Origin of the sequence: Paenibacillus oralis (genome assembly GCF_003863965.1) — a bacterium.
GTDB classification, from domain to species: domain Bacteria; phylum Bacillota; class Bacilli; order Paenibacillales; family Paenibacillaceae; genus Fontibacillus; species Fontibacillus oralis.
This window is the reverse complement of sequence record NZ_RRCN01000001.1, coordinates 2,996,304-3,457,676: the sequence shown is the minus strand read 5'-3', so window position 1 is coordinate 3,457,676 and position 461,373 is coordinate 2,996,304. Positions and strand designations below refer to the sequence as shown.

General features: G+C 52.2%; 372 protein-coding genes, 1 tRNA gene, 1 rRNA gene, 9 pseudogenes and 3 riboswitches (1 of these 386 cut by a window edge). Of the genes and pseudogenes, 97 read left to right on the top strand and 286 right to left on the bottom strand.

The genetic code is table 11. From position 1 onward, the window contains the following. The 5 genes from EHV15_RS15480 to EHV15_RS15460 form a co-directional block, all read right to left on the bottom strand. A protein-coding gene (locus tag EHV15_RS15480) for a MetQ/NlpA family ABC transporter substrate-binding protein (protein ID WP_425464435.1) crosses the window boundary here: on the bottom strand, window positions 1–443 show its 5' portion. The gene continues 433 nt to the left of window position 1, outside the view; only the first 443 of its 876 coding nucleotides appear in the window; it begins with the start codon at window positions 441–443; the stop codon falls past the left edge of the window. Window positions 444–548: 105 nt separating this feature from the next. Then, the gene (locus EHV15_RS15475; protein ID WP_246061601.1) at window positions 549–1,229 is read right to left on the bottom strand and encodes a methionine ABC transporter permease; all 681 of its coding nucleotides are present in this window, start codon (window positions 1,227–1,229) and stop codon (window positions 549–551) included. Further along, window positions 1,222–1,986 (bottom strand): methionine ABC transporter ATP-binding protein, encoded by a 765-nt coding sequence (locus tag EHV15_RS15470; RefSeq protein ID WP_128635366.1) that lies wholly within the window; start codon window positions 1,984–1,986, stop codon window positions 1,222–1,224. The genes EHV15_RS15475 and EHV15_RS15470 overlap by 8 nt, the downstream gene beginning before the upstream one ends. A 398-nt stretch (window positions 1,987–2,384) precedes the next feature. Next, window positions 2,385–2,507, bottom strand: a complete 123-nt coding sequence (locus EHV15_RS15465) for an SDR family oxidoreductase (RefSeq protein WP_425464434.1) — start codon at window positions 2,505–2,507, stop codon at window positions 2,385–2,387. Window positions 2,508–2,517: 10 nt separating this feature from the next. Then, a complete protein-coding gene (locus tag EHV15_RS15460) occupies window positions 2,518–2,865 on the bottom strand; it encodes an ArsR/SmtB family transcription factor (protein ID WP_128631989.1) in 348 nt (115 codons plus the stop codon). Window positions 2,866–3,034: 169 nt separating this feature from the next. Here EHV15_RS15460 and EHV15_RS15455 point away from each other — a divergent pair, with 169 nt between their 5' ends. Further along, window positions 3,035–4,432, top strand: a complete 1,398-nt coding sequence (locus EHV15_RS15455; protein ID WP_128631988.1) for an MFS transporter — start codon at window positions 3,035–3,037, stop codon at window positions 4,430–4,432. 138 nt (window positions 4,433–4,570) lie between these two features. Here the strand turns inward: EHV15_RS15455 and EHV15_RS15450 are convergent, their stop codons facing one another. The 10 genes from EHV15_RS15450 to sdaAB form a co-directional block, all read right to left on the bottom strand. Then, on the bottom strand, window positions 4,571–7,093 hold the full coding sequence (locus EHV15_RS15450) for an ABC transporter permease (RefSeq protein WP_128631987.1): 2,523 nt from the start codon (window positions 7,091–7,093) through the stop codon (window positions 4,571–4,573). Next, window positions 7,090–7,794, bottom strand: coding sequence for an ABC transporter ATP-binding protein (locus EHV15_RS15445; RefSeq protein ID WP_128631986.1), 705 nt, complete (start codon window positions 7,792–7,794; stop codon window positions 7,090–7,092). Before EHV15_RS15445 ends, EHV15_RS15450 begins: the two co-directional genes overlap by 4 nt. A 109-nt stretch (window positions 7,795–7,903) precedes the next feature. Beyond that, on the bottom strand, window positions 7,904–9,016 hold the full coding sequence (locus tag EHV15_RS15440) for a sensor histidine kinase (protein WP_128631985.1): 1,113 nt from the start codon (window positions 9,014–9,016) through the stop codon (window positions 7,904–7,906). Then, a complete protein-coding gene (locus tag EHV15_RS15435; protein ID WP_128631984.1) occupies window positions 9,013–9,702 on the bottom strand; it encodes a response regulator transcription factor in 690 nt (229 codons plus the stop codon). Before EHV15_RS15435 ends, EHV15_RS15440 begins: the two co-directional genes overlap by 4 nt. 340 nt (window positions 9,703–10,042) lie before the next feature. Then, complete coding sequence (locus EHV15_RS15430) at window positions 10,043–11,329, bottom strand: TolC family protein (RefSeq protein ID WP_128631983.1); 1,287 nt, start codon at window positions 11,327–11,329, stop codon at window positions 10,043–10,045. Between the two features lie 48 nt (window positions 11,330–11,377). Continuing rightward, window positions 11,378–12,643, bottom strand: coding sequence for an ABC transporter permease (locus tag EHV15_RS15425; RefSeq protein WP_128631982.1), 1,266 nt, complete (start codon window positions 12,641–12,643; stop codon window positions 11,378–11,380). Beyond that, window positions 12,640–14,013: an HlyD family secretion protein gene (locus EHV15_RS15420; protein ID WP_178075867.1), complete on the bottom strand. Its 1,374-nt coding sequence runs from the start codon at window positions 14,011–14,013 to the stop codon at window positions 12,640–12,642. The genes EHV15_RS15425 and EHV15_RS15420 overlap by 4 nt, the downstream gene beginning before the upstream one ends. A 49-nt stretch (window positions 14,014–14,062) precedes the next feature. Next, window positions 14,063–14,653, bottom strand: coding sequence for a TetR/AcrR family transcriptional regulator (locus tag EHV15_RS15415; RefSeq protein ID WP_128631981.1), 591 nt, complete (start codon window positions 14,651–14,653; stop codon window positions 14,063–14,065). A 520-nt stretch (window positions 14,654–15,173) separates the two neighbouring features. After that, window positions 15,174–16,055: an L-serine ammonia-lyase, iron-sulfur-dependent, subunit alpha gene (gene sdaAA, locus EHV15_RS15410; protein WP_128631980.1), complete on the bottom strand. Its 882-nt coding sequence runs from the start codon at window positions 16,053–16,055 to the stop codon at window positions 15,174–15,176. 19 nt (window positions 16,056–16,074) lie between these two features. After that, the gene (sdaAB, locus tag EHV15_RS15405) at window positions 16,075–16,740 is read right to left on the bottom strand and encodes an L-serine ammonia-lyase, iron-sulfur-dependent subunit beta (RefSeq protein WP_128635364.1); all 666 of its coding nucleotides are present in this window, start codon (window positions 16,738–16,740) and stop codon (window positions 16,075–16,077) included. Window positions 16,741–16,963: 223 nt separating this feature from the next. After that, window positions 16,964–17,071, bottom strand: a riboswitch (glycine riboswitch). Between the two features lie 564 nt (window positions 17,072–17,635). Here sdaAB and EHV15_RS15400 point away from each other — a divergent pair. Continuing rightward, complete coding sequence (locus EHV15_RS15400; RefSeq protein WP_128631979.1) at window positions 17,636–23,101, top strand: S8 family serine peptidase; 5,466 nt, start codon at window positions 17,636–17,638, stop codon at window positions 23,099–23,101. A gap of 59 nt (window positions 23,102–23,160) precedes the next feature. Here EHV15_RS15400 and EHV15_RS15395 read toward each other — a convergent pair whose 3' ends face one another. The 6 genes from EHV15_RS15395 to EHV15_RS15370 all read right to left on the bottom strand — a co-directional run bounded on the left by EHV15_RS15395 (window position 23,161) and on the right by EHV15_RS15370 (window position 30,717). Further along, window positions 23,161–23,553 carry a VOC family protein gene (locus EHV15_RS15395; RefSeq protein WP_128631978.1) on the bottom strand — a complete coding sequence of 131 codons (393 nt, stop codon included), beginning with the start codon at window positions 23,551–23,553 and terminating at the stop codon, window positions 23,161–23,163. A gap of 915 nt (window positions 23,554–24,468) precedes the next feature. Then, window positions 24,469–25,467 (bottom strand): ABC transporter ATP-binding protein, encoded by a 999-nt coding sequence (locus EHV15_RS15390; protein WP_128631977.1) that lies wholly within the window; start codon window positions 25,465–25,467, stop codon window positions 24,469–24,471. 275 nt (window positions 25,468–25,742) lie between these two features. Further along, entirely contained in the window at window positions 25,743–26,480 is a 738-nt protein-coding gene (locus tag EHV15_RS15385) for an ABC transporter permease (RefSeq protein ID WP_246061938.1), read from the bottom strand. 203 nt (window positions 26,481–26,683) lie between these two features. Continuing rightward, window positions 26,684–27,460 (bottom strand): ABC transporter permease, encoded by a 777-nt coding sequence (locus EHV15_RS15380; protein WP_128631976.1) that lies wholly within the window; start codon window positions 27,458–27,460, stop codon window positions 26,684–26,686. A gap of 215 nt (window positions 27,461–27,675) precedes the next feature. Next, window positions 27,676–27,756: riboswitch (cyclic di-GMP riboswitch) on the top strand. 471 nt (window positions 27,757–28,227) lie between these two features. Then, on the bottom strand, window positions 28,228–29,295 hold the full coding sequence (locus EHV15_RS15375; RefSeq protein WP_178075866.1) for a sensor histidine kinase: 1,068 nt from the start codon (window positions 29,293–29,295) through the stop codon (window positions 28,228–28,230). A gap of 33 nt (window positions 29,296–29,328) precedes the next feature. Continuing rightward, complete coding sequence (locus EHV15_RS15370) at window positions 29,329–30,717, bottom strand: sugar phosphate nucleotidyltransferase (RefSeq protein WP_128631974.1); 1,389 nt, start codon at window positions 30,715–30,717, stop codon at window positions 29,329–29,331. A 126-nt stretch (window positions 30,718–30,843) separates the two neighbouring features. On the opposite strand from EHV15_RS15370, the gene EHV15_RS15365 reads away from it, so the two are divergent. Further along, complete coding sequence (locus EHV15_RS15365; protein ID WP_128631973.1) at window positions 30,844–31,536, top strand: response regulator transcription factor; 693 nt, start codon at window positions 30,844–30,846, stop codon at window positions 31,534–31,536. On the opposite strand, the gene EHV15_RS15360 is transcribed toward EHV15_RS15365, so the two are convergent. The 26 genes from EHV15_RS15360 to EHV15_RS15235 form a co-directional block, all read right to left on the bottom strand. Continuing rightward, window positions 31,531–35,982: a hypothetical protein gene (locus tag EHV15_RS15360; protein WP_246061600.1), complete on the bottom strand. Its 4,452-nt coding sequence runs from the start codon at window positions 35,980–35,982 to the stop codon at window positions 31,531–31,533. The two genes, EHV15_RS15365 and EHV15_RS15360, sit on opposite strands and share 6 nt — an antisense overlap. 25 nt (window positions 35,983–36,007) lie before the next feature. Next, window positions 36,008–36,895 (bottom strand): glycosyltransferase family A protein, encoded by an 888-nt coding sequence (locus tag EHV15_RS15355; RefSeq protein ID WP_128631972.1) that lies wholly within the window; start codon window positions 36,893–36,895, stop codon window positions 36,008–36,010. Then, entirely contained in the window at window positions 36,861–38,087 is a 1,227-nt protein-coding gene (locus EHV15_RS15350) for a glycosyltransferase family 4 protein (protein WP_128631971.1), read from the bottom strand. The genes EHV15_RS15355 and EHV15_RS15350 overlap by 35 nt, the downstream gene beginning before the upstream one ends. Continuing rightward, window positions 38,068–39,312, bottom strand: a complete 1,245-nt coding sequence (locus EHV15_RS15345; protein WP_128631970.1) for an MATE family efflux transporter — start codon at window positions 39,310–39,312, stop codon at window positions 38,068–38,070. Before EHV15_RS15345 ends, EHV15_RS15350 begins: the two co-directional genes overlap by 20 nt. A gap of 4 nt (window positions 39,313–39,316) precedes the next feature. Next, complete coding sequence (locus EHV15_RS15340; protein WP_246061599.1) at window positions 39,317–40,435, bottom strand: glycosyltransferase family 2 protein; 1,119 nt, start codon at window positions 40,433–40,435, stop codon at window positions 39,317–39,319. A 700-nt stretch (window positions 40,436–41,135) separates the two neighbouring features. Continuing rightward, a complete protein-coding gene (locus tag EHV15_RS15335; RefSeq protein ID WP_128631968.1) occupies window positions 41,136–41,420 on the bottom strand; it encodes a hypothetical protein in 285 nt (94 codons plus the stop codon). A gap of 31 nt (window positions 41,421–41,451) precedes the next feature. After that, window positions 41,452–42,015 carry a 6-phospho-3-hexuloisomerase gene (hxlB, locus tag EHV15_RS15330; RefSeq protein WP_128631967.1) on the bottom strand — a complete coding sequence of 188 codons (564 nt, stop codon included), beginning with the start codon at window positions 42,013–42,015 and terminating at the stop codon, window positions 41,452–41,454. 94 nt (window positions 42,016–42,109) lie between these two features. Further along, a complete protein-coding gene (gene hxlA / locus EHV15_RS15325) occupies window positions 42,110–42,745 on the bottom strand; it encodes a 3-hexulose-6-phosphate synthase (protein ID WP_128631966.1) in 636 nt (211 codons plus the stop codon). 219 nt (window positions 42,746–42,964) lie between these two features. Continuing rightward, entirely contained in the window at window positions 42,965–43,963 is a 999-nt protein-coding gene (locus EHV15_RS15320) for a dihydroxyacetone kinase subunit DhaK (protein WP_128631965.1), read from the bottom strand. A gap of 13 nt (window positions 43,964–43,976) precedes the next feature. Continuing rightward, window positions 43,977–44,624, bottom strand: a complete 648-nt coding sequence (gene dhaL / locus EHV15_RS15315) for a dihydroxyacetone kinase subunit DhaL (protein WP_128631964.1) — start codon at window positions 44,622–44,624, stop codon at window positions 43,977–43,979. A gap of 6 nt (window positions 44,625–44,630) precedes the next feature. Then, on the bottom strand, window positions 44,631–45,821 hold the full coding sequence (locus EHV15_RS15310; protein ID WP_246061592.1) for a mannitol dehydrogenase family protein: 1,191 nt from the start codon (window positions 45,819–45,821) through the stop codon (window positions 44,631–44,633). 30 nt (window positions 45,822–45,851) lie between these two features. Next, on the bottom strand, window positions 45,852–46,703 hold the full coding sequence (locus EHV15_RS15305; RefSeq protein ID WP_128631962.1) for a PTS system mannose/fructose/sorbose family transporter subunit IID: 852 nt from the start codon (window positions 46,701–46,703) through the stop codon (window positions 45,852–45,854). Between the two features lie 5 nt (window positions 46,704–46,708). Further along, window positions 46,709–47,458: a PTS mannose/fructose/sorbose/N-acetylgalactosamine transporter subunit IIC gene (locus tag EHV15_RS15300; RefSeq protein ID WP_218571232.1), complete on the bottom strand. Its 750-nt coding sequence runs from the start codon at window positions 47,456–47,458 to the stop codon at window positions 46,709–46,711. Window positions 47,459–47,461: 3 nt separating this feature from the next. Beyond that, complete coding sequence (locus EHV15_RS15295; RefSeq protein ID WP_128631961.1) at window positions 47,462–47,956, bottom strand: PTS sugar transporter subunit IIB; 495 nt, start codon at window positions 47,954–47,956, stop codon at window positions 47,462–47,464. Then, window positions 47,953–48,369, bottom strand: a complete 417-nt coding sequence (locus EHV15_RS15290) for a PTS sugar transporter subunit IIA (RefSeq protein ID WP_128631960.1) — start codon at window positions 48,367–48,369, stop codon at window positions 47,953–47,955. The genes EHV15_RS15295 and EHV15_RS15290 overlap by 4 nt, the downstream gene beginning before the upstream one ends. Before the next feature lie 32 nt (window positions 48,370–48,401). Beyond that, window positions 48,402–49,193 carry an SDR family oxidoreductase gene (locus tag EHV15_RS15285; protein ID WP_128631959.1) on the bottom strand — a complete coding sequence of 264 codons (792 nt, stop codon included), beginning with the start codon at window positions 49,191–49,193 and terminating at the stop codon, window positions 48,402–48,404. A gap of 227 nt (window positions 49,194–49,420) precedes the next feature. Continuing rightward, window positions 49,421–50,173, bottom strand: coding sequence for a GntR family transcriptional regulator (locus tag EHV15_RS15280; RefSeq protein ID WP_128631958.1), 753 nt, complete (start codon window positions 50,171–50,173; stop codon window positions 49,421–49,423). Between the two features lie 222 nt (window positions 50,174–50,395). Next, a complete protein-coding gene (locus EHV15_RS15275) occupies window positions 50,396–50,854 on the bottom strand; it encodes a hypothetical protein (protein ID WP_128631957.1) in 459 nt (152 codons plus the stop codon). A 16-nt stretch (window positions 50,855–50,870) separates the two neighbouring features. After that, complete coding sequence (locus EHV15_RS15270; protein WP_246061590.1) at window positions 50,871–53,096, bottom strand: S9 family peptidase; 2,226 nt, start codon at window positions 53,094–53,096, stop codon at window positions 50,871–50,873. A 445-nt stretch (window positions 53,097–53,541) separates the two neighbouring features. Beyond that, window positions 53,542–54,696 (bottom strand): ABC transporter ATP-binding protein, encoded by a 1,155-nt coding sequence (locus EHV15_RS15265; protein ID WP_246061588.1) that lies wholly within the window; start codon window positions 54,694–54,696, stop codon window positions 53,542–53,544. Further along, window positions 54,693–55,670 (bottom strand): ABC transporter ATP-binding protein, encoded by a 978-nt coding sequence (locus tag EHV15_RS15260; protein ID WP_128631956.1) that lies wholly within the window; start codon window positions 55,668–55,670, stop codon window positions 54,693–54,695. The genes EHV15_RS15265 and EHV15_RS15260 overlap by 4 nt, the downstream gene beginning before the upstream one ends. A gap of 46 nt (window positions 55,671–55,716) precedes the next feature. Further along, a complete protein-coding gene (locus EHV15_RS15255) occupies window positions 55,717–56,640 on the bottom strand; it encodes an ABC transporter permease (protein ID WP_128635359.1) in 924 nt (307 codons plus the stop codon). An 81-nt stretch (window positions 56,641–56,721) separates the two neighbouring features. Beyond that, window positions 56,722–57,639: an ABC transporter permease gene (locus tag EHV15_RS15250; RefSeq protein ID WP_128631955.1), complete on the bottom strand. Its 918-nt coding sequence runs from the start codon at window positions 57,637–57,639 to the stop codon at window positions 56,722–56,724. 69 nt (window positions 57,640–57,708) lie between these two features. After that, on the bottom strand, window positions 57,709–59,286 hold the full coding sequence (locus EHV15_RS15245; protein ID WP_128631954.1) for an ABC transporter substrate-binding protein: 1,578 nt from the start codon (window positions 59,284–59,286) through the stop codon (window positions 57,709–57,711). 235 nt (window positions 59,287–59,521) lie between these two features. Next, on the bottom strand, window positions 59,522–60,709 hold the full coding sequence (locus EHV15_RS15240) for a M20 metallopeptidase family protein (RefSeq protein WP_128631953.1): 1,188 nt from the start codon (window positions 60,707–60,709) through the stop codon (window positions 59,522–59,524). A gap of 19 nt (window positions 60,710–60,728) precedes the next feature. Beyond that, the gene (locus EHV15_RS15235; protein WP_128631952.1) at window positions 60,729–61,454 is read right to left on the bottom strand and encodes a FadR/GntR family transcriptional regulator; all 726 of its coding nucleotides are present in this window, start codon (window positions 61,452–61,454) and stop codon (window positions 60,729–60,731) included. A 294-nt stretch (window positions 61,455–61,748) separates the two neighbouring features. On the opposite strand from EHV15_RS15235, the gene EHV15_RS15230 reads away from it, so the two are divergent. Continuing rightward, complete coding sequence (locus EHV15_RS15230; RefSeq protein ID WP_128631951.1) at window positions 61,749–62,522, top strand: Cof-type HAD-IIB family hydrolase; 774 nt, start codon at window positions 61,749–61,751, stop codon at window positions 62,520–62,522. Window positions 62,523–62,901: 379 nt separating this feature from the next. On the opposite strand, the gene EHV15_RS15225 is transcribed toward EHV15_RS15230, so the two are convergent. The 8 genes from EHV15_RS15225 to EHV15_RS15190 all read right to left on the bottom strand — a co-directional run bounded on the left by EHV15_RS15225 (window position 62,902) and on the right by EHV15_RS15190 (window position 76,538). After that, window positions 62,902–64,599, bottom strand: coding sequence for a hypothetical protein (locus tag EHV15_RS15225; protein ID WP_128631950.1), 1,698 nt, complete (start codon window positions 64,597–64,599; stop codon window positions 62,902–62,904). Beyond that, window positions 64,596–65,669 carry a glycoside hydrolase family 88/105 protein gene (locus EHV15_RS15220; RefSeq protein WP_246061585.1) on the bottom strand — a complete coding sequence of 358 codons (1,074 nt, stop codon included), beginning with the start codon at window positions 65,667–65,669 and terminating at the stop codon, window positions 64,596–64,598. Before EHV15_RS15220 ends, EHV15_RS15225 begins: the two co-directional genes overlap by 4 nt. 45 nt (window positions 65,670–65,714) lie before the next feature. Then, window positions 65,715–67,397, bottom strand: a complete 1,683-nt coding sequence (locus tag EHV15_RS15215) for a glycoside hydrolase family 3 protein (RefSeq protein WP_128631949.1) — start codon at window positions 67,395–67,397, stop codon at window positions 65,715–65,717. A 184-nt stretch (window positions 67,398–67,581) separates the two neighbouring features. Further along, window positions 67,582–71,052, bottom strand: coding sequence for a CBM35 domain-containing protein (locus EHV15_RS15210; RefSeq protein WP_128631948.1), 3,471 nt, complete (start codon window positions 71,050–71,052; stop codon window positions 67,582–67,584). Window positions 71,053–71,128: 76 nt separating this feature from the next. Next, window positions 71,129–72,646: an ABC transporter substrate-binding protein gene (locus EHV15_RS15205; protein ID WP_128631947.1), complete on the bottom strand. Its 1,518-nt coding sequence runs from the start codon at window positions 72,644–72,646 to the stop codon at window positions 71,129–71,131. A 61-nt stretch (window positions 72,647–72,707) separates the two neighbouring features. After that, a complete protein-coding gene (locus EHV15_RS15200) occupies window positions 72,708–73,598 on the bottom strand; it encodes a carbohydrate ABC transporter permease (RefSeq protein ID WP_128631946.1) in 891 nt (296 codons plus the stop codon). 12 nt (window positions 73,599–73,610) lie between these two features. Beyond that, entirely contained in the window at window positions 73,611–74,480 is an 870-nt protein-coding gene (locus tag EHV15_RS15195; RefSeq protein ID WP_128635357.1) for an ABC transporter permease, read from the bottom strand. Between the two features lie 612 nt (window positions 74,481–75,092). Then, a complete protein-coding gene (locus EHV15_RS15190; protein ID WP_128631945.1) occupies window positions 75,093–76,538 on the bottom strand; it encodes an ABC transporter substrate-binding protein in 1,446 nt (481 codons plus the stop codon). A 325-nt stretch (window positions 76,539–76,863) separates the two neighbouring features. On the opposite strand from EHV15_RS15190, the gene EHV15_RS15185 reads away from it, so the two are divergent. Then, complete coding sequence (locus EHV15_RS15185) at window positions 76,864–78,720, top strand: sensor histidine kinase (protein WP_128631944.1); 1,857 nt, start codon at window positions 76,864–76,866, stop codon at window positions 78,718–78,720. Then, window positions 78,695–80,323: a response regulator gene (locus EHV15_RS15180; RefSeq protein WP_128631943.1), complete on the top strand. Its 1,629-nt coding sequence runs from the start codon at window positions 78,695–78,697 to the stop codon at window positions 80,321–80,323. Before EHV15_RS15185 ends, EHV15_RS15180 begins: the two co-directional genes overlap by 26 nt. A gap of 101 nt (window positions 80,324–80,424) precedes the next feature. Here the strand turns inward: EHV15_RS15180 and EHV15_RS15175 are convergent, their stop codons facing one another. From EHV15_RS15175 to EHV15_RS15165, 3 genes are all read right to left on the bottom strand, one after another. Continuing rightward, a complete protein-coding gene (locus EHV15_RS15175; RefSeq protein WP_128631942.1) occupies window positions 80,425–80,910 on the bottom strand; it encodes a low molecular weight protein-tyrosine-phosphatase in 486 nt (161 codons plus the stop codon). Between the two features lie 194 nt (window positions 80,911–81,104). Next, window positions 81,105–81,980: an AraC family transcriptional regulator gene (locus tag EHV15_RS15170; protein WP_128631941.1), complete on the bottom strand. Its 876-nt coding sequence runs from the start codon at window positions 81,978–81,980 to the stop codon at window positions 81,105–81,107. A 121-nt stretch (window positions 81,981–82,101) separates the two neighbouring features. Beyond that, on the bottom strand, window positions 82,102–83,088 hold the full coding sequence (locus EHV15_RS15165) for a helix-turn-helix domain-containing protein (protein WP_425464433.1): 987 nt from the start codon (window positions 83,086–83,088) through the stop codon (window positions 82,102–82,104). 151 nt (window positions 83,089–83,239) lie between these two features. Here EHV15_RS15165 and EHV15_RS15160 point away from each other — a divergent pair, with 151 nt between their 5' ends. From EHV15_RS15160 to EHV15_RS15145, 4 genes are all read left to right on the top strand, one after another. Next, on the top strand, window positions 83,240–84,412 hold the full coding sequence (locus EHV15_RS15160; protein WP_128631940.1) for a Gfo/Idh/MocA family protein: 1,173 nt from the start codon (window positions 83,240–83,242) through the stop codon (window positions 84,410–84,412). 465 nt (window positions 84,413–84,877) lie between these two features. Next, entirely contained in the window at window positions 84,878–85,726 is an 849-nt protein-coding gene (locus EHV15_RS15155) for a sugar phosphate isomerase/epimerase family protein (protein ID WP_128631939.1), read from the top strand. A 125-nt stretch (window positions 85,727–85,851) separates the two neighbouring features. Then, a complete protein-coding gene (locus EHV15_RS15150; protein ID WP_246061937.1) occupies window positions 85,852–86,907 on the top strand; it encodes a Gfo/Idh/MocA family protein in 1,056 nt (351 codons plus the stop codon). A gap of 19 nt (window positions 86,908–86,926) precedes the next feature. Beyond that, a complete protein-coding gene (locus tag EHV15_RS15145) occupies window positions 86,927–87,949 on the top strand; it encodes a Gfo/Idh/MocA family protein (RefSeq protein WP_128631938.1) in 1,023 nt (340 codons plus the stop codon). 209 nt (window positions 87,950–88,158) lie between these two features. Here EHV15_RS15145 and EHV15_RS15140 read toward each other — a convergent pair whose 3' ends face one another. Then, a complete protein-coding gene (locus tag EHV15_RS15140; RefSeq protein ID WP_178075865.1) occupies window positions 88,159–93,042 on the bottom strand; it encodes an Ig-like domain-containing protein in 4,884 nt (1,627 codons plus the stop codon). Between the two features lie 11 nt (window positions 93,043–93,053). Continuing rightward, window positions 93,054–94,874 (bottom strand): motility associated factor glycosyltransferase family protein, encoded by a 1,821-nt coding sequence (locus EHV15_RS15135; protein ID WP_128631936.1) that lies wholly within the window; start codon window positions 94,872–94,874, stop codon window positions 93,054–93,056. Window positions 94,875–95,053: 179 nt separating this feature from the next. Between EHV15_RS15135 and EHV15_RS15130 the strand changes: the two genes are divergently transcribed. Then, window positions 95,054–95,239: a hypothetical protein gene (locus tag EHV15_RS15130; protein ID WP_128631935.1), complete on the top strand. Its 186-nt coding sequence runs from the start codon at window positions 95,054–95,056 to the stop codon at window positions 95,237–95,239. Window positions 95,240–95,289: 50 nt separating this feature from the next. Here the strand turns inward: EHV15_RS15130 and EHV15_RS15125 are convergent, their stop codons facing one another. The 4 genes from EHV15_RS15125 to EHV15_RS15110 form a co-directional block, all read right to left on the bottom strand. Next, window positions 95,290–95,487, bottom strand: coding sequence for a hypothetical protein (locus EHV15_RS15125; protein ID WP_128631934.1), 198 nt, complete (start codon window positions 95,485–95,487; stop codon window positions 95,290–95,292). Between the two features lie 213 nt (window positions 95,488–95,700). Then, window positions 95,701–96,564, bottom strand: a complete 864-nt coding sequence (locus tag EHV15_RS15120; protein ID WP_128631933.1) for an SDR family oxidoreductase — start codon at window positions 96,562–96,564, stop codon at window positions 95,701–95,703. Window positions 96,565–96,656: 92 nt separating this feature from the next. Then, complete coding sequence (locus EHV15_RS15115; protein WP_128631932.1) at window positions 96,657–97,070, bottom strand: Rrf2 family transcriptional regulator; 414 nt, start codon at window positions 97,068–97,070, stop codon at window positions 96,657–96,659. Between the two features lie 237 nt (window positions 97,071–97,307). Continuing rightward, window positions 97,308–97,652, bottom strand: a complete 345-nt coding sequence (locus EHV15_RS15110) for a sigma-70 family RNA polymerase sigma factor (protein ID WP_128631931.1) — start codon at window positions 97,650–97,652, stop codon at window positions 97,308–97,310. Window positions 97,653–97,868: 216 nt separating this feature from the next. Between EHV15_RS15110 and EHV15_RS15105 the strand changes: the two genes are divergently transcribed. Together EHV15_RS15105 and EHV15_RS15100 are read left to right on the top strand one after the other, a co-directional pair. Next, on the top strand, window positions 97,869–98,171 hold the full coding sequence (locus EHV15_RS15105) for an AbrB/MazE/SpoVT family DNA-binding domain-containing protein (protein WP_128631930.1): 303 nt from the start codon (window positions 97,869–97,871) through the stop codon (window positions 98,169–98,171). Beyond that, window positions 98,171–98,506 carry a type II toxin-antitoxin system PemK/MazF family toxin gene (locus tag EHV15_RS15100; RefSeq protein WP_128635354.1) on the top strand — a complete coding sequence of 112 codons (336 nt, stop codon included), beginning with the start codon at window positions 98,171–98,173 and terminating at the stop codon, window positions 98,504–98,506. The genes EHV15_RS15105 and EHV15_RS15100 overlap by 1 nt, the downstream gene beginning before the upstream one ends. 3 nt (window positions 98,507–98,509) lie before the next feature. On the opposite strand, the gene EHV15_RS15095 is transcribed toward EHV15_RS15100, so the two are convergent. The 3 genes from EHV15_RS15095 to EHV15_RS15085 form a co-directional block, all read right to left on the bottom strand. Next, complete coding sequence (locus EHV15_RS15095) at window positions 98,510–99,259, bottom strand: SDR family oxidoreductase (RefSeq protein ID WP_128631929.1); 750 nt, start codon at window positions 99,257–99,259, stop codon at window positions 98,510–98,512. 59 nt (window positions 99,260–99,318) lie between these two features. Then, window positions 99,319–100,293, bottom strand: a complete 975-nt coding sequence (locus EHV15_RS15090; protein WP_246061582.1) for a helix-turn-helix transcriptional regulator — start codon at window positions 100,291–100,293, stop codon at window positions 99,319–99,321. Between the two features lie 68 nt (window positions 100,294–100,361). Continuing rightward, window positions 100,362–101,918 carry an MDR family MFS transporter gene (locus EHV15_RS15085; RefSeq protein ID WP_281281637.1) on the bottom strand — a complete coding sequence of 519 codons (1,557 nt, stop codon included), beginning with the start codon at window positions 101,916–101,918 and terminating at the stop codon, window positions 100,362–100,364. A 208-nt stretch (window positions 101,919–102,126) separates the two neighbouring features. Here EHV15_RS15085 and EHV15_RS15080 point away from each other — a divergent pair, with 208 nt between their 5' ends. Beyond that, the gene (locus EHV15_RS15080; protein WP_128631928.1) at window positions 102,127–102,651 is read left to right on the top strand and encodes a DinB family protein; all 525 of its coding nucleotides are present in this window, start codon (window positions 102,127–102,129) and stop codon (window positions 102,649–102,651) included. Window positions 102,652–103,005: 354 nt separating this feature from the next. Further along, window positions 103,006–103,251 (top strand): helix-turn-helix domain-containing protein, encoded by a 246-nt coding sequence (locus EHV15_RS15075; protein WP_128631927.1) that lies wholly within the window; start codon window positions 103,006–103,008, stop codon window positions 103,249–103,251. Between the two features lie 502 nt (window positions 103,252–103,753). Here the strand turns inward: EHV15_RS15075 and EHV15_RS15070 are convergent. The 7 genes from EHV15_RS15070 to atoD all read right to left on the bottom strand — a co-directional run bounded on the left by EHV15_RS15070 (window position 103,754) and on the right by atoD (window position 110,910). Then, window positions 103,754–105,169 carry a sigma-54 interaction domain-containing protein gene (locus EHV15_RS15070; protein WP_128631926.1) on the bottom strand — a complete coding sequence of 472 codons (1,416 nt, stop codon included), beginning with the start codon at window positions 105,167–105,169 and terminating at the stop codon, window positions 103,754–103,756. 131 nt (window positions 105,170–105,300) lie between these two features. Next, the gene (locus tag EHV15_RS15065; RefSeq protein WP_128631925.1) at window positions 105,301–105,609 is read right to left on the bottom strand and encodes an AtuA-related protein; all 309 of its coding nucleotides are present in this window, start codon (window positions 105,607–105,609) and stop codon (window positions 105,301–105,303) included. Window positions 105,610–105,612: 3 nt separating this feature from the next. Further along, window positions 105,613–106,968, bottom strand: coding sequence for an acyclic terpene utilization AtuA family protein (locus EHV15_RS15060; protein WP_128631924.1), 1,356 nt, complete (start codon window positions 106,966–106,968; stop codon window positions 105,613–105,615). A 29-nt stretch (window positions 106,969–106,997) separates the two neighbouring features. After that, window positions 106,998–108,290, bottom strand: coding sequence for a CitMHS family transporter (locus EHV15_RS15055; RefSeq protein WP_128631923.1), 1,293 nt, complete (start codon window positions 108,288–108,290; stop codon window positions 106,998–107,000). Between the two features lie 46 nt (window positions 108,291–108,336). Further along, window positions 108,337–109,518 (bottom strand): acetyl-CoA C-acetyltransferase, encoded by a 1,182-nt coding sequence (locus tag EHV15_RS15050; RefSeq protein ID WP_128631922.1) that lies wholly within the window; start codon window positions 109,516–109,518, stop codon window positions 108,337–108,339. A gap of 70 nt (window positions 109,519–109,588) precedes the next feature. Continuing rightward, entirely contained in the window at window positions 109,589–110,248 is a 660-nt protein-coding gene (locus EHV15_RS15045; RefSeq protein WP_281281636.1) for a 3-oxoacid CoA-transferase subunit B, read from the bottom strand. After that, a complete protein-coding gene (gene atoD / locus EHV15_RS15040) occupies window positions 110,245–110,910 on the bottom strand; it encodes an acetate CoA-transferase subunit alpha (protein ID WP_128631921.1) in 666 nt (221 codons plus the stop codon). Before atoD ends, EHV15_RS15045 begins: the two co-directional genes overlap by 4 nt. Window positions 110,911–111,347: 437 nt before the next feature. On the opposite strand from atoD, the gene rpoN reads away from it, so the two are divergent. Further along, window positions 111,348–112,667, top strand: a complete 1,320-nt coding sequence (gene rpoN / locus EHV15_RS15035; RefSeq protein WP_128631920.1) for an RNA polymerase factor sigma-54 — start codon at window positions 111,348–111,350, stop codon at window positions 112,665–112,667. A gap of 61 nt (window positions 112,668–112,728) precedes the next feature. On the opposite strand, the gene EHV15_RS36535 is transcribed toward rpoN, so the two are convergent. The 8 genes from EHV15_RS36535 to EHV15_RS15010 all read right to left on the bottom strand — a co-directional run bounded on the left by EHV15_RS36535 (window position 112,729) and on the right by EHV15_RS15010 (window position 119,849). Continuing rightward, a complete protein-coding gene (locus EHV15_RS36535; protein WP_178075864.1) occupies window positions 112,729–112,887 on the bottom strand; it encodes a hypothetical protein in 159 nt (52 codons plus the stop codon). 159 nt (window positions 112,888–113,046) lie between these two features. After that, complete coding sequence (locus EHV15_RS36530) at window positions 113,047–113,220, bottom strand: hypothetical protein (RefSeq protein WP_178075863.1); 174 nt, start codon at window positions 113,218–113,220, stop codon at window positions 113,047–113,049. Window positions 113,221–113,263: 43 nt separating this feature from the next. Further along, window positions 113,264–113,437: a hypothetical protein gene (locus EHV15_RS36525; protein WP_178075863.1), complete on the bottom strand. Its 174-nt coding sequence runs from the start codon at window positions 113,435–113,437 to the stop codon at window positions 113,264–113,266. A gap of 48 nt (window positions 113,438–113,485) precedes the next feature. Next, on the bottom strand, window positions 113,486–114,190 hold the full coding sequence (locus EHV15_RS15030; protein ID WP_128631919.1) for a hypothetical protein: 705 nt from the start codon (window positions 114,188–114,190) through the stop codon (window positions 113,486–113,488). 16 nt (window positions 114,191–114,206) lie between these two features. Next, window positions 114,207–115,133, bottom strand: a complete 927-nt coding sequence (locus EHV15_RS15025; protein ID WP_128631918.1) for an ABC transporter ATP-binding protein — start codon at window positions 115,131–115,133, stop codon at window positions 114,207–114,209. Window positions 115,134–115,174: 41 nt separating this feature from the next. Next, window positions 115,175–116,503, bottom strand: a complete 1,329-nt coding sequence (locus EHV15_RS15020) for a radical SAM/SPASM domain-containing protein (protein WP_128631917.1) — start codon at window positions 116,501–116,503, stop codon at window positions 115,175–115,177. A gap of 16 nt (window positions 116,504–116,519) precedes the next feature. Next, on the bottom strand, window positions 116,520–118,034 hold the full coding sequence (locus EHV15_RS15015; protein ID WP_128631916.1) for a radical SAM protein: 1,515 nt from the start codon (window positions 118,032–118,034) through the stop codon (window positions 116,520–116,522). Between the two features lie 21 nt (window positions 118,035–118,055). Next, window positions 118,056–119,849: an ABC transporter ATP-binding protein gene (locus tag EHV15_RS15010; RefSeq protein ID WP_128631915.1), complete on the bottom strand. Its 1,794-nt coding sequence runs from the start codon at window positions 119,847–119,849 to the stop codon at window positions 118,056–118,058. 74 nt (window positions 119,850–119,923) lie between these two features. Here EHV15_RS15010 and EHV15_RS15005 point away from each other — a divergent pair, with 74 nt between their 5' ends. Continuing rightward, a complete protein-coding gene (locus EHV15_RS15005; RefSeq protein ID WP_128631914.1) occupies window positions 119,924–120,661 on the top strand; it encodes a LytR/AlgR family response regulator transcription factor in 738 nt (245 codons plus the stop codon). Between the two features lie 62 nt (window positions 120,662–120,723). On the opposite strand, the gene EHV15_RS15000 is transcribed toward EHV15_RS15005, so the two are convergent. After that, the gene (locus EHV15_RS15000; protein WP_128631913.1) at window positions 120,724–120,945 is read right to left on the bottom strand and encodes a hypothetical protein; all 222 of its coding nucleotides are present in this window, start codon (window positions 120,943–120,945) and stop codon (window positions 120,724–120,726) included. Further along, window positions 120,894–121,238 (bottom strand): sigma-70 family RNA polymerase sigma factor, encoded by a 345-nt coding sequence (locus tag EHV15_RS14995; protein WP_128631912.1) that lies wholly within the window; start codon window positions 121,236–121,238, stop codon window positions 120,894–120,896. Before EHV15_RS14995 ends, EHV15_RS15000 begins: the two co-directional genes overlap by 52 nt. Before the next feature lie 179 nt (window positions 121,239–121,417). Here EHV15_RS14995 and EHV15_RS14990 point away from each other — a divergent pair, with 179 nt between their 5' ends. Continuing rightward, window positions 121,418–121,633, top strand: coding sequence for a hypothetical protein (locus EHV15_RS14990; RefSeq protein WP_036625559.1), 216 nt, complete (start codon window positions 121,418–121,420; stop codon window positions 121,631–121,633). Window positions 121,634–121,795: 162 nt separating this feature from the next. Here the strand turns inward: EHV15_RS14990 and EHV15_RS14985 are convergent, their stop codons facing one another. Continuing rightward, complete coding sequence (locus tag EHV15_RS14985) at window positions 121,796–122,794, bottom strand: Gfo/Idh/MocA family protein (RefSeq protein ID WP_281281635.1); 999 nt, start codon at window positions 122,792–122,794, stop codon at window positions 121,796–121,798. 294 nt (window positions 122,795–123,088) lie between these two features. Here EHV15_RS14985 and EHV15_RS14980 point away from each other — a divergent pair, with 294 nt between their 5' ends. Then, window positions 123,089–123,739 (top strand): pectate lyase, encoded by a 651-nt coding sequence (locus EHV15_RS14980; RefSeq protein WP_425464473.1) that lies wholly within the window; start codon window positions 123,089–123,091, stop codon window positions 123,737–123,739. 188 nt (window positions 123,740–123,927) lie between these two features. Here the strand turns inward: EHV15_RS14980 and EHV15_RS14975 are convergent, their stop codons facing one another. From EHV15_RS14975 to EHV15_RS14945, 7 genes are all read right to left on the bottom strand, one after another. Beyond that, window positions 123,928–124,551 (bottom strand): SGNH/GDSL hydrolase family protein, encoded by a 624-nt coding sequence (locus EHV15_RS14975; RefSeq protein WP_128631911.1) that lies wholly within the window; start codon window positions 124,549–124,551, stop codon window positions 123,928–123,930. Window positions 124,552–124,747: 196 nt separating this feature from the next. Beyond that, window positions 124,748–126,187, bottom strand: coding sequence for a sensor histidine kinase (locus tag EHV15_RS14970; protein ID WP_128631910.1), 1,440 nt, complete (start codon window positions 126,185–126,187; stop codon window positions 124,748–124,750). A gap of 4 nt (window positions 126,188–126,191) precedes the next feature. Next, the gene (locus EHV15_RS14965) at window positions 126,192–126,926 is read right to left on the bottom strand and encodes a response regulator transcription factor (protein ID WP_128631909.1); all 735 of its coding nucleotides are present in this window, start codon (window positions 126,924–126,926) and stop codon (window positions 126,192–126,194) included. A 16-nt stretch (window positions 126,927–126,942) separates the two neighbouring features. Further along, on the bottom strand, window positions 126,943–127,734 hold the full coding sequence (locus tag EHV15_RS14960) for a lantibiotic immunity ABC transporter MutG family permease subunit (protein ID WP_128631908.1): 792 nt from the start codon (window positions 127,732–127,734) through the stop codon (window positions 126,943–126,945). A 2-nt stretch (window positions 127,735–127,736) separates the two neighbouring features. Then, window positions 127,737–128,495, bottom strand: coding sequence for a lantibiotic immunity ABC transporter MutE/EpiE family permease subunit (locus tag EHV15_RS14955; protein ID WP_128631907.1), 759 nt, complete (start codon window positions 128,493–128,495; stop codon window positions 127,737–127,739). Continuing rightward, window positions 128,488–129,204 (bottom strand): lantibiotic protection ABC transporter ATP-binding protein, encoded by a 717-nt coding sequence (locus EHV15_RS14950; protein ID WP_128631906.1) that lies wholly within the window; start codon window positions 129,202–129,204, stop codon window positions 128,488–128,490. Before EHV15_RS14950 ends, EHV15_RS14955 begins: the two co-directional genes overlap by 8 nt. Window positions 129,205–129,841: 637 nt before the next feature. After that, window positions 129,842–130,711: a DUF6612 family protein gene (locus EHV15_RS14945; RefSeq protein WP_128631905.1), complete on the bottom strand. Its 870-nt coding sequence runs from the start codon at window positions 130,709–130,711 to the stop codon at window positions 129,842–129,844. A 203-nt stretch (window positions 130,712–130,914) separates the two neighbouring features. On the opposite strand from EHV15_RS14945, the gene EHV15_RS14940 reads away from it, so the two are divergent. Further along, on the top strand, window positions 130,915–131,574 hold the full coding sequence (locus tag EHV15_RS14940; protein WP_128631904.1) for an SLOG family protein: 660 nt from the start codon (window positions 130,915–130,917) through the stop codon (window positions 131,572–131,574). Between the two features lie 485 nt (window positions 131,575–132,059). Here the strand turns inward: EHV15_RS14940 and EHV15_RS14935 are convergent, their stop codons facing one another. The 5 genes from EHV15_RS14935 to EHV15_RS14915 all read right to left on the bottom strand — a co-directional run bounded on the left by EHV15_RS14935 (window position 132,060) and on the right by EHV15_RS14915 (window position 137,944). After that, complete coding sequence (locus EHV15_RS14935; RefSeq protein WP_128631903.1) at window positions 132,060–133,490, bottom strand: YfcC family protein; 1,431 nt, start codon at window positions 133,488–133,490, stop codon at window positions 132,060–132,062. A 77-nt stretch (window positions 133,491–133,567) separates the two neighbouring features. Then, window positions 133,568–135,163, bottom strand: a complete 1,596-nt coding sequence (locus EHV15_RS14930; RefSeq protein ID WP_128631902.1) for an amidohydrolase — start codon at window positions 135,161–135,163, stop codon at window positions 133,568–133,570. A gap of 158 nt (window positions 135,164–135,321) precedes the next feature. Next, window positions 135,322–136,035, bottom strand: coding sequence for a GntR family transcriptional regulator (locus EHV15_RS14925; protein WP_128631901.1), 714 nt, complete (start codon window positions 136,033–136,035; stop codon window positions 135,322–135,324). Window positions 136,036–136,133: 98 nt separating this feature from the next. Then, on the bottom strand, window positions 136,134–136,949 hold the full coding sequence (locus EHV15_RS14920) for a fructoselysine 6-kinase (protein ID WP_128631900.1): 816 nt from the start codon (window positions 136,947–136,949) through the stop codon (window positions 136,134–136,136). Between the two features lie 26 nt (window positions 136,950–136,975). Further along, the gene (locus EHV15_RS14915; RefSeq protein ID WP_128631899.1) at window positions 136,976–137,944 is read right to left on the bottom strand and encodes an SIS domain-containing protein; all 969 of its coding nucleotides are present in this window, start codon (window positions 137,942–137,944) and stop codon (window positions 136,976–136,978) included. A 183-nt stretch (window positions 137,945–138,127) separates the two neighbouring features. Between EHV15_RS14915 and glgP the strand changes: the two genes are divergently transcribed. After that, on the top strand, window positions 138,128–139,747 hold the full coding sequence (gene glgP, locus EHV15_RS14910; RefSeq protein ID WP_128631898.1) for an alpha-glucan family phosphorylase: 1,620 nt from the start codon (window positions 138,128–138,130) through the stop codon (window positions 139,745–139,747). Window positions 139,748–139,983: 236 nt separating this feature from the next. After that, window positions 139,984–141,129 (top strand): phosphodiester glycosidase family protein, encoded by a 1,146-nt coding sequence (locus tag EHV15_RS14905; protein WP_128631897.1) that lies wholly within the window; start codon window positions 139,984–139,986, stop codon window positions 141,127–141,129. A gap of 392 nt (window positions 141,130–141,521) precedes the next feature. On the opposite strand, the gene EHV15_RS14900 is transcribed toward EHV15_RS14905, so the two are convergent. From EHV15_RS14900 to EHV15_RS14870, 7 genes are all read right to left on the bottom strand, one after another. Continuing rightward, complete coding sequence (locus EHV15_RS14900; RefSeq protein ID WP_128631896.1) at window positions 141,522–142,715, bottom strand: sugar ABC transporter permease; 1,194 nt, start codon at window positions 142,713–142,715, stop codon at window positions 141,522–141,524. Between the two features lies 1 nt (window position 142,716). Next, the gene (locus EHV15_RS14895; RefSeq protein WP_128631895.1) at window positions 142,717–144,228 is read right to left on the bottom strand and encodes a xylose ABC transporter ATP-binding protein; all 1,512 of its coding nucleotides are present in this window, start codon (window positions 144,226–144,228) and stop codon (window positions 142,717–142,719) included. 41 nt (window positions 144,229–144,269) lie between these two features. Then, the gene (gene xylF, locus EHV15_RS14890; RefSeq protein ID WP_128631894.1) at window positions 144,270–145,394 is read right to left on the bottom strand and encodes a D-xylose ABC transporter substrate-binding protein; all 1,125 of its coding nucleotides are present in this window, start codon (window positions 145,392–145,394) and stop codon (window positions 144,270–144,272) included. A 594-nt stretch (window positions 145,395–145,988) separates the two neighbouring features. Then, window positions 145,989–147,560 carry a helix-turn-helix domain-containing protein gene (locus EHV15_RS14885; RefSeq protein ID WP_128631893.1) on the bottom strand — a complete coding sequence of 524 codons (1,572 nt, stop codon included), beginning with the start codon at window positions 147,558–147,560 and terminating at the stop codon, window positions 145,989–145,991. A gap of 43 nt (window positions 147,561–147,603) precedes the next feature. Further along, window positions 147,604–149,049, bottom strand: a complete 1,446-nt coding sequence (locus tag EHV15_RS14880; protein ID WP_128631892.1) for a sensor histidine kinase — start codon at window positions 149,047–149,049, stop codon at window positions 147,604–147,606. Continuing rightward, entirely contained in the window at window positions 149,046–150,035 is a 990-nt protein-coding gene (locus EHV15_RS14875) for a sugar-binding protein (RefSeq protein WP_128631891.1), read from the bottom strand. Before EHV15_RS14875 ends, EHV15_RS14880 begins: the two co-directional genes overlap by 4 nt. Before the next feature lie 498 nt (window positions 150,036–150,533). Next, the gene (locus EHV15_RS14870; RefSeq protein ID WP_128635348.1) at window positions 150,534–151,517 is read right to left on the bottom strand and encodes a Gfo/Idh/MocA family protein; all 984 of its coding nucleotides are present in this window, start codon (window positions 151,515–151,517) and stop codon (window positions 150,534–150,536) included. Window positions 151,518–151,767: 250 nt separating this feature from the next. Here EHV15_RS14870 and EHV15_RS14865 point away from each other — a divergent pair, with 250 nt between their 5' ends. Next, the gene (locus tag EHV15_RS14865) at window positions 151,768–152,523 is read left to right on the top strand and encodes an SGNH/GDSL hydrolase family protein (protein WP_246061580.1); all 756 of its coding nucleotides are present in this window, start codon (window positions 151,768–151,770) and stop codon (window positions 152,521–152,523) included. 407 nt (window positions 152,524–152,930) lie between these two features. Here the strand turns inward: EHV15_RS14865 and EHV15_RS14860 are convergent, their stop codons facing one another. After that, the gene (locus tag EHV15_RS14860; RefSeq protein ID WP_128631890.1) at window positions 152,931–153,437 is read right to left on the bottom strand and encodes a CYTH domain-containing protein; all 507 of its coding nucleotides are present in this window, start codon (window positions 153,435–153,437) and stop codon (window positions 152,931–152,933) included. Window positions 153,438–153,633: 196 nt separating this feature from the next. Between EHV15_RS14860 and EHV15_RS14855 the strand changes: the two genes are divergently transcribed. Then, window positions 153,634–154,566: an aldo/keto reductase gene (locus EHV15_RS14855; protein ID WP_128631889.1), complete on the top strand. Its 933-nt coding sequence runs from the start codon at window positions 153,634–153,636 to the stop codon at window positions 154,564–154,566. Window positions 154,567–154,628: 62 nt separating this feature from the next. On the opposite strand, the gene EHV15_RS14850 is transcribed toward EHV15_RS14855, so the two are convergent. From EHV15_RS14850 to EHV15_RS14840, 3 genes are all read right to left on the bottom strand, one after another. After that, the gene (locus tag EHV15_RS14850; RefSeq protein ID WP_178075860.1) at window positions 154,629–156,290 is read right to left on the bottom strand and encodes a DUF4153 domain-containing protein; all 1,662 of its coding nucleotides are present in this window, start codon (window positions 156,288–156,290) and stop codon (window positions 154,629–154,631) included. Window positions 156,291–156,431: 141 nt separating this feature from the next. Beyond that, window positions 156,432–157,946, bottom strand: coding sequence for a PH domain-containing protein (locus EHV15_RS14845; protein WP_128631887.1), 1,515 nt, complete (start codon window positions 157,944–157,946; stop codon window positions 156,432–156,434). Continuing rightward, window positions 157,943–158,440: a PH domain-containing protein gene (locus tag EHV15_RS14840; protein ID WP_246061578.1), complete on the bottom strand. Its 498-nt coding sequence runs from the start codon at window positions 158,438–158,440 to the stop codon at window positions 157,943–157,945. Before EHV15_RS14840 ends, EHV15_RS14845 begins: the two co-directional genes overlap by 4 nt. Before the next feature lie 163 nt (window positions 158,441–158,603). Here EHV15_RS14840 and EHV15_RS14835 point away from each other — a divergent pair, with 163 nt between their 5' ends. The 3 genes from EHV15_RS14835 to EHV15_RS14825 are packed head-to-tail and all read left to right on the top strand — an operon-like array spanning window position 158,604 to window position 161,285. Next, on the top strand, window positions 158,604–159,176 hold the full coding sequence (locus EHV15_RS14835) for a DUF2975 domain-containing protein (RefSeq protein WP_128631886.1): 573 nt from the start codon (window positions 158,604–158,606) through the stop codon (window positions 159,174–159,176). 21 nt (window positions 159,177–159,197) lie between these two features. Beyond that, the gene (locus tag EHV15_RS14830; protein WP_128631885.1) at window positions 159,198–159,449 is read left to right on the top strand and encodes a helix-turn-helix domain-containing protein; all 252 of its coding nucleotides are present in this window, start codon (window positions 159,198–159,200) and stop codon (window positions 159,447–159,449) included. A 60-nt stretch (window positions 159,450–159,509) separates the two neighbouring features. Beyond that, window positions 159,510–161,285 carry an ABC transporter substrate-binding protein gene (locus tag EHV15_RS14825; RefSeq protein ID WP_128631884.1) on the top strand — a complete coding sequence of 592 codons (1,776 nt, stop codon included), beginning with the start codon at window positions 159,510–159,512 and terminating at the stop codon, window positions 161,283–161,285. A 449-nt stretch (window positions 161,286–161,734) separates the two neighbouring features. Here EHV15_RS14825 and EHV15_RS14820 read toward each other — a convergent pair whose 3' ends face one another. Next, window positions 161,735–162,637, bottom strand: coding sequence for a transposase (locus EHV15_RS14820; protein ID WP_128631883.1), 903 nt, complete (start codon window positions 162,635–162,637; stop codon window positions 161,735–161,737). 393 nt (window positions 162,638–163,030) lie between these two features. Here EHV15_RS14820 and EHV15_RS14815 point away from each other — a divergent pair, with 393 nt between their 5' ends. From EHV15_RS14815 to EHV15_RS14800, 4 genes are all read left to right on the top strand, one after another. After that, window positions 163,031–163,624 (top strand): hypothetical protein, encoded by a 594-nt coding sequence (locus EHV15_RS14815; RefSeq protein ID WP_128631882.1) that lies wholly within the window; start codon window positions 163,031–163,033, stop codon window positions 163,622–163,624. Window positions 163,625–164,009: 385 nt separating this feature from the next. Further along, the gene (locus EHV15_RS14810; protein ID WP_128629969.1) at window positions 164,010–164,336 is read left to right on the top strand and encodes a transposase; all 327 of its coding nucleotides are present in this window, start codon (window positions 164,010–164,012) and stop codon (window positions 164,334–164,336) included. 38 nt (window positions 164,337–164,374) lie between these two features. After that, entirely contained in the window at window positions 164,375–165,271 is an 897-nt protein-coding gene (locus EHV15_RS14805; RefSeq protein WP_246061576.1) for an IS3 family transposase, read from the top strand. A gap of 198 nt (window positions 165,272–165,469) precedes the next feature. After that, window positions 165,470–166,393 carry an S-layer homology domain-containing protein gene (locus EHV15_RS14800; protein ID WP_128631880.1) on the top strand — a complete coding sequence of 308 codons (924 nt, stop codon included), beginning with the start codon at window positions 165,470–165,472 and terminating at the stop codon, window positions 166,391–166,393. Between the two features lie 127 nt (window positions 166,394–166,520). On the opposite strand, the gene EHV15_RS14795 is transcribed toward EHV15_RS14800, so the two are convergent. The 3 genes from EHV15_RS14795 to EHV15_RS14785 all read right to left on the bottom strand — a co-directional run bounded on the left by EHV15_RS14795 (window position 166,521) and on the right by EHV15_RS14785 (window position 173,788). After that, window positions 166,521–168,401, bottom strand: coding sequence for a cellulase family glycosylhydrolase (locus tag EHV15_RS14795; RefSeq protein WP_128631879.1), 1,881 nt, complete (start codon window positions 168,399–168,401; stop codon window positions 166,521–166,523). 51 nt (window positions 168,402–168,452) lie between these two features. After that, window positions 168,453–171,362, bottom strand: a complete 2,910-nt coding sequence (locus EHV15_RS14790; protein WP_246061573.1) for a glycoside hydrolase family 9 protein — start codon at window positions 171,360–171,362, stop codon at window positions 168,453–168,455. 275 nt (window positions 171,363–171,637) lie between these two features. Further along, complete coding sequence (locus EHV15_RS14785; RefSeq protein ID WP_128631878.1) at window positions 171,638–173,788, bottom strand: glycoside hydrolase family 6 protein; 2,151 nt, start codon at window positions 173,786–173,788, stop codon at window positions 171,638–171,640. A gap of 643 nt (window positions 173,789–174,431) precedes the next feature. Here EHV15_RS14785 and EHV15_RS14780 point away from each other — a divergent pair. After that, window positions 174,432–174,995 carry a TetR-like C-terminal domain-containing protein gene (locus EHV15_RS14780; RefSeq protein ID WP_128631877.1) on the top strand — a complete coding sequence of 188 codons (564 nt, stop codon included), beginning with the start codon at window positions 174,432–174,434 and terminating at the stop codon, window positions 174,993–174,995. Window positions 174,996–175,156: 161 nt separating this feature from the next. Continuing rightward, complete coding sequence (locus EHV15_RS14775; RefSeq protein WP_128631876.1) at window positions 175,157–176,857, top strand: oleate hydratase; 1,701 nt, start codon at window positions 175,157–175,159, stop codon at window positions 176,855–176,857. 224 nt (window positions 176,858–177,081) lie between these two features. Here EHV15_RS14775 and EHV15_RS14770 read toward each other — a convergent pair whose 3' ends face one another. The 5 genes from EHV15_RS14770 to EHV15_RS14755 form a co-directional block, all read right to left on the bottom strand. Then, entirely contained in the window at window positions 177,082–178,146 is a 1,065-nt protein-coding gene (locus EHV15_RS14770) for a tetratricopeptide repeat protein (protein WP_246061572.1), read from the bottom strand. Between the two features lie 35 nt (window positions 178,147–178,181). Continuing rightward, complete coding sequence (locus tag EHV15_RS37345; RefSeq protein WP_342774086.1) at window positions 178,182–178,466, bottom strand: helix-turn-helix domain-containing protein; 285 nt, start codon at window positions 178,464–178,466, stop codon at window positions 178,182–178,184. 704 nt (window positions 178,467–179,170) lie between these two features. Further along, window positions 179,171–181,585 (bottom strand): M56 family metallopeptidase, encoded by a 2,415-nt coding sequence (locus EHV15_RS14765; protein ID WP_128631875.1) that lies wholly within the window; start codon window positions 181,583–181,585, stop codon window positions 179,171–179,173. Next, on the bottom strand, window positions 181,582–181,965 hold the full coding sequence (locus EHV15_RS14760; RefSeq protein WP_425464472.1) for a BlaI/MecI/CopY family transcriptional regulator: 384 nt from the start codon (window positions 181,963–181,965) through the stop codon (window positions 181,582–181,584). The genes EHV15_RS14765 and EHV15_RS14760 overlap by 4 nt, the downstream gene beginning before the upstream one ends. 492 nt (window positions 181,966–182,457) lie before the next feature. Then, complete coding sequence (locus EHV15_RS14755) at window positions 182,458–185,217, bottom strand: glycoside hydrolase family 2 protein (RefSeq protein ID WP_246061570.1); 2,760 nt, start codon at window positions 185,215–185,217, stop codon at window positions 182,458–182,460. Between the two features lie 176 nt (window positions 185,218–185,393). Between EHV15_RS14755 and EHV15_RS14750 the strand changes: the two genes are divergently transcribed. Beyond that, on the top strand, window positions 185,394–186,326 hold the full coding sequence (locus EHV15_RS14750; protein WP_128631873.1) for an ArsR/SmtB family transcription factor: 933 nt from the start codon (window positions 185,394–185,396) through the stop codon (window positions 186,324–186,326). A gap of 245 nt (window positions 186,327–186,571) precedes the next feature. Here the strand turns inward: EHV15_RS14750 and alr are convergent, their stop codons facing one another. Then, the gene (gene alr, locus EHV15_RS14745; protein WP_342774085.1) at window positions 186,572–187,513 is read right to left on the bottom strand and encodes an alanine racemase; all 942 of its coding nucleotides are present in this window, start codon (window positions 187,511–187,513) and stop codon (window positions 186,572–186,574) included. After that, window positions 187,483–187,725 carry an alanine racemase gene (locus EHV15_RS38050; RefSeq protein ID WP_342773997.1) on the bottom strand — a complete coding sequence of 81 codons (243 nt, stop codon included), beginning with the start codon at window positions 187,723–187,725 and terminating at the stop codon, window positions 187,483–187,485. The genes alr and EHV15_RS38050 overlap by 31 nt, the downstream gene beginning before the upstream one ends. A 114-nt stretch (window positions 187,726–187,839) precedes the next feature. Between EHV15_RS38050 and EHV15_RS14740 the strand changes: the two genes are divergently transcribed. Both EHV15_RS14740 and ald read left to right on the top strand, forming a co-directional pair. Beyond that, window positions 187,840–189,084, top strand: a complete 1,245-nt coding sequence (locus EHV15_RS14740) for a PucR family transcriptional regulator (RefSeq protein WP_246061569.1) — start codon at window positions 187,840–187,842, stop codon at window positions 189,082–189,084. A gap of 172 nt (window positions 189,085–189,256) precedes the next feature. Further along, a complete protein-coding gene (ald, locus tag EHV15_RS14735; RefSeq protein ID WP_128631871.1) occupies window positions 189,257–190,390 on the top strand; it encodes an alanine dehydrogenase in 1,134 nt (377 codons plus the stop codon). A gap of 1,211 nt (window positions 190,391–191,601) precedes the next feature. Here the strand turns inward: ald and EHV15_RS14730 are convergent. The 6 genes and pseudogenes from EHV15_RS14730 to EHV15_RS14705 all read right to left on the bottom strand — a co-directional run bounded on the left by EHV15_RS14730 (window position 191,602) and on the right by EHV15_RS14705 (window position 200,177). Then, the gene (locus EHV15_RS14730) at window positions 191,602–192,789 is read right to left on the bottom strand and encodes a pyridoxal phosphate-dependent aminotransferase (protein ID WP_128631870.1); all 1,188 of its coding nucleotides are present in this window, start codon (window positions 192,787–192,789) and stop codon (window positions 191,602–191,604) included. Window positions 192,790–192,971: 182 nt separating this feature from the next. Continuing rightward, window positions 192,972–193,904: pseudogene (locus EHV15_RS14725) on the bottom strand (D-alanine--D-alanine ligase); the annotation flags it as partial. A gap of 210 nt (window positions 193,905–194,114) precedes the next feature. Continuing rightward, the gene (gene pdxR / locus EHV15_RS14720; protein ID WP_128631868.1) at window positions 194,115–195,587 is read right to left on the bottom strand and encodes a MocR-like pyridoxine biosynthesis transcription factor PdxR; all 1,473 of its coding nucleotides are present in this window, start codon (window positions 195,585–195,587) and stop codon (window positions 194,115–194,117) included. 118 nt (window positions 195,588–195,705) lie between these two features. Further along, on the bottom strand, window positions 195,706–197,586 hold the full coding sequence (htpG, locus tag EHV15_RS14715; protein ID WP_128631867.1) for a molecular chaperone HtpG: 1,881 nt from the start codon (window positions 197,584–197,586) through the stop codon (window positions 195,706–195,708). An 85-nt stretch (window positions 197,587–197,671) separates the two neighbouring features. After that, window positions 197,672–198,877 (bottom strand): PstS family phosphate ABC transporter substrate-binding protein, encoded by a 1,206-nt coding sequence (locus EHV15_RS14710; RefSeq protein WP_128631866.1) that lies wholly within the window; start codon window positions 198,875–198,877, stop codon window positions 197,672–197,674. A 13-nt stretch (window positions 198,878–198,890) separates the two neighbouring features. After that, the gene (locus EHV15_RS14705) at window positions 198,891–200,177 is read right to left on the bottom strand and encodes a sensor histidine kinase (protein WP_128635343.1); all 1,287 of its coding nucleotides are present in this window, start codon (window positions 200,175–200,177) and stop codon (window positions 198,891–198,893) included. 209 nt (window positions 200,178–200,386) lie between these two features. Here EHV15_RS14705 and EHV15_RS14700 point away from each other — a divergent pair, with 209 nt between their 5' ends. Continuing rightward, window positions 200,387–201,040 carry a YitT family protein gene (locus EHV15_RS14700; protein WP_128631865.1) on the top strand — a complete coding sequence of 218 codons (654 nt, stop codon included), beginning with the start codon at window positions 200,387–200,389 and terminating at the stop codon, window positions 201,038–201,040. A 167-nt stretch (window positions 201,041–201,207) separates the two neighbouring features. Continuing rightward, entirely contained in the window at window positions 201,208–202,935 is a 1,728-nt protein-coding gene (locus EHV15_RS14695) for a cellulase family glycosylhydrolase (protein ID WP_128631864.1), read from the top strand. A 305-nt stretch (window positions 202,936–203,240) separates the two neighbouring features. Here EHV15_RS14695 and EHV15_RS14690 read toward each other — a convergent pair whose 3' ends face one another. The 4 genes from EHV15_RS14690 to EHV15_RS37905 all read right to left on the bottom strand — a co-directional run bounded on the left by EHV15_RS14690 (window position 203,241) and on the right by EHV15_RS37905 (window position 210,946). After that, window positions 203,241–204,176, bottom strand: coding sequence for a bifunctional helix-turn-helix transcriptional regulator/GNAT family N-acetyltransferase (locus tag EHV15_RS14690; RefSeq protein ID WP_128631863.1), 936 nt, complete (start codon window positions 204,174–204,176; stop codon window positions 203,241–203,243). A gap of 91 nt (window positions 204,177–204,267) precedes the next feature. Further along, window positions 204,268–205,116, bottom strand: a complete 849-nt coding sequence (locus EHV15_RS14685) for a GNAT family N-acetyltransferase (RefSeq protein ID WP_178075859.1) — start codon at window positions 205,114–205,116, stop codon at window positions 204,268–204,270. A gap of 503 nt (window positions 205,117–205,619) precedes the next feature. Then, complete coding sequence (locus EHV15_RS14680; protein ID WP_246061568.1) at window positions 205,620–205,967, bottom strand: hypothetical protein; 348 nt, start codon at window positions 205,965–205,967, stop codon at window positions 205,620–205,622. Window positions 205,968–206,113: 146 nt separating this feature from the next. Continuing rightward, complete coding sequence (locus EHV15_RS37905) at window positions 206,114–210,946, bottom strand: S8 family serine peptidase (protein ID WP_178075858.1); 4,833 nt, start codon at window positions 210,944–210,946, stop codon at window positions 206,114–206,116. Between the two features lie 584 nt (window positions 210,947–211,530). Between EHV15_RS37905 and EHV15_RS14670 the strand changes: the two genes are divergently transcribed. Next, window positions 211,531–212,352 (top strand): methyl-accepting chemotaxis protein, encoded by an 822-nt coding sequence (locus tag EHV15_RS14670; protein WP_128631859.1) that lies wholly within the window; start codon window positions 211,531–211,533, stop codon window positions 212,350–212,352. A 161-nt stretch (window positions 212,353–212,513) separates the two neighbouring features. Further along, the gene (locus EHV15_RS14665) at window positions 212,514–212,711 is read left to right on the top strand and encodes a hypothetical protein (protein ID WP_128631858.1); all 198 of its coding nucleotides are present in this window, start codon (window positions 212,514–212,516) and stop codon (window positions 212,709–212,711) included. A gap of 126 nt (window positions 212,712–212,837) precedes the next feature. On the opposite strand, the gene EHV15_RS14660 is transcribed toward EHV15_RS14665, so the two are convergent. Together EHV15_RS14660 and EHV15_RS14655 are read right to left on the bottom strand one after the other, a co-directional pair. Then, on the bottom strand, window positions 212,838–213,587 hold the full coding sequence (locus tag EHV15_RS14660) for a PIG-L family deacetylase (protein WP_128631857.1): 750 nt from the start codon (window positions 213,585–213,587) through the stop codon (window positions 212,838–212,840). Beyond that, entirely contained in the window at window positions 213,584–213,898 is a 315-nt protein-coding gene (locus tag EHV15_RS14655; RefSeq protein ID WP_246061567.1) for a DUF1806 family protein, read from the bottom strand. Before EHV15_RS14655 ends, EHV15_RS14660 begins: the two co-directional genes overlap by 4 nt. A 248-nt stretch (window positions 213,899–214,146) precedes the next feature. Between EHV15_RS14655 and EHV15_RS14650 the strand changes: the two genes are divergently transcribed. After that, window positions 214,147–215,064, top strand: a complete 918-nt coding sequence (locus tag EHV15_RS14650; RefSeq protein WP_128631856.1) for an aldo/keto reductase — start codon at window positions 214,147–214,149, stop codon at window positions 215,062–215,064. 114 nt (window positions 215,065–215,178) lie between these two features. Here EHV15_RS14650 and EHV15_RS14645 read toward each other — a convergent pair. Together EHV15_RS14645 and EHV15_RS14640 are read right to left on the bottom strand one after the other, a co-directional pair. Beyond that, window positions 215,179–215,608, bottom strand: a pseudogene (locus EHV15_RS14645) (NUDIX domain-containing protein). 67 nt (window positions 215,609–215,675) lie between these two features. Further along, window positions 215,676–217,217, bottom strand: coding sequence for a methyl-accepting chemotaxis protein (locus tag EHV15_RS14640; protein WP_246061566.1), 1,542 nt, complete (start codon window positions 217,215–217,217; stop codon window positions 215,676–215,678). Between EHV15_RS14640 and EHV15_RS37325 the strand changes: the two genes are divergently transcribed. The 4 genes from EHV15_RS37325 to EHV15_RS14625 all read left to right on the top strand — a co-directional run bounded on the left by EHV15_RS37325 (window position 217,207) and on the right by EHV15_RS14625 (window position 219,414). Continuing rightward, window positions 217,207–217,389 (top strand): hypothetical protein, encoded by a 183-nt coding sequence (locus EHV15_RS37325; protein ID WP_246061565.1) that lies wholly within the window; start codon window positions 217,207–217,209, stop codon window positions 217,387–217,389. The two genes, EHV15_RS14640 and EHV15_RS37325, sit on opposite strands and share 11 nt — an antisense overlap. A gap of 723 nt (window positions 217,390–218,112) precedes the next feature. Next, window positions 218,113–218,298, top strand: coding sequence for a hypothetical protein (locus EHV15_RS14635; RefSeq protein WP_128631855.1), 186 nt, complete (start codon window positions 218,113–218,115; stop codon window positions 218,296–218,298). Window positions 218,299–218,315: 17 nt separating this feature from the next. After that, window positions 218,316–218,564 (top strand): spore coat protein, encoded by a 249-nt coding sequence (locus EHV15_RS14630; protein ID WP_128631854.1) that lies wholly within the window; start codon window positions 218,316–218,318, stop codon window positions 218,562–218,564. 175 nt (window positions 218,565–218,739) lie between these two features. Further along, window positions 218,740–219,414, top strand: coding sequence for a stalk domain-containing protein (locus tag EHV15_RS14625; RefSeq protein ID WP_128631853.1), 675 nt, complete (start codon window positions 218,740–218,742; stop codon window positions 219,412–219,414). A 74-nt stretch (window positions 219,415–219,488) separates the two neighbouring features. On the opposite strand, the gene EHV15_RS14620 is transcribed toward EHV15_RS14625, so the two are convergent. The 4 genes from EHV15_RS14620 to EHV15_RS38340 all read right to left on the bottom strand — a co-directional run bounded on the left by EHV15_RS14620 (window position 219,489) and on the right by EHV15_RS38340 (window position 225,335). Next, window positions 219,489–222,581: an AAA family ATPase gene (locus EHV15_RS14620; RefSeq protein ID WP_128631852.1), complete on the bottom strand. Its 3,093-nt coding sequence runs from the start codon at window positions 222,579–222,581 to the stop codon at window positions 219,489–219,491. Beyond that, on the bottom strand, window positions 222,538–223,734 hold the full coding sequence (locus EHV15_RS14615; protein ID WP_128631851.1) for an exonuclease SbcCD subunit D: 1,197 nt from the start codon (window positions 223,732–223,734) through the stop codon (window positions 222,538–222,540). The genes EHV15_RS14620 and EHV15_RS14615 overlap by 44 nt, the downstream gene beginning before the upstream one ends. Before the next feature lie 540 nt (window positions 223,735–224,274). Then, entirely contained in the window at window positions 224,275–224,559 is a 285-nt protein-coding gene (locus EHV15_RS14610; protein WP_128631850.1) for a DUF6809 family protein, read from the bottom strand. A 569-nt stretch (window positions 224,560–225,128) separates the two neighbouring features. Next, window positions 225,129–225,335, bottom strand: coding sequence for a zinc ribbon domain-containing protein (locus EHV15_RS38340; protein WP_425464471.1), 207 nt, complete (start codon window positions 225,333–225,335; stop codon window positions 225,129–225,131). Window positions 225,336–226,130: 795 nt separating this feature from the next. On the opposite strand from EHV15_RS38340, the gene EHV15_RS14595 reads away from it, so the two are divergent. Then, window positions 226,131–226,346, top strand: a complete 216-nt coding sequence (locus tag EHV15_RS14595) for a helix-turn-helix domain-containing protein (RefSeq protein WP_128631848.1) — start codon at window positions 226,131–226,133, stop codon at window positions 226,344–226,346. Window positions 226,347–226,854: 508 nt separating this feature from the next. Here the strand turns inward: EHV15_RS14595 and EHV15_RS14590 are convergent. The 3 genes and pseudogenes from EHV15_RS14590 to EHV15_RS14585 form a co-directional block, all read right to left on the bottom strand. Next, on the bottom strand, window positions 226,855–227,958 hold the full coding sequence (locus EHV15_RS14590) for a glycerol dehydrogenase (RefSeq protein ID WP_128631847.1): 1,104 nt from the start codon (window positions 227,956–227,958) through the stop codon (window positions 226,855–226,857). A gap of 402 nt (window positions 227,959–228,360) precedes the next feature. Beyond that, window positions 228,361–228,504 carry a hypothetical protein gene (locus EHV15_RS36520; protein ID WP_178075856.1) on the bottom strand — a complete coding sequence of 48 codons (144 nt, stop codon included), beginning with the start codon at window positions 228,502–228,504 and terminating at the stop codon, window positions 228,361–228,363. A 143-nt stretch (window positions 228,505–228,647) separates the two neighbouring features. Continuing rightward, window positions 228,648–228,977 (bottom strand): annotated as a pseudogene (locus tag EHV15_RS14585) (Fic family protein); the annotation flags it as partial. A gap of 124 nt (window positions 228,978–229,101) precedes the next feature. Between EHV15_RS14585 and EHV15_RS14580 the strand changes: the two are divergent. After that, entirely contained in the window at window positions 229,102–229,848 is a 747-nt protein-coding gene (locus EHV15_RS14580) for a GTP pyrophosphokinase (RefSeq protein ID WP_128631846.1), read from the top strand. Between the two features lie 27 nt (window positions 229,849–229,875). Here the strand turns inward: EHV15_RS14580 and EHV15_RS14575 are convergent. The 6 genes and pseudogenes from EHV15_RS14575 to EHV15_RS14550 all read right to left on the bottom strand — a co-directional run. Continuing rightward, window positions 229,876–230,031 (bottom strand): annotated as a pseudogene (locus EHV15_RS14575) (NAD-binding protein); the annotation flags it as partial. 9 nt (window positions 230,032–230,040) lie between these two features. Further along, complete coding sequence (locus tag EHV15_RS38335) at window positions 230,041–231,204, bottom strand: glycosyltransferase (protein ID WP_128631844.1); 1,164 nt, start codon at window positions 231,202–231,204, stop codon at window positions 230,041–230,043. A 17-nt stretch (window positions 231,205–231,221) separates the two neighbouring features. After that, window positions 231,222–232,007 (bottom strand): TetR/AcrR family transcriptional regulator, encoded by a 786-nt coding sequence (locus EHV15_RS14565; protein ID WP_128631843.1) that lies wholly within the window; start codon window positions 232,005–232,007, stop codon window positions 231,222–231,224. 208 nt (window positions 232,008–232,215) lie between these two features. Beyond that, window positions 232,216–237,588 (bottom strand): glycoside hydrolase domain-containing protein, encoded by a 5,373-nt coding sequence (locus EHV15_RS14560; RefSeq protein ID WP_128631842.1) that lies wholly within the window; start codon window positions 237,586–237,588, stop codon window positions 232,216–232,218. A gap of 291 nt (window positions 237,589–237,879) precedes the next feature. Next, entirely contained in the window at window positions 237,880–239,535 is a 1,656-nt protein-coding gene (locus tag EHV15_RS14555; protein WP_128631841.1) for an S-layer homology domain-containing protein, read from the bottom strand. A 24-nt stretch (window positions 239,536–239,559) separates the two neighbouring features. Further along, window positions 239,560–243,837 carry a PA14 domain-containing protein gene (locus tag EHV15_RS14550; RefSeq protein ID WP_246061563.1) on the bottom strand — a complete coding sequence of 1,426 codons (4,278 nt, stop codon included), beginning with the start codon at window positions 243,835–243,837 and terminating at the stop codon, window positions 239,560–239,562. Window positions 243,838–244,785: 948 nt separating this feature from the next. Here EHV15_RS14550 and EHV15_RS14545 point away from each other — a divergent pair. From EHV15_RS14545 to EHV15_RS14525, 5 genes are all read left to right on the top strand, one after another. After that, the gene (locus EHV15_RS14545; RefSeq protein ID WP_128631840.1) at window positions 244,786–246,561 is read left to right on the top strand and encodes an ABC transporter ATP-binding protein; all 1,776 of its coding nucleotides are present in this window, start codon (window positions 244,786–244,788) and stop codon (window positions 246,559–246,561) included. After that, window positions 246,548–248,326 (top strand): ABC transporter ATP-binding protein, encoded by a 1,779-nt coding sequence (locus tag EHV15_RS14540; RefSeq protein WP_128631839.1) that lies wholly within the window; start codon window positions 246,548–246,550, stop codon window positions 248,324–248,326. Before EHV15_RS14545 ends, EHV15_RS14540 begins: the two co-directional genes overlap by 14 nt. A 208-nt stretch (window positions 248,327–248,534) precedes the next feature. Then, window positions 248,535–248,738: a helix-turn-helix transcriptional regulator gene (locus EHV15_RS14535; protein WP_036625661.1), complete on the top strand. Its 204-nt coding sequence runs from the start codon at window positions 248,535–248,537 to the stop codon at window positions 248,736–248,738. After that, the gene (locus EHV15_RS14530; RefSeq protein WP_128631838.1) at window positions 248,735–249,151 is read left to right on the top strand and encodes a DUF2178 domain-containing protein; all 417 of its coding nucleotides are present in this window, start codon (window positions 248,735–248,737) and stop codon (window positions 249,149–249,151) included. Before EHV15_RS14535 ends, EHV15_RS14530 begins: the two co-directional genes overlap by 4 nt. A gap of 159 nt (window positions 249,152–249,310) precedes the next feature. Continuing rightward, on the top strand, window positions 249,311–250,696 hold the full coding sequence (locus tag EHV15_RS14525; RefSeq protein WP_178075855.1) for a diguanylate cyclase: 1,386 nt from the start codon (window positions 249,311–249,313) through the stop codon (window positions 250,694–250,696). Window positions 250,697–250,819: 123 nt separating this feature from the next. Here EHV15_RS14525 and EHV15_RS36515 read toward each other — a convergent pair whose 3' ends face one another. Continuing rightward, window positions 250,820–250,981, bottom strand: a complete 162-nt coding sequence (locus EHV15_RS36515) for a hypothetical protein (protein WP_178075854.1) — start codon at window positions 250,979–250,981, stop codon at window positions 250,820–250,822. 416 nt (window positions 250,982–251,397) lie between these two features. On the opposite strand from EHV15_RS36515, the gene EHV15_RS14515 reads away from it, so the two are divergent. Further along, a complete protein-coding gene (locus EHV15_RS14515; RefSeq protein ID WP_128631835.1) occupies window positions 251,398–252,951 on the top strand; it encodes a flavocytochrome c in 1,554 nt (517 codons plus the stop codon). A gap of 85 nt (window positions 252,952–253,036) precedes the next feature. On the opposite strand, the gene EHV15_RS14510 is transcribed toward EHV15_RS14515, so the two are convergent. From EHV15_RS14510 to EHV15_RS14440, 15 genes are all read right to left on the bottom strand, one after another. Next, a complete protein-coding gene (locus tag EHV15_RS14510; RefSeq protein WP_128631834.1) occupies window positions 253,037–254,014 on the bottom strand; it encodes an aldo/keto reductase in 978 nt (325 codons plus the stop codon). Between the two features lie 17 nt (window positions 254,015–254,031). Then, window positions 254,032–255,501, bottom strand: a complete 1,470-nt coding sequence (gene gtfA / locus EHV15_RS14505; protein ID WP_128631833.1) for a sucrose phosphorylase — start codon at window positions 255,499–255,501, stop codon at window positions 254,032–254,034. Window positions 255,502–255,504: 3 nt separating this feature from the next. Continuing rightward, on the bottom strand, window positions 255,505–256,473 hold the full coding sequence (locus EHV15_RS14500) for a carbohydrate kinase family protein (RefSeq protein ID WP_128631832.1): 969 nt from the start codon (window positions 256,471–256,473) through the stop codon (window positions 255,505–255,507). 20 nt (window positions 256,474–256,493) lie between these two features. After that, window positions 256,494–257,573 carry a Gfo/Idh/MocA family protein gene (locus EHV15_RS14495; protein ID WP_218571231.1) on the bottom strand — a complete coding sequence of 360 codons (1,080 nt, stop codon included), beginning with the start codon at window positions 257,571–257,573 and terminating at the stop codon, window positions 256,494–256,496. Window positions 257,574–257,595: 22 nt separating this feature from the next. After that, window positions 257,596–258,435 carry a carbohydrate ABC transporter permease gene (locus EHV15_RS14490; RefSeq protein ID WP_128631830.1) on the bottom strand — a complete coding sequence of 280 codons (840 nt, stop codon included), beginning with the start codon at window positions 258,433–258,435 and terminating at the stop codon, window positions 257,596–257,598. 27 nt (window positions 258,436–258,462) lie between these two features. Further along, on the bottom strand, window positions 258,463–259,347 hold the full coding sequence (locus EHV15_RS14485; RefSeq protein WP_128631829.1) for a carbohydrate ABC transporter permease: 885 nt from the start codon (window positions 259,345–259,347) through the stop codon (window positions 258,463–258,465). 125 nt (window positions 259,348–259,472) lie between these two features. After that, the gene (locus EHV15_RS14480) at window positions 259,473–260,771 is read right to left on the bottom strand and encodes an ABC transporter substrate-binding protein (protein ID WP_128631828.1); all 1,299 of its coding nucleotides are present in this window, start codon (window positions 260,769–260,771) and stop codon (window positions 259,473–259,475) included. Between the two features lie 279 nt (window positions 260,772–261,050). Beyond that, window positions 261,051–262,073: a LacI family DNA-binding transcriptional regulator gene (locus EHV15_RS14475; RefSeq protein ID WP_128631827.1), complete on the bottom strand. Its 1,023-nt coding sequence runs from the start codon at window positions 262,071–262,073 to the stop codon at window positions 261,051–261,053. 78 nt (window positions 262,074–262,151) lie between these two features. Then, window positions 262,152–262,715: a delta-aminolevulinic acid dehydratase gene (locus tag EHV15_RS14470; protein ID WP_128631826.1), complete on the bottom strand. Its 564-nt coding sequence runs from the start codon at window positions 262,713–262,715 to the stop codon at window positions 262,152–262,154. A gap of 31 nt (window positions 262,716–262,746) precedes the next feature. Further along, window positions 262,747–265,164, bottom strand: a complete 2,418-nt coding sequence (locus EHV15_RS14465) for a beta-glucosidase family protein (protein ID WP_128631825.1) — start codon at window positions 265,162–265,164, stop codon at window positions 262,747–262,749. Between the two features lie 117 nt (window positions 265,165–265,281). Then, the gene (locus EHV15_RS14460; protein ID WP_128631824.1) at window positions 265,282–266,298 is read right to left on the bottom strand and encodes a glycosyltransferase family 2 protein; all 1,017 of its coding nucleotides are present in this window, start codon (window positions 266,296–266,298) and stop codon (window positions 265,282–265,284) included. A gap of 67 nt (window positions 266,299–266,365) precedes the next feature. Then, window positions 266,366–266,977, bottom strand: a complete 612-nt coding sequence (locus tag EHV15_RS14455) for a hypothetical protein (protein WP_128631823.1) — start codon at window positions 266,975–266,977, stop codon at window positions 266,366–266,368. Next, window positions 266,974–269,436, bottom strand: coding sequence for a glycoside hydrolase family 3 C-terminal domain-containing protein (locus EHV15_RS14450; RefSeq protein ID WP_128631822.1), 2,463 nt, complete (start codon window positions 269,434–269,436; stop codon window positions 266,974–266,976). The genes EHV15_RS14455 and EHV15_RS14450 overlap by 4 nt, the downstream gene beginning before the upstream one ends. Before the next feature lie 70 nt (window positions 269,437–269,506). Further along, entirely contained in the window at window positions 269,507–272,434 is a 2,928-nt protein-coding gene (locus EHV15_RS14445; protein ID WP_246061562.1) for a glycoside hydrolase family 3 C-terminal domain-containing protein, read from the bottom strand. Between the two features lie 195 nt (window positions 272,435–272,629). Then, the gene (locus tag EHV15_RS14440; RefSeq protein WP_128631821.1) at window positions 272,630–273,511 is read right to left on the bottom strand and encodes a LysR family transcriptional regulator; all 882 of its coding nucleotides are present in this window, start codon (window positions 273,509–273,511) and stop codon (window positions 272,630–272,632) included. A gap of 139 nt (window positions 273,512–273,650) precedes the next feature. Here EHV15_RS14440 and glf point away from each other — a divergent pair, with 139 nt between their 5' ends. Then, the gene (gene glf, locus EHV15_RS14435; protein WP_128631820.1) at window positions 273,651–274,760 is read left to right on the top strand and encodes a UDP-galactopyranose mutase; all 1,110 of its coding nucleotides are present in this window, start codon (window positions 273,651–273,653) and stop codon (window positions 274,758–274,760) included. A 523-nt stretch (window positions 274,761–275,283) separates the two neighbouring features. On the opposite strand, the gene EHV15_RS14430 is transcribed toward glf, so the two are convergent. The 5 genes from EHV15_RS14430 to EHV15_RS14410 all read right to left on the bottom strand — a co-directional run bounded on the left by EHV15_RS14430 (window position 275,284) and on the right by EHV15_RS14410 (window position 281,010). Continuing rightward, window positions 275,284–275,760 (bottom strand): DUF5680 domain-containing protein, encoded by a 477-nt coding sequence (locus tag EHV15_RS14430; protein WP_128631819.1) that lies wholly within the window; start codon window positions 275,758–275,760, stop codon window positions 275,284–275,286. A gap of 121 nt (window positions 275,761–275,881) precedes the next feature. Next, on the bottom strand, window positions 275,882–276,325 hold the full coding sequence (locus EHV15_RS14425; protein WP_128631818.1) for a thiol-disulfide oxidoreductase DCC family protein: 444 nt from the start codon (window positions 276,323–276,325) through the stop codon (window positions 275,882–275,884). 181 nt (window positions 276,326–276,506) lie between these two features. Then, window positions 276,507–278,978 carry a glycosyl hydrolase gene (locus EHV15_RS14420; RefSeq protein ID WP_128631817.1) on the bottom strand — a complete coding sequence of 824 codons (2,472 nt, stop codon included), beginning with the start codon at window positions 278,976–278,978 and terminating at the stop codon, window positions 276,507–276,509. Between the two features lie 287 nt (window positions 278,979–279,265). Further along, the gene (locus EHV15_RS14415) at window positions 279,266–280,342 is read right to left on the bottom strand and encodes a HAMP domain-containing sensor histidine kinase (protein WP_128631816.1); all 1,077 of its coding nucleotides are present in this window, start codon (window positions 280,340–280,342) and stop codon (window positions 279,266–279,268) included. Beyond that, the gene (locus EHV15_RS14410) at window positions 280,339–281,010 is read right to left on the bottom strand and encodes a response regulator transcription factor (protein ID WP_128631815.1); all 672 of its coding nucleotides are present in this window, start codon (window positions 281,008–281,010) and stop codon (window positions 280,339–280,341) included. The genes EHV15_RS14415 and EHV15_RS14410 overlap by 4 nt, the downstream gene beginning before the upstream one ends. Before the next feature lie 251 nt (window positions 281,011–281,261). Between EHV15_RS14410 and EHV15_RS14405 the strand changes: the two genes are divergently transcribed. Both EHV15_RS14405 and EHV15_RS14400 read left to right on the top strand, forming a co-directional pair. Continuing rightward, window positions 281,262–282,122 carry a helix-turn-helix transcriptional regulator gene (locus EHV15_RS14405; protein WP_342773993.1) on the top strand — a complete coding sequence of 287 codons (861 nt, stop codon included), beginning with the start codon at window positions 281,262–281,264 and terminating at the stop codon, window positions 282,120–282,122. Next, a complete protein-coding gene (locus EHV15_RS14400; RefSeq protein WP_128631814.1) occupies window positions 282,119–282,946 on the top strand; it encodes an NAD(P)H-binding protein in 828 nt (275 codons plus the stop codon). The genes EHV15_RS14405 and EHV15_RS14400 overlap by 4 nt, the downstream gene beginning before the upstream one ends. Window positions 282,947–283,438: 492 nt before the next feature. On the opposite strand, the gene EHV15_RS14395 is transcribed toward EHV15_RS14400, so the two are convergent. The 4 genes from EHV15_RS14395 to EHV15_RS14380 all read right to left on the bottom strand — a co-directional run bounded on the left by EHV15_RS14395 (window position 283,439) and on the right by EHV15_RS14380 (window position 288,722). Then, on the bottom strand, window positions 283,439–284,761 hold the full coding sequence (locus tag EHV15_RS14395) for a hypothetical protein (protein ID WP_128631813.1): 1,323 nt from the start codon (window positions 284,759–284,761) through the stop codon (window positions 283,439–283,441). Window positions 284,762–285,014: 253 nt separating this feature from the next. Next, on the bottom strand, window positions 285,015–286,361 hold the full coding sequence (locus EHV15_RS14390; RefSeq protein WP_128631812.1) for a glycoside-pentoside-hexuronide (GPH):cation symporter: 1,347 nt from the start codon (window positions 286,359–286,361) through the stop codon (window positions 285,015–285,017). Window positions 286,362–286,407: 46 nt separating this feature from the next. Beyond that, window positions 286,408–287,931, bottom strand: coding sequence for an FGGY-family carbohydrate kinase (locus EHV15_RS14385; RefSeq protein ID WP_128631811.1), 1,524 nt, complete (start codon window positions 287,929–287,931; stop codon window positions 286,408–286,410). Window positions 287,932–287,945: 14 nt separating this feature from the next. Beyond that, entirely contained in the window at window positions 287,946–288,722 is a 777-nt protein-coding gene (locus tag EHV15_RS14380) for an SDR family oxidoreductase (protein WP_128631810.1), read from the bottom strand. A 255-nt stretch (window positions 288,723–288,977) separates the two neighbouring features. On the opposite strand from EHV15_RS14380, the gene EHV15_RS14375 reads away from it, so the two are divergent. Both EHV15_RS14375 and EHV15_RS14370 read left to right on the top strand, forming a co-directional pair. Beyond that, window positions 288,978–290,102 carry an ROK family transcriptional regulator gene (locus EHV15_RS14375; protein WP_128631809.1) on the top strand — a complete coding sequence of 375 codons (1,125 nt, stop codon included), beginning with the start codon at window positions 288,978–288,980 and terminating at the stop codon, window positions 290,100–290,102. 465 nt (window positions 290,103–290,567) lie between these two features. Continuing rightward, window positions 290,568–290,762: a hypothetical protein gene (locus EHV15_RS14370; protein ID WP_128631808.1), complete on the top strand. Its 195-nt coding sequence runs from the start codon at window positions 290,568–290,570 to the stop codon at window positions 290,760–290,762. A 134-nt stretch (window positions 290,763–290,896) separates the two neighbouring features. Here EHV15_RS14370 and EHV15_RS14365 read toward each other — a convergent pair whose 3' ends face one another. Further along, on the bottom strand, window positions 290,897–291,562 hold the full coding sequence (locus tag EHV15_RS14365) for a GntR family transcriptional regulator (RefSeq protein ID WP_128631807.1): 666 nt from the start codon (window positions 291,560–291,562) through the stop codon (window positions 290,897–290,899). A gap of 174 nt (window positions 291,563–291,736) precedes the next feature. Here EHV15_RS14365 and EHV15_RS14360 point away from each other — a divergent pair, with 174 nt between their 5' ends. Together EHV15_RS14360 and EHV15_RS36510 are read left to right on the top strand one after the other, a co-directional pair. Continuing rightward, window positions 291,737–292,270, top strand: a complete 534-nt coding sequence (locus EHV15_RS14360; RefSeq protein WP_128631806.1) for a YbhB/YbcL family Raf kinase inhibitor-like protein — start codon at window positions 291,737–291,739, stop codon at window positions 292,268–292,270. Between the two features lie 29 nt (window positions 292,271–292,299). Further along, window positions 292,300–292,476, top strand: a complete 177-nt coding sequence (locus tag EHV15_RS36510) for a hypothetical protein (RefSeq protein ID WP_178075853.1) — start codon at window positions 292,300–292,302, stop codon at window positions 292,474–292,476. A gap of 171 nt (window positions 292,477–292,647) precedes the next feature. Here the strand turns inward: EHV15_RS36510 and EHV15_RS14355 are convergent, their stop codons facing one another. Further along, complete coding sequence (locus tag EHV15_RS14355) at window positions 292,648–292,980, bottom strand: hypothetical protein (protein WP_128631805.1); 333 nt, start codon at window positions 292,978–292,980, stop codon at window positions 292,648–292,650. Window positions 292,981–293,005: 25 nt separating this feature from the next. Continuing rightward, window positions 293,006–293,212 carry an aspartyl-phosphate phosphatase Spo0E family protein gene (locus EHV15_RS14350; RefSeq protein ID WP_246061560.1) on the bottom strand — a complete coding sequence of 69 codons (207 nt, stop codon included), beginning with the start codon at window positions 293,210–293,212 and terminating at the stop codon, window positions 293,006–293,008. 113 nt (window positions 293,213–293,325) lie between these two features. On the opposite strand from EHV15_RS14350, the gene EHV15_RS14345 reads away from it, so the two are divergent. Beyond that, a complete protein-coding gene (locus tag EHV15_RS14345) occupies window positions 293,326–293,592 on the top strand; it encodes a helix-turn-helix domain-containing protein (protein ID WP_246061558.1) in 267 nt (88 codons plus the stop codon). Window positions 293,593–293,722: 130 nt separating this feature from the next. Here EHV15_RS14345 and EHV15_RS36505 read toward each other — a convergent pair whose 3' ends face one another. From EHV15_RS36505 to EHV15_RS14320, 6 genes are all read right to left on the bottom strand, one after another. After that, the gene (locus tag EHV15_RS36505) at window positions 293,723–293,881 is read right to left on the bottom strand and encodes a hypothetical protein (RefSeq protein ID WP_178075852.1); all 159 of its coding nucleotides are present in this window, start codon (window positions 293,879–293,881) and stop codon (window positions 293,723–293,725) included. Window positions 293,882–293,926: 45 nt separating this feature from the next. Beyond that, a complete protein-coding gene (locus tag EHV15_RS14340) occupies window positions 293,927–295,375 on the bottom strand; it encodes an SEFIR domain-containing protein (protein ID WP_128631804.1) in 1,449 nt (482 codons plus the stop codon). A 537-nt stretch (window positions 295,376–295,912) separates the two neighbouring features. Continuing rightward, window positions 295,913–296,230, bottom strand: coding sequence for a hypothetical protein (locus EHV15_RS14335; RefSeq protein WP_128631803.1), 318 nt, complete (start codon window positions 296,228–296,230; stop codon window positions 295,913–295,915). Beyond that, window positions 296,214–298,106 carry a DEAD/DEAH box helicase gene (locus EHV15_RS14330; RefSeq protein WP_128631802.1) on the bottom strand — a complete coding sequence of 631 codons (1,893 nt, stop codon included), beginning with the start codon at window positions 298,104–298,106 and terminating at the stop codon, window positions 296,214–296,216. The genes EHV15_RS14335 and EHV15_RS14330 overlap by 17 nt, the downstream gene beginning before the upstream one ends. A 400-nt stretch (window positions 298,107–298,506) precedes the next feature. Beyond that, window positions 298,507–298,890, bottom strand: coding sequence for a DoxX family protein (locus EHV15_RS14325; protein WP_036625715.1), 384 nt, complete (start codon window positions 298,888–298,890; stop codon window positions 298,507–298,509). 110 nt (window positions 298,891–299,000) lie between these two features. Further along, entirely contained in the window at window positions 299,001–299,276 is a 276-nt protein-coding gene (locus tag EHV15_RS14320; RefSeq protein ID WP_246061552.1) for a MerR family transcriptional regulator, read from the bottom strand. Between the two features lie 216 nt (window positions 299,277–299,492). Between EHV15_RS14320 and EHV15_RS14315 the strand changes: the two genes are divergently transcribed. Genes EHV15_RS14315 through EHV15_RS14305 form a run of 3 tightly spaced genes read left to right on the top strand, consistent with a single transcriptional unit; the run spans window position 299,493 to window position 301,621 of the window. Continuing rightward, window positions 299,493–299,729: a tautomerase family protein gene (locus tag EHV15_RS14315; protein ID WP_178075851.1), complete on the top strand. Its 237-nt coding sequence runs from the start codon at window positions 299,493–299,495 to the stop codon at window positions 299,727–299,729. A 52-nt stretch (window positions 299,730–299,781) separates the two neighbouring features. Beyond that, entirely contained in the window at window positions 299,782–300,987 is a 1,206-nt protein-coding gene (locus EHV15_RS14310) for an MFS transporter (protein WP_246061551.1), read from the top strand. A gap of 55 nt (window positions 300,988–301,042) precedes the next feature. Then, window positions 301,043–301,621, top strand: coding sequence for a YcdB/YcdC domain-containing protein (locus EHV15_RS14305; protein WP_128631800.1), 579 nt, complete (start codon window positions 301,043–301,045; stop codon window positions 301,619–301,621). Between the two features lie 144 nt (window positions 301,622–301,765). Here the strand turns inward: EHV15_RS14305 and EHV15_RS36500 are convergent. Then, window positions 301,766–301,834 (bottom strand) — tRNA-Glu (locus tag EHV15_RS36500). 54 nt (window positions 301,835–301,888) lie between these two features. Here EHV15_RS36500 and EHV15_RS14300 point away from each other — a divergent pair. Then, window positions 301,889–303,004: an SDR family NAD(P)-dependent oxidoreductase gene (locus EHV15_RS14300; RefSeq protein ID WP_128631799.1), complete on the top strand. Its 1,116-nt coding sequence runs from the start codon at window positions 301,889–301,891 to the stop codon at window positions 303,002–303,004. Between the two features lie 100 nt (window positions 303,005–303,104). Here EHV15_RS14300 and EHV15_RS14295 read toward each other — a convergent pair whose 3' ends face one another. The 10 genes and pseudogenes from EHV15_RS14295 to EHV15_RS14250 all read right to left on the bottom strand — a co-directional run bounded on the left by EHV15_RS14295 (window position 303,105) and on the right by EHV15_RS14250 (window position 320,296). Further along, entirely contained in the window at window positions 303,105–304,688 is a 1,584-nt protein-coding gene (locus EHV15_RS14295) for a DUF2357 domain-containing protein (protein WP_128631798.1), read from the bottom strand. Window positions 304,689–305,292: 604 nt separating this feature from the next. Further along, window positions 305,293–307,159 (bottom strand): annotated as a pseudogene (locus tag EHV15_RS14290) (EVE domain-containing protein); the annotation flags it as partial. 141 nt (window positions 307,160–307,300) lie between these two features. Next, window positions 307,301–308,260: a phospholipase D-like domain-containing protein gene (locus EHV15_RS14285; RefSeq protein WP_128631796.1), complete on the bottom strand. Its 960-nt coding sequence runs from the start codon at window positions 308,258–308,260 to the stop codon at window positions 307,301–307,303. 946 nt (window positions 308,261–309,206) lie between these two features. Further along, complete coding sequence (locus EHV15_RS14280) at window positions 309,207–313,766, bottom strand: HEAT repeat domain-containing protein (protein ID WP_128631795.1); 4,560 nt, start codon at window positions 313,764–313,766, stop codon at window positions 309,207–309,209. A gap of 687 nt (window positions 313,767–314,453) precedes the next feature. Then, window positions 314,454–315,160: pseudogene (locus tag EHV15_RS14275) on the bottom strand (DNA alkylation repair protein). Window positions 315,161–315,294: 134 nt separating this feature from the next. Beyond that, a complete protein-coding gene (locus tag EHV15_RS14270; RefSeq protein WP_128631794.1) occupies window positions 315,295–316,140 on the bottom strand; it encodes a formylglycine-generating enzyme family protein in 846 nt (281 codons plus the stop codon). 124 nt (window positions 316,141–316,264) lie between these two features. Next, window positions 316,265–316,900, bottom strand: a complete 636-nt coding sequence (locus EHV15_RS14265; RefSeq protein WP_036625726.1) for a glycoside hydrolase family 11 protein — start codon at window positions 316,898–316,900, stop codon at window positions 316,265–316,267. 306 nt (window positions 316,901–317,206) lie between these two features. Further along, entirely contained in the window at window positions 317,207–318,106 is a 900-nt protein-coding gene (locus tag EHV15_RS14260; RefSeq protein WP_051985685.1) for an SDR family oxidoreductase, read from the bottom strand. Between the two features lie 387 nt (window positions 318,107–318,493). Continuing rightward, window positions 318,494–319,444 carry an alpha/beta hydrolase gene (locus tag EHV15_RS14255; RefSeq protein ID WP_178075850.1) on the bottom strand — a complete coding sequence of 317 codons (951 nt, stop codon included), beginning with the start codon at window positions 319,442–319,444 and terminating at the stop codon, window positions 318,494–318,496. Between the two features lie 6 nt (window positions 319,445–319,450). Then, complete coding sequence (locus EHV15_RS14250) at window positions 319,451–320,296, bottom strand: SDR family oxidoreductase (RefSeq protein ID WP_036625729.1); 846 nt, start codon at window positions 320,294–320,296, stop codon at window positions 319,451–319,453. Between the two features lie 179 nt (window positions 320,297–320,475). Here EHV15_RS14250 and EHV15_RS14245 point away from each other — a divergent pair, with 179 nt between their 5' ends. Continuing rightward, a complete protein-coding gene (locus tag EHV15_RS14245) occupies window positions 320,476–320,853 on the top strand; it encodes a MerR family transcriptional regulator (protein ID WP_036625730.1) in 378 nt (125 codons plus the stop codon). A gap of 157 nt (window positions 320,854–321,010) precedes the next feature. Here the strand turns inward: EHV15_RS14245 and EHV15_RS14240 are convergent, their stop codons facing one another. The 6 genes from EHV15_RS14240 to EHV15_RS14220 form a co-directional block, all read right to left on the bottom strand. Continuing rightward, on the bottom strand, window positions 321,011–321,751 hold the full coding sequence (locus tag EHV15_RS14240) for a carbohydrate-binding protein (protein WP_128631793.1): 741 nt from the start codon (window positions 321,749–321,751) through the stop codon (window positions 321,011–321,013). Window positions 321,752–322,311: 560 nt separating this feature from the next. After that, window positions 322,312–323,475 carry a DUF4317 domain-containing protein gene (locus EHV15_RS14235; protein ID WP_128631792.1) on the bottom strand — a complete coding sequence of 388 codons (1,164 nt, stop codon included), beginning with the start codon at window positions 323,473–323,475 and terminating at the stop codon, window positions 322,312–322,314. Between the two features lie 118 nt (window positions 323,476–323,593). Beyond that, window positions 323,594–324,172, bottom strand: a complete 579-nt coding sequence (locus EHV15_RS14230; protein ID WP_128631791.1) for a DUF4256 domain-containing protein — start codon at window positions 324,170–324,172, stop codon at window positions 323,594–323,596. A gap of 85 nt (window positions 324,173–324,257) precedes the next feature. After that, complete coding sequence (locus EHV15_RS36495) at window positions 324,258–324,410, bottom strand: hypothetical protein (protein WP_178075849.1); 153 nt, start codon at window positions 324,408–324,410, stop codon at window positions 324,258–324,260. A 33-nt stretch (window positions 324,411–324,443) separates the two neighbouring features. Then, window positions 324,444–325,013 carry an SF0329 family protein gene (locus EHV15_RS14225; protein ID WP_128631790.1) on the bottom strand — a complete coding sequence of 190 codons (570 nt, stop codon included), beginning with the start codon at window positions 325,011–325,013 and terminating at the stop codon, window positions 324,444–324,446. A gap of 129 nt (window positions 325,014–325,142) precedes the next feature. Beyond that, window positions 325,143–326,135, bottom strand: a complete 993-nt coding sequence (locus tag EHV15_RS14220) for a tRNA dihydrouridine synthase (protein ID WP_128631789.1) — start codon at window positions 326,133–326,135, stop codon at window positions 325,143–325,145. 235 nt (window positions 326,136–326,370) lie between these two features. On the opposite strand from EHV15_RS14220, the pseudogene EHV15_RS38045 reads away from it, so the two are divergent. Further along, window positions 326,371–326,787, top strand: a pseudogene (locus EHV15_RS38045) (hypothetical protein); the annotation flags it as partial. Between the two features lie 86 nt (window positions 326,788–326,873). Here EHV15_RS38045 and EHV15_RS14205 read toward each other — a convergent pair. Then, window positions 326,874–327,914, bottom strand: a complete 1,041-nt coding sequence (locus EHV15_RS14205; protein WP_246061934.1) for a HAMP domain-containing sensor histidine kinase — start codon at window positions 327,912–327,914, stop codon at window positions 326,874–326,876. Continuing rightward, window positions 327,914–328,588: a response regulator transcription factor gene (locus EHV15_RS14200; protein ID WP_128631788.1), complete on the bottom strand. Its 675-nt coding sequence runs from the start codon at window positions 328,586–328,588 to the stop codon at window positions 327,914–327,916. The genes EHV15_RS14205 and EHV15_RS14200 overlap by 1 nt, the downstream gene beginning before the upstream one ends. A 167-nt stretch (window positions 328,589–328,755) precedes the next feature. On the opposite strand from EHV15_RS14200, the gene EHV15_RS14195 reads away from it, so the two are divergent. Continuing rightward, window positions 328,756–330,069 (top strand): alpha/beta fold hydrolase, encoded by a 1,314-nt coding sequence (locus tag EHV15_RS14195; protein WP_128631787.1) that lies wholly within the window; start codon window positions 328,756–328,758, stop codon window positions 330,067–330,069. Window positions 330,070–330,802: 733 nt separating this feature from the next. Here EHV15_RS14195 and EHV15_RS14190 read toward each other — a convergent pair. The 6 genes from EHV15_RS14190 to EHV15_RS14165 form a co-directional block, all read right to left on the bottom strand. Then, on the bottom strand, window positions 330,803–333,043 hold the full coding sequence (locus EHV15_RS14190) for a right-handed parallel beta-helix repeat-containing protein (protein WP_128631786.1): 2,241 nt from the start codon (window positions 333,041–333,043) through the stop codon (window positions 330,803–330,805). Between the two features lie 887 nt (window positions 333,044–333,930). Next, window positions 333,931–334,635, bottom strand: a complete 705-nt coding sequence (locus tag EHV15_RS14185; RefSeq protein WP_128631785.1) for an alpha/beta hydrolase — start codon at window positions 334,633–334,635, stop codon at window positions 333,931–333,933. Between the two features lie 256 nt (window positions 334,636–334,891). Next, the gene (gene rlmD / locus EHV15_RS14180) at window positions 334,892–336,667 is read right to left on the bottom strand and encodes a 23S rRNA (uracil(1939)-C(5))-methyltransferase RlmD (RefSeq protein ID WP_128631784.1); all 1,776 of its coding nucleotides are present in this window, start codon (window positions 336,665–336,667) and stop codon (window positions 334,892–334,894) included. Window positions 336,668–337,377: 710 nt separating this feature from the next. Next, window positions 337,378–338,259: a diacylglycerol kinase gene (locus tag EHV15_RS14175; protein ID WP_128631783.1), complete on the bottom strand. Its 882-nt coding sequence runs from the start codon at window positions 338,257–338,259 to the stop codon at window positions 337,378–337,380. Window positions 338,260–338,278: 19 nt separating this feature from the next. After that, window positions 338,279–339,139 (bottom strand): sirohydrochlorin chelatase, encoded by an 861-nt coding sequence (locus EHV15_RS14170; RefSeq protein ID WP_128631782.1) that lies wholly within the window; start codon window positions 339,137–339,139, stop codon window positions 338,279–338,281. Window positions 339,140–339,143: 4 nt separating this feature from the next. Beyond that, window positions 339,144–339,434 (bottom strand): YerC/YecD family TrpR-related protein, encoded by a 291-nt coding sequence (locus EHV15_RS14165; protein ID WP_128631781.1) that lies wholly within the window; start codon window positions 339,432–339,434, stop codon window positions 339,144–339,146. Window positions 339,435–339,678: 244 nt separating this feature from the next. Between EHV15_RS14165 and EHV15_RS14160 the strand changes: the two genes are divergently transcribed. Beyond that, window positions 339,679–340,176: a hypothetical protein gene (locus EHV15_RS14160; RefSeq protein ID WP_128631780.1), complete on the top strand. Its 498-nt coding sequence runs from the start codon at window positions 339,679–339,681 to the stop codon at window positions 340,174–340,176. 34 nt (window positions 340,177–340,210) lie between these two features. Here the strand turns inward: EHV15_RS14160 and corA are convergent, their stop codons facing one another. From corA to EHV15_RS14120, 8 genes are all read right to left on the bottom strand, one after another. Next, complete coding sequence (gene corA, locus EHV15_RS14155; protein WP_128631779.1) at window positions 340,211–341,170, bottom strand: magnesium/cobalt transporter CorA; 960 nt, start codon at window positions 341,168–341,170, stop codon at window positions 340,211–340,213. A 76-nt stretch (window positions 341,171–341,246) separates the two neighbouring features. Continuing rightward, complete coding sequence (locus EHV15_RS14150; protein WP_128631778.1) at window positions 341,247–342,356, bottom strand: GerAB/ArcD/ProY family transporter; 1,110 nt, start codon at window positions 342,354–342,356, stop codon at window positions 341,247–341,249. 10 nt (window positions 342,357–342,366) lie between these two features. Further along, window positions 342,367–342,594, bottom strand: coding sequence for a hypothetical protein (locus EHV15_RS14145; protein ID WP_128631777.1), 228 nt, complete (start codon window positions 342,592–342,594; stop codon window positions 342,367–342,369). After that, entirely contained in the window at window positions 342,591–343,805 is a 1,215-nt protein-coding gene (locus EHV15_RS14140) for a Ger(x)C family spore germination protein (protein ID WP_128631776.1), read from the bottom strand. Before EHV15_RS14140 ends, EHV15_RS14145 begins: the two co-directional genes overlap by 4 nt. Window positions 343,806–343,811: 6 nt before the next feature. Further along, window positions 343,812–345,359 carry a spore germination protein gene (locus EHV15_RS14135; protein WP_128631775.1) on the bottom strand — a complete coding sequence of 516 codons (1,548 nt, stop codon included), beginning with the start codon at window positions 345,357–345,359 and terminating at the stop codon, window positions 343,812–343,814. 558 nt (window positions 345,360–345,917) lie between these two features. After that, complete coding sequence (locus EHV15_RS14130) at window positions 345,918–346,907, bottom strand: inorganic phosphate transporter (RefSeq protein ID WP_036625809.1); 990 nt, start codon at window positions 346,905–346,907, stop codon at window positions 345,918–345,920. 86 nt (window positions 346,908–346,993) lie between these two features. After that, window positions 346,994–347,608: a DUF47 domain-containing protein gene (locus EHV15_RS14125; RefSeq protein WP_036625812.1), complete on the bottom strand. Its 615-nt coding sequence runs from the start codon at window positions 347,606–347,608 to the stop codon at window positions 346,994–346,996. 210 nt (window positions 347,609–347,818) lie between these two features. Then, the gene (locus tag EHV15_RS14120; RefSeq protein WP_128631774.1) at window positions 347,819–348,886 is read right to left on the bottom strand and encodes a DUF3048 domain-containing protein; all 1,068 of its coding nucleotides are present in this window, start codon (window positions 348,884–348,886) and stop codon (window positions 347,819–347,821) included. A gap of 155 nt (window positions 348,887–349,041) precedes the next feature. On the opposite strand from EHV15_RS14120, the gene EHV15_RS14115 reads away from it, so the two are divergent. Beyond that, the gene (locus tag EHV15_RS14115) at window positions 349,042–349,521 is read left to right on the top strand and encodes a DoxX family protein (protein WP_128631773.1); all 480 of its coding nucleotides are present in this window, start codon (window positions 349,042–349,044) and stop codon (window positions 349,519–349,521) included. Between the two features lie 59 nt (window positions 349,522–349,580). Here EHV15_RS14115 and EHV15_RS14110 read toward each other — a convergent pair whose 3' ends face one another. The 3 genes from EHV15_RS14110 to EHV15_RS14100 form a co-directional block, all read right to left on the bottom strand. Beyond that, the gene (locus EHV15_RS14110) at window positions 349,581–350,381 is read right to left on the bottom strand and encodes a DODA-type extradiol aromatic ring-opening family dioxygenase (RefSeq protein WP_128631772.1); all 801 of its coding nucleotides are present in this window, start codon (window positions 350,379–350,381) and stop codon (window positions 349,581–349,583) included. A gap of 130 nt (window positions 350,382–350,511) precedes the next feature. Then, window positions 350,512–351,330, bottom strand: a complete 819-nt coding sequence (locus tag EHV15_RS14105; protein ID WP_128631771.1) for an alpha/beta hydrolase family protein — start codon at window positions 351,328–351,330, stop codon at window positions 350,512–350,514. A 122-nt stretch (window positions 351,331–351,452) separates the two neighbouring features. Beyond that, the gene (locus EHV15_RS14100) at window positions 351,453–351,677 is read right to left on the bottom strand and encodes a hypothetical protein (protein WP_128631770.1); all 225 of its coding nucleotides are present in this window, start codon (window positions 351,675–351,677) and stop codon (window positions 351,453–351,455) included. Window positions 351,678–351,927: 250 nt separating this feature from the next. Between EHV15_RS14100 and EHV15_RS14095 the strand changes: the two genes are divergently transcribed. Then, window positions 351,928–352,644 (top strand): DUF1129 family protein, encoded by a 717-nt coding sequence (locus tag EHV15_RS14095; RefSeq protein WP_128631769.1) that lies wholly within the window; start codon window positions 351,928–351,930, stop codon window positions 352,642–352,644. A gap of 51 nt (window positions 352,645–352,695) precedes the next feature. Here EHV15_RS14095 and EHV15_RS14090 read toward each other — a convergent pair whose 3' ends face one another. The 28 genes from EHV15_RS14090 to EHV15_RS13960 form a co-directional block, all read right to left on the bottom strand. Then, a complete protein-coding gene (locus EHV15_RS14090) occupies window positions 352,696–354,108 on the bottom strand; it encodes an erythromycin esterase family protein (protein ID WP_246061550.1) in 1,413 nt (470 codons plus the stop codon). A 25-nt stretch (window positions 354,109–354,133) separates the two neighbouring features. Then, window positions 354,134–354,886: a hypothetical protein gene (locus EHV15_RS14085; RefSeq protein ID WP_128631768.1), complete on the bottom strand. Its 753-nt coding sequence runs from the start codon at window positions 354,884–354,886 to the stop codon at window positions 354,134–354,136. Then, window positions 354,883–355,581: an ABC transporter ATP-binding protein gene (locus EHV15_RS14080; protein WP_128635332.1), complete on the bottom strand. Its 699-nt coding sequence runs from the start codon at window positions 355,579–355,581 to the stop codon at window positions 354,883–354,885. The genes EHV15_RS14085 and EHV15_RS14080 overlap by 4 nt, the downstream gene beginning before the upstream one ends. A gap of 56 nt (window positions 355,582–355,637) precedes the next feature. Continuing rightward, a complete protein-coding gene (locus EHV15_RS14075) occupies window positions 355,638–356,012 on the bottom strand; it encodes a GntR family transcriptional regulator (RefSeq protein ID WP_128631767.1) in 375 nt (124 codons plus the stop codon). Window positions 356,013–356,882: 870 nt separating this feature from the next. Beyond that, window positions 356,883–358,145 (bottom strand): threonine ammonia-lyase IlvA, encoded by a 1,263-nt coding sequence (gene ilvA / locus EHV15_RS14070; RefSeq protein WP_128631766.1) that lies wholly within the window; start codon window positions 358,143–358,145, stop codon window positions 356,883–356,885. A gap of 184 nt (window positions 358,146–358,329) precedes the next feature. After that, window positions 358,330–358,551 carry a hypothetical protein gene (locus EHV15_RS14065; protein WP_128631765.1) on the bottom strand — a complete coding sequence of 74 codons (222 nt, stop codon included), beginning with the start codon at window positions 358,549–358,551 and terminating at the stop codon, window positions 358,330–358,332. A 120-nt stretch (window positions 358,552–358,671) separates the two neighbouring features. Beyond that, window positions 358,672–359,937 (bottom strand): phosphoribosylamine--glycine ligase, encoded by a 1,266-nt coding sequence (gene purD / locus EHV15_RS14060; protein WP_128631764.1) that lies wholly within the window; start codon window positions 359,935–359,937, stop codon window positions 358,672–358,674. A 126-nt stretch (window positions 359,938–360,063) separates the two neighbouring features. After that, window positions 360,064–361,611 carry a bifunctional phosphoribosylaminoimidazolecarboxamide formyltransferase/IMP cyclohydrolase gene (purH, locus tag EHV15_RS14055; protein ID WP_128631763.1) on the bottom strand — a complete coding sequence of 516 codons (1,548 nt, stop codon included), beginning with the start codon at window positions 361,609–361,611 and terminating at the stop codon, window positions 360,064–360,066. Window positions 361,612–361,704: 93 nt separating this feature from the next. Further along, on the bottom strand, window positions 361,705–362,331 hold the full coding sequence (gene purN, locus EHV15_RS14050; protein ID WP_128631762.1) for a phosphoribosylglycinamide formyltransferase: 627 nt from the start codon (window positions 362,329–362,331) through the stop codon (window positions 361,705–361,707). Next, a complete protein-coding gene (gene purM, locus EHV15_RS14045; protein WP_128631761.1) occupies window positions 362,331–363,374 on the bottom strand; it encodes a phosphoribosylformylglycinamidine cyclo-ligase in 1,044 nt (347 codons plus the stop codon). The genes purN and purM overlap by 1 nt, the downstream gene beginning before the upstream one ends. Before the next feature lie 804 nt (window positions 363,375–364,178). Continuing rightward, window positions 364,179–365,657 (bottom strand): amidophosphoribosyltransferase, encoded by a 1,479-nt coding sequence (purF, locus tag EHV15_RS14040; protein ID WP_128631760.1) that lies wholly within the window; start codon window positions 365,655–365,657, stop codon window positions 364,179–364,181. Next, window positions 365,642–367,903 (bottom strand): phosphoribosylformylglycinamidine synthase subunit PurL, encoded by a 2,262-nt coding sequence (gene purL, locus EHV15_RS14035; RefSeq protein ID WP_128631759.1) that lies wholly within the window; start codon window positions 367,901–367,903, stop codon window positions 365,642–365,644. The genes purF and purL overlap by 16 nt, the downstream gene beginning before the upstream one ends. Then, entirely contained in the window at window positions 367,881–368,570 is a 690-nt protein-coding gene (gene purQ, locus EHV15_RS14030; RefSeq protein ID WP_128631758.1) for a phosphoribosylformylglycinamidine synthase subunit PurQ, read from the bottom strand. Before purQ ends, purL begins: the two co-directional genes overlap by 23 nt. Before the next feature lie 4 nt (window positions 368,571–368,574). After that, complete coding sequence (gene purS, locus EHV15_RS14025; RefSeq protein WP_128631757.1) at window positions 368,575–368,820, bottom strand: phosphoribosylformylglycinamidine synthase subunit PurS; 246 nt, start codon at window positions 368,818–368,820, stop codon at window positions 368,575–368,577. 108 nt (window positions 368,821–368,928) lie between these two features. Next, window positions 368,929–369,828: a phosphoribosylaminoimidazolesuccinocarboxamide synthase gene (locus EHV15_RS14020; RefSeq protein WP_128631756.1), complete on the bottom strand. Its 900-nt coding sequence runs from the start codon at window positions 369,826–369,828 to the stop codon at window positions 368,929–368,931. 257 nt (window positions 369,829–370,085) lie between these two features. Continuing rightward, window positions 370,086–371,384: an adenylosuccinate lyase gene (gene purB, locus EHV15_RS14015; RefSeq protein WP_128631755.1), complete on the bottom strand. Its 1,299-nt coding sequence runs from the start codon at window positions 371,382–371,384 to the stop codon at window positions 370,086–370,088. After that, window positions 371,381–372,793, bottom strand: a complete 1,413-nt coding sequence (gene purK / locus EHV15_RS14010) for a 5-(carboxyamino)imidazole ribonucleotide synthase (RefSeq protein ID WP_246061549.1) — start codon at window positions 372,791–372,793, stop codon at window positions 371,381–371,383. The genes purB and purK overlap by 4 nt, the downstream gene beginning before the upstream one ends. Next, window positions 372,790–373,287, bottom strand: a complete 498-nt coding sequence (purE, locus tag EHV15_RS14005; RefSeq protein WP_128631754.1) for a 5-(carboxyamino)imidazole ribonucleotide mutase — start codon at window positions 373,285–373,287, stop codon at window positions 372,790–372,792. The genes purK and purE overlap by 4 nt, the downstream gene beginning before the upstream one ends. A gap of 479 nt (window positions 373,288–373,766) precedes the next feature. Further along, window positions 373,767–373,868, bottom strand: a riboswitch (purine riboswitch). Window positions 373,869–374,324: 456 nt separating this feature from the next. Then, complete coding sequence (locus EHV15_RS14000; RefSeq protein WP_128631753.1) at window positions 374,325–375,233, bottom strand: response regulator; 909 nt, start codon at window positions 375,231–375,233, stop codon at window positions 374,325–374,327. Window positions 375,234–375,317: 84 nt separating this feature from the next. After that, window positions 375,318–376,613 carry a sensor histidine kinase gene (locus EHV15_RS13995; RefSeq protein ID WP_128631752.1) on the bottom strand — a complete coding sequence of 432 codons (1,296 nt, stop codon included), beginning with the start codon at window positions 376,611–376,613 and terminating at the stop codon, window positions 375,318–375,320. Between the two features lie 102 nt (window positions 376,614–376,715). Next, on the bottom strand, window positions 376,716–377,366 hold the full coding sequence (locus EHV15_RS13990; protein WP_128631751.1) for an amino acid ABC transporter permease: 651 nt from the start codon (window positions 377,364–377,366) through the stop codon (window positions 376,716–376,718). Between the two features lie 32 nt (window positions 377,367–377,398). Further along, entirely contained in the window at window positions 377,399–378,049 is a 651-nt protein-coding gene (locus tag EHV15_RS13985) for an amino acid ABC transporter permease (RefSeq protein ID WP_128631750.1), read from the bottom strand. 93 nt (window positions 378,050–378,142) lie between these two features. Continuing rightward, window positions 378,143–379,015, bottom strand: coding sequence for a glutamate ABC transporter substrate-binding protein (locus EHV15_RS13980; protein ID WP_128631749.1), 873 nt, complete (start codon window positions 379,013–379,015; stop codon window positions 378,143–378,145). A gap of 19 nt (window positions 379,016–379,034) precedes the next feature. Beyond that, window positions 379,035–379,763, bottom strand: coding sequence for an amino acid ABC transporter ATP-binding protein (locus tag EHV15_RS13975; protein ID WP_128631748.1), 729 nt, complete (start codon window positions 379,761–379,763; stop codon window positions 379,035–379,037). A gap of 321 nt (window positions 379,764–380,084) precedes the next feature. Next, a complete protein-coding gene (locus EHV15_RS13970; RefSeq protein ID WP_128631747.1) occupies window positions 380,085–380,519 on the bottom strand; it encodes a universal stress protein in 435 nt (144 codons plus the stop codon). 19 nt (window positions 380,520–380,538) lie between these two features. Continuing rightward, window positions 380,539–380,844: a DUF1294 domain-containing protein gene (locus EHV15_RS13965; protein WP_128635330.1), complete on the bottom strand. Its 306-nt coding sequence runs from the start codon at window positions 380,842–380,844 to the stop codon at window positions 380,539–380,541. Between the two features lie 1,020 nt (window positions 380,845–381,864). Continuing rightward, a complete protein-coding gene (locus EHV15_RS36490) occupies window positions 381,865–382,002 on the bottom strand; it encodes a hypothetical protein (protein ID WP_178075848.1) in 138 nt (45 codons plus the stop codon). A 127-nt stretch (window positions 382,003–382,129) separates the two neighbouring features. After that, on the bottom strand, window positions 382,130–384,259 hold the full coding sequence (locus EHV15_RS13960; RefSeq protein ID WP_128631746.1) for a DNA topoisomerase III: 2,130 nt from the start codon (window positions 384,257–384,259) through the stop codon (window positions 382,130–382,132). Between the two features lie 318 nt (window positions 384,260–384,577). Between EHV15_RS13960 and EHV15_RS13955 the strand changes: the two genes are divergently transcribed. Next, window positions 384,578–386,560, top strand: coding sequence for a J domain-containing protein (locus EHV15_RS13955; protein ID WP_128631745.1), 1,983 nt, complete (start codon window positions 384,578–384,580; stop codon window positions 386,558–386,560). Next, window positions 386,550–387,197: a DUF1266 domain-containing protein gene (locus EHV15_RS13950; RefSeq protein ID WP_128631744.1), complete on the top strand. Its 648-nt coding sequence runs from the start codon at window positions 386,550–386,552 to the stop codon at window positions 387,195–387,197. The genes EHV15_RS13955 and EHV15_RS13950 overlap by 11 nt, the downstream gene beginning before the upstream one ends. A gap of 52 nt (window positions 387,198–387,249) precedes the next feature. Here the strand turns inward: EHV15_RS13950 and EHV15_RS13945 are convergent, their stop codons facing one another. The 5 genes from EHV15_RS13945 to EHV15_RS13925 form a co-directional block, all read right to left on the bottom strand. Then, window positions 387,250–387,933: a hypothetical protein gene (locus EHV15_RS13945; protein WP_128631743.1), complete on the bottom strand. Its 684-nt coding sequence runs from the start codon at window positions 387,931–387,933 to the stop codon at window positions 387,250–387,252. Between the two features lie 444 nt (window positions 387,934–388,377). Further along, window positions 388,378–389,202, bottom strand: coding sequence for an AraC family transcriptional regulator (locus tag EHV15_RS13940; protein WP_128631742.1), 825 nt, complete (start codon window positions 389,200–389,202; stop codon window positions 388,378–388,380). Window positions 389,203–389,363: 161 nt separating this feature from the next. Beyond that, entirely contained in the window at window positions 389,364–389,702 is a 339-nt protein-coding gene (locus EHV15_RS13935; protein ID WP_178075847.1) for a GH32 C-terminal domain-containing protein, read from the bottom strand. Beyond that, the gene (bglX, locus tag EHV15_RS13930) at window positions 389,695–391,953 is read right to left on the bottom strand and encodes a beta-glucosidase BglX (protein WP_128631741.1); all 2,259 of its coding nucleotides are present in this window, start codon (window positions 391,951–391,953) and stop codon (window positions 389,695–389,697) included. Before bglX ends, EHV15_RS13935 begins: the two co-directional genes overlap by 8 nt. A gap of 19 nt (window positions 391,954–391,972) precedes the next feature. Next, window positions 391,973–393,379, bottom strand: coding sequence for a sucrose-specific PTS transporter subunit IIBC (locus EHV15_RS13925; RefSeq protein WP_128631740.1), 1,407 nt, complete (start codon window positions 393,377–393,379; stop codon window positions 391,973–391,975). 277 nt (window positions 393,380–393,656) lie between these two features. Between EHV15_RS13925 and EHV15_RS13920 the strand changes: the two genes are divergently transcribed. Then, complete coding sequence (locus tag EHV15_RS13920; protein WP_128631739.1) at window positions 393,657–394,658, top strand: ketoacyl-ACP synthase III; 1,002 nt, start codon at window positions 393,657–393,659, stop codon at window positions 394,656–394,658. Between the two features lie 329 nt (window positions 394,659–394,987). Here EHV15_RS13920 and EHV15_RS13915 read toward each other — a convergent pair whose 3' ends face one another. The 3 genes from EHV15_RS13915 to EHV15_RS13905 all read right to left on the bottom strand — a co-directional run bounded on the left by EHV15_RS13915 (window position 394,988) and on the right by EHV15_RS13905 (window position 398,778). Then, entirely contained in the window at window positions 394,988–395,581 is a 594-nt protein-coding gene (locus EHV15_RS13915; protein ID WP_128631738.1) for a DUF1266 domain-containing protein, read from the bottom strand. 51 nt (window positions 395,582–395,632) lie between these two features. Further along, window positions 395,633–396,629 (bottom strand): IS630 family transposase gene (locus EHV15_RS13910; RefSeq protein WP_218571273.1). Its coding sequence is split into 2 segments (ribosomal slippage): window positions 395,633–396,188 and window positions 396,187–396,629, totalling 999 coding nucleotides; the frame shifts between segments, so codons are not numbered across the junction. A 208-nt stretch (window positions 396,630–396,837) separates the two neighbouring features. After that, window positions 396,838–398,778, bottom strand: a complete 1,941-nt coding sequence (locus EHV15_RS13905; protein ID WP_128631737.1) for a J domain-containing protein — start codon at window positions 398,776–398,778, stop codon at window positions 396,838–396,840. A 333-nt stretch (window positions 398,779–399,111) separates the two neighbouring features. Between EHV15_RS13905 and EHV15_RS13900 the strand changes: the two genes are divergently transcribed. Continuing rightward, window positions 399,112–400,812: a molecular chaperone HscC gene (locus EHV15_RS13900; RefSeq protein WP_128631736.1), complete on the top strand. Its 1,701-nt coding sequence runs from the start codon at window positions 399,112–399,114 to the stop codon at window positions 400,810–400,812. 161 nt (window positions 400,813–400,973) lie between these two features. Beyond that, window positions 400,974–401,984, top strand: coding sequence for an iron-hydroxamate ABC transporter substrate-binding protein (locus EHV15_RS13895; protein ID WP_128631735.1), 1,011 nt, complete (start codon window positions 400,974–400,976; stop codon window positions 401,982–401,984). Window positions 401,985–402,193: 209 nt separating this feature from the next. Here the strand turns inward: EHV15_RS13895 and EHV15_RS13890 are convergent, their stop codons facing one another. Further along, window positions 402,194–403,138, bottom strand: a complete 945-nt coding sequence (locus tag EHV15_RS13890; RefSeq protein ID WP_128631734.1) for a DMT family transporter — start codon at window positions 403,136–403,138, stop codon at window positions 402,194–402,196. A 203-nt stretch (window positions 403,139–403,341) separates the two neighbouring features. Here EHV15_RS13890 and EHV15_RS13885 point away from each other — a divergent pair, with 203 nt between their 5' ends. Further along, complete coding sequence (locus EHV15_RS13885) at window positions 403,342–403,554, top strand: hypothetical protein (RefSeq protein ID WP_128631733.1); 213 nt, start codon at window positions 403,342–403,344, stop codon at window positions 403,552–403,554. A 15-nt stretch (window positions 403,555–403,569) separates the two neighbouring features. Continuing rightward, a complete protein-coding gene (locus EHV15_RS13880) occupies window positions 403,570–404,436 on the top strand; it encodes a sulfurtransferase (RefSeq protein WP_246061548.1) in 867 nt (288 codons plus the stop codon). 300 nt (window positions 404,437–404,736) lie between these two features. Here EHV15_RS13880 and EHV15_RS37310 read toward each other — a convergent pair whose 3' ends face one another. Continuing rightward, the gene (locus tag EHV15_RS37310; protein WP_311284003.1) at window positions 404,737–404,832 is read right to left on the bottom strand and encodes a putative holin-like toxin; all 96 of its coding nucleotides are present in this window, start codon (window positions 404,830–404,832) and stop codon (window positions 404,737–404,739) included. Window positions 404,833–405,557: 725 nt separating this feature from the next. Here EHV15_RS37310 and EHV15_RS13875 point away from each other — a divergent pair. Further along, on the top strand, window positions 405,558–406,112 hold the full coding sequence (locus EHV15_RS13875; protein WP_128631732.1) for a GNAT family N-acetyltransferase: 555 nt from the start codon (window positions 405,558–405,560) through the stop codon (window positions 406,110–406,112). Window positions 406,113–406,290: 178 nt separating this feature from the next. Here EHV15_RS13875 and EHV15_RS13870 read toward each other — a convergent pair whose 3' ends face one another. Further along, window positions 406,291–406,878, bottom strand: coding sequence for a hypothetical protein (locus EHV15_RS13870; protein ID WP_128631731.1), 588 nt, complete (start codon window positions 406,876–406,878; stop codon window positions 406,291–406,293). Window positions 406,879–406,948: 70 nt separating this feature from the next. On the opposite strand from EHV15_RS13870, the gene EHV15_RS13865 reads away from it, so the two are divergent. After that, on the top strand, window positions 406,949–407,134 hold the full coding sequence (locus EHV15_RS13865) for a hypothetical protein (protein WP_128631730.1): 186 nt from the start codon (window positions 406,949–406,951) through the stop codon (window positions 407,132–407,134). On the opposite strand, the gene EHV15_RS13860 is transcribed toward EHV15_RS13865, so the two are convergent. Together EHV15_RS13860 and EHV15_RS13855 are read right to left on the bottom strand one after the other, a co-directional pair. After that, window positions 407,110–408,789, bottom strand: coding sequence for a DUF6138 family protein (locus EHV15_RS13860; protein WP_128631729.1), 1,680 nt, complete (start codon window positions 408,787–408,789; stop codon window positions 407,110–407,112). The two genes, EHV15_RS13865 and EHV15_RS13860, sit on opposite strands and share 25 nt — an antisense overlap. A 255-nt stretch (window positions 408,790–409,044) precedes the next feature. Further along, on the bottom strand, window positions 409,045–410,478 hold the full coding sequence (locus tag EHV15_RS13855; protein WP_128631728.1) for a serine hydrolase domain-containing protein: 1,434 nt from the start codon (window positions 410,476–410,478) through the stop codon (window positions 409,045–409,047). Window positions 410,479–410,604: 126 nt separating this feature from the next. Between EHV15_RS13855 and EHV15_RS13850 the strand changes: the two are divergent. From EHV15_RS13850 to EHV15_RS13830, 5 genes and pseudogenes are all read left to right on the top strand, one after another. Then, window positions 410,605–410,847 (top strand): annotated as a pseudogene (locus EHV15_RS13850) (hypothetical protein); the annotation flags it as partial. A 23-nt stretch (window positions 410,848–410,870) separates the two neighbouring features. After that, window positions 410,871–411,428 carry a 5' nucleotidase, NT5C type gene (locus EHV15_RS13845; RefSeq protein ID WP_128631727.1) on the top strand — a complete coding sequence of 186 codons (558 nt, stop codon included), beginning with the start codon at window positions 410,871–410,873 and terminating at the stop codon, window positions 411,426–411,428. Between the two features lie 163 nt (window positions 411,429–411,591). Further along, window positions 411,592–412,140, top strand: a complete 549-nt coding sequence (locus EHV15_RS13840) for a glutathione peroxidase (RefSeq protein WP_128631726.1) — start codon at window positions 411,592–411,594, stop codon at window positions 412,138–412,140. Between the two features lie 108 nt (window positions 412,141–412,248). Next, the gene (locus EHV15_RS13835; protein WP_128631725.1) at window positions 412,249–412,713 is read left to right on the top strand and encodes a MarR family winged helix-turn-helix transcriptional regulator; all 465 of its coding nucleotides are present in this window, start codon (window positions 412,249–412,251) and stop codon (window positions 412,711–412,713) included. A gap of 179 nt (window positions 412,714–412,892) precedes the next feature. Beyond that, window positions 412,893–414,185: an MFS transporter gene (locus tag EHV15_RS13830; RefSeq protein ID WP_128631724.1), complete on the top strand. Its 1,293-nt coding sequence runs from the start codon at window positions 412,893–412,895 to the stop codon at window positions 414,183–414,185. A gap of 360 nt (window positions 414,186–414,545) precedes the next feature. On the opposite strand, the gene EHV15_RS13825 is transcribed toward EHV15_RS13830, so the two are convergent. Then, window positions 414,546–415,634: a DUF3626 domain-containing protein gene (locus EHV15_RS13825; protein ID WP_128631723.1), complete on the bottom strand. Its 1,089-nt coding sequence runs from the start codon at window positions 415,632–415,634 to the stop codon at window positions 414,546–414,548. Window positions 415,635–415,841: 207 nt separating this feature from the next. On the opposite strand from EHV15_RS13825, the gene EHV15_RS13820 reads away from it, so the two are divergent. Then, window positions 415,842–416,411, top strand: coding sequence for a thymidine kinase (locus tag EHV15_RS13820; RefSeq protein WP_128631722.1), 570 nt, complete (start codon window positions 415,842–415,844; stop codon window positions 416,409–416,411). Window positions 416,412–416,745: 334 nt separating this feature from the next. Here EHV15_RS13820 and EHV15_RS38330 read toward each other — a convergent pair. The 5 genes and pseudogenes from EHV15_RS38330 to EHV15_RS13800 all read right to left on the bottom strand — a co-directional run. Next, window positions 416,746–416,928, bottom strand: a pseudogene (locus EHV15_RS38330) (hypothetical protein); the annotation flags it as partial. 490 nt (window positions 416,929–417,418) lie between these two features. Next, a complete protein-coding gene (locus EHV15_RS13815) occupies window positions 417,419–418,117 on the bottom strand; it encodes a class I SAM-dependent methyltransferase (protein ID WP_178075846.1) in 699 nt (232 codons plus the stop codon). A 14-nt stretch (window positions 418,118–418,131) separates the two neighbouring features. Beyond that, a complete protein-coding gene (locus tag EHV15_RS13810) occupies window positions 418,132–418,890 on the bottom strand; it encodes a DUF364 domain-containing protein (protein ID WP_128631720.1) in 759 nt (252 codons plus the stop codon). Between the two features lie 27 nt (window positions 418,891–418,917). Next, on the bottom strand, window positions 418,918–419,925 hold the full coding sequence (locus EHV15_RS13805) for an ATP-binding cassette domain-containing protein (RefSeq protein ID WP_128631719.1): 1,008 nt from the start codon (window positions 419,923–419,925) through the stop codon (window positions 418,918–418,920). Window positions 419,926–419,937: 12 nt separating this feature from the next. Beyond that, window positions 419,938–420,621, bottom strand: a complete 684-nt coding sequence (locus EHV15_RS13800; protein ID WP_128631718.1) for a GTP-binding protein — start codon at window positions 420,619–420,621, stop codon at window positions 419,938–419,940. A gap of 191 nt (window positions 420,622–420,812) precedes the next feature. Between EHV15_RS13800 and EHV15_RS13795 the strand changes: the two genes are divergently transcribed. The 3 genes from EHV15_RS13795 to EHV15_RS13785 all read left to right on the top strand — a co-directional run bounded on the left by EHV15_RS13795 (window position 420,813) and on the right by EHV15_RS13785 (window position 423,837). Next, on the top strand, window positions 420,813–421,823 hold the full coding sequence (locus EHV15_RS13795) for a FecCD family ABC transporter permease (RefSeq protein WP_218571230.1): 1,011 nt from the start codon (window positions 420,813–420,815) through the stop codon (window positions 421,821–421,823). Further along, on the top strand, window positions 421,820–422,605 hold the full coding sequence (locus EHV15_RS13790) for an ABC transporter ATP-binding protein (RefSeq protein WP_128631717.1): 786 nt from the start codon (window positions 421,820–421,822) through the stop codon (window positions 422,603–422,605). Before EHV15_RS13795 ends, EHV15_RS13790 begins: the two co-directional genes overlap by 4 nt. 71 nt (window positions 422,606–422,676) lie before the next feature. Next, a complete protein-coding gene (locus EHV15_RS13785) occupies window positions 422,677–423,837 on the top strand; it encodes an ABC transporter substrate-binding protein (RefSeq protein WP_128631716.1) in 1,161 nt (386 codons plus the stop codon). 129 nt (window positions 423,838–423,966) lie between these two features. On the opposite strand, the gene EHV15_RS13780 is transcribed toward EHV15_RS13785, so the two are convergent. From EHV15_RS13780 to EHV15_RS13755, 6 genes are all read right to left on the bottom strand, one after another. Continuing rightward, on the bottom strand, window positions 423,967–425,376 hold the full coding sequence (locus EHV15_RS13780) for a glycoside hydrolase family 1 protein (protein WP_128631715.1): 1,410 nt from the start codon (window positions 425,374–425,376) through the stop codon (window positions 423,967–423,969). A 13-nt stretch (window positions 425,377–425,389) separates the two neighbouring features. After that, window positions 425,390–427,240: a beta-glucoside-specific PTS transporter subunit IIABC gene (locus EHV15_RS13775; protein ID WP_178075845.1), complete on the bottom strand. Its 1,851-nt coding sequence runs from the start codon at window positions 427,238–427,240 to the stop codon at window positions 425,390–425,392. A gap of 93 nt (window positions 427,241–427,333) precedes the next feature. Beyond that, entirely contained in the window at window positions 427,334–428,188 is an 855-nt protein-coding gene (locus EHV15_RS13770; RefSeq protein ID WP_128631713.1) for a PRD domain-containing protein, read from the bottom strand. 211 nt (window positions 428,189–428,399) lie between these two features. Continuing rightward, window positions 428,400–429,809: a deoxyguanosinetriphosphate triphosphohydrolase family protein gene (locus EHV15_RS13765; protein ID WP_128631712.1), complete on the bottom strand. Its 1,410-nt coding sequence runs from the start codon at window positions 429,807–429,809 to the stop codon at window positions 428,400–428,402. Window positions 429,810–429,899: 90 nt separating this feature from the next. Beyond that, a complete protein-coding gene (locus tag EHV15_RS13760) occupies window positions 429,900–430,538 on the bottom strand; it encodes a hypothetical protein (RefSeq protein ID WP_128631711.1) in 639 nt (212 codons plus the stop codon). Window positions 430,539–430,553: 15 nt separating this feature from the next. Then, the gene (locus EHV15_RS13755; RefSeq protein WP_128631710.1) at window positions 430,554–431,006 is read right to left on the bottom strand and encodes a flavodoxin; all 453 of its coding nucleotides are present in this window, start codon (window positions 431,004–431,006) and stop codon (window positions 430,554–430,556) included. A gap of 184 nt (window positions 431,007–431,190) precedes the next feature. Between EHV15_RS13755 and EHV15_RS13750 the strand changes: the two genes are divergently transcribed. Both EHV15_RS13750 and EHV15_RS13745 read left to right on the top strand, forming a co-directional pair. Then, a complete protein-coding gene (locus EHV15_RS13750; RefSeq protein WP_128631709.1) occupies window positions 431,191–432,063 on the top strand; it encodes a PhzF family phenazine biosynthesis protein in 873 nt (290 codons plus the stop codon). 233 nt (window positions 432,064–432,296) lie between these two features. Beyond that, window positions 432,297–433,826, top strand: coding sequence for an MFS transporter (locus EHV15_RS13745; protein ID WP_128631708.1), 1,530 nt, complete (start codon window positions 432,297–432,299; stop codon window positions 433,824–433,826). A gap of 992 nt (window positions 433,827–434,818) precedes the next feature. Here the strand turns inward: EHV15_RS13745 and EHV15_RS13740 are convergent. From EHV15_RS13740 to EHV15_RS13720, 5 genes are all read right to left on the bottom strand, one after another. After that, on the bottom strand, window positions 434,819–435,493 hold the full coding sequence (locus EHV15_RS13740) for a TetR/AcrR family transcriptional regulator (protein ID WP_128631707.1): 675 nt from the start codon (window positions 435,491–435,493) through the stop codon (window positions 434,819–434,821). A gap of 52 nt (window positions 435,494–435,545) precedes the next feature. After that, window positions 435,546–436,676 carry an ABC transporter permease gene (locus EHV15_RS13735; RefSeq protein ID WP_128631706.1) on the bottom strand — a complete coding sequence of 377 codons (1,131 nt, stop codon included), beginning with the start codon at window positions 436,674–436,676 and terminating at the stop codon, window positions 435,546–435,548. Then, window positions 436,673–437,410, bottom strand: a complete 738-nt coding sequence (locus tag EHV15_RS13730; protein ID WP_128631705.1) for an ABC transporter ATP-binding protein — start codon at window positions 437,408–437,410, stop codon at window positions 436,673–436,675. Before EHV15_RS13730 ends, EHV15_RS13735 begins: the two co-directional genes overlap by 4 nt. Before the next feature lie 204 nt (window positions 437,411–437,614). Further along, on the bottom strand, window positions 437,615–438,379 hold the full coding sequence (locus EHV15_RS13725) for an exodeoxyribonuclease III (RefSeq protein ID WP_128631704.1): 765 nt from the start codon (window positions 438,377–438,379) through the stop codon (window positions 437,615–437,617). Window positions 438,380–438,441: 62 nt separating this feature from the next. After that, window positions 438,442–438,777: an antibiotic biosynthesis monooxygenase gene (locus EHV15_RS13720; RefSeq protein WP_128631703.1), complete on the bottom strand. Its 336-nt coding sequence runs from the start codon at window positions 438,775–438,777 to the stop codon at window positions 438,442–438,444. Window positions 438,778–438,978: 201 nt separating this feature from the next. Here EHV15_RS13720 and EHV15_RS13715 point away from each other — a divergent pair, with 201 nt between their 5' ends. Then, window positions 438,979–439,305 (top strand): ArsR/SmtB family transcription factor, encoded by a 327-nt coding sequence (locus EHV15_RS13715; RefSeq protein WP_036625940.1) that lies wholly within the window; start codon window positions 438,979–438,981, stop codon window positions 439,303–439,305. A gap of 109 nt (window positions 439,306–439,414) precedes the next feature. Next, the gene (locus tag EHV15_RS13710; protein ID WP_128631702.1) at window positions 439,415–441,223 is read left to right on the top strand and encodes a SulP family inorganic anion transporter; all 1,809 of its coding nucleotides are present in this window, start codon (window positions 439,415–439,417) and stop codon (window positions 441,221–441,223) included. A gap of 31 nt (window positions 441,224–441,254) precedes the next feature. Here EHV15_RS13710 and EHV15_RS13705 read toward each other — a convergent pair whose 3' ends face one another. Beyond that, a complete protein-coding gene (locus EHV15_RS13705) occupies window positions 441,255–442,475 on the bottom strand; it encodes a purple acid phosphatase family protein (RefSeq protein WP_128631701.1) in 1,221 nt (406 codons plus the stop codon). A 197-nt stretch (window positions 442,476–442,672) separates the two neighbouring features. On the opposite strand from EHV15_RS13705, the gene EHV15_RS13700 reads away from it, so the two are divergent. Genes EHV15_RS13700 through EHV15_RS13690 form a run of 3 tightly spaced genes read left to right on the top strand, consistent with a single transcriptional unit; the run spans window position 442,673 to window position 446,399 of the window. Further along, window positions 442,673–443,386, top strand: a complete 714-nt coding sequence (locus tag EHV15_RS13700; protein WP_128631700.1) for a polyphosphate polymerase domain-containing protein — start codon at window positions 442,673–442,675, stop codon at window positions 443,384–443,386. Window positions 443,387–443,389: 3 nt separating this feature from the next. Further along, entirely contained in the window at window positions 443,390–444,091 is a 702-nt protein-coding gene (locus EHV15_RS13695) for a DUF4956 domain-containing protein (protein WP_128631699.1), read from the top strand. A gap of 22 nt (window positions 444,092–444,113) precedes the next feature. Then, window positions 444,114–446,399 (top strand): CotH kinase family protein, encoded by a 2,286-nt coding sequence (locus EHV15_RS13690; RefSeq protein ID WP_128631698.1) that lies wholly within the window; start codon window positions 444,114–444,116, stop codon window positions 446,397–446,399. Between the two features lie 422 nt (window positions 446,400–446,821). Here the strand turns inward: EHV15_RS13690 and EHV15_RS13685 are convergent, their stop codons facing one another. The 7 genes from EHV15_RS13685 to EHV15_RS13655 form a co-directional block, all read right to left on the bottom strand. Next, the gene (locus EHV15_RS13685) at window positions 446,822–448,426 is read right to left on the bottom strand and encodes a response regulator (protein WP_128631697.1); all 1,605 of its coding nucleotides are present in this window, start codon (window positions 448,424–448,426) and stop codon (window positions 446,822–446,824) included. Between the two features lie 5 nt (window positions 448,427–448,431). Next, on the bottom strand, window positions 448,432–449,796 hold the full coding sequence (locus tag EHV15_RS13680; RefSeq protein ID WP_246061547.1) for an ABC transporter substrate-binding protein: 1,365 nt from the start codon (window positions 449,794–449,796) through the stop codon (window positions 448,432–448,434). 38 nt (window positions 449,797–449,834) lie between these two features. Continuing rightward, the gene (locus tag EHV15_RS13675) at window positions 449,835–451,556 is read right to left on the bottom strand and encodes a cache domain-containing sensor histidine kinase (RefSeq protein WP_128631695.1); all 1,722 of its coding nucleotides are present in this window, start codon (window positions 451,554–451,556) and stop codon (window positions 449,835–449,837) included. A gap of 86 nt (window positions 451,557–451,642) precedes the next feature. Beyond that, the gene (locus tag EHV15_RS13670) at window positions 451,643–452,506 is read right to left on the bottom strand and encodes a carbohydrate ABC transporter permease (protein ID WP_128631694.1); all 864 of its coding nucleotides are present in this window, start codon (window positions 452,504–452,506) and stop codon (window positions 451,643–451,645) included. Next, complete coding sequence (locus EHV15_RS13665; protein ID WP_128631693.1) at window positions 452,503–453,465, bottom strand: carbohydrate ABC transporter permease; 963 nt, start codon at window positions 453,463–453,465, stop codon at window positions 452,503–452,505. The genes EHV15_RS13670 and EHV15_RS13665 overlap by 4 nt, the downstream gene beginning before the upstream one ends. Before the next feature lie 112 nt (window positions 453,466–453,577). Beyond that, entirely contained in the window at window positions 453,578–454,930 is a 1,353-nt protein-coding gene (locus EHV15_RS13660; RefSeq protein WP_128631692.1) for an ABC transporter substrate-binding protein, read from the bottom strand. A 183-nt stretch (window positions 454,931–455,113) separates the two neighbouring features. Then, window positions 455,114–456,295 carry a GNAT family N-acetyltransferase gene (locus EHV15_RS13655; protein WP_128631691.1) on the bottom strand — a complete coding sequence of 394 codons (1,182 nt, stop codon included), beginning with the start codon at window positions 456,293–456,295 and terminating at the stop codon, window positions 455,114–455,116. Window positions 456,296–456,522: 227 nt separating this feature from the next. On the opposite strand from EHV15_RS13655, the gene EHV15_RS13650 reads away from it, so the two are divergent. After that, window positions 456,523–457,095: a hypothetical protein gene (locus EHV15_RS13650; protein WP_218571229.1), complete on the top strand. Its 573-nt coding sequence runs from the start codon at window positions 456,523–456,525 to the stop codon at window positions 457,093–457,095. A gap of 102 nt (window positions 457,096–457,197) precedes the next feature. Here EHV15_RS13650 and EHV15_RS13645 read toward each other — a convergent pair whose 3' ends face one another. The 4 genes from EHV15_RS13645 to rrf all read right to left on the bottom strand — a co-directional run bounded on the left by EHV15_RS13645 (window position 457,198) and on the right by rrf (window position 461,283). After that, complete coding sequence (locus EHV15_RS13645) at window positions 457,198–457,671, bottom strand: DinB family protein (protein WP_128631690.1); 474 nt, start codon at window positions 457,669–457,671, stop codon at window positions 457,198–457,200. A gap of 58 nt (window positions 457,672–457,729) precedes the next feature. After that, complete coding sequence (locus EHV15_RS13640) at window positions 457,730–459,361, bottom strand: formate--tetrahydrofolate ligase (protein WP_128631689.1); 1,632 nt, start codon at window positions 459,359–459,361, stop codon at window positions 457,730–457,732. Between the two features lie 116 nt (window positions 459,362–459,477). Next, window positions 459,478–460,611 carry a PdaC/SigV domain-containing protein gene (locus EHV15_RS13635; protein ID WP_128631688.1) on the bottom strand — a complete coding sequence of 378 codons (1,134 nt, stop codon included), beginning with the start codon at window positions 460,609–460,611 and terminating at the stop codon, window positions 459,478–459,480. Window positions 460,612–461,166: 555 nt separating this feature from the next. Continuing rightward, window positions 461,167–461,283 (bottom strand): 5S ribosomal RNA (gene rrf, locus EHV15_RS13630). Window positions 461,284–461,373: the final 90 nt, after the last annotated feature.

The following is a 461,373-nucleotide window of genomic DNA, read 5'->3' as shown; positions in this document are numbered from 1 at the left end:
TCCTCCATCGATTTATACTTTTTGGAATATGCGCCGTACACCGCGTGATATACCGGCTGAACCGCTGCGAGATGGGCGTTTTTGCTTTCATTGTACTGTTCCATATAAGGAACGTGCTGGAAAAAATTCGCATCGACTTCCTTGTTGGCCAAAGCATCGTTCGGCTGCACATTGTCGGACAATACGACCAGCTCCAGGTCGATGCCCTCCTCCTTAAGCTGCGGCTTGATCAGTTCAAGAATTTCCGTCATCGGCGGAATCAAGGTGGCCACCTTCAAAGTCGTCGTTGTTGTTTCCGCGGACGCTGCCGCCGGAGACGCCCCGTTCGTACCCGCTTCATTTCCGGCGCCTTTCGCCGCTCCGTTTTGTCCGCTGCCACTCCCGCACGCGGTTAGCACAAGCGCCAGCAGCACCAGGCTCATCATCCATTTCATCGTTTTCATGAAAAAAATCCCCCTTCAACCCTCATGCTATTTGTCTTCATTGCTCTTTTGGGACCCGTTAGTGTTTAACACTACAAGTAAATCCAGGCTTCCCCGCGAAAAAACTTAGCGCTTGTCCAAACGCCGGGAAATCGCATTTCCCGCAAACTGAATGCCCTGCACCAAAATAATCATCAGCACGATGACGGCAACCATCAGCTCCGTTTCGAAGCGCTGGTAGCCGTAGCGGATGGCAAAATCGCCGACCCCGCCGCCGCCGACTACCCCCATGACCGTCGAGTAAGAAATAAAGCTGATCGTCGAGGAGGTCAGTCCAAGCACCAGACCGGAACGGGCTTCCACCAGTAAAAATTTAAAAATGATAGCCAGCTTTGAGGCCCCCATCGCCCGCGCCGCCTCCATCACGCCACGCGGCACCTCCAGCAGCGACTGCTCCACGAACCGCGAATAAATCGCAACCGCCACGATCGCGAGCGGAACGGAGGCGGCCAGCGTGCCGATCGCGGTGCCCACGATCAGGCGGGTGAGCGGAATCATAAACACGACCAGCAGCAAAAACGGAAAAGAGCGGATAATGTTCACGGCACTGTTCAGGACGGCCGACCAGCCGCGATGTTCATACAGCTGCCCTTTGCCGGTCAGGTACATCAGCGTGCCAAGCGGAAATCCGAGCAGAATGGCCGCGGCCAGCGAGATGCCGACCATCATAAAAGTCTCGCCGATCGCTTCCCCGATCTGGGCGCGGTATTGCAGCACATCGTGCCACATCGCGGTAAAATCAATCATGGCGACCCTCCGTTTCCCCGAGCAGTTGCTCCCGGTAGGACATCGTAAACGCAGACATGTCCGCCGCGCCCCGGCGCTGCTGCATACGAAACGTATCCGAAAGCTTTCCGTTCTCCATCACGGACACGGTGTCGCAGATGCTTTTGACGACCTCCATCTCATGGGTCACGATCACGATCGTTACGCCAAGGGTGTCACGGATGTGCATAAGCACCTCCAGAATTTCCGCTGTCGTCCGCGGATCAAGCGCAGAGGTTGGTTCATCGCAGAGCAGCACGTCCGGCCGGTTCGCCAGCGCCCGGGCGATCGCCACCCGCTGTTTTTGGCCGCCGCTTAAGGCCGATGGGTACTGCTTCGCCTTGTCCGGCAGGCCGACGAACCGCAGGCATTCCCTCACTCGCTCGGCGCGCTCGCGTCTTGCCGCCCCCGCCAATTCGAGCGGCACCGATACGTTGCCGCTGACCGTCCGGTTGTTCAGCAGATGAAACTGCTGAAAAATCATCCCGATCGATTGGCGCAGCTTTCGCAATTCCGCTTCCGGGAGGGTCGTCAGTTCCCGCCCAATGACGGTAATTTTCCCATGATCGGGCAGCTCCAAAGCGTTCATCATCCGCAGCAGCGTCGATTTACCGGCCCCGCTCGCCCCGATGATGCCATGCACCGTCCCCTTCTCGACGTGAAGAGACACGTCCTTCACCGCTTCCAGCTGACCGTCCGGTAACCGGTATGTTTTGCTCACATGCTCCAGGGTGATGATAGGCCCCTCCCCCTTTCTTTGGGCCAAGCTTTCTGTACTAGTTATTTAAAATAGCTGTTATACATGTTTTTCACCTTCTGATTATAGACTACGTTTTTATCTGTGTCACCACTTTATATTATCTATTACAAGAAAGGCTTTCCGAGCTATTGGAGGGTATGAGGGGAAACACACGGCCTGCGTTTTTGTGGAGTTCATAGAAATAGCGGTAAAAAAAGGCCTTATGTTCGCCAAAAAAGGGCGTGGAGCGAAAATAAGAGAATTTTTTACCGCTATTTTAAAATATAGGATTTATTTTGCGTAGAAAGGGGAGAACTCATAAAATAACGGCATAAAATACCTCTATTTCCCGGCAGGCGGAGGTTTGGCGTGAAAATGGAGTGGGGACGAACAGCCGATTAAATCGCCGGCATCACATTGCCGCCGCTGACCGGTATGTACGCGCCCGTAATAAAGCCGGCCAAATCGGAAGCGAGGAAGGCCACGGCGTTGGCGATATCCTGGTCCTCTCCCCTTGCCATTTCAGCTAATTTAGCGGTCCGCTTCGGACAGCTTTATTCCAATTCCACCATTTGAGCTTTCGTAAGCCTTCAGTATCGAATCAAGCAGTCCGGGAAAACGGTACTCCAGGTCCTCCTCACGCAGCGACAGAATGCGCTGCGTCCCCTGAACGCGCGTAAATACAACCCCCGCCTCGCGCAGCGTCCGGGCATGGTGGGACAACGTCGATTTGGCCACCGGCACGTCAAAGCAGTTGCACGGCCGTTCGCCCTTTTTGCGGATTTCGGCAACGACGCTTAACCGGACGGGATCGCTAAGGGCATACAGTACGGAAGACAACTGAATCTCTTCCCGGGCCGGATGATACAGCACCTTCATCGAAAAAACCCCTTTGTGCATAATATTTATCTGTCATCAATTAAAAATCACATAAAAAAAATTTTATTCATTCAGCGGTTCCCTAATTGCATTTTAAACGATGGCATGCTATATTTCAAACGTTCGATTACAATCGAACAATAAAACAAATAAAGAGTGGGTGAAATGCATGAATGCTGTACCAACCGAAATTCCCGCGGTCCCTTCCTCCGAAACCTCTTTAAAGAAAGAAGGGCTGCTGACGCTTTTGCTCGGACTCGCCGTCGTGCTGGTCATTATGAACACGGCCATGTTTAACCTGGCGCTGCCCGGCGTAACCGAAACGTTTGGCCTCTCGGCTTCCGTTTCCTCCTTGATTGTAACCGGCTATTCTATAATGTTTGCCATTTCATCCATTACGTTTAGCCGGCTTGCGGATTTTCTGCCCATCCGGAGGCTGCTTGCGATCGGGCTGCTGACGCTGGGGCTTGCCGCCATAGCCGGACTGTTCAGCACCAGTTTCTGGTTTCTGCTCGCCGTGCGCGTCATCCAGGCTTCCGGCGCCGGGGCGATCGTCTCGCTGTCGCTGGTGCTGCTCACCCGGTACGTGCCGATTCAGCGCCGCGGCAAGGCGATGGCATTGATTATGTCGGCCGTTTCGCTAGGCCTGGGGCTTGGTCCCGTCGCCGGCGGCACGATCGTGGAATACTGGGGCTGGAGATACCTGTTTGTCGTGACCGCGCTGACCTTGCTGTTGGTGCCGTTTTTTCTCCTCTACATACCGAAGGAGAAACCGGTGCGCGGCACCTTCGATACCCCCGGCGCCGTACTTATCGCCATCGGTACGACCGGACTGCTGCTGTTTTTGACCCAACACGCCTGGGTCGCTCTGGTCTTCGGCGTACTTGCGCTCGCCTTGTTCGTCTGGCGCGTCCGCAGCGCGCGGGAGCCGTTCGTATCCCCCGCCTTGTTTGGCAACGGCGCTTATCTGACTTTGTCGCTCGTGGGAATCGCCTCGTATTTGTGCAGCTTCGCCACACTGTTTCTGCTGCCGCAAATCCTGGTGCACCGTTTTCATCTCAGCGCCAGCCATGCCGGTCTCATCATTTTTCCCGGCTCGATGCTGGCCATGGTGGCCTCGCGCAAGGTCGGCTCCATCATCGACCGGCACGGCAACGGCGCGATTTTGCGGTTTGTGCCGCTGCTGATGTTAAGCGCCATGATCCTGTTCGCGCTGTTCAGCGGGCAATCCTGGCTCGCCATCCTGTTCATTTATTTGCTTACTAGCCTGGGATTTACGATTATTTCCAGCAGCGTGTCCAACGAGATCTCCCGCATCCTGCCCGCGTCCCAAATCGGTTCGGGCATGGGGCTGTTCCAACTGCTGCAGTTTTTCAGCGGCGCCTTCAGCATCGCCTTGGCGTCCAGCGCCTTGGAGTGGCAGCACGGCCTGCCGCAAGCCGCCGCCTATGCCAACATTTTTTGGGGTTTGATGGTCATGGCGCTGCTAGCCCTCGGCTCATCGTTTGTTTATCTCCGCAGCGCTTCCGCGCCGGGGGCAAGAAAACGCGAGTCCCTTGAAGCTTGATCTTTCTCTTGGGCTATGAATAAGGAGCCGACTTACGGCATCCCTTCCCAAATAAATGCACCCCATAGAGCAAACATCGGAAAAACGCCCGTCCCGTTTATCCGATGAACTCGTAGGGGTGCATTTTATTGTACGATTTTACTCCGCTTCCCGCAGCCTTTCCACGATCGTCGCCCTGGACATCCGGCGGTAGGCGGCCAGCGTAACGATCAAAGCGATCGCGACGAGCAGCGGCACCGCGGCGGCCATCGGCAGCGGGCTCAACCGAAATTCCGCAAACGCGATATTATCTGCAACTCCCTTGGCTACCGCATACGTCAATCCCATCCCCGCCGTGCCCACGATCAGGCTCGTCAATAATACACTGTAGAGCCCTTCAAACAAAAGCATTTTCTTCAGTTGTTTTCGGGTCATGCCGACACTCTCCAAAATGGCGAATTCATTGCGGCGGGAAATCATGCCGGTGATCACCGTATTGATGTAGTTCAAAATCCCGATCAGGGCGATCACAAAGCTCAGGCTGTAGCCGATCGTTTGGAAGATGCGGATAAAGCCTTGCATCTCCTGTTTGTACTCCTCCCGGGATTTCACGATCAGGCTTGGACCGGACGCCGCGATGGATTTTACCGCCGCCTCCACTTCACCGAGCTTGGCCGGATCTGCGTGCAGGGTCGCTGATAAAATGATCGGATTTTTCACGGACTTCACGAGTTCGTCCGCCGGCCAGAACGCATTAAAGCCGCCCGTCATATAAAACTGCGTTCCCGCCGCATACAGCGCGCCCGATTTCAGCACCGCCATAACCTCATAGCTTTTCTTCATGCCGTCCGGCTTAATCCGGTCTCCCGGCCGATAATAGCTCGCATATTGATCCGGACCCAGCACCGCTTCCGTAACGAGAACATAATTCCCGGAATCGAACTTGACGGGGTCAAACGCACCGGAGGCGATCTCGCGTTTGTCGAGCACATCGTACCATCCTTGGCCTATGCCATGGAACTGCAGCGGGACAGCTCCGTTTTTCAGAAGCGTAGTGAACACGGGCTGCCCGGGGTCTTCCCCCTTCGCCAGCGGTTCCAAGGTCCGCCGGATCGACTCGCTCATTTTAAGCCTGTCAGCGCTATAGTACACTTTATCCAAGCCGGTGACGCCATCGATTTGACTTAACTTCCGGCAAACCTCTTCCGTAAGCGCGGCGGTATCCGGCTCAGGCACGCCGCCCCGGCCTCCGGCATCATCTTTGACGACAAAGTCTCCCGAAATATAAGTGGTCAAGTACTTGTTAACGCTAAACGAAGAGATGACCGTATAAATCGCGCTGAACAAAATAATGCTTAACGACAATGAAGCCAGCATAAGCAACAGCTTCTTTTTGTGCCGGAACAGATTCGCAAACGACATCCTGGACAGCTTGGCTCCATGCAGCGAGCGTTTGATTTTTCGGCCAGCGCCCCCGCCGACGATTCCGGAAAATTTCACGGCCTCGACCGGCGAAATCCGCGCCGCGGTCCGCCCCGGTTTGCTGGCGGCGATCCGTACCGTCAAATAAGCGAAAATAGCGGCCCCGAGGAAAATCAGCGGGTTGGCCGAATTAACGGTCTCCGTCCCATCGGACAAACGCAGCAGCAGCGGCATCAGCCATACGCCGGCTCCGTAGCCCAAAGCCAGCCCGACCGGAAGACCCGCCAAATAAAGCCGGTTCGCCTGGATGGAAATAACCCTTCCGATCTGCCGCGGGGTGGTCCCGATCGTTTTCAGGAGCCCGTAAAATTTAATGTCCCGCACGACGGAAATATGAAAAATATTGTAGATCAGCAGATATCCGCTGAACATAATAATCAAGATCAGGATGACGAACGGAACCACATTCATCGGGTCCTCATTCATAGCTACACTGGTGTAGGCCCAGTTGACTCCGTAAGGGACATCCAGCCCGGTGTCGGACAGCACCTGTTGCACCTTCTTCTCGATGTCCCAGGAATTGCCGAACATGACGTCCAGCCGGATCGTATTGACATAACTGCCGCTTAGCCGCGACCGCTCGGGGTCGATCTGTGCAATATTCCGCTGGACAAACGCCTCCGATACGAACGCCAACCCCGACATCGACAAGTTGCGGTCCGCCGGAAAATACCCCGACAACACGAACTCCTTGGAAACAGCCTTGCCGTCGATATCCAAATTGAGCCGGACCTTGGCGCCCAATTCGCGGGGCACGCCCAGCAAATCGAGCACCCAGGTGCTCATGGCGATCCCGTTCTCTTCCTTTGGCAAGCCGCCCTGCGTAAATCGGATGAAGCTGTGCTTGGCCTCATTTTCGTCGATATGGTTAATTTCCAGCTCGGTGCCGCGAAACACATCGCTCGTTGCCCATCCGACCACCACGGATTTGCCGTACTCCTTGATGGACGGGTGCTTCAGGAGCCGGTCCGCCTCCTCGGGCTTCAAATATTTGAAGCTGCCGTGAAAATCGCCGCCGGACGTTTTCATTTTCGTCAACTGCATCGATTCATTAAGGCTGAAGGCCATCGTAAACACGGAGGTGAGCAGCAGCGTCGTTAGCACGATGGCGCTGATAATGATCAGATTGCGCGGCCGATTGGCCTTCAGGCTTCGCCTTGCGATGCGGGCGACCGCTTTACGGTTGTTCGCCGCCATCATCTCGAACCCTCCTCCTGCCCTTCGGCGCGGCCGGAACGGCCGACGATACGGCCATCTTCGATCCGCACGATCCTGTCGGCGGTGAGCGCGATCTCTTCATTATGGGTAATCATCACGATCGTCTGATTGAACCGCTCGCTCATCTGCTTCAACAGGATCATCACTTCCTGGCTTGTTTTGCTGTCCAGATTTCCGGTCGGCTCGTCCGCGAGTATGATCGCAGGCTTAGTCGCCAGCGCTCTGGCAATCGCCACCCGCTGCTGCTGCCCGCCGGACAGATTCGCCGGCAGATTGTTCACCTTATCGCCAAGGCCAAGCGCGCCGATGACCTGATCCACATACTCCTTGTCTACACGGGCTCCGTCCAGTTCGATCGGCAGCACGATATTTTCGTAAGAATTCAGGATCGGGATCAGATTGTAGCTCTGAAACACAAAGCCGACCGAGCGGCGCCGAAAGATCGTCAGTTTCTCGTCATTCATCGCAAAAATATCGTTTCCGTCGACGTACGCCTTGCCTTCGGATGCGCGGTCCAACCCTCCCAACATATGGAGCAGGGTGCTTTTTCCGCTGCCGCTCGTGCCGACGATTGCGACAAATTCGCCTTTTTCGACGCTTAGATCGATTCCGTCCAGCGCCTTCACGACGTTGTTCCCTTGACCGTAATATTTTTTGAGCTGCTCGATTTGCAGAATCGGCATGTCCTTTTACTACCTCCCGTTAAAAAATCCTGTACGCTCGTACAGGACTAAATGTAGCAGATCAATCTGACTCCCGGGTGTCCGAAAAATAACATGTTCGACAGATTCCTTAAATCACGGGCAAAAAAACGGAGAACACCGCTCCTTCTCCCAGCTTGGACGACACCTTGATGTACCCGCCCTGAGCGGTAACGATCTCCCTGGCCAGATACAGGCCGATCCCGACGCCTTCATGCCCCGCCGCTTGCTTGCTGCGGTAAAAGCGTTTAAAAATATCGTTCCATTCGCTCTCCGCGATGCCGATGCCCCGGTCGGCGACATCGATGCGGGCGAACATTTCGCCCGCCTGAACCGAAATATGCACGCCGCTGCCGGGCTCGCTGTATTTGACCGCATTCTCCAGCAAGTTGAAAAGCGCCTCCGCGGTCCATTTCGGATCGTGCTTCGCCGCGGCACCCGGATCGCAGTCAATCGCGATCTCGACGCCTTTGCGCTCCGCCGCCGCATAAACATGCGATACGGATTGCGTAATCGTGGGGATCACCGGGGACACAGCGGTTTGCAGCGAGATCATGCCCGCCTCCAGCCGGGACATTTTGACCAGCGAGCCGATCAGCCAGTCCAGCTTCACGGATTGGAGCTTGATCTGAGCCGCGTACTGACGGGCATCCTCGTGCAAATCCGGGACTTCTTCCAGCAGTTCGCTGTACAGTCTGATGCTTGAAAGCGGCGTTTTCGTCTGGTGCGAAATGTCGGAGATCAGCGTTTTAATCTTGCTCCGTTCCGTTTCGATTTGCCGTTCGCGCGCCCGGGTCAGCTCGACATAGCGGAACACTTTGTTTTCCAGCGCGGAAAGATTTGTTTCCTCGTAGCCGGTGAGCCGCTGCCGGCCGCCGATCGCCGCGTCCACAATGTCGAAGGCCGCTTGGATCGCGGCCGCTGCTCTGGCTCTCAGGACCAGGGCGAAGGAGACGGCCGCCATGAGCATCGCGGCGGCAAAGGACACGGGCAGCCAGAGGGGCGGGCCGAACACCTCCCCGGCCAAATACCGGGCCGCAACCGGGTAGCCCAGCACCAGCAGGCCGAACAGCGCCCCGTACGCCGCATAGACCGGGGTAAAGGCAAGGGCGGGCCGGCCGGCGGTTCCAGCTTGCGCGCCGGATCGGCCTTGTCCGGCTTGGCCGCCTTGGCCGGTTTCTCCGCCAAATCCGCCGCCGGTCATCGCCGTCCCCCCGCGTCGGCCCATACGTATCCGAGGCCGTATACGGTTTTGATGTACTTCGGCGCGGACGGGTCGTCTTCGATTTTGGCGCGCAATCTTTTGATCGTCACCGTCAGCGCGTTCTCATCCACAAATTCGGCCTCCCGCAGCCACACGGCGTCCATCAGCTGCTCCCGCGTCAAAATTTGCCCCCGGTTGGCCACCAGCGTTTTCAGCAGTTTCTGCTCCGTGATGCTGAGGCTGATGCTGCGCCCCTGCTTGCGGTAATCCATTCTCCCGAAGTCGAACAGAAACGGCGGAATTGCCGCCTTGTCCTCCTGTCTCGAATCGCAGCGGCGCAGCACCGCCATCACCCGGGAGCGCAGCACCATCAGGCTGAACGGCTTGGTGATGTAATCGTCTCCGCCGAGTTCAAAGCCCATGACGATATCCGACTCCATATCATTGGCGGTCAAAAAAATAATCGGCACGCGCGACCCCGCCCTTACTTTTTCGCAAAAATCAAGCCCGCTCCCATCCGGCAAATTCACGTCGAGCACGATCAAATCGACGCCCCCGGCGGCAAGCCGCCGCTCCGCGCCGGCCAAATCATAGGCCTGTTCGATCGAAATCCCGTCCTGGGCCAGCGTTAACGCAATCCCCTTGTTCAAGCTGATATCGTCTTCCACGATCAGAATGGTCGTCATGGTATGTATGTTCCCTTCCTTCCGCCGTCATGCTTAGACTGGAATCATTATACACAATGGTACAAGTACAAAGGTGATAGATTGGTTACAGAAAGCAAAACGCAGCGGTCGCGGCGCTATCGGCGGCAGGGGAAAATAACGGCATAAATTTCCTCTATTTCTCTCAAATGAACGGATAACGCCGGAATAACGACATTTTTTACCCTTATTTTTGGCTCAACTCCCAAACCGCCTCTCCCCGTAAATAGATACAAAAAGTTCCGCTGACTTGGCGTTACAAGCTCAAACGCGCAAAATAGCGGAACTTTTTTATATGTTATGTTAGCACGCAAGGTCCTACTTAAAGAATCAGTCCGTTTTCCATCGAATCGACTTTTTGCATCAAAGCAAAATACTGGAGTCTCATCAATTTGGCCTTCGCCCCAGCCTGGGTCAGCGTAAACTGCAGCTTGTTCATGTCAAACTTGGAGACAAAACCCTTCTCATACCGCAGAAAATTGTTGTTGTAGTCGGTTTCGGCGTTTTTATTGTCCCGATCGGCCGCCAGCAGCTGGCGGTAAGCCTCCTCGGCGTCGCTGTAGGTCTGGTCGATCTTTTTCGCCTGTTCGACGAGCAGCTGCTCGCCCTGCATTTCGGTGATTCGCGTGCTGATGTCGAGAAAATCCTTGCCATCGTCACTGGCCGTATCCGTATGGATTTCTTCCCAGCGCGACTGCTCCATATCATGGTATTTGCTTTGGATGTCATAGGATTTCGCCAGGATCTGATTGGTGTCTTTCCGCAAGACCGGCAGCGGTTCCGCCATGGCGATGTCTTCCAAAACCAAATTCGGATTGTATTCGATGCCGAGGTCAAAGCACAGCTGTACCAAACCGGTCCGGTATTTGCCGCGCAGCGTTTCCAATTGGTCCCGCTGGGTTTCCACAGCCCGCTGCGCTTTATCCACGTTTTCCGCAATGCCGCTGCCGTATTTCACCGCGGATTCCGCCCGCTTCACATCGTTTTCCAGCACGCCGATATATGCCTCGGACAGCTTGATCTGCTCAAGCTGCGACAACAGGGTGACATATTGCGAAGTCATTTGCAGTTTGGCGCCTTCCTTGGCTTTTTTCTCATCCAGCAGCGTTTTCTGCTGCTGCGTTTCCATCTGCTCGATGGCGACTTCCAATTGATTGCGCTGCGAGCGGATCAGCTTGTTCATCCCGGCCACGATATCGCTCATCCCGTCCAGCACCGCATTTACGGCCGTATTCGTTTGAATAGTCGGGCCAAGCCATACCAGTTGATCGGGAGTCACCTCCTCCGGAATGCCCAATCTGGGATCGGTTAAAATCTGCGCCGCATCCGTCGGCAGCCGGTCAGAGGGGACGGACCCGGTTTGCAGCCCCTCCTTCTGCGCCTTGAGTTCATCCTTTTTGTTATCCAGCGCGTTCATCTTCAGTTGCAGCAGCGCCACGTTAAAGGAATTTTCCGTCGCCAGGTCGATGGCAGACTGCAAAGTCAACCGGTCCACCCGCTGCAGATTCTGCAGCGGGCTGACATCCACCGGCGCACTATCCGCCGACGCGAGAGAGGTTCCGCCGAACAACAACATTACGGCCAACGGGCCGGCAATCCATTTTTTCATCACTGTCGCGTTCTCCTTTTCCTTGTAAAAATTAGGGCATCGTCCATCCTACATCGGGGTTGTCGTCGTTTGGGCCGCCATGACCGGCGGCTGCTGCGAAGATTCCGTGAACACCGGAGCCGGCAGCGCCAACTCCTGGTCCGCATCGTGATCCGCAGTATGTCTAAACGATATGAAGCGAGAATAAAGCAGCGATGCCAGCAAAGTGATCAAGCCGATCAAGCCGGTTGCGATACAATCCTTCATAATCTGGGCAGTCGTTAGCCCCTTCAGCATCACCGCGCGCACCGCCTCAAGAAAATAAGTCAGCGGCAAGCCGTGGGCGATCACCTGCAGAAATTGGGGCATCCCCTCCAGCGGCCAAGAATGTCCCGACAGCGAAAAAGAAGGCAGCGCGACCAGCATGGAAATTTGCAGCGCCGTGATTTTGTTCGGGGCAATCAGGCTGAGCAAATAACCGATGGACGCCACGGTAAAAGAAAAGATCGCGGCGATCAGCAAAATCGACCACGCCGACCCGCGGAACGACAACTGATACACGGAAGTGAGGATCGCCATGACGACAAACACGTTCAAAATGCCGATAAGCCAATAGGGAAACATTTTGACGAACATGATTTTCCACGGACTTCTCTTCCAGACGGCAAAGCGGCTCCAGGTCCGCTCTTCCTTTTCCCGGGCAACGGACATCCCGACGGCCATAAACATGACCTGTTGCAGCGTCGTTCCGGCCATCCCGGTGACGAGGAAATCCACGTAATCATAGGTCGGGTTATACAACGTGCGCGAGGTGAACGGGATGATCGATAACGTCGCGCTGATCTGCTCATCCTGCATCCCTTGCTGCTGCAGCCTTTTCGTTGTTGTCCCGTAGCTGTACGTCGTGACCACTTCGTTGGCGCCTTTGATGACAGCGTTCGTGATCATCAGGTTGGTGCCGTCCACCGCGGTGACTATCGGCGTCGGCGTGCCCCGCTTCAGCTTCGCTTCCAGATCGGCCGGGATGATCACCCCGGCTCTGGCTTTGCCGTTATCGATCGCTTCCCGCAGTTCCTGGCTCGAATGGACTTCCCCGACGATTTTGATCGACTGATGAGCATCCAGCGCCTGGATGATTTGCTGGCTTAATTGACTCTGATCCTCATCGTAAATGAGCGTCGGCACATCCGTAAGCGCCCGGTGACTGTAAAGGGAAGCGAAAAAAAACGTATAAAAAATCGGCCCGAGCAGCAGGATGACGAAAATCACCCGGTCTTTGAAAATATTTCTCCATTCTTCCGCCAGCATGGAGCCTACCGTAAGCCTTTCGTTCACTGGGCTTCACCCGCTTTGTCCGGTTGTTCCGCATTTTTCGCTTTATCCGACGGTTTCGCAGTTCCTGCCTGCCCCGCGGAGGTTCCGCCGTCCTTGCCGTACCATTCCACGGTCATCCCGGTCGCGGCGGTGTCCGGCAAATCGATGAATTGAACTTTAATGCCGAAGGAGCGGATGTCCAGATCCCCGGTATTTTGCGTCGCTTTTTGCGAAGCGAACGTCGCCGCCTGCGCTATCGTAACGACCTTAGCCTGGTGCATGCTGCCGCCGGCAACGAGCTTCACGTTAACGATATCGCCTTTTTTCAGGCCGGCCATCTCGGTTTCGGGCAAATAAAATTTCGCCGTCTTGACCGAATCGGTCTGCTGAACCGTAAAGACGGGGAACCCGGAACCTACAATTTCGCCGAGCTCCGCCGACTGGGACACGATAACTCCGTCTACGGGTGCGATCAGCTTCGTGTAGCCCAAATAAGTTTGGGCTTCCTTCAGCGCCGCGGATGCTTGCTTCTTGCCGGATTCGGCCGTCCGCTGGGCCGCTTCGGCCTGCTCGATCATCGCCGCGGCCGCGTCCACATCCTGCCGCTTGATATTAACTTGCGCCTTGTTGGCTTCGGCCAGCGCCAAAGCCGCTTGCGCCTGCTCAAGCTGGGCTTCGGCGGCGTCAATCTCTTCCTGGCGGGCGCCTTCCTTCGCCATGTTGTATTGTTCAACCGCAGCGTTGTAAGACGCTTCCGCCTGCGTGTAGGACAGGTTCACTTTGTCCAGATCGGACTGGCTGACCATCCCTTCCGCAAACAAGCCAGAGGTCCGCAGCAAATTGTCCTTGGCGATGTCGTAAGCTTTATTCGCCGCTTCCATTTGGATTTCCGCCTGCTTCAGCTCCTGCGGGCGCGCTCCCGCTTTCAGCCCGTCAACCTTGGCTTGGGCTTGCTGGACCACCGCCTTCGCCTGGGCGATCTGTTTGTCGATCGTCTCCGCCGTCAGGGAAACGGCGCTTTCGCCCTGTGATTTTTTCGTTTTCGCCGCGTCCACGGAAGCCGCCGCCTGCCCGATCTGGCCTTCGGTCACGGCCACCGCCGCCTGCGCCTGGGCCACCTTGGCTTTGACCTCATCGCTTTCGATTCGGGCCAGGACGTCCCCTTTCTTGACCTCATCGCCTTCCTCCACCAGCAGCTCAACGATTCGTCCGCCGACTTTAAAGCTGGCGCTCGATTGATCGGCCTCGATAAACGCTGTCGGGCGATTTGCTTTTTCGCTGCCGGAAGTGATCTGGTTCGAGTTCAGAATCCAAATCCCCCCCGCAATAAGCAAGGCGATCGCAACATAAATTAACACTCTGGGTTTTAACAGCGCTTTAAGCTTCTCCATCTTCTCTACTCCCCCAAATCTCATATCTCTTAAGTTGAACCGCTAATGGTTAGTGTACCGGCCGATCGGCCGACAGGCCGCCCGCCAGGAAAGTCCGCATGGACTCCTTGATTTGCTCCTTGTCCAGGGGCTCGTGGTTTTTGTTCCAATCCAACGTTAACGCTATGTAAAGCTTCAGCATGACGAAAGAGATCACCTGTGGATCAAAAGCATGAATTTCACCGCGCTGTCCAGCCAGCGTGATTTGCCGCTCCAGATAATCCAGAATGGCGTTTTCGATTTTTTCCAAGCCTTCCCGCGCCTGCTGGGTGCCGAAATTGCGCACCTCCTGAAACAGTTTGGCTAGCAGCTCATGCTCGCGTCTGAACTCCAGCAAGGCATCCATACTTTGATAGAGGTTCTCGAAAAACGGCTTGTTTTTATCCACCTTTTGCGCCGTGAGCCGTTTCATATCCGCAATGATGGAAAGAAGTATTTCATCGAACAGCTCTTCCTTGTTGGTGAAAAAAGTATAAATGGTCCCCTTGGCTACATTGGCGATTTTAGCCACTTGCTCCATCGTCGTCGCCTTATAGCCAAACAGCGAAAAACATTTCACGGCGGCTTCAATCACCAATTCCCGCCGGTTGATTTGAGCCAATCCCCATCGCGCCTCCTTCCAAGAAAATGACCAATTGACCGAAATATAAATATAGTCAATTGGTCGTTTTTTACTTTACTCCTTCCCAAGGCGGCTGGCAAGACATTTTTTGCAAAAAAATTTTTGAAAATTTCTCGACCTGAGATGAAGTGCCTCAACGACAGCTCCCGTAACGGACAGGAGAGACGTTATTCGCTTATTTCCCCGGTATTTCCCGCTCTAACGGACACAGATGACGTTATTAGGCTCAAAAAGACATGTTTTACGCTGATTTCGGGGAAATAACGTCTTCTCGGTCCGTTAGAATTTTTTCGCTTTCATTCTGGGCGGTTTAAGGTCGCTGGAGTCCGTTAGGAACGTGGACACATCGGGGTATGGCCACATCGCAGACACATCGCAGCCCAATCGCAGACACATGGGCTAAATCGCGATACGGTATCGACTCGGTTACATATTGTGTAGGCACCTCAACACAAAAAAGTCCCGGCCCTATTGTTACAAGGACCAGGACTCTACCTGCTTATTTTCTTCGGTTCCGCAGCTCTTTCATAATTTTGCGGCCGGTTGGCGTTTGGGCTAGGCCGCCCTGGGCCGTTTCCCGATGCCGGCTGGGCATCGCGGTGCCGACCTCCAGCATGACGTCGATGACCTCGTCGGACGGAATTGCGCTGCGGACGCCGGCAAGCGCCATATCGGCGGCCGCGAGCGCATTTACCGCCCCGAAGCCGTTGCGGACGATGCAGGGGATTTCCACCAGGCCGCCGACCGGATCGCAGATCAGGCCCAGCGTATTTTTCAGCGCCAGGCCGACGGCGTGGACCGCCTGCTCCGGCGTTCCCCCGCGCAGCTCGACCATCGCGCCCGCCGCCATGCCGATCGCGGAGCCGATTTCCGCCTGACATCCGCCTTCCGCACCGGAGATAAACGAATTATTGGCGATCACGTACCCGATCGCCCCAGCGCAGAACAAACCGCGCACGAGATGCTCATCCTCCCAGCCGAAGCGTTCCTGGGCGCTGACGAACACCCCCGGAATGATGCCGCAGGAACCGGCCGTCGGGGTGGCCACGATCCGCCCCATCGAGGCGTTAACCTCCGAAACCGCCAAAGCGTAAGCCATCGCCTGACAGGCGATGTCCCCCACGGCGGGCTGTCCGTCGCCGCGGTATTCGTTTACTCTTTTGGCATCGCCGCCCGTCAGCCCGCTCGTTGAGGTGATTTGCTCCGTCAAACCTTTGCGCACGGCCTCTTTCATAATTTGATAATACTCGGCCATCGCCGCCATGATTTCCGCTTCGCTCTGGCCGCTTTCCGCCGCCTGATCCTGCAGCATGACTTGCGAAATCGTCAGGGACTCCTTGCCGCACAAAGCGACGAGCTCCCGCAAATTCCGAAAACGCATGTTTACCTACTCCTTCGCTTTATGTTAAATCGATGTAAGCCACCCGGCTCACATGCGGAAGCTTTTCGACCGCATCGATGAGCGCGCCCGGAATCGCGCCATCCGCCTCGACGACGGTCAGGGCTTCTTCGGTCCTTCCTTTCCGGTCGGTAATGATATAGCCGATGTTCACGTCCTCCCGGCTGAACAGCGCAGTGATGCCGGCCAACATGCCTTGACGGTCGGCATGCTCGATCACGAGCGTCGGCAGTTCGCCCGAGCACTTCACCTCAAACCCGTTGATGCCCTGAATCGCAATGTTCCCGCCGCCGATCGACGCGCCCGTCACCTCGACCTTGCCGTTTCCGGCGGTGAGCGCGATTTTTACCGTATTGGGATGGGCCCCCGGCTGAACACCGGTCGTAAAATCAAGCTTCAGACCCGCTTCTTCGGCGTTTTGCAGCGAGTTCCGGATGCGCTCGTCATCCGTGCGGTAATCCAAAATCCCGCCGACGGTAGCCAGGTCCGTGCCGTGCCCCTGGTACGTTTCCGCAAACGATCCGTAGAAACAAATCCGCGCTTCGAAAGGCGCCTCTCCCAACAGCTGCCGCGCAAAACGCCCGATCCGCACCGCCCCCGCGGTATGGGAGCTGGACGGCCCGATCATCGCCGGACCAATAATCGAAAATACATTTTTAAACCGCATGGTCATCTTCCCCGTTCCCCAAATCTTTGTTTTCACCATTTTGCAAAAATCTTACTTTCAGCTTTCCCTAATCATGACAGGAAATTATCGAATGTCCGAAAGCGTCAAAAAGGACAGAAAAAAGGCCTGCTGCCTTCTCTCTGTCCCCGTTACCTGAGAGTTTAATGCTTCCGTGCGCCGGAAACACGTACCCCTTGGGTGGCTTTCGCTCTCTCCAGAGTCGCGTCAGGCCATGGTCCTTGTACCTGAGAGATTCAAAGCCGCCCCGCATGGCCGGCTATTTGCTCCTTCGGTGCCGCCTATCCCAGGCGGACTCTCCCATGACCCTCATTCGCGCACTATCGATTTTTGTAATTAATGTAAAACGAAAAACATCATATGTCAATATATCTAACATACAAATTCAATTAAAAGTCAAATAATATAGTAAAATATTCCTATTTTTCTATGAATATATGTATATTTTCGTAAAATTCTACTTGTGTATTTTCATTTTCATAGATATACTATTTTCAAAACAAGCCATTATTTACCTATTTTTATTTTTTATTGAAAATAACCTACTTTTCCTATCGATTTTATAATTCGACCAACCTCAACATCATCGGCAGTTCAACGAAAGCCTGAATTTATCGCCGATACCTCACCATTTTCCGCTTCACGTTTTGGTTATGTCCTATTCGCCTTGTGTTATAAACCGGGCCCAAACGCCAAATTTCTACTACCTACCGCCCGAAGCGATTCTCTTTCCGACTCAGAAGTTATTCATGTTAATTTTTCTCCCATGAAAGGAGGTGATGCTTGGAATTACGTTTAACTGACAGCCGGTAATTCTCCGGGCTGCCACAAGAGGATTTTTCGAAAGACCATTAACCTAGTAAAGGGAGTGAAGAAGTTGGTCCGATTCAAAAGATTCCGTAAAAATTTCTCACTCGGTATGTCGATCCTCCTTGTGCTTACTTTTGTTCCTGCGACCTATGCCGAAAACAACGGCGCGGCGGCCAAAACCAGTTTAAAATCCAACTCGCCGCACATCGCCGAAGCCAAGATCGATGCCAAACTGACGACGCAGTTCAAGCAGGACGATTACGTGACTTATCTCGTCAAATTAAAAGAACAGACCGATACGGCCTCCGTTTCCAAGCTGGCCCTGCACAAAGCCGCAATCGAAAAAGCGACGCCTTCGGCCGCCAAAATGTCGGCCCGGACTTCCGTCATCAGCGCGCTGCGCGAAACGGCTTCACGCACCCAGTTCAGCCTGGATAACTATTTGAGGCAGGAGCAAAAGTCCGGAGAAGTTAAGGATTATAAAAGCTACTTTATCGTAAACGCCATGGCGGTGACAAGCACAAAAGAGGTGCTTGATCAAATCGCCCTGTTTCCGGAAGTAGAAAAGATTCTCCCCAACGAAGAACGGTTTCTGGATAAGGTGGAAATCGACAAGCAGGAGGCGGCGGCCGGTCAAGGGACATCCGTCAAGGATGCCGCGGCCGATAATGCCGGAGGGGCGGCCGTCAAGCCGAGCAGCGTCGAATGGAACATCGCCCAGGTCAACGCCCCTGAGGTTTGGGCCCAAGGCATTGACGGATCGGGAATCGTCGTCGCCAATCTCGACACCGGCGTGGAATACACCCATCCGGCTTTGCGCGCTAAATGGCGCGGGTTCGACGCGTCCGGAAACATCGTCGATCCCGAGCTGAACTGGTACGATCCGCACAGCCACGCCTCGCTGCCGGCGGATACCAACGGGCACGGCACCCACACGATGGGCACGATGGTCGGATCGGAGCCGGACGGCTCGAACCAGATCGGCGTAGCGCCCGGGGCAAAATGGATCGCGGTGCGCATTTTTAACCCGTCGACCACCGACGCCATCATCCTGGACGGCGGGCAATGGCTGCTCGCTCCGGTGGACGCGGAAGGAAACCTCCATCCCGAGCTCGCTCCCGACGTTGTCAACAACTCGTGGGGCGGCGGCCCGGGACTGGACGAATGGTACCGTCCAGTCGTACAAGCCTGGCGGGACGCGCAGATTTTCCCTGAATTTTCAGCCGGGAATACGACCTTAACCAATCCGGGTGGGCCCGGCTCCGTCGCCAATCCGGCTAATTATCCGGAGTCGTTCGCTACAGGGGCGACAGACATCAACCGCAACCTGGCCGCTTTCTCCCTGCTAGGTCCTTCTCCTTACGGCGAGATCAAGCCGGAGGTTTCCGCGCCGGGCGTCAACATCCGCTCCTCCGTACCCGGCGGCGATTATGAAGGCGGCTGGAACGGCACGTCGATGGCCGGCCCGCATACGACCGCGATCGCCGCGCTGCTGCTGCAGGCCAACCATTCGCTGACGGTGGACGATCTCGAACAAATCCTGACCGACACGGCGGCGCCGCGCACGGACAGCCGGTTCCCGAGCACGCCGAACAACGGGTACGGCCATGGCATCGTCAACGCGCTGGACGCCGTCGGTTCCGTGCTCGAAGGGGTCGGAACGGTGTCCGGCCGGGTCGCAACCGCCGGCGACGATTTCGAAGAGCCGGTGCTGGAGCATACTCCGCCTTCCTTAATATATGAAGGTTTCGACCTAACGTTAACCGCCCATGTGACCGACAATATCGCCGTGACTTCGGTTGAATTTTACGCCCGGGAGGCGGGAACCAGCCATTATTTATACCTGCCGGCGACGCGCGTGTCGGGCACGAGCCAGGACGGCGTCTATGAAGCCACCGTCCCGTCCTTTCTGGTCGGAACCGCTGGGCTCGAATATTACATTAGGGTCAGCGATTACGGGGGCAACGGCTTTGACAGCGACCCGTATTCCGTAACCGTGTCGGCCGGAATTCAGCCTGGATACGAGCAGGATTTCGAGACCGATGTGATCGGGTACTTGACCGGCGGAACCGGAAACACGTGGGCCTGGGGAACGCCGGTTAGCGGCCCGGGCAGCGCCCATTCCGGGGAAAAAGTGTACGCGACGAACCTGACCGGCACTTACGCCGCCAACGCCAACTCCTACCTGCTGGCGCCTCCGATCGATCTAACCGGAAGCCCGGAAGGGGCGCTGCTTTCTTTTAAACATTGGTACGATCTTGAAAATAACCGGGATTTCGGCACGGTGTATATCGCCTCCGAAGACAGCGATTACGCTTTCGCGCCGGTGGCCGAATTTACGGGAACGAGCGGCGGCTGGAAAACGCAATATATCGACCTTCGCCCTTATGCCGGCCAGCAAGTTTATCTGCAATTCAATTTAACGACCGACGGTTCGGTGCAAAAAGCCGGCTGGTACCTTGACGACCTGTCGCTGCAAGCTCCGGACAACGTCGCTCCGGCGGCTCCCGTCGGGCTCAGCGGTTCCGTCAATTTCGTCGGCAGCGCGGAGCTTTCCTGGTCCGCCTCGGCCGATGAGGATGTGAAGGAATACACCGTATACCGCTCCGTAACTTCGGGAACGGGATACGAAGCGATCACCACGACGGCGGAAACAGCTTATACGGACGCGTCCACCGTGACCGGCGCCACGTATTACTACGCCGTCACCGCGATCGATTACAGCGGCAACGAAAGCGAAAAATCGAACGAAGTCGCGTTGACGATCGAACGTCCGGTCAGCCTGTTCAGCGACGATTTTGACGGCGGCGACGACGGCGGCTGGACTCATAGCGGCACGCAGGACGAATGGGAACGCGGCAGACCGTCCGCCCCCGGCCCGAGCAGCGCCGTATCTCCCCCGAACGTCTGGGGCACGGATCTCGACGATACGTACGCGAATGGAGCGGATTACTCGCTCGTGTCTCCCGCCATCGATCTGAGCGGAGTGGACAACGCCACACTGGCCTTCGACCACTGGTTTGAAATCGAAGGGGGCTATGACTTCGGATACGTGGAAGCCAGCTCCGACGGCGGCGCGACCTGGGCCCAGTTGGGCAGATATTCGCACAGCACGAACGGCAAACAGTGGAGCCCGGTGTACTACAGCCTGGACGAATATGCCGGCGGAGCGGCGAAAATCCGTTTCCGGCTGAAGACGGATAACAGCGTCACGAAAGCGGGCTGGTATATCGACAACGTTCAGGTGCTCAGCGTGAATACGCCGGAAACGAAGGCTGCCCAAGACGTGGTTGACGAGATCGCCCCGCAAAAATCCAAGGCGGACAAACCCGGTCCCGCCTACAAGCTGATCCGCACCACCAAAAGCGAATATAACGAAGCGGCCGGCAAAGCGCAGGGCAGCGGCGAAGCCGGCGTCAGCAGCCTGCCGGCCAGCGCGACCGTGACGGTGGTGGAAACGGGACGTTCCGTAAAAACGGACCCCGCGTCCGGAAAATACAGCCTGACCCATGTGGCCGGCGATTATACGCTGAAAGCGGAGGCCTACGGCTATTCCCCGCAAACGTTGCCGGTCAAGATTGAAGATCAGAAGAGCGCGAAAGCCAACTTCAATTTGCAGGCGATCCCGAAAGGGCAAATTACCGGCACGATTACCGACGAACGCAGCGGCGAGCCGATCGTAGACGCTGCCGTAACCGTGCTTGAGGACGCGACGATCGCCCCGCAACGTACTGGAGAGGACGGCGGCTTCTCGCTGGAGGTGCTGGAAGGAACGTACACGCTGTCGGTGACGGCGAGCGACTATTACAGCGGCACGATCGCCGTGACCGTGCCGCCGGACGGCAGCGCCGACGGATCGCTCGCGCTGAAGCCGTTTATCGGCCTGCCGGGTGAAATCGGCTACGACGACGGCACGGCGGAAAACGCCTGGTCGTTTAACGCGGCAGGCAACGCCTGGGCGGTGCGGATGACGCCGGAATCCGGCGCGGCGCAAGTGACTGGAGCCTCCATCCGGTTCTGGAACGAGGAATTTCCCGTACCGGGCGGAACGGCGTTCCAGTATGCCGTATTCGACGCCTCCGGACCTGACGGCTCGCCGGGCCGCCAGCTTGCGGGACCGTTTGACGGCACGGCGCTGCGCAACGACCAGTGGACGACGCTTGCGCTGCCGGAGCCGGTGACGGTCGAAGGCGATTTCTACATCGTGTATATCCAAACGTTGGCGGGCACCAGCGCGCCGGGGTTGGCGGCCGATGAAAACGGTCCGAACGCCAGCCGCAGCTGGCAGCGGGTCAGCGGCGTCTGGAGCCAGACGGACGAGGAAGACGGCAACATCATGATCCGCGCCATCGTGCGCTACCCGGTGAACGCGCCGGTCATTACCTCGCCGACAGCCGGCTCCTTTACGAATCAGCCGACGATTGCCGTAACGGGAACGTCACCGGCGAATGAAGCGACGGTTCAGCTGTACAACGGCACGGAACCAGCCGGTACGGCGGCCGTGAAAAACGGGCAGTTCAGTTTGAATATCGAACTGCATTCCGGCGTGAACGAGCTGAGCGCGGAGGTCGTCGTCAACGGCAAAACGACCGACCGTTCGCTCCCGTTGACGGTGACGCTCGACAACGCCGCACCGCAGCTCGACGTCATTTCGCCGCAGGACGGATTCCGCACCAATTCGGAAGTGCTGAATGTGGCCGGAGCTGCGCTGGACGAATATCTGAGCAAGCTAACCGTTAACGGGGCAGAGGTTACCGCCGGAGACGCGGGTTCCTTCGCCCACCGTTTGCTGATTAATGCCGGCGAAAATCTCGTTACGGTCACGGCCACCGACCTGGCCGGCAACGAAACGACGGTCACCCGGGCCGTCTATGTCGATCTCGAGCTGCCCGAAATCACGGGCCTTTCCCCGGCCGAAGACGTGCATTTGACGGCCGGCAAGGCGCTCGCTGTATCTTTTGACAGCGTTCCGGGGCTGGAAGCCTCATTCCGCGTCGAACTGCCGGTTTCGCTGGCGAGCAGCGGCGGCAGCGGAATCGCGCTGGACGAAACCGCGCCGGGGCATTATGAAGGCGTTTATGTCACGCCGGCATCGCTTGTGCTTGACGGCGGGGTGATCGTCGTCAGCGTGCGAGATAAAGCCGGGAACGAAGGCGACTTCCAGGCCCCGGGCCGATTGTTCGTCGCCGCGCCGGGCGGCAACCCGCCGGGTGAAGATCCGGGCGAAGACCCCGGGGAGAACCCGGATGACCCCGGGCAAAATCCGCCGGACGATAATCTGGCGCCCAAAGCCGTGATCAAGGCCGCTAATAGCGCGCAGAAAAGAAAGCAGGTTGAATTCGACGGCAGACGTTCCTCGGACGAGGACGGCAGCATCGTCAGCTACAGCTGGCAGTTCAGCGATGGCGGCAGCGCGTCCGGCGCGAAAGTGAAGCACCGCTTTGACCGCGCCGGAACCTATACCGTCACGCTGACGGTCACCGATGATGACGGCGCCACCGGCTCCGCCGTTCACACGATCAAAATCAAGTAAGCAAAAACGCAAGCGGCCATGGTTCGAGGGATTCGAACCATGGCCGTCTTGTGTTTTTTTCACATTCCGTTATGTTGGACCAGGTCCAGACGATTTCCGTAAAGATCCTCGAATACGACCTCGATCCCCCACGGCACTTCCTTTGGCTCACCGAAAAAATTGACCCCGTTTGCCTTCATGTGCTTGTAATCGCGGTAGCAATCCTCGGTCTGAACGGCCAGGAAAACGTGGCCTGCCGCTTGGCTGCCGACTTTGGCCGCTTTGTCCGCCGTGTCGGCCTCGACGAAAACGATCGCCGTTCCGGCGTCCTGAGACGGAGCGGCGGTCACCCAACGCATCCCGCCTCCGAACGCGTTGTCCGTCAGCAGGACGAAGCCTGCCTTCTTCGTGTAGAACTCAATCGCTTCAGCGTAATTTTTCACCAGCAACGTAACATGCCCTATCTTCTTCACTTTTTCACTCCTATCACTTTGTAACTATCGCTTCGTAACTCATAGCCGGCTTCCTTTCGGTAATTTTCCTTCGCTCGGACATAGTTTATGGGAGATTGGCTATATCTATCCGAGACTGGGCTTCACCTATCCCAAACGTCGGCCGTCTGCCGATTCTAACGGACTACAGCGCCGCTATTTCGGCAAAATCAGCAGTTTGGAGAATTTAACGGACACCACAGACCTTATTTGGCATTTCAGCGCTCATTTTCAGCCTTTTTTGAGTGAATAAGTGCACCTCTGTCCGTTAGAAATTAAAACTCCGTATTTTGGGACAAATAACGTCGCTCAGGTCCGTTTGCCGCTTGTGGTTGGCCCGCCGCCGAGCACTAGTCAATACTAAGGCAATCGTCGTTACATGAGTTGTCGTTACACAAGCACTCCCCGTACTAGCTGTCACTGCAAGAGTGTTCACAGCTCCTAACGCCTTTGTTGCCGCTGCCCTTCGCTGGCCCGCTGCACTAGTAGAATGATCCGGAAATAATATGGCTTATCCGCGGACGGGGGCCATGGATCACTTTGTTTTATATTAGTCTTGTGCTCAGAATCGTCCCATAAAATAGCGGAACTTTAGGGTCTTATTTTCCGAATTTGAGCCTATTCATCACCATAGGGGAACTTTTGGGTCTTATTTTTCGATGAACAGGTCGAAAGGCTGCCTTTCGCCACTAAATCGTGAAAATAACGCCATAAAATTCCTCTATTCTACGCAACATAGGGGATATCACTGAAATAGCGCCCTTTTTTTCCTTTATGTTGTCACCCGAGATCTTCAATAGACTAATTTTGCCGTTTTCTCAAGTCTTCACTTGCCATCATGCTAACGTTATTTCCAGAATCGTCTACTAGTCACCACTGCCAGCAGCCGCCCGCAACCTACGACGCCGAAAAACTGCGGATGACCTCCTCGAAATCGGGCTCCTCCATGTCGACATCGTCGATTTCTCCCCAATTGCCAAGCTCCCGGATGATCTCCATGGTGCCGATCTCGCGCCGATCCGCTTCGATGACGACCGTGTTCTCCTCTATGCTGGTTACGCGAAACGGCAGGCCGGATGGGTCGGTCGCCTCTTCTCTCCATTCCTCCGGCACCCGAAACCCGCCCCGGAACTTTACGCGGATGACCGTCGGCAAGCCGATCATGTCCCGCAGCGAGCGGATCGTCCCGTCATAGGCGAGCTGCCCGTGATTGATGACCATCACGCGGCTGCACAGCTGCTCAATATCGTCCATGTCGTGCGTGGTGAGCAGAATCGTTTTCCCGAAGTCCTTGTTTAAGGTTTGCAAAAACTGCCGGATGTTGCGTTTGGCGTGCACATCAAGGCCGATCGTCGGCTCATCAAGGAACAGCAGATCCGGATCGTGCAGCATGGCGGCCGAAATGTCGGCCCGCATCCGCTGGCCCAGCGACAGCTTGCGCACCGGCGTCATCCAAAATTCGCGCAGATCCAGCAGCTCGGCAAACCGGTCCAGACGCTCCCGTTTTTCCGCCGGGCTTACGCCGTACATTTCTGCCAGGATGTCGTACGAATCCTTTACGGGCAAATCCCACCACAGCTGGCTGCGCTGCCCGAACACGACGCCCAACCTGCGGACGGCCCGCCGCCGGTCGCGGTGGGGGTTCAGGCCGCCGACCGTAACCGTGCCTGAGGTCGGGTGCAGAATGCCGGTGAGCATTTTGATCGTCGTCGACTTGCCCGCGCCGTTGGGCCCGATGTAACCGACGAACTCCCCGCGCTCGATGTTAAAGCTGATGCCCCGAACCGCCTCTTTCAACCGGTATTCCCGCGAAAACAGCGTGCGCAGTCCGGACAGCTTTCCCTCGCGTACGACAGGCGTTTTGAACTCCTTATATAAATGGCTGGCTTCGATCATGATCCGCGCCTCCTAAAAGTTTTGTGAGCATCGCTTCGTCAGCATAGACTTCGTACAAAACTTGCATCGTAAGCATAAGCTTAGTTTTGTGAGCATCGCTTCGTCAGCATAGACTTCGTACAAAACTTGCATCGTAAGCATAAGCTTAGTTTTGTGAGCATCACTTCGTCAGCATAGACTTCATACAAAACTTGCATCGTAAGCATAAACTTAGTTTTGTGAGCATCACTTCGTCAGCATAGGCTTCGTACAAAACTTGTATCGTAAGCATAAGCTTAGCTCCCCGTGCTCTGATACTTGGTGATGCCAAACTGCCAGAACCTTAAGCTGGCGGCCAGACAAACCGCCGCTGCCCCCGCCGTCGCCGCAAGGATCCACAGCCCCCATTCGCCCCGCAAAATATAGAGCGAAGGTACATAATTCACAAAGCCGACCGGGATCACGAACAAAAATAGCGAAGACATCCACTTCGGATACAAGGTGAGCGGGTAGCGCGCCGCCGTGTGGGCTGCATCCTCGGTGAAATTTTGCAGTTCGCTGATGCGAGTCGTCCAGAAACCGAGCGTAGCCGTGGCGAGTCCGATAGAAAACAAAATGACCGCGCCGGTAACGATAATGAACAGCGTAAACGGCACCGCGGTCCAGCCGACTTGTCCGCTATGCATCATTGCGCCGAGCGACCAGCACAGGATAAAACCACCCTGCAGCAGTTCGCCGGGCATCAGCCGGAAGTTCTGCGGCATTAAAGCGAGCAGCACCGGCATCGGCCGCGTCAATAGCTGGTCGAGCTCTCCGCCGACCAGGTATTTTTCCAGATGGTGCACCTCCTCGGCAAACGTGCGGTACAGCGTTTTGGACAACGTCATCACCGCAAACAGATACCCGATCTCGTAAACCGACCAGCCCTGTATTGCGCCGAACTTGTCCAGAACGATCGCGATCATCAGAAACTCGGAAATCTGGATCAACGCGGCCAGCACCGTACCCAGCAAAAAATTGAATTTGTACTGCATCCGGCTTTTTATGCTCGTGCGGATCAGCAGCCGGTACAAGTTCAGCCATGACGCCGGCTTCGCGCCGATGAACCGGTTCGGACCGGTAGTGACGCTCGCACTGCGGTCGCCGCCGCTGCTAATGTTACCATCGATTTCGCGTGTGCCGCCCATCCTGCTCTTAGGCTTCTTCCCGTTCTCAGCGCCAGGCCCCTTCCTCTCGTTCATCCGCCCTGCACCTCCACTTTCCGCCGCAGCAGCCGGGTCGCCAGCAGACAGCAAACGGTCATCAGGACGCACCAAAGCAGCGTTCCCCATAAGGCGGAGCCGCTTCCGGTTCCGAGATAAATCGTTGTGGGAACGTACAGCAGGTAGGGATAAGGCGACATCCAGGCGAGGTTTTCCAGCGGCCCGGGCAGCCATTCCAGCGGAATAAAAAATCCGGCAAGCAAATTAATAAGCGCGCTGTTGGCCCAATACAACCAGGACGATTCCGTCGTCCACAAGGCGCTTACGCCGATCAAATAGTTTATGCAAATCGACAGATAGGAGGCTCCGAGCAGCCCTAACACAGTGTACAGCATGGCGGTCCATTGATTTGGAACTTGCAGTGAAAAAACGAAGAAATACAGGAGATAAATCGGGATGGATTTGTAAACGAACTGGTAGGCGATTTGCCCCCATTCCCTGGCCATCGCATGGCTGAACAGATGAACGGGACGCATCAGGTCAAGCGCGATTTGCCCGGTCCTGACGGATTGGGGGATGCCGAGCCCGCCCGTGATGAAACTGGTGATCCAGAGACACGCCTGGGTGAAAGTGATGTAATTCACCATCCCCTGCGTACCGTATTCTCCCAGCGAGTGGTCCTTTCCCAGCCCGATCCAGATGCACGCGTACATAAATCCGAACATCGCGCTCGCGAGGTTGTGCACCATATGGGCTCCGCGGTACTGCAAATTGCGGGCATAGGCTTTGGAAGCCAGCGTGAAATAAAGCATGCGATTAAACACCTCCGATAAGCACATTTAAAGGGAGTTTTATCCCCTCATAGACGGCGGACCCGTCCACTTCAGACAAGGCGATTTTGCAAGAAGGATACTATCATACCTTAATATTCCAAGGGTGGCAAGAGAAATCTTGCGCACCCGGCTTACCAGGAAATGGATTGCATGTTTCAGGGAATCGTGATACGATATTTTTTGTGAAAAAGCGGCTACGATAACGGCAAACCTGTCGAAAGGCAGCGACGCAAAGCTAAAGGGCCTTCCCGCAAGGATGGCAGCCAGCTACCGAACAGAGGGCTTTTTTTGTTTTTTTAGATCTCAGAAAGTATAAACTTCGTAGGGTCCAGGTCTACTTCCTGTTATCGCAAGAAAAACTGCTTCTTAACGCGGTTTGTCTTCTTTGGATGTACTTCGATAGAAGTTTTTCTTATGTATAAAATGGGCTTAAGCTGTTGGAGCGAACTAAGTGTCGGTCTACAAAATAGCGGAAATTTATGTGCTTATTATCCGGAGCCAGGCCTGTTCATCCCCATTAGCGGCATTTTATGTACTTATTTTCCTGTGAAGGGTCCAGAACGCAGGCTTTTCCTTGTGATTCGAGAAAATAGCGACATAAATTCCCCCTATTTCCCTCAAATGGACGGATATCGCCGGAATAAAGACATTTTTTGTCCTTATATTTCTCGCATTTTCGCAGGAGTTTTCTCATGATTGTTTGGTCAAGCGCCGTTTCGGGTTTTGCGTTTTAAATTGGGTAAGACTTAATCCAAATGATCGGGTTTTGGCATACGCAAGCGGAATGTGCTTCCTCGCCCTACTTCCGAGGTTAAGGTAATCGTCCCTCCATGGTCCGTTACAATTTTCTTGACGATATAAAGCCCCAGACCGCTGCCCTTAATTTGGCGGGAGCCCGAATGGCTGACTCGATAAAATTTATCGAACAGCCGCGCATGCATCTCCGCGGGAATTCCTATCCCGTAATCCGTCACCTCGATGACATAACAGCCTGCTTCTTCCGCGATTCGGATACGTATAACTTCTTTGCCGGGAGAATATTTAAGCGCATTGTTGATTAAGTTGTCAAAGACTTGGGTGATTCTGATCCGGTCCGCGTAGATAAATGCGTCTTCAACCTCGGAGTCCACGTGAATGAGCTGCGAAGATTTCAAATTCCATCGTTCGGCTGCTTCGTGAATGAGTTCCACCAGCGGTACATAAGTTTTGTGATAGTTAAACACTCCCGATTCCAGCCGCTCACTGTCCACAACATCCTCAAGCAGATTGGACAACCGGTTCCCTTCCGCAAAAATGATTTCCATGTAGCGCCGCCTGTTCTGCTCAGTAATATCGTACTGCATCAACATTTCCACATAGCCCAGCAGCGTCGTCAGAGGTGTCCTTAATTCATGGGAGACCACGCTGATCATTTCGTGCCTCTGCTTATCGCCCGCCACCTCTTCGCCGCATTCCCGAAATACCAATAAATACCCGTAGCATGCCGTTTGCGCGGCATCGAATACCGGGTTCACATAAAACGAGAAAAAACGCCTAGGCCCTTGGGTATATAGAAACTTCCCCTGATTCCCGTTCACCTCGCCTCTTCGAAACGCTTGTATTGTCTTGGTAAGCTTATGCTCCTCCTGCTGAATGTTCGCATCCATCGCTTTTGTAAAAGCCGTAATGTCATGCCCGGTCATCTCATCCAAGCCGAACAGGTCTTTGAGCCTGCGGTTCATAAACACGATCATACCCCTAGTATCGCATTTAAGGATACCTTCCTGAAATGATTCCAAGTAGTACGTATCAATGTCGTGTTGTTCCTCAGCCATTTTTTCTCTCATTTGCCAACCGCTTGTCCGGTTTTACCGCCTGGCCGGCACTTCATGGTTTTGCTCTTCCCCCTTTCCCTCCTTCGCCATCCAAGGAGCGGCATAACGGATAATGTCGCTGTCTTCGATTTTTAGACCGATTTGCAATTCGATCAATTCCAGATCGCTGTACGCCAACAATGCATGTTTCATGCCCGGCTCAACGACAACAACGCTTCCCGCTTCTACGGGAAACGTTTGCCCGTCAATACACGCTTCGCCCGCGCCGGCAATCACGATCCAGATTTCTTTGCGCCGCCCATGTTCATGATAGCCGATAAAACGGCCTGCGGAAATAACGGCCCGGTTGGTCACCGATTCCGTTTCGCCCGCGTGTCTTGCGGTCAACACCGTCTTCCGGCCCCACCCGGTTTCTTTAAAACGGGGGGTGATTTCGACTTGATCCACCATATCTTTAATGCCGGTCGACGCTTCCCGGTCGGTGACCAGAATACCGTCGGGTCCCGCGGCCACGACGATGTTGGGCACTCTCCATACGCCTACGGGGATATCCAGCTCATTGACAATACGGGAGCCGGATGAATCCGGACAGACATAACCGCTCCCGCTGACCTGCTGCTCCATTTCTTCCGAGAGCGAATTCCATGTGCCGATATCTTTCCAGCGGCCTTGATAAGGAACGGCTACAATGCGCTTCGTTCGTTCCACCACCTCGATGTCGAAGCTTTGGCGCGGAAGCAGCTTATACATGCCGAGCAGTTCATCGTAATCTGCCGGAAGGCCTCTTTGCTTAAGCCCGCCAAGCAAAAATCCAAGCCGAAACACGAACACGCCGCAGTTCCATAAGGCGCCCTCGTCAATCAACGTTTGAGCCCTAGCCGCGGAAGGCTTCTCCACAAACGCTCGAACCCGCAAGCTTCCATCAGCTCCGGCCGGTTGCTGCGTCACAATATAGCCGAATTTATCCGCAGGCGAGTCGGGAGCCACGCCCAAAAGCGCCAGATCGGCGCCAGTGTCCGCCAACACGCCGGGTAGTTTGCCCAAGGCTTGAAAAAAGGAATCCTCCGCATAACCGTCGACCGGCATCACCCCCACGATTTCGTCAGGACCACAGCCTTCCTTGCTGTGCAAGTAGGCGGAGGCCAAACTGATGGCCGGAAAGGTGTCCCTCCGCTCCGGTTCCTCCAGAATCGGCGCCAGATCGCCAACCTGCCCTTGAATCAGCTCCCTCTGTCCAAGGCTGGCCGAGAACAACAACGCTTCCGCCAACCCCGCGTCGGAAAGCTGGCGGCAAACCCGCTGCAACATGCTTTCCGCCTTCCCCTCATGCCGCAACACGGGCAAAAACTGCTTCGGACGGTTCGTGTTCGACAAAGGCCACAGTCGTTTCCCCGCACCGCCTGACAATAAAATTAGACGCATTTTTTCTCCCACCTTTTAATTGATGATTGTCACATTATTTCAAATATTAATCATTTTTGTTATTTTGTATATTGCAAATATTAATTTTTCCTTTATTATTTCATAGAATAGGAGGGTGACTTATGGATGAATACTAAAGTACTACTTGTTGATGATGAGAAAAATCTAACCGACATGATCGCTCTCTTTCTTGAAGAGAACGGGTACCAGGTGAATAGCTTCTATCATTCCCAGGAAGCGATGCAAATGCTGAAGCTGGATGAGCCCGACGTGATCATCATCGACCTGATGCTGCCGGAGATGGACGGCAACGAGTTGGTCCGGGCGATTCACGCGCATACTTCCGCACCGGTTCTGATGATTTCGGCCAACACCCTGCTCGATGAACGGATTCGCGCGCTCGAAAACGGGGCGGACGATTTTCTGTGCAAGCCGTTCAGCCTGAAGGAGCTGGACGCCAGAATCAAAGCGCTGCTTAGAAGATCGCAGGCCGCCCGGGAATCGCCGGGCGCTTCGCCCATTCCGGCCAAAAAAGGCGAAATCGCCGTAAACGAGTATAGACGCAGCTTATTTGTAAACGGCGAAGAGATCGAAGTGACGAATATTGAGTTTGAAATCATGAAGCAGTTGGCCAATTCTCCCGGCAAGGTGTTCACCCGCAACGAACTGCTCGACCGGATTAAGGGCAGCGATCGCGCCTACCTGGACCGCACCATCGATGTGCATATTTCCAGCTTGCGCAAAAAAATCGAACCCGACCCGAAAAATCCACGTCACATTCTGACCGTATGGGGGGCCGGGTACAAATACGCTTTATAAGGTTTTACGAAAAAACCGCCTTTGGCCTTGTTTATAGCCTTTATGGAAGAACAACTGGTCCAGCGCAAAAATACATACCGCACCAATCGACAAACTTAACACTAGCAAGACGATTCCAACCTGATAGAAGCGGCGGAGAATCACGGCGATCTTGCCGCTTCCGCTCCCGCTCGTGATGAACCCGGTCGTGACCCCGTTCACGGCGATGCGGGCCCGTTGCTTCTCTCCGTTCAGTTCAAGCTCCCACAGCGGATGGGGTGATTCACTCTCATTGATCAGCACCTGCTCATGCTGCGGATTGCGGAGCGTGAACTTGCGGCTCATCGCATCTACGCGCTGAACCGTCACCTCGGGCGGATGCGGCGGAGAGGTGAAAAAGGTTTCGCTGCCGTCCCCTTCAAAAAGGATGAATTGATCGAGCAGAATCATGTCCTTATACGGAATGACCGAATAATTTTTCATCCGGAAAAACCCTTTTTCCCGGCGATCCCCCTTCGCCAGCACTTGAATCCGCATCCCCGCCGCCCCTTCGGGTGCGGTAAAGATCTGCTCGTAATGGTTCCACTTGTTTTTGTAGCTCTCTTCGACTTCATCAACATAGGAAGTGGCAATCACTTCATCTTGACCGTTAAAAAACACCACTTTCAAATGCCGGTCGGGAGCATTCTCCGATACAGCGTCAAAGCTTACCAAGTACTCTCCGTTCGCTTCCGCGGGCATCAAGCCGGATTCATAGGTGTACCAGGCGCAGGAATCGGTGGGAGAATAGCGGATTTCCAGCTGCTCCTCCGCTGTTTTCAGCTTCGAGCGGCCCAGCGGGAGACGGACGCACGCCTCTTCCGCATTCGCCGGCGCATCCGACGGCGCATCCGCCGCAGCGGCCGCCGCTTGGCCGGATGCAGGCTCCGGCGGTTGAAAATCCGCCAGCGAGCTCTGCGACGGAACCGAACTGTCGAAAACGATCGACAGTGTATAGGTTCCTTTAGCCAAGGGCAAATCCCGGATTTCATGGCGCCCGTAATCCGTCAGGACCGAGGGCAAGCGAAGCAGCCTTTTGGTGAAGGTCTCCCGCAAAGGATCGGTTTCGATCACCGTATCCTCTGCCCGAAGTATACTTGGCCTTTCCGCTTGTACGGTGCGTTTAATCACTTTTCCGGTCGCCTGATTGATCAAGGTTACAGTCAACTTGCCGCGGTGACCGGACGGCAAATTGGCCAGCAGCGCCGCCGAATAATCGCCGTCCCGCAAAATTTCCACAGTTCTGCGCAGCTCCCCGTCCTGGTAGCTGACCCCGCGGCCCATGCTCAATTTCGGGTAAGCACGATCGCTTTGCACGTTCCCCAATCCCATAAAATCGTGCTCAGCCTCCAGCACCAAAAACAGCTTGGCCCGCTCAATCGCCCGCTCCACGGGAAGCGCCAGTTCCTCCCGCTTCTCGTCAGGAACGATCGCCAGCGCATTGACGGCATTAAATCCCTGAACATTGGTTACCGCAACATTCACCTCCCCTTGCGGCAACAGATGCTGTCCCAAGTCCACCCATTGAAACTGATTGATGCTGTCGTCTTTGGTCGGCACATCGACCGTCCCGTCCGGCAATGTAACACGGATGCTCCCCCCCGCTTTGTTGACCAACACCCGCGCGTAGATCCGCGCTAGTTGCTGCTTGTCCATCGTTTTATGCATGACAAAAGTGTTCGGTTTCTTATACGCTCCGAGATCGGCCAGATCAATCGCATGAATCCGCCAATAGGTATTTTGCTCCGGCCGCTGCCGGGTCAGCAGATCGATCCGCATTCGCGCGGTACCGGGCGGCGTGATAAACTCCCCGTAAAAGCGGGCCCCGTCAAAGTCGCTTTCCGTCGTGGGAGCGACGACATAATGGATGCCGAGCTCATTTTTATTTTCGTCGTAAAAACGGACCTTGAAATGCAATTGGTTTGTCCCCTTGCCTGAAGCCGTAATGGAAAATTGATAAGGGTTGTTTTCCTTCGCCTCCACCAAACCCGATTTGGCCACCTGCCAGATGTTCTTCGGTTCTCCCTTCATAATCTCTCCGTACAGTTTGGGCAACCGCTCAGTACTTGAGGGAGCCGCCTGAATCTTGAACAGGTCCGGGTTATCGGCGGTAAAAAATTGGTTCCCGCTGAGCATGCCGTTAAGATCAAGCACCGTCTTCCCTTTGATCCGGTTCATCATATAAGGTGCGACATCCAGCTTGCTGGTGGCAAAGGTTACGGCGGTACCGGCGTTCAGGTCCATATCAAAGGGATAATTGCCGATATTTTGCGAGGCCAAATACCACAGCCAATCATTGTTGGAAACCAGCGTTTTCGACCATTTCAGATAAGCGTTACCGTCCTCGATGGCATCGAACGGGCGCAGGTAATACTCAGCGGGAAGCTGGGACAACATCAGATCATCAAAAGAAGCGGCCTCCAGATAATCCCCTTGGTTCACGGCCGGCAAAATCGGCAGCGAGGGGTCTAAGCCGGTGAACAGCACCGCGAAATTGGAGAAGTCGAAACCGGGTTGATGGCTGTAGCTTTCCATGCGGCTGAAGCCGTAAGGCGTTACCACTTTGCGCGGGACGACATACATGTAGGGCAGCGAATTTTCCAGCCGATACAAAGAGAAGTACCGGTTATTGTACGTATTATCCAACCCCTCCTGCATTTTCAGCAGCTCTTGGTTAAACGCCTGCCGTTCTTCCTGTCCGGCGTATTCCTGATGATAAACAAGCTGGTCGATGCCGAAAGGCGCAAACAGCTTGCCCAGCTTGCTGCTAAGCCCGTTATCCAGCAAATACTGGAGAAAATTAAGATAATACGTAATGCTCGGCGCGTTCCCCTCATGGTGAAACAAGGTATTCTTGGGCGAAGAATAGACCTGAAAGTCGCCGGTCGCTTTATCCATGAACGTATTTCCCTGATTCCACACCGGTGTAGCCACACCGTTATAGCTCTGAATCATATTGTCGGCGATGGGGAAATAAAGCGCCTTGCTCCCGAGCTGCTTGGGATCGGTCAGCTTGGCGGCCAGTTCGCCATACTCCGCGGGAATTTGCACCGGCTTGTAGTAGCCTTTAATGAACTCTTCGCGCAGCGGATTGACATAAATCCATAAACAGCCCAGCACAATGAGCGCCCCCGCCGCTTTCACAACACGGGAGCCGGCCGGGAGCTTCAGCCACTCCAACACCCGGATGACGCCAAAGGACAAAAGCACGCTGAAATTGACGGCAAGAAGTCCGACGATTTTGTTCGGGTCGCGGAACATCGTGCCGATGATCGGCGTCTTGGTCACCAGCAGGACAAACGCCTTGGCCAACAGCGGGATTTTAACCCCTGTCGCTACGAGCGCAAACACCATCGTCAGCAGTGTAAACATCAAAATGATGGAAAACCGGCGTGACGCCGTCAGCATGCTTAGTGCGATCAGCGCCAGCAGCACGCCGCCGCCAACGTAGAAGGAGAGCGGCAAGCGCTCCAGCGGAAACATCGGCCACCAGTAGCTGATGAAGTACAGCACATTGACCAGGCTGCTGTTCCTGCTGAAAAGGGACAGGGTGTCGACCACATTGATGTTGTTCTGGGACACCTGGGCATCCATCAAGATGCTGCCGAAATACAGGGACAGCCAATAGAAGCTGAGCAGCCCGAATAAGAGGCCGAAGATCACTCCTTTGAGCAGAAAGTTCCGGTACAGCGCCTTAAGCATGGACCAGCCGCCGCTGCGGTAAACCCAGCCCAGCTTGATCGCCAGTAACACCGCAAACATCCCCAAATAGATCAGGCCGTAAAAAAAGTAGTGGATCGCCGCCGCGCTGACGGTAAAAACGATGGCAAGCAGAAACAAGTCAACCACGTTGCGGCGGTACAGCCTGCGAACATCGTAATTTTCGATCCGCTGGCGCTGAAATTTCGGATCAAACGCGCTGAAGAACAGCATCAACACAAGCGGGAACAAGCTGTACCCGCACAATAAATAAATGTGCTGAATACGAAACACAACCCAAGGGTTGAGCGCGTAAAACAGCGCCCCCGGAAGCAAGGCCATCATGCGCGTGAGCGTAAAATCGACGGAATAGTACACCCCAACCAGCCGTTTCGTAAACAGGTACATCGACAGCGCCGACACCAGCAGCAGACAGGTGACAAATGACTTGAGCAGGACGGCGCCGCTTCCTCCAAAGACAAGAGACAACCCATAAAAGGGTAAAATATACAGCAGTCTCGGTGCGTTGAGCAGAGTCGACGTAGACCAGCGCTCATTCCAAACGCCGACAATTTCCTCCATGTAACGGTCCGAACGGCTGCCAAAAGCCAAATCGCTGAACACGATTTGCCCCCGGCCGTAAATGGGCGCCAGAAACAATAAAACAATCAATAGAATCGCTCCGGCGGCGATCAAATCGTAGCGATATATGTAAATCCACCGCTTCACTGGTGTCCTCCTCTATCCGCGGCGGCTATTTGCCCCCCAACAACCGTGATTTCAACAAAGCTGCAATTCCAATAAAACTTAGGCATACATACATATACAACATGGCGGCGGTCAATACCGGATGCTTGGCATATTTCCGCAGGTTGGCCGGGCGGTACAGCACCGGACGGAAGAAATACCAGCGTTCCAGCGCTTTGCGGAAGCCTCCCGGCTCGGAAGTTAACGTACGGTCCATCACCGAAAAATAGTAGGCTTTTTTTCTGAGCAATTCGCGCAGAAGCACTTTTTTCTCATCGTGATAGAGTTTGCCGAACGTCGCGCGCCGTACAATCCCGCCCTGCTCAAGATAGCGGAGAGTAGGCTGAATCTCTTCAAACGAAATCTGCTCCGCCTTAAATCCCCCGGTACAGACATAAGCCTCCATTCTCCAGAAACGCGCCGCCTCGATCGACCTTTTTCCCAGCTCTTCCCCGGCGTTGTTGACGACATTCCGTTCAAATACTTTGACTTTGGAAAAAAAATTGCCGGCATGCGTAAACGCCTGTTCAGGCACCACAAGCGCGCCTACTTCCGGATGAGCAGCGAAGTAATCGATCCCGCCCCGCAGCAAATGATCGTCCAAAATCATGTCGGAATCGATCACGAGCAAATAATGGGCGCCCGCCTGGCGTGCCGCTTCCACTGCCTTGACCCGGGCCACGCCGCGTTCGCCGTGCGGCAGTTCCAGCAGCGTAACGGGATAGGGAGCGGCGGACGCCTTGCTGCGGATGGCCGCGGCCGTATCGTCCGTGGAGCCGTCATCCGCGATGAAGATTTCCAGGCCGGGGTAATTTTGCCGCATACAGCTGTCCAGACAGGCCTCCACACTGGAGGCGTTATTATACGTCGTAAACACGATCCCCGCTTTCTCCATAATGCTGTTCTCCTTTCGTCAAGCTGTCCATCCAGCGGCCGAACACGGCTCCGGTATTGTCGAAATGAAATTGGCGCGAAAATTGATGCGCCCGCCGGCGGATCGCTTCATATTCATCGGGGTTTTCGACGACCCTTTGCATTTGCGCCGCTAATCCGTGCACGTCTCCATGGATCGTCAAATAGCCGCATTTGCCGAAATCGGTCGCGTCAACCAGCCCCGCCGTGTTGCTGACGATGCTTGGCGTACCGACCGCCGCGGCCTCCGTCACGGTCAGCCCCCAGCCCTCCCGCTGCGAAGGAAAAACAAGCGCATGGCAGCGGCTCATCAGCTCCAGCTTCTTCTCCTGCGAAACAAAGCCGTGAAAGAAAACGTCCGCCTCCCGCGCGGTTTCCTTACGGTCTTCCGGCTCCGCGCTCCGCAAGCCGTACTGTTCCATCAGCGGCCTCAGCTGCTTTTGTACATACGCCTTGTCGGTTTTTCCGGCGATCCACAGCACCGCGTAGGGGTATTTTTGCTTGAACTGCCCGAAAGCCTGAATCGCCAGATCGATGCCTTTATATTGGACGAACCGCCCCACATACAGAAACGTAGGCCGCCGCTGCTTGGGCAAAAAGCGCTGCTCGGGCCAATGCTCGAATTCAATCCCCTCGGGAATAATCTGGATCCGGCCGGGCTGAAAGCCCAGCTTCACCAAATCGTTGCGGGTCGAGGGGGAAACCGTCAGCGCCCGGTCCTTCCTGGCCAAGCGGAGCAGCAGCGGCTCCAGGACATAACCGACGGCGCCCAGCAGCGGCCCCAGGTTTTGCAGCCAGATTTCTCTCGTCAACTGGTGGATGAAAAAGATGCGCTTGGCCCCCGGCACCCACAACCGGGTGAAAAACTGGTGGGTATTGCATTGATTGACGACAAAATCGATGGTTTTGCGGTGACGCCAGTAGTACAGCATCGCATGCACGATCACGCTAAACGTATTGCCGGCTCTCAGGTAAGTTACACCGTCCGCCTCCTCGTGCGTTTTGGCGCCGGAGAATCGCGGCGAAAAATGAATAAAACGCAAGCGCGGATTCGCCGAGCGCTTTAGCATTTCATGCGTGAATATCTCCGCCCCGCCGCTTTTGGGAGCGAAGACATCCCGCCACGACAGCAGTAAAATGACCGTTTCCCCAGAGTTACTGCGGATATTTCTCATACATAGCCCTCCCTTTTATCCGTCTAAAGCCCCGCGCGGCATCGGCGGCAAAACCGGCCGCACCCCCCCCGTATACGGCAAGCTGCGCCAGCTGCAAATCTTCCGGTGTGCGGTGCCGGAGGCCGAAGCTTAGCAGCAGCACCGCCGCCCCGGCCGCAAGCCACAGCATAAAACGTCTGCGCCCGGTCAGCACATGCAGATGCGCGAAAAACAACACAGCCGAAAGCAGCCAGTATACCACGCCTCCGAGCGGAAGATACCGCTCCGCCGCCTGATATTCGGAACCAAACAATAGCGGGATGGACTGCGGAAACAACCAGGCAGAGCCGGCATAAACAAACCCCGCGCAGCCCAGCATAAATCCCCCGAACAGTAAAATCAGTTTCCTCAGGGCGGCCTTGTCTCCCGCCTTAGCGCCAAGTTTGGGCACAAATGCCGTGATCACGCTGAACGCCACAAAATAAACAAGCTGGCTGTACTTGAGCGCAATCGCATAAACGCCGGCATCGGCCGGCAAATAACGCTGCACGGCGAGCATATCAATCGACGTGAAAAACAATATGAACAGATTCATGAGCAGCGTGTCCATCCATTCCCGGCCCAGGCTCTTCAGCGGTTTGCCGCGAAGCGAACTGTCCGCGGCGGATGCGGGTCCGACGCTTTTCCGTTCCGTAAGCCAACCGTGCACGAGCGCTAAAATCATGCCCGCGGCCAGCGCCAGCATCAAGCTCCAGACTTCCAGCCCCAACGGGACGCAAACGAAGATGACGGCAAGCTTGCCGCCAACCTCGAGGTAAAAATTGACGTTCAGCGCCAGCATCCGCTCGCGCCCTTGCATGCTTCCTCTGAACAGGCTAACCAGAATATGCATGGACACCACCGCGTACAACAGGATCAGCGCTCCGCCGTCCACGTTAAGCAGGTGAACGAGCAGCGGATGGACGCCGCTCAGCGCCGCAAAAACAGCGGCAGCGGTCAGCGCCGGAACAAGCGCTCCCCCCGGAAACCCGCCGCCGGCTTTGTTTTGCGAAACCAGCTTGGCCGCTAGCAGCTGGACGGATAAGCCGAGTACGGACAGCAGCGCGAACAAAGCCAGCAGCGCGTTGGCCTGCCCGTACTGATCCTGGGTCAAATACCAGCTTGCGGCCATATGGAAGAAGAAATTGAACGCATTCAGCAGCACATTAAACAACGGAAAAACGAGCGTACGCCATCTCCGCAGCATAGGGCTACCTAATCCGCCGATCAAGGCGCCAAATATCCACCAGCGAGCGCATAAACCGCACGGAATCCCGCCACACCTCGATGTGCGAGCCGTCGCGGTCAATACACTCGACGGGCAGCTGCAGCACCCGAAGTTTGAGCTTCTTGGCGATGAACATCATTTCCAAATCAACGGCCAAACCCAGCTCTTCTTTTAAATGGGGGAATATCCGCCGCACGGCGACGGCGCTCATCACTTTCAGACCGGTCTGCGAGTCGATGACTCCCGCGGGCAAAAAGGGCTTGGACACAATCTGTTTGCACTTGCTGATCCAAAACCTCAACCACGGCCGGTTCTCCGCGGAGTTGTCTTTTGTGCCGATGATGATGTCATAGTAGCCCATTTTGACAATATTGATCATCCGGGCAATGTCCTCGATAAAAAAGGAATCGTCGGCGTCCACAAACACAAAATAATCGGCTTCGATGGTGCGCATTCCTTCAAGATAAGTGCCCGCCTTGCGGGTATTTCTCCCCAGTTTTCTGGCGTTCACCAGCGGAATGACATTTTCGTTGATCCGGCCTGCCGCCAGGTTCGTCTCCCGCTCGATCCCTTCAAGCAGTTCCAGCGTCCGGTCCTCGCTGCCGTCGTCGATCAAATAAATGGAGCCCTCGATAAGATGGGCCTGAATATAGGCCTGCAGGCGTTCGCAAAAGCGGCGCACATGCCTGAAGCGCTGTTCTTCATTGTAAACGGAGAGGATAAAAGCGGTATGCGGGCCTTCCGAGAGAAACTCCGGATGGAAGTGTTTCTGAATTTCCAGCAGCAGTTTGCTCCGGTAATTCTCTTTCCAGTGGATCAGACTGATTCTTCCCACCCCGCGAATACGGATGAGATCATTATCGCTTAACGCCGCTCCCATTTCTGTGATGAGAAGCAAAGCAACCTCCGGCAACGAAGCGCGGATGGTGTTGGAGGCGGCAATAACCCGCTCGGGGTCCGCATAATCGACAATGCAGCAAAGCACGGGCTGAAGCAGAATGTCCGCGCGCGGTTCCGCGAAATATTTAACCGCATAGAAACGGTTAATTTCCGTATAAGAAATGTTTCTCTCGTGGTCCGTGAAAATTACGATATCTCTCACAATGAAAACCTCCATTACCTTTCCTTTCCATTGTGCGAAATGAATTTTAAATAGATTTGTGTCAAAATATAAAGGAACTATGAAGTTTATTTGCGCTTTTTTAACAATTTATGAGCTTATTTGATAAGATAACTTGAATGCCTTGGCGGAAAATTGTTGAACTATCGGCGCCGTAAACGAGGACTGCCCCATCCTGGAGCCACCAGGCCGATGTTCGTATCATGCGGTGAAGAGTCATGGGGGCGATTTGGGGCAAAAACCCCGCTTTTTTAAAGGATGAAATAAATCGGTCGTAAACCTTGGGAGAATTACTTGACGCGCCGCGAGGCATCCACGAGCTGGAGCGTATCACTTAACGCAGCCCGGAGCGGTAATCAAGAAAGATTACTTGAGTTTAGGAGGGGAACAGGTAGATTGATTGGAAAAAATCCAATAGATTGACGGAAATCATACTCCTTTTTGAACTCTCATTGGAAAAATTCCAATAGATTACGCCCAAATCTCCCGTTTTCCGCCCTGCCGAGCCTCATCTATTGGAAATATCCAATCAAACGGCTGTATTTTCCATTCAATTTCCAATTCTATTGGATATATCCAATGGCAATGTCATCTGTAAGAAGGACCGCTGGAACGAATTCCTCCGGCGGTCCCTTTGATGGGCAAAACAAATCTCTACTGGAAATAGAGACAATTTGTGTACTTATTTTGAGATTCCCCCCTCCTGGGGTAAAATAGCGGAAATTTTCGTCGTTATTTGGGGATTAAGCTGGGAAAAAGCGTCTGTTTGACGCCATCTATCTAAAATAGCGATCAAAAGTTCCTTTATTTCTGCTGTATACCCTTTTTGGGAGGAAATAGGTCCATTTTTCACCTTTATTTCCAGGAACTTTGCAAAAACGCTGGCCGTGGGTTCCCCTCCGCACCCACAAAATGCCCTTAAATCTCCCCGAGGGTGATTTAAGGGCTTTTGTTGCGCAATATTCAACTATCCGAGAACCCGCCGACTGGGTTCTGCTTTACTCCAGATTGGCGTGGCGGGCGAACATGTCTTCATCGGTTTGTCCGGTCTCCCGCTTTAAATCGATGATAATGCCATCATAGATCAACCAGCTTAACTGTTCGAAAGAGGAGCCTTTGGTTTGGATCGACGCCGCTTTGCCCGCTTCCTGATCCACCTTGGAGGTGACGCCGGGAATTTTGATGCAGGCCGAGGCCAGGGAACCGATGGTGTTCGCCGGAAAAATCGTCAGGGTGGCCAGCGTTGCCCCCTGATCAAGCGCCTTTTGCGCCATCGCCTTCAGACTGGCCGTCTCGCCGGAACCGGAGCCGATGATCAGCAGATCGCCCGGCTGAATTGACGGCGTCGTCGGTTCCCCGACAAAATACGCGCTAAACCCCAAATGCATCAGCCGGTTGGCGAATCCCCTGGCGGCGAACCCGGAACGGCCGGCCCCCGCCACGAACACGCGCTTGGCCTTGACGATCAGGTCCTTAACCGCGTCAACCTCCCCGCCATCAACCTGCTTCGCGTCCTCCGCAAGCTCTTCCAATATCGCCAGCAAATTGCCGCATGGTTTCATTGCCGCATCTCTCCTTACGTTTTCACTGTATTCTCCATCTTCATCAAACTTACAATTCAACTCACTTTCCTCACACTCACACTCACAATGATCTTCACGCTCTTCGTCCCATCGCTTCTTTAATCAGCCGCGCTTCCTTGACCGGGTCCGCCGCATAGGTGATCCCCGTCCCCACGATGATGATGTCGGGTTCGAGCGCGACGTATTTGTCGATTGTGCTGCTGTTGATGCCGCCGGCGACGGCGATTTTGGCCGATTTGACATGGGCCTTCATCACCTTCAGATCATCGATCGGCCGTCTGCCGGCCGCCTGTTGATCGGCGCCCGTATGGACGGCCAGCACGTGAACCCCAAGCCCTTCGAGCTCGCGGATTTTGTCCGGCAAATTGTCCACGCAGATCATGTCGACCACCAATTGCTTGCCGAACTCATCCGCCGCCTTCAGGCAGGCTTTGATCGTCAACGCGTCGGTAACCCCAAGCGCCGTTACATATTCGGCTCCGGCATCAAAGGCTAACTTCGATTCAAAGAAACCGCCGTCCATAATTTTTTCGTCAGATAAAATCTCCTTGTCCGGAAAACGCTCCTTAAACGTTCTGACCGCGTTCATGCCTTCGGCAATGACAAACGGGGTGCCGATTTCGATAATATCGACGTAGTCCTTCACCCTTTCGGCAAACTCCAGCGCTTCCTCCAGTTTCAATTCATCCAATGCCAGCTGCAGTTTCATCTTCCTGTCTCCTCTCCAATTTTTAGAGATTGTTCAAAAAGTCATCTTTCCATGACGAAGCAGCTCATGAAGTGGATCGGGCGTCGAATCTTGAATTCAGCCGGGCCTTCCGTTGCTCACGTAGGCTCACCTACGCTCCGCTACTCAGTCCCTAGCTTCATCCAACCTTCTCGGTCCTGAAAACCTGACTTTTTGAACTACACTATTTGAATTACACTATTAGTATTTGACGGCAGGGCATTGCCCCGGATAATCCAGGAGCTCCTTCAATTCCTCGTCCAGGCGCACGATCGTGAGCGACGCGCCGTTCATATCCAGGGACGTGACGTAGTTGCCGATAAACGTGCGCTCGATCCGGTGCCCTTCTCCCGTTAGGATCTCTGCCACTTTGTCGTAAAGCACATACAACTCCATCAGCGGGGTCGCGCCCAAACCGGACATCATGACGGCCAGGTTCTGCGGCCTGTCGAAAGCAAAATCCCGCAGGATGGCGCCGGTCATTTCCGCGGCGATTTCATCCGCCGTCCCCAGCGGCTGCACCCGGATTCCCGGCTCGCCGTGATGGCCGATCCCGAACTCCATTTTGCCTTCCTCAATGGTGAAATTGGGAGAGCCGGCCGCCGGAATCGTGCAGGAGCCCAGCCCGACGCAGATGCTGCGGGTGTTGTCGACGGCTTTTTGCGCAGCGGCTACAACTTCATCCAGCGAGCCGCCCATCGCCGCCCGCGCGCCCCCGGCCTTCCACATGAACAGGCCGCCGGCGATGCCGTGCCGCTTCTCCCGGGTTTCCGGCGGAGATGAAGCGATATCGTCCGTGGCGGTCACATACTTCACGGTAATCCCTTCGTCTTCCGCAAGCTGCACCGCCATTTTGACGTTCATGTTGTCGCCCGCGTAATTGCCGAACAGGCAGGCCACCCCTTTGCCAGAATCGGCTTCGACGATGGCGTCAAAGAACGATTGGGCCGGCGGTGAAGCGAAGACCTCGCCAATCGCGGCCGCATCGGCCAGCCCTTCGCCGACATAACCGAGAAAGGCCGGCTCATGGCCGCTGCCGCCGCCGGTGACAATGCCCACCTTGCCCTCCACCGGGGCTTGAATCCTCTTCACCACACGGTCATTGCGGTCCGAAAGTTTGACCGTATCTCCATGGGCTTTGACATATCCTTTCAGCATATCGTCCACGATCAGATCGGGATTGTTTACAAAACGCTGCATTCTTACGCCCTCCTTAACCGGTTTTGGCCAGCCGGAGAGAAGCTTCGGCCAAGGCCTCCAGAATGATATAGCAGGAAGTTGCGCCCGCGTCCTGATGCCCGATCGCGCGGTCTCCCAGGCGGCTGCCGCGGCCGAGTTTGGCCGCCATCTCCTTCGTCGCTTCGAGCCCGTTCCGGGCGGCTTCCAGCATCCGGCCCAGGCAGGCCTCCAGATCGCCGCCGCCGGCCGCGGCTTCCTCATAAGCCTGCACCGCCGGGTCCAGCACATCGATCAGCGTTTTGTCCCCGACCGCGGCGTCCGTTAACACGGCGATCCGGTCGTAAGCTTTCCGCAGCATATTCCCCATGACCGCCGCACCGATGACCGGCTCGTTTTTGGACGCCATGGCCAGGCCGCGGAAGAAGCTGCCGTACAAAGGGCCCATCGAGCCGCCGATTTTGCCTACCAACACGGTGCTGATCGCAAGGAAACCCGCGCTCATATCGGCGTCAGGCTGCTTGCTAAGCTCCTCGCCGGCGATGGTAAAGCCCTTGCTCATGTTGATGCCGTGGTCGCCGTCTCCCACCGCGGCATCGACCCGGCTCAAATAATCCCGGTTGGCGCAGACCGCCTCAATGACCGCGGATACAACAGCGAAACCCGCCCGGTTCGTAAATTCCATACTCGATCATCCCTTCTCTTCCCAGCGCTGCCGCTTGATCCGGGACAGCTCTTCGTAATGGTGCAAAATGGCCTGATGCAACCGGGTCGTCTCCGCAATTCCGGTATAGCGCGTAATCGCCGCGCCGATGCCGTGCTTCTCGATAAACAGCCGCAATTCCTCGCTTTGGGCGTCCTCCGGGTTCCTGAACAGAAAAGCGGCGGCGATGCCCTGCAGCAGCCGGTCGTTCTTCAGCCCGTAAGCCTCGCAGCCGAGGCAGGGCCCGACCAGCCGGTCATCCGGCTGCAGCTTGCGGATCGGCGAGCGGCAAACCCGGCTGATCGTATCGACGATGCCCGGCGTCCGGAAACGCGCGACGGCAAAATCGACATATTCGGCGAGCTCCCGGATCGGGAACCCGTATTTACGCTCCAGCAGCCTCGCCGACTCCATCATCGCCTCCATGATCTCCCGCAACAGTTCGTCATGCCGGAACACGTCCTGAATGATTTCGTAGCCGTAAATATGGCCGATGTAGCCGGCCCAGGCATGGCCGCAATTGATAATGTACAGTTTCCGCTCCAGATATTTCTGCAGATTGTCCGTATACACGGCATTTTGGATCGGGATGCTGCCGGGTTCGGCCAGCTTGTTTTGTTCAACGGCCAATTCGAAGTCTTGGCCGATGTTAATGACCTTCCTGCCTTCCCGCTCATCCTCAAGCACCAGCCGGTCAACGGCCGTATTCGGAAAGGCGGCGGTTTCCGCCAATTCTTCCGCCGACAACCCGCCATTAATGGCCAACAGGCTGCTGCGCAAAATATCGGAGTTGAACATAGCATTTTCACAGGCGAGTATATTCACCTTGCTTTTGCCGGCCTCCCGCCTGGCCCGCAGTCCCTTCAACAAAATGGGAGCAATGCGCGGCAGGTTGTCGGCCCACACCGAAGTCGTAATGATATCCGCATCCACCAGCGCCGCCACGGCCTCTTGCTCCTGGGTGACCGAAGAAACGGCGCGCACGCTGTCAATCGTCTTCCTGGCATAGTTCTGTTCAATCACATACAAATCGTAAGCTTTGTCCCGGTTGATCTGCGCGATGATCGCGGGATCGACATCAACAAACGTGATTTCGTATCCCGACGCATGCAGCAAATCGCCGATAAAACCTCTGCCAATGCTCCCGGCTCCAAAGTGTACCGCTTTCAAAACAAGCACCTCTTTTGTTTGGCCATGAATTTTATAATCTTAAAAAATACCCGTGATGGCGCCGATGACACTAATTGCAATAATGACAAGCATGATGACCGTAAAATTTTGATTTTTCTTGTTCAACCACCAGTACAACCCCAGCACGGCCAAAAGCGGCAGCAGGCCGGGTACGATCCCATCGAGAATCTTCTGCAGCACGAACGGCTCGTTGCCGCTGCCGAAATTGAACTGCAGCGGGGTGCTGAGCTTAACGTAGGTGGACGAGAGCGCCCCCATCATGAACAGCCCAAGCGTGCTCGCGCCCGCGATCAGCTCCTTGATCCGTCCGGAGTGCAGCAGTTCCCGAATCGACGCCTTGCCGGCCCGGTATCCGTACACGGACAATCTCAGCCCGACCAGGATCTGAATCAGCGGCAGCAGCAGCAGGACGAACGGGCCGATGATGCTCCCGGTCGCGGACAGCGTCGCCGCGAGCGCGAAAATAATCGGCTTCAGCGTGGCCCAGTCGATGGAGTCGCCGATCCCCGCAAGCGGTCCCATCAGCCCCGTCTTCATACCGGTGATCGATTTGTCGGTGATCGGTTCCCCTTTGGCTTTCTGCTCTTCCATCGCGATCACGATCCCGTTGACCGGCGAGCCGAACACCGCTTCCGTATTATAGAAGACAAGATGCCGCTTCAACGCTTCCTTCAGATCCTCAGGATCCGGGTACAACTTCTTTAGAATCGGGATCATGGCTGTTGTAAATCCCAGCGCCTGCAACCGTTCGTAAGAAATGCCCATCTCCGCCACCATGTAATAGGTCAGCCAGTTTCGGCGCACATCTTTTTCGGTGATCAATCTGCCGGATTCCTGGCCGGTTTCCGCTACATTTTGCGTTTCCGTCATTTTCCTCACGCCTCCATGTTCTTCTTATTGTTGTAATAAGTGATCAAGAGCACCGCGCACAGACCGAAGATCGCCGCCCCGATAATCGGGATCCCGCTGAACTGAACCAGGAAATAACCGATGATGAACCAGGGAAACAGCTCTTTTTTACCGATCACGAACATTGTTAAAGCGAATCCGAGAGCGGGCAGCAGACCTCCGGCCACGCTAAAGCCGTGAACCAGCCACTGCGGAACGCTGTTCATGAAGGAATTTACGGCATCGGCGCCGTACAAAATCGCGAAAAACGGAATCGGAAAACGGAAGAAAAAGCTTAGAGCGGTAGGATAAACAACGGAAGCCAGCACGATTTTTCGGGTGTTGCCTTCTTCGGCATAGCGGTCGGCCATATGGACGAACATGACATTGATCGTTTTGCGCAGCTGATCGACGAACACGCCCATGACGCCGACCGGAACGGCAATGGCAATCGCCAGCGCCGGGGTAAGATGCGACTGAATCGCGATCGGTATGGCAATGAGTCCTGCCAGGCAATCGTCGGCCGGAAGATTGGAACCCGCCGCCACCAGACCGATATACAAAATTTGCACAGCCGCTCCGATAATCATCGCTTGCTGCACATCGCCCATCATCAGACCGATGGGAAGCGCGGCGAACAGAGGCTGGCGAATCGCGTGGGTGATCGCGTAACCGACATCGGTTTTACAGATCCAGTACCATATTCCCGCAAAAATACTTACTGCCAACATTGCCATCGTCTATACCCCCAATTTTTTCAGCGCTTTAACCAGCGGAAGTTTGGTTTCCTCCGGGGTGACTTGGAATGAGACCTCCGCGCCCCGGTCCTTCAAATAAAGCAGATTGTCCGCGTCTTCCCGGTCGATGGAAATGCCTTTAACCACGGAGGTTCTGTTGCCGGCCGCGCCGAGCCCTCCAATCTGCACTTCTTTAAAAGAGATCCCCAGCTCCGCCGTCCGGCGCACATCTTCGATATTTTTGAACAACACGAGAATGCTGCCTTTATCATATTGGCCGGTCTTCGCCTGCTCTACGAAAGCGGGGATGGAAAGCACTTCCACCTTGATGCCGGGCGGAGCCGCCATGACATAGATGTCCGCCATAAATTCGTCTTCGGACAGCTCGTCGTTGACGACGATGATCGTTTTGGCCGTAATGGTGTTGCTCCATTTGGTCACGACCTGGCCATGAATCAGTCTGAAATCGACGCGCACCAGTTTGATTCCGTTTATCATGCTGGTCCATTCCTTTCTTTAATGATTTTGGTGATATTGCGGATGCCCTCGGCCCCAAACGCGATAATCTTGTCCTCGACTCCTTCCCATTCCCCCAGGGACCTGCGCGTTTCCGCCTCGATCAGCATCGGCAGATTGACTCCGCAGATTACGGAATAGCCATCTTTTTTGGCAAAATAAGCACCGATATTCGACGGAGTTCCCCCGTACAGGTCGGTTAGAAAAATGGAATTCGGCGGCGCCTCGGCCAGCGCGGTCCGGATCGTTTCAATCAGCGTTTTGGATTCCATGCCTTCCATTAAGGAGTAGCAGTACACATCCTCCATTTTTCCGATGATCATTTCCGCGCTTCGTTTCAGTTCTTCGCCAAAGGTCCCATGGGTGATGATGATAATCCACGGCTTGGTGTTCACGGTTAGCCTCCTTAAAGCTTCCTTGATGTTTATTAACCCCGGGATTTACCGCCGGTAATATTCACAGTAGTGCCCGAAATATAGGAGGAGCGGTCGGACAACAGATACGTTACCAGATCGGCGATTTCCTCCAGCCTTCCCTGCCTGCTGAGCGGGATGATTTTCATATAATCGGTGGATACGCTGCCGGCTTCCATTCCCCGGGTGTAGGCCAGCGCTTTGACATGTTCGGGGTTGCCCATCGGCGTAGGTTCGTTGATCCCGGGAGCGACGCCGACCACCCGGATGTTGAAGCGGCCGAGCTCCTTCGCCCACGATAAGGTAAAGGAATTCAGGGCGCCTTTGGTGGCGGAATAGATGCTTTGCCCTGTCGAACCTTCCATGCCGGCTTCGGAGCTGATGTTAAGCACAATGCCGTAATTTTGCCTGATCATCACTCTTGCGGCCGCCTGGGTGCAAAAGAACGCCCCTTTCACGTTGACGTTAAACATAAACTCAAAATCTTGCTCGTTGAACTCATGATTCTCGTCACCGTGATAATAATCCACCAGCAATTTGGGCCGATTGACCCCGGCGTTGTTAACCAGGCCGTCAAGCCGGGAGTATTTGGCCACAACGTTGCCGATCATCTCTTCCACCTGGTGCTTGTCGGTGATGTCGCACTGCATAAAATCCACGTTTCCGCGAGCGCTCCCAGAAACATCGGCAATGATAACCTGCGCACCATGTTCATCAAGGCTTTGCACGATTTTTGCGCCGATGCCCGAACTTCCCCCCGTGACCACAATGACCTTTCCCTTCAGCATCAACCAATCGTCCTTCATAGCTGCTCCCGCCTTTCTTATTCTGCTCCTTTTCAAGACATCATGACGTCGTTACGTCTTATCGTTATAATGACACTATCTCTTCTTTTTGTCAAGCGCTTTCATTGGAAAAACGGCAGAAAAAAAATAAACCGGCCGCATCCATTCATTCCCGCGGTTGGCGGAAATATTCAAAGCGGCAGGTTTATCCTGTCCATCAAAATTATTGGATATGTGTGGGAAAATGTCTAATCCTTGTATCTTAGCAGCACCCGGAACCGGTTGAGATCGCCTCTGTCCCTGGACACGGAATATTCGAACGGTTTGTCCTTGTCATCATAAGTGACCGTCTCCACCAACTGGATGGCAAAGTTCGGCTCCACCTTCAAAATCGCGGCGTCCTCGGGGCTGGCGTTGATCGCACGGAACGTCTTGTTCGCGTAATTGATTTTGAGATCGTAATGTTCTCTTAACGTGGCAAACAAAGAAACCTCCGAGAAATTAAACCGTTCCAAATCGGGCGCCGTATCAACCGGCACATACGTCGTTACCAGCACGGAAGGCTCATTTTCAATAAACCGGAGCCTTTCCAGCTTATAGTACGAGCTATGCCCCTCGCCGAAAACGCCCTTTATCGCCTCGTTGGCTTTGACCCGCTGCATGCTTAGCAGTTCCGTTCTAGCCGCCAAACCTTGCAGGCCGGCGATTTCGTTAAAGCTTCGCAATTCCGCCAGATCCCATTGATTCAGGTTCGGTTTGGCCACAAAAGTGCCCACTCCCCTCCGCTTCTCCAGGTAACCTTCGTTGACGAGCAGATCGATCGCCTGGCGTACCGTCGTTCTGCTGACGCCGTACATCGTCATCAACTGGGTTTCGGAAGGCAAACTTTCGTTCACTTTGTATTCCTCATTGTTGATTTTTTTAATCATGTCCTCTTTGAGTTGAAAATATAAAGGAATTGGACTGTTTTTTTCCAGTTCAAAAGACGCTGAATTACCCATTTTTTCCTCCTAATTGATTAATGATGTCACGTTGTCCGTACCTCTATTATACAGCAGCTGTGATTTGATGTACAAACAGTTTGTTTCCGATGATTTCCAAAGCTTACTGGGGAATAGCCCAGCCGCCGCAGCGCTGAAACATCAAGCCCCCGGCCGGTATTGAACCCCGGTCGGGGGCTTGAGCATGAAATGTTTTTTGCAGCACACGATGCCGCTTTTGGTTTACTTGTACTTTAACTCGATGCCGACGGCAACCCGTGGTTCGGTTCCGTTCCCTTCGCTTGCTTCTTCCGCAAACACCCGCCACTGCCGGCCGACCAGCGTACGGAGGATTTCAATTTCCTCCGGTGTCAGGCGAAGGCGCCGCAGCGACAAATTTTCCTGCGCGTAGTCGCGGTCCGCCTCCTTGCCGAAACGGAAAGCCAGCAGTCTTTTCAGCCCGTTAATGTGCAAAAACTTGAATTCATAACCGCCGCGGAGCGCCTTTTCCCAATCGTCGCCGATCTCCTCCGCCGTCCGCAGCCTTTCCGCGAAATCCATCTCCGGTTCCTTAACCTTCTCCTGCAAAGGGGAAAAATCCCCGCTCCGCAAACACGCGATAATCGCTTCGTTTGGCTCGCCGCTGGTCAACACGTTTTCCACCAGCAGCGCCACCGGAATGGATAGCTGCACATGGCTCATGTCAGAGCACTTCCTTTCACAAATATTGCCCGAACCACGCGTTCACCTGTTCGAAGCTGTCGACACGCAGCGATGGCTTGCCGCTTTTCAGCAGAGTATGGTTGGAGCCGGGATAACGGATAAGTTTCGTCGTTTTTCCATACCGCTTCAATGCGGTGTACAACTCCTCGGCTTGCGAGATCGGCGTCCGGTAATCATTTTCGCCGTGCAAAATCAGCAGCGGCGTTTCGATCCGGTGCGCATGGGCCAGCGGCGATTTGGACCAAAGCAGCTCCGCGTGCTCCTGCGAATTGCCGCCGATCACGCCTTCGACATACGAGATGCCGATGTCGCTTGTCCCGTACATAGACAGCCAATTGGAAATGCTGCGATGTGTCACGGCGGCCCGGAAGCGGTTCGTGTGGGCGACGATCCAATTGGTCATAACGCCGCCGTAACTGCCACCGCCAATCCCCAGCCGCGTCTCGTCGATGAAGTCAAATGCGGCCAGCGCGTAATCGACGGCCTCGAGCAAATCCCGGCAGTCTCCTCCGCCGAAATCGCCGCGGCACGCCTTGGCAAAGTCCTGCCCGTAGCCCATGCTTCCGCGCGGGTTCACCCACAACACGGCATACCCTAGCGCGGCCAGGGTCTGCATTTCATGGCTGAACACGCCGGTGTACATCGCGTGCGGTCCTCCGTGAATCTGCAAAATCAGCGGAATCTTCGCGCCTTGGGGCAGTCCGGCGGGCTTCAGCAGCCAGCCGTGAATGCCGGGTCCGTCCGAAGCTTTGAAGGCGATCCGCTCTGGGGTGCGGACGTCAAGCTCGGCCAGAAACGCGTCATTGTGCCGCGTGAGCCGCAGCTCTTCTCCGGTCCGGACATCAACCCGGTACAGTTCGCCCGGCCGCTCGGCCGTCAAAGCGGCAGTCACCACATAACGGCCGTCCGGGGACAACGTATATTGGTAGACATCAATTTCGCCGCCGCCTGTGACTGGCTCGCAAGCACCCGTTTCGCCGATCCGGTACACGTTGACATTCCCATGATCGGTGCCGAGCACATACACGCCGAGCTGCGGATGGTGCGGATCATATAACGGGGATTGGCTGGCCCCCGCCGATTTCATATCGCCGAGCGCGGCGTTGCCGAGCTGCATGTCCAGCCCCGGAGCGAACGGCTCCGGCGTGCCTCCCGCGGCAGGCACCGTATACAGCCGGTTATGGCTGCCGCTGCCGTACTTGCGGTCGCTGGCGATTAGCGTCAGCCGCTGGCCGTCCGGCGTATAGGCAAACTGGCTGATGAGCAGATTCGATGCCGTGATTTTTACCGGTTCGCCTATCGGTTCGCCGCCGCCGAGCTTCACGGTGTACACATCGGCAAAATGCAGCAAATCCGCGTCCAGCCGCTCATCCGTAACGCGCTTCGAGACGAACGACAAAGCTTCGCCGTCCGGGGACCAGAGCGGAGCGGAAACATCCCAGGGACCGGAGGTCACCTGCATGATCCGGCCGGTTTCCAGCTCCAGCACAAACAACTGGCTGTACAATCCGTCCCACCAGCCGGAGCCTTCCGCCTTGGGAGTGGTGCGGTCAAAGATCCGGCCCCGCAAGGTGGCTGGGTCCGGGTGTGCAGACTGTGCCTGGTGTTGCGCCTGATGCTGTGCCTGATGCTGCGCCTGATGTTGCGGCTGTACCTGTGGATTCTCCTGTAACTGTGGCCCCTCCTGTATCTGTGGCTTCTCCTGTAACTGCCGTTCCCCCTGCGCCTGATGCTCCCGCTGTTCACCGTCCCCCGACTGCTCACTTCCGGTGCCGGCCGGCGCTGGTTGCCGCTCCACATCCGCGCCGGCCCGGCTCGTAAAAGCAATATACCGCCCGTCCGGCGACCAGACGAAGGCGTTTACGCCCCGCGTTAGCGCCGTGTGCTTCACGGCCGGGTGCGATGATGGATCCAGGTCCGACTCCGCCGCCTCTCCCTCCACCGGGACGGTATACAGCTGTTTACCGCCTTCGGCCGCGCGCAGAAAAGCGAGCCTCGATCCGTCCGGCGACCACGACGGTGCGGAGTCCTTGTCTCCCCCAGTTAAACGCCGGTCGCCGCTCCCGTCCAAAGCGACGGCGCGGATATGCGTCGCGTAATCGTTTTTTTCCCGGTCTACCGTCTGGTTCACGTAAGCCACTAAGCCGTACGGGCTGACTGAAGGCTGGCTGACCCACTGATATCCATACAAATCGTCCGGCATAATCGGCCGTTTGTTCATTTCAACCGCTCCCTTACTTTAGGCGTGGGAAGGGGAAGGGGAAGGGGAAGGGAGATTGCCTATTACCTCAATTGCCGGAAATAACGGTAATTTATGTCGCTATTTTGTGATTTACCCTCTCCTGCGCAAAATAGCGATACTTTTAGGCTCTATTTGGAGAACAGGCTGGGAAAAAGCAGCTTTTCACCCTCGTTTTTCCGAAATAGCGGTAAAAAATTCCTCTATTTCAGCCAACCTCCCTTTTTTGCCGATAATAAGAACCTTTTTTACCGCTATTTCCTCCGCAGTCTCCACCCGTCTCCACAAATACGTATCCGCATACCTTCTCCCTACCCCAAAATTTTATAATTATCGCAAGAAAAACTACCGTCGGCTTCCTTAAAATATACGTCGTTGCACATCGGAAGCATTCGCTTCCGCGCTGAAAATCCGGCTTTTTGAACGCTCAGTTCAAGCCGGATAACGGAAAATGGCAGGCCGCAAAATGCCCAGTGTCATGCTCCGCCAGCGGCGGCGCCTGTGTCCGGCATAGATCCTGCGCATAAGGGCAGCGCGGATGGAAAACGCAGCCCGCAGGCGGGTTCGCCGGACCCGGGATCTCCCCGGTGAGCAAAATCCGCTCCCGGCGCAGCGTCGGATCGGGCACGGGCACCGCCTCCAGCAACGCTTCCGTATAAGGATGCCGCGGCTGGGCGAACAATTCGTCGCGCCCGGCCAGCTCAACGATTTTGCCCAGGTACATGACCGCGATCCGGTCGCTGATATGCTTGACCGTCGGCAGACCATGGGCGATGAAAATATAAGTCAATTGAAACTGCCGCTGCAGATCTTTCAGCAGATTGAGAATCTGGGCCTGGATCGACACGTCCAGCGCCGATACCGGCTCATCGCAGACGATCAGCTTCGGCTTCATCGCCAAGGCGCGGGCGATCCCGATCCGCTGGCGTTGTCCGCCGCTGAATTCATGCGGGTGGCGGTCGGCCAGATGCGGTCCCAGGCCAACGGTCTCCAGCAGCCTGTAAACCTCATCCTTCAGCGCCTGACCTCTGGCCAAAGCATGGACCTGAAGCGGTTCGGCGACGATATCGAACACCTTCATGCGCGGGTTCAGCGACGAAAACGGATCCTGGAACACAAACTGCAAATCCCTCCGCACTTTGCGGATTTCTTCCTCCGACAGCTCATCGAGATCCCGACCCTGGAAGACGACCCGGCCTGCCGTCGGCGTCTGCAGCCGGGTAATCAGCTGTCCGGTCGTCGATTTGCCGCAGCCCGACTCCCCAACGATCCCCAGCGTTTCTCCCGGCATTACCTGAAAGCTCACGCCGTCGACGGCTTTGACGGCACCGTTTTTTCTGGAGAACCAGCCTTTGTTCTGGGGGTAATACTTCTTCAGTCCGCTCACTTCAAGGAGCGGCTGTTCGTTCGCCGTGGACCGGCGCTCCGCTCCCACCAGCGAATTTACGGCCGTTGCGTTCGCCGCCCCGGACACTCCCGGCGCCGTTTCCACTCCGGGTTCAACCGCGGCCTGCCGGCTTTCCATCCCGGACGCGCCCAACGCCGTTTCCGCCGGCGTCCCGCCAGCATCGGTCATCTTCATGGCGACACCTCCTCCATCCGCAGGCATCTGACTTTGTGGCCCGCTTCTTTGACGCGCAGCTCAGGATATTCCTTCGCGCATGCTTCCTGCGCGTACGGGCAGCGCGGCCGAAACGGGCAGCCGCCCGGCATATGAAGCATATCCGGCACGGTGCCCGGAATCGAATCCAGTTTGTCCTTTTGCTCATCCAACCGGGGGAGCGAGCCCAGCAGGCCGATCGTATACGGATGCCCCGGCTTGGCAAACAGGTCGAACACGTCCGCTTCTTCGACGATTTCACCGGCGTACATCACGGCGACCCGGTCGGCCATTTCCGCTACCACGCCCAAATCATGCGTAATCAGGATGACGCCGGTGTTCTCCTCCCGGCTCAGTTCGGCGATCAGCCGCAAAATTTGCGCCTGAATCGTCACGTCCAGCGCGGTTGTCGGTTCGTCCGCGATCAGCAGCTTCGGCCGGCAGGCGAGCGCCATGGCGATCATCACCCGCTGCCTCATGCCTCCCGACAGCTGGTGCGGGAAGCTCCGCGCCGCTTTGGCCGCATCGGGAATGCCCACCCGCTCCAGCAGCTCGATGCTTAAACGCGCCGCCTCCGCCTTGCTCACCCTCAGATGTTGAAGGATCGCCTCGCGAACCTGATTGCCGACCGTAAATACGGGATTAAGCGAACTCATCGGCTCCTGGTAAATCATCGAAATTTCATTGCCGCGAATGCTGCGCAGCTCCTTTTTGGACAATTCCAGCAGATTCCGGCCCTCGAAGCGGATTTCGCCGTCCGTCACTTTGCCAGGCGCACCGATCAGCCCCATGATCGACAGGGAGGTGACGCTTTTGCCCGAGCCGGATTCCCCAACAACCGCCAAAGTCTCGCCCCGTCTCACGGTGAAGCTGACGCCGCGCACGGAAGGAACCGTCCCCGCCTCCGTCTTGAAAGAAGTTTTCAGATTGCGAACCTCAAGCAATTCCGCAGTCATAGGCTTTCGCGCCCCCTTTCCTTTCAGTATGTGATGAACTACCTCTTTAGGCTTTGGTTTTCATGCGGGGGTCCAGCACATCGCGCAGCCAGTCTCCGAGAAAAATAACGCCCAGCACGGTCACCGTAATCGCCAGTCCCGGGAATGTCGCCACCCACCAGCTTGTCGCCACATATTGTCTGCCGTCGCTGAGCATTCCGCCCCAGGATACGTCCGGAGGTTTGATGCCAAGCCCCAAAAAGCTGAGCGAAGCTTCCATAATAATCGTCGTCGCCACATTCATGCCGGAGATCACGATAAATGAAGACAGGATATTCGGCAAAATATGCTTCAGGATAATCCGCCCGTTTTTCGCCCCGACCGCTTTGGCCGCTTTGACGAAATCGCGCTCCTTGATGCTCAGAACCTCTCCGCGCACCACCCTGGTATAGGACACCCAATTCGTCACGCCGATCACAAAAATGAGCGTCGTCAGGCCCGGCCCGACCACCGCCATCACGACCAGCATAAACAAAATCGTCGGAATTGCCATAAACCCGTCGGCCACGCGCATAATGACGGCGTCGATCCACTTGCCGTAAAAGCCCGAGACGAGGCCAAGCAGCGCGCCGATGGCCCCTGAGACCAGTACCGCGCCGATCCCGACGATCAGCGAAACCCGCGAACCGTAAACGATCCGGCTCCACATGTCCCGGCCCAGATTGTCGGTGCCGAGCCAATGTTCTTTCGTTCCGCCTTTCAGCCACATCGGGGGCTTCAGCCGGTTCAGCGGATCGACCGCGGCCGGATCATGGCCGGCCAGAAGGGGCGCGAACAGCGCCGTCAGGCACACGATCAGCACCAGTACCGCGCCGACCGTGCCGGTCTTGCTTCTCAGCAGCCGCTTCAGCATAACCCGGAAACCGGCCCGTTTGCGCTCCGGCTCCGGCCCCGCAACCCCCGGGCCTTCCGGCGCAGGGCCTTGCCGCATCGAACCGACCTGAACCGGCCCTTCCGCCACCGCTGCCGGCAAAGAACTTTCATTTATCGCTGCCACAGCTCCTCGCCCCCTCTAGTTGTATTTGATTCGCGGATCAAGCAGCCGGTACGCCACATCCGTCAAAATGTTGGTGACCACCACGATACAAGCGATCACAAAAACAGAAGCTTGCACGATCGCCATATCATGCGTGTTGACGGCCACGACCAGCAGTTGGCCCAGGCCCGGCCACGCAAACACGGTCTCGGTGATCAGCGTTCCGCCGATCAGGCTCGTAAATTGCAGGCCCATAATGGTAACCACCGGGATCAGCCCGTTGCGAAAGGCGTGTTTGCCGATCACGAGCATCTCCACGATCCCCTTGCCCCTGGCGGTGCGGATGTAATCCTGGTTCAGGATATCCAGCATGCTGGAGCGGATCAGCCGGGTCATTTGCGCCGCCAGTCCCACGCCAAGCGTAAACGCCGGCAGCACCAGATGAGCGAATCCGCCCCGGCCGGACACCGGCAGCACGCCCAACATGACGGAAAACAGCAAAATCAGCATAATGCCCATCCAAAAGTTCGGCATCGCCTTCCCGATAACGGACAGGCCCGAAATCACCAGGTCCAGAAATGTATTGCGTTTGATGGCCGAAGCCACGCCCAGCGGCACGGCCATCAGCACTGCGAACAGCATGGCCGCGGCCGCCAGCTCAAAGCTGGCCGGCAGCCGTTCCAGCACAAGCGGCAGCGCCGGCTCGCCATAGCGGAACGAGCTGCCGAAATCCCCCTTGAGCGCGCTCCCCAGAAATTTCACGTATTGCGTATATAAAGGCTGGTCCAGCCCCAACGCCTGCGCCAGTACCGCGCGGTCCTCCGCGGTAGCCGTCTCCGGCAGCATAAGTGCGACAGGGTCGCCGGTCACCCTGACCAGAATAAAAACGATCAGGGAGACGATCAGCAGAACGGGAATCACCTGCACCAGCGATTTGACGATATATTTTCCCAAGCGGTATTCACCTCCATCACCATCGCGGGCAAGCCAGGCAGGTTACCCGCAGACTTTCTGCAGGCGAAGTTATTCGGCCGCCGGCGCGATTTCCTCGGCATAAAACAATTCGTCGCTGCGCGGCTGGAAGTTCACGCGGGCATCCGTACCGTAAACCCCTTCCATTTGATACAAATACACCGCCGGACGTTCTTCCGCAAAAATTTGCTGCACCTGCTGGTACTCTTTTTCCCGGGCCGCCGGATCCATGTTGACCAGCGCCGATTGCAGCAGCTTCTCCACCTCCGGATTGTTGTAATCCGTCTCGCCTTTCGCTTCCTCAAGCAGGTAGCGGTTGTAGTTGTTGGAGGCGTCGAACAGCGAGTTGCCGATCCCGATCATAAAAATTTCCTTAAACGATTTGGAGCTGTAACGCTCGCTGAACGCGCTGGGTTCCAGCACATCCAGGTTGATTTTGAAACCGGTCTGATCCAGCATGGCGGCCACCACTTCGGCCTGTTCCTTATATTGCGACGACACGGAAAGCGTCAGCTCCGGACCGCCGTCCGAGTAGCCGGCTTCTTTCAACAGCTGCTTAGCTTTCTCCTGATCGTACAAGGTCTGTTTGTACAGCGACGGATCGGCGCCGAAGTTGCCCGGCGTTACCGAGGTCCGGGTCACGATGCCCGCGCCCCCGGCGATGCTGTCCACGATACCCTGCTTGTCGATCGCCAGCTCGATCGCTTCTCTCACCTTCGGATCGGCGGTCGCGGTGCCTTCGGTATGGCGTAAAATCAATTGCAGCACGCGCTGGGTCGGCGTTTTGACGATTTTTTTGCCGTCCGCGCTCTCAATCCGCTCGATATCCGTGGCCGGAACGCCCGAAATGATATCCACACCTCCGGCGAGCAGCTCGGATACGCGGGTCGAGGCTTCCGGAATGACGCGGAACACGACGGTATCCCATTTCGGCTGTCCGCCAAAGTAGCTGTCGTTCTTGACCAGTTCCACCCGGTCATCCTTCAGCCATTTGCTGAACTTGTAAGGACCCGTGCCCACCGGCTGCTTCAGGAAAGCCTCTATGCCGTTCTCCTGAATATACTTGGCCGGCAAAATTCCCGCGCCCATCTTCGACAGCCGGTTCAGCAGCAGCGGGTCCGGTCCGTCCGTCACGATATCCGCCGTATGCTCATCTACAACCTTCACTTCCACGATATTTTTAAAATAGGAGTGTTGTTTCAAGGTGCTATCCTTGGCTACCCGTTCGATCGTAAATTTCACGTCTTCGGCGGTGAACGGATCGCCGTTATGGAACGTCACGCCTTCGCGCAGCTTGAACCGCCAGGTCGTGTCGTCCACCTGCTCCCACGAGGTGGCGAGCCCGGGAACTTTGTCCGCTCCGCCGTCATTTTTCAGCAGGTAGTCAAAGACGTTGACCAGCACCGCTTCACTGGACGTATTGTTGTTGTTGTGCGGATCGAAGCTTTCAATGTCGGTGGCGTTCGCGATCGTCAGCGTTTTGCCGCCGTTCTCCGCCGCAGCGCCGCCATCCTTCGCCGCATCGGGCGCCGCCGCGCTCCCGCCGCCATTGCCTCCGCCGCAAGCCGTCAGCACCACCATCGCGATCAGCAGCGTTAACAAGGCGCTAGTCCATTTATGTTTTCTCATTTGTTTCACTCCTTTTAGAAGTTGTTCAAAAAGTCATCTTTTGATCACGAAGCAGATCATGAAGTAGACTCGACATCGAATCTTGAATTCAGCCGGGCCTTCCGTTGCTCACGTACCCAAAACGTACGCTCCGCTACTCAGTCCCTAGCTTCATCCAACCTAAAGCGTTTTGAAAAAACGCACATCGTAAGCATAAGCTTCGGTCCTAAAAACCTGACTTTTTGAACTCACATTTTTACAATTCTCTATTCAAAAAATTCAGCGCAATCGCCAACAGCATGCTTACTCCGTAAGGCAAAGCCGTTTCGTCCAGGTCGAACATCGGATGGTGCAGCGGGTACCTTGTCCGCTCCTCTCCGTTGCCCGACCCCAGCCGGAAAAACACCCCCGGGACATGCTCGCAATAAAAAGCGAAATCCTCCCCGCCCGTGGACGGTTTAATGTAGTTCCACACCTTGGAGCCGTAAACTTGCTCGCTGGTCGCGGTCATCAGATCGACCATGTCCGGATCGTTGATGACAAGCGGATAGCCCGGGCCAAACTTCAGTTCATATCCGGCGCCAAACGAAGCGCACACGCCGCCAACCACCTGCTCGACCAGCCCCGGCATCCGTTCCCGCAGCTCCCGGGACAACGTGCGGATCGTGCCCGTCATCTCCACCTCGGGCGCGATGGCCGTCCCCATGTAACCTCCGGAAATTTTACCGATGGTTACGACAACCGGTTCCAAGGGATCGACCATGCGGCTGGAGATGTTTTGCAGCGCGCTGATCACTTGGGCGGACACCGCGATGGCGTCGATCCCTTCATGCGGCCGGGCGGCATGGCCGCCTTTACCCAGCACCTTAACGGTAAAAGCATCGGCCGAAGCAAAAGCGACCCCTTTGCTTACGCCAAGCGTTCCCGTCTCCAAGTCGGGGAACATATGCAGCCCCGCGATGGCATCCACCTTGGGATTTTGCAGCACGCCGTCCTTGATCATCGCCCGCGCGCCCGCCAAACCTTCCTCCGCCGGCTGGAAAATGAATTTGATGTTCCCCGCTTTCGGCTTCCCAAGCCCTGTCAGGAGCTGAGCCGTTCCCATCAAAATCGCCGTATGTGCGTCATGACCGCACAAATGCGCTTTTCCCGTCACCTGCGAGCTGTAATCCGCCGTCTTCTGATCCTGGATCGGGAGCGCGTCCATGTCCGCTCTCAGGCCGATCGTCGGCCCCGGGTTTTCGCCCCGCAGCAGCCCTACAACGCCGGTCCCGCCCACGTTCCGGGTCACTTCCAGCCCCAGCTTCTCCAGGTGTTCGGCAACGATCGCCGACGTGCGGAACTCCTCATACCCCGTTTCCGGGTGGCGATGAAAATCCCTGCGCCAGGCGGTCAACTGCTCCTGAAGCGGTTTTGCCCGTTGCAAAAGCTCTTTGATTTCCATAAACTCCACGTTCTCCTTCCTAGTCCCCGGCCACCACGCGGGCGTAAATAGCCTCTGCGGCAAAGCTGATATGTCGTTCCATCACGGCGCGCGATTGATATTTGTCACGGGCTTTGAGCGCTTCGAGAATCTCCTGGTGTTCCCCGCAGTTTGCCGAACGCACATTTTCGTCATAAGGCATCAGATCAAGCGCCGGATTAATCTTGGTCCGAATCTTTCGGACCGCCGCCTCGCAGTAAGGGTTGCCCGAAGCCTTGGCGATGGTCAGATGGAATTTGACGTCCAGCGCCCGGAACCATTCACGCGTGCAGTCCGGCTCCAGGCTCTGTTCCAGATAGCTTTGAAGGAGCTGCAGATCGCCTGCGGTGATCCGCTCAGCGGCGAGAAAAGCGCTCTCCGGCTCCACAATCGACCGGTATTCGAACACCTTTTGCATCTGATCCCAGTCCCGTTTGATCTCCTCCCGGGTTCGCTTGTGGGCATGGGCCGTCACCGGCAGGATGAACGTTCCGCCCTTGGCTCCGACCCGCTTCTCGATGAGGCCCTTGGCCTCCAGCGCGGCAAGCGCCTCGCGCACCGTAATGCGGCTGGCATTAAAAATCTCCGCAAGCTCCCGTTCGGACGGAAGCTGATCCTCGCTCATAAATTCCTTCAGGATGATCGCTTCCTCCAACTGCTCCTTGATGAATTCACTGACCTTTTTGGTCGATACCTTCTCAAAGGGCAGGGGAAATTGAATCGACATATTTAACACTCCGATCTATTAATGGTCTAGATCTTATACCATTACTATAATACCAAGTAAACTGATATGCAATCTATTTTTTTCTGCAACATTTTGGATGAAATAGATTCGAATCCCTTATTTTATGATTTCTACGCTGTCTTCAAAATTCCTTGATATCAGGGAGAATGTGAGGGGATGGCCGTTTTCCAGCGAATTTAGCTTGACCTGAAATGCTTTTCATACTTTATAGTAGAGGTAACAGTTAGATGTACGTTGTTAAGGTTGTTAAAAGATTTTTAAAGAGGAGGCAACATGAACTACAAAATCGTATTTTTTGACATTGACGGAACATTGGTAAACGAGCAGAAAGAAATTCCGGAATCCGCCCGGCAGGCTGTGCTTGAGCTAAAAGACAAGGGGATTGAAACGGTCATCGCCACGGGAAGAGCGCCTTATTTCATTTCGAACATTGCCGGACAGCTTGGCATTGATTCATTCGTCTGCCTGAACGGCGCCTACGTCGTATATAAAGGGCAACCGGTCGTAGAGTACACGATTCCCAAAGAGCACCTTGAACCGCTGGTCGAGCGGGCGGGAAAACATGATCACTACCTGGTTTATCAGGGAAAAGAAGCTTACTTCTCCAATGCCAAACAGCATCCTGCCCTGCTGCAATCGGTCTCTTCCTTAAAAGTAGAGCTCCCGGGCTACGATCCGGACTTCTGGCGGCATTCCAACGTATACCAAGCCTTTTTGCATTGTACGGCAGAGGAGGAGCATCTATACACGGGCGATATCTCTCATCTGCGGTTTGTCCGCTGGCATAAGCACGCCATGGACGTTATGCCTGTGGGGGGCTCCAAAGCGCGAGGCATCCAGGACTTGCTCCGCCACTTAAACGTAAGCCCCGAAGAAGTCGTAGCCTTTGGCGATGGGCTCAATGACAGGGAAATGCTGACCCTCGCCGGACTGGGCATAGCCATGGGGAACGGTCACGAGCAGCTCAAAGCCTGCGCAGATCACATCACCACCGACGTGGACAATGACGGGATCGTCAACGGCTTAAAATATGCAGGGTTGCTGTAGATTTATGTGCTGAACGCGGTCTTTTCAGGAAAAAATGACTGGGTGATCGTTTTGATTGGAAAAAATCCAACAGATGCACAGACATCGAACGCCATTTTGAACCCTCATTGGAAAATATCCAATAGATTTCGCTCAAATCGCCCGTTGTGCCTCTGCCGTGCCAAATCTATTGGAAAAAATCCAATCGTGCTGCTGTATTTACCACTAGATTTCCAATTCTATTGGATATATCCAATCACAATGTCATAATCTCAAAAAAAAACGCCCCGGTGCGCCTGAGCTTTTCACAGGCACGCCGTCGGGCGCTTTTTCCTGTCTGCCGCCTGCAACCGCCGAGTTCCAAGCTGCGTATAGCGGCAGAACATCTGATATTTCCCAGTTAGATTCTCCGGGGCTGCAAATGGAGGTAAAGCGGCGGTCCGTCGGCAAAATCGCGATGAGTCACCTTGACAAGCCCTCCCTCCTGCTCAATGAGCGGAGCCATCTCGCTGCCGCTTGGCGCCTCGCTCCCAGCCGCTAATGACATAACCAGCGCCGCCTGCTTCATCCCGTCCAGAGCGATCGTTTTGCGGGGCCCCGAATACAAGACGAGATCGAGGGTCATCGTTCCGTTCGCACCCGCACCTTTCAACTCCCAGGCAAGTGTCTGCCGCGGATCGGGATCTTCGGCGAACAGCGTCAGCCAGGATTTGAAGCTGAACTGCAGCCCGCCGATTTGAATGACAGCGCCGTCCTTCATTTGGCGAATATCCACCTCGCCGAGTCGGCCGCCCAGCTCCAGGCGCAGCCGCAGATCCTCAGCTTGCACGGAGCCGTCGATTTTATCAAGATTGATATGCGTATCGCCCCCATTGCTGGCAAAATCAACGCCAAACCATACGCGCTCCCGCCGCTGGCGGCTATGGAACAGCGCGGAACAGAAATCGTAACCGTCATGCAGGAAACGCAGTCTTAAGTAGGCGGGGGAACCCCCGTTATCGACATAAGCCAGCAGTACGCTTCTTTGGTTCCAGAAGTCGCTCTCATCGAAGGTTCCCAGGCTGTACTGCGGTGTAATATAGGTGGTAGCCCATCTTTCGGTGGTTTCTCCCTGATCCCCCCGGTACCACCGGGCGATCAGCCGCGTGTCCGGCAGCGTAAAATCGTCAAGATATTCGGGCGGGCAGGTCATTCCGCTGCCAAACCATTCTTCCTCATAAGGAAGCTGTTCCCAGGAAAAAAACATGACCCGGCCCTGCGTAGATAGCTGCAAAAACGCCTTGCTCCGCTCGTCAAGCAGCGTTTCGTAACGGCGGGCGTGCGGGCCCGACCATTGCTTGGTAGCGACATGGTAATGCTCGGCTACGGTTTTCCAGGTCATCTGGAGCAGCCTGTCGCACAATTCCCTGGCTCTCCCGTTCAGAGTCAACCCGCGCAGCTTCGACAGCTCGAGAATAGCGATATACGTATAAACCGGGCTGTTGTATTCCTCAAACACCTCGCGTGTCCGGGTATACTCATAAAGCCGCGTCAACCGGTCCAAGCCATAAGCCGCAAACGCCGAATCACCGTACTGTTCGCCGCAAATCAAAGTCACAAAGGCGCCGAGGATGGCGATATTGGTATAATCGGGACCTACGTTTCGCTTGCGGATCGCCTCGGAGGCATAACATACCGAGCGGATCACGGCTGCGCGCAGCTCCTCCGGAAAGCGATGGCCGTGACGGCAAAGGGCGGTAATCAGCCTGCTGCCGCAGAAATCCGCCCAGTTCCAGTCCGGCGGAGCCATCCGCGCAAGCGGCTCTTCGTAAAACCACGGCCAAATGCCAAACGTGTTACGGCCTGGATCCGTGTCCTGCAGCGAGATGACCCGGGCGATCACCTGCAGTGCCCGCGTTTCGTATTCGGCAAGCTCCGTATCGAGCAGGCCAAGCGCGTAGTTGAGCGAATCCCGAGTGGCGTGAACCCACTCTACCCCGGTCAGCGTCGTATGATACCCCGGGCTGCTAAACGGAGACTGCAGAAGCTGAAGCTCCGGGTTGTAGCGGGAGTCCATCTCTTTCATTTTGCGGATTAACATTTTGCGTTCATCGATCATTCTTCGTCCGCCCCCTTGCGTGCCTCAATCTCCAGCAAACTAACCTCGGTCAGCAGTTGCAGCGCCAGCCCTTGTCCATACAAGGTCGGATAGAGGGGCACTTCATTATAAGCGGCGATCGACGCCAGCACCGGCGTACCGCCGGAGACGCCGCAAACCTCGCCTTCGGCCGTGATCAGCGGCAGTATCCCCTCCACGGTCAACCTTGCGCTATCGATGTACGTCTCATCCAATAGCCCCGACTTAACCGCCTTGATGAACCCGCAGGCGATCCCCGCACTGGCCGAGCTTTCCTTATAAAAATCGCTTTGGTCCAGCACCGTATGCCATAGTCCGTCTTCTGCCTGGACCACGCGCAGCCCTTCCGCCAAAGCCCGGTAGCGGCGGGGCAACTCCTCCGGAATCTCGGCAAGGCCGCGGACGGCCGCTACGATTTCTGGGACCGCTAATGTCAGCCAGGCGTTGGCGCGCGCCCATTTGGCGCCGGACAGATGATTTTGCCTGGCGCAATCCCAGCCGTGAAACATCAAGCCGGAATCGGCATCCTGCAGCAGGCGCAGATGGAGCAGCGTCTGCCGCAGCGCCTCTTCCGCCAGTCTGCGATCGGCCGCAACCTGAGCCAGCCGGGCCAGGAACAGCACCGCCATATACACCGTATCGGCCCAGACCTGTTCGGGAAAATCGGCGTCTTCGGTCACGGTATGCTCGAAGGCCCCTTCCCGGGTGCGGGGCGCCTCCTCAATCATCCAGCGGGCGATTTCCTGCGCTTCGGCGAGGTATTCCTTCCGCCCGCTCAAGCGGTACAGTAAGGGAAATACGGCGTACGGCGCCATCGAATTAATCACCTTCGCCTGGCCGGCCTGGCTGTGATTCCGTTCCACCCACTGTACGACATAATCGACAGTGCACCTCTCTCCGGCGTGGATTCCATAATCCAGCAAAGAGATCAGACCGACGCCGGGCACCCAGTCCCAATGTTCGGCATCCATCCCCCAGTGGTCCCGCTGGCCGGCTGTCATATAAGCAAACAAACTTTGACTGGTTTCCGGCAATTTCGCTTTCGCCATCATTTTTCCGCTCCCTCCCACAGCCCCTCTTATAGAGTGAACTCGTACTTAAATAGTCAGTTCCACCGGAGACTTTCCCTCAAACGGGATTTCTCCGAAAATCGCCTTGATCGTGTACTCGATCGTCTCTTCATGTAAGGAATAGGCGTTAACGAGCGTATCGAGAAAAGGGATATCCTTGAGCAAATAAGGGGTGGAAAACGAGATGCCGATCGGGCGGATCGTTTCGGCATGCTGCATCGCCCATATGGCCTTCGCGGCGTCGCCAACCGGCCGGGCCGTATTCATCATGCCGTGCAGCGGCATAAAATACGGCATAAATGCCGCGTCCCAGCTTTTCCCTGCTTCCTCCCAGGTGCGGAGCGTACTCAGCGGCTCAAATTGGTCCAAAACATCAACCTCCAGCCCCCGGGCACGCAGCAGTTCTACGAATCGTCCCATTTTTTCGAATTGCCGCCCTTCGGTCACCTTGTTCAGCATAATCACCAGCACTTTGGAGACGGAAGCAGCTTCAAGCGGCAGTATCCCCGCCCGGTTTCGAACCAGCGTAACGGAGCGCCGGGCGATTTCCGCCCCAACCCTCAGCGCTTCTGCCGTCCGCTCCGGCGCAAGCCGGTCGTCAAAGAGCTCCAAGGCCTGGTTATCCCGGCCCCGTTCGTCCAGATGTTGTACGCCGAGCCGAGCCTTCATTTCGAGAATCCGGCGTACGCTTTGGTCCAACCGTTCCATCGTGATGGCGCCGTCGCCGATGGCTTGCTCCATCACCTCGAAATAGCGGGTGTCCGGCCAGAGCAGGACGTCCGTTCCGGCGGCAAAGCAATCGATGATCCGTCGCTTGTAATCCCCCCAGGACAAAAAGCCGCCCATATCCAGCGCATCGGAGATAACAACCCCGTCAAAGCCGAGCCGCTCCCGCAGCAGCCCATTCGTAATGGCGGACGAGACGGTCGCCGGGACTGGCGCTTCGGTTCGGTCGGCGCTTTCGGCCCAGGGCAAAGCGATATGCCCCGTCATGACGGACAACACCCCGGCTTTGATCACTCGGCTCGTCACTTCACCATAGGTCGTAAGCCATTCCGCTTCGGATAAATCATTCACCGTCGTGATGATATGCTGGTCCCTGAAGTCCACTCCATCACCCGGAAAATGCTTGGCGCAAGCGGCCAGCCCGTGATCCTGCATCCCGCGGATGATCGCCGAAGCCAGTCTGGCCGTCCGCTCGGGATTGTCTCCCAGGCAGCGGGTCGTAATCACCGGATTCAGCCAATTCAGCAGCAGGTCCATGCCCGGGGCCAGCGCCCAGGTGAAGCCGGCGGCGCGCCCCTCCAGCGCCGTGTATTTGCCGTACTCGTAGGCCAGCGCCCCATCATCCGCCGCGGCCAGCGCCAGCAGTGGCGGAAAGGCCGTCAGGCTGCGTACGGCGGAGCCGGCGCCGAATTCCAGATCGCCGGAAAATAGCAGCGGATAGCGGCTAAGCTTCTGATATGTTTCGATCCACCTGCGGTAATCCCCCGCTTTTCCCGCCGCCTTGAGAATGATTTCGCCGCCGATAAAAAAGCTGCCCACCGGATAGCGCTCCAAATAAGCTGTGATCTTGTCTTCATCCGCCTCTTTGAACGGCAGCCGGCCGGCATGGTCCTGCATCGTTTGCCCGATCTTTTCCCGGAGCGTCATGCTGTTCATGGTACGCTCCACCCAGCGCTGTTCCTCTTCGCTCAAACCCTTCAACATCGCCTTAGTCCCCTCCGTGTCGTTGGTAATCTCAAAGTCAGACCCCTGATTCCGCAAGCCTTTGCGGCTTAGCGGATCAAGGGCCTCGTTAAGCCGGTAAACGGCGGCTTTGTTGTTGCCTTTGTTGTTGCCTTTGTTGTTGCCTTCGTTATCACCGGCCTCGCTCCCGCCGGACTCCGGCGATCTAGGAGCCGATAAGCAGTGTAGCCGTTCCGGTATTGTTATCCCGGTTCATTTCCGGGTAACGCTTGATATCGTTGACCAGAAAGCTGAGCTGATACTCTCCGGCGGCCGGCACGATCCATTGCGGTGTTCCTTGCGCGCTGCCGCCCGCCGTTAACAGCACCTCTTCCCCGGGTGCGATCACGTTTGCGTACGTGTCCGACCAGGATACGGTGCCGCCGTTGACCGAGAAGGCCCCGCCCGTAATCGTTCCCGCGCCGGTGGTGGCGTTCAGCGGCGTCGGCCGTGCGCCGACATTTTTGACCTTGGCCCAGAAGATCAGGGCATCCCCGACCTGCGGCGTCTCGTGATCGGCAGGCTCACCGCCGTCCGTCACGATATTCCAGCCCACTTCCGTGACGATCATATCCGCCTGCGGTACAGGTAAAGAGGCTTCCGCGCCCTCATACTCGAAGCCGTGCACCATCACCTTGCCTTCCTTAACGACAATGTCGATCCGGTGCAGACCGTTCTCCAGCCCGTCAAGCCGGAACACCTCCTTGTCTTCGCCCTCCAATCCGGCTTCGGCAATGTTCACGGTGCCCCTCAATTCACCGTCCACATATACTTCCGCACTGCCCATATCGGCGCGGATATCCGATCTCCAGCGGATGCCCGTTCCATTGAAATACAAGGAGGCGGTGGAACCGGGCGTGCCGGAAACATGGGACACCCCGTTGTCGGCCGTCGCAAACCCGGAGTACAAAATCGCCTCATCGTCATGCTCCACCGGATGCCACCGGGCCTCTCCCTCATAAGGCCCTTCCTCCAGACGGAAATAATCGATATTGCTGCCCCCGCCCGCGTTGGCGATTTCAATATTGTTGTATCCGGCCTGAAGGCGAATCGTAAACTTTTTCTCCGCGTAAGTTCCCATCCAGCCGCCTGTAGCCGGCAGCGTGATCGTTGCCGCTTTGGTCCCGTTGACGAGCACATTCTTTTTCGCTTCCTCCTGCGAAGCATACGCGACGGTTAACGTGTAATCGCCGCCGCTTGCGGACGAATACCCGAGGATCGTCAAGCTGCCGCGGTGGGTTTGCTCCACCGCCTTCCCGCCCGAGGCTCCGGCCCGGTTCACCGCCACAAGCGGAGCGGCAAATTGCGTGGCTTCAGCCTCGAATTTCGTCGGATCTCCTTCGGCAGGCGGGGTTACCGGAAGTACAGGCGTCACGGCGCTCACCGGAGCGGTCAGCGGGGATGTTTCCCCGAATTCATTAACCGCCTCCAGCCGGTAGCTGTATTCGGTATTTGGCGTGACCGCCCGGTCATGAAAAAAGTTCAGCATGCCGGGAACCGTCATGACCGGCTCGGATTGCCCGTTCCGGTATATGCGCACCTCGGTAGCATTCGTTACCCCGGCGGGCATATCCCAGGTCAGGGCAATCTCGTTGTAGCCCACCGCGTTTGCCGCTGCGTTCTCTGGTGCCTTGGGCGGTGCGCCTTCATATTTGTCCAAAATATACTGCACGGTTTCCCCCGCTCCGAGCGTGACCTCCAGCTCCAGCGCCGGACCTGTGGACAGGTTCACCCAGGAGTGCGCTTCGTCATAAGTTTCCCCCGGCCCAAAGCGCTCCCCGGCGTATTGCCCCTGCTCCGGCATCGTGACCGAAACCCGCATCGTCACCGGCGTTTGCTCGAAATTGACGAAACTCAGCAGCAGCTTATCCGCGTTCGCCCCCACCGTAGAGGTTCCCAGCGCCGAGGTGTCCACCCCGCGAAAATAAGCCTTTTTCCCTGTAAGCTCAACTTTGTTAAGAATTTCATAGGTTAACGGACTTCCGTGCGTCGCATAAGCTGCGGCCAGTCGGCGGAAGGTTTTGAGCCGGGTCTCCCCCGGTTCGTTGGCGTTGGCGGAAACGGCCTGCGTGTCCTCATACCTGTGCGTACTCCAGTCCACTTGACTGTCAAACAGTCCGAAATCGACGTTATCGTAAAAAAAGGCGGCATGCTGCATAATGTGATCCGCATATCCGATATCGCCGCGCAATTCCCGGTCAAACGCCGCAGCGAAACGGTAAGCATAGGTCCCGTATTTCGTGTTGTCTGCATGGTTGTCGTTGGCTCCGGCTTCGCTCATCGCCATTTCTTTGCCGAAGCCTTCATTCGCATCCGGATAGACGCGCAAGTTTTCATACAGGGCTCCGCCCGGTACAGGCTGAACCCCGGTTCCTCCGTAGCTGTGCCCGTTCGTGATATCCGCGATTTCCTCAATCGGCCGACGCTGTTCGGCGTCTCTTTCCCAGCCGTCGGGAATCCCTTTATACGGCCAATATGCCCAGCCCGGCGCCACAATCTTCAAATAGGGCTGATCGTTCGTCCGTCGTTCCTCATCCAGCAGCCGGGCGGTAGCCAATATCGTTTGCTGCGGCCAGTCGAACACCCCGGGTTCGTTGTTCACTTCCATATATTCGTAAAGATCCCCGTATTCGGCGACAAAGTTTCGATAATAGTCCCGCAGTTCGGCAGGGATCACGCCTTGGGCCAGACTGGGGTTGGTTCGCCAATTCCCGCCCAGAAAACCCAGCATCGGCTGCAGATTCAGCTCGCGAAGCGCCAGCAAATAGTTGCGTCCCTGCGGCTTCCATTCGGATACGGTGTCGGACCAGTAGGCCACCCGCATCCAGTTGCCGCTATAAGCCACGCCCATCCACTTCGTCAGCGGAGCCAAATGGCGGAGGGAATTTTCATCATATTTGAAGCTTCGGTTCATGAGCGTTGTGCCAAGGTGCACGTATCTGCCGTGAACCGGCTCGGCGGCGGGAGCCGTAAGCGCATCCAGCTTGAAATAATCCCATACGAACCATAAATATTTGTCCCCGTCGTAGCCGGGCGCCGCCACGTCGGCGTACAGTCCGCGATCCAGCTTCAACTGAAGTTCGTTTTCGCCCGGCCGCAGTTGCTCCTTGGGAATGTACAGCTTATAGGTCTGCTTCCAGGTGTTTTCCAGGGTAACTTGACCGTTATTCAAGCCCGTAATCTGAATCAGCCCGCTCATCATGCCGTTCGTAAATACGGCAAGCTGGGGGATCGCATTACTTGCGTCCAGTACTTTAAAGCTGAACTGTACGCCGTATTCAGGAATCTCCGGGAGATTGAAGGAGATATCCAGCGTTCCGTTGGCATCGCCTTTCAATCCTTTGGATATGCTGCTCCATGTGCCGGAATCCGCCGGAATGGAAACGCTATCAATTCCGTTTGCGTATTCCGCGGCAAACTCGGCGCTGCTGTTATCCTGGTTTCCGACCTGCCAGAGCGGGGTGAGCGGCGTTTCGCCATTGGACAATAGGACGGCGGTTGTTCCGGAAGCTCCATCCCCGCCGGCAAGGCCGCTTTCGGTCTCCGCTGCCCGCACATTAGGACTGACGGGAAGGAGCATACTCACTGCGAGCATCAAAATTACTGCAAAACGGATACATGACAAAATTTTTCGCATCTGTCCGGTTCACTCCTTTATAGAGGTAGCTAAAGCCTACTTTTTGAACACTACTTAAAATAGGTCGCAATCTTGGTTATTCCCGAAAAGCGTCCAACTGGAACTGCAACTCCTTGATCACTTCGTCGATCCCCGCCGCTTTCAGCTTTTGGTTCATTTCCCCCAGCACCGGTTCGGGATCTTTTTGGCCGGTAAACAGCGTATTTTTATATTGCTTGACGATATTCGTCAAGGCGCCGATTTGCGATTGTACCTTAGAAGAGTCGAAGACAAAGCCAAGCACCGGCGAAATGGTTGAATTTTCGTTCCACGTTTTGTACAACTCCACCCGGGCCGGGTCTTCGTTTTTGTTAATGTAGCTAAGCAGCACATTGCCGATCATCCATTGGGAGACGGAATTGTAACCGCTGTCGGGAATCAGTTCGACGGTCCCGTCGCTCAGCTTGTTATAGTGCTTTCCTTCAAGCCCAAACGTCAGCATATTATAGAGTACGGGGTCGGTATGGATCAGATTGATGAACATCATCGACCGCTCCGGATTTTTGGAGGTTCGCGAAATCGCCAGCATGGAGCCTTGGAGGCTTTTTGTGCCCACCTTGACAGGCAGCAGCGTCTTGATCTGCATCGGTCTGCCGGTCAGATTGGTCCAATCGTTGGCCGAGGTCGGGTTCATATTGCCATAGGTGAACCAGGCTTTCCCGTTTTTCACCGCGTCCTTCAGCTCCGTTTTGTCCGTTGCCCCGTTTTTGTTGATATACCCGGATTCGTACCATTTGCGGATCAATTTCAGGCGCTCCAGCATCTCCGGCGTGTCGTATTCGTTAAAAACCTTCATCGTGCCGTAATCCAGCATCGTCGGGATGTCATTACTGCCGTCAATATCCTCCGCGTTTGGATAAACCGGGAACCAGAACATCGTGTCCGTATGGTTCATGAACAGCGGTGTAATAGCCGGCTCTTTTTTTTTGATCGTTTGCAGCATCGGCTCGATATCCTCCAGCTTTTGCAGGTTTTCGATATCGAAGTTGTATTTGTCGACGATCGCCTTGTCAAAAGCGAACCCGACCGATTGCCCCAATTCTTTTTCTGTCGGGATCGCGTACAAATGCCCGTTTACGGTCGCCGCCTGTAAATAGGCCGGATTAATTTGCTCTTTCGTCTCCTTGGCGTACTTGTCAAGCAGATCCTCAAGCGGATAATACGCCCCTTTGGAAGCATTGGTCAAAAAATCCCAGGTAAACGTCATGTCGAACACTTCGCCCGATTGAATCATCAGATTCACTTTATCCGCCGGCTTATCCCAGCTTAACTGATTGATTTTTAGCGTGGCGTTGATCTTATCTTTTAAATAGGCGTTGATTTCTTGTTCCACGGCCGCTACGTCCTTATCCGGCCCTCCCGGCAAATAGAGCGACAGCTCTACGGGCGCAAGCCCGTTCGGGGCGGTCTCTTGCCGTGCTCCCGCATTTCCGCCGGCATTTCCAGACGTGGTGCCCGGACTGCCGCTGCTGCCACCGCCGCCGCATCCGCTTAACGCCATTCCGGCAAGCAGCGTCAACGCCAGCAGCAGGCCCATCCATTTGAAGCTTTTCATGCTTGTTCTCCTCCCTTTTGGTCAATAGAGCGTGTATGATATGCTAACCGGATAACCGGGATTAGCCTTTGATGGAGCCGATGGTTAAGCCTTTGATGAAGTAGCGCTGGAAAAACGGATAAGCGAGCACGATCGGACCGATCCCGATCAGCGCCATCGCCATCCGGATCGTTTCCCCCGGCAGTTTGGCCAGCTCGGTGGCCGACCCTTGAATCAGCGCGCTATTCCTGCTTAAATAATCGGCTTGCGAAATCATTTTGTACATCAGATATTGCAGGGAATACAGCTTGGTGTCGGTAATAAAGATCATGCTGTTGAACCAGTCGTTCCAGTAGTGAAGCGTATTGAACAAACCGATCGTAGCGAAAACCGGCAGAGACAGCGGAAACACGATTTTGAAAAAGGTCCGCAGTTCCCCGGCTCCGTCTATTTTGGCGGCTTCGATCAGCGCGGGCGGCACGGTCATCTGAAAATAGGTTTTCATAATGAGCACGTTAAAGGGCGAGAGCAGCATCGGAAAAATCAGCGCCCAGATCGAGTTTTTTAAATCCAGCACCTGCGTGTACATGATATACCACGGCACCAATCCGCCGCTGAACAGCATCGTGAAAAACACGAGGAAAGCAAAGCCGCTTCTGTATTTGAAATCGCCCCGGGAGAGCGGATACGCGTACAGCGACGTGAGCAGCACACTCAGCAAAGTCCCGACAATGGTGACAAAGAAAGAAATCCCGTAGGCGCTTACTACCGTGCCGTAATCTTTAAAAATATACCGGTACGCCTCCAGGCTCAGTTTGTCCGGGATAAATTGATAACCGTTCAGCACGATCGAGTCATAGTCGGTAATCGAGATCATAAAGACGAGGACGATCGGCAGCACGCAAAGCACGGTAATGACGATAAAAATCAAATGGAGAATCAGATTGGTCGTTTTTGAGATTTCGTTGTTCATATGAGGCTCCTCCTAGAAAACCGCCTGGTCTTTGTCGATTTTGCGCACCACCCAATTGGAGAGGAGCACGAGGAAAAATCCGACGACGGCCTGGTACAACCCCGCTGCCGAAGACATCCCCAGGTTCCCCATATTGATCAGGGCATTGTAGACATAAGTATCAATGACCAGCGTGGTCGGGTACAGCGCTCCCGAATTCAGGGTCGTTTGATAGAACAAACCAAAATCCGAGCGGAAAATATTGCCGATAGCCAAAATCGTGGTGATAATCATCACCGGGCGGATCAGCGGAATCGTAATGTGGATGATCTGTTTCCACTTGCTGGCGCCGTCGATCAGCGCGGCCTCGTAGTATTCGTTATCCAGGCCGATAATCGCGGAGAGATAGATGACACAGCCGTATCCCACGCTTTTCCAGATATTGATGAGCGGCAAAATAAACGGCCAGTACTTCGGCTCGGAATACCAGTTCATCTCGTCCACGCCAAACAGGGCAAGCACCCCTTTGTTAATGAAACCGTATTCGACGTTGAGGAAGGCGAACACGAGATAACTGACGACAACCATGGACAAGAAATAGGGGAAAAACATCACGCTTTGATAGAACTTAGCCGCCAGCTTGTTCTTCAATTCGTTTAACGCGACGGCGACAGCCACGGCGATGACGAGATTAAGGATGATAAACGCAAAATTGTACAACACCGTGTTGCGCGTAATAATCCAGGCATCCGTAGTGGCAAACAGAAATTTGAAGTTGTCGAAGCCAACCCAGGGGCTCCCCAGGATACCGTCGATATAGTTGATATTTTTGAACCCGATGATAGTGCCGAACATCGGCAAGTAATTGTTGACGAGGAGAAACAGCACTCCCGGCAGCAGCATGAGCAGCAGCACTTTATTTTTCCTTAACTCTTTGAACCTTGCGGGCAACCGTGTTTTTGGGTTCACGGGCTCCACCTCCTCAAAGTTTTGTGAGCATTTGCTTCCTCAATACCTCTTCGTACAAAACTGCTTCGGAAGCGTTACTTGACTTTCGATGGGTTATCTCACATCCAAGTTTACCGGCGGACGCCGCAAAGCAAAATAAACGCAGCTATAATAAAAGTTCAAAATTCTATAGTTTTGGGGATGCCGAACAAAAAAACCTCGCCGCTGGCGAGGTCCTTTGCCCGAACCCCATACGATAAGCGTATGGGGAGGGATGGGTATGGGGTTTCACCCGCTGTTAGAGTCAGGTTCTTTTGGAACTTAATTGGGGGTTAAAACCTGACTCTAAAGCGCAAAAAAATCTAACGGTTGTGGGCGGCGCTATTTGGGCAAAAACGAGGGGTTACAAAATGTAACGGTTGCCAGCGAGCCTATTTCCACTTTTTCGGCGGTAATGAGGCGGTTTCGCCTAAATAAGCGCGATGGCAACCGTTAAAAAAGAAATCACCGCTTTTTCGCTCGAATAAGCACGATGACAACCGTTAGCGCAGCAAAAAACTGACCTAATCAATGGCCTCCCGCAAAAGGATGCAGAGGATCAAAGTCGGGATAGACATAATCTTCGGGGTTAAAAAAGCGCCCTGTCGCCGCGATCTCCAGCATCTGGTTCAAGCGCTCGGTTTCCCGCCGCAGCGCTTCTTCCATCGGCAGCGGCTCCTGGTCCGCGATAAGCTGCAAATAAAGCTCCATTCGCGGACGGTCCCCGGAATTGCGCGGGCCCGGAGCGACGGTATTGGGGTCGTATTGATCCATAATTTGCGGCCACAGCGGATAAAACGCCTCCTGAGCGGTAGGATAAAAATCTTTAAATTGTGCGTATTGCGGCTGCTGATTTGTCCGATTCACAATATCGTCAACGAGCGGGATGGCCAGCGCCTGCTGAAACAAAACAGTCTGAAAGTCGGCCGATTGCAGGTAGCTCCATACTTTCACGGCCTCTTCCTTCGCATTCGCTCCGGAGTTGACAACCAGGGGAGACTGCGGCTGCATCATTAATGCGCCGGCTCCGCTCAGTTCTTCGCTAATAGCCGGCGGCATCGCGATTCCCCAATCCCCCCGCGGCGCATATTCGCGGAGTTTCACGTAATCCTGGCTGGTGGCGTACATCATCCCGATATTTCCCTCGGCAAACTGCTTCAAAGCGTTTTCATGTTTCAGCAGGGACTCGCCCGGATACAGGCTTCCCGCCCGTTTAATCTCTCTCATCGCTTTAAGCCAAGGCAAATACACGCTTAGATCGTATCTGCCTGTCCGATAATCGTAATAAAATACGCCGCTATACGTGTTTGACATTTCCAAATCGAGCTGGAAGCTGTGCTGAAGATCTCCGGCAGGTAAAGCAAAACCGTACTTCCGTACTCCGCCCCCGGTAGCGGTGATTTGCTCCGCGGCTGTCTTCAGCTCGGGCAGCGTGGCCGGCGGCCGATCGGGATCAAGTCCTGCGTTCTTGAACAAATCTTTTCTGTAGATCAGCCTGAGCGTCTCTACACTGGAAGGAAGAAAATAAATTCCTCCCTTGAACATGGAGCTTTGCGCATAGTCCAGACTCCACAGCGGGTAACGCCAATATTCGCTTTGGCTGAGATACGGCTTTAAATTTTCCAAATAATTTTTATTCACGTAAGAAGCAAGCCAGATGCGGTCGGCGACAAACACATCCGGACCTTTACCCGAGGTCAAAAGCATGTTCAGCGTATCGTTGTACGCCTCTGTCGGTATATCCATGATGACGATTTCCGTCCCATGCGGATTGGTCTCGTTATACCGCCTGATCGCGTTCCGGACTTCAAGATTGTCCGCCCAATCGTTCAGAGCGATTTTCACCTGGATCTTCGCCGGTGCCTTTTCCCCCTCTTCTCCCCGCTCGATCAACGACGAACGGTCCAAAACAAAAAATCCAAACAGCGCCACGCCGACAAACAGACCTATGGCCAAACTCCATCCCCGTTTCATAGCTATCCCCTCACGTTGACATATCCGAACCGATGCTTTTACAATAAAGCCGTTCCGATCTGCCTACATATTCCGACAATCGGCCGCATTTGGCAAGAGTCAATATAATTTAAATATGTGTTCAAAAAGTCAGCTTTTCAGCACCGAGAAGGTTGGATGAAGCTAGGGACTGAGTAGCGGAGCGTACGTTTTGGGTACGTGAGCAACGGAAGGCCCGGCTGAATTCAAGATTCGATGTCGAGTCCACTTCGTGTTCTGCTTCGTGATCAAAAGATGACTTTTTGAACTACCTTTTCAAATCGATCCTCAAGAGGGGAAATCTGCGATGAAACAGTGGTTCGATACGCTGTCCAAATTTTTGTTCCTGTACAATTTCAGCATCCGCAGCAGACTGATCCTTTACTTTCTGTTCCTTGTCCTGCTGCCCACCACGATCATCTCCATCACGATTTACAACAAGTCCACCGAGATCATTGCCCGGAATGCGAATACGTCGATACAAAACAATCTGAACCTGGTTGAGGATCATCTTATGCAAAAATTTAATAATGCCGATGATGCGATGATCTCCCTCTACCTCAATTCGGAATTCGCCGATTTGATCTCTTCCGACCGGGCAACGGACGGCACCGGAATCATTAATGAGCTGAATGAATTGAACAAAATTTTGGAGAATTTTCCGAGCAGCGGGGCTACCGGCGTCCGGTTCGTCCCGATGCTCTACATGGTGAACCGGCCCGAATATACGCAATATAACTTTTCGCGCCGGGTATTCAACATCGATCTGATTTCCCTGAAACCGTGGTATCTGAACATTCCGGCCAAATCGGATATGAGCGTGATCGGCTTAAGTTCACTGGATTCCCAGTACACGCTGAAATTTGCCAAGCGCTTGTTCGGTATCCGCCATATTCAGCTTCCTTATGTGGGCATATTGACGCTCGACATCCCGCTCAGCGATTTCAGCTCCACCGTCGAAAATTACAAACCTACCCCTGGCAGCAACATCTATGTTGTCGATCAAAACGACCGGATTGTGCTCAGCCCCGACCCGGAACTGATCGGGAAAAGCCTGAGCACTCTGGAGTATTCGCGGAACATGTCCACTTCCGAAACGGACGATCCATTCCGTTCATTTCAATACAAGCAGGACGGCGAGAACATGCTCATTACCTACAAAGACATCACGCCCTATGGATGGAAGGTGATTGCGTTGTCCCCGATCTCTGAGCTGAGCGGCGATCTGTTTTCTTTTCGGCGGGTCATGTATTTGGTCATCACCGTTTGCATGCTGTTATCGCTGATGATGGCTTTACTGCTATCGGAAAATATCTCGGCCCCGATCCGCAAGTTCGTGCATTCGATGTCCCATGCCGAGACCGGGAATTTCAACATCAAAATCGTTTACAAACGCAAGGATGAATTTGCCTACCTGTTCCAGCGCTATAACGCGATGATGCAGCAGATCAAAGCCCTGATCGATAAATTATACGTGACCGAGCTGCGCAAAAAAGAAGCCGAACTGAAATCGCTGCAGGCTCAGATCAACCCCCATTTTCTTTATAACACGCTGGATTCGATGAACTGGCTGGCAATCCGGCATAATGTTCCCGAGCTCAGCAGCATGGTGACTTCTCTGGCCGATTTTTTCAGGTACAGCCTCAGTAAAGGCAACAACGTCATTCCGCTGCGGGACGAACTGCGGCAGGTGGAAAGCTACCTGGAAATTCAACGCTTCCGCTTTCAGGATAAGCTGGAATACCAGTTGGAGGCCGCAGATGAAGAACTGCTCAATAGCTGCCTGATCGTCAAGCTGACGCTGCAGCCGCTGGTGGAAAACGCGATCGTCCACGGCGTTCAGAAAAAACAGGGGCCGGGTATGATCCGGATCAGGGTGCGGCAGGAATCGGCCAACCTGGTGACCATTTCCGTCTTCGACAACGGCGCCGGCGCCGATCCCCGGCAGTTGAACGATCTGCTGAACGCCAGACAGCCAAGCGGCGACTCGTATGGAATCCGCAACGTCCATGCGAGAATTAAGCAATTTTTCGGTGAGGCCTACGGGATCAAGTATTACCGCAATGATGAGGACGAGCAGGGATTGCTGGTGGTTGTAAGCTGTCCTGTGGTGACAACATGGAACGAGGTGAACGAAGATGATCACGATGATCATCGCGGATGACGAGCCGTTTATCCGGGACAGCCTGAAAGCGGCCATCCGCTGGGAAGAGGAGTTCGGCATTCAGATCATTGGCGAGGCGAAGGACGGACAGGAGGCCTACGAGCTCTGCCTAAAGCTCAAGCCTGACATATTGTTTATTGACATTATGATGCCGTTTTGGGACGGACTGCAGGTGGCCGCGAAGCTGAAGGAGGCGGAATGCCCGGCTAAAATCATCATTATCAGCGGCGTGCAGGATTTCTCTTATGCGCAAAACGCATTAAAGATCAATGCGGAAGGCTACATTTTAAAGCCTGTGAAATTGCCCGAGCTGAAGGAAATTTTCCGCAAGACGGTGGATGGTATCCATAATGACCGGAACGTGCAGTTCAATCTGGATCATCTCAAAAAACAACTGCAGGAGAATACGCCTTTGATCCGGGATAAATTTTTGCAAAATTTGCTAGCCGGCCTGTATCCCGAAGCGGAGGAAATTTGGGAGAAGATCGCTTTTTTCGGGATGCCATTATCCCCGGACCAGCAATTTACGGTGGGCGTCCTGCAGCTCGACGACTACAAAAAAGCGCTGGAGAAGTATTCCGAGGAATACAAGCAGCTGCTTTATTTTTCCATGCAAAATATTATCAACGAGATCTTGGCGGAGCAAAGGGCCGGCCTCAGCTTCGTCGCCCGGGAAAATGAATTCATTCTGCTGTTTTGCAGCAGCGGCGGAGTGGAAGTCCAGGAGATCACGCGGCTGTGCGAGGTTTGCACCCTTAATATCGGCCGGTATTTGCAGCTTTCCGTGTCGATTGGCATCGGGAATACCTGTATGCAAATCCAAAGGGTGGAGGAATCCTACAAAGAAGCGTTAACCGCTCTTATTTATAAGTTTTATACCGGTCAGCGTTCCATCATTCATATCCGGGACATTCGGCCCGATAACGAAACGCTGCAAAGCTCTTATTTGTACAAGTTACATACCGACCTGATGAACGCGTTAAAGGTGGGCAATACGAGCAAAACGGCCGCCCTGCTGGAGGACCTGTTCCGGCATCTCGGCGAACCGAAGCCGCAATTGGATTATGTGCAAAGCTTGTGTGCGGAAATGATCTTCACTTCCGCGCGCACGCTGTATGAGCTGGATGGCGGAGGCGAGCACGTTCTTAGCGATCGGATGACGATCATTAAGGAAATTTACGGCAAAACCGAAATCGGACAGCTTAAGGACTATATGCTGCAGCTTTTCACCGATCTGACCCGTTATCTGGAAAATAAAAACACGACGAAAAACAGCAAAACGATCAACAAAATCAAGGAGATTATTCACGAGGGTTACGCCCGGGAACTGTCCGTCGCAAAAATCGCCGAGCAGGTGTATCTGACTCCCAATTACATCAGCCTGATTTTCAAGCAGGGCACAAATGAGACGATCAGCGATTACATCACCAAGGTACGGATCGAGCAGGCCAAAAAGCTGCTTCACAATTCCGACCTGAGGGTCATGGAAATCGCCGAGCTTGTCGGCTACGAGAATCCGCATTATTTCAGCACGGTTTTCAAAAAGAATGTCGGCTGCCACCCGCTGAAATACCGCGAGGATATCGGGAAAGGCCAGATATAGCGCCGCTGTTGTCCTCGGTATATCTTGAACGGTTCGTGCGGCATTTAACAAGCAAAGAAAAATGCCGCATATTTTAACATGCGGCACTTTGCCGGTTCAGCCTACGCCAAGGCCTCCCGCCGGATCCGTTCCAGCAAAGCCCGGCAGCCCTGCTGCACCATCTCGTAAACCTCTTCGAAGTTGCCCGTATAATACGGATCGGGCACTTCCTTGACCGTAGACTCCGGAACGAGGTCGAGCAGCTTCAATATTTGGGCGTCCGCTTGCCGTGCCAGCGACTTCAAATCCCGCTCGTTTTGGTTGTCCATGGCGATGATATAGTCGAAATCCGAAAAATCGGCAGGCGCGACCTGCCTGGCCCGAAGCCCTTCGTACGATATGCCGTATTGATCCAAAATGCGGCGCGTGCCATGATGCGGCGGATTGCCGGTATGCCAGCTGCCCGTTCCCGCCGAATCGATGCGGAACCGGCCGCTTAATTCCGCTTCGGCCACCAGATGCCGGAACACGGCTTCGGCCATCGGCGAACGGCAGATGTTTCCGAGGCATACAAACAAAACGCAGACCGGTTGTTGCTTGTCCTTCATTACGCTTTCCCCCCTGGTCAGATATTACTATAGGATTTCCGTCAGAACAACCTGCTGCGGTGGTTTTTCGGTTGGGAGTCCTTCCTAAGAGGCAGCAAAAGGCCCCCGCCCGGGAGTATCCCTGAGCAGGGCCTTTGTGAAGGCGGCGACGGGCCGCCCCGGGTTGGGCGAATCCGCCGTCCCTGGGACAAACGTTACTCTTTCCGCACGACCGGAATCCAGATTTCGCTTTTGTACGTCGGCGAGGTGACGTCAGGGCTTTCGTTCCAGAGGATTTCCGGCCCTTCGGCCAGCTCGTAATTTGCGGACGGAAACCATTCGGCGTAAATCCGTCCCCAAACGTTTTGCAGCGTCTCGGGAAACGGCCCGACCGCCGTGAACACCGCCCACGTCGAAGCGGCAACTTCAAGCGATGCCAGATGAGCGGGACACTCCCGCGAAGTGGCGACACCGATATAATGATCGAGTTCCCCTTGCTCCTTCATCCGTCCCTCCGAAAAATTCGCTGACGCGCTGATCATGCCGGCCGGTTCCACATTGGACAGCCCTTTCAGGAGCCGAATGGTCTCCTCGTTCAAGCTCTGCCACATTTCCGCGATCTGCGGATTGACACCGTGAAATTGGATCGGCACTCGTTTGGATAACCCGACGATCCGAAAAGCCTCTTTTTCCACAATACGATAGTTCATTTCGCTTCCCCCTTGAATGGTAAGTTGGAAGGTCATACGCGGATAAGCTTTTAACGGTTGGCCCGGATTTCTCGCTTCGGACGGCGTGATGCCGTGCATGGCCTGAAACGCCCGGGTAAAAGCGTCCGCCGAACCGTATCCGTACTTCACCGCCACATCGATAATCCGGATATCTTGATGCTGCAGCTCGAACGCGGCCAGCGTCAGCCGTCTGCGGCGAATATACTCGGACAACGTCACGCCGGCCAAAAAAGAAAACATCCGCTTGAAGTGATATTCCGAACAAACGGCGAGCCTGGCCGCATCCTTATAATCGATTTCATCCGCCAGATGCTGCTCGATATAGTTTAATGCGGCGTTTAAGTTTTTAAGCGAATCCATCGTCTGCACCTCCTTCACACTCACAGGATAACAGGATCAAACGCGCCCGATCCGACTTTTCGTGCCCGAAAATGACGGGGCGTTCACCTCGGGCATCAGCCTTTGGGAGCAGAAGCGGGTTTTACCGGGTGCAGGCCCGGTAAGCGGTTGGGGAAATCCCCGTATGCCCCTTAAATTGACGGGAGAAATGGGCCAGCTGCATGCCTAGCCGTTCGGCGATTTCGGCGATGCTTTCGTCAGTATATGTCAACAGCCGCTTGGCTTCTTCCATTCGCTTGCGCTGCACGTAATGCATCGGCGTGATGCCCATGATTTTTTTAAAATAAGGGATAAAATAATTCGGATGCAGGTGGACGATATCGGCCAAAGTTTCGATCTCTATCGGCTCGTGCAAATGCTCCTGAATATACTTCAGCACGCCCGCCAGCTTCTCCCGCTCCGTAAACTGCATATAATCCTTCAAAAAATCCCGGTATCCCCCTTCTTCCAGACAGCACGCCAGCAAATTGAGCAGACCGGCCTGCAGCCTGAGACCCGCAAACGGCCCGCCCGCCTGGAACAGATCGATCATCGACTCGAACGTCGTGCGGACATACTCCGGGTCCTGAACATCGCTGATAAACAACTTGCTCCCCGCGTGAAAAAGCGGCCATTCCCCGACCTGCGCGTCGAAATGGCAAAAATACCGGGTATACGGATTGTCCGGCGCGGTAAAGGTCGTTTGGCTCGATCCCGCCGGCATGATCATCAGTTGGTTCTGCTGCGGGTAGTACGTTTCTCCATTAATGATGACCGAACCTTCGCCTTGAGATATAAAATACAGCCGGTTGAAGCTGGGGGCTAGTTCCGTCCGGTTCCACCCGGGGAACCCGCTTTTAAGCTGGACATGCGTTACCGTTACGGTCAGGCTTTCGGGCAGCCGCCCGGCCAGAAGCTCGGTTTCATTCATAGGAACTGTCGTCTCCTTCGTTTCCTCGGCTTCGTTGGTTCGGCTCTTACTGGTCGATTTTGCAAGCACTTTCATCAGTTGTTCGATAATCTTATTGTAGCATCGCGATTTTACCAAACACACCTTAATTTTGTGCAAAATCCCCTTAATCTTTGCCATTCTCATCCTTCGGAATTCAAGTTAAGCTAAGGGGGCATGGGGTACATACACGGGTAGTTTAAAAACTGTAGCGGAAAAAGGGGCTTAAGGAGATTCACCGTTACCGAACGGAACATCCTTCCACCCAAAATTGAGAAAGGCAGGGAGCATCATGGACAAAGTACGGTTTGGCATCATCGGCATCGGAAATATGGGAACCTCGCACGCGCTGTCTCTGATTGGCGACATTAAGGGCGCGGAGCTGGCGGCCGTATGCGACTCGAACCCGGAAAGGCTGAAATGGGCAAAAGAACGTCTGCCGAGTGCGGTGCGCACCTTTGATGAGGCGGATGCTTTTTTCGCTTCGCGGGCTATGGACGCCGTGTTGATCGCAACGCCGCATTACGATCATCCGACACTGGCGGTGCAGGCTTTTGAGAGCGGTTACCATGTGCTCGTGGAAAAGCCGGCCGGCGTGTTCACCAAAGCGGTCCGCGAAATGAATGAAGCTGCCGCGAAATCCGGCAAGCGGTTCGGCATTATGTACAATCAGCGGACGAATCCGCTGTATGCCAAGCTGCGCGACCTCGTGCTGTCCGGAGAACTGGGGGCGATCCGCAGGACAAACTGGATCATCACGAACTGGTACCGGTCGCAAAGCTACTACGATTCCGGCGGCTGGCGGGCAACCTGGGCCGGGGAAGGCGGCGGCGTGCTGCTCAATCAGGACCCGCATCAGCTTGACCTATGGCAATGGACGACCGGCATGATGCCGAAGCGGGTGCGCGCTTTTTGCCATTTTGGGAAGCACCGCAACATCGAGGTCGAGGATGACGTCACCGCCTATGTGGAATACGAAAACGGCGCAACCGGCCTGTTCGTCACGACCACCGGCGAAACGCCAGGGACGAACCGGTTTGAGCTGGCCGGGGAGGGCGGCAAAATCGTCGTGGAGGACGGCAAACTGACGTTTTGGCGCCTGCGCGTGCCCGAACCGAAATTCAACGCCGAATATACCGGGGGATTCGGGCAGCCGGAATGCTGGAAATGCGAAATTCCGGTCGATGGCGGCGAAGGCCCGCAGCACAAAGGCATCCTGCAAAATTTTACGAACGCGGTGCTGGACGGGGATGCGCTGCTGGCGCCGGGAGAAGAAGGCATCCTCGGCCTGACGATTTCCAACGCCATGCACCTGTCCGCCTGGACGGAGGATTGGGTGGATCTCCCGCTCGATGAAGATTTATTCCACGAAAAGCTGCAGGAGAAAATCAAAACGTCGGTGTTCCGCAAAGACAGCGGGGGCGCAGGCGGCGGCAGAGTGCTGGACGTGTCGGGAACGCATTGATGGGGGACTGACTGAAGCTGGACAGGGCTGGACGGAGGCTGATGGAGTTAGTGGAGGTTGGCAGAGATTAGTGGAGGTTAGCACAGGTTAATGGGTGCTGGTGAGTTGGGCGGCTAATCGGTTGGACGTAAAAATAGCGGTAAAAAATGTCGTTATTCATTTAATTTACTACCGATTAAGAGAAATAAGGGAAAATTATGTCGCTATTTAAGGGACAGCGTGGAAAAATGCCAGTTCAGCCAGGGTTGCTCTAAAAATAGAGACAAAATTTTCCGCTATTTGCTTTCAAAGCCCTCTGGTAAAAAAATAACGCCATAAAATTCCGCTATTTTCCCCCTGCTACTGTAAAAGCACCCCTTTTTATTTCCGCCCCTCTGCAATAACGCCGCCGGGCTGGTCCAACCGACTTGTTTTATGCCGACAAGCTTATACCTAAGGATTATACCAAAGGAGGAGCGATGTAAGATGAAATTGTCCGTGTTTACGGTGGCTACACCGGATTTGACGCCGGAGGAGTTGATTCTTGCGGCGCGGGAAGCCGGGCTGGATGGCGTCGAGTGGCGCTTCAAGGGAGTACCCGCCGAAGCCAAGGGCGAAGCGCCGTCGTTTTGGCGCAACAACCTGTGCTCAATCGACCCGGGGCTTTCGGACACAGAAATGCTGCGGTTCAAGGAGATCACGGAGGCGCAGGGCCTGGAAGTGGTTAGCGTGACGCCGTACTTAAATTCCTTGAACCTGGAAGAGACGGATCGAGCCTTCCGCGCCGCCCGCCTGCTTGGAGCGAAGATGATCCGCGTTGGGGCGGCCGGATACGACGGGTCGACTCCCTATCCCGAACTGTATGAAGCCACCGTCCGCTATTTGAAGGAAGCCGAGCGGATGGCGAAGCAGTACGGAATCAAAGGCGTCGTTGAAACGCACCACAATACGATCGCGCCCAGCGCCGGGCTAACCCATCGGCTGGTCAGCCACTGCGATCCGGAATATATCGGCGTGTTGTTCGATCCCGGCAACATGGTGCATGAAGGGTATGAACGATTCAAAATAGGGCTGGAGCTGCTTGGTCCGTATTTAGCGCATGTGCACGTGAAAAACGCCCTTTGGGTGCAGGACGGCACACGCGCAGACGGGACAGCCGCCTGGCGTTCCGAATGGGCCCCGCTGGCGGGCGGGATCGTCGATTTCCGCATGCTGCTGGATGACCTGAGATCCGTAGGTTATGACGGCTACCTCGGCATCGAGGATTTTAGCGGCCAGTACGATTCCAAGACGCTGCTCAAAGCGTTTACCGAATTTATGCGTGAAAGGATGTAAAGCCGATGAGTGGACCATTCGAAAAGAAACCGACGAGTCCAATGAAGGAGCATGTCCCAGACCAGCAAAATGGCGGCGGCTCCTCGCCCTCGCTTCAGCCTGAGTCTTTTCAGACGAGCGACGGCATGAACTACGCGCCGAAAGGACGGCCGAACCCCGTCGTGGGGCCGGGCGAGTTCGCGTTCGCGGCCGTCGCCCTAGACCATGGCCACATTTACGGCATGTCCGGCGGGCTGGTCGAAGCCGGGGCCACCCTGAAATGGGTCTATGATCCCGACCCTGCCAAGGTGAAGGCGTTTACTGCGCAGTTTCCCCAGGCTGCTGCGGCCAACAGCCTCGAGCAGGTGCTCGCCGATCCCGAGGTCAAGCTGGTCGCGGCCGCGGCCGTCCCGTCGGAACGCGGTCCGCTCGGTCTGCGGGTGATGGATGCGGGGAAAGATTATTTTACCGACAAAACGCCGTTTACGAGCCTGGACCAACTGGAAGCCGCCAGACAAAAGGTGCGCGAGACGGGCAAAAAATACGCCGTCTATTACAGCGAGCGCCTTCACGTCGAATCCGCCGTGTACGCCGGCCAATTGGTGCAGAATGGAGCGATCGGCCGGGTGATTCAGGTTACGGGCTTCGGTCCCCATCGCCTGAACGCCGCCTCGCGTCCGGAGTGGTTTTTCCGGAAAGAAAAATACGGCGGTATTCTCTGCGACATCGGCAGCCATCAAATCGAGCAGTTCCTGTACTACACCGGTTGCAAGGATGCGCAGGTGCTCCACAGCAAAGTCGCCAATTACCATCACCCGGAATATCCCGAGCTGGAGGATTACGGGGACGCCACCCTGGTCGGGGATAACGGGGCCACGCAATATTTTCGTGTCGACTGGTTTACGCCGGACGGGCTTGGCACTTGGGGCGACGGCCGGACGTTTATTTTGGGCACCGAAGGATACATTGAGCTGCGAAAATACACCGATATCGCGCGGGACGCCGGCGGCGATCACGTTTATCTCGTCAACCGGAGCGGGGAGCATTATTTTAACGTTCGCGGGCAGGTTGGCTATCCGTATTTCGGGGAGCTGATCCTCGACTGCATCCACCGGACGGAAAATGCCATGACCCAGGTGCACGCCTTTAAAGCTGCGGAATTGTGCCTGAAAGCGCAGCAGCAAGCGGCGCGAATTTGCTAAGGAACGGAAGGGATTAGCAATGCGGGAACAAACAGGGGCGGCCATCGTCGGCTGCGGAACGATTTTCCCGGTGCATGCCGGTGCCGTCAGCCGGATGGAAGCCGCCGGCTTGAAGCTCGTCGTCGACACCGACGGGCGCAAAGCGGAGCAAGCCGCGGCCGAATACGGCTGCGAGGCGGCAACGGATTACCGCGCCATTTTGGAACGTGAGGATATTCAGGTCGTTCACTTATGTACGCCCCACCATCTGCACGCGGAAATGGCGGTAGCTTTGCTTCAAGCCGGCAAACATGTGCTGTGCGAAAAGCCGATGGCCCATAACTTGCAGGCGGCGGAGCGGCTGCTCAAGACTGCGCAGGACACGCCGGCCCAACTCGGTATCGTGTTTCAAAACCGTTATAACGCGATATCGCAAAAAATCCGGGAGGTGATCGATTCCGGCGCTTTGGGCAAGCTGCTCGGTATGAAGGGAATCGTCACCTGGCACCGGGGCCGCGATTATTATGCCGGCAGCCCGTGGCGGGGACGCTGGGAGACCGAAGGCGGCGGCGTGCTGATCAATCAGGCCATCCACACGCTCGATTTACTGCAATGGTTCGGTGGCGAAATCACCTCCGTGCAGGGAAACGTCACGACAGGCATCCTCGCTGACACGATCGAAGTGGAAGACACCGCGCATGCCGGCATCGCCTTTAAAGACGGGGCTTGGGCTATTTTTTACGCTACCAATGCTTACGTTACCAATTCCCCCGTCGAGCTCGAACTCGTCTTTGAAGCGGGAACGCTCTACCAGCGGGATGACCACCTTTATTTAAAGCAAAACGGCGCGGAAACCCGACTGGATGAGCCTGCTTCAAGCTATAACGCCAATACTGTGCCGGGAAAAGCATATTGGGGCGGCAGCCATGAGCTGCTTATTTCCGATTTTTACGATCATGTCCGGGAAGGACGCAAGTTCTGGATTGATGAGGCGGAAGGGATCAAATCGCTGCGGATCATCTCGGAGTTGTACCGTTTGTCGAAGACGCAGGAGCTGCGATAAACAAAACGGACAGAGAGGCAAAACCTAACAAACAAAGTGACAAAAAGAGAGCTTAGACCGGTTCCTTCCGGGAACGGTCTGTTCTTTTTTTGAGCCGGATGCCTTAATATTATGCAGTAAAACGATATGCCGACTTCTTAAAAAAGCTTCCCTAAGCCATATAACGACTTTCGGGAAGCTTCTACTTCTAGACTTCTCTAGCAATTTACCTAATCGATAAATTTCAAATATTTCAGCAGCCTTTTAACAAATGAAGCGGCCTCTGCCCGAGAGGATTTTTGCTTTGGAGCGATCGTATCTTGGTTTATCCCATGGATCAGCCCTTGATTCAAGGCTTGCTTCATAGCGTTTTTCGCCCATGGCGATACCGTTTCTTCATCCTTGAAAACTGGTGTCCGGGCTTCCGGGTCCGTCTTTATCTCGCTTCCTTCGACATACTCAATCGCTTTTTGCGCTATAACAGCCATTTCTTCCCGGGTTATTGGGGTGTTAGGATTGAAATTATTTCCATCCCCTTGCACCAATCCTGCTATTAGTGCCGCTCCGATGCTTCCCGTAAACCAATCATTGGCGGACACGTCCAAAAATAGGTCTGACTTCGGTTCTTCTTTCAACCCCAACCCACGGACTACCAAAACGACAAATTCGGCTCGGGTTATCGCACGGTTCGGTTCGAATTTATTAGGAGCTGCTCCATGCAAAAGTAATTTATTCGCCATTAATTCCACATCATTACGAGCCCAGTGGCTATTCATATCAGCAAAGCTCTTATCGTTTGACAATACGGTATATATGCTGTTATGGTCGGTTTTTATCGAAACCTCCGTAGCCCCATTCTTATCTTGAAACAATGACGGAACAAAGGATACCCGGTTTGTTTCGGGATTCATCCAGACCGCCGTTGAACGGTCTGCGGGAACCGGTTGATTCAAAAGGATTTTTCGTTCTACGTATTCCTTTGAGAAATCCGATACCTCCACATCTCCAATCCGAATCGAAAAGTCGATAGGGCCGGGTTCCGCTTGAACAGCCCCCTCATCCAGCACTATACCTTGAATCAATGAACCCGTCTTTTCGTCCAATTTCATGATTTGAACGGACAACGAATCTTCGTCATATGTGTTAGACCATTGCTGGATCAGATCTGCAGGCAACAAGTATTGGGCATTTGAAGATCCGAATCCAATGCGCAGGTTTTCCAATGGGCCCGCATTGCGAAAAGCCTCCAAAGGCAGATTGAAGATAATATTCGATCCGTATCCGGCAGCATCTATCATCAACACTTGCGGTCCATCATGGACAGCTCCATTTTTTTGCAGTTCACTGGATAAGGTTTCAGCATAAATATTAATCGTTGTCTGTTCGCCGGCCTCGGTTGCTCCGTCCATGATTTGGGCGTAAGCCATTATTCCGTCTTGTGGTGAAACCGGGGAAACCGAATCCCGGGTAGTCAGGCTGGTGACGGCTGATTTTCTGGACTTTTGTGGAGTAACGTTTGGCGTGCTCGATATCGTTTTAAATACCCATTTGCTCGAGCCAAGGACTCCCGTAAATGGGTTCCCACTACGGTCCACCAGCGTCCCTGGCGTAACTTCTACGTAGTATGAAGTCCCGCTTTCCAATCTTTGTTGAAGATTCAATTGGACCGTGCTCTCGTTCAAATAGCCATAGCCATCCGTAACCATACCGCCCGACACGCGGGCTTGTCCCGCTACACTGCCGTCCGCTGTCTCATGAATGATTACATCGCCGGTTCCCCACTTCACCGGTTCGCTAAACGTCATGTTCAGCCACGGGCTTAAGCTCGCTCCGCTGCCTTCTGGACTTTTGTCCACCAGTTGCGGCGCGGTTTGGTCCATCGTCCGGAAGCTCCACATCCAGGGACCGCGAATGCCGCCAAACCCTTGGCCTGCTCCATCCAGGAACATTCCGGAGGTAACTTCCACGTAATACGACGTGTCGTCTACCAGCGGAGAGTTCAGGCTAATAATCGCCATATTCCCGCTCAGACGTACGTTCCCTCCGCTCAGCCGGTCTACCATCTGGTTGTCCGACTGCCGGTACACCGCGATTTCTCCGGTTCCGAGATGAATCGCTTCACTGAAACGAATCGTGAGCTGCGGCTGTAATTCCGAGCCACCGCTTTGCGGCCACAAGTCCGTATAGTACGGCGCCTCATCCCGCGTCGTAAACGTCCACTCGCTCGAACCAAGGACTCCCGCAAATGGGTTCCCGCTACGGTCCACCAGCGTCCCTGACGTGACTTCCACGTAATACGATGTCCCGCTTTCCAAACCCCAGTTGTACAGGTATAACTCTGCTTCATTTCCGTTCAAATAGCCATATCCGCCATCGGTCACCATGCCGCCCGACACGCGGGCTTGTCCCGCTACACTGCCGTCCGCCGCTTCATGGATGATTACATCCCCAGTACCCCACTTCACCGGTTCGCTAAACGTCATGTTCAGCCACGGACTTAGGCTTGCTCCGCTGCCTTCTGGACTTTTGTCCACCAGCTGCGGCGCGGTTTGGTCCATCGTCCGGAAGCTCCACATCCAGGGACCGCGAATGCCGCCAAACCCTTGGCCTGCTCCATCCAGGAACATTCCGGAGGTAACTTCCACGTAATACGACGTGTCGTCTACCAGCGGAGAGTTCAGGCTAATAATCGCCATATTCCCGCTCAGACGTACGTTCCCTCCGCTCAGCCGGTCTACCATCTGGTTGTCCAACTGCCGGTACACCGCGATTTCTCCGGTTCCTAGATGAATCGCTTCGCTGAAACGAATCGTAAGCTGTGGCTGTAATTCCGAGCCACCGCTTTGCGGCCACAAATCCGTATAATACGGCGCCTCGTCTCGCGTCGTGAACGTCCACTCGCTCGAACCAAGGACTCCCGCAAACGGATTTCCGCTCCGGTCCACCAGCGTCCCTGGCGTGACTTCTACGTAATATGATGTCCCGCTTTCCAAACCCCAGTTGTATAGGTACAACTCGGCTTCATTTCCGTTCAAATTCCCATAGCCATTGGTCACCATGCCGCCCGATACATGGGCTTGTCCCGCTACACTGCCGTCCGCCGCTTCATGAATGATTACATCCCCAGTACCCCACTTCACCGGCTCGCTAAACGTCATGTTCAGCCACGGGCTTAAGCTCGCTCCGCTGCCTTGCGGACTCTTGTCCACCAGCTGCGGCGCCGTTTGGTCCATCGTCCGGAAATTCCATGCCCATGGACCGCGAATGCCGCCAAACCCTTGGCCTGCTCCATCCAGGAACATCCCGGAGGTGACTTCCACGTAATACGACGTGTCGTCTACCAGCGGAGAGTTCAGGCTAATAATCGCCATATTCCCGCTCAGACGTACGTTCCCTCCGCTCAGCCGGTCTACCATCTGGTTGTCCAACTGCCGGTACACCGCGATTTCTCCGGTTCCTAGATGAATCGCTTCGCTGAAACGAATCGTAAGCTGTGGCTGTAATTCCGAGCCACCGCTTTGCGGCCACAAATCCGTATAATACGGCGCCTCGTCTCGCGTCGTGAACGTCCACTCGCTCGAACCAAGGACTCCCGCAAACGGATTTCCGCTACGGTCCACCAGCGTCCCTGGCGTGACTTCCACGTAGTATGAAGTCCCGCTTTCCAATCTTTGTTGAAGATTCAATTGGGCCGTGCTCTCGTTCAAATAGCCATAGCCATCCGTAACCATACCGCCCGACACGCGGGCTTGTCCCGCTACACTGCCGTCCGCTGTCTCATGAATGATTACATCGCCGGTTCCCCACTTCACCGGTTCGCTAAACGTCATGTTCAGCCACGGGCTTAAGCTCGCTCCGCTGCCTTCTGGACTTTTGTCCACCAGCTGCGGCGCCGTTTGGTCCATCGTCCGGAAGCTCCACGTCCACGGACCGCGAATGCCGCCAAACCCTTGGCCTGCTCCATCCAGGAACATTCCGGAGGTAACTTCCACGTAATACGACGTGTCGTCTACCAGCGGAGAGTTCAGGCTAATGATTGCCATATTCCCGCTCAGACGTACGTTCCCTCCGCTCAGCCGGTCTACCATCTGGTTGTCCAACTGCCGGTACACCGCGATTTCTCCGGTTCCTAGATGAATCGCTTCGCTGAAACGAATCGTAAGCTGTGGCTGTAATTCTGCGCCGCCGCTTTGCGGCCACAAGTCCGTATAATACGGCGCCTCATCCCGCGTCGTAAACGTCCACTCGCTCGAACCAAGGACTCCCGAAAACGGATTTCCGCTCCGGTCCACCAGCGTTCCCGGCGTGACCTCCACGTAGTATGACGTCCCGCTTTCCAGGCCCCAGTTGTACAGGTACAACTCGGCTTCATTTCCGTTCAAATTCCCATAGCTATCGGTCACCATACCGCCAGACACGCGGGCTTGTCCCGCTACACTGCCGTCCGCCGCTTCATGAATGATTACATCCCCGGTTCCCCACTTCACCGGCTCGCTAAACGTCATGTTCAGCCACGGGCTTAGGCTTGCTCCGCTGCCTTCTGGACTTTTGTCCACCAGCTGCGGCGCCGTTTGGTCCATCGTCCGGAAGCTCCACGTCCAGGGACCACGAATGCCGCCAAACCCTTGGCCTGCTCCATCCAGGAACATTCCGGAGGTAACTTCCACGTAATACGACGTGTCGTCTACCAGCGGAGAGTTCAGGCTAATAATCGCCATATTCCCGCTCAGACGTACGTTCCCTCCGCTCAGCCGGTCTACCATCCGGTTGTCCGACTCCCGGTACACCGCGATCTCTCCGGTTCCAAGACTTGGTTCCTGATCAAATAGCAAACTAAGCAAGGGAGTCAACGAAACTCCACTGCCATAGGGAAGCATCTGCAATAATTCCAACGGATCATCGGCCATAATATAATAGGTTTGCGGGCCAACGTCATACGTGGAATCCGTAACGGTTACGGCATTGTCCGGGTCGGCGTAATGAATTTGGTCTTGTTCTGTCAACCCGTTTGCATTAGCATAAAAAGGATTCGTCAGGTTTATGACTTGTGAGGTTAACAAAGTAACTTTTAATATATGATCAACTTTTTCCAGTTTTCTTTTTTTTCTGGCCATTGTCATGCCTCCTAACCCATGTTAGTAATATGAAAGCGATCTATGATATCTTTGGACTTTACATAATCCTGCTGGCAGCTCCACACAAAATCTCCGAAGTGCAAAACAACCTTATGGGCTTTGCTTAATGTTTGGCGGTCATTTTTAATAGAGTCCATTTTGCTGTATAAAAACTCGTACCCCATCCGGTTTCTGGGTAATATGTATAATTTGAAATACGGATTGCTGATCATATCGGCAAATAAATTGTCAAAATGGGCTAAAGCTGTACCTGCCTTCTCTTCTGAACCGGATTTGACCAAATAGGCCAGCTCCATCAGCTTTTGCTGCAGTTGCTCAAAAATCCTCCGGAACAGCTCCCCATCCTGCTGTAATTTATGTATGTTCCTCCTAAGAAAGGAGATATCGTAACCGGAATAGTCTTTGTCAAACATCCATCCTGTGTCGACATTTTTTTCTTGAAGCCTCAGCCTGATCACTTCGTCCAGAAACGCGAAATTCGTCCCTTCAATCCGTGCGCCCTCCCGGGTCGTGTTGATAAACTCAACCCCCGAACTTGAACGGATGTAGAACTCCATCTCCTTTTTCATTTTGATAAAAGAAGGGTTGCTTACCACCTTCTCCCCATTTACACCTTCAATCTGGACCATCCCTTCCCCATAGGGAATTCCCGTTGAATTCGTTACCCCGGAAGCATAGTATTTCTGGCTGCGGTAAGCCAGATTTTGTCCTACCAGGATAATCGTACTTGCTCTCATCCGAACCATACATTGCAAGGCAATCACTGCAACAGATGGAGCATCATTGATAATTGAAGGCGCTTCGCCCGATACGCTGCGAAGTAATCGGGCCGATACCTCATCTTGGGATATAATGACGTGCATTCGAGGGCCTGGATAAGAGTCCAGGGTATTTCTGCCAACTGTGCTTCCAAAAATAAGCGGAATCGTACCGATCTGTTCATCAATTATTTTTCTGATAACGTTCACGTTATAGGGATTCGGATCGTAGCTAAAAGTGCCGTGTGGGTATACTCCGTATTCTATTAAGGCATTGATTGCCGATCCTACTGAAAAAATATAGGCAAGCCCCTTCTCTTTTATCGTCCGCAGATGCTCTATTTCATCATTAAGCGAAGGTCCGGCCGACACAATAACAACAGGTTTGCCTTCAATGTATGGTTCTCCTTTTTGCAGAAAATTAGGAGTATTTAATACAAACGGTAAGTTATGTATGCTATTTAATGCCCACTCTTTTTCATAGATTTGATTCACTTTCATTCTCTGTTGCTTATAGTTCACTAATTGGCGGAGGGTGTCGTTAAATTGCTTGAGCTCATCCGGGAATATCCTCGCATAACCAGGCCAAATTGCTACCATGATTCTGGAGACCCGGTCGATAAGTTCTGCTAGCATAGGCACCGTTTTTGCTAAAGGATCTCCTAACATAATTTGATCGGCAGAAGACAAAATCTCACACTCATTGGAAGAACCTTGCTCTAAGAACACCGACAGAATTCCCGTGTTAGGCTCGAATATGGAAAAAGGGATCTCGGGATGTATGCGTTGAAAAGCCTTAATATGATATCCAAGGCCGATGCCGAAAAAAATGACATGCGATTCCTTCATCACATGTTCAAACTGGGCAACCCAAGCCGCAATTTGAGCTTCAGGATCAGCTTGTTCATAAATAAATTTTTCGGCACCATTTTGAACTACCATTAGATTATTGCCCCCGCTTTCAGCAGGAACAAGCTTAATATCATCCCTGGATGTTAATTGCGCCAAGTGCGGAAAACGCTGTTGGATAATGAAATCGCACCGACTTTGCATCGATTGTCATTCCCCTTTGGTTTTATGTTTTTGATTCAATTCTCCCCATGAAATTAATACCATTCTGGTAAATTCGACCTACTTCAAAAAAATCCCTTCTTTTTCGACATTGCCTTTGAGCGACAACGGACTAGGGGCAGGTGTCCTCGCTGATGCGATTGAGGTCGAAGACACCGCGCATGACAGCATCGCTTTTAAAACGGGCTAATTTTCACACTACTAATGCCTATGAGCTGCTCATTGCCGATTTCTACGATCATATCCGGGATGGACGCAAGTTTTGGATTGATGAGGCGGAAGGGATCAAATCGCTGCGGATCATTTCGGAGTTGTACCGTTTGTCGCGAGCACTTGGAACAAAGTAAAAAAACGCCGTCCTTGAATGAGGGTGAGAAGCCCGCGCGTGACCTTTCGGTTACAGCAGTCTTCTCATCTTCATTAGGATCGGCGTGAGCAAGGACCCGCGTTTCTTTTCGCGCGAAGCCTCATTCCGCATTGACTTGGCCTTCTCTTTGGCCAGCCGCCGCATCTGTTCGCCTATCCTGTACCTCTCGATCTCCATCTGAAGATCGCGGATATGTTGTTTGGCAATATCCAGGTTGTTGATGTTCATTCATTTCATCTCCATTCATTATTGATTCATTGTGTTGGGGTTTCAGTAATGCCTAGGGTTGGCATTCCACTTTGTTGCCCTTTCTCATCATAAAGCTCCCAATGCGGCAAAGCCAGGTACAAAACGGTTTTAATTCTTTTTTCCAGAAATGCAAAAAAACCGGCCTCTCGTTTGTTCGGAGAGGTCGGCTTATGGAGTTTGGCTTGTATAGGTTTAGGAGATTCCCTTCACCAGTTGGCTAAGGGCCTCTTGGGTAGGCGTAAGCGGGCGGCCGAGCACTTTTTCAAAATCATTGCTTGCGACTTCCAAAGTGCCTTCGCGAATGCCTTGCTGAATCCCTACCAGCATTGGGATGACGAAATCCGGTACGCCTGCGGCTTTCATGATGTCCGCGTAAGCGGCGTCGTCCACTTGCTGCACTTGTACGTCCTTACCTAACACGGCGCCAAGTGCGGAAGCCAGTTCTTCCTGCGTCAACAGCTTGCCGGATAGCTCGTAGATCGTATTTTCGTGACCGTCTCCCATTAATACTGCTGCCGCCGCTTCCGCGTATTCTTGTTGAAGCGCCCAGCCTACCTTGCCGTTTTCTGCCGACGTTACCCAAGGAGCCCCGGACAAAACGGCCTGAATGCTCGAAGTTTCATTTTCCAGGTACCAGTTGTTACGCAGGAAAGAGTAAGGAATTCCCGTCTTCAAAATCGCTTCTTCGGTCGCCTTATGCGTCGGAGCCAGCATGTTTTTGCTTTGCTGGGCATTGGCGATGCTCGTGTATGCAATAAATTTGACACCGGCACGCTCGGCGGCCGTTACGGCATTTTGGTGCTGCCGGATTCTTGTTTCGTTGTCGCCATCCGCAGAGATGAGCAGCAAGCGGTCAACACCTTTAAAAGCCGTTTCCAACGTTTCCGGATGATCAAAATCGCCTTGGCGCACCTCCACGCCCCGAGCCCGTAGTCCTTCCGCTTTCTCCGGGTTTCGCACGCTGACAGCCAGATCGCTGGCCGGTACGGACTTAAGCAGCGTTTCAACCACTTTCGTACCCAGTTTTCCTGTTGCGCCAGTCACTAAAATTTTCATCGGCTTTTCCTCCATTACAAAAGTTGTAGTTAGTCTAGTTATAACATATTCGGTTACAACTGATGTATAAATAAAAGCTCTTATGTGAGCTTTTATTGAAACTTTTCGATGAGCTGACTTAATGTCGTTTGTGCCAGCCTATGTTCCATCGCCAATTGAGCGTCTTTCAATTCCGCTTGGAGGACGTTTTCGATATTCCGTCCCACCGGACAAGCAATATTGGAATTTTCGTGAATACGGAACAGTTGGTTCTCCTCCGCCACATTCACGGCCCGATAAACATCCAGGAGCGTGATCCGGTCCGGTTCCTTGAGCAAGGCGGCTCCTCCCACCCCTGGCCGCACATCTACCAACCCCGCTTTTTTTAGCATCCCCATAATTCTTCGAATGATCACGGGATTCGTGTTCACGCTGCCCGCGATAAAATCCCCGGTGCAATCCGGAGTGACCGCAATGAGGGAAAGGGTGTGCACAGCAATCGAAAAGCGCGTACTGATCTGCTTCATAGGGTATCACCACCGTTGTAACCAGTATAGTTACAAATATTCGCTTTGTCAACCGCCTCGGCGCACATAGTAGTATGGCATCCTGGCGCTTTCAGCTGTTAAAGCATTACCGCCGCGCTCACTTATAAGGGTAAAACGGGAGCAAAAATAACAACCGCTTTTGGGGAATTTTTTTGCCCCCATCCCCTTGGCGAAAAAAAGCCAGCAATAGTGCCGGCTTTTGGCGGAGCGTACGCTTCAGGAACTTTTCATCATCCGGGACATTTCCTTGATCATCTTCCGCTTCCATTTGTTCACTCCTTGTTGCGTCATATTCAGCTCGCGGGCAACTTCCCGTTCTGTCTTGTCCTGCAGATATATTTTGTAGATGATCTCTTTCCCCGTATCGGAGGGAAGCGCGTTAATCAACTGTTTCACAACGATTTTGTCATCAGAAGATGAGGTGAAGCAGGTTTCCGACGGTTCGAATCCGTTGAACGAACATTCCCTTTTTCTTACCAATTTAGCCTTGTACTGAACCCTCCAAGCGATCCGATAAACCTCTTTCCGATATTGCTCGTACACGGTTGGCTGTTCTTTCATAACTACTTCCCCCTTTCATTCATCTTCTACCTATAGGGAAATCCAAAGGGACAATTAACAACCAAAAATGCTTAGGTAATTAGTATCATTTCATGTTTTTCTAATTAATGGATGTTGTTCGCCTTGTCTCTGTCATGTTTCTCCACGAAGAAGGTATCTTTTTAGCCAACTTTGTATATCATATGTATATACATTCAAGAAAGGGCGAGGTATACTATGAAGTATCAAGAAGGAGAGGATTTGATTCTAATGGCAACAGCCACACTCAGTAAATGGGGAAATAGTACTGGGATACGCATTCCGAATCAAATTATGAAACATCTTAATTTGGAAGAAGGTATTGAGGTGGAAATCATGATAACGCCGGAAAATGACATTCTTCTCCACCCGCTAAATAAACCACAGGAAACCAATGAAGATTTGCGTGCTCACCTTAAGGAACTTCTTTCAAAGATTAAGCCTAATTCCCCTCGCCATGATGAAATTGATTTTGGTGTTGAAGGAGACGAGTTGATTTGATGACCATTCCTTCACGGGGTGATCTGATCTGGCTTGACTTTGATCCGCAAGCTGGAAGAGAACAAGCTGGATGCCGCCCTGCCATCGTATTGTCTGAATTTGATTTTAACGAATTAACGGGTTTTGCTTGGGTTTGCCCGATAACCAACCAAACTAAAAACTATGCATTTGAAGTTGCTCTTCCTGAAGGCCTTCAAATTAATGGAGTGGTACTCACGGACCAGTTAAAGAGCCTGGATGTGAACAAAAGAAAAATCAAAGTTGTCGGACACCTGCCCATCGATTCAGATCCGATGAAGCAAATTTTACGCAATACGAGATCAATTTTGGCCTAAATACTACTCCATTACCAACCCGCCAGTCACAGGCGTATACGTTCCTGTTACGAACCGTGCCTCGGGGCCGGCCAGAAAAGAGATAACACCCGCCACGTCATCAGGTTCCGCAACCCGGCCAAGCGGGGTGAAGCGGCTGATCATTTCTTTTTCCTTGTCCGACATGAACGCCGTGGCATCGGTCTGCACCAAGCCGGGAGCGACTACGTTGGCGGTGATCCCATAAGAACCGAACTCCTGCGCAATATAGACGGCGAACGTATCCACTCCGCCTTTGGCTGTGCCGTGGGCGATCATGTTCGGCGAAGGGTCTTTGCCCAGGGTGCTGGATACGTAGATGATTCGCCCGAAACGCTGCTCGACCATCGTCGGAATCACCGCTTGCGTGGTGACGAAAGCCGCTTTCAGTTCATCATTCAGCTTTTGCGAAAATTCCTCCCAATACATTTCGGCAAAAGGTTTAAAAGAAAAGCTCATGTTGGCGTTGCACACCAATATATCGACCCGGCCAAACGCCGCCTTGGCTTGAGAAACGAGCTGCTGAACCTGGCCTCCCTCGCGTACATCGGCCTGAACGGCGATCGCTTCCCCGCCTGTTGCCCGAATCTCGGACACTACCGCTTCCGCCGCTTCAGCGTTCGATAGATAGTTGACGACGACCTTCGCTCCGCGTTCCGCCAACATTAAAGCAGTTGCCCGGCCTATCCCTCGGGCCCCGCCCGTTACGATCGCTGCTTGACCTGCCAATTTCATAGGAAAAATCCTCCTTTGAACGTTTTTTTATTAAGCTGCCTGCTCCTTCACGGTACTTCCTATTCAGCTTCCCTTACGCTCGTATGGCTGCCGCCATAAAGAGCCGCGATCTTCAACGCCGCCTCTTGCAGCTTTTCCGCCATATAGGCGGGTTCCAGAATAAGCAAATCCGTCCCGAACTGCAGCAAAAAATTCGTCAGCCACTTGCCCTCCGGCAGCGAAGTGCGGATCAGAAAGGTCCCATCGGCCTGACGCTCGATTTCGTGGTCCTCAAAACGATCCGCCGCGTGCACCTTGGCATCCCCGGAAATTCGCAGCACCAGATCGACCTTCGGACGGTTCGCGTCCCTCTTCCATTCCCGGCGCGAGCTCTGATCTTCCGTCAAATCGCGGCGGGTAAAGGATTCCTCCAGCACCTGGAGTTCTCTAATCCGGGACAGTCTGAACGTCCGAAAGGCCTTTCGGGACAAGCAATACCCGTGTAAATACCAGACATATCCTTTCAGCGCAAGGCCCACCGGCTCAACGCAGCGTTCCGTGTCCTCGCCCCGCGCATTCAGGTAATGAAACCGGATCCGTTTCAGTCCTTTGACGGCCTGCTGCAGAGACTCATATTTTTTGCGCTCCGAGTTGCTGCTTTTCCACGGGGCAAAATCGATCTGGAGCTGATGGCCGCCGGAAATCCGCTCCTGCTCAGCTTGGCTCACCAGGGTTCCGACCTTTTCCAGAAGACGGTCGATATTGGAGGCTTCCAGCGCCTGAGTTGACTGAAGCCCACGAAGTGCGGTCACCAAAGCAGTCAGCTCATCAAACGTCAGCATCTGCCGATCCAGGCGATAACCTTCCATAATTTCATAACCGCCGTCCGTCCCGGTATACGAGACTAAGGGAATTCCCGCCAGGCTAAGCGACTCCAAATCGCGGTAAATCGTCCTTAGCGACACCTCCAGCTTGTCGGCAAGTTCTTGCGCCTGCACCCTTTTGCGGTTCAATAAAATCATGGTGATCGCCATGAGACGTTCCAGCTTCATCATGCTCCCCCTTTCTAAAGACCATTGCTTTCTATCATCATAATCGATACCGGCTTTCCTGCAATAGCGGGTTAATGGGAGGGCACATAACCGTCTTGTTGAGCTTGAGCCCCGTCCGCCTGCTGCGGCAGTTCCAGTTTATCCTTCGTCATAAACAGCGCCGAAACAAGCGCAAGCACGGCCGGAATCAGACTCCAGGCGAAGGTTCCCGCGATCGACGAAGCCAAACCTTCCGTGATCGCACCAAGGGTGGCCGGATCCAGCGAGTGGCGCAGCTCCGGATTGAGCAATACGTAAGGATCGCCGAAATCGATCCCCTCTCCGGCAGCTCCCGCTCCGCTTCCCCCCAAAGCTTCCGTCAGCTTGGCGGTCAGCGCATGGCTCTGCAAGATCCCGAAAATCGTAATGCCCAGCGTCATTCCGAGCGAACGGTTAAAATTCAGCGTCGAGGTTGCCGCCCCACGCTGCGCCGCCGTAAACGGGTGAATGGCCGCGCTGCTCAGTACCGAAAAGGTCGAGCCGATGCCAAGACCGACAAGGGTCATATAAAGCGTGATCAGCATCCGCGGGGAATCCGCATGCAGTGTCGTTAACAGCGCAAGTCCTGCGATCAGAAGCAGCAGCGTCAATGCCAACACAGAACGGTACGGAAATTTGGAAACCAAGTACCCGCCTGCGGTTGCCGTCACGACCGAGCCGACCATCATCGGCAGCAGCACAAGCCCCGAATTAGCGGCCGTCCCGCCGAGTACGCCTTGGATGTAAATCGGGATGAACACGGATGCCGTCATAAACGCTGCGCCCCCCAGCATGCCGACAAGATTGCTCGTCGTAAACAGCCTGTTTCGGAACATCCGGTAGGAGATGATCGGTTCGACCGCTCTTTTTTCCACAAAAACGAGCAGTACCGCCAATACGAGAAATCCGGCGAACAGCCCCAAGATTTGCGGGGAGTTCCACGCATATTGCTTGCCGCCTAGCTCCAGCGCAAACATGAGACATACAACGGCGCCGACCAGCAGGATTGCGCCCAAAATATCGATTTTCTGCTTGGCGTGCTTCGCCGATTCCCTGTAATAGAACGCAATCAAAACAAATGCTATCAAACCGAGCGGCAGGTTAATGTAAAAAATCCACGCCCAGTGAAGATGCTCCGTAATATACCCACCCAGCAGCGGGGCCGCAATGCTCGCAAAACCAAACAGAGCCCCGAACATCCCCGTCATTTTGCCACGGTTCGCTGGCGGAACGACGTCAAACATGATCGTGAAGGCGATCGATACCATCGCGCCGGCCCCGATCCCTTGAAGCGCCCGGTACAAGCTGAGCTCCACGATAGATCCGGCGGTCCCGCACAATGCCGAGGCGACCATAAACACGATGATCCCAAACACGAAAAACCGCTTGCGTCCGTACATATCCGACAGCTTGCCGAAAATCGGCATTCCCGCCATCTCCGCCACCATGTAAGCCGAAGTCGCCCAAACAAACTTGTCGAGCCCTCCGATCTCGCCGACGATCGTACCCATCGCGGTTGCGACGATCGTATTGTCCATGGAAGCCATCAGAATGGCCAACAGGAGCCCGGTAATAACGACTCCTATTTTGTTGCTTGCTGCTTTAGTCACGAAAATCCTTCCTTCCCTGCCATCAAAGTTGTTTTCTGGAACCAGTGTAAAACACCGTTGTTGACAACTATGTGTCAGGAAGGGGATCGTTTTTTTAAATCAAAAATAAAAATCTTCGATCCGGTGGATTCGGTGATAGGAGGATTGGGCAGAAGTTTGAAGAACAAGTAAAAAGGTTGTTTCTCTTTTTGGGAAAGGAGTGGTTATCATGCATTTCAAACTATCGGAAGCCATCGAGGTTTTGTCAAGCACGCCGGCGGCTTTGCAGGCTTTTTTATCCGGCTTAAGCGAGGATTGGCTGAAGTGCAACGAAGGCGAGGGCACTTGGAATGTCTCGGAAGTGGTCGATCATCTTATCGAGGGAGAGAAGAGCAATTGGATACCGCGGCTGGAATCGATTCTTTACGAAGGTGGAAGCAAGCCTTTACCTCCCTTTGACCGGTACGCTCATTTAAATGAACAATTAAATCCTCCGATTGAACAACGGCTTCGGGAATTCAAAGCCCTCCGGATGCAAAATATCGATAAAATCAAGGCGCTTGCCGATCCGTCGTTGCATCTGGAGCGAACGGGCATTCACCCGGAGTTTGGCGAAGTGAAGCTAAGCGAGCTGCTGTCGACGTGGGTAGTTCATGATTTGACACATCTATCGCAAATTGCCAGGGTCATGGCCAACCGATACAAGGCCGACGTCGGGCCTTGGGTGGAGTATTTGGGGATATTGAAGAAATAGCACTAACCCGCCGGGTAACTTAGGTTATTATGGCGGGTTTGTTTATTCACGGTCATGGATATGTTCGAATTAGCTCATTTCATAGATTTGCTTGATTTGCGTTTTCGCTGCCTCCATTTGGTCGTCCTGCCTGATGACGATTTCCAAATCCCCGGTGCCGTAATGCCAAGGCAGATCTTCTTTTATTTTTCATAGGAGGCAGTCATGTGGAGTAGGTTTCAGTACGTGATGTCCAACTGGGGAAGGTTTTATTCATTAACGATTAAATATAGCTCGCTAAGTAAACACTCCATTCGGAGTACGTTAAGAAAATCATACGCTATTAAATAACTACCAAATTAAGGGGTTTTAACTGTGGAAAATCATAATAAACCAAAAGAACTCCTCGCTTTTGGAAGAGTCCTTCGAGAACTTCGAAAAGAAAATCAAATGACACAAGATCAATTGAGCTTATTTTCCCGTGTTGATCGATCATATATAAGTGAGTTAGAAAATGGAGAGAAGGCCCCGTCCCTACTCACCATTATTTCTTTGACTAAGGCGCTTCACATTAGCCTTGCTGCTTTTTTCAAAAGATTTGAAGATGAAATGAAGCTATAAATTGTTAGTAGTGAGCGATTTTGAATTATGATGAATCGCAGATTGGAAGTAATCGCAATAATCCCTAGTTTCCCCCATGCTTTCATTAAAGCAAATATTCACAAGCATATATTTTGTTCATTTTACGCTTCTCCCAACCAATTAAGAAAAACGCCCGCCGGCGTCCTTAGTGGCTCTGACTTCTACTTTGGACGCTGCTCTAACGGACACCACGGACCTTATCCGCCCATTTCCCGGGTATTTCCCAGTCTAACGGACACAGGCGACCCTATTTCGCTCTAAACCCGTTCATCCAGGCCGATTTGAGGGAAATAACGTCATCTGTGTCCGTTACATTTTGCAAACTCCCGTTTTTTCGAAAATAACGGCTCTGGTGTCCCTTAGCCCCCAGGTTACTCTTCTCCTCCTCTCTCTACCTGCGCATCGCTCTCTACCCATGCCCGAAATTTTATAATGTAAATAAATAATAGACCGGCATCCTCCGGTCCGCACAATAAACTGCTTATGAGATTTCTTCCAGGTCGTATTTTTTGATTTTATTGTAAAGGGTGGCCAGGGAGACGCCGAGCATTTGCGCGGCTTGTCTGCGGCCTTCCAAAGTATTGTCCGTCCGCTTTAACGCTTGGGCGATCCCGGCGCGTTCCGCTTGCTCGACGGCTTCTTTTAAGCTTCCGCCGCCTTGGCTGGCCGGCCGCCGCTCCGCGTGCTCCTGGCGGATGTAATCCGGCAGGTCGCGCGGTGTGATCGTGTTCCCTTCGACCATGCAAACGGCGTAGTCGATCACGTTTTTGAGCTGGCGAACGTTGCCGGGCCAATGATACCGGGCAAAAATATCCATCACCTCGGGCTCGACGATGTACGCTTCGGCATCAAGGCCGTTGGTGCGCGTCTCGTGCTTTAGCATGGAATCCACGATCGCCTCGATATCGCGGTGCCTGGCGCGAAGCGGCGGCAATTGCAGCATAAAAGCGTTAAGCCGGTAAAAAAGATCCTCCCGGAACCGCCCCTTCTCCACCATCTGGGCCAAATCCTTGTTGGCCGCGGCGATCACCCGCACATCCACCTCCAGCTCGCTAACGCCGCCCACCCGGCGGATGGCCGATTCCTGCAGCACCCGCAGCAGCTTGGCTTGAATATCGTAAGGCAGCTCCGAAATTTCATCCAGAAAAAGCGTGCCTTGATGCGCCAGCTCGAATAAACCGAGTTTTCCCCCGCGTTTGGCGTTCGTAAAAGCGCCCTCCTCATAGCCAAACAGCTCGCTTTCCAGCAGCGCTTCGGGGATGGCGGCGCAGTTGACGGCCACAAATGGTTTGTCGTTGCGGTCACTCTCATTGTGGATCGCCTGAGCCAGCAGCTCTTTGCCTGTCCCGCTCTCCCCGTAAATCACGACCGAAATCGAGGACCGGGCCACCTTTTTCGCCTTGGCGATCACCGCTTTCAGATCACCTTCCGCGCCGATGATATGCTCGAAGCTGTATTTGGCCTTGCTCAAGCTGCTCATACCTTGCTGCAGCCGTTTGATTTCCTTGCTGTTCTTTTCCAGTTTCTTCACCAGCTCATGGACCTCAACGGCGCCTTTGCAAATCGATACCGCCCCTTCCACCCGGCCGCCCAGAACGATCGGCGCCATATCGACAACGTACTCGACATTCCGCTCCTTACGCCGTATGCCGACCACGACCTTATTCTGTTTCATCACCTCCACCAACTGCGCGTTGGGGCGAACCGACAGCAGCGGCTTGCCGACGATCTCCGCTTCGGTGACCCCGGTGATCCGGGTATATTCGGGATTGATGAACAGAACGACGCCTTCCTTGTCAATGACCAACAGCCCATCCTGAATCGAGCGGAGCAACGCGAAAAAGTAATCGGCCAACGAACCGGACGGCAACTGCAGCAGTTCCCTTTTATTCCACATAACGCCTCCTTGAATACGGTTTCATCCTATTTTAAAAAAAGAAAGAAGCGCGATCAATGCGCAAACCGCGCTTCTTTTGCCGTCATACGCACGGCACAGCATGTTTCCGAATATATGCACAGCGCCCCATTTTAGTCCAACTCGATCTCCAGCTCCAAAAACGCCGAGGAAAGGCTTTTGCCATGCATATCGATCGCCAGCGAACGGGTCACTCCGCCGCCCAACGCCTTGGACATAACGAAGTTCAAAGCATGCAAACGGGGCAGCTCATAACGCACCACGTCTCCCTGGACAATATCGCTGAAAAACTCCCGCACCTTCTCCGCGGTGACCTGCGCCTTTACGGCTTCATAATCGGCTTCCTTGTACACGATCAGCGAAATGTTGGAGATATCGCCTTTGTCGCCAGTCCGGGAATGGGCAATTTCACGCAGCTTCATCGTCTACACCTCCTCGTAAAATACGGCAATCTCAATATCTTCGGCCGGCACCAACACGGACGCAATCGACACGATCTCTTTGACGCCCGCCCGGGCCCCGCCACCGCCGGCCGGCCCATTGGTGTACAGCGCCTCCACCTCATTGCCGATCACGGCCGCGTGTTTGCGTTCGAGCGTTCTCCCCGCCACCCGCAGGCGGACTTCGCTTAGCCCGTCAAAATCAGCATTAATCATACGGGAAATTTTATTTCCGTACAATGAATTTACTCCGATGTAATCCACGCGCAGCTCCTGGATCGGCACCTGCAGCAGCTCCAGCCGTTTGGCTACGATTTCTCCGGCCAGCTTGGCCCGTTTGTAAGCCCCGCTGCCGCCGTAGCTCATTTCGCCTTCGCCAATATAACAATCTTGATATCCCACACTCGTTTTATAAAAACCCGTCTTGGCTTTTCCTTTGGCTCCCGTCACTCTAACCTGGTTTAATCCGATTTCTTCAACGGTCAGCTCCGTAAAATCGGCCACCACATCCGGAGTCAGATAATTGGCCGGGTCATGGATTTCGTACAGCAGCTGTTCTTTAATCGTATCCTTATTGACCACGCCTCCGGTATCCGGGAGCTTTTCAATCACAATATTTCCGGCGCTGTCGACCTCGGCGATCGGAAAGCCGATATTCCACGGCTCCGGCACATCCTTGTAACCCGGATCGGCGTAGTAGCCACCGGTAACCTGCGCTCCGCACTCCAGCAAATGCCCGGCCACCGTCCCGGCGGCCAGCAGGTCGTAATCCTCCATGCTCCAGCCAAACTCGTGAACGAGCGGGGCGATCGCCAGCGCCGGGTCGGCCACGCGGCCGGTGACAACGATATCCGCTCCGTCATCCAGCGCTTCCACGATTCCTGCGGCCCCGATATAGGCGTTGGCCGAGACGATCGACGAGTGCAGGGAACCTAGCTTCTCGCCGGTTTCGACGGTCGGATAGTCGACATATCGGTCGATTTTGTCCGCGATGTCGTCTCCGGTCACGGCGGCGATTTTAAGACCGGTGATACCGAGGCTCTGGGCGATCTCTTTGATTTTTTGCGCCGCGGACAATGGGTTGGCCGCCCCCATGTTTGTAATGACTTTCACATTATGCCGTTTGCAAAGGGGCAGCACTTTGACCATCCGGTGCTCCAGCAAATGGTTGTAGCCTTTTGCCGGGTCCTTCAATTTCTGCTGCTGCGCGATCGCGATGGTGCGTTCCGCCAGACATTCGAACATGATATAGTCGAGGTTGCCTTTTTCCATCAGCTCCAAGGCCGGTTCCAGACGGTCTCCGGCGTACCCCGCTCCCGCGCCAATACGGATTGCTTTCATTGCTTATCAGTCCTCCACTTTTTTGTCTTTTATATCGATATGGTTCCTGTGATGAGCGCTATAACGGTAAACACAAGCGACGTTCCCCAGGCCCACTTGAAAGTAAATTTCTGGTGCTCCGCCAGGTCCACCTCGGAGAGGGCGACGAGCAGAAACGTCGACGCCGTGAGCGGGCTGAGCGGAAAACCGACGGTCATCTGTCCGAAGATGGCGGCCCGTCCGATTTCGATCGGGTCCATCCCAAAGTTGGCCACCGCTTGGGCCAAAATCGGCAGCATCCCGTAATAGAACGCGTCCGGCGTAAACACCAGACTCAGCGGCATGCTAATGACGGCTAGAATCAGCGGCAGGAACCGCGCCATCGAATCGGGCACGATTGAGACCAGCGAATCGGCCATGGCGGCGATCATCCCCGTACCGTTCAGGATGCCGGAAAAGATGCCGGCCGCAAAAATCATGCTGGTCACGAGCACAATGCTTTTGGCATGGGCGTTCAAACGCGCCGACTGCTCTTTCAGTTTGGGATAATTGACCAGCAGGGCCACGGCAAACCCAATCATAAACAAAATCGTATGCGGAAAAACATGCGTCATCAGACCGACGATCAACAGCACCGTGAACACCGCGTTAAACCAGAACAGCTTGGGACGGCGCATCGCCTTTTGTTCCTCGGTCAATTCTTCTTCCATATTGTAGTTGAAATCAATGACGCCCAGCCGCTTGCGCTCCCTTAAGCCCAGGAAAAAAGCGACCGCCAGCACATAGATGATCCCGCCGGCCATGGACGGAAGAATCGCGGTGAACATCTGGCTGGCATCGGTTTGCAGCGCGGACATGGCCCGCGCCTGTGTCCCCGACCAGGGAACGAGATGCATCGTCCCTGCCCCCAAAGCGACCACACAAGGCAAGATCAGCTTGTTGATCCCGATGCGCTTGTAAATCGGCAGGAAAGCGGTGATCGTAATCATGAAGGTCGCGGTCCCGTCGCCGTCCAGATGCACGAGCATCGTCACCGCCGCCGTGCCGACAATAATTTTCAGCGGATCGCCTTTGACGGCGGACACCACTTTTTTGATTATAGGATCAAACAGCCCGGCATCGGACATCAGTCCGAAATAGAGAACGGCGAACATCAGCATAATGCCCGTTGGAGCCACCTGGATCACGCCGTTTAAAGTAGCCTCCCCCAGCTGATCCCAAAATCCGCCGATTATCGCGAACAAAACCGGTACGATCACCAGCGCGACAATGACCGACACCTTTTTGGTCATAATTAAATACAGAAATAGAGCAATCGTTAAAATACCTAGCAAAGCCAGCATATTCTACCTCCAGATACAGTCTGTACTGAAAAATATGGCTTAGGCGCTATACCAGCTCCACGATCGTGGACACGCCCATGCCGCCGCCAATACAAAGCGTAGCCAGGCCGCGTCCGGCGCAACGCCGCTTCATCTCGTACAGCAGCGTCACGAGCACCCGCGCGCCGCTGGCTCCGATCGGATGACCCAGCGCCACGGCGCCGCCGTTGACGTTTAAGCGGTCCTCCGGAAAGCCCAGCTCGCGGGCCACCGCCAGCGCCTGCGCCGCAAACGCCTCATTGGCTTCGATCAAGTCGATGTCGGCTACAGTCAAGCCCGCCTTGGCCAGCGCCTTGCGGGTCGCCGGGATCGGCCCGGTGCCCATGATCGCCGGATCGACGCCGGCGCTTGCGTTGGCGCGGACAACGGCCAGCGGCTTGATGCCAAGCGCTTCGGCCTTGCGCCGGCTCATCAGCACCAGCGCGGCCGCGCCGTCGTTGATGCCCGACGCGTTGCCCGCCGTCACGCTGCCCGCCTCGGTAAAGGCCGGTTTCAGCTTTGCCAGTTTCTCTACTGTAACCCCTTCGCGCGGGCTCTCATCTGTGGCAAAAATCACAGGCTCACCCCGGCGCTGCGGCACGGATACGGGGACGATCTCCTCGGCAAAGACCCCCTTGCGGATGGCCTCGACCGCTTTTTGCTGGCTGCGGGCGGCGTACTCATCCTGCTCCGCGCGGCTGATGCCGTACTTCGCGGCGATATTTTCCGCCGTAATCCCCATATGGTAGCCGCCCATCGAGCAGGTCAAGCCGTCGCTCACCATGCTGTCCACCACCGCCCGGTCGCCCATCCGGTATCCTTGGCGCGCTCCTGGCAGCACGTAAGGGGCGGTGCTCATCGATTCCATGCCGCCGGCCACCACGATCTCCGCCTCCCCGCTATAGATGGCCTGGGAAGCGAGGTGAACCGCTTTCAACCCGGACCCGCACAACAAGTTCAACGAAGTCGCCGGCACCTCCTGCGGCAATCCCGCCAGCAAAGCGGCGCGGCGCGCCGGGTTTTGCTTTTCGCCAGCCTGAAGCACGTTCCCCATGAACACTTCATCCACCATGTCCGCGGAAATCTGCGCCCGGCTTACCGCTTCCCTGATTACGGCGGCCCCAAGCTCTGCGGCGGGGACCTCCCCCAACGCTCCCATAAAAGCTCCAATTGCCGTACGGACGGCGCTTACTATGACTACCTCGTTCAAATTGCTTCCTTCCTTTCGTTAAAGAGATTGTTCTTCCCGGTATTGAAAACCTGGCTCATCGAACTTGCCATCAAAGTTGCTGCAGATTGACGGCAAAAGACGCCAAGGTTTTCGCTTTTACCGTGTCCAGGTCAACGCCGTCCGCCAGTTCGATCAGCTCCAGCCCCCGCTCCGCAAAGCGGAACACGGCCAGCTCGGTAACGATCATGGACACCACGCCGACGGCCGTCAGCGGCAGCGTGCAGCACTTGACGATTTTCGCCGCGCCGTCCTTGGCGCAATGCTCCATGGCGATGATGACTTTTTTGGCGCCGGTGACCAAATCCATCGCTCCGCCCATGCCCGGCACCATTTTTCCAGGAACCATCCAGTTGGCCAAATTGCCTAGCTCATCCACCTCAAGTCCACCGAGCACGGACACGTCCACATGACCGCCGCGAATTAGCGCAAACGACACGGAGCTGTCGAAATAGCTGCCCCCGGAGCGAAGGCCGGTCGGCTGACCGCCCGCATTCACCAGATCCTTGTCCGTCTGTTCGTTCACATCCGCCAGGCCGATAAACCCGTTTTCGGATTGAATCTGGATATCGATCCGCGGGTCCAGAAAACCGGGAATCAATGTGGGCAGCCCGATGCCGAGATTCACCACATCCCCGTCGCGGATTTCCAGCGCCACCCGTTTGGCGATTTTCTGTTTGGCCGTCAGAGCCTCCGTTTCGCTTCCCTTCATTCCCGTTCACCTCCGCTTTGCACGATTTTGTCCACCAATATCCCCGGAGTGACAATGCTGTCCGGGGCCAGCTCGCCAGTCTCCACGATCTGCTCGGCTTCCGCGATAATCATATCCGCAGCCAAAGCCATGATCGGGTTAAAATTGCGCGCCGACTTGCGGAACACCAAATTGCCCGCCCGGTCCGCCTTGTAAGCTTTCAGCAAGGCCACGTCGGCGCGCAGCGGGGTTTCCAGCAAATATTCCCGGCCGTCCACGGTCACCTTCGGCTTGCCCTCTTCCACCAGGGTGCCGAGTCCCGTGCGGGTCAACACGCCGCCCAAGCCGGCGCCGCCCGCGCGGATCCGTTCGGCGAACGTGCCCTGCGGGGTCAGTTCCACTTCCAGTTCGCCGGCGATCATTTGCCGGCCCGTCTCCGGATTGGTGCCGATATGGGAGGCCACCAGTTTCTTCACCCGGCGCTGGACGATCAGCGGCCCGCAGCCTTTGTCGACCGTTCCCGTATCGCTGGAGATCAGCGTCAATTGATCCAGCCTGCTGTCCAGGATCGCCCGCACCAACCCCTCGGGAGCGCCAACGCCCATGAACCCGCCCATCATGACCGTCATTCCGCTCCTGAGGAATGAAAGCGCCTCGTCGAGCCGAATTACTTTGTCATTCAACTTTCCTTCACCTCGTTGCAGCTAAAATGTGTTTCAATTAAACTAACAAGCAAAAACCGTGCCAAACTCCGATGACAGTGGCGGAAAAGCCCGGCACTCCAGCAAAAAATAAAAATCCGGACACGTGTATCCGGATCAAGGGGACAGGCAGTATTTCTAAACATTTAGAACGGAACCCGCTCCATGGAAGACGGTTCCGCGATCTGCAAGCGTTCCAGCTTTTCATAATGGAATCCCAGATATTTAGAAGAAAAGAAAGCAAACGATGCGTTATCGCTCATTTTTGAACCCAATGTGAACTTTGGCCAAAAAAAACTTTTTCCCCCGCCTAAAAAGTAAAGGCTAACTTCTTTTTGCGGCGAAGCGGTGTATCATATTAAAAAAATCGCGCTACCCGGTGTAAATCACCACCGTTATATGGAAAGGAGTTCACCCGCGTGCACACCCAAATCCGGACCAAGCAAAACCAATCCGCGCAGCTGAACGTCAATCCGCAAATGCTCCAAACGTTTCGGCTGCTTGCGATGCCGGATGGCGAGTTGGAACGCCTAGTCAGCGAAAAGGCGCAGACCAATCCGTTTATCGAAATCCTGCCGCCGCGGCCAAATAGACGTATGTCCGCCAGCCTATCCAGGCAAACCGCCGCGGGCTTGTCCGCCGAACTGCTCGGCTACAAGTTGAAAGCAAGAAAAACGAGAGAAGAGGAAATCTGGGAAGAGTTAAAATTCAGCGTGGATGATCCTGTGGTGAAAAAAGCGCTGCAATTCCTGATCGGAAATTTGGACGAGGCGGGGTACTTGTCCCCGGACATCGACCGCCATGCCGAGCGGGCCGGCATTTCCCGCGCCGCGTTCGCCAAGGCGCTTCGGCTGCTGCAGCAGGATGGCGCGCCCGGGATCGGCGCCCGTTCATTGCAGGAGTGTCTGGAACTGCAGTTGATTCGCGCTAACCGAAAAGACTCCTTGGCCTATGTGATGGTCCAACGCTACATGGAGGAAATGGCGCGGGGCGACTTACAATCCATCGCCAAGGAGACCGGAGCTCCTCTTGCAAAAGTAGCGGAAAGCCTGAGCCGCATCCGCAAGCTGCAGCCCCGGCCGGGATTCGTATACGGAGACGCCGGACCCGCTCCTGCGGCAAAGGATATCGCCGCCAGCGTCACATCAGACGGCAGCCGCCTGAAAATCACCTTGAATTCGGTCAAGACCGGTCTGTATGAAGATACCGGCTATCTCGAAGGCATAAAAGAGGCATGTTCCGGGGAGTTAAGGCAGCAAATCGACGAGGCGCGGACGTTGGCCCATCAGTTGGATTACCGCCGTACGGTGTTGTTAAAAGTGGTAACCGCGATTGTGCGGAAACAGCGGGCTTTTTTTCAAGACGGCTTCCATGGGCTCAAACCGCTTAAGCTGGAACAAATCGCCGGCAGCACAGGGATGCATCCGTCTACCGTCAGCCGCGCGATCAAAGACAAATGGCTGGATACGCCTTGGGGCGTCTTCAGCTTCAAATATTTTTTGGCGGGGGGAATTGAAGCGAAGTCCGGGGACATGCTCGCCGCCAGCGCGGTCAAACAAATCATCCGCGAGTTGATTGCGGGCGAGGATAAAGCCAAGCCCCTTTCGGATCAGCTTATCGCCGATCTGCTCCAGGAACGGGGGATCTCCATTTCCAGAAGAACGGTCGCCAAATACCGGACGCAAGCAAAAATCGCCCCGGCCTCACAGCGCAAAATGAATCCGCTTACTGATGTTTAGGCGTTCGGCGCGAAATTATACGCGGCTATAAGGGCAATCCATTGAACCGGATTCGCCAAGCTTACTTTTGTCTTCCAACAAGAAAGTAAATGATCGCTAATACAACAATCAGAACGAGCGAGACGATGAACATGGTCATGGAGTTTAGCATCATCGTCATAAAGATCATGCCCAAGGCGATGGCTACGCCGGCAGATGAAATAATCTTCTTCGGATTCATTCTTCCTTCCTCCCAAATAAGCGGTATCAAGGCTGGGAAGATATCTCTTCTCAGCCTTGATGCCGTTAAACTAGTACGACATTTGAAAACAAAAATCGGATGCATTATACTAAATCATATGCATAAATAGGTAGATTATGCATATACTAACGGTGCAGGTCAAGCATTATTGGAATATGCCGTCAAGGAACCGCCTGCCGTACCGCCCAAGGCTCCGAAGGCGATAGTGGTGCCTCCGCCTACGAGGCACCCCCCTGCACAGCCAACCGCGCATGCGCCGGAGCAAAGTGTACCCGAACAGTTGTCCATCGGTTCAATGCTTCCCATAGTCATGTTTTTCACCTCCCCCGCATTTCATGTTTCAAGATTCACATTCTTAGGCATTGTTGGAGTATGCCGTCAAGGAACCGCCTGCCGTGCCGCCCAGGGCTCCAAAGGCGATAGTGGTGCCTCCGCCTACAAGACAGCCGCCTGCGCAGCCAACCGCGCATGCGCCGGAGCAAAGTGTACCCGAACAGTTGTCCATCGGTTCAATGCTTCCCATAGTCATGTTTTTCACCTCCTTTCCCAATCCTTCGCCTACCGAAGATGCTCCTGTCTAGATCGCTCCGATTTTCCATTTGGCCTGGCGCTTAATTAATTGAGAACACAGCCACAGCAAAAGGAACGGAAGCACGATGGAAAGCCCCCCCAGAATAAAGGGATTGAAAGACGTCAGCGGTGTTTGCATGGAAATTCCCCATATTCCAAACGTCATTAGCATCGTAAAAGCGGTCGTGATAAAAAGCGTGTTCCGGAAAAACCAGTAGATAAATGACAGTACAATCAGCATGGAACCGGCGAACAACGGCGACAGTATCAAGGCTCCCAAAACATTAGCGGCATTCAACTCAAAGGGCAGCCCCATGATATACACGATCATCACAATATCGCATACGGTGCAGATCATGTAGATGACATAGCTGATTATGAACGCGGCCAATGTTTTAATCTGCCAGATCAAACTCGGCTTCAGTCCCGTCGTCATCAGGATCAGCAGACTTTTATTCATCCGCTCTCTTTGCAGGCTTCTGGCCATCACCGTATTTCCGTAAAATGGGATAATAATTGGGGCCAAATACAGGATCGAGTATGTTGCGGTACTTAACAGCAGCTCCGTGTGATCCTTGAAAGTGCTTGCGTAGTTTTGCAGCGAAAAAAATTGCTGATACAACGCAAGCAACAGAATCAGAATCAAATTCAGCTTGGAACTTCGCAATTCCTCTCTGAGTTCCTTAACCAATAACGGCTTAACCACAGCCATTCCCATTCCCCCCCTTTTAATTGGACTTCATAAAATCCATATATATATCTTCGATATTTTTGTTTTCCTCATATGCTTCCCTGACTTGCAGTTTGTTTTCGAAAATGATGTCCATGATTTTTTCCTTAGTATGGTGTGCCGTCAGCCTGGCATGCAGCACTTTCTTTACATCGTCATAGGGATCGCCGGGGAAAAGGGCCTGTACTTTGGCTCCGTCCACATCCGGATGAAAAAAGATGTGAAATACCGCATCCTCCCTATACATGTCTCTGATCTCGTTCAGCGTATTGTCATGAACAATCCGGCCGTTCTTGATAAAAATCATCCGTGTGCATATTTCGTCCACCTCTTTTAAATTATGCGAGGTGATCAATACGCCCAGCCCCTCATGACGCATGGAAGCGATAACGTCCATCAGATTTCGCTTGGCCTCCACATCGATGCCGTCAAAGGGCTCATCCAGAATCAGCAGGGCGGGACGGTTCAAAATGGCCCGTCCGAACGCCAGCCGTTGAATCATCCCTTTGGAATATGTGCCGATCCGCTTGTTCTGCGCGTCGATAAGCCCTGTTTTATCCAAGGCATCGTCGACAGCCGCCGCCAGTTCCTTGCCTGCCATTGCCCCGATTTGCCCGAAAAATTCCAGGTATTCCCGGCCTGTAAGTAAAGGATACATTCCACTGCTCTCCAGCATAACGCCTATTCGGCGGCCAACCTGGTCAAAGTGCTTATTGCAATCCGTATGTAACAAAGTAATGCTTCCGCTGTTGGGTTTGTAGAAATCCAATATAGTCCGGATTGTGGTGGTTTTTCCGCTGCCGTTGGGGCCTACCAGGCCAAGTACTTCCCCTTTATGGATTTCAAAGCTGATGTTTCTAAGAATCGGCTGATTGGAGAATGACTTTTCAAGATTGCTTACCCGCAACAACAATTTATCGGTCATGGATTAATGCTCCCTTAAATGTTTTAGGTGCGTTAAGTGCGCTATAAGTAAAGGCGCGTGATGAAATCATCCGCCTTAAAATCCGTTGCCATGATCGAAGCGGCCGAATCCGAGGCGGCAGCCACGGAACAATATGCCTGGTGCAGACCGTCCCGTTCATTGGCCTCCACTTCAAACACCGAACAATCGGAACAAAAGTATTTCATGCTGCAGTTGCGGCAATGGCTGACCTTGTTCTTGGTCATTTCCCAAAAGTCATAGAGCCTGTCCTTACTTAAGACGGACATAATGCCTTCTTCCCGGATATTACCGATAATTTCGCGAATCTCGGGACAAGATGTTACATTCCCTAGGCTGTCAATCGAGAATACACCATACAGACATGTATTGTACTGCTGCCGCATAAAGAATTCCTGCTCATACTTGTAGCGCGCAATCGGCTTGGCGTCTCCTTTGATGTGAGTGAGCTGTTCCCGGCCGTCCGAAGCGACAACCTCGCTGACCATTGGCTTTATTCCCCATCTTGCTCCAATGGCGCCGATCATCTCTTCGGCTCCATCCCTGTTCATCCCGGTAAGCTGGAGTGTAATTGCTACAGGCAGCTTGGCTTCGCTGAGCCGGTCCAGCAACCGGCACTGAGCCGCAATAAGCTCTTCCGTCCCGGAATCCGCGCAGCTTGAGACGCTTTCCACGCCAAACAAAACAATATTCAGCTTAAATCCGGGATACGCCTCATACATTGTTTTGATCTGTTCAAACGAAGCTTCTGTACCATTGGTAATCACTGTAAGAGCTAGGGGTTCATATACTTTTGCGGCGTATGCTGCGATCCGGTTGAGAGTTTCCCATTCCAGCAGCGGACTTCCGCCCCTCAGTATAAGCTCCTTCACCTCCAGATTTCGCAAAACGTCGATGATGGCTTCATAATCCATATTCCCAGCAGGGGATCCGGTTTTGCTGCCCACACAACTCCTGCAGCCCATCCAATTGCTATAGCTGGCGGAATCGCAAAACGAACAATCCTGGATGCACACTCCACCCAACTCCAGATAGACCCGAACGAAATAAGGAACCGGCGTATTAAAACCTTTCATCGTTGCCGGCATGTTGAACCGGTACTTCTCAATATGGGTTTTGGCCGCGTAATATTTCCCCATCCCCCAATCTTCCAATTGGTTCAACAGAAGATGGATTCGTTCCTGAAACATTTGATAATCAGGATAAGCTTCAATCTCATTATTCGCTTCACAATGGCCGATGAATTGGCTAGCCGCTTGATCCAGCAAAACAATCTTATTGTTTTTCATATCATATAAAGAAGAGTTGCAACCTTTTGTCAGATATACAAGACTAGATAACCTGAAATACATGTTTGACCCTCCTCTATTAAAAAGTAGTCAGCGGCTGATCCAATTCTATCGTGTCGCTGCTGAATATAAATTCCGCATCAGGTTTATCCTCGCAAATGCTGGTATAGAGGCTTAGGTTGTTGCGCATGACGTTTAAATGATTGGCGCAAATCTCCTTTTGCTTGCGGAATGCTCCTTCCGTCTCAAAGTTGACAAAACACAACCCGCACAGCTTTTGCCCTGGGCACTTGTCGCAACTTGCTGCAATATTCTCCCGAAAATTGGACACCATTTGAATGACCCGGTCGGTATGCAGGCCTGCATGCACATCCCCAATCGGATTGGTTCCGTTGACCCGCTCGCAAATGTCGATAACTCCATTGGAATTTACGCATAATTTTTGCCCAGGCACGCAAGAACCCGTCGCCGGCATATAAGCGGGCTTTCCGTCCAGTGCCCTTCTGCGCGTAATGATGGAAAGAGCGCTTGAGCCAATAAGGGAAGTCAGGTATGAACTCGAGGAACAGCCGCATGTTTTTTGCGAGAAATACTTGTCTCTGAGTCTCTTCTCCCTATCATGGTATTGTTGTATATCTTCTTTCGAAAATTTTTGATAATAACATGAATTAGTGTCCGATACCCGATTTACAAAAATCGCTCTCGGAACTGTGGTATCCCGCTCTCCATCTTCAAAAAACTGCTCCGTCTGCTCCACATCCGTCAGGAAATCATAAACGCAGACCGCATTGACTCGCGTCCGGTAATATTCGGGATGCTTCTCCCTGATCCTGTCAACATTTTTCTTGATCCGCGCAAAGCTTCCGCCTCCGCCTACGGTGACCCGTAACCGATCATGCTCCTGCTCCGGACCATCAATACTGATGGCCAATCCCACATCATGCATCTTAAGATAGTTCACTACTTCATCCGTAAGCAGCAGTCCGTTAGATGTCATCATAAAATAAACCTTGTCGCCCAGCTTCTCTCTGGCATATTCCACTGCGTACTTCACCGTAGTAAAATTCACTAGCGGCTCTCCCCCATAGAAGGTAATCCCGAATTTCTTGCGGGGATTTCTCGCCAATTGAGGGGCAATTAGTTTATGAAAATAATCGATCGCTTTTTGGGCGGTGTCGGTAGACATATAATTGCAGGTTTTGTTTTTGGTCAATGCATATTCATCCGAATAAATACAGTATTTGCATCTCAAATTGCAATCATCGGTCACGGACAAAATAAGCTGATTGGTTAAGTTGGCTCCCAATTCCGCTTCAAAGTTATCATAGGAAAGGGGGGAGTCCTTCCATTCCTCCCTATAGAAGGCGCCGAGGTTGTTTTTCCAGTAATCCACCCAGTGCACCTTGTCGATCCATTCTTCGGCTGCATACTCCTCGGGGATATTGGCCAGAAGCTGTGCCGTTTCCGTTGTCTCCAACAGCTTCAAAATATTCTCCAGCATACCGCTCCAAGGAAAGATCATGCTGGTTACATCGTCATACAGGTAAGAATTGCCCTGCCGGGTCGTAAATCTCATCGTCACTCTATGCTTCATTGGAACTCCTCCTACAGTGGATTAAACGACTACCTTCTCGGGTAGATCCAGATCAATGTAACGGTTGAAGGAAATGTCCGCGCTGTTCTCATGAGAGACAAAGATGCATGTTTTTCCGACGAGTTCTTGTTCCACCATCCTGGTTATCATGGCTTTACTTGTCTGGTCCAGGTTCGTTGTAGCCTCATCGAAAATGTACAAATCCGGCTTTTTGATGACAGCCCGCGCGATAGCAATCATCTGCTTTTGTCCGCCCGACAAAAGGGAGCCGTTTTCGCCGACATTCGTATAAATCCCCATGGGCAGAGACTTGCACATTTCGTTCAGCCCGCTTATCTTCAAAGCCGCCGCAACGTCGTCGTCACAGACATCGTGGATGCTGTACAATACATTATCCTTGATCGTTCCGTTGAAAAGGAAAATGTCCTGCGAAACGATACCGGCACGTTCCCGGAGGGTGGCCTTGTTTAGTTGCCTCAGGTCATAGCCATCAACCCGGATTTCTCCTTCGTAATGCTCGTATATGCCAAGCAACAGCTTCAATAACGTTGACTTGCCCGAGCCGTTTCTTCCCCGTATTAAAACCTTGTCTCCGGGCTTGATGATCAGGTTAATATTTTTAAACAAATCCTCATTCATATCTTCGTGCCTGAAGGTAAGCGAATGTATCTCAATATGTCCTTTCAAAGAATGGACTTCAATCTTCCCCGTATCCTCTTTCCCGGTTTGATATTTCTGGAAGAAAGAACCGACCCTACGCAGGGCGTTCCATCCCGGCTGAAGCCCCATAAACGACATGGACAATGTTTGTACCGGCGTCAAGAGCTTAGGCAGATAACCGGAAAAGGCAAAATAAGTCCCAATCGTCATATTGTCTTGTATGATATAAATCCCTGAAAGCATTAGCACGGCAATCGTCATCATGCTGCCTATCAAATTAACAGCTTCTGTTGTGAAATTTATCACAATTCCTTGCCGAACAGTCAGCTTGGTTAATTTTTCATTAATAGCGTCAATTTTATTGCCCTCATCCTTTTCCTTGTTAAACAGTTTGATCTCGGTGATGCCGTTGATCACCTGCTGAATCGTACCGGAAGCCCGGGCGCTTTCTTCCATTGTTTTCTTAATAATCGAATTGATTTGGCCCATCATTCTTTTGATCAGGATGTAGTAAACCGGCAAGAATAAAAAAGAGATCAGCGTCAGTTTAACATTCAATTGAAACAGAATGACCGCCGCCAGAACAAATTCGCCGATACTTAAAATAAACTTAAAGGTCGTGGATGAAAACAAACTTTTCATCGCATTGACTTCATTGACTCTCGCCAGGATATATCCCTTTTCCTGTCGAGTAAAAAATGCCAAAGGAAATGTCATAATTCTTCGAAATAAATCTTTCTTGATATCCAGTACGATAAATTCGCTCATGACTGTGAATTTGTAGCTGGATATGTAGTTCAAGACGGCATATACAAGGTAAAAACCGGCAACAGCGAGCGAGCAATAGATGAGAATCTCTACATTCCGGGCGATAATGCCGTCATCCACGATCACTTTCAACAAATACGGCGGCACAACCGACAAGATGCTCAATACAACCATAAGTATTAGATTGAATAGGATGCTTGAACGGTACGCTCTTAAATATATTTTTAAATATTTGATATCTTCCAACCTTTTTTTAATAAGGAATCCCCTCCCCGATAAGGTGACATCTCCCGTCAAAATCACTATAGCACAGACGCCGAATTTTGGGGATAAATGGTTGCGAATAGCAAAAAAATGTGTCCGAACCACATTTTGGGTAATGTTCATGATATAATCGACTTAAATCCAATTTAGATTTAATCATGAACCCATTCGCAAATCGAAGCAAAGGAGGCCCTTAAATGTTCCGCGTTGCCGTTTGTGACGATGAAGAGGTGGAGCATGGTTGGCTAGAGCGATTATTCAAGGAACTTTCGAACAGCACGCCTTATACCTTTCGCCTTGATCATTTTTTTAACGGTGAAGATCTGATCGAACATTATTTGAAGCACGAGCCCTTTCCCTTCCATATTCTTATTTTGGGGATTGAGATGGACGGAATAAGCGGCATTGAAACAGCCCAAATCATTCGTTCCCTTCCAGACCATGACGTGCAGATTATATTTTTAGCCCATTGCCCGGAATATACCATGACAAGCTTTGATGTTCAGCCATTCCAATACCTGCTTAAACCGGTCCCTTGTGAAGTGATGACGAAGAAACTGATTCATCTTTGCCAATATATTTCGACTTCTGTCCATCGATTTATCGTCATCAAATTCGAACAAGAACAGATTGTGTTACGGGTAAATGATATCCTTGCCATCGTAAAAGTAAAGCATAACTTAAGCAAAAATAAGCTAAACGTCATTACTGCGCAGCGTCAGTACATCATTACAGGCACAATGATGGAGTACATAACCAAATTAGACCCACCATTTTTACCCATTCATCGCTCCGTTATCGTGAATTTAGTTCACGTCCGCAAATTTACCGCAGCATCTGTGATCATGTCCAATGGAGATGAATTTCCGATTGGACGTTCCCAAGCCAAAAAGTTTAAAGACACCTATGCACGCCATATGCTGGTGCTGCAGTGAGGGAATTCGTCTGTACTATGAATTAATACGATGACAGAAAATCCCCTGTGGCAGGGGATTTTCTAATCATCCCGCTCCTTGATCATCTCCAGAAACTCGAGAATGATATCGGAAACGGCGTCTTCTTCAGACATATGGATAAACTTGCTTGTATGCAAAATATCGCCTTTAAACAACTCAATCAGCTTTAACGTCGATTCGGGATCGTTTTCCCTCGCTTTGCGCAGCAAATTCAGGAACTCTTCATCATCCGGGACAACTCTTTGATCATCTTTCGTTTCCATTTGTTCACCCCTTGCTGAGTCATATTCAACTCGCGGGCGACTTCCCCCTCTGTTTTGTCCTGTAGAAAGAGTTTGTAGATGATCGTTTTCCCCGTATCGGAAGGAAGCGCATTGATCAACTGTCTCACAACGATTTTGTTATCAGAAGATGAGGTGAAGCAGGTTACGGCCGGCTCGACTCCATTGAACGAACATTCCCGTTTTCTTACAGTCTTGGCTTTGTACTGAACCCTCCAAGCGATCCGATAAACTTCTTTCCGATATTGCTCGTACACGGTGTGTTGTTCTTTCATAACTACTTCCCCCTTTCATTTTCATCTTCTATATATAGGGAAATTTTGGGCTATTATATACAACCATAATTATAAAGCTAATTATTATTATAACATTTTTTCTAATTTTTGGTTGTACTTTGCCCAAATAAATTTCACTATATAAGTGAAAGGCCCAAAAAATCAAAGGAGGTATTAGCATGCAAGTTGCGGATATCGTGTCGTTGGTTGCCAATGTCGGGTTTCCTGTAACGCTGTGCTTCATTCTGATCAAGTATGTGCTGCAGACCGTCGGAGATAAATTGGGCAAAATCGAAACCTCGCTTGAGGAACTTTCCGAGCAGGTGCAGCAGTTGGAAAGCATGGTGGATGAAGAAAAAACGGGAAACGCGTTCTCCACGAAAAAAATAATCTAGCAACTGTCAGACATCCCTGCTGAAAAGGTTGTACCGCCGGGGCGGCTAAAAGCTGCCCCTTATTATACATATTCCGGGCTGCTCCATTTTAGAACATTCGTCCAATGACTTTGCCAGAAAAAAAATCCCGCCAAGGCTCCCCTAGCCTGGCGGGATAAAATTTTACGCTTGTTTTTCAAACGGATAACGCAGGCCCCACGGTTCGCGGATTTTGTCGAGCAGGCGCATGATGGCCAGCGACTCGTCCAGCGGGATTTCCGCGCTTTCGGTCAGCCCGGCGCTCAAGACCCGTCCGACCTCCTCCGCTTCAAACGCATACCCCTTCGTTTCACGGTCGTCGATAAACGTTTCCGCTTCTTCCCCATCCGCGTACAAGGTGGCGGTTTTGGCGTTTAAGAAGCCGGGGATGTATATTTTCCCGTGGGTGCCGTGAATGTACGCATCGTTGCCGATCGCCAGCCGGACGGCTCCGTTCAGGGAGGCGATTTTGCCGTCTTCATAGGTGAGCAGCACGGAAAAATGCTCGTCCACTCCAGTTTCCCCCAGGTGAGCCGTGCTTTGGATGCGCTGCGGATTGGCGCCCAGCACCATCGCGGCGAAGGAAACCGGATAAATGCCGGCATCCAGCAGCGCGCCCCCGCCCAATTCCGGGTTGAACAACCGCCCGGCCGGATTCCAGTCGGCGCGAAAGCCGAAATCGGCTTTCACCAGGCGCACCTCGCCGATCCGCCCGGCGGCCAGCCACTCCCGAACCTGGCGAATCGCAGGCAGAAACCGCGTCCACATCGCTTCCATCAGAAACAGCTTGCGTTCCCGCGCGTAAGCGATGAGTTCCTCCAGCTCGGCGCTGTTCACCGTAAACGGCTTTTCGCATAAAACCGCTTTGCCGGCCCGCAGCGCCAGCATGACATTGTCCTTGTGCAAAGGATGCGGAGTGGCCACATAAACCGCGTCCACGTTCGCATCCGCCAGGAGCTCTTCATAACTGCCGTAAGCCTGCGGGATATAGTATTTATCCGCAAACGCCTTGGCCTTTTCCAGCGAACGAGATCCTACTGCGTATGCCTCCCCATTCCCGGCATGGGCCAGATCCTCCACAAATTGCTCGGCAATCCAGCCTGAGGCCATAATGCCCCACTTGATTTTCGCCGTTTCTGCCACTTACGAATCCCCTCCTGAGTCAAACGAATAATTTTCTCCATGATTATATCTTTTCGGGAGGCGCAAGGAAATCACCTGCCATACAGGGAAATTTGCACAGATTAAATCACAAATCCCAAATATTGTATTCAACACTCATATTATTACTCCAAAAGAATATTATTGGATTTGGGTGCAGCCGGAGGTGCACATCTGGAAGCGCATCCAACGGTGGAAGCAGCATACGTTTTTGACCCACCGAAAAATTTCTTTGGCGAAAGGATGGAATGTGATTTGAAAAAAGCCGCAGCCTTAATTTTGTCCAGTGTATTATTGGTAGCGCTATCAGGGTTGTCACCAGTGAAAGCCGCGTCCCCGATCGTGGTCAACTCAACGATTCTGGTGAAAGCAGGGGAAACGTTTGACGGGAAAGGCCAGACTTATGTGGCGAATCCCGACACCTTGGGGGACGGCGGCCAAGGCGAAAACCAGAAGCCGATTTTCAAATTGGAAAACAACGCTACCCTGAAAAACGTCTATATCGGCGCGCCGGGCGCCGACGGCGTGCATGTTTACGGCAACGGCACCATCTCAAACGTGACCTGGCTTGACGTAGGCGAAGACGCCCTGACGCTCAAAAAGTCCGGTACGGTCAATATTACCGGCGGTGGAGCATATAAAGCCTACGACAAAGTGTTCCAGGCCAACGCGGCCGGCACGATCAACATAAAGAACTTCAAAGCTAATGACATCGGCAAATTAGCCCGGCAAAACGGCGGCACTTCGTATAAAGTAGTGTTCACGCTGGATAATTCGGACATTTCCGATGTGAAGGACTCCATTTTCAGAACGGACAGCAAAACGAGCACGGCCAAAATCACAAACACGCGGTATCATAATGTCCCCACGCTGTTCAAAGGTTTTGCTTCCGGTAATACCAGCCAGTCCGGGAATACGAAGTATTAGAAGCGGCTTCCCCACTGCGTTTTTGTAAAGATCCCGGGAATAACGACATAAATTTCCTCTATTTTGCGACAGGAGCGAGCACATCTCGAAAATAACGGCACAAATTGTCTCTATTTCCAACAGAGGTCGGGTTTGCGCAAAAAGGGACCGCCGGAGCGAATTCCTCCGGCGGTCTTTCCGATCAGAAATTACACTCCGGCGGCTTTGATCCAGGCATCCGCGATCAGGCCGTGTCCCGCTGCCGAAGGATGGACGCCATCCGGCGCCCAGTAAGCCGGCTTAACTTTGGCGGAAGCCGCCGCAAACAAGCCGTCGAGCGGAACGAGGATCGCTTCGAATTCGCGGGCGAGCTCGCGCGTGATGGCGATTTTCGGATCAAGGTCAACGCGCCACTGTTTGCGGTCCTCCGGAACCGGCAGCACAAACGGCTCCAGCAAAATCAGCTTGGCATCCAACCGCTCCTTGGTGCGTTCCAAAATATTGCGGTAATACGCCTCAAATTGCTCCTCGCTCGTTGCGTCGTTCGAATCGTACCGCCGCCAGGTGTCGTTAATGCCGATCAGTATCGATACCCAAGTCGGTTTGAGGTCAAGGCAATCCCGGTCCCAGCGGTTTTTCAGATCGATGGCCCGGTTCCCGCTGATGCCGCGGTTTACAAAAGAAAGGTTTTTCTCCGGGAACAGATGCCCCAGCCGCGAGGCCACCATCAGCGGATAACCGAGGCCCAGCGATGCGCTGTCTTCGTAATTTCTCCCGCAGTCGGTGATGCTGTCTCCTTGAAACAATACAACGTCGTTCTCCTTAAAAAACATGTGTGACTGCTACTCCTTTCGTTTCCCCAGGTTAGTCCGGCTTTCGGAGCGGATCTTATGTAAGCGTTGTCGAATCTGGGCTGGCAAACCGCCCGCTGTCGTACGCATATATTATAAGCCATTTGCCGGCTTGCCGGAATACGGCAATTACCGGACAATTCAGGGCGGTTGCCGGGCAACCGCCGGTGCGATCGCCCTATTCTCCCGCGGCTGCGGCGGCAACCGCAAACGTCACTACCGCTCCACCGTCCTCCGCGTTGCCGGCCTTAATCCAGCCCCCGTGGCTTTCAACCAGCCGCTTGGCGATGTACAGGCCCAAGCCGGAATGGCCTTCCGCCTGCCCGCGCGCTTTATCGGCCCGGTAAAAACGCTCAAACACCTTTTCCTCCTCCCCAGGGTTAAAACCGGGACCGGTATCCCGAATCCGATAAACGACTTGTCCTCCTTCGGTTTTGAGACCAACTTCAATCCGCCCGCCTTCCGGAGTGTAAGAAATACTGTTGGAAATAATATTGCCGAGGATCCGCTCCAGCTTCTCCGTATCGATCCGGTATTTCCCCCCGGCCCCTTCCGGGTGAAAAAGCAGGCAAATCCCCTTGTTCCCGGCGGCCGGCTTGAATTGCCCCACCAGCTTTTCGGTCCAGGGGACAAGCTCCACCGGCGAGACGTTTAACTGCCCTTCGAACCGCTCCAGCTCGGCGCTGTATTGAAGCTGGCGCACGAGCCCGGCGCTTTTTTGGGCATTGTCGTGAATCACCGAAAGATAACGGCGCTGCTTGTCATCCGCGACCCCGGATTCCAGCAAAGCTTCGGCATAACCCGAAATGAGCGATATCGGCGTTTTCAGATCATGGGCAAGCGCTTCGATCATTTCGGCTTTTTCCCGCTCCAGCCTCCACTGCGCGGACAAGGAAGTGCGAAGCTCCTCCTGCATTTGCGCGAACGCGGCGCACAATTGGCCAAGTTCATTGCCGGAGCGGTACTCAATCGTGAAGTCTAAATCCTTGTCGGCGATTTTGCGGGACGCCTGCATCAGCATGCGGATCGGCTCGTTCATCCGCCCGGCGATTCGTCTTGCGAACAGCAGCGTAAACAGCAGGATGTAAAAAAACGGCGACAGCAAAATAGCGATGAAAACGGCCGCCAGCCAGCCGCGGCCTTCGGTGTACGTCGGGCTCAGCGTATAGGAGAGCAAAATGGCGCCCGAAATCCGCCCGTCCCCGCCGATCACCGGCACCGTCTGGACAAACCTGCCGCGAAGGCCGGTCACCGTATTCAGCCCGTCGTACAATTGCTGTTTTCCTGCGAAAATTTTTTCTCGGAAGGTTCCGTAGATATAGTTCCCCTCACCGTCGACCACCTGATAAAGGAAGCCGGCCGCGGGCACTTTGGCTTCCAGCGCTTCCCTCCGGGACGGGTCGAGCAAAGCCGTGTTCTCCTCCCGGATGTATTCCTTAATGCCCGGAATTTGCTTTTCGTAAAAATTGGCCGGGTAGACGCTGCTGTTTTCCATCCGGGTGAACAGCAGGACTCCAAACGCATAGGTGATGGCGGTAGCCAGCAAGCTGAGCGCAAGGATCAGCACAAAGCCAAGGATAAACTGCGACTTCAGCGACCAATGGGCGATTTTTTTCATGCGCTTACCCCTTATTCCATTTGTAGCCGATGCCCCATACGGTCTGGATATAGTCCCCGGACGGATCGGCCGCGGCCAGCTTGGCCCTGATTTTTTTGATATGTTCAACGACGGTGGACGAGTCGCCTTCCGCATCCAACCCCCAAATCCGTTCATACATTTGCTCCCGGGAAAAAACCTGCCCTGCATGCAGCGCAAGCAGTTCGACGATTTCGTATTCCCTCCGGGTCAGTCCCACCGGCTCGCCGCAAACCGTCACGGCCATGCCCTTCAGGTCGAGCTCCAGGTTTCGCCAGCGGAGAAGCGTCTGTGCGGCTTTTTCCGTACCGGCGGTGCCGGTGATATCGGCAGTGCCTGCGGTGCCGGCGGTCTGTCTGGCGCGTTCCTCCCGGCGCAGGTTGGCCTCGATGCGGGCGAGAAACTCCCGCAGGCCAAACGGCTTGACGATATAATCGTCGCCTCCGAGCGAAAAGCCCTTGACCCGGTCGTTTTCCGACTGCCGGGCGCTGACGAAAAGGATCGGACAGCGAACGGTGTCGCGGATCGCCCGGCACACGTCAAAGCCGTCCCGCCCCGGCATCATGATGTCCAAAATGACCAGGTCGGGCCGTGAGCCCGCCAGCTCGATGCCGCGGTCTCCGTTATACGCGGCCAGCACGTTGTGCCCCCTTGCCGTCAGCTCATCCGCCAGCAGCTCCACCATATCCCGCTCGTCGTCAACGATCAAAATCGTACTCATCGCAACCTCCGCCAATCTATTCGTAAGTTTTGCGTCCTTCCCATCGGACAAACCATATTGTACCGCAGATTGACAAGACGATAAACGCGGCGACCGCCAGCAGAAGGGCGGCGTTGGCTTGCCGGAGGTACAGCTCAAGGGCGAGGGCGCCTTGCCCCTGCTGAAATTCCGGCTGACGCGTCATTAGCGGCAGCAGCGATAACCTGAGCGCCCAGGCCCAAGGCACGAACGTCCAAATCCGGTCCCCGATGGCCGTGGCGCCGACGATCGCGGCGAGCAGAAATCCCGCCCCGCCGGCCGCGGCGGAAGCGCCCATCCCGAAAGCGAGCGCCAGCCATATGTGCAGTGCGCAAAGGGCCAGCGAGCCGAGCGCCGCATACGCTGCCCCCGCGAGAAAAAAGCCGGCATCGGCGTCAGCTATGCCAAGCAGCGTCCCCATGCCGATGAAGAGCAGCAGCGTGGCCGCGAAGATGCCGCAGCCGGCGGGCAGCGCCACCATCAGCAGCTTGCCCGCGTAACTCAGCGCTCGCGGCTGCCGCCGCCCGAGCAGCCCGCCGAAGCGCCCGGCCTGCTCCTCCAGCATGGCGAGCATCCCGGACAGCAGGCCGATGGCGAGCGGCAGCGCGGAGGCGATCAATTGAAAGAACGCGTCGTACATCGAGTTCGCCAACCCCGGCGCAAGCGGCCGGCCCGAATAATACCACAGCAAAATTCCCGCGGCCAGCGGCGGCGCCGCAAACACGAGCCAGCGGTAGGCGGTGCGCTTGGTAAGCAGCCAATCGGCGCGAAGAATGCGCAGAAGAACCATCGTTAGCGCACCTCCCTGCGGCCGTACCACAGCGCGGTTAGAAACAGGGTGATGGCCAGAAACGCGATGGCTGCCGCGAACCCGGCCGGGATGACGGTGTGGCTAAGCAGCGGATCGCCGGCCGGCAGCGGGACGCCGTTCGGATGGACTCCGACGAGCGGGGCCATCAGGCGGGTCGGCCAGCTCCAGGGGACGAGCAGCCAGTACGGCTTCGAAGCGGCAAGAACGCCCGCGAACATCCCCGCCAAACCGAGCAGGAGCGAGACCGCCGTGCCTTTCCATGCAGCGGCGAGCAGATGCAGCGGGATCAAGGCCGCCGACAGCAGCCAGACCACCGCGCTGGCCATAACAATGTCCGCGAAGGGCACCGGGCCGTCGGCAATGAGCAGGCCGGCGATCAACACTGACGCGACCAGTACGGCGGTGGAAACCAGCGTATGCCCGGCCAGGACGGCCGTTTTCGCCAGCCACAAACGCCGGGGCGAAACCGGAAGCGCCCGTAAGGAGCGTTCGGCGCCCGATTTTTTCTCACGGGCTTCCGTCAGCCCGCACAAAAGCGCGGTCCCGATCGGCACAAACAACACCGGCCACCAGTTAAACACCATGAACAACAGCGCGTCCCAGCCGCCGATACTTTGGTCTGGCATCAGCATTTTGACGACGATGGCGTACAACACGAAAAACAAAGGAGCGCAGCAAACCAGTTTCCTGGCAAAGGTGCGTTTGGATTTCAAAGTTTCCGCCCGCAGCAGGTTAAGCATGGCTTGTTCCCTCCTTCGCCCGGTTGCCTTGGACCACCTCCATAAACAGCGCCTCCAGATCGCTGCCGCGCCGGTTCGCGCCCTCATAACACAGCCGTCCCCCGCTGATGATGCCGATGTCGTCGGCGGTATGCTCCACTTCGGTCAAAATGTGGCTCGACAGGATCACGGTAATACCCCGGTCCGGAAATGAACGGATTAGTTCGCGCAGATCCTGAATGCCAAGCGGGTCAAGCCCGTTTGTCGGCTCGTCCAAAATCAGCAGCTTCGGGTTCTGCACGAGCGCGATCGCGATCCCCAGCCTTTGTTTCATGCCCAGCGAAAATTGGGACGCCTTTTTGCGGCCGGTGCCGGTTAGTCCGACGGTCTCAAGCACCTCCCGGATCCTCGTTTCAGGCAGGTTCAGGAGCCGGGTATGCACCAGCAGATTTTCGCGCGCCGTCAAATTGCCGTACAGTGCCGGGGATTCGATCAGCGCCCCGATCTCTGCTAGGCAATCGCGGCTCCACGGCTTGCCGTTCACCCATATTTCACCGGACGAAGGCCGCAGCAGTCCCGCGATCATTTTCAGCGTTGTTGTTTTCCCGGCCCCGTTGGGCCCCAGCAGGCCATATACCGTGCCCGGGCGGATATGAAGCGAGACGCCGGAAACGGCGGCCTGTTTGCCAAAGCGTTTTTCCAGATTTACCGTTTGCAATACTTCATTCATTTGCCATCATCCTCTGTCATTATTCCGGGGATTTCCCCTATGCCAGAGAGCTTATCAAGCAATTATAAAGAATCGCTAAAGATGGGTTCACGGCGTCCGAAAAAAATTCAGCTTTATTTGTTCAAAAAATTGTTTGAATTTTGACACAAAATGTTCAATAATAGAGTTAGACACAAAACGTTCACAATTTCATCCTGTCGGTGAACGAATTTAAAGTGCGTGATCAAAAAGTCCGGTTTTCAGCACCGAAGATCAAAAGCGGACTTTTTTGAACTACCTCTTAAAGGAGCTGATCCTCATGTGGCAAAACGGAAGCGATTCTAAAGGCAACGCATTTTTGTGGATTGTTGCGCTGGGTACGTTTTACGCCGTGTTTTATACGATGTTCACTCTTTTTTCGATTCATGGACAATAACGCCTTGTTTTTGTAACCGCTAACAGACAAACCTATACGGCAACACTGCTCTTGATCCGATGCAGTTTCCATGCACCAATAAAGCAGCCGCAAAAAATCAAACCGCTGGCCCGTCCGCATCATGCGAAAACCGGATCAGCGGTTTGATTTTTGCTCCGCGTTCCACGCAAAGAGAGCGGGTGCCTGCCGCATCCCGCCCTCATTCGCTCTGTTGTTATAACATTATGCCGCGCTGTCCAAAACCTCTTGCGGCACTTTGATTTCGGAAATTTCGTTGTGCTTGGAGATCGTGCTGTCCATCTTCATATCGAGCGAAACGCTTTGGCCGTCCTGGCTCATGTCCATCGTCATCTCGACATTCGTTTTCGTTGGCAAATAAGTTTCCTTGTTTACGCCGTAAGTAATTTTAATGCCTTTAATGTTCATTTGTTCGAGCAGCGCCGCCGTTTGCTCGTTTTCGCCGCCGGACTGGCTCATCAGCGATTTCGCCAACTCTTTGAGGCCGTCGCCGGACACATCGGCCGTCAGGATATATTCGCCGCCTTCTTCGGAAACTTTCGCCTCGCTGGCAATCGCCTTAAACTGCTCCAGTTGTTTTTCCGGGCTCGCCGATTGCTGCATGCTTGCCACGATTTGGTCCCGCTGCTCATCCGGCAGTTTCATCCAAGAACCCGCGGCGTTCGTGAAGATGCCTTCTTCGGTAATGTATTGCTCAAATTTCTGTTCCCCGCTGTCCGGGATGGACATTTGCGTTTCATTATACATGGCCAAAGGTTCCTTGACCGTATCGATCTTCATCTTCATGTCGACCTTTTGCTCTTGCTTCTGTTCCCCTGCGGTAATGACAATATTTTGGTTCACGCTGGCTTCCATCGAGAAGCTTTTCAATCCTTCGCTGGCTTCCGTCGCCTTTTGGATCAACTCGTCCACCGTCGGTACGGCTCCGGTTGCGGCGTTACCCGATGTCTCCGCGGTTGCCGGCGTTTGGGCTCCCCCTTCGGCATTGCCGCCTTTGGCTGCCTTTTCTCCCCCACATGCTGTCAAACTTACTGCCAAAATTGCTGTCAATAGTACTGTGACCCACTTCTTCAAAAGCTTGTCCTCCTAAATTATGTATTCTTATCAATGTTAACTAACATGCCGTGAAAGGAATAGGGAAAATAGTCCGATTTCTCCGAAGCCGAAGGTCCTGATTATATAGTTATTTGGAACTATCCTCTGCTTCCAAAGGGACGAAAACGTGTAAAAGTTTATAATAGAAATATTCCTATTTAGAAGCATAAGGAGTTTTCACCTTGAAAAATATTCTGGTTACCGGTTACCGCGCGCACGAGCTCGGCATTTACAGCAACAAGCACAAAGGCATCCCCTATATCCGCCAAGCCATCGCCGCCCGGCTCATTCCGCTGGCGGAGGAAGGGCTTGAATGGGTGATTACGCCCGGGCAGTATGGCGTTGATCTGTGGGCCTGCGAAGCCGTGTTCGGCTTGAAGCGGAGGTACCCGCAGCTGAAATGCTCCATCATCACGGCCTACAGCCGCCAGGAAGAGAAATGGAGCGAGGAGAAACAACAGTACTACCGGCAAATCCTGCAGCAGGTGGACTTTTTCGCCGAGGCGAGCAAAGAACCGTATACCGGGCCTTGGCAGTTCAAGGCCAGGGACGAGCTGTTATTCCGCAAAACGGACGGCATCCTGCTCGTTTATGACGAAGACGCGGGCGATGCCAGCCCGAAGTTTTTCAAAGAGCGCGCCTTGAAAAAACAAGCCAAAGACGGATACGCCTACTTCAGCATCGGCTCCGAAGAAATCCAGGCGATCGCCGACGAAGAGCAATCCGCGTATGTCGATGACAGTCCGGATGACGGCCTTGACGGCGGCTTTGGCGGTAGTCTCGACGGCAGCTTCGATGGCAGATCCGGCGGGAACCCCGACGGCAGTCCGGAATACGAGTGAAGCCAGTTTTCCACCAAGTGCAAAAGTGCAGGCGATTTTTGTCGAAACCCCTCCATATGAGCGGTTCAAATGCAAAAGTGCAGTTCATATTCGCTTGAATAACCATAAATTGTAAATTCAACAGAAATCAACTGCACTTTTGCAGCTCATCTCCCCTGGAACAAGAAATTCCGTTAAAGCAACTGCACTTTTGCAGTTGATTCAACAAAGTAAGAAGGAAACTGCTTATTATCGGCCAGTTGCTAAACAAAGCTTAGCCGCTCGCATGGTTGCGAACGGCCAAAGCCAGCACGTCAGGTGAGCGCAGCTAAACCAGCCAGGTTAGATGCGGACGGTCAAGCCAAGGGCGCATTGCAGGCGGGTCAAGCCAGGCGCGCAACGCAAGATGCAGGCCGGGGTCAAGCCTGCCACGCAAGGTGGCAGCTAGGCCTTCCAGAAAAGCGTAGGCGGCCCGCCCCTTCATCCAACCCCCAATAATTTCCCGCTCACATCCCCACCGAGGCGGAGATGGCCGCAAATACGGCCGCGATGATCCACAGGACGGCGAACAGCTTGATGATCACCTTGATCCACTGGCCGAAGTTGATGCGGGCGATCGCCAGGCCGGCCAACAGCACCCCGCCGGTCGGGGAGATCAGGTTGGTCAGGCCGTTGCCGAACTGGTAGGCCGTGACGATCGCTTCGCGGTTGATGCCGACCAGGTCGCCCAGCGGCGCCAGCACAGGCATCGTCAACGCCGCCTCGCCGGAGGAGGACGGCACCAGGAACGTGATGACGTTATGCACCAGCAGCATGATCGTCGTGAACGCGTAACTCGGCAACCCTTTCAGCAGATTTGCCAGGGAGTTGAGAATCGTGTCGATGATCATGCCGTTTTCGGCGATGACCAGAATCCCGCGGGCCAAACCGATAATGACGGCGGCATAAATGAATTCGGCGCAGCCTTTGACGAAATTTTCCGCCATTTCGCGCTGGTTCATCTTCGAAACGATGCCGGCAAACAGCCCAAGCGCAAAGAACACCGCCCCAATTTCGGTCATGTACCAGCCTTTAGCCAAAATCCCCCACACGATCAACCCCAAGGTGACGACAAATCCGCCGACAATCAGCTTGTCCCGTACGGAGAAAACCACCTCTTCACCGCTATCCTCCTTAAGAAAAAGCGGACGGGTCAGCAAATCGCTTTTGAAAACAACCGATTTTTCCGGGTGCTTCTTAACTCGGTGGGCATACCACATCGTAAACGCGATCGAGACGCCCGTAAACACGATCCATTCGATAAACCGCAACCACAGCTGCGGATTTCCGTGAACTCCCGCCACGCCTTGCGCGATCAAGACCGAAAACGGATTGGTCGTAGAGCCGACGTAGCCGATTTGCGTGCCCAAAAACAGGATCAGGATCGCGGTCATCGAATCAAAGCCGAGCGCAAACATCAGCGAAATGAAAATCGCGTACAAAGGAATCGTTTCCTCGCTCATCCCGAACGTGGAGCCGCCGAGGCTGAAGATCACCATGGCGATCGGAATGACGAGAATCCCCTTGTTTTTGAGCCGCCGGGCCAGCGCCAGCAGCGCCCTATCCACCGCGCCGCTTTGCAAAATGATGCCGAAGGCCCCGCCGACGATCAGCACGAACGCCACGACATCCGCGGCATTGATCAAACCTTCCATCGGCGCGCTCAAAATCTGCGGGATCCCCTGGCGCAAATTCCCGTTTTCGCCGCTTTTCGGCACGGTGTGATACGTTCCCGGCACGATCGCCGATTTGGTCATGCCGTCGACGGTAACCTCCTGGCGGTCGAACTGTCCGCTCGGCACGATCCAGGTCAGCGCGGCCATCAGAATGATAATGGCAAAAATCAATACATAGCTATGAGGCAGGGACCATTTCCGTTTTTTATTTTCCGCTTCCATTGAAATCCCCTCTATTTCCGATTTGTTTAAACTAAGCAGCTATCATATCGTTATAAGACGTCTTTTTCAAAATGACATTATTCCCTAAATTCCCTAGTTTGGCTAACCTCATCATGCGTAATCAAACCGCCGGAAATCGTTAATACCGCCTTGGCGCTTCTTAAGTCCGCAGCTGGGGTTCGCAGCAGATTGCGGTCGAAAACGGCGATGTCCGCAAATTTGCCCGGCGTGAGCGTGCCCGTCTTCTCTTCCATGTAACAATGCTTCGCGCCGTTCACGGTCCATGCTCTGAGCACCTCCGCCGCCGGCATGCCCCGCTCGGGGTACCATCCGCCTTCCGGCGGCCCGTCCGGGAATAAACGGGCGGTTGCGGCGTAAAGCGAATCCGGCACGCTCGTGATAAACAGCGGCAAATCCGTGCCAATCGTCACCGTCACACCGGCATCCAGCATCGCTTTATAATCGTAAAAACGGCTCTCCTCCGCTTTCCCTACTACCTCACCCATATAAGCTTGTTCAAGGGACGGGTTCAATAACAAAATCTGAGCGTACACTTCCGCAAAAATCCCCAGTTCGGCCATCCTCCCTAAATCGTCCGGATGAGGATATTCGAGGTCGCTGATGGAATGCCGGATGTCCCGGTTCCCGTTCAGCCTGCGGCATTTCTCCAGCATCGAAACCGCCTTGCGGATCGCCGCGTCGCCTTCGGCGGTTAGCGTGCACTTCAAACCGTGGCGGTCCGCCTCCAGAAGCGCGGCTTCGATCGCCTCGTAATCGACCGGCCGCAGGTTCGTTACCCCCGGCAGATCCGCATAAGGCTCCAGCATATCTCCGGTATGATCGGCCACTACGCCGTCCACCATGATCTTGAAGCCCTGGAACCGGAGCTTATCACCGCTGTACCGCGCTTTGTAGTCCAGCCCGGCCGTAACGTTAAGCGGTTCCAGAACAGGCTCCAGCGCAAAATGCACGCGCAGCGGCAGCCGGCCGTTCTCCACAAGGTTCGCCAATACGGGCAGCAAGCCAGTGTAATCGTCAAACCCGATATCTTTGATCGAAGTGACCCCGCGCCCCGCCAGCATGCGGCAAAACTCCAAAAACTCACCCTCCACCAGCTCCCGGTCCCGCAGCATGTCCCGCAACAGCAAGGCCCGGGCCTCCGCGCTGCACCGATCCGGCGCAAATCCGTATTTCCCGATCGCAACCGCATTCATCCAGCAGTAGCTTTTGGTACGGTTGATCGCGATCACCGCCCGGTCCGGAAACGCCGCATCCAGCGGCCCCTGCTCCGGCAGGGCGCCCCAGTCGGCGGCATCCCAACCGAAAGCGTATACATTTTCGCCGGCGGGCAAGGATTCAGCATACCGGATCAGCATCTCCAGCGCCTCGCCGCTTGACGCCGCAGGCGATAAATCCAAACCGCGGCGCATCGACATATATCCGGTAAAAAACACATGGTTATCGTGAATCCCAGGCATGACCAATCCGTCTCCAAGCTCGTAAACCTCCGTCTGCGGTCCGATCCATTCCACCGCCCCGGACTTCGGTCCGACCGCGCTGATCTTCTCGCCGTTCACGGCCACAAACCCGGGACCGGCCTTGTCTTCCGTTCCGGTAAACAGGGCGTTTGATAGTAACACGATATCCGCATAAGCGCCATTTGTCGTTTCCATGCTCAACCCCCTCCTTTATTTTTGTTCGTTAAATCCCCCAAACGCTCCGCCCTTTCGCCAATACGTCTTATAACGTTATAATCAATCATATCCAGCCCCGCATTTTTTTGAAAAAAAGGCCTTCCAAGGCGGGGCTTGCGGCAAAAGGACGGAAGCGGTCAAAGCGTAAACCGATAGCGGTCTCCGATGATATATTGCTTGCCGACATGAACGGGCAAACCCTGATCATCGCCAATCACCGTTTTCATGTAAAACAGGGGTTTGCCGATCTCGGTTTCGAGCAGCCGGGCTTGTTCCTCGTCCGCCAGCACGATTTCCAGCGTCGTCTCCCCCGGCTGGTTCGGATCGATTCCGTATTTGTCACGCAGCAGGTCATACAGCGAGCCTTCCAGCGGTTCGTCCAGCAAAAAGGAATACCGGCGCTCCGGGTAATAATTGTTCTCCAGCATCAATGGGCTGTCTCCGGCGTATCTTTTCCGCTGAATATAGATCGCCTGCTCCCCTTTCGCCAGTTTAAGTTCGTGCTGGAGCTCGGCATCGGGAGCCACGATTTCCCTTTGGGTCACCTCGCTGCGGGAAGTATATCCGTTCGCTTCGCAGGCTGCCGTGAAGCCGATCAAATGCTCGATCTTCCGGCCGATTTTGGCGTGGCTGACAAAAGTTCCTTTGCCCTGCCGTTTGGTCAGATAACCCTCCTGGACCAGCTCCTCGACCGCTTTGCGGACGGTGATGCGGCTGACGTTATAGCGCTCGCTGAGCTCCGTCTCCGTCGGGATTTTCTCCCCCTGCTGAAACATGCCGTTGAAAATATTCGATTGGATCGCTTTTTTCAATTGTATATATAACGGTTCAGGATGATCTGCGTTTAACATGGTTACCTCGCTTGTTATATAACGTTATATTCTCTCTCCAAGCGTATCAAACGTTTTCAATTTGCACAAGCGAGCACCGTACACTTTCTACGCTAAATTTATTCGTACGGAACGCCGAAGCCAAACGATCCTTCCACCAGGCAGCTGGCCGCCGCAAAACGCGAGCCTTCCTCCATGGCTTTCGGGATATCGCGGTCCTGAAGATAACTTAGCAAAAACGCCGCAATATAGGAATCCCCCGCTCCCATCGTATCCACCGCCTCGACGATGTCCGGCGTATGGAAATGGAACTTGTCTCCGTCGTAGACCATCGATCTGTCGCTGCCGCGGGTGGCGGCGATCAGCCGGTTTCCGGCTTTCCATTTGGAGCGGATATATTCCATCGCCCTTTCCTCCGGCATATGGCTGCAGGAAAAGAAAGCAAAATCCGCGTACGGGATATACCGCTCCACCTGCTCGTCCTCGAAATCGTCGGAGAAGTCGAATGAGATCGGGACGCCAAGCTCCTTAAGCTCGGCAAGCAAATGCCCCGTATGACTGTACAGTCCGGTGTGCATCACCGCGAAGGAGCGGATGTAGGCCTTGTCCTCTTCATCGAGCTGAAGGGGATTCAGCCGCGTGACGCCGCCTTCGTTGCTTCCCAGGAACACCCTGTCGCCATTTTCCAGCGTCACCCGGGCGCAGCCGTTCTCTCCGCTGCAGTGGCGGCACCGCGAAATATCGATGCCAAGCTCGTGCACCGTGTTCTCGACATGCCGCGCCTCGCGGTCGTCTCCGAACACGCCCACAAAAGCGGCTTCCACGCCGAGTTTCTTGGCGAATACGCTAAAGTTCAGCGCATTGCCGCCCGGATACATCGTTTTTAAATGAACGTATTTGTCCACCACATTATCGCCTATTCCTAAAACTTTCATGTTGTCACCTGCTTTCCGGTAAGCTGTTAATACGCTACTTTTCCCATGTAACGGCGGGTTTCCAACGGATGGTTACGTACGTCCGCCAACGCTTCACGGTATACGCAGAGGATGCTGTAGAACAGAATCGGGTTAAAAAACTCCACCACTTCATCGGCGATCGTGCCGATCCCGAGTTCCTTGGCATCCACGACCTCCACTTTTTCCGCGTACTGCTTAAGGAAAGTCAAGGCGCGTTCGTCCAGGGCGCGGGTACGTCCTTCGTTCATCATCAGGATAAACGGCGTTTCTTTATCCGTCACTTCAAACGGACCGTGGAAATATTCGCCCGAATGGATCGGCGCGGCGTTCAACCACTGCATTTCCATCAGGGAACAGATGGCGAAACCGTAAGCATGGCCGTAGGAAGCGCCGCTGGACAAAATATAGAACAGATCCTCCGCGCGGTACTTGTCCGCAAACACTTTGGCCCGGGGAGCCACCAGCTTTTTCCCGGCGACGATGATGCCGTTGATCTTCTGCATGCCGCTTTGAAAAGCATTGTAGTGGACGTATCCTTCAACTGTGTTCAGAATCTCCACCACGAGTTCGAGGATAATCGCCATCGGGTTGTTTTTGACATCGCTGTCCTCTCCCCATTCATACAGGAAAGCATGGTCGGAATGCTTCAGCAGCGCGGCTTCCTTGTTGTGCGTCAGGCCGATCGTATGAGCCCCCTGTTCCTTGGCAAGCTTGGCCGCCGCCACCGATTCCGGCGTGTTGCCCCCGTGCGAGCAGACGATGACGACGGAGTCTTTGTTCAGCCGCTTCGGCAGGGCGTGAACGAATTCGTTGGCCGTATACAGGCCGGTTACGATTTTTTGGGCCTCGCTTTCCAAAAAATATTTCGCCGGATACATGTCGACGAGGGAACCGCCGCAAGCGACGAGGTAGACCTCCGTAATGCCGGTTTCCGTCTTTTCGCTAATCGTGCTGATCACTTTCGATACGTTCATATTGTTCTCTCCTTTTTATATAACGTTATATAACGTATTGTTCACAAAACCAATATAACCGCTTTCAAAACCGGCGTCAAGGCCAAAATGACTGAAAATCCAATTCCCTCAATTTTTAGCCACATTTTGCATACGATATCTTGTCATCTCCGGAGTCGGTTTCCCATCAAAGGAGGTATTCTCATGAACGAACAGAAACTGCCCGCCATTGCTTATTTTTGCATGGAGTACGGGCTTCATTCCGATTTTAAAATGTACGCCGGCGGCCTGGGCATTTTGGCCGGTGACTATATCAAAGGCGCCAAAGATTACGGCGCGCCGATCGTCGCGGTCGGCATCAAGTGGAAACAGGGATACACCGATCAGCGGATCGGCTCTGACGGCAAGCCTTACGATACGTTTGAAAACCGGGATTATGATTTTCTTGAAGATACCGGCGTAACGGTCACCGTCCAAGTCCGCTCGGCGGATGTCAGGTGTAAGGTATGGAAAACGGAAAAGTTCGGCAACGCGCCGCTTTATTTGCTGGACACGGACCTGCCGGAGAGCGGCAATGCGTGGATTACGGAGCGGCTATATGGGGGCGGCTTCGGCGAGGAGCGGATCGCCCAGGAAATCGTGCTGGGCATCGGCGGCGTCAAAGCGCTGCGGGCGCTGCAGATCCCGGTGGACGTCTATCATTTCAACGAAGGTCACGCCGTGCTGGCGGCCACCGAATTGATCCGCGAAAAAATGCATGCCGGACTCACCTTTGAAGCCGCCTGGCGGCAGGCCCGCGAGGAAGTGGTGTTCACCACCCACACGCCGGTCAAGGAAGGCAATGAAGCCCATCCGCTGGACCTGCTTGAGGCGATGTCCGCCTATAACGGATTAAACCGCGAGCAGATGGAGCGCATCGGCGGTAATCCGTTTAACATGACCGTCGCCGGATTGCGCCTGTCCCGCGTTTCCAACGGCGTGGCCGCGCTGCACGCAGAAACGGCGAACCGCATGTGGCAAGGCGTCGCCGGGCGCTCCGAGATCATCGGCATCACCAACGCGGTTCACCTTCCGACCTGGGCCGACCCGCGCATCGCCCGCGCCTATGAGGAAGACGGCGATTTATGGGCGGTTCATATGGAGTTGAAGCGGGAATTGATCGAATTCATCCGGGAGCGAAGCGGGGCCGCTTTGGACCCTGACCGGCTGCTGATCGGCTTTTCCCGCCGGGCCGCTCTTTACAAACGCAGCGAGCTGATTTTCTCCAAACCGGAAGTGATCGCCCCTTACCTCGAATCCGGCCAGATCCAAATCGCCTTCTCCGGCAAAGCCCATCCGAACGACGAGGCCGGCAAGCAAATCGTCGCGGGTCTCGCCGCCATGGCGCAGAAATCCCCGGGCAGCGTCGTTTTCCTGGAAAATTACGATATGAAGATCGGCGCCATGCTTACCCGCGGCTGTGACGTCTGGCTCAACAATCCGCGCCGGCCGCTGGAGGCGAGCGGTACATCGGGGATGAAGGCCGCGGCCAACGGCGTGCTGAACTGCTCGATCCTCGATGGGTGGTGGCCGGAAGCTTGCGCGGACGGCGAAAACGGCTGGCAGTTCGGGGACGGCTACGAGGCGGACGATGCCGCGGAAGCGGACCGCCATGACGGCGAAGCGCTGTACGATACGCTGCTGAACCGCGTGCTGCCGGCGTATTATGGCGACCGGAGCCAATGGGTACGGATGATGCGGCGCAGCATCGAAACGATCCAGCAGTCCTTTGCAACCGGCCGGATGCTGGAGGAGTATTATCGCAAGATGTACCTTCATAATTAAAAGCCGCCGTAATTGCCGCCGCAAAAATAAGACGACCGAACGGGCAAACTGGCAGCTTGGCGGAACCGGGTACGCACTTTGGGCGGCTTTTGGCGGAACTGGGCGCTCGTATGGGCAGCCACTATGGAACGGACCGCGCTTCTTTTTGGAGCGGACGGTCTTTTTTTCTTGGGACTTCCGGCCGATATTACTTAATGAGACATCATCAGACATAAGGAAGAAGGAGTACATATTTTATGAAAAAGAAACTGCTGTTGTTGTTACTCGCTATGATCTGCCTCGTGCCCGCCTCGATTTCGGCCTCATCCGCGCCCCCTCCCAAAAACGTCGTCCTGATCGACGCCAAATCCGGCCGCGCTTTTGTACCGGTCCGCATTTTAAGCGGGTTTGAAGGGACAAACGTCCAGTGGAACGCCGCCGAGCAAAAAATCGATATCGCCAAAGGCGATGTACAACTTACAATGTTTGTCGGGAAAAAGAACGCCTCGGTCAATGAACAGTCCCGTTCGTTAACCGACGCGCCCTTTACCGAAGCCGGAGTCACCTATGTCCCGCTGCAACCCGTAAGCGAGGCGCTGAACTTGCCGATGGAGTGGGACAAAAGCTTGTCATCGATCAGCCTGGGGCAAGGCGAGGAACGGCTGATCCTGCCGCTGGCAAGCCGGGGGGCGACGGAAAGCGGCGGCAAGCCGGTCGTCAGCGAACGCAAATCGATTAAAGTCGGCGGCAAAACGTTTACCGTGCAGATGGTCACGATTTCGCTGATGGACCCGAGGGTCCGGCTGGACGTCGTGCTGGCGGGCGATAAAGTCGGTAAAGTCGAGGACTTAAGCAGCATCGCCAAACGCCATAAGGCCGTCGTCGCCGTGAACGGCACTTTTTTCGATGCCTACACGTCAGGCGCCTATAAAGCGCCGTACGGCTATATCGTCAACGGCGGCGAGATAAAAAAGACAGCCTCCGGCGACAAGCGGACGATTTTCACCTATGACCAAAACCTGCTGGCGCAGCTTATTCCAGGCAAGGAGTTCAGCGAGCGGTATGACGAAGGCCGGATGGATGGCGCCTTGCAGGCCGGACCGCGCCTGGTCGTAGACGGTAAAGTGGCGCTCGACGTCAAAGCGGAGGGCTTCAAGGACCCGAAAATCCTTACCGGCGGCGGCGCCCGCAGCGCCCTTGGCCTGACCCGCGACCACAAGCTGATCCTGCTGACGACCGGCGGCGCAACGATCCCGCAGCTCGCGGAAATTATGAAGCAGGCCGGCGCCTACCAGGCGATGAACCTCGACGGCGGCGCTTCCAGCGGGCTGTACTACAACGGCAAGTATTTGACGACGCCGGGCCGCAAAATCAGCAACGCGCTGATTGTGACGTATCAGTAGCGAACGCTAATACGGAAGTAGAGTGCGGCAAATGCTACCCTTTCCGGTGGGCAAATGCAAAAGTGCATGTGAATTTCGTCGAAATGTCCCGAAACGGGCGGTTCAAATGCAAAAGTGCAGTTCATTTCCGCCGTAAAATCAAAATCCGTCCTAATGATCCCGCGGCAACTGCACTTTTGCAGGCGATTGGCCTCGGGAAGCGAAAATTCCGCTAAATCAAATGTACTTTTGCATTTCATGCAAATCTACCTCTAATAAATATGGCACTTTCGCGCACATGGGAAATCCCGGCGGCCGAAAGTGCCATTTTTCATATGGTGCTGAGCGGTGCAGCGGTTCGGTGCGATGCATTAATTTGGTGCTATAAGTTGATACAACGGTTTAATTTAGGCTCAGTTTGCGCCTTTGCGCCGGTTTGAGATATCCAGCCAGACGGCGAAGACGAGGATCGAGCCTTTGACGACGTATTGCCAAAACGACTCCAGCCCCATCAGCGACATGCCGTTGTCGAGCGAGGTCATGACGAGCGCGCCGATCAGCGCGCCAAGCACCGTGCCCGCGCCGCCCATAAGCGAGGTGCCGCCGATAACGCAGGCGGCGATCGCGTCCATTTCCGCCATGTTCCCGGCGGTAATCGTGGCCGAGGCCAGCCGGGACGTCAGCACGATCGCGGCGATCGACGACAGCAGGCCGCTGAGCAGGAAGATCAGCATCGTTTTGCGGCGGATGTTGATCCCGGAGAGGCGGGCTGCCTCCAGGTTGCCGCCGATGGCGTAGATGTGGCGGCCGAAGGTCGTTTTTTTCGAGAGGAAATAAAAAACGGCGGCCAGCACGATCACGAAAATGATCGGGAACGGGATGCCCTTATAAGCGTTCATGACCAGCACGAACAGCACCACCAGCAGCGAAAGCGCGGCCACCTTGATGATGTCGGCGGCGAGCGATGCGACTTCAAAGCCGTATTTTTGCCGAGAGCGGCGTTTATTGAACATGCTCCAGACGAGCAGGCCGACCGCCAGCACGCCAAGTACGATGCCGAAGCCCGGGGCGAAATAGGCGTTGCCGAGCAGCGCCAGCACCGGGTCCGATACCGGGATCGTCATCGAGCCGGTGATGCCCATCAGCGCGCCGCGGAACACCATCATGCCGCCCAGCGTAACGATAAAAGCGGGGACCATCTTGTAGGCGACCAGCCAGCCCTGCACTAGTCCGAGCACGGCCCCGGCCGCCAGCGTGGCAAGGATAACGACGATCGCCGGCAGGCCCAGCCAATTGCTGAAAATCGCCGCGATCCCGCCGGTCAGGCCGACGATCGATCCGACGGAAAGGTCGATATGTCCGGCCACGATGACGAGCACCATGCCGATCGCGAGAATGGACGTGACGGACATTTGCGTAAACAGGTTGGACAAGTTCCGCGCCGTCAAAAACGTCGGGTCCAGTATGCCAAACAGCACCCAGATGAGGATTAGGGCGCCGACCATCGTATAGGCCCGCACGTCCATTTTTCCGAACAGGCCGCTCCATAACGCCGATTTGGCGTCAGGGCTTTCCGTTTGCGGCTGAACATTTTTTTGCAGCTCCATGTTATTTTCCTCCCGTTGCGGCTTGCATGATATTTTCCTGGGTCGCTTCGCGCCAATGAATTTCCCGGACGAACCGGCCTTCGCTCATGACCAGAATCCGGTCGCTCATCCCAAGCACCTCCGGCAGCTCCGAGGAAATCATAATGATCGCCACGCCCTGGCTGACCAGCCGATTCATCAAATGGTAAATCTCGTATTTGGCCCCGACGTCAATCCCCCGGGTCGGTTCGTCCATGATGAGGATTTTCGGATCGGACATCAGCCATTTGCCGATGACGACCTTCTGCTGGTTGCCGCCGGACAACGTGCCGACGGGCGTTTCCAGCGAAGCCGTTTTGGTCTTCAGATCCTGCACGTACCTTTGTCCCCATTTCATTTCCTCGTTGTCGTTAATGACGCCGAACCTGGACACTTTGCGCATTGTCGCCATCGTCGTGTTCGTTTTCACATCCATCCCCAGCACCAGGCCCTGCCGCTTGCGGTCCTCGCTGACCAGGCCGATGCCCGCTTTGATCGCATCCGCGACCGAGCGGATTCGCACCGGCTTCCCTTCGATCCGCACCTCGCCGGACGAGCGGCCCCCGTACGCGCCAAACAAGCTGCTGACAAGCTCGGTGCGCCCGGCGCCCATCAGCCCGGCGATGCCGAGAATTTCACCTTTTCGCAGCGTAAAAGAAACATCCTTGATGACTCTTTGATTGCGTTTTTCCGGATGCCAGACGTTGTAGTCCCGCACCTCCAGCACGGTCTCCTGCGGGGTATGCTCCACCCGGGGATACCGCTCGGTCAGCTCCCGGCCCACCATAAGCGACACGACCTGGTCGTCGTTCGTCTCCTTGCGGTCCAGCGTCGCTACCGTACGCCCGTCGCGCAGCACCGTTATCCAGTCGGCCAACGCGAACACTTCCGGCATCTTGTGCGAAATGTACACGCAGGATACGCCTTCCCGGCGCAGCTGATTCAAAATCCCCATCAAAATCGCCACTTCGCTTTCGGTCAAAGCCGCCGTCGGCTCATCCAAAATCAAAATCCGCGTATGCTTGGACAGGGCTTTGGCGATCTCCACCAACTGCTGCTGGCCGATGCCGAGGCTGGCGATTTTCGTTTCCGGGGAAATGCGCAGCCCGACCCGGTCCAGCCAGATGGACGCGTTATGATACAGCTCATCCCACTGAATGACACCGCGTTTTGTCGGTTCCGCCCCTAAAAAAATGTTCTCGCCAACCGTCATTTCCTTCACGAGCGCCAGCTCCTGGTGAATGATGGCGATGCCGGCTTTTTCCGCGTCCGTGATGGTATGGAACTGTTTTTTCTCGCCATCGATAATGATGTCGCCGCTGTAGGTTCCCGCGGGGTACAGTCCGCTAAGCACCTTCATCAGCGTCGATTTGCCGGCCCCGTTCTCACCGCACAGGGCGTGGATTTCGCCCTTCCGCACCTGCAAATTGACGCGGTCGAGGGCTTTGACGCCCGGAAACTCTTTGCTGATATTCACCATTTCCAACACGTGCATAGGCGTTTGCACTCCTTTTCTAGCCCTTTCGAACGCTTTGTTTACTGCTGCGGCCATTGATCCTTCGGCACGTTTTTGTACACGTCCTCCAGCTTGTGGAAACCGTCCTCGATGACCGTGTTCAGGCTGCTCTTGTCAACCGGGATCGGGTCCAGCAGCACCGACGGAACGTCGATTTTGCCGTTGTTCACCGTTTTGTCCGCACTGATCGTTTCGCCTTTGGCGGCCGATACGGCCATTTCCGCAGCTTTGGTGGCAATCGATTTGATCGGTTTGTAGACCGTCATCAGCTGCGTGCCTTCGGCGATCCGCTGCACGGCGGCCAAGTCGGCGTCCTGTCCGGAAACCGGAATTTTGCCGGCCATGCCCTGCGCGGTTAAAGCCTGGATCGCCCCGCCGGCGGTGGCGTCGTTGGCGGCGACTACGCCCTGAACGTCGTTTTTGTTTGCGGTCAGCGCGTTCTCCATGTTTTTCAGCGCTTCCTCCGGCTTCCAGTCCTTGGAGAACTGGTCGTAGACGATCTTGATGGCGCCCTTTTCCTCCAGCGGCTTAAGTACGTTCATCGCGCCTTCCTTAAACATGTGCGCATTGTTGTCGGTGTCCGCCCCGCCGATATACACGATGTTCCCTTTTTGCGCCGCGGCGGTTACGGCCTGGGCTTGCAGCTCGCCGACACGGACGTTGTCGAAAGAGATGTAGTAGTCGACTTCGGCATTGTTGATCATCCGGTCGTAAGCGATCACCTTGATGCCTTCCTTATGGGCCTTTTCCACGATCGGCGCGGTCGCTTCCGCGTTGTGGGCGATCACGACGAGCACGTCTACCCCTTGGGAGATCAGCTGCTCCGCCTGGCTAAGCTGCGTGGCGTCATCTCCGTTGGCGGCCAGCACCTTCACCTCGCCCCCAAGCTCCTGAACCTTCTCCGTAAAAATATCCCGGTCCTTTTGCCAGCGCTCTTCTTTCAGCGTGTCCATCGACATGCCGATCACGATTTTCCCGTCGTCTCCGGCCCCTCCATTCGCCGCTCCGCCCGAGTTATTCGGCGCCTTGCCGGAACCGCTGCCTGCGCCTCCGCCGCCGTCCGAAACAATGCCGCAGCCCGCCAGGGAAGATGCCAGCAACACGGCCGCCAAGCCAAACCGGAAACGTTGACTGAATTTTTTCATATTTACTTCGCCCCTTCTCATTCGAATGATTGCGCTTACAAAATAATCTTAGCACCGGGTCTTCCGCGGCGGGGCGGCTAATGCCAGCACTGGTTTGCCCGCGAGCAGCATTTCGTTGCTGCCGGATGAAATGAATTTCATCGCCCGCGCTTTCACAGCACATTTTTGTCCGCCGGACAGCAAAAAAGTCCTGGTCGGAAGACAAGGACTTGAGGATAGCCTTTTCTGTTTCGGAAATAGTTGCATTTTATACACTTAACCGATGGGTAATGGTCGCCGATTTCATTTTAATTGCAAAAGTTACAACTAAAGCAGATGCTGCTCGTACCGCCCTCTGATTTTCGCCTCAATAACGGCAGCTTTTGCAACTATTTCTGGTAAGCAGCTCATATTCCACCTATTTAAGTGTACTTTTTACAATTATCTTCTCAAACTGATGGGGACCCTGGGCCATTGCAGGATGCCACTTTTCATTTCGGGATGCCCCGCACAGTGGTGGCTACGGCGGTGTGCCACCCACAGCGGTGTGCCACAGCGGTGGCCACTGCAGTGCGCCACAGCGGTCCGCCACGGCGACATCCCCCGTCCTCCCGTTTATTCCCTTTGCTGGCGGTAATCCGTCGGCGTCATTCCGGCTACCTTTTTGAACACCCGGCTGAAGTAATTCGGGTCCTTGTAGCCTGCCTCATAACAGATTTCCTTGAGGCTCAGTCGCCCCTCCGCAATCAGCCGCTTGGCTTCCTCGATGCGCAGCCGGGTAACGTAGTCGCTGAAGTTTTCACCTGTCTGCAGCTTAAACAATTTGCTGAAATAATACGGGCTAAGATTAACGTGTTCCGCCGTCTGCTCCATGGAGATGTCCTCCTTGTACCTTTGGCCGATGTACAAAAGCGCACGCTGCAGCACATGGGAGCGGCCGTGCTCCTTCGCCTCCCTGAGCCCGTCGATCCAGGCGGCAAGCCGCCGCTGGGCCGCTTCACGCAACGAATCCGGTTCGTCGAATCCGCTCAAAAAAGAGAGCAATTCGCCGCCGTCCCCCGCCTGCGCGCTCCGGCCCAGAGACAGCAGCAGGCCGATCACGTCCCCGCGCAGGCGCGGGAAATGCCGGGGCTCGTCTTTCGCAAGCCGCTCGAACAGCCGGTCGAACCGCTGCGCCGTCTCCTGCTTGTCGTGCCTCAGCAGCGCGTCGAGCAGCCGCTTTTCCTCGTCCGGCGGGAGCGTGGGCCGGCCCGAGCTTTCGGCGATGTCGTCGTAATGGCGGACGCTGGCGACGTCCTGCTCCTGATCGTCCGCGCAGACGCAGACCGCCTCCCGGTAGGAGCGGCCGAGCCCGTCCCAGCCCTCGCGGACCGAGCCGATTCCGACCGACAGCGGCAGCCCGAACCGCTCCTCGATCCGGCTGCGCAGCCGCTCGCCCCATTCCAGCGCGGCCACCCGCTGCGAATATCCCGGCCGCCTCGGCGGATACGGGATGAACAACGCCAGCTGATGGCCGACCACCGGACTGACAAGACAGGACAAGCCGGACTTCGCCCACTGCTTGACGGCCTCGTGGAGCTCTTTTTTGACCAGTTGGAAATTTGCCCATTCCTTCGAAGAGTACCGCGAAAAAGACAACACCATCGCATACCCCTTATGCCAGTCCAGATTGAGCAGCCCCGCCAGTTGCGACAGCTCCACCTCCTGCACGCATTCCAGCATCAACATCAGCGACAGCTCGTTTTCGGCAAGCGGCAATAGCTGCGAGAGCTTCTCCTGCATCGCCAGCCGCTCATCGCGGGCACGTCTGGCTTCCTCCGCCTCGGCGATCAGGTTCTTCAGCACGTCCAGCACTTCCTCCCGCCGGGCCGGCTTGAGCAAATATTCGCGCACCCCGAGCGCCACTCCCTCCTTGGCGTAGGCGAAATAATCATGGGCTGTGATGATGACGACCGGCGTTCCCGGCTGCCGCGCCAAAATTTCGCGCATGGCCTCCAGCCCCGGAATCCCCGGCATTTTGATATCCATAAAAATAAAATCCGGCCGCTCCTCCTCCGCCAGCTGAATGGCCCGCCGCCCGTTCTCCGCGTGAAGGAAGCGGAACGTCTCCGGCAGCATATGGCCGATCATCAGCTCCAGGCCTTCCCGTTCCAGCGCTTCGTCATCCGCAATCAGCAAGGTATACATGATCGGAAATCCTCCATTCTTTTATAAATCCGCAGCTTCCCGCCTACGGCGCCATGGCCGGCGTACGGTAGGGCAGCGTGAATTTAACGGTTGTGCCGGCCCCTTCTGTGCTGTCGATGTCGATCCGCTGCCGGCCGTCAAAAAACAGATGCAGCCTTTTGAACACGTTATGCGTGCCCAGCCCGGTCGAATGCCCTTTCCCGCCAAAACGCGGCGCTTCCTCGCGCACCGACCGCAACAGCCGCTCCACCGTTTCGCGGCTCATGCCAGCGCCGTTGTCGCGGATTTCGATCTCCACGTCGCCTTGCTCGCTGAGGCGGATCGCCAGTTGCAGGACCGCTCCCTCCTCCATCTGCTCGATGCCGTGCACGAAGGCGTTCTCCAGAATCGGCTGCAGGGTGAGGCAGGGAACCATGCCGTCCAGCACCCGTTCGTCCACGTCCAGCTCGAATTTGATGCGGTCGCGGAACCGTGCTTTTTGAATGTTCATATACTCGCCGACATGTTCCACCTCTTCGCGCAGCGGGACCGCCTGGTCCAGCTTTTGCAAATTGTATCTAAGCAGCCGCGAAACGGAGACGGCCAGGTCGCTCGTTTTCGGCGCCCCTTCGATGTAGGCCAGCTTGGAGATGGAATTCAGCGTATTGAACAAAAAATGCGGATTGATTTGGCTCTGCAGCGTCTTCAGCTCCAGTTCCTTGACCAGCCGGTCCTTTTCCAGATTGTTGATGTTTTCGGCCATCAGTTGCTGGATGTTGTCGATCATCCCGTTAAACGCCCGGCACAAAATGCTGATCTCGTCGTAACGGTCGCTCTCCGGAGCTTTCGTATCCATCCGTCCTTTGGAAATCTGCTTGGCCGTGGCGACGAGCCGGCGGATCGGCCCGGTGATGCTGCTCGACAGCCAAATCGCCAGCAAAATGCTGAACACCGCGGCCGTAACCACAAGCATGATGCCGAGCCTGTTCAGCTTGTCCGTTGCGTACATCATGTCTTCGTAAATCGGCTTGTACTGCTCCAGTTCAAGATCGACCAGTTCCTGGGCTTCCTCGCGAATGAAGCGCTGCGTTTGCTCCGCTTCGATATATTTTCCCGCCATCGTACCCGAATCTTCGCCTCCGATCTGATCGATCATGTCCTCGGCCTGCTCCAGGAACGTATTGACGATGTTGCGGTAATTAACGAGCGGCAGAGCGCTCCCGCCAATCGTCTCCAGCCCATCCAGGTCGGCCCGTAAGGTTCTGACCGCGTTCAGGTGGCGCTCGACCTCAGGCAGGCTTTCCGTATCCACCTGCATGATAAACCGGTTCATCGCCCGCATGATCTCGCCGACCTCGTAAGAGACCTCCTTGTACAGCAAAATCCGCTTCATCATCAGGTGGTAGCTTTCCTGCACGTTTTTGCCGCTTTCAAACAGTAAAAAAGACACCGAGCTCATCAGCAGCACCAGCAGCGGAATGAACAAAAACAGCTTGCGGCGGATACTCATAAGCTTTCCCCCTCCTGCACGTTGCGCTCGTCCAGCATTTTGACCTCCGTGTAATATGCCGGCTGAAGCGGTTTGCCCTGAAAATGCTCGTACAGCAGCCGGACCGCCGTGTCCCCCATCAGGTAAGGCTGCTGCGCGACCGTGGCCGCGATCTCGCCCTTGCGGATCGCCTCCAGCGTTTCCTTCTGATTATCGAAACCGATAATCGTTAAATTCTCGCGCTTCAGGCTTTTTGCCGCCTGCAGCACGCCGAGGGCATCGGTCGCGCTGGTGCCGACCATGACCTCGATCTCGGGATGCTGCCGCAGCATCTCGGCGGCTTGCTGAATCGCCTCCATGTGCGAGATGTTGGAGCTGCGCACGTCGACGATTTCGAGCCCGGGATGCTCGGCCACCACCCGCTTCAGCCCGTCCAGCCGCTGCAGCTGGCTGGCGGCCTGATCGCTGCCGATGATCACGCCGAGCTTGCCCGAACCGCCGGCCGTTTGCACGACCAGGCGGCCCAGCCGCTCCCCCGCGGCGAGGTTGTCGGTCCCGACATAGGCTAGCCGCTGGCTGTCCGGCGCGTCGGTGTCGATCGTCACGACCGGGATGCCGCGCTTCACCGCCTTGTCGATGACCGGCGTGAATTTCTCCTCGTTCAGCCCCTGCACGATAATCGCGTCGACGCGGGCGGCGATCGCTTTTTCCAGCAGGTTCAGCTGCTCCTCCATGTTGTTGCGCACCGGGCCGGTAAATTCGATGTCGATGCCGTATTTTTCCGCCGCCTGGGCTGCGCCTTTTTCGACCATCTCCCAGTAGGGGTGATACCGTTCCTGCTCGATCAGCACGATATGATAACGGTGCTCGCCGCTCCCGGGATGCCCCCGCAGCTCCTGGACGATGCTGCCGATTTTCCCGGAATAGCGGGCAAAGCCGATAAACAAATAAACCAAAATGACAATGCACACGGTAATACCGGCCAACCATGTTTTGTCCTTGATCATCTGCGTTCACCTCACGCCTATCCTAACTTATTGATGAAAGCGGTTGCAATTCAATAATGAACACCGCCACCTGCTACTGCTTGCTTCAATAAGTGCATTCCTCCACCTCTTATTGGAAAAAATCCAACAGATTGACAGGAACCAGCCAGAATTTTGAGCTCCAATTGGAAAAATTCCAATAGATTTCTCTCAAATCCCCGTTTTGCGTCCCACTGAATCTAATCTATTGGAAAATGTCCAATCTAACCACTGTATTTGCCACTCAATTTCCAATTCCATTGGATATTTCCAATAGAACCATCCATCGGACCACCCAAACCTGCCACCAAACTAATATTAGCTTGTAACTTGCCCATCCACCCGACTTATTGACTAACCACCCGCCAAACTTGCCGCTTACCACACACCACACTTTTTATTTAGTCTTCAGCGAGCGCCAAAAAGGCCCAGGCGTATGCCCGGGCCTACCAAAGCAGCCACAGATCTCAGGTTGGCCGGCTAATCTTGATCGGCCGCGTACCGCAGGCCAAACTGGCGTCTTGCTCCCTCCATCAGCTCGGCGACGGCCAGGGAGCGGGCGGGCGTGTTGATTTCGCTTTCCCGCCGGCCGCTTTGGAGCAGTTCAATGAACTCCAGCGCCTCGTAATACATCGATTCCTGAGGTTGGGAACGCGTCAGTTCTTCGGTCGTCCCGTCGCGGTACATTATTTTTACATCGTAAGGCTGGTTGATCTTGTCGATCACCATCGTCCCGTTTTCCCCCTGGATCTCCGTCGGCACATAGGATTCCGTGATTTTGGAGTACATGATGACGCCGTCCATATCCGGGTACCGCGCAATGAGGCTGCCTTCGCCGTCCACCCCGGACGGCAGCATCACCGCGGACGCCTGGACGGATTCCGGCTTGCCGAACAGCGTTACCATCGGGTAAATGCAGTAGATGCCAAGGTCCATTAACGCGCCGTTGGAAAAAGCGGGATTAAAGGCATTCAGCACTTTTCCTTCCTTAAAGGCGTCATACCGTGATGAATACTGACAGTAGCTGGAAAAATATCTCCGCACCTGGCCGATTTTGTACAAATTGTCCTGAACCGCCCGGAAGTTCGGCATAAGCGTCGACTTCAGCGCCTCCATAAGCAAGACGCCGTTGCGGCGCGCGGCCTCGATCATCCGCCGGACTTCGGCCGCGTTGGAAGCCATCGGCTTTTCGCACAGCACATGTTTTCCGTGATCCATCATCAAAATTGCCTGCTCGGCATGCAAAGAATTCGGACTGGCGATGTAAACGGCGTCTACGTCAGCGTTTTCAGCCAGCGCCTTGACATCGGTAAACACCTCGGGATCGCCGAATTTGGCGGCAAACTCCTTGCCTTTCTCCTCCGTGCGGGAGTAAACGGCCGTCAAAACAAACTGCTCCGTTTCCAAAGCCGCCTGGATAAAGCGCTCCGTGATCCAGTTCGTGCCTATGGTGCCGAATCGTATCAACGTTGTGTCATCCCCTTTTTTGAATGAATGGTATTAACCGTATTCTCTCACTCCCTGTCACCTCTTGTCCACTTTCGGGCGTAAAAATCGCAACATTAAGCGTTTACAAAGGGTTCGCGCATCGAAGGTTACTTGCGCGCCGTAAGAAAACTAATCTAAAATAGAAGTAACGAGCGTCTATCCGACGCACAACACTACGGACCAAGCGACCTTCCCAAGGTTTCGAGGCTGGAAAGAGGTGAAATTTGTGAGCGAGGACAGCAGCGGAATTTTCAACAACGAATTCAAGTACATGGTGAGCGGCGATTCCATATCCAAAGGCGTCATTTATGATGAAACGAAAAATAAATACGTCGTTTTGGAGGACAATTATGTATCTCTCCTGCAGAAAAAATTGAAGGGAGCGATCCATAACACGGCCAGGTTCGGCAACACGCTGGTCAAGGGGTTAACCAACCTGAAAAAGGACGTCTTGAAGGATCGGCCGAATTTTGTCCTGATCGAATACGGCGGCAACGACTGTGACTTCAACTGGAACGAGATTGCTGAACAGCCCGACGCAGAGCACAGCCCGAAAACCGACTTTTCGATGTTTGAGAAAATGCTGACAGAAGCGATCCAATTCGTAAGAAGCCAGCAAATTACCCCGATCCTGATGAGCCTGCCCCCGCTTAATGCTGACAAGTATTTCAAATGGGTCAGCAGAAACGATCCGGAAGCGGAACAAAACATCATGAAATGGCTCGGAAGCGTCACGAAAATTTACTGGTGGCAGGAAAGATACAATTCGACCATCCTGAAGGTATCGGAACTGACCAAAACGAAGTATATCGATGTCCGGGGAGCGTTTTTGGAGCATCCCGATTTTACGAGGTTCCTTTGTTCCGACGGCATTCACCCCAACCAGGACGGGCACCGGATCATCTTCGACAAAGTGCTTGAATTCATGGGCACGAACTATCGTTTTTTGCTTCGGGAGGGCGGCAACTTGGCGCTGGATTGAACTGGATTGAGCCGGATGGCGCGGCCTATGATGCCATAGAAATTGAAGGCTGCCGATAGAATATGACTCAGCATGAGGTTTCGCCAGCCATCAGAGCAGCACCGAAAATAGAGGCAATTTAAGAAAAACGCCTGACGGCGTCCTTAAATGGCTCTGACTTCTACTCTGGACGTTACTCTAAGGGACACCAACGACCTTATCCGCTTATTTCCCGGGTATTTCCCAGCCTAACGGACACCAACGTCCCTATTTCGCTCCAAACCCGTTCATCCAGGACGATTTGAGGTAAATAACGTCTTCTGTGTCCGTTACATTTTGCAAACTCCCGTTTTTTCGAAAATAACGGCTCTGGTGTCCCTTAGCTCCCTGATTTTAGAGACCTGACGGCAGGTCTCCCTTTTTTCGGCTCATTGAGCCCGCCGGCTTTGCTGCAGATCGCGCCACACCTTTTTGTTGCTGTAACGCTTGTCGGTGCTGATGTCCGGACCAAACCACTGCGGCGGCTGGAACTCCCGCGCCTCGCCTTCCGCGGCGAACTCCACCTCCAGCACCATCAAGTCGATTTGATCGTAGCGGTCGATTTCCACGACGATCCCGTTCCACTCGGCGGTCACCCGCCGTTTCGTCAGCGGAACCGCCCGGTGGACTTCGGTGATTTGCCCGTAAAGCCCCTCCGAAATGGAAACCTCCACTTCCTCCCGGGACAAACCGAATCCTTTTTTAAACGTATGCGTAAACGTAACGTTGCCGGAGGCCACATCGCGGATCTTCCGCACCCGCAGCTCCTGATCCTCATGCAAAGCCAAATACGTCTGATCGATCTCCTGCTCCGAACGAATGATCAGCTCGCCCTTCCGAATCAGCTCTTCCGGATACTCTGGGAGCAGAAATTTACGTTCTATTTCCAACGGCATGGCGGTTATCCTCCAGTTATCAGCGAGCCCGTGGGCCCTTTTTTTCAGAATACATGTTACCATTATACGAATACATACTTAGCGGGACAATCACTTAAAAACGCAGCTAGCAGCAATGGCCACGGAGATCAGGAGAAATGCCCACCGGATTGCGGTATAATAATCCCATATAAGTGGAAAAAGGAGGAAACAGCGAATGGCAGCACACGTCAAGTTAGGCAAAACTGATTTATCCGTGAATCCGATTGGGCTTGGGACCAACGCGGTTGGCGGGCACAACATTTATCCGAATCTGGACGAGGAAGTTGGGAAGCAGGTTGTGCGTACCGCCCTGGAGCAGGGCATCAATTTCCTGGATACGGCATACTTCTACGGACCGGAGCGGTCGGAGATCCTGATCGGCGAAGTCGTCAAAGAGCTCGGCGCCCGCGACCGCGCCGTCATCGCCACCAAAGGCGCGCACCGGATGACGGGCGGCAAAATCGTGTTCGACAATTCACCGGCCTTCTTGCGTCAGGAGGTCGAAAACAGCTTGAAGCGGCTGCAGACGGACTATATCGACCTGTACTACATCCACTTCCCCGATGAAGCGACTCCCAAAGACGAAGCGGTCGGGGTGCTGAAAAAGCTGAAGGATGAAGGTAAAATCCGGGCGATCGGCGTATCGAATTTCTCGATAGAGCAGCTCAGGGAAGGCAATAAGGACGGATACATCGACGTGCTGCAATCGGAATATAATTTGATTAAGCGCGACCTGGAGAAGGAAGTGCTGCCGTACTGCCGGGAGCAGGGCATCTCCTTTGTCCCGTATTTTCCGCTGGCGGCCGGCTTGCTCGGCGGGAAATACGACAAGGATACCAAGTTCGCCGATTACCGGGCCAATCACCCGAGGTTCCAAGGCGAAGCTTATGCCCGCACGCTGGATAAAGTAGAGCAAGTCCGCCGGATCGCCGAGGCCAAAAACGCCGAGGTGGCCCATGTCGTGCTGGCCTGGTACTTAACGCGGGATACGATCGACGCTTTGATCCCCGGGGCCAAGAAACCGGATCAGGTCATTCGCAATTTGAAAACGCTGGACGTGACGTTAACACCCGAGGAAATCGCCAGCATCGACCGTATTTTTTCCTAAACCATTTATGATGTAAAAAAGGGATGGAACCCGGTTATCCGGCGTTTCATCCCTTTTTGCTTCTAGCGGCTCGTATCCTCACGCAGCGCACGGACCGCCCGGAATTTGGCCCAATTAAACGACTGCCAGCCTGGGCCTTCGATCCCCGTTATTACGTCCCGGCGTTCAAGCAGCTGGCGGTATAGTTCCGGCTCCGCCTTGCGGCTGTAGTTTAAAAGCCATGGCAGCGCGTCGGCGGACAGTCCCGCCAGGTAAACGGCATCGATTTTTCCGGTCGCTTCGTAGCGCTCGATGTTCTTTTTGGCGATAAAGAGGTCCATATTGGCATAGTTTACGGCAATGTAAGCGGCCAGGCCGAGCGCGACAAAGCATTTTGCCAGCGGAATTTTCGCAAAGCGGATGCGCAGCCCGGCACAGACGAGCAGCAGCCCCAAAAAGATCATAAAGGCGAAGACCAGAAAGCGGATATAGGTATAACCGTAAGCTTCCTGGTACAGAACCAGCCGCGTAAACGCCGACAGCAGCATGATGCCGGAGCATCCGACAAGGATATACAGCAGAGCCTGATTCAGCGTCCGCAGGACTTTCCCCGCTTCGCCGCCTAACGTCAAGGTGCCGATCAGAATCGCAAAATTGATCGACGTGACGGCAACGAGTTCGAAAAATCCGCTTCTCGCGTAATCGGCATACGAGCTGCCGTCCGGCAAAACGCCTCGCCATGCCCCAAACAAATACGTAAACTGGAGCGAAACGAACAGCAGGTAAACGATATTAATCGCGATCAGCACGGTGGCGGCAATCAGCGGATCGATTCTGACGGGCGTGCTGCCCGGATAGGCGGAAGCGGCGGATGCACCTGACAGGACTTCACTCTTGCCCGCCTTGCTTATGCCGTTTTGGCCCGTATCACCCTGAACCGTACCGCTCTGAACCGTACCGTTCTCACCCGTACCGCTCTGAGCTGTGCCAGTCTGACCCATACCGTCCGCGATCGCGATTCCCCCGAACCAGTCTACGGGCTTTTCCCGCATCGGGTCGACGAATCCCCACAAATAGCCGAACAGCAGCAAGCCCAGCAGCAAAATCCAGATCAGGCGGAACATCACTTCCCCGATCGAAAAGCTGTCGTTGAACCAGTCCGGGATCATCGAGAGCAAGCGGTCAAAGCTGCTGTCCGCCGAAGACAACAGCCCGATCACGACGATCAGCAGCGGCAGCGCGATCAGCAGCCCAAGCAGCACCTTGCCGGCCGCCTGTTTGCGGCGATCGCCTATTTTTTTGGTGGCTGTCGATTGCACGGCGCGAAATGCCGTAGCCCAGTGCCGAAAGTTTTGCGGAAGCAGATGGTCCAGCACGTCAAAAACAATCCTTAAATCGCCCCAAGACCGTTTTTTCAGGTTAAACATATATGTCGTCTGCGCAAAAATCAGGCAGGGCAGAGCAAGCACATTGAGCGCAAAAAACAGCGTATTGGCAAACAGCGCATACGTCAGCGACAGCAGCACGACCGCCGCCAAGGACAGCCAGCCGAACCAGGTCATCGGACGCCCAAACCGGTCCCTGGCGCATAAGTACAAATACAGGTAAAACAAGCCGGTAAAAATCGGAACGGATACGCCGAAGCCATCCCCGTAAAACAAATATTGATGCGCCGCGGCCAGCGCAAAGCCGCCGAGCAGCGCCGCCAGCACTTTGCCGTGCGGCATGGGCCTGATTTCGTTCATTCTTTGAATCCCTCCGTAACATCCAGGTTCGTCGAACCTTTGTTTTCTACCGCCCATTTTAATGGATAAAATAAGAAGATAAAGAGAAGGTTTTTTACAAGAAATTTCGTATTTTAAAAATAGGCCTCCCGGGCGGCATCGTCATTCAGTCCTTATTTCCTGCATTCTTCCCGCATACCACGCGTAAAACGCCTGGCCCCAAGCAGCCGGAATGTCGGGAAGCTTGTGATGCAGGACGGGGCGGGCCCGGTTCACGATATGGACGGAAGCCAGCCCCCAGCGGCGCTGCAGCACACCACGGGTGACTTTCACTTCAATGATTTTCTCTCTTTTGCCGATAAACAGCCGTGAGGTCAGCCCTCCGGTCCGAAACTGCAGGAATCGGCCATGGATGGCATATGCCGTATTAAAATGATTCAGGATATTCCGCACCATAGCCCAAATCAACAGCCCCGCCGAGGCGATCCACCACCATGCCGCGCCGAAAACCGGTACGTCCGGTATGAAGGGAAGCCAAGGAATAGATAAAGCAACAAGAGAAATCCAAATCCAGCCTGACCCCACCAAGCTTATTCCCAGCGACGCCCGGGGCAGCGGGCTCATTTCGGAGGAAATCTCGTAGGAAGGCAGCAGCTCCGACACAAGGCGGTAGGCATGCCGCACCGGCAAAAAGGGGTATAGCGAGTTCACATCCCGTTTGTCTTCCCCTTCGCCGCCTGCGGTGATCAACCGTACCTCCGCCAAACCAAGCAGCCGTTTCATCAGAGATTGGGTCACCTCTACGCCCTGCACTCGCTCTTTGGCAATGGAGAACGCCGTACGCTCGATCATCCCCTTGACGATATAGATCCGTTCCGCATCCGAAGAAAGTTCAAAACCCCCGTACCTTACAAAAGTTACGGCAATCCCCAGGACGACGGAAACCGCCGACAGCAGCACAAAAACCGCCGCCGCTGTCCACCAGGAACTCATAAGCGCCGCCAGAACTCCCTGGGCTTGTTCATCAAGATCAAAGAAATCATCGGCTTTGGAGTAAAGCGAAAAAAGGGCCGGAATCAGAATAAGGAAACTCAAGGAGGTAAAAGAAGCTTTGATCAGGTCTTTCCGGGTGGGACTGAAATGGATAGTCCGCTTGGAATCCCGGATATTTCCGTGCTCTACAGCCGCGGTTTCCTCATCGTCGCCCGCCGTGCTCAAAGCGTCTTCCCTTTTTACCGGTCCCGCCACCCGCTCCTCCAGCCGGTCCGCTTCCGCATAGCAGATGACGCGAAATACGACGGCCGCATCTTCACCTTCCATCCCGGTTTCAAAACGGATGGCGGTCACCTTGAAAATCCGGTGAAACAGGGTGGTTTGACGGTTTATATTTTGAATTTTGGAGAAGGGAATCACTCTCTTCGACTTGACGAAAACCCCTTGGTATAACCGAAACGAGGTGTCATCAAGCTGATACCGGCGCGTGGACCAACTCCATAGGATGGACAAGAGGCTGAATCCGGCGACGACCAGCAGGGCCAGCCTGCCGTATTTCACCCATGCCGCGTCCGAGCCTGCTTTAAGCACAAATAAAAAGACAAAGAAATAAATCGCATTTTTCCCCAAGTTCCAGATGGCCAGCAGCATAACAAGAGGATGATACCGTTTGGCCCGGCTCATTCGTCGACCTCTTTCAGTTTGGCATATCGTGCAATCTGATTTCTCAATTCCCCGGCAATGTCCTGGTCCAGGACGGGAATCGTATGCGAAGACCCCATCGTTGTGACCGTTACCGAGCAGACCCCGTACCTTTTTTGCAGCGGTCCCTGCCGGGTAGCCACCGACTGGATTTTGGTCATTGGAATCAACTCGCCAGTTTCCGTAAAGACTCCGAATTTAAGCTGCAAAAACTGCTCCGAAATGGTGTAACGCCATCTGGCATACTTCATAGAAGGCTGGACAAAAACGGACCAAATCATCATCGGCACCTCAAGGACGGCGAGCCCGGCCAGAATCCACCCAACCCAGTAAACCCATGAAAAACGGTGATCCAGATAGAGCAACACCCCGATCACCAGAAATGTGACGGCGCTTTCGATCGCCTCATGAATCCTCCAAATTTTTACCGCATTCTTGGATAATCGCTGCTGAGGCTCCATGATTTCGTTAAACAAAAAAGAACCACTCCTTTCCAACAAGTCTAAGTTTAGCAGGAATTATATATGAATTTCAATATAGTTTTATTGTTTTTCGATAAAATATTATTGATTTACAGAATAACCTGTGCTAAATTGAGTTCCATACACAAAAAGATTACGAAAAAAGGAGTATGAAATCATGAAATCCAAAATGTTCTTCAAAGCGGGATCCATCGTTAGCTTGATCGTATTTTATATTGCTCTGCTGATCGGTGTGCTGGAGGCGGTGGAGCATGTTTCCCATCTCTGGTTCGCAGGCAGCGGATGGACCGGATTTTTGGGCGACTTTAAGCCGGTATTCAGCTATATCGATATTCATTTTCTTGCGAATCCGAAGCTTTACGACAGCAGGGCATTTATCGCTTTGTCCTTCATTAACTCGGTCAGCGCGCTTCTCTTAATCGCGTTGTCCGCGTTTTATATGCATAAATTGCTGCGGAACATTTACCGGGACAGCCTGTTTATGTATGAAAATGTGTCCGTCTTTTATAAACTGGGGATCATTATTATTGCGCTGGGTACGTTATTCAATTACACGGAATCGGTTATGCTGTCCCAGGCCATCGGCGAGCTGCAAATCGTGGGCGCCTCCATTCAATTGACTGACATCTCGTACGTGGATAGCCTAATCAGCGGATTCGTTATGATGATCATTGCCTCCGCTCTCAAAATCGCCGTAAACGCGGTGGAAGAAAACAAAAATACGATCTGATTGAGAAAGCTGGTGACGGGTATGATCAGAATCAAGCTTGATGTCGTAATGGCCCAGCGGAAAATGTCGTTAACCCGGCTATCTCAGTTAGTTGGAATTACCCAGGCCAACCTGTCCATCCTCAAAAACGAAAACGGCAAGGCGATCCGCTTCTCTACGCTGGATGCGCTTTGCCGGGCGCTCGAATGCCAACCCGGGGATTTGCTGGAGTACGTGGAGGACGAGGGCGGGAATACGGTGCGGGGTAATGAAGCGGAAGAAGACACTTTCTAATGGGGGGCATCTTCTTGGTAGCGTTCCGTTCATTGATTCTTCTAAAGGAGGCGGCCCCTTATGAAGCTGCACCATCAATATTTGCTGTTGCATGAGCGTTACGGCGCCAAGGAAGGGGATTCCGCCGCGGGAGTGACGCTGGACGAGCTTGCGGCCGCCTTGGACTGCACCCACCGGAACGCCTTGACGATCATCCGCAACATGGAGGAGCGCGGCTGGATCGGGTGGCAATCGCGGCGGGGCCGGGGGGCGCGCTCTGTCTTGCGTTTTCTGGCGAAAGCTGAGGAAATCGCCGCAGAGTCGGTCATGCAGGCTATACGCCGAAAAGATGTCCGGCAGGCGATTGAGGACATTCGCCGGCATGCCGGGACTTCCTCGCTGCAGGACCAGCTCCAGGGCTGGCTGCTTTCCTATTTCGGATATCACGCCGAAACGCGCCGCGACCGGCAAATCGACACGCTGCGCCTGCCAGTCCGGCAGCGGCTTTATACGGTGGACCCGCTGTATATGAACCTGCTGGCGGAATCTTTTGTGTCGAGCCATGTGTTCGACGGACTCATCCGCAAGCAGAGCGCCACCGGGGAATTGTTGCCCGGGATCGCTCACGCCTGGGACGTTGACGCAAGCCGCACTGAGTGGACATTTTACCTGCGCAAAGGGGTGCTGTTTCACAACGGCAACCTGCTGACGGCGGACGACGTCGTGTTTACGTTCGAGCGGCTGGCCGGAAGCACGCGCCGCGCTTTGTACAGCTCGATTTTTAAGCAAATACGGACGGTTCGCGCGCTTCATCAAAATACCGTCCGCATCGAATTGAAGGAGCAAAGCGAGCTGTTCCTCCCTTGGCTCTGCACCAGCCGGGCCGCGATCGTCCCGCGAAATCTCGATGGGCGCGGGGAAGCGAAATTCGGGGTGAGCCCCGTCGGCAGCGGGCCGTTCAAAGTTGCCGAGATGAACGGCGATCTGTGCGTGTTGGAGGCGTTCCCCCATTATTTTCAGGGGCAGGCGCATCTTGACCGGATCGAAATCGTATATGTGCCCTGGAACATCTCCGGGGAACAAGCCGCCGGAAGCGACGGCGATTCCCTCTCCCCGTTCCACGTCATCCCCAACCCGACGGCGGCGGAGGGTGAAGGCTGGAGCCAGATGCATTCCCGGGTATCCGTCCGCAAATTCGTGACCTGCAATACGCGAAAAAGCGGTCCGCTCAGCGACCCTGCGGTGCGGGCGCGGGTTTTTGCCGCGCTGCGGGGCGATGGTGCCGGTCCGGCGCAGGATCGCGCCGAAACGTGGCGGGATGGCGCTGGGCCGGCGAAGGTTGCGGCGACGATGGTGCAGGATGGCGCTGGGACTGGGCAGGACGCCGCCGGGCCGGAGCTGCTTATCGCCACCATTGCGCCGTACAAGCCGGACGCCGACTTCGTCGCCGGACGGCTGCAGGCCGCGGGCTACCCTTGCCGCGTGCTTTCCGCGTCGGCCGAGGAATTCAAAGGCGATATCCGGCTGAAGTCCGACCTGATCGTCTTTTCCCTGCTGCGGGATCAGGACGAGCAGCTCCGCCTGTTCGATCTATACCAGACCGTCTCCGAACATGTGGAGCCGCATATGCAGATCGACATCGGCAGGCTGCTGCAGGCCGTGGCCCTGGAGGAGCATCCGCTGCCGCGGGCCGCCCTGTTCGAATCGATCGAAACGCGCTTAATCGCGGCGGATGAGCTGTTTATTTTATACGAAAAGCCGGTCCAAACCGCCTTCCTCCCATCGATGCGCGGCGTCGCCTTCAACAGCCAGGGCTGGGTCGATCTGCGGAATATCTGGTTCCCGCCGAAGCTTTAAACACGCAAAAAAAAATGGCTCAACCTAATAATCTGTGCTTGACAGTCAAACAGGTAACCGATCGTGGCAAGAAATGCAGAAGGGCGTTGAAAGCTTGAGGACAGGGAAGAGGGAAGGCCGGTGGATTGGTCGGCAGATCAACATCCAATGTCCAGACGCTTTGCACAATTATCTCGTTTGATCAGGAAGCGGAGAAGAAGACAAATTCAGGAGAAGAAGATATATTTAGGAGAAGCAGACAGATTCGAGATTATTAGACAGGTTTGCGAGAAAGATACAAGGTTGAGAGAAGAAGATAAAATTATGAAAAGGAAGTAGATTTTGGAGAAGCGAAGCAGCAGACCTAACGGGAAGGATGGGGCAAGACACCGCGAAAAATGAAAAGACCGTGATCTCGCTGCAGACTGAATCCGTTTGCAACAAGCGCCTACACCATTCAAGCGCCTCGATCAGGCCGCAGCCGCAAGGGGCTGATTCGGTTGGCGTGCGATCAGCCGGCGGTAAGGGATCGCCGGAATCGCTACACACATGCGCAGCAACTTCTGCCGTATCGTTTCTTCCGCTCCGGGCAAGTGCAGCCGGCGGCGTCCGGTGTACTCGTTCAGGTACGCCTGCAGATGCTTCAGTCCCAAGGCTCCATACGTACTCTTCAGCGATTCCCACGCCTCTCTCACCACTCTCCGCAAGGGCATATACAGCCGAAAGGCTTGAGGGAACAACTGCACCACCGATGTACGGACATCCACATGCCCGTTGATGAACGCGGTTAGATCGTGACGGTTTGCCCTTTTTTCGTTTCCCCGCTTATGCGGCACCAGGCGGATTTTGACCTGCTCCGGCTCGCCCGACTCCGTTACCGTGCAGCCGGCTACGACCGCCGAGGCATACGGATGCGAAAGCTGACACCGGGATGGATCACGCCCATACTGATCGCTGTTCACCTTCACGTCTCCGCAGAGGAGCTCCCGGGCATCAAACTCCCCGGCGGCATGGCGTAATTTGTGCAGCAGCAGCCAGGCGGTCTTGTAGGTGACCTCGATCACCTGGCTCAGCCGCGTCGCCGATATGCCATCGGGAAGCAGGAACAACTCCAGTGCCTGGAACCACTTCACCAGGGGCAGATGCGTTCCTTCAAAAATCGTGCCGACCAAAGGCGACGTTTGATGCTTGCACTTCCCGCACTCGAACAAGGGGATATGCCGTGAGGACAGACGGCTGTACTGGGTGTGAACACAGCGCGGGCAGACGAAGCCGTTCGGCCACTTCATCGCGATTAGCGCCTCCATGCAGGCCTGCTCGCAGTTATAACGGCTGCTGAAGGGTTGAAGATCCGTTTCCGCATTGACTTTCATGTCCGCTCGCCCCCGAATCAAGAATTTACGCACATACGTTCGTTTTTTTCATTATACCAAACATATATTCCCTAATCAAGTTAAAAATCTCTCCTGAACCGCCTCATTTTTTCCCCTCTCTTTTTCTTCTCTCTTTTTTCCTGACCCTTACTCTAGCCCCACCCCCGCCCCCTGAACGAAAGGGATAATCGTGCAAAGCTGCATGCAGGGACACCATGACACGAACACTATAGTGCCAAAGTCATAATTTATTTCGACAAGCTCTGATTTCAGTTTTGAGCCAAAAAAATTTGCCCAAATGCACCAAAAATGCGCTCGCGAGTGAAACATACCTCACCATGGTTACGTCAGGAAGTGCAAATACTTAAAATTAAAACGATAAGGAGGGATTTGATGTACTCTGTGCGGGGACGGCGGTTATGGTCTGGGGGCCATGTTTGCGGACTGATTCGCGGACTGATTCGCAGCCTGACTCACGGCTTGATTCGCTGCCTGATTCGAGGCCCCATTCTGGTGGCGGCCCTGCTGCTGATTTCCGGCTGTGCGGGGAACGAAGCATACAGCGGGAACGGTCTGGGCAACAAGCCGCCCCTGCCGGTGATCCGTACAGCAGCCGATGCCGCCATTACGGTTATTCAGGGTTCATACTGTTGGAGCACCACCGACAAGTCCGGGGACACGGCCCAGGGAGTTTGCGTGGATTATGCAAGCGCGGGTGAACTGGCCCAGGGTAAGCCGTCCGAGGCGGTACGCCCCGGGGAGAAGATTACATTCCGGTTTGACAACGTAAAGCAGCCGACGGAAACCACAGTGACGTTATTCAAAAACGGCCTTTCCGCACAGGTCGCGGCGGCGGACGGTTCCTTCGAAGTGCCGCATGAGCCGGGAACGTACGTTTACGATCTGTTTGCAGTATGGCTCAAGGATCCGGTAAAACGCGTTTCCGAAGGCACGTCCAGTTATGTTTTTTCCGTCCGGGTCGAATAACGAATAACTCAACGCAATGGAATGCGGGGCTTGAAGCCGCTATTCGGAAACTTGAACTTGCCAAAACCTTTGCGTTGAAGGAACTACATGCCACTCCTCCTCTGTTGCGATATTAGGGAACGGGGTAATCCCACGAAATGCAAAAGTGCATGCGGTTTTTGTCGAAGCTCCTCGAAACTGGGGGTTCAGATGCAAAAGTGCAGTTCATTTCCAGTTAAAAGATACTTTTTTATCAGATATCCCTAAATGAGATGCACTTTTGCATTTCAACTGCTCCAAGACGGCAATTTATGTAGAATGGAATGTACTTTCCCCACGGCCCCCTAATTGCATTGGAGTCCTGCCCTACAATATATTATTGTATTTCTAAGGGAGGACGAACAGTATGCGACGATCAAGCAAGCTATACGAGGAAGTGCGTATCGAAGTGGTGCGTGAAGCCATGTCCGGGATCAAGGTGGGGGTGTTGGCCCGGAAGTATAATCTCCATCCGGAAACGATTCGTAACTGGATCCGAACGTATCGGGATGAAGTGGACATCCACGAACTACCGCCGGCGGATCATCAGCTTCAAGAGTTGAAACGGCTTCAGGACGTGGAAGTGAAATATGAAAAAGCGATGAAGGTACTGGGTGAAAAGGAACTCGAAATCGAGATCCTGCGAGAACTCCTAAAAAAGAAGAACCCTGCTTATCTGAAAAATTTGAAATAGCCGACCGCTTTATTAAGCAGGGGAACACCGCAGCTCTTGTGTTGCGTATATTAGGTCTGGCAGAATCCACCTACTACGAGCGCCTCAAACGCACGAAACAGTCCACAGAGACTTCTAACCACACGGGAAGAGGCCGTCCTTGTCCAGGGTACTCCTTGACGTTGCAAGGTCGTAAAGTCAGCGACGAGCAGATCAAAGAGTGGCTGCTGGAGCTCATCGAAGGCGAAGAGCACATCTACGGCTACAAGCTTTTGGCTCAGTGTTTGCGCGACAAATACGACCTGGTTCTAGGAAAGTCAAAGGCCTACCGCCTTTGTAAAGAGTTAGGCATTCTTCAAAAGCAGAGAAAGCCCAAGTCCAAGCATCCACGAAGACTGGCTAGAAACCGTCTTGTCACCGGCCCAAACCAACTATGGCAGGCGGACATCAAATACGGATATGTTTCCGGCCGCGATCGTTTCTTCTTCGTCTTTAGCATCATCGATGTGTTCGATCGCGTTATCGTCGCCTATTACAGAGGCTCTGTTTGCGAAGCGACACATATCTGTCAGGCCTTGGGGCGGGCCATCAGGAGCCGATTGCAACCCGGAGAGACCATGCCCGTGATCCGCACGGACAACGGCCCTCAATTCCTGAGCGTACTGTTTGGCGATACTTGTGAAAGCTGGGAGATACTCCACGAGCGAATCCCGCCAAAGACACCAAACATGAATGCGTACATCGAGTCGTTCCACAGCTCGATGGAACGCGACCTGCTCACCAAAGAATCGTTTGAGACCATGGAAGACGCGTATGCGGCTATTGACTGGTATATGGACTTCTACAACAACCGCAGAATGCACGAGAGCTTGAAACGCAAAGCGCCCACAGTGTTCAGCGAATGGGTCAAACAACTGAAGGAAGAAGATCAAGCCAAATTCCATAGAACGCTGTAATTTGGTGAAAAAGTGAGCAATCGTACGACACACATTATTTTGACGGTGTGGACTCCGGAATTAGGGGGCCTAGCCGCTTTTGCATTTGATCCCATCATGCCGTTCTTCAACACTGTTTCGACTAACTGGAAAAGTGTCTTCATCAGCCGATTTCATGCTGCGAAGATTAAGTAACAACTCATTTACGGGAGGTAACCTATGAACAACACGAGCAAATTCGCTTCCAAATTGACGAGGCTGACGCTGCTTATGGTCATCGCATTCAGCCTGATGGTTGGCGGTACGGCCTCCGCCTTCCAGGACGTCAAAGGAGACCCCGAGCAAAAAGCGATCGAAAGCTTGGAGAAACGGGGCATCCTCAAGGGCGACCCATGGGGATATTTCAAGCCGAATGAAAGAATAGACAACGCTTCGGCCATCTCGCTGATCGTCAGCGCGTTCGACCTGAACCTCGATCACTTGCGTTTCGTGAAAAAGCCCGAAGCCAGCGACTACTATAGCAAAATAAAAGATAACGCCTGGTACGCCGAAGCTTTCGTGATCGCGCATCACCACGGCCTCGATATTCCGAAAGACATCGACCCTTCAACCAAAGTGACGAAGGAGCAGTTCAGCCACTGGCTGTTCCAGGTGCTCAGTACGAAGAGCGAATTCTTCTGGACGCTGCAATATAAAGACATCAAGGACGACAAGCAGATTAACGCTAGCTATATGAGCAGCATCCAAATGCTGCTGAACGCGGGCATCGTGACGCTGGATAAAAACAAGAAGTTCAATCCCAAGCAGCCGCTTACACGCAGCGAAACCGCAGGCATGCTCGATCAGGCGCTCCGAATCATCGAAGCTACCCGGTCCGTAGGCGGAAACCTGTATGATTTCGTTTTAAACAGTGAAAAAATATCCGGGGATATCACCAAAGTTACGATCTCCGCCATGGCTCCCCATCCGGGTTACGGCCTCGAAGTTGCAAGCATCGTTTTTGACGGTGACAAAGCCGTAATCAACTACCGGATTAAACAACCGGAGAAAGGCAAATTTTATCCGCAGGTGATTACCGAGGTCAAGACGGTCACGTATATTCCGGATAATTACAAGCCGGTGCTAGGCGAAGGAACGAAGTAAATCCGCAAGGCCCCGTCCCAAAGGGAGCAGCGAGTAAGATAGGCCCAAATACAAAGACGATTCCAGATCCGCCCGCAAGCGGAATTGAAATCGTCTTTTTGCATAACAAGATTATTGTATTTTCATTTTATTCAGGCTCTACTCCCCATACCAGCGAGTCCCCCAGGTACAGAGTTACCTTATCCCAGTCGGCATAAGCCGTTTTGGTCGGATCGAAGGAGTAATCGTCCGCTTCGTTGAAATTGGACCAGTCGGATTTGGCCATCCGCAATTGAATATCACCGGTTTCCCCGCCGGCCGAAATAGAGCCCGCCGCAGCCGTAAAGCTGAGTTCAACATAAGCGTCGGTAAAGGTTCTTTGAATGTTTTCGGCTCCGATCGGCGCCCAGTCCACCCAAGAGCTCACGCTTTGCGTGCCGTCTTTCGAGAAGTAATAGCGAAGTTTCAGGTCGCTCAAGTCAACTGCGGTTGTGCCGTTGTTCTTAATATTAAAATGCGGCTTGATCTGGTTGTCGGCCGGATTGGTGTCGGCCGCCTTATATTGCACGACCAGATTTCCGTTAGGTACGCTTGAGCCTTCTTCCGGCGTCGCGGCCGCCTCGGCTGAATTGCTGCTTTCCCCCGCGGAATTTACGGCACTGACAACATAATAGTAAGCTGTGCCGTTGGTAAGTCCGCGATCGGTAAAGGCCGTGCCCGAGATCCCGTCGGCTACGGTCGTATACGGTCCCCCGCTAACCGTCGCTCGCTTCACATTATAACTTTCCGCCCCGGCGGAAGCCGACCAGTTCAAGCTGATTTGTCCGTTGCCTGCCGTAGCCGTCAGTTTGCCTGGGGCAGCGGGCAACGCTTCGCCTAACGGCTGCATAATCCGATCCAGCATGGCTTGCTTCGGCTCGTTCCAGGTAACCCAATCGTCCAGAAGCAGCCCGCCTGTGTCTCCGGAGTTCGGGTTTACGCACCAATAAGTCCAATAAAGGTCGTTCTCGCCGATATAATCGACCAGACGGTTCTGCCAGATGCCTTCAACGCTGCTCGTGTCCACACCTCGGCCGCCGAATTCGCCCACGATAACCGGGGCGATGTTTTGCTTGCTGATATATCCCCAGTATGCGTCCCAGATCGCCGGCATGTTATCGGGGAAGGAAGGGTCCGAGAACCAGGGCTGAGAGGAGACGCCAGGGCCGTAATCATGAGCGGAATAAACCAGTTGGTTCGGAACGTCCAACTCAACCGGGTGATTCGCGACTCCTTTAAGGTTGCCGCCCCACCAGTACCCGTCGCTGTAGCCTTGCACATTTTTCTCGATCCCTTCGACGATGATCAGCCAATGCGGATTTACGGACAAAATGGCATTGCCCGCCCGTTCCGCAGCCAGCTGCCAATCGGTGGCCGGATTCCCCGTTCCCCAACTAACCGGACCGTGAGGCTCGTTGTGCAAGTCCGCGCCAATTACCGTGTCGTTGCCGTTATACCGTTCCGCCAGCATTTTCCAATCGTCGATCCAGCGTTGTTCGGAATAATCCGCGGTATACCAAAGCTCGGATTGTCCGCCGGACCCGGGACGATGGCGGTCCAGGAAAATCTTCATGCCGCGGTCTCCTGCTTTTTCGATGAGTTTATCCATAATTTGGATAGGTGTCAGCCCTCTTAAATCCGGATTTTTTTCGTAGTCGATGCTGTTGGGGGCGGAGCCGGGGTCAAACATTTGGTTGCAATACGGCAGACGGATCAGGTTGTAGCCGTGTTCTTGGATCTGATCCAGGACGTCATCCATAGATCGCGTCCACAAGCCGTGGGGCGAATAATTCGCCGTCTCGAATCCGAACCAGTTGATCCCGTTGAACACCGCCGGATTTCCGGCGGAATCGACGATCCGGTTCCCTGACGTATGGTAATAATTAGCGGCCGCTTCCGCATGTCCCGGGGCCAGGCCAGCCATCCCGATTCCCATGGCGCCGAGCACAAGCGAACCGGCCAGGATAGTTTTGATAATTTTTTTGAACATAAGTTATCCCCTCTTTCCTAAAATGCGGTTTCTATTAAAAAAGACAAAAAATCAATCCGTTCCAGGCTCGGTTCCCCAAACCAGCGTGCCATTCTGATACAAAGCGACACGATCCCAATCGGTGTAGGCGGTTTTGGTCGGGTCGAAGGAGTAGTCGTTCGCTTCGTTATAAGCCGTCCAATCATTTTTGTTGATTCGCGTCTGAATTTCGCCGCTGTCGCTTCCGGGGGCCAGGCTGCCCGCACCGGCATTGAAGGAGATTTCCACATACGAATCGGCATCCGGCTTAGCTTCCGCCATCTTCACCGTTTTGCCGCTAAGATTGCCGCCCCCGATCTGCGCCCAATCGCAATTGAACGTTTGCTCCTTGTCCCCATCCACCGTATACCAATAGCGAATCGTCAGTTCCGACAGAGGAACAGCGTCCGTACCGTTGTTTACAATGCGGAATAACGGCTTCATCTGATTGTCGTCCGGATTGGTGTCCCCGGCTTTATACTGGAGCACCAATGTTCCCGGCTGGCCTCCTTGCCCGGCTTGGGGAATCGCAATGAGCTGTTCGGAGTCGACGCTTTCCCCGGCACCGTTGACAGCGCTGACCACATAATAGTAGGCCGTGTCGTTCGTCAGGCCCGCGTCCGTAAAGTTCGTCGCCGTAACACCGCTCTTCACCGTCGTGTAAGGGCCGCCGTCCACGGTCGCTCTTTTCACGTTATAGCTAATCGCTCCGTCGGCCGCGTTCCAGTTCAGCGCCACCTGAGCATTCCCGGCCTTCGCAGCCAGGCCAGCCGGAACACCCGGCGGCTGTTGCGGCTCTTGCGGCGTTCCGCCGTCAGGTTCTTCGCCGACCACCTTCACTCCGTTCAGATAAAGGGGAATTCGGGTAGTCTCTCCTTTTGTGGCGGAAATGCCTTGGCGGCTCCAGTCATTCGCCGGATCCCAATGGCTTTTATACTGGGAGTCCTGCTTGGCGATCAGGCCGAATTGAAAATCCCGGCTGCCGTAGACCTCGTTGCCCGACCAATCCAGCTCATAGTAGTAGATCCCCGCCGCCGCGTTGACAGCATAAGGTCCGTTGACTTTGACGGCACCGCCATAGCTTGCTTTTTGCTCATCGTAATAGGTCTCCAGCGTGACGTCGTTGATGCTTTGGCCCGCTGCCAGCAGCTCGCTGATGTTGAAATAATAACGGGCGCTCATCGTACCCTCCGTATGAGGCGGATGGACGGATTCATTGTGGATGGTGACCGTAACCTGCGTGCGCTGGTCATTTTCCTGTTCGATCTTTCCTTCCACCCTGTACTCCGTTACGTCTTGTTCGGCGGGCGGACTGTCGGCTGTAACCGTTTCGCCGTTCCCGTATTCCAGATACAAGCCTGCAAGCGCGCCGACCAAACCGGCATTGTAGTCGATCGCCACCTCGTTATAAACGTAATCGGTCGTAACATCCTTATGCATATCCGTCGCGTCCGGCCCGCCGACAAGCGCTCCCCAGAGCACATGACGGTGTTCCGCCGGGACTTCCATGTTATTGGTCATGGAGCCGTGCGCGGCCCGATGGTGAGGATGCTTGGCCGACTCGTCCGGTGTCGGGAACCCGACGATGTACGAATAGCCCATGGGGTTGTCCCCCATGATATAGTCCATTTGGCTCTTGGCCCATGCCGCAAACTCGGGACGGTCCTTATATTTGTCATACACCAGCGCGCAAAGCTGGGCAGCCGCGTTGTACCGCGCCGACCCCCACGTGGTGAGAACGCCGAACCCGGCGGGCGACGTAGTCAAATACGTATTGTCGTTCGCTTCCTTGTGAGGAACCTGGCCGCCCGACCAATACTCCAGATTCCAGCGGGCGTAATAATCATATTGGGCATTATCCGGGAACAGGGACGCAAGCCGTACAAAAACGCCGCCCCATACCGTGTCCCAGCTGTGCGTCCAGATATTTTGCCAGCTATCCGCTTGGGAAGGGATGATTCTTTTCAGGTACCCGGTGTTTTTTCCGGACGCATCAACGGATACGATATCCTGAATATACGAGTTGTCGCCGGTTGCGGTGTACAACCAGACGGCCGCCCATGACAATTCATCTTCGTCATAACTGGAATTATAAAAGCCGTCACTGTTGCCGAGTCCTCTGTGCTGCTGGGCAAAGCGGTAAAGCGCGGTGGCCGTATCCAGGCACTCGGACGCATATGTAGGATCGGTATCCTTTGTATTGAGATACATCAGAGCAAGGGCGGCCGCAGCGCCGGCAGCCTGATCGCTGGCGGGTTGCTCCGCGGTTGCGAACGTGGCCGGACGCGGGTACTTTGCGGGATCCTGCAGTTCGGGAGGGCCCCAATAGGTGTGATCGACCGTTCCTTGTCCAACCATGTAGTTGAAGGCGACGACCTCACCCTCGGCGTTACGGAATGTGGAACGCAGAAAATAGTCGCTGAACCATTTCAGCTCTTCCAGCATATGCGCTTCCTGGCCGCTCTGTTTAAAAGCGTCCCTAAACTCGTAAAAGCTCCATCCCAGCGTCGATGCGGTATAGGATTGCGGCAAGCCGAATTTGACATGGTCGCCGGCGTCGTGGAATCCTCCGCTCAGATCAACGGACCCGTTGCCGTCGGGGTCCAGGATCGACAGGTTCTGCGCGATGAAATCGTCCCGCAAATTCGTCAGGTTTTTCGCCGTGCCGTTCACGCCAAGCGGTACGTACATGTCGGATAGTTCCGAATCCCCCCGCCATTCCAAATGACCGCCGGTAATCCCGGGACCGGATTTCTCCGCGTCGTAGAACCAGAGGGATTTTTGCAGGGCATCCGCATAATTGTAAGCTTCCGCGTCTGCAGCCGTTGCGGCCGGAAGGCCCAGGAGCGGAAATCCGCCAAAAGCAACCAGGCCGGACAGTGCGGTTTTTCCAATTAGATTTTTCCAGGCCAGCTTACGTGCTTTTTTGGTTTTGTTCATCATTCACAACCACCTTTCCAAAATAATATCGTTGGTTTTCGAAAATTAAATTTCGTTCTCACCTCCCTTTCCGCAAGATTTAATAGAATAAAAGAAAAAATTGTAATATTAAGTAAAAACTTGGCACCTTCATATTATTTTTCTGTTCTGTTTTTGTATAGTTTAAATTCTTCTGCTATTAGGTTGAAATTCTTCTGATCTATTCTATGAAAAAAGCGGAGAAGAACAGGCCAGCCTTCCCCGCTTTGTACGCCGTCAAGCGTATGTCGTTTCGTTTATTACGGTTCTACGCCCCAAACCAGGGTATCGTTTTGGTAAAGGGTGATATGATCCCAATCGGCATAAGCCGTTTTGGCGGCATCATACGAATAATCGTTGCTCTCGTCAAAGTTGGACCAGTCGGTCTTGGATATCCGCAGCTGGATGTCGCCGGACTGCGCTCCTGCGGCAAGCGTCCCGGCCGCGGCGGTAAAGCTAAGCTCGATATAGGTGTCCGCGTCCGTCCCGGATACGGTGCCGAACGTTTTTTCAATGTTCGACGCGCCCAGTTGGGCCCAATCGATCCAAGCGTTCAAATCCTGGCTGCCGTCCTTCGTAAAGTAATAACGCAACTTCAACGTGCTCAAATCAACAGCGGTCGTCCCGTTGTTTTTGATATTGAACTGGGGATTGATTTGATTGTCTGTGGCGTTCGTATTCCCGGTGCGGTATTGCAGCACCAGATCCCCGGTGCCGGTTCCGCCGCCGCTCGGGGTGGCGGCTACTTGGGCCGAATTCGCGCTTTCCCCGGCGCTGTTCACCGCGCTGACTACATAATAGTACGTTGTGCCGTTCGTAAGGCCGGTGTTCGTGTAACTTGTAGCGGTAACGCCCGTCGCAACGGCCGTGTACGGCCCGCCGCTGGTCGTGGCCCGCTTCACGGTATAGCTTGTGGCGCCGCTTGATGCCGTCCAGCTAAGCGTGACCTGCGCATTGCCCGCAGCCGCGGTCAGGCCGGTTGGCGCTGCCGGAACGTCAGGTGTCTCGCCGCCGTTAGCCGGAATGGCCGGATATGCGTTTTGAACCAGTTGAACGAATTGGTCATGGAACCAGTGTCCGGAAATCGGAGCACCCGGCAGCGCGCCGGTCAGCGTGCCGTTGGCATTGGTATAAGTCGGGTCGCACATTCTGTCGAACCCTTTGCCTTCATCGTTGGGAATTTCGGTGCTGGAGCCGTCCGATTCACCCGGAGGTTTCACCCATACGAAAGCGTCCAGATGAGAGGCCGAATAACCCGCCGGAGCGGCTTGCGGAGGCTGACCCATCCCGGCGCCGCTGGCATTGCACCAGTTCCCGCGATGGAGACGCTTGTCGATGCGTCCGGAATTGGCATACGCATCCACCGTTGTTCCGCTGGCACCGGTCGGCCGGTCCGGACCGCCCCACCCGTTGCGGGAAGTATCGATCAGAAAGCCGATGCTGGACGGCCAGCCCTTGGCCACGAATCCGGAATACAGGGCCGCGGTGAAATCCGCCTCGTCAAAATAAGGATTCCATTCATAATACTTGGCGGATTTCAACTGCGTCCCGTTGATCGTCAAATTCGGGTCGGTCAGATACGGTTCCTCCAATGGAGTCGTGTTGGCCGTATTGGTGATAAAGCCGTCCACGCTGGCAAGTCCGGCCGGAGTCCCGGCGACGACCGACGTAAAGAGGTCGATGGCCGGCTGCCGGTTGCTGTCCCAGCCTAACCAACCGGAGTGGCCGATGTCCATGTAGTTGTAGACGTTAGGAATGGCATGCAGCTTTTCGAGGGCATACCGCGTTGCATCCCGGTAAATGTTGGTCGAATTGGCTTGCGCGCATTTCGGATCATTCAGGTTCGTCACCAGATTCGGCAGCGAATCGGGTTCGACAACCGCGACAATCCGAATATCGGCGTATTTTGGATCGGAGAATACTTCGACGATAGGATCAATGAAGCTCGTTTTATAAGTCTGCAGACCTGCCGCAGTCAAGGGCAGCTCGCCGTTGGAAGCCAAAGCGTGACAATCCCGGCCCGGCAGGTTGTAAATCACGAAGGTGGCTACAATCGGCGTATCTCCCTGCTTCTGGGCAAGTATCTCGTCCATGGTTTCCACCAGGCTTTTCCGGCCGCCGTTCGCCTCACCGCCGGCAATGGCCGCCCTGCGGTCCAGCCAAACAGCCGTCGGGTACGACTTGACGGTTTCCATCTTCGCCTTCAGCGTATCATCGCTAACTTGGGCGATAGAGGTATCTACCAGCGCCGCATAATCGGGATTCACATACATCGTCGCACCCAAAAAAGGATTATCGACACGAGCTTCGGCGGCATAGCTCCTTTGGATCCCGAAAGGCTGAAGCAGCGTCAGCGCCAAAGCAGCAACTGCAGTCATCGCCGCCGTTCGTTTGAAAAGTTTCGAAAACATGGAATCACTCCTCATCATGGATTGTTTACTTCAGTTCTCCATACCAGCACACCGCTTCCGGTACCTGGTACGCCGTCACTTTGTTCCAATCGGTATAAGAGGCCACCATCCTTTGAAACACAACGTCCACCTTTCTGAAAAAATAAGTTTAGCCCTCACCTCCTTTTTCGCATAGCATTATTCCAATCCGAACCGACGTTTCATCGGGCCGAAGGAATCACCGTTAAAACTTCATGAAATCCCGCTTCGATCTAATGCTTGTCCCATAAGCCGCTGCCGCTTGTCCAATTTAAGTTGAAATCCACCGGGGGAAGTATGCGCTTTCAAAGGAGAATGAAATGGAGGTTTGATGAACAAAAGAAGAATATGTTGCAGAATAGTAAAATCTTGGCACTTTCATCTTATTTTTCTGTCCTGCTTTTGTACAGTTAAAATTCTTCCGTTATTGAGTTGAAAATCTTCCGAATATCCATTAGACCCACGTACTCTCTCCAGCCGCCCTTTCACCAGCCCGGATTTTTGCAGCGAATCTTCTCCGAGAGCTACTCTCCTAATCTATGTTATACTAATTAGACTGAATTCCCATATTTCATCATAAAATTCCTAATAATAGAATCTTTAAAATTTTTGCAGGAGGGCGCGAATGTCGTATTCCCAAATTACCAAAAACGCGTTGGCCCGTTCTTTAAAAAAGCTGATGCTGACCGTCCCGCTGAACAAAATCACGATCCGCCAGCTTACGGCGGACTGCGGCGTCGCCCGGCACACCTTCTACAATCATTTTCAGGACATTTATGAGCTGCTCGGCTGGGTATATCAAACGGAGATTATCGCGGGGCTTGAGCCATACCGTAATTATGCCGGCTGGAAGCAGGGATTTCTAAGCGTGCTGCGTTATACGCAAAACAATAAAACCATGTGCCTGAACACCTTCCATTCGCTCGGACGCGAGCATCTGGAGAAGTTTCTGTACGGCGTGATTTATGACGTGACGATCGAAGTCGTTCATGAGCTTGCCCGGGAGATGGACGTGAGCTTGCGCTGCGAACAAGAAGTCGCCGATTTTTACACGTTGGCCATCCTCGAACAGGTCATTCAGTGGCTGAAGGCGGGGGCGAACACAGACCCGGTTGAAATCGTCGACAAAGTCGGCAAAATCCTCGACGGCAACCTTGCCCGCAGCTTGGAAAATGTTCAACACGGGTAAGCCCGGCGTTTGTTCCATTCACATTTTGATCATAAACGATACAATGTTCCCCAAATGTGCAAACTATGGACATTTGCCTATGGATGTCCATGGCCTTCCATTTTTCCGGCAGGTATATTATGAGCAAGCTACCTATCCGCATGGAGAAAGGAAGATGACTTATGGGAACGTATCAAAGAATTCACCCGCGGGTTCCGGAAGGAATCGCCAAGCGAAAAGCCTACCTGGTCGGCGGGGGAATCGCCTCTTTGGCCGCGGCGGCTTTCCTGATTCGCGACGGGCATATGCCGGGGAAAAACATCCACATTCTCGAGGAGTCGGGCGTTTACGGCGGTTCGATGGACGGTGCGGGCAACGCCAAAGACGGCTACAGCGCGCGCGGCGGCCGCGAAATCGAAGAGCATTTCGAGTGTTTTATGGAGCTGTTCGGCTTCATCCCTTCACTGACTAATCCCGACCGGACGGTGCTTGACGAATTCCGCGAATTAAATCTGGAGGAGCCGATCGAGTCGCACTGCCGGCTGGTGGAGAACGCTGGGCAAAAAGCGGATTTCTCCACGTTGGGGCTGTCGACCGCGCATGCATTGCAGCTTGGCAAGCTGACGATGCTGACCGAGGAGACGTTGGGCAGAACAACGATTGAACAGTTTTTCGAGCCAAGCTTCTTGGAAACGAATTTCTGGTATTTCTGGCGCTCGATGTTTGCGTTTGAGAATTGGCACAGCGTGGTGGAAATGAAGCGTTATATGGAACGTTTTATGCATCTGATTTCCGGCATGAACCAACTTAAAGGTATTTTGCATACCGAATACAACCAGTTCGACTCTCTTATTCTCCCGCTGATGAAATGGCTGGAAGCCCATGGCGTCCACTTTGACAAAGGGCATCAGGCCGTCGACCTGGATATCGATGTGACGGGCGGCGAAAAGGTAGTGACCGCGATCCATTTAAAGGTGAACGGCGCAGCCAAGGTGATTCCGACGACCCGCCATGATCTCGTACTGGTGACAAACGGCTCGATGACGGAAAACGCCACAAAAGGCGACCTGAATCATCCCGCCGTGCTAAATCGTTCCGTCACGGAACGCGGCTGCTGGAGTTTATGGGAGAAACTGGCCGCCAAATCCCCGGATTTTGGGCATCCGGAAGTGTTTTGCGGGGATATCGATAAAACGAAATGGCTGTCCTTTACGATCACCCTCACCGACGATGACATCGTGTTTCCTTATCTGCTCGAGCTGACCGGCGATCTGCCGGGAATGGGCGGCGTGGTGACGATCAAGGATTCCAACTGGCTGATGTCGTGGACTGCGCCGAAGCAGCCGCATTTCATCAACCAGCCGGACAACGTTAAAGTGCTGTGGGCGTACGGCTTGTTCCCCGATGCGGTCGGCAATTACGTGAACAAAAAGATGGCGGATTGCACCGGACGCGAGCTTTTTGAGGAACTCTGTTACCACATGGGGCTGAAGGACCGCATCCCGGAAATTCTGGCCCATACGACCAACGTCATTCCGTGCATGATGCCGTACATCACTTCACAGTTCATGCCGCGCGTCATGGGCGACCGCCCGCAGGTCGTGCCGCAAGGCAGCGTCAACCTCGCTTTCCTCGGGCAGTTTGCCGAAGTGCCTGATGACTGCGTGTTCACGGTGGAGTATTCCGTCCGAACCGCAATGATGGCGGTCTACCGCCTGCTGAAGCTGGAAAAAGAAGTGATCCCCGTGCACCCGAGCAAATACGATGTGCGCGTCCTGCTGACCGCGGTGCGGACCTGCCTCGGCAACAAGCCGCTGCCGCTGGATAAATCGCTGGGCCAGCTGTTGTCCGGCACGGTACTCGCCAAGCTGCTGAACGGGTAGGATTTTCAGCCGCTAAAAAACAAGAATCCTTACCATATATAAATGGTAAGGATACTTGTTTACATCAATGAAGTAAGCGCTCCCGGAAAAGAATATCAGGAGGCTCATCCCCCGTTAGAATTCAGTTTCCTACACCATGACCGTAGGTAGTAATAACAGGTTTGGTCGGGTTTCCGATAGGAGTAAGAGTTGACACAACCGGGGTTGCTGCAAATATAACAAAATTACAAAGGGCGACCAATAAAACCAGTTTCTTTTTCATTCAGTTTCTGCACCTCGCTAATCAAAGTTTTATACCGAAATTGTGCATCTTCATTTGCGAAATCTCGGTATTGTTCAAACAGCCCTACACATTTAAGCATATCGTGTCCGCTGCGAATTTCAATAGCGAATGCTAAACTATTCAAGACATATCTTAGCCCTCGATCAAAGTCGTTTTTCTTCAAATAATAGAATCCCAAACCAGATAACAAACCTACAAATCGATCATCAGTATAATGCAAGCTAATTTTTCCAGTACGGCTTTGTTGTTCTTGATGTTTCAAAAAGGACTCATAGTGTGCAAGTACAGAATCGATATTGATACCGAATTTGTTAGCTGCAATCACGATTTCACATAAGGCTATAAACACTTCATTTTTTCTCGTCGAAATATATTTTAAGTACTCCGGTAGAACTTCAACTTTGCCGGTCATTAGTTGGTACAGGTAACGATTGCCCTCAGCCCATTCCTGAAACTTCTGGATTACAATGATCTCATTGTCATCGGGATCTTGTACCCAATCGCAGTCCGCATACAAGGAAACATAGTGCAATGCATCTTCATATCTGCCAAATTGAAAATGTGTTTCACCTAAGATTAAATAGGCATAAAAAATGTAATCAATAATCTGCTTTTTAATTTCTGGCGACTTCTTTCTTCCGTTCAACTCATAGTGAACCATCGCTCTGATTTTAAGTTTTTCCGCCAGTTCCGCTACCTTATCCCAACGGCGAAGTGAAGCAAACACATTGATTAATTCATTTAGCGCATCCAGTTGATAGGGTTCATCAAGCCGATCGACAAAATATTCAAAATGTGAAGCCAGTAATAAATTCTTATTCTGATCTTTGGACAACCCTAACGTGAATAACCGGTATTGGCAAAGTGCCAGCCGCTCGGAATGCTGTCTCTGTTCACTTTCAGCAACCGCTTCATAAAGCATGACGGCCGCTTCCCGCTTTCCTTCTTGAAAAAACTGCTCAGCCAAATTAAACAGCAGTGGTATGTAAGAAAGATTATCCATCATCAACTTAACCACTTGCTCGATACAATCGAGCTTGTTCAAGCCGGCACAACGCTGCAAAAACGGACCAGCCTGCGCCAATCCGGGCTGGCCTGAAAAAAACATTCATCGATATACAACTCGTAAAAATATCCTTCGGGAAGTCCCATCCCCACCGTGATCCGGTCGAGCTGCTGCATGGCAATGGGGCGATGACCGTTGATGATGCCGCTTAACGTTCCGGAATTAATTTGCGTTAGTTCGGAAAATTGATTTAACGTCATATTTTTTCTTTTTAAAAATCCTTCCAGCTGATCACGAATCGTTGTTGCTACTATTTCCATTGTTTTCAATTGAGTGAGCACCTCCTTTACTCATTAATGGAATAAACAACCATATATTTCTATATTATACTTTAATTAAACACTGGTCAACAGGTAGAATGGAAAAATATGTAACAATCCATGTAAGAGAAGTCTATAGTTACTAGTAGAATGATCCGGAAATAATATGGCTTATCTGCGGACAGGGGCCATGAATCACTTTGTTTTATATTAGTCCTGTGCTCAGTATCGTCCCCACAAAATAGCGGAACTTTAGGGTCTTATTTTCCGAATTCGAGCCTATTCATCACCATAGGGGAACTTTTGGGTCTTATTTTTCGATGAGCAGGTCGAAAGGCGGTCTTTCTCCACCAAATCGTGAGAATAGCGCCATAAAATTCCTCTATTTCACGCAACATGGGGGCTATCGCTGAAATAGCGCCCCTTTTTTCCTTTATGTTGTCTCCCGAGATCTTCAATAGACTAATTTTGCCGTTTTCTCAAGTCTTCATTTGCCATCATGCTAACGTTATTTATGGTCTACTAGCTGCCGATTTCGTGCTGCGAAAGTTGCAATTTGGCTCAAAACAAAAATCAGCGCTTGACCAACCGCTAAAAAAGAAAACGCTGCGTTTTTGCAAGAATAAGCACGATGACAACCGTTAGCGTAGAAAATGTTTGGTATACATAAAACCCGGCCCATTTTCATGGCCGGGCTTAAGCAGCTATTTATTTTTCCAAGACAGCGTCGTATACGACGGCAGATCGACGGACCAGTTCGCATCGGTGAATTTTTTCTCCACGACGGTCCGTTTCAAAGTCAGTTTGGAGATGTCATCCGGTACATCCTCAATGATGAGATTCCAATCATCCATCATCCATCCCCCATCTTCTGTACCGTTTCCACCCACTCTTTTCTGAACGGAATACGTCTTTCCATCCACATCCAGGGCGATCCATTCGTCTCTGTGCTCCCGGTTTACATATAACCCGTTCCCGCTTAAGCGCAGGATTCTTTTTCCCGTATCAGGGTCGGTTTCAAAGCCGTATTTCTCCAGAGTGATCTTGTCCCCTTCGTCTTCAAATACGACGGGCTTCTTGGCCAACTGATCCAGGTCAATCTCTACCGAAGCTTCTTTTTTAATCGGCAGGCTGTACTCGTCAAGTACAAACCGGACGTTTTTCAATTCCGGTGATACTACGGATGAAGGCCATGTTCTGGACCAATGGACTACACTGGAGTCAGCATCATACACATCCCTAATCTGGTCCCGATAGGAACCTATTTTACTCCCAAAATACTTCACTTTTTCATTGGGGTCGTCCGTTTCGAGATGGTACCAAAGTTCAACATCTTGCCTCCATTCGGGAATGGCCTGTTTTGCCAATTCTTCGTTCAAGTCGAGGTCCATATCCAGACGTAGTCCGTTCGGGGTGCGAAAAAACTGCTTCATCTCCATTTGCAGTCCTTCCGGCGTGGTATAGTTTGCATTCAGCGCCTCACTTGTCCCCAGCCGTTTTGCTTTGGTCATATCCAAGGTGAACTCGAAATTCCAATTCACTTCGATTTTTTCGCGTTTGATGTCGTCTTTTTTATCCGCCCAAATATGGTCCGTCTTGCCTTGAACCACGATTTGATCCGGCGGCGTGTCCTTAAATAGGAATATATATTCCTCTACATTAGGTCGGGTTCCACCTGGCGATCCCGCTGGAGTAGCAACTACCTTTCCCTCCCGATTCTTAATAAAAATGCCACCGTCCTCAAGCGGAATTTGGAGAAAGCGGCCATCCGGTCCAAAATGCTTGGCCGTAATCACTACGCGCGAACTATCGGCCATCACGCTTTCGATTTCAAAAGTGTACCCCTTGTCTTCCACCTTAATGTCCGGTTTGGATACCAGACCAAGCTTCTCGGAGGTCGTGTAATCGTCGTACCATAACCAATCCTTAATGCTATACTCCCCGGAAGGGACTACAATCGGCGATGATAGCCCCTCCTTCCCCTTGGCATTGGTCAGGGCAATGCTGACGATAACCGCGACAAGGATAAGTCCTAAAGCCGTGCGTTTCAATGATGTTTTCTTAAATAAGGAAATCATCGTAATTCTCCTTTTAATTTCCATACGGTTTTTGGAAAAGTTGGCGGTGGCCAGCAGTCTCGGCGGCTTCGCCGTTAACGTTTCCAGCAGCTTAATGATCGTATGTCCGTACTGCTTCGCTTCATCCTGACCGATGTATGAGACGGCCTTCGCATCGCAGGATAACTCCTGATCCTCCCTCATTTTGCGATAAGCGTACCACAGCACCGGATTGAACCAGTGCAGGATCAGCAGCGCCGTCATCACCCAGTTGACGGCGATATCTTTCCGTTTGTGATGAACCAGTTCATGGAGGAATATATACTTGATCTCATTGGCGGAGAATTGGTCTGCAATGGTTGAGGGCAGCAAAATTTTCGGCGACCATAGTCCGTGCAGCGCCGGGCCGCTTCCTTGATCCGTGATCCACAGTGAAATTTTGCGGCGGATACTAAGCTTGTGTTGGCAGGACTGCAGCAGTTCCTCCATCTCCGGGTTTACCGTTCTATGGGAGCCGCTGACGATGCTTTTAGCAAACCTGCGGTTGATGCGGAACAAATAAACGGACAAAGCGATGACGCCAATAAGCCATAATCCGAATAAGCCTGCGTAAACTCCCTCTTTGGAGGTTAATCCGCCGGACGGCTGGAACGAATCCGCCGGGGACGCCGTGGTCTCCATCTTGGACGCTTGGCCGCTAACCTCGGCAGCTCCGTTCGGCGAGATCTCTTGCGCCGCCGGTTCAGCCGCGTCCGGGCCAGGATGCCGCTGTTCTGCCACCTGCGCAATTAATGCGTCGATCCTGCCGCTTGGCTCGGAAACGGAAAACAGGTTATACATGCTGATGGAACTTTCGGGAGCCCACGGAAGCAAGGCCCGAAGGAGGACAATCAGCCAAAGCGCATATTGCCATTTGACCGGGAGCCGATCCTTCAGCGCCCATTTGAGCAGCAGCACCAATCCGACCAAAACGGAGACCATGATCGAGGTTTGAAACAGCCAGCCCAAAAAGTCGGGCAACCACCTTAGCAGGATCATTGCCGCGTTCCATGCCACGGTCATCGCCGATCCGTCTTTTCATCGAGAATTTGTTTGAGTTCCTTGATTTCTTCCTCGGTAAGCTTCTCTTCCTTCAGAAACTGCACGAACATCGGCTTCAGCGCTCCTCCATACAGCCTTTTCAGAAACGACTCGCTCTCCGCTTTTATACATTCCTCTTCAGTCACCAATGGCGAGTACAGGTACGTCTTCCCTTCCTTGTGGAAGCCAAGCGCTTTCTTCTTCAGCAGACGGTTGATTAAGGTTTTGACGGTGGCCGGTTTCCAGTCTTTGTCGTCACTGAGCGCTTCTATTACGTCGTTCGCTGAAGCCGGCGAGCTTTGCCAAAACACTTTCATCACTTCCCATTCGGCTTCGGATATCCGCGGAATTTGCGACATGATAAACTCCTCCTATTTAAAGTTTACATATGTAATCGATCGATCGAATCAAAGTTTACACTTGTAAACGCAATGTGTCAAGAAATGTATTTTCCAACTGTGTCCCCCAACTTATGGCGAAAGGCCAAACGAAAAAAGAAACAGCGGCAGAAAAGACCCAAAAACAAGGTCTCGTTTGCCGCTGTTTCTCTAAAGTGATACGCGCTTCTGACCACAAACGATTCTAACGGTTGCCACAATCGCTATTTGTGCCAAAAACGCTGATTTGAAATTGTAACGGTTGCCATAGCGCTTATTTCGCCTAAAACTAGCCACTTTTACCTGAATTAAGGCAAATAACGTCAATCACAACCGTTAGAGTTTGGAAAAGGTCTTTTTTCGGAAAATAGCGGCGACTACAACCGTTAGATTTCCGATGGGCTACCCGATGGGCTATCCGGCGGGTAGCTCAGCAGGTTACCCGCCAGGTTGCCCGGCCGACCTACCAATCCCCGCTTAACGATAACAAACCAGAATATCCAGCGGGTAACGTCCGGCGTTTCGCCCGTACAGCGCCAGCCCGCCTTCGCCCGCTTGGAGCTCCAGACGGAAGCTGCGGCTGCGGTCCAGCTTGGCGGCGATCCGCCCCGGCACCTTCACCTTGCACAAATAGCCATATGATCCCGCTTCATCCAAGCGGTTCGCCACCGGCTGATAGTGCCAGGACAACACGCCGCGGCTGTCCGCCGGGTCGTCGGGCAAGTGAACGGTGCCGACCGGCTCCCCGTCGATGCTGACGGTGACCTCTGATTTATGCCGCTCTTCGTCCGTCATGTAGTACGTGTTCGGATTGTGCTCCACATCGGCGGCAGCGCCGTGCATGAAATGGATGCCCGTCTCGCGCGCTTTGACCCCTTCGATGTTGCGGGCCAGCACTCTTTTGGCGCTTGCTTCAAACACGATCTCGATATCGCCGATCAATTCCAACCACTCGCGGTCGGGAAGCCGTACCTCATAAGCAAACGCGCCAGCCCCCGCACCGCTCACCTTGGCTCCCTGAAGCGCATCCCAATGGTGCGTAAACGATTGGCCGGCAAAACCGCCTACCGGCAGGCTGATGTGGCCGCAGCCAGCATCATACGTCCCGTCCGCCTTGCCGCCGCGCACGTCAAATGCAATGAAATTCCGGGTAATCGCTTTCCCCGCTTCATCCAATAAACGAACCGCCAGCACGGCCACGGCATCCTGGTTCGGCATCGTCAGGCTCAGCGGCTCAAGCGGCGCTACGCCGTAACCGTTCCACTCGATGGGAACCCCTCCGCGGTCGGCCACTTTGCGCACGCCAAGCTGGTCGTACCATAGCTCCCAGTCCAGCTTCAGCGTCCGGCCGTGGTAACGGTCGGAGTAACTGGAGCGCAGCAGAGAGACGGCAGCCCGCTCGCCGCCTTGCACCGTTTGGCACGGAGGCGCGTCGATGACGATAAAATCCGGCGAATGCAGATCGGCAATCGTCATGCCCGGCACAAAATCGCCGTAGCCGAAGTCTTTTTCCGCACCGTCTAGCCGGTAATAACCGTTGAATTCATTCGTCACGTCGCGGAATTCGGTAAATACGAACCCGCACATTTTGTCATGGCGGCGGAATTCGTTCAGCATGTACCGGTAATGCCACGCCAGATCGCTGTCGCCCGCGCCGTGCTCAATGCCCCAAACGTTGCCGCATTCACTGTTCATCAACGGCGCGTCCGTCTGCACGTTCCCACCGATATAATTGAGCTCGGAACCGGGATAGGTTTTCTCGACCACATCGCTCACGTGCTGCCGGACCTGCTCATAACCGTTAATGTAAAAATGCCAAGTATTGAGATCCGTTTCAACGTGATCCCAGTTGCAGGCCGAGTTGTCCTCCACCAGCCGCGTCGGGTCGGCTTTCTTGGCCCAACGGTACATTTGCCGCACCCATTCCTGAGTCTCCGGCAAATAATTCATGTTGCCCGATTCATCCCCGGTCAGGCTGCCGGCCGCTTTTCCCGATTTCAGCCCCCACGTCTCATTGAACATTACCCAGGAAAAAACCGCTGGATGATTGTAGTCCCGTGCGATCACTTCACGGGCTTCACTTTCGTAGGAAGCTCGCGCCCGCTCATCCGGCGCACCCCAGAAGCAGGGCATATCCACCATCACGAGAATGCCCAGCTTGTCGGCCCAATACAGCTTGCGCGGCTCCTCGGGTTTAATATGAATCCGCACGAAATTGAGCCCGATCCGTTTCATGAGGTAAATCTCGTCCCTCATTTCCTCGTCGCTTGGGTACGTAAAATATCCGGTTTGGTGATAAGACTGGTCGAGCGTGCCGTTCAGATAAACCGGTTTTCCGTTCAGCGTGATCCAGCGGTAATCGCGATCCCCGAACCGGGCGGTGCCGATTTCGCGGATTCCGAAATAAGTGCTGATGTGATCGCTGCCAAACGAACCGGACAAAACGATCTCCCCTTCATACAAATAAGGGGTGTCCGGGCTCCACAAACGGGGATCTGCCACCGTAAAAGAAGTGCGGACCGTATTTTCGCCGGCCGTAAGCCGCACCCGTTCCTTATGGTTCACCGCGCCTTCGGCAAAGCGGAAGAACAATTCCGCTTCGGTATCCCCACCGGAGATAATGAAAGACTCCACTTCGATCCGTCCATCCATAAACGTCCGGAACCTGGCCTCCCGGACAAAGTTTTCCGGGCGCGCCTCCAGCCAAACGGGCTGCCAAATGCCGCGGATTTCCCCGTACCCTTGTTTGCCGCGGGCCTGATAATCTTCGTCCCGGTCCTCCACGCGTACGACGATTGCGTTTTCCTCATCCTTTTTCCAAGTGTCCGTCACTTCGAATTCAAAAGCGCCGTACCCGCCCTGATGCGATCCGGCATGAACGCCGTTGACCCAAACATCGCAGCGGTAATCGGCCGCCCCAAACCGCAAAAAAATCCGCGCCTGCCCATGACGCGGCCGCCATGCCACAGTCCGCCGGTACCAGCCGATCCCGGGCTCGTTGACGCCGATGCCGGACAATGGACTTGACCAGGAAAAAGGAACCTGAATTTGCTCCCGGAAAGCCGATGCGCCATCGTTTTGCCAGGACTGGCTGATCCCCTCGCCGCTTGGATCAAAACGAAACGCCCACGCGCCGTTCAGATTAAACCAGTCTTTCCGCTCCCAATCGGGACGGGGAAATTCCGGTCGGGGAATTGCAGTTGCATCCGCGGTCATCGCTTGATTAAACATCGTCATTAGCCACACCTTTCTCCTAAAATCGATATTAGTTCAACTTGTATGGATGATTCCATTTGCCCACATCATAGCATGTGTATTATATATTTGCAATGTATATTATAAATTTACAATACATCTCTTTTATAGTACACTGGACACAGGTTTCATCCCTTATGCAGAAAGGATTTTTGTTGATGAGCGATCCCCACCGCCAAGAAACGATCCATTATCCCGCTTCGCGGATTCTCGATGTGGCCAAGGCGCTGTCCGGCGACGTGCGTCTGCGGATTTTGGAGGCGCTCGGCAAACAGCCGATGAGCATCAATCAGTTGGCCGAAGCGCTGGGCGTCGCCCAGCCGACGATTTCCATCAACGTGCAGACGCTGGAGCAAGCCGGCCTGATCGTATCGGCGCAAGGCGCGAACCGGGAAAAAATCTGCTCGGTCACCTGCCGCTCCATCCTGCTGGAGCTTCCCACTCAGCCGGGCGAAGGCCTGCACCACATCGAGGAAATCCATATGCCGATCGGCATGTATTCGATCAGTTCGGTCCAGCCCCCTTGCGGCATGGTCGGGCGCGACGGCAGCCTGATCGGCTCCCAGGACGATCCGCGGGTATTTTATATGCCGGAGCGGACGGATGCGGCATTGCTGTGGTTCGCCGAGTCGGGCTACGTGGAGTATTATTTCGCCAACCCGCTGCCGCCGGGCGTAGAGCTTGAAGAATTAAGCGTGCGGGCCGAAGTCTGCTCGGAGGCCCCGGGGTTTCGGGATGCCTGGCCGTCGGACATCAGCGTAAGCATCAACGGCCACCCCGCCGGTACCTGGACGAGCCCTGCCGATTTCGGCGACCGCAAGGGCAAATTGACGCCCGAAAAATGGAAAGGCGGCACCGAATACGGCCAGCTTATCGAATGGCGCGTTACCCGGAGCGGCAGCTTTGTGGGCAGCGCCCCAGGCTCCGCCACCACGCTCGGCGCGCTTGATCTTGCCTTCAACAAGCCGATCCGCGTCCGCTTCGAAGTCCGGGAGGATGCCGTGAACAAGCGGGGCCTTAATTTGTTCGGCATTGGCTTCGGCGATTATCCGCAGGATATCGTGTTATCGTTTAAACGGAGCAGCAATTAATAATAGTCAATTAAAAAGCAAGCAGCCGTACCCATTCATTTTTCAGGGCGGGCTGCTTGCTTTTTTGTTCGCGCGTCATAAAATATAACATACATTTCATAGATACCTAATTTTTCAATCTGAATTGCTATTCTAAACGCGGAAACCATCATTTTTCGGATAAATCAAGCTAATAATCACTTTACTAAACTGGATTTTTCAATTATCATGTGAGTCAAATGGCACTTTTTCTCACATACAAACATTTATTGGTAAAGGCGGGGTACCCTTTGCCCGATCAGGCATACGACTTCGTAATTGATCGTATCCATCAGCTCGGCGACTTCGTCAATGCCGATAAACACCGGCTCCCCTTCGCCGCCGAACAGGGTCGCGATATCGCCGATTTGCGCGCCGTCCACCGCCGTGATGTCGAGCATCGTCTGGTCCATGCACACGCGCCCGATGATCGGGACTCGCCGCCCGCGTACCAGCGCCGAGCCCCGGTTGGAAAGCGCGCGCGACAATCCGTCCGCGTATCCGATCGGCACCGTGGCGACAATGCGGTTCGAAGAAGCTTTATAAGTGCGGCCGTAACTGACGGTCCGGCCCGGCTCGATCGGCTGGATGGCGGTTATTCTCGTTTTGAGCTGCATCGCCTGACGCAGCGGGTACGCCGGGATGCGCAACCGCTGCGCGGGATACAAACCGTAGAGGGCAATGCCGACCCGAATCATGTCGAGATGCATCTGCGGAAAACGCATGGCGGCGGCGCTGTTGCAGCAATGCTTGAGCGGAATCGACACACCGGCGGCTTCCAGCGCGTCGATACAGCGGAGGAACCGCTGGAATTGCCGCTCGGTAAACCGGGGATCCGCCCCGTCCGCATCGGCGAAATGGGTAAACAATCCCTCAAGCGTGGTCCAGGGGGAAGACTGGGCTTGGCGGGCCAGATCAACAGCCGCCTCGGCTGAGGTCAACCCGATGCGGGTCATCCCCGTCTCCAGCTTGAGATGGATGCGGGCTTGCCGCCGCTGCCGTTCGGCGCTGTCCATAATTTCGCCCAGCACTTCCTTCGTATACACAGTCATCGTAATGTCGTGCCGGATCGCGGTTTCGACGGCATGCGGCGGCGTGTACCCCAGCACGAGAATCGGCTGGCGGATGCCCGCCGCTCTTAATTGTAAAGCCTCATCCACCAACGCCACGCCCAAATAGTCGGCCTGCCGGCAATGGCGGCTTGCGCGGTCTGCACGGCTCCATGGCCGTAACCGTTCGCCTTGACCACGGCCATGACCCGGCAGCGTTCGTCCGCCTGCCGGCGGAACAGCTTCGTATTATGGGCGATGGCTGCCAGGGAAACTTCCGCCCAAGTATCGCGGTAACCGACGGTATTTGTGTTTTCTTTTACCGATATCATGGAATGGCCTCTTTCCGTTTTGGGATTTGGAATCATATAATAATCCGCAATTTAGAATTTAAAATTTGAAATACGCAATAATCCGCTAATCTGGGAAACACGAAGGTGATGCCTATGCGCAGAGAACCAACTTTATTTGACTTTTACGCCGACAATCTGGAGATGCTGGCCGAAACGATCGGCGAGGCGCTCGGCCGTCCCGTGACGATCGAGGACGCGAATCACCGGCTGATCGCGTACAGCTCTCATGCCCCGGATACGGACGCCGCCAGGCTGGCGACCATCGTCGGGCGGCGCGTGCCCGATCAAGTCATCAGCAGCCTTTGGCATGGCGGAGTCATCCGCCGTTTGCTGGAAAGCGAACAACCGGTGCGCATCGCCGCCATTCCCGACGTCGGCCTCAGTGAGCGGGTGGCGGTCGCCATCCGCTCCAACGCTGCGGTGATCGGTTTCATCTGGGTGCTGCAGGCGGGCAAGCCTTTCACGGATGAAGAGATGTCCCTGCTGGAGGCCGCGGCGGTGGCAGCACGCAACAAGCTGGTGCAATGGCCCATGCAGCGGCATAAGGAAGAAGCGGCGCACAAAGATTTTTTCTGGCAGCTGCTGACCGGACATATCCGGACTGAGGCCCACATTCGCGAGAAAGCCCAAAACATCGGCATCGCTCTGCCGCCTCTTTTTCATATCACCGTCCTGGAATTTACCTCTGCCATCCAAGAACGGCAACAGCAGCAGGCCCTCGAAAGCTTCGCTTCGTCCGGGGCCCATTGCCGCATCGTACTGTACGTTTGCGATAAAAACCAGCTGATCCTGCTGTCCTCCCCCACCGTACACAAAACCAAAGCCGCGATCGTCCGCCAGCTTGAACTCGCCGACGGAAATTTGCGGGTCCGGCTCGGGGAGCCTTATGCCGGGCTGGCCAGCGGCAATCTTTATGAAGAATACGGAAGACTGGAAACGAGCTACCGGGAAGCGCTGCTGCTGCTTCAAGTGAAGCGGCGTTTGCCCGAGGAGACGGCCCGCCTCCATTATTATGCCGATCTGGGGTTTTACCGCTACTTGCCGCTTATCTGGGAAGAGGCAGGCAAGCACAGCTTCGAAAACGAAAGCCTGGCCAAGCTGCGCGCTTATGACCGGGAGCATCACGGCGAGCTGGTCCATACCTTGGAGGTATTTTTAGCCCATGACAGCAATGTCAAAACCGCCGCGGACGCGCTGCACATTCACACCAATACGTTAAACTACAGGCTGAAACGAATCGGCGGGATCGGAGGCATCGACTTGACCGATATGGAGCAAAAAGTGACGCTCTACCTGGACTTCAAAACGGAGAAATTCGGCGGCGGCCGCGATTTGTGAAATTGCACAAACCCGGTCCCTTTTTTTGTTGGATCTCCATAAACACAAAGAATTTCACCTGTCCTATACTGGTGTCAGATTAGTTTACAGCTATGCCGTTAAGGGAACAACTTATGACAAACCGGCATGTTTGTGTTAGTTAAACTGACGAACTGACGAGGAGGAAGACAAGATGATCATCGGTGTCCCCAAAGAAATCAAAAACAACGAAAACCGGGTGGCGCTGACGCCTTCGGGGGCGTATTCGCTCGTTAGCGCAGGCCATCAGGTGCTTATTGAAAAAAACGCCGGCGCCGGCAGCGGTTTTACGGATGCCGAATACACCGCCGCGGGAGCCCGGTTGGCCGGGCAAGCCGCCGATGCCTGGTCGGCGGATCTGGTCATTAAAGTGAAGGAGCCGCAGCCTTCGGAATACGCTTATTTCCGGAAGGGTCTGATCCTGTTCACTTATTTGCATTTGGCGCCGGAGCCCGAGCTGACGGCGGCGCTTCGGGACAAAGGGGTTACCGCCATCGCCTATGAAACCGTTGAGGTGAACAAAACGCTGCCGCTGCTGACGCCGATGAGCGAAGTCGCCGGGCGGATGGCCGTGCAGATCGGAGCGCAGTTTCTGGAGAAACCTTACGGCGGCAAAGGAATTTTGCTCGGCGGGGTTCCCGGCGTGAAGCGCGGCAAAGTGACGATCATCGGCGGGGGCGTTGTCGGGACGAACGCGGCCAAAATCGCCGTCGGACTTGGCGCTGATGTCACGATCATCGATCTGAACCCCGACCGTCTCCGCCAATTGGACGATATTTTCGGCGCCCGCCTGCAAACCTTGATGTCCAATCCGCAGCATATCGCCGAAGCCGTGGAAGAATCGGACCTGGTGATCGGTGCGGTGCTGATTCCCGGCGCGAAGGCACCGAAGCTGGTGCGGGAAAACACGGTCAAGGCGATGCGCCCGGGATCGGTGATCGTTGACGTGGCCATTGACCAAGGCGGCATTTTCGAGACGGTCGACCGGATCACAACGCACTCCGATCCGACCTACGTCAAGCATGGCGTCGTTCACTACGCCGTCGCCAACATGCCCGGCGCCGTGCCGCGGACGTCGACGTTCGCCCTGACCAACGCCACCTTGCCCTACGCGCTGGAGCTCGCCTCCAAAGGGCTTTACGCCGCGCTTAACGACCGCCCTGCACTGCGCCGCGGCGTGAACGTGGCGGGCGGCGCGATCACCTACGACTCCGTGGCGAAGGACCTGCACTACGACTATGTGCCAGTGGAGCAGGCGCTGGAGTTAAGCGGAAGCCCCTCGCGGTGATGTGCGCGGCTTCGGCCGTTGTGGGCTGGGGCCTCGTGCGGTGACGTGTGGGGCTTCCGCTAATGCAGCCTGGAGCCCCGCGCGGTGACGTGCCGGGCTTCTCCCGCCTTTGGCGGAAATTCACTGCTAACGACGACACCCCCTCCCAACTGAACGCCCGAAACTAGCGCTTAGCACTATTGCGGGAGCTTCTCCGTGACGCATAGCGGTAATTTATACCGCTATTCGCCAAAATAGTCGTCGTGGCGCAATATAGCGGAATTTTTGGGCGTTATTTTATCAAGTTGGCCTCCCTGGATCACCTTGAGGCCGGTTTAATAAAAAATAACGCCCTTTTTTTCCGCTAAGCCAGGGAAACCAAACTCTCGGGACATAATAAGGCCATAATTTACCGCTATTTTCCGCCAGCCGAGCCAACTCCGCCATTGTACCGCGAAAAAGTGCGGATTCCACCTTGCTATACTACATAATGTAAAATACTGAGCACTCGACCGGGTGGCAAAAATAGGCATGATCGGCGGCTTGGCTCTGACAATGGATTGCAAATCATACAACTAACTTTATCCCCATCCACCTAATCCCTCGTTTTAATTGCATTTCATGCAACTACATCCCCGCTTTTTTACCTTTCCTTCGAAAACAAGCAGAATAATTGTACAATTTACACTTAATCAAGCACCGTGGCGGCATTTTCGGATCAGTAGCTGTATGTTTTGCAACTATTCCTTCAACCGTTGAGCAAGAGACTTGGGGCAGGGCAGGCACGGTGGGCCATTGAGCGGAACGCTGTACCACACGCATGATGGGTGAACGCTTTGCTACACACTCGATGAGGTGATCACTTTGCCATACGCCTGACGGAATGATCACTTTACCACATGCTTAATGGGATGAACGCTCTGTCACTCGCTCGACGGGGTGATCACTTTGCCATACGCCTGACGGAATGATCACTTTACCACATGCTTAATGGGATGAACGCTCCGTCACTTGCTCAATGGGGTGAACACTCTGTCACTCGCTCGACGGGGTGATCACTTTGCCATACGCTTGATGAAGTGCGCTTTGCCACATTCTTGACGGAGTGATACCTCAGTCACACGCTTGATAAACTGGCGCTGCTTGATAAAGTCGCGCTCTGACACACGCCTGATGGAATGCTCGCTCTGCCACTCGCCTGATGGGGTGCATGCTTTTGCCACCCTACAGCGTCACATCACGCCGGCGCCAAGCGCTAAGCGGCGCATCAGGGGCTCCATCCGCTTAAGCGCCATGTTCAGGCTTTGCGTTCCCGCTGCGTAGGAGAAGCGGATATGCCCTTCGCCGCCAGCGCCAAACACATGGCCGGGGACGGCGGCTACACCCGCTTCCCGGAGCAGCAGCACGGCGAACTCGCCAGAGCCGAGCCCCGTGTGCGCGATGGAAGGAAACGCATAGAAGGCGCCTTGCGGTTCATGGCAAGGGAGGCCGATCTCCCGCAGCCCTTGGACGAAGCTGCACCGGCGCCGGTCAAACGTTTCCTTCATCCGCTCCTTGGCCTCGAGACCGTAGCGCAGCGAGGCGAGCGCGGCCACCTGGCCCAACGTCGGCGCGCACATCGCCGTGTACTGGTGGATTTTCAACATGCTGGCCATGAGGTCACGGTTGCCGCAAGCGGCGTAACCGACACGCCAGCCCGTCATGGCAAACGCTTTGGAAAAGCCGCTGACCACCACCGTGCGTTCCTTCATGCCGGGCAACGAAGCAATGCTGAAGTGTTTGCGGCCGTAAGTCAGCTCAGCGTACACTTCGTCCGAGATGACGATCAGGTCGTTTTTGATCGCCAGCTCCGCGACCGGACGCCAATCCGCTTCCGTCATAATAGCCCCTGTCGGATTTCCCGGGAAATTGACGATCAACACCTTGGAACGAGGCGTGATCCGCTTAGCTAAAGCGGCCGCCGTCAGTTTAAACTCCTGCGCAGCTGTAGTTTCCACCTCGACCACGTTTCCGCCGCATAGTTGGGCGATTGACGAATACGCCACATAGCCGGGGGCCGGAATGAGGATTTCGTCCCCAGGGACTGTGCAGGCGCGAAGCGCCAGATCAACGGCTTCGCTGCTGCCCACGGTTATCATCATTTCGCTTTCCGGTTCATATCCCAGGCCAAAGCTCTCCTTCAAATAACCGGCAAGCGCTTCTCTCAACTCCGGCATACCGCTGTTCGCCGTATACCCCGTCCGCCCTTCGTTCAACGCACGGATGCAAGCTTCACGCACCGGCTCCGGCACGGTAAAATCGGGTTCCCCTACGCCAAGCCGAATCGTATCGGCCCTTTCCCCGCTCAAGTCGAAATATTTCCGGATGCCGGACGGCGGCACCTTCCGTACCTGCGGGGCGATCCAATCCCGGGATGTCATGATACCACCTCCAACCGAACTTTCCCGTCCTCAGGGGACGGCTTCGGCAAACTCACTTCTTCTGACGTTGGTACCGCCTGCTTAACCACTTCTTTCGACGCTGGTGCCGCCTGCTTTACCGCTTCTTTCGACGTTGGTACTGCCTGCATCGGGGCTTCCCCCAACGTCGGCGCAACACCTTTCCGTTCCTGCAACGACAACTCGATGATCCGGTCCAGCAGCTCTGCGTAGGATATCCCGGCCGCCAGCGCGCTTTTGGGCAGCAGGCTGGTTGCTGTCATTCCCGGCAAAGTGTTCACTTCGAGCACATACGGCACGCCGTCCTTCAGGATCATGTCGATTCGCGCATAAACGCCGCACTTCAGAATCCGATTACAGGCGAGCGCCACATCACGCACGCGAGCTTCCACCTCGGAAGGCAAAGTAATCTGATGCTCCTCCGCCCCGCCCACGCTGTATTTGGCGCGATAATCGAACCATGCCGCTTCATTCGCCCGGATTCCCAAAATCGGCAGCAGCTCTCCTCCTAAAACGGAGCAGGTGATTTCCTGGCCGTGAACCATGGATTCGACCACCACCGACCGGTCCCAGCGAAAAGCCTCTTCAAGCGCAAAACCCAGTTTCCCTTCGTCATCAACCCGCCGCACCCCGATACTGGAACCGCCGCTATTGGGTTTCACGAATAAGGGATAGGCCAGCCCCCAAGCCGGATTCCCATTCCCGCGGCTACCGCCGGATTCGACCGTCGCTTCGCACCATGACGAACGCTCAAGACAAACCCATTCCGGCGTAGCGATCCCTTCGGCCCGCAGCAGCCGCTTCGACAAATCCTTATCCATGCATAGGCTGCTGGCCAAAACACCGCTGCCGGAATAAGGAATGCCCAGCGTCTCCAACACGCCCTGCACCGTCCCATCCTCGCCGAAAGCGCCGTGCAGCGCGAGGAGCGCGAAATCAATCCCCTTCACTTTGTCGATCAACTCTTCCCGCCGGGTAATCTCGATCGGCAGCATTTCATATTTGCCGCGGTCCAATTGAGCCGCCATTTCCTTGCCCGTCATCCGCGAAACTTCACGCTCCGAGGAGACGCCACCCATAATGATGCCTACCTTCATACCCTATCGCTCCTTTAATCCTTGACCATTTTACGCCATTTTGACGGACGTTTGATCGACGTTTGCCTGACGTTTGACCGACCGTTTGACCGACGCCTCAATCCCTACCATGCGCCTGCCCTGCATAATCCCGCTATGGGATTGCCCGGGTCGGTCTAATATCGTCATTGACCGGAAGCAAGCTACATCATTCCCGCCGCATCATTCCCGCTACATCATTCCCGCCGCGGTTTCCCCGATCATGCGGATGCCCTTCTCGATATCTTCATCGCTCACCCGCGAAAAACCGATCCGCATCGTATTCCTGCCCCCGCCGTCGGTATAAAACATATCCCCAGGCGTAAAAATCACGCCTTGGCGAGAACACGCCTCAAGCAGCTCCCACACGTCAAACCCTTCCGCGAATTCGACGAACAGGTGCAGCCCGCCGCTTCCGGACAGCCGGGAATACGGGATAAACCGCTCGCAGCATGCTTTTGTCCATTCATATTTCCGTTTATATTCCGCTCGCGCTTTTTTCAAATATTTCTCCAGATGGCCGTTTTGCAAATACTGATAAAGCACCGACTGATCCAGGGTCGAGGTATGGATGCTGCGCGCCCGTTTGACGCTTTCCAGCACATCGACCAGCTCCCGGTCCGCCAGCACCCAGCCGACGCGCATCCCCGGGAACAGCACCTTGGAGAAGCTGCCCAGGTACACCACGCTGTTCCCTTGACCCGCCATGGCGATTAGCGGCGCCACATGCGAGCCGGAATAACGCAATTCCTCGTTGAAGCCGTCTTCGATCACCGGCACCCGGTAACGCGCGAACAACTCCAGCATAGCCAGCCTTTTCTCGGCCGAAGTGACGATCCCGGTCGGATTATGGTAAGAAGGGACCAAATAAGCGCAATCGTACGGCCGCTCGGCCAAAGCTTTTTTCAAGCCTTCCAGGTCCATCCCGTCCTGCTCCATCGGAATGCCCTTAATGTCAAATCCGTGCATCCGCAAATTTTTGATCGCCGTATGATGGGTCGGATTTTCGCTTATAACCGCCCCGCCCGGCTGCCCGCCGAGGGAGGACAACACGATGTCGAGCCCCTCGGTAAAACCGCTGGTGATCAGCATATCCTTCCCCGTCAAATCGACGCCCTTGCGCTCCATATACTGCAGCAAAACGTCGATCAGCGGCTTATAACCTTTGGCGTAACCGTAATTAAGCAGCACGTTGCCTTCAACCGCCATCCGGTCCAAAAAAGCGCGTTTCACGTGATCCAAATCAAACAGCTTCTCATCAGGGGCAATGCTGGTGAACGAAATCGTTCCTTTCTCCGCCCGGATGCCGCGTTTTCGGCGTTTCATATGATCAAGCTCCACCGCCAGCCGCGCCTGGCCGTTCATTCGTTCCGACCAGTCCATCTTCCAGGGCGGCACGCTTTCCGCGGCCGAAGCCAAAGCCGCAGCATCCGGGGCCACGAAACTGCCCTGGCCCGATAAGGCGTAGATGTAGCCTTCTTCCTCCAGGCCCTCATAGGCGGAGATGACGCTGTTGCGGCTGACCGCAAGCAGCCCCGCCAGCTCCCGCGTCGACGGCAGGCGCTGATCCGGCTGCAGCGCTCCTTTGGCAATCAGTCCTTTGATGTAATCTTTCACCTGAACATAGACCGGACGGTCCGCACTCAGCTTCAAATCGTTAAACATCGGTTCATCGCCCCCAACCTCATGATGACATCCTTATCCGAAAAATAAAAGAACCACCGTCCCGCGATTTTGTTCAGGAGGTGGTTCCTTTCCTATCCAATTGGCCGTTCTTACCCCATCAAACCATCACTTTGCAAATATCGTTCGTAAATTCGACCGGATCGGCGATCGGCAAACCTTCGATCAGCAGCGCCTGATTGTACAGCAGGTTCGTGAACAGGCCAAGCTTCTCTTTATCGCTTTCGTAAGCTTTTTGCAGCGACTTAAACACCTCGTGGCCCACGTTGATTTCCAGCACCTTGTCAGCCTTCACAGCTTGCCCGTCCGAGCCCGGCATGGCGCTCAGCACCTTTTCCATCTCAATGGACAGTTCGCCTTCCGTCGACAGGCAGACCGGATGCGATTTCAGCCGTTTTGAAGCTTTGACTTCCTTCACTTTGCCCGAAAGCAGCTCTTTCATCGCGGCAAACAGCTCTTTGTTGTCGTCCGCTTCCGCTTTCTCCTCGGCGGCGTCGGCTTCAATCCCCAGATCGCCGCTCGACACCGATTTGAATTCCTTGTCCTTGTAGCTCATGATCATTTTGATCGCAAATTCGTCGATATCGTCGGTAAAATAAAGAATTTCATAGCCTTTATCCAGCACCAGCTCGGTTTGCGGCAGCTTCTCCAGCCGTTCCACCGATTCGCCGGCCGCGTAGTAAATGTACTTCTGATCCTCCGGCATCCGTGATACGTATTCGTCCAGCGTGACCAGCTTCTTCTCTTTGGAGGAGGTGAACAGCAGCAGATCCTGCAGCACATCCTTATGCATGCCGTACTCGTTGTACACGCCAAACTTCAGCTGGCGGCCAAACGACTCGTAGAACTTCTCATATTTTTCGCGTTCATCCTTAAGTAAGCTTTGCAGTTGGCTTTTGATCTTGCTTTGGATGTTTTTGGCGATCATTTTCAGCTGCCGGTCATGCTGCAGCAGTTCCCGCGAAATGTTCAGCGACAGGTCCTCCGAGTCGACCATCCCTTTGACGAAGCTGAAATAATCCGGCAGCAGGTCGGCGCATTTGTTCATGATCAGCACGCCGTTGGAGTACAGCTCCAGGCCTTTTTCGTACTCCTTGGTGTAGTAGTCGAACGGTGTTTTTTCCGGAATGTACAAAATCGCGTTATACACGACCGCGCCGTCCGCTTTGATATGAATATGCGAGACAGGTTTGTCAAACCCGTAACGTTTCTCCACATAAAAATTTTCGTAATCCTCGTCCGTCAGCTCGGATTTGTTCTTGCGCCAGATCGGCACCATGCTGTTGACGGTTTGCTCTTCCGTGTAATCCTCGAATTCGCCTTCGCTGCCTTCCTTCGGCCGGCTGCTCGTGATGTCCATCTTGATCGGATAGCGGATAAAATCCGAATACTTCTTGATGATCGTTTTCAGGCGGTACTCATCGAGGTATTCGTCGTATTGCTCGTCCTCGGTGTTCTCTTTGATTTTCAAAATAATTTCCGTACCGACCGCATCCTTCTCGCACGGTTCAACAGTGTACCCGTCCGCGCCCTGGGACTCCCACTTATAAGCCTCGTCACTGCCCAGCGCCCGGCTGGTAACGGTGACGACATCCGCCACCATAAACGCCGAATAAAAACCGACGCCGAACTGGCCGATTATGTTATGCCCGTCCTTGATCTCGTTTTCGTTCTTGAACGCGTACGAGCCGCTTTTGGCGATGACGCCGAGGTTGTTTTCCAGTTCGTCCTTGGTCATGCCGATCCCCGTATCGGTGATCGTCAGGGTGCGGGAAGCCTTGTCCGGCTTCAGTTTAATGAAATAGTCGTCCTTGTTGAACACCAGCTTGTCATCCGTCAACGCCCGGTAGTAAATTTTATCGATGGCGTCGCTGGCATTGGAAATGAGCTCCCGCAGAAAAATTTCCTTCTGCGTGTAGATGGAGTTGATCATCATCTCCAGCAATCGTTTGGACTCCGCCTGGAATTGTTGTTTAGCCATGGAAACAGGTCTCCTTTCGTTGAAACAGCCTGATCTCAAAATATTAGCACTCCAAGCACCAGAGTGCTAATTCCTATTTTTTATATTATCGATCCTCATTTTCCATGTCAATATCGGAAGCTGGAGAGATTGGCGTGTACCCGGTTTTCTCGACCAAGGCTTGGCCCTGCGGTGACAAAATCCACTCGATCAGCCGGCTCACGTTCGGATTGTCGCTGCCCGCCGTCACCGCGTAAAACTCCGCGGCCAGCGGGTATTCCCCGCTCCGGATCGTCGTTTTGTCCGGCTTCACTCCATCGATCTCCAGCAGCCGGATTTGCCCGTTTTGCGCCATTTCGGTCGCAAAGAACAAAAAGGAGTATCCGAGGGCGTTCGGATAATTGCGGTAATCGGCCGTTTGCGCGATAATCCCGCCCATCCCCGACACCACGTCTTTCTGCGGGGGCGCCATCAGCTCTTTTCCCTCCATCAGCTTCTGCAGCATCGTTTGGCTCCCGCTGCCCTCCGGCCGCTGGAAAGCGCGGATTTTGCCGCTTCGGCCGCCCACCTCGCTCCAGTCGGTAATCTCCCCGGCGTAAATGGCCTGAATCTGCTGCGTGGACAGTCCCTGCACCGGGTTGTCCGCATGGACGAAAAACACGAAGGCCTCGCGCCCGATCGGCGTCAGCTTCAGCTCAAGCCCTTGTCTTTTTGCCTGGGCCATTTGGAGGCTGGAAGGAGCGGCGGCGAAAATGACGTCAGCCCGCCCGTCCATCAAATTTTTGTAGGCCCCCGGCGTCGTATTCGCCATCACTTCGCTGTCGTAAAGGTCATATTCCTTCCGAGGGTACACCGCCTGCGCAAAAGCCGAATAAAGCGGATAAAGTGCGGTGGCCCCGTCCATTTTCGGCAGGTCTTCAAGCAGCGTCAACGACGAAGGCTCCGCCAACACCGCCACTTCCCCGTTATTTTGAAAAGGCCGGTACTGCTCCAGGTCCACATCCTGATCGCTGACGACGGCGAAGCTGTTGTGATAAGCCTGGTTGATTTCGTACACCGCCACAGCCGCTCCGCACGCCGCAATGCAGCCAAGCAGCACGTAGTTAACCGCACGCACCCGCCCGGGCAGGAACGTTCGCGCAATGACAAACAGAACAAGTATTCCGGTCACCGCCAGCACGAGCGGCGCGTAAAATTTCTGTCCTCCCATAAAAGCGGTAATAAACGCCGCTACCGCACCCACACACAAAATGACGAACACCGCCAGCAAACAGCCTAGTACTTTCAACAAAATCCTCCCGCTTTGTTTCATTATGTTTTCCCCCTTATTGTGCAGCCTCTAAATCCCGTATTGCATAAAGCGGCAGGCTAATCGTAAATTCCGTGCCTTCGCCCCGCTCGCTGCTGACCGCCACCGCTCCTCCCAACGATAATATCGCTTGGTACGAAAATGTTAGCCCAAGGCCGGTTCCGCTCGATTTGGTCGAGAAATAAACGGAGCCCAGGCGCCGGGTCTGTTCCTCCGTCATCCCGATGCCGTTGTCCTTGATGGACAGGATAACCTTCCCCGCATCCGTCTGCAGCTTGAGGATCACCTTGCCCTGCTGATGCGGCGCCTCGGTGCAAGCTTCGACCGCATTTTTGATGAAATTGACGAGCACTTGCTTCATTTTATCGGGATTGGCCATGATCCATAACGGCTCCTCATCCGCGGGATACTCGATCTCCAGCACCACATTGTGCATATTGGCGAACGGATTCATGACATCCCTCGTAATTTGCAGCAGTTCCTGTAAATTGGTAGGCATCTGCTTTTCGGTAATCGGTTTGGAGATCGCAAGATACTCCGATAAAATATATTCCGTACGCCCGATTTCGCTCATGCAAATGTCGATATAACGGTTCGTCTTTTCCCGGTCGGCCGCGCCTTCCCGGATCAGGGTCAAAAAACCTTTGACCGCCGTTAACGGATTGCGCACCTCGTGAACCAGCGATGCCGCGACATGACTGATCGCCCGTACCCGCTCCTGCTGCGCGTAGTTGATATACAACTCCTTGTCGGTGACCGCTTTTTTGAAAAACGTAATCAGCAGCCAGCAGCCGATCGAATTTTGCGCAGGGATGACGAAAATATGAAAAAACAAATGGTTCAAAACCGACTGCGGGTTGTACAAATACACCATACCGACGGGAATCGCCGAAAAAAACAAACCTGCCGCTATAATGACCGGCAGCTTGCGGCTGGTCCGCTGGTAAATCCGGTACAGGACGAGCGAAACCGGGAATGTAATCAGCGTGATAAGCAGCGCAATGAACGTACCGTCACCCCCGAGATATAAGCGGTACAATATAAATTCCGCCAGCAGGATCAAACCGATCTTCAGCCCACCGAAAATCAAGCCGAAAAATATAATGATATATCTAATGTCGTAAGTATATCCGGGTACGGTGCTAAGCCCAAAGGTCATCGATAAGAAAAGGCAAATCATGCTCGTGGCGATGATGAATTTCGGCGTATAGTTTTGCGTGCGGTCGCGATAAAACAAGTTAAACATGACTAAAGGCACATGGGCAAAAAATAGCTGGAGGACAATTTCCTTAAGATAAAGCATCATGCGCATTCACCCTTCGTCGAAAGACATGGTCGGCCCGTCTATTTCACCCTAAAATATTCCATGTCCCTCCGGCAAATCCTCTTTCCTTCCGGGCGTTCTCTCAAGTTTCTTGGTTCGAAAAGAAGGCATGGCCGGTTGTCCCGATGCATAGGTTGTATAAGCAGGACTAGCCTGCGAATCCATTACCTGCAAAAGGATGATTCCCCGTGAACCGCAATCGCCAAGCTTACCGGGCTTTTCTCCTCCGCCGCCTTTTGGAAAAAACATCTCACATCATCGCGGGCTCCCTGATCCAGGGCTGCGCCATGGGTGTTTTCTTGTTTCCGCACTCTATTCCCTCCGGCAGCGGCGCAGGCCTGGCGATGCTGCTGAATCACTGGTTTCATCTGCCGCTGAGCATCGGATTGTGGCTGGTTAACATCTCGTTCCTTTTGTTTGCGGTGCATTACCTGGGCCGGGTCAGCGCGTTCGGCACGATTATGGTCATCACTGCAACCTCGGTTTCCGTCAATTTTTTTGAAGTGTATGTCAAAACGCCTTTCGGCAACTTATGGATCGATTTGCTGGTCGGCTCCGTCATTTTGGGGACCGGAATTTCCATCCTGTTCAGGGAGCGGGTAACGAACGGGGGGATCGGTTTTGTTGCGCTGGCTATCGCGAAATCGCGGAGAATCAATCCCGGGACCTCCCTGTTTATCATAAACGTCCTCATTTTTGCGCTGACCGCGATCGTCATTGATTGGAAGATTATTATCCAAGCACTCCTATGCCAGTGGATATCGACGCGCATCATCAAGTGGCTGCACCGTCCCTCCTTGTTGGGAAGATTGGCTTTCCATTTGGCATGGCGCAAAAAATAATCCGCAGTTCATGTAAAATTATTACATGATTTTATATCCAGTTTTTAGGGTATTTTCCAATTGAGTTTGTATGGTAATTTAGTTTATAGAAAACGTTTTCAAAACTGCCTAATACGGCGGGATCGCGTTTATCGTATTTCACACTTAAAGGAGGTTCCGACATTACTATGCGAAAAAAGAAATTGAAATCCGGTTTGGCGCTCACGCTGGCCGCCGCTCTGCTCATCACCTTGTTTTCCACGGTGGTTGCCGCGGCCGATGATACGGCGGGAAGTCAAACGCAGAGCTCGTCCAACCAGAGCATGCAGGCCTATGCCGAAGCCATGCAGCCGGGATGGAACCTGGGCAACACGCTGGATTCCACAGGCTCCGACGAAACGTCCTGGGGCAACCCCCGCATCACCCGCGAGCTGATTCAGCAAATCGCCGCGCAAGGCTACAAAAGCATCCGGATTCCGGTCACCTGGGACAGCCATATCGGGGAAGCGCCGAACTACACTATCGAGCCGGCTTATCTGGATCGGGTCGAGGAAGTGGTTGACTGGGCGCTGGAGGCCAAGCTGTACGTCATGATCAACGTGCACCACGATTCCTGGACGTGGATTAGCTACATGGAGAAAAACCACGATCAAGTGCTGGCCCGCTACAATGCGGTGTGGACGCAGGTCGCGGAGCGCTTCAAAAACCATTCGGACAAGCTGATGTTCGAAGGCATCAATGAGCCTCGCTTCACCGACGGGGGAACGACCGACCGGGCCAAGCAATACGCGATGCTGAACGAGTTGCTCGTATCTTTTCACCAAATCGTCAGGGATTCCGGCGGCCAAAACGCCACACGCCCGCTGGTGCTGCCGACGAGGGAATCTTCTCCGGCGCAGGACGATTTGAATGAGCTGTACAAAACGATTCAAACGTTAAACGATCCGAATCTGATCGCGACCGTTCATTATTACGGCTTTTGGCCGTTCAGTGTGAACATCGCCGGGTATTACAAATTCGAAAAGGATACGCAGCAGGATATCCTCACGACGTTCGACAACGTCCACAACACGCTGGTCGCCAAAGGCATTCCCGTCATCCTCGGGGAATACGGGCTGCTCGGCTTTGACAAAAACACCAATGTAATCGAACAAGGGGAAAAACTGAAGTTTTTCGAAGCTTTAACCCACTATATCCAGCAGAAAAAGATCACCCATATGCTGTGGGACAACGGGCAGCATTTTAACCGGCATACGTACAAATGGTCCGATGACGAGCTGTTCCAAATCATGAAGGCAAGCTGGAAGAAACGCCCCGCTACCGCGGAAACCGATCTGGTGTATTTGAAAAAAGGCGGACCAATTCAGGACGCCAAGGTCCAGCTTAATCTGAACGGAAATCAGCTTACCGAACTTTTCGCGGACGGGCAAAAATTAAAGAAAGGCGCGGATTACGAGGTAAGCGGCCAGGAACTGACGCTGAAATCCGGCCTGCTCACCCGCCTGACGAACGGCAGCGGCCTGGGGCTGAAAATGGCCTTGTCCGCCCGTTTCAACTACGGTCCGGACTGGCGGCTTAAGGTATATGTGTACGATACGCCGGTGCTGAGCAGCGCGTCGGGAACCACCGAAGCGTTTACGATCCCGGCCGCGTTTAACGGCAATCTTGTGGCGACGATGGAGGCGGTGTATGCCGACGGCAGCAATGCCGGTCCGCAAAACTGGACTTCTTACAAGGAATTCGGCTATACGTTTATGCCCGATTATGAGACAGGCGTCATCAAGCTGCAGCCGGAATTTTGGCGCGAAGTGAACAACGGCGAGGTAACGCTGAAATTCCACTTCTGGAGCGGCGAAATCGTGACCTACAAAGCCGTCAAAAGCGGTACGAGCGTGACGGGGACGAGTGTGAAGTAACGGGGGAGTTCCACGCAATAGTGTCGCACAAAATCTGTAATATGCACACGAAATGCAAAAGTGCAGGCGGTTTTCGCCAAAATGGCCTCCAAATGGCCGATCAAATGCACTTTTACATTTCGCACGCCTCAAAATGGCGATTTACGAAAAATGAGATGTACTTTTGCAGTTGGTTCGCTTCGGTATCGCTCCGGTAACAGTTGGCACGGTCAGTAAATGTATTCTTAAGAGCTGCAAGTTTGGGTTAAGGCGTTCTTCCGTGGTTTTTTTCCGGGAAGAGCGCCTTTTCTTCAACCTTTTGCATTTTATTTAGTCTGAGTCAGCTCATACGTCAATTCAACCAGAGGCTTGCCCCAGTCGTTGCTCGGATGCTCGGCGACTTTGACGAATCCCGCCCGCGTGTACATCCGAATCGCCTGCTGCTGATCCTCCGTCGTTTCCAGGAAGACTTTCGGGTAGCCTTTTTCCCGGCAGTATTTCATCGCTTCGTCCAGCAGCCGGTTGCCGAGTCTGATCCCGCGGTACTGCGGATGCACGACAAACCAGCGCAGCTGGGCTTTGTCCGGCGAATGCTCGACGATGGCGATCGCGCCCACCATGTTGCCGTTCGCTTCCGCCAACCAAAAGCGGTCTTTGCCCGGGCTGTAGTTTTCAAAAAACTCGTAAAACGTTTTGCACACGTATCCCTCAAACCGGTGGTTGTAGCCCCGCTCCTGATAAATCCAACCGTGCAGATGGACCAGATAGCCGGCGTCCCCGGGCCGCAGATCACTGCGGATAACGATTTCCTCACCCGTCAGCACCGGTTTCTCCGACAGCGCCGCTTCAATCGAGCGCATGCCCTCGGTAAGCTGCAATTGCTCCTGCTCCGGCAGACGGCTGATCATTTGATGAATTTGGCCGTCGGACAGCCCGTTAAGCCGGGCCAACGTCTCTTGCCCCTGATCGGTCAGGAAAAGATAATACAGCCGCCCGTCCTCCTTGGACTGCTCTCTGTAGGCGAGGCCCATTTTTTCGAAGCGTTTGATGATCCGGCTTAAATAACCGGGATCGATACTCAGCAGCTCAATCAGCATTTTGGCCGTACAGTTTGGGGTATTGCCGATTTCGTAAAGCACCCGGGCCTCCGACAACGAAAAATCGCTGTTCAGCATGTGCTGATCCAACAGCCCAAGGATATTCGTATAAAACCGGTTAAATCGGCGGACGGCCTGAATGATAGGATGATGGACGGAATTCATGGGTTACCTCCTACAAAAGCCATAGATTAGTAACCCCATCATAAAGCATTCAAGTTGACTCAGTCAACTAATTTGCATTTATCATCAGCAACTACATGGCACCGGCCGGCAAACGATAATAAGGGATCATCAGTGAAGGCACGAATCCCAGCTTCTGGGCCAGCCTGTACGAGCCTTCATTTTCCCGGCGGCAGGACCAGACCGGCTCCAAACCTTGCTGCAGGCAGTAATCGATCAGCGCCGAGCATACGCTGGCCGCAAAACCTCTTCCGCGGTATTTTTCAGCAGTCTCTATGCCGATTTCCAGCTCTTTTTCGGTGATGAACGCGGAAAACGCCGTAGCGGCGATTTCCCCCTCGCAAATCAGGCTGAATCCGATCCCCGTCCGCTCAAACTCCGCTTCGTCCTTCCAGAAAAAACGCGGCACAACAGCCCCCGGAGCCGTAAGGAACATTTCCTTCGTCGTTCTGACGATCTCACAGCCCGCCAAGTTTGCCGGATTCGCGGCAGTCCGGTATTTGTCCCGGTCAAAACGAAAGTTGACCCGCGTATATTCAGCTACCTTAGGAGATGTACTATCGATTTCTTCCTGTAACTCCGCGCGCCTCGCCACCAGCTCCGAGCCGAGCATTTGACGAATCCGCTCGTTCCAATCGGCCGGGTAGGCCTGCAGCCATTCATGGCCGCTGCGCGCCTGGGCTTTGTCCAGTAAATATTGCTGCAGCCACAGGTTGAAGCCGGGCTTGTCCACAGCGCCGAACAACAAGGACATCCCGTAAGGGTGGACAACATAAAATACGCTTGGGCTAACGTCATCGTCGGCGTAAACTTGCCCCGGCGTTTTCCCGTGGATCACGGATTCGGCAAATAAAGTGTTAAACCCCACTTCCCGCAGCGGCTCCTCGGCTTTCTTGTAATCCCGGACGTCAAGCAGAATCATTGGTTTTCCCTCCTGAAACGAAATCCCGCACATGAAGCGCAAACATGCGGAAGTCGCTTTTTATGTGTCATTGTAACGTTGCGGCTGCCTGGCGGACAAGGGATGTTTTCATAAAAAACGCCTAACGGCGTCCTTTAATGGCTCTAACTTCTACTTTGGAGCGATTGGAGGCTCTTCCTAAACTTTGGACGCTGCTCTAACGGACACCAGCGACCTTATCCGCCCATTTCCGGGGTATTTCCCAGCCTAACGGACACAGGCGACCCTATTCGCTCTAAATCCGTTCTTCCAGGACGATTTGAGGTAAATAAGGTCTTCCGTGTCCGTTACATTTTACAATCCTCCGTTTTTTCGCAAATAACGGCTCTAGTGTCCCTTAGCTCCCAGCTTCCTCTTCTCCTCCCTCGGAATTATGTTAAAAAAAGCCCCGCTTGGGCCAAGCGAGGCTTCCATGTCAGAATGTTAAGCAGGCGGTGTGCGGTCGCGTCGTATGTTAATGCCTTTCACTTCTTCTCCACCTGCAGCAAAGTGATGCGTTTCGTCGCGTAAGTGTCCTTGATCCGCTCCTCGGGAATCACGTTCAGCTTAATCAATCCCGCCACCTTTTGCGCATCCGCCTTGGAAATCAACCGCCATACCTCAGGGTCGGGGAGCGCTTCGTACAGCTTTTGGTCGTCGTATTCCTTCCGTTCCTGAAATATCGTCTTCACCCTGTAGTTCCCGACTTCCAGCTCGGCAGCTCCCTGCTCGAGACAATGCTTCAAAATTTCGCTGCGCAGTTCGGCCATTTCCAGCTCCGCCTCTTTTTGCTGCTGCTTTAATTGATAATACCGCTTCACTTTTTTATCCAACCTGCTCACGCTCCTTCTAAGGCATGTATATGAGCGGCCAAGGTGGAATAAGATCATTTCGGTCCGTTAGCGCCGTGAAAAAATCACAGCCGCCGGCACAAACCATCCGGCGGCTGTGTTCTTGAAAACTTGCGCAATCTGAAATTTCACTTCAAATACTGAGTGAAAATGCGGTAGATCACGACCGCCGCTTCAGCGCGGGTGGCCCCTTGCTGCGCGTCAAACTTGCCGGCCGATTTGCCCTTCATCACGCCAAGCTTGGCGACAAGGCCAACCGCTTCCTTGGCCCAGCCCGGAATTTGCGCCTGATCGGTGAAGCCGGAAGGTGCCGATGCCTGTTCTGCCGTCCCCAGGTAAGATAGCGCCTTGGACAAAATGACAGCCATTTCGGCGCGGGTAATCTGCCGGTTTGGCCCAAAGGTGCCGTCTTCATAGCCGGTAACAAAGCCTTTGGCAGCCGCTATGCCAGCCGTCTCCGCGAACCAACTGCCGGCTGGAACGTCGCTGAATTGAACTTTTCCGGCCGCGTCCTCATTCGCTTCCAGCTCCAGCGCCCGAACCAGCAGTGAGACGAATTCGGCGCGGGTGACTTTCGAGGCCGGGGCAAATACGTTTGCGCTCATCCCGGTTACGATGTTTTGGGCCGCCAAAACTTCAATTTCGTTCACCGCCCACGGATAACCCGCCTCGGTTACGTCAGCGAACGAAATTTCTTTGGCTATGAACATGTAACGGCTGGAGCCGCTCAAATGAGCCGCCACTTTATCGTTAACAAGCAGCCCCGCGTGCTGTTCAAGTACGCCTTGGCTACCGAGTTTGAACAGGCTGATCTTTTCCCCGTTTACGCTTCCCGCGTTCAGAGCGCTTAAAGGAACCGAAGCCTTGGCTGGCTGGCGGAAAACCACGTTCTCAATCAGCTTTCCGTCTTTATCCAAAATGGCTAAATCGTAATAAACCCCAAGCGGTTTCAGCTCCGAGCCAAGCTTCAGCCCCTCGATCAACGTGTTCGTGTCGGATTCGGAAGCGGGTGTCACCTGCACAAAAGCCGCCTCCGAAGCCGGGATGGCCCCGGCAGGAATCGTGAGCGTAAAGCCGTTCGGCAAAGTAATAACCGTCGGCTCATCCACTTTGATCGCTTCTTTTACCGCCTCGCTGGGAGTTGTTTGTTTTTGCTGTTCTTGCTGCTTTTGCGTTATTTTTCCGCTGCTTTTCTTTCCGCCGCTGCCGCCCGTACCCGAAGAAACTTCCGTAACAGTAACGCCTACGGTCGCCGTCAAACCTTCATAGGTAATGCCGATGTTGGTTTTGCCGGCTTTATGCGCGGTCACTGTCCCTTTCGACACGGTTACGATTTGCGGATCCTCCGGCGCGTAATAAACCGCATAAGTCACGTCCGTGACCGTCCCGCCGGTGTCCTTATAATTGACGGCCAGTTGGCCGGTCTCCCCGTTTTTTAGAGACAAGCTTTGCGGCGTTACTTGCAGTTCGGCCTGCTCTTCAACCGTCACTTGAGTATTGGAGCCCAACCCCACTGGAATTTCGTTCCCATCCTGGTCGTACAATGCCAGGTTAGCTACCTGGAAAGTATATTGCCCGGCGGGAGCCCCCTGAAACGTAAAGGTAGCCAAAGAACCATCACCGGCATACCCTTGTGCGTCATTCAAGCGCTCCATAAATTCAAATCGGGTTTGACCGTTATCCTGTTCATACACCGCCTTCGACACTGTCAGCGGACGATCCGGGTTTTGCTCGGCCTGGCGGGCGCTAAGCTCAGGGCTTGGCGCAACGCTGACCTGTTCCAATTCACTGCTGTACAGCAAATCGAATTTGGCGGCGTATACAGCCTCCGTAACCGAAAACAGCACATCCAGCTTAAACGGCTTATCCTGCTGTACCCGGGAAGGTTCCACAAAAGGAGTGACGTAACCCGAAAGCTTATAATTAACCACGTGGGCTGGAGTTACCAACCCGTTACCCGCCAAGTCGTATACGTAAACTTCAAACGTATTATTTCCTGGCGTAATCGGGACCTCAATGGTGAAATGGCCCGTGCCGTCAACGGTTCCATCCATCTGTTCCCACTCGCCGTCCCCGTTGCCGTCAAACAAAGCGGCCACACCTATCACATCGCCTACAGCCACCCCGGCCTCGGAGACCAGCAAATCGATCAGCAGATCTTCCGCCACCTGGCCGGAGATCACTCCTTGAAGGCTGGCCGTATCCACCTTAATAGCAGGGTCGCTTAACTGCGATCCCGGGGCCTCCCTATCAACGATGAACACCGCGAGCTGATTCTCCAAAGGCACGGCATCCGCCAAGCTGGTGCCGGCCCAAGGCACCAACAGATAACCGTCATCCGGAAGTTCCGATCCGTCCCAACCGCGAAGCGCATAGCTGCCCGAGGAAACGCCGTCTTCAACTTCAATCAACGAACCAAGCCAAGTGCCGTCCAAGGTGAAAACATCCAGGGAAAAATACTCGGTATATTCATTGACCATAAACGTGATGTCCGTTGTATCGAACTGGCCGTCCCCGTTCGGCGAGAACGGATTCGGAGTTAATGCGAGTTCCGTAACGACATCCACCTGCGGAACTTCGCCGGCGTAAACGGAAACCGGGATATGGATGACGTGACCGCTCGAAGATTCCGTCAGGATCAGTTCGCCTTCATAACGCTGACTAACGGCTTCTTCCGGCACTTCCACCGTTACGGTAAACGATGTTTCCCCGCCCGCCGCAACCGCGGCCCCGGTTTCGGACAAAGTCAAAGCTACGGGAGAATCGCCGCCATACCAATTTGATTCAATAGAATAGTCCGACGCTTCCCCGGCGATATCTTTAACGATGACCTCACGCTGCGCCGATGAACCGTAGCCGACATAACCGAACGAAAGACTGCCCGTATAGTACGGCGTAGGCTCGTTGCCATCGACGGAATCGGTCACGTCTTCGGCCAGCGCCACCGCCTTCGCTTCGACAACCCGGTCCAGGGCGACGCGCCCGGCCCCCTGATCCATATGCGAGTAGCGGTTGCCGCTGCGGTCGGACAACTTAAGCGCATTATTCATCAGCAGCGCTTTGATTTCGTAAGCTCCAAGCTCGGGGTAATGTTGCTTAAGCAGCGCCGCGGCTCCCGCGATATGCGGGGCGGCCATGCTTGTGCCGTTTTGCGCTTCATACCAGCCTTCATAACCCGGCACGCTGGAACGGATGCTAACGCCCGGTGCGGAAATATCCGGCTTGATGTCATAGGAAGGTTTGGACGGACCACGCGAGCTAAAAGCGGCCATAATGTCCTGTTCGACCGTTGAGCCAAACTCCGCCGTAAGCTCCTGCTGATCAAGCGCAGCCTTGATCCGCTCTCCGTCCACCCCGGACAACGCGTATACCGGGATCGTCACGTCGGCGTCACCCAGGGTGCCGCTTTCCAACGCTTCCGGGAGATTGTTGTAGATAATCGCGGCAAGGGCTCCGGAGGCTTGAGCGTTTAACACTTTTTCCGCAAAAGAAATTTCTCCGCGCTTAATAAAAGCGATTTTCCCGCTTAAATCCTTGCCCTCGAAATCGGCTGGTGTGCCTAACCCGGTATCAACGAGCGGATAGGATTCGGTCAGGTTTTCCAGGCCCGCCGATTTATCAAACGTGTCCATATAAAACGCTTCGCCTTCCAGCTCCGCAATTTCCATCACCGGCGTATCAAGCGGAGGTTTGGAAGCGCCGACCGTGATCGCCAATTCCGCGCTGCCCGGATCCCCTACCGTGGCCTCTTCGGGACCGGAGTTGCCGCTGGATACGGCCGCGATAACGCCCGCCTTCATCGCATTGTTGACGGCCACGGAATCCGCCGACTGCTCGTTGTTGGAATCCGAGCCCAGCGACAGGTTGATGACGTCCATCCCATCCTTCACCGCTCGCTCGATCCCGGCGATCACATTCTCCGTCGAACCGCTGCCATACGGACCCAGCACCTTGTACGCATGGATTTCCGCTTCCGGCGCGACGCCTTTGATCCCCGCTTGGTTAGCCGCGCCTGCGCCGCGCCCGGCCACAATCCCGGACACATGGGTGCCGTGCGAGGTCCAATACGGCCTGCCGTCCTCGTTGACCTCCGGAAGCGTCGGATCTTTTTCCCGCGCATTCTCGTAATCTTCCTTGGTCGTTTCGTACGGCTCGTTATCCTCGTTTACGAAATCGTATCCCCAATCGCCGTCCGGAACAGCGGCCGCCAGATCGGGATGATCCTTGGCCACGCCGGTGTCGATGACCCCAACCTTGATCCCTTGGCCTTTAATCCCTTGATCCCAAAAAGCCTCGCTGCCAATAAACGGAACGCTGCCCAAAGGAGCGGACGGGGCCTCTTCTTCGGCGGTGGCGTACACCTCGTTGTTCGGGTACACCGCTTTGACCCCGGGAAGTTCGAGCAGATTTTCCACCTGATTGGCAGGAATCGTTAAAGAAAAACCGTTAAAAATCTCCGAATAAGAGCGGTTGAATTTGGCATTCAATTTGCTGATCGCTTGCTTTTTGAACGTCTGCTGCTCCAAATTTACCGTTTGCTTATGCGCGAACAACGACTTGCTGCTGCGCAGCTTGCTCCCAGCCGCTTCGAACACTTTGACCGGAGCCTCCCGCAATTCTACGATGACGGTAATTCGCTCCGCGCCATCCGATAGAGGCACAAAGTTTTGCGGTTCCGCCGCGGAAGCCGCGGAGGCCTCCTGCCGCTCCAACTGCAATCCTTCGCTGGCCAAAGGCGTTTTTGCCGACTTCGCATTCGCCGGCTCTTTCTTGCTCTGCAGCCGAAAATCCTTTGCCTTGATCGCATCAAGCGCTGCGGGGTCGGCGGGATTCAGCTTGGAAGCGGCGCTCCTCCCCCCTTCCGTCCCCTGCCGGACGTTTCCTTCAGCCCCCGCCATCGGCAGCAGCAGCGAAAACGCCAGCAGGAAGCTTAATAGCCCTGCGACAACTCTCCTGCTCAAACTCTCACTCTCCCTCTCCATATGTAGTTTTCTAGAAGCCGAAACAAGTTGACATATAATATTTATTTTGCAAGTTACAATAAATTCCCATTTTATTTCAGGAAAAGAAAAGTCATTTGCAATAAAAGCCCAGCGAAAAACATAAGGGCAAAAAATGTCGCTATTCCGGCGATACCCGTTCATCTGCGAGAAATAGAGGCAATATATGTCGCTATTTTCTCGAATCACAAGGAAATGCCCGCATTCTGAACCCTTCATAGGAAAATAAGGACAAAAAAATCCGCTAATGGGGATAAACATGCTTGGCTTCGGAAAATAAGAACATTAAGTTCCGCTATTTTGAAGGCCGACGGTTCTTCGTCGTTCCAGCCGCCGCCTGCCAAGCGCCGATTTCTAGGTTGAGCCCCAAAAAAAGCCCGGAACTCGCTGCTATAGCGTAAATTCCAGGCTTTCCGCACGGTTTATATACATCGGCACCTACGATTCTATTATCATAAAATTTTAAATTCTATTATTTTAAAAATAATCATCAAATGCCGATATTTTCTTATACGCATCTATATCAGGGGAGGACAAGAACAGACATGGATATTATTGCCGCACTGGTACAAGCCGCACCTTATTTCAAGCAAATTCATTCCCAAGATATTATGATCGGTATTACGGATCGGGAGAATTTTCATTATTACGCTCCCAGCCGGACGCTGGATTTCGGTTTGGTCAAAGGCAGTCCGGTCCCTCCTGAAGATCCGACCCTAATGAATGCCTTGGCCGGACAAAGAACGATCAACCGGCTTCCGGCCGAAATTTACGGTAATCCGGTCATTTCGGCGGGGGTGCCCATTTACGGCCAGGATCAGGAAGTCGTCGGGGCGTTTGCCATCGCGTACACGCTGGAAAACGAACAAAAGCTTGAAGCGTTGATGGAGGAAGTGAACGGGATCACCGGCCATTTGGTCGATATGGTTCAAAACGTGGCGGCCCATTCGGAGGAACTGTCCGCGACGACCGAGCAAATTCTCGAGAACACCCGCAAGACGGTAGAGGATTCGGAGCAAGTCGGCAAAGTGGCCGGTCTTATCCGCGAAATCTCCGACCAAACGAATCTGCTGGGCCTAAACGCCGCCATCGAGGCCGCTCGCGTGGGCGAGCTCGGAGCCGGCTTCGGAGTGGTGGCGAACGAAGTCCGCAAGCTGTCCGTTCACTCTAAAGAGGCGACGCAGAACATCGAAAAATCACTGGTCACCGTACAGCGCTCCATCGAGCAGATGGAAAGGGAAATTCAATCGATTGCCGCCTCCTCCAATGTTCAGGCCGAGCTTGTCAATGATTTCAGCGAGGTCATCGACCGTCTTAACCAGGCCAGCAAGGAAATGGCCGTGTTTATCCAGTCGTTCACGAGGTAGTTTTTCGGGAACCGTAAAAATTTGTCCAACCGTTGATCGTTTTCCTCATACAGAAGACATTTCAGCCGAAACGAAAGCGGGACCATCATAGGTCATGTAGATGACTTATGATGGCCCCGCTCCTTCCTTTTCGGACGATAATCCCTGAGTGAGAACTCGAAATGATCGCCGATCTGCGCGTCTTCGCCAGCTCGACTTGGCAGTTGGATCAACCTGGAAAGCTGCGCTTTGACAGCCAGTTGCTGGAACGGAGAACCGTCGGCCGAGCCTTCAAAATAGCGGTACTTTATGTACTTATTATCCGGAGCGAGGCAGGTTCATCCCCATTAGCGGCATTTTTTGTCCTTATTTTCCTATAAATCGCCCAGAACGCGGGCATTTCCTGGCGATTCGAGAAAATAGCGACATAATTTTCCTCTATTTCTCTCAAAGGGACGGATATTGCTGGAATAACGCCATTTTTTTCCCTTATGTTTATCGCCTTATCAGTAAACGAACAAATCGCCCGGCTTTGCCGCTTCCGCTGCACTTCCGGCACTCCCGGACGCCCCCTGACGGTTCCCTCTGATGAAATATTCATATCGCCCCAACCGCTTAAGCGCCTCTTTGTCCGGTTGCCAAACCCAAGCCTCGATTTCGGACTGGCAGCGATGGTCCCGGAACGCGGCCAGCTTGGCCGGCAGATGGTTTTGCACGTCGATTTTTACGATATCGCTGCGGGTGTAGCCAAAAACCTCCGGCCGCTCCATGGCGTCGCCGAAAGAAATGAAATATAACGCTCCCCGCTCACCGAGCCGCCGGAAGGCCGCCGTTGTCGCCTTGCCGATGGCGCAGTGGTCGGGATGGCCGCCAAGCCGCTCATGAAATGTGAGCACGACGTCCGGCTCGATCTCCTCCATCAATCCGGCGATGCGGCCGATCAACAGCTCCTCGTCGATAAACTCAACCGTTTTATCGCGAATGTCCAAAAACCGCAAATCGCGGATGCCGAGACTGGCGCAGGCGTTTCGCAGTTCCTGTTCCCGGGCCGCGCCCATCGTCTCCCGGTTCAAATACAGGGGATTGCCCATGCGCCGCCCCATTTCGCCACGCGTGGCGCTGACCAGCGTGATTTCCACGCCCTCATGGGCGTATTTGGCTAAAGTTGCCCCGCAAATAAAGCTCTCGTCGTCCGGGTGGGCGAAGACGGCCAGCAGTTTGCGAGTACGTTGTTCTGTCAGATTCGTTTTATTCATTCCGGAAACGGCTCCTTTCCAAGATGCAAGGCGACGTTCATCCGGCCCCGCTCATCATAGCCCGCCAGCAAAAGGCGCCCCAGCTCGTCTACCTCATAATGCGTGAGCTCCTCGATGCGCAGCCAGCCGTGCCTGTCAAACCGCAGCGCGGCCCGGTAAGGACCTTGCCCGGCGATAAAAGCTTCCGTCACACTCACTTTAAAATTGCGTACAAACATATAAGAAGTCGCCTCGCTGTGAACATACGCTACCGCGCCCGCGAAAGCCCGAAGCTCCTTCTCCACTTGCTCTCTGTCGATTGGTTTCATCATCAATGCATTCCTTTGCTGCCGTATTTTTTCGCATACCTGCACGACCTTGCTTTCTTTTTTACAGTACCATTATACTCGTCCCGCCCGGATTAACAATAAACTAAATTGCGGCCGACCTTGAAAACCGCGCCTTCCCTGTGTCAAAATAATGGAGAGCCGGGCTTGCTTGGCACGATCTCATGGTATCGCTTACATATTTTCAAAACCGAGCAGCCCTGCACCTAATCCGCTTTAAGGAGGAATCACGAATGAGAACGATCAAGCTTGGAACGAGCTCGCTGGAAGTGCCGGTCGTGGCCGTCGGCTGCATGCGCATAAATTCTTTGGACAAACCCGCGGCGGAACGTTTTGTGCAAACCGCGCTGGAGGAAGGGGCCAACTTTTTCGATCACGCCGATATTTACGGCGGCGGAGCCTGCGAGGAAATTTTCGCCGAAGCTATCCATATGACGGACGATGTCCGGGAAAAGATCATTTTGCAGTCAAAATGCGGCATTCGCCAGGGAAGCTTTGACTTTTCCAAGGAACATATTTTGGCCTCCGTCGACGGCAGCCTGAAACGGCTGAAAACCGATTATCTTGACGTGCTGCTGCTGCACCGCCCCGACGCCCTCGTGGAGCCGGAGGAAGTCGCCGAAGCGTTCGATCAACTGCAAAGCTCCGGCAAGGTGCGCCATTTCGGTGTTTCCAACCAGAATCCGATGCAGATCCAGCTGCTGAAAAAACACGTCAAACAACCGATCGTGGCCAACCAGCTGCAGCTCAGCATCACCAACGCCACGATGATTTCGAGCGGCATCAACGTCAACATGGAAAACGACTCGGCCGTAAACCGCGACGGCAGCGTGCTCGATTTCTGCCGGCTGCACGACATTACGATTCAGCCTTGGTCGCCGTTCCAATACGGATTTTTCGAAGGCGTGTTCCTGGGAAGCGATAAATTCCCCGAGCTCAATCAAAAAATCGACGAAATCGCCGGCAAATACAGCGTAACCAACACGACCATCGCGATCGCCTGGCTGCTTCGCCATCCGGCGCAGATGCAGCCGGTAACCGGCACGATGAACGCCGAGCGGCTTAAAGATTGCTGCAAAGCGGCCGACATTCGCCTGACCCGCGAGGAATGGTACGAAATTTACCGCGCGGCGGGCAACGTGTTGCCGTAAACCGCACTGCCATAACCAGGGCTGATCGTGTGATATATTAGCGCCAACCGCGACAAAACGGATGCCTCCATAGAAGGAAGCATCCGTTTTGTTATTTTTTCGCCAAAGGCAAAGTCAGCCTTTCTCGCTCCGCTTTTGCAATTGGGCAATCGCCGGTACGGTAAATCGGGCTAAATTGCCGGGAAGCCGGTCCAGCGAAAACCACCGCACCTCCCCGATGGCGCCGCCCTCCTCCATATTGCGCGGTTCTCCGCCCGTCACGGCCACTTCGTATAACGCCGAAACCCAGTGATTTCCCTTCTCCGGCTCGATTAGTTCCGCCGTGCAGAGCAACCCCTTCCACTTCCACGTCGAGGTCGACCTCCTCTTTGATTTCGCGGACGACGCAGGTCTCCATCGTCTCGTACAGGTCCACCTTTCCGCCGGGGATGCTCCAGGTATCTTTTTCCGGCTCCCGGTTTCGCCGCACCAATAAAATTTCGCCCCGCTCGTTTAAAATAACGGCCCCTACGCCCAATCTCGGAACTTCCGGTACAACACTCACCCTATTCCCCGCCTTTCTTTAAACACACTTGTCCATAATTATAAGGCTTAGGGAACGGGTACTCCAATCAAAATTTGAACCGTTCCACCGATTTGCCGAGCTGATCCGCGATGGATTCCAGCCCTTTGGCGGATGCCGATACCTGCTCCATATTGGCCAGCTGCTGCTGTGTGGAGGCCGAAATCTCCTCCGTGGACGCCGTGGACTCCTGGGCAATCGACGACATGCTTTCGATCGTTCCGATCACCTCATTTTTGTCTTCGTTAACCTGGGCAATGCCGTTGACCAGCACCTCGATTTCCTGGGTGATCTGCTGCACCGTGCGATCGATCATGTTGAAAGCTTGCCCGGTTTCCAGGGACGCGGCGTTTGTCCGGTTGATGGCTTCGGCTCCCTGCTGCATGTAGCTTTTGGCGTCGGCCACGGCCGCGCCGACTTCCCGGACCATGTCCTCGATCCCCTGAACCGATCCTCTCGTCTGCTCCGACAAAACCCGGATTTGCTCGGCGACGACGGCAAAACCGCGCCCTTGTTCGCCCGCTCTTGCGCTTTCGATCATCGCGTTCAAGGCGAGCATATTGGTTTGCCCGGCCACCGCTTTGATCACCGCCGCAACTTTCGTAATCGCTGCCGATTTAGTGCTGAGCTCGTTCACCTGTTCTTCGATTTTCACGGTGATCTCCTCATTTTCACGAATGGCCCGCTGCAGCTGCTCCATGCTGTTTATGCTGGTATGGTTAGCCTCCCGCGTCTGTTCAATGCTCGCTTTCATCCGGTCCGCGCGTTCGGTCAGCGCCATAATTTCCGCCGCCAGACGGTTAAGCCGGTCCAGCCCGGCCTGTGAGTTCTCCGCCAAACCGCCGGATCCGGCCGCCAGTTCATCCGCGGCTTTGGAGACTTCTCCGGCCGCAAAAGAGGTTTCATCGATCATAGCGGTAAGATTCCGGGAACTTGCAAATACTTGGTCCGCGTTCTTCTGAATCGTTTCGACCATTCCGCCCAGCGTTTGCCGCATATGAGCCAGATCGGCGGCCATCGCCCCGATCTCATCCTTTCCATGGTGGGTCAATTCCCCGCTGAAATCCCCTTCGGCAAAACCTTTAATCCGCTCTGACATCATGGTGATCGGCCGGATCATTTTTCGCGCCAGGAAGAGTCCGATGCCCGCCGCCAAAACGAAAATAATCAGCGAAAGAACAAGCGTTTCAAGCTGCGCCTCGCGGATTTGCCCGTACATGCTTTTCAGCGATATCCCCACGTTCAACGCTCCTGAAAGCTCCGGACTGAACGTAAAATCGGTAGAAATATTGTATACTTTCTCCCCGCCGGCCGCTTCCAAAATGCGGCCCTGCGTTTCCTGCCGCTCGACGACCGCCGACAGATCGCTGCCGGTGTTGGCGGTCGAAGCTGAAGAGACAGCATCCGCCGCTCCGGCTTCCCCTTCCGTTTGCAGGCTGCTGTCCGAAACGATCACCTGCCCCTTAGCATCGGCAAGCGAGATGTAGACGATATTGCCGCCGCTGTCCTGTTTGATCGTTTGAAACACCTGCTGCAATTCCTGCAAATTCAGCAGCTCATCCTTGACGATTTCCCGTTTGATGTTGGCCACAAGGGTCGTCCCGTCGCTTTTCATTTGGCTGGTCATCGATCTTTGGATTTCCGTATACGACACTAGCGCAAAAGACACGGCGCATACCGCAATCAACGACAGGAGTACGGCAAGTATTTTTCCGGTTAGCGATCTGAAAAACCTGATCCGCCTGGAGGAGTTTATCGGCTGAGGCATGTTCGGCTTAACTGGTCTGCTTCGCTTGTTTAGGTTGTTTGGGTTGTTTGGGTTGTTTGGCCTATCTGTTTCGCTCGGCTTAACTGGCCCGATCATAAAACTCGCCACCTTTTACGATGATTTACACAACATAACTAGATGATTTTGCCAAATTTATCCTAAAGTAGCAACCTTACGCCTAATAGGACTACTAAATTTTAACAATTACCACTAAAATCACAGTGACTATTTTCATAACGTCTATGACTTAAGACACGGAGCGGCGAAACGTTGGCAATAAAAACAGGACTATCTGGGGATGGCAAGTCCGGAGGATGACCAGTAAGCCCCGGGAACGACCTGCAAATACGACCAGCAAGTCCCGAGAACGACCTGCAAATCCCGCGAAATGCAAAAGTGCATGCGGATTTCGTCGAACCCCCTCGAAAATGGCTCCTCAAATGCAAATGTGCAGTTCATTTCCGGTCAAAAGATACTTTTTGATCAAATCGCTCTAAAACAGATGTATTTTTGCATTTCAATCGCTCTAAAGCGGAAATTCGTAGAAAACGGAATGCATTTTTGCATTTGATTCGGCCCAAGCCAACGTTTCGGACGCGAGCAGTCACAATTCATTCACCAAACTCCCCTTTCCTGGAACAGGAAAACACGGCTGCCCGCATATTTGTCCGCAAACGGAAGACAATAACCCGTGAATACCAATGAAAGGAGCAAAAGGATGACCCAAATCAATGAACAGGAGCTGCAGAACCTGCGGCATCTGATCGGCGCCCACGAGACGGAAAACCAAAAAATGCTGACTTACGCGCAGCAATGCACGGATCCGCAGGTGAAGGCTTATTTTCAGAAATCGGCCCAGGACGCGTTAAACACCAAACAACAGCTGATGTCATTTTTGAAATAAGGAGGAATTAGGTCAATATGATGCAAGACAAAGAAATGGTCAACGATGCGCTTTCGATGGTCAAAAGCAGCTTGACGACCTATACCAACGTGATCTCGGAGTGCGCCAATCCCCAGCTGAGATCCACGATTCAGCAAATCAGAAACAACTGTGAAGCATCGCAATACGAGCTGTTTCAGCTCGCCCAATCCAAAGGTTTTTACAAACCGGCGATGATGGCCGACAACCAGGAGATTCAGCAGGTAAAGTCGCAGTTGGGCGGCTGATATCAGGAAATTTACGAACAGAAAAAAGATGGCCTCGGATAACCGCCGAAGTCATCTTTTTCTTTTCGCGCTTACCAAATTACGAATTGAGACTCATTGTTCTCCTCGAAAATCTTGATAATATAATAAATACTGAATTTAAATATTGAATTATTAAGCTGAGGGGAGAACAACAATGAAGAAAAAGTTAATGATTACGTTTTGCGGGGCCATGCTGCTTATGGTTGGAATGAGCCTGGGAGCATTTGGCGCCTCAAAGCTGCAAGAAATCAAAGCCTACCTTAACAGAGACCTTGCGGTAAGGTTTAATGGGGAATTACAGGAGCTAAAGGATGTGAACGGCAATACCGTACTGCCGATTACATACAAAGGGACAACTTACTTGCCTGTAAGAGCGGTTTCGAGCTTGCTTGATGTACCGGTGAACTATGATGGAGCCGCGAAAGAGATCCTGATCGGTGAGATGGCAGGGGTAGCGGTAAAACAAGAGGATTTCAATAAAACATTGTATTCCAAAGATACACGTCAAACTTCGTACAATGGCAAGGATTACAAAGAGGTTCTTTACAGCCCGGCGGGATCGACCATCAAATACACCGCACTAAGCCCGAACGGCAAATATAAAAAGCTGGTTCTACAAATCGCAGCCCTGGAAAAGAACATTGACTCCGTCAGCATTAAAGACAACGATAACAATGCCTTGCTAGCGAATGTCAAGAGCATCTATCCGGACAGCGGAATGAAAAAGATCGAAGTGGATATTACCGGGGTTAAAAATATTTCGATTAGCGTCGAACAATCTTCTGACGGAGGTTTCTTGATCCCTCTTACGACGTCTTATTATCAATAAAATACACGGAACAAAGCAGCCGCCCTCGTTAAGGAAACGAGGGCGGCTGTCTTAAGGGAAGCAGGAACCGCAAATCAGCTGACCACAAAACGCGTGTAGCTGTGGCCTTCTTTTGTTTTCTTGACCTCCAGAATGGCCGGAATCGCCTGCTTCAGCTCCTGGACATGCGAGATGACGCCGATCATCCGCCCCGATTGCTGCAGGTCGATCAGCGTTTCGATCGCCTTGTTGAGCGATTCTTCGTCCAGCGAACCGAAGCCTTCGTCGATGAACATCGTTTCCAGCGAAATCCCGCCTTCGTAGGCTTGAATCACGTCGGCCATGCCGAGCGCGAGGCACAGCGATGCGTTGAATTTTTCCCCGCCGGACAACGTCTTGACGTCGCGCAGCTGGCCCGTGTAATTGTCGAATACGTCAAGGCCAAGGCCGCTCTGTTTCCCGCGCTTCTCCATCCGCTCGCTGCGGACGAGGTAAAATTGGCCGCCGGACATCCGGGCCAGCCGTTCGTTGGCATGGTGGATGATTTTGACCAAAAACTCAATTTGCAAATAACGCTCGAACGAGATTTTTTTGCTGTTTTCCCCGCGTACGACATCATACAGTTCTTTGACCAGCCCATGCTCCCGTTCGGCGTCTTGCCACGTTTGCTCCGCGCGCACAATCTTCTCCTTGCTCTCCTCAGCTTCCTTGCATTGTCTTTCGGCTGTCTGGCACTCCGCCCGCAGCGCTTCCACTTGACGCTCAAGCTCCTGCAGCCGCTGCTCCAGGGAAACCAGATCCCGCCGTTCCTTGCCGGCCAACTGCGCCGTCATTTCCTCAAGCTGTGCCCGATTGGCAGCGACGGCCGTATTGTAGGCTTCGATTCGCTCCTTCAGCGCCAGGCGTTCGGCATCCCCCATTTTTACGGCTTTATACTCTGCCTCGGTGGCAAAACCGGCCTGGCTCAAAGCTTCGGCATAACTTTGCCGGGCTTTCTCCCGCTGCGCCCGTGCATCCGTTAGCTGGCTCTCCGCGTGGCTGCGGTTTTCCTGGGCCTTGATGTTCTGTCCGCTTGCTTCCTGATACCGCTGCTGGGCTTCCTGCCAGGCCGATTCCAGCCGGCTTTTGTGCTGCTCCGCCTGCCGAATCCGCTCTTCCAGCTGATTCAGGCTGCGCGCATCCTCGGGCAATGCCGTGAGCGCCTGATCGAACAGCGCCTTCTCCCGGGCGTAGCTTGTCTTCTTTTCCTGATAGGCATGATCGGCCTGCTCTTTGCGAATCCGCAGCTCCTCCAGCCGCTGATCCACAGCTTCCAGCCCCTTGCGTTGCTCCAGAAGCCCGGCATGTTGCTCCTTGAGCGTTTTTTCCTCGTCAGCCAGCGCTTTCCCTTCCTTCACCAGCTCGTCAAAAATATGGCGGATATCGGAAGGATCAAATCCGTGTTCCCGCACCTCCTGCAGGCGCTCGTCCATTTGCCGCCGCGTTGCGGCGAGTTCCGCCTGCGCTTGCAGGTAGGCTTTTTCGGCATCCGATTTGTCGCGGCGCAGCCGGTCGAGCGCTTCTTTGTCCGGCGCATCTCCCGAGGCCGCCGCCTTATGGGGATGATGAACGCTGCCGCACACCGGGCAAGCCTCGCCGTTCTGCAAAAGGCTTGCCAGCAGGCCCGCCTGCCCTTCCATCCAGCGCTCCTCCATCGCCGTATACAGCTCGTTGGCATGATCGTAAGCCGCTTTTGCCGATTGTTCGGCCTGAAGTTCTTTTTTCGCTTTTTCGGACAGCTTCAAATAATCCTGCACGATCTGGGCCTGCTGCCTAAGAACCGCCAATCTCGCGGACTTATCCGGCAAAGAAGCGACCCGCTCTTCGATTTCTTTGACCCGGGCCCCTTTGGCGGACCGCTCCGTCCTTAGCTGCTCTAACTCGCGCTGAACTTGCTCCGTCTGCTTGGACAGCTTCTCGGCTTCCGCGGCCAGCGCGGCGACAAGTTGCTGCTTGCTGTCGAGTTGTTTGACCGTCGGCAGGTAGCCCTGCAGCCGGTCAAGCTCGCGCAAAGCCTGCTCCCTGTCCGCCTTTCTGCCTTCCTCCTCGGCATACAGGGCCGCCGCCGTCTCCAGCAGCTGCTTGGCCGCCTCGCTTTGGGCCAGGGCCGTTTCCAGCAGCTTTTCTTTGCGCGCCAAATCGTCCGCCGCCTCAAAGTCGTGCCGTTCATACACCTGCAAATGCACGGCCTGCTCCGCCCGCTTAAGACGGGCCGCTTTTTCCCGGTATTCCGGCTCCTGTTCGGCCAACTGCTGCCAGGCTGCAGCTTTCTGCTCAAGGAGGTCAAACTGCTCGTTGATGCTTTTGGCCTGATGATACAACGCGGTCTGCCGCTGCTGCTCGGCCGTTTCCCGCTCCAGCAGCTGCTTTTTCTCGTTCGTCTGCCCGGCGTAATAGGCGATTTCCTGATCCAGCGCCTCAAGCACTTGATGGGTATTGTAATATTCCTGGCGGAAAACGTTGTAAAGCGCAGAGCTTTCGCGCCCGCCCAAAGCGCTTTTGACCTGCTCTATGTACAAATCCCGCGTCTTTTGCAGACTTTGGCCAATTTGCTGCATTTCCTTGCGCTTTTCGTTGAGGTGGTCGGCGACGTGCTTGTACAGTCCGGTCTTGAAAATCCGCCGCAAAATCTCCTCTTTATTTTCCGTTTCCGAAGTGAGCAGCTTGCGGAATTCTCCCTGCGGCAGCATAACGATCTGAATGAACTGTTCTTTGGTCAAGCCGATGAGCTCGCGGATCTTTTGGTCGATTTGCGAAACGATCTGGCGGTCGGTCAGCGCAACTTCTTCACCATGCACCAATTCATACAGCTCGTACCGGTCGCCTGTCGCCACCTTGTTGCCCGCTTTGACGTGAGCAAGCTGCCGGTACACCCGGTATACGCGTCCTTTCAGCTCGAACTCGAAATCGACCGAGGTGTACACCTGATCATCCGCGAAGTGGCTGCGCAGCATTTTGCTGTCGCTCCTGTCCTCCCCGCTGGCGCTGCCGTACAAGGCAAAACAGATCGCGTCGAAAATCGAGGTTTTACCTGCCCCGGTATTCCCGGATACCACAAACAGACGCTGCTCCGACAGCACGGAGAAATCGATGACTTCCGTATCTTTATACGGCCCGAATGCCGTCATCGTCAGCTTCAATGGCTTCATCCCGTTCCCCTTCCTTCAAAACGATTTCCTGCAAGGTTTCGGCAAACAGCCGTTCCGTTTCCGCGGAAGGCTCGTCGCCCGTAACTTCCTGGTAAAAAGCCCTGAACAAAGAATACCCGTCCATTTGCGCACGTCCCTGGGTTTCCTGCAGATCTCCCGTCAGGCTGCGGATCGCCTGTTTCCGCTCCACGTGCATGGCGTTCGGATACACCGAGCGCACCCGCTCCATTGGCGCAAGCACCAGCGCCTCGTCCAGCAGACGCACAAACACGTAATCTTCGTTGACGGGATGGCGTTCGATATCGGCGATCAGCCCTTCCACCGTGCGCATATCGCGCCTTGGGAGAAGCGACCGCTGCTCCACTCGTACCTGCCCTGTACCATCCAGCTCGACGATCAAATATCCTTTCCGGTGATGCTCCTCGGAAATCGAATACTTTAGCGGCGAACCCGCATAACGGACCGTTTCGTCGCCGACATGATGCGCCTGATGCAAATGCCCCAACGCCGTATAATGAAATCCGGCAAAATGCCGGGCGCTCACATGCTCGGCTCCGCCAATGGCCAGCGGCCGCTCCGAATCGCTGGTGTTCGCTTCCGGCTCCCCGTGCGGCGTCACGAAGGCATGTCCCACCAATACATGTCTCGCGACCGGGTCCATCGTCCGCTTGATCGCGTCCGTGATGACCCGCATCGCGTCATCATGGGTGCGGACTTCCTGGTCGCCGAACGTTTGCCGCACTTTGCCGGGTTCGGTATAAGGGACGAGATGGAAATGAACTTCTCCATACTCGTCGCGAAGCACCACCGGTTCGAGCTGGGCGGACAGCACCCCCGCAATATGTAATCCCGACGCCCTCATGATGCGATGACCGAAATCCAGCCGCGTCGGGCTGTCATGATTCCCGGCCACCGCCAGCACCGGCACCTTGAGCCGCAGCACGATGCTCTCCAGCAGATCGTCCAGCAATTGCACGGCCTCCGTCGGCGGAACCGCCCGATCGTACAAGTCGCCCGCAATGATCACCACATCCGGCCGCTCCGCTTCAATGTCTTTTATAAACTGCTTCAATACGTGCCTCTGATCCTCCGTCATATATACGCCCTGCACCAGCTTCCCCAGATGCCAGTCCGCCGTGTGAAAAATTTTCATCAGCTTCCGACCATCCTTTCTCTTCTATGACCAAAACACGATTCTAGTGTATTTATACCTCGTCGGTTTCTATTTTCGTCTAAACAACTCTATTATATCAGAAGAATCTAGCTCAAAATGCTCCAAATAACCCGCGGTTCCCACGCCCCGACCGCTCCAAATACCCCGTGGTTCCCACGCCCGGCCGCTCCAAATGCAAAAGTGCAGTTGAAATAAGCTAAAATCGGTAAATTTGCCCAATGAAATGCAAAAGTGCAGTTGAAAACGGGGTTTGGAGACAAATTTGATCAAAATGGTAAAAATCGCCTGCACTTTTGCATTTGAACCCGCATAAATGGCCTGATTGGGGCCGAATGAACTGCACTTTTGCACTTCGTTCGCTTGCGGGGCAACGTGAGGAGATGGATACTTCAGACTAGTTATATGAATTAACCGAAAAAAGCCCGTGCGGCTAAGCACGGACTTTCTAAGGACTTTCTAAGGACTTCCCGCGGATTTACGTTGGTGCAATCTCGGCGTATCTAATAATCGTTATCTACACTACAATCCAAGCCCATCCTTAGCCGAATACACATCGATCATCATCAGCGTCCCCAATTGAAATCCGTTAACAAAAGAAGCTGCGGCTAATAACGATTCCGATTTGCGGCGTAAATCAAACATATCCTCAAGCTGCTTAAACTCATTAGGCGAAAGTTTTTCTTTCCACATTTGTATGGCCTCGGATAGCTTTCGATTTACGGCTCGGTACTCGGGATCTGCCGGAACAATCGATGCCTCCGGGCGGATTTCACCGCAGTATAAGGCTTCTAGCATACTTTTCATTTTCATCTTCCTTTCGTGTGGGATCGCGGCGCCTTGAAAGAAAGACATGCACATGATAAATTTAAGGTGCAGTCTGTCGTCCAGACAGCTCGCGTTGTGGAAGTGGCGAATTCTTTAGAGGGGTGAGCCACTTCCCTTTCTTATGCATGGTCGTCCAGTTTCTCGATGCCCCGTCTCATAGCCTCATTTCTGGTCACCTTATGCTTTGCGGCATAACGTTCGAGGATGTCATTGTGCCTCTTATCAAGCCGCACCGTAAGACGGATTTCTTTCGGATTTTCCGAAAAAGGACGCCCTATTTTCTTGTTGGTGATCAGTCTCACCTCCTAAAATTTGTTTTTGCTGACATAAATATAATAATATAATGTCTGCCAAAAAGTAAAGGTATATATTAATTTGTCACCGAAATATCTCTTTTATTGTCATGTTCTATCTTAGAGGAACTGTCAACTACTCATGACTAAAGTCACGAGCTTGTAACTGCCCGGAAGTGCATGGGCAAAAAGTCTCCTTCCTTAACATGGCGTTACTATAGGCAGGTTGACATCTGCCCCATTGTATAAGAATACCTATACAATCCCTTCAGTGATGTACTTCATTCCAATACGCTGAAGATTCACGGCGGCCACTCGATCATCATTTGAGCTATACCCGCATTTTTTACATTTGAAGTGATGCTTCTTCTTGTCCCGGTTCCCTTTATTTTTATGTTCGCACTTTGGGCAGGTCTGTGAGGTGTACTTGGGATCTACTGCAATCACTTTTCGGTCGACCATGGAAGAACGTACACTTGCCCTGCGAATCATAACTGGTGGCGATAAAGTTGATCCCAAGATCAATACCAACGACTTGATGGATGGCTCCTGTTTCGATTTCGGAGATTTCTTGGGATACTGGAATATGGAGGAAAAACTTCCCCTTCTTGTGGACCAACTTTGCAGTGCCGTAGGACCAAGATCCATCAAAGTAAGAATCCATACCTTTCGTTATGTAGGGTACTTTGATCCGACCAAACAGCGTGTTGATGGAGATGATTTGTTCGGAGAGCGAATAGTCCCTATTCCACACCAGGTCGTACTCGGATTTCTTGAAAAGGATGCATTTCCAAGGGGTCGATACATCATGTTGTGGAGTAGAGTCTTGGAGAGGATTTTGTCTTTATGTATAAGTAGAGACAAGTGGTTGCTCGAAAAGTATTGCGCAATTCTCTCTCCGGTCGCAAATGGCCCAGTCCGTTATGAGAACCGTCATCGCCAGATATAAGTCGTTACTCAGCAGCAGCACATAGAGTTTGCCGTAACCAATCCGCTTGTTGTTCATTAGGCAGTATTTTCACTTTCGCTGTTAAAGTAAGTTTCAAACCTGTCACCACACTTCAAAAGGTGAAGTCAATACAAGAAAGCAACATCTATCTCATTCTATTGTACCAAACATTTGTTCCCATTTAAAGTGAAAGTAATGTCTTTGCAATATTTTGAAGGGAGGAAGTAAAGGAATATAGCTTGTCAGTGAGGTGGAAACTACACAAATTCCTCTCATGACTTAAGTCTCGAGTATCCTTTACATTATTAATGAAAATTCGTATACGCTTACGGGAAATCCTTGCCAAACGGAATATTTCACAAAGACAATTCGCCCTGTCGATGAATATGCGGATTGCGACTATCAATCATCTCTGTTCCGATTCGGTGGACAGGGTCTATATTCGCACGCTGGAGCAGATTTGCAATGCTTTGAATATTACGGTCGATCAACTGATCGTGTCCGTGGATGAGAATGATCAATAGAGACTGTCCATTGGGCTGGCGGCAAAGGTCCGTAAAATGATAAAGTCCTCAAACCGATCCAACGGGTTAGAGGACTTTATATATGATAGCTAACGCAACGCAGGTTTTCCTTTACGGCTTTACAATCCGGGTTGTCAGGACGTTCAAGGCATCGCGGACTTCCCTGGCATATTGCGAACTCTCGAAGCGGTACAGACGCCGTTAATAACTTGAGGTGTTGCACCAAGGATTGCCGCAAACTTACGGCAAAGCGGACTTGGACTTGGACTTACTGCCATTAAACTCAACTCCCTCATATAAAGTGGTCATTAACCTCACAATATATGAGACATAAGAGTCTATTTCTTGGATAAATAGACAAGGAAGATAGTACATTTCCGGCCGGAGCGAGCTCTGGCCGGATGAATTATGATATTTTTCCGTCGGCCTAAAAATGGAGTCCAAAGAAAAAAGCGAAGGTGCACGGCTTGCATGCACTTTCGCTTTTGGGATCGCTGGATCAAAGGGTTTACGCCGATGCCACCTGGTTGCTCAACACATCAACCGCCAAGATGGCGTTGGCTACTTGCTCGGCGGTAATTTCGTTCGACAGATTCACCATCGTTTCATTTGGCTGCGTGGCGGCTTGGCCCACTTTCAGCAGTTCCTCAAAAGTCACATGTTCCAGGTGCAGTTCCTTCAAGGTTGTCGGAAGACCCAGTTCCTGGTAAAAGTCGATATACTTGATGATCTCCGCCTCAGGATGCAGTTCCAGCACCAGTTGAACCAGCGTGCCGTAGGCTACTTTTTCGCCGTGGGTCAAGTGATGGATATCGCCCGATAACACCGTAAATCCGTTGTGAATTGCGTGGGCCGCCGCCAAACCGCCGCTTTCGAAACCGAGGCCGGACAGCAGGGTGTTCGCTTCGACAACCGCCTCCACATGCCGGGTGACCAGTCCTTTTTGCACGGCTTGATAAGCGGGGATTCCGTACTTGAACAGCGTTTCTTCGCAGGCTTGGGCAATCGCTTGCGCGGCAATGCTCGTTTTACCGCCGGACATGGCGGTACCGTTGCTTTTTACCGTGGCGCGCACTTCAATCCATGTCGCCATCGCGTCGGCGATCCCCGAAGCGAACAGGCGGGCGGGCGCTTTAGCCACAACGGCGGTGTCGACCAGGACCAAGTCGGGATTTTTATGGTAAAACCGGTAGGACTCGAATACGCCTGCATCGCTATAGATTACGGACAAAGCGCTTGTAGGCGCATCGGTCGACGCCGTGGTCGGAACGATCACCACTTTGGATTTCAGTTCGTCGGAAACGGCCTTGGCCGTGTCCAGCGTTTTGCCGCCGCCGACGCCGATGACGAAATCGACGGATTGCGACTGCCCCTCCTGGGCGATACGGTTGACTTCATTGCTAGAAGCTTCGCCGTTAAAAGAAACGAAATGAAACTCCTTGCCCTCCGAAGACAAGCTTTGCTTGATCACGTCCCCGGTAATGCCCCAAACCACCTCATCGGCGATGATCAGCGGTTTACGGCCCAGCTCTTTAATGTGTTTACCCAGTTCCTTGAGCGCTCCTGCGCCCTGAATGTATTTGCCCGGTGAGATAAAAACGATGTTTGCCATTGCGATCACTCCTTACATGGTTTTTGTCCATATTCGGTTATAACATGTGCCAAACATTCTACATTATGCCAAATTTATCATGCTAAATTTATTATACCAAACTTTTATTTAAAGTTCGTGTTCAAAAAGTCAGGTTTTCAGGACCGAAGCTTTTGCTTACGATGTGCGTTTTTTCAAAACGCTTTAGGTCGGATGAAGCTAGGGACTGAGTAGCGGAGCTAAACGTTTTCGGAGAAAACGGCTTCGGAAGCATATGCTCGTGAGCCTACGTGAGCAACTGAAATGTTTCCGCAGGAAACATGCTTCGGAAGCATACGCTAGGCCCGGCTGAATTCAAGATTCGACGTCGAACCCGCTTCATGAACGACTTCGTCATGGAAAGATGACTTTTTGAACAACCTCTTAAACGTGGTATTTCTCGATCGGCTGGTTTAACACCCATTCCAGTATCTCAATCTGGGCTTGTACAACAGGGTCATTGGCTCTTTTGGCCGACAGTTGTTTTAATTCATAGAGTTTGCGCTTGATTTGGTCTTCCGTTCTCATGATATTTCCCCCTTTTGCAGTGGGCCTGATGTAATTATTTCACCGTACCGATGTATCTGCGCAAGCTGTCCTCCACGCATCCGGAGACCAGCTCCACAAACGGCTCGAGATCGCCATGAACGCTGGCTGTTTCAAGGGCCTCCATCGATATTTTTTAAGATGAGTTGATGAAGCGACTTGAGTACAAATTCCGAAAGCTCCGTTTCGCGCTGCACAATATCTTCGACATAGTCGATAGCTTCGGAGTGATTGATTACCTCAAAATGCTCGCGCAGCTTTTTGCCGCCGATTGTTAACCCTTCCTCAAGCACGAGCTTCGTTGCCAAGAGGGTAAGCGTGTTGCCTTCCATCGCATTCGAGTTGTACGTCCATTCTATCCGATAGACCTCGTCCAGATTTTTGACGGCCGCCGGCGGCAATGGCCGAACTGCGTCCAGCTCTTTTTTTAATTGATCGATGTTGTCTAAGCGCATATCACCCCTCCTTAACTATATTTACCATTATAGCATCCCCCTTTCTGGAATCTACCTTCTCCTCTGCGGTATAATAAACTTACTGAATTATTTTCAGACTTCTTGGCAAAAAAGGACGGTAAACATGACCGATATTTCTTTACCCCTGGAACAAATGAAAGCCTTACAGAAAAAGCTGACCCGTTTTATGATGATGTATAAATTCGCTTTGCAAGAGCTGGAGACGAAAATCGAGATCTTGCAGGAAGAATTCCAGATGCTGCACGACTACAATCCGATCGAGCATACGAAATCGCGCCTCAAATCCCCGGAGAGCATTATGAAAAAGATATACCGCAAAGGCGGTCCGCTCTCCCTGGACGGCATCAAAAGCAGTATCCACGATATCGCCGGCATCCGGATCACCTGCTCCTTCATTTCGGACATTTACCGGATCAGCCAAATGCTGCAAAACCAGAAGGATTTAAACGTGTTGTCGATCAAGGATTACATCAAACACCCGAAATCCAATGGCTACAAAAGTTTGCACATGCTGGTCGAGGTTCCCGTGTTCATGTCGGACGGCGAAGAGCCGGTGTGCGTGGAAATCCAGATCCGCACGATCGCCATGGATTTCTGGGCCAGTCTGGAGCACAAAATTTTTTACAAATACAATGAGTCCGTCCCAGAGCGGCTGCTTCAGGATTTAAAAAAAGCCGCCGACACCGCGTACGAGTTGGACATCAAAATGGAGCAGCTGCAGCGGGAAATGGAGGAGATCAAGCTAGCCAATCAGGCCGCAGCAGCAGGCGAATTTCAGCTGATGATCGACGACCGCAAGATCAATATTCCCGAGAATTTGCTCAGGCTGTTGTCGGGAGAGCAAGACTGATTGATCCGGCCGCTGCCCCGCGGGGCATTATAACCCGAGATAATACTTGAACAGCGCTTGCGTGCCTTTATCCTCATAACCCTGGTCCGCAAGCTGTTTGTAGAGCGATTCGGCCAGCGCCAGCCCCGGGGTATTCAGCCCCATCTCTTTGGCTGACTCCAATGCGATGCCCATATCCTTGATGGGCGCGTATCATTTCAATACCAGGTTTTCCATCGCTTGAACTGCTTTTCTTACGCCACCGAGACTTAATAACTTTTCTCCGGCCTGTTTGGCATTATTGGCGTATGCGGGATTTTCCTTAAAGTCATGTACGATTCTTTTTAGGGTTTCCGAGTTGAAATCGTTAGCCTCAAGAAATACGCCTGCGTTTAACTTGGCTACGGAAGAGGCATTGTACCGCCGTTCAAACACGCCGCCCGGACATACGATTTGAGGTACTCCATACATTAAGCCGGTCATAATACTATTTTGTCCTCCGTGATTGATATATGCGCTGGCTTCCGGCATTAGCTTACTGAAATCAAATTTTTTGCCGACAACGATGTTGTTTGTCTTAAAGGGTTTTACTTGCTCCGATGCAATATATACTTCATAGTCTGATCCTGCAAAAGCTTTAGTCAACGCATTGATAACTTGCCTTGGAGAAATCACGCCGTTTCCCATATAGGCTATTATTTTGTTTTTTGCGATTGTAGCATTTGTCCCCCTTGGCGCGGAAAGAGGTCCCACAAAAACTACATCTTCTCCATCCATCGGTTCCAACTCATAGGAACTAGGAATAATCTTAAAATCCGCCCAATCGAAGATTTCCAAAACCGATTCCACTTTGTCCAAGCCGTTCTCTTGCAAATATTGATTAACGCCCTTACTGTACTCAGGGTTACAGGCAAAGTTTTTTTGCACCGGATAACTGAAGCCAGTAGCAATTTTCACTTTCTCCAACCGGGCGGCGACAATCGCTGATATTCTAAATTCCGAATACATCACATCGGGTTTAAACGCTTGAATCGCTTTTCTAATGCTGGACACATCTTTTCGAAAATACCGTCTATCAATGGCTCCTATAAAATGTAAAATATCTTCAAAGCTGTTGGCTTTCTTTTTGGGCTGAAATCCCACGGATTGAAATAGTTTAAACATACCCCTGCCAATAAATACAGGCATCCCTAAGGGTGAAGGTACAGGCGCATAATAATTTTGCACTTTATTTATACTGTAATAATTGTTATCCTCCGGTGCACATAAGGCTACTTCATGGCCTCTTTCCATAAATTCGTTTGCCAATACGGCTGTTCTTGAAAAAGGTCCTTTGGTCTCTACCATCGCCGACATGGGTGAAATTAAAACTTTCATAAATATTCACTCCCATTTCAAGGTCGATTCTCATTCAGAAATCCATGCTGAAAAACACGTATGGCGTCTTTAATGATCGCTTCGTGCTCATATTTCCTGTCTTTCATGGGAACCATCTCTTGGAAAATCACAAACGACCAAATCGAACCAATGAACAGCCTAATCGAAAGGACGGGATCAATCTCGCTGGGCACATAGGGCTTTAACATTTCGCCGATCTGCTCGGAGGTTTTTTTGATGACTTCATGGAAAAACAGTTCCCCTATTTCCGGAAAGTTAGGCGTTTCTCCGATAATAATCCGCATAAGCTTGATTCTTCGCGGATCTTTGAAAATGGACAAAAACACCCTTCCGATTTCAACCAAAACCTCCTCTATGTTTAGATTTTCCTGCTTAAACTTTGTAAGCTTTAAAAGGGTCCGCATCTGTGAAGATTCCTTAATGGTGGATATGAACAGCTCCTCTTTGCTTTTAAAATATTGATAAATCGAGCCTTTGGACATGCCGATTTCTTGGGCTATATCCTCGATGTTTGTGCGGCTGTACCCTTTTGTCCCAAAAACATGAAGAGCAGCCTCCATGATTTCCTTCCGCCGGATGTCCTGAGAAATAGAAAAACCCTTCAAATCCATTCGGCCTATGTCCATGAGGATGTCGTCCTTGCTTTTGTAATAGCGGTAAATGGTCCCCACCGCCACGTTGGCGTTTGTTGCAATATCCTGTATGGTCGTATCCTTGTATCCCTTCTGTATAATCAGCTCCTCTGCGGCTTTTTTAATTTTGGCCTTAGCGTTGTCCTTCATAGGTATGTCCTCGCATTATGAATATTTTCTGACTGGTTATTTAATGTTCATTCACATTATAATCCTGCTTTTCCAGTTATTCAATAGGTATTTTACCTAAAAAATGTGAAATTACAGTGATGCAAAAAAGGAGCCGCCTCCACGTCAAATGATGACGTTTCGGGCAGCTCCACTCTCACATCGATTTATTTGGTCTGGCGCAATCTGCTCATATCTTGTCAAACGTGAAGCGGTCGAAGTTGCCGATGTAAAGCAGCGAGCTGGTTGTGGCGCCTTTCAGTACGATGTACACATCCTGCACGCCGGTGACCGTGGTGTTTAGAGTCGCCGTGGCGGTTCTGTACGTGCCCCAGCCGCTGCCGGTGTTGGGAAGCGCGACGGTGCCGATCAAAGTGCCGTCTACCGAGCCCAGACGAATTTCCGCACTCGCGCCGGCCGGAACCCTGCTTGTTGGAGCATCGTAAACCACTTCGATATGGTTCATGCCGTCCGCTCCAAAATCGGCCTTCTTATATGCCAGCCACGCCCCGTCAAAGGTGTTTTTAACCACGGTGCCGCCATTGCCAGGTTCCGTATCAAGGGGACTGTTGTTGAACGTATTTTTTGCCGTCGTCCACTCGGATCTGGCCTCGAATTCAATCGCCAATTTTCCGTCCACCGGCTTGAAATTCGGTTCCCCCGGTTCCTCGGGTTCCGCTGGCTTCAGCGAGAAGCTGGCGTTATCGAAGTTCCCGATATAGGTATACTTTGAATCGGTCGTACCGGTCAGCACAAGGTATATGTCTTGAACGCCGGTTACGGTCTGGTTCAGCTCCGCGGTTACCGTTTTATAGGTCCCCCAGGAGCCGGCCGTCGGCGGTACGGCAACCTTGCCGACAGGCGTTCCGTTCACGGAGCCGAGGCGAACTTCAACGGCGGCGTCGGCCGGGACGCTGTTGCTGTTGCCGGAGTATTCGATTGCGAACTGATTGACGCCCGCGTTGCCGAAATCCATCCCTTTATAAGCAAGCCACGCCCCATTAAACGTGTTCGCTACCTGCTTCCCGCTTTTTCCGTTTTCCGTTTTTAGCGGCGTGCCTTTGGCCGGGTTGAGCTCCGTCGACCATGCATCAAAGTTTTCCAATTCCAGTTTGGCATAATCGCTTCTGATCTTGTCAAACGTGAAACTATCGAAATTGCCGATATACGGAAGGGCGCCCGTTGTCGTGCCTTTCAGCACGATATACACATCCTGGACACCAGTGACGGTGGTGTTCAGGATGGCCGAGGCGGTCCGATACGAATCCCAGCTGCTGCCGGTGTGCGCAAGGTCAACGGTGCCGATTAAGGTGCCGTCTACCGAGCCCAGGCGGATTTCCGCTTTCGCGCCGGCCGGCACTCTCCCGGACGGGGCGTCATAAACCACTTGAACCCGGTTCATGCCCGCCGTTCCGAAGTCCGCACGCTGATAAGCCAGCCATGCGCCGTCGAAGGTGTTTTTGACGACGGTAATCGTGTTGTTAAGCCGTTGTTCCGTGCCTAACCCGCTGCCGTTGGAATGTTTGGCATCGGTCATATCGGTATAAGCCTCAAATTGGATCGCCAACTTTCCGTCCGCCGCCTCGAAATTCGGCGTTTCCGCCGGAGGTTCCGGCTCAATCGGAGGTTCCGGCTGATCCGGCGTCTTCTTCGGTACCGGAATCTTCTCCGGTTGCGGCTCTTCTTCGCCCGGCTGCCCCGGCTCTTCGCCGCCCGGCGTACCCGGGTTCGGCTTTTCCGCTTGCGAGACGATCGGCTCGGCCAGCCAGAGCGAATCATAGATGTTGCCGTCGTATTTGTCAACCAGGTAAATATTCACCTGATATTTGCTGGCGTTGACGTTGAAGCTTTGCGTCAAATCAAAGTTTCCGGTTTTCACCGGCACCGCGCTGGATACAAAAGCCTGCTCGCCGCCGTTCATCAATTGGATGACGGCAACGGCCGAATCCGTATAAGCGCCTTTCAGCGTGCCCGACAAGTCAACGACCATATTGCCGGTCCGCTTGACTTCGGCGTTCAGATCAAACACGTCCCATTTAATGTCGGAGGTGTATTTAGCATCCGAGAGCAGCGGCTCCCCGGCGGTCACGCCCAGGCTTTCGTTCGCTTTGACTCTGACCTGCACTTGACCCGCCTCGTAAGCGACCGGACCCACGATTTGCGGATTGGCGGTGGCGGTCGTCCAAGTGCTGCCTCCGTCCGTGCTGAATTGATAGTCGGACGGCTGCTCAAAGCCCGGCACATAGGTCCAGCCGAACGTGTTGGCCGTATCGTCCACGACCGGTCCGGTCGGCGCGGCCGGCTGCGCCATTTCCTTCACCGCGGCAAGACCGAAGTCAAAGGCGATATCCGAGCTGGTCGCATTCACCTGGTGTACCTCCGCGGTCAGCACGTTGGTCCCTTTCACCAGAAGCGAAGGATCAATCTGGAAAACATTCCGGTCCCGTTCGTCATTAACGGTCGCATTGGCGTACGTATTATAGCTTACCGGGCCGGCCTGCATATTGCTGCGAATGATTTCTTGCCCGTTTAAGTACACGACAGCACCGTCGTCGCGGACCAGGCTGGCGTTCAGCTCAAGGATGCCTGTGGTGTCCGCAACCTCGAACGTTTTGCGGAAATACGTCGTCGGGTACTTATTGTTGCCGTCGGGCCCATAGCTGACGACCGTTTTCGCATACCCCTTGTTGTCGTATCCGAGCGGCGCCGCCCCGGCGCTCCACGCGCTGTCATCATATCCGGTGTCCGTCCAGCCGCTGCCGGCGGCTTGGCCCTTGTCGTAATACTTCCACTCCGAACCTAATGCGATCAGCTCTTGACGGAACGCCGTGTTGTCGTAGTCCGTGGTCGGCGGAGCCGCTTTGGACTTGTAGCCCCAAGCTTCGTTTGGCTCCGAACCCATGTCGAATTCCAGCGTGCCGCCAGCCATAATGTCCTCGTAACTGATCCAGGCTTGATCGAATTTCCCGCCGTTCAGCGTGGCGGATTGGATAAACCGGTTTTCGCTGGACACGTTGTTCGCTTTGATCGTAAACGTTTTGCCGCCGTCCAGGTGCAGCTTCACTTCCGCGAAAATCGGCGATCCGATCAGGAAAGCCGCGTCGCCCGGATTGGCGGGGTAAATCCCCAGCGCGCCGTAAACGAACCAGGAAGCCATCGCGCCCGCGTCATCGTCCATCGACGGCAGGTAGCCTTCCGGGTCGGCCCGGTACACCCGCGATTTCAGCGGATGGCTATACGTGCCGTGATTGTGGTATTTTTGCGTCACCACTTCCGTCGTAAACTCACGGACAAAATATTGGGTCAAATACGGGTAACCCAAATAGTTGAACAAATACGGCGCGTCCAAATCCTGCTCGTTGACGGCCATGTATTCATCTCGATTGAAAAAGTCCAACAGTTGCTTGGCCATTTCCGTCTTGCCGCCCATCAGCTCGGCCAAGCCGTTCATGTCCTGCGACGCGGACCAGCGGTAGTGCCACAGATTTCCCTGGTAGGCGTATCTGTCCACCACCGCTACATCCCCGCTGCTAACGGTAATCCCGTTCGGGGTGAAGAACCCCATCTTGTCGCCGTTTTCGTCGACCTGATCCGGATTCCACAGGTCCTTATAGGACAAGGCCACTTTCTTGTATTTCTCGTAAGTCGCTTTGTCTCCTAGCAGTTCGGCCAGCTTCATCGGGAAATAAGCGCTTTTCGCTTTTTCCAGCTGGCCCGACACTTTGTCCTGATCGCCGAAATTATCCGCGTCGACCCCCATGTCTTTCATCGCCGTGTACGCATCGAAATCCTGGAATCCCTTGGCATACGCGTCCAGCAGAACCGCGCCGTTAAATTCGTTCCGCACCGTCGGGCTCGGCCAGTAACCGTCTCCCCATTGCGTATAGCTGCCGCGCGTCTTGTACAGATCCGCCAATGATTTCACCATGTTATTGTATTCCGTTGGCGTCAGCACGGAGAACAGAGCGTATTTGCGGAAATCGTCCCAGGTCGACCAGCCGTTGTAGTATTCAAAATCAGCGCCCAGCTCGGAAGCCTGCCGGACCGTGTTTTCGTCCCGTCCCGCCTTAAAGGTGCCGGCGGAGCTGGTCACGTTTTTCGGATGAAGGAACGTATGATACATTTGCGTATAAAAAATCTTCTTGTTCTCTTCGTCGGCATCGGTGATTTCCACTTTGCCGAGCAAATCGCTCCAGGCGCCGCGAATCTTGGCATGCTGGGCGTCGAAATCCCAGCCCGCGATGTCGTTGTCGCGTTCGTATTTCGCCTGTTCAATGCTGATCGGCGACAGGCCCACTTTGGCCTGGATCACTTTGCCGCCGGCGTTTTCGAAGTTCACCCACACGCCGCTGTTTGTGCCGCTGCGCACCGGGTCGGTTCCCGTCGCATCGCCCTGCCAGGACGTATAGGAGTCGAAATCATGGTCGAACTGGATGGAGTAATACATGACGTAGTATCCGTTTCCGCACACATTTTTCGATTTAACCATGCCGGAGATTTCATTGTTGCTCTCCACTTTAAGATTAGCGTCGATCATGCCGGCATACGAGTTGGACAGATCAACCAGCACGGAGCCGGTCGTTGCCGATGCCGGGAACGAGTAACGGTGAAAGCCCACATTGTCCGAAGCGGTCAGCTCAACGCCGATGCCGGAAGCAAGCGTCACCGCGTAATAACCGGCGGAAGCCTGTTCGCTGGCTTTATCGTATTTTTGCTTGTACTCGTTGACGTTTTTCGTAAAGGAGCGGGTTTCCGGCATCATCAGGATGTTGCCGCCCGCCCCGCTGCAGCCTACGCCGCTGAACCGCAGGTGCGAGAAGCCCTTCAGGTTTTTATCCTGGTAATAGTAGCCGCTGAAGGCTCCGCCATCGCTATCGGGTCCCAGAGAAACGAGGCCAAACGGCATCGTTGGTCCCGGGTTTGTCTGGCCGTTGTCGCCAAGCGTGTTGATGAACGGGTCCACATAGTCGACCGGGTCGAGGTTGGCCGGCGGATAGGCCGGCGTTTGACCGGCATCTACTCCGTACAGCTCAAGCTCATACAAACGCACGGTATTCGAGTCATGCGCTCCTTGGCTCACATAAAACCGGACGTACCGGGCGGAAAAAGGCTCCGGCAAATAGCGGTCGACGATCGTCTGCGCGTTGTTTTGCACGACGTCGACGTCCTCCCACTTTTTGCCGTCATCGCTTTTTTGCAAGCGGAAATTTTTCGTGTTCCAAAACGGGCTGTTGCCTTCGTTGATGCCCGCATTGATAACGACCCATTCGTTAATGTTGTACACTTGGCCCAAATCAAGCTTTAGCCATTTGATTTTAGCGTTCGTATTGTCGCACCACTTCGTGTCGGTTTTGCCATCGACGGCAAATTTGGCGGCTTCGTTGCTGTTGCATTGCCCCGAAGCCGTCACCGCCGCGTTCAAAGCGACGTTCCGCGTCGGTTCTCCCTGGACCGCGGGGCCCGCGGCTGCAGCGGAAACAGGAACGGCCCCCGGAATCATCGACTGGATCAAGCCGCACAGCAGCAGCACCGTCATGAGCGCTGCAAAAATCCTCTTCTTCATCGCGTTTGGTTCTCCTCCTCTTGTTCGCATGTATAATGTAAGTTCAAAAAGTCAGGTTTTCAGCACCGAAGCATATGCTTCCGATGTGCGTTTTTTCAAAACGCTTTAGATTGGATGAAGCTAGGGACTGAGTAGCGGAGCGTACGTTTTGGGTACGTGAGCAACTGAAATGTTTCCGTAGGAAACATACTTCGAAAGCATATGCTAGGCCCGGCTGAATTCAAGATTCGATGTCGAGTCCGCTACTTGACCCTGCTTCGTGATCAAAAGATGACTTTTTGAACTACCTAATTATAGAGAACTGTTAGTAATCAGTCGTTTAACCATAACGGCAACTTCGGCGCGGGTCACGGCCCGGTCCGGGCTGAATTTCTTCCCGTCGCCTTGAATCAGGCCTTTGCTCCATGCGCTGCTGACGGCGGCCTTCGCCCAGCCGGAAATGCTGCCGGTATCGGCAAAAGCGGGCTGACCCCCGTTCGCCGCTGTCAGGTTGAAATACTCCGCGGCGCGGACCAGCGCTACGACCGCTTCCTCGCGGGTAATTTGGTCATTCGGCCGGAATTTGCCGTTATATCCGGTAATGATGCCAAGCGCCGCCGCGTCGGCCACATTCCGGGTGTAATATTGGCCGGCCGGCACGTCCGTAAATGTCCCCTCAGCGCCCTGGTCAGCCAGCGGATCGCCCGACTGCTCCAGCGCCCGCATGATCAAGGCGACGAATTCGGCGCGGGTGATGCTGCGTCCCGGCGCGTAATGGTTCGCGTCGACGCCGTTCACAATCCCTTTGGCGGCCAGCGATTTGACGGAGCTTTCCGCCCAATGCCCGACCAAATCCGCAAACGTTTTGCTGTATTCCAGAATCGTGTAATAGGAAAAATGCTCCACGCTAAACATAAATGTTCCGTTCTTAACCGTACCCGGTGTATATTCAACCGTCTTGCCGTCCGCATAATAAACACCGGCAAGATCCGCGGAAATCCGTTTCGCCTGCTCGTCCGTCAGCTTCAGCGTCACCACGGCGGGTTTGTCCAACTGATGGATTTCCGTCACACTGTCGCCGGAGATCAGCTGAATCACGACGGAGAGCACAACGCCGGTGGACGTGTAGTCAGGACTTACGCGCAGCGACTGTTCAACGACCGCCTGGGCTTCATCGCTCCAGGCAGCGTTCAGCACGACGCGGACTCGCGACAGATCATCGTTCGGGACCGCAAATGAGCCGGCGGGCAAATGAACCGTGCGGTTATCCGTCGTGACGATGAGGGCCAGATTTTTATCCTTGATGGCGTTCAAGGATTTCGCAGAAATTTCCAGCGCGCTGCCGGTTTCAGCAGCAGATGCGGGCAGTTCAATCGTTACCGCGTCTTTCGCTTGCTCTGCGGCTTTCGCGAGTACGTCGCTGCCGACGATATAACGGCCGTCCTTGGCCAGTTCCGGCTGAACGTTTGCTCCGTTCGCCTGTCCCGCAGACCGAGGAATGTCATCGGTATCGGAATCATCCGCCGGTGGAGTCGTTGTGACGGGATTCGAATTCGAGCCTCTGCTCGGGTTACTTGGTTTGGAAGGCTCCCCACCCGGAGGCTCCGGATTATTTCCGTCTTTGCCAGGAATCGTAAACGTGCCGGACTGCGTCAAGCCGCCGTTGCCGGCAACGACCGTATAAACGCCGGATGGCGCCAGGTCTTCCGTTTCCGGGATCGCCACCGTTTGTGAATAAGCGCCGTTTTCGGCAGAAATGACATCAATATAAAAAACCGTTTGATTCGGACTCACCATTTTGACCACGACGTCGTCCGTTTCGCCCGCCACCGTTCCGGAAAGCGTGATTTCGCCGCCGCGCAGCACCTCCTTCACGCTTAACTCCAGCGTGAAGGAAGCCGCGGCGAAGCTCGAAACCGGCGTAAGCACGAACAACAACGCCAGGATGGCCGCCACATATTTTTTCACCGTATCGTCCTCTCTTTCTGTCCGTTACTGAAACACAACCGGTTTCGCCAACTGGAGCGGCACTTCAAGGTTGCTGTTAAACTCGTCGAACACGAACACTTTGACACTGTACTTGTCTCCGCTGACATTAAAGTATTGCGAAACGTTCAGCTTGCCGTCCTGCAGCGGAATGGCGTTGATCAGCAGCGGCTCGTTCCCGTTCAGCAGCTCAAACACCACGTAGGCAGGGCCGGTGTAATCGGCCAATCGCTCGACCTCAACGTCCACCCGGAGCTGGTCTTCTCTTTTTAAAGTGCCCGACAGGGAATACGTATCCCGAACGCTGTTTGCGGTAAAAGGTTTATCCGAAGCCAACGGCAAACCGGCTGCGGTTCCTGCCGCTTCATCCCCTTTCACGCGCACCAGCACCGTGCCCGCGGGGTAATCATGACCCCCAACCGGCTGCGGGTTGGCTGTCACCGGCTGCCAGGTCTTGCCGCTGTCAACGCTGTATTCATAAGCGGACAGCTCGTCATAACCCGGAACCAAAGTCCAGCCAAACGTGTTGCGTGCATCGTCCACCACCGGAACGGTTGGCGCGGGCGGCACATCGCCCTGCAAAACGGCCGTTTGAATGTCCGAATTGTCCCGTTTATCCACCGCTCTGACCGCAAACTCATACGTTAAAGCAGAATCCGTATTGTCGACCGTGTATTGATAGTTCGTTTGGCCATCGACTGCCGGTACGTAGGCGCTCCAATTCGGGCCCAGTCTGCCGTTCACTTCGTAAATCCGGAAGCCGCGAACGGCGTCATCGGCGCTTTTGTCGGCCGGTTTGGTCCAGGAAAGCACCGTTTTCCCATCCTCCTTCTTGTCGATGGAAAGCCCTTCAACCGGATTCGGTTTTTCGCTGTTTTGAACGATCGTATAGCTGTCGAACGGAGTATCTTCACCCGAAATATAGGTGTTGATGGTCAGGCTGTCCTCCGTGATCTGAACGCCCGAATAGATCGGTTTATTCGGTTGCTGATAAGTCGCGGCGTAATACTTGTCCGCATTTGGATTGATTTGATAATATTTCCGTCCCGGCGAATTGTTGATCATATAAAGCGTTCCGTCCGGATTGAGTACCCGGCCGTTAGCATCCGTCTTCACATCCGCTACAGGCTGGTTGTTGTACATTTGATACGATCTCATGAAAGTATGGTCATGCCCTTGCAGAACCAGGTCGATCCCGAGTTCGTCCAGCACCGGGTAGAGCTTCTCCCGCAACTCTGCAATATCGGTATCGGTGGCGTGGTTGCCCACGGAATAAATCGCTTTGTGGAAGGCGACGATTTTCCATTTTTTGTCCGTTTGGGCCACTTCTTTTCGCAGCCACTCGATTTGCTTGTTGAACGAATTCTTCTGCGCCGCGTCCCAAGGGATATCACCGGTATTCAATACCATGATATGAGCGGGCCCGTAATCAAACGAATAGACCGTACCTCTCGGTTTGGGATCGGTGTGCGAGTCGTCCGGCAAATTAAAATGATAGTAAAAATTGTTGTTGTTCGGCCCTTCATGGTTGCCGATCGTCGCCATCAACGGCAGATTCATCAGCAAATCCTGAGGCTGTCCGAAATAATCGCTCCACTGTCCTTCGTTCGCTCCGGCATCCACCAGATCGCCGGGCATGACCAGAAATCTCGCGTCCGGATAGTCGTCCAAAGCGTTTTTCAGCGAATTGGCCCAGACGCGGTAGTCTTCAGTATTCGCGCCCTGCGAATCCGTCATATACAGGAAATCGTATTCGTTCTCGTTATTCCCCTCGGTCGTAAAGCGGCCGGTTTGGCTCCAGTTGCCGTCGCTGCCTACCCGGTATTTGTAGGCCGTTCCGGCAGTGAGGCCCGTCGCGATCGCCTTGTGGCTGATAAAAGAGCCGCTGGTGCTGCCGAGATTTAAGTTCTTAAGGATCTGCGTATCTTTAGGATCACCGACAAAACGCATCACCGCCGCCGAATCGAAATCCTGATCGGCAGGCACGACTTCCACGATGCTGTCCAGAATATTGGCGGGCGCGTTATCCGGAACCTCATATGAGGTATACCAGGCAAACGAACGGACTGTTTTCGCGTCGCCGTAAAGGGACATTGCTATATCCTTCGGCGAATAGTCAACGGCTTCGGATTGGTTGACCGGACTGAAGGTAAAGCCGCCCACGCTTCCGCCGCTGGCAAACTGCAGCCCGGCTTGCCCGTCGTAAATGACATTTACGATTTCCTTGGGCTTGACGGTAGCTTCCAGCTTAAGCTTAAGCACGGTCGGATCGGCGCCCTGCTCCGCGCTTTCGACCTTAAGCTCTTTGCCGCCGGCTTTCACCGTCAGATGGTCCTTCAAGCCGGACGGCAAACCGCCCAGGTCCGCCATCAGGTTAAGCGAAACGGTCAGGCCGTCCGCCCCCAAGCTGCCCGAGACCGGTCCGGTATAGTTTTCCGGCAAATAAAAAGCGCTCGCCGGCACGATATCCTTGACCATGTTCGGCGTCGACCAGCGCAAATACAGGTTGGAGCCGCCGTAATCCTCGAAATATTCCACCTTGAACTTGTATTTGACGCCGCCCTCCAGGGTCACCGGCTGGCTGGTCTGCTCCTTGTCCCAGTCGTTCACCCAATGGTCGATGACGACTTTATCGTCGATCCACAGCTTGAACCCGTTGTCGCCGATCATGTAAAACGTATAATCGCCCGATTCCGGCGCCATGATCTGTCCGGTCCAACGGATGTTGGCGTCGTCCTGTCTGCCCGTCCAGGTTTGCAGAATCGGGTCCAGATTGGTGAAATTGATTTGCGAGTCGACGATGGTCGCTTTGTGTTCGACAAAATTAAATGGTACATCGCCGTTGTTGGTGTAATATTCGCCCACCAGGCCTTGATTTTTTCCAAGTACGGGCGGAACCGCGTCAGAACTGTTCAGCTCTAATGAAAAATAGAGGTCAGAGCTGTCGGCGCGCTGCTGATGGACTTCTGCGGCGATCACATTCGTGCCGTCAACCAGCAAGGACGGATCGATATCGAAAGACTGTTCCTCCCGCTCGTCGCCCACCGCTTCAGGAGCAAGCGTATTATACGTGATCGCGCCCTGAGGCATATTCGTGCGGTACACTTCCTGGCCGTTCAAATAAATGACCGCGCCATCGTCACGGATCAAGGCGGCGGAAAGCTGTTTAATCGCATCGGCATCCGCTACCTGGAATTCCTTGCGGAAATAAGTCGTAATGTATTTATTGCTTGAACTGGGGCCATATTCGATCACGGTCGTCGGCTGCGGTTTGCTGCTGCCGGCATATCCGAGCGAAGCCGGAGCCGTCTTCCATTCGCTGTCGTCAAAGTCGACGGCGCGCCAGGCCGTTCCCTGATCGGTGCCGTTGTCGAGATAGGTCCAATCGCTGTTTTTCGCAATCAGCTGTCCGGCCGCGAGGACTTCTGCCGCTTTTGCTGCCGTGACGGTGACCAGTGCGGACGCTTTATAACCGCCATCCGCCGTGGTCGCGGTGATCCCGGTCGTCCCCGGCGATTTGGCCGTAACGAGACCGTCAGCGCTCACCTCGGCGATGGCCGGGTCATCCGACGACCATGTATAGGCGGCATTGGTCGCATCGCTTGGCGCAACCGTCGCCGTCAGCCTGTCCGTGTCGCCCACAGCCAGTTCCAGGTTATGCTTGTCCAGCGTAATGCCGGTCACAGGTACGGCAGCCGGATTTCCCCCGAAAACACCGTAAGCCTCAAACTCATAGATGTTCGCCTGATAGTTCCCGCTTTCGTTCGCATCCCCCGGATCGGTGATGTTCAGCTTGAAATAACGGGCCGTCACCGGCGTATCCAATACATGATCCGTCGTTCCGTACGTGTTGTCCGTCACCGTTACCGCGGTTGTCCAATGCACGTCATCGGAACTGGTTTCAATCGTAAAATCGCGGGTGTTGAAGCCGTCCGGTTCACCCGCCTCGCCCGCATCCGCATGGGCCACCACGAACCTGTGCACCGCCGCTTCGGCGCCCGCGTCGATTTTGAGCCAATAAGGGTTCTGTGAGTCAGGGGACAACGTATTTCCCTCATAAGACCATTTACTGCCTGTAAAATTTCCGTCAATCGCTTTTGACGGAGCAAAATCGTCCGATATTTCTCCATTTGCCGTGGCCGTTACGCCTGCGCCGGCAAACACATTAACGTCCCCGGACTCCGCCAGCGCCGGCCGAACCGGAACATACCCCGTAGAGAACAACGAGGTTAAAAGCATAACCACCGCAAGCACCCGGCTTGTCAGCGCAACCCTACTTTTCACTCCCAAACTCCCTCCCAGTCAAAGTATTGATGATCGAAGGAAATGATACGCTTTAGCTTGGTTTCATTCAATTCATGCATCGTTAAGGGGATATTAAATTTTCGTTAAGGGTTTTAAATAAAATGGCCCGATCAAAAAACCACCTCCCTTTCGCGGCAAGTTATTAATCCCTTGTCTGCTTTTTTTTGTAAGGAAAAGGATGATAATGTGAAGGATTTAGGCCAATGCGGAAAACAAGCCAATCTGCTAATGCCGCTAGGAATCTAGATAGTAAGCGTTTGCAGGAATATTGGGATCGCCGCTCGTGCAAGCCTTATGGAACGTCCTCTCCCTATGTTAAATCTATGTAAAAACGCCGCTCTTTTTCCTAAATCTTGGGTGCTTTATTTTGGGACGCTGCTCTAGGGGACACCAGCGACCTTATTTGCCCATTTCCCGGGTATTTCCCAGCCTAACGGACACAGGACCCTATCTCGCTCCAAACCCGTTCATCCAGGACGATTTGTGCTAAATAACGTCATCTGTGTCCGTTACATTTTGCAAACCTCCGTTTTTTCGAAAATAACGGCTCTGGTGTCCCTTAGCCCCCAGGCCCCTCTTCTCCCCCCTCTCTACCTGCCATCGCCCTCTACCATGCCCGAAATTTTATAAATGCTATAAGGTCGAAAAAACCGCTGAAGGGTCAGTGGCTTTTGCCATGAAATAAGAATTCCATCATTTTTTTGTTCAGGCCAATAAAAAAACGTAATATCCCGTTGATATCCTAAATAATGTAACGAAATAAAAGCAAAGGGATGATTCCATGGAGAAAACGCAGTCTTACGTGAAAACACGCGGGAATATGCGGGTTTTACCTGCTGATGGATATGGTATAATCTCCATGATTTGCAAATTGGAAAAACCGTTTTTCAGCTTAAATGAGAGAACAAACGTAAAGCAGGTGATCAGATGTTCGAACTAAAATGGCTGTGGCAAAATCTGCGCGGGGACAGGACCAGGTACATACTGGCACTCATCCTCTCCGTCGTGGGCTCCTCGCTGATGATCGTGAATCCGTACATAGGCCAGCGTATCGTCGATACGTTTATCGCCGGGCCCGATGCCATGCAAAACTTGACGCAGGAACGGCAATTGCTGATTATGCTCTGCTTGGGAATGGTCGGCTTTTCCTTGCTGCGCACGGGTCTTGCTTACTTAACGATGATGCAGTACGAGCGGGCCTCGCAAAACATGCTGTACCGCGTCCGCATTTATCTGTACGACAAAATCCAGGAACAGGACATGCATTACTACGATCACAACCGCACCGGCGATCTCATGACCAAGATGACAGGCGATCTGGACATGGTTCGGCACTCGATGGCGTGGATTATCAAAACGATCATCGAATCGCTGACGATTTTCGTTGCTGCGGTTGTTTATTTTTTCACCATCGACGCCGTGTTGACCTGGTGGCTGCTGATCCTGTCGCCGCCGATTTTCATCGTGGCCTACTTGTTTGCGAAGCGTGTCCGCCCCATGTATGTCGACCTGCGCGAACGGCTGTCCCAACTGAACACGACGACCCAGGAAAATATTTCGGGCAACCGCGTCGTCAAAGCCTTCGCCCGCGAGAACTACGAAATCGAGAAATTTACCGAGAAAAACGTAAACTTCTCGAAGGCCAACAAAGCGGCCGCGCTCGTATGGCTGGACTATTTTCCTTATCTGGAGACGTTCGCGCAAGCCTTCAACGTAATCCTAATGATCGCCGGCGGGCTGTTCGTGATGAACGGACGGATCACCTTTGGGGAATATTCGGCGTTCGCCGCGCTGGTGTGGGCGGTTTCCAACCCGATGCGCAATATCGGTATCATCATCAACGACATTCAGCGCTTTTTCGCCAGCTTGACCAAAATTGTGGAGATCTATTACGCCAAGCCGCAGATCATCAACGGGCATAATGCCGAGAAGCCACGGCGCTATGAAGGCCGGATCGAATTCGATCATGTCAGCTTTAAATACGACAACGCGCTGGTGCTGGACGATGTGAGCTTTACGGTCGAGCCAGGTGAAACCGTTGCCATCATGGGCTCGACCGGATCGGGCAAAACGACGCTCGTCAACCTGATCCCGCGGTTTTACGATGTGGCCGAGGGGCGCGTGCTCGTCGACGGAACCGATGTGCGGCAGCTTGAGCTCGATGAGCTGCGCGGAAACATCGGCGTCGCGACCCAGGACGTGCTGCTCTTCTCCGATACGATCGACGGCAACATCGCCTTCGGCGATCCCGACCTGCCGGAGGAGGAGACGGTCGAATACGCCCGGCTCGCCGCGGCGCACGACTTTATCGTCAAGATGCCCGAAGGATATGACACCATCGTCGGGGAGCGCGGCGTTGGCTTGTCCGGCGGCCAGAAGCAGCGGATCGCGCTGGCGCGCGCCATGGCGGTCCGCCGGCCGATTCTGATCCTGGACGACACGACCTCGGCGGTCGACCTTGAGACCGAGGAGCATATCCAAAAAAGCCTGCGCGAACTGGAGTATCCCTGCACAAAAATCATCATCGCGCAACGGGTGTCCACCACCGCCGAAGCCGACCGCATCCTCATCCTGGACGGCGGCCGCGTGATCGAGGAAGGAACCCATGCCGAGCTGCTGGCGAAGCGGGGTTATTATTACGATGTGTTTATGCTGCAGAACGAAGGCGTTGGAAGGGCGGTGACGGCAAATGGCAAGGAATAGATTCGACATCGACGAAAACCTGGAATCGCCTTTTGACATCAAGCACTTCCGGCGGGCGATGGTCTATATCAAGCGGCAGAAAAAGCCGATGCTCGCCGCCTTTGCGCTCAGCGCTTTGTCCGCGGCGATCGGGCTGTCGGCCCCGCTGATCATGCAGCACGTCGTCGACGTGACGATTCCCGAGAAGGCCGTCCTTCCCCTGCTGGGCTGGTCGGCGCTGATGCTGGCGACGATCGTCGTCAGCGTGATCCTGGCGACGATCCGCTCGCGTATTATGACGGTCGTCGGCCAGGATATTATCTTCGACATCCGGTCGGACCTGTTCATGCATTTGCAGGAGCTGCCGTTCAAATATTACGACGACCGGCCGCAGGGCAAAATCCTGATCCGGGTCGTCAACTACGTCAACGCGGTTTCCGACGTACTGTCCAACGGCATCATCAACTTTATTTTGGAACTGCTCAACTTGATCTTTATCGCCGCGTTCATGTTCGCCGTTGACGTCCGGCTTTCGCTGATCACGCTTGCGGGGCTGCCGGTGTTCCTCGGCATCATGCTGATGATCAAAAACAAGCAGCGCCGGTCATGGCAAGCGGTATCGAACAAAAGCTCCAACATGAACGCTTACTTGCAGGAGAGCATCAGCGGCATTCGCGTGACCCAGATTTTCTCCCGCGAGCAACGCAATGAGGGGATATTTACGCGCCTGGCCGGCAATTACCGGCGCGAATGGATGCGAGCGATCCACTACAATGCACTGATTCCGTTTTCGGTCGACAATCTGGCGACGATCGTGACGATGCTGATCTACATGATCGGCCTGCTCGCGCTGAATCCGGCGGAGGTCACTTTCGGTGTGATCCTGGCCATGAGCAACTATGCGGCCCGCTTCTGGCAGCCGATCCTGAACCTGTCCAACCTGTACAACAGCTTTATCAACGCTGTCGCTTACCTGGAGCGGATCTTCGAAACGCTGGATGAGCCGGTCACCGTCAGCGACGTTCCGAATGCGAAAGAGCTGCCGCAGGTGAAGGGCAATGTGACCTTTGACAACGTCACCTTCGCGTATGACCCGGGCCTCAACATCCTGGAGAATCTATCATTCGAGGTGAAGGCCGGGGAAAGCATCGCGCTCGTCGGCCCGACCGGCGCAGGCAAAACGACCGTCGTCAACCTGATATCGCGGTTCTATAATGTAACGAACGGCAGGATTCTGATCGACGGCGAAGACATTTCGCAGGTGACGCTGAAGTCCCTGCGCAGCCAGATGGGGATTATGCTGCAGGACAGCTTTATTTTCTCCGGTACGATATTGGACAATATCCGCTACGGCCGGCTGAACGCCACCGAAGAGGAAATTATCGCCGCCGCCAAGACCGTATGCGCCGACGAGTTCATCCGCGAGTTTGATCAGGGGTATCAAACGGAGGTGAACGAGCGCGGCTCCAAGCTGTCCCAGGGGCAGCGCCAGCTCATCTCGTTTGCCCGGACGCTGCTCGCCGATCCGCGCATCCTGATCCTGGACGAAGCGACCTCGTCCATCGACGCCAAGACCGAACGTTTGCTGCAAAAAGGCTTAAACGAGCTCCTCAAGGGGCGCACCTCGTTCATCATCGCGCACCGGCTGTCTACCGTAAAAAACTGCGACCGGATCATGTACGTCTCGGACAAAGGCATCGCCGAATGCGGAACGCATGACGAGCTGATCGCCCGCCGCGGCCTTTACTACCGCCTGTACACGGCGCAGAAGATGGAAGCTATGTAAAAGAACCGCCGGGGCATCTCGCTCCGGCGGTTCTTTGATGTGCAGCCCCATACTTTAAGCGTTGCGAGAGGATGGGAGAGAACCCCCTGCCGCTTTAAATCCGGCCGAGGAGAAGATCGTATGGAAGGCTAACTTGACATTTAGCGTTTGGGTGTGTTAATTTTTGATGTAAAGTTAACTTTCCATTTCAAGCATTTGAGGTGAATATGTGAAAAACAGGCTTGAGGAAATACGCAAACGGGACGGGATTAGTCAGGAAGATCTGGCTGCTGCGCTCAAGGTTTCACGGCAGACGATCGGCTCGCTGGAGAACGGGCGGTACAATCCGTCCATCATCCTGGCCTTCAAGATTGCCCGATACTTCGGTATGAGTATTGAAGACATTTTCATCTATGAGGAGGAGACATCATGAAAATAAAAACATCGGTTTATATAGCTGCGTTGATCGCGGGCATTTGCTGCATCGCGGCCAGCTTCGGTTTCAAAAGCGAGGAGGTAAAAACCGTATCCGGAATGCTGATCGGCGTCGGGGCGGGATTGATCGGGATGAGTGTGGCTCAGCTCTATATGAAACGGTTTGAATCCAAGAATCCCGAGCTCGTAAAGCAGACGGAAATCGAAATAAGCGATGAGCGGAACACGCTGATCCGCCATCGGGCCAAAGCGAAAGCCGGCGACATCACCCATTGGCTCATTATGGGCATTGCTTACATGACGATCCTCATTTCAGCCCCCTTATGGGTCACGCTGGCGGTTGTAGCCGTTTTTCTGCTCCATACCGCAATCGGCCTTTATTATATGAACAAATATCAGAAGGAAATGTAGGCCGCCAAGAACTATCTCTCCATCCGCAAACATGTAATCCGGGAGAAAATGAGCGGATGCCCCGCTTGGAAACTTTGTCCTTCGGATCAAAGATTTTCATTGACGTCCCCCTCTCCAGAAGGCTACAATTTTCGACATGAGCATGGATTATTCGAGGAGATGGGGAAAATAAAAAATATCATCGTCGACATTCTGAAGAACGCCGGAGTTCTTCTATTATATACGTGTTTTCTTTTCATCGAATTCAGGTTTTACGGGCATATTTCGCTGACGATCCAATTGCTGGCCATCGCGCTCCTGATCGTGTTTACCTATTTCGTTGCCTCGCCCCTATGGATGAAATCGTTTCCCAGGAAAAGAAATTTCGCGATTCGCCTGATGCTGGGCATTATAATCGTTTTAAGCTACGCTTGGGATTTTCTGAGGACTCAACACTCGAACCACATGTTCAGCGTTGAGATTTTTATCGTGCCTATCATTTTGACGTTATTGTTTTTCTCTCTGAAAGAATCGGTGTTCGTCCTGTTGTCCTGTGTCGTGATCAGCGTCGTCAACGTCCTTTGGCATTTGAGCGGCATCAATGGGGATGCGATTTTTTCGGCTGTGCTGGAGGTGGGGATCTGTACACTGCTCATCTTCATCATGAATCGGGCGCTGAAAGTAAGATCCAGACTCATCAACAAGCAAAATATTTTCGTGGAAAACTCCCGCGCCTTAATGATCGGAATCGACCGCACCGGAAAAGTCGACTTGTGCAACCCGGCGATGTGCCGGCTTTTGAAAATGAAACAAGACGAGGTGTTGGATCACTTTTTTTGGGAGGTTGGTGCCAAAGTATCCGGGGAAGCGGTGGATCAAATCTTTCAACTGCTGGCCCAGTGTAAAAAAACAGAGCAATTCGAGCTCCAAGTTCCGGACGGCCAGGGGACTTCCACGTTTTTGGCGGATACCTATCCCGTTAATGACGACGGACTGGTGAGCGGCGTTATCGTCGTATTAAATGATATTACCGAAAGAAAAACCGCCGAAAAGAAGCTGTACGAGCTCTCGGTTACGGATGATTTGACCAAACTTGCGAACCGGAGGCATTTTGAGCGGCGGCTTGACGAAGAAATCATTCGCTCCAATCGATATGGCCGCCCGCTTTCGTTATTGCTGATCGATCTGGATCATTTTAAAAACATCAACGATACATACGGTCACCGCATCGGGGATCTTGTGTTGTCAACGATAGCCAAGCAACTGGAAAGCCATGTGCGGGATACCGATGTTGTGGCCCGCTGGGGCGGAGAAGAATTCGCCGTTTTGATGCCTGAAACCGAACTGGAAGAAGCCGAAAAAATTGGAATAAGGTTGCTGAAAGCGGTTCGGGAAACCCCCATTCCGGTTCCGGAAGAGCATGGAGAACCTATTACGATGACCTTCTCAGCAGGAGTCACCACCCAATCATCCGACATTGTCAAAGAGCAAATTATTGAATCCGTCGACACGGCCTTGTATAAGTCCAAAAATAACGGCAGGAACCAGGTTACACTCGGCCTTTAGAAGGATTTGGGAAGCATTCGTCGAATAGGTCTATAGACCTGGAATTATGAATTGGAGGGAATCTAAGAAAGTGCAACGCACATCGAAACCAACCGCAAGCCCGGCGCAAAGATCATCCGCGCCTCAAGCCGGACGGACGGCCAGCGGGCAGGCCAGAGCGGCCGGTAATTCGCCAAACCGCGCGTCTGCCGCTACGTCCGCAGGTGCGGGATACCCGGCCAACAGCGCAAACCAAAAGACCGTCGTATGCCGAAAATGTAAATCTCCGCAGATCGTTGCCAACAAGCGGGGTTACAGCTTCGCCTACCTGTTTACCTGCCTTGTCACTATGATTCTTTTCGGCATTTTCCTCTTTATACTTAACGGCGTGATGCTCCTTTCCGCCAATATACATACGGCTTCGGCTTTTGGCTTTTTGGGACCCCTCGGGCTAGTTTTTATATTCTTTTCATTGCCTGTAAGCATATTAGTTGGCTTTGTCGGAAGAAGCACGATTGTAAACGGCTGTATGAACTGCGGACACAAATGGGTGCCTGCCAAGAAAAAATAAGAAAACAACGCTGCCGATTAATATTGGCGGCGTTGTTTTATTTCCGGACTATGAATTGTTTCACATAGTTTGTGAATTTGTTCACAAAATTTTACAAGCAATCATGTTATAGTAAACGGGAACAACAGGCATAGAAAGTGGAGGGGTAATCATGACCAAGAAAACAACAACAGCACTGATCCTCGTTCTCTCGCTCGTCCTCGTACTGGCGGGATGCGGCGGCGGGAACCAAAATCAGGCCAAGAACCAGACCCAGGACCAAAACCAGAGCCAAAACGCCGGAAACAAGGACAAGGGCAAAGAAGCCGAAGCCGTTTCGGGCGCATCCCAAACGAGCTATACGCCAATCGACCAGCTTAAGGACAAATACGATATCATCATCGTTGGCGCGGGCGGCGCCGGGATGACGGCCGCACTTGAAGCGAAAGCCAGCGGGATGAACCCGGTGATTTTCGAAAAAATGCCGGTGGCCGGCGGAAACACAACGAAAGCTTCGTCGGGGATGAACGCTTCCGAAACGAAATTCCAAAAAGAGCAAGGCATTGAAGACAGCAATGATTTATTTTATGAAGAGACTTTAAAAGGCGGCCATGACACCAACGACAAAGAGATGCTCCGCTTCTTCGTTGATAATTCCGCAGCGGCGATCGATTGGCTGGATTCCATCGGGATTCGCTTAAACAATATAACGATTACGGGCGGGATGAGCGAAAAACGCACCCACCGTCCCGAAGACGGCTCCGCCGTCGGGCAATACCTTGTCAACGGGTTGCTGAAGAACGTCAATGAACAAGGAATCCCACTGTTCGTGAACGCCGATGTCAAGGAAATTACGGAAAAAGACGGCAAGGCGAACGGCGTCAAAGTGCTTTTCAACCAAACGGATGAAAAAACGATCGAAGCGGGTGCCGTTGTCGTGACGACCGGCGGTTTCGGCGCCAATATGGATATGATCTCTAAAGTTCGGCCGGATTTGCAAGGATATGTGACCACGAATCAGACCGGCAGCACCGGCGACGGCATTCAAATGATTGAAAAACTCGGCGGTACGACGGTCGATATGGATCAAATCCAGGTTCACCCGACCGTGCAGCAGGAAAAATCGTATCTGATCGGGGAAGCCGTTCGCGGTGAAGGCGCGATCCTCGTGTCCAGCGAAGGCAAACGATTCACCAATGAGATGGACACCCGGGATAATGTCACGGCGGCGATTAATAAACTGCCGGAAAAATCCGCATATCTCGTATTTGATTCCGGCGTGAAATCGCGCGTGAAAGCAATCGAACAGTACGAAAAAATGGGCTTTGTGCTCCAAGCGGATTCCACCGAGACGTTGGCCGGGCAAATGAGCGTGCCGGCGGATGCGTTGAAAACGACGCTGGACACGTGGAACGGCGCGGTGAAAAACAAAAAAGATGCCGAATTCGGCAGAACAACCGGGATGGACAACGATTTGTCCGCGGGTCCATACTTCGCCATCAAAATCGGTCCCGGAATCCACTACACGATGGGCGGCGTAAAAATCAATACGAACACGGAAGTATTGAATAAAGAAGGCCAAGCCATCCCAGGCCTGTTTGCAGCCGGCGAAGTAACCGGCGGCCTGCACGGCCAAAACCGGATCGGCGGCAACTCCGTGGCGGAAATCATCATTTTCGGACGCCAAGCCGGGATCAAATCGGCGGAATATGTGAAGGCTCAGTAAGAAACTACGAACAAACGATGCAACAAAACGACAAACGCTTGGGCCGGGTGGCCCAAGCGTTTGTCGTTTTGGGTTGTTATCTCCATCAAGGCAAACCTACACCTCGCGAACTAACGTATAAGGTGTACCATTCATCGCGGCTCAATACGATGTTTTCGGCTTCCGCGCACGCCCGAATTCGGGAAGGAGCGGTTGTCCCGATGACCGGTTGGATGGCGGCAGGGTGTTTCATCAGCCACGCAAGCACAATCGCTTCCGGCGATGTTTGCTTCTCTTCCGCTAGCCGTTTAACCAGTTGAGCCGTATTTTTCACACTTTCGCTGGTATTCTCTAGGCTGGCTCCTGAAAATAAGCCCTTGGCCAGCGAACCCCAGGCTTGGAGCTGAATGTTTTCCAACTGGCAGTATTCGAGCGTGCCCTCGGGAAAAATATTGTTTTTCGCCGCGTCTTGATTCACATGGATGCCGGTTTCAAGCCAGCCGATTTTGTGCAAGCTCAGTTCCAGTTGGTTTACCACCAGCTTTTCACTGCAATGGGTTTGCAATAAACGAATTTGTCCGGCGCTCATGTTGGAAACGCCAAAATAGCGGACTTTTCCGGATGCTTTTAAATGATGAAAGGCTTGCCCTACTTCCCGCGCGTCCATGAGCGCGTCCGGTCGATGCAAGAGCAGAATATCCAAGTAATCAATCCCCAGTCTGGAAAGAATCCCGTCCACACTCTCCAAAATATAGGCCTTGGAAAAATCATAACGCGCCGGAATGCCGCCCGCTTCATCCGGAAAGCGAATCCCTAATTTGGATTGAATGATCATTTTTTCTCTTAACTCCGGTTTTTCCTGCAACACCTGGCCAAAGACGGTCTCGGCTTTTCCGTAGGCGTAAATATCCGCATGATCGAACATATGGATCCCGCTGGCCAAAGCCGTCTCCACCGCTTCATGCGCCTGCTTTACATGTTCGGTTAGAATGGGATCCCGGCTCCAGCCTCCGCCAAACCCCATGCATCCCAAAATAAGCCGGCTTGCGTTCAATCCGTGATTATGAATTGGCAATACTGTCATCTCAAGCACATCCTCTGTTATACAAAATATTGTTTCATAGCGCCATTTTCATCCGTGTAATCGATGATCGACTTGTTCGTTTTAAGATTAACGAACAAGGTGCACCGCGTTTCATCCTTTTGCCAAGAAAGCCGAATTTCATCCGCAGCGGAGTTAAGCACCTGAAACTCCCCGTTAAACGCCTCATGTTCATTGCGAAACCGGATCAGCTTCAACAGTCTCTGAACCGCTGCTTTTTCCAAAGCTTGTTCGATTTCCCCAAGGGTAAAATTGTGGCGGTTGATTTCCCGCCCTTCCCCGGTTTTTTTCACATTTTCAAGATCGTTTTCCCCGGCCAGCAGTCCGACATAATAAACCTGGGGTACGCCCGGCGTAAAGAACTGCAGCGCCCGGGCAGCCAAATAGGCATCGTCATCGCCATTTAGAACGGAGTAGTATGAGCACCTGATTTGATGAACATCAAAACCATCCTCGGCTTTATGCTCATCCGATAAAATCAGACTAAGATTCGCCCCTCTTTCCAGGCAGGTAGCGACTAATTTTCTCGCTTCTTGGGTATCCAGCAAATCGTCCAAATCCGGCTTGACCGGAATGCCGTCATGGCAGTCCAGCATCGTAAATTGTTTAGGCGGCCGAGTCTTCAGGTATTGCTTCAGAGATTCGCCGGATTTATTGATTAACGCCTCCAATATGCGATAAGGCAAAATGAAATCGTAGATTAGGTAGCCGCGTTCCGCTAGTTTGTACTGGATGGAGTAATGAGCGTGCACTTCGGGAAGCAATTCAATTTCCATGGAATCGGCAAGCCCTTTGATCCAATCAAGAAATTCGTAGATTTCCGGTTCCACGAAGAAGCAGCTCGTCCCTAATTTTTTAATGACATAACCGACAGCGTCGAGACGCACAATTTTCACATGATGTTGTTTAAAATTCATAAAGAAGTCGGTAAACAACTGCTTAACCTTCGGCGAGTTTATATCCAAATCGATTTGTTCGGAAGGATCGGTTTTTCCAAACGTCGTCCACACCTTTTCTTCCTTGCCGGTTTCTTCGATGGTAAACGCCGAATACGGCAGCGGTCTGCGCAAAAACATTTTTTCAATATCCGCTTGTACCGGTTCTCCGTCTTTCCAAATTTTATCCAGCGTGATAAATAAATCAGCATATTCGGATTTGCGGCCTTTTTGGAGAAAATCCCCAAAATATTCCGACTGCCGCGAAATATGATTCACCATTAAATCGACCAATACGTCAAAGTTTTCGCCAATCGCTTTCACATCGTCCCAGGTACCGAATTTCGGATCAATTTGCAAATAAGTAAGCGGAGCAAACCCCCGGTCTCCCGAAGAAGGGAACGGCGGAAGGATATGAATCCCGCCTTTAAAAATATCCGAAAAATACGTGGAAAGAACGTGGTTGAGCGTCTTTAAATCACCTCCTAACGAATCCGGATACGTGATCAGTTGTACTTGATTATGAACTGCCACTTTTTACTCCTCCCGTAATCCATACATGTCTTTTATGACTTCCAGCCTTGGCAAATCGACAATGGCGCCGGTATATTTCAACTTATAGGCGCTGACCGCAAACCCCAGGGTCAAGGCTTGTCTGATCGTATACCCTTTTACCGCCGCCGCGTAAAATCCCGACCAAAAGGCATCTCCCGCGCCCGTCGTATCCGCCACCTTGGTGGCCAAGGTGCTAAAGCGGACGGTTTCCGCACCGTTGGAAACCAGGGCGCCGTCTTTTCCCAAGGTCAGGATGACGAGTTTCGCGCCAAGCTTCAGAAACGTTTCCAGATAACGTTCGGGCGTTTGTTTGCCAAACAATCTTTCCGCATCGTCCTCGGACGGTTTTACAATATCCACCTTCCCGATGAGCGACTTCACATACCGGACGCCATCCTCACCGTCTTCCCACAACATCGGATGGTAGTTTGGATCAAAACAGACCAATAATCGATTCATTTTGGCCGCTGCTATGATCTTTTCAATCGTGTCTCTCGCCGGTCTCCTGGAGATGGGCCAACAAGAGAAATGTACGACTTTGGAATTTTTCAAAGCCTCTGCAAGCTCCGCGGTGTAAGACAGGTGATAATCCGCTCCTCGATAAAAAACAGGGATCGGCGTAGATTGACTTTTTGTTACGACGACCATACTCGTGGAATAATCGGCTGCCCTCTGAACATAACTCGTATTTATACCGGCGTTGTTTAATTCATTGATTAAAAAGGCTCCTAATCCGTCTTCCCCCACAGCCGATGCTACAACAGGCCGAATCCCTAATTTCTTCGCGTTCATCGCGATATTGGAGGGCGACCCGCCAAAAAACCTGTGGTAAGTATGGCATGTAAAATTATCATTATAGTCCGCGGATATCATATCGATCAGAATTTCTCCTGCCACAAGCAGATCGTTACTATTATTTTGAAGCTCGATTGGATGATCAAAATTATACATGTCAGTCCCCCGGAATCCGCTTACTGAGCCCATATTCTTGTTGAAGTTCTTACTTCTTGATGCGGATTTTTAAGCGCCGCGTCCATCATCAAAGAAATATAAGTATCCTGCAGCGCTTCTTTTAATGAATAAAATTCGGTTCCGGCGGCCAAATATTCGCCCATCCGTTCCAAGCAAGCGGACACGGCGATTTCATCATCGTTCAATCGAGCATTCGCAAACGGATTCCTATAAACGAATTCTTCACCCAACATGATTCCGTAATGAGACCATTCCTGATTGTTGTATTTGCCTAAGTCGATACGGTTTAATTCCTGCGTTACCGGCACGTTGCCAGGCGTAAGATATCGCACGGTCAGGTCATCGATTTCGCCTCTTACGCCTTGCACAGTCAGTTGGCGGGTACGGATAAACGAGTGGTACTGAGCCGGATCGGAAAAATCAAAAAACGCGACTTTCCCATGATCGAATTCCAAAGTCAAACGGTCTCTTGTACAGGAAAAAATCTGCCCGTCAAAGTCCATGCCTTCACGGCCGTAGGTTTCCGTGACATTGAAGGAAAACCTTTTCCCAGAGATGATACAATTTTCATAGCCCGTGTTCAAAAACTTTCTGATGATGCTGACGCCGTGATACCCATGCAAGGACGATAGATTAATATTGCTGACTTCTCCAAGTTTACCGTCTTGAATCACCTTTAACCAAGCGGCATACAGCGGTTGCACAAAATATTGTTCGGCGATTTGAATCTTGGCTTTGTATTTATCGGACTGTTCCCATAGCTCTTCCAATGCTTCTAGCGATTCTCCCGGTGGGGTCTCGCATAAAACGGGAATTCCTTTTTTAAATAAATCGATTAAATAATCGGTAACAAAACCTCTTTTGACGGATAACACCACATAATCAGGCTGGCTTTCGAGCAGCTCGTCCAGCGAATGGACAACGTTTACTCCGAATTTCCGGGCGAACTCCTCTCCTTTTTCCCGGTTTCGGATCACCACCCCGGTCAATTCAAATTTTTCGGGAATGGCCTTTGCAATACGAATGTAAAATTCAGCTCTCCACCCTGAACCTATAAGCCCAAATCTTATTTTATTCATCCTCATTCTCCCTTTGAAGTTTTTATCCTTTAATCCCCCCGGAGGTTAAGCCGGCAATGATTTTCTGCTGGAAGATTAAAACCAACACGATAAGCGGAACCGTTACAACGATGGACGCCGCCGCCATGTCGCCCCACGGCAGTTCATAATTGCTGGGAAACAGCGCGATCCCAACCGGCACCGTTCTCATGCTGTCGTCCGTCATAAAAGTCAAACTATAAATATACTCATTCCAGGAATTGATAAAAACCAATAGGCCTACCGAAAAGGTGGCGGGTTTAATGAGCGGCAGCATAATTCTGAAAAAAGTTTGCAGTCTGGAACACCCATCGATGGTTGCCGCTTCCTCGAAACCCTTCGGCAGTTGACTGAAGAAGTTCGTTAATAACCAGATCGCCATAGGCAAAGCAAAGGTTGTATAAGGGATAACAAGCCCGGCATACGTATTTAACAAGTCCATCTTTTTCAAGATTAAAAACAAAGGGCTGACCGTGGAAATGGTGGGAAACATGGAAATCGTCAGGATGGACAGCAGGATGACTTTTTTCCCTTTAAAGCGCAGTCTCGCCAAGGCATAGGATGCCGAAGCGCCAATTAGAATACTTACAACGGTGGTGATCGTTGCAACAATCACACTGTTGAATAAATATCTGGCAAACGGATGCTTCTGGAATACATTAAAATAATATTCAACGTTAATTTTGCCAGGTATCCATTTGGCGGGAATGGCCGATATCTCCGCAAGCGGTTTAATCGAAGTTAAAAATTGCCAGATATAGGGCAGCAATATGAAGGCTAAAAATAACAAAACCAACACATATAATAAGCTCGACTTTAACGTCCTCGATATTTTAAAATCCATTGGAACTTCCCTCCTTTCCGAAAAATACTAGGCCAGATTTTTGCCGATTAATTTCATATAAATTAAGCTAATGGCAAATACGACCAAGAAGATCAGAATCGATAACGCTGAACCATAGCCAAAATTCAGAAATTTCATCAGGTGGGCGTAAGCATATAGAGATACGCTTTCCGAACCGTTTGCCCCGCCGGTCATCACGGAAACCAAATCGAATACCCTGAACGCGTCGATCGTTCTGAAAAGAAGAGCGACGAGCACGGTGCTCTTGACCATCGGCAAAGTAATTTTTACGAACGCTTGAAAAGCATTGGCGCCGTCGATTTTCGCCGATTCATACAAATCGCCGGGAATCATTTGCAGCCCCGCCAAGATGAGCAGCGCCATAAACGGAGCCGTCTTCCAAACATCCGCAATCACCAGCGCCATGAATGTACCGCTTTCCGTGCTTAACCAGGCTTTATAGCCGTCAATCATCCCAAGTCTGTACAGCACATCATTAAACAAACCGTACTGGTCATTATATATAAATTTCCACATCAGGGCCGATACGGTAGTCGGAATCGCCCATGGAATAAGAATCGCCGCTCTAACCAATCCTCTGCCTTTAAACGTTTTGTTCATAATCATCGCTGCAGCAAAACCAACGATTAATTCTAAAAAAACAGTTGCAATCGTGAATTTAAATGTAAAAAAAATCGAAGCTCCCGCTCTTTCATCCCGAAGTATATCGGAATAATTTTTTAAACCGACAAACGGATATCCTGAGCCCGGATCCGTAAGCACCATCTCATGCAGACTTAACCAAAATGTCCTTAAAATCGGATAAACCGCAATGACCAATAAAATAACTAGCGCAGGGAACATCATCAGCCAGGCGTCTCTGGTTTCCTTTCTTTGCTGTAAACTCTTCATTCCCTCATTAACTCCTTCTGGCGGCATGGACTGCAGCGAAGCGGGTATTATTTAAGTTGCCCCGATCCGTACAATCAATAGTTCAACTTTTTAACCCTGCCTGCAGTCCAAACCGTCCATTTTCTTTATTTGCTTAATGCTTCGAGATCACTTTGGATGGTGTCCAAAGCCGTTTTTATATCGATATGTTCCGACAGCGCCGCATGGATATTACGTTGAATCGAATCGGAAACTCTAGAATAATGAGGAGACATCGGTCTTGCTTTCCCATTCATAATAATGTCATAGAAATCCGCGTAGAATGGATTCGCTTTCAAAACTTCGGGATCTTGATAAACCTCTTTTAATACCGGCGGTTGGGCGGCGATCAAATTCATTTTCTTCTGTACGCTTTCGCTGGACAAATATTTGATAAAGTCGACGGCAGCCGCTTTATGCTCGTCATCGACGGAGTTATTGATCACCAAATTCAGACCGCCTAAAGTGGAATGCGCTTCGGTTCCTTTAGGGCCAACCGGCAGAGCGGCAACGCCCACTTTATCCTTTACTTTGGAACCTTCTTTGTTAGCTTGGCTCCAGAATCCGGACCAATCTCGGATAAAAAGCGCTTTGCCGTCCAAGAATACTTGCTCGCTTTCCGGCTCGGTATAAGTTGTTACACCTTGAGGAGCATAGCTTTTGACCATATCAAGCATGATTTGCGTCGCTTCGATATTATTTTCCGAATTGACAACCGGTTTGCCCGATGCATCCAGGATCTCTCCACCGTTGTTGGCTACATATTCAACCCAGTTGCATACCAACGCTTCGGACAGAGCAGCTTGAAAAACCCCTGTGTATTGAACATCGTTCATGCCTTGCACTTTGCTTTGCAAATCCATCCAACCTTGATACGTAGTAGGAGGTTCTACACCCAATTGATCAAGGACGTCTTTACGGTAAAAGAGAGCGCTTGCATTTGTAAACCACGGAAAAGCGACAAGTTGACCGTTGTATGTTGCCGTTTCAATGGTACCCGGCAAATATTTATCCTGCGTTGCTTGATCAAAATACGGAGTTAGATCGGTTAACCACCCGGCAGCCGCGAACTCTGCCACATAGACGACGTCCAAAGCCATAACGTCCACACTTTTATCGCCGGAGGCCAGCTTATTCACAAAATCATCGTGAACCACATTGGCGTCCTGCGGCAGGATTTTCGTTTTAACAACGTACTGATCCTGGCTTGCGTTGTATTCATCAACAAGCGTTTGCGCCGGCTGCCCGATTCCTTGGTCAAACGAAAAGGTGATGGTCACCGGGTCTTTTGTGCCGTTTGATGCCGGCTCCGGTTTGGCCGAATTCCCGCCGCATCCTGCCAACGAAAAAACAAGAGAACCCGCAATTAAAGGCAACCAAAATTTTTTCCCTTTTAACAGTTTCATGAAAGTACCCCCATCTAAGTATAAATTGCTAACCTTCTAATACAAAAACAAATAGGAAACGCTTTCTTGAATGGCTAAAAAAAATATTCCCCCTTTAAAATCGCCTTTAGGAAAACCTTTTCCTGTTACTTAAAAAAATGGCACTCATTTTTACCTTCAATCCCCCCTTGTTTACCCAGAAATAAGGTTTTCCGAATCAATTTCAGGAAAACCTTTTCCTGATGTGGATATATTATACCTCTGATTTTCGATAAAAATCAATAGAAATTTTGCGCCTTCTCAAAAAGATATTTTGCGCACACTAATTCTTCTTATGATTTTGTGCGGAATAAATTGGGTCTTCGGTATGGCCTGCTGCTTATGATGAATCAGCTTGAACAGAGTCTTCACGGCTTTCAGCCCCTCATCAAAATATGAGATTCGAACCGTTGTCAATTCGGGACTGAAATACTTGCCGAACTCCAAGTCGTCAAAACCCATAATGGAAATATCCGCAGGCACCGAAACCTTCGTATTTTTCAAAAAACGTATGGCCCCAATCGCCATGACATCGTTACACACCATGACGGCGGTTGGCAAGACACCATTTTCTTCATATATTTTTCTCATGCACTCATACCCGGATTCGAAGGAAAAGTTCCCATGCTCGATATAAGAATCCGGAACTTCAATATTGTGTTCTTTCAGGGCCAGCTCGAATCCCCTTAAACGTTTTTGTCCGGATGAATAGTCGTTTTCCGGTCCGCCTATAAAAGCTATTTTTTCATGCCCGTTTTCAATTAAAAAAGAAACCGCATCATACGTAGCCTTCACATTGTCATGAATGACCGTATGAATAACCTCTTCTCCTTCCGAAGCTTCTTGGGTCACCAGTACGATGGGGTAATCTCTCCTTTTCATTTCTTCCACCAGGGTAGAATTAACGTCGACCCCCGCAAACAAAACTCCATCAACCTTTTTATTGGCCAATACCCCCAGCAATTCAATTTCCTTTTCCTGTTGTCCCCCCGATTCACAAACCATTAAAGTATAACCTTTCTGTTGGCAAAAGCTGTTGATCCCCCTGGTCAATGCTCCGAATACGGGATTTGAAATGTCCGGAACGATGATTCCGATGATGTTGGTTTGATTCATGATTAACCCTCTTGCCAAAGAATTCGGCTTGAAGTTCCTTTTTTGAATCACATCATTTACTCTTTTTTTCAGCTCCGGACTGACCGCTTTGGAATTATTGATGACCCTGGAAACGGTTGCTACCGAAACTTGCGCCTCTTTGGCAATATCTTGAATCGTAACAGACATAACACCACTCCTAGAAACTCACTATTCGATTGTAGTCGCATTTTCCGAACACATACTAATTTTGACAACATTTTATCATTAAATCAACGTGGAACTTTTGTACAGTCGGTACATCGGCAGCTCCTTGCTCATCGTTACGGCCAGAGCGTAAGCTTCTTCCGCGCTTTTTCCGTGCTGGATCATTTCATAGAAGAACCGCAGCAGGTACATGAGCGCGTCATTCCCGTCCGGATAATCGTCCGGGCCGATATAGATGCGGCAGCCGCGCTCGAGAAACGCCCGGGCCAACTCTGGATCGCCGAGCGTACACCCGTTGCCGATGACGATTTTTCCGTCCAGCTTGGCATAGCGTAAAATCTCGGCCGGCCCGAAGTCTCCCTGGGGCTCCCCTTCCTCGTAAACGTCCTCACCCAATTCCGGCATGATAAATTTCCCTTCATCGCCATGAAAACAGAGAACGATCATATCCGTCCCGGCGTACAGATCTTCCCCCGACAGAACGGAAATCAAATCGTTTGGCCGGCCGATCCAATACGTAAACACCCGCGCGCCAAAAAGCTCCAAAGCGGCACGCACCGCCTGCGTTTCCATATCGCAATCCGGCCCGCACACCAATGCAATGTTCATTACAGGCTTAGACATCCCAAACCTTCGCTCCTTCCGCTGACTATCGTTACTTCGCTTTTGCACGCTTCAGCTTTCTTTTTCTTTCCCTTAAATAATGAGCCAGCCCTTTAAAGAAATGCCCGTTTACGATCAGCAAAATCCCGTCCAGCATCGGCATGTTGACAACGCCGCCGGTCATTCTGGCAATTCCTCTGAACGGCATATGATAGACCGACATCATGATCAGATTCGCCGTACTGCGTTTCCCTATTTTTCTAAGAAACCAATAAGCAAACACGATGGTATGATAGGCCAACCGGGCAAATGCGCCCTTGGCATACTGGCATTGCTCGATCGTATCGTTATACCCGAGCGGTTGGGCGCGGTCCCAGGTGGGAACCGGCACCTTGCGTCCAATCAGGTTTTCGAATTCCGCAGTGCCAACATCGGTGATTTGGCTCGAATAGTAGGACGGAAGCTTCGCCTTGTCATAAGGCGTAGGCGCACCCGTGCCTGCCACAAACAAGGTATCGGTCAACCGGATGTCTGCGCTCGATGCGCCAACCATGATGGTGTAGTCCGCTTCTTCGATTTCCCACCCGTTTGTTTTTACGTTAAAATAGCGGAACGTCTTGTCGTCAAACGGAATATACACCGTCTTGGACTCGCCGGCATTGATAAATACTTTGACAAATCCCTTTAATTCCTTGCGGGGTCTGAATATTTCCCCGGTGCTGCAGCCGACGTAAAGCTGGGCGACTTCCATCCCGGCAACCCCGCCGGTATTGGTCAGCTTGAACGTCACCCCCGCCTTATCGATTTGCAGGCCGGAGTACTCGAACGTGGTATAACTCAGCCCGTATCCGAAAGGGAAAAGAACATCAACGTCCGCCGTATCGTAATAGCGGTAACCGATATAAACGGCCTCCCTGTACTCCGCGCTGGCTTCATTACCGGGAAAATACCGGGAGGACGGAGTGTCCTCATAACGAAGCGGGTACGTTTCCGCCAGCTTGCCCGATGGATTGACGTCTCCCGACAGCACCCGCAGGATCGCCCTGGCCCCGGCCTGTCCGCCCAAATACCCGTGCAGCAGCCCTTTTACTTTATCGATCCACGGCATGGCCACGGCAGAACCGCAGGAAAGAATCGCCACGATATTCGGGTTCACTTTGTGCAAAGCATCCAGCAGCTCAATCTGATTGTCCGGAATCCCCATGCTCTGCCGGTCCAGGCCGTCCGCTTCCGTCACTTCATCCAGACCGATATATAACAGAACGACGTCCGCTTGCTCCGCAAGGGCGCAGGCTTTGTCGATTTTTTTCCGGTCCTTCTTGCCGTAGCGCTCAAAGCCGGGTTCATAACCGATGCTGACGATGCCCGACTGCTCAAAACAATCAAGGGTATGATCCAAAATCGTCGGGTTGACGATCGAGGAACCTGCGCCCTGAAACCGGGCGTTTTCCGCAAAATCGCCGATCACCGCCACCTTTTTGCCGAACTTGAGCGGTAGAATATTCCCTTCGTTTTTCAGCAGCACGATCGACTCTTCCGCCACCTTCTGGGACATCCGGTGATGATATTCCACATTAAACTCCAAATGCGGCTGCTGAAAAGCCTTTTCGCTTGTAAAAACCAGCTCCAGCAGCCGGGCCACGTTTTCGTCCAATACTTCTTCCGGGATCTTTCCGCTGCGAACGGCCTGGACAATCTCCTGATCGGTCTCGCCCGCGGTTGTCGGCATCTCCAGCTCATTCCCGGCCACAAGCCCTGCCACACGGTCGTTGCTTCCGCCCCAATCCGTGATCACAACCCCTTGGTACTCCCACTCGCCGCGTAAAATATCCTGCATAATATGTAAGTTTTCGTTCGTGTAGGTACCGTTCAATTTATTGTAAGAAGACATGATCGCCTTCGTTTTGCCTTCCCTCACCGCAATTTCAAAAGCGGTCAAATAGATTTCCCGCAGCGTTCTTTCATCGACGATCGCATCGATCGACATCCGCCGCTTCTCCTGATTGTTGACGGCAAAATGCTTAACGCAAGCGGAAATGCCCTGCGACTGAATGCCCCGAATGTACGCCGCCGCCATTTTACCCGCCAGATAAGGATCTTCGCTGAAATATTCGAAATTCCGGCCGCACAGGGGATTCCGCTTCATGTTGACGCCGGGACCCAGCAGGACGCTGACTTTTTGCGCGATCGCTTCTTCCCCGAGATACTCTCCTACGGTTTCTCCCAGTTCCACGTTCCAACTGTTGGCCACCGTCGCGGCCGTGGGATAACAAGTGGCGGGGACGCCTTCATTTAGGCCCAATTTGTCCGCCGCAACCGCCTGTTTCCGGATTCCGTGCGGTCCATCGGCAAGAAATATACTTTGAATGCCAAGGCGTTTAATGTCCTGGGTCTGCCAAAAATCTTTCCCCGACATTAAAGACGCTTTCTCTTCCAATGTCATTTGTGCAATGATCTCTTTATATTTCATCTTTGGTTCCTCTTCTGTATGATGGACGGGATATTCAAAGATATTCTACTATAGATTTCCTTCACTTTCTAATGGGAAAAGAAAAGCAGGACACCCTACAGGCTCCTGCTCCCCACGTTAGTTAAACCCTACCAACCTTTGCGAAATCTTGTACGCCCCCACGGAAATGCGGCGGCCGGCCCGTCCGGGCAAATTGATCAATCTTCCCATCAGGCCGTATTTCAGATCCTGGTACAGCTTCATATCTTTATTTTTAATATAGTCCCATAATTCATCTTTCTTCTCAAGATGTTCGTCCGTTCCCGAGCGGATCAATAAAATCACCGATACGACCGTGACGATTTCCAGATGCCTGAACATATAGCGGCGCAGGTTCGGATTTTCGATCATATCCAGCTGCACTTGGTCAATCATCAGTTTATTGACTTTAATTTGCTGATCGATTCTGCGGATCATAATGCTCTCCTGAACCGACTGGCCTTCCCTGCCGATAAAATACCGGTAAAAATCGACGTTGACATAATAGAGCGTTTTGACATGCGCCAGCGGGGTATACACAAATAAATTGTCGACATAAAAGGTGTGTTTCGGAAGCTCCAACCGGCAATCCCGGAGAAGCTGCGTCCTGTACATGACGGAATGCATTAACATGTACTGGCCTTTGCGAAAACACTGGATATCATCCCACGTAAAAATCCGGCCTTCCGGAAGCACATCATCGTATTTCATGATTTTTCTGTACTTCTTGCCTTCTTTTTCATAGACGAAATTGCTGACCAGCATGTCCACATGTTGATCTTCCTGTGCTAAAACGCTTAGGGTCTCCAGGATTTTCAGATATGCCCGGACATCCACCCAATCATCGCTGTCGACGACTTTAAAATATAAGCCCGTTGCATGCCGGATTCCGGCATTGACCGCTTCCCCGTGTCCGCCGTTTTCCTGGTGGATCGCTTTGACGATCCCAGGGTACCGGGCTGCGTACTCGTCCGCGATTTGCCCGGTCTGGTCCGCCGAGCCGTCGTTGACGATCAGCAGTTCCACCTGCTCTCCCCCAGGCAAAAGGGATTCAATGCAGTACTTCATGTAATCTTGCGAGTTGTAGCAAGGTATTACCACGGATAATAGTTTCATCGATTCACTCTACCTTTAAGAGGTTGTTCAAAAAGATCGTCTTTTGGAACTCACACTTTAACTGTTCCTACTTTTCGGGTTCCTGTTTAAAAATGATTTTAAAAATCGGGAAAAACACCCAGAACGAAATGGCGCTGTTGATAATCATCGTAATCACGTCGGCCGTCGTCTCGCCCGTGGCTCCCCATCCCCACGTATTGATGAACAGGTTGTAGATCGGCGCCTTGTAGATGCCTTGAGCCGCCGCGGCCCCGAGCGTGATCACGACATAAGCGACGACGTACCAAAACGCCGCCTGCCAAATGTTGCTGTTCGATTTGAACGTAATGCTTCTTTGCGCAAAAAAATTGAGAATCTGGGCGATCGCAATCGTGATTTGCACGGCGAGAAAATAAGCCAGACCGCCTCCGCCGCCCGCGGCCAGCGGGCCTGCCGCATAATCGAATACATAATAAAGGCTGCCGTCAAAGTTATGCCCAAACTGCAAAATTTGAAAATTGCTGTTTACTAGAGACGTCCGGGCAAACAGACTTTTAAATGCGGGCATTAAAAACAACTGCAAGACGGTAATGCCATTGCTCAATATAAAGAATATCAGAAACTGCGCAATATGGGGATGTTTTTCTTTGTATCGGGCCCAAAGGCCCAGCGGCCTGGCCGCTGTTTTTCTACCGCTCATATTTCTTCTCCTTTTGTGGCTTGGGCTGGCAGGCTTGCAGGCGCTTTGACGCCCTTTAACAATTTGCTTCTCTCTTTCAGAAAATGCTTAAGGCCCTTGAAGAAACGGCCGTTGACCATCATCAGAATGCCGTCCAGCATCGGCATGTTCACGATCCCGCCGGTCATTCTGGCAATGCCGCGAAACGGCATATGGTAGACCGACATCATGATCAGGTTGGCCGTGCTTCTTTTTCCGGTTTTCCACAAAAACCAATGGGCAACATTCATCAGGCGAAAAGCAAGTCTAGCCACGCCGCCCTTGGCATACTGGCATTGAGCGATCGTATCGTTGTAACCAAGCGGCTGCGTCCGATCCCACGTGGAAACCGGAACTTTCCGTCCAAGCAGGTGTTCGAATTCCTCCTGGCTAACCTTGCTCGCTTTGCCCGAATAATAGGAAGGAAGATTCTCCTTCTCATATGGCAGCGCCGCCCCCGTCCCCTCTACCTCAAGGGTTGCGGTTAGCCGGATATCCGCACTGGAGGCGCCGATCATGATTTCGTATTCTGCGGCTTCGATTTCCCACCCGTTCGTGTTCACGTTAAAATAACGGAACGCCTTGTCGTCAAAAGGGATCGTGACCATTTTCGTCTCGCCCGGATTAACGTATACCTTGGCAAATCCTTTCAGTTCTTTGTTCGGCCGGAAGACCTTTCCCGATTGGCAGCCAACGTAGAGCTGGGCGATTTCCTTCCCCGGCACGCTGCCGGTGTTCGTAATTTTAAAAGTGGCGCCATCCCGGTTCACCTGCACGTCGGAATAGGCAAAAGTCGTATAGCTAAGGCCGTATCCAAACGGGAAAAGCACCTCTACCTGCGCCGTATCATAATAACGGTAGCCGATATAGGGGCCTTCCCGGTACTCGACGCTGACTTCCTTGCCGGGAAAATGATGAAAAGACGGCGTATCCTCGTAACGGAGCGGATACGTTTCCGCCAGTTTTCCGGAAGGATTCACTTCTCCCGTCAATACCCGCAGGATCGCTTTGGCTCCCGCCTGACCGCTTAAATAACCGTGCACCAGTCCTTTCACTTTATCGATCCACGGCATTTCCACCGCGGAGCCGCAGGACAGAACCGCCACGATGTTGGGATTCACCCGGTACAAGGCGTTTAATAGTTCAACCTGGTTCTCGGGAAGCTTCATGTTTTGTCGGTCCAGGCCTTCCGCTTCGGTCACCTCGTCCAGGCCGATATATAACAGCACGACATCCGCTTGCTTGGCTAGGTCGCACGCTTGGGTGATTTTCCCCCGGTTTTTCTTGCCGTACCGTTCAAATCCGGGTTCATACCCGATGCTCGTCAAGCCCGCTTCCGCCAAACCATCCAGAGTATGGTCCAGCACGGTCGGGTTAACGATCGAAGAACCGGCCCCTTGATAACGCGCTTCCTTGGCAAACTCGCCGATGATCGCTACTTTCACGCCATCGTTAATCGGTAATATATTACCTTCGTTTTTCAGCAGCACGATAGATTCTTCGGCAGCCTCCTGGGCCACGCGATGGTGCTGATCCATGTCATACTGTTGTTTATCCGATGCTGTCTTGAACACTTCTTCCGTGGAAAAAATCAGCTCAAGCAGCCGGTCCACACATTCGTCCAATACTTCTTCCTTGAGTTGTCCGCTTTGCACGGCCCGGACGATTTCCGCATTGGTTTCCCCGGCCGTCGTCGGCATTTCCAGCTCGTTCCCGGCGATCAGACCGGCCACGCGGTCGTTGCTGCCGCCCCAATCCGTGACGACAACCCCATCGAACCCCCATTCTTTGCGCAGGATTTCGCGCAGCAAATGAATGTTTTCATTCGTATATTCGCCGTTCAGCATGTTATAGGAAGACATCACCGTCTTGGTCCGGCCTTCCTTTACGGCGATTTCAAACGCGGTTAAATAAATCTCCCTGAGCGTCCGCTCGTCGACGATCGTATCGATCGACATCCGTCTTTCTTCCTGATTGTTGACGGCAAAATGCTTCACGCAGGCGGAAATACCCTGCGCCTGAATGCCCCGGATATATGCCGCCGCCAGTTTGCCGGCCAGGTAAGGATCTTCGCTGAAATATTCGAAGTTTCTGCCGCACAGCGGATTTCGCTTCATATTTACGCCCGGCCCCAGCAGCACATGGACTCGTTGGCTAAGCGCCTCCCTGCCGAGATATTCGCCAAGCTTCTCGCCCAGTTCGGTATTCCAGCTGTTGGCCACGGTCGCGGCCGTCGGGTAGCAAGTGGCCGGAAGGCTCGGATTCAGACCGAGATGGTCCGCCGCCTCCGCCTGTTTGCGAATGCCGTGCGGTCCGTCCGCCAGAAAAATGCTGGGAACGCCGAAGCGCGGAATATCCTGCGTTTGCCAGAAATCTTTCCCCGACATTAAAGAAGCTTTCTCCTCCAATGTCATCTGTTCTATCAAGTGTTTGTGTTTCATCTCCAACTACCCCATTTTAGCCTTTGGGCGGTAGCCGACAATCAGCTACCGCCTAAAGATCTTATATAATCTATATATTTTGGTTTTGCGTTTCAATAGCTTCGATTTTACGGACCTTCCGGTGCGTGACCTTATAGAACCCGAGCGTCAGCAAGGCCAGAAGGATGATGTTGGCGAGGCCGAGAAGCAGCAGCCAGTACGGATACGGCGCGGCGTTGATTTCCAAAGCTTTGCTGTTCGCCACGGTATAAAGAATGTTGTGGCTCGCTTTTCGCATCGCCTGTTTCCCCGTATTCGTGTCCGTGCTCAGTTTCGTCGGTTTGTCGCCCAGCGTTGTCAGCATCAGGTCGCCCCCTGCGCGGATCGCCCGGTCCACATCCATATGCGGGTACAGGTCCCAGTCGGTGATGACCATGCCCCTAAAGCCCCATTCATCGCGCAGCACGGTGGTCAACAGGCCGTAATGTTCGCCCGCCCATGTCGTGCCGATCCGGTTAAAGGAGGACATGACCGCGGTGGTTTTCCCTTGCTTGACGGAAATTTCAAAAGGCTTCAAGTAGATCTCGCGAACCGCCTGTTCATTGGTCCAAACGGCCACACCGTCGCGATTCGTTTCCTGATCGTTCAGGGCATAGTGCTTGATGTAAGCATACACGCCTTTGGACGCGGCTCCCTGAACCACAAAGGCTCCTATTTGGCCGGAAAGGAAAGCATCTTCCGAATAATATTCGAAGTTTCTGCCCGAGAACGGTGTACGGTGAATGTTCATGGCCGGCGCGTACATCCCGGTCACGCTGTAAACCAGCGCTTCGTTCGCCAGAGCTTCGCCCATTTTTTGAGCGAGCTCCACATTCCACGTCGACGCCAGCACCACTTCGCTCATAAACTGCACGCCGTTAATGCCGGTTAGCAGCGCATTGATGCCGGCCGGGCCGTCCAGATCGGTTGTGGCCGGTTTGTTGATCGACTCGACCGGCTGGGTTGCGTAGCCGCCAAACCCGATTAATTTCGCCATATCCTCAACGGACAGCTGCTCCAGCAGTTCGCTCCATTTCGGATCGTTGTAGTCCAGCCCGGCCATATCTTCCAGTTCCAAACCGTGTTTGGCCAAGACGATATCCTGGTCGTCCGGATTGTCGGTCACCTGTTTGTTTTCCAAAGCCTGGACCAGTTCCTGCTGAGCTTCCTTTTCCGGAGTCCGCTGCGCCGGCAGGGTGCCTTCCCAATCGGCTCTGGACACATAGGTCAAATCGCCGATGGCATCATCAAACACATTCGTTGCCGTGACTTGATCCGAAGCGCGTTTGTTGTCTCCGCCATAAACCATCGTGTCTTTCACTTCATACGTTCTGGAATCGATCGCCTCATGGGCGTTTTTCATCAGCTTGATCCCATAAGTTCCCGCTTCCAGCACATATGCTTTTTCATTCTTGTAGTCGTAAGACGCCATGTCTTCCACCGGGATTTCCAGCGTGACCGTCTCGGAAGCGCCGGGCTCGAGGATTTCGGTTTTATCGAAAGCGCCTAGCACGACATGGGATTTTTCAATCCCGCCCTCATAGTAAGGCGGAGTGTAATACAGCTGCACGACATCCTTGCCGGCCGCATTGCCGGTATTCGTCACTTTGACCTCGACGGTAATCTTATCGTTCGTCGTTTGATAGTCCGTAATTTCCTGCTTGAAATTCGTATAGCTTAAGCCGTAACCGAACGGGTATTGGACCGTTTTGCGATACGCCGCCTCGTCCACTTGCCCTGTCGCATTGTCGACGTAACGGGTTTCATAATAGCGGTAGCCGACGTAAATGCCTTCGACGTAATTGACGAAAGCGTGGTATTTTTCGCTCTCTTTGCCGAATTTGTCTACGGATTTATGTTTGGTATTCAAGTACCTGAAATCGCCCGCATTGTAAAAAGCCGGGGATGTCGATACATCGTAAGCATAGGTGTCGGCCAGGCGGCCCGACGGATTCACTTTGCCGGCCAGGATGCTTCCGACGCTGTTATTGCCGGTCGAGCCGGGGCCGCCGATCAGCATCGCGGCGTCGATCCCCTTATTTTCCAGGAACCCAAGTTCCATGGCATTGCTGGAGTTAATCACCACGATCACCTTTGCGAAATCGCGTGAAGTGACCATGTCGATCATTTGTTCTTCCGCTTCCGACAGCTCAAGGTAATGGCGGTCTTTGGAACCGCCGTATTCCGCCGTTTCAAACGGCAGGTCGCCGCCTTCGCCGCCTGATCTGGAGAGGACGATGACCGCTACATCGGAAAATTCCTCCGCTTTAGCGAGCAGTTCGTCGCTGAAATCGCTGGTGGCCGGTTCGCTGAGTGTATAGTCGCCGCCATCCAGATTAAAGGTGTCCGTTTTCTTTTTCTCGGGAGCATGGGCTTTATAGAACTCGGTGAGTTCGCTGTTCACCTTAAACCCGGCGTTCTCCAGGCCTTGCTGGATCGTGACGTTCGCGCTTTCGTCTCCCGAACCGGAGCCGCTTCCGCCGTAAATCATTTTTACGGATGCCTGGCCAAATACGTTTACATTTTTTTCCTTGTCGTTATTTATATCCAGAGGCAGGGCATGCTCTTTATTTTCGAGCAGCACGATCCCCTCGTCTTCGATTTGTTCCGTAACCGCTTTGGAATCCGCCGAAGCTTTCGCTAGCGCCGCGTCGTCGATCTTCGCTTTGGACAGGTATTGGTTGATGACCACCTGATACTTGTATACGGCCACGTCGAGGCCAATCACGATGACGAGCCCCAAACTAAGCAGCGCCATCAAAGTTCTTCTTAAGCCTTTTCGCTCCGTTTGGTTCCTTCTTGCCCACATGAATCCGCTGATCAATACGATAACGGAAAGGATAATGGCCGCAACGAGCATGATTTGGATCGTTTTTGCCACCGACGCCATTGAAACGGTTACAACCGTACCGATGGCCAGCGCCAAAAATAATGCCGCCCATGCCTTAAAAGTTTTCTTGCCTCTTCCTGACTTGCTCACTTCTTCGCCTCCTATGTAAATAACCGAGTTGCAACAATCATAAAAATTTTGTATGTGCTTTCATGATTGCAAGTTAACGGGTACCCTTAGCTAAGGTTACTCCATCGGCCGGCAAATAACTATCAACCAATTGTTAGGGGGCGGTAACTTTTAGTTTATAACGAAAAAAGCCGTTTCGACGGGCGGTTCGTTCCGTCAAAACGACTTGCATTTATCCGCGACATAACTTTGAAACAAAGCAATTGCCTTCGATTGGATCCCCCTTTTGCGAAATACGAGATAAATATCCTGGGGGATCTTTTCCTTCAGCCTGATCCGTTTCAGGTTGTCATTGTTCAGGGAGTTCTCCACAAAATCGATCGAAACGGCCACCGCTCCGTTTCTCTCGCACAGCCGGTGTGCCGAAATAATATTGCCGAACTCATGGATCACATTAGGGGTAAAGCCCTGCTCCAGGCATTTTTCGACAAACCCGTTTTCCTTCCCGCTTCCCGCCGCTTTAACGACCAGCGCTTCGTTCGCCAGCTCTTTCACGGAAATTTCATCTTTGCCGGCTAGGGGGTGGCTTTTCGCGACGACAACGACGACCTCGCCGCGGACCAACATCTCAAATTCACAATCGTCCATCTCTTCGATCCCGATCACTAGACCAACATCCGCTTCTTCCTGAAAAATCTTCGTCAAGGGATATTCGTCGGGGAATTCTTTCAGTTTGATTTGAATCTCCGGATAATTCACCGAAAACCGATACAAAAAATCCACCGGCAGCACCGATGAGATCGAATAGGTAATGACCACGTTTAAAGTCCCTTTTCTGCCGTTCATGATCCGGATCTCTTTTTTGATGTCTTCGATCAGGTAATGGATATGTTTGGCCCGGGCATGCAGCAGCTCGCCGGCTTTGGTCGCCTCCATCCCCCGCGGGCCCCGGTAGAACAATTCGGTCTCCAGTTCCATCTCCAACTGCCTGATGGTCTTGCTGATTCCTTGCGGAGTTATGTACAAGTCCTTGGCTGCCGCCGTAACGCTTTTTTTCTCGTAAACCTTGATAAAATATTCCAATGCTTCGGTATTCATTCCGGCTAGAACCCCCTACATCCCCGTCCCGGACACTCATTAGCCAATAGTATAGCATAAATTTATCGGCGCGCTGTAGTTGGCACAGCGTGATTATGCTAAGATGTGATGGGAGTATAACATTACAAGGAGTTTCGACATGTATGATTACTTAATCGTCGGCGCGGGTTTGTTCGGAGCCGTCTTTGCTTATGAGGCCAAAAAAAGAGGCAAAAAGTGCCTGGTTATCGATAAAAGAAACCACATCGGCGGAAACGTCTACACGGAAGAGATCGAAGGCATTCAGGTGCACAAATACGGCGCCCATATTTTTCATACCAACAGCAAAGCGATCTGGGATTATGTGAACCGGTTTGCCGAATTCAACCGTTATACTAATTCGCCCATCGCCAATTACAAGGGGGAAATCTACAATCTCCCGTTTAATATGAACACGTTCAACAAACTATGGGGCGTCGTCACCCCGGATGAGGCTAAACGGAAAATCGACGAACAAAGGAAAGCCGCTGGCATTACGGAACCGCGGAACCTGGAGGAGCAGGCCATTTCTCTGGTCGGAACCGATATCTACGAAAAACTGATCAAAGGCTACACGGAAAAACAGTGGGGAAGATCCGCCAAAGAGCTGCCTTCCTTCATCATCAAACGCCTGCCCGTCCGTTTTACTTATGACAACAATTACTTTAACGACACGTATCAAGGCATCCCGATCGGCGGTTACCAGGCCATTATACAAAAGATGCTTGAGGGCGCAGACGTTAGATTAAATGCGGATTTTTTTCATGACCGGGGAGAGTTTGAACCACTGGCCAAAAAGATTGTTTATACTGGCATGATCGACCAATATTTCGAGTACGCCTACGGCGTGCTTGAATACCGGAGTTTGCGGTTCGAGACGGCCGTATTGAACGACACCGCCAATTATCAAGGCAATGCCGTGGTCAATTACACGGATAGAGAAACACCGTATACGCGAATCATCGAGCATAAACATTTTGAGTTCGGAACGCAAGACAAAACGGTCATCACCCACGAATATCCAACGGAGTGGAAGCCGGGAGACGAGCCTTATTACCCGATCAACGACGATAAAAACAATGAAATCTACAAGAAATACAAGGCTCTGGCCGATGCCGAGGCAAATGTGATCTTCGGCGGCCGCTTGGCCACCTACAAATACTATGACATGCACCAAATCATCGGCGCCGCCTTGGCCGCGGTTGATAAGGAGTTTGGGGAGCGGGGTTGAGGAGGTCCCGGATTGCAAAATCTTTCGGCCTGGAAAAATAGGGGAATTTTATGGTCTTATTTTCCTCAACAGAGAGTGCTCATCCCCATTAGCGGAATTTTTTGTACTTATTTCCCTCTGAATGGTTCAGAACAGGGCATTTCCTTACAACGATGGAAAATAGAGGCATAAATTCCCTCTATTCTCAAGTGGGCTGATATCGCCGAAATAGCGACTTTTTTTCCGTTATGTTCTCCCAGTATTTCGCTAACGGATGTAGTCGAGCTTATTTAGCCGAAAAGTCGGGATTTCAATTTCTAACGGTTGTAATCGCGCTTATTGGGGTGAAAAGGCTTGAATCTGCAGAAAAAAGGCAAAATAAGCTCTGCCGCAACCGTTAAATTTGGTTTCCCCTACATTTTAACGAAATAACGATGCTCACAACCGTTAGAATGACGGTCTCGCTTAAAGGATCTACGCCTAAAAAGTTACGCCTTCCTGATGTCAAGCACATGTAGATCGTAACTATTGTTGATAGGAGAGGTTATCTAACTACCCCTCCATTGTATTGCAATTCATATACCTTTTGACCGCCCATGAGAATGATTTCCTTCCCGTAAAAGCAATCAAGAGTACCTTCGTACTCATTGTTGAAAATGTAATTGCCCGATTCAAAGCGGTTTGGACCACGATATATCGACTTTGTATCGACTAACCTTAATGCTTGTCGCAGAAAACTATAGATCGTACCAATGATATCCTCATCTGAATTCGGGATGATGACACCGCCTGAATAGACCATTGACCAGATTGGACGATTCTCAAACTCAACCGTTTCTTGTCCAATAAAGAAAGCCGAGCCAAAGTAAATATCCCGATAAAAATAATCACCACTGCGATATTCGAGTTGTTTTGAACCGTTTAATAAAGGTTGAACCGATGCATCATCACCCTGGGATGCATAAGTGTTTCTTTTAGCTTCTACAAGGAAGTTAGTAAGCTGTTCATGATTAATAGACATTTGAAATCCTCCATTACGATGCACCTGTTTATTCGCGAACAAACGTTCTTGTTCCGTTGTAGCATATCCCCCTTTGCAGAGGAATCTTTTATGACCGTACCCTATTAGTAATTTAATAAATTCACAAATTGGGACTCAAGGCTTCCTCCGCTTCATCCATGCTTATAAACCGCTGCCGCTGCTCCGGTGTCGGCAACATACATTCGCTGCGTTTACCGAACCAGCGGTATCGATTTCGGGCAAATAAGCGGTAGGCCCAGTCCCGAACCGGTTTAGGGACGATGAGAAACAGGGCCGCTCCTTTCCAGACCCCATCCAATCTTCGAGCGATACGAAGCACCGCGGTTGATTCGGTGAATACCCGATCATTTTCAATCAAAATGATCGAGTCGAGACTGGGCGCTTCCGTCCGCACGGCGAGCAGCGACTTCGCCGCATTCGACTGCAGCGAGGCAAACCGGAAGTAACCGGCCCGATCCCTCCGAATGATGAACTGCACTGATCCGTTGCAAAAATTACATACTCCGTCAAAAAGAACGACGGCATGGTTTTCCGCCTCGCTCACAGCGGGAGCCCCCTTTCAACCTGTTGTACTGTCTATTGTAATATAAGGTGGTTAACTTTTAGCAATGTATTCATTTAAATTTGAATGAAAATCTTTGCAAGGAGAAAGGGCCCCCCTTTTCAGAGGAACCTTTTTCGAGTATAAAGTTTGAGCAAATACGGTGCGTTTCGTTACTTTAACATTAATTCCCGTTATTAATCGAACGCGAATCGTGATACAGCGAATTGATTTTCTCCGCGGAATTTTTATTCGTCAGGTATTCGGACCAGGTCATAAAGTAGACAAACCGGGGTTGTTTTTCCTTTAATACCTTAGGGTCGGGCAGCTCCCCGTTTTCGCCGATGGCGATAGGTCTTCCGCCGCTGAGGTCCACTAGTTTTTCATAATAGGCGTCCTTGTAGTCGTTATTATAGATATCCATGGCCAGCACATCCACATAGTCGTGTCCAGGATAATAAGGAGCCGAGTCAAAGGCCCATTCGCTTTCCGCGTTTGGACTCCATACCCAGATCAAGTTATCCAAATGATGAACATTGGTGAACCTGTCATACATGTTTATCCATAATTGCTTGAACAGCTCCGGGCGTCCGCCCCACCAGAAAAATTCCGCGTTCATCTCATGGTAAGGCCGCCACAAAACAGGGATTCCCTCGTCCTTAAGCTGGGTCAGGTAACCGGCTACCTCGTCCACCTGAGCTGCCCACTGATTATACAGGTCCGTACCGGGGGTAACGATCTCCTCCATTTGCTCCTCCGTTACCTTCGCTTTTACGCTTTCCCATCCGGCCGTTTTGGGATCAAAAGGACGAATTTGGTGATAGGTCAAGGTGATCATGGCGCCGCTTTGGGCTTTGGCGATGGCGGTATTAATCATCTTTTGTCTTAAGCCCGCAAAGTCGCCGCCCGTATAATAGGCAAAATCGGAGCCCCACAAGGCCGGATAAACGCCGGTTATTCCGGCTGCTTTATTGTACCAGTTGGAGGGGTCCTCATAATAATTGTGCTGCCCTGTAAAAATACCGTTCCCCGTGGTGTCATACAAACGCTCCAGCAGAGATAGCGCCTCGGCGGAGGCATCCGGGTTGGAGGCTCTCACAGAGCTTGTGGCTGCCCGTAAAGCCGCTCCCTCCGAAACCAGATCTCCTTCGCTGACAGCTTTTACTTCAATGTCATAATCCGTTTCCGGAGATAAGCCTTCCAGTTTATAGGAATAAGACGTCTGCCCCTGGACAGCGGGAACCGTTACCGTCCGCCATTCCTCATTTTCCCCCTCTTCCTTATAGGATACCGTATAAGCCTTTACCCCATAAGGTCCTTCCGACGCCTCCCACCTCAGGTCCGCCGATACCCAGTCCACACCGTTTACCTTAACATTGGCCGGGACGCTGGGCTCAAGGTTTTCCGGAAGCTCGGGCAGGGCCCCTACAAAAACATCATCCATAAACATGACGACGCCCGTCGTATTCCACATGGCCAGTCTCATCAGCTTGTCGCTGATTCCGGCCTTAACCTTCCCCTGGGTCTTCGTCCATTCCGTGCTGACCGGGGTAGTCATTGGCACCTTGGTTTCCGTTGACCCGAATAAACTGAAATCTAGTCCGAAGCTTGTGACCGGCTCGCTGGCGAACCGGGTCCAAAAGCTGACCAAATAGGTGGTATCGGGCGTTGCGTTCATTTTCTTGGTGCCGCCGCCGGTCAGATTTTTGATCTTCAGGGCGTATTGGCCGCTATGCGGATTGTCCGTGGTGGTCTCAAGGTTTTTCCATACCTCCCAAGGCGACACGGAACCGGTCTCAAGCCCCGGATTTTCCACCAGGTTGGGGCCTGGTGTGGCTTCCAGCCCAATAACGGCGTCCGATAGGTTGCCCGCCTCGTCCACAGCAACGAGCTTGATCGCATATACCTGATAGGCTTCCAGATTATCGAGGCTATAGGTGTATTCACTTTGCCCCTCCACGTGGGGGACATTCGCAGTCTGCCAGCCGGAATCCTCCGTCTTCTTGTAGGAAAGCTGGTATGCCTCCACGCCGGAATCATCCGTAGAACCTGTCCAGGTCAGCTTCAGGCCGTTTTGAATATGCTCCGTCTCCAATGCTCCGGGTGCGGTTGGCGGTTCCTCGTCCGCATATTCCCGAATTACCGCATCGTCAATAAAATAATCCACCGCCGTGTTATTCCAAAAAGATACCCGGACATGCTGCACACCGGCAGCAGGAGTAAATAAGACTTCTTGATACTCCCAGTCCGTCGATCCGGAGAATTTCAGGCTTTCTTTTCCCTGCTGGGAACCGAAGTACTCCATAGAAATCGTATGGCTGGTCACGCCGGTGCCGGCAAATTTAACCCAAACTCCGATCCGGTATGTTTTCCCGGCCTTCACGGCCACGGATTGGGAAGCTCCCCCCGTATTTCGTTTCACCTGAAGGGACTGGTTCCCGCTGTGTTTTTCCGCTGTCGTAACCACCGGGTTTCCCCACTTCTCCCAAGCGGCATCCCCGGCTTCAAATCCGGGATTTGTCAGCAGATTGTCTCCTGCGGCCAGGACTTGGCCCGGCGCTGCCACGATCACCGTTGACGCCAGAATGACTGCCAAAAACGCAGCCGCAATCCGTAAAAAAATTGCTTTGGACCTTGCTCGTACCCTACTCGCCATAAATGTTTTCCTCCTTGTGCGGAAAGAATATACAACTTTTCTAAAGGCAAGTAGGTAATTCGCCAAAATACGCCATTTTCCTCCATCTTCCAATCAATCACAGTAATATTAGGCGTATTTATGATTGGAAATATCCAATAGAATTGAAAATTGAGCGGCAAATGCGGCAGCTTGATTGGAGATTTCCAACTGATTAGGCTCGGCAGGCGCGAAACGGGCGACTTGGGCGAAATCTATTGGATTTTTCCAATTTAAAGTGAAGAGAGGACCGGGTTTTGGATACTCGCTTATTCTCCGGCTTTTAGTCTTACGGTAAAGGTAGTCCCCTCACCCGGTTCGCTCCGGACCGTGATGGAACCGCCGGCCAGCTCAATGACGCGCAGCGAAAGCGCGAGCCCAAGCCCGTTGCCTTCGCCGGAATGGGAGGTGTCTCCTTGATAAAATTTATCGAAAATATGCTTTATCGTTTCCTCGTCCATGCCGCAACCGGTGTCGGTAATCGATACCGTCACGTCATCCTCATCCGAAACTTGCGTTAAAGTGATTTTGCCCCCGGGTTCCGTAAATTTCAGCGCATTGGAAAGAAGGTTATGCCACACGATCTCCAGCATGCTGGCATCGGCATGGACGATCGCGCGGTCCTCGATATCCGCCACAAGCTCAATCCCTTTTCGTTCCCACTCATTTTCAAAGGCGAGCGCGCAGTCGCTGAGCTGGCGGCACAGGTCAAAAGGCTCGCTGGCCGGCGTAATCTCCTGATTTTCCAGCTTGTTGAGCTTTAAAATATTGGTCACCAGCGCCGTCAGTTTTTTGGAGGCGGCGATGATCGTGTCGGCGTATTCCTTGCGTTGTTCCGGCGGCAAATCTTGCTTTTGCAGCACCGTGGCGTAGCTTTGGATCACCGACAGCGGAGTCTTGATTTCATGGGACACATTGGCGATAAAATCGTTTTTCAGCGTTTCGATGCTGCCCAGTTCCTCCACCATTTTATTGAAATCCTCAAACATGACATCCACATAATCCAGCTTATCCGCAGAGTGTACAGGCTCGAGATAGAGCGAAAAATCTCCTTCGGCTACTTGCTTGGCGGCCTCGCTAAGTTTTCTCATCGGTTTGTCGAAAGTGCGAAACTTCTGACGGGCGACAACAAAGCAAAAAATAGCCGTAACAATCGCCCAATATCCGAGCATCCCCAAAATATAAACCGGGGGCATGCCGAAAACCTTCATCCCCATGGTTCTGGCATAAATCATCACTTGTCCGGCGGACAACGTCAGCAGTACAAAATAGATTAGCGCGTAGTCCTTCCACGAAAAATGCTTTGCTTTTACTCGGACGTCCTTTTTGATCGGCTTCTTTTTCATTCCACGATCGCCTTATATCCCAAGCCGTGCACGGTAACGATTTTAAAATCGTCACAGCTGGAGAACTTGTCCCGGAGCTTGGTGATATAGACATCCACGGCGCGCAGGCTGGTTTTGCTATCGATGCCCCAGAACTCATCCATAAGTTGGGCACGGGAAAAAGTGTGCTTTGGATAAGACAGCAGCTTATACAGGATATTGAATTCACGCACGGTCACCGGAATGTCTTCCCCGCTCACTGTCGCCGTCATCGCGTCCGCGTCCATCACCAGCCTCCCCACCGACAAGCGCCTTTCATTGGCTATATTCGCCCGGCGGAGCAGCGCACCCACCCGCAGCACCAATTCATCCAGATCGACCGGTTTCACCATGTAATCGTCAATGCCGACCCGAAAACCCCGCTGCTTGGAAGAAATATCGTCACGGGCCGTCATAAACAAAATGGGGATGTTCTTGTTGAGATCCCGCACGGTTTCGGCAAATTCATAGCCATCGATCTCAGGCATCATAATGTCCGAAATGATCAGACCGTACAGATTGTTATACATTAAATCATAGGCCTCCCGCGGGTTCACACACCCTTTGGCGGCGTATCCGTGATCGCTTAAATAACTGCAAACGATTTGATTAAGCTTTATATCGTCTTCCACAACAAGTATATTAATCATAAAAAAACCTCATTTCTCCGCAAGTGGAATCAGCATAACAGGCAAATGTTAAAGAAATGTTTGCGGGCTTAAATATCAGATTATCTTAGATGAACAAATGTTGCATCTCCAACCCTGACAACCATGTTGTCAGAATTATTAGTGTAGGATCGTTCTCAGATGACCTGCACAAGTTTATCGGCAGAGGAGGCGATGGCCGTGAGATTGGACCGTTTGCTCGGAATCACGCTGGAGTTGATGGCTAAAAAAGGGTGACCGCCGCGCAGTTGGCCGGCAAGTTCGAAGTGTCGGTGCGCACCGTTTACCGTGACGTCGAATTGATCAATCAGGCCGGCATCCCGGTCGCCTCGTTCACCGGCGCGGATGGCGGATTCGAGCTGATGAACGGATTTTTTCTCACACGGCAGCACTTCTCGCTCGAAGACTTGTCGGTGATCTATTCGCTTTTGAAGGCGATGGAAGGAGCGATGGGCGGCGCTGCGGCATCCGCGATGCGGAAGCTGGCCAGCCTGCATCCGGCGCTGGCGAGCGATGGAAACCATGAAGCCGTCATTCTAAGCATGAACGCCCCGGAACATGAGCGGGACTACGTCCGGCGGTTGTTCCAGGCCATCCGGCAGTCGCGCGTGGTCGAACTGGCTTATGGGAACGCCTATGGCGCGCCATCCGAGCGCAGCGTGGAACCATTGAATCTGCTGTGGGAAAACGGCGTCTGGTATCTGGAAGGGTACTGCCGCTTGCGCCAGGCGAAAAGGTATTTCCGCATATCGCGGATCATTCGCCTCGATGTGTCGGAAGCGGCATTCGTCCCCAGAACTACTCCGGACGAGCCGGAACAGGAAGAAACGCTGGGGATCCGGGCCCATCTTCGCTTCGCCCCCACGGCGCGCACCCGCGTGCTTGAGCAGTTTCCGGGCGAATGTACGTACCTTGGGGATTGCATCGACGTACATACGACCTTTTATACGAAGGAGTATGCGCTCTCGGTCATCACCAGCTACGGAACGAAGGTCGACATCGTGTCACCGGGCGAACTGCGGGATGATATTGTTGCCCATCTCGAAGCCATCCGCCAGCATTACATGAAAAAACAAGGAGGAGATGCAACATGACGATTTTAGTGACAGGTGCAACAGGGACGGTCGGACAACATGTGACGGATTTACTGGTGAAGCGGGGAATGCCCGTGCGGGCATTAACGCGGAATCCCGGGCAAGCGAAAACGAAGCTGCCGGAAGGCGTGCAGATCGCCGCGGGCGACCTGATGAAGCCCGAAACGCTGCGGGAGGTGATGCAAGGCGTGGAGGCGGTGTTTCTGATCACCTCCAGCGATGAGCCCGAGGCTGACCTCGACACGGACCCGCAAGTGGTGGCGCTGGCGGAGGCGGCCGGCGTGAAACGGGTCGTCGTGTTGGTCGGTTTCGAAGAAGGACCGGTCGAGGCAGCGCTGCAGGCCAGCGGCATGCAGTGGACGCTGGTCAAGCCAGCCGAATTTATGGCCAACGTGCTGGCGGATTGGCGGGATATGATTCGCACGGAAGGCATCGTGCGGGAATTTTACGGCGAGGCGCTGAGCGCGCGGGTGCATGAAGGAGACATCGCCGCGGTCGCCGTCCGGGCACTGCTGGAAGACGGCCATCACGGCCGGACGTATGCGCTGACCGGTCCCGAAGCACTGACGCGCAAGGAAGCGGTGCGCACGATCGCGGCCGCCATCGGGAAGGACATCCCGTTCGTCGAGCTGACGGAGGAAGAGGCGCGGCAGCAATGGCGGGACCAGGGCTATGACGAGGAGAGCGTCGAGTTTTTTGTGCAGATGGCGAAAAACACGCCCGAAGCCGGCTACACCGTGCTGCCGACGACCCTGCAGGTGCTCGGTAGGCCGGCCCGCACGTTCGCCGAGTGGGCGAAGGAACATAAGCAGGAGTTTCTGTAGAACGGAGGAAGCGTGTAAAATGAACTTCGCCATCGAAGCGCATAATTTGCGCAAATCGTTCCGGACGCATGAGGCGGTGCGGGGAGTGGATCTGGCCATTCGAAAGTTCCGTAATTAATCTGATTCATACTTCGCTAACGGTTGCCAGCGCAGCTATTTAGCCGAAAAGGCGGGGTTTTCTTTTTTAACGGTTATCAGCGTGCCTATTTGTGCAAAACAGCCCCTGTATTCAAGATAAAACGGGGAATAAGCTTCCTGGCAACCGTTACAACTTGTATTTCTCCATTTGAGCCTAAATAACAGCGCTCATAACCGTTAGATTTTTTCACTGCGCCCGTTGCCTCTGTCAAGCGCAGTTTTCTGTTTTGAGCCAAAATTGAGGCAGTGTATCATAATCAGAAAAATACCAAAGCATACAATGGACTTCTGATTATTAATGCCCACTATCACAGCTTTATCGCCACGTTTAAGTTCAAAGCTTTATCATAGTGTCTATCCTCTAATAAACAACTCATAGCAAATGAAAATAACTAATGCAAATAAAATTAACCCCCTTAAAAACAACCCTCGTTTCGTAAATTGTTTTATTACATTTGAAGAATATACTTCCATAGGTTCAGGGAATGGAAGAAACAATAATCGATATTTCCAATAATCATCAATCATATTCTTACCACAACGGTCACATACAGTTGAGTGTTTATGCGAATACTCTAAAACTGCTTCAACGAATTCTTCGTGTGACAAAGCAGGTTGTTTTTTTATGATCAGATAATTTCCGCAAGAGCATCCTAAATATAATGTGGCATATGGTTGATAGCCACAGTCAGGGCAGGCAATTCCAAATAGTCCGCTTAAGTTTGACATTAAGGGATGACCGCATTCGGCACATTGGGGCCAACCTCCAAAAAGTGCCGTTACCAATGCACTTCTCCAATAAGCCTTTACCCAACGATTCCTAATTTTTCGATACACCCTTTTTACATTTGTGTATAATTCTTTGAATTTCCTTTGTATTTCCTGATTTTTATGATAACCTGTATCTTTAAATTCATAGCCTGTTAGTAACGTAAAATCATTAGGGAGTATTAATTCTTTATTATTAATAATTGCATGGAAACACTGAAGATACTCTTTCTTTTTAATCGGTAATCTATTTCGACGAGCGTATGCAAATTTTTCAGTTAGAGATGAAAAAATATCTTTTAACATCTTATTTCCAAAATCCCGGATATCGTATGTTTCTCGGACAATTTGTGAAAACACAGCAAATGTTGTACTTTCATCTTTCATGAATTGTCTCGTATCTATCCACAATAAGTCAATCAGTTCATAAAATTCACTAAGTTCATATTTCTCACAAAATATTCTCTTGGATTCTTCGTACTCAGATGGTAAATATACATCTTTGCTATTCTTTAGTTCATTTAATTTGTGTTCAAATTCGCTTAAGAAATTGGAGAAACCCTGCAATGCATTCAATAAAAAATAACACCTAACATTATGCTTTTCTTTACTTTTTTTATCATTTGCCCATTTTAATAATATTTCTTTAAGATTTCTAAGTGAAACAGGACCCGATTTCACCTGCACATACAATCTGGCCTTCCCGAAAATAACCTCTAGATCATCATTGCCTTCCGGCATTATTGTCCATTCATTCGGCTTTGTCTCTTCTTCATTTGTTAATATCTCATAACACTTAGAATCTTCTTTAAGCAATTCAAAACTAATCAGTACACCTACAACATCTTGATGTTCGATTCGTGAAGCAATTATTCCACCTCGTTTGTCTTTACTTAAATAACTCCCCACGTCTTCACCTCAAGGCATAAGAAATTTAAGGTTCATTTTCAAGCATGTTCCTTAAAGCGTTTTCCATTATAGTATATCCATCGGTTAATTTGCTCCACTCTTTATGTCACATTTGTCAGTTCGTTTTCCGAAGTCAAAAAAGTGCTGTCTTTTAGGCCAATTTGACGACCTTTTGAGACAGCACCCTCCAAAACTAATCGTGCAACAAAGCTAATCAACGAAAACAGTGCTTTTAAAACTGATTCCACTTTAATTAAAAACCAACCGCATTTCCTCCGGATATCGCCCGGCGCCGTTCCAGCTCCACATCCATTTCCGCGCGCTTGCCGTCAAGCTTATAGAACCAAACGGTAATTCCGATGAAGATGCAGATGATTAGCGGGATCCATATAAACGTTAATTCAATATATTTTAAAGCGGTTGCCGTTTGCGCGGCGTTCGGAACATAACCGCCCATGTTCAGTATAACCCCGATTAAAGCGCTGGCCAGCCCCATGCTTCCTTTGACGAAAAATCCTTGGAAAGCCGCAATCATACCGGAAATACTTCTGTTCTTTTTATATTCCGAATAATCAATGACATCCGGCTGAATCGCAAACGTGACGCCGAAGATGCCATAAATACCGAGCCCGGTGATCGCCAGTCCCGCGATGAGCAGCAAAGCGGATGATTTTCCAAAATAAAGGATTAAATCCCCCGCAATATAGATGGCGATGCTTAGAAGCATGACATTTTTCTTGGATATCCGCTTTTGCAGCCAAGGTAAAATAAGCAGCATCGGCAACCCGGACAAAATGCCAAACAGGCCGACAAAGGTGAGCCAGTCCGTCCGCTCGAGATTATACGTAAAATAATAGATGACGGTCGTATTTCGGATGACAAACAGCGCAAAATAGAGGAAATTCACGATAAAGAATAAAATGCTCTGATCCGTCAATCCTTTCAGGTCTTCTTTAAAAGAAGACTTCCCGGGCGCCACGGTCGGAGGGACAACCTCTTTTGTGTTCATAAAGGTGAAAATAAATATGAACATGGCCGCAATGCCGTAAAGGCTCATCGTGAGTAAATAGCCTTTTTGCGCGTCTCCTTGGCCAAAGGAATTTACTAACGGTGTTGTAATGGACATCACTAAAGCTGTCCCAATCAGCGCGCAAATCATTCTGGTGGACACCAGCCAGTTTCGCTCGTGATTATCCTTGGTTAATCTGGGCACAATCGTGTTTAACGGTATATTTACAACCGTATAGGCAATGTTTAACAGGGTAAACGAGAAATAAGCCCAAATCAGTTTTCCGGTCATATCAACATCGGGAACCACAAACGTCAAGATGGTAAATACGGTAAAAGGAACGGCACCGATCAGAAAATAGGGTCTTCCTTGCCCCCACCTCGTTTTCGTGCGATCCACCAACAAGCCCATGCCCGTATCCGCAAAAGCATCGATGATTTTGGTTACCAGCATTAAAGTGCCCGCGGCAGCGGCCGTGATTCCGAAGACATCCGTATAAAAAATCATCAAATAAGAGGCCATGGTGCTAAATACCAGGTTGCATCCTAAATCGCCAGCCCCATAACCGATTCTAGTTTTCCATTTATTCATTGGCTCACCTGTCCTTTTTTCAGCAATTTAGGATTCCGCCTTAGCTTCAAGAAAGTTTTGTCAGCGTTTTCATATCATGCTTTAAATGTTGATAAACCGATTTGTAAACCTCGTAATAACCGTTATATTTTTCGCGGTTTTGTGGATTAGGCATCAACTTCTCGTCCAAAACCGGCCATTTCTTTACATCCTCGTATGAGAGCAGGCCTGTTCCGATTCCGGCCAGCATGACATCGCCCATATTCGCTTCAACATCATGCACCGGACAGACCACCGGATAACCGGTCACATCGGCAAAGATTTGCCTCCACAGTTTGGACTTCGTTACACCGCCGGCAATCAGGATATACTCGCCGAGGTTTTCACCGGTGGCTTCCATTGCATCCCGCAAAGAATATGCAACCGCTTCCAGGAACGCCCGGTAAATATGCGCTTTGGTATGCGCCAACGAAAGTCCGACGATCGTTCCTTTGGCGTCCGAATCCCAAATCGGGCTTCTCTCCCCCATAAAATAAGGAAGCACAATCAGCCCTTCGCTGCCAGCCGGGATTTGGGCCGCCTGCTCATTTAACGCATCGTACGCGTTTTTCCCGCCGGCTTTTTCCGCTTCAAGTTCAAATTGGCACATCGTTTGCCGGAACCATTTCACGATCGCTCCCGCCGTGGCCCCGCCGGCGAAATAGTAGGATAGTTTTTTGGCATCGTATAAATAGGGCCAAACGATGAGATCTTTTCGCTTTAGCGGTTGATCGGAAATAAATGCCGCGCACATCGAAGTTCCAATAGCCGCCGCATAAACCCCGGGCTCCAATACACCAAGACCGATATTGGCGGCGCCGCAGTCAATCCCGCTGGCGATCACCGGCATTCCCTCGGCAAGGCCCAATTCAGCCGCGGCTTCTGAGGTTAATCCGCCAACGATATCCGTGGACTCCACCAGTTTTTCCGGCATCATGGACAACGGAATGCCCATGGCGTCCATCATTTCTTGCGACCAAGTTCGGGTATTCATATCAAAAATGCCGCCGATATTGCCTGCGGAAGAATAGTCGATGACAATATTCCCGGTCAATTTATAGATGACGTAATCATTGGGCGGGAGAAAAAGCTTGGTTTTCCGCCAATTTTCCGGTTCATGGCGTTTCATCCATAATATTTTCGTATAGCCGTAATAAGGGTCGGCTCCATTATGGGTAATTTCCAGCAGCTTTTCTTCGCCGATCTGGTCCAGGACCCATTTGGTTTCTTGTTCCGCTCTGCGGTCCATCCAAATCATGCACGGCCTGACCGGTTCCATATTGTCGCCCAACGGAACTCCCGAGCCCCCGTACAGACCGCTGATGGCGATACCGCGAATTTTCTCCGCCGGAATTCCCGCTTTGCGCACCGTATTTTTAATCGACGTCTTCGCCGCCTCCAGCCACACATCAGGCCACTGCTCCGCCCATAAGGGCTTTGGGGTCAATACGTCGTATTCCTGTAAATCCTGGGCGACCACATTTCCGCTTGTATCCGCCAATATCGTTTTCGTGCCCGACGTTCCAATATCCGTTCCAAGCAAGTAGTACATTTACGGTCTCCTTTCTAAATACAAGTAAAAGCACCGTCTATGACAAAATCGGCTCCCGTCGTAAAGCTGCTGGTGTCCCCGGCAAGATAAACGCAGATGGACTGCAGTTCTTCCGGTTTCCCCATGCGCTTAAGCGGGGCAACGCTGTTCCATTGTTCGATCAGCGGCTTCAGACTCGGAGAGTTCAATGTAAGCTCTGTTCCGATATATCCGGGGCTGATGCAATTTACGCGCACATTTCTTGACGCCCATTCCACGGCCAGCGATTTGGTGAGCTGGATCACTCCCGCTTTGGAGGCGTTGTAGGAGCATTGCGGTTGCGGCACATTCACAATATGTCCCGACATGGAAGCCGTATTAATGATCGAACCGCCGCCTTGTTTCAACATGACTTTTCCGGCTGCCTGCGCAGTCAGAAATACCCCGGTCAGGTTGATGTCGATCACCTTTCTCCATTGGTCGTACGTCATTTCCTCGGCCGGGACATTCAAGCAAATTCCGGCGTTGCAGAAGGCCACATCCAAACGTCCGAAAACGTTCAGCACTTCTTCGATCATGGCGTCCACCTCTTCAGGTTTGGTTACATCCGCCTGGATTGCAAACGCTTTAATTTTATGGCTTTGTTCAAGCTCCGCAGCTGTCTTCCTGGCCTCTGCGATATCCAAATCCACTATAGCCACATCCGCTCCCGCTTCGGCAAAAGCGGTTGCTACGCTTTTACCGATTCCTCTTGCACCGCCAGTAACGAAAATTTTCTTCCCGTCCAATCTCATTTTTTCGATGATGCCCATTTACTTGCCCTCCCGTTCAATAAAATTATTTTGTAAAATCATTTTATAAAACATGTTTATATAATATAACCGTTTTTTGTATCCGTCAATATGCGTAAATCGGCTGAACCTTAAGACAAGCTATAAACATCCTGCAAAAATCCTGCAAATATCCCACAAAAGTTGTTGCCGTATAAGCCGCTATGATATAGTTAAACCAGGATTACATAAATCTTTTTTGCAAAAGTATTTTATAAAAATATGAGGTAAGATTTTATGGACCATAACACCGCAGTTAAAGATATAAAAAAGAACAATTACTCGTCGATTTACCATCTCATTTATCAAAATGGGAAGCTATCAAAACAAGAAATCGCCAACCAGCTTCATTTGAGCTTGCCGACCGTTACGCAAAATCTGGTTCGTCTGGAAGAGGAAAAACGGATTGAGAAAAGCGGGTTGTTTGAATCTTCCGTCGGCCGGCGCGCAACCGCTTATGCCATATGCCCCCAAGCTCGGATTAGTATCGGTGTGGAAATTCAGAAAGAGGCCGTGCGAATATTGGCGGTTGATTTGCTTGGCACCGCCTTTCGGCAAACGGAATTGCCGCTTGGCTATGCCAACGGGGACCGTTATTACAAAGAGCTAAGCGATGCCGTGCAATCCTTCATCTCTTCTCTGGATGTGCCGGAAGATCGGGTTCTCGGCATCGGGTTTGGCGTGCAAGCCTTAACCTCCGCCGACGGACAAAAAATCACTTACGGAAAGATTTTGGATTGCACAGGACTGGAGATTGATGTGTTTGCACGGCATCTCAAGTATCCTTGCATGTTTGTGCATGATGCAAAGGGGGCCGCAGCTGCAGAATTGTGGGTCAGAAATGACATTGGTGACGCGGTCTACCTGTCGATTGGAAGGCATCTAGGGGGCGCCATTATCATCAATGGCCAAATTGAGATGGGCAAAGAAGGACATAGCGGAACGGTGGAACATATGACGATTGAGCCAAACGGCGCTCCTTGTTACTGCGGCAAGAAGGGCTGTATGGAAACCCGCTGCTCGGTATGCGCGCTGTTGGAAGAAGGGGAAACCTTGGATTCTTTCTTCCGCCAAGTACGTTCCGGGGTTTCTCCTTACGCGGAGCGATGGGATGCGTTTTTGGATTACCTGGCTTTTTCGATCAACAATATCCACCTGGTCATCAACCGGGAGTTTATTTTGGGCGGCCATATTTCTCCTTACTTAAAGCAGCAGGATATCGACATTTTGCATGAGAAAGTTGATGAAAGAACGGCGTTTCCCAGCCATGAACCCTTTATTCATATCAGCCGTTCCCCGGAAAACGGTGTGCCTATAGGCGCCGCGCTCCCCTATATTCAATCTTTTTTGAATTCGATTTGATACGTTCGCTGAATATACAACCAAGGGCATCGGGATTTTTCAATCCCAATGCCCTTGGAGTTTATTTATTCGGTGAGACTATCGTTAGATTTTCCCTTCGCTGCGCAGCCACTCCACCGTGTCAGCGATGGTTTAGCTGCATCTGTTCCGGCGTCAAAATGTTCTCGACCCGCGGGGCGCCGCTGGCTTCGCTGGTCAGGTCGAACATCTGCCGCATCGATACCATCTCATTGCTCAAAATATACCCCGCTTGCGGGAAATATTATTCCCCAAAAATCCGGCGCCCCCGTCAGCAAATAAATCGTATCTCTCATCCGGTTATCTCCTCTCCTATCCCGAAGTCAATGTTGTTTTTATCTGCCTCCTACCTTACTGAGAATTTGTTTATGAATTACTTCAGAAATGTTTGAGAAATGCTAATAAACGAAAAATGTGAAAAGACAAAATTTCTTAGGAGGTCACCTTATGAACGACAGTGAAAAAGCAGAAAACCAGCTCGAACAGGCAAAGGCCAAAGACTCGACCGATGGAGGACGAACGAAGGCGTTTATGACGAAGGACGCGTGGAATCAAGACGGCAATCCCGCCGCGGCTGTTGACGAGTTTGGTCCGGAGATGGAACAGGAGGACCCGCCGACACATAACGGGAGGCCGATGTAGTTAAGCCGTCGGGGAGGTTGAATTGTGTACTAAATTTCGGCGCCGGCAGATAAAGGAGCAGTTGCCATAAAGCAAACTGCTCCTTTTTTGCTAAATGTCTATGAGTAAAGGTGGCATTCGTAGGCTTAATCCGTTTATCGGTTGTCTAACAGGATATCCGCGGTGAGTTGGATGTGCGCTCTAAAGATCTCGACGGCACGATCGCTGTCGCGGCTAAGAACGGCATCGGTTAATGCCTTATGCTCGGCGCGGCCATCGCGGGTGGGCTGCTGTTGGCTCGACCAATGCCGATAAAATTCGCTCAAATCCCAAAGGCGTTTGCAGATATCCAGGAGAATCGGGTTTGGACATGCGGCGATAAGTTCGTAATGAAATTGACGGTGGATGTCAGACCACTCCTCGCGAACGGCAAGCTTTTGATTCACTTCCTTGTACTCGGGCGTTTGCGATAATTTGTGGTGAACGGCGATTACATTGGATTCCCATGTGAGATCGCCATGGGCGATGGACAGGCGTAATGCTGCGGATTCGTTGATCGAACGCGCCTCTATGATGCTATTCAGTTCTTCTTCCGACACTGTCTTCACGGAAAATCCGTGATTCGGGTTTTGCAAGATGAGGCCTTGGGTCGCCAACCGGGTCAGTGCTTCTCGCACGACGGCAACCGAGACATCGAAACCTTGGGCTAATTCCGAAACGGTTAATGAAGATCCCGGTTCATATTGTCCGGACAGAATATCGGACTGCAGTTTCTTTCTGACATTTTCGCTTAAAGTGGACGAACCGTTTCTTTTGGCCATGAAGCCAGCACCATCCTTTATACAAATCGGGAATATACGTTTAAATAGTTTACACCAAATCTATAAAAAAACAAACACTAAATTCGATAATTAGAATATTAAACGATTTATATTTACAAAATCGATTCTTATGAATATAATCGAATTATTCTTTGGATAAGGAGGTCATTTACAGTGAGCAACAACCCATTTGCCAAATTGCCGGAAGTCGCAAGCTTCAAAGTAACAAGTAACGATATTGTTGAGGGCCTTCCTCTACCGCCTCAGCAATACTCGGAGATGTCAGGAGTAGAGGGCGGCAAAGATCTTTCGCCCCATTTGAAATGGTCGGGTGCGCCCGAAGGAACGAAAAGTTTCGCCGTAACCGCGTATGACCCGGACGCCCCGACCGGATCGGGCCTCTGGCACTGGGCCGTCATCAACATCCCGGCCAGCGTCACCGAACTGCCGACCGGCGCAGGCGACGAGCATGGCAGCGGCTTGCCGCAAGGCGCCTTGCAACTGCCGAACGATTTGCGGCTCGAACGGTTTATCGGTGCAACGCCTCCTGCGGGACACGGCCCTCATCGGTATTATTTTGTCGTTCATGCGCTGGATGTCGAGAAAATCGGCGTCGACCCTAGCGCCACGCCGGCTCTCTTGGGATTCACCATGCTGGGTCATACGCTGGGGAGAGCCGTTCTCGTGGCAACAGGGGAAATCAAGTAACCCAAGCCGTTTGGGGGACATAGGAGACGATGGTAACGTCCAATGCTCCAAGCGAAGCAGCGTCAAGTACGGAGGAAGTGGTGAAGCTGAACGATCCGCTTCATCAAAGTGTGTGCTCCATGTGCTACCAGCCAATTAAAATTTTGAAGCATACGATCATTTGCGGCTGTGGGAGCAAAATCAAAAACAAAATCAAATTCAAATAACTCGAGAAAAAGCTTATCCTTGTACGTCAAGGATCACTTTGAAAAAAAGAGTTAGGCCACATTTAAGAGATGATTCCTGTATTGTACAGGGTCATCTTTTTAACCCATTGGTGCAACTTCTTTAAGCGCCCCTTCTTTATTCTTATCGATTTGCTTTAATGGTCCCCATAATCAGTCCGCATCCGTGTTTGACGTATTCGATGTTGTCTCTGGTTTTTCGGAAAAGAAAAGAGAATCGTTAAGCAACGCAATAGCTAATTGTACACCGTCGATCATCCCTTGCATGTACAAACGTTCATTTTCTAAAGCCCTTCTGAAGTGGTGCTTATCCTCCCAGTCCATAAACTCGGGCAGTTTCGTTTTATCTTTCCCAGAAAACATAGCATCAAAAGCTGCGCGTTCTTCGGCACGAAGTTTACGCACGTCAGGATTGCGTTCGATTCGAGCCGAAACTTGATCTAACCTTTGCTCTATCGCGTCTAGAAACCATAACGGAAATGGCATGGTTGTTTGACCTCCTCTGAAAGGGCTAGCTTGACTGTTGTTTGATTCCAACTCGTCTATACAATTGGACAATCAATAAATCCACTTTCTTGCTTTGAGCCTGAAGCGCGCTGTTTTGAAATAGGGGGGCTCCCTGTTCAAGGGATTCACGCCCTATTTCATTTAATTTCTGTCTTTCCTCCTCAAGCGCACTAAGTAAAGAAATCATTGACCAGACCTCCGTTTTCTTCATAAAAAGTGCCCCAATTACACATTATAAATGTAAACTAATTACATTTTGTTGAATACTTTATCTGTTGTGGCTAGTATAACAGACTGATAATGGACTTAAAAGGGGTAATTTTCTTGAAAGATCAGTCCATTATGCTCAAACAAATTATCGGGAAAACCGTCAAAGCTATACGTATCAAGCACGGCTTAAGTCAAGAGGACCTGGCGCATGAGTGTGGTGTAGATCGATCCTATATTTCCATGATTGAAGTTGGTAGGAACGAACCTTCTGTTACGAAAATATTTGACCTTTGCAAAGGGCTGAAAATCAAGCCGTCCGATTTTTTCAAGCTGGTTGAGAGTGAACATGCGAAGATTCAGAAGGACGGAGAGGACAAATAATAGCGGGACACAAAGCTTTCATTAGCCTGCGCCCCGCTATTATTATTTGATCGAAAAAGAATTGCGTCATTTGTATGCTGTACCTGTAAAATCGTACATAATCGGCGTTTTATCATTCATTAAAGCCACCCTAATCGGTAACGGGTATAATCTTTCCGTCAGGATACTCCTTTAATATTTGTCCTTTATCAGACTTGTATATAATATAGGTTTCATTTGCTTTTGCATCCAATTTAGCACGCGCTCCTGTAAGTTTAATGAGTTTCTGGAGATCTTTTATTTGATTCACGTGCCTCACATCCTATTTCCTTATATATAGGGGATTGACCGATTATTATGGATATAAACCCACATCTTCAACTGGGATATGATCTTGAATGCTAGGTATTTCTTCAAATACCCCGGCACTTCTATGAACATGCTTGAACGACTCTATCTTTTTCTTTAAGTCATCAACATTTTGTACTTCGAATAGCATTTTTACTGTTTCGATGTACCTTCTTGATCTTAATCTTTGTAGAAATTCTAATTTATAGTATTCCTCATACGCATGTGTTCTTGGATACCAAACATAACTTTTCTCTGTTTCGCTAAGAACACTAAAGTAGTAAAGTAAAAGATCAGCTTGCACCACTTTCTTTCTCGTATACCTTTCCGTAACCCTATTCATCAGAATCTCAGCTGTAACACTCACTCTCCTTAGTCCTAGTCGTTTATTTCGTACTTCATCTAATGATCTGCAATATCGATCAAAGTAATCGTATGTTCTTGCCTTTATCTCTGTGTAGCTTCTATCGGGTATAAAATAAGTAGTTTGTAATAATTCGCTTAATGCTTGGAATTGCATTTTATCAATGAAGATAACAACTGTAAACAAGAACATCTCTCTTACAAGAAACTTGAAGTGATCCCACTGCTCCTCGTAAAAAGTACCGCTAAAACCTTCTGGTCTCATCGTCTTTTGCTGTAGCTGCTCAAAAAATCGAATAAATGGTTCAATTGCAACGTGTGTTTGGCTTGAACATTGCAACTCAACAAAATCTATGTAATCATTACGTAAGGTAAGCATTTCTTGGACTTTCGAGAAAACTAACTCATCTAATTCAGCTTCTCCACGTTTATACTCAAATTCGAATTGACTAAGACTATCAAGAAAGGCATCCATAAACTCTTGCGTCAAAGATGGTAATCTCTGCGGATTCCGAGTGATGGAATCTTTAATTACCTTGTTTAAGTTTGAAGTCTTGTAGTGTGCAGGTGCATCTTCAAACAACCATGATGGTATTGCACCTAAAGCAGGTTTTCTGTTCACTGGTCGGTTGAATATATTCCTGAGTAATTCTTCATATCCTTTTTCAAATTGTTCGGGAGAAGATAAGTCGATGTATTTTCTTGATTGCATATAGATAGGAATGGCTGGTTCCCCTGTATCAATATCACGTTCTGCAACTATTGGGATGAACTTCTCTTGGTTTATATCTGAATAAACTTGCTTTGATATGATTTGTGTTTCTGTACCGACTCCACCGCTACGTTCCTCTGCCTTTGTTTTGTATCCTTTATCGCAGATAACTAGAACCTTTTCTATATCTTCCGAACGAACCATACTCTCCATAAAGCCAAAAATGTCATGCCCCTCTTTTAAGTCCCACTTGTCCAATACCACATCAACATAGTTATCTCGTAGCCTAATAGCTAACTCTAATACCCAGTCCTCATGGGCTTGAGAGGTCCAGCTATAAGAAATGAAAACTTTGGGGGGCTTCAATGTTTTGTCAGTCATAGTAACATTCCCTCCTTATCACAGCTACTACTTCCCTATAAGGAAGAGGTTATCATCTTTATAACTGATATGGCTTAAACATAACATCAGTACATTAACCCATAACTATTGTACCATATGTTGGAATCTGCGTTATCGTATCGTTTGAATTTTCACTTCTAGTAGCCGAATAGGTATGTATCGCTCATATTACAGCTACTAAGAGAATTTCTGATGTAAACCACCCTCGTCTACAATTTACGTATTCAGCTCCTGCTTCGAAATTATTGACACAAAAATGCCCCCTCAATAAAGATAGGGCAATTCCACATTACTTCTCACTCTTTATGTCCGTTCCAAACTAATATTAAACAGCACTCCACATGCACCGTATGCGGGCGCCTCATTATTGCGGCTTCAGCTATAGTAACGGGAAACCGCGTAAAACATAGATCTCCTAATCACTTGACAATGCGATACCTGATGTTATAACGAATTAACATCATTTTTCACATCAGATTCACATAAAAAAGTCACCTGTGAAGGTGACGGAAAAATCTATTTGCGAACAGTATCACGTTTTTTAATTAGTTTTGACTTTAGATTTTCAATTTCAGTCATTCTGTCAAAAAGTACCTCTTGTTTTTTTCCATCTTCCATAATCAACTTTTGTAGGCGATCCTTTTCATCAAAATAATAATTGAAAATTACTCGTTCTCCTTCTTCCAGCTTACAGCAGGATTCAGCGTGTAGTCCTTGTCCATTATTTGAAAACTTCACATATTCGTAATTTGGTAATTTTGCATTAGCTAACAATTCCGTTGGGGTAAGAATGTAGCCCTCCATTAAATTGTATAACTCACGAATCCCTGTCATTTAAATTTCCTCCCAATTCAGATTCTAATATCTGATCCATTACTTTATAAATATCTTCAACATATCTCATGGCTGCTTCATATTCTTGCTGCCCCCATGTTTCCCTCTTGCTATTGCCCACTGACTCATTGACTCTTTGCTCAAGATACATTGCCATCATAGCTGCATTATGTTTATCGCTGTCAGGAATCCATGGATACTTTTTAAATAGTCGGGATTTATTAAGATCTTTATCTTCTTTACGAATATTATATTTTATTATTAACTCAGGCACCATCTCATCTTTAATTCTGTCGTCTAGATTTCGCTTTTTTCTATAAATAAACTTATCGGGGCGGAGTATTTTCTCTGATGGAGTCCCCTCTTCTTCCCTCCGAACCATTTGAAGTAAGACGTCTTCAGGATAGTTTGGAAGGACTTCTTTTAATTTTTGTAGTTTTTCTCGCTCTTCAGCTATTCTTCGTTCCCGCTCCTCCAGTAATTGAGTATTAATAAAATTATCGGTTATAAACGCGCCGTCTCCATCCTCTTGAACATGCCCTGTCTGCTTATTAATTATTCGGTCAGTTACATTCCCATCCAATAAAGAGGAGGATTCACGCTCATTGAATTTGATTACCTCACTCTTCTCTTGTTCTTTTTTATAAAACTCCCACAGATCGTCAAGGTTTAATTCATGATGGTGTACGACGCTGGCTATATTATCTTCATTGTTTACAACTTCTTCCGGATCAATTGCTCGTAATACTCGACCAACAAACTGCTCATAAGGAAGCCGTTGTCTAAAAGGTCTAAAAATAGCTGCTACAGAAAGGTATTTATGATCATATCCTTCCCCTAATTTAGCGACATGAATAACCACTTCAACCTTATGGTTCTCTATTGCGCTTAGCGCGGCACCCAATTGCGTCGGTTGCAATTTGCTATGAACTAAAGCTACATCCATTCCAAAATCTTCATATAATGAAACTAGCTGTTCTGCATGATATATACTACAAGCAACAGCTATTATTTTATGGGGCACTCCAGTTTTCCTTTTTTCTTTCAATATCTCAACACTCTCACTAACTACCTTTAGACTACAGTCTTTCGAATACGCAATTGACCTGGAAATCCAATCCTCATCTTTAAGTCCCATTTCTCGTATCTGGTCTATTGAATAGAGAATGTTATCGTTACGATCCAAAGTAAGGTACAGTTTATCTGGCACATACTTAACTCTCTCCAGAGATTTTATGTAACCTTTCGCCATTGCTTTACTAAGAGGGTATTTAAACACATATTTACCCTCAATATTTTCACCATCTGATCGAAAGGGGGTACCGGTTAGCTTAACAACTTTAGCGGAGGAGAAATATGACAATGCTTTTTCCCATGTTGGCGCAGTGGAGTGATGTGCTTCGTCAATAATGATCATATCAAAGTAATCGGGCGGTACTTTTTTACTAAGAGCTTTCTCCAGTCTCTCTTGGAGTTTATGAATGTTTAGAATAACTATATTAGCTTCATCTAAGGCCCATTTGGGAGTCTCGCTGCTATATTCAATAACTGCAGGGAGATCATTGAATTTATTGAAAATATTTCTGAGTATCCAAAAATTTTTAGGGTGTTCCGGATCCAAAGAATCCAATACAGCATCTTTAATTACCAATTGAGGGGTAATAATAAGTACTCTGCCAAGCGCATTTCCAAATGGAATTAAACCCATAACTCCTGTTTTCCCTACACCAGTAGGGAGAACGATAATGGCATGTTCCTTATTCCCTTGAATGGTGAAATGGTCATATACCGCTTTGTATGCATCTAATTGTGGTTCCCTAAGATTATCGTTTGATTCAATATTAGGAATCGATTCAATAAAATAATTATTATTCATCTAGCAAAACTCCTTAAATATATTTGGGTTACTACAATGAATAATTCGTTCACTGTCCCTCCTTTTATTACTTTAAAGTACATTTTCTTAGTTATTTCGATTCATTCGACATAAAAGTAGGTAAATCCTCCCAAAAATATTTGGATTATTATTGTCCTCACTTCAGTGACTATAAGGGTAGCGCCCATGAAAGAATCTCCACGAAACCTTGCCTCTCTCAATTCAGTAACCCCTAGTCCTATCGATGACTTTCAATGTAGACAGACCGTGTTTAGCGGTAGTTTTCCTTATCAGGATGCCGTGGCTCCGAGTTTTAAACTTCTTGATATCTAAAAAAAGAACGCCGGGGCTACCGACGTCCTTTTATTCCCACTCTTCCGTTCCGCTCGCGCCTAATCAACTACCAAAACAAGCGGCGAACCTTATCGTTTCGCAGCCACAGTCCTCCCCAGGCAAGAATCGCCATATAAACCGCAAACAGCGTATGCGAAAACAAGGGAGCGTCCACGCGAATTTGCGTGGCGACCACGCCGCCGTAAAAAGCGGTCAGCAGTACCGCGCCCAGGACGGCCGTCCTCGGAATGGCGTACAGCACGGTAGAGAGAAGCGCGAGGATGCCAATGGTCACGATATGATGCTCGGCAAACCCGAGCGTCAGCGTGCCCTCCACAACGACGGCCGGCTTAAAAAGCTTGGATATGCCGTCGAACAACATAAACAAAATGACAATACCGCTCATAATTCGCCCCGTCCAGAGACGGCCTTTGGATATTTTTTCGGTCATCGTTCGTCCACCTCGATCATGAATTTACACGTATCATAGCATGAACGACGATCCTTCGTTTCTTATGGATTGCCATCTTTTTGAGCCGCTACTCTTCTGCATTCTCCAGCTTATTCCGAACGCTGCGCTAACTTCGCAAACGCTTCGCTGATGTTTTTCATTCGATCTTCCACTTTTTTCGCCGCCGCATCCAAAGTATAGCCATCATCCAAGAGCTCCTTGATTAAAAGAACTTTTTTCACGTTCAAATAATCGTATTTTCGCGTGGTCCCCTCGGTTTCTTTCGATGAATGGATGATCCCTTTTTCTTCCCAGTACCTTATTTGTCTGGTGGGAACGCCTGAAATTTCGGATACTTCACCTATCCCCACAACCAATTTGCCCAATAAATCGAAATCCAAAAGGATATTTTTAAGCTCTTCGTTCGAGTTCATGTCATCACCTTCAATGAAAATAATGAAAATATTGCTTTGAAGATATTTTACCTCAAATGACGATCTGCTACAAATTTTAGTTTTATATTGACATTGATTGTAATCTAGTTACAATGAATGTTGTGATCATACATTTTTCGCAAATCAATTACTAAGGAGATGTTATTTATGCCGATTATCAATGTAGACTGCTGGGAAGGTTTTAATGAGCAACAAAAAAAGGAATGGATTAAGGCACTAACCGATGCTACTGTAAATCTTTTTAACCTGCCTCCCGATAAGGTTTTGGTGATCCTGCGGGAAACGCCGTTGACCAATTGGGGGCAAGCCGGAGCAATTGCCGCTGACCCCGACTTTTTGGAAAAAAGCCGCATCACGGACATTTCACAGCAACGAAGCGAATAGCCTGGAGGATTATTCCGGCGGGTGGTCTTTGCAATTTAAGGAGGGGCTTTAATTGGCACAGCTTGTTGAAAGAATGAATGCAAAACCAGATCAACACAACTACTCTTTAGTAACTGCCATACTGACTTGGTGCGGTTTGGCGGTTGTATCGAGCCTTTACATCACGATTCCTTTGGTCTCTATCTTTGCGGATGCGTTTCATGTAGCGCCGTCGCAATCATCCTGGGTAAGCAGCTCTTTCTCGTTCACCTACGCCGTTGGTTTTCTTTTCTTTGGGACATTATCGGAAAAGTACGGAAGAAGACAAACGATGCTTTACGGTTTGGTCGCTTTATGCCTGTTATCTCCTTTGCTTGGACTTGTCCACAGCCTGCCGGGGCTGATCCTGCTCCGAGCCGTTCAAGGCTTTGCCGCCGCATCGTTTGGTCCCGTTGTCCTTGCTTATATCGTGGAACTGTATCCGATTGAAAAAAGAGTGACAACCATTGGTTTTGTCAGTACAGGCTTCTTGATGGCAGGCATTATCGGCCAGGTTTTCAGCAGTATGATCAGCATAAATCTTGGCTGGTCCTATGTTTTTTATATTCTGGGGGGAATCTATTTGCTGTCGGCTATTTTGTTCGGTGGCTTGGTTCCAAGAGGAGAAGTCAAAAAGAATCAAGTAAGCATGGGGAGTACATTCCGACAGATCCGGGCTGTATTTTCGAATACATCGCTGTTGTTTTGCTACCTCGTAACGATCACGCTTCTTTTTTCTTTTGTCGGAATGTACAGCACGCTGGGAAATTATTTAAGCCAAACTCCCTTTGCCTTAAGCAGCAACCAAATTCTATTGGTGCGGGCCGTCGGAATTGTCGGGATGTTAGCATCTCCGTTTGCCGGGCGGTTAGCCGGTAAATTTGGCGCCAAACGTGTTTTACAAGGCGGGCTGCTCTTAGCGACAGCGGGTCTCGTCATCATTGGAATCAGCTCCAATCTCCCGATTCTGATTGGTATGAGCATCGTTTTTGTTACGGGTATAGCGATTTCCGTACCTACCTTAATCACGTTAATCGGAAGTATAGCAGGTGAGGCAAGAGCGATCGGTGTTACTCTATACACTTTTATACTGTTTATTGGCGCTACTCTTGGGCCGATCGCCGCATTGAACCTGATGAAATTCGGAAGTTATACCCTGACTTTTGAGGTATTGGCATTCATCATAGGCATCGGATTGCTGGCTTCGTTTCCGGTTAAAGCAAATGGTAATTCAAAGTGATACAAGGCCAAGCAAGGAAAAGAGCAAACCAAGAATTTCGCATGAGGTGACCAACATGAATCATGTCTTTCAAACAAACATTTCCGTAAAAGAAGAGGACTACAGCGAATCATTGAAAAAGGTCCTGCAGCTACTAACGATTCCGGATGGATATGTCCTGAAAACGGTACAAAGCCAAAAGCAAAACGCTGAAGACGTCTGGTGGTTCCGCTATGAAAAAGCATCCGGCGAAAACCATGGTCCGGGAGGCGAATATTTTTCGTTTGTTATAAAAAAAAGCAGCAATAAACTCCTGGGATTTACTTGGATGGATAAAACTTTGGCGGAAGGAGAACTTCCGACGAAGGAAGCTGCTAAAGCAAGCGCGAAAGAATTTTTAGACAAGCTTGAGCCGGGCCTATTTGCAAAATTGGATAACTTATGGATCGACAAACATGATGAAAGCATCCTAGTAAAAAACGGAGCGAACCAAGAAAATACAATAATTTCAGGAATGAAATATAAATGCTACTTGAAAGAAAGCGATAGCTACGCTTGGGTCATTGTCGGGAAAAACGGAAAAGTCATTACCTTTGAACAAGAAATCAAATGGGTCAACGGTAGAGTTACCGAGAAATGGCTGCATGATAGTTGAGTTAGAGACAGATCATGACACTAAAAAGCCCTTCACTCGCAAAAAACGAATGAAGGGCTTCTCCAATTCAACTAGTTGACGGGTGAGGAGGAGTGAACCTCCATCTCCTTCTTAGCGGGAAGGTGTTCTCGTTAAACTATCACCCTACACAGGAAGGATTGAGACCTTCATCTCCTGCTTGAGAGGCAGGCGCCTTAATTAAGCTACTGTGTGAGAAAATTTTATCATATGTTATGATGGATGTAAATCATTTCTCAAGGTGGTAAGATGAAGAACCCGGGAACAGCAACCGAAAACGGCCGAAAATTTAGATGCTATATATGCAAAGAACCGAATCCGGTCGTACACGACCACTATACCAAGCTATGCCGGGCCTGCGGCGAATACAATGAAATGAAACGGACAGCCAGGCATCATCTGGACAACTACATCGCTCTGGTGACGGGCGGCCGGACAAAAATCGGCTATCATACGGCGCTGCGTCTGCTCCGCGATGGTGCACGGGTTATTTTAACGACTCGGTTTCCATATGATGCGCTGCAGCGTTATATCAAGGAGCCCGACTTTGACACTTGGAAGGATCGTATTCATATTTACGGGTTGGATTTTCGCCAAATCGAAAGAGTCGAAATGTTCGCTCACTACATCAACAAGGAATTCCCTTACATCGACATTATTATCAATAATGCTGCGCAGACGGTGAGAATGTCCCCCGAGGAACACGATGGGTTGATGCTAAAAGAAGCGGAACTCCAAAAGCAGCTTTTTGGCGGACAAGGGTCTCCGCAACTTGCCGGTGGAGCCGCCCTTCCCCGCATCGCCAATCCGATAAACAGCGAAACGGCGGATTCTCCATATCTGCAGTTGCTGAATCCGGAACGAAGCTTGCCGGCTTCCTCTTCACAGCTGCAAAATTCATGGACGGCGGAGTCCCAACAAATTTCCGTGGTTGAGATGCTTGAAGTTCAATTGATCAACGTGACCGCGCCCTTTTTAATCAATACCAAATTGAAAGATGCCATGACGCGAAGTCCGAATCCAAACCGATTTATCGTAAATGTATCCGCGGCGGAAGGCCGTTTTCAAATGAAAAGAAAAGGAGGCTACCACGTTCACACCAACATGGCAAAAGCCTCGCTGAATATGATGACTCTAACCATGTCCAAGGAATATAAAAAGGAGCGCATCTTCATTACGAGCGTAGATCCCGGATGGGTATCGAACCAGTTCCCGGAACAGGCAAAGGCCCGCAAGGCGATCGAACTGCCTCTGGACTTTGAGGATGCCGCAGCCAGAATCTGCGATCCGGTTTATGAGGGCAAAGATGCCGAGCGCCCTTGGACCGGGGTATTTTTAAAGGATTACAAGCAGGTGGATTGGTGAAAAAGAAAGCTCTCTTTCGTCGGGAAAGAGAGCTTTTCTTCGTTTGAACAAGAGCTGCGGAATATTTTTTACTGTCATAGCAGATACGCACTTAATATATTCAGGACTTAATTCGCAAAATGCGCCGGAGGAAGTCTTTAAAATCGACCAAACTACTATTTGGTCGAAGAGGAATAGCACCGACTCCCGTTCGAGCATCTCCCTGCTCATAAAAGCATAATTCATCAGAGTTAGTCCCTGGATATAGAATACAAGCAAGCCGTACTGACTGGATTCCATCCTTATAAGCATGCATTTTATGAATGTCTTCTTTTTTAAATGTAAAAGCGTCTTTTACACCCAAATCTTCAATCTCATATTGCTCGGCGTCTTCCATCACAGAAGATAAAAATCGAAGCTTGAATTTTGCATCGAAGACATACAGATCCCCACAAAACTCAATAACGATATCCGGCCTGTACGGTAACGAATAAGACTGAATTTGTTTATTTCCGGAAAAAGAACGATTATAGGCAACAATTAACGGTTTGCCATCCAACTCATACACTGTAGAAATTCCATTTCCAAGGGTATGCCGGAACGGATCCGTTTGAGTAACCCAGGCCTGTTTAGGCTTTAATGCAAACTCATCTTCTATCGCCTGAAGAGTTTTGAAATACGTCCATACTTCATACAACTTTGCGATATCCTTTTGTTCGATCGCCTGATGCAAGCTGCGATTATCCAGCGGTTGATAGAACGCGCCGATAAGAGCCCGATACAAATCCAATACTTCCTTATAACCGGAACGGCGTTGAAGCGCAATGGATTGGAACGGAAGTGCGCTCATGACCCCAATTTCCTGAATGAACTCGCTGTGAAGCTGTTGCTCTAGCTGTTGAATCATTTCATTAGCTTCACCGATCAATTGCTGTTTATTTAGAACATTCCCTTTACTATTCAATGCCTTAATGAAACGATACAAAACCTCCTGACACATTTCCAGGACATAACGGACAAAACGATTTTCTGTAGTGTCAAGCGTTCTGAGAATAACAGTGTCTTGAACCTTCACAGGAAACATCATATCATTCTTTGCGTCCAAAAGATGACGACCAAGACCCGTTTGTTGAAGCTTATGATACTCCGGCAGACGAACCGCTGTACCGATATTTGTTATGAGACTAGTCAGGATGGTTGTGGAAACCTTACTGAGTTGCCAAACATCCTGGGTTCGCACCGCAAGCGACTCCTTACGCAACGGGTCGCGCTTGATGGCTTCGATCGCGCCCATCAGCCGCAGTTCAGGTTGTTTTAGCCAATAACGTACCACAAGAAAGGCATGATATAAGATTTCACTCGACTGGATATCAGTACTTTCTACAGTAACAACGGAGTTAGTATTAAAGTCGAAAGGCAAGAGCGCCATTTTCTCCACAATATCCGTAACCATACAGTCGAATTCGCTCTCGGTCAGTTTAGATTTACATCTTACGGTTAATTGTTTACCCATGAACACCACGGTACCAACCGAATTACCCGCATTGAAAATGCCAATCCATTCCCCATCCCTGCACGTGAATAAAGATGGATGCTGCTCCCTTGCCTTTCTTGCCTTCTCGGTATCATCAAACACAATGATATAGCCGGTACATGTTTCTACGACTGTTCCATCAACAATATCATTATACTTCATCACTTCCATGGCGGACCCTATTCAATGAAACTAACGAAGCCATATTGCTCCAATCGTACGATCATGGCATACAGTTTTTTTGCGGAGCGGTGAAAGCTAATCCCGTCTGTCTTAAATTGCGAGTTCGCTTCATGTGCCTTCGTGTCCTTTCCTTCCGAAAACGCATGGAGAAACCCGCGGTCTGCATCCGATAAGGCAGTTTTCTGACCTGTTCTACCATTATCAATTCCACAAAAATAAACAAGTAAATCCATAAGAGGTTGTTGCAATCTAGCCCGGTTTCCATGTAGTTTCGGCAAAATTCGTTGCATAATCTGCAGATCCAAAGCGTCCATCATTTCCATGCACCCAAGCTCTGCCGCATTCGCCAAAAAAAATAATATTTCATCGACGACGCGGTATCCGAACGGAAGCCGATGAGACTGCAAAATACGGTGGAGTTTTGTGATAGATTGAAAAGCTTTCTCAAGGTCTGGAGTCCACTCCCAGGATTTTTTGATCAAACGCTCATGATAGCGGCCCTTATCCGTAAATGTGTTGATTACTTCCGAATCAGCGTACCTCTCGTTCTGATCTATAACGTCAAAAGTTGCTCGATATCCCTCTAAGTCGATTTCGTTAATTTCAATCACATTGGCTCGATCGAGTACCTTTGGACTGAACATGTATGTAGTTTCGTCGATATTTACTGTCCCGGTAAAATACACATTCTCCGGAATCTCCAATGTTGGAGGAATTTCGTATTCCACTCCGTTTTCATCTTCGATCGGAATCGGCGGCTGATCATGTAAACGGAGATGCTCGCTTCGTATGGTTTTGCCCGATACCCGCCTGCTCTCGAGGCAACTAAGAAAATCCGAAAAATAGTATTCAACTTTGGCGAGATTCATCTCGTCAAAAATAACGAAGTATGGCTTCTCTCGATCTTTCCTCGCCTTTAGCAATAGGAAGAGCAGTTCGGTTGCCTGGTACTCTTCGGTGATGGGGTTGTAATATCCGAGCAAGCTCTTGTTGTCGACCCAGTCCGGTCGGACAGAAAGAAAGGCATGCCTCTTTTTTTCTAAACAATGCTGCCCATGTGCTGCCGGCTTACCCAAGCGGATAATGTCTCCATGCTCATCAGCTTCAAAACTGATGCGGATCCACTCCCCTATCGGGTAACGCTCCTTTAACGTTTTCGCTACCGCGCCCCGCAAAAATAATTGTACTGCCCCATGTCCGCTGTTTCGATTCCGGTAAACCTTGCAAACCTCTTGAACTTCATCGACAAATACATTAACTTCGACGGATTGCCCTGGCAAAGGTAAATCCAACAAGTCTTCATATTGCTTCTTAATCGTGATTCGATTGAATTTATGATATGATTCCTGAACCCGATTATCATAACTCTGATTATCATTTGGCGATGTTTCTATTTCTACGAACTCAGGAGGACTCATATATTGCGCAAACAGCTGAGCAAGCTTTGTCTTACCTGTTCCGGAAATACCCGAGAGCAGCACAAAAGGCTTAGACCGAAGCGAAGTAATATAGGTATTGATCAACTCATCACCAAACGCAAAACCTTTTGATCGCATGTTTTCGATAAATGGCTGAAACATTCGCTTCGCCTTCCCTCCTTTAGCGTTTTCTGGAATCTCCTCATTCAGAAAATTCCAAACATTATAGAACCCTTCGGCGTCCATTTGGAAGCAAACATATGAACCCATGACACTGTCTTGCGGGACCCCTACAAACTTCTTAAAGTTTGACTGAATGATCTTCCCCGGCTCTTTTACCAAAAACCAATTCACGCCGATTCGCTGGCCCCAGGGTTCTCCATCGATATTCATCAGAAATTCGGGGGCCGTTTCTTCAAAAAAGGTTCTGCTAACCTGTCCAACCGCAACAATCGATTTATTCCCTGAATAAGCAACAATATAGTCATTGTAACGAATCGATTGCATTAACGTACAATTTCGTTTCACCGACGCTCTATCCTGCTTCCCGACCTCATACTGGGCAGCAGCAACACCGTACTCAAGGCTGTTTCTCCATACTTCTGGATATTTGTCCGCGGATACATTAAACAACCAGTAAGCGGGTGAAGTTTGGGAGAGCAGCATTGTAATTAAAGTTTTCCATTCATCGTCTTCCACTTTAAAATTAGATCCCCGAACGATTCGAGCGGCAAGTTGCTTTAGCGGATCTTGTGTCATGCCCGACTTTAAAATGGGGGCGGATAACAAACTTATGTATTCTACGTTAACGCGGTATTTACAGACATCCTCAGGAGGAGCTTGATACGGCTCTTGTTTTAAGACGCCGACCGCATAAATGCCAGCCTCTCCTTTGGAGTTCCCTTCTCCTCCACTCGACTTCCATAACAGTACCGCATCTCCCGGTTGCATCTGCCCCCAATGTGCATTGACTCTCCAAGATTCCGTCTGTTTCCCCGAGTGGAAATCCGCGAAGACGTCATAGTCCTCCGGATTCCACTGAAAGACCCATGCTTGTTTGGCGTTATGAACCACTTCCTGTAGACTACCGTCTGTCATATTAGAGCCCCTCCTGACGATACAACACCCATTTCCCGCTCTGCGGGCAAAGTAATAACTTGTTTCGCATCCAATTTGATTTGCTCAGAGTAACGTTGTACTGTGTTCAATAATCGTAAAATTTACAGACTCTTTTGAAAACCTTAATTTCTGAATTCGCTTTGAATCCGCAAGAAGTTCGAATAATTGTAGAGGCCTTATGTGAAATGCCGATAATCTACCGTTCCACAACCCATCGTACTTAATTACCAGGAGCAGTTGCCGGTTACTTGACAAACATTTTCGTTTTTCAAAGTTCCCTAGAAACCACTTTAATTCTTGGCGGAAAATCGTGAATATCGCACTTTTGTCATTGATTGTTGTGTGCATTTTTAAATACCGGTGATTTTTCGAAACAAATAGCCCTTTAAAGAAGGAGAGAGGCATTTTCTCAAAGTCGTTTAGGCTTTCCGCCTTCTCAGGAAAATAGACTTCTTCTCGGTAAATACGTTTCAGAATTTGCTTGAACTCCATGATCTTGGATTCTTCAGTTACCTTGCCTTTTATCCATTGACCTTTCTTATAAATTGGTTTGCAGGGCTTAGAGTAATCCAAAAAGTGACGTATCGTTTCACGAACTGATTCAACGTTATCGTCAACAGTAATCCTGCTCATAACCTCTACGTTATAATTTATCCTATCAGACGACTCCCCGAGACCCCGGTCTGTAAAATTCGCGGACCCGTGATAGAAAGCGTACCCTTCATTAAACTCGAAATAATAGAGCTTAGCATGGAGTCTATCATACTGTCTCCATTCAATTCTCTCTTCAACCTCTTTCTGCGGCTGACCAGTTATTCCGTTTCTCGGTCCTTCTTGTTCGTCCCTGATATCAAAGATAACAGTAAAGGAGGCTGCATTCCGTGCAGAGCACAAGTTACGCCAATAACGAATGGTCTCCATACTCAGGTATGGGGATACGATAATGACCTGCTTGGCCTTTTTCACGTCATGCCCAAATTGCTTATAGAACTCCTCATCATGCGGTATACGGTATAAAATCATTTCTTCTCCTGCAGGCTCTCTACTTCATACCCCTTTGTCATGAATTAGAAGGCAAAGGTATCTTATACGTGTATATTATGGCTTAACCAACCAATTATTAAGGGTATCCCCCTACTTCAGTCAAAGAGATATATTTCAAACCCTTCATCTCTTATATTTTCAATGAGTTGGTCTAATATGCTTTGTATCTAAAACAAAGTTCATGAGTATATCGGCCCACATCTATTGTACCATATACTGGAATTTGCACTATCATGTTGTTCGAATTTTTACTCCTAATAGCCGAGTAGGTGTGTGTCGCCCAATATAACAGATTATGAAAGTGTCGATTAATTTGTTTGGGGGACATTTTTAGACCGAACTCGTAAAAACATGTTTGTCAGATCGATTCTAAGCCAATTTTATTATTCTTTGCTCAGCCCCCTCAAAAAAATCGATCTGAGAGGAAAAAATCGCCTATAATTAATCGACATTATTACTATGAGCCTTCCCCACTCCCGGCCATTCTTACGCATTATGCGCCAACTTCTATCATACAAAGACAAAATACTCTCTCAATAAAGAAAGGACATTTCCAAATTACCATCCCACTTCTTTGCTAACAAAGTCGAGTGTATTATTCACATTGCTCAAAGAACAAATACTTTGTAATTATCTGCTTTAATTTTTTCTGTAAGTGCTTGATGCTCCCCATATCCTCACCTGTTTCAATTATAGTTAATCCAAACTCATCTGGTTCTCAGCCACCAATTGATCCCTTTACCCACGGGTGAAAAACAGGTGGAGTGGGATGTAGTGCTAACACAGCCTGTCCTGCTCTTATTGCTATGAGAGATATAATCTAAATGCATATTAGTATTAAATTAAAGTGTACCTGGATGGCACACTAAATATACATTATCATTTTCCATTCTTGAGTATTAGAAGGTTATTAAATTTCCTTACACTATCTCTCCATCATCTCCTTACTCAACCTTCTAACCGGTCCAATTTGCTTTTCAAACATCGAATCCCAGATTTCGAGACATTCCTGCGCAATCTTACTCAACTCAGTTTGCGTGGCTCCGGAAGTTTCATCATATAGTCCAATAACCAACTTAGAAATCTCATCTTGTACTCCCCAAACATGCTCGTATCTTTCAAACTCATTATTAATTAAATGCCAACTCATTTTCAGTATAATGTCACTATATTCAATTACTGACTTGGATTCCTGTTCCAGATAATGTACAAATGCATGCAACGTTCTTCGACTTAATTCAGAACTCATTAATTCGATCAAAAAATCCTTATCTCTCTTTAAATCAATTAGATTATCATAAAATAATCTTGAAATCGGCATCTCTAAATCTAATTTACTCGTCTTAAATCTACGTATAACAGTTTTAGCTAATGCGTTATATTCATCCTTATTAAAATATAACATAACCATATATAGAACCTGTTCGGCTTGTAGTTTGCTCATAGTATCTACATTAGTCATTTCATTAACGAATTCATTTTTAAGAATAAACATTTCCGATAAGCAATGCGCTCCACTTTTTATTAAATCCTCATCTTCAGAATCGAAGCATTGTTTAATAATATTCAAAACACGCTGGTGGTATTGCGGATACAATAAAAAAAACATATTTTTTGTACCATAGAATCCTGCTAGCCGATAATCCTGCTCATAAAGTTCAAGTATCTTTTCAGACGCCCACCCTCTATCAATATTATATGAGGGCCATAACGCAGATAAGCTTGCCAATCTAACTGCTGGATTCTCATCCAATACCAACTTTTCAATTGTGTTTTTGAATTGTTCAAACAAATCACTATCTTTCCATAGTAGGTGAGCAATTGCTTGAGCGGCTTTACCTCTTATGCAATTTATCGCATTAGTTTGTAACATGTTAAAGCTACGCATTTCTTTATCTTCATTACTGGTTACATTTGGCTTGCCAAGTTCGGGATTTTTATGGTTAATTGCAATGTCCTTAAGAATATCAAGAATCTCTTGTGACCATTCCTTTTCTTCCCTTTTCTCAATAAGGGTGCAAATATAACTTGCCCTGTATGAAGTATAATCGTATGAGTATTTCAATATCATTTTTTCCAATAATTCTAGTGGTACTTTATTCATATTTTCACTATATGCCACCCCGCTAAATAATGAGTCAATATATACATTTAATATGCTGTTATGCGACAGCACCAAATTTATCATTCTTTCAGGTTCCATTGAGACAGCACTACTAAAACTCCTCGAAAACATTTCAACCGAACTCTCTACAAATCCCCCCGTCACTTCTTTCCAACGGGAAGTATGTTTTTTATTTAGTTTATTATTAGTCAATATCTCTATCCATTTTTTGTTACTTAGCTTTTTCCCCGAAATAGGGGAACTTACAAATCCACCATGTCCATTTGAATACTTGTATAAAGTAGGTTCTTTGAGAAATTTACGTCTTAAAATACTTAATAAATCTCTTGCCTTGCTACTTAGTCGATTATACGGAAGCACTTCCAGGATTTCTTTTTGGAGATCTCCCCAAAAACTCCAATAGACTTTACCATACCCATTATTTTCCCTGTTGAATTCAATTCTACGTTGATATAAATCTTTACTGCATGGTGACATGTAACCAATAACCGTTTTTTCTAATACATCAAAAACATCTTGGCTACAGTGCTCAGAATGCTTGGCTAATACTTGTTTGGCAAGTAAGAATTCATTGCCATTACCACTAGTTTTTTCAAATATGTTACTATCAAAATCACTGCATAAATACTTAATAATAGGATCGCTATACATGTATGGTAATTTATACAATGCATCTAATATAATCTCGTTATATAAATCATTTCCCATTCCCATATATTCTTTATACCGTTCCCAAAAAGCTTCTGGATTTATACCGATTAACGCTGCATTCGCTTTTTTGATAATTTGAATGCATGTTCTTTCAAGACCTCTTTTATGAACATATCTCCCAGACCAATCACTATAAGACAACATCTCATCTTTTTCTGTCGGAATATATGGTAATAGTAGATTAAGCACTTCAAAACCATTTTCAATTAATATTTCTGAATCCTCTTGCAAAAGTCCCTCTTCATATCTATAGATATTCTCACTATTTTTTTTAAGCTTATTCTCTAATAGAAATGCAAACACTTTTATGGTTCTCATTTCACAATGCTTAAACATTTCCTTAAAATCAAGATATGTGTCGGCCATTTGTGGATACTTATGATAAAATTTCATTCGCAATTCAAACATTTCATCAGTATCTTGATTGATATTGTGTAAAAAGCATCGTGAAAAATAACTATCATCTTCTTGTGATTGAAAGGCATGCTTTTCTATAAACGCAACATCTTCTATTTCATATTTAGGTGACATACTTACAAGCAGATTAAATACAATATTTTTTTTCTCTGGGATATCAAACCATTTGTCTAAAAGACCGTAATCCCTAAGTAATTTAATATATTGTGGTTTGGAATATATGACATTATTAATTATTTGAGTACCATATGTTTCATCTTCACAATTTTCAACTATATAGTTCTGTATATTCTTGTCTAAAACATCCAGTTGATTTAATACTTCAAAAAAGACAAATTTTACACTATATCTGATTTGCTTGGATGCAAGCATTTTTTGACCGGCTTTAAGAAAATCCTCGCTATCGAACTCAATTAAATTCTGTAGAAGCATTTGCACCTGATATCTTCTTCCGGGAGACTGTCTTTCTTTAGGCCCAATAACTTCTAATATATCTTCGCTTTCATAATATTTCTTCAGCATTTCATCAGCTAAAAAACAATCTAATATTGATTGATGAGCAAATGAAATTTTATTACCTTGAACCAACAAAAAACCATTCGAAGTCAAAAAATCTAGGCACGATCCATTGACACTTAATATATTCAATGGAATACATAATCGACCTAATTTATCAAAATAATTAATGATTTTCCCCTTAGTTTCATTCAAATCACCCTCATTCAAACCGATTTCAAAACACTTTCTTGTTAGTTGTCTCCACCATTCCGAAACCAAATGATTTGCAGTTGAACATTCATTATATTCTTTACTGGTGTCTAACTGTCTCCAAATAAACAGATTACTTGGAACTCGCAGTATATCCTTCAATTTGCCTGTTAAGCTATTATACCGATCCCCAATAACAATTCTGACTGTCTCGTCTTCCAACTCATTAATAAGTATCTTATGCCATTGAATAGTGCTAATTTTTTTATCACTATTATTAAATAGAGACTTAATATTATTATCGTTTTCCAAATCATATGTTCTGCATACAAAAACCACAGATATTTTATGCTCTCTTTCATAGTTCAATCTCTCTACTTGATTTATAATCTGAGCACAAACCAATAATGCATCTCTAGAATGCGCTTGAGTCCATCGTAGCGCGTCTAGTTGATCCAATATAATTACTGCTTTTTCGAATTTAGAAACACTATGAATACAATGAACTATAGATGCTGGAAGCCCTAAATCTCCCCCCCATTTCCCTGCCGTCCCACTCGGAATACGTTTATCTAATTTGATCGCTAAATATGGTATAGCATTTTCTTGACAGTAGTTAATAATATCCTCTGTACACCCGCTTTTTCCCCTTCCAGCCTTCCCATGTATTATCAATGAACTTCCCGAATCAATTGCTTTTCTGCATATAGAAAATTCTTTCCTAGGGATCAATTCACCATCTAACGGAATAAACATAGATCTATATTCTCTATTTAATTCTTCCAACCTAGGAACAATTCGACTGTCAGCAGTAAGATTTTTTAGTCTAATTCCTTTTTCTCTAAGCAGTTTATACAATACAGATTGGTTGATTTTTTTTCCTAGAACGTCTCCGTCCACTATCCAAGCAATCAATGTTTCATATATGTCTTCTTCATTACCTAAGAAAAAATAGCTTATTTTAGATAAGACTATCTGTTTTAGTTCGCTATCCGGAAACTGACGATAAGATATTCTTTTTAGATACGAGATACATTTTATTAGTTCAACATCTTCCTTAGGGTCTATATCCATTGCCTTACAAAAGTTTTTAAAAAAATCAATTAATTCCTTGCTAGCATTAAGTACTTGATAATAGTAAAAATCTTGAGGAATGTTACTTGTATTCTTTGATCTATTTATTAAGTCCTCTAATTGTGTAAAAACTAGCGGGGATACTAATGCAACTGTATTCGACTCGTCCCTATCCAATTGAAATTTCCAATTGGTGAAGATTCCTTTAGCATTCGCAGTGCCATAGTCCCAATACTCCTTACTCGCATTTCTCCCTTTACATTGCTGAGCTTCTCTACTACCATTCTTTTTACCAATCCATAGGTCAACCCCTCGTTCATCGTCACCGAGGGCTTCTAAAGTTATATACTCCAATTTCTCATCCAATACTTCGAGAATTTGATATATTATCCATCTAATTTCAAATCTATTGCCACTTTTATCAGATCTTCCTCCAATTTCATATGGCATAGCTAGATCCCTCCTAAGTTCATTTCGCTAATATAATATTATTTAAACGAGTTCATGATCATCAAGTAAAGCATTGGGAAAATCGTCAAAGCCATACGTATCAAACAAATCATACTGCTGTAACAAACCCTCCATTATCAAAATATCTGGATTACGCGAGGGACTTAAATCACGGTGTTCTTTTAAATGTTTACCAAGGTGCTGAAGAGCAAAAAAGCAGAGAAGAGCGGGATGAATGGCTAACAGTTGCCTATCTCGCTCTTATTAACTATGTAATTACTGTATGAGTAATGTTAAGCTCATAAACTGTCTACAATTTTTCTTTTCCATAGGACAATTCGTTAATATGATATACTTCAACATCCGTACACTCAAAAAGCTCCGGGTAAAAATTTCTAGGTTATGCTCATCCAAATTAATTGTACTATTGTATTCACCACAGTAAAAATTTTTTTACACCTACGTTTTCAAAATGAAACGTACTTTTTTTGTTCGTGAACCCGACTAAAGTCAATGATATCGTCAATTTGCCATAGTGAAGCTCAAAAAGACGCTCGGGTTCGTTGAACCGGACGTCTTCTCACAAGTTTGTTTTTCAAACCTCAGATTTGGATTTAACTTCTTATCCTTAATCGCTTCTAATTCATCGGAAAATATGCAAAGTCCACTACACATTCAAACGCCGGTTTAACATCTGAGATATTTACGCTTGAAACCAAGCTGCCCCTTATCTACCGCCTTTTGAATACTGCCGGAAGCGAGCAGGATGCTGCTTTTCTTCTTGTCCCGCTTGATTTCCACCGGGCCGACCGCCTTTGCGGTTTCAACCGCTTTATCATGGAGCGGCAGATAGGATACCCCAACGTTGTAAATAAAATTGTTCATCGCCGATTTTGTTCGTTCGGGTGAGCCGTGAATCGTCTTTTCTACCATGTCGAGCATATTGGCGAGTTTACTTTCGGAAAATTCACCGTCCGGCCGGCTCCCCAACAGCCAACAGTAACAACTCCAGCCCGCCGACATTCTTAACTCTTCCCCGCTGGCGATCCACTTATCGGCAACCTTTTGGGCAATATCCGCTTCCGCCAAGGTTACGGCGACCACAAAATCGGACAGCATATAGAAATAGGCCCATCCATCCAACGCTCAAAATCCGCTTCAGTCATCGCCTTCGGATCGGCAATGATGCCGGCAAAGTACATGGCGTCGTAGTTCCCTGTGGCGTAGAGCTGTTCGGCCAAAGGCTGATCGATTTTGATTTTCTTCGCCATCGGCTTCATAGCGCCCGTAGCCACGCCAAAAAGCGGTTCGCGGGCGCCGTTGGATATATACATTTTCTTAAGGCGTTCCTTGCCGAGGCCTTCAAGCTCCTGCATGATCGAGTCCAGATTCATGGTTCGTCAACTCCCTGCTTCCGAAGATAGAGGATGGCTCGAAGAAAAATCCCCTCCATTGGTTCTTCTTCCAGCTTACTACGTGAAGCAACCTGGACTCAAATCTAAAATTTGGAGGTTGCCTTGGCTCCCGCCTACTCCCCTCGGCTCACCCGAAAACCTTGATCAGCCCCAAAGCCATTCGCCTCGAACTTGCCGCGAAAAGACAACTCGATGCTGTGAATGTCGCCGACCCAACCGCCGCCCTTTACAACCCGGTAAGATCCGCCGCTACTATAATCCAAATCGTCCCCGTACCAGTCCCAGCACCATTCCCGTACATTGCCCGACATATCGTAAAGCCCCAGCTCGTTGGGTTTCTTGCCGCCGACAGCTTTTGTTTTACTATTGTTGTTCTCTATGATGGGCCAGTTCCAGTCTCCGGATAAATATTGATCTCCGGCGTTTCGCCAATTCCAGGCTGCTTCATCCGCGTTATTGCTTCCGCTGTAGGTGTAGCTCTTGCTTATTTGGCCGCCGCCCGCGGCGTATTCCCACTCCGCTTCCGTCGGCAATCGGTAACCGTTAGCGCCGGCATTGATCGTTACGGTCCATTTTATATTATCGTAATCACTCTGATTATTCGGGTCCTTTTTATTCTTATCTATATTGTAGTAAGGTACTAAGCCCTCTTTTATACTCCGTTTATTACAGTACTCAACAGCGTCATACCAGCTTACCATTTCTACCGGCATATTGTCGCCTATGAATTGTGAAGGGTTGCTTCCCATGACCTCGACCCACTCTTTTTGAGTGACCTCGTATTTGCCGATATAAAAATCCGATAGGATTACATCTTTTCCATAGTAATTGGACTTGGTGTTCTTAAAAGCTCCGCCTTTGACGAATACAAGGCTGTTGTTCTTGTCAGTCTTTTCTTGCGAACAAGCGCTAACCACAAACATGATTGCTATTAAAAGGAAAATCAATAGCCTTCTCACTGCTATCTCCTCCTTTAAAGCCATAGGCCGTCCTATAGTATGTAAATAAGTACCTTTTGCTGAAATAGTTAAGGCCGTCGGCCGCGAGACCGTCCGGCCTTAGACAATACCACTGATTAACCGCTTACCACACCGTTACGTTGGAGCTCCCGCTGCTTTGATAACCCTCCGTCGCCAATACCTGATAAGACCAGCTGCTTCCCAGATTCATTCCTGCATTTCTCCATGCATTTACGTGGTTGCCAAAATTGATAGAGACGTTGCTCCCGGTTGGTCTCTTTGACTGCCGCACGCTCCAGAACTGCTGGAATGTTTGTATACCGTCAATGGAAGGTGCGTTGTAGCGCATCGTCGTATATATGTCATAGGTGCCCCCATCGCTGTTCACGGTGCCTTTATACGTTCCGGTAGGTCTGTAAGTACCCCAGCTATCCACGACGTAATATTCGATGAGCGAGTTTCTCGTCCACCCGTAAAGCGTCAAATACGCATTGCCGGACGGCGCCCAGACACCGGCATTGTAGTTTACTGTTCTGGATGGCGATCCGGTAGTCCAGCCTTTACCGACAACAAAATTCCCGGTATTTTGCCATGTGACACTGTAATTGCCGCCGGACCCATTGACCGCGTTGACTGTCCCGCCGCCATCGGTCCAATATTGCCAATAGTCTGTCGCCGCATTTGAGGTTGCCGCCAACAAGCTAAAACTCATTAAAGCTGCCGTAAATACCGTTAAAATTTTCTTGTTAAACTTAAACATGCATTTACCTCCTCAAATATTTTTTATCGCCACTTTAACCTCTACCCTACTTCTTGCCGGTTGCTTCTTTTTGCGGTACACCGCTTATCCTGTGTTATATGCCGAGAACATCTTACTGTCACCCCCTTTACTAGAAAATTATAGAAGGAAAGCGCATACATTTCACTTCACAAATTAAAGAAGTTACCCCCCTATTTTTTATATAAATGCACGGAAACCGCCGAAGAAGCGAGGTCATAACGGGTTCGGCAGCGTCTCCATAATGCAAAAAGCCGCCCTATTAAAGGACGGCTGTACGATACGACACTACTTTTGTGTGCCGCCATATCCTTCCGGCGCGGGAATCCCCTTTTCAGCCGATCTGCTTACAGATTCCCAATCTTCCCATGTTTTTATGCGCTCTTGATGGGTGTTCCTAACGAGGTCAAAGATCATACTTCCCAAGATCAGTCTTAAGGGAGGATTTTCGCTTTCCACCAACTTCATAAGAGCCTCAGCAGCTAAGATGGGATCGCTATCTAGCGAGCCTTCCGCATACTGTTTCGCCAATTCTTCCCTAAGGGAATCGTAGGCGTCCAGCGGATTGCTGTAACGCATTGCTGTATACAAATCTGTCCAGTAGCCGCCAGGTTCCACCATCGTGAGCTTCACCCCAAAGTGGGCAGCTTCTTGTGCCAAAGCTTCACTCAATCCCTCTAGCGCAAATTTGCTTGCACTGTATAAGCCTGACATTGGACCAGAAATCAATCCCCCGATACTGGAAATCTGAATCAAGTGCCCTGCCCTCTGTTCGCGCAGGTAAGGAAACACAGCCTGACAGACCCAAAGAGCACCGAAAAAATTGGTTTCCATCAAGTCTCTTGCATCGCTTTCACTCAATTCTTCGACCATGCCTAAAGTCATAACACCCGCGTTATTCACAACGATATCAAGATGTCCAAAATGTTCTACAGCTACTTTAACAGTTGCAAAGACAGCCTCCCGATCCCTTATATCGAGATTCAAAAACAGTAACGAGTCTTGATATTGCTCCTGCAGCTTTTCTAATTTACCAATGGTTCTTGCCACAGCCACAACTTGATCCCCTGCTTCTAAAGCCGCACTGGTGAATGCATAACCAAGACCTTTGCTCGCCCCTGTAATAAACCAGACGCGCCTTTTTCCAATATTTCTATCCGTGAGTTTATCGGGCTTTTGTGTTGTCATTGAAATTCCTCCTATTGAAAAATAAAAAGCACAGGCAATTCTCTGCCTGTGCAAATCGTAATCGAATAGGAATATCCATATGAGTCCATGTTAACAGCAAAGATAAAGAAGCTACCCCAGAAAAACATTGGAGATAACACTTTATACTTACACTTATAAATGAACAAGACAGCATATGGACAGACTCATCCCGATTACTCTGCTAACAGGCAGAGTTAAAAGAAAGCTCAAATTAATGCAATGTACATTAATGTTTGCTTATCGGGAAGAATCTATCACACATAACCCTCCGTTCATTTCAGATAGAGACAGTATAACAATGGCTATCACAATTTTCAACTATGATATCTACACTTGATGAATTATTCTCTCTTTCCGGATAACCAATCAATTGTGTAGGGCACGCTTTAAAGCCGCGTGATATTCTTGTATCATCCTCTGGCTGATCTCGGCAGAAGGAAAGTATTCTTCGCAGCCATGAAAACATCCAGGGTACAAATGAAATTCCGTTGGCACACCGGCCTGCGTTAGCCTTAGTACATAGTCGATGGTTTCATCGCGAAACGGATCCAGGTCACCGACACAAGTGTACGTAGGCGGAAGTCCCGACAAATCGGCTGCGCGTGCCGGTGCGGCATAGGGGGATGCTTCACCTTGTTCCCCTAGATACATTTCCCATGCCAATTGGGTTTTGGCTTTGCTCCACACTCTGTCATCCGTGATTTCATTGCTGGACTTGGTTATGATTCGATCGTCAAGCATCGGATAAAGAGGCATTTGGAACAGGATCGAAGGGCCGTTTCGATCTCTTGCCAAAAGGGAAACAGCAGCCGTCAATCCACCGCCGGCACTGGGGCCCACAACCGCGATTCTGGATGAATCGCTCCCCAGTTCTTCAGCATTTTCGGAGAACCATTGGAGTGCGGCGTAGCAATCTTCAAGCGGAGCCGGAAAAGGATGCTCCGGAGCCAGCCGATAATCCACGGAAACGATGACACATTCGATTTCCGATACCAAATACTGCAAAGCAGGGTCCATCATATCGGCGGAACCGAGGATATAGCCGCCGCCGTGAATATATAGAACGCCCGGAAGCGGTCCATTCTTCACTTTCGGTTCGTAAATCTTGATCCGGACATCCGGATCCCCCGCCGCGCCCGGAACATATCTTTCCGAGGTCAAAACTGCGTCATTAACAGGCAGCGAGGCTGCCGTACCGGCAGCAAACTCTTGCATCTCTTTCCTTTTGGCCGCTAAATTCTCCCTGGTGTAAACGACTTCCGGTAAAAGGGAAAACATATTTTTAAGTTCCGGATGTACTCTTTCTTCCATCTTCATTGAATGTCACCCCTGGCTGTTTCGCCACGCCGTTTGCCCCAGCAGATCCCGCATGGTTGCCATGTACTTTTCTTCCGACTGGGACCATCTCAGTTTAGCCGTTTCTTCCGCGTCCGGACCTGCGAGATAACGCAGCCGGTTCGACGGATCGCACGCAGCGGCGTAAACCTGATCCGCAACCTGGTTCTCATCCGCACTATCAAACGGATAATTCATCATGGAGTTCATCATATGATCAAAATAAGACTTGTACGCTTGTGGAATGGATACGTCCTGCGCGGCAGCCATCGTGTTCGAAGCGAAATTCGTGGTTCGCATAGCTCCGGGTTCCACAAGTTTGACGGAGATATTTTGCGATTCCAGCTCGTACGACAGCGATTCCGACAGCCCCTCGACTGCATGCTTGGTCGCCACATAGACCGTCAGAAGCGGATTGGATACAAAACCCACGTTCGAAGTGACATTGACGATGGTTCCGCCCCCTTGCTCGCGAAAATAAGGGGTAATCGCCTGTATGACGTTCATGACACCAAAGACATTGGTCTCAAAAATCCCGCGGATCACATTCATCGGTGTGGCTTCAAAGATCGATAGGATGCTGACTCCGGCGTTGTTCACGACGGCGTCGATCCGGCCGAACCTGGCGATCCCTGCCGCAATCGCCGCCTCGATGGTGGCGGGCTTAGTCACATCAAGTTCGGTTACGAAAATCCGGTCGGGATTTTCCTCCGCCAAGCGCCGGTCCGGCTTGCGCATCGTCGCAACCACGTTCCATCCTTCATTGGCAAACTTCTTCGCTGCCGTATTCCCTAGTCCGGTCGAGCTCCCGGTAATCAATACCGTTTTGGTCATTGAAGATCCTCCTCTTCATCATTTTTGTTATTTCTACCTTAGCTTACCGGGTTGAAGCCGCTCTAAGTCAAATCCAAAACTCGATCCCTTATGGACAAGGGGATGATAGACTAATAGCAAGTTCAGATTGTAAAATAAACGAGAGTAACTCTAACACTCAAAGGCGGTGACGAACGCTTATGGCTTATACGATGAAGGAAGTGGTGAAAAAAACGGGCATTAACCCGTATACGTTGCGTTTTTATGAGAAGGAAGGCGTATTGCCGGCGGTTGACCGGGATGCTAACGGGGTGCGTAAATTCAACGACCACTACGTCGATTGTGTAGAGATGGTACAAGCGCTTCGTTCAGCAGGTTTGCCTTTGGCGGAAATAAAACAATATGTTGAGCTGTACAAGAGCGGGGACCGGACACTTCCTTTAAGAAAAACGATGCTGGCCAACCAAAAAAGCAGAGTGGAGGAACAAATAACACGACTGATAAAAACGCTGGAAAAGCTCAATTACAAGCTGGCGTTAATCGATGCCCAGGAAAACAAATTTGACAGGCTGCCCTGATAGGCGGAAAAGCATTCTAAATTGGATGGATACTGAATGTTATCTATAAAAACACTAAAAAATCGAGCTGAAAAACGCAATTTTTCAGCCCGATTTTACTTTATCTTTTTAAACTATTCGATATTGATAGTTTTACATCTAATGGATAAATAATGCCTTAGTTCTTACCGCCATAGCCCTTATAAGTAGCGTAAACCGCATCTGCGTATTGATTGGCCAGAATAGGACGGCCATAAGAATCTGTAGCTCCCGGATACCAGTAATCTCCTCCGTTATAGTGTAATAAGCCGTTATATATGTTGCCGAATTTAACAATCTTTTCATTTAAAATCAGGGCGCCCAAATAAACCTGATCTTGTTCACTGCTGTGATTATAAGCGCGGCCAAATTTTGAGCTGAATTGCGATAAATAAGCATTACGTGTGTTTGGTTCTACCTGCATCAATCCGTCGCCGGCTGATGGACTGCCTGGTAAACCTGCTCCAAAACTGCTTTCCTTTTTGATCACAGCACTCAGCAATAAAGCAAAATCTCCGCCTTTACCGAATTTATTGTCCGCATTCACTGCATATGTCCATATGTGGCTTGGAACTTCGGATGGCTTTGTTACTGAAGGATTTGTTGGTGGTGTCGTTGGTGGTGTCGTTCCGCTGCCGCCTTTCTCCCATAAAGCAGGAACAATGGGTGGTTCCCAACCAACGAGGGAAGTATGTGCCTGACGACAGGTATAAGTACTTCCACTATATGTTACTGTATCATTTACTGCATATGCAGTATTTGGAGCCCATGCTCCTCTAGCGGCTGCGCTCACCGGTAAGACTGCGCAAAAGGTGGATAAGAATACTGCTAAAACTACCAAAAGTGATGTGGCTTTAAAAGAAAACTTTCTATTAGTCATTTTCAAACCTCCTTGTATTTTTCTTCTGATATTTTCCCGTGTTGCTCATTTTCGATATTTTTCAGCACTATTCCCCCCCTTTGTTTTCACAAATACTTCAAGTTCATTCCATAATTAAAAGCGCTTAAACTTATTACAATTCTAATAATACATAAATATGAAAATAATCCCAATAGGACATAAGTTCTACTTTCTTGAAATTTTTGATTAGACTGGAAAGAGGCTAAGTCTACAGGTCATAGAGTCAACCTAAAACTTAGCCCCTTGATTTCATATTAAATTTATTTTAAATAAACTTTGGCTCAAGACCAAAATCAGTGCTTAACAAAATAAATGATGACGGTGATAGGGGGTGTTGTCTCTTCAAACCGCTTTGCACGATTATCCCCCTGGTTCAGGAAGCCAAGTCACCCGATCAAACGGGATAATCGTGCAAAGCCTCTGGATAACGAGTCTCGCTCCAAACCACACGGTCTGTTGCCGGCTTGACTGTCAAGCACTGATGATTAGGTTGAACCTAAACTTTTTCTTATTTATCTAAGTTCATCTTTAAAATCGATCTACAACGTCTCCGTACTGAGCGTAAATCCTTCAATCACGGCGTCTTCGTCAACCTCGATCAAGATGCAGCGTTTCCCTTGATAATTCACCTGTCTCACGTACTTTAAATCTTGAGGACTGATCGAGATCGTGGCTATCTTCGTATCGATCTTAATCGATTTCGAAGTGAACTTCGGAATAACGCTGCTCGCTTTGATTTCATAGTTTTTATCGTCAACGATCGTTTGAAACGCCCGTTCCACCTTTTCCGTCGTCACGTTCTCCACGCCGCTCACCGTCAGCATGCGTTCCACATCTTTATAATCCAGCTTCGGCGGTTCTTCCTCTTCGTGGGTCTCGATGACTTGATGAATTTCCTCATATACGTTCGCGATCGTTGAGGCATCGATCTGATCCCCCGTCACTTCTTTCACGATCTCCTCAAAAATGGCTCTCTCTTCTAACGCAGTCACGCTCTTCTCGGCATTTAAGACTTCCTCGATGAAATGCTGATTCGGTTCATGCGCTCTCCCCGAGGAATATAGAATACGATTCACATCGGAATAACCATCCGTCACGCTGGGGTAGAAAAAACCTTGCTCCGGCGAACTTAACTTTATGATCGGATCTACGATGACATTGTACTTGAATTCCCGCTCGACATAATCGAACATGAGCGTTTTCTTCTGTTGTTCCGTAGAATTTATGCTGCACAGAATGAAAGGATTTGCGAACATTTCGTCGTTTTCGCTCTCCTCGGCTTCTTCGTTCCTAGCCTTGGTCGGCTGGTAATATTGCCCGCGCACGAAAGTAATCACCGTATCCCGTTCATAGTGGGTATCCGCCAGCATTTTCTCCACCAACAGGAGCATCAGATCGTGCCATTCTTCGGGGTCGCCGGTCACCAGACCTTGATGGAGAAGCACCCGCGTTGGCGTCTCCGCCTCCTCATGAAGCTTTAATTCGAACAGCTTTTGATCCAATTCGCCGGCCAGCAGCTTTTTGAAATTGCCCATATGCAGCTCCTGCTTCTCCCTGTCCAATAGTTCAAACGGCTGACGTTCGTAATGATAGATTTCATTGGTTTCCTTCATAATATACACATTAAGAATATCGTAAATATGAAGCTTTTCGTGATCCAGCTTAAACTGCTTGCGAATATACGCGACTTCTTTCTTTAACATGATGTATCGGACATCTCCTATGAAGTGAAATGGACTTACTAGAAAACGATGAAACTGGATGTTTATAACGGAATGATTTGGCCCTTGATCCCACCTGAAGCCGGCTTCCCTCCAAAATTCAGACCCTTAGCAAGCCGCGGAACCCCCTGGCAGCATAATAGGATTCTGCTCCATTGTGGTACACAAAGGCAGTCTCGTAGCGACGGTCACAAAAGATGGCCCCGCCGAGCTTTCTAATATTAGCGGGTGTTTTCACCCAGCTCGAAGTTTTCGTATCAAACTTTCCAAGTTTCTGCATCTCCCGGTATTGTTCTTCCGTTAAAAGCTCAATGCCCATGGCAGCAGCCATATCAATAGCGCTATTTTCCGGTTTATGTTCTTTCCTTGACTCCAGCGCTTCACGGTCGTAACAAACACTTCTGCGACCTTTAGGACTTTCCGCTGAACAATCATAAAAAATGTATTCGTCCGTCTCTTTATCATGACCAAGCACATCCGGTTCCCCGCCAGTTCTCTCCATTTCATTAAGCGACCACAGTTTTTCAACATTAGCTTCGAGCTTTGCTTGAACATTAGCCCATTCAAGACCATTATGGCGGCTCATGTTTTTCTCAAATCGGGATTTCAATGTTCCGAGCAGCTCTTCACGCTGTTCTGGTGACAATTCCTTTTTGTTGGTTTTATTACTCTTGGTCATGTTAGACCCTCCCTCATACGTATTTCAAAAATTACGCATTTGCTCCATCCTATCTCAGCTCTTTATACCACAACTTTATTATAGTTTAAATCATGTATATAAAAAACAGGGAAAGGCTTGATAGATAAGGGTTCTTCCCCTTTTCCTTGTATCCTTTCCCACGAGTATTATGGTCTACTTCTTGAAAATCAGCATGGTCAAACCAAATCTGCCCCATCCCGGTTAGCAATACGCCCATATTGTCTTGCCTTCTTCTAGGCTATTAGCATACTCATAATGTTTTACGCCGTAGTTCATAAAAATACTGCACAATGGGATGCTTTAACTTCATCTGATCGGACAAATTTAAAATCCGCTTTTTCCCAACTCTTCTGTCCACCAAAGCTAGAATATTCAATAGGATATCATGGCTCTCCATGCTATCCTCTACAGACGTAGATAAGAACTTATTAGCCACAACGATAAAATTGGATTTACTTAATGAAGCCTGTGCGGACAAAAGCTCTTTTGCATGTTCAGAACTTTTTCTGCTTCGGGCAATGACTATTAAGCGATCCTCCGGCACGGGCCCCTTGGTATCTTTTCTGACCGCTTCAATTTCGTCACTGGTGATAGGAATTTGAATATCGGGATCATTCTTAATTTCAAGCTCCGTTTGATACCATCTGATGGAGTTCGTTTTATCACTCATATTGAGTACGTTCTTTTTATCAACTGAAATATAACAAATCCCTGATTTATCCGGTAAATAACGATAACCCGGTGCGCGGTATTCCACCCTTCCCTGTAACGCAGGACTGAGAAAGCTCTCCAGCTGCTGCTTCAATTTGCTCCAGGACATGTAAACTCCCCCTCCATATAAAAAACAGAGGAAAGGCTTGCTGGCTCCGGGTTTGCCCCTCTCCATTCATCCGATCCTCATGCTCTTGACGTCTTTTTCTATTTCCCACACGGATTCGTTTGGAATTACTTAATCCCCACGTTCCTCCGCTCCGGCATGCTCCTTGTTTCTAAACTCATCGAGCAGCGCGCGTACTTCACTTGTGGACCTTGCGTTCATTAAGCTGTTTCTTAATTCGCTCGCCCCTCGAAATCCGCGGACATATATTTTAAAAAATCTGGGTAGAGGGCTGAACGAACGCGGCGGCCCCAGTGCTGAATAGTGATCATGGAGATCCAGATGCAACCGCAGTAAATCAAGCAATTCTTCGCTGCTGTGTTCCCTCGGCTCCTTCTCAAAGGCAAACGGATTATGAAAAATACCGCGCCCAATCATAATCCCATCCACCCCGTACTGCTCAGCCAGCTTGAGGCCGGTCTGGCGGTCAGGGATATCCCCGTTAATGGTCAGAAGGGTATCCGGAGCCACCTCATCACGAAGCTTCTTAATCTCCGGGATGAGCTCCCAATGCGCGGCTACCTTGCTCATTTCTTCTCTTGTCCGCAGATGAATGGACAGATTCACAATGTCTTGCTGCAAAATATGGGTTAACCAGCCGCGCCATTCGTCGACGCTACTAAAACCAAGTCTTGTTTTTACGCTGACGGGCAGTCCCCCGGTTTTGGCGGCCTGGATAAGTTCCGCTGCGGTTTCCGGACGGCAGATCAGGCCGCTGCCCTTCCCGTTCTCCGCTACATTCGCTACAGGACACCCCATATTAATATCGATGCCTTTGAAGCCTTCCTTCGCCATACCGATGCTCATTTGACGAAAGTATTCCGGCTTATCTCCCCAAATATGCGCTACCATGGGCTGCTCATCCTCTGTAAACGTCAAACGCCCGCGCACACTATGGTTCCCCTCCGGGTGACAATAACTTTCCGTATTCGCAAACTCCGTAAAAAACACATCCGGTCTGGCCGCTGTACTGACGACATGGCGAAAAACAACATCCGTCACATCCTCCATGGGCGCCAGTATAAAAAAAGGCCGCTGTAAATTACGCCAAAAATGTTCTGTCATATCAAAAACCTCTCTATATCAAACGTCTGTAAGTGTTAATGGTCTACGTTTAAACGAGTATATCATAAACCCTGGAGTGAAGCATACTTACCCAACAGCTTCAAGATGAGGGGGAAGCCTCCTCGAACATTGGCCCGGATACATTTTCTGTTGATTTCTTGGAAAGGTTAGTATATATTTAGATGATTGAACAGTTGACTGTTCAATCATCTAAACGTTTAGGAGGACATTAAAATTGAGTTATCGTATACAGTTCACCATTACGGACGATGAACATGCAGACTTAAAAGCGCAGGCAATTACCGAGGGTTATCCGAATGTTGCTGAATTTTGTAAATCAAGGGCGTTAAACGGCAAAAATACGTATGCAGACCTTTTCAAGGAAATGAAAGAGAAAATTGAAAAACTAAAGCCTGATGACAAAATTAACGAGCAGCTAAATCCGGGGGAATTCTATCTTCGTGATATAATTCCGACACCACCTGCTTTGCTTGGACGTTGGTTGTATGAAGCTGTCCATGATGGAAGAATACTCCACGTTGAGCACCTTGGAAATGACGGAACAAATCCCGAAAAATATAGAATAACAGTACGCTATCAAAATGATTTCATCCCTCTGATGGAAGAATCGCGTGAAAAGTATGAGACTTATAACCATCTACAAATGGGAAAGCGGAAGTAAAAAGGCAGCCTCTGCTTTCCCATTTGTTTAAGCCTTAATTTTATTTCGAACTAACGTTATCCATTAGGCTTGGTCACCGTGAGATGACGGTCAGGCAGGATGATTGTAAAGGTGCTTCCTCTCCCTAACTCGCTTTGCACATCAATAGTACCGTTACACAGATCAACTATACGCTTCACGATGGCCAGGCCAAGACCATTCCCTCCTATTCCTTCGGAATTATTCCCTCGATAAAACTTGTCGAACAAATGGGTCTTCGTTGTTTCATCCATGCCTGTACCATTGTCTTGTAACACAAATCGGATTCCCCTTGACGTATTTTCAAGACGGACGCTTAACAGCCCTCCGGAATAGGAGTACTTAATCGCATTGTCGAGCAGATTAATCCACATTTCATGAGTAAAACTTTCGTTCCCAGTAAATAACATCTCGTCCATTTGTATATCAAGTAATATATTTTTATCCACCCACCTTTGTTCCATTAGCAAAATAACTTTCCGGATCTGTTCATCCAAGCGGAACGTAGTTTGATGGGACGTAATATGGATATTTTCATACTTTGTCAGATTCAGTATATTCGTTGACAACTGGTCTAGTCTCTCTGACTCCGTAACAATGATCTGAAGAAAATCATCCTTCTCTTCCTCGCTAAGATTACCTTTCCTGAGGAGCTTAGCAAATCCACGGATTGACACAATTGGCGTTTTGAATTGATGGGCAAACTGATTGATGAAATCACTCCTCATCGTTTCAATTGATGATAACTCCTGCGTCATTTTGTTAAAACTTATTTCAAGCTCCCGCAGTTCAGCAATCCCTTTTGTTTCCAAGCGGGTATCAAAATCGCCTTGTGCCACTTTCGTTATTGCTTCAATGATGTTCCGAATGGGTCTTAACACTCTTTGACTAAAAAAATACGCTAACGCTATCCCGATGGGCAAGACAAGGTTGATAGAAACTGCTTGACGTGATTCAGAGCTATGGAAAAAAAAGGACAGCCAGGCACTTAATAAGATGGATGCCAACATGATGAGGGATATATATGAAACTAAAACAAAAGTCAAGCTCCGTCTATTTAGGATTTTTCTTAGGAACATCAAGCTTTTTTCACCGCCTTGTAGCCAAGTCCTCGTACCGTAACGATCTCGAATTCATTCCAATCGCGAAACCTGTCCCTCAAACGGTAGATATGCACATTCAAGGTGTGATCGTCCGTAGTCGTCTCCATCCCCCATATTTCATCCATGAGCTGCAAACGCGTAAATATAACGTTAGGATAAGAAAGAAGCTTAAATAACAACTGGAATTCTTTTGTCGGCAGAAGGAGCTCTTCGTTCCCACGAGAGATCGTTAGCGTCTTATGATTAAGTACAACATTGCCGAAGGTCAACTTATGTTCGCTCATAATCTGCGCTCTTCGCAATAACGCTTGGAGGCGGAGGAGCATTTCTTCTTCGTTCACAGGCTTGGTCATATAATCATCGACCCCGGAAATGAACCCTTCCTTTTTATCGTTAAACTCTTGCTTGGCAGTGACCATAAGAATGGGAAGGTTTGCCCAGGATGAACGGAGTTGCTTCGTTAACTCATATCCGTCCAAATTAGGCATCATGACGTCTACGATAACCAAATCTACATGTTGCTTGTCCAGAAGTATAAGCGCATCCAAACCATCCCTCGCCAGCAAGACGCCGTAACCATGTGACGTCAGGACTTTATTCATTAACTTTTGTGTATTCAGGTCATCCTCAACTACCATAATTTTGATCATGATATATGGCTAACCTCCCTTGCGTAATTTTAGGCAAATGCTAATACCGAGCCTTCGTTACTTATTAAAACTCAAATCAATATAAACTGCAATTTATGTTCTAGTTGATATTCAGTTGAGGTTAGGGTATTAAGATGCAACTAAACACAGAAAGGTAGGGAGAAAAGATGGGAGAAATCAACCATACAGCAAATGGAGCTACTCCGACAATTTTCAAGAAAATTTCAGCTTGGGCTCTATTGCTCGTATCCGTTATTGTAGGAATGATCGTTTCGATGTTAGCAACAATATACTTTGCTGGAATAACCGGGAGTCGAATAATCGCGTTTGCTGCCGGGATAGTTACTCTCGTAATTATTGCAGGTGGAGGTTCGTATTTTGCCGGGCGAATGTTAAAAGGAAAACAGGTACAGTCAAACAGAAAATACTCTATGTTCACTTCCGGAATAGCTTTACTTTTGACTGCATCGCTCATGCTCGGTTTCCTATATGCCCCTGCCGAATCGAATCCAATGCAACCGAATGATCATGTACAATACTGGGATTTATCCACCGGGTCACGAATCGCGTATACACGTATCTCCGAGAACGTGGATAAGCCATATCCTGTTTTACTCGTTCATGGGGGCGCAGGCGCACCGTCTTTGGAGGCCGATGATTATGCTAAGGCTCTTGCCAAAGAAGGATATGACGTATACAACTATCAACAAGTCGGTGCCGGTCTTTCCAGTCGACTTAAACCAGATGAATATACAGTTGACAGACATGTGCAGGATTTGGAAGCCATCCGCAAACAATTGAATGCTGACAAAGTGATTTTAATTGGTGGCTCCTGGGGCGGAACACTGACTGCAAACTACATGGCGGCTTACCCTAATAACGTTGAGAAAGCCGTCTTCCGGTCCCCCGGATCTATCTGGGCTAGTGCGAACGCGAACATTGGACCCGGGGATAGTACAGCCGGACAACAGGATCAAAATAAAGCAGTTTCAGGGAATCTGCGCTTTACTATGGCTCAATCCATTGCTCAATTAGGAGGTACACAAGGTCTATACGTATTGATGCCAGAAAAATCGCTCGATGGATTACTGGAACGTTTTGTAGATACGCTTAACATGGAACCTGGTAATCCGAACCCAGATACGAATGAGGAACCTCCTTCCGAAGGGTACGGTTTCTGGGTTAATGCAAAAACGGGACAGAATACCCGGATAGTCCCAGATCCGCGGCCAGCATTGAAAAAGAATACAACACCTGTCTTAATCATACGTGCACAATATGATTATATTGCCTGGGAGCAGACACGTGAATACCGGAATACATTCCCGAACTCCAAGTTACTGCCTGTAGCGGGGCTTGGACATAAAATCACTAAACCTTACCAGCAGATTTATTCAGAGGCCATTGTTAAATTTTTGAATGGTGAAGAGCTTCCTATCGAACCTTATACCGGGGCAGAGAATCCCTTTTCTGTTCAATAATTGATGGGAATGTATAAATACAAAAAGGTTAGAGAAACTTAAATGAATAAGAGCGGGCACTTATCAGTTGAAATCTGTTTGGTGCCCGTTCAATAATGATCCTCTGTTGTTTTTTCAAATAGATCATTGATAGCCGTGTTTGCCGTGCTTGAAGACCACCGATTGTATTCTACATAGAAATAACAATAAGCCGTTGACGGGCATTTTTTTGTCTACGGCCATGTTTACTCGGAGTGTCAGCAACAGGACTTTCTTTGGAGCCTACGTCGAAGAGATTGTCCATAACTGCCGTCGAGCTCACTGCAATTTCTGGCATCCCCAGCTCAGGATTTGTCTGAAGCTGAATATCCCGTAAACACGAATGACATAAAAACTTCTCACGAAAATAAACCGGTGCGAAAATCGAGGCGAAAAAAGGGCGTTTTTAAAGCCGATTTTCGCCCTTTTTTCGTCCAGAAACCACAACATCTTGTGGTCAAACCGTTTCATTTGTCCTTGTGACCACAATACGTCATCAGAACTGTACACTCAACGTGCCTTGAGTGTACGAAAATGATGACCCTAAGGCCTGGTCGCCCCTTGGCGGAAAATCTATCGTTTTTAGATCAAAGTCTTTATGTCTTTCTTTTTTTATTGCCTACTGAAAGCGTCCTTCCTAATCCCTCTGCCCCAAGGCAGTCTTGGTTTTCTGACTTTCTGACAATCCTGTCAAACATAAAACCAGTAAAATAATTTATTGCTCAACTACCCCAAAATCATCCACATAAACATATGCTGTACCAGGATTCTTGTAAGCATACACTGTTGCCCTGGTAGCGCCTGCTCCGGTTGTAAAAGGAATGTTTACCATTGTCCATGATGTACTGTCAGATGTTGCAGATGCATCCGTTCCTTCAAAGCCATTAACGCCAATCTGAATCTGCTCTCCTATGTCTGCCTTAACCCAGGCGGTACACACATAGCTGGTATTAGGTCTTAGCCCCGTAAGTTCCTGCTCGATACCATCTTTTCCGGGTCCCAATCTAACGCTCTTAGAGCCGCTTCTTGGTACCGATACACTTGCAGCAGTATCTGAATATGTTGCTGCCCATGGTGAGATTATCCCTTTCTCGAAATCAGATTGCCTTACGTTATTAACATAAAGTAAGCTGACACTCTCAAAAACCGGGTCCGGAGGTGAAGAAAAATCATGCCCGGCAGTCCAGTCAGTTCCACCGAACTCATATGCTCCAATATCCGGTGCCGCACCAACATAATCATTCGTGATTCCAGATATTACAACCCCTGCATTAATAGCTGGAGAATTAGACTGCAGCCTAAAATCATATGCTGTGGGATTCGCAAATAACGGATTGGTTTCTGAGGTAATATTATTTCCCTCTATATGAGTACCAGGCAGTGTAAAGGCTGTAGTAAAGATATTGTTGAAAATTCTGTCGCCGTACATATCTGACTGAAAATTACTTCCCCAATATCCTACATTTCCGTTACTGTAGGTGGTATTGTTATAAATCAGGTTAAAATTACTGGGTGTATTCAATCTTATCCCTGTATAGTTTCCCCATACAACATTATGATGCACAATATAGCCCTTGCTCCCGTTATCCAGATAGATACCCGTGCCGGAATAATTCTTTGCCAGATTATCATGGATGTAATTATGATGAATTACCGTCCCTTGCCCATCCCAGGCAAATTCATAGAGTATTCCGCAGTCTTTTGTCAGCTTTCCTGCATTGTACAGATTATTATATTGTATCCGGCTGTTTTGGGTAGGCATAAATATCAGGTGACGCCCAGCGTTATATACCGTATTATGACTGATTAGATGGTTTGCCCCCAATAGATAGATTGCCGGAATATCCGCTGCCGAATAATTGGCTTCATGAATAAGATTATTAATTACTTTATTTCCTGTTCCCTCTATACTCACCAGATTACCGGAACTGTAGGTCAAAGTACTGTCTCTAAGCTCATTATTGGTACCGGACATAAATATCCCTGTACTGTATTGTCTGGTAACATCCGAATCATGACTGACATATTCCGCAATCATATTAGAAACTTTACAGTAATTAGAATTAGACATTTTAATGCTGGAGGCAAAGATATTAATTCCGGTAATATTTATGTAAGAGCGGGAACTTAAATCAAATGCATAAGTCCGCTTCTTTGCTTCTACTGTCAAAGTATTCGGATCAACTCCACCAGGGGCCCATAAATAAAGTCTGCCAGTAATGCTGTCATAATACCATTCTCCCGCACTGTCAAGATCTTCAAGATTACCAGTAATATAATAGCTGTTACCGCCTGTCGCTGCAGTAGCCATTTGATCAAAGGTAATGGAGCCGTCACTTGAGCCGGTAATGGTACTTTTATAAGATTTGTAGCCTGTTCCCGGAACACTCCAAACCGTCTTGCCAACCCAGTATCCAGGTGCCTGAGTTAAGTCCCCATCCTTGATGGTTGTAGTGGAACCGGAATCAACTGTTGCATATGTTGAATTTAAGGGATCAAGTGTTGGTGAATTGGGCCATCTGGCTTCAAATTGCATTTGCTTATTAACAAATATCTGATCTTTTGTTCCAAGGGAACCCATCATTTCCGCATAATAGATGGATCCGGAGTAATTTTCCCAGCCAGTAACCGGATCGGCACCAGATACCGTTACGTTCTCTCCTGTATAAGCCTTAAAGTTTATGGGATTTGCAGAAGTTCCGGAAGTATGAAGTGTTACCGTTTCCCGGTATGTACCACCTCGTATGATGCAGGTATCTCCGGCTTTCATGGTATCTGCTGCCTTTTGTATGGTTTTCCATGGATTTGATAGTGTACCGGTTCCAGTGATGTCATTCCCCGTTGTAGAAACATAATATACGGAATTTGCCTTTACAGCTTCCACACCCAGATTAAAAGTAAATACATAAATCATCATAATTACAACTAAGAATCTAATGCCTGTTCTCTTATTCATAGCTTACCTCCTGTAATGAATTCTATTTTTAGATACGGCTTCTACGCCTCGGCTTAAGTTCACTGCTAGGTATGTTCTAATATAGAAATTTATGTATATAAGCCCTAATTATTTAATCGACTTATACCGACTTAAAGTTTATGATTCTTTCGGAGAAGCTTCTCCGATACTGAACCAATCCAGCCATTTCATTGGCCACCACCCTATTTTCGGCCCATTTTCATAAGAATATTTGGATAAATGGATTTCTCAGCTAACCACAAATAAGGAAAATATAAGGATCGCTATATCAGGCTCTAAGGAACCATGATTTAAACCATCAACATTGAAATTAGGATTAACCACATTGCAATAAGAATCTTTCTATTGGCAACCTCCTTTGTTGGATTCGATGTCCCTCAGTATTAGAAAAGGGCTTTAAAAAGCAAACACGCCTCCCTGGATGAACCAGAAAGGCGATAATCATACATCGGATGTGTCCAACCACTTTAAATCCAAAAAAATCGAAACATTTATTTTGTTGTGCCATACCTTATTTCTATAAACTTTTCCCCAGCTCGTAAAGGACATAGGAAGCTACAATTAAGCACCTCTACATATCGACTCGACATAGCTTTAATACGGCCTCAACATGTGTCGAGGTGACAGGGAGTACAAACCTTAACCAAAGGAATGGCATTTGCTCACTTTCGGGGCGGTTGAGACAGCCGTCCTTTTTATTTTATTATGTAGCCCCCTATTTTTGAGATTATTTAATGATTAGCAAAAGAGAGTTTAACTTCAGAATAGACATGATAAAAAAGAGGCTAAGTCTGTAAGGTCATGGAAGTCAACCTAAAAACGTAGTCTCTTGATTTCAGATTATCTAATATCTAAGCGTGCTCTTATCAAAAGATATTCTTTTCGAGCCATTTTCCATAAATACTCAAATCTTCTTCTGTGTGAAAATAATGCTCGGAAGCATTTGAAACAGCAAGATTGCAATTAAATTTTGTGATAAATGTTGATATGACATCATACTCACACAGTTCGTCTTTTTTTCCATATAAAATTGAAGTTGGAGAATCCCATTTTATAATTGGATTCTTGATAACATACTGGTAATAATCCCAATGTAGGATTTGACCAATAGGTGTAGATATTTCTTTTTCTCTGCACAGATGTTCTTCTGTAATATCAAACCATTTCATCATATTTTGAATCATTCGGCTCATGTCTAAAACAGGTGAAAGAAATAGGCTTTGCTTTAAAACTTCATCTTTATAAGCTAACAAGCTAAAATATGCTCCCATACTATTTGCCCATAGGCTGATAGTATTTGATTTCGTGTGTGCAAATTCAAAAGCCTTCTTCAAATCAGAAACGCAGTTTTGCACTTTACAAAGCTTAGAACTATTTTTTCTATCGCCGTGTTCAGGCAAATCAAAACTGAGGACTTGATAGCCCAATGGAACAACTTTTTCGGCTAGAATACGAATCGGAATATCTGATTTTGAAGACATATTGCCATGTACAGCAATAAATATTTCCGTGCTGTCGTTTCCCCACAAAATAGCAGGAATATCATCTATTAAAATACTTTCTTTTAACATTTATCCTCCAAATTATTGAGGTGTTACCCTCCATAGGTAGTTGTATACTATTTTGTTACGCATATCATATCCTCAATTTTCAACCCAACTTTTTCTATCAAAACTTTATTATTGTCTTAATAATGTCTTGATACAAAAACAGGGGAACGGCTTGATGGCTCAGGGTTTTCCCCTTTATCCATTCCCGGATTTTATCACGTCTTTATTCAATTTTTTAGCACGAGTTTATTATGAATAGCATGGGTTTATTTGGGGCCTACACGTCCCTCACCAGTAAAGTCACAGATTCCACATGCACCGTATGCGGGAACATATCCACCGGCTGCACCTCCACCGTCCGGTACCCGCCGTCCTCCAGCACGCGCAAATCCCGTGCCAGCGTCGAAGGGTTGCACGACACGTACACCACGCGCTCCGGCTTCATTTCGAAAATCGTTTCCAGCAGGCGCGGATCGCAGCCTTTGCGTGGCGGGTCGACGACGATAACGTCGGCTTCAATACCCTGCTCCTTCCAACGTGGGATGACGTCCTCCGAGGCGCCAACCTCGAATTTCACGTTGGTCATTCCGTTCAGTTGCGCATTGCGGCGTGCATCCTCTATCGCCTCTTTAACAATCTCTACCCCGTACACCTGGTCTGCATGCTGCGCCAAAAACAGCGAAATCGTGCCGATTCCGCAATAGGCGTCAATAACGGTTTCCTTGCCAGTCAGCCCGGCGTACTCCACCGTTTTGTTATACAGAACCTCCGTTTGGAGCGGATTCACCTGGTAAAAAGAACGCGCCGAGATCGCAAACTGTACCTCGCCAATATAATCATAAATCACGTCTCGCCCCCAGAGGACACGCGTTTCGTCTCCGAAGATGACGTTGGTCTGCTTCGTGTTTACGTTTTGGCAGATGCTGACCACCTGCGGGGTTTGCTCCCGGATGAGGCCGATCCAGGCATCGGCATGCGGGATGTCCCGCCCGTTGGTGACGAGGACCAGCATCATCTCCCCCGTGCGGAACGCCTTCTTCACGACGACATGGCGCAGCAAGCCGCGCCCGCTCTCCTCGTTGTAGGCGGTGACGCCAAGCTGGCGGCCGATCGCTTTGACGCGGGTAACGATATCGTCGTTATGTTCGTGCTGAATCAGGCACGTTTCCATATCGACGATGCGATGACTGCCGCGGGCGTAAAAGCCGCCGACCAGGCCGCCCTCGGTGACGCCGATCGGCACCTGCGCCTTGTTGCGGTAGCGCCAAGGCTCGTCCATGCCCAGCGTCGGGCGGACGACGATGCCTTGCTCCAGCACGGTGAGGCTGCCGTCGCTGCCAGCGGCCCCATCCGTACCGAGGCCGCTTGGAACTGCATCTTCGGCAATTGCCGAGTCCATGCCTGGTACGTTCTTCGCAGAGTTGGTTATACCTCCGCCCGCCGCAATGGCGCCCCCGTGCATGCTGCCGGCCGAGTCAGCCGCACCGGAAGGCGGGGATACCGACTGTGCCGCTGTGGGCACCACGTCTGACACGTCCGGTTGCGCCGCCCTCGCCACGCGCAGCTTGCCGATCCGCTCCAGCGCATCGACAACGTGCTGCCGCTTCCAGGCCAGCTGCCCCTCGTAACTCAAGTGCTGCAGCTGGCAACCTCCGCACTGGTCGTAGATCGGGCAAGGCGCCGCCACGCGGTCCGGGCTAGCCTGCACGACGTCAAGCAGCTTGGCGTATCCGTACTGCTTTTTCGTCTTCAGCACCTTGACGCGGGCTTTCTCCCCCGGCAGCGCCCCGGCCACAAACAGCGTGTAGCCTTCGGCCCGCCCCACGCCCTCCCCGTCGTGATTCATCCCGATGATGTCGATGACAAGTTCATCGTTTTTGGCGACAAGAAGCCCGGTAAGCTTCGCCGTGGCTGCCGCGTTCCGCATATGCTTCTCCCCGCTGCCAGTTACTTCTCCATTACTTTCAAAAGACCGTCCGCGTCTGCCTTTCCCTGTACCTCCACCCGCTCTACCGCCGAAACCGGCTTTGAAGCTTTTTCGTTGCTTAGTCATGGAACTGCTCCTTCACGTTTTACCAAAGATTTATGCGAAAAGTTCGAAGGTCGCTTCCGCCTCGAAACTTGTTGGTTTTGTTTATTCGCTCACTATCATCATCATAACCCAAGCCCGGCCAATTGTATCCAAACTTTGGTTCTCGGGGCCGTTTCCCTAACGGACAGGAGAGACCTTATTCGCTCATTTCCCCGGTATTTCCCGCGCTAACGGACTCAGATGACGCTATTCGCCCTCAAACCGGACGATTTGGGACTGTTTGACGCAAATAACGGCTCCTCTGTCCGTTACAATTTTGCCGCGCTCATTTTTAGCCTTTTAGCGTCTCTGAGGTCCGTTAGCGCACGGGTAGCCGTACGAGGTAGCATATGGGTGGCCAAACTTGTGAGAGCATACGGGTTCGTTCAGTTATCGTTCAGTTAGCGTGCAGTCAATGTGTAGTTAGCATAGAGTTATCGTGCAACCGGCGTCCAGTCAACCTACAGTCAACCTACAGTCAACCTACAGCCAGCGTGCGGTCAGCATACGGTTAGGGTGCAACTAGCGCACGAATCGTCAACACACGGACAGCATACGGCTAGCACCCAGCCAGCGCACAACTCGTTAACATGCCGCCAGCGAACGACTCACATCCACCCAGCGCACAAATCCCCCGCCATCCCGGCGGGGGACCCTACGCCAATATTAGTGCTTCTCCCAAGCACTAAGCACTAAGCAAAAATCTGCAAATGCTGCGGCAAAATCTCGAACACGCCCGGCAGCTCGCCGCCCAGCTCCCCGTCGAGGTTGAGCTGCACGCGGGCCGGCGAGGTGACTTCCATCCGCCGCGTCTTAAAGTACAGCACGTGCGGATCGCTGAAATGATCGCCGCGCAGCGCCATCGTCACCAGGCGGATAAACTCCGCCAGGTTGCATTTCTTGAGGGCGATGACGTCCAGCAGCCCGTCGTCGATGCGCGCATCCGGCGCCAGCTTCTCGAAGCCGCCGACCGAGTTGCTGTTGGCGATCAGGAACAACATGAATTCGCCTTCGATGACCTCGTACCCCTCGGCCTGAAAAATCAGCTCCGTCGGCGACAGGCTGGCCATCTTTTCAATGCCCTTCATATAATAAGCGAGCTGGCCGATCAGCGTCTTCAGCCGGCTGGGGACCTCATACGTCAGTTCCGTCAGCTTCCCGCCCCCGGCGATGTTGATAAAATGCCGGCCGTTGACTTTGCCGATGTCGATCGGTCTCGTCTTATTCTCGATGACCAGGTCGCAATAATCCTCCCAGCGCCTCGGTATTCCCATCGCCCGGGCGAAATCGTTGGTCGTCCCCAGCGGGAAAATGCCGAGCGGCGGCAGATTGCTTTTCCCGGCCATGCCGTTCACGACCTCATTCAGCGTACCGTCGCCGCCGGCCGCGATGATGATGTCGTATCCACGCCCCACCGCCTCGGCGGCTTCGCGCGTAGCATCCCCCGCCCCTGCCGTCGCGTGACAGGACGTTTCGATGCCGTGGCGATCCAGACGCTCCAGTACATCCGGCAAAATGCGCCGCATTTCTTCCCTTCCCGAGGTGGGATTATAAATCAACCTAGCTCTTTTCATTCCTAACGCCACCTGATTTTCATATTGTCAATGATCCCATTATATGCAAAATATGCTGCGACATCCAGCGGGACAGGAGCGGATGCGGCAGCAGGGCATCCCCCGAATACCGGTACGATAGCCCGTTTAACCGGGAAGGAATCATCGTTTTGGTAAAATACCCGGCGCTTAAAAACAAAGGGGCCACGATGACGTCATACCCGTGCTTCTCCGTCCAATAGCCTACTTTGCGGCGCACGCTGTCCGGATTAAGCAGAGCATAGTCGGCCGCTACCAGCCCGCTGATTTGCCCCACCCGCGCGGCCAGCGAAGAAATTCCCCGCTCCCAGCGTTTCAGAAATGCCTCATGGATGCTGCCATGGCCCACGAGCAAAAGCACCTCGCGATCCGGACGCGCCGACAGCCCTTTTACCTTGTCCCAGACCATCTCGGCGACCAGTGGATCATCATCTATAGGATCGCCAAAAAACACGCGGGCGGATACCCGGAATCTTTCCAGATCGGTTTCCTTCTCCGGCGTATCCTTTACGCCCAGCGCGTAAGCGATCTCATCGATATGCGTGCTGCCCGAAGATACAAATAAAGGAATGACAATCATATCTGTCACTCCTTGCGCTTCCAGCTCGTTTATCCCGTCCTGAATAAGACGCCCCTCGACGATTTCCAGGAACGCCGACACCACGGGAAGGTCCGCGGGCAAACAAGCAGCCGCTTCCGCGACAGCCTCGTCCACCAGAGCTATCCAATGAGCGTCGGGAGACCCGTGGCTGATCACCAGCACTCCCGGTTTTGCAGCAAGCGAGTCCAAGGGCGGCGACTCCTGAAGCGGCCGAGCCTTTGCCGCCCGCCCCTTGTCCGCCGTCCGAATCTTTTCCTGCATCGGCTTACCGCCCCAAACGGTCCAGCGTCATCTTGTACCCGTCGTTGCCGTAATTCAGGCAGCGCTTCACGCGGGAGATCGTCGCCGTGCTGGCCCCGGTTTCCGCCTCGATCTGGTTGTACGTGCTGCCTTTGCCGAGCATCCGCGCAACTTCCAGCCGCTGGGACATCGATTGGATTTCATTTATCGTGCACAAATCGTCGAAAAAAATATAACATTCCTCAATGTCTTTTAACGTTAAAATAGCTTCGAATAATTGATCGATCGTTTTGTCATTCAATTTCTTCAGCTGCACTGAATAATCATCCCCTACCGTTACTTAACCACACCCCCATTGTACCCGAGCGGAGTCCCCCTTTTCAAGCATTAACGGTTTCACGCATTACAGAAAGAACGCCCAAAATCCGCGAACACCCACCGCAACCGGGACATTCGTCCATACGCAGCGCGCCCGGGTCTCATAAAGTATAGTATTACACACGCCTATATCCCCAAAAAAAGGCGTTCCGATAAAATACCCTAAAAAGGACAGTGATACCATGCCACATCATCATGCTTACCGGCAGAGCACAGCGCCAACGGCATTTCCGTATACCGACTATTACCCGGGGGTAAATCCTCTTGAATCGGTCCCGACCGATTCTACGGCGCTCGCGCCTTATACTCCGCCGTCCATCGAACCGTTCAGCGCGGTTCCGGGCGCAGCGGCGGGCGGCTCCTTGGGTGCGGCCGGCAGTCTTTCCAATCTGGGCGATCTGAAAGGAATCGTCGACAAGCTTGGCGGCGTCGAAGGGATTCTGGCCACCGTCGGCAAGGTGCAAAAGGTGATGCAGACCGTTCAACAGTTCGCCCCGATGGCCAAAATGATTGCCAGCCTCCTTCCGTTCGGTAAAAAGCGGCAAGGCGGCGGCTCCGCAGGACGGCAAGAGGAGTACCGGCCCCGCCGCCGCAAAAAAAGCCGCAGCGGCTCGCGCAAACGCGGCAGCAGCGGCCGGGGGCGCAGCGGCAGCAGCAAGTCGGGCAAGCGCCGCCGTTAATCCGGCGGCGTTTGCCTTGCGGTGCTGCCCGGCATTACTTAAACCAGCCCCGCTTGCCGAACCAGAGAATCATCCACCCGCCGAGCGCCAGCATCACGGCTAAGACGCCAAAATAACCGTATTTCCAAGACAGCTCGGGCATATAGACAAAATTCATCCCGTAGATGCCGGCGATCAGCGTCAGCGGCATAAACACCGTCGTAATAACGGTCAGCGTTTTCATGATCCCGTTCATCCGGTTGGAATTCAGCGAAATGTAGGAGTCGCGCAAATCCGCGGTCATTTCCCGGTCGGCCTCGATCATTTCGGACAGCTTCAGCAGATGGTCGTGAATGTCCGCATAATAAGCGCGCGGCTCCTTATCGCCTTGTACATGCTGCGAATTCAAGATGCGGTACATCAAATCGCGCATCGGCACGATCGTCCGCCGCAGCTTCAGCAGCCGGCTCCGCAGGTCGAACACCTGGTTCATCAGCAGTTCCACCGATTCATGGATCCCCATTTTTTCCAGTTCATCCAGCTCGTCCTCGATCGCATACACGCAAGGGAAATACTGATCCACCAGACTGTCGATCACCATATACGCCGCGGAATAAGGCCCGTGCACCCAAACCTTCCGGTCATGGGCCCGCTGCAGCATGTTTTTCCATGCCTCGTCCATTTCCTGCAGCCTGCGCTGATGGAACGACACCAAATATTTGTCTCCGATAAACAGGTTCACTTCCACCGTACCCAAGGTGTCCGGGTCCAGGGCGTGCAGCACCAGAAACTGATAATCCTCGTAATAGTCCATTTTGGGGCGTTGCAGCACATGCAGACAGTCCTCGATCGCCAATGGATGAAACCGGAAAAAAGAACCGAGCCCTTCGGTTTCCTCCGGCGCCGGTTCGTTAAAATCGGCCCAGATCCATACGTATTTCTCGTCAAGCGACCGCTCCAGCGGAATGTCCTGAACGACCTTATGGTCGTGCGTCATCCCCATCACTCTGATCAAGCCGTTTCCCCCCCCCTTTCTTCATGCCACGCCTGTTGATGATTTTAGCGTACGCGAAAACACCCCTTTTCGCAATTTAACTCCGGCCCCCATTTGGCTTTCGAGCCCCCAGCCTGCCGCGGACCCAAGCCGTCAAGAAGAGGAGCAGGCCAAGGACGAAAAACGTAGAGTCCAGAAAAACGTGGCTCGTCGCCAAGTAGCAGTCAAAATCCACGTCGCTGTATGGACTCCAGAAGCTCATGATCAATATCAAAAATCCGATCGGCAGGGCGAGCGCCCGGTAATCCTTCAAGCCGATCCCCTCAGCCGTTCCCAAAACCGCGGCATACTGGTAGACGGCCAATTCGACAAACGTGCCGGGCAGCCATACGGCCAGCAGCAAAGCATCGATATGCTGGAAAAATTCACCAATCGCAATGTACCGGACGACTTCGATGAACGGATAATTCAGCATACTGGCATGCTGCCCGAACAGAAAGATCGAAATGAGGCCCGACACGACAAGCGTTATCATCATCAGCAGCCAGGCCCCTAAGCTGTAAAGCGTTACCTTCCGGCGGTTCGACAACAACGGCAAATAAAACCCCAGAGCAATATACGCCCCGAACCAGGTAATCGGAACGGTCGCGCCCTTGATAGAGGGGGCCAGGCCATTCGCAAGAATCGGCAGAACATTAGACACGTCCCAGTCGGGAATGGTCAGGACAACGAGCAGCGCAAAAACGACGATCGTAATCGGCAAAAAAAGCTGCGCCAAGCGTCCCAGCGTCTCCACGCCTCCCCTGACCGCATAGGAAACAAGAAACATAACGCCTCCGGTAGCAACAACGGGGGGCGTTTTTTCCAAAAACACGGAGGAAATAAAGCCGCTGTAAATCCGCAAGATGGTGCTGGTCTGATAGGCCATGTAAAACACGATGGCAATCCCCGCTGCTTTTCCAACGTACCTGCCCAATATACGCTGGCTGTACCCCATGATCGTTTCCTCCGGAAACATGCGGCTCAAGCGAAGCATCGCAAGCAGGAAGATTAATCCGGCCAAATTCCCCCAAATGGGGGACAGCCATAAATCGCGCTCCGCCGCCTGTCCCGTGAGTTTCGGAATCAGCAGAATCCCGTCGTAGACGAGGATAGCATATATAAGAAGCGCAAACTGCCCCTGGGTAATCTTTCCCTTTTCCACCATTTACAGCACCTCATCCACTTATTAAGCCGGAAAGCGGCCGGTACAAGCTATCGATCAACATAAGCGGTCCCGGTATTTCCGGAAATAGAACGATCAGCAGAGCAGAGACCCAGCCTATGGCCATCACGGCGACGAGCACCACCCGTTCCCGGGTGCTGCCTTCGTTCAGACGGACCCACTCGAACCTGACGATCAAAGCGGCGATCAGCGATATGCCCGCAATTTTCAGCCAGATCATTGCTTTTTCCCCTCCTGTTGCGGTAACCCGACGGGAACGCTGTTCATGCCGATGCGGCGCAAGTCCGTCTTAACCTTCACCCTGACGGCCATCTGGGGAAAGATGCGATCCCAACGGGGGGCAAGCTTTTTCCATTCGCGGGGATTTTGGCGGTTGATCGCTTCCCCGAAACCGAAAATATCGGTACGCATGCGCTGTGCCTCTTTTACACTCTGCTCGACCATCTCCCGCATATGTTCAGCCATCGCCGCTTCAAGCTTCCGGGCATGTTGCGGATCGGCCATGGACAGACGGGTTGTGTTTTGGATCATGCTTAGTTCCGAGCCGATGCGGATTTCCATTTGCCATTCCCCTTCCTGACGGGATGGAATCAAGCGGGAGTTCAAAACGGTGATCTCAAGCGTTACGCGGGAGCGAGATCCGCTCCCCACGTTTACGGTTTGAACATCGTTTTTCAATTGATTCATCACCCATTTCGCGGCGAGGAACGAGTCCCCCGTCATCGTGCCGACCATCCGTCCCCGGCTTAAGATCGCGTAACCCTTGATATACGGATCCCCGCCATCACCCCCTCCTTCTTGCGGAACATCCACAAAGGGCAGGATCGCTCCATTCTGATCACCGGTTATACGCTGAACCAATTGACTTATCGTCAACGGCTTATGAAAAACCCGCGACGCTTCGCTCTGCAGAAAGCCGGCTTTCGTCTGTTCCAGCAAATAAGGTGATTCGAAAAAGTCCCGGACCTTTCCGCGGGTGACGAAAGGTATAACCCGCAGGCGGATTTCATTGTCGCGCATCAGGTAATCCATCTGCTCGCGCAACCCGTCCCTCGCGAGGGCTTCCCCGACAACCAGCACTTGCAATTGTCCCCAATAAATCGTACGCGGCAGCATCATTTGCAGCCGGCCCTGCGCATCTGCCGCCGTTTTGCCGGCCGCGGTGCGTATGACCGTTTTTCCGTTCTTTTGTTTTTGATTCCCGCTTGGCGGCTTGCCGCTCTCCTCCTGCTGCGGAGCGGCGATTTCCAAAGTCAGTTCGATGGTTCCGTCCTCCGCCCGGTCAAAGCCCGCGCTCGTGACGATCGCCAAACTGTTCACTTCATCCTTGTCCCAGCAGCCGGTCAAGGACAGCAACGCCACTCCTGCCAATATAGGCAAAAGCTGTTTGCCGAGCAGAAACATGGTGGATATCGCTTTACTTTTTCGCATATCGCTTCAATGTTCCCCGCCTTTCCCCGGATTCGGACGCTGCCCCGGCGCAAGGCGCCGGCGATTGTTTCTGCCCGAAAAGCTTGGACGTATGAGCATCTTCCACCACGGCACCCGGATCACCGCGTCCTTTATGTCGCTCGCCACAAACGGCGCGATCGGGGACAAATAAGGCACTCCGTAAGAACGCAGTGTGCACAGATGGATCGCAATGGCGATCAGACCGTACATGACGCCAAGAATCCCGAGCGTCCCTCCGGCCAGGATGAGCAGGAGGCGCAGCAGGCGGACGGAGAACTCCAGCGAATAATGTGGAGCCGTAAATCCCGCGATGCCCGTAAAGGCGATGATAATGACGATCGGCGCCGATACGAGGCCGGCGGAAACCGCCGCTTCGCCCACAACGAGCGCGCCGACGATCGTCACCGCCGAGCCGATTTGCCGCGGGAGACGAAGCCCGGCCTCGCGCAGCACCTCAAACGCCAACTGCATCATCAACACTTCCACGATCGTCGGAAACGGGATTTCCTCCCGCGAGGAAGCGATGCTCATCAAGAGTTTGCTCGGAACCATCTCCTGATGGAAAGTCAGAAGCGCGACGTACACCGCCGGAAGCGTCAGTGAAATAATCAGTGTGCAGTAGCGAAGAACGCGCAGCAAGCTGGAGTATAACGAGCGGTTGTAATAGTCGTCCGCCGCTTGCAGCAGCGTAACGAGCGTTACGGGAACGATCAGCACGTCGGGCGTACCGTCGACCATGATGACAATGCGGCCTTCAAGCAACCCGGCCGCGGCGATATCGACCCGTTCCGTAAACTGCTGTTGGGGAAACGGAGAATACGGATCGTCCTCCGTAAGCTCTTCAATGTATCCGGTTTCCAGCAGGCTGTCCATATCGATGCGTTTCAGGCGGTTCTCCACTTCCCGGATTAGTGCCGGCTTCGCAATGCCTTCCAGATAAGCGAGATAAACCTCGGTTTCGGTATTTCGGCCAAACCGGAACGATTTTAATTTCAGCTTGACACTTTGGACTTTCCGCCGCAGGAGCGACAAATTGGTCGAAATCGATTCGGTAAAGCCTTCCCGGGGGCCGCGCAACGACGGCTCGGTCTGCGGTTCTTCCACCGACCGTTTATCCCACTTGGCGATCTTAAGCAGCAGGGCCCGGTCGCTGTCCTCGAGCAGCAGCAAGGGATAACCTTTAATCAACTGTCTGACGCATTCGTGGGCATCGGCGATTTCCTCGATCGACCCGACGGGCAAAACCCGGTTTTTGATCGAAGACAAATCCCTGGGTTCCGCATCGGTCATCACCATAAGCGGTTTCAGGACGTTGTTGTCGATTTCCAGTCTGTCCGACATGTCGGGAATGTACACGAGCTGCGCCGCCAGTTCTCCGCCTACCCGGAAAGACCGGAACATCACATCGTCGGCTTCGCCCAAAATTTTTTTCAGCGTTTCGATATTCCGGTCAAGCGATGGAACCAGCGCCGTAACATCGGCTGGGGTGTTTTCTCCGGACTTTTTTCGGGAAAGCGAAGACCGTTTTTTCATAGCGGGCCACCTTACCTATCCTGTCAAGTCAATTCGGTCATGATTTACATATGTTTTCCTCTTTCCGTTATTTTCACCAAAAAGTCCGATTTCATTTCCCGGCATTTTGGCTTATGTAAGAAAAACGCCTGACGGCGACCTTTAGTGGCTCTGACTTCTACTTTGGAGCGATTGGAGGCTCTCCCTGAACTTTGGACGTTTCTCTAACGGACACCAGCGACCTTATCCGCCCATTTCCCGGGTATTTCCCAGCCTAACGGACACAGGCGACCCTATTTCGCTCTAAACCAGTTCATCCAGGCCGATTTGAGGTAAATAAGGTCTTCTGTGTCCGTTACATTTTGCAAACCTCCGTTTTTCCCCAAATAACGGCTCTGGTGTCCCTTAGCCCCCAGCATCGCCCCCTTCCATGCCCGAAAAAAAAGAACCGCCGGAGCAATTCGCTCCGGCAGTTCTTTGATATCACCAACAGTAAAACGATTCTAACGGTTGCCACAACCGCTATTGGTTCTAAAAAACGCTTCGAAAACCTAAGCTTTTGCGGGTAATCCGAAACCGTTAAAACAGCAACAAATAAATGCCGCCGGCCATCACGGCCACGATCGGAATCGTGATTACCCAAGCGACGACGATCCGCCCGGCCATTGACCAGCGTACGGCGGAGAAGCGCTTCGCCGAACCGACGCCCAAAATCGCCGATGTGATGGCGTGCGTCGTACTTACCGGCAGGTGAAACAGCGTAGCGCCGAAAATGACGGATGCGGCGGACATGTCCGCGGCGAAACCGTTAATCGGTTCGATTTTGAAAATTTTCGTGCCCATCGTTTTGATGATTTTCCAGCCGCCGATCGAGGTGCCCAGCGCCATCGCCGTCGCCGCGGCGATTTTGACCCACAGCGGCACTTCCATGTGGTCCTGGAACTCCGCCGTAACCAGGGCAAAGGTGATGATCCCCATCGCCTTCTGCGCGTCGTTGGTGCCGTGCGTGAAGCTTTGCAGCGCCGCCGTAATGATTTGCATTGAGCGGAAGCCTTTATTTACCGTATGCGGGCTGCGATAGGCAAAAATCCACTTCAAAATCAGCATAACGATATAACCGATCGCAAAAGCGATCAGCGGGGAAAAAACCAGCCCTTCGACAATCGTCCGAAAACCGTTCCAGTTCAGCTTGTCCGGCCCCCCGCCGACATACACCGCGCCGGCCAAAGCGCCGATCAGAGCGTGGGAAGAAGAAGAAGGGATGCCGAACCACCACGTAATCAAGTTCCATATAATCGCCGCCAGCAGCGTCGCAATCAGGATCTCAAGGCCGTTGTCCAGCGATGCCGGGTCCGCCACGCTGCCCCCGATCGTTTTGGCGACGCCGGTGAACATGATCGCTCCAAGGAAGTTCATGACCGCCGCCAGCATAATCGCCGTGCGCGGCTTAAGCGCCCGGGTGGATACCGAAGTCGCAATCGCATTTGCCGTGTCGTGGAAACCGTTGATAAAGTCAAATCCGAGCGCCAGTATGATAACGATGATAATGATCAGTAAACTCGTATCCATATCTTTTCTTTTTGCACAGATCGTTTATCTATATGTGTAACCCGCGCAATTCCAACCTCCCGAATATCAAGTGTTAAGCGAAGTGCTCAAGAATTACGCATGATTATGGATTCCAGCATGTTGGCTACTTTCTCGCAGGCATCCGTCGTCGTTTCCAGACGTTCGTAAATTTCCTTCTTCTTGATCAGTTCGATCGGGTCCGTCACCTTCAGGAACAGCTCCTTGATGCAAATCCGCAGCAGCTCGTCCCCCTGGTTCTCAAGGTCGTTCAAGCGGATCGTGTATTCGCGGATCGCGAGAAGTTTTTTCTGGGAAAGCAAATGCACCGCTTTTTGGATCTCGTATGCCGAATTGCGCAAGATTTCCGCGAAGCGGGCGATGTATTCGTCCGGCTGGGAGAGGTGGTACATGAAGAACCGGGATGTCGACGCCTCCAAACCGTCTATGACATCGTCCAGCGCCGTGATGAGGTTCATGATGTCGTCGCGTTCGATCGGGGTGATAAACGTTTTGTTCAATTCGACGATAATGGTATGTGTGTATTCATCGCATTTGGATTCGAATTCCTTCATCTTTTTGGCGAACTGTTCCACGTCTTTGAACTCCGCTACCTGCTGGGCGAAATAATCCGCCGAATGCACGATCGTGTCCGCCATGTTTTCTAACGTCTGGAAAAAGATGTCCTTCTTCTTCACTCGCATCAGTATCCCCTTTTCTCTGCATGAGGTAATTCTTTCGGACTGTGCTTTTACACGGTTTTTACACAGCCTTGATTATCTTAACACAATCGGTCGAAAGATGGTTAAAAATGTCGCAAACATTTCATGACCTTTAGCTTAAAGTTGCCTGAATAAACCAGATATATCCTCTGCCCTCCATAAAAATACAAACTTCCCCAGAACGCCCGCCCGCTATTCCACGGCTACATGGCTGTCGAAATCCGGCGAATCGGGCACGATATGAATAAACGTATTGCCGGGAACAAATGGCAGCTCTTGATTGTCCGCGATGAAGCGAATGATGTCGCCTTGTTTATGTATCCACTCTGCGCGGATCATTTTGCCCTTTTCAAAAACGATCGCATCTCCGCCCAGCTCCAAATCGACGTCCAGGCGCCCCACATCGTCCAGCACCCGGTGTTCGGCGCCCAGCACCGCGACATTGGCGGCCGTGAGTTGCTCGCCGGTCTCCAAATCCGTGTGCGGCTTACCGTTAATGAAACGTTTATATCGTCCGCTCGCCGCGTCATATTCATAACTCACCCGGTAATTGTCCAGCCGAAACTTGATCTCCACCCGGCTTGCCGCTTGTCCTGATACGGGTTCTTCCCCTTCCCGGTAAAACGTATATCCCGGAACGTTCGTATCTTCGGTGGCAAATCCCCGTTTCTCCGCCCCTTCGAGCAATTTCTCCGGATTCGAGTACAGGTTGTGCGGCGCCTTCCGGGACTTGTCCCGCCAGAAGTAGGCCCCCGCATTCGTAATCTCGTCGAGGTCCTCTTTATGCTGCCGCTGCAAAATGGCGAACGCGTCATTGCTCGCTCCCGCGTGGACCAATACGCCGTGATAGCTTTCCCCCAAATCGATCATGTATGGGCGAATGCTGCGGATCGGGCCGATTTTGGCGCTGTCCGCCTTGCTATGGTAGATCGCCACCATGCGGGTTACCCCGCCTTCGGCCAGCACCTCATACACCAGATCGGCGTCCATCAGGCCCGACTGAGGGCGCGCGGCCGGGGCATTGTTGATCATGACCGCCAGCGGGCGGCGGGTTACCGGCGCTTCAGCCGGCAACCCGGTAAGCGGAGCCGTGTAAGCGGGTACCTCCGGTTGGGGCGGCTCGGTCTCCTCCGGTACTGTCTCGGGAGGGGTGATAACCTCCCGGGTAGCCGCCTCCTTCGTTCCTCCGCAGCCGGAGATCAGCAGCAGGAAAACCGACAAGATCAGCAATAAAGCGAATTTAGACCGTATTAAGTTCATCGTACCTCCGTCATCCCATGCGTTTTTTTTACATTATACGTCGAAATAAAGCGCTTGGGAAACGCCAAGGATCACATCTAAATTTTGAAAAATGATAATTTTAGATTTTCATATTTTCAGCTAACATGTACAATAGACAGAAAAGGAGGTGAATTATGATCGTTTCTTGGTTACGCGACAGCGTGTCAGCCTCCTGGCTGCTCCTGCTTATCCGGCTTTACGTCGGGTACCAGTGGCTGACGTCCGGATGGGGCAAAGTAACGGGAGGATTCGACGCCGCCGGCTTCCTGAACGGCGCCATCGGGAAAAGCACGGGAGAACATCCCGCCGTTCAGGGATGGTGGGCATCCTTCCTTGAGCATTTCGCCCTGCCCAATGTCGGATTATTTAACGTGCTCATCCCTTATGGTGAAGTGCTTGTCGGAATCGGGCTTATTCTGGGGACATTCACCTGGATCGCCGCGTTTTTCGGCATGGTGATGAATTTCGCTTTCTTATTTTCCGGGACAGTCAGCACGAATGCGCAATTGATCCTGCTTGAAATCTTTATCGTCGTTGCCGGAGCCAATGCCGGACGCATCGGTCTGGATCACTACATACTTCCTTATTTCCGCAGATCCTTCGGCCGCCGTTAAGCGAGTAACAACAAAAGCGCAGCAACCGTAAAAATCGGTTCTGCGCTTTTTAATATGTTCTATCGGTCTTCATCCTCGGCGCCGAACTTCCAGCAGTTGAGGCTTAAACAGCCGCACCGGTAGTCCTGGAACAGCTTAACGGCCTGCCGGTCGTCATCGGCGGCGCCCATCGCATAGAGCAGCGGCACAAAATGCTCCCTGCCATAGGGAGGAATGGCGTTTCGGACATGGGGGGCCTTTTTATCGTAATCAAACAGCATACGCAAATTCCAGCCCTCAAGCTGCTCCCCGATCCAATCGTCAAATTCGACAGCCCAGGGGAACGGCTTGCTGTCCTCGTCTCCAATCATGCGCAAATTGTGCACCAAACCGCCGCTGCCGATGATGAGAACGTTTTGCCGCCGAAGTTCGGTCAGCATCTTGCCGATGGCATACTGCTCCTCGGGCGAGCGCTTGGAATCGACGGACAACGCCACCACCGGGATGTTGCCTTCCGGGAATATAGCGCGCAGCACAACCCACGCCCCATGATCCAGCCCTCTTCCTTCGGAAAGCCGGTAGTGCAGATTGTTGGCATGGAACATGGAGCCGATCTCTTCACTAAGCTCCGGATCGCCCGGGGCGGGGTAGCGAATTCGGTACATTTCCTCGGGAAAACCGTAAAAATCATGCAGCGTTTCATGCCTGCGGTCCGTCGTCAGCCATTGATCGGGCGAATCCCAATGTGCGGAGAAGATAACAACGGCTCTGGGCGGCTTCAGCGTCGCTTGCCCCAGTTGCCGGAGAAAGCTCGTGTACGCATTTTGCTCGATTGCCAGAGTCGGCGATCCGTGTGCGATAAACAATGCAGGCTGAGTCATCGCTCTCAAACCTCCCTGCGCCAAATTGGTGATATCTATCTCCATTGTATCCCTACAGGAAGTTATTTACCAGTTCGGCATGTTTTTATCGCCACATCACCTCGCTATCGCCCGCTCCAACGCTCGAAACTTAGATCATCCAGTGCTGCCAATCCGTCTGAATCGCCTCCAGGCTGTCAAGCCATTCCTTCGTTTTGCCGATGAGCTGGGCCTGATGTTCCCCGGAAGAATACGTATGGTTGGCCTGAAAAATAATCTCCTTGTCGCAGCGTCCTTCCGCACGCATCCAAAACACCTTCTGATACAGAAAAGCGTAATCGACCGGAATCGTATCATCCGAAGTTCCGTGCACCACCAGCACATCCCCGGGAAATTTGAGCGCTTCCTGGTAGGGCTGCGATGAACCCAGCGAATCGAAAAACCGCGGCGTCAAACCGTAGCCAAGGTAATCGGCGGACCCGTGTTTGACGGCCTCGTCATATACTTCACGCCCGGTAATCTTTACGATATCGTTAAAAGGATATCCGACGGAGGACCATAGGACGAGATTTTTGATCCGGCGGTCCCTAACGGCGGCCAGCAGCGCAACGGTCCCGCCCAGGCTGTGTCCGATCAACGTGACCCGCTGCGGATCGATATCAAAGGATTCGAGACCGTAATCCAGCACGGAGCGGGTTTGGGCGATCAGGGAATCGACGTCCTGTTCCCCGTAGCTCCCGCTGCTTTCGCCGCAGCCGACGTAATCAAACCGGAGTACGAGAAATCCGGCCGCCGCGAGCTCCCTGGCCGCTTTGAGAAACAGCCGGTCCACGCCGATCCGGTTGCCGACAAAGCCGTGGCAAATCAAAACCAGCGGAGCGCGCTGGCAGCGCCCCTCCCGTTTGTTTGGATAATGGATATTCGCCGCAATTTCTTCTTTCCCATATTTGATCGTAATTTGTCTTTCCATACAACCGCCTCCCGCCCGTGGATATCCGGAAAATCCCTATCCATTAAATTCCGATAAGTTTAATGTGTTTTATAAAACTTATCTTATCACCGGCCGGAAAACGTGTCAATCAGGCTCACTGGCTATTCATAAGATTGCCTAAAATAGGCATGGGTTTGCACGCGTCCTTCCCACTCTTTCATGAATTGCTGATTGCCTAAGCGCTCCTGGTCGCCGCAATCGTCCCCGCAAAGAAAATCCGCGTTTTCTTCCGGGTCGGCCTCATTTGAAACGATCTCTTCCAAACTGCCCCGAGCGCTTTCGTTAAGCAAATACCTCCGGGTCTGCTCCGAATCATATTTTCCCACTGTATCTGCCTCCTGCTCAAAAGATGACTTTTTGAACTGCCTCTTTTAAAGTAGTGTTTGGAGGGATGGGGCGTTTTTATACCTTGTTCACCAAATGTCCATCATTCCCTGGTTTGCCCTATTCCCTCCTGTGGACCCTTGCGGAGCGGACAAATTTTGCAGTATACTACGGAAGAAAATTAGTAATTTTTTGGCAGAATGTGGTTTGTTTGAGAGTGACTTGTACGGACCTGGGAGGAGAGATACTTTCATGTACATCCATGAAATGATCGGAGAGACCAAGAAATTAAGGCAGCAGATGACAGCAGAGAACGAAAGTTATTTCGGGGAAATGGTGATGTATTTCCGCTCCGGAGCCAGTTCGCTGACCGAAGCCAAAGGGGAGGAGATTTTGCTTAGCCTGGCGCGGCAAATTGTCAAAAATCAGGACAGAGGCGTGTCCGCCAAGGAGCTGTTCGGCGATGATCCCAAGGCTTATTGCGCCCAGTTGGCGGACGATGTCCTCACGCGCACGCCCCGCAGCCTAAAAGACAAAATCATCTATTATACGATGATTCCCTGGGTCGCTCTAACCTGGGTTTTCTTTATTTATATGATCACCGGCTTTTTCAGCAAATGGTTTGGCGGAGAGCTGGAATACACGCTGATCAGCAGTTCGTCGCTGCTCATCATCGGCGGGTTGTCGATTGTACTGGTCGAGCTGGTCATCCGCTTTCTTGGCCCCGGCCGCACTCGGGCCGTTGGTTCCCCCGAACCTGCGGAATCCCCGGAGCCTTCGGGTCCCCGCCGGTTCGATCTGAAGGCGCTGGGCATATACATCGGCGGCGCAGTGCTGCTTATCGCTTTGGGAACGCTGCTGAACCGGATTATGCCGGCGTTCACCGTATCCCCTTGGGACAGCCTGATCATTTTTGCGATCGGCCTGGCCGGGCAAATCGTTTTGCTGCGGGTGCGCTCCAAAGCGTGATTGGAAACGGGCCATAAGCAGCCTTATAGCTGCTTATGGCCCGTTTTATATTTACTCGCTGGTCATTGATTCCTCGTTGGAGGAGTGCACAGGCGTTGGAGCTTTCACCTTGTCGATGACGATAATTCCGTCATACTGCTCCTTCGGGATAAACCGCATCACATTCGGCAGCACCTGCTCCGTGGTCATGCCGTCCTCGGAAGCGTAGATCGGCCGGAACATCCAGGCATTCTGACCCTTCTTCACTTTATGCTGGCTCAAATCAATAAAGGAATTGGCGTAACCGCTTTGCATGATCAGGTGCTCCAGGCTGCCTTTGGTCGCCGGCCGGATGGTAAAAGGCTTGCCCGAAAGCGTTAGCGATGAACCGCGATTCATGTAGAGCCCGATCACATACATTTTATCCTTCAGCTTCCGGTGCATCAGTTCACCCATGCTCGTAAAGCTGTTCGTCCACTTGCCGTCTTGCTTGACCCGCATTTTCGAGGTGTTTTTGGCCAGATGGTCATTGTGGGCCCACAAAATCACCTTTTTCCCCGGATACAACGTCTGCATCACCCATTCCAGATTTTCCGTCATCAACTCGTCCCGGGAAGAATATGCGTCCTTCACATCCTTCAATCCGCTCTCCAGAAAGGCGACATGGTCGCTTAAGGATTTCAGGATAATTTCATCGATTTTGGGCTGGTTAGGGAAAACAGCTTTTAGTTCAGCCTTTAGTTCGGTACGGTGCTGCTCCACATATTTGATGACCTCTTGATATTGAGGCACATATTTGTCTACCACGGCCTGCATTTCCTTTTTGTAAGCCGGATCCTTGCTAAAAAGCTCGTATTTATTAAGAACTTCATACCAATCCGAGATCGCCTGAATTTCCATTTGTGCGAAAGCTTTCCCCTTATCGACGTCCAGCTTTGCAATCACCCCGCCGATAAACTGGGTCAAATAATAGTCAGTAAACTGATTGTCATATCCCGCCAGGTACAGTGGATCGTCGCCCTTTCCCTGCTCCTTGATATAATCGAACAGCTCCAGCGTTTCCTTGGAATGCCAGATCGGAAAAATGGAAGCCTTCATCATCTCCTCCGGGGTAAGGGAATCCCGGGTTTCGAATACGGCCGCCGCATCCCCCATTCCCGATTCAAAGGCGATCACGTCAAAGTCCATCTCTTCATGTAAAAATTTGATCAGCCTTGTTTTTACGCTGCTGTATTCGGCCACCTGGTGAAAATTTTCTCCAAGGCTGACGACCGTTTTGTCTTTCAGCAGCGGCTTTAAAAAGGCGAGATCGCTATAATCTTCGGACTCCAGCGACGTTAATTCATGGGCGTTTTGCCGCAGCCACTCTTTCTGACCTCCGGAGGAGACCGCCGCCGCAGCGCTTGCGGGTGCCGGCAGCATGGAACAGACTACTGCTAAAGATAACATGGCTCCGGCCAGTTTATTTAATCCCTTTTTCATCATTATCTTATCTCCCAAATTAACTTTTCTAAATTTCCATTTTTTTGCTCAATAAATAAATCGTAGCGTAGAACATCAATCCCGCAAACACCGCTTCAAACAGGAACTGGGCAATGCTCAGAAACTCTATGCCGCCCGTTGCCACCGTAAGCGCATCATTCGTGCTCCCGCGGAAAACCCCAAGGCTTAAATCAGATGAGTCGCTGTTCCCGAACAACAGGCTTTCCAGCCAGCTCATCAAGTTAATGATCACAAAGAAAGAGACGATTCCGATCCAAGTTCCCGCTTTTCCCCGGATGCTGATGCTCGCGCCGATGGTGATCGCCGTGAAAATGGTCAATACCAGCACGGTATATCCCCACACCGCCACCAAGATGATCTCGAGCCAATCTTTCACGCTTGCCAGCCCAAAAGCCAGATCGTACGGAATCCCCTTAAAATGGAGATATAACAAGGCATGGGTGAACATAACCGCTACGAACACAGCCGCCGTAACCAGGCCGAGCAGCAGCGATGACAGCACGGTCCAGGCCGGGTGGACCGGCAGCAGTCTACGGTTGTACGCCTTGATATTGGCCTCAAAGGTTTTGCATACGAGCACCAGCATGATAATACCCGCCGACACGTACAAAATGATGTTGAAAGCTATAATCAGCCCGTCGTCCCAACCCTTGACATTGCCGACGATCGACAACACGGCCTGCACAATCACCAGGATCGCCGCCATCCCCAAAAAGGTATTGGCATTCCGTTTCAAGTCATATTTCAGCAGTTTCATCATTCCGCAAACACCTCTTTAAACATGTCGTCTACGCTTTTACCGTATTTGATCCGCAAGTTTTCGACTTCCTCTTGCAGCACGATCTCCCCGTCGCGGATAAACAACACCTCATCAAAAATCCGCTCGATGTCCCGCACCAAATGCGTAGAAACGATCAAGCTGCTGTCTTCGCTGTAAAACTCCACGATTGCATCCAAAATTTTGGCCCGCGCTACCGGGTCTACGCCTCCAATCGGTTCATCCAGCAAATACAGCTTGGCGTTCCGCGACAGGGTTAGCGTAAGCTGCAGCCGCTCATTCATCCCTTTGGACAGCGAGCTGATTTTATCCCCTTCATTCAGCTGCATAAACTTCAGCATCGTCCGGGCCTTCTCCTCGTCAAAATCGGCGTAAAAATCCCGGTAAAACCCTACCGCGTCACGCACCTTCATCCATGATTCCGTCAGCGGCCGGTCCGGCATAAAAGAGACGAGCGACTTGGTCTTCTGCCCCACAAGCGTGCCGTCAACCGTTATTTGTCCGTTAGAAGCCGGAATCAAACCGGCGACAATCTTCATCAGCGTGCTTTTGCCGCTGCCGTTCGTACCGAGCAGGCCGACGATTTTTCCCTTGCCGATGCCGAAAGATGCGCCGCGCAGCGCCTTTTTGCTGCCGTACGATTTGGACACGCCTTTCAGCTCCAATAGTTGATCCATCTGATCCATCCGATCTATACGATCTTTCCGATCCATCTGATTCATCGTCCCCCCTCCTATCCTCGTTTTTCGCCTTTCACGGCTTCCGCGACAATCGCCGCGATATCCTGATTGCTGAAGCCAAGCTCCTGCATCCCGCCGATAAAGCGGTCGAGCAAATCGCCAGCCATTTCTTTTTTGATCGTCATAATTTTCGATTCCTCGCTTGTCACATATCTTCCGAGTCCGCGTTTCGTTTCCACGACGGCCTCACGCTCCAATTCCTGAAAAGTCCGCTGCACGGTATTCGGGTTGATTTGCAGTTCGGCTGCCAATTCTCGCACGGAAGGGATTTTGTCCCCGGCCTTCAATTTGCCGGTCACGATCTCCTTTTTCAAATAGTTCATGATTTGCAAATAAATCGGCAGATTATTATCGAATTCGATGCCCACGTTCGGGTCAGCTCCTTTCCGCCATTATGCCGCCGGCAGCGCCTTTGTTTGATGGGGCGGCATCCCGTTGATCCCGTTAATTAAGCTCAAGCCCGCCGGCTTCGGGAATTTCGTTTTCCGCATAGGTTGCTGCACAAAACCACTCCTTCAATGTATTAGTGTTATAGTTAGATAGTACACTAGTATATCGGTATTGTAAAGCCCTTTTTTAAAAAGTAAAGAAGCCTCCTCTGACAATTGTCGGAGAAGGCTGGATATTACACTATAACGGGCATGTTTGTTGCGGCCACACCGTTTCGATGATGTTACCTCGGCAATAAACCTGCCGAAATCGCCTTATTTTTCGCTGCTCCATCACTAACGTTGCATTAACTTTTGCTCAAGATTTCCCGGAACTGCTGGCCGGAACTGTTACCCGGAAATCTAACGGTTGTATTAGCGGCTAATTTCCGAAAAAAGACCTATTCCAATTTCTAACGGTTGTGAACGCCGTTATTTGCCTGAATCTAAGCAAAAAGAGCCGGATTCAAGTGAAATAAGCCCCATGGCAACCGTTAGAATTTGAAATCAACGTTTTTGGAGCAAATAGCGCTTATGGCATCCGTTAGAGCATCAGTGCAGTTGAAAAATATATCTTGTCAGATCAGATTTGATGCAACGCTAGTACCGCCTCATTGGATTTATCCAATAGAATCGGATATTGATTAAAAATACAGTACCCTGATTGGATATTTCCAATAGATTGGACTAGGCAGGGCACAAAACAGGCGAACTAAGCGAAATCTATTAGATATTTCCAATGAGCGCTCAAAATGGCGACCGATTCCCGGCATTCTATTGGATTTTTCCAATGAGGGGGCGCCAGAAACATCAAATCAGCAAATTAAACAGGTTCAAGTCACGGTTCAGCTCGGTATAGGCGATGCCTTTCGAGGCCATTCTGCCGATCAGCGCTTCATAATCCGCCTTGTCGCTTAGCTCGATGCCAACCAGGGCCGGGCCGTTTTCCTTGTTGTGCTTTTTCGTGTATTCGAACCGGGTGATGTCGTCGTTCGGGCCCAACACCTGCTCCAGGAACTCGCGCAGGGCGCCGGCGCGCTGCGGGAAATTGATCAGGAAATAATGCTTCAGCCCCTCATAGATCAACGAGCGCTCCTTCATTTCCTGCATCCGGTCGATGTCGTTGTTCCCGCCGCTGATGATGCAGACGACGTTTTTGCCGCGGATTTGCTCGCGGTACATGTCAAGCGCGGACACCGGCAGCGCCCCGGCCGGTTCCACGACGATGGCGCTGTCGTTGTACAACTCCAAAATCGTCGTGCACGCCTTGCCCTCCGGCACCTGAACGATATCGTCGAGGATCCTCGCGCAGATTTCATAATTCAAATCGCCCACACGTTTGACCGCCGCACCATCCACAAACTTGTCGATCGCTTCCAGTGTCACCACATGCTTCTGCTTTAACGCTTCCGTCATCGAAGCCGCACCCGCAGGTTCAACCCCGATCACTTTCGTCTCCGGGCTGACCGTTTTCAAATACGTGCCCACGCCAGACGCCAGGCCCCCGCCGCCGATCGTCACAAACACATAGTCGGCCGGCACATTGAGGTTTTCCATGATTTCCATGCCGATCGTCCCGTTGCCGGCGACGATTTTCGGGTCATCAAACGGGTGGATGAACGTCATCCCGCCCTCGGTGCACGCCTTCATCGCTTCTTCATAAGCGTCGTCGTACGTGTCACCGGTCAGCACCACCTCGACATGTTCGCCGCCAAAGCGTTTCACCTGCTTAATTTTCTGGTTTGGCGTCGTGCTCGGCATAAAGATTTTGCCCCGGATGCCAAGCGCGTTGCAGGAAAAAGCCACACCTTGCGCATGGTTGCCGGCGCTCGCGCAGACGATCCCCCGCTCCAAATCCTCCGGCTGGAGGCTGCGGATCATATTGTAGGCCCCGCGAATTTTGAAAGAACGCACGACCTGGAGATCCTCCCTTTTTAAATATACGTTACAGCCGTATCTTAACGATAACGTCGCATCCAGTTGCAGCGGAGTCCGCACCACAACCTCGCTCAGCACATGATGCGCTTTGACGATATCTTCCATCCCTAACGTTTGGCGTTCCGCCTGCTTCATCGCTTTCTCCTCACTTTGGCTCTATTTCTCTCATTCTTATAAAAGTACACCTAAAACCGCTTTCCATTCAAGTCATTTTCCGATGCAATCGAGGAAATCCCCGCCAACGGGCAGTCTGCAAAAAAGCCTCTCCGGCAGATCCGGCGCTTAGGCCGGCAGGCCGGAGAGGCTTCGTGTGAGCGGATCAGTCTTTTTTCGGAATCAAACGGTCATCGGTATGCCCCTTGGAGTTTTTCTCCTGAGCAAGCTCTTTAAGCTCCCACTCCATCGTCCCGTACACCGGATCGGACGGAAATTCCTCGCCCTTCCGCAAGTACTCCTCGCGCCCCAGCTCGTCCCGGTACACGCCGCTTACTTCCACTTCTTCGCGCGATACCGGAAGCATTTCCTTCATTTTGTCGCTCATGATGATGCCGCCTCCCGCAATCAGAGAATGACAGGGACTATACTCCCCATTCTCCCTTAACATGCGCGAAAAAAGAGCGGATTATCCTTATACCGGAACCTGAATCCTGCCAGCTCTTCCTTAAACGAGCGCCTTGGCGGCGATATCCGTACGGTTGTGCTTGCCCTCAAATGTGATGCGCTCCGCGGCTTGGTAAGCTTTGTCCCGCGCTTCGGCGATTGACTGTCCGAGTCCGACGACGCCCAGAACACGGCCGCCGTTCGTAACCCACGCGCCGGCTTCGTTCCGGGCCGTTCCGGCATGGAACACGAGGGCTTCCCGCACCTCGTCCAAGCCCTGGATCGGCAGACCTTTCGGATAGGAAGCCGGATAACCGCCAGAAGCCAGCACGACGCACACGGCCGCTTCGTCGCTCCACTCGATTTCTACCTGATCTAAGGTGCCATTGACCGCCGCCAGGAAAATATCGAGCAGATCGCTTTTCAGCCGCGGCAGCACGACCTGGGTTTCCGGATCACCGAAGCGGGCGTTGAATTCGATCGTTTTCGGCTTGCCGTCCGGCGTAATCATCAGCCCGGCGAACAATACGCCGCGGAAAGGCCGGCCTTCGGCCACCATCGCCTTGGCCGTCGGTTTGATGATCGTTTCGACCGCTTCTTCAATGATGCCGGGGGCGATGTGCGGCAGCGGGGAATAGGTGCCCATGCCGCCCGTGTTCTGCCCTTTGTCGCCGTCGTAAACCTGCTTGTGATCCTGCGCCGCCGCCATCGGCCGCACCGTTTCCCCGTCCACGAACGAAAGGATCGACATTTCCTGGCCTTCGAGAAATTCTTCGATAACAACCTGGCTTCCGGACTCACCGAACACCTTCTCGACCATAATGTCCTTCAAAGCCGCTTCCGCCTGTTCGCGAGTGAAGGCGACCGTCACGCCTTTGCCCGCCGCCAGCCCGTCCGCCTTAATGACGATCGGCACCGGCCGGCTGCGCAAATACGCCAAGGCTGGCTCATAGCTGTCGAACTTCTCGTAAGCCGCTGTCGGAATACCGTATTTTTTCAGCAAATCCTTCATAAACGTTTTGCTGCCTTCGATATGCGCCGCGTTTTTGCGCGGACCGAACACCGGAATGTTCTTAGCCTCGAACACGTCGACAATGCCATCGGCCAGCGGATCGTCAGGCCCGACCACAACCAAGCCGACGCCCTTCTCCTCGGCAAACGCGGCCAGCTTGTCGAATTCATGCACCTGAATCGGAACCAGTTCAGCCACCTGGCCGATTCCCGCGTTGCCCGGGGCGCAATAAAGCTTGCCGGCTTTGGGGCTTTTCGCCAAGCTCCAGCAAATCGCGTGCTCGCGCCCGCCCCCGCCAATCACCAATATATCCATTTGTCGTCTCCTCCTAATTGCCCGCAAGCGGACCGTAATGACGCTAATCACTCATTTCCCCCGCGTATAATCCGAAAAACGGCAGGCCGCCGCACGCCGCAGCGGTCTGCCGTTTGGAGCCGAGGCTTAATGTTTGAAATGGCGGACGCCGGTAAATACCATGGCGATGCCGTACTCGTTCGCGACCTTGATCGACTCCTCGTCCTTCACCGAGCCGCCAGGCTGAATAACCGCCGTAATGCCGGCCTTGGCCGCGGCTTCCAGCGTATCGCCCATCGGGAAAAACGCATCCGAGGCCAACACGCTGCCTTTCGACTTCTCCCCGGCCTGCTCGATGGCGATTTTCGCCGCGCCCACGCGGTTCATCTGACCAGCGCCGACGCCGATCGTCATATCGTCCTTGGCCAGCACAATCGCATTGGATTTCACATGCTTAACTACTTTCCAGCCAAACAGCAGCTGCTTGAGTTCTTCCTCCGTCGGCTTGCGGTCCGTGACGACCTGCAGGTCCGATTCCTTCAGCACATGAACGTCGCTCTCCTGAACGATCATGCCGCCGTCGATCGAGGTCACGACGAACTGGCTGCTGCGTTTGCTGCCGAGCTCCAGGCCGCCGAGCTTCAAGAGGCGGATGTTTTTCTTTTTCGTCAAAATGTCCAGCGCTTCCTCGGTAAAGCCCGGCGCCAAAATGATCTCCAGGAAAATCTCCTTAAGCAGCGCCGCCGTATCGGCATCAATGATGCGGTTGGCGGCAACGATGCCGCCGAAGATCGACACCGGATCGGCCTCATACGCCTTTTGATAGGCCTCCAAAATGCTGGAGCCTACCCCTACCCCGCAAGGGTTCATATGCTTCACCGCAACGACAGCCGGCTCCTCGAATTCTTTCACGATTTGCAGCGCCGCATTGGCGTCGTTGATGTTGTTGTAGGACAATTCCTTGCCGTGCAGCTGCTCCGCATTGGTCAGCGTATCCGCCGCGGCCAGCGGTTTGCGGTAGAACGCCGCTTGTTGGTGCGGATTTTCGCCGTAGCGCAAATCCTGGATTTTCTCATAGGTCACGGTGTAGCGTTCCGGCAGCGGATCGCCGGTCACCTTCGACAAATAATCGGAAATCAGGGCATCGTAAGCCGCCGTATGGCGGAAAACTTTGGCCGCAAGCCGTTTGCGCGTGTCCAGCGTCGTATCCCCGCCCGCGCGGATTTCCGCAAGGACCGTGCCGTAATCGGCCGCATCGACGACCACGCTGACGAAGGCGTGGTTTTTGGCCGCGGAACGCAGCATGGTCGGCCCGCCGATGTCGATATTTTCAATCGCATCCTCATAGCTCACGTCCGGCTTGGCGATCGTCTCCTGGAACGGATACAGGTTAACAACGACCAGGTCGATGTAATCCAGACCCAGCTCCTTCATTTGCGCCTGATGCTCTTCGCTGTCGCGGATCGCCAGCAGCCCGCTGTGGACAGCCGGGTGCAGCGTTTTGACACGTCCGTCCAAAATTTCCGGAAAACCGGTCACATCGGAAATGCCGATCACCGGCACTCCTTCCTTCGACAGCAGGTTCTTCGTTCCCCCCGTCGAAATGATCTCCACGCCCAACTGTGACAGCTCGCGGCAAAAATCCACGATCCCCGTTTTATCCGACACGCTTACCAGCGCTCTTTTGATACTCAAAATCGGCCCCTCCTTTAATTTGGCGAATCATGCCCGATATTTCTCGGGAAATATCGAAAGCCCTGCGCACTTTATGTCCTATAAAAGTATGCCCTATTGTTCCTCATCCGACAGAATCGTCACTTTGCGGCCGTCTACCTTAATACGGTTTTTGGCAAACCACGACACGACTTGCGGGTACAACTGCTGTTCCGCGGCATGAATCCTGGCCTCCAGCGACTCCAGGGTATCCGAGGCGAGAATCTCCACCGGTTTTTGGGCGATCACAGCGCCGCTATCCATTCCCCCGTCGACCAAATGCACCGTTATGCCGGTCAGTTTGACGCCGTAGTCCCACGCTTGCCCGATCGCGTTTTTGCCCGGAAAAGCCGGAAGCAGCGAAGGATGGATGTTGATCATTTTTCCCGCGTAAGGCTCCACCAGCACAGGGGTCAACAGCCGCATATACCCAGCCAAAACGACCAGGTCGATCTGCCGCTTGTCCAGCTCGGCAGCGATTTCCGCCTCATAGTCTTCCCGCCGCGCATAGTCCTTGGGCTGAAAAAGAAAGCAGTCGACGCCGGCCTTGCGAGCCCGTTCAACGACGAGGGCCTGAGGTTTGTCGCACACCAACAGCACGATGTCCGCACCAAGGGTTCCCGCCCGGGAAGCATCCAGCAAATTTTGAAAATTGCTGCCCTGCCCGGAGGCGAACACCGCGATCCGAAAACCCGCCGCCATTACACGTCCGCCCCGGCAAACGTCACTTCCCGGCGGCCTGCGGTCACTTTGCCGATGACGTACGGGCTTTCGCCGGCTTCGCGCAGCGTTTGCAGGGCTGCTTCCGCCTGATCGGCGGCAACGATGATGACCAGCCCGATCCCCATGTTGAAGGTGGTGAACATGTCGCGGCTGCTGACGCTGCCCTTTTGCTGCAATAGCTCAAAGATCGGCAAAATCGGCCACGAGCCGGATTCGATCTCCACGTTTACGCCTTCCGGCAGCACACGCGGAATATTTTCGATAAATCCGCCGCCCGTAATGTGCGCCATGCCTTTGACGTCGACCCGTTCCAGCAGGGAAAGCACCGGCTTTACGTACAGCTTGGTCGGCGTCAACAGCACGTCCCCAAGCTTCTGTCCGCCGAGCTCCGGCAGCGTATCCTGCAGGCTGTATCCGGCCTCCTCCAGCAGCAGCTTGCGCACCAGCGAAAAGCCGTTGCTGTGCACGCCGCTGGAAGCGAGGCCGATCACCGTATCGCCGGGAGCAATGGTGCTGCCGTTGACGATTTTGCGCTTGTCGACGACGCCGACGGTGAAGCCGGCGATGTCGTATTCGCCTTCGCCGTACATGCCCGGCATTTCGGCGGTTTCGCCGCCGATCAGCGCGCAGCCGGACTGGCTGCAGCCTTCGGCGATCCCGGCGACGATCGCCTCGATTTTCTCAGGAACGACCTTGTCGCAGGCGAGGTAATCGAGGAAAAACAACGGCTCCGCGCCCTGCACGACGATGTCGTTGACGCACATCGCTACCGCGTCGATGCCGATCGTATCGTGCTTATCCATCGCAAACGCGATTTTCAGTTTAGTGCCCACGCCGTCCGTCCCGGAGACCAGAACCGGCTCCTCATATTTGTCTTTGTTCAATCCGAACAAAGCCCCGAAGCCGCCCAGATCCGTCATCACTTCCGGACGAAACGTCCGCTTGACGTGTTTTTTCATCCGCTCCACGGCTTCATTCCCGGCCGCAATATCGACGCCGGCGTTTTTGTATGCTTCTGACACGAGAAGGACACACTCCTTAGGTTTATTTTTTGGGGACATGCGTTTCTTTGTAACCGCAAAACCAACTAGACGAAACCAGGCTAACGGTTGCCACAGCCGCTATTTCCGCCAATAACGTTGATATTCGAATTCTAACGGTTGCTATAGTGCTTATTTCGCTTAGATCCGGCGATTTACGCCCAAATCGAGGCAAATAACGGCGCTGACAACCGTTAGAATTTAGAACAGAGCTTTTTTCGCAAAATAGCGGCTGCTGCAACCGTTAGATTTCCAGTGGGCGATAGGGACCTGCTCGGGAACCTGTTTGCAGGAAAGCCCGAAGGGGCCGACGCAATCGCCCGCACGAGTAGTTTAATCGCCAGCACAAGTAGCTTAATCGCCGACGCGAACTAAATCACCGCGCGATTAGTAAACCGCCATTGTGCAGCCCATTCCCCCAACGCTGCCAGCTCTAATTGGAAAAAATCCAATAGATCGCCGGAAATCGAACGCCATTTTGGACTCTCATTGGAAAATATCCAATAGATTTCGCTCAAACCGCCCGTTTTGCACCCTATCGGACCTCATCTATTGGAAATATCCAATCGTACCGCCGTATTTACCATTTAATTTCCAACTCTATTGGATATATCCAATCACTATGCGGTGTTAGCCCGCAGAAACCTGTCACTCGACTATAACAACTTGTAAGCTGGCTAAATCGAAATCGGCTTGTAACTCGCCACCCACCAGTACTGCCTCGTACCATATGCCCGAGTTCCAGCCATCCCCTCAAAAATTTTTAATCATGTAAAATAAAGCCGCCTAACAAGTACACCCGTATTTCTCTTCTCCGTCAAAATCCGTCCGCGTCGGGTAATCGTTGTCGAAGCAGGCCATGCAGAGGCCGCCTTTATAATCCCCGGCGTTGTCGCCGCCTACCGCCCGGATTAAACCCTCCGGGCTCAAAAACTCCAGCGTGTCCGCATTGATCTCCCGGCAAATTTCCTCGACGGATTTGTACGAAGCGATCAGTTCGCCGCGGTCCGGGGTGTCGATCCCGTAGAAGCAGGGGTTTTTGAACGGCGGCGAGGTGATGCGCACATGCACCTCGGTCGCCCCGGCCTCGCGCAGCAGATTGACGATCCGCCGCGAGGTCGTGCCGCGGACGATCGAATCGTCGATCATCACCACGCGTTTGCCCTCCACAACGCGGCGCACCGCGCTCAGCTTCATCTTCACGCCCTGCTCGCGCAGCTCCTGGCTCGGCTGGATGAACGTCCGGCCGGTGTATTTGTTTTTGATCAGACCGAGCTCGTAAGGGATGCCGGTCTGCTCCGCGTAGCCGATGGCGGCGGAGATGCTGGAGTCGGGCACGCCGGTCACGACGTCCGCGTCGACAAAAGACTCCTGCGCCATCACCTGCCCCATCCGCTTGCGGCTCGCGTGCAAATTCGAGCCGTTCATATCGCTGTCCGGCCGCGCGAAGTAGATGTATTCCATCGCGCACAACGCCTTGCGCTGCGGCTCGGTATAACGGTCTTCGTGGAGACCGCTGCCGTCCAGCACCAGCATTTCGCCCGGCTGGATTTCGCGGATCGTCTCCGCGCCGATCACCTCGAACGCGCACGTCTCGGACGAGAACAGGTACGCATCACCGAGCCGGCCCATCGTGAGCGGCCGCAGCCCGTTCGGATCGCTGGCGGCGATCAGCTTGTCGTTGGTCAGCAGCAGAAAGGCGAAGCCGCCGACCAGTTGCCCCAGCGCGTCCTTCGCCGCCTCGACAAAATCCTTCGGCGAGCGCGCGATCAAATGCGCGATCACCTCCGTGTCGCTGGTCGTCTGAAAGATCGAGCCGCTTTGCTCCAGCTCGCGGCGAATTTTCGGCGCGTTGACGATGTTCCCGTTCGTCGCCACCGCCAAATCGCCGTCGCGGTATTTGAAAATCAGCGGCTGCGCGTTCGTCAGCCGGCTGTCCCCGCTCGTCGAATAACGCACATGGCCGATCGAGCGGTCGCCTACCAGCGAAACGAGCTTGTCCCGGTCAAACACTTCCTTGACGAGCCCCATCCCGCGATGGTAATTGAACTCCGATCCGTCCGTCACGCACATCCCGGTGCTTTCTTCACCCCGATGCTGGAGCGCATGCAGGCCGTAATAAGAAAGGGAAGCGGCATCGGGATGGCCGAACACGCCGAACACGCCGCACTCCTCCCGTAACGTGTCGAACGGATCCACACGTCCCGCGCCTTCGTTGTAATATGCTCCTGTCCACAGCCCACGCGGCATTATTTCATCAGACATGGAATGACATCCTCCCAGATGCGTTTCAACTGCTCGACCGGCTTGTTCAGCACGGAACCCCCGTCCACCGCAACGGCCAGCTCTGCCCCAGCGGCAGCCGCGCCTGCAACGGAACCGATCCGCACAACCGGCACGCCGCACTCTGCAACGAGCCGCTCCAATGCATCCGCCTTATCCGGCGATGCCGATAGCAAAATCCGTGACTGCGACTCGCTAAACAGCAAAACATCCGGACGCAGCCCGCCGCTAACCACATCGACCTGCGCACCCAAACCGCCGCTGATGCACGATTCCGCCAGCGCCGCGGCCAACCCGCCTTCGGACAGGTCGTGCGCCGAGCGCACCAGCCCGCTTTGAATCGCTTCAAGCACAGCGCCCAGCAGTTTTTTCTCGACTGCCAGATCCAACTGTGGCGGACGCCCTTCAACCACGCCATGCACGACCGCCTGGAACTCGCTGCCGCCAAGCTCCGCCTTTGTTTCACCGAGCAGGAAAATCACGTCGCCCTCGGACTTGAAGCCCTGGGTCGTAATATGGTCCACATCGTGCACGAGCCCCACCATGCCGACAACCGGCGTCGGGTAAATCGCGCCTTTGGCGTTTTCGTTGTACAAGCTGACGTTCCCGCCGATGACCGGCGTATCCAGTTCACGGCAAGCTTCCGCCATGCCATCTACGGCCCGCTCCATCTGCCAGAAAATATCCGGCTTCTCCGGGCTGCCGAAATTCAGGTTGTCCGTGATCGCCAGCGGCTCGGCCCCGGAGCACACGATGTTGCGCGCCGCTTCGCTGACCGCGATGCGTCCGCCCACCTCCGGATCGAGATACACGAACCGGCCGTTGCAGTCGGTCGTCATCGCCAGCGCCTTGCGCGTGCCGTGGATCGTCACGACCGCCGCGTCCGAACCCGGACGAACCGCCGTGCTGGTGCGCACCATGTAGTCGTACTGATCGTAGACCCATGCTTTGTTTGCGAGCGAAGGCGAAGACAACACTTGCTCAAGCGCCCCGCCCAGATCGCGCACCTCTTCATACCGCTGCGTATCCACCGCAGCGTTTTGCTCATAATAAGCCGGTACCGCCGAAGGCTTGTCATAAATCGGACATTCGTCCACAAGCGCCTTCACCGGCATATCGCCGACCAGTTCTCCGTGTTGGAACAACTTCAACCGCCCATCGTCCGTCACCTTGCCAACTTTCGCGCAAATAACGCCCCAGCGCTCAAAAATCTCCCGCGCCTGCGCCTCATCCTTCGGCTCGACGACGAACAGCATCCGTTCCTGCGATTCCGACAACATCATTTCGTAAGCGGTCATGCCCTCTTCGCGCTGCGGCACCTGATCGAGATACAGCTCCAGACCGTTGCCGGCCTTGCTCGCCATCTCGGCGCTGGAGCACGTTAGCCCGGCCGCGCCCATATCCTGAATCCCCAGCACGATGCCGGTGTCGATCAGTTCGAGGCAGGCTTCCATCACCAGCTTTTCCATAAACGGATCGCCGACCTGCACTGCCGTCCGCTTCGCCTCGGATTCCTCCGTCAACTCCTCCGACGCAAACGTCGCGCCGTGGATGCCGTCGCGGCCGGTTGGCGGGCCAACGTAAAACACCGGGTTGCCGACGCCTTTGGCGACGCCGCGCTGGATTTTGTCGTGGTCGATCAGCCCGACGCACATCGCGTTGACAAGCGGGTTCCCTTCATAGCTTTCGTCGAACACAACTTCGCCGCCGACCGTCGGGATGCCGATGCAGTTGCCGTACCCGGCGATCCCGGACACGACATGCTCGAACAAATATTTCACGCGCTCGCTCTCCAGCTTGCCGAAACGCAAAGAATTCAGCAGCGCAACCGGTCTGGCCCCCATCGAAAAAATATCGCGGATAATCCCGCCCACACCCGTCGCTGCTCCCTGATAAGGCTCCACCGCGGAAGGGTGGTTATGGCTCTCGATTTTGAACACAACCGCCTGGTTGTCGCCGATATCGACGATCCCCGCGCCTTCCCCCGGGCCCATCAGAACGCGCGGTCCGCTGGTCGGGAAGCGGCGCAGCAGCGGCTTCGAATTTTTGTAGGCGCAGTGCTCGGACCACATGACGCTGAACACGCCGATTTCCGTATAGTTCGGCTTGCGGCCCAAAAACCCGCAGATCAGCTCGTATTCGCTATCCGAAACGCCCATCTGTTTGTAAATTTCTTGCTCCGCAATTTGCTCTGCATTCGGTTCCTTAGCGGACACTTGCTGACTCATGCCGATCCCTCCAAGCCTTCAAAATAGATGTAAACATTTTTTTGCCGTCCGTAGGTCCAAGCAGGGCGTTCACCGCGCGCTCCGGATGGGGCATCATGCCGACCACGTTGCCGCGTTCATTGGAAATGCCGGCGATATCGTCCACTGACCCGTTCGGGTTATTCACATACCGGAAAATTATCTGGTTATTTTGCCGCAATTTAGCCAGCGTTTCTTCATCACAATAATAATTGCCTTCGCCGTGCGCGATCGGAATCGTAATCTCTTCGCCCGGGGCGTACAGCGTTGTAAACGGATTTGCGTTGTTTTCGACCCGCAGCACCGTGTCATGACAGCGGAATTTCAGCGACATGTTGCGGCGGAGCGTCCCCGGCAGCAGCCCGGCTTCCGTCAAAATCTGAAATCCGTTGCAGATGCCGAGAATATATTTGCCTTCCTCCGCGGCTTTGGCCACCTCGGCCATTACCGGCGCGAACCGGGAAATCGCCCCGCAGCGCAAGTAATCGCCATAGGAAAAGCCTCCGGGAACCAGGATGCAGTCGTACGCGGAAAGATCGGTCGCCGTATGCCACACGTAATCGACGGGTTCGCCTAATGCTTCCTCCACCGCTTTATAACAGTCGATATCACAGTTGGAACCGGGAAATACGAGTACCGCGAATTTCATCGATTCAGCCCTCCAATTCAAAGCGGTAATCTTCTACCACCGTATTGGCCAAAAGCTTCTCGCACATCGCCTTGACGCGGGCTTCCGCCTCAGAGCGGTCGTTCGTGTCCAGCGTAAGCTCCATATATTTGCCGATGCGGACGCTCTCCACTTCCCTGAAGCCCATGGAATGAAGCGCTCCCTGCACCGCTACTCCCTGCGGATCCAGTACACTTTGCTTGATCGTGACATAAACGTTCGCTTTAATCATGTTACTCGTATTCCTCCTATTGTTTGGACTTATGCAGCTTGTTTGGACTTATGCAGCTGTTTGGACTTATGCGCCCCGCCGCGTGTGTTTGTCTTTTCCGCCTGCTCCCTACTCCAACTCATGCCCGGTCAGGCGCCGGTAAATGTCGCGGTAACGCCGGGTCGTTTCTTCAACCACATGCCCTGGCAGCGGATCGGGCTGGCTGTTCTTGTCCCAATCCGAACCGGCCAGGTAAACGCGTACCGGCTCTTTATCCATGCTGTCGATTTCGATGTCGAGGGCGTAATTTTCTTTGGCCCAAAAACGCGACGCATCCGGGGTGAAAATCTCGTCGATCAAAATCAGCTTGCCATCCACCAGCCCGAATTCCAGCTTGCAGTCGGCGAGAATGATCCCGCGCGCTTCGCAAAAATCCCGGGCAAAAGCGTAAAGCTCCAGGCTGCGGCTGCGCAGCTGCTGCGCCAAATCCGCGCCGACCTTGTCGGCCATCTCCGCAAAGGAGATGTCTTCGTCGTGGCCGACGTCGTTTTTCGCCGCCGGCGTAAAAATCGGCTCCGCCAGCTTGGCGTTTTTGCGCAGGCCCTCCGGCAGCTTGATGCCGTTGATTTCGCCGCTAAGCTCGTACTGCCGCCAGCCGCCGCCGGTAACGTAGCCGCGAACCACGCATTCGATATCGATGCGCTCGGCTTTGCGGGTGACCATCACGCGGTTTTTTAGCAAAGGCTTGTGTGCCTCGGGAACGACATCCCCCAAAAGCTCCACATCTGTATGAATCACGTGGTTCTCCAGCAGATGCTGGGTCCTACCGAACCAGAACGCGCTCAGGCGGTTCAGCACATTGCCTTTGTCCGGCACCGCCGGTTCAAGCACGTAGTCAAAAGCGGAAATGCGGTCGGTCACGACGATCAAATAATGCTCGCCAAGGTCGTACAGCTCCCGCACTTTGCCTTTATACAGCAGCGGGGCGTTTACCAACTCCGCCGCCGTGGAAATTGCCGGTGATGACATGTCGCTGTCCCCCTCAAATTACACTTAATGATTGCAATAACGGTAAATAAAGCAGCTATCCTTCCGCGATTCAACAAAATTCGCAGTATAGCGGTAAAATGGGGCGCTATTTCCTTCTACTCCGGCTGCAAACGTCCATTTTGACCACTTTCTCCGAAAATAACGCCCTTCTGTTCCGCTATTTGGCGGTGCTGCCGCAAAACCGGATAAATAGCGGTATTTCTTACCGTTATCATCCGAGGTGGCTGGCGCCCTTCTTACTCAACCAAACCCAGCTTGCGGAAAATCGTGTCCACATGCTTCAAATGCCAAGCCGGATTAAACGCGTCGTCGATCTCTTCCTTGCTCAGCACGGCGGTGATTTCCGGCGTCTCCTCGACAATGTCGCGGAACTGCCGCTGGGTTTCCCAGGCCTGCATCGCCCGCGGCTGCACCGTGTCGTAAGCCTGCTCGCGGCTGAAGCCTTTGTCGATCAGCTTCGTCATGACGCGGCCTGAGAACGGTACGCCAAACGTGCGGCCCATGTTGCGTTTCATATTTTCCGGGAACACCGTCAAGTTTTTCACGATGTTGCCGAAGCGGTTCAGCATGTAGTTCAGCAGCATCGTCGCATCGGGCAAAATCACGCGCTCCACCGAAGAATGCGAGATGTCGCGTTCATGCCACAGCGTCACGTTTTCGTAGGCCGAAACCATATGACCGCGGATCACGCGCGACAGGCCGGAAATGTTCTCGCAGCCGATCGGATTGCGCTTGTGCGGCATCGCCGACGAACCTTTTTGCCCTTTGGCGAACGCTTCCTCCACCTCGCGGAATTCGCTTTTTTGCAGGGCGCGGATTTCCGTGGCGAATTTGTCGAGCGACGTGGCGACCAGCGCCAGCGTGGCCATATATTCGGCATGGCGGTCGCGCTGCAGCGTTTGCGTGGAAATCGGCGCGGCCGTTGTGCCCAGCTTCTCGCACACGAACTGCTCCACGAACGGATCGATATTCGCGTACGTCCCTACCGCGCCGGAGATTTTGCCGAACTGCACTCCATCCGCCGCACGGCGGAAGCGCTCTAGATTGCGCTTCATCTCTTCATGCCAGAGCGCCATCTTCAGCCCAAACGTTGTCGGTTCGGCATGCACGCCATGCGTCCGGCCCATCATCGGCGTGTCTTTGTAGGCGAGCGCTTTTTCCCGCAAAATATCAATAAAGTTCAAAATATCCCGCTCAAGAATTTCGTTGGCCTGCTTCAGCAAATACCCCAGCGCCGTGTCCACCACGTCCGTCGAGGTCAAGCCGTAGTGCACCCATTTGCGCTCCGGGCCCAGGCTTTCCGAAACCGCCCGGGTAAAGGCGATCACGTCATGGCGCGTCTCCTGCTCGATTTCATAGATCCGGTCAATGTCGAACGAGGCGTTTTGGCGTAGTTGAGCCACGTCCTCCTTCGGGATGACGCCCAGTTCGGCCCAAGCCTCGCAGGCGCAAAGCTCCACTTCCAGCCAAGCTTTGAATTTGTTTTCCTCCGTCCAGATCGCTCTCATTTCCGGTCTGCTGTAGCGTTCGATCATTTGCGTTCATTCCTCCAAATGTTGGTTTCCTCTATCCAACGAAGCCCGTCCTCCACATCCCGGCAGAGCAGATTGATATGCCCCATTTTCCGCTTCGGCGCGGCTCCGTTCTTTCCATATAAGTGTACTTTGGGAATGACCGGGAATCCAGCTTGCCGGCCGGCCGTTTTCCCATCCGCCGGGGCGGAGTCCAGCAGAGGCCGGCCGGCCGGCGAACCGCCTTCCCACGACGCCGCATCCTTCCCGCTCCCTTCGCTTGGCCAACCCCCGCTTACCATCGCCTCGCGCACGGCCTCCAAATGCTCGCCGAGCACGTTCACCATCACGACCGGCGAGAGCAGCTCCGCCTTGCCGAGCGGCAAATTGCACACGGCCCGTACGTGCTGCTCAAACTGCGAGGTCGTGCAGGCCTCCATCGTATAGTGACCCGAATTATGCGGCCGCGGCGCCAACTCGTTGACGAACAGCTCGCCGCCCGCGGTCAAAAACATCTCCACGGCCAGCAGCCCCACCGCTTCCATACCTTCCGCGATGCGGGCGGCCAACCGTTCGGCCTCCCGCTGCACCCGCTCTTCCACCCGGGCCGGCACGATCGATAGATGCAAAATATTGCCGACATGGATATTTTCCGCCACCGGGAACGTTTTAATTTCCCCGCGCGGACTGCGCGCCGCGATGACGGAAAGCTCCTTCACAAACGGGATGAACTGCTCTAATACGAGCTCCGTACCGGCTTTGCTCAGCTCGGCGTAGGCCGGGCCGATTTCCGCTTCCGAGCGGATCACCCATTGCCCTTTGCCGTCATAACCGCCGGTGGCCGTTTTCAGCACCGACGGAATGCCGAGCCGCTGGACCGCCGCCCGCAGCTCCTCTTCGCTGCCGATTTCCGCATACGGAGCCACTTTCACGCCCGCCGCTTCGATCGCGCGTTTCTCGCGCAGCCGGTGCTGGGTCGTGTACAGCAGCTTGCTCCCCTGCGGCACGTACGACAGCTCCTCGAGCAGCGCGGCCACGCCAGCGTCCACGTTCTCGAACTCGTACGTGATCACGTCCGAGCGCTCGGCGAGCTGGCGGGCGGCCTCTTGATCGTCGTAACGGGCGACGATTTGCCCGGCCACCTGGCCGCACGGCGAATCCGGCGCCGGATCCAGCGTCACGAAGTGGTAGCCGAGGTTGCTGCCGGCGAGCGCCATCATCCGCCCGAGCTGCCCGCCGCCGAGCACGCCGATCGTCGCGCCCGGAGCGATTACCGGCGGCGCTTCGCCGTTTTGGCCGGCGCTTTGTCCGGCCTTCGCTTGGCTCCCTGCTCCTGCGCCTTGCCCGGCCAGCGCTTGCTTCGCTACGCCAGCTTGCCCAGCCGCCGCTTGCTCCCCCGCTCCGCCTTGACCTGCCATCGCTTCGTCCCTCATTCCGCCGCCTCCAGCTCCGCGCCGCTCGCCAGCACCTCTTCGCGAATCCGGTCGCGGCGCTCCTGCACGCGGCGCATCAGCTCGGGATCAAACGCGCCGAGAATCTGCGCGGCGAGCAGTCCGGCGTTGATCGCGCCGGCTTTGCCGATCGCCACCGTTCCGACCGGGATGCCGCCCGGCATCTGCACGATCGACAGCAGCGAATCGAGGCCGTTCAACGCGGCCGACTTGACCGGCACGCCGATGACCGGCAGCGTCGTTTTCGCCGCCACCATGCCCGGCAAATGGGCAGCGCCCCCGGCACCCGCGATGATCACTTTAAGCCCGCGCTCCGCAGCCTGCTCCGCAAACTCGAACATCAAGTCCGGAGTGCGGTGTGCGGAGACAACATTTTTTTCATACGGAATTCCCAATTCTTCCAAAACGGCGCAGGCGTGGGACATCGTCTCCCAATCCGATTTGCTGCCCATAATCACTGCAACTTGTGCTGTCATCCCTCATCCCACTTTCTATTATTATTCTATGGTTCCAAAATGGCCGGATATTTAGAGGTAGTTCCAAAAATCATCTTTTGAAAATATTAGAAAGAAGTAGCATCTAAACATCGGCTTCCTTATATCGCAAGAATAAATTACCGCTACATACTTAAAAAGGTCCGCACCTCTGAAAATAACGAAGTATTTTCGAGAAATTCGCGGACCACGAGAGAATACGACGGACAAGGCCGGAAGGTAAGGGTTGGCGGGCGCTGCCGGCTGCATGACGGAGGCCGGTCATCCGGCCGTTCAAGACCGGGCGAACTCGAGCCGCTCCAGCGGCGATGCTGACTGTTGGCACCGGGGCGCTCCCCCAAAGTTTGAGCGGATACCATTAACCCGCGGGGAACATAAAGCCCGGTGCATGACGCCCAGGCCTTATAAGGAAATTCCCCTTTGATATCTTAAAAAAGGCTTCCCGTGCAGAGCCGCCTTACCTTCATCACGTATTCGCTCGTAGTCCGAAAATTTACGGTTCTCGGGTAGAAACTTCCGGGCCCTATTCCCGGTATTATACGAGTTTAAGAGGTTGTTTAACCCTCACTTTATTATGTTCGGCGGAGAACCGCCTATGCTCTACTAGTTTACCAATGGCGGACACGACATGTCAACTCAAACACGAACATTAATGAAATGTAAAATGCGAATGTTCGCTTTTGGAATTTTTTTGTGATCATACCTAGTGACGTTGCGGCTCGCAAAATTCCACCAAATGCAAAAGTGCAGGTGATTTCCGCTCAAACTGCCCAATTTCGCCTAGTCAAGTGTAAAAGTGCAGTTCATTTTTCAGAAATCAACTAAAATTTACCATTTCCCGCCAAATCAACTGTACTTTTGCATTCCACCAAGCTCAGAAGCAACACTTTCCCGACTTGAAATGTACTTTTGCATTTGATCCTTCCAAATCTTCCCCCCAACCGGAACAACAGGTGCGTCCGCCACATTCGGCCGCTCAGCATTATCTCCACAAAAAAAGCCGCAAAAGCAGCGGCGAACTATCCGTTCATCTGCTCCTGCAGCTCGATATACAACACCTGCAAAAACTTTTTGATGTTGACCTTCACCTTACCACCGCCGCCGGTCTCTCGGCCCTCTTCGATTTCCTTCATTTTCAGCCGCACGTCCTCGAAATCGAAATAAAGCGGGGCGTAATATTCGAACCGGGGGTTGCCGTAGTCGGTCAAACCGAGCGAAGCCAGATTGGTCAGCCCCGCCGCCAGTGCGCGGCGCAGCCGCTGCTCGATCGCTTTGACCTCCTTGGCGATCTCCTCCGGCTTATCCTTGTACATCGCCGCCGCCTGGCGGTACAGCTCCTTCAGCGGCGGCATGTTCGCACCGGCTCCGCGTTCGATCAGCAGCCCCATGATCGTGATCATGTCGCGGCTGCCGCTTTCCCCGATCAACCCCATATTCATCAGGATCGGCTGAATCGCTTCGCGCACGGCCCGTTTCCCAGCCGTAACGGGAGGCGCGGGCCGAAGGCCCTCCAGTTTTTTCAGGCTGGACCGGATTTCTTCCAAATAATGCCCCATGGCGTAACGTTCGTTCACCTTGCGCAGCACGGTTTCCACCTCGATCCGGTTGATCGGCTTGCGAATAAAAAACTCGATGCCGCTCCGGTACGCCCGTCCGACCATATCCTGATTTTCAATCTGCGAGATCATCACGAATTTGGCGCCGCAGCCTTGAGCGCGCAGTGAATCGATCGCCTCGATGCCGTCCTGATCGGGCATCAAAAGATCCATCAGCACGATGTCCGGGGCCTCGCTCAAGATTTGGCGCACTCCTTCCTGCCCGCTGCCTGCTGTTCCCGCCACTTCACCGAGCCCGCCGTCTTCAATGATATGCTGCAGCATTCTTCTCGCGCTAATATCATCGTCTACGATACAGAAAGAAAGCGCCATGCTTGACCCCTCCCCAAAGTTTTGTGAGCACTACTGCAATGTTCTGTGAGCGCCCTCAGCAAAAAAAATTGCATCGAACAAAACTTACTTCGGAAGCATAGATTTACGCAGCTTTTCCGTGGGAATGCGGACCTGGAACATCGCTCCCCCCAATGCCGGGGATACTCCGACCTCTACCTCCCCCACAAACATGCTCACAATGTCGCGCACATGGGACAGCCCGATGCCCGTGGCCGCCACCCCTTCCTGGTTAAACTTGGTTGTAAAACCCGGCTCGAACAGCAAATCGCGGTCGCGTTCCGCCACGCCGCCGCCGCTGTCGGCTACACTAACCAATGTATAGTCCTCACGCTCGTCTACCTCGAGATGGATCATCCCGTTCCCGGCGATCGCCTCGACCGCGTTGGCGGTCAAATTGTTCATGAGCGTCAGCAGCGGAACATAGCTTGCGGTCACATAATCGGTGCGGATATCGTACGAAAAAGAAATCGTTTTGCCTAACATGTCGGCGTATTTGCCATTGCTTTTCAACGTAAAATGAACGAGCGCGGACAGCGGCATATCCCCCGGCGCTTCGCGGTCGGTCAGCTTGACCAGCCCGGCCAAAATCCGCTGCGAATCCTTTTTGACCTCATGGATCTGCTGCGTAATGCGCAGCACCTGCTGCCGGTTCTCCTGCCGCCCCTCCTCGCTCAAACGCCGGTACAGCTCGTAGCTGCCGAGGGTGAGATCCTCCAGTGTGCCGATTGATTTTTTCAGATAAAAAACTTCCCCGTACAGCCCCGAACTGAAACTGAGCATCTGCTCGATCCGGCGGTTTTGCTCCTTCTGAATGATCCGCATCCGGCTGACCGCGATGCTGCTGTAAATGCCGGTAACGAAATACGTCCGCAGCATGGCGATCGCCATCAGAAACGTCCATTCGTTCAGCTTGAACGTGGCCGTACCCGTGACCAATAGCCGGGTCAGCAGCTCCGCTTCATTGGACAGCAGATCGATGACCGCCGTCACCGCGCCCAGCATCAGCGGGTAAAAACGATCCACCCTCCCCCTGATGAACTGCATCCCGCAGGCAAACACAACGTAATAGACGCCCGCCGAACAATGCCGGCTGAGGCTGTCCGCCACCGTCAACCCGCCTGCCATCACCTGGTCCAGTCCCGTCCGAAACACCAGCACAACGGCGCCGGTGATGACGCCGGCCAATAGGTAAGGCAGCTTCCTCATCAGCAGCAAAAACAGCAGAAACGCACTGCTGCCCAGCCCAATCCTGAAAATATCGCCGTCAAACGGGTTGATCTTCAACTCTCCGGCCACAGCCGTCCCGGCCGCAACAAGGCCGAGCTGCACATATTTCGATTTGAAAAGAGCTGTCCCCATGCCCCTCTCACCCGGCTCCCGCAAGTAGATATTGCCCATTATACTACCATATTTCGGGCTGGGCGCCTATACCTTCCATGCCACGCCGTGTCAGGGTTAAGCTTAAACGTGCCGGGCCTCCAAACGCCTGGAAACGAGAGACAGCAAAAAGTTGACCGTAAAATAAATCAGCGCGACCAGCAGCAGGATCGGGATCGTGTAGGCGTAGCTGTGTCCGATCACAATGCCGGCGTGGTGCATCAGCTCCGGCAGGGAGATGACGACCGCAAGCGATGTGTCTTTCAGTAAGGAAATGAACTGGCTGACGAGCGGCGGGACCATCCGCCGCAAGCCCTGCGGCAGCACGATATGCCATAGCGTCTGCAGCGAGCTTAAACCCGACGAGCGGGCCGCTTCGATTTGCCCTTTGTCGATGGAGGCCAGTCCCCCGCGCACGATCTCCGCGATCATTGCCGCTTCAAAGATCGTCAGCCCCGTGATCGTGGCGGTCACCAGCCCCAGCTTGATGCCGATCTCCGGCAGGGCAAACCGCATAAAAAAGATGATCAACAGCAGCGGCAAATTGCGGATCAGCTCCACAGCGACCAGCAAAACCGGCGACAGCACCGGAAGCCGCGTATAACGAATAACGCCGACGATGCAGCCGAACAGGAAGCTAAGCACAATCGAAGCCACTGCCACCAGCAGCGTAAAATACAACCCTTCCAGCAAAAATCGCAGATTCTCCGCGGAATACGCCCCGGCAAAGTCCATCGGGATTACCTCCTTTCAGACGCAAAGCCCCCTCAATATTTACGTGCCAGCTTGCGCTCCCAGACCCGTACGCCGTAGCTGAGCGGCAAGGTGAGCGCCAAATAAAACAAAGCGACAAAAACATAGGTATCGAATGTTTGGAACGTGTCGGTATTGACGATATCGGCAAAATACATCAGATCCAGACCGGCGACGATCGACAGGACGGACGAGTTTTTGATCAGGTTGATGAACTGGTTGCCCAGCGGCGGGATAACCAGCCGGATCGCCTGCGGCAGCACGATGTGGACCATCGTCTGCGCGTAGCTGAGCCCCGAAGAACGGGCCGCCTCCGTCTGGCCTTGCGGTATCGACATAATGCCGGCGCGGATGGCCTCGGCGATGAAAGACGACGTGTAAACCGCCAGCCCGATCGTCCCGGCGGTAAAACCGTCAAGCGGCAGCCCCAGCGCCGCCGGACCGTAATAAAAAATATATACGACAAGCAGCAGCGGAATATTGCGGATAAATTCGACGTACCCCGTACCGAACCAGCGCAGCCCGCGAATGGGCCCGATCCGGAATACGGCGATGAGCGTCCCCAGCGCAAAGCTTCCGACGAGCGCAAGCAGGCTGGAAACGACCGTCCCGCGAAATCCTTCCATAAAGGTGCCGAAGTAGTCGGTTAAAATTGAAAAGTCCATGCTCGAATCACCTTCCCCTGACCGGCAAATACGCTCTCAACTCACAGCGCCCCAGTCCAACGTTGACAGCCGCGGCCCGCCCCGCATACCGCATTATTGCGCCGGCTTTTTGCCGATCCATTTTTCGTATAGCGTGTCGTATTCCCCGCTCTCATGCAGCTCCTTCAGCGTATCGTTGACGGCCTGCACGATATCGGCGTTGCCTTTCTGCACCGCGATGCCGTACGGTTCATCGGTGAACGGCTCGCCGACCACCTCGAAATTGGAATCCTGGGCGGCCATGCCGTACAGAATGGAATCGTCCGTCGTCAGCGTGTCGCCTTGGCCGGCTTTAAGCGCGTTGAACGCATCCTGATAGTTGTCAAACTCCAGCACTTTGACACCGGACACCTTGTCGCGGATATTTTTTACCGAGGTGGAGCCTTTCGTCCCCAGCACGGTCGTGTCGGCCGTGACGTCCTCGATGCCTTTGATCGGGCTTCCTTTCTTCACCAGCAGTGATTGGCCGGCCTGAAAATAAACATCGGAGAAATCGACCTCTTTTTTGCGTTCCTCCGTAATGGTCATCGTGGCGACGATCATGTCGATCTCGCCGTTATTCAGCATCGGAATCCGCGTCTTGGAGGTAACCTCCTTCAGCTCAAGCGCATTTTCATCGCCGAGGATATGTTTGGCAATCGCCTTCGACATGTCGATGTCGAAGCCCTCAACATTGCCGGAGGCCGGGTCCTTCAAGCCAAACAGCTTCGTATCGAACTTCACGCCGACCACAAGCTTTCCGCGCTCCTTGATTTTGTCCAGCGCGCCGGAGCCGCCCTCCGCCGTCGCGGCATTCCCGCCGCCGTTGCCTCCCGCTCCGGTGGATGCGCTGCCTCCGCCCGCGTTATTGCCGCCGCAGCCCGCAAGCACGAACAAAGCGCATACGATCGCGATCCCGGCCAATTTCCATCTCTTCTTTTTTGCCATGGTAAAAACCCCCTCGTTTTTAATGACTTAACAAGCGACTAAGAAACGTTCGCGTCCGCTCTTCGCGCGGATTGGAAAAAAACTGCTCAGGCTGGGCCTCCTCCACGATTTGCCCCTGATCCATAAAAATAATCCGGTCGGCGACCTCCCGGGCGAACCCCATTTCGTGCGTGACCACCACCATCGTCATCCCTTCGCGGGCCAGCGTGCGCATCACGTCCAGCACCTCCCCGACCATCTCGGGATCGAGCGCCGACGTCGGCTCGTCGAACAGCATGATTTTCGGCTTCATCGCCAGCCCCCGGGCGATGGCGACCCGCTGCTGCTGTCCGCCCGACAGCTGGGACGGATAGGCGTAGGCCTTATCGGTGATACCAACCTTTTCCAAGTAAAACATCGCCGTTTGCTCGGCTTCGGCCTTCGAGTTGCGCAGCACCTTGATCGGAGCGAGCGTAATGTTGTCGATTACTTTTTTGTGCGGATACAGGTTGAAATGCTGGAAGACCATGCCGATATCGCGCCGGACCTTGTTGATGTCCGTTTTGCGGTCGTTCACCGGCACGCCGTTCACCGTCAGTTCGCCGCTCGTGATCGTTTCCAGGCGGTTGATGCAGCGCAGCATCGTGCTTTTGCCGGAGCCGGACGGGCCGACGACAACTACGACTTCGCCCTCTTGAACATGGAGATCAATCCCTTTCAGAACATGGAAACTCCCATAATGTTTATCCACCTCGTGAAACTGGATCATTCGCAGCCCTCCTTTGTTGTCGGATCGTTTTTACGACACTACGCGGGTTCTATGTAAGTAATCGTAACATTTGAATTCAACCTTACTTTAGAGACTATAAAAAACTACATGATCCTACGGAAAATGAATTTAGAGACTTGAAATTAATTTTATTAAAGCGTTTTCTTGGTAGCTTGTTTTGTCTGCCTATTGGACAAGCGTCACCTTATCTGACACCGATCTCCCGCCCTTCTGATTAAAACTCCGCGCAAAAAAAAGAAGACCGTCCATCAGGTCTATCATCGACCTAAAGGACAGCCTTCCTGCCTGCTGTTTATCCGATTATTTTACCACCATCACCGGAATTTGCGCATGCTGAACGACGTTATGGCTGACGCTGCCGAGCACAAACTCGCGAATGCCGCCCAGCCCGCGGCTGCCGATGACGATCAGATCGGCTCCGTTTTTGCCCGCGTATTCGAGAATCGTCTCCGCCGCCGGGCCTTGCACAAGTTCCATCTTAGCGCTTAACCCGGCTTCTTTGATCCGCTTTTCCGCCTCATCCGCCGTTTTCGACGCCAGATTAAAATAATCCTGATTCATCGCAGCCGGGACCGGGGCATACCCCTCGGCCACGTAAAACCGCGGGAAATCGTAAACATGGAGCACCACAAGCTCCGTATCCGGCGACAGCTTGGCCAGTTCGATCGCCTTGTCCAGCGCTTTGTTGGCCGCCTTCGACCCGTCATACGCAGCAACGATTTTGTTAAACAACATGCGTCACACCTCTCTTTTGTTATATTAAAAAATATCCGTAGAGTACGGCGTTAAGTAGAAGCAGAAGTGGAACGCCAATCCGAAAGCTAAGATGTTTCGTCTTGTGCCGCTTGGTATTCATCGCCAGCAGCACGCCAAGCGCCCCTCCGATCGCGGCCAGCAGGAACAAAGTTTTCTCGGGAACCCGTTCCCGCCTTTGCTTCGCGCGCTTTTTATCGTCGGACATCACCAAGTAGGCCACAACATTGATAAACAAAAACCAAAAGAGCAAAACCGTTCGCGTATGCGCCGCCTCCTTCCTTTTTTCTCCGCCGTTTGAGAGCATTCTTAGCACTTGTCTTAAGTCCATTATAACTTTATAGCTTGCATAAGCAAAAGCGACTTTAGACAAGGTACACCCTCAAAGCTGACAGATAGGAGAAAGAGATTGGCCGTCTTTACATTCCGGCATCATGTGACTCTATTTTAAACACATAATATTCTTTCGTAGGCACAATAAACTTATCATAAGTCATCCGAAAATAAATGGTTGCACTATTCGAAACTTAAAGACCTTTCATGGTAATCCCTTGCTTCCTACAGGAACGACGAACCGTCGGCCTTCAAAATAGCGGAATTTTATGTTCTTATTATCCTGAGCCAGCGTGTTCATCGCCATTAGCGGAATTTATTGTACTTATTTTCCTGTGAATGGTCCAAAACGCGGACATTTCCTTACGATTCGGGAAGATAGCGACATAAATTTCCTCTATTTCTCCCAACTAGACGGATATCGCCGGAATAACGACCTTTTTTGTCCTTATGTTTTTCGCTGGAGTTTCTTAGGCTCAGGCAGCCTAGTTTTTGTAACTGGGCGAAGCGGCTATCAAGATCCGAAGCTGATATTGGATCAAAGGAGAAAGTTTTCCCGGTTTTCGAGGCGACTTCATGGAGAGATCCGACAGTTTTGTGGTAAAGTGATCGTCCCACCTGAGCGTACCTGCTTCCTACTCCTTTTTTTGGTCCGTTGTTGAATGGAATAGTTGCAAAAAGTGCAGTTACTTCCCCGAAAAAGCTGCCACAGCGCTAGATTAAGTGCAAAACCTGCAATTACTCCGCTATCTTTCGAAGAATGAGGCCAAAAACGGGGAAATAAATGTATAAAATGCAATTAAAAGAATGATTGGGCAAATAGACGCAAGGTTAGTTGTAGGTTTTGCAATTAATGGTCCCAAAGGCTAAGATTTTATTCGTCCTCCGTCCGTACACCATCAGCGATTAAGCCGATTTAAGTTCTGTGAAAGTTGTGTTATAAATTCTATAATTTAAAAAAAGCTCCCCGCCAAGGGAGCCACCATCGTTTCAATCAAGTTTCGTTTTTTGCAATTTCGTTCAGATTAGGGGGATAGTCCGCCTGTTTTTTCGGCTTGGCGGAGACGGTCTTCTCCAAAATGCTCGATTTGTTCTGCCGGTTTTCAATATCCCGCGCTTTATGATGCGGCATCCTCATCACCTCCAGTACGTAGCGTCCCGTAAAGGCGGCTGTTTTATGCGGCAATCCTTAGGTTGGGGCGCTCCCCTATGAATCTACGCTGCGTGAACCCCCTGCGCCTCCTCGGCCGGCAAAAGGTTTACGAATTGTTCTTTTTCTCCATCGCCGCTTTCAGCAAATCGCCCAAATTGGAGCCGATCGATTCCGGTTTGGAGTATTGCTTGACGAGCTTCTGCTGTTCGCGTTTGTTCACATGCCTGTTGTCCTTGTCTTTGCCGAGCACCTCGGTAATTCCGCAAGACAGGCACTGCACGTACATTCCGGCTTTGCCTTCCTTCAGCTCCATTTTCTTGTGGCACTGCGGACAACGGCGGTTGGAAAGCCGCTTCTCCCCGGACCGGCGGTAGCCGCAATCCTCGGCCGGACATACGAGCAGCAAGCCGCGCTTGGTTTTCTTCTCCAGCAGCCTCGTTCCGCAATCGGGACAATGACTGTTCGAGACATTATGCAGCTTGTAGGTCGCGTCGCTGTTTTTCACCCCTTGCACCAGCCCCACGGCCATCTCGCGAATTCCTTGCAGGAACGGTTCCGGCTTGCCTTTGCCGCGGGCGATGCGTTCCAGCTCCGCCTCCCAGCGAGCGGTTAATTCCGGCGTGCGCAGATCCGAAGGAGCCAACTCGATCAGTTGCTTGCCTTTGCCGGTCGGGTGCAGGAAATTGCCCTGCCGCTCGATCGTGTCGGAGTTGACCAGCTTTTCGATGATATCTGCCCGCGTCGCCGGCGTTCCCAGGCCGTGCTTCTCCATTTGGGTCAGCAGGGCCGCTTCGGTGTAACGCTTCGGCGGCTGGGTCCGGCCGGGCGTTACCCTACAGCGGGTCACCGTTACCGTCTCGCCCTGGCTCAGTTCCGGCAGCGCGCTGCTACCGTCCTCTTCGCGGTCATCCTCGTCCTCGTCCACCGCTTCACCGTCATACACCGCACGCCAGCCACTGTCTTTGATCGTCGTTCCCTTCGCGTGAAGCGTCTCCCCGCCTGCTTCCACCGTAACGCTGACCTGGTCGAAACGGGCCGGCGGATAAAACAAGCTGATAAATCGCCGCACGATCAAATCATACAGCTTCCGCTCCTCCGTGCTTAACGCGTTCAACAGCACGGTCTGCTCGGTCGGGATAATGGCGTGGTGATCCGTTACCTTGCTATCGTCGACGATGCGCTTGCTGAGCGGCAGTGATTTCCGCAACAACGGCCGTGCCAGCGGCGCGTAAGGCCCAACAGCGACGCTGGTCAGCCGCTCCTTCAGCGTATCCGCCATATCCGCGGTCAAATACCGCGAATCGGTCCGCGGATACGTAACCAGCTTGTGCTGCTCGTACAGCCGCTGCAGCACGTTCGACGTCTGCTTGGCCGAGAAGCCGAGCAGACGGTTGGCGTCCCGTTGCAATTCGGTTAAGTCGTATGCGAGCGGATGCGGCACCGTTTTTTCGTTTTTCACAAGCTTGACGATTTTGCCGGTCTTTCCTTCGAGCCTGCTTTTGAGGCTGGCCAACTGATCCGGAGCAAAAATGCGCGAATCTCCGCCTGCCCCCCGCCACACCGCTTCAAACTTGCCGAAATCGGCGTGCAGGACGCTGTACTCCTCAGAGCGGAAATGCATAATTTCGTTTTCCCGCTGCATGATCATCCCAAGCGTCGGCGTTTGCACGCGTCCGGCGGACAGCGGGGCGCCGAATTTGCAGGTCAGGGCCCGCGTCACGTTCAGCCCCACCATCCAGTCGGCCTCGGCCCGGCAGCGCGCCGATTGGTACAACCGCTCGTATTCGCTGCCCGGTTTCAGCGAAGCAAATCCTTCCTTGATCGCCTTATCCGTCTGCGAGGAGATCCACAACCGCTTAAACGGCTTGTTCCATTTCACCATGTCCATAATCCAGCGGGCCAGCAGTTCGCCTTCCCGGGCCGCGTCGGTCGCCACAACCAGCTCGCCGACATCCTGACGGCGCATGAGCTGCTGCACCGCCTTAAACTGGTGGCTGCTTTCCCGCAGCACCTTCAGCTTCATTTTTCCCGGCAGGATCGGCAAATCCTCCAAGGACCAGGTCCCGAATTTCCCGTCGTAATCCTCGGGTTCGGCCAAGCCCACCAAATGGCCCAGCGCCCAGGTAACCACGTACTTCGGTCCTTCAAAATGGCTCTTATGCTTATCGCGGCTGCCGATCACCCGGGCGATTTCCCGCGCGACCGACGGTTTTTCCGCCAATACCAACGTTTTCATGAGTTCTTTAGAAACACTCCTTTCCTCACTACATTATACCATTACCTATCTTCCTCGGAATCCACCGTTTCAGGCAGCTTCGTATTCATTTTAGCCATACCGCTTCGAACTTGCCAAAATCGGCGTGCAGGACGCCGTACTCCTCCGAGCGGAAACATGAAATATGCGGGGCCCATAAGCTTTATTACTAACATAGCCGATAAAAATAGGAGAAAACCTTTTATCAATTTGGAATTGAATTCCATAAAACACATGCGAGGTACATAAAAATATGAATAAATCGGGTTTGACGCTCCCGAAAGGTGGTTCGAGTTTCAAATGACCATCTGGGAACGACTAGGTATCGGCCGGACGGAAGATATAAAAGTCATTAAACGGGCCTATGCCAAACAGCTTAAAATATATCACCCGGAGGACGATCCTGCAGGTTATCAGGCTTTGCGCGAGGCCTTCGACGCCGCCATGTCCTATGCCAAGAGACGGGCCTCCATGGCAGAAAAGGAATCGGCGGAAGAACGGCAGGCGGAACCGGTTCATACGGAATGGACGGGAACAGGGCATCCTGATGCTGCACCGGAGCAGGACGAGCCGGGGCCGCTTCCGCCGCCTCTCCGAATCCCGTTCGACTCTCTTTGGAATGAGCCGGAGCCGGATGCAGGCGAACAAAGTGAAACGAACCGGCTATCCGCGCCGGAATTCGTGCCGGAGCCCGATCCGGAAAATACGATTCAAACGATTGCAGCGTTTCTGGAGCAAGCCGCCGCGCTGTATGATGATTTCCCGTCGCGGATTTCCCCGGAGAAGTGGGTGGAGCTTCTGGATGCCGACGTGATGTGGAACATGGACGCCAAACCGGTCATCGGGTTTCAGCTTCTGAAATTCATGCAATCACACCGGTATCTGCCCGCCGAAATTTGGCGGCTGCTTGAAAACAGTTTTGGCTGGCTGAATCTTTTGCAAGAATCGGAGCAGTTCGACAATGATCCTGCCATCGCTTCGTTTCTGGTTTATTACAAAAGGCAGCTGGCCGACCCGGGTCTCCGCTATCAATTCCTGCTGAGCGCGGAGGGCATCGATATTGATAAATTTCTGCATGACCGGGATCAGGGACAGCTTGCCTTGGTGCGCAACGATTTAAAGAAGGCGATGGAGTTTTTAAAACAAGCTTACGCGATGTTCCCGGATGATCCCGATCTGCTTCGCCTGCTCGGCGAGTTCTATCTTCGCGAAGGCGATAAAGAGAAGGCGCTCGCCATGTTCGAGCGTTTGGTCGAGCTGGCGCCCGGGGAAATCGACGGGTATCTGTACCGAGCGCGAATCTGGCGAGATTTGGGGCATCCCGAACGGACGGTAGAAGAATGCCGGCTTATCTTATCTCGCTGGCCGAACCGGAGCGACATCGCCATCTTAATGGCGCAAGCCTTGCAAAAGCTCGGCAACCCCGGCGAAGCAGCGGAATGCCTGGAGCAGGCGATACAACCCGCCGCTTTCGACAGCCCTGGGGACCGTTCGCCCGGCGCTCCTGCTCCTTCCGGCGGCGGTAAGCGGTGGAAGCTGTTTTTTAACCGGCCTATCCTGCTGAATTTGTCGCTTGCGCTTATCCTTGCTTTATCTCTGATCGTATGCCTGTACTACTATAGGGAAAATGTCCATAACCGTACGCCGGAAACGATTGCCGGAGCGCAAGAACTAATCGGCATGGACGAGCAGCGATATGCTGAACTAACCATTAAGAATGTCACGGACATACACATGGGCAAATATTTAACCAGCGATGGTAAGGTTGTCTTTCAAAATGAAGACTACGCCTTTATCAACTTTGACTATTATGAAAACCTGTCAGGACATGTGTTTCTCGGGGAATTTTCCGACAAACAACTGATCATTCTGGCGGATTACACGCTTGGTCTGCAAGAGGAGCGGAAGGAGATAAAAATTAGAGGCTATGTTCACCACTTGGATGCGGACATGGAAACGGCGGTGAGCAAAATGCTGCAATGGAAGCCGGTATCTCCCGCCGATTCCACCGAGCGAATTCTGGAGGCTTATCAATACGACATACATAAAGTTTCGAGCTCCCCATCGGAGGTATCCGCCGCATCCGTCCCGAAATTTCAGCCCGTATACTTTGAAGTCGCCAAACCGCAGGTAAAATCGGAATTCACAATACCGAACCTGCTGCTCTTCGGATTTCTGTCGGCGCTGTGGATTTACAGTCTGTACCGGCTTGCTTTCGAATATCGAAAGGTACGCCTGCTAATCGCAATCTTAGACTTGAGGGGACAAAACTATGCGGGTTAAATCTTTACTGAAACAACCTACCTTCTATCATTGGATGACCGCACCGCTGTTTAATGCGGGAGCGGTTCGCTTCGGGAAACTCCGCAGTTATCATACGCTGGATACCTGCCCGAAAGCCGGGCTCAAGGCATGGCTGATATTTCAGGGAGTGCGTGATGGTACCAGTTACCATAACCAGCGAAGATGGCTGCTGTATGAAGGATATCGCAAGGAGTTTAACGAACTTTCCGAAACATTATCTTCCTTGTCGTTTGAGGCCCGGGTACGGCGCCTGTCGTCAGCCGAAGCGCAGGGCGAGAACAACGCGCCGTCCCTGGCTTGCGTACATCAATTGATGAATGTTATTCCGCCGGCCACGATCGCGGCCTTTGATTTCGCCCTGTTGGTTGCCTTAAATAAAGCGGGCGAGCGGTTAAATCTGCTGGACGGGAAAGAGGCGGCTTTCTCCAACAAAGACGCCGTCAAAATCGTCCAATCCAAATACGCCAGCTGGTATGAATTCCATAGCGGATGCATCGCGGGAGCCTACTTCCGGAACCCGCCCAAGGATACGGCCACATTGCTGCCCGCCTATGCGCAAAGTCTGCTGGAATTTTCCCAGATGCCCCCCTCCATGCGCTGGGATTATCCGTTCTAAACGAACAAAGCCAACCCCCGATAGGCCGTAAGGCTTCGGGGCGTTGGCTTCGTTATTTAGGCAAGTACTTAATATCCGGATGTCTGAGACGGTATTCATCCCAAATCGTGCCTTCGCCATCTCCGTATACCGCAAATTTAATTTGTACGTTCTGGACATATTCGTCCAACTCGTCAAATCCTAACCTCCGAAACATCGGAAAAATACCGTAATTCACGAACTCTTCCTCTAGCTGTTCGATGAGCTGCTCCTTTTCCTTGTAATACTCAATAGCTTCAGGCGAGGACAACCTTCCAGGGTCAATAGATTGGTAATAAACTTGCTGTGCCAAAGGATATAACTCCTCGATCATTTGGGTTACCCCCTTCGACTTTACGTCCTCCCCGTTTTGTAGAGCTGTCAAAATTCGCTCTTTCCTTTCCTCCAATTCCAACAATTGCTCTATGTAGGGGGCTAAGTTGGTCTGCAGCATGTCCATTTCAAAAACGGCCAAGTTTCTTTCGTAGCCGTCATCGGGGTTGTAAGGGTAAAGCTCCCGGGCCAGTTGAAAATAATCGTAGGCCACCTTTAACTGCTTGTCCTTGATCGCCTCGTCCCCTTTGCGGATCAGCGCATTCGCCACCTCGACCGCTTTCAGCGCCTTTTCTTTTTTCCACCGGGCCTCCGCATCTTGGGGGGTTCTCTCCAGAAGCAGCTCGTATTTAAAGATGGCGCCGTCGAAGTTACGCTCCCCCAATAAACTATCGCCTTGCGTCATAAGTTCCGGTTTTTCGCTATTCGCTTTTTCGCCCCGGTCGGCACGCCCCCAAGCGAATATCAGTAAAACACAAACACAAGCTATAAAAAAGATTCTCCTCTTCGTTCTCCGAAACATAGGTCTTCAAAATCCTTTCGGCATGGCCATTCAACTAAAGTCAGTTGCATATACAATGTATTTCGGCAAAAGCCGGGGGAAATTTAATCTATATAAGTTGAACTATGGATTGTACGGATCAGGGCAGCCGTGTGAAATGTTCTTACGATCGCTGTTGTTCGCGGATTTCTGATAATTTTTTAGATTCCAGCAAGGATGAAATCCGCTCACAAAGGCGACCACTGCCGTTTCTTCAGAATCATTTCCCACTCTTGCCTAACTTCCGCTTTTCTTTAATTCAACTTAGTATAGACTTGATATTAAATTTCAGCTCAAACCGGATTTTTTGTATTCAAACGGCGTCTTTCCCATTACTTCCTTAAAAGCTTTGCGAAAAGATTTTACGTTGGGGAACCCTGTTTCATAAGATATTTCCGTAAGCGACTTATTTGTGGTTTCCAATAAATCGATAGCCTTTTCCAAACATAGGATCTGCTTGTATTCGGTAAACGTCTGGCCGGTGTATTTATGAAACATACGCGACAAATAAGCCTCGGAATAGCCGCAGATGCGGGCGGTTTCAGCCAAACTGATGTTTTCGGCATAATGCTCTTTCATGTAGTCCATAATGGTCTTGATTTTTTGTTGCTTTTCGCTGAATATTTCCGGCGAGATGTCCGCGGCCTGGCCAAAATGATGGACCAGCCGGTATTTAAGCTCAATAATCCGGCTTTGCTCCAGAATGTAGTCGTATTTGCCCGCGGAAAAATGCAGCTCGTATATTTCCATCAGCAGCTCCCTTAATTTAGCGAGGATAATCGCTTCAACCTGATTCTCATGCGTATTTAATTGGATGATGACTTGTTCATTGGCGAAAAAAGTTTCCGGAAATTGCAGCACAAGCACGCGGTTTTCCGTAATGCTTTGGGTGGAATGCGGAACATTGCTGTTCATGAACAACATGTCCTTGTCCGTCAAAATCGTAATTTTTCCTTCATGCCACACCTTTAGGCTTCCGCTTATACAGTAGATCAGCTCCATATTGCTGTGAAAATGCATTGGAATGACCCGCTCCGTATCCCGCGCTTGGAACATGAACAGGTTGATCATTTTTTTACGGTCGATTTCGATATGTTCATATATTTTTTTCATCTCGACACCTCATCAGCCAGGCATAAGCCGTCCGTTCGCGGTTGATATACTCATACTATACCGATAGTAAATTACCCGGACAAGGCGTAATTCATCCCGTAGGCCCAAGACAAAAAGAAGACCGTTCTTCCCCCGCAAGCGGAAAAATGAACGGCCTTTCTTTACAACCGATAAATGCTGACTTCTCCTTCATTGCCGCCGGCCTCGATCCGGACGCTTCGCTGCCCGGCATCTTCCGTAAAATAACGCAGAGAAAATACTTCCTCTCCCCCGTTCACAAAGATCTCCAGGCTTGAGCTTTCCATAAATAACCGCATTTCTGCGAGTGTATGAGCTAATGTTGCTTTTCTGTGTTCTCTCTGCTTGGTCGCCCAGTTGGTTCTCCAGACGGTTAGACTGTTTTGTTTCCGATCCTGAAAAGCAAGCCCATTCGGGTCATTTAACAACCCGAAAGGCGGGGTGATATGATATTTCAAATCATAAGCGCCGCTTCTATTCATGTTCCTCCTCCGGCAATAAAACAAAACTAAAACTCAAGGAAATGTCCTGCGAGCTTGGCCCGATATAAACTTCAAATTCGCCCGGCTCGCTTTTGTACTCCATATTGCTTCCGTAAAATTTAAGCATCTCTTCGCGAATCGTAAATTGAACCGTCCCGGTCTCGCCGCTGCGCAGGAAGATCTTTTGGAAGTCTTTTAGGACCTTCACCGGCCTTGCCACACTGGCAAATTTGTCGCGAATATACAATTGGACCGTTTCTTTCCCGTCATAACTCCCAGTGTTGGAGACAGCGACGCTGAACTCGATCGGCTCATTTCGTTTCATTTCCTTCCGGCTGACGGACAAAAGGCTGTATGCGAACGAGGTATAGGATTTGCCATAACCGAACGGATACAATGGTTCATTCGCTTCATCGATATAGCGGGACGCGAATCGGTAAGAACCGTTTTCCGGCAAATTCGGTCTGCCTGTATTGAGCTCATTGTAATGCACCGGAATTTGTCCGACGCAACGCGGAAAAGTCATCGTTAATTTCCCGGACGGATTTGCTTTTCCGTACAAAATATTGGCCAGCGCTTCCCCGCCCATCGTTCCCGGATACCAGGCCTGGATCAAGGCGTCAGCTTTCTCGGCAACTTCGGTGAGAATCAAAGGTCTGCCGCTATAGACGATCACGGCGAGCGGTTTGCCCAGCCCGCTTAATTCGCGGAGCAGTTTCAACTGCGGTTCGGGAAGCGCCGGGTTCGTGCGCGATCCGCCCTCCCCGCTCTGGTAGATGCTTTCCCCCAAGGCGAGGACGATGACGTCCGCTTCATCCGCATTCCGGATCGCTTCCTCCAGCAATTCCTCCTCACCAACCGTTTCGGCCGGCAGCTTATCCGCATATTTGCCAAGGGCTTCCCGTTCGTCAAGGGGCACCATATACGCCCCGCGGCAGACCGAAAGCCGGGCGGGATCGGCATGCTTAAGCAGCCCCGTCTTCAAGTTGATGGTGTCCGCCTCATTCCCTTTAATCGCCCATATGCCCAAGGTGGAGTTTTCTTCCGCGTAAGGACCGATTAATGCGATCTTGGTTTGAGGCGACAGCGGCAACAGCTCATGTTCATTTTTCAGCAAAACGACGGATTCTTCCGCCAAAGACAACGCGGCTTGTTTATGTTCATCCGCCAGAATGCTGCTGCTCCCCCGCCGCACGGTTTCCTGTAAACCACGGAACGGGTCCTCGAACAACCCCAGATCGTTTTTCAGTTTTAAAACACGGTATACAGCCTCATTCAAAAGCTCCAGCATATGCTCGTTGCCGGAAATGATCTTCTCCAGCTGATTGGCATATACCGCCGTCTTCATATCCACATCGACACCGGCCAGCAGGGCCAGCTTGGCGGCAGCAGCCTCATCTTCGGCATAACCGTGCATGATCAGCTCTTCGATCGCGGCATAATCCGAGATCAGCACACCGTCAAAATTCATCTCCCGCCGGAGCACGTCGCGGTTAAGCCATTCGTTCCCGGTCGCAGGGATGCCGTTTAAGGTGTTAAAAGCGGTCATCACAAGCTTGGCTCCCGCTTCGATGGCGGCTTGGTACCCCGGCAAGTAATATTCCCTAAGCGTATGCTCGGACATATCCACGGCGTTGTACTCCCGCCCGGCGACAGGCGCCCCGTAAGCGGCAAAATGCTTGACGCATGCGGCGATTTTATCTGCCGGGACGGCGCCGCTCCGCGTTTTCCTTCCCTGGATTCCCGCCACTGTGCTTTCCGCATATTTCCGCGCCAGTAAAGTATCCTCGCCGGGCGATTCCATCACCCGCCCCCAGCGGGGGTCTCTGACGATATCCACCATAGGCGAAAAGGTCACGTGAGTCCCCTCTTCGTAACACTCCCGGGCAGAGATCGCAGCGGCGCGCTCGATTTGCTCAAAGTTCCAACTGCACGCTTGAGCCAGCGGAATCGGGAAAATGGTCCGGTATCCGTAGATAATATCCGCCATAAACAGCAGCGGAATTTGGTGAGCCGAATGTTCCAAATACTTCGTTTGCAGCCGGATCATTTTTTCCGGATCGGTAACGTTCAAGATGGAGCCGGTATTGTAAATATTGTAACTTGGATTTAGCCCCAGTTTTTTCAGCGGCCCCGTCACGACCGTATCGATATCCCCTTCAAAAAAGTCGCCGGTCAGTTGGACCAATTGGCCGATTTTCTCTTGAACCGAAAGGCTGTCCAGTTTTTCATACAGTAGTTTGTCGTCCATGTTTCTCTCCACAAAAGTTTTATTTGTTGTCCGTTTTCTCTTTAAAGCCAAAGAACCAAGTGAGGCCAAAAGCCACCGCAAAGCCGATGATGCAGACGGCGATATACGGAATGATTTGATTGTTCAGATACAATAACATCCCCGGGATAGCCGTAATCGACATGCCTGTCGCCTGAACGTTGAAAATCCGGGCGAAAAACCCGCCGGCCGCTCCGCCGATCAACGCCATCAGAAACGGCTTGCCGTAGCGGATATTCACCCCGAAGATAGCCGGTTCCGTTATGCCCAATAACGCGGATAAGGAGGATGGATAGGCGATGGATTTGGTTTTTAAACTTCTGGCTTTCAGACCGACAGCCAACGCCGCCCCAGCTTGCGCACAAATCGACGCCGAGCTGATCGGGTTGACGATATTCCAGCCGCTGTCCACCAGCATCTGAATTTCTATCAAGTTCAAAGCGTGGTGCAGCCCGGTGACGACAATAAGCTGATTGATGCCGCCGTAAATCAAGCCGCCGATGCCAAACGGCAGTTTCAAAATCGCCGTAACCCCCGTTAAGATAAGCACTTCCACCTCGTGAAAAACAGGTCCGATGACGAACAAGCCCAGCACCAAACTGACCAGCAATGTTAAAAACGGCGTTAAAATCAGATCCAAGGCTTCGGGTACCCATTTTCTGATCCTCTTCTCCAGCAGCGCTCCTACGACCCCCAAGATGAAGGCCGGAAGTACCGAGCCCTGATAGCCGGCAACTTTAATGAATCCGAAAAACACCATCGGCTCCTTTACATGTTGGGCGACATCCCAGGACGTTGGCAGCGAAGGACTGACCAGCATTAATCCGAGCAATATCCCCAATAGCGGCGACCCGCCAAATACCCTAAAGGCCGACCAGCAGACCAGCACGGGTAAAAAGGCAAAGGCGGTATCGGTCAATATTTGCGTAATTAACAAGAAATCCGCCGAAATATTCTCAGGGGTAAGACCGAATAATTGAAGCAGCGCAGGCTGAGTGACCAGACCTCTGACCCCCATGAACAACCCTGTAGCTACCAATGCCGGGATAATCGGGACGAATACGTCTCCGAAAATCCGGATCATTCTTTTGAAAAAGTTATCGTCCTGGGCCGAGGCCTTTTCCTTCAGCTCCGCCTTGGAGGTGGCGGATACGTTCTGTCCGATCATCGCTTCGTAAACCTTATTCACAATACCGGTGCCAAAAATAATTTGATATTGCCCGGATGTAAAAAACACACCCTTGGCCTTATCGATATTTTCAATAAACTCGTCATCGATAATGTCCCTGTCTTTGACGATCAGGCGCAGCCGTGTGGCACAATGGGCCATGGAAATAATATTGTCTTCTCCTCCAAGCCCTTTAATCACGTCCTGGGCTATTTTAACGTATTCTTTGTCGGAACTCATCAGGCTCTCCCTTTCCTCTCAACTGGTTGTAGTATTGACCGTTTTGCTTCTCAAGCATATCATGAGCGCGCTTACAAACAGCGGGATTATTTTACTTCATTAAGGTCAAATTTTGACCTTTTTATACCGCCGTGCAAACACGGAAATACTATAATCCGAGCATATGGACTACAGAACGATTGGAAAATAAAAAGAAACCTGCTATACTCATTTTAATACCTGGTACTAATACTTGATACTAAAACCATGAAAACCACATCTCGAAGGAGTGATTCGTTTGTCAATCGTATCAAAAGCTCGCATTACCGCGTTTGGTTCGTATGTTCCGGACCGGATTCTCACCAATGAAGACATGGAGCGGATCGTGGACACCAGCGATGAATGGATCGTGCAACGCACAGGCATCAAGGAGCGCCATATCGCCGCCGACGATGTGTTCACCTCGCACTTGTGCATTCGCGCCGCCGAACGGCTGCGGGAAACTTACGGCGTATCCTTGGACGATGTCGATTTCATCATCGCCGCCACGACGACGCCCGACTATTCTTTTCCGACGGTATCCTGCCGGGTCCAGAAACACTTCGGCATGGAAAGCGCCGGGGCTATCGACCTCAACGCGACCTGCGCCGGTTTCACCTACGCCCTGCATATGGCCAATGGCTTGATCAGTTCGGGGCTGCATAAAAAAATCCTTGTCGTCGCCGGAGAAACCATGTCCAAAATTACCGACTACAGCGACCGCACGACCTGCATTTTGTTCGGGGACGGCGCGGGTGCCGGTCTTGTGGAGTATGACCCGGAGCAGCCCGGATTTGAAACGTTCGTCATGGGCACAAACGGAGCCGGCGGCATCCACGTTTACCGCTCCGGGCTGGCAGGCGAAATGGACGGCACCGCGCTTGCAGGCAACGGGAAACTCGTGCAAAACGGCCGCGAAGTGTTCAAATGGGCGGTGCGCACCGTTTCCGCAGGGATTGAGCGGATGCTGGAGCAATCCGGCTTAGACCGTGACGATATCGACTGGTTCGTCCCGCACAGCGCCAACCTGCGCATGATCGAATCGATCTGCGAGAAGTCCTCGCTGCCGCTCGGCAAAACGCTCCAGAGCGTACGCGACATGGGCAATACATCATCCGCTTCCATCCCGCTGGCGCTTCAGGCCGGCCTCGATGCGGGCCAGTTGAAAAGCGGCGACCGCGTGCTCCTGTACGGCTTCGGCGGCGGCTTGACCCATGCCGGTCTGATTTTGCGCTGGGGCGTACCCAACCTGCGTTCCTAAATTACAAAATTTCAGAGTGTGTGGAATGGAGCAGGCAGCCTGCGTTTTTGTGGAGGTCCTGGGAATAACGGTAAAATTGGTCCTTATTTTCACCTAAGAAGGAAGTACAGCAGAGATAGGGGAATTTTTTACCTCTATTTCAGAAATATGAGGGCAAACAACCGCTTTTTCCCAGTCTAATTCCAAAATAACGGAAAAATTTTCCCTTAATTTGCGCTGGAGGAAGGAAATCTTAAAATAACGACATAAATTACCTCTATTTTCGGCAGAGGTTAAGAGGACCGTCCGGAAATCCGGACGGCCCTTGATCGTCTTTGACACTCTTTAGACTAGAAAAACTTCTCCTTTACCAGCGGGCTGTCTTTAAAATTGAGCAATCTTCTTAGACGTCTTATGCCCTCGATTACGTAGTTGGAGGAATTGGGATCGATGGAGACAAATTCCAGCCCAACAGCAAAGCCAATGCAATAGTCATGCCAGTTGGAATAATGCTCCCGGGTCAGGCTTACGCACTGATGCACGCACGTCCGCGCTTCATCGGCGGTTAACCAGCCCAGGCGCTCGCCGGACACACATTTCAATGCGTTGACGGCAAAATCGTACGCCCCCACTCCGCCGGACGGCATGCGCCGCAAGTAATGATCGGTTACGGCCAGCTTATGCTGCACGTAAGGACTCGCCTCGGCTTCAATTCTGCGGGCACGCTCCGCTTCAGGCAGCAAACATAGCTCCCGGTACATACGTGAAAATTCAGCACGAATCCCTTTTGAAAATTGCCATTCCAAACTCATCTTAAGCTGCTCCGGGTTTTCCACCCCATGCTGAGCTAATGTCCCCTTCAGATAGCGCTCGCCCCGGTACGTTTTCTCGGGATTGTTAATATAGTAATCCGCCGCTCCCCCTACGGGGATCACGGCCAGCATGGTATACGCGGCAGTTTTCCATCCTTTTATTATATATTCGGCAGTAGGGATTTATAATTGCACACAGAGTCTATCGACAGTCACTTCGGGTGTTTTATTGATCTCATGGATGAAGCCTTGAACGGCCTTGCGAATTTTCTGAACCGTATCAAAAAAGACGTTATTAATGACCGATTCCTTGAGCCAGCCCCAGAGTCCTTCGATGAGATTCAGCTTCGGGCTATAGGGAGGAAGATACAACAACGTGAGAACGGACTGATGCTCGGTCAAAAAGGGTTGGATCAACGCCGCGTGATGTATTTTCGCATTGTCCAGTACAAGGACGATGTTCTGATTTTCGTATTTCTGCAACAGTTTTTCCAGGAAAGATAAAAATTCTTGTGCGGTATATTGGATTTCTTGTGTGCAGAACACCTCTCCTGTCTCGTAATCCAGCGAACCAATCAACTTGGCTCCGTGATGCTTGCCGTAGGTGGGGACGATTCTCTGTTGGCCTTTGGCAAACCAGGTTCGGGATAGCGCTTGGTAGTCACGAATCATGGACTCGTCAATAAACAAGATGCGGTCGATTTCACCGTTCAGGAGTTTTTTTATAGGCTTCAAACTCCTGCACAAATGCTTCCTGCTTCGCAGGGTCTGCCTTGGCCAGGGTGTACGTTGGCACCGTGAAGCTGAGCTTCAATCGATAAAGCAGTTCTCGGGTTCCGCGGTCCGAATACAACACGCCAAACTCTCGCTCAATCCATTTTCGGATGATCGGTGAAGTCCAATTCATTTTTGCAGGAAAGCCAACATCCGCAGGTGTCTGATTGACAACCGTTTGATAGACATATTGCTCTTGTTCGGCGCTCAGAAAAGGCTGACGTCCCGGAGGCGTTTCGATTCTCAACCCTTGAATGCCTTCTTGATGATAGGCATTGGTGTAATTGTAGATAGTGGAAAGAGAACGTCCGATGATCTTGCTGATGTCTTTCTTGGACACGCCTTGTAGATCAAGCAAGATCGTTTGATATCTTTCGTGCATTCTCAAGTCTTTGTTTGCTTTCATGGCCGCTTTAATCGCTAGAATTTCAGGATTGTTCCGATCTTCTTCAAGAAGTTTTGGCAGTTTCACTTGTCGTACCTCACCGGCTCATAGAGTAATAATTTTACGATATACGACTCTGCTCTCACTGTCCAGAAAATTATTCCAACTATCTATTGCCGAATATATAGATTGTTGGCGGCAGTCGCCACGGCACTCCCTCCTTCCCAGCTTATTTATACAGCAGAAAACGCTTGCTTCGGTACAGCAGTAAGATAAACCGGCAATATAATAAACACAAAACAATGGCAAACAGTATGACCTTCACTGGGATGTCCAAGATACCGCTGCCCACGCCGTCCCTGGCATTCACATAAAGAACGAGCGGAGGCGAGGAATCCGTACTTCCTTGCTTTCCTTCCCAATATTCACGCAATGACTGTAATGCCGGGCCGGAAAAATCCTGGACAATCCCCTGAAGTTCAATCTCATGGTTTTCGTGGATCCGCTTGCTCTCCTCGTAGCCGGTCAAAGCAAGAACGGTGATATCCCCCGCCTTACCCTGGCTAATGTATCCCGTCATATGGTCCATCAAGTTCCTTTGGGTCGCTGCACTTTGCAGCATATAAGAGGCGGTCTCTCTCCCGTCGGCATCCTTCTGTTCAATCTCAAGAATGCCTGTAAAAAACGCATTCGTCAGCTTCAGCCGAACCGCGCTTCCGGGAGGAACGCTTTTCAGCTCTTCCGCCGTCGTTACCAAAGGCGGTTCGGACGGAAAGACCTCCTGCTTCACGTATTCCGGGAAGGAAACTTCCATATTGGAGTACCAGGCAATCGGCAACATAATATGCAGTAAAACAATGCAGAAAAAGAGCCCTTTTCTCAGCCATAAAAAGCTCGCCAGCTTTTTTAAAAATCCCGTCAGCGAATGCTTGCCCCATTCTTTTTTGAGCTGCCGCATTTGCTTTCGGCGGTCTTTGCCAGGACGCGGCAACCCGCATATGTATGCATCGATTTTGGCCAAGCCCATGGCCGCTTCGATATCCCCCGGATAAAGCCGCAGCATCCGGTGGTAGGCCTCGCGGGCTGAATCCATATGCTCCAGCCGAATATAACACCGCCCCAATAACGACAGAACTTCCGCGTCATCGGGCCTTGCGGGCCTGATCCGTTCAAGCTCTTCCCGCGCTTCATCCGTACGTCCTATATTCAGCAGTATGGCGGCGCGAACGATCATCACTTCCCCATCTCCGCCAAATTGGCGAACCCACAGGTCGCAGGCAGACAACGCCTGCTCCAATTCACCATTTTGCCGGTAAAACTCGATTTGCAGGCGAAGGAGCTCTGCGTCGCGGTCATAAATCCCAAGCGCCCGTTCCAACGCCTCACGCGCTTCCTTAGTTTCAATCGCCAGCATTGCCGTTACAAAATCTTCGCGGGCATGCAGATAGGCTTCAACATCGCTTTCTTCCGCCCCGGTCAGGACGGAATATCCCAATGTTGCGGCAGGGGAGCTCCTAAAGGCATATTCGCATACCTTAGGGTATTGCTCTGCAAAGCCGGAAGGATCGTTAGCGGACCTCTCCTCCAACCCGAAGGCATCATCCAGCAACCCCCACACCGCTTCGGGCAAAAAATAGTGCTCATTCAAATATTCAAGCATCCGGTTAGCCAACAAGCTCTGGTTCCCCAGCTCCCAAATAATGTCGCCGTTCAGCAGCTCAGCCCATAAGGAAACATTGCAGCGGGTAGCGAAATTTAAATATAAATCGTCCATTTCTTCTATAAATTCCGCCACCAGTTCTTCAGGCGACTGCCTCAATGGCGGGCCTTCTCTCCGGCTGTCTTCCAAATTCCAAACCTCTTCAAACGCCGGAAATTCCAAAGATTCCGCATTGGGCTCCTCTTCCGCAGTTTCACCCTTCTCTTCGGCGCCTTCCTCTTCCGAGGCTTCGTCTTCCTCTTCCTCCGTTTCCTCTCCGTCAAGGAAAACGTCCAGGAAAACTTCGCCCCGTTTAGCCAGCTTTATCGCCTCGTCAAAAGCTTCCCGCAAACGTTGATAACCCTCCGGGTCATCCTCAGGATGGTATTTTTTAAGCATCCGGGCATACGCCTTACGAATTTGCGATTGATCCTGCGTCGGATCGATCCCAAGGATTTTCCATATGTTCAAACCGTCATTTCACCGCCGGGTTCTTAGTTTTCACCTATCTTTACAAACAGCATCTAGTAGAATGATCCGGAAATAATATGGCTTATCTGCGGACAGGGGCCATGGATCACTTTGTTCTATATTAGTCTTGTGCTCAGTATCGTCCGTCCCCATAAAATAGGGGAACTTTAGGGTCTTATTTTTCGATGATCGTCTACTAGTTTATTATCGACATAGATTTTCCCCGGGTTAACAGTTATTCGTTATTTGTATAATGAAATTTCAACAATTTCAAAATCAGCCGCTTTTATCCGATAAACTTAATATATAAAATGAACTACGAGGTACATAACTATGGCAAAAATCGGAATCGACCTGGGAACATCAAATTCCCTTGCAGCTTATTGGACGGAGCATGGTCCGGTCATTATTCCCAACTCCCTCGGCAAGCATTTAACGCCTTCCGTGGTCAGTTTGGACGACAACAACGAAGTTTTGGTAGGCCAAATCGCCAAGGAGCGGATGATTACACACCCTCATCTTACGGCTGCCACTTTTAAACGTTATATGGGAACGGACAAGATGTATCGGCTTGGGGAGCATGAGTTTTCTCCCGAGGATCTGTCTTCCTTTATACTGCGCGCTTTAAAAGAAGACGCCGAAGCCTACTTGGGCGAAGAGGTGGAAGAGGCCGTCATCAGCGTGCCCGCCTATTTTAACGACGCGCAGCGGAAAGCGACCTTGCGCGCGGCGGCTTTAGCCGGGTTGCACGTGGAGCGGCTCATCAGCGAGCCTACCGCGGCGGCGGTGTCTTACGGCCTGCACCAGCAGGAAGCGGACACCAGGTTCCTCGTATTTGACCTCGGCGGCGGTACGTTTGACGTATCCGTGCTTGAATTGTTTGAAGGCGTGATGCAGGTGCAGTCGATCGCCGGGGACAATTACCTTGGCGGGGAGGATTTTACCGGAGTGCTGCTGTCGCATTTCGCGGAAACTCACGGAATTGATTACGCGAACCTGGCCACCAAAGAAAAGACGGCGCTCATCAAACAGGCGGAGCTGTGCAAGGTTATTTTAGGGAACGAAAACGCGGGGGAAATGGTGTTTGTGCACGAAGGCCAAACCCTGCAGCTGACGGTGAACCGCAGCCAATACGAACAACTGGCCGCGCAGCTTCTCTTGCGGCTGCGGAGCCCGATTGAGCGGGCGCTTCGGGATGCGTCACTAACGCCGCATGACCTTGATGCCGTCATCCTCATCGGGGGAGCCACCCGGATGCCGATCATCAAATCGATCGTCAGCAAAATGTTCGGAAGACTTCCCTTTTCACAGATCAATCCGGACGAAGCGGTCGCTTTGGGCGCCGCCATCCAGGTGGCCTTGAAAGACCGTGACGCCAGCCTGCAGGAAATGATCCTGACCGATGTATGCCCGTTTACGCTGGGAACAAGCATAGCCAAAGAGATTAAAGAAGACGTTTATGAAAGCGGCCATTTTCTCCCCATTATCGAACGCAACACGCCGATTCCGGTCAGTAAAGTGGATCGTGTATATACGATTCGGGACAATCAGACATTCGTTCGCATCGACATCTATCAAGGCGAAAGCCGCAGAGTGGAAAATAACGTCCGGCTGGGCAATCTCGATATCCAGGTGCCTGCCGCTCCCGGAGGCGAACAGAGCATCGACATTCGGTACACCTACGATATTAATGGCGTGCTTGAGGTTGAAGTTACGGTAGTAAGCACCGGCGAGAAAAAAACGATGATTATCGAGAAAAACCCGGGTCAAACTTCCCCGGAACAGATCAAAGCCCGGCTCGAAGAGCTGAAGCATCTGAAAATCCATCCGCGCGACCGCAGCGAAAACCGCCTCCTGCTCGCCCGCGGAGAACGCCTATACGAGGAGTCCCTGAGCGAAAAACGAGATTACATCTCCAGTCTGATCCTGGATTTCGAACGGGTTCTCGCCTCGCAGAACGAACAGGAAATCAAGAAGAAGAGCGTCATCTTCAAGCAGAAGCTCGACTCGCTGGAAAGGTGGACCGAGTTTTAAAGGCATCAAAAGCCGCCCCTGAATAACCTTGGGGGATCGGCTTTTTTGTTTGTTGACACGGAAAATGGAACCTGATATAGTTCTTTTAGAAAATTGATAATGATTATCATTGTTGATTGTACGAGATAAAAATACCAGACATATATGGGGGACAATTTATCATGTTTAAGAGAAAATCCGTACTTTCCGTTGCGGCCTGCGTCTTTACGCTGACCCTGGTCTTAACCGCTTGCGGCGGCTCCAATCAGGCGGGCGGGGCTACGAACACCACCGCGCAAAATACGGGCACTAAAGCCGCTGCCGAGGCGAACGGCAACGCCGATTCGACTGCTGCCGAGACCCGTACTTACGATACGGTCAAAGGGCCGGTCGAAATTCCGGTGAAGCCGCAGCGGATCGTGACCGACTTTTACGCCGGAGAGCTGCTGGCCGTGGGAGGCAACGTGGTAGGCGCGGAACCGGACGCTTTTAACAACCCGTTCCTCAAGGATCTGCTGGCGAATACCGAGGATGTCGGGGCAAACCCCGTCAATTTGGAAAAAACGCTCGAGCTTGCGCCCGATTTAATCGTGGTGATGTACGACGAAAATTACGACGAGCTGTCCAAAATCGCGCCGACGCTGTACCTGCCTTACGGTACGACCACGGACATCTATAACACCGTGGAGACGTTCGGCGACATCGTAGGCGAACCCGAGAAAGCCAAAGCCTTCCTGGCCGACTATGACCAAAAGGCCGCCGAAGGCCGGGAAAAGCTGAAAAGCGTCGTCAAAGAGGACGACACGTTTGGCATCTATGAGCTGACCAACAAAGGCGAGCTGTGGATTTTCGGGGACAACGCCGGGCGCGGAGGCCAGGTGCTGTATAACGCGCTGCAGCTCAAGGGGCCGGAAAAATGGGATCCGAAGGAATCCACCTTTCAGCTGTCGCTGGAGGCGCTGCCGGAATATGCCGCCGATTACATGTTCCTGACGACCTATGACCCGGACAAAACCGGCGAAGCGCTGAACAACCTGAAAGCCTCCCCGGTTTGGAGAAACATCGGCGCGATCAAAAACAACAAAGTCTTTTACAATGACTTCGACACGTTTTACCGCTACGACCCGATCGCCATCAAGGAACAAATCGGCCTGTTCGTCGATATGATCATCTCCAGCAACAAAGGAAAATAAAAGCGGGGGTGCGCCCAAGTCGCCGTTTCCCCGCTCCGCTCCGCACCACGTTTCAGCCCCGGTTGGCTTAGCGTCAGTCAGCGCTTTGCTCCCGGGGCTTTTGCCGCGTCTGTTGTTCTAGCTAATCATAACGGTCCATCCAATCGTGATGGCTTTCCCCTAGCCTTCGGTCCTCCAGCTGACCTTGCGCTCAGCCAACTTGCCCCCGCTCAGCCCGCTTTTCTCCCGTCCCCCGCCCCCGATAAAGCCTTCGGGCTTTTATCCTCGCGGTTGGCGGTCTCTTTTCCGTACCTGATAAAAATCCATACGCCGCACAAGATCAGCACGCCCGCCGAAAGCTGGAGCGCAGTCAGGCTTTCCTTCAACAGCAGCCAGGCGAGCAGCGAAGCGAATACCGGTTCGCCGAGCACAGCCATCGACACGGCCGAGGCGCTGAGATATTTCATCAGCCAGTTGAACAGATAATGTCCAAACAAAGTGGGGACGATGGCAAGCAGCAGAAAAATCCCCCATTCCCGCGGAGCATATCCGGTAAAAGGCAGCCCGCAAACGATGTTATATACCGCCAGTGAAGTCGCCGCGACGGCAAACACCAGAAAATTGTAGACAAAAGCGCTGATATGCTTCAGAAGCTGCTTACCGGCCAGCATGTGGATGGCGACGGCAATCGTCCCGAGCAGGGACAGCAAATCGCCGGCCGCCGCTTGCCCGGACAGCGAAAAATCCCCGGATCCGATGGCGATTGAACCGATGAGCGCCATGCCGATGCCGATCATCATCGCCTTGTTGATTTTTGCGCCAAACAGGAAAAAGGAACCGAGCATGACCAGGATCGGCTCCAACGTCAAGATGACGGTAGAACTGGCAACGGTGGTCAAGCGGAGGGACTGCATCCACAGCAAAAAATGAAGCCCCAGCATACAGCCGGAGAACAGCAACTGCGCCCACTGTTTGGCGCTAAGCCGGAATATCTCCTCGCGGTATTTCCACAGCAGCGGAAGCATCAGCAAATTGGTTAAATATAAGCGGTACATTGCGATCACCGATACATCCGCGCTCGACCAGCGGACAAAAATCGAAGAGAAAGAAATGGCGATAATCCCGATGATGTAGAGGATTTCGTATTTCGCCGACAATTTGGCACTCGAATTCATACTGGCAGGTCCCTGCTTCCATGGTTAGTCTATGTCCGTTCATAATGCGAATCGCAAACCCCTATATTATAGCGAAACGGCGAAACATCCTCAATCAAATTTGGCAACGGAATATGGTGAAATTCCGGTCCGGCTTTCCCCGGCAGGCAGATCGGGTTACAATGAAGATAAAAACGATTCCCCGCTTAAAAGGAGCCTTACATATGCCTATAACAAGAGAGTTGTTTACGGATGCCGACTTTCAGGAAGCCCTTGACCGCAAGCAGCGCGTTCGCGTTTTCCGGGACGACCATCTCATCGAAAATAACACGCAGATCATTCGTTTTACCGAAGAGACGATTATTACCCAATCCGGTGTCAGCGACATTACTTACCATCCGCGCCGGGAATGCCAATTTTTCGAGATCCGCAAATAAAGGAGGTAATTTAAAATGAATCCGACGCCTTTGATCCAACCGATCGTATCCAAACAGTGGCTCCTTGCCCGCATGTACGAGCCCGACCTCGTCATTGTCGATTGCCGCTTTGAGCTCGGCCATCCGGAGGCGGGGCGCGAAGCTTACGCCGCCGCCCATATTCCCTGTGCCGTCTTTCTCGATCTCGAACACGATCTCTCGGCACCGGTAGACGTGCACGGCGGGCGCCATCCGCTGCCCGCCCCGGAAGCGCTCGCGCAGCGGCTGGGCCGGGCAGGGATCGGCAATGCCTCCCGGGTCGTCGCGTACGACGATCAAGGGGGCATAAACGCCGCCCGGTTGTGGTGGCTGCTGCGCTGGCTGGGCCATGACGAAGTCTACGTCATGGACGAGGGATTTGCCGCCTGGCAAGCCGGCGGCTACCCTGTCACCGATGAGCGGCGGACCGTCGTGCCCGCCGCCTTCACCCCCACCCTCCGGCCGGAAATGCTGGCCGGCGTGGAGGACGTCCGCCGGGCGCTCGGCGATCCCGGCACCGTGCTCGTCGACTCGCGCGCCGCGGAACGCTACGCCGGCCTCACCGAGCCGCTGGACGCCAAGGCCGGGCATATTCCCGGCGCGATCAACCGCTTCTGGAAGGAGCTGCTCGACGAACGCGGAGCCTGGAAAAACGACGAGCAGCTCAAGGCGCAGCTCGCTCCGGTAACCGATGCACTGGATGCCGGACGCGAGGTCATCGTGTACTGCGGCTCCGGCGTCAGCGCCTGCCCAAACGTGCTCGCCTTGCACAAGCTCGGCTATCCGCAGGTGAAGCTGTACGCGGGAAGCTGGAGCGACTGGATCTCATACAGTGAGAATCCGGTCGCGACGGGAGAAGAGTAAGAGCCGAGGGCCGTGTCGGACGCGGCTAGGGGGCTTTTACAGGTTAGGGGCAAGTGACCTATTTGGGCCCTTTTTGGCGTTCTCGTTCAACAGTTTGCAACAAGAAGAAAAAAAAGTTTTTCTCCGATGGTAATTGCTGTATCAATTCACTTGTTTATGCGATACCGCATATGTTAAAATCACGATAGAAAGACCGAGTGCAGCGAACACTCGGCCTATACAATTGGCTTGGATGGATTTCCCTTCTAAGCTGAAAAGGACAAAAACCCACCTTTGGCCGCTAAACCTTGGGGTGGGTTTTTACTTTCTCTTGTAGTTATTCGCGATGTATGTTAGAAGAGCAATGACAAATGTTGAAAAAGCGATCATGATGAGAATTGCATCTTTTATTTCCATGGCTTCACCTCCTTTCGAAGGGAAACCACGCCCAACCAAGGTTCAATTGTACAACTCTATCTTAACGTTTATTTGACATGCGATCAAGCGTTCCCGTTTCTCGAAAATCTCAATTCTCGTATGATTTCCCTTTCATCACGACCTGCTTCTATAAAGCCCAGAGAAACATATAAATTGGATGCTCGTTGGTTTTCAGGCCGATGCCCAGGACCTAATCATCAGTGCTTGACAGTCAAGCCGACAACAGACCGTGGCCTGGAGCGAGACTCGCTATCCGGAGACTTTGCACGATTATCCCGTTTGACCAGGTGACTTAGCTTCCTTAACCAAAGGGATGATCGTGCAAAGTGGTTTGGAGAGACAACCCCTCCCCCCATCTCCGTCATCATTTATTTTGTCAAGCACTGATTTTGGTCTTGAGCCGTTTTTCGTTCCATCCACCATCCCCCACTTCAGTTTTGTTTCATTTGGCTATAAAAGAAGGCCCGCGCTGAGCGCGGGCATTGGTTTGGCGATATGTTGGGGGTGGAATTCGTACATCTCAGCCCTCAAACTAGTAGTCTTTGGTCGGGAAACAACACTATGTCCATTTGTATGACTTTTCTGGATTAATTCTGCAAACGATTTAGTTTTAAACAAGTTTCGGAAGGTTCCTATACGCTAAAAAGTACGATTCCTGACTTTAACTTTCAAACGCTGCGGAAAAATAGGAGATGAATATGAATATGGATATCATAATCCGAGAACTCACAGTTAAAGATAAAAACACCTGGCAAGATATCGATGACAGTTTTACTGTAGATTCCACCCTCAGCTTGTCCCTGACCGGCCGGCAAATCGATTTCACGGTAAACAAAATTCCCAGCTACACAAAAAGCTATTCGGATGCACAGTTTGAGAATACGGCGGTCGAAGACTATTCGGACTACATCAGCAGCCCCGATCAAAGCGTGTATTTGGCTTGCATAGAGAATAGAGCAGTCGGCCGGATCGTATTGAAACGGAACTGGAACAACTATGCTCTTATAGAAGACATCGCGGTAGACAAAAATTATAGAGGGTACGGAATAGGCCGTAAACTGATCGAACAGGCCAAGCGGTGGGCGCAAGATGGCGGAATGGCCGGAATCATGCTGGAAACCCAGAGCAACAACGTGAAAGCATGTGAATTTTACCGGTGCTGCGGCTTTGTAATAGGCGGATTTGATTTTCATCTATATCGGGGCATTCATAAAAACAGCGATGAAACTGCGATATTTTGGTATCTCATTTTTGAATGAGCATAGACGAGTGACACGTTTCCACGGTTTGACCCAAGGCAAGGCTCTCTTTAGCAATCCGGTAAATCTCCCCGAATTGCCGGGCGGCCTGTGCGGCCTTTGCATACTCTCCCAGCAGAACCGCGGCCTCCGCGTAAAAATTAGCGTTTCCGCATACCTTCCCGTTCTATTGAATGCCTCAGCTTGATCCCGTATAAATTCCACCGTCTTGCAACCCCCGCAATTCATTTGATGAGGCCTTGATCATTTTCAAAAAGCCGTACACCTGCTTCATAGGGATTCCGAGCCGATCGGCCATTTCTTTGAGTGGCGTCCCTTGTCCATTCATCGCCCGAATTTGCCGGATCATCTCCTCTTCATACGCCTTGGCCGATTCGTATGCCGGGTTAAGCAGCATCTTCCAGGTTTCCGCATCAGCATAGTCCATCTCCGCGATTTCAGCGGCCAGGGCATCCAACTCGGCACACGTGACCGGCAAATTTCGATTCGCTTGCGGCCTACTTTGGCCTGTCATCCATTGATTGACTTTTTCGACGTCCTCTCTCAAATGCTGCATTGAACCGGCAATATAGCTGCCCGCATCCCACTCTCCCATGCCGTGCATCAGATAGGAGACCGGATGTCCGGCTTCGCCGAGGTCGACAATAATCGGATCACCGACCAGCAGCGTATGGCCGATAACGATCCATTCCTCAGCCTGCTCACACTCCCGTTTCAGCCGCTTCAGTTCTTCTTCAAACCCGGTATTCAAAAGTTTACCTAACATACTGTTTATACGTCCTCTCCAGGTACTCCAAGTACTTTCTTTTGCCATCAGAGAATTGGCGATAATTGGATTGTACGCATTAAGCAAGTACATTGGCACGTTTACCGGCGACGGCATAGAAATACGAAAGTATCCAATTCCGGGCGACCGGGTTACGCTGGGCTGGGCCCCCAATCAATGGCCGGGCGATATGGACCGGATCTCGTTTGATGATATGGTGGAAGGCTTAAATTACTTCAACAACATTAACATTTGAAGCGAGAGCAGTTGTTCCAGGCCTTCCTTTAGCGGCGGCTGGGCTTTTCGGGCCGCTGCGGCCAGTTTTTTCACGCTCCCGAAGATCCGGCATACAACCAGCTCGCGTTCATGATTCTCTTTGCCTTTCAATGCCTCGAAGAGCGCCTCGGCAAGCTCGGGGCGATCAATTGTCGCATTTTTGACCAGCCTTCCTTCCTCGTTGCCTCCCAGCAAAATGGAGACGATTACCGGCATATGCTCCTCTTTCATGCCATGCGCCTCAATAAATGCCTCCGCATAGCCGTCCTGCACCATTTGATGCTCCGTATCCACTAGCTCCATATAACGGCAGACCAATGGAAAGTAGGCTTCACTGTACAAGCCGAGGCCCAATACGGCATAGGTGCCCGGCATCACCGATTTCTCGCCCGGTTCCACATCCCGGTACCAAGCGAACTCTTCCAGCGCGGTATCCGCATATTCCGCAAGCTTGGGGAACAGGGCCGGATAACTGAGCGCACCTGCAAAAAACTGATGCAGCTTGGACTTCGCCAACTTTTTTATCGGCAGGAAATGTTTCTGGCTGCTCTTCAACTTGAGTTCGTAGCTTTTAGGAAAACCTTGCCGCAGAAGACCGATGATGTAATCCAGCGCTTCCCCGTAAGCAAGCTCCTCTTCGGATAGGATTCGAATCTCGATCGTTTGCGTAACGTCGTTGTTCCTGCCTTCAATCCGCGCCCCCTTATAGGTACTCGCAAATTTTCCGCTGCCCGTTTTCAAATAACCGGCTGCCTGTTCCGAGCCCAATTGGACCGCAAGCTCCAGGTACTTCTGCCGGGTATCCGGCTCGGTGAAGCCGATCTGCAGGGCCGCATATAAGAAGAATTCCATTTCGCCGCCATCCAAGGAAGGCCTGTCCGGCTCCTCCTTCAAAATCCACTCGTTTCCGTAACCACCGGTACGATCAAAATGCTGCGGTAAAAAACGATCCTGCGCCCAGCTCCTGAAAGCCGATGTATAATGCCGGATCCATTCGTTTTTACGTTTCTGGTTCTTATGCAGCTTGCCGGAAAGGCGGCGGATCAAGGGTTCGAGCTCTCTTGCTTCCTGCTTCATCAGATCAGGATTGACCAAATGTCGGGCGAAAAAGAACATATCCTGCTCACCCGGCTGCACGGGCGGATCAGGGAGAATCTTGGTTTGGATAAACTGTTCCAGCGACTTTTGCAGTTGACTCCTTTTGGGCTCATTAAACAACTGGCGGTTCAGCGTTTTTTTCGCGCTCTCCCGTTCAAACTCAAATACAATTTCAAACTTGTAATCAAAAAAACGGGGCCCCAGTTCCTGCGAGCGGAACAGGCCGTCTACAAGCCCGCACAAGGCAGGAAAGAACTCCTCGGTCAGAAGTTCATCGGTCAACTCCGCTATATAAGCACCCGCTTCTATTTTGTAGGAACTGTCGCTCCAAGAGAACGGCTCATAAACATCGATGTGAATTTTCCCCGCTTCCCAGGTATGCTTGCCTTTTCTCCAGGCTACTCGGAGGTAATCCATGATTCCCGCTTGCAGTCTGCTTTGATTTTTAAGTTCATTGATCCGCTTGCTCTCTTTGGCGTATATTGCAGTTACTTCTTCCCATACCTCATTCAAAAAGGCTTCCACAGCCTGGTTCATTATCTGTCCTCCTGATTAATGAAAGCGATGATGATTAATTGCAAATCATACAACTAACTTTCTATCAATTTACCCAATCATTCGTTTTAAGTGCATTTCATGCAATTATATCTCCGTCTTTTTACCTTACCTTCAAAAAAAAGCGGAATAATTGCATGATTTGCACTTAATCAAGCGCCGTGACAGCATTTCCGGATAACTTATTGTACTTTTTGCAACTGTATCAACGATAGACCAAGAGATATAACGTTCTCTTTACCCTTGCGTCCCCCGGATCGGAGCGGCTTTCGTTTCCCCAAAAGATACATTGATTTCGCTGCGGATTTCAATCCCCTGTTCAACAAGTTCAACTTCGACGCTCAGGGTAAACGGCGTCTCAATCCGCCGAATCGTCAGCAGCAGCGTTTTCGCGTTCTGCCAGGTAAAAGATGCGGCGATGCGTTCCTCCGGCCCGGACAGGGACGACCGCCCGATGATCCATTCGCCCCGGCCCAATTCAAAGGCATGCTCCCCTTGCTTGTTTTTGATCCGCAGGCTGGCCTTATTTTCGTTAAAATCCACACGGAAACTTGTCAGACCCTTCTCGTTCTTTTCAAGGCTATAGCTTTGCCCGTTCAGCCGGTTTTCGGCGTCCGAGCAACGCTCCATCCGCGGCGGTTCAAGACGAAGTTCCCGCAGCCGGCGCTCCAGCTCCCCGGACGAACCATCAGGGACCGCCGGGATCGGCACAAAGGAGCCAAGCAAATGATCCCATACCCCGTTCAGCACGCCCTGAAGATCGTTCGTGCCCGCTGTCATCGCAATCACCGCGTCATGCTCCGGCAAAACGATGCAAAACTGTCCGAACGCCCCGTCCCCCCGATATGCGCCGTGACGGCAGCGCCAAAACTGATAACCGTACCCTTGGGCCCAGTCGCTGTCCCCGCCGTCCCCGTTGGAAATCTGTTTCGAGGCCGCCGCTTCAATCCAGCTTTCTTCCACCAGCCGCCGGCCGTACCATAATCCTTTTTGCAGATACAATTGGCCGAACTTGGCGATATCCTCGGTCGTAACTTTCAAGCCGAAGCCCCCGGTATGGATGCCGCGCGGACAGGTTTCCCAGGCCGGATGTTCAATGCCAAGCGGCTCAAACAACCGGGGTCGCAAGAACTCAAGCAGCGTTTGACCGGACGCCTGCTGCAAAATCGCCGACAGCATATAAGTGGCACCGGTGTTATACAGGAAAAACGTTCCGGGCTCATGTTCCACCGGCTGCTTTAAAAAGGCCTTGACCCAGTTGCCATCCTCCGCTTCGTGCAGCGCTTCCATCGTATCGGCGGCATGGCCGGTGCCCATCATCAGCAAATGGCGGATTTGCATCGCAGCCAGATTGGATGAAACTTCGTCAGGCAGATCATTCGGAAAAAAGGAGACAACCGGATCGTCCAACGTCAGCAGCCCTTCCTGCACCGCCATGCCGATCGCGGTCGAGGTGAAGCTTTTGCTCAGCGAAAACAGCATATGAGGAAGCTCCGGGCCGTAGGGCTCCCACCAGCCTTCCGCCGCCACATGTCCGTGGCGCACCAGCATAAAGCTGTGCAGCTCGATTGATTGCGTTTTCATTTTGTCCAGAAAATCGATAACATGGCGAGCCGAAATTCCCAACTCCTCCATACTTTTTCTCGGCAGCGTTTTTCCCAAGATGTTCATGTTTCCATCTCCCTTATTTGGAAATTTTGAAACTTGAAACGGGCTGATTCAATTATAGATAAAAAACGGCGGCTTATGTTACGATAAATTAAAAGTTTTTCATCGGCAGGCCGGGAGTGGAGGCTGCAGTTGAATTATGTGCTGTTCCGCGGCGTCTTCGGGATCGTGGCAGTGCTCGGCCTGATGACCGCGAACCAGAAGTTCGCTTACGGCATGCTCGGGCTGCGCAGTCCCTGGTACCTTATCGTTTCTTTTGCCGCCCAGCGAATGGTGGCCGCCGTGCTTATGTCCGTATATACGCTGCTCGCCATTGTGCTTTTTCATTTTATTATGGACCTGCACCGTTACTATTGGATCAAGAAAATATAAAACACAATCAGGAGATTACGACCATGCGCAAAAAAATTGTAGCCATCGATATGGACGATACGATCTGCCATCTCGTGCCGAAAGCGATACACTACCACAATTTGCTGTACCCCGGCCAGCCGCTGACCATGGAGAAGATGAACAGCTTTGACATGACGAAAATTTGGCATCCCGATTGCAATGAGGACATCTTTTTCGGACGGCCGGGTTTGTATGAAGAGCTTGAAATTTTTGACGAGCATACGGTGGAGGAAGTGCGGAAAATCACGCTCGAACATGACGTCATCATCGTTACGGCCGCCAGACCATCCGCGGTTCCGGAAAAATGGAACTGGCTGCAGCGCCATATGCCCTTTATTCCGTACGAGAACTTTTTTATCGCCAGACGCAAGTCCCTGGTCAATTTCGACCTGCTGATCGATGACGGACCGCACAACCTGCTTCCCGCCAAGGAAGCCGGCAAATTAACGATCGGCATTCCCCGCCCCTGGAACGCCCCGATTCAGGAACAGTTCCTAATGAAAGATTCCTGGAAGGGCATGAGCGAGCTGGTCAACCGCCTGCTGGCCGAAGGTTCATGAAAATGAACGTTCGGCCGCGTCCCTTTTATACCGGTTGCCTATCAAGCATATAAGAATTATATATTTCTCCTATTCGGGTTTTGGCGATATGCTGAATGTGGCAGGAGCGTAAAAAAGCTCCCAACGCCGGGAATTAAGCCGGAAATAAAGGAGGCACGCCAAAATGACCGTTTACGACTTTCAAGCCGTGTCGATCGACGGCAAGCAAATTGAATTATCCGCCTATCGCGGGAAAGTACTCCTGATCGTCAACCTGGCCAGCAAATGCAGCTTTTCACGCCAATTCGCCGGGCTGCAGAAGCTTTACGAAACCTGGCGGGAGCATGGTTTTGAAATTCTCGGATTTCCCTGCAACCAGTTTAACGGTAAAGAACCCGGGAGCAATGCCGAAGTGCGGGAAACGTGTCAGCGGGATTTCGGCGTAACGTTCCCTCTGTTTGAGAAAATTGACGTTCGCGGTGAGACGGTACATCCGCTTTTCCAATATTTGACGGAGCAGGCGCCTTTTCAAGGATTTGATCCGGAAAGCGCGGACGGCCGGTGGATGCGGGATTTTTTGCGGCAAAAATATCCGGACATCTACGCGGGCAACGGGGTGAAGTGGAATTTCTCGAAGTTTTTGATCGATCATGACGGTCAGGTGAAAGCGAGATTCGAACCCACGGTACAGCCGGAAGACATCCACCCTTTCATTGAGCGGGTCATCGGATAATTGACGGCAGACCTCTTGACAATATCATTCGCCTCCTGTATTTTTGTTGTACATACAAAATACAATCGAAATAGCTTCCCAACTTCGATCTGATAAGGAGGAACTTCCATGCCGCAGGAACCAAACACCGACGCAAAGCCGGCCCCTGAGGAAGACGGAGCGTTTTTGCACACCTGTATGTACTTCACCACCAACCGCTTGAGCCGGGCGATTACGCGTCTCGCCGACGAGGCGTTCGCCATGACGGGTCTAGCTCCGGCCTACGGTTACCTGGTGCGGCTCGTTATTGCCCATCCCGGCATCACCCAAAAGGAGCTTTCCGAGAAGCTGTACATTACTCCCTCCACGCTGACCCGTTTTATCGACAAGCTGGCGGGAAAGCAGCTGGTGGAGCGCAAGGTCCAGGGAAAAACCGTACTTGTGTACCCGACGGACAAAGGGATCGCCATGAAGGAATCACTGCTTGAAGCTTCCAAAAAGCTTAAGGCCTCTTACGAAGCTCTCCTCGGCAAAGAATTGGCCGATGTGCTGACCCGTCAGCAGGAATCCGCAAGCGAGCAGATCGAGCGGTAAAGTGTGATGTACGAGGCCTAACCGGCGGCGCCGGCATGCAGCACACAGCGCGCAGTGCGGCTAAGGTCTCCGGGTGTACGCCTTTTCCATTCCCCCGGCGGCTCCAGGAAAAGCAACTTGGGCTTTTTTTAATAGTTTTGTATGTACAAACAAAATACAACGAAGAGGGAGAACCATAGATGAGCATAACGAAGGAACAAGGCCAACTCAGGCCCAAATCGAAGATTTATTACGGCTGGATTATCGTCCTGCTGACCTTTGCGACTTTGCTTGTATCGGCGGGCATCCGCTCGCTGCCCAGCGTTTTGCTCGTTCCGTTTGAGCATGAATTCGGCTGGAGCCGCGGCAGTATTTCCAGCGTCATCTCGGTAGGCATTTTTCTTTACGGGCTGGTCGGCCCCTTCTCGGCAGCTCTGCTGCTGAAGTTTGGGTTCCGCAAAGTCATCGTATGTTCGCTGGCCATTTTAGGACTTAGCCTGGCCGTTACTCCTTTTATCCGCTCCTTGTGGCAATTCGAGCTGCTGTGGGGGCTCGTTTCCGGGCTGGCGACAGGCATGATGGCCAATGTGCTTGGCGTGACGGTCAGCAATCAGTGGTTCGTGAAGCGCAGAGGGCTTGTCGTCGGACTGCTGACGGCCAGCGCCGCCACCGGCCAACTGCTGTTTCTGCCGCTGTTCGCCAAATTGACGTCCGATTTCGGCTGGAGATACGCCGTTTATATCGCCGTAGCCAGCATCGTAATCGTGCTTGCGGCCGTGGCCGTTTGGATGCGGAATCACCCGTATGACGTTGGCGCCGCGCCGTACGGTTCGAGCGAACTGGTGAAGCCGGCCCCTTTCCAGGGGAATATTTTTCTCGCGCCGCTGCAAAATTTACGGTTGGCTATGAGGAACGCGACGTTTTGGCTGCTCGCCGGCACTTTCTTTTTTTGCGGCTTGTCCACGAACGGGCTCATCGGCACCCACCTGATCGCCGCCTGCGGAGACCACGGGATCTTGGAGGTGGCGGCCGCCGGGCTGCTTGCGATGATGGGGGTGTTCGACTTGTTCGGCACCACGATTTCGGGCTGGTTGTCCGACCGGTTCGACAGCCGCAAGCTGCTGTTCTGTTATTACGGGCTGCGCGGGTTGTCCCTGTTGTTCCTGCCCTTTGCGCTCAATAGCGCCTCGCCTTACATGCTTGTCGTCTTCTCCGTATTTTACGGCCTGGATTGGATCGCAACCGTTCCGCCAACCGTTAAGCTTGCGGGCGAAGCGTTCGGGAAGGAGAAGTCCGGCATGATCTTCGGCTGGGTTGTCGTCGCCCACCAGATCGGCGCTTCGGCCGCGGCCTACGGCGCAGGCGCCCTGCGCGACGCGCTCGGCAGCTACTCCCAGGCTTTTGTCATCGCCGGCTTCTTATGTTTCGTCGCCTCCGTGATGGCGGTGCAAATCCGCAAAAACCAAACCGGCAGCGCCCGGGCGGCGGCTTAAACTAGTTCTGTTAGAGAGATTGCGGCAGAACTTGTGGCAGAACTTGTGGCAGAATTGTAGTTGGGAAGCTCCGTAAGTGAGTTTGCGGTGGTAGCCCCTACCTAGCGATAGCGGTAATCTTTACCGCTATTTTTGATATTTTCCCCTTGTCAGCAGAATAGAGGAAATTTTGGGTCTTATTCTGATGAAAACGTTGGGTAGAACCCCCAACTGGCCCCATTTTCCAATAATAGCGGTAAAAAATTCCTCTATTTCGGCTAAGCACCCTGCTTGGGCAAAAATAGAGCCCTTTTTTACCGCTATTTCCGCGGGATACGCCTTCTTCGTGGGATACGCCTTCTCGCGGGGTAGACCTTCTCCCTAACGTCCCGCAGTCGGTTTTCCATACTTCACCAGCACATGCCACAGCTGCTTAAGTTCCTGCAGCACTTCCGCATAGGCGCCCCGGTCGCTCCAGGCCGCTGGGTCGCGCTTCAAATCCATCGCCGCCTCGCGGATCATGCGGACATCCACGCGCCCCTGAGGTGCAATACGCTTTGCCAGAGAAGGCATCGCCGGCCCCCGAAAATCGCTGGGCACCTCCTCCACCGGAAGCGCAAAGCCCTGATGCCAGTATAGCTTAATCGAATACTTGCGGCATAGCTGTTCCAGCGTTTCTCCCACCGGGACGTTTTTGAACGAAGGGTCGGCCACCAGCGCTTCGACGTCTTTTTCCAATGAAATGTCGCCGTGTACCTGGGCTTCGATATAATGGTTCAAGTTGCGCTGCGGCCCCCTCCCCGCCGGGTCGGGAAACGGCTGTTCCAACCGGGCCAGCACATGCTCGAAAAATTTCCGCGGTGTCAGGTCCTTTTCTCCAAGCGCGGAATCCCTCAGAAAAATCTCCTTAAGCAGAGCCGCCAAAATCATCTCGAACTCCGCCAGCGTCCCTTTTTCCCTCGGGTCATCGTGGGAATCCATATACGTAAAGGTAGCCCGGCGGGTAACTTCCGGCGCCAACAGGAAATAACACGACCCGAACCGCGGCGCCGGCCCGTCCGGATGCAGCATCAGGTTCAGGGCGCCGTATTTGGGCCGTTCATCTGGCGCGGTGTTTTCCGACGGATAGGCTCCGCCGAATAGTCGTTGCTCCCACAGATCCCGCGCCCCGCCGGGGTAGGCCGTCACACTGCCGCTGGACAGCAGAGTCTCGAACTGGCTTTTATATAATCCCTGCTGAAGCATCGCCTCGGCAACGCTGCGCATCATCGGATCCGGCCTGTCCGGATGAAAATGCATGGCGATCCGCGCATGCGCCTTCAGTTTATCTATGGCAGCCTCGCAAGTGCCGGGAGAAATATTCGCCATTTGCAAAATCTCCCGAATCTCTTGCCGGGCTTCTTCCTTATATTTTGCCGCGTAATCCGTAACATGCTCTAATGCCAATCTTTGCGAATGCGTTAAATTCATAGACAGATACCTGCACTTTCCTCGTTGAGCTCTTCAACACAAATTATTAATTCACAAGTATATGCCAAATCTTCGGAAAGCAATATGAAGTTATAGACAATCGTTAAATAACGCCAAAATTCGCGGTTTCTTTATCTATGCGATGGGCTGATTTATGATAGAATAATCATGTTTAACGATTATGATTAGAGAAAGGGACGTCTTGGATTGGCACAGTTATTTTTCAAATACGGGGCAATGAACAGCGGCAAATCGATCGAAATTTTGAAGGTTGCCCACAACTACGAAGAACAGAACAAACCCGTGCTTATTTTTACTTCCGCCATCGACAACCGCGATGAGGTCGGTTTCGTCTCGTCCCGGATCGGCTTGCGCCGGGAAGCCATCCCGATCTACGGGGAGACGGATATTTTCGAAATCGTCCGAACCCACATTCCCAAGCTGTACTGCGTGCTGGTGGACGAATGCCAGTTCCTGAGCGAGGGCAGCATTAAGCAATTGGTCCGGATCGTCGATGAGCTGGATATTCCGGTGATGGCGTTCGGGCTGAAAAACGACTTCCAAAACCACTTGTTCGAAGGAAGCCGGCTCCTGCTCATCTACGCCGATAAAATCGAGGAAATGAAGACGATTTGCTGGTTCTGCGCGCGCAAGGCGACGATGAACCTGCGGGTGGAAGACGGCAAACCCGTCTACACGGGCGAGCAGATCCAAATCGGCGGCAACGAATCGTATTACCCGGTCTGCCGCAAGTGTCACGCGAATCCGCCGCTGTAAATGTATAAAGTGAGTAAGAAAAACGCCTGAAGGCGTCCTTTAATGGCGGGCCGAACAATAGCATCGAGTACCTCGGCCCTTTCCAACCTGTGGACGTTGCTCTAACGGACACCAGCGACCTTATCCGCCCATTTCCCGGGTATTTCCCAGCCTAACGGACACACATGACCTTATTTCGCTTTAAACCCGTTCATCCAGGCCGATTTGGGGTAAATAAGGTCATCTGTGTCCGTTACATTTTGCAAACCTCGGTTTTTCCGAAAATAACGGCTCTGGTGTCCCTTAGCCCCCTCCAGGTCCTCTTCTCCTCCCCTCTCTACCTGCGCATCGCCCTCTACCATGACCGAAATTTTATAACTCTACTTTCGCAGCATGAAATTGGCAAGTAAGCGTTGATGTAATTGGGGAAGGCTACCATCTACCGGTGGAGTTGAACGCTGAATTAGGCGGAAAGCTTTTTCCTGACTTTTACAGCGGCTTCGCGGATCTAATCCGGCAGTTGTTGTAAAGCGATCACCCCACCCGAGCGTACCTGTTCCCGATCCTGCTCTCCTGGTCTATCGTTGCATAAAAAACTCCTAATCAAGCACATTTTTCCATCTGATCGAAACACGTTCTTTACTACAAAACATAACGTTACCTAGGCCATGGAGAGGCCCGATGGGATCAACTGCAAAAGTGCATTCCATTCTCGGTAAATCTCCATTTTAGAGCGGTTGAAATGCAAAAATGCATCTCTTTTGGGGCTATACGATAAAAAAGTAGATTTTGACCCGAAATGAACTGCACTTTTACATCTGAACCAACTGTTTCGAGGAATTTCGACGAAAACCGCCTGCACTTTTGCATTTCGTGGGATTCCCCCGCTTCCTTATATCGCAACGTGGCGAGAGTGGCATATCGTTTCTTCCACGTAAAGGTTTCAGCACGTTCAAATTCCTGAATAGCGGCTTCAAGCTCCATATTCCATCGCTGTCACCCCCATGCTCCCCCTGCTTTTAAGTTGGTTATCGCTCCCCTTCAATCACAAATACCCCCATCCTTTTCAGATACGGCAGGTAAAACCGGTAAGGGGGCTGGTTTACGGGGACGATCCGATTCAGGAACGCCTCCGTTCCCTCAGGGAAACGCGAACCGTGCTGCCCGTAGAAGCCGGCCGCGTCCTCGCGGGATACAAAAGGCTGGCCAAATTCCAGCGCCGCCTCTTGCCGGGAATAACGGACTCCGCTTTCGCGCAGACGCTCCTCGAGCTTGCCCGCCGTGAGCCGCATCCGGCCCGCCCCGGTCCCGCTTTGCCCCGTCAAGTTACTGCCTTCATCCCAATCGACAATAACGATCAGTTTGCGGCAATACGGCAAAAAGCGTTCGGCCGACTGGCTGCCGAAATAGGACAGCAAGATGACGTCGCACCATGGCTCGCTATCAAAGGCGTCGCCAAGACGCACTTCGATATTGCCGATTTGCTTGGCGGCTATATCTTCGGTCAGCGAAGCCAGGGCAGCTTCGTTGATATCCACGCACACGATTTTGCCCACACTGTCACGCCATTGCTGCGACAGGAGCCCGAGGCCGCAGCCGATATCAAACAAAGTTTCGCTGCCTGCAATGACGGGGCGCAGCCGCTCCGCCAGCTTTTCGTGAAATCCGGTGTAGGCGCTGGCCGCCTTAAACCAGCCGATCGTGTTCGCATTCCAAGTAAACTGCATCGTTATCCCCCTATTCATGATTGAAACCTCAGACTGGTTTTCTGAGCCGACGCGTAAATTTTGCCGCTTTCCTGGCCGCAGCAGATACGCCGGGCCCGCTCCCCGTCTTTGATCATGATCCCGGACAGATCGGAGACGCCAAACTGTTCAAGCACCGGCGCCATAGGCGTCGAGGGACCGACGATGACCACCTTGGCCCCCCGGGACAACTCCAAAAGGCGCGGCATTGCTTTATTGGTCAGCGCGGCGCTGGTGATGACGACAAATTCGGCCTCCGGCAAAATATATTCGGCGGCGGTATACGGAAAATCGCCCTCCTTCGGCTCGAATTCGAGAACCGACAGGTCGCATACCGGCCGGAACAGCTGATCCAGATAATGAAAATGCCCTACCACCGCCACTTTTTTGTCTCGGATGGCCGCTTGGTAGGAGATGAACGGATCGTATATCCGGTCCTCCGTAAAGCGGGCGCCGGAAACGGGAACCCCATTGGCCCTGGCGACAGGCAAGGCATTGTAGTAGGCGTTGATCGCCGCCTGGCCGATGCCGGCTTCCTGCAGATTCCACGACTTCACGCATGCGGCAAGATCCCGTAGCTTCATGCCCGGATTTTTATGTCTGAGAGCGGTCGGTCTAGTCCTTCCCGCCGGCGCTCCGCTGAAGCCGCAGCCCACATTACTGCGTACGAATGCCGTGCCCGGTCCGCACACCAAATCCTCCACCGTACAGGAATCGTCAATCCCTTCAATTAACGCGTCGTATAGTTCCCACATACCCTTCCTCCCGTCTAAAAAGGTAGTTCAAAATGCCGGAGCGTTAATCAGCTCTCCCTGGCGCAGCCGGCGGCGCACCTCCATCAGCGCCTCGTCAAGCGCCTCGATCCGAACCAGGCTCTCCCGCTCTTCAGCCGTCTTTTCGATCACCTTATGGATGCCGCCGCCCCGGATCACAATCCGTTTGTGGGCGCTAAGCGCCAGCAGCGGATCATGGGTGGAAATCAGCACGATTTTATCTTTGCTGGCCAGCAAATTCACCGCCTGTTTTCGGTCAATGCCGGCGTTCTCGATTTCATCGATCAAAACGATCGGCGAAGCGCTCATATAAGCCGTATCGGCAATCATCAAAGCGCGCGATTGGCCGCCGGAAAGCTGGGTTACCTTCGTGTCCAGGCCGAATTTCTCTCCCGCCAGCCGGTTGGCGCAGTCGAAGCACTGCTGAATCACCCCTTCTTTGTCCGCACATAGGCGGCTTTGGGCATGCATATCCAGGAACTCCCCGACACTAAGGTCTACCACAAAGTTCATATTCTGGGAAAGCTGGGCCACCAGCTTCCCCTCCATCCGAAACCGCTCCTCGTCCTCCAGCGGCCTGCCATTGACCAGAATTCGCCTTCGTGTAGGCGTATCGCCTTGGGCAACGCATTCGATGTCGGCAAGCAGCCGGCTTTTGCCTGAGCCCGTAGGCCCTACGATGCCGATGATTTCACCGGTGCGGATCGTCAGGCTGATTTCCTCGGGATTGCCGCTTTTATCCCGGCCCCCAAGCAGCGTAATCGAACGGATTTCACTTTCAAGCGTTTCACTCTCCAGCATCGTCGCCAAAAAAGCGGCAAACTGAAATGGAATTTCCGTACGGGTGCAGCCGAACTCCAGCAGGCGTTCCTCATTCTCCTGTTCCAACGCGGCGGACAACGTCCGCTCCCAAGGCAGGTCATCCAGGCCGAAATTAAGCAAAAAATCGCGTGCTATGGGGTACAACTCCACAATCTCAGCGATTGGACTTGTTTCGATCAGCTGTTGAAATTTCATCACCATCCACCATCACCTGAACTCCATTTTTTTCATCATGCCCATCTGATAGCTCTCGCCAATGCGCATTTCTCCCGTACAGTAGGAGCATACCGAGGCCGGCGTCGTAAACCGCAGCCTGGCATCCCTTAGCGTCATAGTCTCGGCAGCCTTGGCCACATGCTTGCCAAGCATAAAAGCGCCCTGGCCGGTAATGCCGTTAACAAACAGAATCGCGGCCCGGCCGTTCACCTGGCGGACATTGAAACGGAACACTTCGCGCTCCGCCTGCGAGACGATATCTCCCTTCGTGATCACGATTACATCCGCCAGTTTGAGCATGCCGATTTTGCGCGGCGTCTGAACGCCTGACAAACAGTCGGTGACGCAAACCGCCAAAACGCCGCGGATATAAGGGGAACAGCGATTGCACAAGCCGGCGCTCTCCGTAATCAGCACATCCAGCCCGATTCCTCTCCCCCACTCCACACCGTCCTCGATGTTGCTGACGAAAAAATGATCGGGGCAAACTTTGCCGGAGTACCCTACCTGTACGGGCAGTCCCGCTTCCTTGTAACGAAGCTGGTCGAAGGTAGTAAGACAGTCGAATTTAATGACGCCGAGCGTTTGTTTCTGCTCCCGCAAACTCTCGGCAAGCTGTAAAATCACCGATGTCTTCCCCGATGAAGGCGGACCCGCTACAGTAACCAACTTCATGCTTCACCCTCCACAAAATTTATTATTTTTAAATTTACTGAAAAAAACAGCTAATCGGCAGTGTTATTTATCACTAATTATAACTAAATATATTTATTTATATCTAATTATAATTTTTCATTTGACAACATACGCAGCCGATTGCTACAATGAGCGACAAAAATGAGCGTTAACGGAGGTGGGGAAACCGATTGAATAGTTTACGATATCGATGGATGCTGCCGGCGCTGGCGCTGCTGCTCTTGCTCGTCATCCTGATTTCCTTGAACCTGGGCCGTTATCCGATTACGCCCGGCGAGGTGCTGAAGCTGATATTAGCGGCGGTTCATCCCGCCGAAGGCAACGCCGATGCGCAGCAGCAAGCGATTTTTTACAATGTCAGACTTCCGCGCATCATACTGGCCTGCCTTGTTGGCTGCTGCCTTTCCGCGGCGGGAGCCGCCTATCAAGGGATCTTTCAAAACCCGATGGCGGCTCCGGACGTGCTTGGCGCTTCGGCGGGGGCCGCTTTTGGAGCGGCGCTGGCTATTTTGCTTGGAGGCGGCAAGCGGGAAATCACGTTCAGCGCGTTTTTGTTCAGCATCCTTTGCGTCCTCCTTGTTCTTGCCATAAGCAGAAGAACAAAGGGCAGGCAGGTGCTCGGCCTGATTTTATCCGGCATCATGGTTGGCTCGCTGTTTTCCGCCTGCACCTCCTTTATTAAGATGGTGGCCGACCCCAACGAACAGCTTCCGGCTATTACATACTGGCTTATGGGAAGTCTTGCGGGCACGAAAAAAGAGGAGGTCCTTTTCATTGTCATTCCAATGGTTTTGGGACTGGTGCCGCTGTTGCTGCTGCGCTGGCGCGTCAATGTGCTGACCCTGGGCGATGCCGAGGCCCGTACGATGGGCGTTAATGCCGGAGCTGTCCGGCTCGCCGTCATCGTGTGCGCCACGCTCATTACGGCCTCCAGCGTGGCGGTCAGCGGCATGATCGGCTGGGTCGGCCTTGTGATTCCGCACCTCACCCGCTCCCTGGTCGGCAACAACTATCAGCGCCTGCTGCCCGCCTCCATGCTGGCCGGAGCAGTGTTTCTCCTGATCGTGGACAACTTTTCCCGCAATTTGTGGACGAGTGAAGTTCCGATCGGCATCCTCACCGCGATTATCGGCGCTCCGTTCTTCATCAGCCTGATTCTGAAAGCGGGTGATTCCGCTTGAGTCTCTGCGTGGAACGGCTTAGCTTCTCCTATAAAAAAGATCGGGTGCTGGACAATGTCACTTTCACCCAGCAGGGGAGCAGCCTCTTATGCCTGCTCGGGCCCAACGGTGTGGGCAAAAGCACGTTATTCCGCTGCATCCTTGGCTTGCTTCCCGGTTACACCGGGGAAATCGTCATCGACGGCAGAAACGCCCGTACTCTGCCGCCGCGTGAACTGGCCCGCCATATCGCCTTTGTTCCCCAATCCCATGCTCCTGTCTTTGGCTACTCGGTGAGGGATATGGTGCTGATGGGAACGTCGGCAAGTTTTTCGGTATTTTCCGTCCCCGGCAAACAAGAACGGCTGATCGCGGAGCAAGCCCTGGAGCAAGTGGGAATCTCCCGGCTGGGCGGCAGAGCGTTCATGGAGCTAAGCGGCGGAGAACGGCAGCTCGTGCTGATCGCGAGAGCTTTGGCGCAGCAGGCCCGCATCCTGATGATGGATGAACCTACGGCCAATCTCGATTATGGCAATCAACTGCGGGTGTTAAGCAAAGTTAAGCAGTTGACGCATGCGGGTTACACGGTGGTTCAGTCCACCCATAACCCCGATCAGGCCCTGCTGTTTGCCGATACGGTGATGACGCTGCAAGAGGGCCGGGTGACCGCCTTTGGTCCCCCTCGCGACGTGCTGAACGAAGAAAGGCTCCATTCGCTTTACGGCGTGGACATTAGCCTGGCCCGTTTGTACGACGGGAAAATCTCCGTTTGCGTCCCCCGGTTTGCGATTTCCGATACATAAAGCCCGGAGCAGAAGCGAGATGCGTTTGTTTTGGAAATTTGAAAAATGGTTTAAGAGAGGATGTGTTCGGCTTGAAAAGAAAATGGTTTAGTTTATCGAAAATCTCAATTGCGTTGTTGGCAACAGTTATGTTGCTGGCTGCCTGCGGGTCCGCAGGGGAGCAACCAGCGCCGTCGGCCGATCCGGCACAGGCCGCGTCCGGCACTGCGGAATCGGCGGTGGGCGGGAAAAGTGCAGACCCGTCGCCGGATAGCGCGGAAACCGTGGTGTTCACCGATTCGGCGGGACGAGAGGTGGAAATTCCGAAACATATCGAACGGATCGCCCCTTCGGGATCGCTGGCGCAAATCGTGCTTTTCTCCCTGGCCCCGGATAAGCTCGTGGGCTTGTCCGGCAAATGGAGCGACGAAGCCGGCGCTTATCTCGACGACAAGTATTTGCAGCTGCCCGTATTCGGCCAATTTTACGGTTCCGGCGATTTGAACATGGAGGCGCTGGCCGCCGCCAAGCCGCAGCTGATCATCGATATCGGCGAGAAAAAGGACGGCATCGCGGAAGATCTCGACGCCCTTCAGGAACAGCTTGGCATTCCGGTCATTTTCGTGGAGGCAACGCTTAAAACGATGGCCGGCAGCTACAACACGCTGGGCGAGGTGCTCGGCATGCCGGATGAAGCCAAAGTCCTGGCGGATTATTGCGACGAGGTATATACCAACACCGTGGAAACGATGGAAAAGATCGGCGATCATAAAGTGAAAGTGCTGTATAGTTTAGGGGACACCGGTACCAATATCATCGCCAAGGGTTCTTTTCACGCGGAAATTCTCGATCTGCTCGGGGACAATGTGGCCATCCTGGACAACCCGTCTAGCAAAGGCAGCGGCAATGAGGTTTCGCTGGAACAAATTGTCCAATGGGATCCCGATGTGATTTTCTTCGCTCCGCAGAGCATTTACGGCAGCGTGGCCTCCGACGGCACGTGGAAGCAAATGAAAGCGATTCGTGACGGCAATTACTTTGAGGTGCCCGGAGCGCCGTACAGCTGGATGGGTTCTCCACCTTCCGTTAACCGCTATATCGGGATGATTTGGCTATCCCAAACGCTGTATCCGGATGTTTTCAATTACGATCTCCGGGCCGAAGTGAACCGTTTCTACAAGCTGTTCTACCACAGCGGGGATTTGACGGATGAGCAGTACAAAACGTTGACGCAAAATGCGATAAAATCCTAATGCCATGAAACGGCTTGCTAGGCACGCCTTACAAGAAAAAAAGCAAGAGCACGAAACTAAATGCTCTTGCTTTTTTTAATTATATCTTATTGTTTAAATAAGACTCACATGATAAAGAAAGTAACAAAATTATTCATAAAGATAGGCGCCGTTTGTTTCGATTACTTTTTTATACCAATCGTACGATTTTTTCTTGTAACGATTTAACGTTCCGCTTCCATCGCTTTGTCTATCCACGTATACAAAGCCGTAACGCTTATCTATTTCTGCTGAAGCGGCGCTAACTAAATCGATAATTCCCCAAGAAGCGTAACCAAAAACATCCACACCATCCTTTAAAGCACGATCAACCTGTTTTAGATGCTCTCGAGTAAAGTCAATGCGGTAATCATCGTTAATGACCGGATTCCCTTGATCATCGTACTCAACCTGATCATGATGTCCCATCCCGTTCTCCGCAACAAACAGGGGCAGCTCGTATTGCTTATAGTAATAGTGGAGGACATAATATAATCCTTGCGGGTCAATCGGATAATCGTATTCGCTATAGTTCACATACGGGTTGCGCAGTCCCCGCAAAATATTGCCTGCCGATGTTTGGTATTGGCTTTCATCCTTAGCTACGGTTTTACTATTGTAATAACTGAATGAAATAAAGTCGACGGTATGTTTCAAAATGGCTTGATCTTCTTCTGTTATATCCAATTGTACTCCGTGCTCTGCATAAAGCCGTTTTGAGAAATACGGATATTCCCCCTTGCAATGCACATGGACAAAATAGTCTAACTCCTGTTGCTGATGCAACGCTTCAATCACATCATCCGGATTACATGTCATTGGGTATTTGGCCGATGCAGCGACCATGCAGCCCACTTTAAGCGTAGAATCGTATTCATGAGCAATTCGGGTCACCTTGGCACTCGCCACTAATTGATGATGCGCAATTTGGTAGCGTTCAGCCATCGAGATCTGGCTTTTGTCGGTTAACACCCCTGCCGAGAGTAATGGTGACAGCAGGGTTACGTTTATTTCATTAAAAGTCAACCAATACTTGACACGATCACCGAAATGTTCGAAACAAGTTTTGGCGAATTTGGCAAAAAGGTCAATTAACTCGCGACTACGCCAGCCATCATATTTCCGAGCCAAGTATAAGGGTGTTTCGTAGTGTGAAAGTGTAACCATGGGTGTAATCCCCTTTGTCACTAACTCATTGATCACATTATTGTAAAACTCCAACCCTTTTTCATTTGGCTGATCTTCCTCACCGGTAGGATAAATCCTGGACCAAGCTATCGAAAATCGCAGCACTCTTGCATTCATTCCGGCAAGCAGCTGAATATCCTCTTTATACCTATGGTAAAAGTCGTTCCCCACTAACTTTAGGTTATAGGGCTCCGGTTGTTGAGTTAGAGGGCCTCGTACACCGTTAGGCATCAAATCCTGAATAGAGAGACCCTTACCATCTTCATTATAAGCGCCTTCACATTGATTGGCGGCAATGGCACCACCAAAGAGAAATTCATTCGTAAATGTCATAGTTTTAAAACTCCTATTTGATTGTAGTTAGTATAATATTGTCTAATCCTACATTCGACTTATCGCTTTCAATAACATCAAGGTATTCACCCGTATTGGTAATAATGATTGGTGTAACACACTCATATCCCGCTTGTTTAATTTCGCTTAAATTAAACCTGATGAGTTCCTGTCCTTTTTGAATGGGTTCATTCACCGAAACAAGCGATTCAAAATATTTACCTTTTAGTTTTACTGTATCAATACCGACATGAATCAATAATTCAACACCCTCATTTGAACGTAAACTAATCGCGTGTTTGGTTTTGAACAGAACTTCGACTTTGCCGTCAAACGGGGCATAGACAACGCCTTCGGTTGGTTCAATGGCGATTCCTTTGCCCATTGCCATTGTTGCAAAAGCATCATCGTTCACATCCCGAAGCGCAACAAGGCTGCCTTTGATCGGCGCATACACTTCGCTTTGATTGCGGTCCAATTCAATATGGGTCTGTTCTGGTTTTTCCTCCTGAGCCGGCGTGATTTCTTTATCTTTATAGAACAGATAAGAGAACACAAAGCCTAAAACCATGGCAATACCAACTGCAATACCTGCATGGATAAACGAGGAATCCGGACCGATATAAATCGGTAAGCTAAACACGGTAGAGGTACCTGCAGAGTAAGCCTTCACCCCCATAATTCCCATATAAAATCCGGCAATTCCTCCTGCAAGCATTGTCGCATATAACGGGCTCTTCTGCTTTAAAGTTACCCCGTACAGAGCAGGCTCCGTGATCCCGCATAAAGCTGTTGCGGCGCAGGAAGAAGCCAAAGCGGCGGTATCTTTATTTTTGGATTTCGTAGACACGGCGAAGACAGCGGCGGCCTGTGACATATTACTAACAAGTGCTCCCGGCGAATAAATGGTGGTATAGCCAACCGTCGCGCGTTGCACGGCTTGTGCCGCCCCAACACTATAATGCATACCTGTCATGACCAACAATGGGTTTAAGGCGCCAACTAAAGTAGGAACAACCCAACTGGCTTTGTCGTTCAAGAAATTAAAGAATGCGGCAACATACCCCCCTACAAAAGCTCCGATGGGTCCCAGGGCCAATAGTCCCACTGGCGCCACGATTAGAATCGTAATGATGGGTACCAAAAATGTTTTTACAGCCTTTGGAGAAATGTTCTTGGCAAATTTTTCGATATATGATTGGAAATAGACGATTAAAATAATTGGAATAACGCTTGAAGTATAGGTTGCCATATGCATTGGAATTCCAAACAAAGCAACCGCATCCCCTGAGCTTTTTAGCCCTACAAGTGTCGGGTGAACCAGCATCCCCGCAAAAATAAGAGCCAGGAACAGATTGGTCTTAAACTTTTTGGCGGCCGAAACAGCTAAGAAAAATGGCATGTAATAAAAGGGAATGTCCGAAATCATGAATAAGATCGAATAGGTTTGTGATTCCGTTGATACCCAATGGAATGTTGTTGCTAAGGATAGAATAGCCTTTAGCATCCCTGCGCCGGCCAATGCGCCAATAATCGGCACAAAAATACCCGCAATCGTATCAAAGAAAGCACTAATAATTCCCTTTTTTTCCTCAGGCGATTCTCCAAAATCACCGTCGAGCTTGCCTACCTCACATACGGCATGATAGACCTCCTCCACATGGGTGCCAATAACGACTTGGAACTGACCCCCTTTATTTACACAACTGACAACGCCGTCAATATTTTTTACCTTATCTTTATCGACAATTGAATCGTCCTTTAATTGAAACCTAAGGCGCGTGATGCAATGTGTTAATGAAGCTACATTTTCTCTGCCTCCAATTTGTGCAAGAATGTCTTTTGCCAATTGTTCGTACTTCATATTCTTCCTCCTCATAAAAAAATACCTAAACGACGGCATGGACAATCGTCTATGCACATCATTCAGGTATTGCCTGATTTCTCAGTAACAAGCCTATTCCGCTATTGATTTTTCTCTTAACGTCAAGCGATTAATATGCAGCATCAAATATAAAATTTCCTCATCAGTAATCGCCACATTAAGTTTATTTTCAAGATATACACAAATTTTTTTTACACAACGGTAAGTATCGGTATACTTTTTACATACCTGCTCGAATAATTCATTCTCGATTGCATTCCTGGTTCCGTGCACGTGATGGATCCTTTGTAACAGGTAACGCATATGGATAATGAACCGGCTAAAGCTAAACGTTGTTTCATCGATTTCCATTTTAAAATGAAATTTAATAATATTCAGGATGTCTTGAATAACTACTGCATCAATCATTGGAGTCTTTTCGCCCGAACCATTTTGCTGGCCATTTACAAAATGCATGGCGATAAACCCGGCTTCATCTTCACTTAAGCGAACATGTTCTTCTTTTTCAATAATATCAAGTGAAGTTAAAGCAGCCTGAAATTCCTTAGTATAAAATTTCTTGATTTCCCAAATTAATGCATTTTTCAGGTTGTCATTTTGTGAGAAACGTTGTAATGCATATGAGATATGATCCAATAAACCAATAAATACGGAATCATTAAAGGTTACACCTAAATCGTCTTCTGCTTGAGCAATGATTTTTCGGGTAACCTCTACATACTCTGCAGAAGCAAATTTCATTGCCTTTTCAAATACTTGCTTTTTAGTCGATGTCTCCAGAACGAATACTTTTTCAATCTTATTGGGATCAAGCAAGTCGTTCACTTTTGAATTAAAACCGACCCCCTTACCAAGGACCATCTTTTCTTCATGATTTGCATCTTGGACAAGGACCACACTATTGTTAAAAATTCTAATAATCTTCATACCTCATACTCACCTCCCAACAAAAAAAACCCAGACTCAAAGATATATTATAAAAATACATCTAAAGTCTAGGTATTGCCTTCAAACTGAAGTAACAAGCCTAAAAATAGTTTATTTAGATTCACAATCCTAAATATGTTTATATTATATGCGCTTTCATTTTTGGAGTCAATACAAAGATTCAACAATCCCTGAACCCCGGATTCGGAAGTTAATCCATGTCGTAAATCGTGCCGACCTTCAGCCCGTATAACTCGTTGTAGATTTTTTCCGCGTAGGCGTCGGTCATCCCGGCAATATAATCGATGATCATGTGCTCCCAGGTCCAGATCGGCTTGGCCTTCGCCTGGTCGCGGTCGAACCGGCGCAGCCAGTCGCCGGGGATAATCGATTTCGATGTCTGCGGATCGACGAAGGCGTCCCACAGCCGCTTGATGATCCAGGCGCTGCGCTTCTGGAGACGCTGCACCCGCAGATCGCGGATCATCGTCACCCAGGCGAAGCTTTTCAGCACGCTCACCGTACGCAGCATGTCCTCGTCTTCCCGGCCCTCTTTGACGAACGTCACCTTTTTCCAGCTGTCCCCATCGATGACCCCAAGGCTGCCCACAAACAAGCTGACCCAATAGGCCTTGACCTCCCTGCGTGTCCGGGAATAATCGTGATCGCAGATCGGCATCTTCGTATTCCAGACCGTCAGAAACGAGCTGAGCACTTCCTTTACCTTGATCAAAATGTTGTTCGGCGTCCAACCTGCCCAGAAAAAGTCGTCAAGGGTCATGATTTTTTCGACGATCAGCCGCTCGATATGCGAATCTTTCAAAAAATGCTCGTGCACTTCGATTTTGCCGGCCTTGATGCCGTCCTCCAAATCGTGAGCCGAATAGGCGATGTCGTCGCACAAGTCCATCAGCTGCGCTTCAAACGTCTTTTTGCCTTCGGGAATCGCCCAGCGGTCCCGGATGAAGGAAATGTATTCCCATTCATGAAGGTACAGGCCTTTTTTGTTCATGGTGCCGGGGTAAGGGTACTTGTTCGTGCCAAGAAGAACGGCGTCGGATAAATTCAGGCCGTCGATATTTTCCCGTTTCTCCAAAAACATCATCAGCCGGAAATTGTGCGCATTGCCTTCAAAATGCTCATATTTCCGCCGCATCGCCTCCCGCGTATGCTTTTCCTCTTCGGGAGCGGCGTTCCGGCCCTCCAGCGCCTGCTTCACCTTATCCTCCACCAGCTTCTCCAAAATGCCGTCCAGCACCTCCTCCCCCTTATGGCCAAACGGCGGATGTCCAAAATCGTGGCAAATCGCGGCGCACTCCACCACCTCGGGATCGATGATCAGCCCCGGATGCTCCGCCTTATCCGCCGCCACCTCCGGGTAGGACCGCAGCAGCGCGCGCGCCGCTTCCCGGGCGATCTGCGCCACCTCCAGCGAATGCGTCAGCCGCGTACGGTAATAATCGCCGGTGCCCGCGCCGAACACCTGGGATTTGCCCTGAAGCCGGCGGAAGGTCGGGGAATGGATCAGCCGCGAATAATCGCGTTCAAATGTCGCGCGGTGGGTTTCTTGTCCGATATTGTCCGGGTACTGCCGGTGTTCTCTTAACTCCTGGATGTTCATATTCTCGCACTCCTTAAGTCTCTTTTTCGCTTGATGTTATTGTAGCCGCGGAAGTACGGAACTTAAAGTCCATTCGTAAATAATTTGTGCTTAGGCGTCAAAAAAAGGCCGCTCCCCGGCCGTTTCCGCCAGCAAATACACATAGTCGAGCGATTGCTTAAAATCCAGCTTCTCCTTCGTAATCGTATATTTGCGGTCGTCCAACAGGGCGAAAATTTCGATTTGATCCGGCGCTTGGCCAAAAGCACTGTTCCAAAATACGTTGGCCATGTGCGTAAAAGCCCGCACCAGCTCCGGGTGATCCTCCACCAGAAACTTTTGTACGGTAACCCACGGTTTCTGGTCCTTTTGCCGCTGCCAGACAGCTTGAAAAATGACGGACAGATGCAAATCGAGCTCGGCGACAGGTGTGTCCCATTTTTCGTAGAGAGCGATGGGATGCTCGTATATCTCTGGCTCCGAGATTCGGACCAGTTGCCCTATGATGTCGTTGTAAACCTTCCAATAATGCAGCGGGTCGGGAAAAACGTCCCTGTTCCGCGGCCAACGCCGGTTGAGGAGCACCTGAATCGGGGTATGCAGGCGAACCTCGGGATCCAGTGAAAAATAGTCGTTGATCGCATAACTTACGGCGTATTGAACGCGATGCTGCCAGGTTAATTTGGGGCATTCGGGACAACCCGGCGCCTTTTGCGACCGCAGCCACTCCTCCAGCTCATAATCCAACACGCAGCGGGCCATGGCTTAGGTAACGGCGCTCAGGCTTTTGGCGAAATTGGCGCCAAATTCCCGGCACAATGCCTTCTCCTCTTGACTTGGACCATACTCCACCTTCAGGCTCTCCTGAGGGATAACCGCGCCCCATTCCTTCAGCTTCTCCTCCAGCAAGTCCACGGCTCCGCAGTAAAGCCGATAGCTCGTATCGCCGCTGCCAAATACCGCTGCCGTGCTCCCCCGAAGGTCCAATTCCTCCATTTCATCCACAAAATCCTCAAACTCATCCGGCAGTTCTCCGTCTCCCCATGTATATGCCCCCAGCATATAGCCGTCATATTCCAGCAAACGCACGGCGTTGCAGTCCTCTACCATTTTCAAGTCCGCGACGGCTCCGGTGCTGCGAACGCCTTCGGCGATCAGCTCGGCCATCTCCTCCGTATTGCCCGTTAAGCTGGCATAAACGATAATGATTTTGCTCATGCCCATCCTCCCTAATTCTTATGGTTTGATATTACGAAGTATAATTGATAATGATTATCATTGTCAATAAGTGGTGATCTATTGCTGCGGCCCTTTACATTGACCGTTAACAGGATAACAAGTAGCATTGGTAGAAGCATTATTCATGTTGCCGTTACCACTTCTAAAGAAATGAGGAATTCATTTGGAGATCGAAGTCTACACTTTAAATGCTTTTGCAGTAGATGAGGGTGGCGGTAATCCCGCGGGCGTCGTCTTGAACGCGGATCCCCTCTCCGAAGCCGACATGCAGGAAATCGCCAGAATCGTCGGTTTATCGGAAACCGCTTTTCTTGCAAAAACAGCGGGCGCCGATTTTAAAATCCGCTACTTCACGCCGAATAGCGAAGTCGATTTATGCGGACATGCGACGGTAGCCGCTTTTTATCTGTTGTGGACCCAAGGGAAGGTTGGTTTGGGAAGCTATTCCTTGGATACCAAAGCCGGAATTCTGGAGGTAACGCTGCAGGAAAACGGCGAGGTATTTTTAACCCAGGCTTTGCCGCGTTTTTTCGAACATGTGGACCGGAATTTGATCGCCGGCTCCTTGCGGATCGGCACCGGCGAGCTGGATGAGGAATTACCTGTGCAAATTGTGTCGACCGGACTTCGCGACATTTTGGTTCCGATCAAAAGCCGGCGCTTATTGAAACGAATTGCTCCCGATTATGCCCGAATTTCCGAAATCAGCCGCAGTCATCAAGTCGTCGGCTTCCATCTCTTTGCTCTAGACGCAGCGAAGGGGGTTCAAGCGGAATGCCGAAATTTTGCCCCGCTGTACGACATACCGGAAGAAAGCGCAACCGGCACCTCCAATGGAGCGCTGGCATGTTACTTGTATAAGAACGGAAAGCTTCCGGACAATTTGGCAGAGGATTTGATTTTTAAACAAGGTTATACGATGAACCGCCCCTCGGAGATCAAAGCTAAATTGACCGTCAATGCGAATCGGGAAATCGAAAAAATTCAAGTGGGCGGTACGGCGGCAAACATCGAACTCAAAAAAATAAATATCTAAAGCTGACCTGCACCATCCGCTAACTTATATCAACTCGATCTCATTCCCGAGACCGAGTTTTATTTCATTCCCGGGAACCTTTGGACGATACCCGAATTTTACTATGATAAAAAGCGACCGAGACATGAGACTGGTTCGAACCTCTCGCCCGGCTTAGCCGTGTTTAAATTCAGTTTAAAAATCCGTACTACGATAACTGCGAAAAGAACTAAGGAATGGAGAGAAATTTGGAAATGACATTGGTGAAAAACAACAGAAGCCTCGTCCTGCTTGGCCTGCTCATCGGTTTGATTTTCGCTGAGCTGGACGAAACCGTCGTCTCAACGGCGATGCCGACCATTATCCGCGAGCTGCACGGGCTGTCGCTCTACGGGTGGGTGGCCGGCGTGTACATGCTTGCGGTCACGCTGTTTATGCCCATTCTCGGCAAATTGGCCGATTTATACGGGCGCAAGCGCGTCTATCTCAGCTGCATGGGACTGTTCATTCTCGGATCGATCGTCAGCGGGATCGCCCCTTCGATGGCCGTGCTGCTGCTGGGCCGCGGCATTCAGGGCATCGGCGCCGGCGGGCTGATGCCGATCGCGCTCGTCATTATCGGCGATGCTTACCCGCTGGAGCAGCGGGCCAAAATCCAGAGCCTGATCGGGCCGATGATGATCCTGCCCCAACTGCTCGGTCCGACGGTCGGCGGGTATTTGGTGGGGCACGTCAACTGGCACTGGGTATTTTTGATTAACATTCCCGTCGGTTTGCTCGCGGCTGTAGTGCTTTCCATCGGCATGCGCGAATCCCGGGGAACCGAAAGCAAAAAAATCGATTGGGCGGGCGCAGTCACGCTCGTACTTGCCCTGCTGTCCCTGCTGCTCGCTCCGGTGCTGATCGACAACCAAGGGTTGTCGTGGTCGTCGCCGATCATTATCGGCCTGCTCGTGTTGTCCGGGCTGTTGATCGCGCTGCTCGTCCGCATCGAATCAAGGGTGAAGGAACCGATCATACCGCTGCATTTGTTCCGGAATCGCAATATCGTCGTTTTATCGCTGATCGTCTTTATTTTGATGCTCGGCGTGATGGGCGGAACCTCGGCATTCCCGTTTTTTGCGCAAAATGTGATGGGACTGACCCCGACGGCGGCCGGCTACCTCATGATGGCCTTTATGGCGGGCGCGGTCCCTTCCAGTATCGTGAACGGGTTCCTGATCACCAAGGTGCCTTACCGTTCCTTGTTTATCGTCTGCTTCACGCTGCCGATCGTCGGGTTTTTCCTGCTGTCGCGAATCGGGATTGACACCACTGTGCTGTACGTGGTCGTCACGTTTTTCATTCTCGGTTTGGGGCTCGGCGCATTGTTTGGCGGCGACAATCTGATCGTGCAGGAATCGGTCGATAAGGAGCACAGCGGCGTGGCCCTCGGGACGGTGCAGCTGTTCCAATCGCTTGGGGCCACGATCGGCCTTAGCGTATTCGGCAGCCTGCTCGCCCGCCATATCTCGGACGGGGTTTCCGTGCTGGCCGACCAGCTCCCGGCGGGCACGGCCAGCCATATCGCCACCGGCGGAATTCCCCAGGGACTAAATCCCGAGCTGCTGGTTAAAGTGCAGACGGTGTTTGCCGGCGCTTTTCAAAACATTTTTACGATTTCGCTCGGGTTTGTCATCGCCGCCTTCTTTATCTGCTGGTTTCTGAAAAAAGAAGTGCTGGCGAAAAAAGAGCCGGAATCCGCCGCCCCTGCAGCAGAGCCGGCTTTGGAGGCACGGCCTTAAACGGAGAAGCCTGCAACGAAGCATTGATGCAGGTGCGATATAGGTACGAGATAGGTGCGATTCGAAGGTGGTAATGTAAGTGGTAATGTGAGAAGTAATGTGAGAGGTAATGTGAGGGGCAAAGTGGGCGCGATGCAGGTGCGATTGTGAGTGCGATGTGAGCTGCGAAGTCCCACGAAATGCAAAAGTGCATGCGATTTTCGTCGAAACTCCCCGAAAAGGGTGGATCAAATGCAAAAGTGCAGTCCATTTTGGCCCCAAAAACAATTTTTTCTAAAACGGGCTCGAATCAACTGCACTTTTGCATGCGAATGGCCTTGGAAAGGGGAATCTGCGGAAAATCAAATGCACTTTTGCAGTTGATTCGCTTAGGAAGCAAGGCTTGGCAAACAAACTAGTAGACGATTCTGGAAATAACGTTAACATGATGGAAGTAAAGATTTGAGAAAACGGCAAAATTAGTCTACTGAAAATCTCGGGTGACAACATAAAGGAAAAAAAGGGCGCTATTTCAGCGACATCCCCTATGTTGCGTGAAATAGCGGAATTTTATGGCGCTATTTTCACGATTTAGTGGCAAAAGGCTGCCTTTCGACCTGTTCATCGAAAAATAAGACCCAAAAGTTCCCTTATGGTGATGAATAGGCTCAAATTCGGAAAATAAGACCCTAAAGTTCCTCTATTTCATGGAGACGATACTGAGCACAAGACTACTAATATAAAACAAAGTGATTCATGGCCCCCGTCCGCAGATAAGCCATATTATTTCCGGATCATTCTACTCGGCTGCCTGGTCGGACTTGTTTAACCCGCTTGTCCGGCTAGTTGCTCCGGCCTGTTTGGCCCTGCTTGTCCGGCCTGCTACACCTGCTTCCGGCTCGCTGGGCGATTCCGCCCTGTTTGCTCCGCCAGCCGTGGCCTACTCGGCCCCCCCTCGCCCTTGCTAGACCTGGCCGCCGGTCCAGTTTGCAAAACCTGCTCGGTCCAGCCTGTTAAACCTCTCCGCTCCGGCTTGCGATGCCGTGCATCAGCAGGTCTAACGTCATCTCGACTTCCTTTTCCTCGTCGAAGGGGAAGTCCGGTACGATGAACACATGGGTGATGATCATGCCGATCACGACGCTGGCCCCCGTCCGCATGATCCGCCAGGGCGGAGCTTCAACAAGCTGGCCTTTTTCCTGAAAGTGAAGAATGATCTTCTCAATCCGCTTGACCACGTAATCCGTCACCAGACTTTTGATCTGTTCCAGCAGCTCCGGCTGAAAAGGCACCTCGTGAATCAAAATCTTGATAATCTTCGTATTTTCACGGGCAAATTTGAGTCTGTCCTTGGCGAGCGCGCGGAAAAATTCATCAGCACGGTCATAAGGCATATCGATCATTTTGATGAAATCCCGCAGCAGAAACGGAGCGACCAGTTTGACCGCGATCGGCCCGGCGATGGACAGGAGAAGATCCTTTTTTGTCTTATAGTGCTTGAAAATGGTTCCTTCCGCCACGCCGGCCTTTCGCGCAATTTCACTGGTTGAGGTAGCGGCAAACCCTTTTTCGGAAAATATTTCGATCGCCGCCTCCAAAATCCGGGCCTGCTTTTCCGTCTTGGTTTCTGCGGTTTCCTCGCTTAATCGGATAAGATCCTCCAGCCACTGCTCTTTCTCTTCCGACATAGAGGCCCTCCCCTTTCTTGTCACGTACGAATCGTTCGTCCTAATCAGAGTACTATATTTTCCGATGCTTCCGCAATGCAAGCACATTGCCCGCCATGAAGATCAGGGACAATCCGGCCAGCACATAAACATCCAGGGCGATGGCGCTCCAGCCTTCCCCGCGCAGCATAACGTTCCGCAGCGCATCCGCGCCGTATTTGAGCGGCGTAATGTGGGCGATCCAGCGGAGCCATGGCGACATAGTGTCAAGATCAAACAAGCCGGAGAAAAACACCTGCGGCACGATCACGATCGGAATGAATTGGATCATCTGAAATTCCGAGTTGGCAAAGGCGGACAGCAGCGTGCCGAAGCTGAGCGCGGCAAGGGACAGCAGCAGCATAATGAGCAGCACGTACCAAAACGAGCCCGCCATCATGCTTCCCAGCACGCCTATCGTAAATCCGGCGATCAGCAGCGCCTGCAGGCTGGTAAAAATGCCGAATCCGGCCATGTAACCGGCGACGATCTCCCAGCGCCGCAGCGGCGTCGCAAGCAGCCGTTCCAAAGTGCCGCTCGTGCGCTCCCGCAAAAACGACACCCCCGCGATCAGGAACACGAAGAAAAAAGCAAACAAGCCGATCAATACCGGACTGAAGCTGTCAAACGAGGACATATCCGCCCCGCCGTGCAAATATTCGAAGACAGGGTTCGGACTCGGGCTCTGTCCCTGTAACTGGGGCTGTCCCTGCGCCTGGGTTTGTGCCTGTGCCTGAGTTTGTGACTGTCCTTGCATCTGAGCTTGCGCCTGTGCCGGGGCCGCCGCCCCTCCCGCCTGCCGCTGCATCGTCTGCTGGATGAGCAGCATGACGGCCCGGTTTTTGGAAGGGGCGCTGCCTTCCAGTTTGATGCTGGGAGCGCCGTCTTTAATCCGGACAATCGCATCAATGTCCTGGTGCGCCAAGGCGGCCTCCGCTTCGTCTTCCGTTTTGTAAACCGTCACCTCTGCATCAGCGCTGCTCAGACTTTCCGTCAATGCGGCCGGCAGCTGCAGCGCGCCGATTTTCGGCCGGTATGCATCCCCGTTGAATACGAGATACATCAGGAACAACACCAGTATCGGGGCAACGATCAATAAAGCGAGGGAACGCTTGTCGTGAAGAAATTGGCGAATGATGCGAATCATCAAGGCGCGGATTCTCATGCGCGAACACCTCCATAGTATAGAAAAGCTTCCTCAATCGAGGCACTGCCGGTTTCCAGCTTGAGCGCTTCCGGCGTCCCGACGGCGATCAGGCTGCCGTCACGGATCATGCCCAGCCGATGGCATTTGTCGGCTTCGTCCATCACATGAGTCGTAACGAGAATCGTCGTCCCTTGCCGGCTAAGGTTGTCGAATTCGTCCCAAATCGATTTGCGCAGCACCGGGTCAATCCCGACAGTAGGCTCATCGAGAATCAGCACCTCGGGTTCGTGCAGCAGCGCGATCGCCAGCGACAAGCGGCGTTTCATCCCGCCGGAGTACGCGCCGACCGGGCGCTTTACATGCTCGGTCAAGTTGACGAGCGCCATCACCTCGTCAATGCGCCGTTTCATTTTGGCGCCCCGCAGCCCAAACAGCGCGCCGAAAAACTCCAGGTTTTCCTTGGCCGTGAGCTCCGCATACATCGCATCGGATTGCGCCATGTAGCCAATATGATTCATCATCTTAAGCTTCGGCATCCGCGTGCCCAACACGTCAATTTCCCCGCTTGTGGCTTCGTCGATGCCGGCGATCATTTTCACGAAAGTGGTTTTGCCCGAGCCCGACGGGCCCAGCAAACCGAAAATCTCACTGCGCCGCACATCCAGACTGATGCCGTGCAGTACCTCTTTGTCATTGAATTTACGGCAGACGTTCCGAGTTTGGATGCAAATATCCCTCTCTTGCTTAGCCATTAGCCTCACTCCTCCAAGGGGCTAGATTTTATAGTGAGTAATCACTCACCTCGATGGTTTAAATATATCTCTTCCCGCACCCCACAGTCAAGTGAGTAATCACTCACCAAATAATACTAAATGATCAACCAGACAGCTTATTGCACAAAAAAAACGGCCCGGCGCACAATCGCGCCGCAGCCGTTTTTTTCAAAAAAGAGATACTTACTTCGTCATCTCCGACACTTCCAGCGTTACCGGGCAATGGTCGCTGCCCATAATGTGGCAGTCGATGCCGGCGCCGGCCAAATGCGGCTCCAGCCGTGAAGATGCCAGGAAATAGTCGATCCGCCAGCCGATGTTGCGCTCGCGTACCTTCGGCATGTACGACCACCAGCTGTACACCCCTTCGCGGTCGGGATAAAAATAACGGAACGTGTCCGTAAATCCCGCCGCCAGCAGGTCGGTCATTTTGCCGCGTTCTTCGGGGGTAAAGCCGGAGTTGCCTTCGTTCGACTTCGCGTTTTTGATGTCGATTTCCTTATGAGCCACGTTCATATCGCCGCAGACGATAACCGGCTTGACCGCGTCAAGCTGCTTCAGGTATGCGCGGAACCGATCCTCCCACTCCACCCGATAGTCAAGGCGAGAGAGATCCCTTTTGGCGTTCGGCGTATAAACGGTAACCAGATAAAACGTATCGAACTCCAAAGTAATGATCCGCCCCTCCGGCTCAGAGTCCTCCTCCATGCCGTAACGCACCGACAGCGGCTTAATCCGCGTGAACACGGCGGTGCCGGAGTACCCTTTTTTCTCCGCATAATTCCAGTACTGCTCATAGCCCTCGCCAAGATCAAGCTCGATTTGCCCTTCCTGCAGCTTCGTTTCCTGAAGGCAGAAAATATCCGCGCCCGCCTCGTTAAAATAGTCCATAAACCCTTTATTCACGCAGGCTCTTAAACCGTTGACGTTCCACGATACAAGTTTCATATCCAGCTCCTTGATGTATAAACTGCTAGAACTCTATTAAACTTCCTATCTTCAGTGTACCATTAACCGTTCAAAAACGCCTTTCCTTTCTTGACCACTTGAGCGTCATAGAGGCCCACCGTCGTGCTGACGATATAGGCTGGCGGCTGCTGGCCTTTGCTGTTCCGGTGCCCCTGAATATGCGCGTCGCTTTTCTCCCAGTTTTTCCAGGCCTCCTGCGACTCCCAGCGGATGACGACCACCACCTCTTCATGCTCTTCCTGGCTTTTTCGGTTGATCATAACGCTGATATCGACCAGGCCGTCCATTTGGTCCATCGGCCCTTCCTTGCTGAAGCGCTCCACCACTTTTTCGCTGTTTCCTTTTTCAACGACTATCGTTCTTGTCATCACGAACAAATTAACCGCCTCCTTCTATATTGGAAAATCTATCAAATTGCCCCGACTTAATGATAATGATTCTCAATTAATATACCATGTTCCGCTCCAGTTCACAAACGCTGCAATATTCTCCATTGTCAAAATGGATTCCTATGCTATCATAGTAAATATGCAAAGATTCAGAGATATAAATATTTAAAAATTAAGGAGTTTATTTCGATGGACGTGAACCTGCAGCAGTTTAAAGCCGAATTTTTCAAAGCTCTCGCCCATCCGATGCGAATCCGTATTTTGGAGGTGCTGAGCGAAGGCGAACGGAACGTCAATGAATTGCAAACGATCCTCGGTTCGGAAGGATCCGCCGTGTCACAGCAATTAGCCGTGTTGCGCGCCAAAAATCTGGTCAACACGGTCAAGGAAGGGACGACGGTGATTTATTCGCTGCGCGATCCGCTGATTAAGGATTTACTTGCGGTCGCCCGGCAAATTTTCGATAACCATTTGGTGGAATCGATCTCCTTGCTGAAAGGAATCCGCAAACAATAATACGGCCCCATGCAAGTTTCCCCGCCGGGCTGCGGGGGATCTTTTTTGTGTCCGGGAATGCGCGGGTTTGGGGCAGCAGAAAGATAATCAGAAAAAGAAGGGTTATAGGATGAAGTGGACAGGACGTTTTAAAAATTACGGGATGGCAGCTTTGCGCAAAGATTTGATCTCGGGGTGCATCGTCGGCATTGTGGCAATCCCGCTGGGCATGGCGTTTGCCATCGCTTCGGGAGTGAAGCCGGAATACGGCCTTTACACCACGATTGTGGCGGGGATTCTAATCTCCCTGCTCGGAGGCTCCCGGTTTCAAATCGGCGGACCGACGGGAGCGTTTATCCCGATTTTGCTGGCGATTGTCATGCAATACGGGTACGAAAACCTGCTGATCGCCGGCTTTCTCGCCGGCATTTTTCTCGTGTTGATGGGGCTGCTTCGGCTTGGAGCGCTGATCAAATTCATTCCGCGGCCGGTGACGATCGGGTTTACGGCCGGCATCGCGGTGACGATTTTTAGCGGACAAATCGGGAATTTCCTCGGTCTTCGCGGGGTGGAGCGGCATGAATATTTCTATGAAAATATGAAAGAGATCGTTCTGCGGCTGCACACCTTAAATATCTACAGCGTGCTGACGGCCGGCATCTGCCTCGCCGCCCTGCTGCTTACGCCCAAGTATTTACCGAAAGTGCCGGGCTCGCTCGTCGGCATCATCGTATCCACGCTGGCGGCGGCCTGGCTGTTCCCCGGCAAGGTGACGACGATCGGCTCCGCCTACGGCGCCATTCCCGGCGGTTTGCCGGGCCTTCACCCGATATCGCTCACCTGGGACAGCATCCGGCCGATGCTGCAGCCGGCCTTGATCATCGCCCTGCTCGGCAGCATCGAATCGCTGCTCTCGGCCGTGGTCGCCGACGGCATGACCGGCACCCGCCACAACAGCAATCGCGAGCTGATCGGGCAGGGCATCGCCAACATCGCCGCGCCGCTGTTCGGCGGCATTCCGGCAACGGGGGCGATCGCGCGCACGGCGACGAACATCAAAAACGGGGCGGTTTCCCCTTTTTCCGGGGTCATTCACGGCGTGGTCGTCCTGCTGATCGTCGCCTTGTTCGCCCCTTACGCCTCCAACATTCCACTCGCCAGCATGGCGCCGATCCTGATGCTGGTGGCGTGGAATATGAGCGAGCGCAAAGCTTTTGCCCATATGCTCAAAACGCGGACCGGAGACTCCCTCGTCCTGCTCGTCACCTTCTTGCTGACGGTGTTCACGACGCTGACGACGGCCGTCGAGGTCGGCCTGATCCTCGCGGTCGTACTGTTCGTCAAAAGAATGAGCGAGCTGCTGACCGTGGACAAAGTGCTGCCCGATCCTGCCTCCGCCAACGCAAAGGTCAAAGCGCATGTGGTAACGGAGGATCACGACTGCCCGCAGGTGTCCATATTTACCGTGGACGGGCCGTTGTTTTTTGGCGCATCGCAGGCGTTTGACCGGTTCGCTTCGCAAATCGAAGGCGGTCTGCAGCGGGTTGTTCTGATTCGGATGGGCAAGGTGCCGTTTATGGATACGACCGGCGAAGCCAACTTCTCAAGCTTGGTCAAACAGCTTCACGATGCGGAAATCACGGTGCTCGTCTCCGGCCTGCGTTCCCAGCCGCGCAAGCTGCTGGCCAAAACCGGATGTTTGTACAGGATTGGTGAAGAGCACTTTTTTGAAAACACCGGGGATGCGCTGAATTACGCGCTTGGCCAAATCAACAACGACAAGTGCCGCGGTTGCAAACATTACGCTTTCCGGGAATGCGCTGGGCTATGCGGGGCGGCGGAAGGCGCGGGGTCCCAGGCCATGCCGCCGGCCGCTTCGCGGCACGTACTTCCGGAACGGTCGGGAGCGCTTGTCCGGGAAGGCAAGGCTACGGTTTAGGCAGGCTGTTTGTCCGCTCCGCGCCGGAATACTAACGCGTAAGCACGACTTCGTCCAGCTTGTTGCCGTCCGCGTCATAAGCTTCGTAGCTGAGCGAACGCTCGCTGACGGTGATTCCGGCGAACATCTGTTTATCATTTTGAAAATGAACCGCATGATAAAATTTATCCTTCTTCAGCTCATTAAATTTGGGGCCGGCGGTGTTGGTCACGACATACACGGTCCCTTCCCCTGCGGGGACGATTTCTCCGCTCCGCAAAGGATAGGACCTGGAGTATTCGTGGTTATGTCCTTGCAGCACCAAATCCACGCCATATTCATCGAAGACCTTGATCCAATCCTCCGCTTTTTCGTACTGGTTGCCGCCGTAGGCCGGCCGGTGCATCGCCACAATCGTCCACGGCTTGCCGTTCTTTTGCAAATCGTCCCGCAGCCAATCCGTCTGCCGTTTCAAATTCGACTCCGTGTCGAGCATCACAAAATGAGCGTAGCCATAATCAAACGAATACGTCGTCCCTGGAGCCGATCCTTTTGCCCCGTTATCCGGCAAATTAAAGTGGGAGGTAAAACGCTCCGCTTCTCCTGCCATTTCATCGTGATTACCCGTCACCGGCAGCAGCGGAACCCGGCTCAGCCACTGGCCGGCTTGGCCAAAAAAGGCATCCCACCCTTGCTCATTCTCCGGTTCTTCCGTTAAATCCCCGTTATGTACAATAAAACGGACATCCTGGAAAACCGCAAAAGCTTTGTCCAGCGTCCGCCCCCACAGCTTGAAATCCGCTGCGGTCACGCCCTGCGAATCCGCTACGTTAATAAACGAAAACGTCTCCGCCTCCGCAGCCTCCGTGACAAATCCGGCCGGTTCGCTCCAGCCCCCGTTTTTCCCGCTGCCTAGCCGGTACACATAGGCCGTCCCGGGGATGAGGCCAGTCGCCTCCGCTTTATGAACGCCTTGCCGCTTTCCGTTCCCGATGGCAATCTCCGCCGATTCCGCCGCAAAGGTGAGGATCCGGTCCCCTTCCCAGGAATCGGGCGGCTGCGCCCCCTCGGCAACCTGTACAACGCCCTGTAATCCAGGGACTTCGGTGTACCAGGTAAACGCCAGGGAATTGCGCGCATCCCCCTTGAACGTCAGGGCGACCGATTTCGGCTGCACGGCCTGATGCCGCTCTATTTTTTGCAAACCGAAAATTGCCGCCGCCAGCAGTAAACCCACGATAACAAACCACACCATATCTCTACGACCTCTCATGCAAATGACTCCTTCCGATTCCCCTAAAGATAAAGCCCCCCTTCACCGCTGTCAATAGCGGAATTTCCTGAATTTAACATTTATTAACGCTGTGTAAAAACATTCAGTTGATTTTCAGGTTTCCTTAAGTCAATTATCAGCCAGCGCTGGTAGGATAAGTCAAGTAACAAGCGTCACATGAAAACGAGGTGCAGTTTATGAAGCAAAAGCTGAAATTCCGCCACGAACTAAAATTCCTGATCAACCGCCACCAATATTTTGTGATTCGCCAAAGGTTAAAGGGCTTGGCGCAGCATGACGAGCATGCGGGCCAAAGCGGGGAATACCATATCCGCAGCCTTTATTTTGACGATATCGACAATTCGGCGCTTCACGAGAAATTGGGCGGCGTCCACGGCCGGCGCAAATACCGGATCCGCATCTACAATGGCCGGGACAACCTGATTCATTTCGAGAAAAAAATCAAGCAAGGCGACTACATCGCCAAGGTGAAAGAGCCTTTAACCCGGGAGATGTACGACGAGATCATGGCGGGACGGATCGAGACGCTCCGGGTTCCCGATAAACCGCTGTTGATGGAGCTGTATCATGAAATGAAGGATCGTCTCCTCGCCCCCAAGGTGATCGTCGATTACGTGCGCGAACCGTTCGTCTGCCGTAACGGCAACGTGCGGATCACGTTTGACAAGGAACTCAGGACAGGCCTGAGCGCCGTTGATGTTTTTGACGCGAACCTGCGAGCCATTCCGGCGATCGACGACAACTTGATCATCCTCGAGGTGAAATACGACGAGTACATTCCGGAATATCTCCGGGCGGCCCTGCAGCTGGAAGGGCTGCGTCAGCAGTCGGCGTCCAAGTACGTCATTTGCCGCAAATATTCGAAAACTAACGCATGGGAGGATTATTGATTTATGAATACGACAAACAATACGGATACAACCAATTTTAGCGACATCATTAAAAATTCGATTTTGGACAACTTTGCTTCGGACATCAGCATCTCCAAAATCATCATTACGCTGGGCGTTTCATTCCTGATCGGCTTGTTCATTTACATTTTGTACAGGCGGGTATTCAGCGGGGTGCTGTACTCGAAAAGCTTTAACGTCTCGCTCATCGGCATGACGATGGTGACCGCGATGGTGATCATCGCCGTCAACTCCAACCTGGTGCTGTCTCTCGGGATGGTCGGCGCGCTGTCGATCGTTCGTTTCAGAACCCCGATCAAGGACCCGACCGATCTGATTTTCCTGTTCTGGGCCGCTGCGGCCGGGATCGTCGCCGGGGCGGGCTTTTACACGCTGGCCGCGCTCGGTTCGGCGATCGTCGGCTTAATCCTGTTCCTGTTTATCAAGAGCAGTTCGCTGGAAACACCGTATTTGCTGGTCGTCAATTGCGAAAACGACGAAAGCGAGCAACTCCTTCATACACAGATGGGCGATCTGGTGAAGCGGTACAATGTGAAGCAAAAAACCGTGACTCCCGGCAACATCGAAATGACGCTGGAGGTGCGTCTGCGCGACCAGGAAGGGAAGTTCGTCAACCGGATTTCCGAGCTTGGCGGGGTCAAAAATGCCGTCTTAATCAGCTATAACGGCGACTACGTGGCGTAGGCGGAAAGCGGAGGTGAAGAAGATGAAGCGCAAAGGGACCCGGCTTCTAGCCTGGATCGGCGCCGCACTTCTGTTCTTCGGCCTGATCGCGGGCGAGGCCGTTTACAACGCCGGTGTATTCGCGAGCGGTTCCGGCGGTCAAACCGATGGCGGGAAGACGGCGGTCTCGGCGGAGGAGCAGAAGCTGGATGAAGAAGTGTTTCCGAAAGACAAGGTCGTCGATGTGAAGATCACGATCGATGAGGACGATTTTCAGGATATGCTGGACAACGCCAGCGCCGAAGAGTTCAAGGCGGCTTCCGTGGACTACAACGGGCTGCATTTCGATAACATCGGCATCCGCACCAAAGGCAATCTTAGCTTGCGCAGCGTCGTGCAAATGGACGATTCCGACCGGTACAGCTTTAAGCTTTCTTTTGACGAATATGTCAATCAAACGCTGGACGGCATTCAAAAAATCAATCTGAACAACAACTACAGCGACGTTTCTTATATGCGGGAGTTTCTGACCTATGAGCTGGCCGAGGAGATGGGGCTGCCGACGCCGAAGCATTCGTTCGTGAACATCTATATCAACGGCGAGCTGTGGGGATTTTACCTGGCTGTGGAGCAGGTCGGCGACGCTTATCTCGAGCGGAATTTCGGGAATTCTTACGGCGCCCTGTATAAAGGGGTAATGACCGGCAGCGGCAGCGATCTGCTGTGGCTCGGCGACGATCCGGACGCCTACACCGGGCTTGAGCGGAAGTCGAAAACGACGAATGGCGACATTCTGATCAAAATGCTGGATGAGCTGAACAACGGCAGCGATTACGAAAAATACATCGATGTGCAGGAAGCTTTGGGCTACATCGCATTGAATGTGCTGACGAACAATATGGACAGCTACATCGGCGGCAACAAGCAAAACTATTACTTGTACGAAGATGACGGCGTCTTCTCCGTTCTGCCTTGGGATTATAACATGGCGTTTGGAGGCATGGGCGGCGGCATGGGCCGCCCTGGCGGCAGAGCGGCCGGCGGGGATGGCGGGGCGAATACGCCGGCCGGCGCGGCGAATGCGCCGGCGGGTACGGACGGCGCGGCAAATGCGCCGGCGGGCGAGGATGGTGAGGCGAATGCGCCGGCGGGCGAGGATGGTGAGGCGAATACGTCGGTGGGAACGGACGGCGCGGCGAATACGTCGGCGGGCACGGATGGCGCGGCAAATGCTCCAGCGGGCGCAGAGGGCGAGGCCGGGGGCACGGCCACCGAGGGAGGCAAACCAGCCCAAGCAGAGGCGGGCAATGGCCGAAACAGCAGCAGCCTGCTGATCGATGAGCCGACCCAAGGCGCCGTTTCCGAACGGCCCCTGTTAGCGAAACTCCTGGCAGTTGATGAGTATAAGGCCTATTACCATGAAATACTTCAGCAGGCGGTGGACGGCTTTTTGGCCAACGAGGCGTTTAGCCAACGCGTAACGGCACTGTCCGAGATGATTGCGCCATATGTCAAAGCTGATCCTACGGCGTTCTACACGTATGAAGAATTTGAACAAGCGGTCACGCAATTAATTGCCACAAACGCCAGTCAAGTAGAGAACATCTCGCAGCAACTGGACGGAACGATCCCCTCGTCCGGGGACGGCTCCGGCAGCGGCGGCGGTATGGGCGGCATGGGCGGCGGTATGCCCCCTATGGGTGACGGCGGCATGCCCGAGGCGGGCGGTAATCCTGACGCTGGCCAAAATGTGCCGGGCAACGGAAATGCGCAGGGTGACCAGCAGAGCGAGCAGCAGGGCGAAACCCAAAGCGGGCAAGTTGAGGAAAGTAGAACCGGCGCGTTCGCGGCCGCTCTAACCGGCAAATACGGCCCTACCGTTCAGGGCTGGCAAAGCGTAGAGCCCGTGGCCGCCGTAGCTAGTGCGCAGAGCGGGCAATCCGCCGATAACTCTACCCCTGATGCACAAGTGGATGGACAACCGGCGCAAAGCGCTCAGGATGGAACGCCGCAGCAAGGCAATGGTGCGGCCGGCGATAACCAGCAGCAAGGCGGCCGGAACTTGGCCGGAGACCGCGGGCAAGTCCAGGGCGGCTTTCCCGGCGGAGGCGGCCCGATGGGCGGCGATGGTCCGATGGGTGATGGCAGAGGCCCGATGGGCGGTGGCGGTGGAGGCCCAATGGGCGGCGGCCCGGGCGGTTTCGGCCAAGGGGCCGGAAACGGGAACGAAGCCGCCAACCGAAATGAGGCGATCCTCACCGGCGTTTCTCTGCTGGTGCTGATCCTGTCCGCCACATTTATCGCCTTCTACCGGAGAAAACGGCTATGAGAAAACGTCGCCCAACGTAGCAACTTAAAGAATATCGGCATGGGCTAAACCTACGCCATAAAGTTAAAAGGCAGCCTCATCCTGATCACATTCAGGTAGGGTTGCCTTTTTCACACGGTAGATTGCAGGCGTTAGGGTCGCAGCATTCACACTCACATTGGAATAAATCCAACAGATTGCCGGAAATCGGGCGCTATCGGGCGCTCTCATTGGAAAATATCCAATAGAATTCGCTCAAAACGCTCATTCTGCACCCTGACGAGCCTCATCTATTGGAAATATCCAATCAAGCTGCTGTATTTGCCATTCAATTTCCAATTCTATTGGATATATCCAATGACAATGCCGAGGCCGAGGCCGGCTATCCCCTCACTCCTCACGCCCTCGGCCCCCTACTCCCTTACCCTTAATCCTTCAAAACCCTAAGCCCCTACGTCCGCCTCCCGGAACTCGGTCGGCGTCATGCCGGTGACTTTTTTGAACACTTGCGTGAAGTAGCGCGGGTCCTGATAACCAACCATCGGCGCGACCTGGTACACTTTGACATGGCTGTTCTTGAGGATGAATTTCGCTTTCTCGATGCGGCACTGGGTCAAGTATTCCAGGAACGTATAGCCGCTTACCTGCTTAAACAGCAAGCAAAAATGGCTGATGCTGAGGCCGGCCAGCTCGGCAACCTCGTCGATGCTGAGGTCCTTATGGTAGTTGCCTAAAATGTACTCCTGGGTTTTGCCGATCACATTCTGGATATTTTCCTTGGACGGGTTCTCCCGGCTGTCGGTGATCCACTTGCCGAAATTGCTTTTCAGCAGTCCGATCATTTCATGCAGGGTGCCCAAAGAGTGCAGCTCCTGCAGCATCCCTTCCAAGGGCCATTCCATCGACAGATTCAAATGCTCAAACTGCCGGTACAGCACTACCGTCAATTCCACGATCATCCGCTCGGCCATCTCCTTGGAGAACGCCTGATCCTCGATATACCGCTTCGTCTCGTCAAAAGTGCCGAGCAGCCGCTCCTTGTTCAGCGTACGAATGCTCTCCAGCATCGCCGCCTCCAGATGCTTCGGATATTTCGCTTCCCGAACCGCCCCCAACTCGGAGGCCGCGGCGGAATCGAGAAACACGCCTTCCCGGTCGCTGTAAAACCGCTGGTACAGCGCTTTGGCCGCGCTTTGGTAAGCCTCGCTTAACTGCTCCATCCCCGCCGCCAGTTGGCTGAACCCGATTGAACAGGACAATTTCGTGTTCATCTTGATTTGACGGATGACGTCGCTGCCAAGCTCCTCCTTCTTCGCGCTGAGCGAACCCGGAAACAGCAGCACCCACTCCCCGCCATGAAAAGGAAATACCGTCAGCGCACCGTTCGCCATCGACCATTCCCCCAAAATGTTGCGGATCGCAAACAGCCACAACCGCCGCTCTTCCGGAGTCCACTGCTCGTTTAATTTCATATAGTGGTCCAACTGGATGACCGCCATAAAATAGTCCTGCGCAAGCTCGCTGTTTTCCAGCCAGCGCATATGCTGAATTGGGCTCTGCCCTTGATTGCCTTCGATAAACTCGGCGAACAGGCGCTCGCGCGCGAGCACCGACAAAACCTGGACGGAATGCAGCAGCTTGTCGTTCTCCATCTGTTTCTCTAGGTTTTTTTTCGCCCGCTGGATCATTTCGATCAGCTCATCGTGGTCGATCGGTTTCAGCAAATAGTCGAAGGCCCCTTCCCGCAGCGCCTCGCGGGCATATTCGAACTCCCCGTACCCGCTGATGAAAATAAACAGCCGCTTGGCGTTTTCGGCCAGCACCTTTTTCATCAAGGCGATCCCGTCGATGCCCGGCATGCGGATATCGCTGATAATCATGTGCGGGGACAGCTCCCGGACGAGCTGCAGCGCTTTTTCCCCGTTCCGCGCTTCCCCGACGATTTCCAGATCCAGTTCCTCCCAGGGCACGGCCACCTTCAAGCTGCGTAAAATGACCGGTTCATCATCGACCAAAATAACCCGGTACTTCTCCGCTTTACTTTCCACTTGCTTCACCTCCAAGCCGATTCTTCGGGGGCGGAGCTCCTGCGCAGCCGCCAATACTGATCCGAAGTCTGTTCAATTTGCTCCAGCGCCTCTTCCGGAGAGCTTCCCCTGTCGATCATTTCCTCCAGCACCTTCAGGAACGTTTTGTTGACCTCCGGAGAGAGGACATTATCGTAAGGCACAAAACTCGGCGGGCTCTGTTCCATTAATCGGGTGACCTGCGCGAATACCGGCCCCGTTTTTTTCGCATCGTAAGAAATTTTCATCGACGGAATCCGCAGCGCTTCGTATACGATCCGCCGTTGAACTTCATCCGTGTAAAAAGCCCGCAGCAGTTCCAGTGCCGGCTGCAGCTTGGCTTCATCCAGATTGGAGGACAACCCGATGCCGATCGTGTATCCCCCGGCGATGGATTTCTCCCCGTCCTGCGTCAAGGCAGGAAACGGGAGAACACCGACCTGGTTTTGGAATTCGGCCGGGGCCTTCCCGTTATGAAACAGGTTGATGTCCCAGTTCCCGTTGAGATACATGGCCGCTTTCCCGCTGGTAAAAAGCTCGATGGCCTCTTCGGTCGACATATCGTTGGCCGGAATGCTGAACGCGTTTTGATCAATCCATTCCTCCAAATGCGTAAACGCTTGCACATAGCCAGGATTAACAAAGCTTTGGTCCTCATCACCCTGCGCCAGCTCATTGATCAACTCAGGGCCGGCATACCGGTCCATCAAATAATGGGCAAAAATCGCCGCCGGCCATCTTTCCTCATTGCCCAGCGCAAACGGCGTAATTCCGCTCGCCGCGATCACCCGGACCGCCCGGTTCAACTGGTCCAGCGTTTGCGGCGGATCCAGATGCAGTTCGCGGAAAATCTCCTTATTGTAATACAGCGGCTCCGCGTTTCCTTCGATCGGCAGCCCGTATATGCGATCGTTAAACGTCCACAGATGCAGATCCTGAAACTCTCCCTGCAGCCCGTTTTCGTCAACGAATTTAGTCAAATCCATCAATCGGTTGGAGCGGACGTATGGCTCGATTTCGGCGCCGCCAAACAACACGAACATATCGGGGGGCGTCCCCGTCACCATTTCACTTTTCAGCTTCTGCTCGCGATGAACGGTCTGATCCATCCCTTCAAAATTCACCTTGACGTTCGGATGCGACTGCTGGAACTCATTCACGACGTCCTCGACGATGCTCAGCATCTGCCGGTCATGCTCCTTGATCCAAAAATGGCGGAACGTCAGCGTAATTTTGTCCGCCTGGCTCTCCTCAATCGGCTCATGCCCGTCGGCGGCGATCACCAGTACCGAACCGGCAAGCACCAACCCGTAAACCACGATCCAACCCCAATTCAAAAACCATCTTCGCACGGCGGCTCCCCCTTCATCGTTTGACTTTCGCCTAAATCTCATGGAAGTATCTTCGGAATGCGGATGCGAATAATCGATCCGAATCCGGGAGAGGAACAAATCATGATGCCGTAATAACCGCCAAACCGGATACGCAGCCGTTCGTGGACGTTTTTCAGTCCGACGCCGTTTTCCCGGTATTTTTTCAAGTTGCCCCAGTCCTTGCTCCATAAATGCATCAGCGTATCCGAGTCAAAGCCCGGACCGTTGTCCATGACGTCGATCAAAATATCCCGCTCGTCTTCCCTGGCGGTAATGGAAATGATCCCGTTCTCTTCCATCTGCTCAATCGCATGGTACAGCGCATTTTCCACGATCGGCTGAACGATCAGCTTCTGGGTTTTATAGTATTTCAGCGATTCGGGGATTTCGATTTGATAAGCGAATTTGTCCTCAAAACGGAATTTCTGGATATCCAGATAATGCCGCACATGCTCCATCTCCATCGAAAGCGGGATCAGCTGCTGATTTTCGCTAATGCTGATGCGCAGCAGCTTTCCCAAGGAAACGACCATTTTGCTGATATCCCTGTTCCCCTGCAAAACCGCCAGCGAATTGATCGATTCCAGCGAATTATAAATAAAATGCGGATTAATCTGGGCGACCAAGGCCTGCAGTTCGACTTCCTTTTTTCTCGCCTGCTCCGTCTGTACCTGATCGATCAGCTCGCTGATTTGCGTGCTCATCCGGTTGAACCCGTCGACCAGCAGATCCGTTTCATCTCCGGTGCTCACCTTGGACGTGATCGGCACAAAGATGCCCTGCTGCACCCGTTTCATCCCGTTGACCGCGCCGATGATGCTGCGGACGAGCCGGCGGACGAAAAAGCGGTCGAACAGAAACGCGGAAATCAAAGAGACGAGCACCAGCACGATGGCGATATTGCGAATGGACAGCGATTCCGACGCGATCAGCTTGCTGGGGGTGATCGCCACCAGAAACCAGTCCTTGTTATGGGAAGGCAAATAAGTGATCAGCGACTTCTCGCCTTGATATTTGTCCGTATAGTAGCCTTTACCGCCCGAATCCTCCCGGGTCAAAAAAGGAAACTCCGTTTGTTCCCCAATATGTTCGCCTGACTTGTCAAAGACGATATTCCCCTGCTTGTTGACGAGCAGAATATCCCCCTGCTTTAACGTGGCGGCATCCCAAAATACCTGATCCAGAATATCGGGTTTTACGTAAATCACGACCGCGCCGATATCCTCCAGCGAATAGTAATCTTTAATCAAACGCGCCTGAATCAAAACCGGCTTCCCCGTGGAGGCCGAGCCGTTTTCGCCGGGACCGACCCACACCGGGCGGCCTTCGGCCGCTACCATCGCCCCATACCAGTTTTGTTTCGTTAACTCTTCAAAGGACATCGCTTCATTTAATTGATATTTAAGCTTGTCTTTCGAATACAGGCCAAAGGAGGTAATCATCGGGTGGTTGATCAAATTGTTGATATCCTGCTTCTGCTCGTACGTTACGGCAAAATCCGGCTGCTTCAGCAGCTTTTGAATGACCGGCTGCGCGATCGCCGAATTGGACACGGTCGTAACCTCGTTCAGCGCAAACTTCAATTTGCGGTCGGTTTCGAGCAGCGAAACCCAGTAAAAATTGCTTGATTTATTCTCCATGGTGCTCGAAAAGCTGTAATACGAAATGGAGCCCATCAGGATCACGGGAATAAACACAAGAAGAATAATAGCCAGCAAGATTTTTCGACGAAGCTTCATGTTTGGTGTCCCCCTAAGCCTCTCCTTACTCTATTATTCTTCATCGTGTTATATATTCCTTGCCAAGTTAGCAAACTCTCGGCATGTTAACTTTTAATCGCCCCCGAGGTCAGCCCGGCGATAACCCAGCGGCTGAAAAACAGGAACACGATCAATAACGGCAATGTCGCGGTAAAGGTCGCGGACATAATCATCCCGAAATCGAGGCCGTCCTTGTTGGTAAAGAGCTGCTGCAGCGCCAGCTGGAGCGTATAGTTTTCTTTGTTTTTCAGCACGACCAGCGGCCAGAAGAAATCGTTCCACACGTTCATGAAGTTCAAAATCCCCAGCGTAGCCATAGCGGGCGTGACGACCGGCATCGCGATGCTCCAGAAGATGCGGAAATGCCCGCCTCCGTCGATCCGCCCCGCTTCGATCAATTCCGAATGGACGGCGGAAGTGATGTATTGCCGCATCCAGAATATCCCGAAGGCGTTGACCATGGCCGGAACGATCAGCGCTTTGTAGCTGTCGATCCAATGCAGCTTGGCCATAATGACGTACTGCGGCAGCACGCTGAGCTGCACGGGAACAAGCATCGTGGCGATGACGAATACGAACAGCGTTTTTTTCAGCGGAAACTCGTATTTAGCAAAAGCATATCCCGCCAAAGTGCTCAGAAAGACGACGGATACCGTCACTGCGGTCGAGACGACAACCGAGTTGAACATCGCGCGAAAAAATTCCGTCCGCTCCAGTACGCGGTCGAAGTTGTTGAAAAACTCCAGCCCCGGCGTAAGCAGCGGAGGGATGTGGAAAGCCGCATCCTTTTCGTTGGTGGCAACGACAAACATCCAGTAGAAAGGGAAAACGGACAGGACGGCCCCGATGATCATGACGATATAAAACAAAGTTTTGGCCAGAACGCCCGGATCGTCAGGTTTGCGTTTTTTGATGGCAGTGGCACTCATGCCTTTTCCCCTCCCGTATCTCCGCCCATGCGGCTTGACAGCATCATGTTAAGGAGCGAAAAAATAATCGTGGCGATAAACAGCAGCACCGCCGTAGCCGCCGCCGTTCCGAAGAAACCGTTCTTAAACGCCTCGCTATACAAATACGTAACCATTGTAACGCCTTCCTGGCGCGTGGAGCCGGTGCCGCCTTGGCCGAGGAACACATATGGTTCGGTAAAAAGCTGCAGTGCTCCGATCGTGGACACCAGTGTGACGAAGAGGATAAACGGCCGGAGGAGCGGCAGCGTAATGTTGATCAATTGCTGCCAGCGGCTCGCCCCGTCAATCCGCGCGGCCTCGTAAATATCGGTCGGAATGCTTTGCAGCCCGGACAGGAAAATAATCGCGTTATAACCCATCCAACGCCACATGACCATCGTAGAGATGGCGATTTTAACGCCCCACCAGCCTGAGTTGAACGGGACGCTTTCCAGGCCAAAGCTGTTTAATACCCAGTTCACCATCCCGTTGTTGCCGAACATCGTGCTGAACACGAGCGTAACGGCGACGATCGAAGTGATGTTAGGCATGAAATACAGAACACGGAACGTGTTTTTGTATTTGTTGAGCGCCGAGTTGAGCATCACGGCGACGAGCAGCGCAACGATCAGCTGCGGTACCGTACCCATGAGGCCCATGAGGATCGTATTGCTGAAGGAGATCCAAAACGTCGGGTCGGACGTAATCAGCTCATAGTTTTTGAAGCCGACATATTTCATCGGGCCCAGGGCGTCCCATTTAAAGAAGGACAAATAGATGGTGAAAAAGATCGGATATAACCCGAAGATCGAAAATAAAATAAAGAAAGGCGATATAAACGTGTATGCCGTAAGCCGGCTCCGCCTCGTTTCGTTCCAGAACGTTTTTTTTCCGGGAGCGGGCTGGAGCGGGCTTGCGGTAGCTGCTGTGTCAGCCATGGACGCACCTCCAAGGTGTGAATTAAGGGTAAATCCAAATTCGCAAGAGGGCATGTTCCCCCTTGCGAATCGGGATGAGTTGAATGGATTTCGTTACTGCTAATTGTTCATATTAGCTGCGGTCAACCAGCGTTTTCGCTTGCTTAATCGCTTCGTCCCATTCTTTTTGCGGGTCCGCTTTTTTCTCCAGCACGTTTTTGAGCGCGTTTTTGATAATCGTGTCGACCTGGTCATGCAATGGTCCGTAGTAGACCGGTTTTACGCGTTCCGCCGACTTGGCGTACGCCTCGGCAATGACTTGGCCGCTGAAGAATTCGTCCGGCTCCGAACTGAAATCCGGTTCCTCGTATACGGCCGGAATCGAAGGGAACAAGCCGCTGTCTTTAAACGATTTCAACTGATTGTCTTTGTTCACGAGCCAGGAGATGAATTCGTAAGCTTCCTTCGGATGTTTGCCTTCTTTCGGCAGCGTCAGGAAGGAACCGCCCCAGTTGCCCGCGCCTTCCGGAAGCTGAGCGATTTGCCATTTGCCTGCGGAGTCTTTGGCGTTGCGGATCGTACCTGCAATCCAAGCCGGGCCGAGCATGACGCCGAAATCGCCTTGGTTGATCGCGTTTTGCCATTCCGGCGACCACAGAATCCAGTTGCCGATCCAGCCTTCTTGAATGCCCTTCACCGTGAAATCGTATGCTTTCTTCACTTGAGGATTCGTATCGCCGATGAAAGCGCCATCCTCTTTATTGAAGTAAATTTGGTCCGGCGATTGGTCGCGTAAGCCGTTGTAGACGAGATCCGTCAAATCGGCAAACGGTTTGCCGGTTTTTTCCTTGAACTGCTTCGCCACCGTAGCGAATTTATCCCACGAGTCGATCGCGGCGCTAAAGCCGTCCGGGTCGGTTGGGAGTCCAGCCTGCTCAGCCAGGTCCGTCCGGTAGTAAACAACCGTCGGCCCGATATCCGTAGGCAGCCCCAATTGGAAAGACCCGTCGACCGAAGTCGCTTGTTTCCATTTCCAGTCGAGATAGTTGCTTTCGATGTCTTTCGCGCCTAGATCATATAGGTTGTGGAACTTGTCTTTGGCGCTGATGAAACGCTCCATGAAGGCGATTTCCAACATAAAGATGTCAGGCGCGCCCGAACCGGCGGACAACGCTGTGGTCAGGTTGTTATGGTGCGCCGTTTGGTCGGACGTGTTTTGGAACTTAACCGTAATGTTCGGATGCTCTGCCGTGTATTCCTTGGCCAGATCCTCGTAGTTTGTCGTACCCAGCGACCAGAAGGTCAGTTCGATTTTTTCTCCGCTGTCGGTTCCGGAGTTTGTCGAACCTCCGCCTTCATTCGTGGTTGCGGGAGCGCTGGCGTTGCCGTTACTTGTCTTGTTGCCCCCGCCTCCGCCGCAAGCGGCCAGCAAGGACATCATCATGACCGCAACGAGCAGGATGGCCCACGGTTTTGATCTCTTCATTTCATGTACCCCTTTCTTCGGTTTCCGGATTTTTCATTTCCAGTCTAACGAAAACGGATACATTTTTTGAGGAGGCAATATTGCGATTTGAGGTTTGAATTTTTCTGATTACGGGAGAATTGCAGAAAAAAGACCGATGGACATGGGTTGTCCTCGGTCTTTGTCTTTTTTTCTATTTATTTGTCAAAAAAAGTCCAATAAAGCCGTCGCGCTCACCGGGATCAGCCGCTCCAGCGTCTCCATATCCCGTTCCGGGCCGGTGAGGCGGCCGTATGCGTACATCTCGCGCGGTCTTTTATAACCTAGCAGCATGGCTGTCAAGGTTTGGATATCGCAGGTTAGCCCGGTATCCTCGCCGGACTGTACTGCCTTGGCCAGCTGTCCGTGCCCCTCGGCATCCACTTCAAGCATCCATGAGCCGTCATTCCATGGAGCAACCCCGTCGATGATGCGAAGATTCAGCCGAGCCGTTTGGGTTTGCGGGGCCTGGGCAACAAACGAATACTGACCGACAAAAGCGCCGGCGTTTACGATGCGGGCCATAAAATACGGTGCGATCTCCTGGTTACAGCGGGGGTCGTGCAGCATAAACGGCAGCAAATCGTCCGCAGGGACATGATCGACCACGGCCTGGGTCACCATCGAATCGTGATTGGCCAAATACGTCCACAAACCTTTTCTTGCTGTATCATTTAGAAATACGAATTCGTCAATCAGCAGCTCCCTGTTTTTAACCTGGTATATCGTATAACCTTCCGGTTCGCCCGCTTCGGAAAAATAAACCGCGGTATGATCATCGGTACCGATTACCATTCTCTCCCACCAGTCGGTATCGCGAACTAGGGTACCATTATATTTAAGGGCAAACTTGTGGTAAATCCGGTTCAGCAGCTCGATATCTTTAATGTCGCGTTTTACCGTACCGCCAACTTGCGTTTTGACCGGGAAATTGCTTGTGCTGATCTTATATTTTTTGTGATCGGTGTACACTTCCCAGCCGAATTTGCGGTAAAAAGGAATGGAGAAGGGATGCAGGCAGGACAACACCTGACCATCCTCGTTCATCCGGGCCAGCGCCTTGGACAACAGCCTGCTGACGAGTCCGCCCCGGCGGTTCTCCGGCCAGGTGGCGACGCCGGCGATGCCTCCCATCGGCAAAGCTCTCCCCTGTATGTATATTTGCAGCGGAAGCAAAGTCAGCTTGGCCAGCAATTCGCCATCCTCAAAGGCCCCCCAGGTCTGCTCGGGGTTAAACCGGGCTTTTTGGTTCTCGCGATCCTCCGGCGGTAATTTGTACTGGAAGGCATACTCGGATAAATTCAAGCTGTCATCAAACTCGTCTGCGGTTAATTGTCTGATTTCCACAAACCCACCTCTTTTCCTCAAGTTTGATTCCGACTGTTTTGCGGGAATCCTATGATGAGTTTGTCAGAAATACCCTGAAGTGTCAATCGCTCTAAAGCGGTTGTCTGTCCGCCGGTTTTCTTGCCGATAACGCTTACAATTTGGTGAGTTAGATCATAGGCTCCGGTCTTAAGAACATGTTATGAATAAAAGGCAAATATTTAATTTTTATAGGGGGTTATGCAATCATGTTTGTGAAAAAATTCTCATTATTGCTGATTAGCCTGGGACTGGTCGCCGTTTTTGCCGGATGCTCCAGCAACAGTCAAGCGCAGAACGGTTCCGGCTCAGCAGCCACCGCTGTGGACTCGGCACCAGTCAAAATGGGACGTGTCGAATACGCCGCACACGGTACCAAATGCTTTACGGTTGCCGTAGTGGCCATGCAGGGCGACAAAATCGTCGGCGCATCCTTGGACGATTACCAGTTTATGAGCACCGATGTAGCCAAAGGCGTTCCTAATTCGGACCAAGATTTTGGGCAAAACTACAAAGACCCGAAAATGGTGCTTGCCTCCAAAAAAGCCAATGCCGAGTATTACAGCGAGCACATGAAAGAGGAAGCCGGCGCAACTACGCCTGTCGACGAGTCGCTCACAGCAATTGAGCAATATGTGACCGGCAAAACCGTCGCCGAACTCGAAGACGAGCTGTCCAACAAAAGCGCGGAACAATGGGTTGACGCCGTCAGCGGAGCGACTTTGGTGGATACCCAAGGATATGTCAAAGCCCTGGTTGAAGCGGCCAAGAGTGTGAAATAATTCACTATTTTTTAGCGGATTACCATTGAACCGGAGAAGCTTCCCTTGTTGGAGGCCTCTCCGGTTTTTTGGGCTTATGGTCTGCAGGTGATGGTCAACCTTTTAGCGGGAGAGCTTTCGAAGCTGTCTTTTGATGGCCAAAATCGCTCCGAGATGCATCCCTTCGTGAAAAATCGTTCTTACGAGCACCTGTTCAATCGTATGCATGCCCATTTCCGCCGGCGGAAACGGCTGTTCCATGCGGCTTTCATTCTGTTCCCTAATGAGCTGCGGCTGTTGTCTTAGGAGTTCAGTCAATTTCCCCAGTGAAGGCGTCTCCTCCGTGAAATGACTTGGATCAGTGCCAAATCCAAACCATTCGTTAAATTTCAACGGTATTGGTATTTCTTCTTTCGTTAATGCCTGTATCCATAAATACTGATCAAGCAAAACATGCCCCAAATTCCAGCGGATATTGTTGTTAAAGCCTTCCGGGACGATATCCCCTTCCTCTTCGGTGATGCCTTCAACTACTCCCAACAGTTCGCTCCTGTACGTATTCAACTGCTCAAACAATACTTCATGCCGGCGCTCCATCTAAAAACCTCCTTCTATTTTCGTACTAATTAGAGATTAAAGATGGAAATTCCTGCTGCTATAATAAACCGGCCACTTCCCCGTTCTCGTCCAGATGGATTCGTTCCGCCGCCGGAGATTTAGGCAAGCCGGGCATCGTAACGATATTCCCGGTATGTGCGACGATAAAGCCTGCCCCGGCGGACAGCGTTATGTCACGCACCTGGACCACAAAATTTTCCGGCGCTCCGAGCAGAGCCGCCTGGTCCGAGAAAGAATACGGGGTCTTCGCCATGCACACCGGCAAGCGGCCGAATCCGAATCGCTCGAATTCCTGAATTCTCGCTTCCGCTTTGGCGGACAGCTTGATGCCGGCGCCGCGGTAGATTTCCCGCACGATAGTTTCGATTTTCGCCCGGAGATCAAGCTCCTCTGGATACAACGGCACATACCGCGAAGGCTCCTCTCGCAAAATATCGCGCAGTGTCTGGGCCATTTCCAGACCTCCCTCGCTGCCTTTAGCCCAGACGTCGGACTGTTCTGCCCGAACCCCCAAGCGGCGGCATGCTTCAATGACCAGCCGGACCTCGTCCTGCGCATCGCCCGCAAAATGGTTGATGGCCACCATCACGGGAACGCCGAATTTTCCGATGTTCGCCAAATGCCGTTTCATGTTGGCCAGACCAGCCTCCAGCGCGGCCGGATTCGGTTTATCCAGTTCCGCCTTGGGGACGCCGCCATTATATTTCAGCGCCTTTACGGTAACGACGAGCACCGCGGCGTCCGGCGTTAATCCGGCCTGGCAGCACTTGATATCAAAAAACTTCTCCGCGCCCAGATCCGCTCCGAAACCGGCTTCCGTCACCACGATTTTCGCCAGCTTCAAGGCGGTTTTCGTTCCGATGACACTGCTGCACCCGTGGGCGATATTGGCGAACGGGCCTCCGTGCACAATGGCCGGGGTTCCTTCCGCCGTCTGCACCAAATTGGGCTTGATCGCTTCCTTAAGCAAAACGGTCATCGCATCCACCGAACCGATTTGCAGCGCAGTCACCGCTTCCCCGGACATGTTATAGGCCACCACCATCCGGCCGAGGCGCCGCTTCAAATCGTCCGCGTCTTCGCTGAGGCACAGCACCGCCATGACTTCCGATGCCGCCGTGATGATAAAGCCGGAGTCATGCACCCTGCCGTTTCCGTCACCCAATCCGACAACGATTTGCCGCAGACTACGGTCGTTCATGTCCATCGTGCGCTTCCACACAATGCGGCCCGTGTCGATTTGCAGCGCATTCCCCTGAAAAATATGATTGTCGATCATCGCCGCGAGCAGGTTATGCGCGGAAGTGATGGCATGCATGTCGCCGGTAAAATGCAAATTGATGTCTTCGGACGGCAAAATTTGCGCCTTGCCTCCGCCGGTCGCTCCGCCCTTCATGCCTAAGCACGGGCCCAGCGACGGCTCCCGCAGCGCGGCGATCGTCGGCTCTCCAAGCGCATTCAGCGCCTGCGCCAGACCGATCGTCGTCAACGTTTTTCCTTCCCCAGCCGGCGTAGGATTCATGGCCGTCACCAGCACTAATTTCCCGTCGGGCCGGTCACGCAAATCGTTTAGCAGATTCAGATCCAGTTTGCTCTTATAACGGCCGTACAATTCCAGATATTTGTCCGCAATCCCAAACGATGCGGCTACTTCCAAAATCGGCTTCATTCCCCTAAGTTACCTCCAGCAATATGATCGTGAATAATAAGGCGAACTACAAAATGCACAATCATATTGTACATGAAAACAATCGGGAAAAGCGTGACGGAATTGGCAGGCTTGCGTTATTTGAGAGAACCAAACGGATTGGCGCCTTTCGGAAGCAGTTCATTCCAGGCAAAGCCAAATTCCGGAAAACCTGCGGCATAAGCCGTGTATTCATACAATTGGAAAAAAATCTGTACGCGGCCCGGCAGCAAATAAAAATCCGGTTGCTCCTTCATCCCTTTAAAGCCTCCCAGGTAACCGGGGTTTGCTTTCAGCTCTTTGCCTAGCCGTGTGTTTAGTTGTTTTTTATAATCCTTATTCGCACCCAACAGATCACTTAGCCCCAAGGCTTTGCCATCTTTCAGCGAAAAAGTGTATCCTGTTCGATACGTCATGCCATGGGCTCCGCCGGTATACTCCGTGTATTCCAGCAGCAGGCTGAGCACGCCGTTTTGATTATAGGTGACAAGATACGAGTTGCCAAAAGTATACGGATCCGTTGCGCTCTGATCGCCGGCTTCCTTCATAACCTTGGCGATATGCTCTTTGTAGTCCCCGATCTCTTTTTCAAAAACCGCATTGATCGCCTTCTCCGCCTCCGCATTCCCCGTGCCGCTCAGTTGCGGATATTGGAGATGAACCGAAGCCTGCTTGCTCTCCTTGTCATAGCTTGAGGTGGTCACCGTCACTTTATTCTCCCGGCTTTTCATGACGTTCAACTGCTTGGCGGCCTTATTCCATACCGCACCATAACCAAGATAGTCCTTCACCCATTGAAAAGGAACGTAGAGCCTTCCGTTAATGAGCTTGGCCTCTCCTACATAGAAACCATTAATGGAAGATATCACGCTTCCTCCAGCCATTTCGATAGTTAACTGCCGGTAACCTTGGCCGATCTTATAAGTCTTTGATTTGGAATCATAGCTCGTGGGAATTTTTAACGCATCCCGAAAAAAAGCGGCCGGAACGAACGTTTTTCCGTCAAGCAATAGCCCCTGCAGTCCCGTTTTCTCACCGTTTACTTGAAGAGCAACCGCATTGGGGGCGGTATTTTTATTCTTGGTTGCTGCCGCGTTGGCATTCCCATTTTGCACCGCTTGAGGTTTTTGCGCCGCTGCAGTCGCATGGCCCGGATCAACCGGAAGCAGTATTCCACCGCATAACAAGCTTGCCCCCACGGCAATAGCTCCCAAGCGCATCATTTTGTTCATGTTAGTCTCCTCCTGATGATCATTTTCTGTTATATGTACAAAGCCGCCGTTCTTCCTCCGTTACTTTTATCATTATAGCTGCTGCTTCGACAGAATTGATAACAACCAAGCTTACAGTTTCTTTTCCCTTTCGACCAAAAGTTGACGTTTTTTTCACCGCTTTTTAACCAGTTGAGCCGATAGAAGCCCCTTCACTGGATGGATTACCCCCGAACCGGTCGATAAGCGATCCTGACTGCGATCTCATTTTTGTCAAAACGAGTTTTGTCCCCCCCGTAAACCCGTAACGGACAGGAAAGACCTTATTCGTCCATTTCCCGGGTATTTCCCGTTCTAACGGACTCAGATGACGCTATTGGGCTAAAAATACAGACGTTGACGCCAATTTGAAGGAAATAAGGTCCGCTCTGTCCGTTAGAATTTCTAACCCCTCGTTTTGACCAAATAACGTCGCTCAGGTCCGTTAGCCTCAGTACGTTCCGTTTCATCTCGCTGCAAACACTTTAACAATGCAAAAAAAACACCGCCGAGTTATCGGCGGTGCTCTTCTATCTTGCTTGGCGGCGTCCTACTCTCCCAGGACCCTTCGGTCCAAGTACCATCGGCGCTGGAGGGCTTAACGGCCGTGTTCGGGATGGGTACGCGTGGAACCCCTCCGCCATCGCCACCAAACGATTTTCAAGGTATTAATCCTTGAAAACTGGATACGAAACTAATTTGCGTTTGCCTTTCCGGGCCCCGCCAAAGTAATCGGACTCAGCT

Coding starts and splice junctions, on each gene's coding strand:
- EHV15_RS15475 (WP_246061601.1), bottom strand. CDS start 1,229: ATGATTGATTTTACCGCGATGTGGCACGATGTGCTGCAATACCGCGCC.
- EHV15_RS15465 (WP_425464434.1), bottom strand. CDS start 2,507: ATGGCAAGGGGAGAGGACCAGGATATCGCCAACGCCGTGGCCTTCCTC.
- EHV15_RS15460 (WP_128631989.1), bottom strand. CDS start 2,865: ATGAAGGTGCTGTATCATCCGGCCCGGGAAGAGATTCAGTTGTCTTCC.
- EHV15_RS15455 (WP_128631988.1), top strand. CDS start 3,035: ATGAATGCTGTACCAACCGAAATTCCCGCGGTCCCTTCCTCCGAAACC.
- EHV15_RS15450 (WP_128631987.1), bottom strand. CDS start 7,093: ATGATGGCGGCGAACAACCGTAAAGCGGTCGCCCGCATCGCAAGGCGA.
- EHV15_RS15445 (WP_128631986.1), bottom strand. CDS start 7,794: ATGCCGATTCTGCAAATCGAGCAGCTCAAAAAATATTACGGTCAAGGG.
- EHV15_RS15440 (WP_128631985.1), bottom strand. CDS start 9,016: ATGACCGGCGGCGGATTTGGCGGAGAAACCGGCCAAGGCGGCCAAGCC.
- EHV15_RS15435 (WP_128631984.1), bottom strand. CDS start 9,702: ATGACGACCATTCTGATCGTGGAAGACGATATCAGCTTGAACAAGGGG.
- EHV15_RS15430 (WP_128631983.1), bottom strand. CDS start 11,329: ATGAAAAAATGGATTGCCGGCCCGTTGGCCGTAATGTTGTTGTTCGGC.
- EHV15_RS15420 (WP_178075867.1), bottom strand. CDS start 14,013: ATGGAGAAGCTTAAAGCGCTGTTAAAACCCAGAGTGTTAATTTATGTT.
- sdaAA (WP_128631980.1), bottom strand. CDS start 16,055: ATGCGTTTTCGGAATTTGCGGGAGCTCGTCGCTTTGTGCGGCAAGGAG.
- sdaAB (WP_128635364.1), bottom strand. CDS start 16,740: ATGCGGTTTAAAAATGTATTTTCGATTATTGGTCCGGCGATGATCGGG.
- EHV15_RS15390 (WP_128631977.1), bottom strand. CDS start 25,467: ATGATCGAAGCCAGCCATTTATATAAGGAGTTCAAAACGCCTGTCGTA.
- EHV15_RS15385 (WP_246061938.1), bottom strand. CDS start 26,480: ATGCAGTACAAATTCAATTTTTTGCTGGGTACGGTGCTGGCCGCGTTG.
- EHV15_RS15380 (WP_128631976.1), bottom strand. CDS start 27,460: ATGCTTTATTTCACGCTGGCTTCCAAAGCCTATGCCCGCAATTTGCAG.
- EHV15_RS15375 (WP_178075866.1), bottom strand. CDS start 29,295: ATGGCTGAGGAACAACACGACATTGATACGTACTACTTGGAATCATTT.
- EHV15_RS15370 (WP_128631974.1), bottom strand. CDS start 30,717: ATGCGTCTAATTTTATTGTCAGGCGGTGCGGGGAAACGACTGTGGCCT.
- EHV15_RS15365 (WP_128631973.1), top strand. CDS start 30,844: ATGAATACTAAAGTACTACTTGTTGATGATGAGAAAAATCTAACCGAC.
- EHV15_RS15355 (WP_128631972.1), bottom strand. CDS start 36,895: ATGGAGAAAGCGGGGATCGTGTTTACGACGTATAATAACGCCTCCAGT.
- EHV15_RS15350 (WP_128631971.1), bottom strand. CDS start 38,087: ATGAGAAATATCCGCAGTAACTCTGGGGAAACGGTCATTTTACTGCTG.
- EHV15_RS15345 (WP_128631970.1), bottom strand. CDS start 39,312: ATGCTGCGGAGATGGCGTACGCTCGTTTTTCCGTTGTTTAATGTGCTG.
- hxlB (WP_128631967.1), bottom strand. CDS start 42,015: ATGAAACCATGCGGCAATTTGCTGGCGATATTGGAAGAGCTTGCGGAG.
- hxlA (WP_128631966.1), bottom strand. CDS start 42,745: ATGAAACTGCAGCTGGCATTGGATGAATTGAAACTGGAGGAAGCGCTG.
- EHV15_RS15320 (WP_128631965.1), bottom strand. CDS start 43,963: ATGCAGCGTTTTGTAAACAATCCCGATCTGATCGTGGACGATATGCTG.
- dhaL (WP_128631964.1), bottom strand. CDS start 44,624: ATGGAATTTACGAACCGGGCGGGTTTCGCTGTTGTATCCGCGGTCATT.
- EHV15_RS15305 (WP_128631962.1), bottom strand. CDS start 46,703: ATGACGGAAACGCAAAATGTAGCGGAAACCGGCCAGGAATCCGGCAGA.
- EHV15_RS15300 (WP_218571232.1), bottom strand. CDS start 47,458: ATGGCAATGTTGGCAGTAAGTATTTTTGCGGGAATATGGTACTGGATC.
- EHV15_RS15295 (WP_128631961.1), bottom strand. CDS start 47,956: ATGATAAACGGAATCAAACTGGTGCGCGTCGATTTCAGACTGATTCAT.
- EHV15_RS15285 (WP_128631959.1), bottom strand. CDS start 49,193: ATGAAGGACGATTGGTTGATGCTGAAGGGAAAGGTCATTGTGGTCACG.
- EHV15_RS15280 (WP_128631958.1), bottom strand. CDS start 50,173: ATGGGTAATTCAGCGTCTTTTGAACTGGAAAAAAACAGTCCAATTCCT.
- EHV15_RS15275 (WP_128631957.1), bottom strand. CDS start 50,854: ATGAGCCATGTGCAGCTATCCATTCCGGTGGCGCTGCTGGTGGAAAAC.
- EHV15_RS15270 (WP_246061590.1), bottom strand. CDS start 53,096: ATGAACAAACGGCCGATTATGCCGGACGATTTGTATGGATATCAGTGG.
- EHV15_RS15265 (WP_246061588.1), bottom strand. CDS start 54,696: ATGAAGATGACCGATGCTGGCGGGACGCCGGCGGAAACGGCGTTGGGC.
- EHV15_RS15260 (WP_128631956.1), bottom strand. CDS start 55,670: ATGACTGCGGAATTGCTTGAGGTTCGCAATCTGAAAACTTCTTTCAAG.
- EHV15_RS15255 (WP_128635359.1), bottom strand. CDS start 56,640: ATGCGGCAAGGCCCTGCGCCGGAAGGCCCGGGGGTTGCGGGGCCGGAG.
- EHV15_RS15245 (WP_128631954.1), bottom strand. CDS start 59,286: ATGAGAAAACATAAATGGACTAGCGCCTTGTTAACGCTGCTGATCGCG.
- EHV15_RS15240 (WP_128631953.1), bottom strand. CDS start 60,709: ATGGAAATCAAAGAGCTTTTGCAACGGGCAAAACCGCTTCAGGAGCAG.
- EHV15_RS15235 (WP_128631952.1), bottom strand. CDS start 61,454: ATGTCGATTCAATTTCCCCTGCCCTTTGAGAAGGTATCGACCAAAAAG.
- EHV15_RS15230 (WP_128631951.1), top strand. CDS start 61,749: ATGAACTACAAAATCGTATTTTTTGACATTGACGGAACATTGGTAAAC.
- EHV15_RS15225 (WP_128631950.1), bottom strand. CDS start 64,599: ATGATCGATGAACGCAAAATGTTAATCCGCAAAATGAAAGAGATGGAC.
- EHV15_RS15220 (WP_246061585.1), bottom strand. CDS start 65,669: ATGATGGCGAAAGCGAAATTGCCGGAAACCAGTCAAAGTTTGTTTGCT.
- EHV15_RS15215 (WP_128631949.1), bottom strand. CDS start 67,397: ATGTTGAAGGGTTTGAGCGAAGAGGAACAGCGCTGGGTGGAGCGTACC.
- EHV15_RS15210 (WP_128631948.1), bottom strand. CDS start 71,052: ATGCGAAAAATTTTGTCATGTATCCGTTTTGCAGTAATTTTGATGCTC.
- EHV15_RS15205 (WP_128631947.1), bottom strand. CDS start 72,646: ATGAAAAGCTTCAAATGGATGGGCCTGCTGCTGGCGTTGACGCTGCTT.
- EHV15_RS15200 (WP_128631946.1), bottom strand. CDS start 73,598: ATGAACAACGAAATCTCAAAAACGACCAATCTGATTCTCCATTTGATT.
- EHV15_RS15195 (WP_128635357.1), bottom strand. CDS start 74,480: ATGCTGCTGCCGGGAGTGCTGTTTCTCCTCGTCAACAATTACTTGCCG.
- EHV15_RS15190 (WP_128631945.1), bottom strand. CDS start 76,538: ATGAAACGGGGATGGAGTTTGGCCATAGGTCTGTTTGTCGGCGTGGCG.
- EHV15_RS15185 (WP_128631944.1), top strand. CDS start 76,864: ATGAAACAGTGGTTCGATACGCTGTCCAAATTTTTGTTCCTGTACAAT.
- EHV15_RS15180 (WP_128631943.1), top strand. CDS start 78,695: ATGATCACGATGATCATCGCGGATGACGAGCCGTTTATCCGGGACAGC.
- EHV15_RS15175 (WP_128631942.1), bottom strand. CDS start 80,910: ATGAAGGACAAGCAACAACCGGTCTGCGTTTTGTTTGTATGCCTCGGA.
- EHV15_RS15170 (WP_128631941.1), bottom strand. CDS start 81,980: ATGGATTCGCTTAAAAACTTAAACGCCGCATTAAACTATATCGAGCAG.
- EHV15_RS15165 (WP_425464433.1), bottom strand. CDS start 83,088: ATGGCAAAGATTAAGGGGATTTTGCACAAAATTAAGGTGTGTTTGGTA.
- EHV15_RS15160 (WP_128631940.1), top strand. CDS start 83,240: ATGGACAAAGTACGGTTTGGCATCATCGGCATCGGAAATATGGGAACC.
- EHV15_RS15155 (WP_128631939.1), top strand. CDS start 84,878: ATGAAATTGTCCGTGTTTACGGTGGCTACACCGGATTTGACGCCGGAG.
- EHV15_RS15150 (WP_246061937.1), top strand. CDS start 85,852: ATGAACTACGCGCCGAAAGGACGGCCGAACCCCGTCGTGGGGCCGGGC.
- EHV15_RS15145 (WP_128631938.1), top strand. CDS start 86,927: ATGCGGGAACAAACAGGGGCGGCCATCGTCGGCTGCGGAACGATTTTC.
- EHV15_RS15140 (WP_178075865.1), bottom strand. CDS start 93,042: ATGGCCAGAAAAAAAAGAAAACTGGAAAAAGTTGATCATATATTAAAA.
- EHV15_RS15135 (WP_128631936.1), bottom strand. CDS start 94,874: ATGCAAAGTCGGTGCGATTTCATTATCCAACAGCGTTTTCCGCACTTG.
- EHV15_RS15130 (WP_128631935.1), top strand. CDS start 95,054: ATGACAGCATCGCTTTTAAAACGGGCTAATTTTCACACTACTAATGCC.
- EHV15_RS15125 (WP_128631934.1), bottom strand. CDS start 95,487: ATGAACATCAACAACCTGGATATTGCCAAACAACATATCCGCGATCTT.
- EHV15_RS15120 (WP_128631933.1), bottom strand. CDS start 96,564: ATGAAAATTTTAGTGACTGGCGCAACAGGAAAACTGGGTACGAAAGTG.
- EHV15_RS15115 (WP_128631932.1), bottom strand. CDS start 97,070: ATGAAGCAGATCAGTACGCGCTTTTCGATTGCTGTGCACACCCTTTCC.
- EHV15_RS15110 (WP_128631931.1), bottom strand. CDS start 97,652: ATGAAAGAACAGCCAACCGTGTACGAGCAATATCGGAAAGAGGTTTAT.
- EHV15_RS15105 (WP_128631930.1), top strand. CDS start 97,869: ATGAAGTATCAAGAAGGAGAGGATTTGATTCTAATGGCAACAGCCACA.
- EHV15_RS15100 (WP_128635354.1), top strand. CDS start 98,171: ATGACCATTCCTTCACGGGGTGATCTGATCTGGCTTGACTTTGATCCG.
- EHV15_RS15095 (WP_128631929.1), bottom strand. CDS start 99,259: ATGAAATTGGCAGGTCAAGCAGCGATCGTAACGGGCGGGGCCCGAGGG.
- EHV15_RS15090 (WP_246061582.1), bottom strand. CDS start 100,293: ATGATGAAGCTGGAACGTCTCATGGCGATCACCATGATTTTATTGAAC.
- EHV15_RS15080 (WP_128631928.1), top strand. CDS start 102,127: ATGCATTTCAAACTATCGGAAGCCATCGAGGTTTTGTCAAGCACGCCG.
- EHV15_RS15070 (WP_128631926.1), bottom strand. CDS start 105,169: ATGTGGAATAAAAGGGAACTGCTGCAGTTGCCGTCCGGTTCGTTGGCC.
- EHV15_RS15065 (WP_128631925.1), bottom strand. CDS start 105,609: ATGAAGCTGCGTGAAATTGCCCATTCCCGGACTGGCGACAAAGGCGAT.
- EHV15_RS15060 (WP_128631924.1), bottom strand. CDS start 106,968: ATGAAAGCAATCCGTATTGGCGCGGGAGCGGGGTACGCCGGAGACCGT.
- EHV15_RS15055 (WP_128631923.1), bottom strand. CDS start 108,290: ATGCTGGCTTTGCTAGGTATTTTAACGATTGCTCTATTTCTGTATTTA.
- EHV15_RS15045 (WP_281281636.1), bottom strand. CDS start 110,248: ATGAAGGGAAGCGAAACGGAGGCTCTGACGGCCAAACAGAAAATCGCC.
- EHV15_RS36535 (WP_178075864.1), bottom strand. CDS start 112,887: ATGAATCCGAAGAAGATTATTTCATCTGCCGGCGTAGCCATCGCCTTG.
- EHV15_RS36530 (WP_178075863.1), bottom strand. CDS start 113,220: ATGACTATGGGAAGCATTGAACCGATGGACAACTGTTCGGGTACACTT.
- EHV15_RS36525 (WP_178075863.1), bottom strand. CDS start 113,437: ATGACTATGGGAAGCATTGAACCGATGGACAACTGTTCGGGTACACTT.
- EHV15_RS15030 (WP_128631919.1), bottom strand. CDS start 114,190: ATGGCTGTGGTTAAGCCGTTATTGGTTAAGGAACTCAGAGAGGAATTG.
- EHV15_RS15025 (WP_128631918.1), bottom strand. CDS start 115,133: ATGACCGATAAATTGTTGTTGCGGGTAAGCAATCTTGAAAAGTCATTC.
- EHV15_RS15020 (WP_128631917.1), bottom strand. CDS start 116,503: ATGTATTTCAGGTTATCTAGTCTTGTATATCTGACAAAAGGTTGCAAC.
- EHV15_RS15015 (WP_128631916.1), bottom strand. CDS start 118,034: ATGAAGCATAGAGTGACGATGAGATTTACGACCCGGCAGGGCAATTCT.
- EHV15_RS15010 (WP_128631915.1), bottom strand. CDS start 119,849: ATGAACATTACCCAAAATGTGGTTCGGACACATTTTTTTGCTATTCGC.
- EHV15_RS15005 (WP_128631914.1), top strand. CDS start 119,924: ATGTTCCGCGTTGCCGTTTGTGACGATGAAGAGGTGGAGCATGGTTGG.
- EHV15_RS15000 (WP_128631913.1), bottom strand. CDS start 120,945: ATGGAAACGAAAGATGATCAAAGAGTTGTCCCGGATGATGAAGAGTTC.
- EHV15_RS14995 (WP_128631912.1), bottom strand. CDS start 121,238: ATGAAAGAACAACACACCGTGTACGAGCAATATCGGAAAGAAGTTTAT.
- EHV15_RS14990 (WP_036625559.1), top strand. CDS start 121,418: ATGCAAGTTGCGGATATCGTGTCGTTGGTTGCCAATGTCGGGTTTCCT.
- EHV15_RS14975 (WP_128631911.1), bottom strand. CDS start 124,551: ATGTTTTTTAAGGAGAACGACGTTGTATTGTTTCAAGGAGACAGCATC.
- EHV15_RS14970 (WP_128631910.1), bottom strand. CDS start 126,187: ATGAAAAAAATCGCCCATTGGTCGCTGAAGTCGCAGTTTATCCTTGGC.
- EHV15_RS14965 (WP_128631909.1), bottom strand. CDS start 126,926: ATGAGTACGATTTTGATCGTTGACGACGAGCGGGATATGGTGGAGCTG.
- EHV15_RS14960 (WP_128631908.1), bottom strand. CDS start 127,734: ATGGTTCTTCTGCGCATTCTTCGCGCCGATTGGCTGCTTACCAAGCGC.
- EHV15_RS14955 (WP_128631907.1), bottom strand. CDS start 128,495: ATGCTTAACCTGCTGCGGGCGGAAACTTTGAAATCCAAACGCACCTTT.
- EHV15_RS14950 (WP_128631906.1), bottom strand. CDS start 129,204: ATGAATGAAGTATTGCAAACGGTAAATCTGGAAAAACGCTTTGGCAAA.
- EHV15_RS14935 (WP_128631903.1), bottom strand. CDS start 133,490: ATGGAAGCGGAAAATAAAAAACGGAAATGGTCCCTGCCTCATAGCTAT.
- EHV15_RS14930 (WP_128631902.1), bottom strand. CDS start 135,163: ATGGAAACGACAAATGGCGCTTATGCGGATATCGTGTTACTATCAAAC.
- EHV15_RS14925 (WP_128631901.1), bottom strand. CDS start 136,035: ATGTTAAACGCAGATCATCCTGAACCGTTATATATACAATTGAAAAAA.
- EHV15_RS14920 (WP_128631900.1), bottom strand. CDS start 136,949: ATGAAAGTTTTAGGAATAGGCGATAATGTGGTGGACAAATACGTTCAT.
- EHV15_RS14915 (WP_128631899.1), bottom strand. CDS start 137,944: ATGAACGTATCGAAAGTGATCAGCACGATTAGCGAAAAGACGGAAACC.
- glgP (WP_128631898.1), top strand. CDS start 138,128: ATGAACGAACAGAAACTGCCCGCCATTGCTTATTTTTGCATGGAGTAC.
- EHV15_RS14905 (WP_128631897.1), top strand. CDS start 139,984: ATGAAAAAGAAACTGCTGTTGTTGTTACTCGCTATGATCTGCCTCGTG.
- EHV15_RS14900 (WP_128631896.1), bottom strand. CDS start 142,715: ATGGAGCTGCAAAAAAATGTTCAGCCGCAAACGGAAAGCCCTGACGCC.
- EHV15_RS14895 (WP_128631895.1), bottom strand. CDS start 144,228: ATGCACGTGTTGGAAATGGTGAATATCAGCAAAGAGTTTCCGGGCGTC.
- xylF (WP_128631894.1), bottom strand. CDS start 145,394: ATGAAAAAATTCAGTCAACGTTTCCGGTTTGGCTTGGCGGCCGTGTTG.
- EHV15_RS14885 (WP_128631893.1), bottom strand. CDS start 147,560: ATGTATACCTTGCTGATTGCGGATGACGAAGCGCTGGAACGGGAAGGC.
- EHV15_RS14880 (WP_128631892.1), bottom strand. CDS start 149,049: ATGAGTATCCGCCGCAAGCTGTTTTTGTTCATTCCGCTGCTGGTGCTG.
- EHV15_RS14875 (WP_128631891.1), bottom strand. CDS start 150,035: ATGATCAAGGACAAAACATGGTTGGCCGGTATTACCGTGTGCATTGTC.
- EHV15_RS14860 (WP_128631890.1), bottom strand. CDS start 153,437: ATGCCGTTGGAAATAGAACGTAAATTTCTGCTCCCAGAGTATCCGGAA.
- EHV15_RS14855 (WP_128631889.1), top strand. CDS start 153,634: ATGGCAGCACACGTCAAGTTAGGCAAAACTGATTTATCCGTGAATCCG.
- EHV15_RS14850 (WP_178075860.1), bottom strand. CDS start 156,290: ATGAACGAAATCAGGCCCATGCCGCACGGCAAAGTGCTGGCGGCGCTG.
- EHV15_RS14845 (WP_128631887.1), bottom strand. CDS start 157,946: ATGAGCCGGGCCAAACGGTATCATCCTCTTGTTATGCTGCTGGCCATC.
- EHV15_RS14835 (WP_128631886.1), top strand. CDS start 158,604: ATGAAATCCAAAATGTTCTTCAAAGCGGGATCCATCGTTAGCTTGATC.
- EHV15_RS14830 (WP_128631885.1), top strand. CDS start 159,198: ATGATCAGAATCAAGCTTGATGTCGTAATGGCCCAGCGGAAAATGTCG.
- EHV15_RS14825 (WP_128631884.1), top strand. CDS start 159,510: ATGAAGCTGCACCATCAATATTTGCTGTTGCATGAGCGTTACGGCGCC.
- EHV15_RS14820 (WP_128631883.1), bottom strand. CDS start 162,637: ATGAAAGTCAATGCGGAAACGGATCTTCAACCCTTCAGCAGCCGTTAT.
- EHV15_RS14815 (WP_128631882.1), top strand. CDS start 163,031: ATGTACTCTGTGCGGGGACGGCGGTTATGGTCTGGGGGCCATGTTTGC.
- EHV15_RS14810 (WP_128629969.1), top strand. CDS start 164,010: ATGCGACGATCAAGCAAGCTATACGAGGAAGTGCGTATCGAAGTGGTG.
- EHV15_RS14800 (WP_128631880.1), top strand. CDS start 165,470: ATGAACAACACGAGCAAATTCGCTTCCAAATTGACGAGGCTGACGCTG.
- EHV15_RS14795 (WP_128631879.1), bottom strand. CDS start 168,401: ATGTTCAAAAAAATTATCAAAACTATCCTGGCCGGTTCGCTTGTGCTC.
- EHV15_RS14790 (WP_246061573.1), bottom strand. CDS start 171,362: ATGATGAACAAAACCAAAAAAGCACGTAAGCTGGCCTGGAAAAATCTA.
- EHV15_RS14785 (WP_128631878.1), bottom strand. CDS start 173,788: ATGTTTTCGAAACTTTTCAAACGAACGGCGGCGATGACTGCAGTTGCT.
- EHV15_RS14780 (WP_128631877.1), top strand. CDS start 174,432: ATGTCGTATTCCCAAATTACCAAAAACGCGTTGGCCCGTTCTTTAAAA.
- EHV15_RS14775 (WP_128631876.1), top strand. CDS start 175,157: ATGGGAACGTATCAAAGAATTCACCCGCGGGTTCCGGAAGGAATCGCC.
- EHV15_RS14770 (WP_246061572.1), bottom strand. CDS start 178,146: ATGATGGATAATCTTTCTTACATACCACTGCTGTTTAATTTGGCTGAG.
- EHV15_RS37345 (WP_342774086.1), bottom strand. CDS start 178,466: ATGGAAATAGTAGCAACAACGATTCGTGATCAGCTGGAAGGATTTTTA.
- EHV15_RS14765 (WP_128631875.1), bottom strand. CDS start 181,585: ATGACCGTGGCATGGAACGCGGCAATGATCCTGCTAAGGTGGTTGCCC.
- EHV15_RS14755 (WP_246061570.1), bottom strand. CDS start 185,217: ATGACGATGTTTAATCAAGCGATGACCGCGGATGCAACTGCAATTCCC.
- EHV15_RS14750 (WP_128631873.1), top strand. CDS start 185,394: ATGAGCGATCCCCACCGCCAAGAAACGATCCATTATCCCGCTTCGCGG.
- EHV15_RS38050 (WP_342773997.1), bottom strand. CDS start 187,725: ATGATATCGGTAAAAGAAAACACAAATACCGTCGGTTACCGCGATACT.
- EHV15_RS14740 (WP_246061569.1), top strand. CDS start 187,840: ATGCGCAGAGAACCAACTTTATTTGACTTTTACGCCGACAATCTGGAG.
- ald (WP_128631871.1), top strand. CDS start 189,257: ATGATCATCGGTGTCCCCAAAGAAATCAAAAACAACGAAAACCGGGTG.
- EHV15_RS14730 (WP_128631870.1), bottom strand. CDS start 192,789: ATGACATCCCGGGATTGGATCGCCCCGCAGGTACGGAAGGTGCCGCCG.
- pdxR (WP_128631868.1), bottom strand. CDS start 195,587: ATGTTTAACGATTTGAAGCTGAGTGCGGACCGTCCGGTCTATGTTCAG.
- htpG (WP_128631867.1), bottom strand. CDS start 197,586: ATGGCTAAACAACAATTCCAGGCGGAGTCCAAACGATTGCTGGAGATG.
- EHV15_RS14710 (WP_128631866.1), bottom strand. CDS start 198,877: ATGAAACAAAGCGGGAGGATTTTGTTGAAAGTACTAGGCTGTTTGCTG.
- EHV15_RS14705 (WP_128635343.1), bottom strand. CDS start 200,177: ATGCTTTATCTTAAGGAAATTGTCCTCCAGCTATTTTTTGCCCATGTG.
- EHV15_RS14695 (WP_128631864.1), top strand. CDS start 201,208: ATGCGAAAAAAGAAATTGAAATCCGGTTTGGCGCTCACGCTGGCCGCC.
- EHV15_RS14690 (WP_128631863.1), bottom strand. CDS start 204,176: ATGAATTCCGTCCATCATCCTATCATTCAGGCCGTCCGCCGATTTAAC.
- EHV15_RS14685 (WP_178075859.1), bottom strand. CDS start 205,116: ATGATTCTGCTTGACGTCCGGGATTACAAGAAAGCCGAGGAGCCGCTG.
- EHV15_RS14670 (WP_128631859.1), top strand. CDS start 211,531: ATGGATATTATTGCCGCACTGGTACAAGCCGCACCTTATTTCAAGCAA.
- EHV15_RS14665 (WP_128631858.1), top strand. CDS start 212,514: ATGATCGCCGATCTGCGCGTCTTCGCCAGCTCGACTTGGCAGTTGGAT.
- EHV15_RS14660 (WP_128631857.1), bottom strand. CDS start 213,587: ATGAATAAAACGAATCTGACAGAACAACGTACTCGCAAACTGCTGGCC.
- EHV15_RS14655 (WP_246061567.1), bottom strand. CDS start 213,898: ATGATGAAACCAATCGACAGAGAGCAAGTGGAGAAGGAGCTTCGGGCT.
- EHV15_RS14650 (WP_128631856.1), top strand. CDS start 214,147: ATGAGAACGATCAAGCTTGGAACGAGCTCGCTGGAAGTGCCGGTCGTG.
- EHV15_RS37325 (WP_246061565.1), top strand. CDS start 217,207: ATGTTGGCCACAAGGGTCGTCCCGTCGCTTTTCATTTGGCTGGTCATC.
- EHV15_RS14635 (WP_128631855.1), top strand. CDS start 218,113: ATGACCCAAATCAATGAACAGGAGCTGCAGAACCTGCGGCATCTGATC.
- EHV15_RS14630 (WP_128631854.1), top strand. CDS start 218,316: ATGATGCAAGACAAAGAAATGGTCAACGATGCGCTTTCGATGGTCAAA.
- EHV15_RS14625 (WP_128631853.1), top strand. CDS start 218,740: ATGAAGAAAAAGTTAATGATTACGTTTTGCGGGGCCATGCTGCTTATG.
- EHV15_RS14620 (WP_128631852.1), bottom strand. CDS start 222,581: ATGAAGCCATTGAAGCTGACGATGACGGCATTCGGGCCGTATAAAGAT.
- EHV15_RS14615 (WP_128631851.1), bottom strand. CDS start 223,734: ATGAAAATTTTTCACACGGCGGACTGGCATCTGGGGAAGCTGGTGCAG.
- EHV15_RS14610 (WP_128631850.1), bottom strand. CDS start 224,559: ATGAAAAGTATGCTAGAAGCCTTATACTGCGGTGAAATCCGCCCGGAG.
- EHV15_RS38340 (WP_425464471.1), bottom strand. CDS start 225,335: ATGGTCGACCGAAAAGTGATTGCAGTAGATCCCAAGTACACCTCACAG.
- EHV15_RS14595 (WP_128631848.1), top strand. CDS start 226,131: ATGAAAATTCGTATACGCTTACGGGAAATCCTTGCCAAACGGAATATT.
- EHV15_RS14590 (WP_128631847.1), bottom strand. CDS start 227,958: ATGGCAAACATCGTTTTTATCTCACCGGGCAAATACATTCAGGGCGCA.
- EHV15_RS36520 (WP_178075856.1), bottom strand. CDS start 228,504: ATGAGAACGGAAGACCAAATCAAGCGCAAACTCTATGAATTAAAACAA.
- EHV15_RS14580 (WP_128631846.1), top strand. CDS start 229,102: ATGACCGATATTTCTTTACCCCTGGAACAAATGAAAGCCTTACAGAAA.
- EHV15_RS38335 (WP_128631844.1), bottom strand. CDS start 231,204: ATGAAAGTTTTAATTTCACCCATGTCGGCGATGGTAGAGACCAAAGGA.
- EHV15_RS14565 (WP_128631843.1), bottom strand. CDS start 232,007: ATGAAGGACAACGCTAAGGCCAAAATTAAAAAAGCCGCAGAGGAGCTG.
- EHV15_RS14560 (WP_128631842.1), bottom strand. CDS start 237,588: ATGAAGAAGAGGATTTTTGCAGCGCTCATGACGGTGCTGCTGCTGTGC.
- EHV15_RS14545 (WP_128631840.1), top strand. CDS start 244,786: ATGTTCGAACTAAAATGGCTGTGGCAAAATCTGCGCGGGGACAGGACC.
- EHV15_RS14540 (WP_128631839.1), top strand. CDS start 246,548: ATGGCAAGGAATAGATTCGACATCGACGAAAACCTGGAATCGCCTTTT.
- EHV15_RS14530 (WP_128631838.1), top strand. CDS start 248,735: ATGAAAATAAAAACATCGGTTTATATAGCTGCGTTGATCGCGGGCATT.
- EHV15_RS14525 (WP_178075855.1), top strand. CDS start 249,311: ATGGGGAAAATAAAAAATATCATCGTCGACATTCTGAAGAACGCCGGA.
- EHV15_RS14515 (WP_128631835.1), top strand. CDS start 251,398: ATGACCAAGAAAACAACAACAGCACTGATCCTCGTTCTCTCGCTCGTC.
- EHV15_RS14510 (WP_128631834.1), bottom strand. CDS start 254,014: ATGACAGTATTGCCAATTCATAATCACGGATTGAACGCAAGCCGGCTT.
- EHV15_RS14500 (WP_128631832.1), bottom strand. CDS start 256,473: ATGTATAATTTTGATCATCCAATCGAGCTTCAAAATAATAGTAACGAT.
- EHV15_RS14495 (WP_218571231.1), bottom strand. CDS start 257,573: ATGAATAAAATAAGATTTGGGCTTATAGGTTCAGGGTGGAGAGCTGAA.
- EHV15_RS14490 (WP_128631830.1), bottom strand. CDS start 258,435: ATGGATTTTAAAATATCGAGGACGTTAAAGTCGAGCTTATTATATGTG.
- EHV15_RS14485 (WP_128631829.1), bottom strand. CDS start 259,347: ATGAAGAGTTTACAGCAAAGAAAGGAAACCAGAGACGCCTGGCTGATG.
- EHV15_RS14480 (WP_128631828.1), bottom strand. CDS start 260,771: ATGAAACTGTTAAAAGGGAAAAAATTTTGGTTGCCTTTAATTGCGGGT.
- EHV15_RS14475 (WP_128631827.1), bottom strand. CDS start 262,073: ATGTCTGTTACGATTCAAGATATTGCCAAAGAGGCGCAAGTTTCGGTA.
- EHV15_RS14470 (WP_128631826.1), bottom strand. CDS start 262,715: ATGTCTAAGCCTGTAATGAACATTGCATTGGTGTGCGGGCCGGATTGC.
- EHV15_RS14465 (WP_128631825.1), bottom strand. CDS start 265,164: ATGAAATATAAAGAGATCATTGCACAAATGACATTGGAAGAGAAAGCG.
- EHV15_RS14460 (WP_128631824.1), bottom strand. CDS start 266,298: ATGAAACTATTATCCGTGGTAATACCTTGCTACAACTCGCAAGATTAC.
- EHV15_RS14455 (WP_128631823.1), bottom strand. CDS start 266,977: ATGAGCGGTAGAAAAACAGCGGCCAGGCCGCTGGGCCTTTGGGCCCGA.
- EHV15_RS14450 (WP_128631822.1), bottom strand. CDS start 269,436: ATGAAACACAAACACTTGATAGAACAGATGACATTGGAGGAGAAAGCT.
- EHV15_RS14440 (WP_128631821.1), bottom strand. CDS start 273,511: ATGAATACCGAAGCATTGGAATATTTTATCAAGGTTTACGAGAAAAAA.
- glf (WP_128631820.1), top strand. CDS start 273,651: ATGTATGATTACTTAATCGTCGGCGCGGGTTTGTTCGGAGCCGTCTTT.
- EHV15_RS14430 (WP_128631819.1), bottom strand. CDS start 275,760: ATGTCTATTAATCATGAACAGCTTACTAACTTCCTTGTAGAAGCTAAA.
- EHV15_RS14420 (WP_128631817.1), bottom strand. CDS start 278,978: ATGGCGAGTAGGGTACGAGCAAGGTCCAAAGCAATTTTTTTACGGATT.
- EHV15_RS14415 (WP_128631816.1), bottom strand. CDS start 280,342: ATGAAAAAGAAGCCGATCAAAAAGGACGTCCGAGTAAAAGCAAAGCAT.
- EHV15_RS14410 (WP_128631815.1), bottom strand. CDS start 281,010: ATGATTAATATACTTGTTGTGGAAGACGATATAAAGCTTAATCAAATC.
- EHV15_RS14400 (WP_128631814.1), top strand. CDS start 282,119: ATGACGATTTTAGTGACAGGTGCAACAGGGACGGTCGGACAACATGTG.
- EHV15_RS14390 (WP_128631812.1), bottom strand. CDS start 286,361: ATGAATAAATGGAAAACTAGAATCGGTTATGGGGCTGGCGATTTAGGA.
- EHV15_RS14385 (WP_128631811.1), bottom strand. CDS start 287,931: ATGTACTACTTGCTTGGAACGGATATTGGAACGTCGGGCACGAAAACG.
- EHV15_RS14380 (WP_128631810.1), bottom strand. CDS start 288,722: ATGGGCATCATCGAAAAAATGAGATTGGACGGGAAGAAAATTTTCGTT.
- EHV15_RS14375 (WP_128631809.1), top strand. CDS start 288,978: ATGGACCATAACACCGCAGTTAAAGATATAAAAAAGAACAATTACTCG.
- EHV15_RS14370 (WP_128631808.1), top strand. CDS start 290,568: ATGAACGACAGTGAAAAAGCAGAAAACCAGCTCGAACAGGCAAAGGCC.
- EHV15_RS14365 (WP_128631807.1), bottom strand. CDS start 291,562: ATGGCCAAAAGAAACGGTTCGTCCACTTTAAGCGAAAATGTCAGAAAG.
- EHV15_RS36510 (WP_178075853.1), top strand. CDS start 292,300: ATGGTAACGTCCAATGCTCCAAGCGAAGCAGCGTCAAGTACGGAGGAA.
- EHV15_RS14355 (WP_128631805.1), bottom strand. CDS start 292,980: ATGCCATTTCCGTTATGGTTTCTAGACGCGATAGAGCAAAGGTTAGAT.
- EHV15_RS14350 (WP_246061560.1), bottom strand. CDS start 293,212: ATGAAGAAAACGGAGGTCTGGTCAATGATTTCTTTACTTAGTGCGCTT.
- EHV15_RS14340 (WP_128631804.1), bottom strand. CDS start 295,375: ATGACTGACAAAACATTGAAGCCCCCCAAAGTTTTCATTTCTTATAGC.
- EHV15_RS14335 (WP_128631803.1), bottom strand. CDS start 296,230: ATGACAGGGATTCGTGAGTTATACAATTTAATGGAGGGCTACATTCTT.
- EHV15_RS14330 (WP_128631802.1), bottom strand. CDS start 298,106: ATGAATAATAATTATTTTATTGAATCGATTCCTAATATTGAATCAAAC.
- EHV15_RS14325 (WP_036625715.1), bottom strand. CDS start 298,890: ATGACCGAAAAAATATCCAAAGGCCGTCTCTGGACGGGGCGAATTATG.
- EHV15_RS14315 (WP_178075851.1), top strand. CDS start 299,493: ATGCCGATTATCAATGTAGACTGCTGGGAAGGTTTTAATGAGCAACAA.
- EHV15_RS14305 (WP_128631800.1), top strand. CDS start 301,043: ATGAATCATGTCTTTCAAACAAACATTTCCGTAAAAGAAGAGGACTAC.
- EHV15_RS14300 (WP_128631799.1), top strand. CDS start 301,889: ATGAAGAACCCGGGAACAGCAACCGAAAACGGCCGAAAATTTAGATGC.
- EHV15_RS14295 (WP_128631798.1), bottom strand. CDS start 304,688: ATGGAAGTGATGAAGTATAATGATATTGTTGATGGAACAGTCGTAGAA.
- EHV15_RS14285 (WP_128631796.1), bottom strand. CDS start 308,260: ATGATTTTATACCGTATACCGCATGATGAGGAGTTCTATAAGCAATTT.
- EHV15_RS14280 (WP_128631795.1), bottom strand. CDS start 313,766: ATGCCATATGAAATTGGAGGAAGATCTGATAAAAGTGGCAATAGATTT.
- EHV15_RS14265 (WP_036625726.1), bottom strand. CDS start 316,900: ATGTTTAAGTTTAACAAGAAAATTTTAACGGTATTTACGGCAGCTTTA.
- EHV15_RS14260 (WP_051985685.1), bottom strand. CDS start 318,106: ATGACAACACAAAAGCCCGATAAACTCACGGATAGAAATATTGGAAAA.
- EHV15_RS14255 (WP_178075850.1), bottom strand. CDS start 319,444: ATGAAGATGGAAGAAAGAGTACATCCGGAACTTAAAAATATGTTTTCC.
- EHV15_RS14250 (WP_036625729.1), bottom strand. CDS start 320,296: ATGACCAAAACGGTATTGATTACCGGGAGCTCGACCGGACTAGGGAAT.
- EHV15_RS14245 (WP_036625730.1), top strand. CDS start 320,476: ATGGCTTATACGATGAAGGAAGTGGTGAAAAAAACGGGCATTAACCCG.
- EHV15_RS14240 (WP_128631793.1), bottom strand. CDS start 321,751: ATGACTAATAGAAAGTTTTCTTTTAAAGCCACATCACTTTTGGTAGTT.
- EHV15_RS14235 (WP_128631792.1), bottom strand. CDS start 323,475: ATGTTAAAGAAAGAAGTCGCGTATATTCGCAAGCAGTTTAAGCTGGAT.
- EHV15_RS14230 (WP_128631791.1), bottom strand. CDS start 324,172: ATGACCAAGAGTAATAAAACCAACAAAAAGGAATTGTCACCAGAACAG.
- EHV15_RS36495 (WP_178075849.1), bottom strand. CDS start 324,410: ATGGGCGTATTGCTAACCGGGATGGGGCAGATTTGGTTTGACCATGCT.
- EHV15_RS14225 (WP_128631790.1), bottom strand. CDS start 325,013: ATGTCCTGGAGCAAATTGAAGCAGCAGCTGGAGAGCTTTCTCAGTCCT.
- EHV15_RS14220 (WP_128631789.1), bottom strand. CDS start 326,135: ATGACAGAACATTTTTGGCGTAATTTACAGCGGCCTTTTTTTATACTG.
- EHV15_RS14205 (WP_246061934.1), bottom strand. CDS start 327,914: ATGTTCCTAAGAAAAATCCTAAATAGACGGAGCTTGACTTTTGTTTTA.
- EHV15_RS14200 (WP_128631788.1), bottom strand. CDS start 328,588: ATGATCAAAATTATGGTAGTTGAGGATGACCTGAATACACAAAAGTTA.
- EHV15_RS14195 (WP_128631787.1), top strand. CDS start 328,756: ATGGGAGAAATCAACCATACAGCAAATGGAGCTACTCCGACAATTTTC.
- EHV15_RS14190 (WP_128631786.1), bottom strand. CDS start 333,043: ATGAATAAGAGAACAGGCATTAGATTCTTAGTTGTAATTATGATGATT.
- EHV15_RS14185 (WP_128631785.1), bottom strand. CDS start 334,635: ATGTTAAAAGAAAGTATTTTAATAGATGATATTCCTGCTATTTTGTGG.
- rlmD (WP_128631784.1), bottom strand. CDS start 336,667: ATGACTAAGCAACGAAAAAGCTTCAAAGCCGGTTTCGGCGGTAGAGCG.
- EHV15_RS14175 (WP_128631783.1), bottom strand. CDS start 338,259: ATGAAAAGAGCTAGGTTGATTTATAATCCCACCTCGGGAAGGGAAGAA.
- EHV15_RS14170 (WP_128631782.1), bottom strand. CDS start 339,139: ATGCAGGAAAAGATTCGGACGGCGGACAAGGGGCGGGCGGCAAAGGCT.
- EHV15_RS14160 (WP_128631780.1), top strand. CDS start 339,679: ATGCCACATCATCATGCTTACCGGCAGAGCACAGCGCCAACGGCATTT.
- EHV15_RS14150 (WP_128631778.1), bottom strand. CDS start 342,356: ATGGTGGAAAAGGGAAAGATTACCCAGGGGCAGTTTGCGCTTCTTATA.
- EHV15_RS14145 (WP_128631777.1), bottom strand. CDS start 342,594: ATGATCTGGCTGAAAATTGCGGGCATATCGCTGATCGCCGCTTTGATC.
- EHV15_RS14140 (WP_128631776.1), bottom strand. CDS start 343,805: ATGCGAAAAAGTAAAGCGATATCCACCATGTTTCTGCTCGGCAAACAG.
- EHV15_RS14135 (WP_128631775.1), bottom strand. CDS start 345,359: ATGAAAAAACGGTCTTCGCTTTCCCGAAAAAAGTCCGGAGAAAACACC.
- EHV15_RS14130 (WP_036625809.1), bottom strand. CDS start 346,907: ATGGATACGAGTTTACTGATCATTATCATCGTTATCATACTGGCGCTC.
- EHV15_RS14125 (WP_036625812.1), bottom strand. CDS start 347,608: ATGCGAGTGAAGAAGAAGGACATCTTTTTCCAGACGTTAGAAAACATG.
- EHV15_RS14120 (WP_128631774.1), bottom strand. CDS start 348,886: ATGAACTTAATACGGTCTAAATTCGCTTTATTGCTGATCTTGTCGGTT.
- EHV15_RS14115 (WP_128631773.1), top strand. CDS start 349,042: ATGATCGTTTCTTGGTTACGCGACAGCGTGTCAGCCTCCTGGCTGCTC.
- EHV15_RS14110 (WP_128631772.1), bottom strand. CDS start 350,381: ATGACTCAGCCTGCATTGTTTATCGCACACGGATCGCCGACTCTGGCA.
- EHV15_RS14105 (WP_128631771.1), bottom strand. CDS start 351,330: ATGGAAAGACAAATTACGATCAAATATGGGAAAGAAGAAATTGCGGCG.
- EHV15_RS14095 (WP_128631769.1), top strand. CDS start 351,928: ATGTACATCCATGAAATGATCGGAGAGACCAAGAAATTAAGGCAGCAG.
- EHV15_RS14090 (WP_246061550.1), bottom strand. CDS start 354,108: ATGATGAAAAAGGGATTAAATAAACTGGCCGGAGCCATGTTATCTTTA.
- EHV15_RS14085 (WP_128631768.1), bottom strand. CDS start 354,886: ATGATGAAACTGCTGAAATATGACTTGAAACGGAATGCCAATACCTTT.
- EHV15_RS14080 (WP_128635332.1), bottom strand. CDS start 355,581: ATGGATCAACTATTGGAGCTGAAAGGCGTGTCCAAATCGTACGGCAGC.
- ilvA (WP_128631766.1), bottom strand. CDS start 358,145: ATGAAGCAGGCGGAACGCCAAACGTTAGGGATGGAAGATATCGTCAAA.
- EHV15_RS14065 (WP_128631765.1), bottom strand. CDS start 358,551: ATGAGCGACAAAATGAAGGAAATGCTTCCGGTATCGCGCGAAGAAGTG.
- purD (WP_128631764.1), bottom strand. CDS start 359,937: ATGGATATATTGGTGATTGGCGGGGGCGGGCGCGAGCACGCGATTTGC.
- purN (WP_128631762.1), bottom strand. CDS start 362,331: ATGGCGGCGGGTTTTCGGATCGCGGTGTTCGCCTCCGGGCAGGGCAGC.
- purF (WP_128631760.1), bottom strand. CDS start 365,657: ATGTCTGATGAAATAATGCCGCGTGGGCTGTGGACAGGAGCATATTAC.
- purL (WP_128631759.1), bottom strand. CDS start 367,903: ATGAGTCAGCAAGTGTCCGCTAAGGAACCGAATGCAGAGCAAATTGCG.
- purQ (WP_128631758.1), bottom strand. CDS start 368,570: ATGAAATTCGCGGTACTCGTATTTCCCGGTTCCAACTGTGATATCGAC.
- purS (WP_128631757.1), bottom strand. CDS start 368,820: ATGATTAAAGCGAACGTTTATGTCACGATCAAGCAAAGTGTACTGGAT.
- EHV15_RS14020 (WP_128631756.1), bottom strand. CDS start 369,828: ATGTCATCACCGGCAATTTCCACGGCGGCGGAGTTGGTAAACGCCCCG.
- purB (WP_128631755.1), bottom strand. CDS start 371,384: ATGATCGAACGCTACAGCAGACCGGAAATGAGAGCGATCTGGACGGAG.
- purK (WP_246061549.1), bottom strand. CDS start 372,793: ATGAGGGACGAAGCGATGGCAGGTCAAGGCGGAGCGGGGGAGCAAGCG.
- purE (WP_128631754.1), bottom strand. CDS start 373,287: ATGACAGCACAAGTTGCAGTGATTATGGGCAGCAAATCGGATTGGGAG.
- EHV15_RS14000 (WP_128631753.1), bottom strand. CDS start 375,233: ATGGCGCTTTCTTTCTGTATCGTAGACGATGATATTAGCGCGAGAAGA.
- EHV15_RS13995 (WP_128631752.1), bottom strand. CDS start 376,613: ATGGGGACAGCTCTTTTCAAATCGAAATATGTGCAGCTCGGCCTTGTT.
- EHV15_RS13990 (WP_128631751.1), bottom strand. CDS start 377,366: ATGGACTTTGCCGGGGCGTATTCCGCGGAGAATCTGCGATTTTTGCTG.
- EHV15_RS13985 (WP_128631750.1), bottom strand. CDS start 378,049: ATGGACTTTTCAATTTTAACCGACTACTTCGGCACCTTTATGGAAGGA.
- EHV15_RS13980 (WP_128631749.1), bottom strand. CDS start 379,015: ATGGCAAAAAAGAAGAGATGGAAATTGGCCGGGATCGCGATCGTATGC.
- EHV15_RS13975 (WP_128631748.1), bottom strand. CDS start 379,763: ATGATCCAGTTTCACGAGGTGGATAAACATTATGGGAGTTTCCATGTT.
- EHV15_RS13970 (WP_128631747.1), bottom strand. CDS start 380,519: ATGTTGTTTAACAAAATCGTTGCTGCGTATGACGGGTCGAAGGCGGCC.
- EHV15_RS13965 (WP_128635330.1), bottom strand. CDS start 380,844: ATGCTCTCAAACGGCGGAGAAAAAAGGAAGGAGGCGGCGCATACGCGA.
- EHV15_RS36490 (WP_178075848.1), bottom strand. CDS start 382,002: ATGCCGCATCATAAAGCGCGGGATATTGAAAACCGGCAGAACAAATCG.
- EHV15_RS13960 (WP_128631746.1), bottom strand. CDS start 384,259: ATGAAAACGTTGGTATTGGCGGAAAAACCGTCGGTCGCGCGGGAAATC.
- EHV15_RS13955 (WP_128631745.1), top strand. CDS start 384,578: ATGACCATCTGGGAACGACTAGGTATCGGCCGGACGGAAGATATAAAA.
- EHV15_RS13950 (WP_128631744.1), top strand. CDS start 386,550: ATGCGGGTTAAATCTTTACTGAAACAACCTACCTTCTATCATTGGATG.
- EHV15_RS13940 (WP_128631742.1), bottom strand. CDS start 389,202: ATGAAAAAAATATATGAACATATCGAAATCGACCGTAAAAAAATGATC.
- EHV15_RS13935 (WP_178075847.1), bottom strand. CDS start 389,702: ATGAATAGAAGCGGCGCTTATGATTTGAAATATCATATCACCCCGCCT.
- bglX (WP_128631741.1), bottom strand. CDS start 391,953: ATGGACGACAAACTACTGTATGAAAAACTGGACAGCCTTTCGGTTCAA.
- EHV15_RS13925 (WP_128631740.1), bottom strand. CDS start 393,379: ATGAGTTCCGACAAAGAATACGTTAAAATAGCCCAGGACGTGATTAAA.
- EHV15_RS13915 (WP_128631738.1), bottom strand. CDS start 395,581: ATGCTGGCCGTGATCCCCGTAGGGGGAGCGGCGGATTACTATATTAAC.
- EHV15_RS13900 (WP_128631736.1), top strand. CDS start 399,112: ATGGCAAAAATCGGAATCGACCTGGGAACATCAAATTCCCTTGCAGCT.
- EHV15_RS13895 (WP_128631735.1), top strand. CDS start 400,974: ATGTTTAAGAGAAAATCCGTACTTTCCGTTGCGGCCTGCGTCTTTACG.
- EHV15_RS13890 (WP_128631734.1), bottom strand. CDS start 403,138: ATGAATTCGAGTGCCAAATTGTCGGCGAAATACGAAATCCTCTACATC.
- EHV15_RS13885 (WP_128631733.1), top strand. CDS start 403,342: ATGCCTATAACAAGAGAGTTGTTTACGGATGCCGACTTTCAGGAAGCC.
- EHV15_RS13880 (WP_246061548.1), top strand. CDS start 403,570: ATGAATCCGACGCCTTTGATCCAACCGATCGTATCCAAACAGTGGCTC.
- EHV15_RS37310 (WP_311284003.1), bottom strand. CDS start 404,832: ATGGAAATAAAAGATGCAATTCTCATCATGATCGCTTTTTCAACATTT.
- EHV15_RS13875 (WP_128631732.1), top strand. CDS start 405,558: ATGGATATCATAATCCGAGAACTCACAGTTAAAGATAAAAACACCTGG.
- EHV15_RS13870 (WP_128631731.1), bottom strand. CDS start 406,878: ATGTTAGGTAAACTTTTGAATACCGGGTTTGAAGAAGAACTGAAGCGG.
- EHV15_RS13860 (WP_128631729.1), bottom strand. CDS start 408,789: ATGAACCAGGCTGTGGAAGCCTTTTTGAATGAGGTATGGGAAGAAGTA.
- EHV15_RS13855 (WP_128631728.1), bottom strand. CDS start 410,478: ATGAACATCTTGGGAAAAACGCTGCCGAGAAAAAGTATGGAGGAGTTG.
- EHV15_RS13845 (WP_128631727.1), top strand. CDS start 410,871: ATGCGCAAAAAAATTGTAGCCATCGATATGGACGATACGATCTGCCAT.
- EHV15_RS13840 (WP_128631726.1), top strand. CDS start 411,592: ATGACCGTTTACGACTTTCAAGCCGTGTCGATCGACGGCAAGCAAATT.
- EHV15_RS13835 (WP_128631725.1), top strand. CDS start 412,249: ATGCCGCAGGAACCAAACACCGACGCAAAGCCGGCCCCTGAGGAAGAC.
- EHV15_RS13830 (WP_128631724.1), top strand. CDS start 412,893: ATGAGCATAACGAAGGAACAAGGCCAACTCAGGCCCAAATCGAAGATT.
- EHV15_RS13825 (WP_128631723.1), bottom strand. CDS start 415,634: ATGAATTTAACGCATTCGCAAAGATTGGCATTAGAGCATGTTACGGAT.
- EHV15_RS13815 (WP_178075846.1), bottom strand. CDS start 418,117: ATGCAGTTTACTTGGAATGCGAACACGATCGGCTGGTTTAAGGCGGCC.
- EHV15_RS13810 (WP_128631720.1), bottom strand. CDS start 418,890: ATGTGGGAACTATACGACGCGTTAATTGAAGGGATTGACGATTCCTGT.
- EHV15_RS13805 (WP_128631719.1), bottom strand. CDS start 419,925: ATGAAATTTCAACAGCTGATCGAAACAAGTCCAATCGCTGAGATTGTG.
- EHV15_RS13800 (WP_128631718.1), bottom strand. CDS start 420,621: ATGAAGTTGGTTACTGTAGCGGGTCCGCCTTCATCGGGGAAGACATCG.
- EHV15_RS13780 (WP_128631715.1), bottom strand. CDS start 425,376: ATGACATTTACGAATGAATTTCTCTTTGGTGGTGCCATTGCCGCCAAT.
- EHV15_RS13775 (WP_178075845.1), bottom strand. CDS start 427,240: ATGAAGTACGAACAATTGGCAAAAGACATTCTTGCACAAATTGGAGGC.
- EHV15_RS13770 (WP_128631713.1), bottom strand. CDS start 428,188: ATGAAGATTATTAGAATTTTTAACAATAGTGTGGTCCTTGTCCAAGAT.
- EHV15_RS13765 (WP_128631712.1), bottom strand. CDS start 429,809: ATGAACATCCAGGAGTTAAGAGAACACCGGCAGTACCCGGACAATATC.
- EHV15_RS13755 (WP_128631710.1), bottom strand. CDS start 431,006: ATGAGCAAAATCATTATCGTTTATGCCAGCTTAACGGGCAATACGGAG.
- EHV15_RS13745 (WP_128631708.1), top strand. CDS start 432,297: ATGACATTGGTGAAAAACAACAGAAGCCTCGTCCTGCTTGGCCTGCTC.
- EHV15_RS13740 (WP_128631707.1), bottom strand. CDS start 435,493: ATGTCGGAAGAGAAAGAGCAGTGGCTGGAGGATCTTATCCGATTAAGC.
- EHV15_RS13735 (WP_128631706.1), bottom strand. CDS start 436,676: ATGAGAATCCGCGCCTTGATGATTCGCATCATTCGCCAATTTCTTCAC.
- EHV15_RS13730 (WP_128631705.1), bottom strand. CDS start 437,410: ATGGCTAAGCAAGAGAGGGATATTTGCATCCAAACTCGGAACGTCTGC.
- EHV15_RS13725 (WP_128631704.1), bottom strand. CDS start 438,379: ATGAAACTTGTATCGTGGAACGTCAACGGTTTAAGAGCCTGCGTGAAT.
- EHV15_RS13715 (WP_036625940.1), top strand. CDS start 438,979: ATGGACGTGAACCTGCAGCAGTTTAAAGCCGAATTTTTCAAAGCTCTC.
- EHV15_RS13710 (WP_128631702.1), top strand. CDS start 439,415: ATGAAGTGGACAGGACGTTTTAAAAATTACGGGATGGCAGCTTTGCGC.
- EHV15_RS13705 (WP_128631701.1), bottom strand. CDS start 442,475: ATGAGAGGTCGTAGAGATATGGTGTGGTTTGTTATCGTGGGTTTACTG.
- EHV15_RS13700 (WP_128631700.1), top strand. CDS start 442,673: ATGAAGCAAAAGCTGAAATTCCGCCACGAACTAAAATTCCTGATCAAC.
- EHV15_RS13695 (WP_128631699.1), top strand. CDS start 443,390: ATGAATACGACAAACAATACGGATACAACCAATTTTAGCGACATCATT.
- EHV15_RS13690 (WP_128631698.1), top strand. CDS start 444,114: ATGAAGCGCAAAGGGACCCGGCTTCTAGCCTGGATCGGCGCCGCACTT.
- EHV15_RS13675 (WP_128631695.1), bottom strand. CDS start 451,556: ATGAAGCTTCGTCGAAAAATCTTGCTGGCTATTATTCTTCTTGTGTTT.
- EHV15_RS13670 (WP_128631694.1), bottom strand. CDS start 452,506: ATGAGTGCCACTGCCATCAAAAAACGCAAACCTGACGATCCGGGCGTT.
- EHV15_RS13665 (WP_128631693.1), bottom strand. CDS start 453,465: ATGGCTGACACAGCAGCTACCGCAAGCCCGCTCCAGCCCGCTCCCGGA.
- EHV15_RS13660 (WP_128631692.1), bottom strand. CDS start 454,930: ATGAAGAGATCAAAACCGTGGGCCATCCTGCTCGTTGCGGTCATGATG.
- EHV15_RS13650 (WP_218571229.1), top strand. CDS start 456,523: ATGTTTGTGAAAAAATTCTCATTATTGCTGATTAGCCTGGGACTGGTC.
- EHV15_RS13645 (WP_128631690.1), bottom strand. CDS start 457,671: ATGGAGCGCCGGCATGAAGTATTGTTTGAGCAGTTGAATACGTACAGG.
- EHV15_RS13640 (WP_128631689.1), bottom strand. CDS start 459,361: ATGAAGCCGATTTTGGAAGTAGCCGCATCGTTTGGGATTGCGGACAAA.
- EHV15_RS13635 (WP_128631688.1), bottom strand. CDS start 460,611: ATGAACAAAATGATGCGCTTGGGAGCTATTGCCGTGGGGGCAAGCTTG.